Annotated in this window: 385 protein-coding genes, 11 tRNA genes, 2 pseudogenes and 2 riboswitches (2 of these 400 running past the window's edge); of the genes and pseudogenes, 133 read left to right on the plus strand and 265 right to left on the minus strand. The window is 69.9% G+C overall.

Annotation, left to right across the window (positions count from 1 at the left end):
• Window positions 1-561: the 5' portion of an IS630 family transposase gene (locus DEFCA_RS0109260; RefSeq protein ID WP_025322746.1), read on the minus strand. The gene continues 471 nt to the left of window position 1, outside the view; 561 of the gene's 1,032 nt are visible here — the first part of the coding sequence; the start codon lies at window positions 559-561; the stop codon falls past the left edge of the window.
• A 579-nt stretch (window positions 562-1,140) separates the two neighbouring features.
• The gene (locus DEFCA_RS22265; protein ID WP_169709526.1) at window positions 1,141-1,848 is read right to left on the minus strand and encodes a hypothetical protein; all 708 of its coding nucleotides are present in this window, start codon (window positions 1,846-1,848) and stop codon (window positions 1,141-1,143) included.
• On the opposite strand from DEFCA_RS22265, the gene DEFCA_RS0109265 reads away from it, so the two are divergent.
• Window positions 1,847-3,289 (plus strand): integron integrase, encoded by a 1,443-nt coding sequence (locus DEFCA_RS0109265; protein WP_025322747.1) that lies wholly within the window; start codon window positions 1,847-1,849, stop codon window positions 3,287-3,289. The two genes, DEFCA_RS22265 and DEFCA_RS0109265, sit on opposite strands and share 2 nt — an antisense overlap.
• 1,031 nt (window positions 3,290-4,320) lie before the next feature.
• Here the strand turns inward: DEFCA_RS0109265 and DEFCA_RS0109275 are convergent.
• From DEFCA_RS0109275 to mdh, 18 genes are all read right to left on the minus strand, one after another.
• Window positions 4,321-4,602 (minus strand): hypothetical protein, encoded by a 282-nt coding sequence (locus tag DEFCA_RS0109275; protein WP_025322749.1) that lies wholly within the window; start codon window positions 4,600-4,602, stop codon window positions 4,321-4,323.
• A gap of 147 nt (window positions 4,603-4,749) precedes the next feature.
• Window positions 4,750-5,619, minus strand: a complete 870-nt coding sequence (gene sucD / locus DEFCA_RS0109280) for a succinate--CoA ligase subunit alpha (RefSeq protein WP_025322750.1) — start codon at window positions 5,617-5,619, stop codon at window positions 4,750-4,752.
• A 211-nt stretch (window positions 5,620-5,830) separates the two neighbouring features.
• Complete coding sequence (gene sucC / locus DEFCA_RS0109285) at window positions 5,831-6,994, minus strand: ADP-forming succinate--CoA ligase subunit beta (protein ID WP_025322751.1); 1,164 nt, start codon at window positions 6,992-6,994, stop codon at window positions 5,831-5,833.
• A 260-nt stretch (window positions 6,995-7,254) separates the two neighbouring features.
• A complete protein-coding gene (locus DEFCA_RS0109290) occupies window positions 7,255-8,931 on the minus strand; it encodes an FAD-binding protein (protein ID WP_025322752.1) in 1,677 nt (558 codons plus the stop codon).
• A gap of 103 nt (window positions 8,932-9,034) precedes the next feature.
• Window positions 9,035-9,817, minus strand: a complete 783-nt coding sequence (locus DEFCA_RS19395; RefSeq protein ID WP_029733846.1) for a 4Fe-4S dicluster domain-containing protein — start codon at window positions 9,815-9,817, stop codon at window positions 9,035-9,037.
• Between the two features lie 136 nt (window positions 9,818-9,953).
• On the minus strand, window positions 9,954-11,084 hold the full coding sequence (locus DEFCA_RS24130) for a 4Fe-4S dicluster domain-containing protein (protein ID WP_025322754.1): 1,131 nt from the start codon (window positions 11,082-11,084) through the stop codon (window positions 9,954-9,956).
• A 27-nt stretch (window positions 11,085-11,111) separates the two neighbouring features.
• The gene (locus DEFCA_RS0109305; protein ID WP_025322755.1) at window positions 11,112-11,555 is read right to left on the minus strand and encodes a hydrogenase iron-sulfur subunit; all 444 of its coding nucleotides are present in this window, start codon (window positions 11,553-11,555) and stop codon (window positions 11,112-11,114) included.
• Window positions 11,556-11,816: 261 nt separating this feature from the next.
• Window positions 11,817-14,846, minus strand: a complete 3,030-nt coding sequence (locus DEFCA_RS24135; RefSeq protein WP_025322756.1) for an FAD-dependent oxidoreductase — start codon at window positions 14,844-14,846, stop codon at window positions 11,817-11,819.
• A 64-nt stretch (window positions 14,847-14,910) separates the two neighbouring features.
• Complete coding sequence (locus tag DEFCA_RS0109315; protein ID WP_025322757.1) at window positions 14,911-15,807, minus strand: CoB--CoM heterodisulfide reductase iron-sulfur subunit B family protein; 897 nt, start codon at window positions 15,805-15,807, stop codon at window positions 14,911-14,913.
• Window positions 15,808-16,069: 262 nt separating this feature from the next.
• A complete protein-coding gene (locus DEFCA_RS0109320) occupies window positions 16,070-16,588 on the minus strand; it encodes a 4Fe-4S dicluster domain-containing protein (RefSeq protein ID WP_025322758.1) in 519 nt (172 codons plus the stop codon).
• Window positions 16,589-16,654: 66 nt separating this feature from the next.
• Window positions 16,655-18,382 carry a CoB--CoM heterodisulfide reductase iron-sulfur subunit A family protein gene (locus DEFCA_RS0109325; protein ID WP_025322759.1) on the minus strand — a complete coding sequence of 576 codons (1,728 nt, stop codon included), beginning with the start codon at window positions 18,380-18,382 and terminating at the stop codon, window positions 16,655-16,657.
• Between the two features lie 102 nt (window positions 18,383-18,484).
• Window positions 18,485-19,789 (minus strand): CoB--CoM heterodisulfide reductase iron-sulfur subunit A family protein, encoded by a 1,305-nt coding sequence (locus DEFCA_RS0109330; RefSeq protein WP_025322760.1) that lies wholly within the window; start codon window positions 19,787-19,789, stop codon window positions 18,485-18,487.
• A gap of 330 nt (window positions 19,790-20,119) precedes the next feature.
• On the minus strand, window positions 20,120-20,995 hold the full coding sequence (locus DEFCA_RS0109335) for a CoB--CoM heterodisulfide reductase iron-sulfur subunit B family protein (protein ID WP_025322761.1): 876 nt from the start codon (window positions 20,993-20,995) through the stop codon (window positions 20,120-20,122).
• 12 nt (window positions 20,996-21,007) lie between these two features.
• Window positions 21,008-21,421 carry a 4Fe-4S dicluster domain-containing protein gene (locus DEFCA_RS0109340; RefSeq protein WP_025322762.1) on the minus strand — a complete coding sequence of 138 codons (414 nt, stop codon included), beginning with the start codon at window positions 21,419-21,421 and terminating at the stop codon, window positions 21,008-21,010.
• Between the two features lie 69 nt (window positions 21,422-21,490).
• Window positions 21,491-22,042, minus strand: a complete 552-nt coding sequence (locus DEFCA_RS0109345; RefSeq protein WP_025322763.1) for a Fe-S-containing hydro-lyase — start codon at window positions 22,040-22,042, stop codon at window positions 21,491-21,493.
• Window positions 22,039-22,881, minus strand: coding sequence for a fumarate hydratase (locus DEFCA_RS0109350; RefSeq protein ID WP_025322764.1), 843 nt, complete (start codon window positions 22,879-22,881; stop codon window positions 22,039-22,041). Before DEFCA_RS0109350 ends, DEFCA_RS0109345 begins: the two co-directional genes overlap by 4 nt.
• 123 nt (window positions 22,882-23,004) lie before the next feature.
• Complete coding sequence (locus DEFCA_RS0109355) at window positions 23,005-23,883, minus strand: LysR family transcriptional regulator (protein ID WP_025322765.1); 879 nt, start codon at window positions 23,881-23,883, stop codon at window positions 23,005-23,007.
• Window positions 23,884-24,083: 200 nt separating this feature from the next.
• On the minus strand, window positions 24,084-25,013 hold the full coding sequence (gene mdh, locus DEFCA_RS0109360; RefSeq protein ID WP_025322766.1) for a malate dehydrogenase: 930 nt from the start codon (window positions 25,011-25,013) through the stop codon (window positions 24,084-24,086).
• 284 nt (window positions 25,014-25,297) lie between these two features.
• On the opposite strand from mdh, the gene DEFCA_RS0109365 reads away from it, so the two are divergent.
• Complete coding sequence (locus DEFCA_RS0109365; RefSeq protein ID WP_025322767.1) at window positions 25,298-25,861, plus strand: UbiX family flavin prenyltransferase; 564 nt, start codon at window positions 25,298-25,300, stop codon at window positions 25,859-25,861.
• A gap of 287 nt (window positions 25,862-26,148) precedes the next feature.
• Window positions 26,149-26,700, plus strand: coding sequence for an NUDIX hydrolase (locus tag DEFCA_RS0109370; RefSeq protein WP_025322768.1), 552 nt, complete (start codon window positions 26,149-26,151; stop codon window positions 26,698-26,700).
• 367 nt (window positions 26,701-27,067) lie between these two features.
• Here the strand turns inward: DEFCA_RS0109370 and DEFCA_RS21490 are convergent, their stop codons facing one another.
• From DEFCA_RS21490 to DEFCA_RS0109475, 19 genes are all read right to left on the minus strand, one after another.
• Complete coding sequence (locus DEFCA_RS21490; protein WP_084319028.1) at window positions 27,068-28,519, minus strand: L,D-transpeptidase family protein; 1,452 nt, start codon at window positions 28,517-28,519, stop codon at window positions 27,068-27,070.
• A gap of 78 nt (window positions 28,520-28,597) precedes the next feature.
• Entirely contained in the window at window positions 28,598-29,152 is a 555-nt protein-coding gene (locus tag DEFCA_RS0109390; RefSeq protein WP_025322772.1) for a DUF6125 family protein, read from the minus strand.
• Between the two features lie 313 nt (window positions 29,153-29,465).
• Window positions 29,466-30,152, minus strand: coding sequence for a hypothetical protein (locus DEFCA_RS22270; protein WP_169709527.1), 687 nt, complete (start codon window positions 30,150-30,152; stop codon window positions 29,466-29,468).
• A complete protein-coding gene (locus tag DEFCA_RS0109400) occupies window positions 30,145-31,875 on the minus strand; it encodes an FAD-dependent oxidoreductase (protein WP_025322774.1) in 1,731 nt (576 codons plus the stop codon). Before DEFCA_RS0109400 ends, DEFCA_RS22270 begins: the two co-directional genes overlap by 8 nt.
• 132 nt (window positions 31,876-32,007) lie before the next feature.
• Window positions 32,008-32,424 (minus strand): RidA family protein, encoded by a 417-nt coding sequence (locus DEFCA_RS0109405; protein ID WP_025322775.1) that lies wholly within the window; start codon window positions 32,422-32,424, stop codon window positions 32,008-32,010.
• Between the two features lie 141 nt (window positions 32,425-32,565).
• Complete coding sequence (locus DEFCA_RS0109410; RefSeq protein WP_025322776.1) at window positions 32,566-34,692, minus strand: RelA/SpoT family protein; 2,127 nt, start codon at window positions 34,690-34,692, stop codon at window positions 32,566-32,568.
• 29 nt (window positions 34,693-34,721) lie between these two features.
• Complete coding sequence (rpoZ, locus tag DEFCA_RS0109415) at window positions 34,722-34,931, minus strand: DNA-directed RNA polymerase subunit omega (protein ID WP_025322777.1); 210 nt, start codon at window positions 34,929-34,931, stop codon at window positions 34,722-34,724.
• Window positions 34,932-35,078: 147 nt separating this feature from the next.
• Window positions 35,079-35,687 carry a guanylate kinase gene (gene gmk / locus DEFCA_RS0109420; RefSeq protein WP_025322778.1) on the minus strand — a complete coding sequence of 203 codons (609 nt, stop codon included), beginning with the start codon at window positions 35,685-35,687 and terminating at the stop codon, window positions 35,079-35,081.
• 3 nt (window positions 35,688-35,690) lie between these two features.
• Window positions 35,691-37,238: a glutamine-hydrolyzing GMP synthase gene (gene guaA / locus DEFCA_RS0109425; protein WP_025322779.1), complete on the minus strand. Its 1,548-nt coding sequence runs from the start codon at window positions 37,236-37,238 to the stop codon at window positions 35,691-35,693.
• A 67-nt stretch (window positions 37,239-37,305) separates the two neighbouring features.
• A complete protein-coding gene (gene guaB, locus DEFCA_RS0109430; protein ID WP_025322780.1) occupies window positions 37,306-38,775 on the minus strand; it encodes an IMP dehydrogenase in 1,470 nt (489 codons plus the stop codon).
• A gap of 90 nt (window positions 38,776-38,865) precedes the next feature.
• Window positions 38,866-39,609: a TerB family tellurite resistance protein gene (locus tag DEFCA_RS24140; RefSeq protein ID WP_025322781.1), complete on the minus strand. Its 744-nt coding sequence runs from the start codon at window positions 39,607-39,609 to the stop codon at window positions 38,866-38,868.
• 44 nt (window positions 39,610-39,653) lie between these two features.
• Window positions 39,654-40,814, minus strand: coding sequence for an outer membrane protein assembly factor BamB family protein (locus tag DEFCA_RS0109440; protein ID WP_025322782.1), 1,161 nt, complete (start codon window positions 40,812-40,814; stop codon window positions 39,654-39,656).
• Between the two features lie 212 nt (window positions 40,815-41,026).
• Window positions 41,027-41,707: a histidinol phosphate phosphatase domain-containing protein gene (locus DEFCA_RS0109445; protein WP_025322783.1), complete on the minus strand. Its 681-nt coding sequence runs from the start codon at window positions 41,705-41,707 to the stop codon at window positions 41,027-41,029.
• A 73-nt stretch (window positions 41,708-41,780) separates the two neighbouring features.
• Window positions 41,781-42,329: a nitroreductase family protein gene (locus tag DEFCA_RS0109450; RefSeq protein ID WP_025322784.1), complete on the minus strand. Its 549-nt coding sequence runs from the start codon at window positions 42,327-42,329 to the stop codon at window positions 41,781-41,783.
• 457 nt (window positions 42,330-42,786) lie between these two features.
• A complete protein-coding gene (gene holA, locus DEFCA_RS0109455) occupies window positions 42,787-43,752 on the minus strand; it encodes a DNA polymerase III subunit delta (protein ID WP_025322785.1) in 966 nt (321 codons plus the stop codon).
• Window positions 43,749-44,255, minus strand: a complete 507-nt coding sequence (gene lptE, locus DEFCA_RS0109460) for an LPS assembly lipoprotein LptE (RefSeq protein WP_025322786.1) — start codon at window positions 44,253-44,255, stop codon at window positions 43,749-43,751. The genes holA and lptE overlap by 4 nt, the downstream gene beginning before the upstream one ends.
• A complete protein-coding gene (gene leuS, locus DEFCA_RS0109465) occupies window positions 44,252-46,819 on the minus strand; it encodes a leucine--tRNA ligase (protein WP_025322787.1) in 2,568 nt (855 codons plus the stop codon). Before leuS ends, lptE begins: the two co-directional genes overlap by 4 nt.
• Window positions 46,820-47,017: 198 nt before the next feature.
• Window positions 47,018-47,461 carry a flavodoxin domain-containing protein gene (locus DEFCA_RS0109470; RefSeq protein ID WP_025322788.1) on the minus strand — a complete coding sequence of 148 codons (444 nt, stop codon included), beginning with the start codon at window positions 47,459-47,461 and terminating at the stop codon, window positions 47,018-47,020.
• Window positions 47,462-47,634: 173 nt separating this feature from the next.
• Window positions 47,635-48,411, minus strand: coding sequence for a hypothetical protein (locus DEFCA_RS0109475; RefSeq protein ID WP_025322789.1), 777 nt, complete (start codon window positions 48,409-48,411; stop codon window positions 47,635-47,637).
• Between the two features lie 528 nt (window positions 48,412-48,939).
• Here DEFCA_RS0109475 and DEFCA_RS24145 point away from each other — a divergent pair.
• Window positions 48,940-56,949, plus strand: a complete 8,010-nt coding sequence (locus tag DEFCA_RS24145) for a choice-of-anchor D domain-containing protein (protein WP_025322790.1) — start codon at window positions 48,940-48,942, stop codon at window positions 56,947-56,949.
• A 266-nt stretch (window positions 56,950-57,215) separates the two neighbouring features.
• On the opposite strand, the gene DEFCA_RS20615 is transcribed toward DEFCA_RS24145, so the two are convergent.
• The 4 genes from DEFCA_RS20615 to DEFCA_RS0109500 form a co-directional block, all read right to left on the minus strand.
• Window positions 57,216-58,016: a tetratricopeptide repeat protein gene (locus DEFCA_RS20615; protein ID WP_025322791.1), complete on the minus strand. Its 801-nt coding sequence runs from the start codon at window positions 58,014-58,016 to the stop codon at window positions 57,216-57,218.
• A gap of 115 nt (window positions 58,017-58,131) precedes the next feature.
• Window positions 58,132-59,217: a class I SAM-dependent methyltransferase gene (locus DEFCA_RS0109490; RefSeq protein WP_025322792.1), complete on the minus strand. Its 1,086-nt coding sequence runs from the start codon at window positions 59,215-59,217 to the stop codon at window positions 58,132-58,134.
• The gene (gene trmFO, locus DEFCA_RS0109495; protein ID WP_025322793.1) at window positions 59,214-60,548 is read right to left on the minus strand and encodes a methylenetetrahydrofolate--tRNA-(uracil(54)-C(5))-methyltransferase (FADH(2)-oxidizing) TrmFO; all 1,335 of its coding nucleotides are present in this window, start codon (window positions 60,546-60,548) and stop codon (window positions 59,214-59,216) included. The genes DEFCA_RS0109490 and trmFO overlap by 4 nt, the downstream gene beginning before the upstream one ends.
• A 100-nt stretch (window positions 60,549-60,648) precedes the next feature.
• A complete protein-coding gene (locus DEFCA_RS0109500; protein WP_025322794.1) occupies window positions 60,649-62,652 on the minus strand; it encodes a DUF748 domain-containing protein in 2,004 nt (667 codons plus the stop codon).
• A gap of 605 nt (window positions 62,653-63,257) precedes the next feature.
• Here DEFCA_RS0109500 and DEFCA_RS0109505 point away from each other — a divergent pair.
• Window positions 63,258-63,334 (plus strand) — tRNA-Arg (locus DEFCA_RS0109505).
• 50 nt (window positions 63,335-63,384) lie between these two features.
• Here the strand turns inward: DEFCA_RS0109505 and DEFCA_RS0109510 are convergent.
• Window positions 63,385-64,272, minus strand: coding sequence for a TIGR01212 family radical SAM protein (locus DEFCA_RS0109510; protein ID WP_281173757.1), 888 nt, complete (start codon window positions 64,270-64,272; stop codon window positions 63,385-63,387).
• Window positions 64,273-64,317: 45 nt separating this feature from the next.
• The gene (locus tag DEFCA_RS0109515) at window positions 64,318-66,459 is read right to left on the minus strand and encodes a dynamin family protein (protein ID WP_169709528.1); all 2,142 of its coding nucleotides are present in this window, start codon (window positions 66,457-66,459) and stop codon (window positions 64,318-64,320) included.
• A 731-nt stretch (window positions 66,460-67,190) separates the two neighbouring features.
• Here DEFCA_RS0109515 and DEFCA_RS0109520 point away from each other — a divergent pair.
• Window positions 67,191-69,083: a propionyl-CoA synthetase gene (locus tag DEFCA_RS0109520; protein ID WP_025322796.1), complete on the plus strand. Its 1,893-nt coding sequence runs from the start codon at window positions 67,191-67,193 to the stop codon at window positions 69,081-69,083.
• Between the two features lie 115 nt (window positions 69,084-69,198).
• On the opposite strand, the gene rpoC is transcribed toward DEFCA_RS0109520, so the two are convergent.
• The 16 genes from rpoC to DEFCA_RS0109600 form a co-directional block, all read right to left on the minus strand.
• On the minus strand, window positions 69,199-73,395 hold the full coding sequence (gene rpoC / locus DEFCA_RS0109525) for a DNA-directed RNA polymerase subunit beta' (protein WP_025322797.1): 4,197 nt from the start codon (window positions 73,393-73,395) through the stop codon (window positions 69,199-69,201).
• A gap of 45 nt (window positions 73,396-73,440) precedes the next feature.
• Window positions 73,441-77,559, minus strand: a complete 4,119-nt coding sequence (gene rpoB / locus DEFCA_RS0109530; protein ID WP_025322798.1) for a DNA-directed RNA polymerase subunit beta — start codon at window positions 77,557-77,559, stop codon at window positions 73,441-73,443.
• Window positions 77,560-77,746: 187 nt separating this feature from the next.
• Complete coding sequence (gene rplL / locus DEFCA_RS0109535) at window positions 77,747-78,133, minus strand: 50S ribosomal protein L7/L12 (RefSeq protein WP_025322799.1); 387 nt, start codon at window positions 78,131-78,133, stop codon at window positions 77,747-77,749.
• A gap of 51 nt (window positions 78,134-78,184) precedes the next feature.
• Window positions 78,185-78,706, minus strand: a complete 522-nt coding sequence (rplJ, locus tag DEFCA_RS0109540; RefSeq protein ID WP_025322800.1) for a 50S ribosomal protein L10 — start codon at window positions 78,704-78,706, stop codon at window positions 78,185-78,187.
• A gap of 267 nt (window positions 78,707-78,973) precedes the next feature.
• A complete protein-coding gene (rplA, locus tag DEFCA_RS0109545) occupies window positions 78,974-79,669 on the minus strand; it encodes a 50S ribosomal protein L1 (protein ID WP_025322801.1) in 696 nt (231 codons plus the stop codon).
• A gap of 20 nt (window positions 79,670-79,689) precedes the next feature.
• A complete protein-coding gene (gene rplK / locus DEFCA_RS0109550) occupies window positions 79,690-80,115 on the minus strand; it encodes a 50S ribosomal protein L11 (protein WP_025322802.1) in 426 nt (141 codons plus the stop codon).
• Window positions 80,116-80,194: 79 nt separating this feature from the next.
• Window positions 80,195-80,725: a transcription termination/antitermination protein NusG gene (nusG, locus tag DEFCA_RS0109555; protein WP_025322803.1), complete on the minus strand. Its 531-nt coding sequence runs from the start codon at window positions 80,723-80,725 to the stop codon at window positions 80,195-80,197.
• Window positions 80,726-80,810: 85 nt separating this feature from the next.
• Entirely contained in the window at window positions 80,811-80,996 is a 186-nt protein-coding gene (gene secE, locus DEFCA_RS0109560) for a preprotein translocase subunit SecE (protein WP_025322804.1), read from the minus strand.
• Window positions 80,997-81,020: 24 nt separating this feature from the next.
• Window positions 81,021-81,097: transfer RNA gene (locus tag DEFCA_RS0109565), tRNA-Trp, on the minus strand.
• A gap of 28 nt (window positions 81,098-81,125) precedes the next feature.
• Complete coding sequence (gene rpmG, locus DEFCA_RS0109570) at window positions 81,126-81,275, minus strand: 50S ribosomal protein L33 (protein ID WP_025322805.1); 150 nt, start codon at window positions 81,273-81,275, stop codon at window positions 81,126-81,128.
• A gap of 19 nt (window positions 81,276-81,294) precedes the next feature.
• On the minus strand, window positions 81,295-82,494 hold the full coding sequence (gene tuf / locus DEFCA_RS0109575) for an elongation factor Tu (protein WP_025322806.1): 1,200 nt from the start codon (window positions 82,492-82,494) through the stop codon (window positions 81,295-81,297).
• Window positions 82,495-82,586: 92 nt separating this feature from the next.
• A tRNA-Thr gene (locus DEFCA_RS0109580) sits at window positions 82,587-82,662 on the minus strand.
• A gap of 24 nt (window positions 82,663-82,686) precedes the next feature.
• A tRNA-Gly gene (locus tag DEFCA_RS0109585) sits at window positions 82,687-82,763 on the minus strand.
• Between the two features lie 17 nt (window positions 82,764-82,780).
• Window positions 82,781-82,865: transfer RNA gene (locus DEFCA_RS0109590), tRNA-Tyr, on the minus strand.
• A 24-nt stretch (window positions 82,866-82,889) separates the two neighbouring features.
• A tRNA-Thr gene (locus DEFCA_RS0109595) sits at window positions 82,890-82,965 on the minus strand.
• 65 nt (window positions 82,966-83,030) lie between these two features.
• Window positions 83,031-84,530: an HD domain-containing protein gene (locus tag DEFCA_RS0109600; protein WP_025322807.1), complete on the minus strand. Its 1,500-nt coding sequence runs from the start codon at window positions 84,528-84,530 to the stop codon at window positions 83,031-83,033.
• 29 nt (window positions 84,531-84,559) lie between these two features.
• Between DEFCA_RS0109600 and DEFCA_RS0109605 the strand changes: the two genes are divergently transcribed.
• The 7 genes from DEFCA_RS0109605 (at window position 84,560) to DEFCA_RS0109635 (ending at window position 92,970) form a co-directional block, all read left to right on the plus strand.
• Complete coding sequence (locus tag DEFCA_RS0109605) at window positions 84,560-87,181, plus strand: Rne/Rng family ribonuclease (protein WP_025322808.1); 2,622 nt, start codon at window positions 84,560-84,562, stop codon at window positions 87,179-87,181.
• Between the two features lie 142 nt (window positions 87,182-87,323).
• On the plus strand, window positions 87,324-88,463 hold the full coding sequence (locus tag DEFCA_RS0109610; RefSeq protein ID WP_025322809.1) for a pyridoxal-phosphate-dependent aminotransferase family protein: 1,140 nt from the start codon (window positions 87,324-87,326) through the stop codon (window positions 88,461-88,463).
• Window positions 88,464-90,047, plus strand: coding sequence for a phosphoglycerate dehydrogenase (gene serA, locus DEFCA_RS0109615; RefSeq protein ID WP_025322810.1), 1,584 nt, complete (start codon window positions 88,464-88,466; stop codon window positions 90,045-90,047).
• Between the two features lie 13 nt (window positions 90,048-90,060).
• Window positions 90,061-91,377 (plus strand): ATP phosphoribosyltransferase regulatory subunit, encoded by a 1,317-nt coding sequence (gene hisZ / locus DEFCA_RS0109620; RefSeq protein ID WP_025322811.1) that lies wholly within the window; start codon window positions 90,061-90,063, stop codon window positions 91,375-91,377.
• The gene (locus tag DEFCA_RS0109625; protein ID WP_025322812.1) at window positions 91,365-92,663 is read left to right on the plus strand and encodes an adenylosuccinate synthase; all 1,299 of its coding nucleotides are present in this window, start codon (window positions 91,365-91,367) and stop codon (window positions 92,661-92,663) included. The genes hisZ and DEFCA_RS0109625 overlap by 13 nt, the downstream gene beginning before the upstream one ends.
• A 91-nt stretch (window positions 92,664-92,754) precedes the next feature.
• Window positions 92,755-92,830, plus strand: a tRNA-Lys gene (locus tag DEFCA_RS0109630).
• A gap of 62 nt (window positions 92,831-92,892) precedes the next feature.
• Window positions 92,893-92,970, plus strand: a tRNA-Glu gene (locus DEFCA_RS0109635).
• Window positions 92,971-93,038: 68 nt separating this feature from the next.
• Here DEFCA_RS0109635 and DEFCA_RS0109640 read toward each other — a convergent pair.
• Window positions 93,039-93,368 (minus strand): cupin domain-containing protein, encoded by a 330-nt coding sequence (locus tag DEFCA_RS0109640; RefSeq protein ID WP_029733858.1) that lies wholly within the window; start codon window positions 93,366-93,368, stop codon window positions 93,039-93,041.
• A 99-nt stretch (window positions 93,369-93,467) separates the two neighbouring features.
• On the opposite strand from DEFCA_RS0109640, the gene DEFCA_RS0109645 reads away from it, so the two are divergent.
• The gene (locus tag DEFCA_RS0109645; RefSeq protein WP_025322814.1) at window positions 93,468-93,944 is read left to right on the plus strand and encodes a methylated-DNA--[protein]-cysteine S-methyltransferase; all 477 of its coding nucleotides are present in this window, start codon (window positions 93,468-93,470) and stop codon (window positions 93,942-93,944) included.
• Window positions 93,937-94,917, plus strand: a complete 981-nt coding sequence (locus DEFCA_RS0109650; RefSeq protein ID WP_025322815.1) for a histone deacetylase family protein — start codon at window positions 93,937-93,939, stop codon at window positions 94,915-94,917. The genes DEFCA_RS0109645 and DEFCA_RS0109650 overlap by 8 nt, the downstream gene beginning before the upstream one ends.
• A gap of 164 nt (window positions 94,918-95,081) precedes the next feature.
• Here DEFCA_RS0109650 and DEFCA_RS0109655 read toward each other — a convergent pair whose 3' ends face one another.
• The 5 genes from DEFCA_RS0109655 to DEFCA_RS0109675 all read right to left on the minus strand — a co-directional run bounded on the left by DEFCA_RS0109655 (window position 95,082) and on the right by DEFCA_RS0109675 (window position 99,014).
• Window positions 95,082-95,489, minus strand: coding sequence for a PaaI family thioesterase (locus tag DEFCA_RS0109655; protein ID WP_025322816.1), 408 nt, complete (start codon window positions 95,487-95,489; stop codon window positions 95,082-95,084).
• A 222-nt stretch (window positions 95,490-95,711) separates the two neighbouring features.
• Complete coding sequence (locus DEFCA_RS0109660; protein ID WP_025322817.1) at window positions 95,712-95,906, minus strand: YjfB family protein; 195 nt, start codon at window positions 95,904-95,906, stop codon at window positions 95,712-95,714.
• A gap of 98 nt (window positions 95,907-96,004) precedes the next feature.
• Window positions 96,005-97,372 carry a multiheme c-type cytochrome gene (locus tag DEFCA_RS0109665; protein WP_025322818.1) on the minus strand — a complete coding sequence of 456 codons (1,368 nt, stop codon included), beginning with the start codon at window positions 97,370-97,372 and terminating at the stop codon, window positions 96,005-96,007.
• 35 nt (window positions 97,373-97,407) lie between these two features.
• Window positions 97,408-97,875 (minus strand): 4-hydroxylaminobenzoate lyase, encoded by a 468-nt coding sequence (locus DEFCA_RS0109670; RefSeq protein WP_025322819.1) that lies wholly within the window; start codon window positions 97,873-97,875, stop codon window positions 97,408-97,410.
• A gap of 161 nt (window positions 97,876-98,036) precedes the next feature.
• Window positions 98,037-99,014 (minus strand): NAD-dependent epimerase, encoded by a 978-nt coding sequence (locus tag DEFCA_RS0109675; RefSeq protein WP_025322820.1) that lies wholly within the window; start codon window positions 99,012-99,014, stop codon window positions 98,037-98,039.
• A 227-nt stretch (window positions 99,015-99,241) separates the two neighbouring features.
• On the opposite strand from DEFCA_RS0109675, the gene DEFCA_RS0109680 reads away from it, so the two are divergent.
• From DEFCA_RS0109680 to DEFCA_RS0109700, 5 genes are read left to right on the plus strand one after another with little or no spacing between them, the layout of a single operon-like run.
• Window positions 99,242-99,748 carry a nitroreductase family protein gene (locus DEFCA_RS0109680; RefSeq protein ID WP_025322821.1) on the plus strand — a complete coding sequence of 169 codons (507 nt, stop codon included), beginning with the start codon at window positions 99,242-99,244 and terminating at the stop codon, window positions 99,746-99,748.
• Between the two features lie 35 nt (window positions 99,749-99,783).
• Complete coding sequence (locus DEFCA_RS0109685; protein ID WP_025322822.1) at window positions 99,784-101,226, plus strand: phosphoglucomutase/phosphomannomutase family protein; 1,443 nt, start codon at window positions 99,784-99,786, stop codon at window positions 101,224-101,226.
• 15 nt (window positions 101,227-101,241) lie between these two features.
• A complete protein-coding gene (locus tag DEFCA_RS0109690; RefSeq protein WP_025322823.1) occupies window positions 101,242-101,865 on the plus strand; it encodes an MBL fold metallo-hydrolase in 624 nt (207 codons plus the stop codon).
• A gap of 3 nt (window positions 101,866-101,868) precedes the next feature.
• Complete coding sequence (gene coaBC / locus DEFCA_RS0109695) at window positions 101,869-103,125, plus strand: bifunctional phosphopantothenoylcysteine decarboxylase/phosphopantothenate--cysteine ligase CoaBC (RefSeq protein ID WP_025322824.1); 1,257 nt, start codon at window positions 101,869-101,871, stop codon at window positions 103,123-103,125.
• 45 nt (window positions 103,126-103,170) lie between these two features.
• The gene (locus DEFCA_RS0109700) at window positions 103,171-104,508 is read left to right on the plus strand and encodes a UDP-glucose dehydrogenase family protein (protein WP_025322825.1); all 1,338 of its coding nucleotides are present in this window, start codon (window positions 103,171-103,173) and stop codon (window positions 104,506-104,508) included.
• A 12-nt stretch (window positions 104,509-104,520) separates the two neighbouring features.
• Here the strand turns inward: DEFCA_RS0109700 and DEFCA_RS20620 are convergent, their stop codons facing one another.
• Window positions 104,521-105,921, minus strand: coding sequence for a M48 family metalloprotease (locus tag DEFCA_RS20620; protein WP_025322826.1), 1,401 nt, complete (start codon window positions 105,919-105,921; stop codon window positions 104,521-104,523).
• A 151-nt stretch (window positions 105,922-106,072) separates the two neighbouring features.
• Between DEFCA_RS20620 and DEFCA_RS0109710 the strand changes: the two genes are divergently transcribed.
• From DEFCA_RS0109710 to DEFCA_RS0109790, 17 genes are all read left to right on the plus strand, one after another.
• Window positions 106,073-106,861 carry an IclR family transcriptional regulator gene (locus DEFCA_RS0109710; RefSeq protein ID WP_025322827.1) on the plus strand — a complete coding sequence of 263 codons (789 nt, stop codon included), beginning with the start codon at window positions 106,073-106,075 and terminating at the stop codon, window positions 106,859-106,861.
• Between the two features lie 49 nt (window positions 106,862-106,910).
• A complete protein-coding gene (locus DEFCA_RS0109715; RefSeq protein WP_025322828.1) occupies window positions 106,911-107,747 on the plus strand; it encodes a BKACE family enzyme in 837 nt (278 codons plus the stop codon).
• A 39-nt stretch (window positions 107,748-107,786) separates the two neighbouring features.
• Complete coding sequence (locus tag DEFCA_RS0109720) at window positions 107,787-108,968, plus strand: ABC transporter substrate-binding protein (protein ID WP_025322829.1); 1,182 nt, start codon at window positions 107,787-107,789, stop codon at window positions 108,966-108,968.
• A gap of 300 nt (window positions 108,969-109,268) precedes the next feature.
• The gene (locus DEFCA_RS0109725; RefSeq protein ID WP_025322830.1) at window positions 109,269-110,126 is read left to right on the plus strand and encodes a branched-chain amino acid ABC transporter permease; all 858 of its coding nucleotides are present in this window, start codon (window positions 109,269-109,271) and stop codon (window positions 110,124-110,126) included.
• Between the two features lie 25 nt (window positions 110,127-110,151).
• On the plus strand, window positions 110,152-111,105 hold the full coding sequence (locus DEFCA_RS0109730) for a branched-chain amino acid ABC transporter permease (protein WP_025322831.1): 954 nt from the start codon (window positions 110,152-110,154) through the stop codon (window positions 111,103-111,105).
• Between the two features lies 1 nt (window position 111,106).
• Window positions 111,107-111,826: an ABC transporter ATP-binding protein gene (locus DEFCA_RS0109735; RefSeq protein ID WP_029733868.1), complete on the plus strand. Its 720-nt coding sequence runs from the start codon at window positions 111,107-111,109 to the stop codon at window positions 111,824-111,826.
• Window positions 111,827-111,836: 10 nt separating this feature from the next.
• Window positions 111,837-112,538, plus strand: coding sequence for an ABC transporter ATP-binding protein (locus DEFCA_RS0109740; protein WP_025322833.1), 702 nt, complete (start codon window positions 111,837-111,839; stop codon window positions 112,536-112,538).
• 13 nt (window positions 112,539-112,551) lie between these two features.
• Window positions 112,552-114,381, plus strand: a complete 1,830-nt coding sequence (locus DEFCA_RS0109745) for an aldehyde ferredoxin oxidoreductase family protein (RefSeq protein WP_025322834.1) — start codon at window positions 112,552-112,554, stop codon at window positions 114,379-114,381.
• Between the two features lie 7 nt (window positions 114,382-114,388).
• Window positions 114,389-115,729 (plus strand): aspartate aminotransferase family protein, encoded by a 1,341-nt coding sequence (locus tag DEFCA_RS0109750; protein ID WP_025322835.1) that lies wholly within the window; start codon window positions 114,389-114,391, stop codon window positions 115,727-115,729.
• A gap of 182 nt (window positions 115,730-115,911) precedes the next feature.
• Window positions 115,912-116,886, plus strand: coding sequence for an ABC transporter ATP-binding protein (locus DEFCA_RS0109755; RefSeq protein ID WP_025322836.1), 975 nt, complete (start codon window positions 115,912-115,914; stop codon window positions 116,884-116,886).
• The gene (locus DEFCA_RS0109760) at window positions 116,886-117,923 is read left to right on the plus strand and encodes an ABC transporter ATP-binding protein (protein ID WP_025322837.1); all 1,038 of its coding nucleotides are present in this window, start codon (window positions 116,886-116,888) and stop codon (window positions 117,921-117,923) included. The genes DEFCA_RS0109755 and DEFCA_RS0109760 overlap by 1 nt, the downstream gene beginning before the upstream one ends.
• Window positions 117,920-119,416: an ABC transporter substrate-binding protein gene (locus DEFCA_RS20625; protein ID WP_025322838.1), complete on the plus strand. Its 1,497-nt coding sequence runs from the start codon at window positions 117,920-117,922 to the stop codon at window positions 119,414-119,416. Before DEFCA_RS0109760 ends, DEFCA_RS20625 begins: the two co-directional genes overlap by 4 nt.
• Window positions 119,417-119,481: 65 nt before the next feature.
• A complete protein-coding gene (gene nikB, locus DEFCA_RS0109770) occupies window positions 119,482-120,411 on the plus strand; it encodes a nickel ABC transporter permease (protein ID WP_025322839.1) in 930 nt (309 codons plus the stop codon).
• Window positions 120,408-121,295, plus strand: a complete 888-nt coding sequence (locus DEFCA_RS0109775; RefSeq protein ID WP_025322840.1) for an ABC transporter permease — start codon at window positions 120,408-120,410, stop codon at window positions 121,293-121,295. Before nikB ends, DEFCA_RS0109775 begins: the two co-directional genes overlap by 4 nt.
• A 24-nt stretch (window positions 121,296-121,319) precedes the next feature.
• Window positions 121,320-122,483 carry a saccharopine dehydrogenase family protein gene (locus DEFCA_RS0109780; RefSeq protein WP_025322841.1) on the plus strand — a complete coding sequence of 388 codons (1,164 nt, stop codon included), beginning with the start codon at window positions 121,320-121,322 and terminating at the stop codon, window positions 122,481-122,483.
• Window positions 122,480-123,688, plus strand: coding sequence for a TRAP transporter substrate-binding protein DctP (gene dctP / locus DEFCA_RS0109785; RefSeq protein WP_025322842.1), 1,209 nt, complete (start codon window positions 122,480-122,482; stop codon window positions 123,686-123,688). The genes DEFCA_RS0109780 and dctP overlap by 4 nt, the downstream gene beginning before the upstream one ends.
• Window positions 123,666-125,015: an MmgE/PrpD family protein gene (locus DEFCA_RS0109790; RefSeq protein ID WP_025322843.1), complete on the plus strand. Its 1,350-nt coding sequence runs from the start codon at window positions 123,666-123,668 to the stop codon at window positions 125,013-125,015. Before dctP ends, DEFCA_RS0109790 begins: the two co-directional genes overlap by 23 nt.
• Before the next feature lie 375 nt (window positions 125,016-125,390).
• Here the strand turns inward: DEFCA_RS0109790 and DEFCA_RS0109795 are convergent.
• From DEFCA_RS0109795 to DEFCA_RS0109840, 10 genes are all read right to left on the minus strand, one after another.
• Window positions 125,391-125,467 (minus strand) — tRNA-Pro (locus tag DEFCA_RS0109795).
• A gap of 11 nt (window positions 125,468-125,478) precedes the next feature.
• Window positions 125,479-125,835: a MerR family transcriptional regulator gene (locus DEFCA_RS0109800; RefSeq protein ID WP_025322844.1), complete on the minus strand. Its 357-nt coding sequence runs from the start codon at window positions 125,833-125,835 to the stop codon at window positions 125,479-125,481.
• Between the two features lie 70 nt (window positions 125,836-125,905).
• Entirely contained in the window at window positions 125,906-126,187 is a 282-nt protein-coding gene (locus tag DEFCA_RS0109805) for an integration host factor subunit alpha (RefSeq protein ID WP_025322845.1), read from the minus strand.
• Between the two features lie 47 nt (window positions 126,188-126,234).
• Window positions 126,235-128,649, minus strand: a complete 2,415-nt coding sequence (gene pheT, locus DEFCA_RS0109810; protein WP_025322846.1) for a phenylalanine--tRNA ligase subunit beta — start codon at window positions 128,647-128,649, stop codon at window positions 126,235-126,237.
• Window positions 128,650-128,655: 6 nt separating this feature from the next.
• Window positions 128,656-129,675: a phenylalanine--tRNA ligase subunit alpha gene (pheS, locus tag DEFCA_RS0109815; protein WP_025322847.1), complete on the minus strand. Its 1,020-nt coding sequence runs from the start codon at window positions 129,673-129,675 to the stop codon at window positions 128,656-128,658.
• Window positions 129,676-129,702: 27 nt separating this feature from the next.
• A complete protein-coding gene (rplT, locus tag DEFCA_RS0109820; RefSeq protein ID WP_025322848.1) occupies window positions 129,703-130,056 on the minus strand; it encodes a 50S ribosomal protein L20 in 354 nt (117 codons plus the stop codon).
• Between the two features lie 117 nt (window positions 130,057-130,173).
• On the minus strand, window positions 130,174-130,371 hold the full coding sequence (gene rpmI / locus DEFCA_RS0109825; protein WP_025322849.1) for a 50S ribosomal protein L35: 198 nt from the start codon (window positions 130,369-130,371) through the stop codon (window positions 130,174-130,176).
• 24 nt (window positions 130,372-130,395) lie between these two features.
• Window positions 130,396-130,923: a translation initiation factor IF-3 gene (gene infC, locus DEFCA_RS0109830; RefSeq protein WP_029733871.1), complete on the minus strand. Its 528-nt coding sequence runs from the start codon at window positions 130,921-130,923 to the stop codon at window positions 130,396-130,398.
• 24 nt (window positions 130,924-130,947) lie between these two features.
• Window positions 130,948-132,873 (minus strand): threonine--tRNA ligase, encoded by a 1,926-nt coding sequence (gene thrS, locus DEFCA_RS0109835; protein WP_025322851.1) that lies wholly within the window; start codon window positions 132,871-132,873, stop codon window positions 130,948-130,950.
• Window positions 132,874-132,988: 115 nt separating this feature from the next.
• Window positions 132,989-133,063: transfer RNA gene (locus DEFCA_RS0109840), tRNA-Val, on the minus strand.
• Between the two features lie 194 nt (window positions 133,064-133,257).
• Between DEFCA_RS0109840 and DEFCA_RS19405 the strand changes: the two genes are divergently transcribed.
• Window positions 133,258-133,572: a twin-arginine translocase TatA/TatE family subunit gene (locus tag DEFCA_RS19405; RefSeq protein ID WP_025322852.1), complete on the plus strand. Its 315-nt coding sequence runs from the start codon at window positions 133,258-133,260 to the stop codon at window positions 133,570-133,572.
• Window positions 133,573-133,593: 21 nt separating this feature from the next.
• Entirely contained in the window at window positions 133,594-134,412 is an 819-nt protein-coding gene (gene tatC / locus DEFCA_RS0109850; RefSeq protein ID WP_025322853.1) for a twin-arginine translocase subunit TatC, read from the plus strand.
• Between the two features lie 494 nt (window positions 134,413-134,906).
• Here tatC and DEFCA_RS0109855 read toward each other — a convergent pair whose 3' ends face one another.
• The 3 genes from DEFCA_RS0109855 to DEFCA_RS19410 all read right to left on the minus strand — a co-directional run bounded on the left by DEFCA_RS0109855 (window position 134,907) and on the right by DEFCA_RS19410 (window position 137,907).
• Window positions 134,907-135,785, minus strand: coding sequence for a selenium metabolism-associated LysR family transcriptional regulator (locus DEFCA_RS0109855; RefSeq protein ID WP_025322854.1), 879 nt, complete (start codon window positions 135,783-135,785; stop codon window positions 134,907-134,909).
• A complete protein-coding gene (locus DEFCA_RS20630) occupies window positions 135,782-136,597 on the minus strand; it encodes a DUF3786 domain-containing protein (protein ID WP_025322855.1) in 816 nt (271 codons plus the stop codon). The genes DEFCA_RS0109855 and DEFCA_RS20630 overlap by 4 nt, the downstream gene beginning before the upstream one ends.
• A 104-nt stretch (window positions 136,598-136,701) precedes the next feature.
• Window positions 136,702-137,907, minus strand: a complete 1,206-nt coding sequence (locus DEFCA_RS19410) for a TIGR04013 family B12-binding domain/radical SAM domain-containing protein (RefSeq protein WP_025322856.1) — start codon at window positions 137,905-137,907, stop codon at window positions 136,702-136,704.
• A gap of 188 nt (window positions 137,908-138,095) precedes the next feature.
• Between DEFCA_RS19410 and DEFCA_RS0109870 the strand changes: the two genes are divergently transcribed.
• Window positions 138,096-138,497: a hypothetical protein gene (locus DEFCA_RS0109870; protein ID WP_025322857.1), complete on the plus strand. Its 402-nt coding sequence runs from the start codon at window positions 138,096-138,098 to the stop codon at window positions 138,495-138,497.
• Here the strand turns inward: DEFCA_RS0109870 and DEFCA_RS0109875 are convergent.
• The 6 genes from DEFCA_RS0109875 to mutL all read right to left on the minus strand — a co-directional run bounded on the left by DEFCA_RS0109875 (window position 138,435) and on the right by mutL (window position 144,400).
• Window positions 138,435-139,031, minus strand: a complete 597-nt coding sequence (locus DEFCA_RS0109875) for a Maf family protein (protein ID WP_025322858.1) — start codon at window positions 139,029-139,031, stop codon at window positions 138,435-138,437. The genes DEFCA_RS0109870 and DEFCA_RS0109875 overlap by 63 nt on opposite strands.
• The gene (locus tag DEFCA_RS0109880; protein ID WP_025322859.1) at window positions 139,007-140,032 is read right to left on the minus strand and encodes a tRNA dihydrouridine synthase; all 1,026 of its coding nucleotides are present in this window, start codon (window positions 140,030-140,032) and stop codon (window positions 139,007-139,009) included. The genes DEFCA_RS0109875 and DEFCA_RS0109880 overlap by 25 nt, the downstream gene beginning before the upstream one ends.
• Window positions 140,022-141,107 carry a hypothetical protein gene (locus tag DEFCA_RS0109885; protein WP_025322860.1) on the minus strand — a complete coding sequence of 362 codons (1,086 nt, stop codon included), beginning with the start codon at window positions 141,105-141,107 and terminating at the stop codon, window positions 140,022-140,024. The genes DEFCA_RS0109880 and DEFCA_RS0109885 overlap by 11 nt, the downstream gene beginning before the upstream one ends.
• A 28-nt stretch (window positions 141,108-141,135) precedes the next feature.
• A complete protein-coding gene (gene hfq / locus DEFCA_RS0109890; protein WP_025322861.1) occupies window positions 141,136-141,378 on the minus strand; it encodes an RNA chaperone Hfq in 243 nt (80 codons plus the stop codon).
• Between the two features lie 118 nt (window positions 141,379-141,496).
• The gene (gene miaA / locus DEFCA_RS0109895) at window positions 141,497-142,402 is read right to left on the minus strand and encodes a tRNA (adenosine(37)-N6)-dimethylallyltransferase MiaA (protein ID WP_407919187.1); all 906 of its coding nucleotides are present in this window, start codon (window positions 142,400-142,402) and stop codon (window positions 141,497-141,499) included.
• Window positions 142,403-142,576: 174 nt separating this feature from the next.
• The gene (gene mutL, locus DEFCA_RS0109900) at window positions 142,577-144,400 is read right to left on the minus strand and encodes a DNA mismatch repair endonuclease MutL (protein WP_025322863.1); all 1,824 of its coding nucleotides are present in this window, start codon (window positions 144,398-144,400) and stop codon (window positions 142,577-142,579) included.
• Window positions 144,401-144,648: 248 nt separating this feature from the next.
• On the opposite strand from mutL, the gene DEFCA_RS0109905 reads away from it, so the two are divergent.
• From DEFCA_RS0109905 to DEFCA_RS19415, 8 genes are all read left to right on the plus strand, one after another.
• Entirely contained in the window at window positions 144,649-145,029 is a 381-nt protein-coding gene (locus tag DEFCA_RS0109905) for a response regulator (protein ID WP_025322864.1), read from the plus strand.
• Window positions 145,030-145,430: 401 nt separating this feature from the next.
• Window positions 145,431-146,798, plus strand: a complete 1,368-nt coding sequence (locus DEFCA_RS0109910; RefSeq protein ID WP_025322865.1) for a hypothetical protein — start codon at window positions 145,431-145,433, stop codon at window positions 146,796-146,798.
• A 259-nt stretch (window positions 146,799-147,057) separates the two neighbouring features.
• On the plus strand, window positions 147,058-148,524 hold the full coding sequence (locus DEFCA_RS0109915; RefSeq protein WP_025322866.1) for a CRTAC1 family protein: 1,467 nt from the start codon (window positions 147,058-147,060) through the stop codon (window positions 148,522-148,524).
• Window positions 148,505-150,931: a polyamine aminopropyltransferase gene (locus DEFCA_RS0109920; RefSeq protein ID WP_169709530.1), complete on the plus strand. Its 2,427-nt coding sequence runs from the start codon at window positions 148,505-148,507 to the stop codon at window positions 150,929-150,931. Before DEFCA_RS0109915 ends, DEFCA_RS0109920 begins: the two co-directional genes overlap by 20 nt.
• A complete protein-coding gene (locus tag DEFCA_RS0109925) occupies window positions 150,928-151,968 on the plus strand; it encodes a carboxypeptidase-like regulatory domain-containing protein (RefSeq protein ID WP_169709531.1) in 1,041 nt (346 codons plus the stop codon). Before DEFCA_RS0109920 ends, DEFCA_RS0109925 begins: the two co-directional genes overlap by 4 nt.
• Window positions 151,969-152,204: 236 nt before the next feature.
• On the plus strand, window positions 152,205-153,236 hold the full coding sequence (locus DEFCA_RS0109930) for a hypothetical protein (protein ID WP_025322869.1): 1,032 nt from the start codon (window positions 152,205-152,207) through the stop codon (window positions 153,234-153,236).
• Complete coding sequence (locus tag DEFCA_RS0109935; RefSeq protein WP_025322870.1) at window positions 153,233-154,270, plus strand: carboxypeptidase-like regulatory domain-containing protein; 1,038 nt, start codon at window positions 153,233-153,235, stop codon at window positions 154,268-154,270. The genes DEFCA_RS0109930 and DEFCA_RS0109935 overlap by 4 nt, the downstream gene beginning before the upstream one ends.
• Window positions 154,271-154,493: 223 nt before the next feature.
• Window positions 154,494-155,306 carry a right-handed parallel beta-helix repeat-containing protein gene (locus DEFCA_RS19415; protein ID WP_025322871.1) on the plus strand — a complete coding sequence of 271 codons (813 nt, stop codon included), beginning with the start codon at window positions 154,494-154,496 and terminating at the stop codon, window positions 155,304-155,306.
• A gap of 288 nt (window positions 155,307-155,594) precedes the next feature.
• Here DEFCA_RS19415 and DEFCA_RS0109945 read toward each other — a convergent pair whose 3' ends face one another.
• From DEFCA_RS0109945 to DEFCA_RS20640, 4 genes are all read right to left on the minus strand, one after another.
• Window positions 155,595-156,794, minus strand: a complete 1,200-nt coding sequence (locus DEFCA_RS0109945) for an IS4 family transposase (protein ID WP_025321572.1) — start codon at window positions 156,792-156,794, stop codon at window positions 155,595-155,597.
• A gap of 580 nt (window positions 156,795-157,374) precedes the next feature.
• Window positions 157,375-158,814: a 4Fe-4S binding protein gene (locus DEFCA_RS0109950; protein ID WP_025322872.1), complete on the minus strand. Its 1,440-nt coding sequence runs from the start codon at window positions 158,812-158,814 to the stop codon at window positions 157,375-157,377.
• A gap of 217 nt (window positions 158,815-159,031) precedes the next feature.
• Window positions 159,032-159,868 (minus strand): HEAT repeat domain-containing protein, encoded by an 837-nt coding sequence (locus DEFCA_RS20635; protein ID WP_025322873.1) that lies wholly within the window; start codon window positions 159,866-159,868, stop codon window positions 159,032-159,034.
• Between the two features lie 227 nt (window positions 159,869-160,095).
• Window positions 160,096-160,803, minus strand: coding sequence for a carboxypeptidase-like regulatory domain-containing protein (locus DEFCA_RS20640; RefSeq protein ID WP_025322874.1), 708 nt, complete (start codon window positions 160,801-160,803; stop codon window positions 160,096-160,098).
• Between the two features lie 382 nt (window positions 160,804-161,185).
• On the opposite strand from DEFCA_RS20640, the gene DEFCA_RS24695 reads away from it, so the two are divergent.
• Both DEFCA_RS24695 and DEFCA_RS0109970 read left to right on the plus strand, forming a co-directional pair.
• Complete coding sequence (locus tag DEFCA_RS24695; protein ID WP_025322875.1) at window positions 161,186-161,443, plus strand: ribbon-helix-helix domain-containing protein; 258 nt, start codon at window positions 161,186-161,188, stop codon at window positions 161,441-161,443.
• A gap of 1 nt (window position 161,444) precedes the next feature.
• Window positions 161,445-161,846, plus strand: coding sequence for a type II toxin-antitoxin system VapC family toxin (locus DEFCA_RS0109970; protein ID WP_025322876.1), 402 nt, complete (start codon window positions 161,445-161,447; stop codon window positions 161,844-161,846).
• 16 nt (window positions 161,847-161,862) lie between these two features.
• Here the strand turns inward: DEFCA_RS0109970 and DEFCA_RS0109975 are convergent, their stop codons facing one another.
• The 7 genes from DEFCA_RS0109975 to DEFCA_RS0110005 form a co-directional block, all read right to left on the minus strand.
• The gene (locus DEFCA_RS0109975; protein ID WP_169709533.1) at window positions 161,863-162,861 is read right to left on the minus strand and encodes an ethylbenzene dehydrogenase-related protein; all 999 of its coding nucleotides are present in this window, start codon (window positions 162,859-162,861) and stop codon (window positions 161,863-161,865) included.
• A 24-nt stretch (window positions 162,862-162,885) separates the two neighbouring features.
• Entirely contained in the window at window positions 162,886-163,209 is a 324-nt protein-coding gene (locus DEFCA_RS0109980; protein WP_025322878.1) for a nucleotidyltransferase domain-containing protein, read from the minus strand.
• Window positions 163,210-163,213: 4 nt separating this feature from the next.
• Window positions 163,214-163,603, minus strand: a complete 390-nt coding sequence (locus tag DEFCA_RS0109985) for a HEPN domain-containing protein (protein WP_025322879.1) — start codon at window positions 163,601-163,603, stop codon at window positions 163,214-163,216.
• Between the two features lie 9 nt (window positions 163,604-163,612).
• Window positions 163,613-164,014: a HEPN domain-containing protein gene (locus tag DEFCA_RS0109990; RefSeq protein ID WP_025322880.1), complete on the minus strand. Its 402-nt coding sequence runs from the start codon at window positions 164,012-164,014 to the stop codon at window positions 163,613-163,615.
• Window positions 164,011-164,337 carry a nucleotidyltransferase domain-containing protein gene (locus DEFCA_RS0109995; RefSeq protein WP_025322881.1) on the minus strand — a complete coding sequence of 109 codons (327 nt, stop codon included), beginning with the start codon at window positions 164,335-164,337 and terminating at the stop codon, window positions 164,011-164,013. Before DEFCA_RS0109995 ends, DEFCA_RS0109990 begins: the two co-directional genes overlap by 4 nt.
• Before the next feature lie 95 nt (window positions 164,338-164,432).
• On the minus strand, window positions 164,433-164,687 hold the full coding sequence (locus DEFCA_RS0110000) for a type II toxin-antitoxin system RelE family toxin (RefSeq protein WP_025322882.1): 255 nt from the start codon (window positions 164,685-164,687) through the stop codon (window positions 164,433-164,435).
• On the minus strand, window positions 164,684-164,890 hold the full coding sequence (locus DEFCA_RS0110005) for a type II toxin-antitoxin system Phd/YefM family antitoxin (protein WP_025322883.1): 207 nt from the start codon (window positions 164,888-164,890) through the stop codon (window positions 164,684-164,686). The genes DEFCA_RS0110000 and DEFCA_RS0110005 overlap by 4 nt, the downstream gene beginning before the upstream one ends.
• A gap of 98 nt (window positions 164,891-164,988) precedes the next feature.
• On the opposite strand from DEFCA_RS0110005, the gene mntA (DEFCA_RS0110010) reads away from it, so the two are divergent.
• From mntA (DEFCA_RS0110010) to DEFCA_RS0110025, 4 genes are all read left to right on the plus strand, one after another.
• Window positions 164,989-165,426, plus strand: a complete 438-nt coding sequence (mntA, locus tag DEFCA_RS0110010; RefSeq protein ID WP_025322884.1) for a type VII toxin-antitoxin system MntA family adenylyltransferase antitoxin — start codon at window positions 164,989-164,991, stop codon at window positions 165,424-165,426.
• The gene (gene hepT, locus DEFCA_RS0110015; protein WP_025322885.1) at window positions 165,419-165,850 is read left to right on the plus strand and encodes a type VII toxin-antitoxin system HepT family RNase toxin; all 432 of its coding nucleotides are present in this window, start codon (window positions 165,419-165,421) and stop codon (window positions 165,848-165,850) included. Before mntA (DEFCA_RS0110010) ends, hepT (DEFCA_RS0110015) begins: the two co-directional genes overlap by 8 nt.
• Window positions 165,847-167,283 carry a right-handed parallel beta-helix repeat-containing protein gene (locus tag DEFCA_RS0110020; RefSeq protein WP_025322886.1) on the plus strand — a complete coding sequence of 479 codons (1,437 nt, stop codon included), beginning with the start codon at window positions 165,847-165,849 and terminating at the stop codon, window positions 167,281-167,283. The genes hepT (DEFCA_RS0110015) and DEFCA_RS0110020 overlap by 4 nt, the downstream gene beginning before the upstream one ends.
• Window positions 167,284-167,399: 116 nt before the next feature.
• Window positions 167,400-168,701, plus strand: coding sequence for a hypothetical protein (locus DEFCA_RS0110025; RefSeq protein ID WP_169709534.1), 1,302 nt, complete (start codon window positions 167,400-167,402; stop codon window positions 168,699-168,701).
• 37 nt (window positions 168,702-168,738) lie between these two features.
• On the opposite strand, the gene DEFCA_RS0110030 is transcribed toward DEFCA_RS0110025, so the two are convergent.
• The 16 genes from DEFCA_RS0110030 to DEFCA_RS0110105 all read right to left on the minus strand — a co-directional run bounded on the left by DEFCA_RS0110030 (window position 168,739) and on the right by DEFCA_RS0110105 (window position 207,431).
• On the minus strand, window positions 168,739-170,958 hold the full coding sequence (locus tag DEFCA_RS0110030) for a spermine/spermidine synthase domain-containing protein (RefSeq protein ID WP_169709535.1): 2,220 nt from the start codon (window positions 170,956-170,958) through the stop codon (window positions 168,739-168,741).
• Window positions 170,959-171,402: 444 nt separating this feature from the next.
• Window positions 171,403-174,405, minus strand: a complete 3,003-nt coding sequence (locus DEFCA_RS0110035) for an Ig-like domain-containing protein (protein WP_025322889.1) — start codon at window positions 174,403-174,405, stop codon at window positions 171,403-171,405.
• Between the two features lie 214 nt (window positions 174,406-174,619).
• Window positions 174,620-182,545: a CxxxxCH/CxxCH domain c-type cytochrome gene (locus tag DEFCA_RS0110040; protein WP_084319052.1), complete on the minus strand. Its 7,926-nt coding sequence runs from the start codon at window positions 182,543-182,545 to the stop codon at window positions 174,620-174,622.
• A gap of 99 nt (window positions 182,546-182,644) precedes the next feature.
• Window positions 182,645-186,244, minus strand: coding sequence for an Ig-like domain-containing protein (locus DEFCA_RS24150; protein ID WP_025322891.1), 3,600 nt, complete (start codon window positions 186,242-186,244; stop codon window positions 182,645-182,647).
• A 55-nt stretch (window positions 186,245-186,299) separates the two neighbouring features.
• On the minus strand, window positions 186,300-191,273 hold the full coding sequence (locus tag DEFCA_RS0110050) for a CxxxxCH/CxxCH domain c-type cytochrome (protein ID WP_025322892.1): 4,974 nt from the start codon (window positions 191,271-191,273) through the stop codon (window positions 186,300-186,302).
• 97 nt (window positions 191,274-191,370) lie between these two features.
• Window positions 191,371-193,176, minus strand: coding sequence for a ligand-binding sensor domain-containing protein (locus DEFCA_RS0110055; RefSeq protein ID WP_169709536.1), 1,806 nt, complete (start codon window positions 193,174-193,176; stop codon window positions 191,371-191,373).
• Entirely contained in the window at window positions 193,173-195,206 is a 2,034-nt protein-coding gene (locus tag DEFCA_RS0110060; RefSeq protein ID WP_025322894.1) for a WD40/YVTN/BNR-like repeat-containing protein, read from the minus strand. Before DEFCA_RS0110060 ends, DEFCA_RS0110055 begins: the two co-directional genes overlap by 4 nt.
• Before the next feature lie 393 nt (window positions 195,207-195,599).
• Window positions 195,600-196,346, minus strand: a complete 747-nt coding sequence (locus DEFCA_RS0110065; RefSeq protein WP_025322895.1) for a hypothetical protein — start codon at window positions 196,344-196,346, stop codon at window positions 195,600-195,602.
• 77 nt (window positions 196,347-196,423) lie between these two features.
• Window positions 196,424-200,302, minus strand: coding sequence for a hypothetical protein (locus DEFCA_RS0110070; RefSeq protein ID WP_025322896.1), 3,879 nt, complete (start codon window positions 200,300-200,302; stop codon window positions 196,424-196,426).
• Window positions 200,303-200,322: 20 nt separating this feature from the next.
• Window positions 200,323-201,369 carry a ligand-binding sensor domain-containing protein gene (locus DEFCA_RS0110075; RefSeq protein ID WP_025322897.1) on the minus strand — a complete coding sequence of 349 codons (1,047 nt, stop codon included), beginning with the start codon at window positions 201,367-201,369 and terminating at the stop codon, window positions 200,323-200,325.
• 359 nt (window positions 201,370-201,728) lie between these two features.
• Window positions 201,729-202,568: a peptidase associated/transthyretin-like domain-containing protein gene (locus DEFCA_RS0110080; protein ID WP_025322898.1), complete on the minus strand. Its 840-nt coding sequence runs from the start codon at window positions 202,566-202,568 to the stop codon at window positions 201,729-201,731.
• A gap of 117 nt (window positions 202,569-202,685) precedes the next feature.
• Entirely contained in the window at window positions 202,686-203,216 is a 531-nt protein-coding gene (locus tag DEFCA_RS0110085) for a TlpA family protein disulfide reductase (protein ID WP_025322899.1), read from the minus strand.
• Between the two features lie 19 nt (window positions 203,217-203,235).
• A complete protein-coding gene (locus DEFCA_RS0110090; RefSeq protein WP_169709537.1) occupies window positions 203,236-204,720 on the minus strand; it encodes a cytochrome c3 family protein in 1,485 nt (494 codons plus the stop codon).
• Between the two features lie 228 nt (window positions 204,721-204,948).
• Window positions 204,949-205,524 (minus strand): isoamylase early set domain-containing protein, encoded by a 576-nt coding sequence (locus DEFCA_RS20645; protein WP_169709538.1) that lies wholly within the window; start codon window positions 205,522-205,524, stop codon window positions 204,949-204,951.
• Window positions 205,525-206,283: 759 nt separating this feature from the next.
• Entirely contained in the window at window positions 206,284-206,853 is a 570-nt protein-coding gene (locus tag DEFCA_RS0110100; RefSeq protein ID WP_025322902.1) for a hypothetical protein, read from the minus strand.
• The gene (locus DEFCA_RS0110105; protein ID WP_025322903.1) at window positions 206,850-207,431 is read right to left on the minus strand and encodes an RNA polymerase sigma factor; all 582 of its coding nucleotides are present in this window, start codon (window positions 207,429-207,431) and stop codon (window positions 206,850-206,852) included. Before DEFCA_RS0110105 ends, DEFCA_RS0110100 begins: the two co-directional genes overlap by 4 nt.
• A gap of 318 nt (window positions 207,432-207,749) precedes the next feature.
• On the opposite strand from DEFCA_RS0110105, the gene DEFCA_RS0110110 reads away from it, so the two are divergent.
• Window positions 207,750-208,277 carry a TlpA family protein disulfide reductase gene (locus tag DEFCA_RS0110110; RefSeq protein WP_025322904.1) on the plus strand — a complete coding sequence of 176 codons (528 nt, stop codon included), beginning with the start codon at window positions 207,750-207,752 and terminating at the stop codon, window positions 208,275-208,277.
• 33 nt (window positions 208,278-208,310) lie between these two features.
• A complete protein-coding gene (locus DEFCA_RS0110115) occupies window positions 208,311-208,883 on the plus strand; it encodes a TlpA family protein disulfide reductase (RefSeq protein WP_025322905.1) in 573 nt (190 codons plus the stop codon).
• Between the two features lie 69 nt (window positions 208,884-208,952).
• Here the strand turns inward: DEFCA_RS0110115 and DEFCA_RS0110120 are convergent.
• Window positions 208,953-209,028: transfer RNA gene (locus tag DEFCA_RS0110120), tRNA-Gly, on the minus strand.
• Window positions 209,029-209,101: 73 nt separating this feature from the next.
• On the opposite strand from DEFCA_RS0110120, the gene DEFCA_RS21500 reads away from it, so the two are divergent.
• Window positions 209,102-209,296, plus strand: coding sequence for a hypothetical protein (locus DEFCA_RS21500; protein WP_025322906.1), 195 nt, complete (start codon window positions 209,102-209,104; stop codon window positions 209,294-209,296).
• Here DEFCA_RS21500 and DEFCA_RS19435 read toward each other — a convergent pair.
• Window positions 209,278-210,234, minus strand: a complete 957-nt coding sequence (locus DEFCA_RS19435) for a glycosyltransferase family 2 protein (protein ID WP_025322907.1) — start codon at window positions 210,232-210,234, stop codon at window positions 209,278-209,280. The genes DEFCA_RS21500 and DEFCA_RS19435 overlap by 19 nt on opposite strands.
• Before the next feature lie 97 nt (window positions 210,235-210,331).
• Here DEFCA_RS19435 and DEFCA_RS24155 point away from each other — a divergent pair, with 97 nt between their 5' ends.
• Window positions 210,332-211,324: a response regulator gene (locus DEFCA_RS24155; RefSeq protein WP_025322908.1), complete on the plus strand. Its 993-nt coding sequence runs from the start codon at window positions 210,332-210,334 to the stop codon at window positions 211,322-211,324.
• A 22-nt stretch (window positions 211,325-211,346) separates the two neighbouring features.
• Here DEFCA_RS24155 and DEFCA_RS24160 read toward each other — a convergent pair whose 3' ends face one another.
• Genes DEFCA_RS24160 through DEFCA_RS24165 form a run of 4 tightly spaced genes read right to left on the minus strand, consistent with a single transcriptional unit; the run spans window position 211,347 to window position 215,657 of the window.
• The gene (locus DEFCA_RS24160; RefSeq protein WP_025322909.1) at window positions 211,347-212,681 is read right to left on the minus strand and encodes a TldD/PmbA family protein; all 1,335 of its coding nucleotides are present in this window, start codon (window positions 212,679-212,681) and stop codon (window positions 211,347-211,349) included.
• Window positions 212,678-213,142, minus strand: coding sequence for an N-acetyltransferase (locus DEFCA_RS0110145; RefSeq protein ID WP_281173759.1), 465 nt, complete (start codon window positions 213,140-213,142; stop codon window positions 212,678-212,680). The genes DEFCA_RS24160 and DEFCA_RS0110145 overlap by 4 nt, the downstream gene beginning before the upstream one ends.
• Window positions 213,139-214,815 carry a DNA repair protein RecN gene (recN, locus tag DEFCA_RS0110150; RefSeq protein ID WP_025322911.1) on the minus strand — a complete coding sequence of 559 codons (1,677 nt, stop codon included), beginning with the start codon at window positions 214,813-214,815 and terminating at the stop codon, window positions 213,139-213,141. Before recN ends, DEFCA_RS0110145 begins: the two co-directional genes overlap by 4 nt.
• Window positions 214,812-215,657 (minus strand): NAD(+)/NADH kinase, encoded by an 846-nt coding sequence (locus DEFCA_RS24165; RefSeq protein ID WP_025322912.1) that lies wholly within the window; start codon window positions 215,655-215,657, stop codon window positions 214,812-214,814. The genes recN and DEFCA_RS24165 overlap by 4 nt, the downstream gene beginning before the upstream one ends.
• A 151-nt stretch (window positions 215,658-215,808) precedes the next feature.
• Between DEFCA_RS24165 and DEFCA_RS0110160 the strand changes: the two genes are divergently transcribed.
• Both DEFCA_RS0110160 and DEFCA_RS0110165 read left to right on the plus strand, forming a co-directional pair.
• Entirely contained in the window at window positions 215,809-217,143 is a 1,335-nt protein-coding gene (locus DEFCA_RS0110160) for a replication-associated recombination protein A (protein ID WP_029733886.1), read from the plus strand.
• Window positions 217,140-217,640 (plus strand): universal stress protein, encoded by a 501-nt coding sequence (locus DEFCA_RS0110165; RefSeq protein ID WP_025322914.1) that lies wholly within the window; start codon window positions 217,140-217,142, stop codon window positions 217,638-217,640. Before DEFCA_RS0110160 ends, DEFCA_RS0110165 begins: the two co-directional genes overlap by 4 nt.
• 3 nt (window positions 217,641-217,643) lie before the next feature.
• Here the strand turns inward: DEFCA_RS0110165 and csrA are convergent, their stop codons facing one another.
• Window positions 217,644-217,877: a carbon storage regulator CsrA gene (gene csrA / locus DEFCA_RS0110170; RefSeq protein ID WP_025322915.1), complete on the minus strand. Its 234-nt coding sequence runs from the start codon at window positions 217,875-217,877 to the stop codon at window positions 217,644-217,646.
• Between the two features lie 278 nt (window positions 217,878-218,155).
• On the opposite strand from csrA, the gene DEFCA_RS19445 reads away from it, so the two are divergent.
• Window positions 218,156-218,707 (plus strand): DUF882 domain-containing protein, encoded by a 552-nt coding sequence (locus DEFCA_RS19445; RefSeq protein ID WP_025322916.1) that lies wholly within the window; start codon window positions 218,156-218,158, stop codon window positions 218,705-218,707.
• Window positions 218,708-218,716: 9 nt separating this feature from the next.
• Here DEFCA_RS19445 and DEFCA_RS0110180 read toward each other — a convergent pair whose 3' ends face one another.
• From DEFCA_RS0110180 to DEFCA_RS0110210, 7 genes are all read right to left on the minus strand, one after another.
• The gene (locus DEFCA_RS0110180) at window positions 218,717-218,962 is read right to left on the minus strand and encodes a hypothetical protein (RefSeq protein WP_025322917.1); all 246 of its coding nucleotides are present in this window, start codon (window positions 218,960-218,962) and stop codon (window positions 218,717-218,719) included.
• Entirely contained in the window at window positions 218,959-220,419 is a 1,461-nt protein-coding gene (locus tag DEFCA_RS0110185; protein WP_025322918.1) for an Hsp70 family protein, read from the minus strand. The genes DEFCA_RS0110180 and DEFCA_RS0110185 overlap by 4 nt, the downstream gene beginning before the upstream one ends.
• 374 nt (window positions 220,420-220,793) lie before the next feature.
• Entirely contained in the window at window positions 220,794-222,548 is a 1,755-nt protein-coding gene (locus tag DEFCA_RS0110190; RefSeq protein WP_025322919.1) for a HEAT repeat domain-containing protein, read from the minus strand.
• 6 nt (window positions 222,549-222,554) lie between these two features.
• Window positions 222,555-222,752, minus strand: a complete 198-nt coding sequence (locus DEFCA_RS0110195; RefSeq protein ID WP_169709540.1) for a DUF2997 domain-containing protein — start codon at window positions 222,750-222,752, stop codon at window positions 222,555-222,557.
• Window positions 222,753-222,754: 2 nt separating this feature from the next.
• The gene (locus DEFCA_RS0110200) at window positions 222,755-223,129 is read right to left on the minus strand and encodes a DUF1257 domain-containing protein (RefSeq protein ID WP_025322921.1); all 375 of its coding nucleotides are present in this window, start codon (window positions 223,127-223,129) and stop codon (window positions 222,755-222,757) included.
• Between the two features lie 45 nt (window positions 223,130-223,174).
• A complete protein-coding gene (locus DEFCA_RS0110205) occupies window positions 223,175-224,662 on the minus strand; it encodes an AAA family ATPase (RefSeq protein WP_025322922.1) in 1,488 nt (495 codons plus the stop codon).
• 242 nt (window positions 224,663-224,904) lie between these two features.
• Window positions 224,905-225,336, minus strand: coding sequence for a PilZ domain-containing protein (locus DEFCA_RS0110210; protein ID WP_025322923.1), 432 nt, complete (start codon window positions 225,334-225,336; stop codon window positions 224,905-224,907).
• A gap of 330 nt (window positions 225,337-225,666) precedes the next feature.
• Between DEFCA_RS0110210 and DEFCA_RS19455 the strand changes: the two genes are divergently transcribed.
• From DEFCA_RS19455 to DEFCA_RS20660, 5 genes are all read left to right on the plus strand, one after another.
• The gene (locus DEFCA_RS19455) at window positions 225,667-227,043 is read left to right on the plus strand and encodes a HEAT repeat domain-containing protein (RefSeq protein ID WP_025322924.1); all 1,377 of its coding nucleotides are present in this window, start codon (window positions 225,667-225,669) and stop codon (window positions 227,041-227,043) included.
• Entirely contained in the window at window positions 227,001-227,681 is a 681-nt protein-coding gene (locus tag DEFCA_RS0110220) for a CPBP family intramembrane glutamic endopeptidase (RefSeq protein ID WP_025322925.1), read from the plus strand. The genes DEFCA_RS19455 and DEFCA_RS0110220 overlap by 43 nt, the downstream gene beginning before the upstream one ends.
• Window positions 227,682-228,057: 376 nt before the next feature.
• On the plus strand, window positions 228,058-229,134 hold the full coding sequence (locus DEFCA_RS0110225; RefSeq protein ID WP_025322926.1) for an AI-2E family transporter: 1,077 nt from the start codon (window positions 228,058-228,060) through the stop codon (window positions 229,132-229,134).
• Window positions 229,134-229,832: a hypothetical protein gene (locus tag DEFCA_RS0110230; RefSeq protein WP_025322927.1), complete on the plus strand. Its 699-nt coding sequence runs from the start codon at window positions 229,134-229,136 to the stop codon at window positions 229,830-229,832. The genes DEFCA_RS0110225 and DEFCA_RS0110230 overlap by 1 nt, the downstream gene beginning before the upstream one ends.
• A 402-nt stretch (window positions 229,833-230,234) precedes the next feature.
• The gene (locus DEFCA_RS20660; protein ID WP_025322928.1) at window positions 230,235-233,633 is read left to right on the plus strand and encodes a hybrid sensor histidine kinase/response regulator; all 3,399 of its coding nucleotides are present in this window, start codon (window positions 230,235-230,237) and stop codon (window positions 233,631-233,633) included.
• Between the two features lie 331 nt (window positions 233,634-233,964).
• Here the strand turns inward: DEFCA_RS20660 and DEFCA_RS0110240 are convergent, their stop codons facing one another.
• Both DEFCA_RS0110240 and DEFCA_RS0110245 read right to left on the minus strand, forming a co-directional pair.
• Complete coding sequence (locus DEFCA_RS0110240) at window positions 233,965-234,510, minus strand: hypothetical protein (RefSeq protein WP_025322929.1); 546 nt, start codon at window positions 234,508-234,510, stop codon at window positions 233,965-233,967.
• A 22-nt stretch (window positions 234,511-234,532) separates the two neighbouring features.
• Window positions 234,533-235,303, minus strand: a pseudogene (locus DEFCA_RS0110245) (alpha/beta fold hydrolase).
• Between DEFCA_RS0110245 and DEFCA_RS0110255 the strand changes: the two are divergent.
• From DEFCA_RS0110255 to DEFCA_RS20665, 3 genes are read left to right on the plus strand one after another with little or no spacing between them, the layout of a single operon-like run.
• Window positions 235,302-235,922, plus strand: coding sequence for a TlpA family protein disulfide reductase (locus DEFCA_RS0110255; protein WP_084319073.1), 621 nt, complete (start codon window positions 235,302-235,304; stop codon window positions 235,920-235,922). The pseudogene DEFCA_RS0110245 and the gene DEFCA_RS0110255 overlap by 2 nt on opposite strands.
• A 33-nt stretch (window positions 235,923-235,955) precedes the next feature.
• Window positions 235,956-237,017: a type IV pilus twitching motility protein PilT gene (locus tag DEFCA_RS0110260; protein WP_025322933.1), complete on the plus strand. Its 1,062-nt coding sequence runs from the start codon at window positions 235,956-235,958 to the stop codon at window positions 237,015-237,017.
• Window positions 237,014-238,846 (plus strand): DUF4388 domain-containing protein, encoded by a 1,833-nt coding sequence (locus tag DEFCA_RS20665; RefSeq protein WP_025322934.1) that lies wholly within the window; start codon window positions 237,014-237,016, stop codon window positions 238,844-238,846. The genes DEFCA_RS0110260 and DEFCA_RS20665 overlap by 4 nt, the downstream gene beginning before the upstream one ends.
• Window positions 238,847-239,180: 334 nt before the next feature.
• Here DEFCA_RS20665 and DEFCA_RS0110270 read toward each other — a convergent pair whose 3' ends face one another.
• Window positions 239,181-240,830: a GspE/PulE family protein gene (locus tag DEFCA_RS0110270; protein ID WP_025322935.1), complete on the minus strand. Its 1,650-nt coding sequence runs from the start codon at window positions 240,828-240,830 to the stop codon at window positions 239,181-239,183.
• Window positions 240,831-240,964: 134 nt separating this feature from the next.
• Here DEFCA_RS0110270 and DEFCA_RS0110275 point away from each other — a divergent pair, with 134 nt between their 5' ends.
• A complete protein-coding gene (locus tag DEFCA_RS0110275; RefSeq protein ID WP_169709542.1) occupies window positions 240,965-241,330 on the plus strand; it encodes a response regulator in 366 nt (121 codons plus the stop codon).
• Here the strand turns inward: DEFCA_RS0110275 and DEFCA_RS0110280 are convergent.
• The 5 genes from DEFCA_RS0110280 to DEFCA_RS24170 form a co-directional block, all read right to left on the minus strand.
• Window positions 241,327-242,175 (minus strand): 1,4-dihydroxy-6-naphthoate synthase, encoded by an 849-nt coding sequence (locus DEFCA_RS0110280; RefSeq protein ID WP_025322937.1) that lies wholly within the window; start codon window positions 242,173-242,175, stop codon window positions 241,327-241,329. The genes DEFCA_RS0110275 and DEFCA_RS0110280 overlap by 4 nt on opposite strands.
• Before the next feature lie 89 nt (window positions 242,176-242,264).
• Window positions 242,265-243,293, minus strand: coding sequence for a helix-turn-helix domain-containing protein (locus DEFCA_RS0110285; RefSeq protein ID WP_025322938.1), 1,029 nt, complete (start codon window positions 243,291-243,293; stop codon window positions 242,265-242,267).
• 61 nt (window positions 243,294-243,354) lie between these two features.
• The gene (locus DEFCA_RS0110290; RefSeq protein ID WP_025322939.1) at window positions 243,355-243,903 is read right to left on the minus strand and encodes a hypothetical protein; all 549 of its coding nucleotides are present in this window, start codon (window positions 243,901-243,903) and stop codon (window positions 243,355-243,357) included.
• Window positions 243,900-244,667, minus strand: a complete 768-nt coding sequence (locus tag DEFCA_RS0110295) for a slipin family protein (RefSeq protein WP_029733893.1) — start codon at window positions 244,665-244,667, stop codon at window positions 243,900-243,902. Before DEFCA_RS0110295 ends, DEFCA_RS0110290 begins: the two co-directional genes overlap by 4 nt.
• 63 nt (window positions 244,668-244,730) lie before the next feature.
• Window positions 244,731-246,035, minus strand: a complete 1,305-nt coding sequence (locus tag DEFCA_RS24170) for an NfeD family protein (protein ID WP_025322941.1) — start codon at window positions 246,033-246,035, stop codon at window positions 244,731-244,733.
• Between the two features lie 546 nt (window positions 246,036-246,581).
• Here DEFCA_RS24170 and DEFCA_RS20670 point away from each other — a divergent pair.
• The 8 genes from DEFCA_RS20670 to hgcB all read left to right on the plus strand — a co-directional run bounded on the left by DEFCA_RS20670 (window position 246,582) and on the right by hgcB (window position 254,198).
• Window positions 246,582-247,154 (plus strand): hypothetical protein, encoded by a 573-nt coding sequence (locus DEFCA_RS20670; RefSeq protein WP_025322942.1) that lies wholly within the window; start codon window positions 246,582-246,584, stop codon window positions 247,152-247,154.
• Window positions 247,155-247,353: 199 nt separating this feature from the next.
• Window positions 247,354-249,576 carry a vitamin B12-dependent ribonucleotide reductase gene (locus DEFCA_RS0110310; RefSeq protein ID WP_025322943.1) on the plus strand — a complete coding sequence of 741 codons (2,223 nt, stop codon included), beginning with the start codon at window positions 247,354-247,356 and terminating at the stop codon, window positions 249,574-249,576.
• 89 nt (window positions 249,577-249,665) lie between these two features.
• Window positions 249,666-249,884: a hypothetical protein gene (locus tag DEFCA_RS0110315; RefSeq protein WP_025322944.1), complete on the plus strand. Its 219-nt coding sequence runs from the start codon at window positions 249,666-249,668 to the stop codon at window positions 249,882-249,884.
• Between the two features lies 1 nt (window position 249,885).
• Window positions 249,886-250,164 (plus strand): DUF493 domain-containing protein, encoded by a 279-nt coding sequence (locus DEFCA_RS0110320; protein ID WP_025322945.1) that lies wholly within the window; start codon window positions 249,886-249,888, stop codon window positions 250,162-250,164.
• A gap of 48 nt (window positions 250,165-250,212) precedes the next feature.
• A complete protein-coding gene (locus tag DEFCA_RS0110325) occupies window positions 250,213-251,283 on the plus strand; it encodes a TolB family protein (RefSeq protein ID WP_051463226.1) in 1,071 nt (356 codons plus the stop codon).
• 9 nt (window positions 251,284-251,292) lie between these two features.
• Window positions 251,293-252,267, plus strand: coding sequence for a bile acid:sodium symporter (locus tag DEFCA_RS0110330; RefSeq protein WP_025322947.1), 975 nt, complete (start codon window positions 251,293-251,295; stop codon window positions 252,265-252,267).
• 112 nt (window positions 252,268-252,379) lie between these two features.
• The gene (gene hgcA, locus DEFCA_RS0110335; protein WP_245693461.1) at window positions 252,380-253,591 is read left to right on the plus strand and encodes a mercury methylation corrinoid protein HgcA; all 1,212 of its coding nucleotides are present in this window, start codon (window positions 252,380-252,382) and stop codon (window positions 253,589-253,591) included.
• 313 nt (window positions 253,592-253,904) lie between these two features.
• Window positions 253,905-254,198, plus strand: a complete 294-nt coding sequence (gene hgcB / locus DEFCA_RS0110340) for a mercury methylation ferredoxin HgcB (protein WP_025322949.1) — start codon at window positions 253,905-253,907, stop codon at window positions 254,196-254,198.
• A gap of 22 nt (window positions 254,199-254,220) precedes the next feature.
• On the opposite strand, the gene DEFCA_RS0110345 is transcribed toward hgcB, so the two are convergent.
• The 13 genes from DEFCA_RS0110345 to DEFCA_RS0110405 form a co-directional block, all read right to left on the minus strand.
• Window positions 254,221-255,402 carry a pyridoxal-phosphate-dependent aminotransferase family protein gene (locus tag DEFCA_RS0110345; protein WP_025322950.1) on the minus strand — a complete coding sequence of 394 codons (1,182 nt, stop codon included), beginning with the start codon at window positions 255,400-255,402 and terminating at the stop codon, window positions 254,221-254,223.
• A 249-nt stretch (window positions 255,403-255,651) separates the two neighbouring features.
• On the minus strand, window positions 255,652-256,557 hold the full coding sequence (locus tag DEFCA_RS0110350) for a dihydrodipicolinate synthase family protein (RefSeq protein WP_025322951.1): 906 nt from the start codon (window positions 256,555-256,557) through the stop codon (window positions 255,652-255,654).
• Window positions 256,558-256,634: 77 nt separating this feature from the next.
• The gene (locus DEFCA_RS0110355; RefSeq protein WP_025322952.1) at window positions 256,635-257,342 is read right to left on the minus strand and encodes a spermidine synthase; all 708 of its coding nucleotides are present in this window, start codon (window positions 257,340-257,342) and stop codon (window positions 256,635-256,637) included.
• A gap of 4 nt (window positions 257,343-257,346) precedes the next feature.
• Window positions 257,347-258,546 (minus strand): DEAD/DEAH box helicase, encoded by a 1,200-nt coding sequence (locus DEFCA_RS0110360; RefSeq protein WP_029733896.1) that lies wholly within the window; start codon window positions 258,544-258,546, stop codon window positions 257,347-257,349.
• A 259-nt stretch (window positions 258,547-258,805) separates the two neighbouring features.
• Window positions 258,806-259,327, minus strand: a complete 522-nt coding sequence (locus DEFCA_RS0110365) for a hypothetical protein (RefSeq protein ID WP_025322953.1) — start codon at window positions 259,325-259,327, stop codon at window positions 258,806-258,808.
• Window positions 259,324-260,916 (minus strand): FAD-dependent oxidoreductase, encoded by a 1,593-nt coding sequence (locus DEFCA_RS19470; RefSeq protein WP_035802897.1) that lies wholly within the window; start codon window positions 260,914-260,916, stop codon window positions 259,324-259,326. The genes DEFCA_RS0110365 and DEFCA_RS19470 overlap by 4 nt, the downstream gene beginning before the upstream one ends.
• Window positions 260,913-261,500 carry a 2-oxoacid:acceptor oxidoreductase family protein gene (locus DEFCA_RS0110375; RefSeq protein WP_051463227.1) on the minus strand — a complete coding sequence of 196 codons (588 nt, stop codon included), beginning with the start codon at window positions 261,498-261,500 and terminating at the stop codon, window positions 260,913-260,915. Before DEFCA_RS0110375 ends, DEFCA_RS19470 begins: the two co-directional genes overlap by 4 nt.
• A complete protein-coding gene (locus tag DEFCA_RS0110380) occupies window positions 261,497-262,255 on the minus strand; it encodes a thiamine pyrophosphate-dependent enzyme (RefSeq protein ID WP_051463228.1) in 759 nt (252 codons plus the stop codon). Before DEFCA_RS0110380 ends, DEFCA_RS0110375 begins: the two co-directional genes overlap by 4 nt.
• Complete coding sequence (locus DEFCA_RS0110385) at window positions 262,240-263,403, minus strand: 2-oxoacid:acceptor oxidoreductase subunit alpha (protein ID WP_025322954.1); 1,164 nt, start codon at window positions 263,401-263,403, stop codon at window positions 262,240-262,242. Before DEFCA_RS0110385 ends, DEFCA_RS0110380 begins: the two co-directional genes overlap by 16 nt.
• A gap of 155 nt (window positions 263,404-263,558) precedes the next feature.
• Window positions 263,559-264,275, minus strand: coding sequence for an amino acid ABC transporter ATP-binding protein (locus DEFCA_RS0110390; RefSeq protein ID WP_407919188.1), 717 nt, complete (start codon window positions 264,273-264,275; stop codon window positions 263,559-263,561).
• 70 nt (window positions 264,276-264,345) lie between these two features.
• On the minus strand, window positions 264,346-265,446 hold the full coding sequence (locus DEFCA_RS0110395) for an amino acid ABC transporter permease (RefSeq protein ID WP_025322956.1): 1,101 nt from the start codon (window positions 265,444-265,446) through the stop codon (window positions 264,346-264,348).
• Entirely contained in the window at window positions 265,443-266,624 is a 1,182-nt protein-coding gene (locus tag DEFCA_RS0110400) for an amino acid ABC transporter permease (RefSeq protein ID WP_025322957.1), read from the minus strand. Before DEFCA_RS0110400 ends, DEFCA_RS0110395 begins: the two co-directional genes overlap by 4 nt.
• An 85-nt stretch (window positions 266,625-266,709) precedes the next feature.
• Complete coding sequence (locus tag DEFCA_RS0110405; protein WP_025322958.1) at window positions 266,710-267,726, minus strand: amino acid ABC transporter substrate-binding protein; 1,017 nt, start codon at window positions 267,724-267,726, stop codon at window positions 266,710-266,712.
• A gap of 256 nt (window positions 267,727-267,982) precedes the next feature.
• Between DEFCA_RS0110405 and DEFCA_RS0110410 the strand changes: the two genes are divergently transcribed.
• Window positions 267,983-268,894 (plus strand): DMT family transporter, encoded by a 912-nt coding sequence (locus tag DEFCA_RS0110410; protein ID WP_025322959.1) that lies wholly within the window; start codon window positions 267,983-267,985, stop codon window positions 268,892-268,894.
• Here the strand turns inward: DEFCA_RS0110410 and DEFCA_RS0110415 are convergent.
• The 9 genes from DEFCA_RS0110415 to DEFCA_RS0110470 all read right to left on the minus strand — a co-directional run bounded on the left by DEFCA_RS0110415 (window position 268,845) and on the right by DEFCA_RS0110470 (window position 286,513).
• Window positions 268,845-269,348, minus strand: coding sequence for an asparaginase (locus DEFCA_RS0110415; RefSeq protein WP_025322960.1), 504 nt, complete (start codon window positions 269,346-269,348; stop codon window positions 268,845-268,847). The two genes, DEFCA_RS0110410 and DEFCA_RS0110415, sit on opposite strands and share 50 nt — an antisense overlap.
• A gap of 14 nt (window positions 269,349-269,362) precedes the next feature.
• The gene (locus DEFCA_RS0110420) at window positions 269,363-269,617 is read right to left on the minus strand and encodes a type II toxin-antitoxin system VapB family antitoxin (protein WP_025322961.1); all 255 of its coding nucleotides are present in this window, start codon (window positions 269,615-269,617) and stop codon (window positions 269,363-269,365) included.
• A 423-nt stretch (window positions 269,618-270,040) separates the two neighbouring features.
• The gene (locus DEFCA_RS0110430; protein ID WP_025322962.1) at window positions 270,041-271,258 is read right to left on the minus strand and encodes an ATP-binding protein; all 1,218 of its coding nucleotides are present in this window, start codon (window positions 271,256-271,258) and stop codon (window positions 270,041-270,043) included.
• A 123-nt stretch (window positions 271,259-271,381) separates the two neighbouring features.
• Window positions 271,382-273,235 carry a 3'-5' exonuclease gene (locus tag DEFCA_RS0110435; protein WP_025322963.1) on the minus strand — a complete coding sequence of 618 codons (1,854 nt, stop codon included), beginning with the start codon at window positions 273,233-273,235 and terminating at the stop codon, window positions 271,382-271,384.
• Window positions 273,223-273,654: a hypothetical protein gene (locus DEFCA_RS22275; protein WP_169709543.1), complete on the minus strand. Its 432-nt coding sequence runs from the start codon at window positions 273,652-273,654 to the stop codon at window positions 273,223-273,225. The genes DEFCA_RS0110435 and DEFCA_RS22275 overlap by 13 nt, the downstream gene beginning before the upstream one ends.
• Window positions 273,655-273,678: 24 nt before the next feature.
• On the minus strand, window positions 273,679-279,393 hold the full coding sequence (locus tag DEFCA_RS0110450; protein WP_051463229.1) for an ATP-binding protein: 5,715 nt from the start codon (window positions 279,391-279,393) through the stop codon (window positions 273,679-273,681).
• Complete coding sequence (locus tag DEFCA_RS0110460; RefSeq protein WP_051463230.1) at window positions 279,380-281,197, minus strand: hypothetical protein; 1,818 nt, start codon at window positions 281,195-281,197, stop codon at window positions 279,380-279,382. Before DEFCA_RS0110460 ends, DEFCA_RS0110450 begins: the two co-directional genes overlap by 14 nt.
• Before the next feature lies 1 nt (window position 281,198).
• Window positions 281,199-285,203, minus strand: a complete 4,005-nt coding sequence (locus tag DEFCA_RS21505) for an NERD domain-containing protein kinase family protein (protein ID WP_084319081.1) — start codon at window positions 285,201-285,203, stop codon at window positions 281,199-281,201.
• 308 nt (window positions 285,204-285,511) lie between these two features.
• Window positions 285,512-286,513: an Rpn family recombination-promoting nuclease/putative transposase gene (locus DEFCA_RS0110470; RefSeq protein ID WP_025322966.1), complete on the minus strand. Its 1,002-nt coding sequence runs from the start codon at window positions 286,511-286,513 to the stop codon at window positions 285,512-285,514.
• A 159-nt stretch (window positions 286,514-286,672) separates the two neighbouring features.
• Here DEFCA_RS0110470 and ltaE point away from each other — a divergent pair, with 159 nt between their 5' ends.
• On the plus strand, window positions 286,673-287,716 hold the full coding sequence (gene ltaE, locus DEFCA_RS0110475) for a low-specificity L-threonine aldolase (protein WP_025322967.1): 1,044 nt from the start codon (window positions 286,673-286,675) through the stop codon (window positions 287,714-287,716).
• Window positions 287,717-287,790: 74 nt separating this feature from the next.
• Here the strand turns inward: ltaE and DEFCA_RS0110480 are convergent, their stop codons facing one another.
• The gene (locus tag DEFCA_RS0110480; RefSeq protein WP_025322968.1) at window positions 287,791-288,066 is read right to left on the minus strand and encodes a hypothetical protein; all 276 of its coding nucleotides are present in this window, start codon (window positions 288,064-288,066) and stop codon (window positions 287,791-287,793) included.
• A 578-nt stretch (window positions 288,067-288,644) separates the two neighbouring features.
• Here DEFCA_RS0110480 and DEFCA_RS0110485 point away from each other — a divergent pair.
• Window positions 288,645-289,802 carry an ATP-binding protein gene (locus DEFCA_RS0110485; RefSeq protein ID WP_051463231.1) on the plus strand — a complete coding sequence of 386 codons (1,158 nt, stop codon included), beginning with the start codon at window positions 288,645-288,647 and terminating at the stop codon, window positions 289,800-289,802.
• A gap of 410 nt (window positions 289,803-290,212) precedes the next feature.
• On the opposite strand, the gene DEFCA_RS0110490 is transcribed toward DEFCA_RS0110485, so the two are convergent.
• Window positions 290,213-291,322 (minus strand): ketoacyl-ACP synthase III, encoded by a 1,110-nt coding sequence (locus tag DEFCA_RS0110490; protein ID WP_025322970.1) that lies wholly within the window; start codon window positions 291,320-291,322, stop codon window positions 290,213-290,215.
• 143 nt (window positions 291,323-291,465) lie between these two features.
• Here DEFCA_RS0110490 and hepT (DEFCA_RS0110495) point away from each other — a divergent pair, with 143 nt between their 5' ends.
• Both hepT (DEFCA_RS0110495) and mntA (DEFCA_RS0110500) read left to right on the plus strand, forming a co-directional pair.
• The gene (hepT, locus tag DEFCA_RS0110495) at window positions 291,466-291,876 is read left to right on the plus strand and encodes a type VII toxin-antitoxin system HepT family RNase toxin (protein ID WP_025322971.1); all 411 of its coding nucleotides are present in this window, start codon (window positions 291,466-291,468) and stop codon (window positions 291,874-291,876) included.
• On the plus strand, window positions 291,863-292,288 hold the full coding sequence (gene mntA / locus DEFCA_RS0110500; RefSeq protein WP_025322972.1) for a type VII toxin-antitoxin system MntA family adenylyltransferase antitoxin: 426 nt from the start codon (window positions 291,863-291,865) through the stop codon (window positions 292,286-292,288). The genes hepT (DEFCA_RS0110495) and mntA (DEFCA_RS0110500) overlap by 14 nt, the downstream gene beginning before the upstream one ends.
• Before the next feature lie 44 nt (window positions 292,289-292,332).
• On the opposite strand, the gene DEFCA_RS0110505 is transcribed toward mntA (DEFCA_RS0110500), so the two are convergent.
• The 22 genes from DEFCA_RS0110505 to DEFCA_RS21510 all read right to left on the minus strand — a co-directional run bounded on the left by DEFCA_RS0110505 (window position 292,333) and on the right by DEFCA_RS21510 (window position 317,468).
• Window positions 292,333-292,806 carry a hypothetical protein gene (locus DEFCA_RS0110505; RefSeq protein ID WP_025322973.1) on the minus strand — a complete coding sequence of 158 codons (474 nt, stop codon included), beginning with the start codon at window positions 292,804-292,806 and terminating at the stop codon, window positions 292,333-292,335.
• Between the two features lie 16 nt (window positions 292,807-292,822).
• Window positions 292,823-293,938, minus strand: coding sequence for an NADH:ubiquinone reductase (Na(+)-transporting) subunit F (locus DEFCA_RS0110510; RefSeq protein ID WP_245693462.1), 1,116 nt, complete (start codon window positions 293,936-293,938; stop codon window positions 292,823-292,825).
• Window positions 293,935-294,522: an electron transport complex protein RnfA gene (locus DEFCA_RS0110515; protein WP_025322975.1), complete on the minus strand. Its 588-nt coding sequence runs from the start codon at window positions 294,520-294,522 to the stop codon at window positions 293,935-293,937. Before DEFCA_RS0110515 ends, DEFCA_RS0110510 begins: the two co-directional genes overlap by 4 nt.
• A gap of 105 nt (window positions 294,523-294,627) precedes the next feature.
• Window positions 294,628-295,251 carry an electron transport complex subunit RsxE gene (gene rsxE, locus DEFCA_RS0110520; protein WP_025322976.1) on the minus strand — a complete coding sequence of 208 codons (624 nt, stop codon included), beginning with the start codon at window positions 295,249-295,251 and terminating at the stop codon, window positions 294,628-294,630.
• Window positions 295,248-295,874, minus strand: coding sequence for an FMN-binding protein (locus tag DEFCA_RS20675; protein ID WP_169709545.1), 627 nt, complete (start codon window positions 295,872-295,874; stop codon window positions 295,248-295,250). Before DEFCA_RS20675 ends, rsxE begins: the two co-directional genes overlap by 4 nt.
• The gene (locus tag DEFCA_RS0110530; RefSeq protein ID WP_169709546.1) at window positions 295,871-296,821 is read right to left on the minus strand and encodes an RnfABCDGE type electron transport complex subunit D; all 951 of its coding nucleotides are present in this window, start codon (window positions 296,819-296,821) and stop codon (window positions 295,871-295,873) included. The genes DEFCA_RS20675 and DEFCA_RS0110530 overlap by 4 nt, the downstream gene beginning before the upstream one ends.
• A gap of 97 nt (window positions 296,822-296,918) precedes the next feature.
• Window positions 296,919-297,479 (minus strand): hypothetical protein, encoded by a 561-nt coding sequence (locus tag DEFCA_RS0110535; protein WP_169709547.1) that lies wholly within the window; start codon window positions 297,477-297,479, stop codon window positions 296,919-296,921.
• A 1,227-nt stretch (window positions 297,480-298,706) separates the two neighbouring features.
• Complete coding sequence (locus DEFCA_RS20680; protein WP_025322980.1) at window positions 298,707-300,869, minus strand: response regulator; 2,163 nt, start codon at window positions 300,867-300,869, stop codon at window positions 298,707-298,709.
• Between the two features lie 15 nt (window positions 300,870-300,884).
• Window positions 300,885-301,361, minus strand: a complete 477-nt coding sequence (locus DEFCA_RS0110545; protein ID WP_025322981.1) for a response regulator — start codon at window positions 301,359-301,361, stop codon at window positions 300,885-300,887.
• Window positions 301,358-303,553, minus strand: coding sequence for an ATP-binding protein (locus DEFCA_RS20685; RefSeq protein ID WP_025322982.1), 2,196 nt, complete (start codon window positions 303,551-303,553; stop codon window positions 301,358-301,360). The genes DEFCA_RS0110545 and DEFCA_RS20685 overlap by 4 nt, the downstream gene beginning before the upstream one ends.
• A gap of 668 nt (window positions 303,554-304,221) precedes the next feature.
• Window positions 304,222-305,565: a methyl-accepting chemotaxis protein gene (locus tag DEFCA_RS0110555; RefSeq protein ID WP_211483266.1), complete on the minus strand. Its 1,344-nt coding sequence runs from the start codon at window positions 305,563-305,565 to the stop codon at window positions 304,222-304,224.
• 98 nt (window positions 305,566-305,663) lie between these two features.
• A complete protein-coding gene (locus DEFCA_RS0110560) occupies window positions 305,664-306,035 on the minus strand; it encodes a response regulator (protein WP_025322984.1) in 372 nt (123 codons plus the stop codon).
• A gap of 28 nt (window positions 306,036-306,063) precedes the next feature.
• Window positions 306,064-306,330: a ParA family protein gene (locus tag DEFCA_RS0110565; protein ID WP_025322985.1), complete on the minus strand. Its 267-nt coding sequence runs from the start codon at window positions 306,328-306,330 to the stop codon at window positions 306,064-306,066.
• Between the two features lie 83 nt (window positions 306,331-306,413).
• On the minus strand, window positions 306,414-306,659 hold the full coding sequence (locus DEFCA_RS0110570; RefSeq protein ID WP_025322986.1) for a hypothetical protein: 246 nt from the start codon (window positions 306,657-306,659) through the stop codon (window positions 306,414-306,416).
• Window positions 306,650-309,364 (minus strand): chemotaxis protein CheA, encoded by a 2,715-nt coding sequence (locus DEFCA_RS24175; RefSeq protein ID WP_025322987.1) that lies wholly within the window; start codon window positions 309,362-309,364, stop codon window positions 306,650-306,652. Before DEFCA_RS24175 ends, DEFCA_RS0110570 begins: the two co-directional genes overlap by 10 nt.
• Complete coding sequence (locus DEFCA_RS0110580; protein ID WP_025322988.1) at window positions 309,361-309,738, minus strand: response regulator; 378 nt, start codon at window positions 309,736-309,738, stop codon at window positions 309,361-309,363. Before DEFCA_RS0110580 ends, DEFCA_RS24175 begins: the two co-directional genes overlap by 4 nt.
• A 20-nt stretch (window positions 309,739-309,758) precedes the next feature.
• Complete coding sequence (locus DEFCA_RS0110585; protein WP_051463232.1) at window positions 309,759-310,625, minus strand: CheR family methyltransferase; 867 nt, start codon at window positions 310,623-310,625, stop codon at window positions 309,759-309,761.
• Between the two features lie 3 nt (window positions 310,626-310,628).
• Window positions 310,629-311,264 (minus strand): HEAT repeat domain-containing protein, encoded by a 636-nt coding sequence (locus tag DEFCA_RS0110590; protein ID WP_025322989.1) that lies wholly within the window; start codon window positions 311,262-311,264, stop codon window positions 310,629-310,631.
• A gap of 13 nt (window positions 311,265-311,277) precedes the next feature.
• Window positions 311,278-312,378 carry a chemotaxis-specific protein-glutamate methyltransferase CheB gene (gene cheB, locus DEFCA_RS0110595; RefSeq protein WP_025322990.1) on the minus strand — a complete coding sequence of 367 codons (1,101 nt, stop codon included), beginning with the start codon at window positions 312,376-312,378 and terminating at the stop codon, window positions 311,278-311,280.
• Between the two features lie 20 nt (window positions 312,379-312,398).
• Window positions 312,399-314,015 carry a chemotaxis protein CheW gene (locus DEFCA_RS0110600; RefSeq protein ID WP_051463233.1) on the minus strand — a complete coding sequence of 539 codons (1,617 nt, stop codon included), beginning with the start codon at window positions 314,013-314,015 and terminating at the stop codon, window positions 312,399-312,401.
• 55 nt (window positions 314,016-314,070) lie between these two features.
• Window positions 314,071-315,984, minus strand: a complete 1,914-nt coding sequence (locus tag DEFCA_RS0110605) for a methyl-accepting chemotaxis protein (RefSeq protein ID WP_025322992.1) — start codon at window positions 315,982-315,984, stop codon at window positions 314,071-314,073.
• A gap of 158 nt (window positions 315,985-316,142) precedes the next feature.
• The gene (locus tag DEFCA_RS21510) at window positions 316,143-317,468 is read right to left on the minus strand and encodes a sensor histidine kinase (protein ID WP_084319089.1); all 1,326 of its coding nucleotides are present in this window, start codon (window positions 317,466-317,468) and stop codon (window positions 316,143-316,145) included.
• A 654-nt stretch (window positions 317,469-318,122) separates the two neighbouring features.
• Between DEFCA_RS21510 and DEFCA_RS24180 the strand changes: the two genes are divergently transcribed.
• The 10 genes from DEFCA_RS24180 (at window position 318,123) to DEFCA_RS0110660 (ending at window position 325,527) form a co-directional block, all read left to right on the plus strand.
• On the plus strand, window positions 318,123-318,245 hold the full coding sequence (locus tag DEFCA_RS24180; RefSeq protein ID WP_281173761.1) for a hypothetical protein: 123 nt from the start codon (window positions 318,123-318,125) through the stop codon (window positions 318,243-318,245).
• On the plus strand, window positions 318,242-318,595 hold the full coding sequence (gene tnpB, locus DEFCA_RS0110620) for an IS66 family insertion sequence element accessory protein TnpB (protein WP_025322995.1): 354 nt from the start codon (window positions 318,242-318,244) through the stop codon (window positions 318,593-318,595). Before DEFCA_RS24180 ends, tnpB begins: the two co-directional genes overlap by 4 nt.
• A 73-nt stretch (window positions 318,596-318,668) precedes the next feature.
• Window positions 318,669-320,291 carry an IS66 family transposase gene (tnpC, locus tag DEFCA_RS0110625; RefSeq protein ID WP_025322996.1) on the plus strand — a complete coding sequence of 541 codons (1,623 nt, stop codon included), beginning with the start codon at window positions 318,669-318,671 and terminating at the stop codon, window positions 320,289-320,291.
• 279 nt (window positions 320,292-320,570) lie between these two features.
• Window positions 320,571-320,786, plus strand: a complete 216-nt coding sequence (rpsU, locus tag DEFCA_RS0110630) for a 30S ribosomal protein S21 (RefSeq protein WP_025322997.1) — start codon at window positions 320,571-320,573, stop codon at window positions 320,784-320,786.
• A gap of 118 nt (window positions 320,787-320,904) precedes the next feature.
• Complete coding sequence (gspL, locus tag DEFCA_RS0110635; protein WP_025322998.1) at window positions 320,905-322,308, plus strand: type II secretion system protein GspL; 1,404 nt, start codon at window positions 320,905-320,907, stop codon at window positions 322,306-322,308.
• 3 nt (window positions 322,309-322,311) lie between these two features.
• Window positions 322,312-322,839 (plus strand): type II secretion system protein GspM, encoded by a 528-nt coding sequence (gspM, locus tag DEFCA_RS0110640; RefSeq protein WP_025322999.1) that lies wholly within the window; start codon window positions 322,312-322,314, stop codon window positions 322,837-322,839.
• The gene (gene gspN, locus DEFCA_RS0110645; RefSeq protein WP_025323000.1) at window positions 322,839-323,714 is read left to right on the plus strand and encodes a type II secretion system protein GspN; all 876 of its coding nucleotides are present in this window, start codon (window positions 322,839-322,841) and stop codon (window positions 323,712-323,714) included. Before gspM ends, gspN begins: the two co-directional genes overlap by 1 nt.
• 71 nt (window positions 323,715-323,785) lie before the next feature.
• Complete coding sequence (gene hisI / locus DEFCA_RS0110650; protein ID WP_025323001.1) at window positions 323,786-324,169, plus strand: phosphoribosyl-AMP cyclohydrolase; 384 nt, start codon at window positions 323,786-323,788, stop codon at window positions 324,167-324,169.
• The gene (gene hisG, locus DEFCA_RS0110655) at window positions 324,166-325,038 is read left to right on the plus strand and encodes an ATP phosphoribosyltransferase (protein WP_025323002.1); all 873 of its coding nucleotides are present in this window, start codon (window positions 324,166-324,168) and stop codon (window positions 325,036-325,038) included. Before hisI ends, hisG begins: the two co-directional genes overlap by 4 nt.
• A 99-nt stretch (window positions 325,039-325,137) precedes the next feature.
• Complete coding sequence (locus tag DEFCA_RS0110660; RefSeq protein WP_025323003.1) at window positions 325,138-325,527, plus strand: MerR family transcriptional regulator; 390 nt, start codon at window positions 325,138-325,140, stop codon at window positions 325,525-325,527.
• Window positions 325,528-325,560: 33 nt separating this feature from the next.
• Here DEFCA_RS0110660 and DEFCA_RS0110665 read toward each other — a convergent pair whose 3' ends face one another.
• On the minus strand, window positions 325,561-326,328 hold the full coding sequence (locus DEFCA_RS0110665; protein WP_169709548.1) for a hypothetical protein: 768 nt from the start codon (window positions 326,326-326,328) through the stop codon (window positions 325,561-325,563).
• A gap of 95 nt (window positions 326,329-326,423) precedes the next feature.
• On the opposite strand from DEFCA_RS0110665, the gene DEFCA_RS0110670 reads away from it, so the two are divergent.
• Window positions 326,424-326,642, plus strand: coding sequence for an Ada metal-binding domain-containing protein (locus DEFCA_RS0110670; protein ID WP_025323005.1), 219 nt, complete (start codon window positions 326,424-326,426; stop codon window positions 326,640-326,642).
• A gap of 64 nt (window positions 326,643-326,706) precedes the next feature.
• Window positions 326,707-327,219, plus strand: coding sequence for a YqgE/AlgH family protein (locus DEFCA_RS0110675; RefSeq protein WP_025323006.1), 513 nt, complete (start codon window positions 326,707-326,709; stop codon window positions 327,217-327,219).
• 129 nt (window positions 327,220-327,348) lie between these two features.
• On the opposite strand, the gene DEFCA_RS0110680 is transcribed toward DEFCA_RS0110675, so the two are convergent.
• Together DEFCA_RS0110680 and DEFCA_RS0110685 are read right to left on the minus strand one after the other, a co-directional pair.
• Window positions 327,349-328,425, minus strand: a complete 1,077-nt coding sequence (locus tag DEFCA_RS0110680) for a lytic transglycosylase domain-containing protein (RefSeq protein WP_025323007.1) — start codon at window positions 328,423-328,425, stop codon at window positions 327,349-327,351.
• Between the two features lie 424 nt (window positions 328,426-328,849).
• The gene (locus DEFCA_RS0110685) at window positions 328,850-329,470 is read right to left on the minus strand and encodes a class I SAM-dependent methyltransferase (protein ID WP_025323008.1); all 621 of its coding nucleotides are present in this window, start codon (window positions 329,468-329,470) and stop codon (window positions 328,850-328,852) included.
• A 129-nt stretch (window positions 329,471-329,599) separates the two neighbouring features.
• Between DEFCA_RS0110685 and uvrA the strand changes: the two genes are divergently transcribed.
• Both uvrA and DEFCA_RS0110695 read left to right on the plus strand, forming a co-directional pair.
• The gene (gene uvrA / locus DEFCA_RS0110690; protein ID WP_025323009.1) at window positions 329,600-332,353 is read left to right on the plus strand and encodes an excinuclease ABC subunit UvrA; all 2,754 of its coding nucleotides are present in this window, start codon (window positions 329,600-329,602) and stop codon (window positions 332,351-332,353) included.
• A complete protein-coding gene (locus tag DEFCA_RS0110695) occupies window positions 332,350-332,814 on the plus strand; it encodes a tRNA (cytidine(34)-2'-O)-methyltransferase (RefSeq protein ID WP_025323010.1) in 465 nt (154 codons plus the stop codon). The genes uvrA and DEFCA_RS0110695 overlap by 4 nt, the downstream gene beginning before the upstream one ends.
• A gap of 15 nt (window positions 332,815-332,829) precedes the next feature.
• On the opposite strand, the gene DEFCA_RS0110700 is transcribed toward DEFCA_RS0110695, so the two are convergent.
• The 3 genes from DEFCA_RS0110700 to DEFCA_RS0110710 form a co-directional block, all read right to left on the minus strand.
• The gene (locus DEFCA_RS0110700; protein ID WP_084319095.1) at window positions 332,830-333,663 is read right to left on the minus strand and encodes a substrate-binding domain-containing protein; all 834 of its coding nucleotides are present in this window, start codon (window positions 333,661-333,663) and stop codon (window positions 332,830-332,832) included.
• A gap of 187 nt (window positions 333,664-333,850) precedes the next feature.
• Entirely contained in the window at window positions 333,851-335,053 is a 1,203-nt protein-coding gene (locus tag DEFCA_RS0110705; RefSeq protein ID WP_025323012.1) for a porin, read from the minus strand.
• A 110-nt stretch (window positions 335,054-335,163) separates the two neighbouring features.
• A riboswitch (molybdenum cofactor riboswitch) is annotated at window positions 335,164-335,281 on the minus strand.
• 36 nt (window positions 335,282-335,317) lie between these two features.
• A riboswitch (molybdenum cofactor riboswitch) is annotated at window positions 335,318-335,441 on the minus strand.
• 57 nt (window positions 335,442-335,498) lie between these two features.
• The gene (locus DEFCA_RS0110710; RefSeq protein ID WP_025323013.1) at window positions 335,499-336,800 is read right to left on the minus strand and encodes a phenylacetate--CoA ligase family protein; all 1,302 of its coding nucleotides are present in this window, start codon (window positions 336,798-336,800) and stop codon (window positions 335,499-335,501) included.
• A 194-nt stretch (window positions 336,801-336,994) separates the two neighbouring features.
• On the opposite strand from DEFCA_RS0110710, the gene pyk reads away from it, so the two are divergent.
• Complete coding sequence (gene pyk / locus DEFCA_RS0110715) at window positions 336,995-338,386, plus strand: pyruvate kinase (RefSeq protein ID WP_025323014.1); 1,392 nt, start codon at window positions 336,995-336,997, stop codon at window positions 338,384-338,386.
• A gap of 79 nt (window positions 338,387-338,465) precedes the next feature.
• On the opposite strand, the gene DEFCA_RS0110720 is transcribed toward pyk, so the two are convergent.
• Together DEFCA_RS0110720 and DEFCA_RS19480 are read right to left on the minus strand one after the other, a co-directional pair.
• Window positions 338,466-339,428 carry an MBL fold metallo-hydrolase gene (locus tag DEFCA_RS0110720; RefSeq protein WP_025323015.1) on the minus strand — a complete coding sequence of 321 codons (963 nt, stop codon included), beginning with the start codon at window positions 339,426-339,428 and terminating at the stop codon, window positions 338,466-338,468.
• 403 nt (window positions 339,429-339,831) lie between these two features.
• Window positions 339,832-341,295 carry a S1 RNA-binding domain-containing protein gene (locus DEFCA_RS19480; RefSeq protein WP_025323016.1) on the minus strand — a complete coding sequence of 488 codons (1,464 nt, stop codon included), beginning with the start codon at window positions 341,293-341,295 and terminating at the stop codon, window positions 339,832-339,834.
• 188 nt (window positions 341,296-341,483) lie between these two features.
• On the opposite strand from DEFCA_RS19480, the gene DEFCA_RS0110730 reads away from it, so the two are divergent.
• The 3 genes from DEFCA_RS0110730 to DEFCA_RS0110740 are packed head-to-tail and all read left to right on the plus strand — an operon-like array spanning window position 341,484 to window position 344,754.
• Window positions 341,484-342,116, plus strand: coding sequence for an L-threonylcarbamoyladenylate synthase (locus DEFCA_RS0110730; RefSeq protein ID WP_281173762.1), 633 nt, complete (start codon window positions 341,484-341,486; stop codon window positions 342,114-342,116).
• Window positions 342,113-342,904, plus strand: coding sequence for a sulfate transporter CysZ (gene cysZ, locus DEFCA_RS0110735; RefSeq protein ID WP_025323018.1), 792 nt, complete (start codon window positions 342,113-342,115; stop codon window positions 342,902-342,904). Before DEFCA_RS0110730 ends, cysZ begins: the two co-directional genes overlap by 4 nt.
• Window positions 342,901-344,754 carry a bifunctional acetyl-CoA hydrolase/transferase family protein/GNAT family N-acetyltransferase gene (locus tag DEFCA_RS0110740; RefSeq protein WP_025323019.1) on the plus strand — a complete coding sequence of 618 codons (1,854 nt, stop codon included), beginning with the start codon at window positions 342,901-342,903 and terminating at the stop codon, window positions 344,752-344,754. Before cysZ ends, DEFCA_RS0110740 begins: the two co-directional genes overlap by 4 nt.
• Before the next feature lie 15 nt (window positions 344,755-344,769).
• Here DEFCA_RS0110740 and DEFCA_RS0110745 read toward each other — a convergent pair whose 3' ends face one another.
• The 12 genes from DEFCA_RS0110745 to DEFCA_RS0110800 all read right to left on the minus strand — a co-directional run bounded on the left by DEFCA_RS0110745 (window position 344,770) and on the right by DEFCA_RS0110800 (window position 357,293).
• Window positions 344,770-346,758 (minus strand): sodium:solute symporter family protein, encoded by a 1,989-nt coding sequence (locus DEFCA_RS0110745; protein WP_025323020.1) that lies wholly within the window; start codon window positions 346,756-346,758, stop codon window positions 344,770-344,772.
• Between the two features lie 112 nt (window positions 346,759-346,870).
• Complete coding sequence (locus DEFCA_RS0110750; protein ID WP_025323021.1) at window positions 346,871-348,064, minus strand: nicotinate phosphoribosyltransferase; 1,194 nt, start codon at window positions 348,062-348,064, stop codon at window positions 346,871-346,873.
• 243 nt (window positions 348,065-348,307) lie between these two features.
• The gene (locus DEFCA_RS0110755) at window positions 348,308-348,844 is read right to left on the minus strand and encodes a cysteine hydrolase family protein (RefSeq protein WP_025323022.1); all 537 of its coding nucleotides are present in this window, start codon (window positions 348,842-348,844) and stop codon (window positions 348,308-348,310) included.
• Window positions 348,844-349,485, minus strand: coding sequence for a protein-L-isoaspartate(D-aspartate) O-methyltransferase (locus tag DEFCA_RS0110760; protein WP_025323023.1), 642 nt, complete (start codon window positions 349,483-349,485; stop codon window positions 348,844-348,846). Before DEFCA_RS0110760 ends, DEFCA_RS0110755 begins: the two co-directional genes overlap by 1 nt.
• A gap of 370 nt (window positions 349,486-349,855) precedes the next feature.
• Window positions 349,856-350,452: a GTP-binding protein gene (locus DEFCA_RS0110765; protein ID WP_025323024.1), complete on the minus strand. Its 597-nt coding sequence runs from the start codon at window positions 350,450-350,452 to the stop codon at window positions 349,856-349,858.
• A gap of 4 nt (window positions 350,453-350,456) precedes the next feature.
• Window positions 350,457-350,957: a roadblock/LC7 domain-containing protein gene (locus DEFCA_RS0110770; RefSeq protein ID WP_025323025.1), complete on the minus strand. Its 501-nt coding sequence runs from the start codon at window positions 350,955-350,957 to the stop codon at window positions 350,457-350,459.
• On the minus strand, window positions 350,954-351,664 hold the full coding sequence (locus DEFCA_RS20690) for an ATP-binding response regulator (RefSeq protein WP_025323026.1): 711 nt from the start codon (window positions 351,662-351,664) through the stop codon (window positions 350,954-350,956). Before DEFCA_RS20690 ends, DEFCA_RS0110770 begins: the two co-directional genes overlap by 4 nt.
• Before the next feature lie 202 nt (window positions 351,665-351,866).
• Window positions 351,867-353,258, minus strand: a complete 1,392-nt coding sequence (gene xseA / locus DEFCA_RS0110780) for an exodeoxyribonuclease VII large subunit (RefSeq protein WP_051463234.1) — start codon at window positions 353,256-353,258, stop codon at window positions 351,867-351,869.
• Window positions 353,259-353,277: 19 nt separating this feature from the next.
• On the minus strand, window positions 353,278-354,285 hold the full coding sequence (locus tag DEFCA_RS21515) for an RNA polymerase factor sigma-32 (protein ID WP_025323028.1): 1,008 nt from the start codon (window positions 354,283-354,285) through the stop codon (window positions 353,278-353,280).
• 17 nt (window positions 354,286-354,302) lie between these two features.
• Window positions 354,303-354,971, minus strand: coding sequence for a cytochrome c3 family protein (locus DEFCA_RS23340; RefSeq protein ID WP_025323029.1), 669 nt, complete (start codon window positions 354,969-354,971; stop codon window positions 354,303-354,305).
• The gene (locus DEFCA_RS0110795; RefSeq protein WP_025323030.1) at window positions 354,968-356,566 is read right to left on the minus strand and encodes an NAD(P)/FAD-dependent oxidoreductase; all 1,599 of its coding nucleotides are present in this window, start codon (window positions 356,564-356,566) and stop codon (window positions 354,968-354,970) included. The genes DEFCA_RS23340 and DEFCA_RS0110795 overlap by 4 nt, the downstream gene beginning before the upstream one ends.
• On the minus strand, window positions 356,553-357,293 hold the full coding sequence (locus DEFCA_RS0110800; RefSeq protein WP_025323031.1) for a flagellar brake protein: 741 nt from the start codon (window positions 357,291-357,293) through the stop codon (window positions 356,553-356,555). The genes DEFCA_RS0110795 and DEFCA_RS0110800 overlap by 14 nt, the downstream gene beginning before the upstream one ends.
• A 460-nt stretch (window positions 357,294-357,753) precedes the next feature.
• On the opposite strand from DEFCA_RS0110800, the gene DEFCA_RS0110805 reads away from it, so the two are divergent.
• The 3 genes from DEFCA_RS0110805 to DEFCA_RS0110815 all read left to right on the plus strand — a co-directional run bounded on the left by DEFCA_RS0110805 (window position 357,754) and on the right by DEFCA_RS0110815 (window position 361,682).
• Entirely contained in the window at window positions 357,754-359,397 is a 1,644-nt protein-coding gene (locus tag DEFCA_RS0110805; RefSeq protein ID WP_025323032.1) for an AMP-binding protein, read from the plus strand.
• 198 nt (window positions 359,398-359,595) lie between these two features.
• Entirely contained in the window at window positions 359,596-359,886 is a 291-nt protein-coding gene (locus DEFCA_RS0110810; protein WP_025323033.1) for a sodium/substrate symporter small subunit, read from the plus strand.
• On the plus strand, window positions 359,883-361,682 hold the full coding sequence (locus DEFCA_RS0110815; protein WP_025323034.1) for a solute symporter family protein: 1,800 nt from the start codon (window positions 359,883-359,885) through the stop codon (window positions 361,680-361,682). The genes DEFCA_RS0110810 and DEFCA_RS0110815 overlap by 4 nt, the downstream gene beginning before the upstream one ends.
• A 50-nt stretch (window positions 361,683-361,732) precedes the next feature.
• Here DEFCA_RS0110815 and DEFCA_RS20700 read toward each other — a convergent pair whose 3' ends face one another.
• The 16 genes from DEFCA_RS20700 to DEFCA_RS24190 form a co-directional block, all read right to left on the minus strand.
• A complete protein-coding gene (locus tag DEFCA_RS20700) occupies window positions 361,733-362,473 on the minus strand; it encodes a ferritin family protein (protein WP_025323035.1) in 741 nt (246 codons plus the stop codon).
• A 98-nt stretch (window positions 362,474-362,571) separates the two neighbouring features.
• Entirely contained in the window at window positions 362,572-362,943 is a 372-nt protein-coding gene (locus tag DEFCA_RS0110825) for a response regulator (RefSeq protein WP_025323036.1), read from the minus strand.
• Window positions 362,944-362,971: 28 nt separating this feature from the next.
• The gene (locus DEFCA_RS0110830; RefSeq protein WP_025323037.1) at window positions 362,972-363,439 is read right to left on the minus strand and encodes a chemotaxis protein CheX; all 468 of its coding nucleotides are present in this window, start codon (window positions 363,437-363,439) and stop codon (window positions 362,972-362,974) included.
• Between the two features lie 3 nt (window positions 363,440-363,442).
• The gene (locus DEFCA_RS0110835; RefSeq protein ID WP_025323038.1) at window positions 363,443-365,170 is read right to left on the minus strand and encodes a GspE/PulE family protein; all 1,728 of its coding nucleotides are present in this window, start codon (window positions 365,168-365,170) and stop codon (window positions 363,443-363,445) included.
• A 4-nt stretch (window positions 365,171-365,174) separates the two neighbouring features.
• On the minus strand, window positions 365,175-365,510 hold the full coding sequence (locus tag DEFCA_RS0110840) for a zinc ribbon domain-containing protein (protein ID WP_025323039.1): 336 nt from the start codon (window positions 365,508-365,510) through the stop codon (window positions 365,175-365,177).
• Window positions 365,507-366,436, minus strand: coding sequence for a diguanylate cyclase (locus DEFCA_RS0110845; protein ID WP_025323040.1), 930 nt, complete (start codon window positions 366,434-366,436; stop codon window positions 365,507-365,509). The genes DEFCA_RS0110840 and DEFCA_RS0110845 overlap by 4 nt, the downstream gene beginning before the upstream one ends.
• Window positions 366,437-366,468: 32 nt before the next feature.
• The gene (locus DEFCA_RS0110850) at window positions 366,469-367,257 is read right to left on the minus strand and encodes a hypothetical protein (protein WP_025323041.1); all 789 of its coding nucleotides are present in this window, start codon (window positions 367,255-367,257) and stop codon (window positions 366,469-366,471) included.
• The gene (locus tag DEFCA_RS19490; RefSeq protein ID WP_245693572.1) at window positions 367,254-368,855 is read right to left on the minus strand and encodes a tetratricopeptide repeat protein; all 1,602 of its coding nucleotides are present in this window, start codon (window positions 368,853-368,855) and stop codon (window positions 367,254-367,256) included. Before DEFCA_RS19490 ends, DEFCA_RS0110850 begins: the two co-directional genes overlap by 4 nt.
• Before the next feature lie 293 nt (window positions 368,856-369,148).
• Window positions 369,149-371,809: a DNA mismatch repair protein MutS gene (mutS, locus tag DEFCA_RS0110860; protein ID WP_025323043.1), complete on the minus strand. Its 2,661-nt coding sequence runs from the start codon at window positions 371,807-371,809 to the stop codon at window positions 369,149-369,151.
• A gap of 15 nt (window positions 371,810-371,824) precedes the next feature.
• On the minus strand, window positions 371,825-372,241 hold the full coding sequence (locus DEFCA_RS0110865; RefSeq protein WP_025323044.1) for a LapA family protein: 417 nt from the start codon (window positions 372,239-372,241) through the stop codon (window positions 371,825-371,827).
• Window positions 372,242-372,274: 33 nt separating this feature from the next.
• Complete coding sequence (locus DEFCA_RS0110870; protein WP_025323045.1) at window positions 372,275-372,766, minus strand: HIT family protein; 492 nt, start codon at window positions 372,764-372,766, stop codon at window positions 372,275-372,277.
• Window positions 372,763-373,266, minus strand: coding sequence for a metallophosphoesterase family protein (locus DEFCA_RS0110875; protein ID WP_025323046.1), 504 nt, complete (start codon window positions 373,264-373,266; stop codon window positions 372,763-372,765). Before DEFCA_RS0110875 ends, DEFCA_RS0110870 begins: the two co-directional genes overlap by 4 nt.
• Before the next feature lie 2 nt (window positions 373,267-373,268).
• Window positions 373,269-373,718 (minus strand): D-aminoacyl-tRNA deacylase, encoded by a 450-nt coding sequence (gene dtd, locus DEFCA_RS0110880; protein WP_025323047.1) that lies wholly within the window; start codon window positions 373,716-373,718, stop codon window positions 373,269-373,271.
• On the minus strand, window positions 373,715-375,043 hold the full coding sequence (locus tag DEFCA_RS0110885; protein ID WP_025323048.1) for a M23 family metallopeptidase: 1,329 nt from the start codon (window positions 375,041-375,043) through the stop codon (window positions 373,715-373,717). Before DEFCA_RS0110885 ends, dtd begins: the two co-directional genes overlap by 4 nt.
• Window positions 375,044-375,138: 95 nt before the next feature.
• Complete coding sequence (locus DEFCA_RS24185) at window positions 375,139-379,059, minus strand: AAA family ATPase (RefSeq protein ID WP_025323049.1); 3,921 nt, start codon at window positions 379,057-379,059, stop codon at window positions 375,139-375,141.
• Window positions 379,059-380,336, minus strand: a complete 1,278-nt coding sequence (locus tag DEFCA_RS24190) for a metallophosphoesterase family protein (RefSeq protein WP_025323050.1) — start codon at window positions 380,334-380,336, stop codon at window positions 379,059-379,061. The genes DEFCA_RS24185 and DEFCA_RS24190 overlap by 1 nt, the downstream gene beginning before the upstream one ends.
• Window positions 380,337-381,249: 913 nt before the next feature.
• Here DEFCA_RS24190 and DEFCA_RS0110900 point away from each other — a divergent pair.
• Entirely contained in the window at window positions 381,250-381,462 is a 213-nt protein-coding gene (locus DEFCA_RS0110900; RefSeq protein WP_025323051.1) for a type II toxin-antitoxin system VapB family antitoxin, read from the plus strand.
• 8 nt (window positions 381,463-381,470) lie between these two features.
• Window positions 381,471-381,860 (plus strand): type II toxin-antitoxin system VapC family toxin, encoded by a 390-nt coding sequence (gene vapC / locus DEFCA_RS0110905; RefSeq protein WP_025323052.1) that lies wholly within the window; start codon window positions 381,471-381,473, stop codon window positions 381,858-381,860.
• 787 nt (window positions 381,861-382,647) lie between these two features.
• Here vapC and DEFCA_RS0110915 read toward each other — a convergent pair.
• The gene (locus DEFCA_RS0110915) at window positions 382,648-383,547 is read right to left on the minus strand and encodes a YeiH family protein (RefSeq protein ID WP_245693463.1); all 900 of its coding nucleotides are present in this window, start codon (window positions 383,545-383,547) and stop codon (window positions 382,648-382,650) included.
• Window positions 383,548-383,761: 214 nt separating this feature from the next.
• On the opposite strand from DEFCA_RS0110915, the gene DEFCA_RS0110920 reads away from it, so the two are divergent.
• The gene (locus tag DEFCA_RS0110920) at window positions 383,762-384,712 is read left to right on the plus strand and encodes a LysR family transcriptional regulator (RefSeq protein ID WP_025323054.1); all 951 of its coding nucleotides are present in this window, start codon (window positions 383,762-383,764) and stop codon (window positions 384,710-384,712) included.
• Window positions 384,713-384,795: 83 nt separating this feature from the next.
• Here DEFCA_RS0110920 and arsS read toward each other — a convergent pair whose 3' ends face one another.
• The 8 genes from arsS to dksA form a co-directional block, all read right to left on the minus strand.
• Window positions 384,796-385,758 (minus strand): arsenosugar biosynthesis radical SAM (seleno)protein ArsS, encoded by a 963-nt coding sequence (gene arsS, locus DEFCA_RS0110925; RefSeq protein ID WP_025323055.1) that lies wholly within the window; start codon window positions 385,756-385,758, stop codon window positions 384,796-384,798.
• Window positions 385,755-386,087, minus strand: coding sequence for an arsenosugar biosynthesis-associated peroxidase-like protein (locus DEFCA_RS0110930; RefSeq protein WP_025323056.1), 333 nt, complete (start codon window positions 386,085-386,087; stop codon window positions 385,755-385,757). The genes arsS and DEFCA_RS0110930 overlap by 4 nt, the downstream gene beginning before the upstream one ends.
• A gap of 169 nt (window positions 386,088-386,256) precedes the next feature.
• Complete coding sequence (gene topA, locus DEFCA_RS0110935) at window positions 386,257-388,506, minus strand: type I DNA topoisomerase (RefSeq protein ID WP_025323057.1); 2,250 nt, start codon at window positions 388,504-388,506, stop codon at window positions 386,257-386,259.
• 88 nt (window positions 388,507-388,594) lie between these two features.
• Window positions 388,595-389,062: a DUF494 family protein gene (locus tag DEFCA_RS0110940; RefSeq protein WP_025323058.1), complete on the minus strand. Its 468-nt coding sequence runs from the start codon at window positions 389,060-389,062 to the stop codon at window positions 388,595-388,597.
• Between the two features lie 273 nt (window positions 389,063-389,335).
• Entirely contained in the window at window positions 389,336-390,463 is a 1,128-nt protein-coding gene (gene dprA, locus DEFCA_RS0110945) for a DNA-processing protein DprA (protein WP_025323059.1), read from the minus strand.
• A 91-nt stretch (window positions 390,464-390,554) separates the two neighbouring features.
• On the minus strand, window positions 390,555-392,954 hold the full coding sequence (gene priA / locus DEFCA_RS0110950; RefSeq protein WP_025323060.1) for a replication restart helicase PriA: 2,400 nt from the start codon (window positions 392,952-392,954) through the stop codon (window positions 390,555-390,557).
• Between the two features lie 3 nt (window positions 392,955-392,957).
• Window positions 392,958-393,590, minus strand: coding sequence for a hypothetical protein (locus DEFCA_RS0110955; RefSeq protein WP_025323061.1), 633 nt, complete (start codon window positions 393,588-393,590; stop codon window positions 392,958-392,960).
• Window positions 393,587-393,946: an RNA polymerase-binding protein DksA gene (gene dksA, locus DEFCA_RS0110960; protein WP_025323062.1), complete on the minus strand. Its 360-nt coding sequence runs from the start codon at window positions 393,944-393,946 to the stop codon at window positions 393,587-393,589. The genes DEFCA_RS0110955 and dksA overlap by 4 nt, the downstream gene beginning before the upstream one ends.
• 129 nt (window positions 393,947-394,075) lie before the next feature.
• Between dksA and DEFCA_RS0110965 the strand changes: the two genes are divergently transcribed.
• The gene (locus DEFCA_RS0110965) at window positions 394,076-394,909 is read left to right on the plus strand and encodes a hypothetical protein (protein WP_025323063.1); all 834 of its coding nucleotides are present in this window, start codon (window positions 394,076-394,078) and stop codon (window positions 394,907-394,909) included.
• Here DEFCA_RS0110965 and moaC read toward each other — a convergent pair.
• Genes moaC through DEFCA_RS20705 form a run of 3 tightly spaced genes read right to left on the minus strand, consistent with a single transcriptional unit; the run spans window position 394,887 to window position 396,658 of the window.
• On the minus strand, window positions 394,887-395,396 hold the full coding sequence (gene moaC, locus DEFCA_RS0110970) for a cyclic pyranopterin monophosphate synthase MoaC (RefSeq protein WP_025323064.1): 510 nt from the start codon (window positions 395,394-395,396) through the stop codon (window positions 394,887-394,889). The two genes, DEFCA_RS0110965 and moaC, sit on opposite strands and share 23 nt — an antisense overlap.
• Window positions 395,393-395,809 (minus strand): hypothetical protein, encoded by a 417-nt coding sequence (locus DEFCA_RS0110975; protein ID WP_025323065.1) that lies wholly within the window; start codon window positions 395,807-395,809, stop codon window positions 395,393-395,395. The genes moaC and DEFCA_RS0110975 overlap by 4 nt, the downstream gene beginning before the upstream one ends.
• A 51-nt stretch (window positions 395,810-395,860) precedes the next feature.
• Window positions 395,861-396,658: a class I SAM-dependent methyltransferase gene (locus DEFCA_RS20705; RefSeq protein WP_025323066.1), complete on the minus strand. Its 798-nt coding sequence runs from the start codon at window positions 396,656-396,658 to the stop codon at window positions 395,861-395,863.
• A 223-nt stretch (window positions 396,659-396,881) separates the two neighbouring features.
• Here DEFCA_RS20705 and DEFCA_RS0110985 point away from each other — a divergent pair, with 223 nt between their 5' ends.
• The 3 genes from DEFCA_RS0110985 (at window position 396,882) to DEFCA_RS0110995 (ending at window position 400,416) form a co-directional block, all read left to right on the plus strand.
• Window positions 396,882-397,865, plus strand: a complete 984-nt coding sequence (locus tag DEFCA_RS0110985) for a beta-ketoacyl-ACP synthase III (RefSeq protein ID WP_025323067.1) — start codon at window positions 396,882-396,884, stop codon at window positions 397,863-397,865.
• 452 nt (window positions 397,866-398,317) lie between these two features.
• Window positions 398,318-399,616, plus strand: coding sequence for a coproporphyrinogen III oxidase family protein (locus tag DEFCA_RS0110990; protein WP_025323068.1), 1,299 nt, complete (start codon window positions 398,318-398,320; stop codon window positions 399,614-399,616).
• On the plus strand, window positions 399,613-400,416 hold the full coding sequence (locus DEFCA_RS0110995; protein WP_025323069.1) for an inositol monophosphatase family protein: 804 nt from the start codon (window positions 399,613-399,615) through the stop codon (window positions 400,414-400,416). Before DEFCA_RS0110990 ends, DEFCA_RS0110995 begins: the two co-directional genes overlap by 4 nt.
• 9 nt (window positions 400,417-400,425) lie before the next feature.
• Here the strand turns inward: DEFCA_RS0110995 and DEFCA_RS0111000 are convergent, their stop codons facing one another.
• Window positions 400,426-400,737 carry a ferritin family protein gene (locus DEFCA_RS0111000; protein WP_025323070.1) on the minus strand — a complete coding sequence of 104 codons (312 nt, stop codon included), beginning with the start codon at window positions 400,735-400,737 and terminating at the stop codon, window positions 400,426-400,428.
• Between the two features lie 172 nt (window positions 400,738-400,909).
• On the opposite strand from DEFCA_RS0111000, the gene DEFCA_RS0111005 reads away from it, so the two are divergent.
• From DEFCA_RS0111005 to DEFCA_RS0111020, 4 genes are all read left to right on the plus strand, one after another.
• Entirely contained in the window at window positions 400,910-401,665 is a 756-nt protein-coding gene (locus DEFCA_RS0111005; RefSeq protein WP_025323071.1) for a DUF1847 domain-containing protein, read from the plus strand.
• Window positions 401,658-403,418 carry a M24 family metallopeptidase gene (locus DEFCA_RS0111010; protein WP_025323072.1) on the plus strand — a complete coding sequence of 587 codons (1,761 nt, stop codon included), beginning with the start codon at window positions 401,658-401,660 and terminating at the stop codon, window positions 403,416-403,418. Before DEFCA_RS0111005 ends, DEFCA_RS0111010 begins: the two co-directional genes overlap by 8 nt.
• Before the next feature lie 526 nt (window positions 403,419-403,944).
• Window positions 403,945-404,202, plus strand: a complete 258-nt coding sequence (locus DEFCA_RS24525) for a type II toxin-antitoxin system prevent-host-death family antitoxin (RefSeq protein WP_025323073.1) — start codon at window positions 403,945-403,947, stop codon at window positions 404,200-404,202.
• Entirely contained in the window at window positions 404,183-404,608 is a 426-nt protein-coding gene (locus tag DEFCA_RS0111020) for a PIN domain-containing protein (RefSeq protein ID WP_025323074.1), read from the plus strand. Before DEFCA_RS24525 ends, DEFCA_RS0111020 begins: the two co-directional genes overlap by 20 nt.
• A 76-nt stretch (window positions 404,609-404,684) precedes the next feature.
• Here DEFCA_RS0111020 and secB read toward each other — a convergent pair whose 3' ends face one another.
• Window positions 404,685-405,131 (minus strand): protein-export chaperone SecB, encoded by a 447-nt coding sequence (gene secB, locus DEFCA_RS0111025; RefSeq protein ID WP_025323075.1) that lies wholly within the window; start codon window positions 405,129-405,131, stop codon window positions 404,685-404,687.
• A 509-nt stretch (window positions 405,132-405,640) separates the two neighbouring features.
• Here secB and crcB point away from each other — a divergent pair.
• Genes crcB through DEFCA_RS0111050 form a run of 5 tightly spaced genes read left to right on the plus strand, consistent with a single transcriptional unit; the run spans window position 405,641 to window position 409,049 of the window.
• Window positions 405,641-406,003 carry a fluoride efflux transporter CrcB gene (crcB, locus tag DEFCA_RS0111030; protein WP_025323076.1) on the plus strand — a complete coding sequence of 121 codons (363 nt, stop codon included), beginning with the start codon at window positions 405,641-405,643 and terminating at the stop codon, window positions 406,001-406,003.
• A 14-nt stretch (window positions 406,004-406,017) separates the two neighbouring features.
• Window positions 406,018-406,356, plus strand: coding sequence for a DUF190 domain-containing protein (locus tag DEFCA_RS0111035; protein ID WP_025323077.1), 339 nt, complete (start codon window positions 406,018-406,020; stop codon window positions 406,354-406,356).
• The gene (gene modA / locus DEFCA_RS0111040; RefSeq protein ID WP_025323078.1) at window positions 406,343-407,170 is read left to right on the plus strand and encodes a molybdate ABC transporter substrate-binding protein; all 828 of its coding nucleotides are present in this window, start codon (window positions 406,343-406,345) and stop codon (window positions 407,168-407,170) included. The genes DEFCA_RS0111035 and modA (DEFCA_RS0111040) overlap by 14 nt, the downstream gene beginning before the upstream one ends.
• A 2-nt stretch (window positions 407,171-407,172) precedes the next feature.
• Window positions 407,173-407,949 (plus strand): ABC transporter permease, encoded by a 777-nt coding sequence (locus DEFCA_RS0111045; protein ID WP_051463236.1) that lies wholly within the window; start codon window positions 407,173-407,175, stop codon window positions 407,947-407,949.
• Window positions 407,946-409,049 carry an ABC transporter ATP-binding protein gene (locus DEFCA_RS0111050; protein ID WP_169709551.1) on the plus strand — a complete coding sequence of 368 codons (1,104 nt, stop codon included), beginning with the start codon at window positions 407,946-407,948 and terminating at the stop codon, window positions 409,047-409,049. Before DEFCA_RS0111045 ends, DEFCA_RS0111050 begins: the two co-directional genes overlap by 4 nt.
• Window positions 409,050-409,058: 9 nt before the next feature.
• On the opposite strand, the gene DEFCA_RS0111055 is transcribed toward DEFCA_RS0111050, so the two are convergent.
• From DEFCA_RS0111055 to pstC, 9 genes are all read right to left on the minus strand, one after another.
• A complete protein-coding gene (locus DEFCA_RS0111055; protein WP_025323081.1) occupies window positions 409,059-410,363 on the minus strand; it encodes a TRAP transporter large permease in 1,305 nt (434 codons plus the stop codon).
• On the minus strand, window positions 410,360-410,857 hold the full coding sequence (locus DEFCA_RS0111060; protein WP_025323082.1) for a TRAP transporter small permease: 498 nt from the start codon (window positions 410,855-410,857) through the stop codon (window positions 410,360-410,362). Before DEFCA_RS0111060 ends, DEFCA_RS0111055 begins: the two co-directional genes overlap by 4 nt.
• Window positions 410,858-411,106: 249 nt before the next feature.
• Window positions 411,107-412,117 (minus strand): TRAP transporter substrate-binding protein, encoded by a 1,011-nt coding sequence (locus tag DEFCA_RS0111065; protein ID WP_025323083.1) that lies wholly within the window; start codon window positions 412,115-412,117, stop codon window positions 411,107-411,109.
• A 246-nt stretch (window positions 412,118-412,363) separates the two neighbouring features.
• Window positions 412,364-414,118, minus strand: coding sequence for an ATP-binding protein (locus tag DEFCA_RS0111070; RefSeq protein ID WP_025323084.1), 1,755 nt, complete (start codon window positions 414,116-414,118; stop codon window positions 412,364-412,366).
• Window positions 414,115-414,804: a winged helix-turn-helix domain-containing protein gene (locus DEFCA_RS0111075; protein WP_025323085.1), complete on the minus strand. Its 690-nt coding sequence runs from the start codon at window positions 414,802-414,804 to the stop codon at window positions 414,115-414,117. Before DEFCA_RS0111075 ends, DEFCA_RS0111070 begins: the two co-directional genes overlap by 4 nt.
• Window positions 414,805-414,825: 21 nt before the next feature.
• Window positions 414,826-415,512 carry a phosphate signaling complex protein PhoU gene (phoU, locus tag DEFCA_RS0111080; RefSeq protein ID WP_281173764.1) on the minus strand — a complete coding sequence of 229 codons (687 nt, stop codon included), beginning with the start codon at window positions 415,510-415,512 and terminating at the stop codon, window positions 414,826-414,828.
• A 25-nt stretch (window positions 415,513-415,537) separates the two neighbouring features.
• The gene (gene pstB / locus DEFCA_RS0111085; RefSeq protein ID WP_025323087.1) at window positions 415,538-416,299 is read right to left on the minus strand and encodes a phosphate ABC transporter ATP-binding protein PstB; all 762 of its coding nucleotides are present in this window, start codon (window positions 416,297-416,299) and stop codon (window positions 415,538-415,540) included.
• Window positions 416,300-416,318: 19 nt separating this feature from the next.
• Window positions 416,319-417,179 (minus strand): phosphate ABC transporter permease PstA, encoded by an 861-nt coding sequence (gene pstA / locus DEFCA_RS0111090; RefSeq protein WP_025323088.1) that lies wholly within the window; start codon window positions 417,177-417,179, stop codon window positions 416,319-416,321.
• Complete coding sequence (gene pstC / locus DEFCA_RS0111095) at window positions 417,176-418,081, minus strand: phosphate ABC transporter permease subunit PstC (protein WP_029733938.1); 906 nt, start codon at window positions 418,079-418,081, stop codon at window positions 417,176-417,178. Before pstC ends, pstA begins: the two co-directional genes overlap by 4 nt.
• A 610-nt stretch (window positions 418,082-418,691) precedes the next feature.
• Between pstC and DEFCA_RS0111100 the strand changes: the two genes are divergently transcribed.
• Entirely contained in the window at window positions 418,692-419,579 is an 888-nt protein-coding gene (locus DEFCA_RS0111100) for a PstS family phosphate ABC transporter substrate-binding protein (protein ID WP_025323090.1), read from the plus strand.
• Window positions 419,580-419,799: 220 nt separating this feature from the next.
• On the opposite strand, the gene DEFCA_RS0111105 is transcribed toward DEFCA_RS0111100, so the two are convergent.
• Window positions 419,800-420,138 carry a P-II family nitrogen regulator gene (locus DEFCA_RS0111105; RefSeq protein ID WP_025323091.1) on the minus strand — a complete coding sequence of 113 codons (339 nt, stop codon included), beginning with the start codon at window positions 420,136-420,138 and terminating at the stop codon, window positions 419,800-419,802.
• Between the two features lie 425 nt (window positions 420,139-420,563).
• Between DEFCA_RS0111105 and DEFCA_RS0111110 the strand changes: the two genes are divergently transcribed.
• The 4 genes from DEFCA_RS0111110 to draG are packed head-to-tail and all read left to right on the plus strand — an operon-like array spanning window position 420,564 to window position 424,498.
• A complete protein-coding gene (locus DEFCA_RS0111110; protein WP_025323092.1) occupies window positions 420,564-421,952 on the plus strand; it encodes an ammonium transporter in 1,389 nt (462 codons plus the stop codon).
• A 49-nt stretch (window positions 421,953-422,001) separates the two neighbouring features.
• The gene (locus tag DEFCA_RS0111115) at window positions 422,002-422,760 is read left to right on the plus strand and encodes a TorF family putative porin (RefSeq protein ID WP_025323093.1); all 759 of its coding nucleotides are present in this window, start codon (window positions 422,002-422,004) and stop codon (window positions 422,758-422,760) included.
• Window positions 422,761-422,819: 59 nt separating this feature from the next.
• Entirely contained in the window at window positions 422,820-423,626 is an 807-nt protein-coding gene (locus tag DEFCA_RS0111120) for an NAD(+)--dinitrogen-reductase ADP-D-ribosyltransferase (RefSeq protein ID WP_245693465.1), read from the plus strand.
• On the plus strand, window positions 423,617-424,498 hold the full coding sequence (gene draG, locus DEFCA_RS0111125; protein WP_025323095.1) for an ADP-ribosyl-[dinitrogen reductase] hydrolase: 882 nt from the start codon (window positions 423,617-423,619) through the stop codon (window positions 424,496-424,498). The genes DEFCA_RS0111120 and draG overlap by 10 nt, the downstream gene beginning before the upstream one ends.
• A 12-nt stretch (window positions 424,499-424,510) precedes the next feature.
• Here draG and DEFCA_RS0111130 read toward each other — a convergent pair whose 3' ends face one another.
• The 19 genes and pseudogenes from DEFCA_RS0111130 to DEFCA_RS24195 all read right to left on the minus strand — a co-directional run bounded on the left by DEFCA_RS0111130 (window position 424,511) and on the right by DEFCA_RS24195 (window position 445,878).
• A complete protein-coding gene (locus tag DEFCA_RS0111130) occupies window positions 424,511-424,987 on the minus strand; it encodes a GNAT family N-acetyltransferase (RefSeq protein WP_025323096.1) in 477 nt (158 codons plus the stop codon).
• Between the two features lie 164 nt (window positions 424,988-425,151).
• Complete coding sequence (nifK, locus tag DEFCA_RS0111135; RefSeq protein ID WP_025323097.1) at window positions 425,152-426,528, minus strand: nitrogenase molybdenum-iron protein subunit beta; 1,377 nt, start codon at window positions 426,526-426,528, stop codon at window positions 425,152-425,154.
• Window positions 426,529-426,558: 30 nt separating this feature from the next.
• Window positions 426,559-428,187, minus strand: a complete 1,629-nt coding sequence (gene nifD, locus DEFCA_RS0111140; RefSeq protein WP_025323098.1) for a nitrogenase molybdenum-iron protein alpha chain — start codon at window positions 428,185-428,187, stop codon at window positions 426,559-426,561.
• Between the two features lie 36 nt (window positions 428,188-428,223).
• On the minus strand, window positions 428,224-428,532 hold the full coding sequence (locus tag DEFCA_RS0111145) for a NifB/NifX family molybdenum-iron cluster-binding protein (protein ID WP_025323099.1): 309 nt from the start codon (window positions 428,530-428,532) through the stop codon (window positions 428,224-428,226).
• Between the two features lie 41 nt (window positions 428,533-428,573).
• The gene (nifB, locus tag DEFCA_RS0111150) at window positions 428,574-429,848 is read right to left on the minus strand and encodes a nitrogenase cofactor biosynthesis protein NifB (protein ID WP_025323100.1); all 1,275 of its coding nucleotides are present in this window, start codon (window positions 429,846-429,848) and stop codon (window positions 428,574-428,576) included.
• A 20-nt stretch (window positions 429,849-429,868) separates the two neighbouring features.
• Window positions 429,869-431,241: pseudogene (locus DEFCA_RS19505) on the minus strand (nitrogenase component 1).
• Entirely contained in the window at window positions 431,234-432,604 is a 1,371-nt protein-coding gene (gene nifE, locus DEFCA_RS0111160) for a nitrogenase iron-molybdenum cofactor biosynthesis protein NifE (RefSeq protein WP_025323101.1), read from the minus strand. Before nifE ends, DEFCA_RS19505 begins: the two are co-directional and overlap by 8 nt.
• Before the next feature lie 10 nt (window positions 432,605-432,614).
• The gene (locus DEFCA_RS0111165; RefSeq protein WP_025323102.1) at window positions 432,615-432,920 is read right to left on the minus strand and encodes a (2Fe-2S) ferredoxin domain-containing protein; all 306 of its coding nucleotides are present in this window, start codon (window positions 432,918-432,920) and stop codon (window positions 432,615-432,617) included.
• 18 nt (window positions 432,921-432,938) lie between these two features.
• Window positions 432,939-433,763 (minus strand): nitrogenase iron protein, encoded by an 825-nt coding sequence (gene nifH, locus DEFCA_RS0111170; RefSeq protein ID WP_025323103.1) that lies wholly within the window; start codon window positions 433,761-433,763, stop codon window positions 432,939-432,941.
• 282 nt (window positions 433,764-434,045) lie between these two features.
• Window positions 434,046-435,605 carry a sigma-54-dependent Fis family transcriptional regulator gene (locus tag DEFCA_RS0111175; RefSeq protein ID WP_029733942.1) on the minus strand — a complete coding sequence of 520 codons (1,560 nt, stop codon included), beginning with the start codon at window positions 435,603-435,605 and terminating at the stop codon, window positions 434,046-434,048.
• Window positions 435,606-435,692: 87 nt separating this feature from the next.
• Entirely contained in the window at window positions 435,693-436,682 is a 990-nt protein-coding gene (locus DEFCA_RS0111180) for a homocitrate synthase/isopropylmalate synthase family protein (RefSeq protein ID WP_025323105.1), read from the minus strand.
• Window positions 436,679-437,416 (minus strand): ATP-binding cassette domain-containing protein, encoded by a 738-nt coding sequence (locus tag DEFCA_RS0111185; RefSeq protein WP_025323106.1) that lies wholly within the window; start codon window positions 437,414-437,416, stop codon window positions 436,679-436,681. The genes DEFCA_RS0111180 and DEFCA_RS0111185 overlap by 4 nt, the downstream gene beginning before the upstream one ends.
• Entirely contained in the window at window positions 437,413-438,159 is a 747-nt protein-coding gene (modA, locus tag DEFCA_RS0111190) for a molybdate ABC transporter substrate-binding protein (RefSeq protein WP_025323107.1), read from the minus strand. The genes DEFCA_RS0111185 and modA (DEFCA_RS0111190) overlap by 4 nt, the downstream gene beginning before the upstream one ends.
• Window positions 438,156-438,812, minus strand: coding sequence for a molybdate ABC transporter permease subunit (locus tag DEFCA_RS0111195; RefSeq protein ID WP_025323108.1), 657 nt, complete (start codon window positions 438,810-438,812; stop codon window positions 438,156-438,158). The genes modA (DEFCA_RS0111190) and DEFCA_RS0111195 overlap by 4 nt, the downstream gene beginning before the upstream one ends.
• Before the next feature lie 358 nt (window positions 438,813-439,170).
• A complete protein-coding gene (locus DEFCA_RS0111200) occupies window positions 439,171-440,298 on the minus strand; it encodes a 3-deoxy-7-phosphoheptulonate synthase (RefSeq protein WP_025323109.1) in 1,128 nt (375 codons plus the stop codon).
• Window positions 440,299-440,602: 304 nt separating this feature from the next.
• Complete coding sequence (gene gap, locus DEFCA_RS0111205; RefSeq protein WP_025323110.1) at window positions 440,603-441,634, minus strand: type I glyceraldehyde-3-phosphate dehydrogenase; 1,032 nt, start codon at window positions 441,632-441,634, stop codon at window positions 440,603-440,605.
• A 266-nt stretch (window positions 441,635-441,900) separates the two neighbouring features.
• Window positions 441,901-442,314, minus strand: coding sequence for a HEPN domain-containing protein (locus tag DEFCA_RS0111210; protein ID WP_025323111.1), 414 nt, complete (start codon window positions 442,312-442,314; stop codon window positions 441,901-441,903).
• Entirely contained in the window at window positions 442,298-442,591 is a 294-nt protein-coding gene (locus DEFCA_RS0111215; RefSeq protein WP_245693467.1) for a nucleotidyltransferase domain-containing protein, read from the minus strand. The genes DEFCA_RS0111210 and DEFCA_RS0111215 overlap by 17 nt, the downstream gene beginning before the upstream one ends.
• 920 nt (window positions 442,592-443,511) lie before the next feature.
• A complete protein-coding gene (locus tag DEFCA_RS24195) occupies window positions 443,512-445,878 on the minus strand; it encodes a helicase-related protein (protein ID WP_025323113.1) in 2,367 nt (788 codons plus the stop codon).
• A gap of 427 nt (window positions 445,879-446,305) precedes the next feature.
• On the opposite strand from DEFCA_RS24195, the gene DEFCA_RS0111225 reads away from it, so the two are divergent.
• Both DEFCA_RS0111225 and DEFCA_RS0111230 read left to right on the plus strand, forming a co-directional pair.
• Complete coding sequence (locus DEFCA_RS0111225) at window positions 446,306-446,551, plus strand: hypothetical protein (RefSeq protein ID WP_025323114.1); 246 nt, start codon at window positions 446,306-446,308, stop codon at window positions 446,549-446,551.
• On the plus strand, window positions 446,548-447,666 hold the full coding sequence (locus tag DEFCA_RS0111230; protein ID WP_025323115.1) for an aldo/keto reductase: 1,119 nt from the start codon (window positions 446,548-446,550) through the stop codon (window positions 447,664-447,666). Before DEFCA_RS0111225 ends, DEFCA_RS0111230 begins: the two co-directional genes overlap by 4 nt.
• Before the next feature lie 354 nt (window positions 447,667-448,020).
• Here the strand turns inward: DEFCA_RS0111230 and DEFCA_RS0111235 are convergent, their stop codons facing one another.
• Together DEFCA_RS0111235 and DEFCA_RS0111240 are read right to left on the minus strand one after the other, a co-directional pair.
• The gene (locus DEFCA_RS0111235) at window positions 448,021-449,547 is read right to left on the minus strand and encodes a methyl-accepting chemotaxis protein (RefSeq protein ID WP_025323116.1); all 1,527 of its coding nucleotides are present in this window, start codon (window positions 449,545-449,547) and stop codon (window positions 448,021-448,023) included.
• A 324-nt stretch (window positions 449,548-449,871) separates the two neighbouring features.
• Window positions 449,872-450,546, minus strand: a complete 675-nt coding sequence (locus DEFCA_RS0111240; RefSeq protein WP_025323117.1) for a hypothetical protein — start codon at window positions 450,544-450,546, stop codon at window positions 449,872-449,874.
• A gap of 381 nt (window positions 450,547-450,927) precedes the next feature.
• Here DEFCA_RS0111240 and DEFCA_RS0111245 point away from each other — a divergent pair, with 381 nt between their 5' ends.
• The 6 genes from DEFCA_RS0111245 to DEFCA_RS0111270 all read left to right on the plus strand — a co-directional run bounded on the left by DEFCA_RS0111245 (window position 450,928) and on the right by DEFCA_RS0111270 (window position 459,223).
• Window positions 450,928-451,902 (plus strand): ABC transporter ATP-binding protein, encoded by a 975-nt coding sequence (locus DEFCA_RS0111245; RefSeq protein ID WP_025323118.1) that lies wholly within the window; start codon window positions 450,928-450,930, stop codon window positions 451,900-451,902.
• Complete coding sequence (locus DEFCA_RS0111250) at window positions 451,899-452,663, plus strand: ABC transporter permease (RefSeq protein WP_025323119.1); 765 nt, start codon at window positions 451,899-451,901, stop codon at window positions 452,661-452,663. The genes DEFCA_RS0111245 and DEFCA_RS0111250 overlap by 4 nt, the downstream gene beginning before the upstream one ends.
• Window positions 452,664-452,666: 3 nt before the next feature.
• Complete coding sequence (locus DEFCA_RS0111255) at window positions 452,667-454,220, plus strand: GldG family protein (protein ID WP_025323120.1); 1,554 nt, start codon at window positions 452,667-452,669, stop codon at window positions 454,218-454,220.
• Between the two features lie 126 nt (window positions 454,221-454,346).
• Window positions 454,347-455,720: a DUF4340 domain-containing protein gene (locus DEFCA_RS0111260; protein ID WP_025323121.1), complete on the plus strand. Its 1,374-nt coding sequence runs from the start codon at window positions 454,347-454,349 to the stop codon at window positions 455,718-455,720.
• 123 nt (window positions 455,721-455,843) lie between these two features.
• The gene (locus DEFCA_RS0111265) at window positions 455,844-458,243 is read left to right on the plus strand and encodes a Lon protease family protein (RefSeq protein ID WP_025323122.1); all 2,400 of its coding nucleotides are present in this window, start codon (window positions 455,844-455,846) and stop codon (window positions 458,241-458,243) included.
• Entirely contained in the window at window positions 458,240-459,223 is a 984-nt protein-coding gene (locus DEFCA_RS0111270) for a DUF3187 family protein (RefSeq protein ID WP_025323123.1), read from the plus strand. Before DEFCA_RS0111265 ends, DEFCA_RS0111270 begins: the two co-directional genes overlap by 4 nt.
• A gap of 169 nt (window positions 459,224-459,392) precedes the next feature.
• Here the strand turns inward: DEFCA_RS0111270 and DEFCA_RS0111275 are convergent, their stop codons facing one another.
• A complete protein-coding gene (locus DEFCA_RS0111275) occupies window positions 459,393-460,817 on the minus strand; it encodes a radical SAM protein (RefSeq protein ID WP_025323124.1) in 1,425 nt (474 codons plus the stop codon).
• 142 nt (window positions 460,818-460,959) lie between these two features.
• A protein-coding gene (locus tag DEFCA_RS0111280) for a rhomboid family intramembrane serine protease (protein ID WP_025323125.1) crosses the window boundary here: on the minus strand, window positions 460,960-461,373 show its 3' portion. Its footprint extends 324 nt past the window's final position; only the last 414 of its 738 coding nucleotides appear in the window; its start codon lies beyond the right edge, outside the window; it ends in the stop codon at window positions 460,960-460,962.

Genomic DNA, 461,373 nt, shown 5'->3' on the forward strand with positions numbered 1-461,373 from the left:
CCCCTTGTGGTAGTCCGACCGGATCCCAGACTCGTCCGCAAAGAAGATCAGGGCGTTCTCCTTGCGCGCCCGTTTGCGGATCTTCGGGTACTCCTCCTCCCGCCACTTCTCCACCAAGGCCGGGTTCTGCTGGTACGCCCGGTGAAGCGGCCTCTGCGGCGTGAACCCCAAGGCCCGCATCACCCGCCCCACCGAGACTTCGCTCAACCGAACCCCAAACTTCCAGCGGATCAACTCTCGAATCATGCCCAACGTCCACAGGGCAAACGGAAAGCTCATCTGCTGCGGGTTCTTGTCTCGGACCGTGTGGGCGATCCATGCCATCTGCGCCGCCGTCAGCTTCGGAGGCCGCCCCGTCTTGGGCTTGTTTCGAAGCGCCTCCTCACCCCCGTAATGGAAGCGCTCGATCCAGCGGTAGATCGTCCGCGGATTGATGTCCAGGGTCTTGGCGAGTTGCTCAGGGCTGACCCCTTCGCGTACCTGGCGCACCACCCGGATGCGCAAGGCTTCCTGAGCTTTTTTGTCGAGCGATCGGTTGTCTGTTCTTCGTTTACATTTCATGCGCTCATACTAGCACATCCGGCAATACTTTTGAAGGTCTTAGTAGCGGTTTATTCACCAAATTTAATGCCAAGTGCTTCTTTTATTTTGTCGCTACGTGACGCATTATGAAGTGGATCACCACTATGCGTACTATTCGACAAACCTATAAGATTTTTTTGAGCCTATAATATTTGCTCCATTTTGGGAAACAATTTCCAACTTGAAAGAGCATCATAAAACGGAATTCTCCAACAGCTCGCTATGAGTTCTGCTGCTAGCTTCCGTGTTTCAATAGATGCTTCCCTATTTACTTCATCAGTTCCGACTCCGGGATTGGGATATACATCTGCGTAGAACAGTAAGTGATGTTCTATTTTCGCAATGCATTCCCGTTGAACTTGCCAAGGCTCTACAAATAACTTCAGGATAATTTGCCCTATAACGAATACTGCAACACCTGAAATAATAGTAAGAAAAATACTCATTATACTTGCTTTAGTTTCCTTTCTCTATTACCGCTAACGACCAAGCTGTGCGGCGCAAACGAAGCGCAGCGTAGTTTGCGTCCGAACGAGCGTATTGTTAGGGCTTGATTCCTTACTTAAAGAACAGGACATACAATGTTGCACCAATAAGCGAAAGGTAGATAAATAAGCGCTGAAGTATTTTTTCGGAATTAGAGAAGACTTTGCTATATATGTACTCACCACGCTCCGCACGAACCACTAAAGATATAGTGGCCAAAAATGCCATTATTAATGCATACGGCAATAGTAAGACAGTCAAAATGTTTAGCTCTTCGCCTCTAAATTTGCCATCTATCCATAGATAGAATCCCCAACCAAGCCCAAGCGACATGATATTAAAAGGTGCTAAAATAAGATCAGTGGAAACCTTACCTAGAACATATATTGGAATATTTTCTTTGCCATCTTTTAAGAACAGATCTTTGATGCAAAGCGCCACACCCCCAAAAAATAGTCCAATCACTCCTATAATCTGGGCAAAGTGCGACGAGGCAGTAACCTTGATCGCCTCTCTTATCTTTTCTCCAGCCAAATTATTCATATAAAAACTTATTTTATATAGCCCTAACCCGATCAAGAACCACAATAAAAACCTATATACGATATCGACGATCTTATTATTCTTTAGTGTCTCTAACATATCCATGCCACTCTGTCCTTGCCCTAACAGGGTCTTATGCGGACGTCCGCATAAGAATTTTATCTTGACGTCGGCATAATGCGCTGTAGGCTGACGAACCGCGCCCGCGCGCGAATGCCAGCCCAGGAGGCGCGCCATGGCTTCCCGACTTCCAACCCAGGGGATGCCCTCGGCCAAGGCAAGAACGTTTTGGAAGCGCTACCGGAATGTTCTCGGGAACGAGGGGATACGTGGGAAGGCTGCGGACTGGTGCGTTCGTCGCGCCCAACACTTTGTCCGCTACGGAACCGGGGGGAAAATTGCCGACCGCTCCCCCGAAGATGTTCGGGCTTATTTCTCCCGCTACCTGACGAAGCCTACGCTGGAGGCGTGGCAAGTCGGCCAGTGGGTCGATGCCGTGCGCCTGCTTTACACCATGCTCAACACTCCTTGGGCGTCCGGTTTCGAATGGGAGCGCTGGAAGGAGCCGCACCTTCACTTTCCAGACACCATTGAGCGTTACACCCGAAGGGGTGCCCTCGCGGTGCCCGAAAGCGCCCGTCGTTTTCGCGACACGCCTCAAGGGTTCGGGGTCGTCGACCGTTTCCCCGAAGCGTTCCGGCGTCTGCGAAGGGAACTCCGGTCGCGCCATTACTCGATCCGGACCGAAGACTCGTATGAAAACTGGGTTCGGCGTTTCCTGACGTTTTCCGAGGGGACAACTCTCGACGAACTGGGGGCGGAAAAGGTCAGAGACTATCTCGGGTACCTCGCAGAGGTCCGGAAGGTCTCGGCGAGCACCCAAACCCAGGCTCTGTGCGCATTGGCGTTTTTCTTCGACAAGGTCCTGGAACGCCCCCTGGGCGATCTCGGGGATTTTTCCAAAGCGAGGCAGCGCCGTCGCCTCCCCACCGTGCTGTCCCGCTCCGAGGTCGAACGTCTGTTGGCGGAACTGTCCGGAACCCATGCCTTGGTGGCTGGCCTCCTCTACGGATCCGGACTCCGGCTGATGGAGGCCCTGCGCCTGCGGGTGAAGGACCTCGACTTCGATCGCCGACAGATCGTGGTCCGGGACGGCAAGGGCGCAAAGGATCGGATCACCGTGTTCCCCGAGCGCTACTTGGAGCCCTTTCGGGCCCACTTGGCCCGAGCCAGAAGGCTTTTCGAGGCCGACAGGGCCAATCGAATCCCTGGCGTGTACATCTGGCCCGCGCTCGCCCGGAAATATCCTTCTGCCGGCACCGAATGGCCGTGGCAGTGGGTCTTCCCCTCGAGCAAGCTGTCCACAGACCCAAGGTCGGGGATCGTGCGGCGCCACCACATCCATGAGGCTGGGGTCCAGAAGGCGGTCCGGCTGGCCGCGAAGAGGGCTGGGATCGCAAAGCCCGTTTCCCCCCACACCTTGCGCCATTCGTTTGCCACCCACATGCTTGAGGCCGGTTCGGACATCCGGACGGTTCAGGAACTGCTCGGCCATGCGGATGTGTCGACGACCATGATTTACACCCACGTGCTCAACCGGCCCGGCCTTGCCGTCCGGAGCCCTGCCGACTTCGGAGACCCTGCGGCCCAACGAGAACCGTTCCAACCCACCCCTTGACGCAAAACGGCCGCAAGCGCCTCGACGGGCGTTGCGGCCGTGGGTGATCATCAGGGTCTGGTGTCGGGACATCGCCTCCCCCGGTCGATTTCCCTGCTGTAGCGTGTTCCCTCTGTATACGGGCGCGCGCTCGTCCGTGTCAAGTCGGGAGGGGACGAGGGTCGTTTGCCCGCCACCCATCACCCTGGCCCTCTCCGTTTCAGAGATCAAGGGTCAGAGGCCAGAAGGCGGGGGTGGGGAGAGACGAATACGGCAGGCTGCACGCCGGGTGCGCTCGGGGGAGGGGAGGCGACTGCAGCGTGGTTCATCCCAGCAGCGCAGCGAAGGCCAGGTAATACTAAGGCCTACGAAGGTATTGCCGGACGCGGGTGGGGGGCTGGCTCCGGCCGGGCGCGAGTGCGGCACCCTTTTCGCCGCGCCTTCGCATGCCGTTGTCAGCCCGGTAGGCCGGGGCGCCGGTGGCGGAAGATCCGGAACTTCCAAGGCGATTCAGGCTTGGTGAGGGCGCGGCGATGTGAGGGGCCGCGCCCGGCTCTCCACCAGCCCCCCACCCGCTGGTTCCCTTGTGAAGGCCGGGGATCTGGCAATACTTCCGTTGATATTAGTAAAGGAACGCGGCGATCCCAGCGGAAAACCCGGAGGAGAATAGGAACCACACGCTGCCTGTGCCGTCAGAACTGCCGCGCACCCGGCGGTAAGCCCCGTGCACGACCGTTGGCAAGCTGAGGAGGAATCCGAGTCCCAAGTATACGATCGCCCCCTCCTTGGACGGGACCTCGGCCGTTTGTGGCACCCGGAACACGATGCCCAGTGCCACCGATGCAGCCATTCCCCCACAGTAGCCGAGGCAACGGCTGCAAAGCTGCCAGGTCTGCATGACTCGCTGTTTGCAGGGAAGGCCCGTAAAGCAGAGGAAGGCGTATCCGTAGGAAGCCAAGGCCAGCACGGCCATGGCTTTGGCTACCCAGGGGGTGGGCAGATAGGCGGCTACTGTCGCGGCGACCGCAACCGCGAGTGCCTGAAGCCCGCGGTCAGGGTTTCTGGAGCCACTCACGAATCCGGTTCGGTCCCATGCAGGCGATGCCGAACAGGACCACCGATAAGATCACGCCGGGGAAGCCCGCCCAGGACTTTGTCATGGTGTAGTACAAAGCCAGCCCTCCCAGGATCGGCGCCAGAACGACCAGAAACTCGGAGAAGAGTAGATCGGCCAGATTCCGTTTCTCCATCATGGGCTCTCTCTCCTTGCGGGGGGCCACCACGCCGTCCGGGTACAGCCTCCCTTTCGGCCCCACCATCCCGATCTTGAGCATGTGAGACTAACCCAGCGGGTGGTGAAGTGCAAGAAAGGACTTGAGGAACTGTTCATCCGATGGGAGCAAGGGGCCAGCCGACAGGCTCCAAAAAACCCGCCCCGGCGGGGTGCGCCGGGGCGGTGGTTCGTTCGGGGGGTATGACGCTCAGGAGAGCAGGTCGGCCATGGTCTTGCCGATGTCGGCCGGGCTCTTGACCACGTGGACGCCGCAGGCCTGCAGGGCGGCCATCTTCTCGGCGGCCGTGCCCTTGCCGCCGGCGATGATGGCGCCCGCGTGGCCCATGCGCTTGCCCTTGGGCGCGGTCTGGCCCGCGATGAACGAGACCACGGGGACCTTGATGTTCTCCTTGATGTACTCGGCGGCCTCCTCCTCGGCCGTGCCGCCGATCTCGCCGATCATCACGATGCCCCGGGTGTCGGGGTCGTCCTTGAACAGGGACAGGGCGTCGATGAAGGTGGTGCCGATGATCGGGTCGCCGCCGATGCCGATGCAGGTGCTCTGGCCGATGCCCAGCTTGGTGAGCTGGTCCACGGCCTCGTAGGTCAGGGTGCCGGACCGGCTGATCACGCCCACCGGGCCCTTTTTGTGGATGTGGCCCGGCATGATGCCGATCTTGCACTCCTCGGGGGTGATCACGCCCGGGCAGTTGGGCCCCACCAGTCGGGTGTTGGTGCCGGCCAGGGCCCGCTTGACCTTGACCATGTCGAGGGTGGGGATGCCCTCGGTGATGCACACCACCACCTCGATGCCGGCGTCGGCCGCCTCGAGGATGGCGTCGGCCGCGAACGGCGCGGGCACGAAGATCATGGAGGCGTTGGCGCCGGTCTCGGCCACGGCCTCGGCCACGGTGTCGAACACCGGCACGCCCAGCACCTCGGTGCCGCCCTTGCCCGGGGTGACGCCCCCGACCAGCTTGGTTCCGTACTTCAGGCACTGCTCCGAGTGGAACCGGCCGTTGGAGCCGGTGATCCCCTGGCAGATGACCCGGGTCTCGCTGTTTACCAGGATGCTCATTTTCTACTCCCTTCGGGAGGCTGGGAGGCTGGGAAGCTAGGAGGCTAACCCCTTTTTCCCGGCCTCGTCGCTGCTTTCATCGATTTGTTACGGAACGGACCGCCTGCGTTCCCCCTTTGCCCCGGTCCTCTCCCCTTGGGTGCAAGCGGGGGCCGGGCGCGCCCGCTCGTCGGCGCGGCGCAAACCCCTTCTAGTTTCTAGTTTCCAGTCTCTAGTTTCTAGCTGCCGCCACCACCTTTTCGGCCGCCTCGCTCATGGTCTCGGCCGTGATGATGGGCAGGCCGCTCTCGGCCAGCATCTTCCGGCCCAGCTCCACGTTGGTGCCCTGGAGGCGCACCACCAGGGGCACCCGGAGGTCCACGGTCTTGGCCGCGGTGATGATGCCCTCGGCGATGGTGTCGCAGCGCATGATGCCGCCGAAGATGTTCACCAGCACGGCCTCCACCTTGGGGTCGGACAGGATGAGCTGGAACGCCCGGGTCACCTGCTCGGCGCTGGCCCCGCCGCCCACGTCGAGGAAGTTGGCGGGCTCGGCGCCGTAGTGCTTGATGATGTCCATGGTGGCCATGGCGAGCCCCGCGCCGTTCACCATGCACCCGATGCTGCCGTCGAGGCTGATGTAGGACAGGCCGAACCTGGACGCCTCGAGCTCCCGGGGGTCCTCCTCGGTCTCGTCCCGCAGGGCCTCGATGTCCTTGTGGCGGTACAGGGCGTTGTTGTCGAAGTTCATCTTGGCGTCGAGCGCCAGCACCTGGCCGTCGCCCGTGACCACCAGGGGGTTGATCTCGGCCAGGCTCGCGTCGGTGTCCACGAACGCCCGGTACAGGCCCGCGATGAACTTCTGGGCGTTCTTGGCGGCGTCGCCCTTGAGGCCCAGGCCGTAGGCCAGCTTGCGGGTGTGGAACCCCATGAGCCCCACGGCCGGGTCCACCGGCTGCTTGAGGATCTTCTCGGGGGTCTTGGCGGCCACCTCCTCGATCTCCATGCCGCCCTCGGTGGAGGCCATGATGGTCACGAACCCGGTGGCCCGGTCCACCACGATGCCCAGGTACAGCTCCTGGGCGATGTCGCACCCCTCCTCCACGTAGACCTTGAGGACCTCTTTGCCGGCCGGGCCGGTCTGGTGGGTCACCAGCTTGGAGCCCAGCATGGCGGCCGCGGCCTCCCGGGCCTCGACCGGGCCCTTGACCACCTTGACCCCGCCGGCCTTGCCCCGGCCACCCGCGTGGATCTGGGCCTTGACCACCACGACCGGGGTGCCCAGCTCACGAGCGGCCGCCTCGGCCTCGTCGGGGGTGGTGGCCACGATGCCCCGGGGCACGGCCACCCCGTAGCGCTTCAGGATCTCTTTGGCTTGGTACTCGTGGATGTTCATGGAGCCCTCCGGGCTAGAAACCAGAGACTAGAGACTAGAAACTAGCTAGATACTGCCGTTCTTGCCGCTCCGCACGGCCGAGCTTTGGGACCGAGAGGAGCCCGTAATCCAAGCGGCGGATGTCCGGCGCGCACGGCGCGCCCTATGCTCTAGAAACTAGGCGAAAAGCAAGAGCGCAGAACCCGTCCCACGGGAGATCCGAACACGCCCCGAAACAGAAAACCACGAACGACTCACGACCAACGACGAACGGCCCCTCACTAGCGGATCGTCCCGTGATAGTGGGCCGTGAGCTGGCGCATCTTTACGTCGGGCGTGGTGTAGTCGGGCAGGAGCATGGGCGAGATCCGGCTCGGGTCCACGCCCGCCTCCTCCAGCTCCCGCACGAACTCCCGCACGTGGTCCAGGGTGGGCTCGCCCGGTTCCTCGGCCAGGCTCTTCGCGTACTCGGCCGCGTTGCGGCCGGCGCGGCGGCCGAACACGGTGATGTCCAGCAGCGAGTTGCCCATGAGCCGGTTCTCGCCGTGCACCCCGCCCGTGACCTCGCCCGCGGCAAACAGCCCCGGCACCGCGGTCTCGGCGTTGGGGGTGATCTTGAGCCCGCCGTTCTGGTAATGGAGCGTGGGGTACACGAGCATCGGCTCCTTGCGGATGTCGATGCCGTAGCGCATGAACTGCACGAACTTGGCCGGCAGCTCCCGCTCGATGGTGCCCGGGCCCTCCAGCTCCTCGATCATGGGCGAGTCGAGCCACACGCCGTACCGGCCCACCGGGGTCACGATGCCGTTGCCCCGCTCCACGCACTCGCGGATGATGGCCGCGCTCTCCACGTCGCGGGGCTCGCGCTCGAACACGAACTGCTCGCCGTGGACGTTGAGCAGGTTCGCCCCCAGCCCCCTCACCTTCTCGGTGATCAAAAGCCCCACGTTCTGCTCGGGGTATGCCGCGCCGGTGGGATGGTACTGGGTGGAGTGCATGAAGTCCAGGGGCACCCCGGCCCGGTAGCCCATGACCAGGCCGTCGGCCGTGGCGCCGTAGTGGTTGGTGGTGGCGAACCCCTGGATGTGGAGCCGGCCGAACCCGCCGGTGGCCAGCACCACGGCCTTGGACCGCACCACGAAGTACTCCTCGGTCTCCATGTTGTACAGGAGCGCCCCGCAGGCCCGGCCCTGGGCGTCCTTGAGGATCTCGACCGCGGCCGAGAACTCCATGACCTCGATCCGGTCGGGCCGGTTCCGGGCCTCGTCGCGGAGCACCCGCATGATCTCGGACCCGGTCATGTCGCCGGCCGAGTGCATGCGCTTGCGGCTGGTGCCGCCGCCGTGGCGCACCCGCATGCGGCCGTCGGGCAGCTTGTCGAACATCATGCCCAGGCTCTCGAGCCACGAGATCACCAGGGGCGCGTCCCGGGTGAGCGCCGCCACCAGGTCGGGCCGGTTGGTGAAGTGGCCGCCGCCGATGGTGTCGAGGAAGTGGAAGTAGGGGCTGTCCACCTCCTGGTCGGCGCCCTGGATGCCGCCCTCGGCCATCACGGTGTTGGCGTCGCCGTGGCGCAGCTTGGTGGCCAGGATCACCCTGCACCCGTTATCGGAGGCCAGGAGCGCGGCCGCCGTGCCGCCCCCGCCCCCGCCGATCACCAGCACGTCGGTGGTTTGGGTGGGCAGAACCGAGAAGTCCACCTTGTCCGGGGGAATCCGCGGGTAGGCCTCGAGCACGTCCACGAACTCCTCGGGGTACACCTCGCCCTTGTTGGGGCCCACCCGCACCTCGCGCCGGCCCTCGGGCTTGTAGTCGGGGTGGAACTTCCGGAGCACCTCCTCGCGCTCCTCCAGGGTCATGGCCGGGAAGTACTCGCCCCGCCGGGTGCGCTCGATGCGCTCGGCCCGGGTGGCCTCGACCCGCTTGATCAGCTCCTTCATCTCCGGTGTGTAGCCCATGGCGATTCTCCGTGTTCGGCTTGGCGGCTAGGCGGCTGGGCAGCTGGGCAGCCAGGCGGCTAGGCGGCTCGGCCGCCGCCCAGCGTGAGCGCGCCCGGCGCGCTCACAAGTACGTCTTGTCCTCCGGCTCCCAGCCCGTGGAGTCGAGGGGCTCGATCTCCCGCTCCACGTAGCGCTTGCGAAGCTCCTCGTGGTCCATCTTGGTCAGGTCCTCCAGCACCCCGTCGTACTTGCCGGCCTGGATCTCCTCTACCCGCTTCTCCAGGTGCGCGGCCCGGGGCAGCAGGTACTTCCCGTAGAGCCGCCGGCAGAGCTGGGCCACGTGGTAGTGGGCGATCTGGGCCGGGCACCGGGCCGAGCACAGGCCGCACTGGATGCAGTCGAACGACACCCGGGCGGCCCGGGCGACGTCGCCCCGCATGGCCGCGTTGATGTACTCCATCACGTCGATGTCCATGGGGCAGGCCCGGGTGCAGGTGTTGCAGCCCACGCACTTCATGATCTCGGGGTACAGGGCCGCCACCACCTCGCCCGTGGCCTCGAGCGCCTCGAGGTCGTACACGGCCTTGTTCGCCGGGAAGAACGGGATCTGGGCCAGGATCATGTTCTCCTGGATCACGGTCTGGCAGGCCAGGCCGAAGTGGAGCTGGAAGTCCCCCTGGATCCGCCACACCGTGGGGCAGGCCCCGCAGATCCCCCCCCGGCACCCGCAGGCCCGGATGAACTGGTACCCCGCGTACTCGATGGCCTTCTGGATGGTGAGGGTCTCGGGCAGGAGGTACTTCTTGCCCATGATGTACACGGGCACCGTGCGCGCCCCCTCCGGCAGGATGGGGCGGTCTCCGCTCGCGATGACCTCGATCTTCTTTGTGGCTTGCGCGCTCATGGCCAGACTCCGTGAGTCGTGAATCGTAAATCGTGAATCGTTGAACCGCCGCGGGTCGTTGGTCGTTCGTCGTTGGTGGCCGGTCGCAGTCGGCCGGGCTGCCCAGCCGCCTAGCCGCCAGGCCGCCCAGCCGTCCTCACTCCCCTGCTCCCGACTCCTCCTGGAGCTCGTCCTCGCGAAACACGGTGAGGGGGATGGGGTCGTCGAGGCTTCGGCCGGGCTCGTACTCCAGCATGGCCTGGACGCCCTGGGCCACGCTCCGGAACAGGGTGGCCACCGGCAGGCCCATGGGGCAGGCCGTTTCGCACAGGCCGCAGCCGATGCACGACGTGGCCATGTGGTTCAGCCGGGTCAGGTGGAACAGCACGGTCTCGGCCGGCATCCGCTGGGCCCCCTTGCGCTCGGCCCACCGGGCGTACAGCTCGCCCGGGTGGTCGAAGGTGGGGCTCTTGAAGATGCACTGCTTGCAGTAGCAGATGGGGCAGTTCTCCATGCAGTTGTAGCAGCGGATGCAGGTGGCGAACGCCTCCTTGAGGCCCTCGATCCCCCGGGCCTCGGCCCGGAACCGCTCGAACAGCTCGTCCCGGGCCTTCCGGCGCCGGGCCGCCAGGGCCTCTACCGCCTCGGCCCGGCCGGCCGGCGGGTCGGCCGGGAACGAGGCCAGGCCGACCCCGGCCAAACGGTCGGCCCACTCGTCCTCGGCCTCGACCGCCACGCCGCCGGCCCCGGCCCCGAAGGTCAGGAGTCGGATCTGGCCCCAGGCCGCGGCCGGGTGCTCGCACACGGTGCAGGCCGTGCGCAGGGAGAGCCCCTCGGGCGCGGCCGGCTCGCCGGCGGCCGCCGCGAGCAGGGACCGGGAGGCATCGGCCGGGTCCAGGCCCGAGGCCTGGAACGCGGTGACCTCCACGGTGCCCGGGCAGTCCACGGTCACGAACACCACCCGCTCGGTGCGGATCTGCTGGAGCTTGATCAGCTCCACGGCGGCCCGGGCCTCGCACGGCCGGAGCACCACCGCCACCCGGCGGCCGGGATCGGTGAAGGTCAGGTTCGACACGGCCCGGGCCCCCTGCACCGGCATCACCGGCGACCAGGGGTTGGCGCCCTGCAGGCGGGCCGGATCGGCGAACAGCCCTAGGGCCGTGGTGCCGCCGGCGGCCCGGGCCGGCACCAGCACCTCGTCCACCAGGTCGTGTTCCAGCAGGCCCCTGAGCAGGGCCTCGGCCGCGGCCAAGGGGTCGGAGTGGGAAGGGAGAGCACCCGTTTTCATCGTTTCCATCCTAGGGATGCGGGAGAACTACACGTCCCAGTGTTGCTTGAACTCGCAGGGGCCCATGGCCCGGATCGCCTCGGTCATCTCGGTGACGGTCTCGGCGAACTTCTTGCCCTCGCTCGCGCTGATCCACCGCAGCCAGATCCGGTCCTCGGGGATCCCGAGCTGCCCCAGGATGTTCCGCAGGATCGCCACCCGGCGCCGGGCCTTGTAGTTGCCCGACTCGTAGTGGCAGTCGCCCGGGTGGCACCCGCCGATCAGCACGCCGTCGGCCCCGTCCATCAGGGCCTTGAGCACGTACACCACGTCCACCGCGCCCGAGCACATCAGGTGGACCACCCGGATGTTCGGGGGGTACTGCTGCCGGGTGGTCCCGGCCAGGTCGGCGCCGGTGTAGGTGCACCAGTGGCACAGGAAGGCCACGATCCTGGGTTCGAACGCCTCGGTCTTGGGGGCTGTGTCAGCCATGGGAAAATCCTTTCCGCTGGGCGGCTCGGCAGCTAGCCCGCATTATTCATGAAGCCTTCTGCTGCAACCGCCGATTGCACGCCATCTCGGGGCGTGCTCGCGCCTCGGGGCTCGACGTACCGTCCAGTACGCCTGCACCCCTCGTTGCTGCGCTTGCCCCGATCTACCGCACACTCGACGGTTTCGCGACGAACGCTCATGAATAATGCGGGCTAGGCGGCCGGGCGGCCAGGAACCATCCGCTGGCGGCAAGCCGCCGCTTCATCCCAAAAGCTCGTCCAGCGCCATGAGCATCTGCTTGGGGCTCGAGCCGTACTGTTGGGCCGCCTTGTTGGGGCACGCCATGGTGCAGGCCCCGCAGGCCCGGCACAGCACCGGATCGACCCGGGCCACGTTCTCGTCCATGTCGAGGCTGCGGGCGCCGTAGGGGCACACCTCCACGCACACCCCGCACCGGGAGCAGATCTTCTCCACCACGTACGACACGTTCTCGGACACCGGCCGCGCCCCCCGGCCCACCACGGCGGCGCACCGGCCCGCGGCCGCGCCCGCGTGCACCAGGCTCTCTTCGATGTGCTTGGGGCCGTGGCAGAGCCCGGCCAGGTACACCCCGGGGCGGGTCGCGTCGGCCAGGGCGGCCTTGGGGTTCTTCTCGCGGAAGAACCCGTGGGCATCCACCTCGACCCCGTACAGGTCGGCCAGGCGGGCGTTTTCGGCCGCGTCGGGCGCCATGCCCACCGAAAGGACCACCCAGTCGGCCTCCTCGGTGACCTCTTGGCCCAGGGCCGGGTCGGTGTAGCGCACCCGCACCCGCTCGCCGTCCGGCTCCACCCGGGGCCGGCGGTCGAGGTCGTAGGGCACGAACACCACCCCCCGGTCCCGGGCGTCCCGGTACTGGGCCTCGTACGTGCCGTAGGCCCGGAGGTCCCGGTACAGCACGGTGATCCCCGCGCCGGGGTGGAGGTCCAGGAGCCGCCGGGCGTTCTTGAGGGCGTGGGTGCAGCACACCCGGGAGCACCAGGGGCGGCACCCCTCGGCCTCCTCCCGGCTCTCCACGCACTGGATCATCACCACCCGGCCCTCCGGGACCCGGCCCTCGGCCAGCAGGGCCTCGAACTCCTTCTGGGTCACGATGCGGGGGCTCTGGCCATAGCCGTAGGACCGGGGCTCGGCCTCCCGGGCGCCGGTGGCCAGCACCACCGCGCCGTGGAGCAGCTCCACCTCGCCCTCGGGGGTCCGGAGCACCGAGCGAAACGCGCCCAGCCGGCCCGTGGCCGCCTCGACCCGGGTGCCCAGGTGCACCTTCACGGCCGGGTGGGCCTCGACCCGGGCGGCCAGATCCTCGCGCAGCGCCTGGGGGTCGCCGCCCCGCAGGGTGAACCGGGACGTGGCCAGGTTTCCGCCCAGGGCCGGCTCCTTCTCCACCAGGTGCACCGACAGGCCCAGGCCGGCCAGGCGGAGCGCCGCCTCCATGCCGGCCGCACCGCCGCCCACCACGAGCACCGTGCGCTCCAGGCTCTCGGAGCGCAGCTCGGGGAACCCGGCGTACCACGCCTCGCGCACCGCCGCGGCCACGGCGTCGGCCGCGGCCCGGGTGCCGCCCCCGGCCTCGAGGCAGGCCTCGCGCAGGTTCGCCACGGTCACCAGCCCCGGGTGGAACCCGCTGCGGCGGAGCACGCCCCTCACCAGCTGCTCGACGATCCGGTGGGAGCAGGCGCCGAGCACCAGGCGGTTGGCCTCGGCCGCCGCGAACCGGTTGCGCACCTCCTCGAGGCCGGCCCGGGAGCAGGCATGGGCCACCCGCTCCACGGCCACCACCCCGGGCACCTCTCGGGCGGCCCGGTCCAGGGCGTCGAAGTCGGCCCGGTCGGTGTTGAACCCCTCGCACTCGCACAGGACCACGGCCACCCGGGGCTCCTCGCCCCGGAAGTCGGCCGGCGCCGGGAGCCGGGGCCCCTCGGCCGCATCGGCCGCACCCAGCCGCTCGGCCGCCAGGGCCGCGGCCCGGGCGCCGTCGAGCACCGACTCGGGGATGTCCCGGGGCTCCCGGAACGCCCCGGCCAGGTACACCCCCGGCACGGCCGTGGCGCAGGGCTCGAACTCGGGCCCGCCGCCGAACCCCGAGGCGTCCGGCTCCGCGCCGAAGGCCCGCAGCAGGTCCTGGCCGGCCGTGCCGGGGCAGAACCCGGTGGACAGCACCACCAGGTCGTGGGGCACCTCGGCGCTGGCCGGGCCCTCGCCCGCCACCTGGAGGAGCAGGTCCCGGCTCCCCGGCACCTCGCGCACCACCGACGGCACGGCCCGCACGAACCGGATGCCCGCGGCCTCGGCCCGGCGCAGGTACGCCTCGTAGCCCTTGCCGAAGGTCCGCAGGTCCATGTAGTACACCGTGACCTCGGCCTCGGGGAGCCGCTCCTTGGCGAACAGGGCCTGCTTCAGGGCGAACATGCAGCACACCGAGGAGCAGTGGCCCTGGCCGCCCTCGGCGTCGCGGCTGCCCACGCACTGGACGAACGCGATGCTCCGGGGCGGGCGGCCGTCCGAGGGCCGCACCGGCCGGCCCGACGAGGGGCTGCCCGCGGCAAGCATCCGCTCGAACCGCACCGCGGAGAGCACGTTGGGGTACCGGCCGTACCCGAGCTCCTCCTTGCGGCTGGCCGGGAACGCGTCGGCGCCCGGCGCCAGCACCACGGCCCCGGCCTCGACCACGACCTCCCGGGGCTCTGCGTCGAGATCGATGGCCCCGGGATCACAGGCCTCCACGCACTTGCCGCATCGGGTGCAGGCGTCGGGGTCGACCACGTAGGCCTTGCCCACGGCCTTGGGGTAGTACCGGAACACGGCCTTGCGGGTCTCGAGCCCATCGCCGAACTCCCGGGGCACCGAGACCGGGCACACCTCTTCGCAGGCCCCGCAGTCGGTGCAGGCGTCCGGGTCCACGCAGGTGGGCCGCTGCGCGATCCGCACCCGGAACCGGCCCTCGGCGTCCCGCTCCACCCCCTCCACGGCGGCAAAGGTCACCACCTCCACGTTGGGGTGGAGCTCGCACTGGACGAACGGGCAGTAGGTGGGGGTGTCGCAGGCCATGAAGCACACCCCGCACGACTGGGTGGGGAACTGGTTGTCCAGGAGCGGGAAGAACCCGCCCAGGGCCGGCCGCGCCTCCACCAGCACCACCCTCCGGCCCTGCTCGGCCAGCACCAGGGCGGCCTGCATGCCCGCGAGCCCGCCGCCCACCACCAGCGCGGTGTCGGAGCCCTGCCCGGTCTGTTCGTTCAACGCCTCATCCATAGCGACTCATCCAGGAGCGGTGATCGGGTGACCGGTGACGAGTGACGGGTCACTGTCTGCCACCTCACCGAAACAGCGGCGACGGGTCCACCAGGTGCTTCTTCCACCACTTCTCCCTGCCCGGGACCCCCAGGGCCGCGCCCAGGAGCTCGGTGACGTAGAGAACCGGCAGGCCCTGGCCTTTCTGGCGCATGTCCAGGTTGGCCTGGCACAGCCCGCACGACACCACCACCGCCTGGGCCCCGGCCTCCCGGGCCCGGGCCACGAGCCCCGAGCACAGGGCCTCGGCCCGGTCGGGGTGGGTGATGCCCAGGTCCGCGCCGCAGCAGTCCACCTTGTACGACCAGTCCAGGGCCTGGGCCCCCACGGCCTCGCAGGCCCGCTCCAGGGTGGTGGGGTTCTCCCACGAGCGCCGGCCGGTCACCCTGGGCGGCCGCACCAGTTGGCAGCCGTAGTAAGCAACGACCTTGAGGCCCTGGAGCGGCCGCTTCACCCCGGCCTTCAACGCCTCGATCACCCCGGGCCGCTCCAGCCAGTCGAGCAGGCTCAGCACGCCCACGCCCTTGCCCCACCGGAACCCCAGGGTGTCCTCGATCTTCCGGGCGTCGGGGTCGCCCGCCTCCAGGGCGACCCGGGCCTTCTGCACGTTGTTGTAGCACCCGGCGCAGGGCACCAGCACGTCCCGGCCCATGCGCTGGGCGATGGCCAGGTTGCGGGCCGGGAGCCCCAGGCCCACCACCCGGTCCATGGTGTGCGCCGACGCCCCCCCGCAGCAGTTCCAGTCGGGCAGCTCCCGCAGCCTCCACCCCAGGGCGCGGAACACCCCCTCGGTGGACTCGTTGAACTCCCACGCCGTGGAGTGGGCGGTACAGCCCGGGTAGTAAGAAAGCTCCCTTTGGGTGCTGGAAGGCTGGGAAGCTAGAAAGCTGGAAGGCTCTCTAGTCCTTTGCTTGTCTGCCACGGTCGCCCTCTTTGGAATCTCCCCAGGCATGGAGAACGGGTTGTCTCTCGCCATGGCCGCCACGGGGTTTTCCCTTCCAGATTTCCGTTGCGCGCGTTGCGTGAGATCCTGAACTTCACGCCGCGGCCTGGACTACTTCAACGGCTTGTCTCTCGCCACGATCGCCAAGATCGCCACGGGTTTCCCATTCCGATCTTCGTTGCGGGCGTTGCGTGAGCCCCCAACTTCACGCCGCAGCTGGGACCGAGACCCTGCCGGCCGCCTAGCTGCCCAGCCGAAAAATCTTCTCCACCTCCGCCTTGCCCTGGATGCCCTTGGGCAGCACCGGGATCTTGCCCTTGGCGAACAGCTTCAGGCCCACGCCCAGGTCCGTGAGGAAGTCGCGGGTCTTGAGCTTGTAGGCCGCGAGCATGGTGGCCTCGTGCACCCGGCCGAACCGGCGGGCGCTCGCCAGGAACGCCTCGTGGAACGCGAGCACGGCCGGCTCGGGCACCCGCCGGCCCTCCCGGCGGGCCAGCGACCGCAGGGCGTCCATGATGGGGCCCAGGTAGATGCCGTTGGGGCACCGGGTGCCGCAGGTGTCGCAGCCCACGCACATCCAGATGGTCTTCGAGCCGAGCAGCGCGTCGCGCATGCCCCGCTGGATCATGCGCACCACGCCGTGGTTGGGCCACTCATACCAGGACACGGTGGGGCACCCGGCCGTGCACTTCTTGCACTGGTAGCACCGGCTCAGGTTCTGCCCGCTCAGCTCCTGGACCTCTGTCGCAAAAGGATGCATGGGGCTCCCTTCGGTCGCTGCCTGGCGGCGGGGCGGCTGAGACCTCTCCCCCCGCAGCCTAGCCGCCTAGCCGTCCGGCTGCCCAGCCGTAAACACCTCGATCTCGCCGATCACCTGCTCGGGGCTGTCGTTCTTGAGCCGGCAGGCCTTGTTGGGGCACACGGCCACGCAGGCGCCGCAGCCCTGGCACAGGGCCTCGTTCACCCGGCTGTGGCCCACGGCCCGGTCCACCTCGCGGGCGCCGTAGGGGCAGATGGGCACGCACAGGCCGCAGGCCGAGCACCGGTCCGGGTCCACGGCCGCCACCAGGGGATCCTGGCTCAGCTCCTCGGCCGCGAACAGGCTCTGGATCTTCGAGGCCGTGGCCATGGCCTGGGCCACCGAGTCGGTGATGTCCTTGGGGTACTGGCCCGCGCCCGCCAGGTACACCCCCCGGGTGGAGCTCTCCACCGGCCGCAGCTTGATGTGGCTCTCCTGGAAGAACCCGTTCTGGTCCACCCCCGCCCGCATGAGGCTCGACACCTCCTCGAACCCCGGGGCCGGCTCCACGGCCTGGGCCAGCACCACCAGGTCGGCGTCGAGCTCGATCTTCTCGCCGGTCAGGGTGTCGGCGGTCCACAGCCGCAGCCGGTCCCCCTCCTGCCACACCCGGCTCACCCGGCCCCGCACGTACACCAGGCCCGCCTCCTCGATGTTGCGCTGGCAGTACTCCTCGGTGAGCTTGCAGTCCGTGCGCACGTCCATGAACGACACCACGGCTCGGCCCTCCGGGGTGAGGTCCCGAAACAGGCGGGCCTGCTTGTTGGTGTACAGGCAGCACACCCGCGAGCAGTAGGGCTTGTGGTTCTCGGGGTCCCGGCTGCCCGAGCACTGGATGAACACCACGTCCCGCACGGGTCGGCCGTCCGAGGGTCGGGCCACGGGCCGGCCGCCCTCGGCCGCCTCGCGCAGGAGCTCCTCGAACCGCAGGGCGTCGATCACGTCCGGGATCTCGCCGGCCCCATACTCCCCCATCCGCTCCACCGGGTACAGCCGGTACCCCGTGGCCACCACGATCGCGCCCACGGTCTCCTCCACCGGCACGGAGTCCTCGGTGGCGATCTCCACCCGGAAGTTGCCCACGTACCCCTCGACCGCGGTGACCCGGCTCGAGGTGAACAGCCGCACCTTCGGGTGGTTGCGCAGGGCCTCGACCCGGGGCCCCAGAATGTCGCGGGCGTCCTCGTGGAACGGGAAGGTCTTGTAGAGCCGCCGCACGTTGCCCCCGGGCTCTGGCAGCCGCTCCACCACCAGGGTCTCGAACCCGGCGTCGGCCAGCTCGAGGGCCGCGGTGATGCCCGCGATGCCCGCGCCCACCACCAGGGCCCGCTTGGTCAGGGGCACCCGGATCGCCTCCAGGGCCGCGTTGCGGCGCACCTTCTCGAGGGTGGCCTGGATGATGTGGAAGGCCTTGCGGGTGGCGGCCTCCTTGTCCCCCTGATGGACCCAGGAGCACTGCTCCCGGATGTTGGCGATCTCCACCAGGTAGGGGTTCAGCCCCACCGATGCCGCGGCCCGGCGGAACGTGGTCTCGTGCATCCGGGGCGAGCACGACGCCACCACCACCCGGTCGAGCCGGTGCTCCCGGATGCCGGTCTTCACCCGGTCCTGCCCCGGGTCGGAGCACATGTACATGTAGTTCTCGGCGTGGACCACGTCGGGCACGCGGCGGAGCATCTCCACCAGGCGGTCCACGTCCACCGTGCCCGCGATGTTGGAGCCACACCAGCAGATGAACACACCGATCCGGGCCATTGGCACCTCGGATGTACGTTGGGACGCTTCGCGTCTGCTGGGCGGCTAGGCAGCTTGGCAGCCGGGCTGCCCAGCCGCCTGGCCGCCTAGCCGCCGCGCTGCCTAGCCGCCCAGCCGTTTCAAAAACCCCTGCACCCGGCTTGCCGCGGCCGAGGCGTGGGCCACCGTGTCGGCGATGTCCCGGGGGCCCTGGGCGCATCCGGCCACGAACACGCCCTCGCGCACCGTGTCGGTGGAGCCGACCTTGTAGTGGGTCTCGCGGAAGAACCCGTTCTCGTCCACCTCGATGCCCAGCACCCGGGCCAACTCCGCCTGCTCGGGGTTGGGCACCAGGGCCTGGGCCAGCACCACCATGTCGGCCCTCACCTCCAGGGCCTGGCCGGAGAGGGTGTCGGCGCCCCACACCACGACCCGGCCGTCCTCCCGGAAGATCCGGCTCACCCGGCCCCGCACGTACACCAGCCCCTCCTCCTCGGTGGACTGCTGCAGGAACTCCTCGTAGCCCTTCCCGGTGCACCTGAGGTCCATGTAGAACAGGGTGGCCCGGCCGTCGTGGACCTTGTGGCGGTACAGGCGGGCGTGCTTGGCCGAGTACATGCAGCAGATCCGCGAGCAGTAAGGCCGGTGGTTCTCGGGATCCCGGCTGCCCGAGCACTGGATGAACACCACGTGCTTGGGCTCGGTGCCGTCCGAAGGCCGGAGCACCTTGCCCGCGGTGGGGCCCGAGGCCGAGAGCATCCGCTCCATGGCCAGGGCGTCGATCACGTCGGGCACCTGCCCGGCCCCGTACTCGGCCATGGCCGACAGGGGGTACAGGTCGAACCCGGTGGCCACCACCACGGCAGCCACCTCCTCTTCGGAGAACGACTCGGCCTGCTCGTACTCGATGGCCCCCACCGGGCAGACCTTGGCGCACACCCCGCACTTGCCCCGGGTCAGGTACCGGCAGTTTTCGGCGTCGATCACGGGCTTGTTGGGCACGGCCTGGGGCGACAGGGTGTAGATCGCCTTCTTGACCCCCACGCCCCGTTCGAAGGGGTTGGTCTTGACCTTGGAGGGGCACTTCTCCTGGCACGCGCCGCACCCGGTGCACTTGGCCCAGTCCACGTAGGAGGGCTTGTGCCGGATCCGTACCCGGAACGCGCCCGGCTCGCCCTCGAACCCCACCACCTCGGAGTACACGTGGAGCCGGATGTTGGGGTGCTGACCGGTCTCCACCGTGCGGGGGGTCAGCGTGCACTGGGCGCAGTCCAGGGTCGGGAACGTCTCGGAGAGCTGGAGCATGCGGCCGCCCACGCTGGGGAGCCGCTCCACCAGCACCACCTCGTGGCCCGCGTCGGCCAGGTCGATGGCCGCCGTGATGCCCGCGATGCCGCCTCCGATGACCAGTACCCGTTTCGTCGCCATCTGGGGTCTCGTGATGCTAGAAGGCTAGAAAGCCGGAAGGCTGGGAGGCCACAAAGCCCCACGTGCCAAACCGGCAGTCAGACCGGGACGCCCTCTCGGATCGGGGGGCAAGGGACCTGCCGGAGAGCCGGGCGCGGCCCCTTCGCTCGCCGCGCAGCGCCTCCGGCGTTCGGACCGCGAAACGGTGCCCCTCCCATCCAGCCGCCATGGAACCAACTCCCGCGTCTCGTGCCTGCGCGGCGAATCCCAAAGCCCGGCTTCGCGCCCGGCCGGAGGCAGGTCCCTTGCCCCGCCCTCCGCAGGAGCGAGCCCGCTTCGTCGCCAGGGCGATCATGCCGCCTCGTCTCCGAGCGCCTGGAGGACCGGCACGGGGTCCACGGCGTGGCGCTCGGCCGAGAGGAGGTCGAGCCCCTCCCCCAGGGCCACGGCCAGCAGCTCCGTGAAGTAGAGCACCGGAACGCCCCGGAACCCCTTGTCGGCCTTGGCCATCTCGGCCTGCCGGTCGTCCAGGTTGAACTGGCACAGGGGGCAGGCGGTCACCACCAGGTCCGCGCCCCGGGCCCGGGCCGAGCCGATGATCTCCCGGGAGCAACGGGTGGCCATGGCGTCGGAGTGGACCACCTGGAACGCGCCGCAGCACTCGCTCTTCATGGGGTAGTCCACGGGCTCCGCGCCCAGGGCGGCCAGCAGGTCCTCGAAGATCCGGGGCCGGTCGGGGTCGTCCATCTGCATCTCGGCCTTGGGCCGCAGGAGCAGACACCCGTAGAACGGGGCCACCTTGAGCCCCTCGAGGCGCCGGGCCACCTTCTCGGCCAGGGCGTCGAACCCCACCTCGTCCCGGAGCACCTCCAGGTAGTGGAGCACGGCCAGGTCGCCCGCGTAGTCCTCGTCGATGAAGTCCGTGACCTTGGCCCGGCGCTCCGGGTTGGTCTGCATCACGTGGTTCGTGCGCTTGAGCACGTTGTGGCACACGGCGCACAGGGTCACCAGCTTGTCCGACGCCTTGCGGGCCCGGGCCAGCACCCGGGTCGGCGAGGCCAGGGCCATGTCGTAGTCCTCGGCCAGGGGGAAGGTGGCGCCGCAGCAGGTCCAGTAGGGCATCTCCTCCAGGGTGAACCCCAGACGTTCCCCCGCCCTTTTGGCGGCTTCGTCGAAGGCCTTGGCCTTGGTATACAGGGTGCAGCCGGGAAAGTACGTGAGATTCATCGCAAGCTCCGGTCAGCTGAGCGGCACGAACTTGCGGGACGCGCTGATCAGCAGGATCTGGGGGACCCGCTTCAGGTACTCGGGGGGCAGGTCCTGGAGCCGGATCTCGTTTCGGCCCTTGCGCAGCTGGAGCATCCGCACGGCCTCCATGATCCGGGCCAGGTCCACGCCCTTGGGGCACACGGCCCGGCACTGGAGGCACGAGGCGCAGATCCACGGGGTGTTGGCCTCGAGCACCCTCTCCTCGAGCCCGAGCTGGAGGTACCGGATCACCTGGTTGGGGAGCATGTCCATCTCGGGCGTGGCCGGGCAGGCGGCCGAGCACTTGCCGCACTGGTAGCACCGGTACACGCTCTGGGCGGCCACCTCCTCGATCTTCCGGATCCGGTCGTTTCCGATCTGTTCCGTTTCGATCCGCACGCGCATGATGTCGATTCTCCCGGCTGGGCGGCTGGGCGGCTGGGCGGCTAGGCAGCTAGGCGGCCTTCTAGCCTCCTAGCCTTCCAGCGCGTAACGCTTCCGGCCCTCTTCGTACAGGTCGCCGCCGTGGGCGTCGTTCACCACCACCACGGGGAAGTCCTTCACCTCGAGGCGGCGGATCGCCTCGGGGCCCAGGTCCTCGTAGGCCACGATCTCGGCCGAGAGGATCCGCTTGGAGATCAGGGCTGCCGCCCCGCCCACCGCCCCGAAGTACACGGCCTTGTGCCGCCGCAGGGCCTCCTTGACCTCGTCGGAGCGCTTGCCCTTGCCGATCATACCCTTGAGGCCGTGGGCCACGAGCACCGGGCTGTAGGGGTCCATCCGGTACGAGGTGGTGGGGCCGGCCGAGCCGATGGGCCGGCCCGGCGGGGCCGGGGTGGGGCCCACGAAGTAGATGATCTGCCCCTCAAGGTCGAACGGCAGGGGCTCGCCCTTTTCGATCAGCTCCACGAGCCGGGCGTGGGCCGCGTCGCGGGCGGTGTACACGAACCCCGACAGCAGCACCTGGTCGCCCGCGCGCAGGCGCTCCACGTCCGCGTCGGACAGGGGTGGCGTCAGCCGGATCACAGCTCCACCTCCTTGTGCCGGGCCGAGTGGCACTGGATGTTCACGGCCACCGGCAGGCTCGCGATGTGGCACGGGTGGACCTCGATGTGCACGTCCAGGCTGGTGGTGGTTCCGCCCAGCCCGGCCGGACCGATGCCCAGGCGGTTGACCTCGGCCAGGAGCTCCTCCTCCAGGTCGCCGTAGAACGGGTCGGGGTTCCGATCGCCCACCGGCCGCAGCAGGGCCCGCTTGGCCAGGAGGGCTGCGATCTCGAAGGTGCCCCCGATCCCCACCCCCACGATGGTGGGCGGGCAGGGGTTGGGGCCGGCCTGGCGCACCCGGTCGATCACGAACCGCTTCACCCCCTCGACCCCGTCGGCGGGTTTGAGCATGGCGATGCCGCTCATGTTCTCGCTGCCCCCGCCCTTGGGCGCGAACGTGATCCGGACCCGGTCGCCGGGCACCAGCCGCACGTGGACCACGGCCGGGGTGTTGTCGCCGGTGTTCTTTCGCCGCAGGGGGTCGGCCACGATGGACTTGCGCAGGTACCCCTCCCGGTAGCCCTGCCGCACCCCCTCGTTCACGGCCTCGTACAGGTCGCCGCCCACCAGATGCACGTCCTGGCCCAGGTCCACGAACACCACGGCGAACCCGGTGTCCTGGCACAGGGGCAGGCCCTCGTCCCGGGCGATCCGGGCGTTCTCCAGCAGCTGGGCCAGCACGTCGCGGCCGGTGGGGCTCTGCTCCCCCTCCCGGAACCGCTCGAACGCGGCCACCACGTCGTCGCCCAGCCGGGTGTTGGCCTCGACCGACAGCCGGCGCACGGCCTCGGTGATCCGCTCGACGGAAACCTCTCGCATGGACGCCTCTCCGTTACGGGTGGATGGGCCCGACGGCCTCCAACCCCTGTGAACGTGTGGGATCCTAACAGCGGTTTTGCTTAAATGAAAGTTGGAAGTTTTTAACGGATACTGAAGTATTGCTTATGGTGAACAGATCTCGCGGAGGGTGTCGTAGAGAAAGTCGGTGATCGCCCGGCCGGGGTGGCGCCTCTTCTCGTAGATGCCCACCCGTCGCCTCAGCTGGGGGTCGCCGAAGGGAAGGAGGGAGAACCGGCGGGAGGCCTCGTGGAGGCGGGCCCGGTTCAGCGGCACCACGGCCACGCCGAGGCCCTGCTCCACCAGGCTCAGCACGGCCTCCATGGAGTCCAGCTCTATCACGTCCCGGGGCCGGATGCCCCGGGCCATGAGCTGGCCCTCCACCATGGCCCCGGTCCAGGCGGTCTTGTCAAACCGAACGAACGGCAGGTCCCGGAACCATTCCACATCGTCCCGCGCCGTCATGCCGGGGGGGCCCACCACGTAAAAAGGCTCCTCGTCGTAGGCCCGCCACTCGCAGTGGGCCGGCAGGGCGTAGGGAGGCTCGCTGATCAGGGCCACGTCCAGGTCGGCCTCCTCCACCCGCGGGGCCAGGGCGTCGGAGATGCCCGACCGGATCCGGACCTGGAGCTGGGGGTAGGTTCGCTTCAGGGCGGCCAGGGCCTCGGGCACCGGCCCGGTCAGGGCCGACGGGATCACCCCGAGCACGATCGCCCCGGGCAGGCTGCCCTCGGGGTTGAGCTGGGCCCGGAGCTCGTCGTACAGGGCCAGGATCTCCTCGGCCCGCTCCAAGGCAAGGCGGCCGGCCGCGTTGAACCGCGGCCGGCCGCCGGAGCGATCGAACAGCTCGACCCCGAACTCCTCCTCCAGGGCCTTCATCTGCAGGCTCACCGCGGCCTGGGTGAGCCCCACCTGGGCCGCTGCCGCGGCAAAGCTTCCTTTCCGGCCGATGGCCACCAGGGTGCGAAGGGCCCTCAACGACATGGGGTGTCGGCTCCGCTAGAGGCTAGAAACTAGAGACTAGAAACTAGAAATCTCGGGGAGCTCGGCCCATCAGCAGGGCGGACGCTCCACCAGACCCCATGCCCCCGGGCAAATGACTGTCGCCAACCCGCGGGCAGGGGTTCTGCGGCTCAGGGGCTTCCCAGCTCTTACGCCGCCCAGCGGGCCGAAGGCCCAAAGCCTCAGATGGGCAGCTTCGCCACCAGCCCCTTCACGGCCTCGGCCGAGCGGTCCAGGGCGGCCTTCTCGTCGGGGGTGAGGTCGATCTCGAACACCTTCTCCACCCCGCCCTCGCCCAGGAGCACCGGCACGCCCAGGTAGATGCCCTGGTAGCCGTACTCGCCCTCCAGGTAGGCGGCGCAGGGGAGCACCCGCTTCTGGTCCTTCAGGATCGCCTCGGCCATCTGCACGGCCGACGCCGAGGGCGCGAAGAAGGCGCTGCCGGTCTTGAGGTAGTTGACGATCTCGGCTCCGCCGTTGCGGGTGCGCTCGATCAGGGCCTCGATCCGCTCCGGGGGCAGCAGCGACTGGAGCGGGATGCCGCCCACGCTGCAGTACCGGGCCAGGGGCACCATGGAGTCGCCGTGGCCGCCCAGCACGAAGGCCTGCACGTCCTCCACGCTCACCCCCAGCTCCAGGCTCACGAAGGTGCGGAACCGGGCCGTGTCCAGGATGCCGGCCATGCCCACCACCCGCTCCTTGGGGAAGCCGCTCACCTTCAGCGCGGTGTAGGCCATGGCGTCCAGGGGGTTCGACACCACGATGATCACCGCGTTGGGGGAGCGGGGGGCCACCTGCTCGGTCACGCTCTTGACGATCTGGAAGTTCTTGAGCAGCAGGTCGTCCCGGCTCATGCCGGGCTTGCGGGGCAGACCGGCGGTGATGATCACCACGTCCGAGCCGGCGGTCTCGTCGTAGCCGTTGGTGCCCACCACGTTCACGTTGAACCCCTCCACCGGGCTCGCCTGGAGCAGGTCCAGCGCCTTGCCCTGGGGCACCCCCTCCACGATGTCCACCAGGACCACGTCCCCCAGCTCCTTGGCCGCCGCCCAGTGGGCCGCGGTGGCCCCCACGAACCCTGCGCCCACCACCGTGATCTTGTTCCTGGCCATGGCTCATCCTCCCGTTTCCCGTTCGTGCACAAGTTGCTCCCGGACCGGCGGAGAACGCCGGTCCACCAAGGGCCGGCATCCTAGCACCCGCCCCGTTTTTCAGCAACGCTAAAAGCGTTGGAGTATGGCTAAAGAGGGCGGCGGTTGGCCGCTGACCGTGGGTCGTCGGTTTGGGGTCCCGCTCCGGCGGGCGGCCCCGGCCGTGCAGCCTTCTTGACGCGGCCCGCCCAGGGCCGCATTGTTTGGGCGCACCACAGGACCGATCCGCGCGCGGAGGGGAGGTCATGAGACGAATCGTGGTCGGAATCACCGGTGCAAGCGGGGTGGTGTACGGGGTGCGCCTCCTCCAGGTGCTGCGGCAGATGCCGGCCGTGGAGACCCACCTGATCCTGTCGGCCGCGGCCCGCCAGACCCTGGTGCTGGAGACCGAGTGGGCCCCCGAAACGGTGGAAGCCTTGGCCGACCGGGCGTATGATCCGGGAGACCTGGCCGCGCCGATCGCGAGCGGCTCGGTTCCCACGGCCGGCATGGTCGTGGCGCCGTGCTCCATGAAGACCCTGTCGGCCATCGCCCACTCGTACGCCGACAACCTGATCGTGCGGGCCGCCGACGTGACCCTGAAGGAGCGCCGGCCCCTGGTGCTGGTGCCCCGGGAGACCCCCTTGCACAAGGGCCACCTGGAGCTGATGCTCCGGGCCGCCGACCTGGGCGCGGCCCTGGTGCCACCGATGGTGGCCTTCTATCATCGGCCCACCACCATCGACGAGGTGGTGGACCACACCGTGGGCAAGGTGCTCGAACTCCTGGGGCTGGAGCACCAGCTCTACCGGCGTTGGCACGAGACCTGATGCCGAGCTGCCATCCATGGATACGCATCCTGGGGCGGGGCGGGGGACCTGCCGGAGGGCCGGGCGCGGCCCCTTCGTTCGCCGCGCAGCGCCTCTGACGCTCGGAGCGCGAAATGGCTGGAACTCCATCGAGCCGTCATGAAACCAGCTCTTCGATCCCGTGCCTGCGCGGCGAATCTCATGCTCGGCTTTGCGTCCGGCCGGAGGCAGGTCCCCCGCCCCGCCCTCCGAGGTGACGCGCCTAATTTGTTGCCGGGTCAATGGTATCATCCCAACGGAGCACCGTTATGCCCAAGCCCTGGCCCGTGGAGGAGCGAACCCTGGAAGGGGACTTCCGGATCTTTCGGCTGGTGCGCGAGCGGGCCCGCAGCCCCCGCACCGGCGCGGCCCACGACTTCTTCGTGCTGGAGACCGGCGACTGGGTGAACGTGATCCCGGTGACCGCCGACGGCCAGGTGGTGATGGTGCGCCAGTACCGGCACGGGGTGAAGCGGGTCACCCTGGAGATCCCGGGCGGGCTGGTGGACGACGGCGAGGATCCGGCCGCGGCCGCGGCCCGGGAGCTGGAGGAGGAGACCGGGTACCGGCCGGAGCGGGTGATCCACCTGGGCTCGGTGGACGCCCAGCCGGCCCTGCAGAACAACCGGTGCCACACCTACCTGGCCCTGGACGCCGTTCGGGTGGCCGACCCCGCGCCCGATGCGGGCGAGGACCTGCGGGTGGTGCTGGTTCCCTTGGACGAGGTGCCCCGCCGGATCGCTGAGGGCGAGATCACCCACGCCCACGTACTGGCCGCGTTCTACTGGTACGAGCTGTGGAAGCGCCGGCCCGGGACGTGAGCTCCGGGCCGGTGCGGGTCGGCCTGTTCTGGCACTCCCGCACCGGCACCACCCGGGCCGCCGTGGAGATGCTGCAGACCGGGCTCACCGCCCGGGGCGCGCGCCCCCGGCTCGCGGAGATCCGGCCCCGGTGGGACCTGCCCTATCCCCTTTGGCTCGCACTGTCGTTCGTGCCCGGCATCCGGTTCCCCCTGCGGCCCGTGCCCTTCCCCCCCACGGCCTTCGACCGGGCGGTGCTCGCGTTCCCCAAGTGGACCTTCGCGCACCCGCCGGTGAACGCGTTCCTGGCCCGGTGGGCCCGCTCGCTCCCGCCTACCGGACTGCTGGTGACCTGCGGAGGATGGGATCAGGATCGGTACCTGGAGGGCTACCGGAGGCGGCTGGAGCGCTCTGGGGTAGAGGTGCGGGCCACATTGGCGGTCAAGAAAAAGGACCTTCCCACCCCCGCCACCCAGGAGGCCCTGGCCCGGTTCGCCGACAGCCTGCTCTGAGCCTGGACCCCTCGCCGGGGGGAGCGCGACGCCCGAGCAGCGAGGGCCGCCCCCCTCACCGTCCGACCCACAGGGGCAGGCTCAGCTCGCGGACCCCGGAGCCGTCCGGCGGGAAGTAGCGGATCACGGCCGTGTACGAGCCCGGCGGCAGGGGCTGGCCCAGGGTGTCGCGCACCTCCCACACGAAGTTGCGTGAGTCGCCCGGCTCCAGGTGGACCATGGCCTGGGCCACCATCTGGGGCCGGAACACCACCCGGCCGGCGTCGTCGCGCACCTCGATGGGGTAGGGGTCGGGCAGGTCGATCGGGGCCCGGGCCTCCACCCGGAACGTGACCCTCCTGCTGGGGCCCGGGGGGGCAGTCCAGGCACTGCCACACGGCGAAAGCGTCCGCCCCCTCCTGGGAAGCCGGGTCGCTTCCGGCCTGGGGGGGCGGCAGGCCCACCCGCCGGGCCACGCCGTCTTTCTGGCGCAGAACCGTCCGGAGCGCCTCCCGGTCCACCCGATCCGTGACTCCGGCTTCCTGGAGAGCCTGCCACACCTCTTTTTCCGTGGGAAACCCCAGGCCGTACACGTCGGGGTGGGCCTCGGCCCACACCTCGCCCTCGGGGGTCACGGCCAGCTTCACCGGCAGGTAGGCGATCTCGACCCGGGTGCCCCGGGTGGCCAGACCGAACAGCTCGTCGATGTCGCCGTCGCGGGCCCGGATGCACCCGTGGCTCAGAAACTGCCCCACCGAGGTGGGGAACGGGGTGCCGTGGACCCCGTAGCCCCACACGGACAGCTGGATCCAGTAACGGCCCAGGGGGTTGTCCGGGCCGGGGGGCACCTTCTGCCGGACCACCCGGTTCTCCCGCCGCATCTCCTCCTGGATCGACGGGGGCACCTCCCAGGTGGGGTTCTCCTCCCGGAACAGGATCCGGAACGACCCCAGCGGCGTGGGCCACGCCGGCCGACCCAGCCCCACGGGATACCGGGCCGTCACCCGACCGTCCTCGAACACGTACAGGGTGGCCTCAGGCACGTTGATCACCCACCCGTCGTCCGCGAGCGCGGGCACCACCCGCCGGGTGTCCACCCGAAGCTCCTGGCCCGGGTAGATCCGGTCCGGGTCCTGGATCCCGTTCTCCCGGGCCAGGGTCGTCCAGGGGACCCCCACCCGCGACGCGATCCCCACCAGGGTATCGCCGGGCCGGACCTCCACCGTTCGCAGCTCACCCGCCACCTGGCGAAACACCCCCAGCCGCGGGCCACCGGTGGGGAGGTCGTGGGCGTCGGCGACGGCTGCAGCCAGCAGGAGCGGCGTGAGAAGAAGCGACCAACGAAGCATGGGAGAGCCTTTCTCGGGGGAGGCCTCCCCATTGTACCCATTCGCGGGCGCGGAGCAACCGGTGTGAGAGCCTACCTCTTAGGGGCGGGCGTCCTGTGGGATCGTAAACTCCCAGGCGCACCAAAACTCGTCGGGATGCTCGTCCGGCGGGCAAGCGATGCACCGGGTGCGGATCCTCGGATCGACCGTCCGGGCGAACTCGGCGTATTCCACGATACCCACGGACTTGCAGGGGAAATCCGGAAGCCCCTTCCGCTTCCGGGCCGACTGGACCCGGCAGTCCAGCATCCGGAACACGGCCCTCCGCTCGGAGACCTCGACCGTCTCCTGCAGGTTCAGCCGCGCGTAGAACCTGTGATTCAGGCACTCCACCAACGCCGGGATCCCCCCGCCCGGCTTCATCCCCAACCGCTCCATGATCCGCCGGGCCTCGATCACGGTGAACCGCTCCCACGCAGCCCGGTCCGCCTCGATCGCCGCCTCCATTCCGTGGGCCTTCTCCACCGCCTGGAACCACAGGCCGTCGTGGGCGAGCCAGTTCTTGGCATCGTCGATCAGCATCCGGATCAACTCCTCCTTGCTCAGGTCGTAGAGCATCCGGATGCCTTCGTTCCCCTTCTGCTTCGCCTCCATGGACTCCTCCCTACACGATTCGAAAAGAAAACGAAGGGGCGGGCTCTCATACCAAGTTGCGATCAAAGCTATCGGCCCCCTGAGCAGAGGGGGCAAGGGACCTGCCGGAGAGCCGGGTGCGGCTCCTTAGCCCGCCGCGCAGCGCCTTCGGCGTTCGAGCCACGAAATGGCTTGCATTTCCAGCAGTTGGAATGAAACAAATTCCCCCGTTCCGTGCCTGCGCGGCGGATCTCAATGCCCGGCTTCGCACCCGGCCGGAGGCAGGTCCCTTGCCCCGCCCCCCGAGGGCTCTCGGTTTAAACGCAAGTTGGTCTCACGCCCCCGGACAGTGGTGCTCCCATCCGAGCAGTTGGGCCGCCCCCGCGATGCCGACCCCGTACGAGATGACCCTCACCCCGGGGGGCAGGGAGCCCTCGATCCGGTCCCATACCCCCTGCACCAGCCCCCCCGCCCCCACCAGAACCGTGCGGCACCGGCGGACGGCCTCCGGGGCATCGGTCAGGGAGGACCGCTCTCCCAGGCACAAAACCGGCCGCACGGCACACAGGGCGTCGTACAGGCAGCTGTGGTGGCCAACGAGGCAGGCGCAGGGCGGCTCCCCCTCGGATCCAAACCGTTCCACGAACCGGTCCGCGCAGACAGCGGTGCCCCGGGTGGCGCACAGGCGGGGCCCCGTCTCGAGCTCCCCGGCCCATGCCAGGTACGCGTTCGCGGCCGCCAGGAGCCGGGCCCTGTCCGCCGGGCACCCGGCCGGCGATCGAACGAGATCGGCCAGCTTCCCCGCGTAGCGAGCGGCCAGGGGCGAGATGCACCACCCCTCCGCCCGCCCCACTCGGGCCCGCAGCACGAAACGAGCCGGTCCCGGCCCAAGACAGGCGATGCCGGGCCAACGGTCGGAGGCGGTCTCCACCTGGACCACGGCCCCCTCGTGGCCGCTGCGCGCCAAGCGCTCGCCGAGCCGCCTCCGGATCGCCGCGACGATGCCGTTGGGCTCATCCATCCGGCGCTTCATAGGGCCACCCCACGACACCCCCTTCCAGGTACGAGGCGTTCTCGAACCCCAGCCCGTCCAGGATCCGCTGCCCTTCGTAGCCCCGCAGCCCGATCTTGCACAGGAGCACCACCGGCCGGTCACGGGGCAGGTCCTCGGCGCGGCGGCGAAGCTGCCCCAGCGGGATCAAAGTGGCGTTGCCGAACGGCAGGGCCTCGTGCTCGGCCGGGCTCCGCACGTCCACCAGCAGGGGGGCCGCGCCCTCCCCCTGCCACTGCCGGAGCTCGTCGGGCCGCACCCCCCGGGCCCGGCCGTCCAGCTTGTTCCGGACGGCGTTGGCCGCCACGAGCAAGGGGTCCATCGGGGGGGAGTAGGGGGGCGCGTACACGAGGTCCAGGTTGGCCACCTGGTCCACGGTCATGCCGGCCGTCACGGCGGCCACGGCCGCGTCCACCCGCCGGGCCACGTCGCCGCGGCCCACGGCCTGCACTCCGAGCAACCGGCGGGATCCCCGGTCCGCGATCATCTTGACCAGGATGGGGGCGGCGCCGGGCATGAAGTGGGGCTTGTCCGGCCCGGCCACCAGCGCGACCACGGGGTCGAACCCGGCCTCGCGGGCCTCGGCCTCCCCTAGGCCCGTGCGGGCCGCGGTGAGCTCGAAGAACCGCATGACCAGCGACCCGGCCACCCCGGGGAACGTGTCCACGTCGCCCAGCACCGCGTTGGTGCCGGCCACCCGGCCCTCCTTGTTGGCCGTGGACCCCAAGGGGATCCAGCAGGGCCTGCCCGTAACCAGGTGACGCTTCTCGGCGCAGTCGCCTGCCGCGTAGATGCTGGGGTCCGAGGTCCGCAGGTGCTCGTCCACCCAGATCGCGCCGGTGGGACCGATCTCCAGGCCGGCGGCCCGGGCCAGGTCCACCTCGGGCCGCACCCCGGTGGCCACCAGGACCAGGTCGGCGCGGATCGTCTCGTCCGGCAACCGAAGGCCCACCGCGCGACCGTCCTCCACGACCACCTCGCGCACCCCGACCCCGGTGAGGACCCGGATCCCCTTGGACCGGGCGTGCTTCTCCAGGTGGGCCGCGACCTCCGGGTCCGCGTTGGGCAGGACCCGGGGCAGGCGTTCCACCACCGTGACCTCCTCGCCCCGCTCTTGCAGGGCCTCGGCGGTCTCCAAGCCGATCAGGCCCGCCCCGATCACGGCCACCCGGAGCGGCCGGGCCTTCTCGTCCCCGGCCAGGTCCCGTTCCTTCAGGAGATCGGCGATCTGGTCCAGTGCGGCGCGGAACCGTCGGGCGTCCGAGTAGGTCTTCAGCCGGAACACGTTGGGCGCGTCGAGGCCCCGGATCGGGGGCGCCGTCGCCCGGGCTCCGGTGGCCAGGATCAGCCGGTCGTAGGGCAGGGTGCGGGCCTCACCGGTGTCCAGCGAGCGAACCACCACCTCCCGGTGGTCCCGCCGAATCTCCACGGCCTCGGTGCGGGTCAGGAGCCGAACGTCCTTGACCTGCTCGAAGAACCGGGGATCGCGCACCACGCCCGAGGGGGTCTCCATGAGCTCCTCGATCCGGGCCACACCGCCGCCCACGTAGTAGGGGAAGCCGCACGCGCCGTAGCTGGCGTGGGCGTCCCGCTCCACCACCGTGATCTCGGCCGCGGGGTCCAGCCGCCGAGCCCGGGCCGCCGCCTTGGGGCCCGCGGCAACTCCACCGATCACGACGATCCGTCTTGCCATGGCAACTCCTCCCAAAACGAAACACGGGCATCTCTTCCAGGGCGTGGGCGCCTTTCGTATGCACCCAGCACCTGGATGAGATGCCCGCCTTCGAAAAAAGTCACAAAAAAGAGGGAAAAACAGGGTCGCGGACTACCTCCCCTCGTCCACCTCCTCCAGGCCCGGGCCGTCGCCCGCCAGGGCCACGGCCTCGATCTCCACCCGGGCTCCCTTGGGAAGCGCGGCCACCTCCACCGCGGCCCGGGCCGGCGGCACATCGTCGAAGAACCCGGCGTACACCCGGTTCATGGCCGCGAAGTCGCCCATGTCGGCCAGGAACACCGTGGTCTTCACCACCCGGTCGAGCCCGCTTCCGGCCGCCTCGAGCACGGCCTTCAGGTTCTCGAGCACCTGCCGGGTCTGGGTCGCCACATCCTCCTCCACCATCTCGCCGGTGGCCGGGTCGAGGGGGATCTGGCCCGAGCAGAACACGAACCCCCCGGCCACCACGGCCTGGCTGTACGGTCCGATCGCCTGGGGCGCGTTGTCGGTCGTCACCGCTCGCTTCATGGCGTCACCTCCGGTGGGGGTTAGAAGGCGGGGGAAAGCCTCAAGCAAAACCCGTTCGTCGCGGGTCGTTCGTCGTCGACCACCGGCCCGCGACGGAACCCGAAGACCGGCGACCGTGGACCGAAGGCCGCCGACCGAACTCTACGTCTTCACCCGGGTCACCCGCTGGACCCCCTTGATCGACAGGATCGAGCTCAGGACCTTCTGGAGCCGCTCCAGGTCCTCCACCAGGATCTCGAACCGGCACACGGCCTGGCCGGCCGCCCAGGTGGAGACCTGGGCCCGGGCTACGTTCACGTCGTGCTCGGCCAACAGGTTGGTGATCTCCGCCAGGATCCCCCTGCGGTCCTCGCAGTCCACCCGGATCTTCACCGGGTGCACCGCTCCCTTGCCGCTCCCCCACTCCACGGGCACCCGCCGAGCAGGGTCCAGGCGCCGCACGTTGGGGCAGTCGGCCGTGTGCACGGTCATGCCCTGGCCCCGGGTCACGAACCCCACGATCGGGTCGCCCGGCAGGGGATGGCAGCACCGCGCAAACCGAACCAGGGCGTCGCCCACCCCCTCGATCACGATACCGCTGGTGGTCCGGGGGGGCTTGCGGGGCCGTTTCGGGGGGGCCTCACGCTCCTCCAGGTCCGGGTAGATCTTGCCCAGGACCTGCCGGGCCGAGATCTTGCCGTACCCAACGGCCTCCAGCAGCTCCTCGGCCTTGTTCAGGCCGAAGCCCTTGGCGGCCCGTTCCATCTCCCCCGACTTCAGGGCCTTGGACAGGCTCTTGTCGAACTTGCGGAACTCCCGTTCGCAGATCTCTCGGCCCAGCTCGGTGGACCGGGCCCGTTGCCGGGCCTTGATCCAGGCCCGGATCTTGTTGCGGGCCTTCGAGGTCTTGACGAACTCGAGCCAGTCCGGGCTTGGGGTGTGGTGCTTGGAGGTGATCACCTCCACCCGGTCGCCGTTTCGCAGCTCGTGGCTCAAGGGCACCATGCGGCCGTTCACCTTGGCCCCCACGCACTGCTCCCCCACCTTGGAGTGGATGGCGTAGGCGAAGTCCACGGGCGTGGCGCCCCGGGGCAGCTCGATCAGGTCCCCGGCCGGGGTGAACACGTACACCACCTCGGGGAACCAGTCGCCCTTGACGCTCTCGAGGAACTCCTGGGGATCCTGGATCTCCTTGTGGGCCTCGACCAGCTTGCGCAGCCACTCGAACACCCGGTCCATGGGGTCGGCCTCGCTGCGCTTCTCCTTGTAGCGCCAGTGGGCCGCGATCCCCTCCTCCGCGATCCGGTGCATCTCCTCGGTGCGGATCTGGACCTCCATGGGCTGGCCGCCGGGGCCGATGACCGTAGTGTGGAGGGACTGGTACAGGTTGGGCTTGGGCAGGGCGATGTAGTCCTTGAACCGACCCGGCACGGGCTTCCACTCGGCGTGGATCGCGCCCAGGATGGCGTAGCAGTCCTGTACCGTCCGGGTGATGATCCGGAACGCGACCAGGTCGTACACCTTGTCCAGGGGGATCCCCTGGTCCTGCATCTTCCGGTGGATCGAGAACAGGTGCTTCGGCCGGCCGCTGACCCGGCCCGGCAGCTCGTGGCGCTCCAGCAGCCGGGCGAGCCGGTCCTTGACCTCCTCGATGTAGGCCTCCCGCTCGGCCAACCGGCGGCGCACCCCTTCCTCCAGCTCGGCCCAGGTCTCGGGGTGGGCGTACCGAAACCCCAGGTCCTCCAGCTCGCTCTTGATCCGGTGGATGCCGAGCCGGTTGGCCAGGGGGGCGTAGATGTCGAGGGTCTCCTGGGCCAGCACCAGGCGTTCGGGAGGGGGCCGCGCTTCCAGTGTACGCATCACCTGGAGCCGGTCGGCCAGCTTCACGAGCACCACCCGCACGTCCTGGGCCATGGCCAGGATCAGGCGGCGGAACCGTTCGGCCTGCTCCTTCTTGCGGGAGGTGTACCGGACCGCGGACACCCGGGCCAGGCCCTGGAGCACCGACGCCACCTCGTCGCCGAAGTGGGAGCGCACCTGCTCCGGGTCGCTCACCGCCTCCTCCACCACGTCGTGGAGCAGGCCGCAGGCCAGGGTGACCTCGTCCAGGTTCAGCTCGGCGAGAATCCGGGCGACCGCCAGGGAGTGTTGGAGGGTGGGGTCCTGGGAAGATTCGGCCGCCCCCCCGTGGACCTTGGCCGCAAACAGATAGGCCTTCTGGATGAGGTCGAGGTTCGCCCCCGGGTGGAGGGCCTCGACCTCCTCGAGAAGTTCGGAGATGCGCAGCATCAGCCGGCGGGTGCCGACTCCCCCCGCGTCTAGGGAGCCCGGCGGGGGATCTGGCGCATGCGCACCGTGACCTTGCCCTCGGCGATCTCCCGGAGGGCCGTGACCACGATCTTGTTCTTGGTCTCCACCAGGGGCGGGGCCGACTCCAGCAGCTGCTTCACCCGCTGGGCCGCCGCCATGGCGAGCTCGAACCGGTTGGGGACCTTTTCCAAGCAGTCTTCTACGGTAACGCGTGCCATGTGTTCCACTCCTTCGGGGTAACTTCGGTCGTTGGTCGTCGGTCAGGGGCCTTCGGCCCGCTAGGCGGCTTGGCTGCTAGGCCGCTAGGCGGCCGGGCCGCTTCCCCGAACCGCCGCCAAACGCTCGGTGGGGCATGGGGTCTGATTCTAATCCCCCCCCAGTAACGCCGCCAGAGCCGCCTGCTGACGGACCGGCCGGCACCGCTCGGCCCGCACCACAGCCTTCAGGTCCTCGAGGCACCGGCCCATGTCGTCGTTCACCACCACGTAGTGGTACCGTGGCGCCTCGGCCACCTCCTGCCGGGCATTGGCCAGCCGTCGAGCGATCACCTCGGGGTCGTCCTGTCCCCGGGCCTTCAGACGCCGCTCCAGCTCCTCCCACGAGGGGGGCAGCACGAACACCAGCACCGCGTGGGGCAGCCTCTGGGCCACCTGGAGGGCGCCCTGCACGTCGATGTCCAGCACTAGGTCCTGCCCGGCCTCGGCCGCGGTCCGCAGCTCGGTCAGGGCCGTGCCGTAGAGGTTGCCGTGCACCTCGGCCCACTCGGCGAACTCGCCCCGGTCCCGCATGGCCTCGAAGGTGGCCCGGTCCACGAAGTGGTACTCCACCCCGTCGCGCTCTCCCGGTCGGGGCGGCCGGGTCGTGTGGGACACGCTGTAGCCCAGCTCGGGCATCGCCTCCCGGAGCCGGCGGATCAGGGTGGACTTGCCGGCGCCCGAAGGCGCGGAGATCACCAGCACCAACCCCTGCCGCACGGCCTACTCCCACTCGATGGTGGCCGGCGGCTTGGACGAGATGTCGTAGACCACCCGGTTGACCCCGTCCACCTCGTTGATGATCCGGTTCGAGATCCGACCGAGCAGCTCGTAGGGCAGCCGGGACCAGTCCGCGGTCATGCCGTCCACCGAGTTCACCGACCGCACCGCCACCACGTGCTCGTAGGTGCGCTCGTCGCCCATCACCCCCACGGTCTTCACCGGCAGCAGCACGCAGAACGCCTGCCACACGCTCCGGTGCACCCCTTCCCGGACGATCTCCTCGCGCACGATGGCGTCGGCCTCTCGGAGCACGTCGAGCCGCTCCCGGGTCACCTCGCCCAGGATCCGGATGGCCAGGCCCGGCCCGGGGAACGGATGGCGCTCGATGATCTCCTCGGGCAGGCCCAGCTCCCGGCCCACCTCCCGCACCTCGTCCTTGAACAACTCGCGCAGGGGCTCCACCAGCTTCAGGTTCATCCGCTCGGGCAGCCCCCCCACGTTGTGGTGGCTCTTGATCGTGGCCGAGGGCCCCTTGAACGAGACGCTCTCGATCACGTCGGGGTACAGGGTGCCCTGGGCCAGGAACTCCACGTCGCCGAGCTTGCGGGCCTCGCGCTCGAACAGGTAGATGAACTCGTTGCCGATGATCTTGCGCTTCTGCTCCGGGTCGGTCACGCCCTCGAGCTTCTCGAGGAACAGGTCCGCCGCGTCCACGTGGAGCAGGTTCAGGTGGAAGTGGTCCCGGAAGGTGCGCACCACCTTCTCGGCCTCTCCCTTCCGGAGGAGCCCGTTGTCCACGAAGATGCAGGTAAGCCGGTCGCCCAGGGCCCGGTGCAGCAGCAGGGCCACCACCGACGAGTCCACCCCCCCCGACAGGGCGCAGATGACCCGCCGGTCGCCCACGGTCTCGCGGATCTCGCGCACCGTGGCCTCGATGAACGACCCCATGGTCCAGCTGGGCTCGCACCCGCACACATCGAACAGGAAGGCCTCGAGCATCTCCGAGCCCCGGGGGGTGTGGACCACCTCGGGGTGGAACTGCACCCCGTACCAGGGCCGGTTCTCGTGGCCCATGGCCGCCACCGGGCTGTTCTCGGTGTGGGCCAGGGCCCGGAAGCCGGGGGGCATGGCCTCGATCCGGTCGGCGTGGCTCATCCACACCGGCAGGGTCTCGCCGGGGCGGAACCCGGTGAGCGGGCCCCGGGCCTCGTCCACCGTGATGTGGGCCAGGCCGTACTCGCGCTTGAGCCCTCGGGCCACCCGCCCGCCCAGCAGGTGGGTCATGAGCTGCATGCCGTAGCAGATGCCCAGCACCGGCACCCCCAGCTCGAACACCTCGGCCGACACCCTGGGGGCCTCGGGGTCGTACACGCTGGCCGGGCCACCCGAGAGCACGATGCCCTGGGGCGCGAGGGAGCGGATGCGGTCGATCCCCACGGTGCACGGGTGGATCTCGCAGTACACCCGGCTCTCCCGGATACGGCGGGCGATCAGTTGGGTGTACTGGGACCCGAAATCCAGGATCAGGATCTTCTGGTCGTGATGCACGGGCTTTCCTCTGCCTCGGGCTGGGCGGCGGGGCCGCGATGGGTCCGGGAACACCGGAAGGCGGGCCTCAGGCCGGCTCCACCCGGTAGTTGGGGGCTTCCTTGGTGATGATCACGTCGTGCACGTGGCTCTCGCGCAGGCCCGCCGGGGTGATCCGGACGAACCGGGCCTTCCGACGCAGCTCCTCGATGGTGGAGCAGCCGGTGTAGCCCATGCCGGCCCGGAGCCCGCCCACCAGCTGGAGCACGTTGGCCGACAGGGGCCCGCGGTAGGGCACCCGCCCCTCGATCCCTTCGGGAACCAGCTCGGACTCGTCGCGGATGCCCTGGAAGTACCGGTCGCGACTGCCCTTTTTCATGGCGCCCAGGGACCCCATGCCCCGGTACACCTTGTAGGACCTGCCCTGATACAGGATCAGCTCGCCCGGGCTCTCCTCGGTGCCGGCCAGGAGGCTGCCGATCATCACCGACGACGCGCCGGCCGCGATGGCCTTGGTGATGTCGCCCGAGTACTTCACCCCGCCGTCCGCGACCACCGGGATGCCGTGCCGGTCGGCCACCCGGGCCGCCTCGGCCACGGCCGTGATCTGGGGCACGCCGGCGCCGGCCACCACCCGGGTGGTGCAGATGGAGCCGGGCCCCACGCCCACCTTGACCGCGTCGGCCCCGGCCCGGATCAGGGCCTCGGCCCCCTCGGCCGTGGCCACGTTGCCCGCGACCACCTGGGCCTCGGGCCACTGGGCCTTGATGGCCCGCACGGCCTCCACCACCATCTTCGAGTGGCCGTGGGCCGTGTCCACCGCGATCACGTCGCAGCCCTGGGCGAGCAGGGCCTCGACCCGGGCGTCCCGGTCCGCCCCCACCCCCACGGCCGCGCCGACCCGCAGCCGGCCCATCTCGTCCTTGCACGAGTTGGGGTACTTGCGGGCCTTCTCGATGTCCTTGATCGTGATCAGCCCCCGCAGCACGAACTTCTCGTCCACCACCGGCAGCTTCTCGATCCGGTGCTCGTGGAGGAGCTCCTTGGCCTGCTCCAGGGTGGTGCCCGGCGGCACCGTGACCAGCCCATCGCGGGTCATCACCTCGCGCACGGGCCGCTCCAGGTTCCTCTCGAACCGCAGGTCCCGGTTGGTCAGGATGCCCAGCAGGCGGCCGTCGTCGTCGGTGATCGGCACCCCGCTGATCCGGTACCGGGCCATCAGCTCCAAGGCCTCGGCCACCTTCTGGTCCGGCCCCATGGTGATCGGGTCCACGATCATGCCGGCCTCGGACTTCTTCACCTTGTCCACCTCGGCCGCCTGCTCCTCCACCGTGAGGTTCCGGTGGATGATGCCGATGCCCCCCTCCTGGGCCATGGCGATGGCGGTCCGGGCCTCGGTCACCGTGTCCATGGCCGCGCTCAGCAGGGGCACGTTGAGTCGGATCTTCGGGGTCAGCCACGTGCTCACGTCCACCTGGTCGGGCAGCACGGCCGACTCGGCCGGAAGGAGGAGCACATCGTCGAAGGTGAGTCCGAAGGGGATCTTCTCTTCCAGCATGGCGCCTCCGGCACGGTGGGGGTGTGGGGGGAGGAGGAAAAGAATCGGTAAGGATAGGCGACGTCCGGAAGCCGGGTCAAGCCGGCTGCGTCACATCCCCCGCTCCGACCGGATGCGGTCGTAAGCCTCCTGGATCTCCAGGAACTTCCGGTGGGCCAGTTCCCGGAACTCGTCGCCCAGGTGGGCCACCCGGTCCGGGTGGTACTTCTTGGCCAGCTCCCGGTAGGCCCGCTTGATCTCCTCGTCCGAGGCGTCCGGGGCCACGCCCAGCACCTCGTAGGCCCGGCCGTTGCCGGCGGCGGCCGCCGTCCGCAGCCCGCTCACGTCGGCCGGGTTCACCCCCAGCCCCGCGATGGCCCGACGGAGCACCGCCTCCTCGGCCGGATGCACGTGGCCGTCGGCCCGGGCCACGTCGATCAGACACTCCACCAGCAGGAGCCGGGTGGCGTAGTCGCACCGGCGGGCCACGTCGCGGCACAGGGCGTCCAGGTCCACGCCCTTTCGGAGGAACTGCTTGATCAGGTCCCGCACGATGTCCAGGGACTCGCCCCGGTAGCCCAGCCGCTCCTCGAAGAACCGCCGGATCGTGCGGACCTCCTCCCGCTTGACCTCGCCGTCGGCGTTGAGCATGGCGGTGAGGATCCCCACCAGGCTCGCCACGAAGTACAGCTCTTCCTGCTGCTGCCGCACCCGCGGGTCGTCGGCCGGGCCCGGTCCCTCCGAGAGCGGAGCGTCCCTCACGTAGTGGCCGATCACCCCGCCGATCACGGCCCCCAGGGGGCCGCCCAGCAGCCACCCGACTCCGGCTCCGATCAGCTTGCCTTGTAACGCCATGGGAGTCTGCTCCGTGGAGAAGGCTGGAAGGCCGGGAGTCGTTCTCAGTCCGGCCCGAGCTCGTGGAGGGCGCTGCCGTCCGACAGGAACACCACCGTGTCGTCCAGCACCACCGGCTGGGAGTGGAGCCCCGGGCCGGGCACGTACCGGGCCTGCACGGCCCCGGTGGCCGGGTCCAGGGCCACGACGGGTCCGTCCGAGAAGCCCACGACCACGGCCCCGGAGGCCAGCACCGGCGCCGTGGCGATGCCCTCGCCCGGCCTCACCCTCCACACGACCGCCCCGTTGTCTCGCCGGAGGGCCACCACCGAGCCGTCGGCCCCGGCCAGATACAGGGTTTCCGCGCCCACGGCGATCCCCGCCGCCGCGCCCACCTCGGCCCGCCACAGCACCTCGCCGGTGGCCGCGTCCAGGGCCACCACCGGGCCGTCGAGGCTCCCGGCGTACACCCGGCCGCCGGCGAACGCCGGCCCGGCCGTGACGTCCCGGAACCCCTTGCCCGAAAGCTCGGCGCGCCAGATCACCCGCCCCACCTCCGGGTCCAGGGCCACCACGGTGCCGTCCCAGAACCCGGCGTACACCCGGCCGTCGCCCAACGCCAGGCCGTGGCCCCGCCACACCGACCGGCTCCGGGGGAACCGCCGGCCGTACTGCCACAGGGGCCGGCCGGTGGACGCCTCCAGGCAGAACACGTTGCCGTCGGCCACGGCCACGTACGCCCGCTGGCCGTCCGACAGCACCCCCGCCACCACTGGGTAGGTGGTCATGAACTCCCAGACCTTCCGCCCCTCGGGGCTCAGGGCGTACACCCAGCCGGCGTCGTCGCCGAACACGAGCACCTCGCCGGTCCAGGCCGCGGTGGAGTACACCCGGCCCCGGGTGGGGAACCGCCACAGGACCTTCCCATCGGCCAGCCGCACCGCGTCGAAGCTGCGGCCCTCGTGACCCACGAACGCGGTGCCGGCCAGCACGACCGGGCTCGCGTAGCCCTCGGGGTGGTAGCCGGGCTCGTCCGTCAGCCGCACGATCTTGCGGAGGTCCCAGCGCGGCGGAACCGCCCGGTCCGTGCGGGACGCCCGCGTCGGGCCGCCCCCCTCCTGGCCCCACTCCACCGGCGTGACCGCAACCGACCCCGCCGGCCCCCGGGGTGCGGCCGCGCACCCGGCCAGCCCCAAGGCCGTTGCCACAAGAACCCAACGGATCACGTCGCGTCTCCTTATAACCTCGGTCGTTGGTCGTCGGTCGTTGGTCGCCGGTCCGGGGACCTCGGCCCGCTTGAAGGCTGGAAAGCCAGGAGGCCAGAAGGCTTGAGAACCCCACGGATTCCCAGACGTTCCAGGAATCACACCATACCTCTTCGCCTCCACCTCACGGTCCGGCGAGCATGGTCTAGTCTCTAGTCTCTAGTTTCTAGTCTCTAGTCTCTAGTCTCTAGCCCGCAGGGGCCTGGTGGGGCCTCCCATCCCGCCAGGCGGGCCATGTTCGCGCGCAGCTCCTCGTACTCGGCCGGGGTCATTCCCGCGCCCAGGGCCACGGTGCGGGCGAACGGCTCGGCGATCAGGTCGCCCGGAGCGTGGGCGTCGGTGTTCAGCACCAGCCGCGCGCCGGTGCGCCGCGCCACGGCCACCACGTGGCCGTTGGCTAGGCTGTGCCCCTTGCGGGCGCTCACCTCCAGGCTTACCCCCCTCTCGGCCGCCATCCGGGCGTCCCCGTCCGCGATCAGGCCGGGGTGGCTCAGGATGTCGGCCCCCGCCTCGATGGCCGCCCGGTTCGTTCCGGGCTCCACCGGCTCCACCGGGCTCTCGCCGTGGACCACCACGATCCGGGCCCCCAGGCGCCGGGCCTCCCCCACGTACCGGCCGATCAAGGCCGGGGGCACGTGGGTCAGCTCGATGGCCGGGATCGCCCGGATCCGGCGGTGGCGGTTGTTCTCCTCGCACGCCCGCACGATCCGGGGCACCACGTGGTCCAGGGTGGACATGTCGGCGTGATCCGCTAACGCCACGGCCCGCAACCCCAGGACCTCGGCCCGCCGCAGCAGCTCCGACGGTAGCAGCTCCCCGTCGGAGAAGAGAGTATGGGTGTGGAGATCGATCATGCGAACGGGGCTCCGATGACAGACCCGGGCCCACGGGGGGAGCCCGGGTCAGGGAAGAGGCGGCTCCTTCGGATCAGTCGGCGGCGTACCGGTTCCAGCGCACGAACTCGTCCCGGGGCTTCCGGGGCGGCACCTTGGCCTCGGCGGCCGGGTAGCCCAGGGGCGTGAGCGCCACCACCTCGACGCCCTCGGGTGCGCCCACCGCCTTGGCGGCCGCGGCCGCGTCGAACAGCCCCACGCACACGGTTCCCAGGCCCTCGGCGTGGGCCGCCAGCATGAAGTTCTCCATGGCCAACGCCACGTCGAACATGAACCAGTCGCCTCGCGGGGTCGCGGCCTTGCCCTTGTAGAACCCGGCCCGGCCGGTCTTGGCGCAGAACGCCACGGACAGGGGCGCCTCGACCATGGCCCGGAACGCGGGGTTCGAGGGCGGCAGGGTCTTCTGGAGCGCCTCTTTCACCTGCGGGTCGGACACCACCACCACCTCGCAGCACTGGGTGTGGGCCCAGCTGGGGGCCCACTGGGCCGCCTCCAGCAGGCGGTCCAGCACCTCCTGGGGAACGGGGTCGGGCTTGTACCGCCGGATCGACCGCCGGCCTCGAATGGCTTCGTACAGTTCCATGGCTCAGCCCTCCTTAACTTCGGTCGTTGGTCGTCAGTCGTTGGTCGTCGGTCGGGGGCCTTCGGCCCGCTGGGCGGCTAGCGGCCGGGCGGCTCTCAAATCGCGCCAAAGCTCGGAGGCATGGGGCCTGCTGGAGCGCCGCGTGCGGCTCCTCAGCTCGCCGCGCAGCGCCTCCCACGTTCGCACCGTGAGCTCTGTTCGTGCCCCACCGAACGGTCATGAAACCACCGCCCGTGCCCCGTGCCTGCGCGGCGAATCTCAATGCCCGGCTTCGCGCGCGGCCGGAAGCAGGCCCCATGCCCCGCCGCCGGCTGTGCGCCCGGACCACCGAACGTTGCCTTCCCCGTTGCCCGGCCCCGCCTCTTTGGCGTGACTTCACCGTCTCGGGGGGCAGGGGGTTCAGGGGCCAGAATACGGGGACCGATGGGCAAGCCTATAGCCGGTTTGGGGGTCAGCGTCAAACCCGGCCGCCCCCGCACAGGGCCAGGACGAGCGCCTCCAGCACCTCGGTGCCCCCGCCGCTCTTGAGACCCAGGTCCGCCCGCAGGAACCGGGCGAACGCGTCTTGCAACGCCTCCTCGTCCCAGCCCCGGGCCTGGTCCAGGGCCTTGGCCGCCACGAACGGGTGCACGCCCAGGGCGGCCGCGGCCGCCTTTCGGTCCACCCGCCCGCCCCGATCCAGCAGGTCCCGGGCCATCCACAGGTGGCGGAAGTGGCGCACGATCATGTAGAGCAGCCGGACCGGGGGCTCCCCGATCCCGAGCAGGCTCCGCAGCGCCGCCATCGCACCGGCCAGGTCGCGGGTGCCCAGGGCGTCGCACAGGGCGAACACCGTGGCCTCCCGGTTGTCCCCCACCAGCCGCTCCAGGTCCTCCAGGGTCACCCGGCCGTCCTCGCCGGCGAAGGCACGGAGCTTGTCGATCTCCTGGTGGAGCTGCTCCAGGTCGGGCCCCACCCGCAGGGCCAGGGCCGCGGTCAGCCGCGGGTCGAGCCGCAGCCCGGCCTCCCGGGCCATGCGCTCGGCCCACCGGGGCACCTCGGCGTCCCGGGGCTTGTCGCACCGGATCACCCGGCTCTTCGCCAGGAGGGCCTTGCCGGCCCGGGTGCGACGGTCCACCGACTGGGCCACCAGCACCAGGCAGGTGGAGGGGTTGGGCCGTTCCAGGTAGGCGAGGATCGGGTCCCAGGCCGAGGCGGGCCACCGGTGGGCGTCGCGCACCACCACCAGCCGCCGGCCGCCCAGGAACGGCAGGGTCTGGGCCGCCGACACCACGGCGCCGGGCTCGGCCTCGGGCGCGGTGAACACCTCCCGGTTGAGCCCCGGGTCGCCCCCCTCCAGGGCCTCCCGCTCCAGCTCCGCCAGAGCCTGGCGGACCAGGTAGGGCTCTTCGCCCAGCACGCACACCACCGGCTCGGCGCTCACGACCCCTCCCCCAGGGCGGCGATCGAGGCCCGGCGCAATACCGCCCGGGCCAGGTCCGAGGCCAGGGCCTCCAGGGCTTGGTCCTTGGCCCGCTCGGTGGCGTTCACGTCGGCCCCGGCCGGGAACTCCCGGTCCTCCTCCAGCGTTCCACGCCACTGCACCCGGCCCGCCCGGTCCGCGACCGTGGCCGTGACCCGGGCCCGGACCCGGTACTCCACCAGCCCGCCGGCCCCGTAGGCCGCCCCGGACTCGGTCACCTCGTCCACCCGGACCCGCACCACCAGGTCCGCGGCCGGGCCCCGGCCGAGCCGCAGGTCCCCCCGGTCCACGACCTCGCGGGCCATGGCCCGGGCCAGGAGCGGCCCGAACAGCGGCTCGGCCGCCCGGTCGTCCACCGGCTCGATCCGCACGGTGGCCACGGCGTCGCCCGGCCGGCCGGCCAGGCGGTACCCGCACCCGGCCGCCAGGACCACGAGGGCCACCAGGCCGGCCCAGCGCCTCACCGCACGACCAGGTTCACCAGTCGCCCGGGCACCCATACGGTCTTGACCAGGGTCTTGCCCTCGACGTGGTTGCGCACGTTCTCCTCGGCCAGGGCCGCCTCGCGCACCGCGGCCTCGTCGGCGTCCGGCGGCACCTGGATCCGGGCCCGGAGCTTGCCGTTCACCTGCACCACCACGGTGATCGCATCGCGCACCAGGGCCTCGGGGTCCACCTGGGGCCATCGGGCCTCGCTCAGCGGCCGGTCGTGGCCGAGCCCCTCCCACAGCTCCTCGGCCATGTGGGGCACCATGGGCGAGAGCATGAGGAGCACGAGGTCCACGGCCTCGCGCAGCACCTGCCGATCGGTGTCGGAGGCCGGGGAGAAGCCGGCCATCTCGTTCACCAGCTCCATGGTGGCCGCGATGGCGGTGTTGAAGTGGAACCGCTCCTCGATGTCCGACGTGACCTTCTGCAGGGTCTCGTGGGCCTTGCGCCGCAGGGCCCGGGCCGGCCCGGTGAGCTCGCCCCCCGCGAACGGGGCGGTCTGACGCAACCAGTCGGCGTTGTCGGCCACCAGCCGCCACACCCGCCGCAGGAACCGGTAGGCGCCCTCCACGCCCTCCTCGCTCCACTCCAGGTCTTTCTCGGGCGGGGCCGCGAACAGGCTGAACAGCCGGGCCGTGTCCGCGCCGTAGCGCTCGATCAGGTGCTCGGGGTCCACCACGTTCTTCTTGGACTTGCTCATCTTCTCGACCCGACCCCGGATCACCTCGGCCCCGCACCGGGCGCACCGGCCGTCCTGGGACTCCTCGGGCAGAAGCCATCCGTGCTCGGGGCACCGGTGGGTCTCCATGCACACCATGCCCTGGGTCAGCAGGTTGGTGAACGGCTCGTCCACGTCCACCAGGCCCAGGTCCCGCAGCACCTTGGTGTAGAACCGGGCGTAGAGAAGGTGGAGCACGGCGTGCTCGATGCCGCCGATGTACTGGTCCACCGGCATCCAGTACCCCACCCGCTTCCGGTCGAGCATGCCGCCGTCGTGGTCCGCGCACGAGAACCGGGCGAAGTACCACGAGCTCTCCACGAAGGTGTCCATGGTGTCGGTCTCGCGGCGGGCGGGCCGGCCGCACCGGGGGCAGGTGGTCTCGTAGAACGAGGGGATCTCGGCCAGGGGGAGCACCCGGCCCTGGGGGAACTCCACGTCCTCGGGCAGGACCACCGGCAGGTCCTCCTCGGGCACCGGCACCACCCCGCAGTCCCCACAGTGGATCACCGGGATCGGCGCCCCCCAGTACCGCTGGCGCGAGATGCCCCAGTCGCGCAGCCGGTAGTTCACGGTGCCCCGGCCGATGCCCTTCTCCTCCAGGTACCGGATCACGGCCCGGATGCCCTCCCGGTTCGGCAGGCCGTCGAACGGGCCCGAGCGCACCATGCGGCCCTCGCCCTCGTGGGCCTCGGTCATGGTGTCGGGGTCCAGGGTCCGGCCTTCGGGCTCGATCACCACGCGGATCGGCAGCCCGTACTTGCGGGCGAACTCGAAGTCGCGTTGGTCGTGGGCCGGCACGGCCATGACCGCGCCCGTGCCGTACTCCATCAGCACGAAGTTGGCCACGTAGATCGGCACCCGCTCGCCAGTGAGGGGGTTCACGCAGTACGCACCGGTGAACACCCCCTCCTTCTCCGCGTCCTCGCTGGTGCGACGGATCTTGTCCTGGCGCCGCACCCGCTCCACGAACGCCCGCACCTCGGCCTCCTGCCCGGTGCCGGCCGACAGCTCCGCCACCAGGGGGTGCTCGGCGGCCAGGCTCATGAACGTGACCCCGTAGAGGGTGTCGGGCCGGGTGGTGAACACGGTGATCGACCCCTCCCGGTCGGCCAAGGGGAACGTGACCTCGGCCCCGTGGCTCTTGCCGATCCAGTTGCGCTGCATGGTCAGCACCTGGGGCGGCCACCCCGGGAGCTTGTCGGTCCACTCCAGCAGCTCGTCCGCGTACCGGGTGATCCGGAAGAACCAGCCGGGCAGCTCCTTCTCGGCCACCTCGTCCCCGCACCGCCAGCACCGGCCCTGCTCCACCTGCTCGTTGGCGAGCACCGTGGCGCAGGTCTCGCACCAGTTCACGGTGGTGGTCTTGCGGTAGACCAGGTCGTTCTCGAGCATCTTGAGGAACAGCCACTGCTCCCACCGGTAGTAGCTGGGGTCACAGGTGGCCAGCTCCCGGTCCCAGTCGTAGGAGAACCCCATCCGCTGGAGCTGGCGCTTCATGTAGGCGATGTTCTCCCGGGTCCACTTGGCCGGATGCACCCCGCTGGCGATCGCGGCGTTCTCGGCCGGCATGCCGAAGGCGTCCCAGCCCATGGGATGGAGCACGTTGAACCCGCGCATGCGCTTGTAGCGGGCCACCACGTCGCCGATGGTGTAGTTGCGCACGTGGCCCATGTGGATCCGGCCCGAGGGGTACGGGAACATCTCCAGCACGTAGTACTTGGGCCGGTCGGGATCCTCGGTGACCCGGAAGGTCTTGTCCTCGAGCCACCGGCGCTGCCACTTGGTCTCGATCTGCTCCGGATGGTATCGGGAATCCATGGGAACCACTCCTAAAGCGGGCGAACGGTGGGGGGGGAAACCGGGCGGAATCGCCCGAAAAACCGCCGATCGGCGGCCAAGCGCCAGACCGTAGCACACGCACTGGTCCGATTCAACGGCCCTCAAACGGCCGCGCGGGGCGGCCCCCAAGGGAACCGCCCCGCGCCGCGTGTGGCCGTATCAGGAGCCAAACGGCCCCTACCCTCCGGCCCTCTCCCCGAACGAGCGGCCGAACTGCTGGCAGGCGCGCATGCCCTCGTCGGTGTCCACCACCCGCTCCTCCATCTTGAAGGGACCCAGGTCCAGCATGTTCATCTTGAACACGTGCTCCATGGTCTCGTGGAGCACCGTGGGCGCCTCGCCCGAGTGGGTGTGCGAGCCGAACGCCCCGCCGAACTTGCCCTCCAGACCCACCCGGGCCGCCTTGAACAGCCAGTTCTTGAACACCGGCAGCATGTCCTTGTGGTAGGTGGGTGACCCCAGGAGCACGCCGTCGTACCCCGCCAAGGCCTCGATGTCCTTGAACTTGGGCAGAGGCATCGCCTCGGCCTCGTGGCCCGCGAACCGCAGCCCCTCGGCGATCCACTCGGCCATCTTCCTCGTCTTGCCCGTTCGGCTCACGTACAGCACCAGGAACTTCATGACGACAACCTCCGCTTCGGAACTCCGGGAACAGGAACGCCTCGCAGTGTTCCACCCGGTCCCGGAGGCGTCAAGGTTGACCCACAAACAAACCGACAAAATCTTCTTTCACCAGGCCGGCAGGGTCCCAGGCGCGCTCACTCTCCCGCTTGGTGTCAAGGGGCCCGCACAGGCTACTTCCCCCCCTTGACCACGAAGCTGGTCACGCCCACGCCAAAGTTGTTGGCGGATGGGTCTGCCGCCGTCACGAGCACCTTGTAGCTGCCGGGCCCCTCGGGGCGGTACGTGGTCTTGAACCGGCTGGTGGCGCCCGCATAGGCGAGGTCCAGCTTGGCCACCTGCTTGCCGTCCTTCTGGACCAGGGCTTTCACCGCGTACTTGTCGGCGTCCCACAGCCCGCCGGGCTTGATGGGGCACCCGCACATCATGGCCACATGGGCCTCGATGGTCACCTCGTCCCCCATCCGGAAGAACTGGTGGGGGGCCGGAGACACCGGGTACACCAGGAAGCCCTGAAGCTCCAGGAGGACGCCGTCTCCGGCGAGGTCCTGTCCCGGCAGCACCCACAGGGTGCGGGAGGCCGTCTGCACGTTGCTGCCGGCGGCGAGGGGGCCCCGCGCGACCACCTCGATGCGGGTGGGCTCGTCGATGTCCAGGGTGGCCACGTACGCGGCCGCCGAACCGTCGGACAGGCGCTGGCCCCGGGTGATCGGGGTCTTCATCAGGGTTTTGGTGTTGCCCGTGCCCCCTTCGATGCGGCCGGAGGCGAGCAACCGGCCGGTGTCGGCGTTGCGCACGACCACCTGGACCCCACCCACGCCGGTCCCGATGAACTTTGCGTCGTGGGCCCTCACCCGGACCGTCACCCGGGTCTCCACGGCCCGGGCGGCCGGGGTGGCGAGAAACATCGGCAGGGACAGGGCGGCCAGCAAGAGAGCGACCCGTTTCATGACAACCTCCTTTCGGTAGGAAGGATGCGAGGTCCCTCCGTGGTCCTGCGCCCCACGGAGGGAAGGCGGCCCCACATTTCCCCATTTTTGATGACAATTCCTTCGAGAGGTTACCCCCGATGGCGCCGTGAGCAAGAAACGGCCTTTCTTCGCGCCCAGGAGCCAAGCAGCCCCTTCTCCGAGGCGCACCCCGATGGACCGCCTCCGGGCTCGAGCCGCTCACGCCGCCTCTCCCGTTCCCGCGGGCTCGAGAGAGGCGGTCCGGAAAGGGCCAGGGAGGACGGAACGACCGAGAAACCGCGCACCGAGGCTGAACTTTTTCCGTTGACGAACGAAGCCTCCATGCTACGTTGACGCGCGAGTCCTCTTCCTTGTCGGGCCCAGGATCCCCGTCCGGCGGCGTACGGAAGCGGCCGCACCGTGGCCCGTGTGGGTGCCCTGGATGCGCACCGGTCATGGAAGAACCGGAGCCCCGGCCGTTCGAAAACATCGCCAGCAGGTGCACCCGCCAGCAACAGGGGCTGGGCCATGGGGCTTCTTCTCCGCATTCTGCTGCTGACCGGTTTCGGATGGCTCCCCTTCGTGCTCGCCTCCTGCGGGGGCGGGGGAGGAGGTTCCGGCCGGTCCCCCCGCCCGCCCGAGGCCGCGTTCACGGCCGACCCCACCGCGGGTGCCGCGCCCCTGGCCGTGTCGTTCGACGCGTCGGCCTCCTCCGACCCTGACGGGTCCATCGCCTCGTACGCATGGGACTTCGGGGACGGCGCCACGGCCGAGGGGGCGGTGGTGAGCCACACCTACCGCGTCCAGGGCACCCACACCGTGCGGCTCACGGTGACGGACGACGAGGGGGCCCAGGCCTTCCGGACCCTCATGGTCACCGTGGTGGGCCTGCCGGTGCTCCAGCCGCTCCCTCGGGTGACCACCCAGCCCACCGTCACGGTCCAAGGGCTCGCCCTCCCAGACGCAGTGGTCGCGCTGGAGAACCGGACCACGGGCAAGACCGTGGAGGTGGCGGCCGGGGAGGGGCCGTTCGAGGCGGCCGTGGACCTGGCCGAAGGCGCCAACGAGATCGCCGTGACGACCCGGCTGGACGGGGTGAAGGGCCCCCCGGCCGTGCTGGAGGTCGCCTACCTCGCCTCGGAGACGATCGGGCTCGACAGCATCTCCCCCTCTGCCGGGCCGGCCGGAGCCTTGGTCACCCTGACCGGATCGGGGTTCGGGACGGATCCCGAGGCGGTGGAGGTGTTCTTCCGGGCTGCCCCGTTCGAGGGCGGGGAGGATCTGGACCTGCCGGCCGCGGTCCTGGAGGTCACCGACACCGAGATCCGGGCCGCGGTGCCCTTCGGGTTCCTGAACGGCGCCCAGGCTCAGGTTTTCGTGATAAAGGGAGGGGACGTATCCGGGGCTCTTCCCTTCACGATTGAGGCTGCAAAGGATCCCACCCCGGACACCGCCGGAAACGAGGCGGACCAGGCCCTGGAGCTGGTGGCCGACCAGATCCGGGCGCTCCGGGGCACGCTGGAGCAGCTCGCCGGGGAGAACCTACCCCAGGAGACCCGGGACGCGCTGCTGGGCAACCTGGACCGGATCGGGGCGTTCCTCCAGGAGCTGCGCGGCCGGCTCAAAGCGGTGCCGGACCCGGGGGTGCAGGCCCGGATCGACGCGATCCTGGGCAGCCCGGTCCTGGCCGAGGCCCTGGCGGATCTCGGGGAGGCCAACGGCCAGCTGCGCCGGATCGCCCAGCGCGCGGCCCAACGGGCCGCGCGGGGGCTTCCGGACGCCGGCGCGTCGGGATGCGACGTGGCCGAGGTGGTGGAGGCGCTCCAGGCGGTCCTCCAGCCGGTTCGCATCGTGGCCGGGGTGCTCAACGCCGTGGAAGACGCCCTGTACGCGATGCTGGTGGGCTCGTCCATCGGCTGCGCGTTCGGGATCGTGCCCGCCTGTGTGGCCATCCCCATCTTTTCCGAGAGCATCGCGGTGATCTCCGCTGTCTCGTCGGTTCTGGACGCGATCCTGGGCGTCGTGGACTACGTGGTCGACGCCCTGTATGCCGTGGTGCCCACCTTCCCCAGCGAGTGGAAGATCGTGATCGACCAGCCCATCTCCGGGCTCTCCAACGACGTGCTGTACACCGGCACGACTAACACCCTGTCCCTGTACGCCAACTTCACCAACGCGCCGTTCCGGGAGTTCCTGGCGGAGCACGAGATCGACGTGAACCTCCCCGACCCGTTCGGCGTCATCTGGCTGGTGAAGAAGATCAGCGGGTACGACATCGAGGCCGAGTTGGAAGAGGTCCTCGGCGACCTGGTGGTTGAGCTGGTGGCGGACATCACCGGGGTGAACTTCCAGGTGACCGAGGTGGACCGGAAGGTCCCCTTCACGGTGGCGGTCGCGTCGGGGGGCGATCTTGTGAGCGCGACCGATGGCGGGTCGAGCCGGGAGGACCACACCCTGGTCGCGGGGGAGGAGACGGGCTGGGTGGAACTGGACATCCGGGCGAGCTGCGGCGCGTACTCCTACCCGGACCGCACCAAGTGCGTCCGGTTCTTCCCTGGCTCGGACTTGTGTCTGGAATGGGGCACGGACTACCCGCCGGTGCACACGGTGGAAGTGCTGGACAAGCCCCGGATCGAGTCCATCGGGGACTGGATCCCCGCGGTGTACGTGGACCAGATTCCGTACGACCGCTGTACGATCAACGGCGTCAACCTGTGCACGATGGAGGAGTACGAGGAATACATCGAGGCCCTGTGCTCCGACGACCCCACGCACCCTTCGTGCCGGCTGTTCGACACCTGCTACGATCCCGAGAGCCGTACCAACCTATGCGGCATGGACGACTACGCGTCCATGCTTGACGCGCTGTGCGCCGACCACGGGGCCGCCTGCGACGACCTCATCCACACCACCTACGGCGTTTCCTATGACTACGGCTACCGAACCGTCACCGGCAAGGGGTTCAGCACACGGGAGCTCTCCGTGCGCTGGAACCCGGGCTCCGAGCCGTTGTCCTTCGCAACCGCCGGCAGCCGAGAGCACGAAGAGTTCCTTTTGTACGCCAACCCGTACCTGGGCTACCTCAAGCCGGGCTGGATCCAGGTGACAATCGGCGCGGGCCTGCGCCTGAGCGACCCGGTCTTCGTGGAACCGAGCCCCAACCTGGAACCGGAGGCCCGGGTCCTGAACCCGGGCGTGTTCCCCGGAGACCGCCTCTACGTCGAGGGGAACTACTTCACCCCGTTTCCCGACGACATCGTCCTGACAAAGGTCGGGACCTCGCAGTCCTGGCACCCGGACCCGTTCCCGGTGGCGGGAGGGTTCGCAGACGAGTGGGGGCTCGCGTGGTTCACCGGGCCCGGCGAATCGCTGCCCGAGGGATCCCACGCGTTCACCCTGGGGGTGGGGCCCGACCCGGCCTGCCCCGGGCCACGGTGCACGTCCGGGAACTTCACCGTTCTCCCCCACCGCAACGCGGACGACGCGCCCGATCTGCGCCTTGCCGGTCCCGGTGCCTTCATGGCCCCCCGGGCCGTGGCGGTGGGGGACCTGAACGGCGACGGGCTCCCCGACCTGGCCGTGGGCGTGCCCACGTACACGAACTTCTACGAGGTGGGCGCCGTGTTCCTGCGGTTCGGGACCACCGAGGGGTGGGGCGAGCTCGACCTCGCGGACGAAAACGCCTGGGACGTGCGGATCCTCGGCGACGTCCGGGACGTGGACCCGGACACCCGGAACACCCGGCGCATCGGAAACGCCCTGGCCGTGGGCGACCTGGACGGCGACGGGATCGACGACCTCGTGATCGGGTCCACGGACCGGAACCCCGACACCGGGGCCCACGGCACCTTGCTGGACCCCGAGGGGGCCCACCTCCCGGGCAAGGCGTACGTGCTGTTCGGCCGGACCGCGTGGGAGCAGGGGTACGAATTTACCCTGGACCAGTACGACGCGCGGTTCGTGGGCGCGGACGACCGGGAACTCGGCGAGGCGGTGGCCGTGGCCCACGTGGGCTCCTCGGACGCCCGGGCCGACCTGGTGCTGGGCGCGCCCTCCGCTGGGGACGGCGTAGACGGATCGGACCCGGGACCCGGGCGCGTGTACGTAATCCGCGGGTGGGGCTTCACCTTGCCGGACAAGACCGTGAACCTGCCCGACCAACTGGCGATCTTCCCCTACGCCGCCACGATCGAGGGCGCGGCCGAGCCCTTTTCCTCGGTGGTCTCCTTTGCCGGCGGAGAGGTCGCCGAGCACCGCGCGGACCGGTTCGGCGCGTCCCTGGCGGTTGCGGACGTGGACGGCGATGGGCTGGGCGACCTGGTCATCGGCGCTCCCGGGTACGCGGCGGTCACGGCCACCGATCCTCTCACGGCGCAGGAGGGAGCCGTCTACCTCTTCCGCGGCCGTTCCTGGTTCGGGCCGCCGGGCGCCGCGCTGCGGGGAACCCTGCGCGCGGACGCCCTGGCCGGAGGCGACCAGGACGCCGCGCTGCTCGGCCCGGCCGTCACATCGGACGCCGAGCGCACGGGTTTCGGCACCGTGGTCCACGCCGGCGATCTCACGGGGGACGGCCGGGCCGAGGTGATCCTGGGCGCCCCCGACGCCGTCCTCCGGGTGCGCGTCGGCCCCATGGACCTGGAACGGGAGCGCGCCGGCAGGGTGTACGTGATCGAGGCCGGGAACGAAGCGCTCGCTTCCGGGGCCGCGGCCAACGTGGACGAGGTCGCCGACCTCACGGTCCACGGCTCGACGGGCTTCGTGCGCCTGGGATGTGCCCTGGCCTCCGGCGACCTGAACCAGGACGGGTTCCCGGACCTGGTCGTGGGCGCGCCGGGCGATCGGGCGGACGAAGACGCGGGTCGGGTCTGGATCCTGTGGGGGAGCGCCTCGCCCCCGTGGCGCGCCGCCGGCCGCGATGCGCTGTACCTCGAGACCCGGTCGTGGCAGGCCGCCTCATCGGATTCCCCCCATCTGTCCAACGGGGAAGACTACGCATACCTGGGCTCGGGAGACAGTTCGGCGCTGTCCCCCCGTTTCGGGGCCGCGGTGGCCGTGGTGGACCTGCCGCCCCACGCCGGGACGGATCTCTTGGTGATCGACGCGGGTGCCGACCTGCCCGACGGGTCCGAAGCCGACGGGGTCCGCGGGGGGGCGGGGGCCGTGCTCGGGTTCTTCGGGGCAGGGGAGGAAGCGTTTCTCGCCCGGCCGGTGATCGGCGCAAAGCCCTCCGCGGTGGACCTGGGCACCTTGCTGCCGGATCAGGAGGCCAGCGTTTCGGTCCGCCTGCGCAACGACGCGCTAGCGCCCGCCCGCGACCTGGAGATCCAGGGGACCGAACTCACCGGCGACGAGGGCTTTTCGCTCGACCTCGCCCCTTCGCTCCCCCAGACGCTGGCCCCTGGCGGCGAGCAGGAACTCCGGCTCGACGTCCTGTTCGCCGGGGCGGCAGAACCCGGCGCGTACCGGGCCACCCTGGTCGTGCGGAGCGACGACCCCGTGACCCCCCGGCTGGCCATCCCCCTCACGGCCACGGTGCGCGAGGCGTTTCCCACCGTCTCGGTGGACGATGTGTACTTCTCGGCCCGGGAGTTCACGAAGGTGTTGCGCGTCGAGAACCAGGGCACGGCGGATCTGGAGTGGACCCTGGTCGAGGATTGGTACGGGGGAGAGCCCTGGCCCGGGTGGCTCACCGCCTCGGCCACCGAGGGCACCACCGGCCCGGAGGACGCGACCGAGGTGACCCTGTCGGTGGACCGGTCCGGGTTGGAACTGGGCACCCACGTGTACAGCCTGTACGTGACCTCGAACGATCCGAACAATCCCAGCGTCCCGGTGATGGTGGTGGTATCGGTGGAGCCCCTGCCCGACGTGGCCGTGGAGCCTGCGAGCCTATCGTTCGAGATCCGGCCCGGGTGGAACGTGACGAACACCGTGCAGGTGACCAACGAGGGGGACGCGGACCTGGCGATCACCGGGGTGACCCTTTCGGGCTTCGGCGACTTCTCCCGGTGGGACCCGGACGACGCGTGCGGCGAAACCCTGGCGCCGGGGGAAACCTGTTCGGTGGGCATCGGCTTCTCCCGGGACGACGAGGGCACGTCCACGGCCACCCTCACCATCGCCACCGACGACCCGGACGAGCCGGTGGTGGAGGTCCAGATCACCGGCACGGCGACGATCCCCCAGGAACCCGACATCGCCGTGATCGGCGCGAACGCGACCTTCGGCGGCGTGCCGATCGGGAGCACGCGCACGTGGGACATCACCGTGAAGAACGAGGGCGCGGTGGATCTTCACGTGACCGATGTGACCGTGTCCAGGGCGCCCGAGTTCTCCCTGGCCTCCAACGGCTGCACCGACCCGGTGCCGCCGTTCACCGGCAGCCTGTCCCAACTGTGCACGATCACGGTCGCGTTCACGCCCACGGGCACCGAGCAGGTGACCGGCGAGATCCAGATCCGTTCCGACGATCCGGACGAGCCGGTGGTCACCGGGAGCCTTTCCGGAGCCGGGATCACGCCGTTTCTGTACGTGAGCCCCACCGTGATGGACTTCGGGGACACCGCCTTTTCCGCCGGGTTCTCGCTGGAGAACCTGAGCTCGACGGAGACCCTGGACTGGTCCGTGGCCGGGGCGCTCCCCTCGTGGCTCGGGGTGTTCCCGGACGCCGGCCAACTCGCGGCCGGTGGCCGCGTGGACGTTGCCCTGACCGCGGACCGCACCGGGCTCGACCCGGGGAGCTACTCGTTCGACCTGTCCCTTACATCGAACGGAGGGGACGACGCGGTTACCGTGCAACTGACCGTTCCGGCGCCGGGCGAAGCGCTGGCCTCCTTCGCCAGGACGTACGGCGGGGCGTCGGACGACGAACTGAGCTTCCTTCGGGCCGCGCCCGACGGCGGCCTGATCGCGGCGGGCCGCACCAAGTCGTTCGGCGCGGGCAACACGGACGCCTGGCTCGTCAAGCTGGACCCCTCGGGCGACCTGGTGTGGGCCAAGACCTACGGCGGCGCGGACTACGACCGCGCTTACGCCGTCACCCCCACCTCGGACGGCGGGTACGCCGTGGTCGGCGGCACCTGGTCCTGGCACGCCCCGGGCGACAACTGGTACGGGCTGTGGGTCTGGAAGGTGGACCGGTTCGGGTACCCCGTGTGGCAGAAGGTCCTGGGCGGCCACCCGGACGACTACGACGACAAGTGGGAGATCGCGGAGACGGCCGACGGCGGGCTCCTGCTCGCCGGGATGAACAGCGTGTCACGGGACGACGCGTGGATCCTCAAGCTCGACGCGGACGGGACCCTCGTGTGGCAGAAGGCGTTCGGAACCGACGAGGTGGACCGCCTGTACGCCCTGGACCCGACCCCGGATCTGGGCGCGGTGGCGGCGGGCTTGACGTGCGCTTCCGCCGCCACGGGCTGCGACGTCCTGGTCGTCCGGCTCGACTCCGCGGGCGAGATCGCCTGGCAGAAGAGCTACGGCGGAGCGGGCTACGATCACGCCTGGGCGGTGCGCGCCGTGCCGTCCGGCGGGTATGTGGTGGCCGGGCTCACCGACTCGTTCGGCCCGGGCAACGAGAACCTCTGGGTCCTGCGGCTCGACGCGGGCGGAAATGTCCTCTGGCAGAGGGCCTACGGCCTTCTGGGCGGGTTCGGTGAGGCCAACGCCGTGGCGCCGGCCGCGGACGGGGGCTTCTTGATCGGCGGGTGGCTCGCCCGGAGTGGGTCCGACCCGGGCGACCTGTGGCTCCTGCGGCTCGACGCGAACGGCGAGGTCCTGTGGTCTCGCACCTACGGGGGAAGCGAGTATGAACGCGCCGAGGCGGTGGTGCTCTCGGCCGACGGGGCCGGGATCGCCTCGGGCTTCACGGCATCCACCGGCGCAGGCTACTGGGACGGGTGGATCCTCAAGGTGGACGGGATCGGAAACGTCGGCCCCACGTGCACTCTGGTCGGGTACGCCGACGTGGCCGCCGAGGACACCTCGGCCACCGTGGCGGACGCCGGACTGACCCCGCGCCCGATCGAGGTGACCCCGGCCGACACGTCCGCCGCGACAGCCGCGCCGAACGCCGTGGCGGGCACGGCCTGCTCCGAAACCGAGGCCGACGCCGCGCTCCACACCGATCCGCAGATCCAGGTCACCCCGGATTCGTGGGACGCGGGATTCGTCGAGATGGGGGTCATGACCGTCCACGAGACGTTCACGGTGCGAAACACCGGGTACGCGGACCTGGATCTCCTGGGCATCGCCCTGGACCCGGCCCTGGCGGACTTCGGCGTGGTGGACGACTGCCCCGCGACGCTTCCCCCCACCCACCGGTGCTCGGTGACCGTGGGGTTCACCCCGACCCAGGAAGGGGTTCAGACCACGACCCTGGTGATCGAGTCGTCCGATCCCGACGAGCCCGTCGTCGAGGTACCGGTCTCCGGCGAAGGGTTTCAAGGCGGGGCATTCCCCGGGGAAGAACCGGGCTCGGGCGAGGGCGGTGGTACGATCGGACTCCCCACGCCCGTGACCCCGGTAGAGGAACCGTGAGGGCGGCCCGGGATCCGGACGAACCCAGGATCTCTGTGTCCGCTCAGGGAACCGTCTTCGCTGGAAAAGTCGAGGCGGGACCCACGGGACCGACCGATGTCTCGTCCGGTTCGGCGATTCCAACTGCGCCGGGAACGGCCCACCAACCTCGCCGGACCCCCGCGGCTCCCCCTCCGCCGTTCGTCGCGGCCCGACCCACTGCGGCGTTCCGCAATCAGGTACGAGCCCGAACCGGGCGCATCGGGGGGCTCCGACGAAACGCGGCTCTACCGGGGCGGGAGGGGGGGAATGCGGGTGTCGAGCGCCCGGCAGCGGTCCTGACCCCGAGCCACCTGTTGGAGGGTGAGCTGCCGTCGCACGGCCTCGCGCCGGATCTCGGCCTCGGTGGCCCCCCGGGCCGCGGCCAGGTTGAGCCACACGTAGGCCTCCACGAGGTCCCGGTCCATCCCACGGCCGGCCTCGGCCATCAGGCCGAGCCGCAGCATGGCATCGGCCTCGCCGTTCTCGGCCGCCCGCCGGTACCACCCCGCGGCCTCCCGGAAGTCCTGGATCACCCCCCGGCCGTTCTCGTACAGGGCCCCGAGCACGAGCTGGGATCGGGGGTTTCCCCGGCCCGCGGCCTCCTTGAGCAGGTGGACAGCCTCGGCCAGAACCGCAGGGTCGCCCTCCTCGCGGAAGGTCTGGAGCAGTTCCAGACCGAGCCGGTGCTGGGCCTCGGGGTCCCCCCGCTCGGCCGCCGCACGCAGGGCTTCGCCCGTCAGCTCCACGTCCAGGGCGGGAAGGTGCGCGGCGGCCGGCACGCTCTCGGTCGTGCCCGGGGCGGGGGTGGGCTGCCCTCCGGGTTGTCCCCCCTCGGGCCAGACCACGGCTCCCAACCACATCACGCCGACAACGGCTGCCGCCCCGGCCGCCCACCGGCGGGCCAGCGGCCAGTCGGTACCCACGAACCGCTTTCGGCACTCCCGGCACCGGAACCATGCCGGAAACGGCCGCAGAAGGGTCCGCTCGGCCTTGTACCGCCTCGATTTTCGGACGTTCGCGCTGCCGCAGTGGGGGCACTTCTGCATGAGATTCCACCGCTCCGCCGCGGGGAGGGGCCCCGCCCTGATGCAAGAATCTGCCGTTCCATTTCAGCCAGAATCCCGGGGAATGTCAAATTCGGCCACCAAACTGCCCCGCTGCCTAGCTCCCCAGCCCCACCGCCTCCTTCGCCTGGACCAGCACCCGGAACGTGTCGCCCATGCCCGGGCAGGGCAGGAGCAGGGGGGCCAGGGCCTGCATGGCGGCCAGCCGGTCCACCTCGGGGAGCCGCTGTTCCAAAGCGGCCACCTCCTCCTCGAGCCCCCACCGAAACAGGAACTCCCGCTGGTTCACCAGGGGCTCGGCCGTGAGCTCCAGCCGCTGCCCCACCCGCTGGAGGTGGGTGAAGTCCACGTGGGCCGTGAGATCCTGCTCCCCGGGGTCGGCCAGGAGGTCGTCCACGAGGCGGTGGGCCCGGTACGCCGCCGCCGTGCCCAGGGGCCGGTGGGGGCCGTACAGGCGCTCCGCCCGGTCGCCGTAGTCGATGGTGAGCACGTACCCCCGTCCCAGGCGGGCCGCCGCCCCTTCCAGCCACGCCTCGGCCGCGGGCCGCACCTCCACCTCCCAATCGCCCAGGGGTGGGGCGTACCGCTTCAGGAACGCCCCGGCCTCGGGGCTGGGCCGGGCCCACACCTCCCGGAACCCGCGGCCGTCCCAGTCCACCCAGGCCTCCTCCAGGCCCGTGCCCTCCCCCCGGAGCCGGTGCACCGGCAGGGCGTCCACGAGCTCGTTGGAGAGGTAGACCCCGGCGCAGCCCGGCGGGGCCTGCTCCAGGCACCGGTCCTGGTGGGGCCGGAGGAGCTCCTTGCGCCGGGCGCCCAGGGCGGGGCTCGCCTCGTCCGCCACGTACCGGACCCGCGGGTAGAGGTCCGGCCGACGCTCGGCCAGGGCGTCCAGCAGGTCCCGGGCCAGCCGGCCCTCGCCCGGCCCCCCCTCCACGAGGACCAGGGGGTCGGGCCCGCCCAGGGCCCGGTCGGCCGCCTCCACCCACCGGGCCAGGCACCGGGCGAACACGGCGCTGATGTGGGGGGCGGTGGTGAAGTCGCCCTGGTCGGTACCGATCCGCACCCGGCCCGAGGCGTAGAACCCCCCTTGGGGGTGGAACAGGGCCAGCTCCATGAACCGGGCGAACGGGATCGGCCCGCGCTCCCGGATCTCGGCGCGGATCGCTTCGGCCGCCGGGCTCACGGCGCCCCCTCCCCGGCCCAGGCCGCCAGCCAGGCGTCCAGGGCCTCGAGGGCCCGCCGGGTCTTGGCCTCCTTGACCTTGCGCTTGTCCCGCATCCGCACCCCCAGGGGGGGCAGGAGCCCGAAGTTCATGTTCATGGGCTCGAACCGTTTGGACGGGCTGGCCACCACGTGCTCCACCAGGGCGCCCACGGCCGTCTCGGGGGGCAGGGGATCCGGGGTGCGGCCGGCCAGCCGCAGGGCCAGGTTCAGCCCGGCCCACAGCCCCGCGGCCGTGCTCTCCAGGTACCCCTCCACCCCGGTGATCTGGCCGGCGAGCTGGATCCACGGGTACCGCCGCAGCCGGAGGTACCGGTCCAGGAGCCGGGGGCCGTCCACGTAGGTGTTGCGGTGGAGGCTGCCCAGCCGGTGGAACCGGGCCCGCTCCAGCCCGGGGATCAGCCGGAACACCCTCTCCTGCTCCGGGTAGGTGAGCTTGGTCTGGAACCCCACCAGGTTCCAGCGCTCGCCGGCCTCGTCCTCGCGCCGGAGCTGCACCACGGCGTGGGGCCGCTGCCCGGTGCGGGGGTCCACCAGCCCCACCGGCTTCATGGGGCCGAACAGGAGGGTCTTGGGGCCCTTGGCCGCCAGGGTCTCGATGGGCTGGCAGGCCTGGAACACCCGCTCCTCCTCGAACTCCCGGGTGGGCACGGTCTCGGCCGACACCAGGGCCTGGTAGAACCGCTCGAACTCCTCCCGGGTCATGGGGCAGTTGAGGTAGTCGTCCCCCCCCTTGCCATAGCGGGAGGCCGCAAACGCCACCGACCGGTCGATGGAGTCCCCCTCCACGATGGGCGCCATGGCGTCGTAGAAGTACAGGGACTCGGCCCCGGTGAGCTCGGCCAGGTCCCGGGCTAGGGCGTCCGAGGTGAGGGGGCCGGTGGCCACGATCACGTGCCGGTCCCGGGGCACCCGCGTGGCCTCCTCGCGCACGATCTCGATGCGGGGGTCGGCCTCGAGCCGCTCGGTCACGGCCCGGGCGAACCGGTCCCGGTCCACCGCCAGGGCCTGGCCGGCCGCCACCCGGTGCTCCTTGGCCGCGGCCAGGACCACCGACCCCAGCCGGTCGAGCTCCTCCTGGAGCAGCCCCGAGGCCTGGCCCAGGCCCATGGCCTTGAGGGAGTTGGAGCACACCAGCTCGGCCAAAAGGGGGGTCCGATGCGCCGGCGTGGTGCGGCCGGGCCGCATCTCCACGAGCCGCACGCGCACCCCCCGCCGGGCCAGCTGCCAGGCGGCCTCGGAGCCTGCGAGCCCCCCCCCGATCACGATGATGGGTTCTGTATCGGAACGCATGGTGAGTTCGGTCTCCGGTCCACGGTCTGAGGGCAGGGCCCCCCCCGGGGCCCAACCCTGTCTTCTGAATTCCGTCCTCTGAATTCTGAGACAGGCGGCCCTAACGGCCGAACAGCCGCTTCAGCCCCTGTTCGATCGCCTTCCTCCCCTCCGGGTCCAGGGGAAGCTTGTCCAACACCTTCTCCTCCACGGCCTTCCGGGCCTTCTTTTCCAGCACCTTGGCCCCCATCCGGGCCAGGGCCTCGGTGTCCAGGCCGTAGGACGGATCCTCCAGGGTGCCGGACAGCCGCAGGGGCACCCTGGACCACCCCTGCTCGTCCGTGAGGGCGTCGAGCACCTCGGCCCGTCGCAGCAGGCGGCCCGCGATCCGGCGGGGCACGGCCACCGCCACCCGCAGGTCCAACCTCTGGTCCACCAGCCCCAGGGTGCCGGTGGCCGTGGCCTGGGCGTCCGGGCCCCGAAGGACCAGGCTGCGCACGGTGCCCACCCCGCCCTGGGCCCCCGCGTCGAGCTTGAGGGTGTAGAAGTTCAGGGTCCGGAGCTCCTTGACCCGGAACAGGTCCGCGAACCGATCCACCAGGGGGTGGTTCAGGATCCTGCCGTCCCTGGCCTCGGCCCGGACGTCCGCCGTTAGGGCCTCCGGATCGCCGCCCCGGCCCGACACCCGGGCCGAGAGGGACAGGGTGCCGGTGACGGTGTTGGCCAGGCCGGGGCTGACGGCCGGCAACAGCTTGCCGAGCCGGGTGCCGTCCAGGCTCACCTCGGCCTCGAACGCCGGGCCGGACGCGGCCAGGTCCACGCCCACGGCCGCCGCAAGCTCGCCTTCGTACACGCCGGCCCGCAGCGGATCGATCCGGAGCTTTCCGCCCCTCAGCTCCACGTGGGCCTGGAACGGCTCCACCGCCAGCCCCCCGGCCTCCAGGCGTCCGATCTCCACGTCGCCCTTGGCCTCCACCGGCACCTCGGGCGGCGGCCCCTCGTTCGCTCCGGCGGCCGGGGCCCCGGCCGCAGTTCCCGCCGCCTCCTCGCTCGGGGGAAGGAGAGCCAGGAACGGGTCGGCCCCCAGCTCGGGCGAGGTCAGCCGAAACTCCACCCGGAACGGCTCGGCCCCGTACCGGGCCCGGCCCGTGAGGAAGAGGCGCTGGCCGGCCGCTTCGGCATCGAGCTTCGAGAGGTCCACCTCGGCCTTCGCAGGGTCCAGGGTCATCAAAAGGTCCACGGACAGGTCGGTTGGCTCGCCCGTCCGGCCCCCTCGGGCGAGCACCAGCCCCTTCACCCCTGCGGTGCCTTCCACCGCAAGGGCCGCACCGACCGTGCCCTTCACCCCAAGGTCCATCGAGAACACGCCGGCCGCGAACCGCACGCCCTCGCCTCCCATCAGGGGGGCCAGGGCCGGCAGGTCGAACCCGTCCACCCGGAGCCTCGCGTCCACCTGCCGGGTGGTCGGGTGGAGGGTGCCCTCCACGGAGAACCGTCCCTGCGTCGTCAGCGGCAGCTTGGCAGAAAGTGTGAACGGCACCGGCCGGTCCAGGGAGAACCCGCTCACCCGGCTCTCGACCTCGTCGAGCACGTAGGTGCGCGGCGGGTCGGCCGACTGGTCCTCGAACGCGATCCGGCCGCCCTCGGCGGAGAACAGCGCCACCGCCACGGCCACGGGCGTCGCCTCGGCCGGTCTCGGGGGCTGGGCCGGCGTTTCGGCCGGGGCCTTCCCCTCGGCCGGCTCCAGCAGGTCGTCGATGTCCAGGGTGCCGTCGGGCCGGCGCACCACGCGGATCCGCGGCCGCACGAGCCGTACCTCCTCCACCTCGATCTCCTTCCGAAGGAGGGACCACAGGTTCCAACGCACCCGGATGCGGTCGGCCGCCACCAGGGGCTCGGCCGCACCCTCGGCGCGCACGTCCAGTCCCTCCAGCTCGATGCCGGTGAGCCCGCCCCCGGCGTCCGCGATGCTCACCCGGCGGTGGAGGCGGGCCTCCAGGGGAGGGACCACCCATCCGAGGATCCGATCCTTGGTCAGGTAGAGCTTGAGGGCCACCGTGGCGGCGCCGCCCAGGACGACGAGGACGGCTCCGGTCCAGAGGAGCACCTTTCCCATCTTGCGCATGATCGGACTCCCGTATGACTTCGGTCGACGGTCGTTGGTCGTTGGTCGGCCTTCGGCCGGCTGGAAGGCTGGGAAGCCAGGAAGCTGGGAGGCTAGAAGGCTAAAAGTCCTATCCCCCCTAGCCCGCATTATTCATGAAGCCTTCTGCTGCAACCGCCGATTGCACGCCATCTCGGGGCGTGCTCGCGCCTCGGGGCTCGACGTACCGTCCAGTACGCCTGCACCCCTCGGCGCTGCGCTTGCCCCGATCTGACGCACACTCGACGGTTTCGCGACGAACGCTCATGAATAATGCGGGCTAGTTTCTCGTGTACCGTTTCGCAACAACATATGTGGATTACGGCGGTGGGGCTGGGGGCTCCAACGGAGCGCGACGGCCGAGCAGTCCGGGCCGCCCGGCGCCAGGGGAGCGGCCGCGGCGCGTGCTCTCACGCGCCGCAGCGGACCGCGCCGAGGCGGCCCCTGCGAGGCCGTTCAGCGAAGGAGGGGCCCCAGCCCCACCCCCTGGGAGAACCACGAGAGTTGGGAAACGCTACACTAGTCTCTGCCCCCCAAAGCTCTTGCAATCGGGCCCCAGGTGTGATTGACTATGCGCTTCCTTCGGTGGGCGAGTAGCTCAGCTGGATAGAGCGCAGGTCTCCGGAACCTGAGGCCGTGGGTTCGAATCCCGCCTCGCCCACCACGCATCGCCGCGCCGGCCCCTCTGGGGCCGGCGTTTTTTTCGTGCCCCCCTCACCCACCCTTGCCGATCCGGCCCCGGACGGCGGCGATCACCCGGTTGCGGTCGAACACGGGCGCGAGCAGCCGATCGCCCCGGGTGTCGCCCACGATCCGGTGGACCACCGTGGTCGGCGGCAGGCTCCGTAGGAAGCGGGCGGCCCGGTCCACGTACTCCGCCTCGGCCAGCACCCGAACCTCGCCACGGCGCCACAGCGCCTCCAGCGCCGTGCCCCGCACCACCGCGAGCTGGTGGAGCTTGACCCCGTCCACGCCCAGCCCGGCCAGGAACCCTGCGGTGCGCTCCTCGTCCTCCGGCCCCTCGCCGGGAAGCCCCAGGATCACGTGGGCGCACACCTTGAGCCCCCGGGCTCGGGCCCGGGCCGCGGCGTCGGCAAAGTCGGCCGCGGTGTGGCCCCGGCGAAGCAGCGCCAGGGTCGGATCGTGGGCCGACTGCAGCCCCAGCTCCAGCCACACCTCCCACCGGTCTGCATATCCGGCCAGGAGGTCCAGCACCGGGTCGGGCACGCAGTCGGGCCGGGTGCCCACGCAGAGTGCCACCACCTCGGAGAAGGGCAAGCAGGCGTCCCAGACCCGGCGGAGTACCTCGATGGGGGCATGGGTGTTGGTGTGGGGCTGGAAGTAGGCGGCCACCCGGGTCACGCCCCGGTCCCGCAGGCGCCCGATGCCCTCGGCCAGTTGGCGGGCCACCGGCCGGGGGTCGCCCGCGCTCGGTGAGAACGAGGCGGGGTCGCAGAACAGGCACCCTCCCCTTCCCACGGTGCCGTCCCGGTTCGGGCAGGAAAGCCCGGCGTCCAGGCTCACCCTCCGCACCGGCCCGCCGAACCGGGCTCGCCAATGGCGGCCGATGCCGGGATAGGGCTCAGACGGTCTTGCGCGCAAACGGATCGCCTCTGCGGGGGTGGCGGCCCCAAACGCCGCCGGGCATCAGGCGGCCAGGGGCTCGAGGGCTTCGCGGATCCCCTCGAGCCGGGGGATCAGATCCACCTTTTCTCCCCGGCGCCGGTCCACGGCCCGCTCCAGGGTGGAGAGGTCCTGCACGGCGGCCTGGGCCAGCTCCCGGTACGCCGCGATCCAGGCGTCGGCCAGGGCGTCCAGGTTCCGGCCCACCACCTGGTACTTGACCTGCTCGTTGTAGTGGAGCAGGTTCGACCGGGCCTCCTCCAGCAGGGTCTCCCGGACCGCCTCGGCCCAGTCGGCCAGCATTCCCTCGGCAAACCCCTTGCGCCCTCCCCGGCCCACCAGCCGCCGGGCCCAACCCGAGGCGGCCTTGCGGGTCCACTGGGCGGCCAGGGCCAGCATGCGGTCGGCCGGGTGCTCGCCCCCGGCGTAGGTGACGGCGCTGGGCAGGGGGATCACCCGCCGGCCGATCGAGGGGTCCAGCTCGGGCGGGGAGAACGGGGTGACCGGCAGGCCCAGCCGCTCGGCCTCCCGGTTGTAGGCCTCCACGTTACGGGTTAGCAGCTCGGCCGGGCCCCGGGCCGCCTCGCGCAGGGCCCCGCTGGCCTCGGCCCACACGGCGCGGATCGCCTCCACGGCCCTCGGGTTGAGCTCCTCCACCTTGAGCGCCTGGAACGAGGCCTTCATCTCCTGGAACACCCGGGCCATCTCCCGGTGGAATCGGCGCCGGTCCCCGCTCGTCTCCACCCGGGGCGCCGGGATCGCCCGGACCTTGTCCAGGAACGACAGGGCCAGGTCCCCGCCCGACGGATGGAACACCCGGTCCACCCGGCGAAACGCCTGCTCCCGCACCTCGGCGGCCGCGGCCTGGACCGCCTTCTCGAACGCGCCCAGGGAGGCCTCCACCTCCTGCCGGGCGCGGGCCAAGGTGTCCTGCTCGGCCTTCAGCCGGTCCGTCTCCTGCCGGGCCACGGCCAGGGCCGACTCCACCCGGGCCTTGAGGGCGCCGGCCGCCGAACGCAGCGCCGAGCGCACGGTCCGCTCCACCTCACGGGAGCGGCCCTCGGCCAGGGTCCGGAACACCCCGTCCCGGAACGACCCAAACCCGTCCAGGGCCTTGGCAGGGGACTCCTCCCACAGGGCGAGGAGCAGTTCCTCCTTGCGCTCCAGGGCTGCGCCGCCGGCCTGCCGGGCCGACAGGAGCCCCCGCAGGGCCGACACCACGGGGACCTCCACCTCACCGGCCAGAGGCGCGAGCTCGGCCGCGACCCGGTCGCGGATGTCGGCCAGGTCCTCGGCCGTGGGGTGCTCGCCCAGGTCGGCGTTGAGCACGAACCGGGTGGCGTCGAGGAGCCCCAGGGCCTTGATGTCGCGCACGAACCGCAGGTCCGCCTGCCGGATCCCCACCCGGCTCGACACCACATACAGAATGGCGTGGGCCCCCATCAGGTAGGCCTGCACCTTTTCCCGGTGGCGGGGGTTGGGGGAGTCGTACCCCTGGCAGTCCCCCAGCTCGGTGCCCGGCGGCAGGCCCGCGTCCGGCAGCTCCAGGACCAGGTCGTCCACGTACACGGCCAGGGCGTCGTCGCCGGCGAATTCCCGGTGTTCGGCGAACCGGTCCGACCCCAGCTCCAGGGTCCGGGGCTCCTCGGCCAGCCACGGCCGGATGCGTTCGTACCCGTCCAAATAGGCCCGCAGCAGCGCCACGTTGCGGTCGAAGCTCCCCCCCTCGGCCAGCACCCGCTCCCCCAAATCCGCCAGGGCGGCCCGGATGCGACGCCGGTCCGCGTCGGAGCGCAGGTCCAGGGAGCGGCCGTCGTGGCCGGCCGCCAGCAGGAGGGCCGCGTCCGTGATCTCGCGGTTCACCTCGGCCCATCCCTTCAACCGCAGGAAGGCCCGGGGCTCGGGCCCGGGCCGCACCCGGGTCACCAGCGAGGTGATGATGCCCGCGCCCCGCTTGAGGATGTCCTGCCCCACCAGGGCGTTCACCAGCGTGCTCTTGCCGCTCTTCACCGTGCCGGCCACGGCCACCCGCAGAACCCCGGCCGCCTCGAGCCCCTTCAGCCGCTCGATCCATGGATCCACGCCGGCGGCCTCGGGACCCACCAGCTCCCGGAAGGTCTCGAGCAGGAACACCATCGGTTGCAGCTCGTCCGATCCCTTCGTCACCTCACACCCCCGTGGCAAGGGCACGCGTTCGTTGTTTCCCAGGAACTTCGGTCTTCGGTCGACGGTCTACGGTCGTCGGTCTGGGGCCTTCGGCCATACCAGGAGTCAGAATTCAGAGGACAGTGGACAGGTGAACCCCCTGGGGGCCACATCCTGTCTTCTTCCAACTTCCAACAGGCTTTCGACCCGGCGGTCAGAGCCCGGGCGGCATGGGGTCTGCCGGAGAGCCGGGCGCGGCTCCTTGGCTCGCCGCGCAGCGCCTCTGGCGTCTGGGCCGCGAAATGGTACCCCTTGCACGCACCCGTGATGAAACCAACTCCCGTGTCTTGTGCCTGCGCGGCGAATCTCAACGCCTGGCTTCGCGCCCGGCCGGAGGTAGACCCCATGCCCCCGCACGAAACGCTCGGACCGAGACGTACACAAAGTCTGTACCCCGCAAACAGGCTGCCTCGCGGCCTACCCGAGCTGAATTCTGGCCCGGCAGTCAAGGCCCGGAGGCATGGGGCTTGGTGGAGCGCCGGGCGATGCGCCCCGAAACCGCGGCGGCGCATCGTACCGGCGGGCCAGGGGGGTGTCAACGCGGCCCAGGCCGCCGGGCGGGCGAACCGGGTTTCGTTTCCTTTAGTCTGGCTCAAGTTCTTTAGCCTTGCTGAAGGCGACCGGGAGTTGCTACCCTGAGACGATGTTTGTCGTGGCCTCATTCACCCATCATTCCAGCAAAGGAGGAGTCCATGGGCAGGTACGAAGAACTCTACCGAAGGAGCCTCGAAGACCCTGCCGGGTTCTGGGCGGAGGCGGCCGAGCAGATCTCGTGGACCAAGAAGTGGGACCGCGTGCTCGACGACTCCAACCCGCCCTTCTACCGGTGGTTCGTGGGCGGGGAGCTCAACACCTGTTACAACGCCGTGGACCGGCACGTGGAGGCCGGCCGGGGCGACCAGGTGGCCATCATCTACGACAGCCCGGTGACGGACCAGATCCAGAAGATCACCTACCGGGAGCTCCAGGACCGGGTGGCCCGGTTCGCCGGGGTGCTGCGGGGGCTCGGCGTGGAAAAGGGCGACACCGTCATCATCTACATGCCCATGGTGCCCCAGGCGGCCGTGGCCATGCTGGCCTGCGCCCGGCTCGGGGCGATCCACTCGGTGGTGTTCGGCGGGTTCGCCCCCAACGAGCTGGCCCTGCGCATCGACGACGCCAAGCCCAAGGTGATCGTGTCGGCCTCGTGCGGCATCGAGGTCACCCGGGTCATCGAGTACAAGCCCATGCTCGACAAGGCGATCGAGCTGGCCCAGCACAAGCCGGACAAGTGCGTGATCCTGGCACGGCCCCAGGCCAAGGCCGAGCTCACCCCGGGCCGCGACCACGACTGGGACGAGCTGATGGCCCAGGCCGAGCCAGCCGAGTGCGTGCCCGTGGCCGCCACCGACCCCTTGTACATCCTGTACACCTCGGGGACCACCGGCATGCCCAAGGGCATCGTGCGCGACAACGGCGGCCACGCCGTGGCCCTGCGGTGGAGCATGGAGTACATCTACGACACCAAGCCGGGCGAGGTGTACTGGGCCGCCTCGGACGTGGGCTGGGTGGTGGGCCACTCGTACATCGTGTACGGGCCCCTGTTCACGGGCTGCACCACCATCCTGTACGAGGGCAAGCCCGTGGGCACCCCGGACCCGGGCGCCTTCTGGCGGGTCATCAGCCAGCACGGGGTCAAGGTGCTGTTCACGGCGCCCACGGCCTTCCGGGCCATCAAGAAGGAGGACCCCAACGGCGAGTACTTCAAGAAGTACGACCTGTCCAACTTCAAGTACCTGTTCCTGGCCGGTGAGCGGCTCGATCCTGACACCTACCACTGGGCGTCGGACCTGCTGCAGCGCCCCGTGATCGACCACTGGTGGCAGACCGAGACCGGCTGGCCCATCGCGGCGAACTGCGCCGGGATCGAGCTGATGCCGATCAAGCCCGGCTCGCCCACCAAGGCCGTGCCCGGCTACGACGTGCAGATCGTGGACGACGCGGGCAAGGAGCTCGGGCCCAACCAGGAGGGCATCGTGGTGGTCAAGCTGCCCCTGCCCCCGGGCACGCTGCCGACCCTCTGGCAGAACGACGAGCGGTTCCGCCAGTCCTACACCGACCCCTTCCCCGGGTACTACTTCACGGGTGACGGCGGCTACAAGGACGAGGACGGATACCTCTACATCATGGGCCGGGTGGACGACGTGATCAACGTGGCCGGCCACCGGCTGTCCACCGGGGCCATGGAGGAGGTGATCGCCACCCACCCGGCCGTGGCCGAGTGCGCCGTGATCGGGGTGGCCGACAACCTGAAGGGCCAGGTGCCCGTGGGGTTCGTGGTGCTGAAGGCCGGCGCCGAGGTGGACCCGGACCGGCTCAAGGCGGACCTGGTGCAGATGATCCGCCAGCAGATCGGACCGATCGCCTGCTACAAGGAGACCATGATCGTCAAGCGGCTGCCCAAGACCCGGTCGGGCAAGATCCTGCGGGGCACCATGCGCAAGATCGCCGACGGCGAGAAGTACCGGGTGCCGTCCACCATCGACGATCCGGCCATCCTGGGCGAGATCGAGGAGGCCCTGAAGACCGTGGGCTACGCCAAGTAACCCCTCGGCATCCCGCAAAAGCGAAGGCCGCTTCCGGCAGGAGAGCCGGAAGCGGCCTTTTTGTGCGGATTCACGGGGCGCCGCCCCGTTTCCGGCAGAGCGGCCGGCCCGCAGCCTACTCCTCCGCCGCGGCCGGCTCCTCCTTGGGGGCCTCCTCCTGCTGGCCCTCCAGGGTCACCCGCCGGCTGCCCAGGGCCGACAGCTCGGCCATGACCTCTTCGTCCGTGAGCTCGGACCGGCGGGGCTTCACGAGCGGCTCGTAGTGGGTGCCGTCGTCGTGGATCTCGATGCCCACCCGCCGGTATTGGGGCGTGCCCGTGCCCGCCGGGATCAGCCGGCCCATGATCACGTTCTCCTTGAGACCCCGCAGGTAGTCCACCCGGCCCTCGATGGCCGCCTGGGTCAGCACCTTGGTGGTCTCCTGGAAGCTCGCGGCCGAGATGAAGCTCTCGGTGGACAGGCTGGCCTTGGTGATCCCCAGCAGAACCGGCACGCCGATCGCCGGCCGGCCGCCCTTCTCAAGGACCTTGCGGTTCTCCTCCTCGAACACCCGGCGCTCCACCTGCTCCTTCAGCAGGAAGTCCGTGTCGCCCACGTCGGTGACCTCGACGCGCTTGAGCATCTGCCGGACGATCACCTCGATGTGCTTGTCGTTGATGTCCACGCCCTGGAGCCGGTACACCTCCTGGATCTCGTCCACCAGGTACTTCATCAGGTTCTTCTCGCCCAGGACCTTGAGCACCTCGTGGGGGTTGGTGGCCCCCTCCATCAGGGGGTCGCCGGCCCGGACGAAGTCGCCCTCGCGCACGGAGATGTGACGGCCCTTGGGGATCAGGTACTCCTTGGGCTCGCCCACCTCGGGGGTGACGATCAGCCGCCGCTTGCCCCGCAGGTCCTTGCCGAAGCTCACGGTGCCGTCGATCTCGGAGATCACGGCCGCGTCCTTGGGCTTGCGGGCCTCGAACAACTCGTCCACCCGGGGCAGACCGCCCGTGATGTCCTTGGTCTTGGTGGTCTCCCGCGGGATCTTGGCGATCACGTCGCCGGCGTGGACCTCGTCCCCCTCCTGCACCAGGATGTTGGCGCCCACGGGCAGCAGGTACCGGCCCACGGTCTCGCCGGTCTCGAGGCTCTTGATCGACACCCGCGGCTGGTACTCGCCGCCCCGGGCCTCGATGATCACCCGACGAGACAGGCCGGTGACCTCGTCCACCTGCTCCTTCATGGTCACGCCGTCGAGGATGTCGCCGAACTTCACCCGGCCTGCGGTCTCGGTGAGGATCGGGTTCGTGTAGGGGTCCCACTCGGCCACCCGCTGGCCCGACTCCACCTGGCCGCCGTCCCCCACCAGCAGGTGAGCGCCGTACACCACCGGGTAGCGCTCCCGCTCCCGGCCCTGGTCGTCCACCAGCACGATCTCGCCGTTGCGGCTCATGACCACCAGGGTGCCGTCCGCCTTGGTCACGGTCTTCATGTTCCGGAACCGCACCGTTCCGCCATGACGGACCTCGAGGGTGGACTGCTCCACCCGCTTCGACGCCGTGCCGCCGATGTGGAACGTGCGCATGGTGAGCTGGGTGCCCGGCTCGCCGATGGACTGGGCCGCGATGATGCCCACGGCCTCGCCGATGTTCACCTTGCGGCCCCGGGCCAGGTCGCGACCGTAACACTCCACGCACAGACCGGTCTGGGTCTGGCAGGTCAGGACGCTGCGGATCATCACTTTCTCGATGCCTGCGTCCTCCACCTTGGCGGCCAGCTCCTCGGTGATCTCGCCGTTGGCCGGCACGATCACCTCGCCGGTGTAGGGGTCGCGGATGTCCAGGAGCGCCGTGCGGCCCAGGATCCGGTCCCGGAGCCGCTCGACCACCTCGCCGCCCTCCACCAGGGCCGTGACCTCGATGCCGTCCAGGGTGCCGCAGTCCTGCTCGGTGATGACCACGTCCTGGGCCACGTCCACCAGCCGCCGGGTCAGGTACCCGGAGTTGGCGGTCTTGAGCGCCGTGTCCGCCAGGCCCTTCCGGGCGCCGTGGGTCGAGATGAAGTACTGCAGAACCGTCAGGCCCTCCCGGAAGTTGGCGGTGATCGGGGTCTCGATGATCTCGCCCGAGGGCTTGGCCATGAGGCCCCGCATCCCGGCCAGCTGCCGCATCTGGTTCATGGAGCCCCGGGCGCCCGAGTCGGCCATGATGTAGATCGAGTTGAGCTCGTTCGAGTCCGCGTAGGCCGAGCCGTTACCCGAGAACTCGAGCTCCTTCATCATCTCCTGGGCCACGGCGTCGGCCGCGTTGGACCAGATGTCCACCACCTTGTTGTACCGCTCGCCGTCCGTGATGACGCCGTCCTCGAACTGGCGCTGGATCTCGGCCACCTCGGCAAAGGCCTGGTCCAGAATCTCCTTCTTGGCGGCCGGCACCTTCATGTCGTGGATGCCGATGGACAGCCCCGACCGGGTGGCCATGCGGTAGCCCAGGTTCTTGAGCTGGTCGGCGAAGATCACCGTGGCCTTGCCCCCGGCCAGCCGGAACGCCTGGTCGATCAAGCCGGCCAGGCTGCCCTTCTTCATGGTTTGGTTGACCTCGGAGAACGGGATCTCCTTGGGCACGATCTCGTACAGGATGACCCGGCCCGGGGTTGTCTCCACCCGCTCGCCGTCGATGCGCACCTGGATCTTCGCCTGCAGGTCCACCGCGCCCTGGTCGTAGGCCCGCCGCACCTCCGCGGGGCTCGCGAAGACCATGCCCTCCCCCTTGCGGCCCTCCCGGGCCAGGGTGAGGTAGTAGATGCCCAGCACGATGTCCTGGCTCGGCACGATGATCGGCTTGCCGTGGGCCGGGCTCAGGATGTTGTTGGTGCTCATCATGAGCACCCGAGACTCGATCTGGGCCTCCACCGTGAGGGGCACGTGCACGGCCATCTGGTCGCCGTCGAAGTCCGCGTTGTAGGCGGTGCACACCAGGGGGTGGAGCCGGATCGCCTTGCCCTCGATCAGCTTGGGCTCGAAGGCCTGGATGCCCAGCCGGTGGAGGGTGGGGGCCCGGTTCAGGAGCACCGGGTGCTCCTGGGTCACCTCCTCCAGGATGTCCCAGACCACCTCCTCCTGGCGCTCCACCATCTTCTTGGCGCTCTTGATGGTGGTGGCCAGGCCCCGCTCCTCGAGCTTGTTGAAGATGAACGGCTTGAACAGCTCCAGCGCCATGATCTTGGGCAGGCCGCACTGGTGGAGCTTGAGCTCCGGCCCCACCACGATCACGCTCCGGCCCGAGTAGTCCACCCGTTTGCCGAGCAGGTTCTGCCGGAAACGGCCCTGCTTGCCCTTGAGCATGTCCGACAGGCTCTTGAGGGGCCGCCGGTTCGGGCCGGTGATGGTGCGGCCCCGGCGGCCGTTGTCGAACAGGGCGTCCACGGCTTCCTGGAGCATGCGCTTCTCGTTCTTGACGATGATGTCGGGCGCCTTGAGCTCCAGGAGCCGCTTCAGGCGGTTGTTCCGATTGATGACCCGGCGGTACAGGTCATTGAGGTCGCTGGTGGCGAACCGGCCGCCCTCCAGGGGCACCAGGGGCCTCAGGTCCGGCGGCAGAACCGGGATCACCTCGAGGATCATGTCCTCGGGCCGGTTGCCGGAGTTCTTGAAGGCGTTCACCACCTTGAGGCGCTTGGCGTACTTCTTGCGCTTGGCCTTGCTGGTGGCCTCGAGCATCTCGGTGCGCAGCTCGTGGGCCAGCTTGGGCACGTCGATGGCCTGGAGCAGCCGGCGGATCGCCTCGGCGCCCATGCCCGCCTCGAACTCGGCGCCGTAGTCGATGACGGCCTGGCGGTACTGCTCCTCCGTCAGGAGCTCGCCCTGCTTGAGCGGGGTGGTGCCCGGGTCGATGACGATGTAGGCCTCGTAGTAGAGCACCCGCTCCACGTCCTTGAGCTTCAGGCCCAGCACCGCGCCGATGCGCGACGGCAGGCTCCGCAGGAACCACACGTGGGCCACCGGGGTGGCCAGCTCGATATGGCCCATGCGCTCGCGCCGCACCGAGGAGCGGATCACCTCGACGCCGCACTTCTCGCACACCACGCCGCGGTGCTTCATGCGCTTGTACTTGCCGCAGTTGCACTCGTAGTCCTTCACCGGCCCGAAGATCTTGGCGCAGAACAGGCCGTCGGACTCCGGCTTGAAGGTCCGGTAGTTGATGGTCTCCGGCTTCTTCACCTCGCCGTGGGACCACTCCCGGATACGCTCGGGACCGGCGATGGAAAGGCGCACCGCGTTGAAGCTCAACGGGTCCTTGGGCTGGTCGAACAGGCTGTCAATCGTGCGCAAGGCTCAAGACCTCCTTCGAGGGTTTGGCACGGCGAGAAGCGGACGTCAGACGCTCTCTTCCTCTTCCAAGAGCTCCACGTTGAGCCCGAGGGCCTGCATCTCCTTCACCAGCACGTTGAACGATTCGGGGAGCCCGGGCTCGAGCACGGGCTTGCCCTTGACGATGGCCTCGTAGATGCGGGTCCGGCCGGCCACGTCGTCGGACTTGACCGTGAGCATCTCCTGCAGGGTGTGGGCCGCTCCGTAGGCCTCCAGCGCCCACACCTCCATCTCGCCCAGACGCTGGCCGCCGAACTGGGCCTTTCCGCCCAGGGGCTGCTGGGTGACCAGGCTGTAGGGCCCGATCGAGCGGGCGTGGATCTTGTCGTCCACCAGGTGGTGGAGCTTCAGCATGTACATGGTGCCCACGGTGATCTTCTGATCGAACGGCTCCCCGGTCTTCCCGTCGTACAGGGTGGCTTGGCCCGTTCGGGGCAGGCCCGCTTTCTCCAGCAGGGACCAGATCTCGTCCTCGGAGGCGCCGTCGAACACGGGGCTCTCCATGTACACCCCTTCGGCGGCGGCCTGCCGGGCCATGTCCAGGATCACCTCGTCCGAGGCCCGGTCCAGCAGCTCCTGGCTCTCGGGGTCGGGGAACAGGTCCTTCAGCCGCTCCCGCAGGGCCTCGGGGGAGTACTGCGTGTCCAGCACCCTCTGGATCTGCTCGCCCAGGCCCCGGGCGGCCCACCCCAGATGGGTCTCCAGCACCTGCCCCACGTTCATCCGCGACGGCACGCCCAGGGGGTTCAGAATGATGTCCACCGGCGTGCCGTCCTCCAGGTAGGGCATGTCCTCCACCGGCACGATGGTGGAGATGACGCCCTTGTTCCCGTGGCGGCCCGCCATCTTGTCGCCCACCGACAGCCGGCGCTTGATGGCCACGTACACCTTGACCATCTTGATCACGCCCGGGGGAAGGTCGTCGCCCTCCTCCAGCCGCGACACCCGCTCCTCGAACCGCTTGCGCACGGCCGCCACCTGCTGGTCGAGCTTCTCCATCAGGTCGTAGATCCGGTCCTCCTTCTCCGGCGCGTCCGCCAGCGGCATCTCGCCCCAGGCGTCCCGGGGCACCCGGTCCAGGAGCTCGTCGGTGATCGTCTCGCCCTCGGCGATCACCACGTTGCCCTCCAGGTCCACGATGTCCATGGCGGCGGTCTCGCCCACCAGGAGCTCGCGGATCGCCGCGAAGGTGGCGCTGCGCAGGATGGCGATCTCGTCCTCCATGTCCTTGCGCAGCCGCTCGGCCTCACGCTCCTCCACGGTCTCCTCGCCGTCCTCGCCGCCCTTGCGGCTGAACACCTTGGCGTCCACCACGATGCCCTCGACCCCCGGGGGCACCCGCAGGCTCGTGTCCTTCACGTCGCCCGCCTTCTCCCCGAAGATCGCCCGGAGCAGCTTCTCCTCCGGGGTGAGCTGGGTCTCGCCCTTGGGGGTCACCTTGCCCACCAGGATGTCGCCCGGCCGCACCTCGGCGCCGATGCGCACGATGCCGGTCTCGTCGAGGTCCTTGAGCTTCCGGTCCCCCACGTTGGGGATGTCGCAGGTGATCTCTTCCTTACCCAGTTTGGTGTCCCGGGCCACGCACTCGAACTCCTCGATGTGGATCGAGGTGAACGCGTCGCGCTGGATCAACCGCTCGGACACGATGATGGAGTCCTCGAAGTTGTACCCGCCCCAGCTCATGAACGCCACGAGCACGTTCTGGCCCAGGGCCAGCTCCCCCTTGGCCGTGGCCGGGCCGTCGGCCAGGATGTCGCCGGCCCGCACCCGGTCGCCGGCCCGCACGATGGGCCTCTGGTTCAGGCAGGTGTTCTGGTTGGAGCGCTGGAACTTGGTCAGGGTGTACACGTCCACCCCGGACCGGAGCTGGCCGTCCACCTCCTCCTCGTAGCGCACCACGATCCGGGCCGCGTCCACGCTCTGGACCACCCCGTCCCGGCGGCACACCACCGTGACCCCCGAGTCCCGGGCCACCACCCGCTCCATGCCGGTGCCCACCAGGGGTGCCTGGGTGCGCAGCAGCGGCACGGCCTGGCGCTGCATGTTCGAGCCCATCAGGGCCCGGTTGGCGTCGTCGTGCTCCAGGAACGGGATCAGCGAGGCCGCCACGCTCACCAGCTGCTTGGGCGAGACGTCCATCAGGTCCACCTCGGAGGGCGACACCAGCACGGTCTCGCCGTTGCGGCGGGCGTTGACGATCTCGTTGGTGAACCGGCCCTCCTCGTCCAGGGGCGCGTTGGCCTGGGCGATGGTGTGCTCCTCCTCGTCCAGGGCGGTCAGGTACAGGATCTCGTCGGTGACCCGGCCGTCCACCACCTTCCGGTACGGGGTCTCGATGAACCCGAACTCGTTCACCCGGGCGTAGATCGACAGGCTCACGATCAGGCCGATGTTCGGCCCCTCCGGGGTCTCGATGGGGCAGATCCGGCCGTAGTGGGTGGGGTGCACGTCGCGCACCTCGAACCCCGCCCGCTCCCGCGTGAGCCCGCCGGGGCCCAAAGCGCTCAGGCGCCGCTTGTGGGTGGTCTCGGACAGGGGGTTGGTCTGGTCCATGAACTGGCTGAGCTGCCCCGATCCGAAAAACTCCTTGACCACCGCCGTGACCGGCTTGGAGTTCACCAGGTCGTGGGGCATGAACGACTCCACCTCGCCCAGGGCCATCCGCTCCTTCACGGCCCGCTCCATCCGGACCAGGCCCACCCGGTAGCGGTTCTCCAGCAGCTCGCCCACCGAGCGCACCCGCCGGTTGCCCAGGTGATCGATATCGTCGGTCTTGCCCTGGCCGTTGCGCAGGCCCACCAGGTAGCGCACCACCGCGAGGATGTCCTCCCGGGTCAGGGTCTGCTGGTCCACCGGGGCGTCGAGCCGGAGCTTGTGGTTGAGTTTGATCCGGCCCACGTCCGACAGCTCGTAGCGCTCGGGATTGAAGAACAGGTTCTCGAAGAACTTGGTGGCCGTGTCCAGGGTGGGCGGATCCCCCGGCCGCATGCGCCGGTAGATCTCGATGATGGCCTCCTCCGAGTCCCGCACCCGGTCGTCCATCAGGGTGTTGCGGATGTAGGGGCCCACCTTGAGGTTGTCGATGAACAGGATCGAGAACTCCCGGATGCCCCGTTCCCGGAACCGCTCCAGCAGCTCGGGGGTGATCATCTCGCCGGCCCGGGCGATCACCTCCTCGGTCTCGGGGTCGGTCACCGTCTGGCCCAGGTAGCTCTCCTCCATGGCCTCCAGGTCCACGGGCAGGAACTCCGCCCCCAACTTCTTGAGCTTGCGCAGGGCCGCCTTGCCGATCTTGCGCTGCTTGCGCACGATCACCGCGCCCGATTCGGGGTCCACCATGTCCTCGGTGGCGCGGCTCTCGGGCAGCAGGTCGAGCCGCAGCTCCTTCTCGGCCTTGCCCGTCTCCCAGTCCACCCGGATCCGGACCTTGTCGTAGAACAGGTCCAGGATCTCCTCGTGGCTGTAGCCCAGGGCCTTCAGCAGGACCGTGGCGTGGAGCTTGCGCCGCCGGTCGATCCGCACGAACACCAGGTCCTTGTGGTTGAACTCGAAGTCGAGCCACGACCCCCGGTACGGGATCACCCGGGCCGAGTACAGGAACTTGCCGCTCGCGTGCTTCTTGCCCTCGTCGTGACTGAAGAACACTCCGGGCGACCGGTGGAGCTGGTTCACGATGACCCGCTCGGTCCCGTTGATGATGAACGTGCCGTTCTCGGTCATCATCGGGATCTCGCCGAAGTACACCTCCTGCTCCTTCACGTCCCGGATGCTGCGGGTGCCCGTGGCCTCGTCCACGTCCCACACCACCAGCCGCACCGTGATCTTGAGCGGCCGGGCGTAGGTCATGCCCCGCTGCAGGCACTCCTTCACCGAGTGGCCCGGCTCACCCAGCTCGTACTTCACGAACTCCAGCGACGCCGTCTCCGCGAAGTCCTTGATGGGAAACACGCTCTGGAACACCCGCTGCAAGCCCACGTTGCGCCGCTCCTCGGGCGGCACGTCGGCCTGGAGGAACCGGGCGTAGGACTCCCTCTGGACCTCGATCAGGTTGGGAATCCCGACCACGGTCTCGATCTTGTTGAACTTCCGGCGGAGCCTTTGGTTGTCGGCCACGGAATACGCCATGGGGTTCCGTCTCCTTCGCACGGCAGGATGGTTCACAGGCATCGCGCCCGCTTTTGGCCCGGGGCAGGAGGTGTGGATGCGAGAACAGGGGGCAGGTCAAAAACGAAACGGGGCACGCGGAGGGCACACGCCCCCCGCGCGCCCCCAATGGGGGTCCACAGGGTACGACCGTTTGCGACGCTCGCCCTTAGGCGATCTCGACCTTGCCCCCAACTTCCTCGATCTTCTTCTGGATTTCCTCGGCCTCGTCCTTGCTCACGCCCTCCTTCACCACGGAGGGGGCGCTGTCCACCAGGGCCTTGGCCTCCTTCAGCCCCAGGCCCGTGATGGCCCGGATCACCTTGATCACCTGGATCTTCTGGCTGCCCGCCTCGGTCAGCTTCACGTCGAACTCGGTCTTCTCCTCGGCGGCCGGGGCGGCCTCGCCGCCGGCCATGCCCGGCATGGCGGCCACGGCCACGGGCGCGGCGGCGCTCACGCCGAACTTCTCCTCGAGCTCCTTCACGAGCTCGGAGAGCTCGAGCACGGTCATGTTCTCGATGAACTGGATCACGTCTTCCTTGGTGATGGCCATCGGGTACTTCCTCCACTTCTCGGGTTGATTGGAATGGGGTGAACCGCCGCCTCAGGCGGCCTCTTTCTGCTGCTGGATCTGGCTGAGCACCTGCACGAACCCGCGCGGTACGCCCGAGAGCACGCCCAGGAGCCCCCGGATCGGCCCGGCCATGACGCCCACGAGCTGGCCGAGGAGCTGCTCCCGGCTCGGCAGCTTGGACAGGGCCTCCACCTCGGCCGCGGTGATCGCCTTGCCCGGCAACCCCCCGCACCGGATGGTGAGCGCGGGGTTGTCCTTGGCGAACTCGGTCACCGCCTTGGCCAGGGCCACCGGGTCCTCGAAGGTGAAGCTCACCGCGGTGGGCCCCACGAACGCGTCCCGCAGCCCCTCGTAGGGGGTGCCCTCGACCGCCAGGCGGGCCAGGGTGTTCTTGACCACCTTGTGCTGGGCCCCTTCCTTCTCCAGGCTCCGGCGCAGGGTGTTGGCCTGGGCCACGGTGAGTCCGCGAAACTCGCTGACCACCACGCCCTGGGCCTTCTCGAACATCTCCTTGAGTTGCTGGACGGCTTCCTGCTTCTGTGTTTTGTTCACGTTTCCCTCGACCCCCTTTCTCTCAACAGCGGTTGCGGTGGACGGTCTCCCATCTTCCGGCCGTGATGGAGAGGGGGCCCTTCACCCCATCCCTCCGAGAAGCCGACTCGGCAGGAGATTAAGCCCCCGGGGGGGGCGCCTGCGGTCTTCGTACGGCCTGGAAGGCGTTGGACTTCGGTCGCCGGTCGTCGGTCGTCGGTCGCCGTGGTCCACGGCTCGCGCCGACCGCCCAACGATTCACGATTTACGATTTACGACCCACGGCCCCTACGCCCGAAATTGAGCCGGGTCGATCTTCATGCCGGGGCCCATGGTGGTCGACAGGGCCACGCCCCGGATGTACGCGCCCTTGGCCGAGGCCGGCTTGGCCCGGATCAGGCTCTCGATCACCGCAGACACGTTCTCCTTGATCTTCTCCGGGTCGAACGAGCGCCGGCCCACCGGCACGTGGACGATGCCGTACTTGTCCACCCGGTACTCGACCCGGCCGGCCTTGAGCTCCTTGACCGCCTGGGCCACGTCGAAGGTGACCGTGCCGCTCTTCGGGTTGGGCATCAAACCCCGGGGGCCCAGGATCCGCCCCAGCCGGCCCACCACGCCCATCATGTCGGGCGTGGCCACGGCCTTGTCGAACTCCAGCCACCCGCCCTGGATCTTCTCGGCCAGGTCCTCGGCGCCCACGTGGTCGGCGCCGGCCTCCTCGGCCTCCTTGGCCTTGTCGCCCTTGGCGAACACGAGCACCCGCACGCTCTTGCCGGTGCCGTGGGGCAGCACCACGGTGCCCCGCACCATCTGGTCGGCGTGGGCCGGGTTCACGCCCAGCTTCACGGCCAGGTCCACGCTCTCGTCGAACTTCGCCCACGAGACCTCGGGCAGCAGGGCCAGGGCCTCGTCCAGGGTGTAGAGCTTCAGCCGGTCCACCTTGGACCGGGCCTCCAGGTACTTCTTTCCTTTGCGAGCCATGGGATCCTCCTCCGTCGCCGCTAGTCCACGACCTCGAGGCCCATGCTGCGGGCCGCACCCTCGATGGTGCGGATCGCGGCCTCGATGTCGGTGGTGTTCAGGTCGGGCATCTTCTGCTCCGCGATTTTGCGGACCTGCTCACGGGTCACCTTACCCACCTTCTTCTTGTTGGGTTCCCCGGAGCCCTTCTCGATGCCCGCCGCCATCTTCAGCAACACGGCGGCCGGAGGGGTCTTCGTGATGAACGTGAAGGACCGGTCGGCGTACACGGTGATCTCCACCGGCGTGATGATGCCGTTGCCGTCCTTCGTCTTGGCGTTGAACGCCTTGCAGAACTCCATGATGTTGACCCCGTGCTGGCCCAGCGCCGGCCCCACGGGGGGGGACGGGTTCGCCTGGCCGGCCGGGATCTGCAGCTTGATGATCGCTGCGACCTTCTTCGCCATGGTGTCAGCTCCTTTCCAGAGGTGTGGCGGGGCCCCGGCGGCCCCGTCCTAGCGGCCCCCCTCCCGGGGGAGGCCTCCCTCAGGTCTTCTCCACCTGGAAAAACTCCAGCTCCACCGGTGTGGACCGGCCGAAGATGCTCACGAGCACCCGGAGTTTCCCCTTGTCGGGATTCACGTCCTCCACCACGCCGGTGAAGTTCGAGAACGGCCCGTCGATCACCTTCACCTGCTCCCCCCGGCTGAACTCGTACTTGGGCTTCGGATGAGCCCGGCCCTCCTCCATCTGGCCGATGATCTTCTCGACCTCCTCGTCGGAGATGGGTGTGGGCTTCACCCCGCCCCCCACGAACCCGGAGACCTTGGGGGTGTTCTTCACCAGGTACCACGCGTCCGTGTCCATCTCCATCTGGACCAGGATGTACCCCGGGAAGAACTTGCGCGAGGTCGTGCGCTTCTCGCCCTTCACCACCTCGACCACCTTCTCCGAGGGCACCAGGATCTGGCCGAACCGGTCCTCCATCCCGTGCTCGCGGATGCGCTGCTCCAGCGCCGCCTTCACACGGTTCTCGTAACCGGAGTAGGTCTGCACCACGTACCACTGCTTGGCCATTTTCCGCTGCCCTGCGATTCGGTGTGAGGATGAGAGGAGGGGAAGGGACGTCCGGCGCCCGGTCGGCCGGCGTCGGGGAGGGGGTTCAGCTCAACACGAGCCGGAACAGCTGATTCAACAGGGCGTCCACCAGCCCCAGGTAAATCCCCACCACGAACGTCACGACCAAGACCACCACGGTCGAAGCGGTGGTGACCTTCCGGTCGGGCCAGGTCACCTTTTTGATCTCGACCTTCGCCTCCCGAAGGAAGGTCCGCAGCTTCTCGATCATCCGAAACCCCAAGAAAAAAGAAAGTGGCAGGCCAGGAGGGATTCGAACCCCCAACCCCCGGATTTGGAGTCCGGTGCTCTACCAGTTCGAGCTACTGGCCTGCACGACGAAACGCGATGGACGACCGGGCTACTTGGTCTCTCGGTGGACCGTGTGCCGGTTGCAGAACCGGCAGTACTTCTTCTTCTCGAGCTTGCCGGTCGTCTTCTTCTTGTTCTTGTCGGTGTGGTAGTTGCGCTGCTTGCACTCGGTGCAAGCCAGGATCACGGCGTCTCTCATCGGTTCGGGGCTCCGCCAACTACTCGAGGATCTTCGTCACGACGCCGGCGCCCACCGTGCGGCCACCCTCACGGATCGCGAACCGCAAACCCTCCTCCATCGCGATCGGCGTGATCAGGTTCACCGTGATCCGCACGTTGTCCCCAGGCATCACCATCTCCACCCCCTCCGGCAACGTCACCGTCCCCGTCACGTCCGTCGTCCGAAAGTAAAACTGCGGACGATACCCGTTGAAAAACGGCGTGTGCCGTCCCCCCTCCTCCTTCGTCAGCACGTACACCTCCCCCTCGAAGTTCCGGTGCGGCGTGATCGACCCAGGCTTCGCCAACACCTGACCTCGCTCCACCTCGTCCCGCTTCACCCCCCGAAGCAGCACCCCGATGTTGTCCCCCGCCTCCCCCTCGTCCAGGATCTTCCGGAACATCTCGATCCCGGTCACCACCGTCTTCTCCGTCGGACGGATCCCCACGATCTCCACCTCGTCCTGCAGCCGCACCACCCCTCGCTCCACCCGGCCCGTCGCCACCGTCCCACGGCCCGAGATCGAAAACACGTCCTCCACAGGCATCAGAAACGGCTTGTCCTTGTCACGCACCGGCTCCGGCACGTACTCGTCCACCGCGTCCATCAGCTCGAAGATCGCCTTGCAGTTCTCGCACTCCCGGTTCCCGCACCCGCACTCCAGCGCCTTCAAAGCGCTCCCCCGGATCACCGGCACGTCGTCCCCCGGAAACTCGTACTGGCTCAACAGCTCCCGTACCTCCAGCTCCACCAGGTCCAGCAGCTCCGGGTCGTCCACCATGTCGCACTTGTTCATGAACACCACCAGGTACGGCACGTTCACCTGGCGCGCCAAAAGCACGTGCTCCCGCGTCTGCGGCATCGGCCCGTCCGCCGCGCTCACCACCAGGATCGCCCCGTCCATCTGCGCCGCGCCCGTGATCATGTTCTTCACGTAGTCCGCGTGCCCCGGGCAGTCCACGTGCGCGTAGTGCCGCTTGCCCGTCTCGTACTCCACGTGCGCCGTGGCGATCGTGATCCCCCGCTCCCGCTCCTCCGGAGCCTTGTCGATCTCGTCGAACGCCGTGTACTGGGCCAGCCCCTCGTTCGCCAGCACCCGCGTGATCGCCGCCGTCAACGTGGTCTTCCCGTGGTCCACGTGCCCGATCGTCCCTATGTTCACGTGCGGTTTCGTTCTCTCGAACTTTTCCTTGGCCATGGCGGTCTCTCCTCGTCGATGGCTCCCGAAAGTCAGACAAACAAAAACCGCCCGACCACGGCGGGGCGGGCCGGGGGATTGGGTTCAAGAACTGGAGCCCACGACCGGACTTGAACCGGTGACCTCTTCCTTACCAAGGAAGTGCTCCACCGCCTGAGCTACGTGGGCCCGTGAACCGCAATCTATAAAGGTTGGAGCGGGAGACGGGTCTCGAACCCGCGACCCTCAGCTTGGAAGGCTGATGCTCTAGCCAACTGAGCTACTCCCGCTACCGGGCGGAAGAAAGTGGTGGTGGGGGGAGGATTCGAACCTCCGAAGGCGTCGCCGGCAGATTTACAGTCTGCTCCCTTTGACCACTCGGGAACCCCACCACGAAATCGCCTCGATCTCTCTACTGGAGCTGGCGGTGGGACTCGAACCCGCAACCTGCTGATTACAAGTCAGCCGCTCTGCCAGTTGAGCTACGCCAGCCGGAAACCGCAGGAGTCCACGCCCCCGCGAAGGAACGGGGATGCTAGACCAACGGCCGGAACGTGTCAAGGGGGGGTGTGCTCTTTTTCCCGCTCCTTTCTCACCAGGGCCAGGGCCTCGTTGCGGGTGGCCACCTCGCCCCGGGCCTCGGCCTCGGCCACCGCCCGGAGCAGACGCCCCACCTCCGGCCCGGGGGGGACCCCCAGCTCGACCAGATCCCTACCCCGCAGCAGCGGCGGGATCTCCCGATGATCGCGCTTGCGCCAGTACAGGTCCAGCACCTCGGCCGCGGTGCGCTCCACCGCCTCCCGGGCCGGCGGCGCGGGGCCGGTGGCCCGCTCGTCCGCCACCGACAGGAGCACCGCCTCGGGGGTCTCGGCCCGCAGATCCCGAAGGTAGCGCAGCCGGGCCCGCTCGGTGGGCGGGTGTTGCCGCGAGAGCTGGAACAGCCGCAGGTGGGCCGCCACGGCCCGCTGGGCCGCGCCCCGGGCCCGGCGCCCCACCCGCAGGCCGGCCAGGATGCCCCGGAGTAGGTGTCCGCCGCGGGTCTCGTGGCCGGTGAACCGACGGCGGTTGCCGTCCTGGGAGGCACACTCGGGCTTGGCCAGGTCGTGGAGGCAGGCGGCGAACACCAGCAGGGCCCGGCGGGTGATCCCCGCCTCCAGCTCCTCGGCCAGGTGCTCCCGCAGGCGGTCGGGCCGGGGCATCCACTCCTCCCCCTCCGCCAGCCGCTCGGCCTCCTCGGCCGTGCGCAGGGCGTGCTCCCACAGATCGTAAGCGTGGTAGTCGCCCTGGTCGAACCCTCGCCAGTCCCCGACGAACGGGAACAGGACCTCCAGCACCCCGTGGGCGGCCATGAGACGCAGGCCCCGGCTCCCCCCGACCAGCCCCAGGCAGGCGAACAGCTCCGTGCGGATCCGCTCCGGGGCCACCCGGCCCAGCCCCGGCGCGGCCCGGGCCAGGGACTGCTCCAAGCCCGGGTCGATCTCCAGGCCCAGCCCAACGGCCAGCCGGTAGGCCCTGAGAACCCGCACCGGGTCCTCCTCCAGGGCGTCGGCACGGCACGGCCGCAGCCGGCGCTCCGCCAGGTCCCGGAGCCCCCCCAGGGGATCCACCAGGCCGCGGTCTTCGCCCAGCGTCCAGGCCACGGCGTTCACGGTGAAGTCCCGCCCCGCCAGGTCTTCGGCCAGGGTGGGGGCCCGGAGGGGAGCCAGGTCCACGGTCACCCCGCCCGGCAGGGCCACCCGCCACACTCCCCTGCCCTCGTCCAGGGGGAACGCGGTGCCCTCCCCCAGCCGCGCCACCTCGAAGGCGGCCCGGGCCGCCTCCCCCGGGAAGGCCAGGTCCAGGTCGGGCGGATCCGGCCGTCCCAGGGCCAGATCCCGCACCGTCCCGCCCACCAGCCACGCGGTTTGCACCCCGGCCCGGGCCAGGGCCTCACGCACGGTGCGGGCCCGGGCCGAGCGCTCCCACGCCTCGAGCCGGGACAGCAGCGCCCCAACTTCTTCCCGGACGCCCCCCGGAATGGTGTATACTTCTGCGTTTTCTGGGTTGCGTTTGCCCATGGTCCGTTCCAGGCGCCAGTGAGGAGCCCATGTCGAAAGTGATGCTGGTCAATGTGGTCAACGAGGAGGAGAGCCGGATCGCCATCGTGGCCGACGGGCTCCTCGAAGAGGTGGCGATCGAAACCGCCCAGGTGGAACGCCTGGAAGGAAACATCTACAAGGCCCGGGTCGTCAAGGTGGTGCCCAGCCTGGACGCCGTGTTCGTGGACTTCGGGGCGGAGAAGAACGGCTTCCTGCCGGTGGAGGACATCCACCCCCGCTACTTCCCGGAAGGGAAGCGGTCCACCTCGGCCGTGAAGACGGGGCAGGAGCTGCTGGTCCAGGTGCGAAAGGGCGAGATGGGCCAGAAGGGGGCCGCGCTCACCACCTACATCAGCCTGCCCGGCCGGTACTTCGTGCTCATGCCCTACGTGGCCAAACGGGGGGTGTCGAAGAAGATCGAGGACGAGGCGACCCGCAAGCAGCTCCGCGACGCACTGGACGCGGCCCAGATCCCCGAGGAGATGGGCTACATCGTCCGCACCGCCGCCGAGGGCCGCACCAAGCAGGAGCTCACCCGCGACGCCAACTACCTGCTGCGGCTGTGGAAGCGCATCCTGCGGGACGCCGAGGACGCGCCCGCGCCCAGCCTGCTGTACCAGGACTCGGACATCGTGATCCGCACGATCCGGGACTACTTCACCCCTGGCGTGGAGGAGGTGTGGATCGACAACCCGGAGGTGTTCGAGCAGGTGCGGCGGTTCTTCCAGGCCGTGATGCCGTGGTACACCCGAAGGGTGAAGCTGCACCAGCGCCGCACCCCGATCTTCGCCCGGTACAACGTGGAGCAGCAGCTGGCCACGATCTACGAGAAGAGCGTGCCGCTGCCCTCGGGCGGCTCCATCGTGATCGAACAGACCGAGGCGCTGGTCAGCATCGACGTGAACTCGGGCGGGTCGTTCCAAGGCAAGGACATCGAGGAGACGGCGCTGAGGGTCAACGAGGAGGCGGCCCGCGAGGCGGCCCGGCAGCTGCGGCTGCGGGACCTGGGCGGCCTGATCGTGATCGACTTCATCGACATGCGTAGCTCCGCGAACCGCAGCGCCGTGCGCCGCGCCCTTCAGAAGGCCCTGAAGGAGGACAAGGCCCGGACCCGCGTGGGGTCGATCTCCCAGTTCGGCCTCCTGGAGCTGTCGCGCCAGCGGCTCAAGCCCGGGGCGGCCGCGGCCGTGACCCGGCCCTGCCCCTCGTGCCGGGGGTCGGGGCGGGTGCGGTCGCCGGAGAGCTTCGCCCTGTCGGTGCTGCGCATGATCCAGGCCGAGCTGCCCCGCAAGGAGCTGCGCCAGGTGCGGGTCGGGGTGCCGGCCGACGTGGCCGCCCTGATCGTGAACCGCAAGCGGCGGCGCCTGGCGGACTGGGAGCGGGAGTTCGAGACCTCGGTCCAGGTGTTCTCCGAACCCCACCTGGGCCCCAACGATTACTTCTTCGTGTTCGTGGAGAACGGCACCCCTCGGATCGAGACCAACACCACCGACGTGCCCCACGACCTGGTGGCGGCGTACCAGGGCATCCCCGAGCCCCCCACCCGCGTCCAGCGCGCCCCCGCGTACATCTTGATGGACGAGGAGCCGGAAGAGGAGGAAGAGCCCCCGGCTCCCGAACCCGAGGAGACCGACGCGCAGCCCCCCGCCAAGAAGAAGCGCCGCCGGCGGCGCCGCAAGAAGAAGTCCGCTCCCGCCGAGGCCGCAGCCGGGGAGCAGCCGGCCGAGGGAAGCGGCTCCACCCCCGAGGGGGACGGCCAGCCGGAGGAGAAGGACCCGGAGCAGAAGGCCGGGGAGCCCTCCTCCGACGCAGAGGCGGGCTCCGAAGAGGCCGAGCCGCAGCCCCCCGCCAAGAAGAAGCGCCGCCGCCGGCGCCGCAAGAAGAAGTCCGCTCCCGCCGAGGCCGAGGCTGCGCCCCCGGCCCAGCCTACCGAGGCGGCGGCCTCGGCAGGGGAGCCTGCGCCCGGGCCCGCTCCCGCAGGGGAGCCCCCGGCAGCCGAGACGCCCCCTCCGGCCGAGGAGCCCGAGGAGAAGCCCAAGCCGAAACGTCGGAGAGCTCGGGAAAAGCCCCAGGAAGCCTCCCAGGAGACCGCGCAGGAGCCCGCCTCGGCCGACGCGCCCCCGTCCGAGACCGGGACCCCGGCCGAGACCGAAGGAACCGAAGGCCCCAAGCCGAAGCGGCGCAGGACCCGCAAGAGGGCTCCGGCGCAGGCTCAGGAGACCGCCCCGGCCGAGCCCGCGGCAGCCTCCGACGAGACAGAGGCCAGCGAGGGGGAGAGACCCAAACGCCGAGCCACCCGGAAGAGCCGCCCGGAGCCTGCACAGGAGGAGGTCGCGCAGGCCGGGACGCCCCCCGCCGAGAACGCGGCACCGGATGAGGCCGGCGAGGAGAAGGAACCCAAGCCCCGGCGCAGGAGTTCCCGCAAGAAGACCGCGGAGGCCCCCCCGGCGGACGGGACCGGGCAGCCCGCCCCGAAGGAGTCGGGCGGCGAGGAACCACCCAAGCCCAAGCGCCGCAGGACCCGCAAGAAGACCCCGGAGCCGTCAACAGGCCCAGCGGACGCCGACACCAACGCCGGCGGGGACCCGGCGGAAGGAAGCGGCGAGGGGGGATCCGGGGGCGGGGCCTGAGCCCGTGCTCACCACAGGGGCTCCACGACCGGCATCGCCCCATCCTTGACCCTCTAACGGTCGGTTTGCTAGCGTTTTCGAGTTTGTGCCGATCCGCACACCTTGGGTTCGTCGTTTCCGGCAAACGAAAGGGAGGTCCACCGTGTACAACTACCGCCTGCTCGCGCCCGGCCCCACCCCTGTCCCCGACGAGGCCCGGCTGGCCATGGCCCGGCCCGCCCTCCACCATCGGGAGCCCGAGTTCAAGCCCATCTTCGCCGCGTGCCGCCAGGGGCTGCGGTACGTGTTCCAGACCCAACGCGACGTGCTGATCCTGGCCGCGTCGGGCACCGGCGCCATGGAGGCGGCGGTGACCAACTTCCTGCGGCGGGGGGACCGGGCCCTGTACGTGAACGGCGGGAAGTTCGGGGAGCGGTGGGGCAAGATCCTGGCCGCCTACGGCTGCGACCCGGTGGAGGTCAAGGTGGAGTGGGGTCGGGCGGTAGACCCCGAGGAGATCCGCCGGGCCTTGGACGCGGACCCGGCCATCCGGGCCGTCTACGTCCAGGCCAGCGAGACCAGCACGGCCGTTCGCCACCCGGTGGAGGAGATCGCTCGGATCACCCGGGACCGGGACGTGCTCCTGGTGGTGGACGGCATCACGGCGGTGGGCGTGTTCCCCCTGCCCATGGACGAATGGGGCATCGACGTGGTGGTCACGGGCAGCCAAAAGGCCCTGATGCTCCCGCCGGGGCTCGCGTTCATCGCCTGGAGCGAGAAGGCCGACCGGTTCCTCGAGACCTCGGACCTGCCCCGGTACTACTTCGACCTGAAGGGCGAGCGCAAGAAGCAGGCCGACGACCAGACCGCTTACACCCCGGCCGTGAGCCTGATCGTGGGGCTCAAGGAGGTGCTGGACCGGATCCGGGCCGAGACCCTGGAGGGGGTCCACGGCCGCACCGCCCTCATGGCCCGGGCCACCCGCGAGGCCGTGAAGGCCCTGGGGCTTGAGCTGTTCGCCCCCGACAGCCCCAGCGACGCCTGCACCGCTGTCAAGGTGCCGGAGGGCGTGGACGGCCAGGCCCTCAAAAAGGCCCTGCGGGAGCGGTTCTCCATGACCGTGGCCGGCGGCCAGGACCAGGCCAAGGGCAAGATCATCCGGATCTCCCACATGGGCCACGTGGATCCCCTGGACGTGGTCGGCGCCCTGGCGGCCTTGGAGCTCGCCCTCAAGGAGCTCGGCCACCCCGTGGCCCTGGGGACCGGCGTGGCCAAGGCCCTTTCCATCCTGGGAGAAGCGTAGATGAAACGGGTACTCGTCAGCGACAATCTCTCGGCCCGGGGGATCGAGATCCTCCGAGCGGCCGAGGGCATCGAGGTGGACGTGAACACGGGCCTCAAGCCCGAGGAGCTCCAGGAGGTCATCGGGGGGTACGATGCCCTGGTGATCCGATCGGGCACCAAGGTCACGGCCCAGGTCTTGGCCCGAGCCGACAACCTGAGGGTGATCGGCCGGGCCGGGATGGGCGTGGACAACGTGGACGTGCCCGAGGCCACCAAGCGGGGCATCGTGGTCATGAACACCCCCGGCGGCAACTCGGTGACCACGGCCGAGCACGCCCTGGCCCTGATCATGAGCCTGGTGCGAAACATCCCCCAGGCCAACATGAGCATGAAGCAGGGCAAGTGGGAGAAGAAGAGGTTCCAGGGCCACGAGCTGTGCGGCAAGACCCTGGGGGTGATCGGGTTGGGCAACATCGGCTCCATCGTGGCCGACCGGGCCCAGGGCCTCAAGATGAAGGTAGTGGGGTACGACCCCTACCTGAGCCAGGAGCGGGCCGCCGAGCTCGGGGTGGAGCTCTCGGACCTGGACGGGTTGTACGAGCGGGCCGACATCATCACGGTTCACGTGCCCCTGCTCGACGAGACCCGCAACCTGATCGGCCGGGAGGCGTTCGCCCGCATGAAGGACGGAGTGTACCTGGTGTGCGCGGCCCGCGGCGGCATCGTGGACGAGGAGGCCCTGCTCGAGGCCCTGGAGAGCGGCAAGGTGGCCGGCGCGGCCTTGGACGTGTTCCGCGAGGAGCCGCCGGGGCTCACCCCCCTGGTGGCCCACGACCGGGTGGTGTGCACGCCCCACCTGGGCGCCAGCACGGTGGAGGCCCAGGAGGCCGTGGCGATCCAGGTGGCCGAGCAGATCGTGGACTACCTGCAGCGGGGCATCATCCGCAACGCCGTGAACGTGCCCAGCGTGCCGGCCGAGATCCTCAACCAGATGGCCCCCTACCTGGACCTGGCCCGGAGCCTGGGCCGGCTCCAGGCCCAGCTCGGCGTCGAGGGCCTCAAGACCGTGGAGCTGCAGTACTCCGGGCGCATGGCCGAGGGCCGGACCGGCCTGCTCACGGCCGCGGCCCTGGAGGGGCTGCTGGCGGTGAGCGTGGGTGAGCGGGTGAACCTGGTCAACGCCCCGGTGCTGGCCCGGGAGCGGGGCATCCGGGTGTCGGAGACCACGGCCAAGAACGGCGAGGACTACACGGCCATGATGCGGCTCGGGGTGGACACCGCCCACGGCCGGTTCAGCCTGGCCGGGGCCATCTTCGGCCGGCGGGAGCCCCGGCTGGTGGAGATTGACGGCATCCCGATCGAGGCGATCCCTCAGGGGCACCTGCTGGTGTTCTGGAACTACGACCGGCCGGGCCTGGTGGGCAGCATCGGCACCACCCTGGGCCGCCACCAGATCAACATCGGCCAGATGCAGTTCGGCCGCGAGGCCCCGGGCGGCCGGGCCGTGACCGTGGTCAACGTGGACACCGAGGTTCCTCCCGAGGTCCTGGAGGAGCTGCGCGGGCTTCCCAACGTGGTGAGCGTGACGTCGGCCCGTCTCTGACTGGACTACTCCAATGGCCTATCCCTTCGGCCGGGCCGGGCAACCGGCCCGGCACCGCGAACTGCCCCCGGGGCTGGCGGACCGGCTGCCGGCAGAGGCCCGTCGGCTCCACGCCGTGCGTGAGACCTGCCTGGTCGAGCTGGAGCGGTGGGGCTACCGGCTCGTGGTGACCCCCCTGCTCGAGCACGCCGACACCTTCGAGCCCGCCCTGCCCGACCCCGGAGACGAGACGTTCCTGTACCGGTTCGTGGACCGGACCACCGGCCACGTGCTCGCCATCCGGGCGGACTTCACGCCCCAGGTGGCCCGGGTGGTCGGAACCCGGTTCCACGAGGCCACCTTACCCCTGCGGCTGTGCTACGAGGGCTCGGTGGTTCGCCACGTGCCCGAGCGCCGGGGCATGTCCCGCGAGATCCCCCAGGTGGGGGCCGAGCTGGTGGGGGTGATCGACCCCGAGGCGGACGCCGAGGGGATCGCCCTGGTGGTGGCGTGCCTGCGGGCGGCCGGCGTGGGCGGGTTCAAGGTGGACCTGGGCCAGGTGGAGTTCTTCCGAGGCATCGTGGACGACCTGGACCTTTCCGCCGAGGCCCTGGAGACGCTGCGCAACGCCGTGGCCCGCAAGGACCTGAGCGACCTCGATCGGATCCTGTCGGACCTGCCGATCCCGGACCGCCGCAAGGAGATCCTGGCCGAGCTGCCCCTCCTGGCCGGGGGCACCGAGGTGCTGGACCGGGCCTCGGACCTGGTGGACACGGACCACAGCCTCCGGGCCCTGGAGAACCTGGCCCGGGTGGTGGAGCTGGTGGGCGTGCACGGCCTGGCCGAGCACATCACCGTGGACCTGGGGGAGATCCGGGGCATCGACTACCACACCGGCGTGATCTACGAGGCGTTCGTGCCCCACGTGGCCACCCCCCTGGTGCGGGGCGGCCGGTACGACCGGCTGTGCGGGGCCTACGGCCGGGAGCTCGCGGCCACGGGGTTCTCCCTGGACCTGGCCGCGGTTCTCGCGGCCCTGGGCCCGTCCGACCCCCGGCCCGAGGGCGTGTTCCTGATCAACTTCGAGCCCGACCGGCGGCGGGCCCTGCTCGTTGCCCGTCGGCTGCGGGGGGCTGGGGTGCGGGCTGCCCGGGACCTGATCCGCAGGCCCCTGGACGACTCCCTGGCCCACGCCAAGGCCCAGGGGTTTCGCTGGGCCCTGGTGGTGGACCCCGAGGTGGCTCCCCGGGTGCGTTGGATCGATCTCGTCACGGGGGGATCCGAGGTCCTTACCGAAGAAGACGCCGCCTCCCGGGCGGGCGATGCAGGAGCGAACGAATGCCGAACGTAGTGGTGATCGGCGCCCAGTGGGGCGACGAGGGCAAGGGCAAGGTGGTGGACCTGTACGCGGGCGAGGCCGAGGCAGTCGTGCGGTTCCAGGGCGGCAACAACGCGGGGCACACCCTGGTGGTGGAGGGGGAGAAGATCATCCTCCACCTGATCCCCTCGGGCATCCTGCACCCGGACACCGTGTGCTGCATCGGGAACGGTGTGGTGGTCGACCCCCAGGTGCTGCTCCAGGAGATCGACGGCCTGCGGGCAAAAGGCCGCTGGCCCGGGGACGACGCCCTGGTGGTGAGCGGCGCGGCCCACGTGATCCTGCCGTGTCACCGGGAGCTGGACAAGGCCCGGGAGGGCCGGGCCGGACGGGCCCAGATCGGCACCACCGGACGGGGCATCGGCCCGTGCTACGAGGACAAGGCGTCTCGGAAGGGCGTGCGGGTGGCCGACCTGCTGGAGCCCGAGGCGCTCCTGCCCAAGCTCGAGGCACTGCTGGACGAGAGAAACGCCCTGCTGCGCCACCTGGGTGCCCCGCCGTTCGATCCCCGGGCCGTGTGGGAGGAGCTGTGCGCCGCGGGCGAGAGGATCCGGCCGTTCGTGGGCGACGTCACGGGCCGGCTTCACCGGTGGACCCGAGAGGGCCGCAAGGTGCTCCTCGAGGGCGCCCAGGGCACCCTGCTCGACATCGACCACGGCACCTACCCCTTCGTCACCAGCTCGAACACCACGGCCGGGGCAGCGTGCACCGGCACGGGCCTGCCGCCGCGGGACCTGCACGCGGCCGTGGGCATCACCAAGGCCTACGTGACCCGGGTGGGGGCCGGACCGTTCCCCACCGAACTCCACGACGCCATGGGCGACCGGCTGCGGGAGCGGGGCGGCGAGTTCGGCAGCACCACCGGCCGACCCAGGCGGTGCGGCTGGCTCGACCTGGTGGCGCTGCGCTCGGCGTGCCGGATGAACGGACTCACCGGGCTGGCCGTGACCAAGCTCGACGTGCTCGAGGGGATCGATCCGATCCGGGTCTGCACGGCCTACCGCCTGGACGGGGAACGGGTGGACCACGTGCCGGCCCGGGCCGAGGATCTGGAGCGGTGCGAGCCGGTGTACGAGGAGCTGGCCGGCTGGACCGAGCCCCTGGCCGGGGCGCGCAGCCCGGAGGACCTGCCCGCCAACGCCCGGGCGTTCCTGGACCACGTGGCCGAAGCCACGGGGTGCCCGGTGGTGCTCGCATCGGTGGGCCCGGGGCGCGAGCAGACCGTGGAGTTCGCCAACCCCTTCACCCTGTGCGACTGACCCCCCGGCCCCGCCGGAGGCCGCGGAGCGGGGGCTGGAGTCGGTTGACACGGGTCCTGGGCTCGTGTATAAAGGCGCGCCTTATCGGCGTGGGCCGTTAGCTCAGCTGGCAGAGCATCTGACTTTTAATCAGAGGGTCCCAGGTTCGAATCCTGGACGGCTCACCATCCCTTGGGAGACCCCGGGGCCCTCCGTGCGGCCCCGTTTCGTTCGAACCGTTCCCGATTCCGTCCCCATCGTCTAGCCTGGCCCAGGACACCGGCCTTTCACGCCGGCGACGGGGGTTCAAATCCCCCTGGGGACGCCATCTTTCAAAAAACGGCCCGGACCGGCGACCCTGCCGTCCGGGCCGTTTTGTCGTGTTGCGCCGGTCCCCTACTCGCCCCGGATCATGATGAGGAGCATTTTGAACCGCTTCTCGGCCCGCACGGAGTGGGGCACGTTTGCGGGCATGACCACGAGCTCCCCCGCCCCGGCCCGGACCTCCTTGCCGCCGATCACCAGCAGGGCCTCGCCGTCCACGATCTGGACCACGGCGTCGAAGGGCGCGGTGTGCTCGCTGAGACCCTGGCCCTCGTCGAAGGCGAAGAGCGTGAGCGTTCCGGCCTTGCGGTCCACGAGCGTGCGGCTCACGATCGAGCCTTCCGCGTACTCGACGAAGCTCGCCAGGTCGATCGGGGTCGAAACGGGGGCCTTGGATGCCATGGCCAAACCTCCTCATGTCGGTTCTGAATGTCCTGTGGCACAATGAGGGTACCCGAGTTTCCCGCCTCCGCAACACCCTTTCCCCCGGGAGGAACCCCCTTGCACACGAGCGAACTCACCCTGACGACCCCGGTGGGTCCCCTCACCCTCGTGGCCGGGGGCGGGGGCCTGGTGGCCATCCGGTTCGGTGCCGGGGGCCCCACGGCCGCCCCGGACACGATCCTCGCCCAGGCCGCCCGGGAGTTCGAGGAGTACTTCGCGGGCGCCCGGACCCGGTTCACGGTGCCGGTTCGGTTCCCTTCGGGGGCCTCCGCGTTCCGGCTCCGGGTGTGGGAGACCCTGGGAAGGATCCCGTACGGCGCCGTGCGCACCTACGGCGAGCTGGCCCGGACGCTGGGCACCAGCCCCCGGGCCGTGGGCGGGGCCTGCCGCGCCAACCCCCTGCCCATCGTGGTCCCTTGCCACCGGGTGGTGGCCCGATCGGGGCTGGGAGGGTACGCCGGCGACTGGGAACGGGGCGCCGCGGGCTCGGTGAAGCGGTTCCTCCTGGAGCTGGAGGCCCGCGCCAGTGGCTGAGGTTGGGCGGGCCTCGACCGTGGCGTGGGTGGGCCACCCCTTCCTCCGGCACCATTGCCCCGGTCCCGACCACCCCGAGTCTCCCCTACGGCTCGAGGTGATCGAGGGGGTCTTGGAAGCCAAAGGCCTCTTGAACAGGCTCGTGCGGCTTGGGTTCGCCCCGGCCACGGCGCAGGACCTGGCCCTCGTCCACCATCCCGCCTACGTGGAGCTCCTGAGGCTCGCTTGCGAGCACGGGTTCGGGTACGTGGCAGAGCCCGAGACCCGGATCTGCCCCGAGAGCTTCGAGGTGGCGTCCTGGGCCGCTGGCGGCGTGCTGGCGGCCACCGACGCCGTGATCGACGGCCGCGTCGGCCGGGCGTTCTGCGCCGTGCGGCCACCGGGGCACCACGCCGGCCCCGACCGGGCCGGGGGGTTCTGCCTGGTGAATCACGCGGCCCTGGCGGCCGAGCACGCCCTCCGGCGCAGGGGCCTCGCCCGGGTGGCGGTGGTGGACCTCGACGCCCACCATGGCAACGGCACCCAGGCCATCTTCTGGGAGCGGCCCGAGGTGCTCTACCTCTCGGTCCACGAGCATCCCCTGACCCTCAAATACCCGGGCACGGGCTGGCCCGGCGAGACCGGAGCAGGGCTCGGCGCCGGGTTCACCCGGAACGTCTGCCTCGCCCACGGCGCCGGAGACCCCGAGTTCGTGGCCGCCCTGGAGGCTGCGGTGATCCCGGAGCTCGAAGCCTTCCGGCCGGAGCTCGTGGTGATCTCCATGGGGTTCGACGCCCTGGGAACGGACCCCTTGGCCCATCTCACCGTGACGGCCGAAGGGTTCCGCCGGGCCACCGAGCGGATCGTGGAGGCGGCCGAGGGCCTGTGCGGGGGGCGAATCGTGAGCGCGTTGGAGGGAGGGTACGACCTTGTGGGTCTCGGGCCCGCAGCCGCAGCTCACGTGGAGGCGCTCCTGGGAGCCCTGCGGCGATGAGCGTGCCTCCGTCGTTGGGCGGATGGGTCGTCCCAACGAAGACCGCCGGCCCCGCGATTCGAAACCACCGAGAGCACGGAAGACACGGAGGAGCCGGTTCACACGCCCCGGGCGCCAGGAGCGGATCCGCCCGAAGGCCGTTGACCGACGACCGGCGACCGCCCTTACACCGTGAGGAGGGTCGCCACGGCGTGGCACAGGAGCTGGCCTCGGGCGTCCTTCGCCTGCACCTGCACCGTGGCCACCCGCCGGCCCAGGCGAAGGATCACGGCACGGGCGGTGATCCGATCACCGACCGCGGCCGGCCGCATGAAGTGCACCTCCAGGCCCTCGGTGGTCAGCCGGAGCCCCGAAGGCAGCAGCCGCCCCGGGAAGAACGCCACGGTGTCCACCAGGGCCGCCAGCACCCCTCCGTGGAGGCCGCCCATGTAGTTGCCGTGGCGCTCGTCCACCGACACGGCCATGACGGCCGTGTCCGGCCCCACCTCCAGCAGCTCGAATCCCAGGTGGCGGGCCAGGGCGATGCCGTCGAAGATCTCCCGGGCCCGTTCGTGCCAAAACGCCTCGTCCACGGGTTCGTACTCCTCGTTCGGTTCCGCCGCCTTCGGGCCTTCGGCCCGCCACGAGGGGCTGGAAGGCTTGATACCAAGCTGCGTTCAAATCCAGCGGCCCCGTGCCCCGCCCCCCCACGGTTTGAACGCAACTCGGCATGAGACCATCTCCCTGTCGGGGCTTCCACGCACGAACGGGCGGCCCCAGCGGGCCGCCCGTTCGTGCGTGGAAGGCGGCAAACTCTACGCTTTGACGTCCAGGTTCCCCCCCACCCCGAGCGACCGGAACAACTCTGCCGCCAGGGCCTCCTGATTGTCCAGAACTTTCTTGAGCAGTGCCATGCCGGCCTCGCCCTTGGCCTGGTCGGCCTTGAGGCCCGTCATCTCCTCGATGAGGCCCATGGTGAGGTCCCCGTTGCCGAGCGCCCTGAGATCCATCGCCGTCCTCCTCTGCCGCCGGCTCCGGCTCATCGTCCTCCGTGCCCTATCGGCGTTCCCCCCCTCAACCTTGAGCCAGCCGGACGAGCCCCCTCGCCCTACTCCCCGGCCGCTCTCACCTCGGCCCGCGCCGCTGCCATCTCCACGAGGGGAACCTTCCATCCCGGGCGGTCCAGGTAGGCGTCGGCCACCCCCTGGGGCAGGCTCCGGTACAGGAGGCGGACGACCACGTCGAAGGGGCCCTTCGCCCCCGGCGGCAGAGGGATCTCGAACCGCTCGGTCACGGCCCCCCGGGGAGGGATCGAGGTGTCCCGCACGATCCGGGCGATACGCCAGGGCTTCCACGTGGGCCGTCCCTCCGAATCCACGGCCTGGGCCCCGAACCGCCGCGCCTCCGGCCCGAGGCGCCCCTCGGGGTCGAGCCCGCCGCTCTCGAACACCACGGTGCCGCCGCGGCCCGCGTCCCGTACGACGAGGTGCAGCCACATCTGCCTCAGCTCCGTCATGGAGGTGGGCAGGTTGTGGCCGGCCCGGACGTTCGCCACCCGCACGCCGACCTCCATCCCCCCTCCCGGGGCCACCTGCTCCGAAACGACCAGTTCCAGCCGGGCCGCGCTCCGGAGGCGCAGGCGGGCCTCGTTGGCCCGGCCCCACTGGTTCAGCAGGGTGGTCACGGCCGCGTTGGCACCGGTGAAGTCGTGATCGAAGAAGGGGGTGCGCTCCGTGTCGAACACGCTGGTCAGGCCCGTCCGGACGGCCTTCTCCATGGTGTCGGCGACCCGGGCCGCCACCTCCGGGGGGACCATGTGGCAGTCCTGGCACTGGATCCCCGCGCGGGCGTACTCGCTGCCCTTCCACTCCTCGTAGGTGCGGGCGATGGCGGTGTTGTTCACCGGGTGGAACACGTTGTGGCAGGCGCCGCAGAACTCACTGCGGGTGTGCACGTCGGAGTAGGCGGTGGCGTGGAAGGTGCTGTGGGCGTCGGCGTACGGGCCTTGCTTCGCGCCCTCCGGCTCCACGGCCAGCCCCGAGTTGCCGGGGTTCCCCCCCTTCTCCAGGAGCTTCACCGCCACCACGGAGTGGCAAAAGTCGCAGGTGATTCCCTCGTCGGCCCGGGGGTCGATCACGATCTCCCCGGACTCCCGGATCCACACCTGTTCGGTCAGGGCCCCCACGGGCGCGTGGCACCCGGCGCAAAACCGGTCGGTGCGCCCCCCGGTCTCCCGGGACGACTCCCGCCATACGGCCCGGAACAGCGGATCGGCCAGGGCGTTCGCGTGCATCGATCCCTTCCACTGCTCGTGCTGGAGTGGGTGGCAGTAGGCGCACTTCTCTGCGGAGACGAACTGGCCCGGCGAGGCGGGCAGGCCGGTGGTGGTGTTCAGGATCTTCGGGTAGAAGACGAACTCCTCCGCCCGGGCCGGAACGGCCAGGACCAGGAGCAGCGGGAAGACGAGACGGACCATGGGCGTCCTCTTCGGGGGCAGTGGAACCCGGCGGATCAGCGCTTCCAATCGATCCGGCCGCCCGGGAGGAAGTAGAGCAGGAGCATCCTCCCGCCCGAGACCGTGGGCACGTGGTCCGAGCCCTCGCCGAACACCACCCACCCCTCGGCAAACCCGTCGAAGGCGGCCTCAGGATCGAGGGCGAAGCACAGGTTCACCTCGCCCGCCGTGTGCCGGTGCCACACCCCAGGGCCCGAAAGCTCGACCGCGTCCACGGAGAACCCGCGCGTGGCCTCGCCGGGCTTGGCCACCCGGGAGAACCGGGCTCCGCCCGCCTCCCGATCGCACAACCACCCCTCGGCCACCCCCGCCTGGACCAGGGCCCGGAGCCTCCTCACCACCTCCCCGTCCGGCGGGAACGCCGCAGCCAGCCGCTCCCGTGCCTCATCCGGCCGGGACAGATCCAGCCCGGCCAGCACGTCGAACACCGGCTCTAAAGCCGTCAACAGATCTTGGGTGCCCATGGGGATCTCTCCTTTTCCGCGCCCTTTTCGGCGCGCGATCCAGTGGGAAGCTCCGGCAGGTCACAAGACAGCCTGGTTGCGAAACAAGGGAACTTGCACCGATCGCCGCTCAGGCTCGGCGGTGGGGCATGGGGTCTTCTTCCGGCCGCGCGCGACCCAATCTACCCCCCGGATCGCCCGTGTCCAACGCTAGCCGCCCAACCGACGTACCACTCCACGAACCGGGGGATCCCCACCTCGATGGGGGTCGTGGGCTCCCAGCCCCAGAGCTCTTTGGCCCGGGACACGTCCGCGTAGGTGCGGGGCACATCGCCCGGCTGCATGGGCAGGTAGTTGCGCCGGGCCTTCCTCCCGAGGGCGTCCTCCAGCACCGCGATGAACCTCTCCAGCCTCACCGGCCGGTGGTTGCCCAGGTTCACCACCTCGAACCCCAGGGGCCGGTCGATGGCGGCGACCACCCCCCGCACGATGTCGTCGATATAGGTGAAGTCGCGCTCCATGTCGCCGTGGTTGTACACGTCGATGGGCTCGCCGGTCAGGATTTTTTGGGTGAACTTGAACAGCGCCATATCCGGCCTGCCCCAGGGGCCGTACACGGTGAAGAACCGGAGCCCCGTAGCCGGGATGCCGTAGAGGTGGTGGTAGGTGTGGGCCATCAGCTCGTTGGCCACCTTGGTGGCGGCGTACAGGCTCACGGGCCGGTCCACCCGATCCGTCTCGGAGAACGGCACCTTCTCGTTCGCTCCGTACACCGACGAGGAGGACGCATACACCAGGTTGCCGGTGCCCCGGTGCCGGCAGGCCTCGAGGATGTGCAGGAACCCCATCAGGTTCGCCCGGCCGTAGGCCAGGGGGTTTTGCAGGCTGTAGCGCACCCCGGCCTGGGCGGCCAGGTGGCACACCACGTCGAACGGCCCCCGGTCGAACGCAGCCTCCACGGCCCCCGGGTCGGCCACGTCGCCCCGCACGAACCGAAACCCCTGCCGGCCCTCGAGCCGGGCGAGCCGGGCCTCCTTCAGCCCGACGTCGTAGTAGTCGTTCAGGTTGTCCAGCCCCACCACCCGGTCTCCCCGGTCGAGCAAGAACCCGGCCACCGCGGCCCCGATGAACCCGGCCGCGCCGGTGACGAGAACATCCATGCCGCCGCTCCTTTCCTCGGTTGAATTCCGATCGCGGGGATGGTAGCAGAACCCCGGTCGCCCGGCCAGGAACCCCGGCGAAACTCGCCTGAAATCGCGGGATTTCTTGACCCTTTCCGATCGGCGCTGTTATACTCCGCGCCCTGTCGCCGGCCGCGAGCCGGCCCTTCGCCCTGGTGTTCGTCCGTTTTCCCTCGGCCTTTCGCGGCCGGGCACACGAAGGACCCATGGACACTTCCGAAGCCATTCGCAGCCGCCGCAGCGTGCGCCGGTTCCGGCCCGACCCGGTCCCGGCCGACCACATCGAGCGCCTGCTCGACGCGGCCCGGTGGGCGCCCTCGGGTCTGAACAACCAGCCCTGGCGGTTCGTGGTGGTCCAGGCCCCGGAGGTGCGCGAGCAGCTCGCTCGGTGCACCAAGTACGGCCGGATCCTCCGATCGGCGCCCCTGGCCGTGGCCGTGCTCCTCGACACGGCCTCGTCCTACCACCGGGAGAAGGACCTCCAGGGGGTGGGGGCGTGCCTGCAGAACCTCCTCCTCGAGGCCCACGCGACCGGGCTGGGGGCGTGCTGGCTCGGCGAGATCCTGAACCAGCGGAAGGAGGTCGAGCGGATCCTGGGGGTGCCCGCCCACCTGGAGCTGATGGCCGTGGTGGCCGTGGGCTTCCCCCAGGGGGACCGCCACGGCAACCCCCAGCGCCTGCCCCTCGAGGACCTGATCGTGGGGCGGTTCTGATCCTGCGTATCCCGACCCTACGACGAGGACATCCCATGACCACTCCCACCGTGAAGTTCGGCACCTCCGGCTGGAGGGCCGTGTTGTGCGAGGCGTTCACCTTCGACAACGTCCGGGTGGTGGTCCAGGCCATCGCCGACCACCTCAAGGCCGGGGGGCTGGATGAGCGGGGCGTGCTCGTGGCCTACGACACCCGGTTCATGGGCGAGCGGTTCGCCCGGGTCGCCTGCGAGGTGTTCGCGGGCAACGGGATCCGCACGTTCCTGCCCCCGCGCGACGTGCCGACCCCCGTGGTGTCGTACGACATCCTGCGCCACGGCCGCGACGGTGCCGTGAACTTCACCGCCTCCCACAACCCTCCGGAGTACAACGGGGTGAAGTTCAGCCCGGCCTGGGGCGGCCCGGCCCTGCCCGAGACCACCCGCGACATCGAGGAGCGGGCCAACCGCCGGATGGCCGACGGCTCGTACCGGTCCCTCGGGTTCGAGGAGGCCCGGGACCGGGGACTGGTGGCGGCCCACGACCCCCGGCCCGACTATCTGGACCGGATCCGCGATCTGGTGGACCTGGACGCGATCCGCTCGGCCGGGCTGCGCGTCGCGGTGGACGTGCTCCACGGCACGGCCCGCGAGTACCTGGACGAGCTGCTGCGCGAGGCCGGGTGCGACGTGGTCGTGTTCCACGACAACCCCGACCCCCTGTTCGGCGGCCGGGCACCCGAGCCCAGCCGCGCCAACATCCCCGAGCTGATCGCGTCGGTCTCCGACGACCCGGGGATCTGCCTGGGCCTGGCCACCGACGGCGACGCGGACCGGTTCGGGGTGGTGGACCGGGGCGGCGCGTTCCTGGAGCCCAACTACTTCCTGGGACTCCTGTTCGACTACCTGGTGCGCGAGCGCGGATTCGAGGGAGGGGTCGCCCGCAGCGTGGCCACGAGCCACCTCCTGGACGCCGTGGCCCGGGACCTGGGGCGGCCCGTGTTCGAGACCCCGGTGGGGTTCAAGTTCATCGGCGACCTCATCCGACGGAACCAGGTGGCCCTGGGGGGCGAGGAGTCGGCGGGCCTGTCCGTCCGGGGCCACGTGCCGGAGAAGGACGGCATCCTGGCCTGCCTGCTGGCCGCCGAGATGGTGGCCCGGCGGGGCACCCCCCTCATCCAGCAGCTCGAGGAGCTGTACGGCCGGGTGGGCCGGTACCGCACCCGCCGGGTGAACCTGCGCCTGACCTCCCGGCAGGAGGAGGCCTTCGAGGCCAAGGTCCGCGAGACCCCCGACGGGTTCGCGGGCCGACGGGTACGGGACGTGGTCACCACAGACGGCCACAAGTTCCTGCTGGAGGGGGGGGCGTGGGTGCTGGTGCGCAAATCGGGCACCGAGCCGGTGGTGCGGCTCTACGCCGAGGCCGACTCCGACGAGGCGCTCGAGCGGCTCCTGGAGGCCGGCCGGGCATGGGTGCTGGGGGAAGGAACGAACTCCTGAAATCGAGGCGTTGCCATGATTCTCGAACAACTCGTGGTCGGGCCGATCCAGGCCAACTGCTACATCCTGGGCGACGAGACCACCCGCGAAGCCGTGGTGATCGATCCGGGCGGCGACACCCCGGTGATCCTTAGGGCCCTCCAGGCGCGGGACCTGAAACCCGTGGCCATCGTGGCCACCCACGGCCACTTCGACCACGTGGAGGGCCTGGCGGGCATGAAGCGGGCCACCGGCGCGCCGGTGTGCGTGCACCCCGACGAACTGCCGCTGCTCAAGGGCCTGCCCGGCCAGGGGCTGCTGTTCGGCATGCGGGTGGAGGCCGCACCCGAGCCCGACGTGCTCCTGGAGGAGGGGCAGACGATTCCGTTCGGCTCCTTCGCCCTCAGCGTGCTCCACACCCCGGGGCACAGCCCCGGCTCCGTGAGCCTGGTGGTGGACAAGAAGGTGTTCGTGGGCGACCTGCTGTTCGCCGGGTCCATCGGCCGGACCGACCTCCAGGGCGGCGACTACGACACCCTGATCCGGTCGGTGCGGGAGAAGATCTTCACCCTGCCCGACGACACAGTGGTGTACCCGGGCCACGGCCCGGCCACCACCGTGGCCACCGAAAAGCGCACCAACCCCTTCTTCGTGTACTGACCGATGCTCCGGGGCAAGGAGATCCTGCTGGGGGTCACCGGCGGCATCGCCGCCTACAAGAGCGTGTACCTGTGCCGAGAGCTCACGGTGCGCGGGGCCAACGTGCACGTGGTGATGACGAAGAACGCCATGAACTTCGTCACCCCCCTGACCTTCCAGACGATCTCCGGCAACCCCGTGACCCACCGGATGTTCGAGCTGTTCCGGGGCCCCGAGATCGGCCACGTGGCCCTGGCCGACCGGGCCCACGCCCTGGTGGTGGCCCCCGCCACCGCGAACATCCTTGGCAAGGTGGCCAACGGGCTGGCCGACGACTTCCTCTCCACCATGATCATGGCCACCCGGGTACCGGTGCTGTTCGCCCCGGCCATGAACGTGGTCATGTGGGAGAGCGCGGCCGTTCAGGACAACGTCCGACGGCTGAAGGAGCGGGGCTTCGCGTTCGTGGGCCCAGCCGAGGGGGAGCTGGCCTGCGGGGTCAAGGGCAAGGGCAAGATGGCCGACCCCCTGCAGATCGTGGAGGCCCTGGAGGGGGTGCTCACCCCCGACGACCTGGCCGGGGAGACCGTGCTGGTGACCGCAGGGCCCACCTTGGAGCCCATGGACCCCGTGCGGTTCATCTCGAACCACTCGTCAGGGAAGATGGGATATGCCCTGGCCCGGGCGGCCGTCCGGCGGGGCGCCCGGGTGATTCTCATCTCCGGCCCCACCTCGCTGCCGCCCCCCCTCAACGCCGAGGTGATCCGGGTCACCACGGCCCGGGAGATGCGCGAGGCGGTCCTGACCCAGGCGGGCCGGGCCAGCGTGATCGTGATGGCCGCAGCGGTGTGCGACTGGCGGCCGGTGGCCATGGCATCCCAGAAGATCAAGAAGCGCTCCGGCGCCCCCCCCTCCCTGGAGCTGGAGCCCAACCCCGACATCCTCAAGGAGCTCGGTCGCAACAAGCGTCCGGACCAGATCCTGGTGGGGTTCGCAGCCGAAACCCACGACATGGAGAAGGGGGCCCGGGTCAAGCTGGCGGAGAAACGCCTCGACGCCATCGTGGCCAACGACGTGACCGCACCCGGATCCGGCTTCCACGTGGACACCAACGAGGTGGTGATCTTCACCGCCTCGGGCGAGCGCATCGGGGTGCCCCGCATGAGCAAGGACCGGGTGGCGGACCGGATCCTGGGCCTGGTGGCCAAGCTCCGCCGGGGAAGCCAGAAGCCCTCCTGGGAACCCGAGGCCGAACGGCCCGAGTTCTGGGAGGAGGGCTGATCCAACCAACCAGAAACCAACAACCAACAACCGAGAACCGATATCATGAAACTTTGTGTCATCGGAACCGGATACGTGGGGCTCGTCACGGGCACCTGCTTTGCCGAGATGGGCAACGACGTGGTGTGCGTGGACATCGACGAGGAGAAGATCGAGAGGCTTCGGCGCAAAGAGGTCCCGATCTTCGAGCCGGGGCTCCAGGAGTTGCTCGAGCGCAACGTGGACGAGGGGCGGCTCACCTTCACCACCGACCTGGCCGAGGGCGTGGAGCGCAGCCTCCTGTTGTTCATCGCGGTGGGCACGCCCGAGGGCGAGGACGGCTCGGCCGACCTCCAGCACGTGCTGGCGGTGGCCCGGTCCGTCGGGCAGGTGATGGAGGCCTACCGGATCGTGGTGATCAAGTCCACCGTGCCGGTGGGCACGGCCGAGAAGGTGCGCGACGCCATCCGGACCGAGCTCGACGCCCGGGGGCTCGACGACCTGGAGTTCGACGTGGTCTCGAACCCCGAGTTCCTCAAGGAGGGCAACGCGGTCCAGGACTGCCTCAAGCCCGACCGGATCATCGTGGGCACCGACAACGTGCGCACGGCCGAGATCCTCAAGGAGCTCTACGCCCCGTTCACCCGCACCAACCACCCGATCCTCGTCATGGACATCCGGTCGGCCGAGATGACCAAGTACGCATCCAACGCCATGCTGGCCACCAAGATCTCGTTCATCAACGAGATCGCCAACATCTGCGAGCGGGTCGGGGCCGACGTGGCCGCGGTTCGGCTGGGCATGGGCGCCGACTCCCGCATCGGGTACCAGTTCCTGTTCCCCGGCGTGGGCTACGGCGGGTCGTGCTTTCCCAAGGACGTGAAGGCCCTGATCCAGACCGCCAAGAAGGCGGGCTACGACGCACGGGTGCTCGAGGCCGTGGACTCGGTGAACGCCCGGCAGAAGCACGTGCTGGCCGACAAGATCCTGGACTGGTTCCGGGCCGAGGGCATCGACCCGGCCGGGGCCACGGTGGCCGTGTGGGGCCTTTCGTTCAAGCCCAACACCGACGACATGCGCGAGGCCCCCAGCCTCACCGTGATCGGCCGGCTCAGGGAGGCCGGCTGCCGCATCCGGGCCTACGACCCGGTGGCCGAGGGGAGCGCCCGCCGGATCCTGGGTGAGGACGGCATCGCCTACTGCGCCAGCAACTACGAGGCCGTGGAGGGGGCGGACTGCCTGGCCGTGTGCACCGAGTGGGGCGCGTTCCGCCGGCCCGACTTCGAGCGGGTGAAGGGGCTGATGCGCCGACCGGCCGTGTTCGACGGCCGCAACATCTACGAGCCGGCCAAGATGAAGAAGATGGGGTTCGCGTACTTCGGGATCGGGAGGCAGGGAGGCTAGAGCATGCCCCCCTCACCTCTCCCCGCGGCGGTGATCTCGAAGCGCCCGGAGGGCCTTCTCGACCTCGGCCCGCCGGGCGCCCGGCGGCAGGTCCTCCAGGGCCTGGCGGTAGTGGCGGACGGCCAAAGCGATCCGCCCCGCGGACCGGTAGTAGTCCCCCAGCAAGGCGTGCCCCTCCCCCGGCCGGCCCGCCTTGCCCAGGGCCATTCCGCGGTAGTAGGCGAGCTTGTCCCATTCCGGATCGATCCGTGCCAGATCGTCGTACACGGCCAGGGCTTCCTCGCCCCGGTCCGCCTCCAGGTACGTCCATCCCAGATCCCGGAGGGCCGGAACCGTGGCCCGGCCCTCCTTCCGCAAGCGCTCGAGCAACGAGACCGCCTCGGCGGTGCGGCCCTGCCGCAGCCAGGTGACGGCACGTTCGTGCAGGATCTCGGGGTCGGACGGCGCGAGCTTCTCGGCCCGGCCCAACACCTCCAACGCCTCATCGTACAACCCCCGCTTCCGAACGAGCAGGGCCAGCCCTAACCAGGCCGACGCGCTTCGGGGATGCTCCCGGGTGCGCTGCCGGAACAGATCCTCACCCCAGGGCCGCGGGTCCTCCACCAGCACCCGGGCCTGGGCCCGCCACAGCCGCTCCGGGTCCTCGGGCAGGGGCTTCGTGCCCGGGGGCATCATGTCGGCCAGGTAGGCCGCACGGTTCTCGGGCAGGGGGTGGGTGAACAGATAGGCCGGAACCCCCTCGGGCCGGGGCGAGGCCCATCGGATCGTCTCCATGAACCGCACCAGCCCCCAGGGGTCGTACCCCGCGGCCACCAGGGCCCGGGCCGCCCTGCGGTCGGCGTCCTCCTCGTCCTGCCGGCTGTACTGGAGCATCTTGGCCTGGGCCCCGGCCACCCCGAACGTGGCCACCGCCGCGCCCGCCTTGGCCCCCCCCAGGAACGCCCCGGCCAGCACCGCGGCCATGGCTCCCAGGTTCACCTTCGCCGCCTTCTGCATCCGCCGGGCGATGTGCCGGCCCTCCACGTGGCCCACCTCGTGGGCCACCACCCCGGCCAGCTCGCTCTCGTCGCCGCACGACAGGATCGTCTGGCTGGTCACGAACACGTGGCCGCCGGGCACCGCGAACGCGTTGATGCGCGGGTCGGCCACCACGTGAAACCTCAACTCGAACGTGCGGGCCTCCATGGCCCGGGCCACCCGCCCCCCCACCGCCTCCAGGTAGCCCGTGAGGTACGGATCGTCCAGGATCCGGAACTCCCGGCGCACCTGGGCTACCACCCGCTCCCCGAGCTTGCGCTCCTCGGCCCGGGTCAGGGCCCCCCCGCCCGCCGGCCGCGCCACGGCACACGCCGCCAACAACGCGGCCGTGGCCACCGCAACCCACCGTCTCGCAAAGCTGCGCACCGTGTCCATGCCCCCCAGGGTACCCCACAGGCAAACCCCACTTCCAGCATCCCGGAGGGCCCCATTCCTCCTTTTGTAGACTCGCACCCGTTGACACCAGAAACCGTGTTTGGCATATTGCAATCACTATGCGAAATATATTTTTACTATGCAAAAACAGATGACTTCTCCCCGCTACTTCACCCAATCGCTCGCAAAAGGGTTGAAGGTCCTGGACGCGATGGCCCGGGCCGGGGCCCCGGTTACCCTCTCCCACGTGGCCGAGGCCGTGGGGGTGCCCGCCAGCACCGCCCATCGGCTTCTGTACACCTTGGAGGCCGAGGGGTACGTGGAACGACTGCCGGGGACCAAGGAGTACCGCCTCACGCCCAACGTGCTCGGCCTCGGGTTTGCGTTCTTCCAGACCTCGGACCTGTGGCAAACGGCCCACCCTTACCTGGTCAAGGCCTCCCGCACCCACGGTGAGACCTTCAACCTGGCGGTGCTCGACGGCACCGACATTCTCTACATCGATCGGGTGAAGACACGGCGGATCCTCAGCATCAACCTGGAGATCGGCTCCAAGCTTCCGGCGTTCTGCACCTCCATGGGCCGGGTGCTCCTGGCGGCCCGGCCTGCAGAGCAAGTCCGAGAAATCCTGGCCCGTACGGATCGGTCGCGGTTCACCGGCCGCACCGTGACGGACACCGAGGAGATCCTCCGGATCCTCGAAGAGGTCCGGCGCCAGGGGTTTGCGGTGAACGACGGGGAGCTCGCGGTGGAGCTCCGATCGGTGGCCGCCCCGGTGCGGAACCGGTCGGGCGAGGTGGTGGCCGCGGTCAACCTGGCCGTGCACGCATCGGAGTACTCGTCCGAGGACATGCGCACCCGCCTCGCCCCGGTGGTGAGGGAGGTGGCGGGGGAGATCTCCCAGGCCCTGGGCTGGCGCTCCGGGAACGCCCCGAGCTGACAACCGGCCCCGGGGAAGCGCCGGGCATCCCAGCTTCAAAAGGCTTGTCATGGAGAAGCTCGTCATCACGATCGCGCCCACGGGGTCCATCCCGACCCGCGACACGACCCCCCACGTGCCGATCACCCCCGAGGAGATCGTGGCGGACTGCGTCCGCTGCGTGGAGGCGGGGGCCTCGGTCTGTCACGTGCACGTGAGGGAGCCGGACGGGCGGCCGTCCACCCGGTTCGATCTGTTCCGGCAGGTGGCCGAGGGGCTCCGCGCCCGCACCGACGCCGTGCTCCAGATCTCCACGGGGGGGCGCGCCGGCAGCGCGTTCGAGGAGCGGTCCGAGCGCCTCGAGCTTCGGCCGGAGATGGCCTCGCTCACCACCGGGTCGGTCAACTTCCCCGAGGGGGTGTACGCCAACCCGCGGGACCTGGTGGAACGGCTGGCCGGCCGGATGAAGGAGCTCGCCATCAAGCCCGAGATGGAGATCTTCGACGTGTCCATGGTGGAGGGGGCCCTGGACCTGGCCCGCAAGGGGCTTGCCGAGCCGCCGCTCCACTTCAACTTCGTGCTGGGCCTCAAGGGGGCGCTGCCGGCCACGCCGAAGAACCTCCTCCACCTGGTGGAGACCGTCCCCGCCGGGAGCACCTGGACCGTATCGGGGATCGGCCGGGCCCAGCTACCCATGGCCGTGCACGCGATTCTCATGGGCGGCCACGTCCGGGTGGGCCTGGAGGACAACATCTACTACGCAAAGGGGGTGCTGGCGCGGAACGTGGACCTGGTGGAGCGGGTGGTGCGCCTGGCCCGGGAGCTGGGCCGGCCCGTGGCCACCCCGGCCGAGGCGCGCCGGATCCTCGGGCTGGGCTCCGGCGGGGCCGCCGCCGGGTCTGGATAGCAGGGTTTCCCCCCACACACACGAAAAAGGAGGTGGACCATGAGGGGAAGATGGGCCAAGCGGCTGGGCATGGCGCTCGCGGTGACCCTGGGGATGGGCTCGGCCTGGGCGGCCGACACGGTGAAGATCGGGGTCGTGGGGCCCCGCACCGGCGGGGCGGCCGCCACCGGCAAGGCGTTCGAGGAGGGAATCCAGATCGCCCTGGACTACGTGAACTCCCACGGCGGGGTGCTGGGCAAGAAGCTCGAGGTGGTGTTCGAGGACACCGCCGGCTCCCCCGACAAGGCGGCGGCCGCGTTCGAGCGGCTGGTCACCCGGGACAAGGTGGCCATGGTCCTGGGCGAGAGCCACTCGTCCGCGGCGCTCGCCGAGATCGAGGTGGCCAACCGGCTCCAGGTGCCGTTCGTGGTGGTGGAGGCATGGGCGGACCCGATCACGGCCAAGAACTACAAGTGGGTGTTCCGGGCAGGCCCGTCGAACAGCGGGGTGGTCAACGAGACGATCGCCAAGTGGGTCGAGCACGAGGGCTTCAAGCGGGTCTACATCGTGGCGGAGAACACGGACTGGGGCCTCGGGATCAAGGGGCTGTGCGAGAAGGCCCTGAAGAAGCGGGGCATCCAGTACGCCTCCCTGGTCACGGAGCGGAAGGCCCAGGACCACTACACCGAGCTGGCGAAGATCAAGCAGTTCGATCCGGACGTGGTGCTCGCGTTCGTGTACGGCACGGGGCTCCACTACTTCATCGCCCAGGCCGGCGAGGTGGGCCTCACGCCCAAGGCGGTGATCCTGGACGGTGCCGGGCCGCCGAGCCTGTGGCCTGACTTCTGGACCAACGTGGGCGAGTACGGGGACAAGGAGTGCTTCGTGTCGTCGATGCACGAGAAGGTGGAGCTCACCCCGCTGGCCACCCACTTCCGCAAGGCGTACATCAAGGCGTTCGGCAAGAAGCCCTCGGACTACAAGTCGCGATCGATCTTCGACGCGATCCTGATCGCGGCCGACGCCATCAACCGGGCGGGCTCCCTGGACGCCGGCAAGATCGTGTCGGCCCTGGAGACCACGAGCCTCGAGGTCACCCGGGGCACGGTGCGGTTCGGCACCACCAAGGGCGGACCCGAGTACCACCACTGGATGCCCCCCATGCTCGTCATCCAGTGGCAGAACCGGGAGCAGGTGGTCCTGTACCCGCCCCAGGCGGCCACGGGCAAGCTAAAGCGCTAGTGGCATGGTTCGCACGTTCGTGCATTCCCCGACTCGGTGGGGCTGGGGGCCCCTCCTTCGCTGAACGGCCTCGCAGGGGCCACCGCGGCGCGGTCCGCTGCGACGCGTGAGAGCACGCGCCGCGGCCGCTCCCCTGACGCCGGGCGGCCCGGGCTGCTCGGCCGTCGCGCTTCGTCGGAACCCCCAGCCCCACCGCCGGAATGGATATACGTTTCTGCGGAACGGAACACTAGCCCACCGCGGCAGGGGAGGGCCTGGCAGGGCCCTCCCCTGCCGGAACCCGTCCTTCGGAGGAGCCCGATGTTCTCGCTCGCCGTCGTCAACGGCCTGGTGATGGGCACGATCTACGCCCTGGCGGCCCTGGGGGTGTCGCTGGTGGTGGGGATCATGAACGTGATCAACTTCGCCCACGGCGAGTTCTACATCCTGGCGGGCTACTTCAGCTACCTGTTCGCCGACGCCCTGGGGTGGCCCGTGGCGGCGGCCATGGTCGCGGCCGTGGCGCTGGTGTTCGCGGCCGGGGTGCTGGTGGAGTACCTGCTCATCCGGCCCACCTACGGCAACGACATGTACTCGCTCATCCTGACCTTCATCCTGTCCATCGTGCTCCAGAACGCGTACCTGCACATCTTCGGCCCCTACCCCAAGAAGCCCCCCAACTGGGTCAAGGGCGCCACCAACTTCTTCGACCAGTTCTACTACGGCAACCAGCGGCTGGTGGCCCTGGCGGCCGGGGCGGCGGTCATCGGGGCGCTGTTCGTGCTCATCAAGACCACCTGGTTCGGCCGGGTGGTGCGGGCCACGAGCCAGGACCGGGAGATGGCCGAGATGAACGGGGTGAACACCGTGGGGGTGAACCTGGTGAGCTTCGGGCTGGGCTGTGCCCTGGCCGGGGCGGCCGGGGTGATCCTGAGCCCCATCTTCCCGGTGACCCCCACCGCGGGGGTGGCGGTGGCCCTCACCTCGTTCGTGATCGTGGTGCTGGGGGGCATGGGCTCGCTGTGGGGGTGCGTGGTGGGCGGGCTGGTGATCGGGCTGGTGGAGAGCTTCGGCGCCACCTACGTGTCCACCGGATACAAGCACCTGTTCGACTTCGTGATCCTGCTCGGGGTGCTGCTGGTGCGGCCGTCGGGCCTGTTCGGAAAGCCCGCCGCATGACCCTGGACTCAAGGGAGACCCGACCGTGAAACGCCTCCGTTGGCGCTGGTGGATCGGGGCCGCCGCGTTCGTGGCCGTGCCGTTCGGCCTCGACAGCTACGCGCTGCACGTCGCCATCACCTGCCTGTTCTACGCGATGATGGCCACCAGCTGGAACCTGATCGCCGGATACACCGGCCAGGTGTCGTTCGCCCACGCCGCGTTCGCCGGCATCGGCGCCTACACCTCGGGGCTCCTGGCCGTGAAGGCCGGGGTGCCGCCCTGGATCGGGATCGCCGTGGGCACGGCCGCGGCCGGGGCGTTCGGCTTGATGCTCGGGGTGCTGTGCCTGCGGATGGGGGGCATCTACCTGTCCCTGGCCACCCTCGCGTTCTCCGAGATCCTGTCGATCGTGGTCCAGAACGAGTACGAGGTCACGCGGGGAACCATGGGCCTCCAGATCCCGGGGCTGCTCCCCACCTACTCGAAGCTCAGCTACTACTTCGTGTTCCTGGCCGCGGCCGTGGGCACGGTGTGGCTGGTGGTGCGGCTGATCCGCTCGGACCTGGGTCTCAGCTTCCGGGCCGTGCAGAACGACGAGGCCGCGGCCGCGGCCAGCGGGGTGGACGTGGTGCGGATCCGCGTCCTGGCGTTCACGGTGTCGAGCGCCCTGGCCGGGCTTGCCGGCGGTCTGTTCGGGCACTACCTGCTCCTCATCACCCCGACCCTCCTGTCCCTCGACCAGATGTTCCTGGTGCTGGCCATGGCGGTGATCGGGGGGCTGGGCTCCCTGTGGGGGCCGGTGGCCGGGGCGTTCTTCCTGGAGATCCTCTCCGAGTACATCCGGGCGTGGGGCGAGTACCACGTGCTGGCGTTCGGCCTGGTGGCCCTGGTGGTCGCCCGGTTCGCGCCGGACGGCCTCGCAGGGCTCGCGCGGGCGGTGCGCAAGGGCCCGCCCGCCCCGGGGAGGCCGGCGCCGGCCGCCGGGGGGAGGAGCTGAGATGCCGATCCTGGTCGGTAGGGGGCTCGGCAAATCGTTCGGCGGGGTCACCGCGCTCGACGGCGTGGACTTCGCCCTGGAGGCGGGCCAGATCACGGGGCTCATCGGCCCCAACGGCGCGGGCAAAACCACCCTGTTCAACGTGGTCGCCGGGGCCCTGAGGCCCACGGCCGGCAAGGTGCTCCTCGACGGCACTGACATCACGGGTTGGAGGCCCAACCGGATCTGCCGGTCCGGCGTCGCCCGCACCTTCCAGATCACCCGACCGTTCGCGGACATGACCTGCCTCGAGAACGTGGGCGTGGCCGTGGTGAACCGCCGGCACCCCCCGGCCGGGGGGTGGGAGGACGAGGCCGCCGCCCTCCTGGAGACCGTGGGCCTCGGGGGCCGGGCGGCGACCCGGGCGGGCCAGCTCAACCTGATCGAGAAGAAGAAGCTCGAGATGGCCCGGGCCCTCGCCTCGAACCCCCGGGTTCTGCTCCTGGACGAGGTGCTGGGGGGCTTGAACACGGCCGAGATCGGCCAGGCCGTGGACCTGATCCTGCGGCTCCGGGAGGAGGTGGGGGTCACCGTGTTCTGGATCGAGCACATCATGGGGGCCATCATGCGGGCCGCCGACCGGATCATCGTGCTGGACCAGGGCCGGAAGCTCATGGAGGGCACCCCCGAGGAGGTGGCCCACGACCCCAGGGTGATCCAGGCCTACCTCGGGCACAGCTGAAGGGATGCCGATGCTGGAAGTGGCGGGCGTGGACGTGTTCCGGGGGGAGAGCCAGGTCCTGTGGGACGTGTCGCTGCGGGTGGGACCCGGCGAGCGGGTGGCCGTGCTCGGCAGCAACGGCGCCGGCAAGAGCACGCTGATCGCGGCGATCCTGGGCGCCGTGCGGCCCAGCCGGGGAGACATCCGGTTCCGGGGCCAGAGCCTGGTGGGGAAACGGCCGTACCAGGTGGCCCGGATGGGCATCGCCATCGTGCCGGAGGGCCGGCGGGTGTACCGGGACATGACCGTGTACGAGAACCTGGAGATGGGCGCCTACCCGCTCCGGGCGAGGGCCGCGCTCCGCGAGTCCATGGACCGGGTGTTCTCCCTGTTCCCGGTGTTGGCGGAGCGCCGCAGCCAGAGCGCCGGCTCCCTGTCGGGCGGCCAGCAGCAGATGCTGGCGATCGGCCGGGCCCTGATGAGCCGGCCCGAGTTCCTCATCGTGGACGAGCTGAGCCTGGGGCTCGCGCCCCTGGTGACCCAGGAGATCTTTGCGGCGCTCGACTCCCTGGGCGAGGGGATCACGGTGATGCTGGTGGAGCAGAACGTCGAGATGGCCCTGCGCCACTCCCAGCGGGCCTACGTGCTGGAGAGCGGCCGGGTGGCGAGGGAAGGCCGCTCCGCGGATCTCGCGGACGACCCGGAGATCCGGCGGGCGTACCTAGGGCTTTGAGAGGAGGGTCCCCATGTACGGATGGCACGGAAAACTGCTTCGGGTGAACCTGAGCCGGAGGACGACCTCGTGGGAGGAGATCCCGCCCGCGGTGCTCAAGGACTACGTGGGCGCCCGGGGTCTGGGCATCCGCTACCTGCTGGACGAGGTGGACCCCGCCTGCGACCCCCTGGGCCCGGAGAACAAGCTGATCTTCTCCACCGGCCCCCTCACCGGCACCCGGGCGCCCACCGGGGCCCGGTACATCGTCACCACCAAGTCCCCGTTGACCGGCGTGCTCACCTGCGCCAACTCGGGGGGGTTCTTCCCTGCCGAGCTTCGGCGGACCGGGGTGGACGCGATCGTGTTCGAGGGCTGCTCGGACGAGCCGGTGTACCTGTGGCTGTCGGACGGCCGGGCCGAGCTGCGGCCGGCCCGCGACCTGTGGGGAAAGACGACCCACGAGACCACCGACGCCCTGGTCGCGGCCCACGGCCCGGGAACCCGGGTGGCCTGCATCGGCCCCGCCGGCGAGAACCGGGTGCGGTTCGCGTCGATCATGAACGACAAGGACCGGGCCGCCGGCCGGTCGGGCGTGGGGGCGGTGATGGGGGCCAAGAACCTCAAGGCCGTGGCGGTCCGGGGGACTACCCCGGTCCGCCTCCACGACGAGGAGGCCTTCCGGTCCGCGGTGAAGCGCTACCTGGACCGGTTCCACGAGACCTACCGAGACGAGCCCCCGCCCCTGCGCAGCTACGGCACCGCGGTCACCGTGATGGGCACCCAGAACGTGGGCGTGTTCCCCACCCGGAACTTCCAGACGGGCCAGTTCGAGCAGTGGGAGGCCCTCCACGGGGAGACCCTGACCCAGCGGTTCCTGGTGAAACCCAAGGCCTGCTTCTCGTGCCCGATCGCCTGCGGCCGGGTCACCCGGGTGGACGAGCCCGGGTACGAGGGCGAGGGGGAGGGCCCGGAGTACGAGACCGTCTACTCCCTGGGGAGCGACTGCGGGGTGGCCGACCTGGCCGCCGTGACCAAGGCCAACTACCTGTGCAACGAGCTCGGCCTCGACACCATCAGCATGGGCGCCACGATCGCCTGCGCCATGGAGATGTTCGAGAAGGGCATCCTGACCGAGGCCGCGGTGGGCATGGAGCTGCGCTTCGGCAACGCCCGGGCGCTGGTGGAGCTGACCCGGATGACCGCCCACCGGGAAGGGTTCGGCGATCTCCTGGCCGAGGGGAGCCTGCGGCTGGCCACCCGGTTCGGCCACCCCGAGTTGGCGGTGACGGCCCGGGGGCAGGAGTTCCCCGGCTACGATCCCCGGGGCGAGCAGGGCATGGGCCTCGCCTACGCCACCTCGCCCATCGGTGCGTCCCACATGCGGGGGGACCCGGCGTACATCGAGATCCTGGGCGTGCCCACCCTGATCGACCCCCTGGAGTGGAAGGGCAAGGGCGAGCTGGTGGCCGAGTGGCAGAACACCTTCGCCCTGATCGACGCCGCCGGCCTGTGCGTGTTCTTCACGATCCGAAACCTGGTCACCCCCGACCGGCACGTGCGCCCCACCGGCATCCTCGAGCTCCTGAACGCGGCCACCGGCGCCGGGTACACCCTGGAGGAGCTGGAGCGGGCCGGGGAGCGGATCTTCAACGCCGAACGCCTGTTCATGATCCGGGCCGGGTCGGGGGGGAAGGACGACACCCTGCCGCCCCGGATGCTCCGGGAGCCCATGCCCGACGGGCCGGCCAAGGGCATGGTGGTGCACCTGTCCGAGATGCTCGAGGAGTACTACCGGTTCCGGGGTTGGGACGCCGAGGGGAACCCCACCCCAGAGAAGCTCCGGGAACTCGGGCTGGGGTGATCGTCCCATGTCTTTCGTGTTCCTCCGGAAGCCCGGGCGCCCCTACCCCGTGGCGGCCCGGGCCGAGGGCGTGTGGATCTGGGACACCGAGGGCCGGCGCTACCTCGACGGGTGCTCCTCGGCCTGCGTGGTGGGCATCGGCCACGGCGTGCGGGAGGTGGAGGAGGCCGCCCTGGCCCAGCGCCGGGCCGTGAGCTTCGTGCACGGCGCCACGTTCCTGACCGAGGCGTGCGAGCGGTTCGCGGCGCGGGTGGCCGGCCTCGCCTCCGACCCCCATCTGGACAAGGTGTATCTCGTGTCCACCGGCACCGAGGCGGTGGAGACGGCGGTGAAGCTCGCCCGCCAGTACTGGCAGGAGGTGGGCGAGCCCAGGCGGCACAAGGTGATCTCCCGCTGGGGCTCGTACCACGGCAACACCGTGGGCGCGCTGGCCTACGGAGGCCATGCGGGCCGGCGGCGGCCCTATGACCCCCTCATCCCCCACACCCCCCACATCGAGCCGTGCTACTGCTACCGGTGCCCCTACGGGCTGCAGCCCGACCGGTGCGGCCTGGTGTGCGCCGAGGCCCTGGACCGTGCGGTGCGGTTCGAGGGCCCGGAGACCGTGGCCGCGTTCCTGGCCGAGCCGGTCGTGGGCGCCACCCTGGGCGCGGCCGTACCCCCGCCGGGCTACTGGCCCCGCATCCGGGAGATCTGCGACGCACACGGCATCCTCCTGATCGCGGACGAGGTGCTCACCGGAGCCGGCCGCACCGGCAGGGGGCTGGCGCTGGAGCACTGGGGCGTCTCGGCGGACCTCGTGACCCTGGCCAAGGGGCTCGCGAGCGGGTACGCGCCGGTGGGCGCGGTGCTCGCCCACGCGAAGATCCACGATGCCATCCGGGACGGATCAGGGGCCTTCGTCCACGGGTTCACCTACAACCAGCACCCGGTCGCCATGGCGGTGGGGGACCGGGTGCTCCGGTACCTGGAGGAGCACCGTCTGATCGACCGGGCCGCCCGGATGGGCACGGTGCTCCTCGAGCGGCTCCGTACCCTCTCGGACCTGCCCGTGGTGGGCGACGTGCGGGGCATCGGTCTCCTGGCCGGGATCGAGTTCGTGGCCGACCGGGATACCCGGGAGCCGTTTCCGGCCCAAGCCGGCTTCGCCTGGAGGGTGGGGGAGGAGGCCCGGAAGCGCGGGCTTCTCACCTACCCCGGCACCGGCTGCACGGACGGCCTCCGGGGTGACCACGTGCTGATCTGCCCGCCGTTCGTGATCGACGAAGACGAGATCTCGTTCCTGGTGGACCGCCTGCGGGAGGCCGTGGAGGCCGCCGGCAACCCCGCGGATGAACGCGGTTCCTGACGCCACGACATGGGCGGGCCGGACGGGCCCGCCCACGATGCCCAGCCTTCCTCCCACACACCAAAACATCTTTTGATGCTTGACAGGAATTTCTGAAGCAGATAGGATCCGCCGCACAAGGATCAATCTTTCCCATACGGAAACATCCGCCCGATCCACCGTCTCCGGCCCCAGGAAGGTCCATGGCCCTCCTCGAGATCCGCGGCCTCCAGACATACTTCAAGACCCCCCAGGGAACCGCCCGTGCGGTGGACGGCGTCGACCTGACGGTGCGCGAGGGGGAGGTGCTGGGGGTGGTCGGCGAGTCGGGGTGCGGCAAGAGCGTCATGGCCCTGTCCGTGCTGCGGCTCCTGCCCCGGCCCCCGGCGTTCTTCGCCGGAGGCCAGATCCGATTCCGGGGCACCGATCTTCTTCGGCTCTCCGACGAGGAGATCCGAAGGATCCGGGGCAACCGGATCAGCATGATCTTCCAAGAGCCCATGACCGCCCTGAACCCCGTGTTCACCGTGGGGAACCAGCTCTCCGAGGTGTTCCGGACGCACCAGCGGCTCTCCCGGGCCGAGGCGCGCCAGCGGGCCGTGGAGATGCTGGGTCTGGTGGGCATCCCTTCCCCCCAGCGCCGGTACCGGTCTTACCCCCACGAGATGTCCGGCGGCATGCGCCAGCGGGTGATGATCGCCATGGCCCTGGCGTGCCGGCCCGACCTGCTGCTCGCGGACGAACCCACCACGGCCCTGGACGTGACGATCCAGGCCCAGATCCTGGACCTGATGAAGGAGCTGCGGGAGCAGCTGGGCACGGCCATCGTGCTCATCACCCACGACATGGGGGTGGTGGCCGAGATGGCCGACCGGGTGGCCGTGATGTACCTGGGCCGGGTGGTCGAGGAGGCCGAGACCCGGGAGCTGTTCGAGCGCCCCCTGCACCCCTACACCCGGGGGCTCTTGCGCGCCATCCCGTCGGTGTCACAGGAGAAGAGCGAGCTGTTCGAGATCCCGGGCACCGTTCCGAGCCCGGTGAACCTGCCCGACGGGTGTCCGTTCCACCCGCGGTGCCCCGACCGCCAGGAGGGGTGCCGGCGCGAGCGGCCCGTGCTGGAGGAGCTCCATGCCGGCCACCGGGTCGCCTGCTGGGTGGCCCAGGGGGGAAGCGCCTGATGGCCCCCCTCCTGGAGGTCCGGGACCTGGTCAAGCACTTCCCGGTGCGTACGGGTTTTTTCGGCCGTCGAACCGCACGGGTGCACGCGGTGGACGGCATCTCCCTCACCCTGAACGAGGGGGAGGTCCTCGGCCTGGTGGGCGAGTCCGGCTGCGGCAAGTCCACGGCCGGCCGCGCCATCCTCCGGCTGATCGAGCCCACCTCCGGCACCATCCGGTTCGACGGCCGGGACGTGCTCGCCCTCTCCCCCCAGGAACTCCGGCCGCTTCGGCGGGAGATGCAGATCGTGTTCCAGGACCCGTTCGGGTCCCTGAACCCCCGGCTCACCGTGGGCCAGATCGTGGAGGAGCCCCTGCGCACCCACCACTGGGGCCGCCGGAGCGAACAGCGGGACCGGGTTGCCGAGGCCCTGCGCACGGTGGGGCTCCTTCCCGAGCACATGGACCGGTTCCCCCACGAGTTCTCCGGCGGCCAGCGCCAGCGGATCGCCATCGCCCGGGCCCTGGTGCTGCAGCCCCGTTTGGTGGTGGCGGACGAGCCGGTCTCGGCCCTGGACGTGTCGGTGCAGGCCCAGGTGCTGAACCTGCTCAAGCGCCTCCAGGCGGAGATGGGCGTGGCCTACCTGTTCGTCTCCCACGACCTGGGGGTGGTGCGCCACATGAGCCACCGGGTGGCCGTGATGTACCTGGGCCGGATCGTGGAGGAGGGTCCCACGAGGGCCCTGTTCGAGGACCCGCTCCACCCCTACACCCGGGCCCTGCTCGAGGCCGTGCCCCACCCCGATCCGGGCCGGAGAGGTTCCAGGCCCGCCGTGCTCCGGGGGGACGTGCCGTCGCCCCTGAACCCGCCCACGGGCTGCCGGTTCCATCCCCGGTGCCCCGAGCGCATGGACGTGTGCGGCCGGGAGATGCCTCCCTGCACCGAGATCCGACCGGGCCACGTGGTGGGATGCCACCTGTACGCCTCGGGAACCGGCCGACGGAAAGCGGGCCGTCGGCCCCTCGTCTCCACCCAGGGAAAGGAGGAAGAGCCATGAGACACCGCTGCTTCGTTCCGTTGTTCGCGGCCGTCTGCCTGGTGCTCGGCGCGCTCCCGGGCCACGCCCGGGACACCGACACCCTCGTGGTGGTCCAGGAGGCCGAGCCCGTGGGCCTGGACCTCATGCAGAGCTCCATCCAGACCACGATGAGCGTGTGCTACAACATCCACGAGACCCTGTTCCACCCCCAGGAGGACGCCTCGGTCAAACCGGCCCTGGCCGAGCGGTGGGAAAAGGTGGACGACCTCACCTGGAAGATCTACCTGCGCAAGGACGCCAAGTTCCACAACGGCGAACCGGTGACCGCCCAGGCCGTGAAGTTCTCCTTCGACCGGATCATGAACCCCGACTTCAAGTCCCCCCACCGGGGCAAGCTCTCCGCGTTCACCAAGCTGGAGGTGATCGACGACTACACCTTCACCATCTCCACGGAGAAGCCCTACGCGCCGGGCCTGTACATCCTGGGGTACTACCTGCCGATCGTGCCCCCCAAGTACGTCCAGGAGGTGGGGGACACCCAGTACAACATGAAGCCCGTGGGCGCCGGCCCGTACAAGCTGGCCAAGTGGGTCCGGGGTCAGGAGGTGGTGCTGGAGCGGTTCGAGGGGTACTACGGCCCCAAGCCCGCTTACAAGCGGGTGGTCTTCCGGGGGGTGCCCGAGGAGGCGGCGCGCATCGCTGCGGTGCTCACGGGCGAGGCCGACGTGGTGAGCGGCATCCCGGTCCATCAGCGCAAGCGGATCCTCGAGTCGGGCAAGGCCTACCTCACGAACCAGATGGGGGTGATGCCGTACCTGGGGCTCAACACGTACAAGCCCCCGTTCGACGACGTGCGGGTGCGCCAGGCCATGAACTACGCCATCAACCGCGAGCTCATCAACAAGGCCCTGTTCGACGGTAAGGCCATCCTGTGCGCCGGCCCCATCAGCCCCCGCACCTTTGGCGCGGACCCCACCCTGAAGCCCTACCCCTACGATCCTGAAAAGGCGAAGAAGCTCCTGGCCGAGGCCGGCTATCCCGACGGGTTCGAGGCCCGGTTGGCGTACCCCACCTACATGTCCCAGATCCAGGAGCAGGCCGAGGCCATCGCCGCCGACCTGGCCAAGGTGGGGGTGCGGGTGAAGCTGGAGCCGTTCGAACGGTCCGTGATGTGGCAGCGGTACAAGCAGCGCAAGCACCAGATGTACATCTACTGGTGGGACGACGCCCCCGAACCCGACCGGTACATGTACGCCCTGTTCCACTCCAAGAGCCGCGACTACTACTACAAGAACCCCAAGGTGGACGAACTGCTCGACAAGGGGCGCACCATCCTCGACCGCCAGGAGCGGGCCAAGGTGTATCACCAGATCGACCGGCTTCTGTACGAGGACGCCCCCTGGGTCTACCTGTACGTGGTCCCCGAGGTGTTCGCGGTGGCCAACGACGTGGACTACCAGGGCCGGCGCGACGGCTTCCTGAACATGCGCTGGGCCAAGCCCAAGAAGTAGAAACCCCGGGGGCGGGGCGCCGGCCTCGCCCCCCTTTCCCCCTTTGATCGAGAACAGGACCGGCCGTGGGACGCTACATTCTAAAACGCCTATGGCACACCGTGTTCGTGCTGCTGGGCATCTCGGTGATCAGCTTCTTCTTCATCCGGCTGTCCGGCGACCCCGTGATGCTCCTGCTGCCCCAGGACGCCACCATGCAGGAGATCGAGGAGATGCGCGAGCGCCTGGGGCTGAACGACCCGCTCCCGGTCCAGTACGCCCGCTTCCTGGGCAACGCCATCCAGGGCGACCTGGGGGAGTCCCTGTACTACCACACCCCGGCGCTGGGCCTGATCCTGGAACGCCTCCCCGCCAGCCTGGAACTGGCCGTGGCCGCCATGGGCATCGCCCTGGCGGTGGCGGTGCCGCTCGGGATCCTGTCGGCCGTGAAACGGGGGTCCCTGTTGGACCTGGGGAGCATGGTGGCCGCCCTGTTCGGGCTGTCCATGCCCCACTTCTGGCTCGGCATCATGATGATCCTCCTGTTTTCCGTGAAGCTCGGCTGGCTGCCCACCTCGGGGCGGGGCACCTGGGCGCAGCTCGTGATGCCGGCCGTCTCGCTGGGGATGGGGCTCATGGCCATGTTCGCCCGGCTGACCCGGTCGGTGATGCTCGAGATCCTGGGGCTCGACTACGTGCGGACGGCCCGGGCCAAGGGGCTGCGGGAGCGGGTGGTCATCGGCAAGCACGCGCTCAAGAACGCCCTCATCCCGCTGGTCACCGTGGCCGGCATGCAGTTCGGGTTCCTCATCGGGGGCACGGTGATCATCGAGACCGTGTTCGCCTGGCCCGGCGTGGGCCGCCTGGTGGTGCAGTCCATCTTCAACCGCGACTACCCCCTGGTTCAGGCCTCGGTGCTGGTGCTCGCCGTGATCTTCGTGCTGGTGAACCTGCTCGTGGACCTGCTCTACGTGTACCTGGATCCCCGGATCAGCTACCAGGAGGACCGGCCGTGACCGCCGCGGCCCCGGCCCTGCGCCGGCTTGGGGATACGCTGACGGAACTCCAGCGCCACCGCCAGGCCCTAGTGGGGGGGGCGTTGCTCGCCCTCATCGTGGGCACGAGCCTCCTGTTCCCGCTGTTCTACCCCAAGGACCCGCTCGCCCAGGACCTCCTGGCGCGGCTCCAGCCCCCGTTCTGGCAGGAGGGTGGGTCCCTGGCCCATCCCCTGGGCACCGACAACCTGGGCAGGGACGTGCTGGCCCGCATCCTGTACGGCAGCCGGGTGTCCCTGATGGTGGGGTTCACCTCGGTGCTGGTGGCCGAGCTGGCGGGCATCGTGCTGGGGCTCGTGTCCGGCTTCTACGGAGGACGGGTGGACTCCGTGATCATGCGCACGGCCGACGTGTTCATGGCATACCCGTTCATGCTGCTCACCATCTCGGTGATCGCCGTGCTCGGCAGCTCCATGACCAACCTGATCCTGGTGCTAGGGCTGTCGGACTGGACCACCTACGCCCGCACCGTGCGGGGCAGCGTGCTGTCGATCCGGGAGAAGGAGTTCGTGGAGGCCTCCCGCGCCGTGGGCACCCCCGGCCGGGTGATCCTGTGGCGCCACGTGCTGCCCAACGTGGTGTCCCCCGTGGTGGTGCTGGGGACGCTGCGGGTCGCCAGCGTGATCATCTGGGAGAGCGGCCTGTCCTTCCTGGGCATGGGCGTGCCGCCCCCCATGCCCACCTGGGGCCGGATGCTGGCCGAGGGACGGGTGTACATCACCGAGGCGTGGTGGCTCGTCACCTTCCCGGGTCTGGCCATCATGGTGACCATTCTGGCGATCAACCTCCTGGGCGACGGCCTCCGGGACGCCCTGGACCCCCGGCTGCGTAACATCGTGAGCTGAGTTCAACAACGGAAAGGGACCTCGATGAAGGCGCTCGTGCTCGGCATCGGTTTGCAAGGGAAGGCCGTGCTCCATGACCTGGAGCGGTCTCCTCTGGTGGACGAGATCGTGGCCGCGGACCTGGAAGCCGGACCCGTGGAGAACCACATCCGGAAAGGGGGGCTTCGGAAGACCCGGGCCGTGGCGGTGGACGCATCCGACCCCTCCGGCCTCCGGGATGCGATCCGGCGGTCCGGGGCAAGGGTAGTGGTGTGCATGCTGCCCCCGTCCCTGGGTCTGGCCGTGGCCCGGGCCGCGGTGGACGAGGGCGTGGCGTTCGTGAGCACCAGCTACGCCGGCCCCATCGCGGACCTGGACGCGGACGCCCGGGAACGCGGCGTGACCGTGCTGCCCGAGATGGGGTTCGATCCCGGCATCGACCTGGTGCTGGCGGCCCTGGCCCTGGGGGAGCTGGACCGGGTGGTGGGGCTGCGGTCCTACGGGGGGGGCCTCCCCGAGCCCACGGCGTGCGACAACCCCCTCAAGTACAAGATCACCTGGACCTTCGAGGGGGTGCTCCGGGCCTACACCCGGCCGGCCCGCCTGCTCGAGGACGGGAGGGAGACCCGGATCCCCGGCACCGAACTGTTCCGCCCCGACCACGTCCACACCCTGGCGATCCCGGGCCTGGGGGCGATGGAGGCGTTTCCCAACGGAGACGCCGTGCGGTACGCGGAGGCGTTCGGCCTGGGGCCGGAGCTGCAACACATGGGGCGGTATGCCCTTCGGTGGCCGGGCCACTCCGCTTTCTGGTACCCTCTGGTGCGCCTCGGCTTTCTCGACGAGGACCCCGTCGAGGTGGACGGCGCCCTTGTGTCGCCCCGCCGGTTTCTGGTGGAGCACCTCACCCCGCGCCTTCAGTTCCGCCCGGACGAACGAGACGTGGCCGTGCTGCGGGTCCACGCCTGGGGTGAGCGGGAAGGGCGGAAGCACGAGGTGGTGTACGACCTGATCGACTACCGCGACCTGGACACGGGTTTGTTCGCCATGAACCGAACCGTGGGCTACACCGCGAGCATCGCGGCGCAGATGGTGATGGCGGGGGAGATCTCCCGGGCCGGCGTGCTCTCCCCCGTGCGGGACGTGCCCGGGCACAGGCTGCTCGAGGAACTCCGGGCGCGGGGCATCCACGTGGTGCGAAGGACGTGACCCCCGCCCCTCCCTCCCCCGACGAGCCGCCTGCCGAGGCGCTCATCCAACGGAACGTGGGCGTCCGCATCCGGGAGCTCCGCAAGGCGCGGGGGCTCAGCGGATACGCCCTCGCGCGGGCGGCCGGGATCTCCCAGAGCCAGCTCTCCAAGATCGAGACCGGCAAGGCCACCCTCTCGGTCGCGGTGCTGGCCCGGCTGTGCCAGGCCCTGGACCGGCCCCTCAGCTACCTGTTCCAGAGCGAGGAGGAGATGCCCCGGGTCCTGGGCACGCTCACCACCGTGGCGGGGCCGGAGAGCGAGGCGCTGAGGGAGTTTGCCGACGAGGTCCGGCGTCGCACCGCCGGCCGCATCACCTTGATCCCGCTGCGGGCCTCCCAGCTCGGTCCGGCCGAGGACCAGGTCGAGCACCTCCGCCAGGGGGCGTTGGACCTGTTCGTGGAGGAGATCCACCGCTTCGCCCGCCTCGCTCCGGACGCCCGCCTGTTCGGGATTCCCTACGTTTTCCGCTCCGAGGACCACCGGCAGGCCATGCTGTCGAGTTCCTGGTTCCGGCGGGAGGTGTTCGAACGGCTCCTCGCCCGGGGCGTGCGCATCCTGAACCCCCGCTGGAACTGGCAGCGGGGCGTGGAGTACGTGCTCGTGTCCCGCCGTGCGCTGTTCTCCCCTGCGGACGTGCGGGGCCTGCGGGTGCGGGTCTCCGAAGCCTCCGGGCTGGGCAGGCTGTGGGAGGAGATGGGCGCGGAGCCCGTGGTTCTGCCCTGGGCCGACGTCAAGCGGGCGCTGCGGGACGGGCGCATCGACGTGCTGCCCACCCACAAGTCCCACCTCTACCCCATGGGCCTGTGCCGGTACGCCCCGTATGTGACCCGCCTCGGGGATCTCCCCTCCACCCTGGCGGTGGCGGTGAGCGAGGCCAAGTACCAGGCCCTGCCCCCCCACATCCAGGAAGGCATCCGCCAGGCGTGCGAGGTGGCGGGAGACCGGTTCACCGAGATCGTCACCGAAGCTGAACGGCGCAACGAGCCCCTGAACATCGCCCGGCACCGGGCGTCGTACCTCACCGTGGACACCCGGCCGTGGCGCGAGGCGTTCGCCCGGGGGGTGCGCCGGATGCTCGACGCCGGAGACCTGCCGCCCCGGGCGTGGGAGGCTGCCGAGCGGGCGGCCCGAGGGCATTCCGATGGACTCCCCCTGGACGGTTGAACGGCTGGCCGAGTTCGCCGTGGGGGCATCGGCGGAAGACCTGCCTCCCACGGCCACCGAGGCGGCGGGCCGGTGCCTGATCGACACGTTGGGCGCGGCCGCGGCCGGGCGGCCCACTCCGGCCGCCAAGGCCCTGGCCGGGTTCTCAACCCGGGCCTTCGCCCCCGGTCCCTGCACCGTCTGGTACGAGGGCGCAGCCCTGACCCCGGAGGCCGCGGCCGTGGCCAACAGCGCGGCAGCCAGCGCTCTGGACCTGGACGACGGGCACCGGGCGGCCGGCGGGCACCCCGGGGCGGCCGTTCTCCCGGCCGCCCTGGCGGCCGCAGAGCTCGTCGGTGCCCCGGGGAGGGGCGTGCTCGAGGCCGTGGTCGTGGGGTACGAGGTGGGGGTCCGGGTGGCGGCCGGCCGCAACCCCGCCACCCTCGACACCTACTCCACGGGCCGCTGGGCCGCCTACGCGGCCGCGGCGGCCGCCGGCCGCCTGTACGGGTTCTCCCCGGACCTCCTCGCCCACGCGCTCGCCGTGGCCGGCGTCCTCTCCCCAGGGCTCTCGGCGGCCGGCTACAGCCGCCTGATGGGCAACAGCACCAAAGAGGGCATTCCCTGGGCCGTGTTCACCGGCTTGGCCGCCCTGGACCTGGTCCGGAGGGGGTGGACCGGCCCCCTCGACATCCTGGACCATCCGGACTACTACGATGCGGACCGGATCGCGAACGGATTGGGGGGGGCTCCCTTTGCCGTGGAGGGAGTGTACTTCAAGCCCTACGGGTGCTGTCGGTGGATCCACGCGGCCCTGGACGCCCTGACCGCTCTCCTGTCGGAGCACCGGATCTCCCCCGAGGAGATCGAGGAGATCCGGGTCGACACCTTCGGCCGGGCCGTGAGCCTCTCCAACGAACCGGCCCCTTCCACCCTGGAGGGGGCCCAGTACAGCATCCCGTTCTGCCTTGCCCTCGCCGCCGTGCACGGACCCCAGGCCCTGCTTCCCCTAGCTGCCGAACGCCTCCGGGATCCACCGGTGCTGGAGCTGGCCCACAGGGTCCGTCTGTCGGTGGACCCGGAGCTGGACTCATTGTTCCCCCAGCAGACGCCGGCCCGGGTGGTCCTTTCCACCCGCGGACGCCGCCTGAATCGGCGGGTGGACACCCCCAAGGGGGATGCGGGCAACCCCCTGAGCCGGGCGGCCCTGGAGGCTAAGTTCCGTTCCTTGGCACTCTGGGGGGGAGTGTCGCAGGAACGGGCCGATCGAATCTTAACCGCGGCGGGCGAACTCTCATTCCACAGGGTTACCTCGCTCATGGAACTCCTCCGGCCCTCAGCACCCTGAGGGGAAGCCCTTTGAAAGGCGGCAGCACCTCGCCTTTCCCTGCCTCCACACGGTCCGCGCCTCGCGGCCCGGAAGCCCGATCGCGCACCTTTCTCGCCAAGCCTTGACACAAATTTGGGAGCGCGGACAGGGGTCCCGGCCAGACCTCGGTCATCTTGACCAATTGCTGAGTACGGCCAGAAACCTGGGGGACGATTTTTTTCGATGCCCCCCGATGTCACCCGGTGGACCAGGATCCGCCAAGAAGCTCACGATACTTCCCACGTCGCTTTCGCTCCACAGTTGACAGCGTCGCTTACGGCGCTGCGCGCCATGCCCGGCGCACGATGAAAAAGGGCCTGCGGGTTTCAACCCGCAGGCCCTTTGGCTTTGTGATGGTCGGGACGAGAGGATTCGAACCTCCGACCCCCTGAACCCCATTCAGGTGCGCTACCAGACTGCGCCACGTCCCGACACGGATGGTCTATGCTTGGTCCTTGCCCAATAGCCGCAGCAGCTCTTCCGCGTCGCGCCGCAGGGCTTGGAGGAGCCGGCGGCGGCCCTGCTGCTTGGGCCTTTGCTGCGTCTTCTTCCATTCCTCCCGGAACTTGCGTTTCACCCCGCTGATGGTGAACCGATCTTCGTAGAGGAGCTTCTTGATCATCAGGACCTTTTGCAGGTCCTGGTGGGTGTAGAGCCGCTGGTTCCCGTCGCTCTTTCGGGGGGAGAGGAAGGAGAACTCCGTCTCCCAGTACCGGAGTACGTGGGGCTTGACGCCCGCGATCTCCGCCACCTCGCCGATACGGTAGTAGAGCTTCTGGGGAATCCCCCGGCCCTCCAACGCCCGCTCCTTTGTCCGGAAGGGGCTGAATCATACCAGCCCGGCCGTCCGAACGCAACGAGCGTGAGGCTTACCGGCGGTGGTTCAGGCGCTCTTTGAGCACCTGGCTCGGCTTGAAGGTGAGCACCCGGCGCTCGGTGATGGTGATGGTCTCGCCGGTCTGGGGGTTCCGGCCCCGGCGGGCCGCCTTCTCCCGGACCTCGAAGTTGCCGAACCCGCTGATCTTGACCTTCTCGCCCCGCTCCAACGCCTCTTTGATGAGCTCGAGGATGAGCCCCACCACCTCGGCCGAGCGCTTGCGGCTGAAGCCGACGCGGCCGTGCAACGCCTCCACCAGATCGGACTTGGTCATGGTCTTTGCTTCCCTTTCCGTCTCTTCGGCCCGGCGGGGAGGGGCGGTCAGCCCTCCCGGAGCCTCGCTCCGGTCCGCTCGGCCAGGTGTTCGAGAATGCGCGCCTCCTCGGCCCGGATCTCCTCGTCGGTGAGGGTGCGGTCGTCCGCGCGGTAGGTGATCCGCAGGGCCAGGCTCACCATGCCCTTGGGGATCCGGTCGCCCCGGTACACGTCGAAGACATCCACGTCGCGAACCAGGGACGAGCCGGCCTGCCACACGGCCTCCACCACCTCCCGGGCCTGCACCCGGTTCGCCTGCACCAGGATCGCCAGGTCCCGCTGGGTCGCCGGGTGCCGGGGCAGCCCGGGGAACGGCCCCGGCTCCTGCCGGACCCGGGCCACGGCGTCCAGGTCCAGCTCGAACCCGACGACCGGTCCGTCGAGGTCCCAGGCCTCGATGCGGGCCGGGTGGAGTTCGCCCACCCACCCCAGTTCCGCGTCGCCCGCGGTCACGCGGGCGGCCCGGCCCGGGTGGAGCCAGGGCAGATCGGTGGCCGGCTCGAACCCGGCCTCCCGCACCCCCAGACCGGCCAGAAGGGTCTCGACCGCACCCTTGGCGTCGAAGAAGTCCACGGGCTCGTCCCCCGACCACCAGGCCAGCGGCTCCCGGGGTCCGGCCGCCACGGCCGCCGCCCGGAGCACCTCCTGGGGAAGGGGCTCTCCCTCCTGCGGGTGGAAGCTGCGGCCCACCTCGAACAGGCGCGCGGCGCGCTCCTGGCGGCGCTGGTTCCGGGCGAGGCAGCCCAGGAGCCCGGGAAGGAGGGAGGTCCGGAGCACGGACGTCTCCCGGCCCAGGGGGTTCGCCAGGGTCACGTGGCGGGCGAGGGGGTGCCCCTCGGGGAGCCCCAACCGACCGTCGTCGGCCGGGTCGCCGAAGCTCAGGCACACGGCCTCGTGGAACCCCTGCCCTGCCAGGAGATCACGGGCCACGTTGGCGATGCGCCGCCGAGGGGGCAGGGGGTCGGGCCGCATGGGCACCCGGGGCAGGGTGGTGGGGATCCGGTCGTACCCGTGGATCCGGGCCACCTCCTCCACCAGGTCCACCTCCCGCTCCAGGTCCACCCGGTGGGTGGGCACCCGCACGGTCACGGCCTCCTCGTCGTCGGCCTCCACGGCCATGCCGAGGCCGCGCAGGATGCCGCGGACCTCCTCGGGCGGCACCTCCACCCCGAGGAGCCGCCTCACCCGGTCGTGGCGCACGGTGATCCGCTTGGGCTCGTGCACGGTAGGGTAGGCGTCGAAGATGCCCCGGGCCACGGTGCCGCCGGCCAGGCGGGCGATCAGCTCGGTGGCCCGGTCCAGGGCCCGGATCAGGCCCTCGATGTCGGTGCCCCGCTCGAACCGGTACGAGGCCTCGGTGCGAAGCCCCTGCCGGCGGGAGGTCCGCCGGATGTTCGCGGGCAGGAACCAGGCGCTCTCCAGCAGCACGTCGGTGGTGTCGGGCTCCACCTCGGAGTTCTCGCCGCCCATGATGCCGGCCAGGGCCACCGGCCGCTCGGCGTCGCAGATGACCAGGCTGTCGGCGTCGAGCTCCCGCTCCTGGCCGTCCAGGGTGGTGAACCGCTCGCCGGCCCGGGCCCGCTGCACCACGATCCGTCCCTCGGCCAGCCGGTTCATGTCGAAGGCGTGCAGGGGGTGGCCCAGCTCCAGGAGCACGTAGTTGGTGACGTCCACCACGTTGTTGATGGACCGCACCCCGCAGGCCTCCAGCCGCTGACGCAGCCACAGGGGCGAGGGGCCCACCCGCACGCCCCGGATCACCCGGGCCGCGTACCGGTGGCACAGGTCCGGGGCCTGGATCTCCACCGAGGTGATGTCGGCGATGTCGGGCCCCGACTCGGGCACCTCGGGCTCGGGGATCCGTAGCTCCGCCCCGGTCAGGGCCGCGACCTCCCGGGCCACCCCCACCACCGAGAGGCAGTCGGCTCGGTTGGGGGTGATCTCCACCTCGATCACGGTCTCGGGCAGGCCCAGGTACTCCAGCAGGTCGGCTCCCACCGGGGCGTCGGCCGGCAGGATCAGGATGCCCGAGTGATCCTCGCCGAGGCCCAGCTCCCGCTCCGAGCACATCATGCCGTGGCTCACCTGGCCCCGGATCTTGGTCTTCTTGATCTTGAACCCGCCGGGCAGCCGCGCCCCCACCCGGGCCAGGGCCACCTTGTCCCCGGCCTCCATGTTGGTGGCCCCGCACACGATCTCGCGGGTCTCGGCTCCGTCGGTCACCCGGCACAGGCTCAGGCGGTCGGCGTTGGGGTGGGGGCCCTTCTCCACGATCTGGGCCACCACCACGCCCTCGACCCCCTCGCCCAGCCGCTCCACGGCCGAGACCTCGAGCCCGGCCATGGTGAGCCGCTCGGCGAGCGCCTCGGGCTCGAGGTCCACGTCCACGTACTCACGGAGCCAAGAGATGGGAATGCGCATGGGACCCTAGCCGAAGTGCCGGAGGAACCGCAGGTCGTTCTCGAAGAACAGGCGGATGTCGTCGATGCCGTACTTGAGCATGGCGATCCGCTCGACCCCCATGCCGAAGGCGAACCCCTGGACCTCCTCGGGGTCGTAGTCCACGAACCCGTACACGGCCGGATCCACCATGCCCGAGCCCAGGATCTCGAGCCATCCCGTTCCCGAGCACACCCGGCATCCGGAGCCGCGGCACAGCACGCACTGGATGTCCACCTCGGCGCTGGGCTCGGTGAACGGGAAGAAGCTCGGCCGGAACCGGACCCCGGTGTCGGGGCCGTAGTACCGGTGGACGAACTCGGTGAGCACCCCCTTGAGGTCCGCGAAGGTGACGTCCCGGTCCACCAGGAGCCCTTCGATCTGGTGGAACATGGGCGAGTGGGTCACGTCGGAGTCGCACCGGTACACCTTGCCCGGGGCCACGATCTTGACCGGGGGCTTCTGGGCCTCCATGGTGCGGATCTGCACGGGGCTCGTATGGGTGCGCAGCACCACCCCCGGCGCCACGAAGAAGGTGTCCTGCATGTCGCGGGCCGGGTGGTCTTGGGGGATGTTGAGGGCCTCGAAGTTGTAGTACTCCAGCTCCACCTCCGGCCCCTCGGCCACCGAGAACCCCATCTGACCGAAGATGTCCAGCAGTTCGCGCACCACCAGGGTGAGGGGATGGAGCCCTCCGCCGTGGCCGCGGCGGCCCGGCAGGGTCACGTCCACGGCCTCGCCGGCGAGCCGACGCTCCAGCTCGGCCGCCCGCAGGGCCTCCCTGCGCTCGGCCAGGGCTGCCTCGATGGCGGCCTTGACCTCGTTGGCCACCTTGCCCACCCGGGGCCGCTCCGCCGGGTCGAGCCGGCCCATGCCCTTCAGACAGGCCGTCAGCTCGCCCTTCCGGCCCAGGTACCGGACCCGCAGGGCCTCGAGGGCGGCGGTGTCGCCCGCGGCGCGGATCTCCTCCACGGCCTGGGCGCCGATGGCTTGGAGCCGGTCGATCATCGTTGGAGACGCAGGCAGGGCCCGGCCTCAGCCGGCCGAGCGGACCTCGTCCACGATGCGGGCGAAGTCCTCGGGGTGGCGCACGGCGATCTCGGCGAGCATCTTCCGGTTCAGCTCCACCCCGGCCTGCTTCAGGGCGTGGGTCAGGCGGCTGTACGAGGTGCCGTGCATCTTGGCGGCCGCACCGATGCGGGTGATCCACAGCCGGCGGAACTCGCGCTTCCGGTTCTTGCGATCCCGGTACGCGTACACCCAGGCGCGGTGCAGGGTCTCGGTGGCGGCCCGCAGGGTGCGGCGCCGGGCGCCGTAGAATCCGCGGGCTTGCTTGAGGACCTTCTTGCGCCGCTTGCGCGAAGCGACGGACGGACGCGAACGTGCCATGGCTTTTCTCCTTTGCTCAACAAAACCGTCCCCGCGGCCGGTCCGGGTCGGACCCCCTATCCCCCAGGCACATGGCAAGCCCGGGGATCAGGTGCGCTCCGCGGGGATCAGGGGGGGTCAGGCGTAGGGCAAGAGCTTCTGCATGTGGCGGGCGTGGCTGGCGTCGACGAAGTCGGGCCGGCGCAGCTGCCGCTTGCGCTTGGCCTTCTTGCCGCCCAGCAGGTGGCTCCGGAACGCCCTGCGGTACTTGAACTTGCCGGAGGCGGTCTTCTTGAACCGCTTGGCCGCCGCCCGGTGGGTCTTCATCTTCGGCATGACGGTTTCCTTTCCCCGAAAGACTCAGGACTTCTTTGCGGAGCGAGACACGGGGGCGAGCAGCATGAACATGTTCCGCCCCTCCATGCGGGGCGGGTGCTCCACCCTTACGTCGTCGCCCAGGTTCTCGAGCATCTTCTGAAGCTGCTGCAGGCCCCTCTCCGGCAGGGTGACCTCCCTGCCCCGGAACATCACGGTGACCTTGACCTTGTGCCCATCCGCCAGGAACTCCCGGACCTTCTTGAGCTTGACCTGGAAGTCGTGCTCATCGGTCTTGGGCCGGACCTTGACCTCCTTGACCTGGGTCTGCACCTGGCGCTTGCGGGCCTCCTGGGCCTTTTTCGCCTGGTGGTACTTGAACCGCCCGTAGTCCATGATCTTGCACACGGGCGGGCGGGCCTGGGGCGCCACCTCCACCAGATCCATGTCCATCTCCTCGGCCATGGCCAGGGCCCGTTCGATGGGCAGGATTCCCAGTTGCGTGCCGTCGGGGCCGATGGTCCGGACCTCTCGGACCCGGATCATGCGGTTGATGCGGGGTTGATCAGCGATGGGGCACCTCCTCGGTCAGGTCGTTCAGCGTCGATCCTCCAATCGGGGCAGGTCGGCCTCGGCAGCCACCCGCTCCACGAACTCGTCCAGCGCCATGGTGGGCAACGGGTCCCCCGACCGGGGCCGGGGGCTGACCGTGCCGTCCGAAACCTCGCGGTCGCCCAGGACCACCATGTACGGCACCTTCTGGACCTGGGCCTCGCGGATCTTGTAGCGGAGCGTCTCGTTGCGGGCGTCCACCTCCACCCGCACCCCCCGCGAACGCAAAAGCCCCTCCGCCTTCCGGGCGTAGGGGACGTGTCGGTCGGCAATGGGCAGGAGGACGACCTGAACCGGGGCCAGCCAGGTCGGAAACGCTCCGGCGAAATGCTCGATCAAAACCCCGATGAACCGCTCGATCGACCCCAGGATGACCCGGTGGAGCATCACCGGCCGGTGGCGTTCCCCGTCGGGCCCCACGTAGGTGAGATCAAAGCGCTCGGGAAGGGTAAAATCGGCCTGGATTGTAGCACACTGCCACTTTCTGTCAAGCGCGTCCCGCAGTTTCACGTCGATCTTCGGGCCGTAGAACGCGCCCTCGCCCTCGCACACCCCGAACTCCATGCCCCGGCTGCGCAGGGCCTCCTCCAGGGCACGGGTGGCCCGCTCCCAGGCCTGGTCGTCGCCGATGGACTTCTCGGGCCGCGTGGAGAGCTCCACCTCGTACTCGAACCCAAAGAGCCCCATCACGTCCTGCACGAAGTCCAGGATGCCCGAGATCTCGTCGAGCAGCTGGTCCGGGGTGCACAGGATGTGGGCGTCGTCTTGGGTGAACCCCCGCACCCGGGTCAGGCCGTGGAGCACCCCCGACTTCTCGTGGCGGTGCACGGTGCCCAGCTCGAAGAACCGCAGGGGAAGCTCCCGGTACGAGCGCACCCGCGAGCGGTAGATGACCATGTGGGCCAGGCAGTTCATCGGCTTGATGCCGTAGGCTTGCCCCTCCACCTCGGTGAAGTACATGTTCTCGCGGTAGTTGTCGTAGTGGCCCGATCGCTCCCACAGCTCCCGGCGCAGGAGCTGGGGCCCGATCACGATCTGGTACCCCCGCCGCAGGTGCTCGCGGCGCTCGAAGTCCTCGAGCAGCGTGCGCACCAGCGCCCCCTTGGGGTGCCAGATCACCAGGCCGGGCCCCACCTCGTCCTCGATCGAGAACAGGTCGAGCTCCCGGCCGAGCTTGCGGTGGTCGCGCTTCTTGGCCTCCTCCAAAAGCCGCAGCCGCTCCTTGAGCTGCTCCTTGGTGGGGAACGCGGTGCCGTAGATGCGCTGGAGCATGGGGTTGCGCTCGTCGCCCCGCCAGTAGGCCCCGGCCACGGACAGCAGCTTGAACACCTTGACCCGGCCGGTGCTCGGCACGTGGGGCCCCCGGCACAGGTCGGCGAACTCCCCCTGCTCGTACAGGGAGATGGTGTCCTCGTCGGGCAGGTCCTCGATCAGCTCCACCTTGTAGCTCTCGCCCCGCTCCCGGAAGAACCTTAGGGCCTCCTCCCGGGGCAGTTCCCGCCTCCGCACCGGAAGGTCCTCTTTGACGATCCGGGCCATCTCGGCCTCGATGGCCTCCAGGTCGTCGGGCGTGAGGGGCCGGGGGGTGTCCAGGTCGTAGTAGAACCCGTCGGCCGTGGCCGGGCCGATGGCCAGCTTCACCTCGCCCAGCACCCGTTTGGCGGCCTGGGCCATCACGTGGGACGCGGAGTGGCGGAGCACGTCGAGCCCCTCGGGGGTGTCGCCGGTAAGGATCCGCAGCCGACAGTCGGCCTCCAGCGGCGCGGTCAGGTCCACCAGCCGGCCGTCCACCTCGGCCGCCACGGCCTCGCGGGCCAGGCGCTTGCCGATCGCCTCGGCCACCTGGAGCGGGCTGGCGCCCCGGGGGAGTTCCTTCACGCTTCCGTCGGGCAGGGTGACCCGGATCGTCATGAGACAACTCCTTGGAACTCGGCGGCGGGGCCGCTCTCGCCCCGGACACCGGCCGCCCAAAAGCAAAAAGGCACCGGTGGAGACCACGCGATGCCTCTTGGGAACGAGCAAGAAGTGGTAGGCACGGGCGGGATTGAACCGCCGACCCCCTGCGTGTCGGGCAGGTGCTCTCCCACTGAGCTACGTGCCTACAAGTGGGTCTCGCTCCGTCCGGGCCCGGGGCCCGAAGAACGCTCTCTATACCAGCGGGGCTCCCGGCGTGTCAATGGGGAAAAGCGGCGGCCGGGCATCGGCCGTCGGCTTTTGGTCGGCCCGGCTCCTTGACACTCCGCGGTCCGGGACCGTAGCCTGACATACTTCCACTCGAAGAAGCCGAGGTGCCGGATGTTTGGGATGGGAATGGGCGAGATCCTGCTGGTGCTGGGGATCGCCCTGATCGTGATCGGCCCGAAACGACTCCCCGACCTGGCCCGGGCCCTGGGCAGGGGGCTGGCCGAGTTCCGCCGGGCCACCGAGGACATCCAGCGCACCATCTACCAGGAGGTTCACAAGCCCCTGGACCCCCAGGAACTCTGGAAAGACCTGGAGAAGGCCCGGGCCCAGACCAAGCCCGGCCCGCCCCCGGACACCGACGCCGAACCCCGTGCGGAGCCGAGGGCCGACGATAAAGAGCCCCCGGGCCCCTCTTCCCCCGCGTAACCCGACACGGCCCAGACCCCCATGACCGAAGCCTCTACCCCGCCGCCCCAGGACCCCGAGGAGCAGGAGAAGCTCCCGTTCACGGCCCACCTGGAGGAGCTGCGCCAGCGGTTGATCAAGTGCGCCGTAGCGGTGGTGGCGGGGTTTGCGGCGTGCTACGGGGTGAGCGACCGGCTGTTCACCTTTTTCGTGCAGCCCCTGGTCGCGGCTCTTCCCGAGGGGAGCACGCTGGCCATGATCCGGGTGCAGGAGGGCTTCCTCACCCACCTCAAGATCGGGTTCCTGGGCGGGATCCTGCTCGCCAGCCCCGTGATCCTGTACCAGGCGTGGAAGTTCGTGGCGCCGGGTCTCTACCCCCACGAGAAGCGCTATGTGTGGCCGTTCGTGGGCACGGCCACCCTGTTCTTCTTCGCGGGGGTGACCTTTGCGTTCACGGTGGTGTTCCCGTTCGGGTTCAAGTTCCTGCTGGGCTACGCGGCCGGCGGGCCGATCCAGGCATCGATCTCGATCGACGCCTACGTGGGGTTCGCGATCAAGCTCCTGCTGGCGTTCGGGGTGGTGTTCGAGCTGCCGGTGATCGTGTTCTTCCTGGCCAAGATGGGGCTGATCACCCACGCCACCCTGTCCCGAAACCGCGGGTACGCCGTGGTGATCATCTTCGTGGCCGCGGCCGTGCTCACCCCGCCCGACGTGGTGACCCAGCTGATGATGGCCGGGCCCCTGTGGATCCTCTACGAGATCAGCATCCTGGTGGCCCGCGTGTTCGGGCCCAAGCCCGACGAGGAGGGGGAGGAGGACGAACCCGAGGAGACCGCCGACGGCCCGGCCGCGGCCGGGTAGCGGGGAACTTCGGCGGAGCGCGTGGCGTGCGGGACATGGGGCCTGCTTCCGGCCGCGCGCGAAGCCGGGCATCGAGATTCGCCGCGCAGGCACGGGACCGAAGATCTGGCTTCATGACAACTCGGTGGAATCCAAACCCTTTCGCGGTCCGAGCGCAGAGGCGCTGCGCGGCGAGCCAAGGGGCCGCACGCGGCTCTCCAGCAGGCCCCATGCCCCTCATGGATTGGCCGTGGCTCGGGAACCTCCCAGCCGCCTAGTTGCCTAGTGTTCCGTTTCGCAAAAACGTATGCGGATTGCTTCGGTGGGGCTGGGGGCTCCGACGAAGCGCGATGGCCGAGCAGCCTGGGCCGCCCGGCGCCAGGGGAGCGGCCGCGGCGCGTGCTCTCACGCGCCGCAGCGGACCGCGCCGAGGCGGCCCCTGCGAGGCCGTTCAGCGAAGGAGGGGCCCCCAGCCCCACCCCCAGGGAACAGCACGAAATTTCCGAAACGCGACACTAGCCGCCGTCGCCGGAAAGCAGCTCGAGCAGGGCCCGGGCCGCTGGGCTGAGCACCCTTCGCGGATGCCACACGGCGTGGAACCGGCGTTCCACCGGCAGCACCCCTTCCACCGCCACGAACCGGACCTTTCCCGCCTCGGCCGCCTCGCGGGCGGCCCGCTCCGAAACGAAGCCCGCCCCCAGGCCGGCCTTGACGGCCTCGAGCACCGCGGCGGTGGACCCCAACTCGGCCACCACGCGCATCCGGCACCACCGCTCCCCCAGGGCCTCCTCCACGGTGGTGCGGGTCCCGGACCCCTCCTCCCGGACCACCAGGGGCAGACGCTCCAGGTCCGGCGGCTCCAGCCGATCCGCCACCTCCCATCCGGCGGGCACCACGCACACGACCCGGTCCCGCCACAGGGGCCGGCACTCCAGGTCCGTGCCGGCCGGTCGTCCCACCACGCCGAGGCCCACCTCCCCGGACTCGACCCGGCGGAGCACCTCGCCCGTGTCCGCCACCCGCAGGACCACCCGCACCCGGGGGTGCTCGGCCTTGAACCGGGCGAGCACCGGGGGAAGGAGGTACTCCCCCGGAATGGTGCTCGCATGGATCTCCAGGGTCCCGTCCACCACGCCGCGGTACGCCGCGGCCTCCTCGAGCAGCCGGTCCCGGCCGGCCAGGACCTCGCGAGCCCGCACCAGGAACCGCCGGCCGGCCTCGGTGAGCTCCACGGCCCGGGGCAGTCGGTGGAACAGGGTCACCCCCAGTTCCTCCTCCAGCTCGCGGATCTGGCCGCTCACGGTGGGCTGGGTGAGGCACAGAACCTCGGCCGCCCGGGTGAAGCCGCCCTCCCCGGCCACGGCCACGAACGCCTCCAGGTGCCGGAAGGTCATGGGATCACCTCGGCCAGATCGCCTCCGCGCAGCTTCTGGGCCAGGGCCTCCGACAGGAACACGAGCCCTTCCTGGTCCAGGTACTCGAGCACCGACCGGTCCACCAGCAGGGAGGCCCGGGCCTCGAACTCCTCGTCCCGGTCCCAGAACAGGAGGAGCAGGGGGACCCGGGGCAACGCCCGGATCCGGAACGCCCACGGAGCCGACGGGTGGGGGATGCGCTCGCCCCCCATCCCCGCCACGGCCTCGGCCAACTGCGCTGCCCGGCCGGCGAAGGCATCGGCGATGCGGCGGGCCGAGGCCTCGAACGACTTCGCCTTGCTCACCGTGTTCGGCAGCTCCCGGAAGGCCACCCAGTCTTCTTCCGGGGGCTGGCCCGACGCCCGGGTCACGTAGATCAGAAGGAGGATCTTCACCCATACCGTCGGCGCCTCCGCCGGGCAGGTCACGTCGTCCCTGAGGATTCGATGGGGCGTCCCCAGGAACTCCACCGTCACCGATTCGGGCGGACCCGGGTCGTACGTGCCCCCGCAGCGCTCGGCCACTTGGGCGAGGGGCATCTCCGCGATCACGCCCCGGAGGTGCTCCAGGGTCTGCTCGCTCGAGTCCGGCTTTCGCCCCCCGCCCTCGTCCCGGTCGGCCTGGAGCCTGGCGGCGATCTCGCGGGCCTCGTTCCCCAGGTGGGGGCAGCGCTCCAGGGGGTAGGCTTCCAGATATACGGCGGTGGCGAACGCGAAACACCCCGCCTTGCCGCAGTCTCCGCAGTTGGTCCCGGGCAGATCCTTGAACAGATCGAGCACTTTGTACGACATGGAGCACCTCAGCAGAGCCGTGTGGATCGGAAAACGAGAACGAGTATATGGGAAATACCGATGGGACGGAAAGGGGGGATTCGGGCGTTAGTGATGTTGGGACGTTAGGACGTCAGGGCGCTGGGACGGGAGGTGCTCTTGGCTCGGATCCAGCCCCGTTCGGCCCACTCCCGCAGATCTTTGGCGAAAGCGATCTGGGCTCGCCAGTCCCCGTCCAGGGTGCCGGCCCGCTCGGCCCGTTTCAGAAACGCCCGGGTCTCCGGCTCCAGCGGCTCCGGGTCGGAGCCCCAGAGGGGGGTGCCGGGGAGGGGGTGGAAGTAGTGGGCGTGGATCCTGGCCCCGTGGTCCCGCTGGAGGAGTCGGGCCAGCTCCACCGTGGCGGCCTGCTCCTCGGGGGTCTCGCCGGGGATCCCGAAGATCAGGTCCACGTGGGGCCTCAAGCCCCCCTTTCGGGCGTGGGCCGCGGCTTGAACCACGTCGGCCACGGTGTGGCCGCGGCCCAGAAACCGGAGCACCCGGTCGCTCCCCGACTGCCCTCCGATCACCAGCGTCCGGTTGTGGCAGTGGGTCCGAAGCAGGGCCACCGCCTCCGGGGTCACCCGCTCGGGCCGCACCTCCGAGGGGAAGGCGCCGAGGACCGGCTCGACCCCCACGCCCCGGAGGGCGGAGAGCAGATCGGCCACGGCCGCGAGGCTCCCCCCGTAGGCCAGGGCATCGGGGGTGACGAACCGGATCACCCGACGGCCCTCGGCCACCAGGGCCCGGGCCGCGGCCACCACCGCGGGGAGACCGCGGTGCCGCACCCGCCGCCGGCCCACCGAGCAAAACCGGCACCCTCCCCGACACCCACGGGTGATCTCCACCGGTCCGGGCCGCCCCACCACCCGGGCCGGATAGGGGTCCAGGTCGGGCGGGCCGCCGTCCGGATCCCGGATCACGGACGGCCCGTCTCCCTCCTGCAGGAACGGCCCCAAGACCCGCTCGGCCTCTCCCACCACCACGTGGTCGAACCCCATGGCCAGCGTGCCCTCCGGGTCGGCCGTGGGGTGGGGCCCCCCGGCCAGCCACCGCACACCCGGGAGCCGGGGCCGCAGGGCCGCGATCTCGGCCCGGACGACCGGGAGGTCGGGGGTCATGAACGAGTACAGCCCGAACGCCCGGCCGGATTGCCCGGCCAGCCGGACCACCTCGGCCTCGGATCGGGCCACGACCCAGGGAAGGCCCGTCTGCCGGATCAGGCCGGCCAGCACGTTGACCGAGTAGCGGTTCGTCGGGGTCTCGCGCAGGATGCAGATCGGGGCCCTTCTCACGGCCGGTCCCGCATTCGAGACGGTTCGGGACGGCTCCGAAGGTGTCGGATCCTTGCCCTTGGAGAGCAATCGAGTGCCCACATTGGGAACCCACTTTCTCATTTGGCTCGATCAAACCCTCCGGACCCCGGGCACGGAGCGTGCATAGAGGCCAGGGGCGAGCACCCCCGTCCACAGGAGGACATCCCATGTCCGCGATCCGCGCCGGACTGCCCGCCGAAAGCACGAGCCGGCTGCAAAGCGTGCTCCACGCCGCCCAGGCGGAAGGGGTGTGGAGCCAGCCCGTGGCCGTGCGAGACCTCCTCTCCGGCATCCAGACCGCGCTCCAGCGCACCATCGCCGAGAACGAGGCCGACCCGTGCCGAACCTGGGCCCTGCGAAGCCCGGTGTACTGGGATCATTTCGAGATGTACCTGAAGGAGACCCTGCTCGGCGCGTGCGCCGGGCTTCCGCCCGACCTGTCGGCCTCGGTGCGCCTCGCACTGGAGGAGACCCTCCGGCATCTGCGGGCCCGGCACATGGCCGCCTCAGCGCCGCAACAACAGCACGTCTACCCCGAACCCTGCCAGGAGCTCGGACAGGGCCATTAGGGGCAGCCCGATCAGGGCCGTGAAGTCCCGGCCCTCCGTCCGCTCCATGAGGGCGATGCCCAGGGACTCGATCTTGAACGATCCGGCCGATCCCAGGGGCCGGTCCAGGTCCACGTAGGCCTCGATCTCGGCCCGGGTGAGCCGCCGGAACGTCACGGAGAACGGCTCCACCCACGCCGCCTCCCGCTGCCCCCACACCACGGCCACGCCGGTGTGGAACCGCACCGTCCGGCCGGCACACCGGGCGAGCTGCTCCACGGCCCGATGCCGGGTGCCCGGCTTTCCCAAGGCCTCGCCTTCGAGCTCCGCCACCTGATCCGACCCGACCACGATCCGGCCGGGATGTTGCCTCGCCACCGCCCGGGCCTTGCCCAGGGAGTGGGCCCGGGCCAGGTCGGACGGGGAGAGGCCCGCGAGGGGAGGCTCCTCATAGGCGGGGGCGGCGACCTCGAAGGGGATCCGCAGCCGGGCCAGAAGATCCCTGCGGTAGGGGCTGGTCGACGCCAGGATCAGGGGCAGGCCGGGGTGGCGCATCGGGGCTCGTTCTCCTCCAGGAACCGTCGGGCCCGGTCCAAGGCCTGCTCGAAGCACGAGCTCGCCTGGACCGAACTGGCCAGCAGGTGGCCGAAGGCGTAGTTCTCGGCGAAGTGGTGCGTGAACTCCTTGAGCCGGCCCAGCGCGCGGCGCTCGTCGAAGCTCTCGGCCAGGAGCTCGGCGAACCGCAGGTAGACCGCCGCCGGGTCGGGGTCGGGGCCGGGAGGGGCGCGGCCGAACACCCGCTCGGTGGCCTTCCGGAAGATCCACGGGGTCCGCGCCGCGGCGCGACCGATCATCACGGCGTCGCAGCCGGTCTCGGCGAGCATCCGGCCCACGTCCCCGGGCTCGGCCACGCCGCCGTTGCCCACCACGGGCACCGAGGCCCATGCCTTGACGCGGGCGATCCAGTCCCACCGGGCCGGGCGGCCGTAGGGGTCGTTCCGGAACCGGGCATGCACCGTGATCCAGTCCGCCCCCTCGTCCCCCAGGAGCCGCACCAGATCCCGCACGGGGGCCTCGTCCGGCCCATCGGCGAGGCGGAGCTTGGCCGAGAGCGGCCCCTGCCATCGGCGCCGGACCTCCCGGACCACGGCCCGGGCCCGCGGCAGGTCGGCCGCCAGGAACGCCCCGCCCCCCCGCCGCCGTGCCTGGGGCGCCGGGCACCCCAGGTTGAGATCCAGAGCCTCGGCCCCCCATCGTTCCAGGGTCTCGACGGCCGGGGCCACCTCCTCGGGCCGGGCCACCAGGAGCTGCCAAGAAAGGGGGGACTCCCAGAGGGTTCGTTTGAGGAAGGGGTGGTCGGGCCGCTCCTGGGGCAGGGCCCGGGCCGAGAGCATCTCGGTGCTCAGCAGCCCCACCCCGCCCAGCTCGGCCAGGAGCCTTCGCAGGGCCGTGTGGGTCAGGCCCGCCATGGGGGCCAGGAGCAAGGGGGGATCGATCCGAAGCCCCCGGGCTTCCAGCGCCGGGGCCGGAGCACCGTCGCTCGGTTCAGGGGCCATCCGTCACCCAGCGGCAGGTCACCTCGTCGGGCCCGGTCGCCTCCACCCGCAGCCGGCCCAACCCGACCGAGGCCCAGGCCAGCACCGCGTCCCAGGGGATCCCGCTGGGCCGGCCCCGGACCACCCACACCCCTTCGCGCCACGCCACCTCGGCCAGCCGGATCCCGGCCACCTCGGCCAGCCCCCCCAACGCCGCCTCGGCCGCCTCGAGCCCCTGTGGCGCCGGGATCCCCTGCACCCGGATCCGCACCTCACGGTCCGCGGGAGGAAGGGCCCATCCCGACTGCTCCAACCCGGCCAGGAGCTCTTGGCCCAGGCGGCGGCCCAACCGGACGGCCGCCCGGGCCTCGGCCTCCACCCCGTCAGGGCCGGCCCCCTGGGCCCGGGCCTCGACCCGGGCCAGAAAAGCGCCGGTGAGGGCATCCAGGACCGCCCCCTCGCCCGAGGCCGTGGCCCGCGCGAACCCGGGCCCGGTCATCCCGGACGACTCGGCCGGGGTGGCGGCCCGGTCGTGCGGATCCCACGGCACCGGAGCCCCGCTCCGCGCCTCGCCCGAGACGTAGAACACCACGTGGCACCCCAGGGTCCGGCCCAACCCCAACGCCGCCTCGGGCGACTCCACACCGGCCGCCACCCGGAATCCCCACCCCTCCCGACCCAACGCGTCGGCAAGGGCCCGAAGCAGCGGGGAGGCCGTGGGGCCCGATCGGGCGGCCACCAGGAGGCGTGGCCGCACCTCCAGGCGATGCACCCCGACCCCGGTTCGTGCCAGCAGCCCCAGGATCCGGTCCCGATCCACTTCGATCTCGACCTCGGCCTTCCGCTGACCGGCCTCGGTCTGCTCCGACACCACGGCCAGGCGAACCACGTACCGCGATGGGGATCCCAAGGCGGCCAGGGCGCGTCTGCGTTCGGCTTGGACCACATGCCGGAACACCACGGCTTCCACCGCCCGCTTCCGCGCCTCGCGGAGAACCTGCGGGGGCAGACCTTCCCCCCCGGCCCCTGCGTCGGCGGTCACCTCGACCACCACCGGCACGCCCGCGGCCACGACGGCCGGGACCGCCGCGGCCAACAGGGCCCACAGAACGAGGGCGAGACTCCTAAAAGTTCTCGTAGATGGCGTCAAACTTTTTCAGGGGTTCGAACGGTCGGATGTAGGCGATGGCGTGCTTGTAGAGGAGGAGGTAGTTCCCCGGGGTCTTCACCACCACGCAGAAGTTGTCGAAGGCCTTGACCACCCCTTCCACCTCCTCCCCCGAGGTGAGGCGGACCGTGACCTGGGCCTTCTCGCGCCGCAGGTTGTTGAGGAACTGATCCTGAATATTGAGCTTCGCCTTGGCCATGGGAAACCCCCTCTTGGGAAAGGGAAGAAAAAAAGATGGAGCATGGAAACGGCGGGGTATCTTAGCGCCCCTCCGCGTCGTTGCAAACCCCATTTTCCACCCGGGGCGGGGAACGGGATCAGGGCTCCTCGCAAAACTCCTGCCACAGGGTCACGACCTCGGCCGTCGCGTCGGCCGGCACCCAGCGGATCGGCATGCGGCGGAACCAGGTCATCTGCCGCTTCGCGAACCGGCGGGTCTCCTGCTGGATCTCGGCGACCGCCTGGTCCAGAGGCCGGCGCTCCAGCACATGGGCGCAGATCTGGCGGTACCCGATGGCCCGGAGGGGGGGGAGATGGGGACCGTACCCCATGGAGAGGACCTGCCGCACCTCCTCCACCCACCCGGCCTCGACCATGCTCACCACCCTCTCGTCGATCCGCCGGTACAGATCCGGCCGGTCCGTGAGCAGCCCCACCATCAGGGCCCGGTAGCGCACCGGACCGAACCGGTGGGCCCGATGGAGCTCGGAGATCGGTCGGCCCGTCACCCGCCACACCTCCAGGGCCCGCACGATCCGGGTACGGTCGTTGGGGTGCAGACGGCGGGCCGCCCCGGGGTCCACCCGGGCCAACTCCCGGCGCAACGCCTCCCGTTCCCCCCGGTCCCACCGGGCCTCCAGCTCCGCCCTTACCTCCGGGTCCCGGCCGGGTGCCGGCGCGAGGCCGTGGAGGAGCGCTTTCAGGTAGAGCGCGGTGCCCCCGCACACGACGGGGACCCGCCCCCGGCCGGCGATATCCGCAATGGCCCGGTCCGCTTCGGACACGAAGCGGGCCGCGTGGAACGCCTCGTCGGGGTCGGCCACGTCGACCAGATGGTGGGGAACCCGCCCCCGTTCCCGGGCCGTGGGCTTGGCCGTGCCGATGTCCAGGTGCCGGTACACCTGCATGGAGTCGGCCGAAACGATCTCGCCGTCCACCGCCTCGGCCACCTCGATGGCGAACCGGGTCTTGCCCGAGGCCGTGGGACCGGTGATCACGAGAATGGCTGGGAGGCTGGGAAGCAGGGAAGCTGGGAGGCCCGGCCCGCCCGTCGTTCGTCGTTCGTCGTTCGTCGTGGCGCAGGATCCGCCTGGCGGATCCCCGGCGTCGGGAACCGGCCGAGCCGGCGACTTATCCAACAACATCCTCCCGTCCGAACATCCCCACGTCCCAACGTCCTAACGTCGGTGGAACATCCCCTCCAGCTCCTTCCGACCCAGCCGAACAACTAGGGGCCGGCCGTGGGGGCAGTGGGAGGGATGGCGGGCGGCCGACAGGGCCCGGAGCAGGGCCTCGGCCTCGGAAGCGTCCAAAGCCCTCCGGGCCTTCACCGCGGCCGCGCAGGCGGCCCGGCGGGCCAAGGCGTCGTGCCCCTCGGCCACCTCGGCCGGGTCGGCGCCCAAGATATCGCGAACCACCGCCTCGGCCGCGGCCGCCGGCAGATCGGCCGGGGTCTCGGTCACGGCCAGGGCGGTGTCGCCAAACGGCTCCACCCGGAACCCGAGGGCCGAGAGAGCCCCCTTGCGTTCCTCGAACGCGGCACGCTCGGCAGAGGAGCACTCCACGGTCACCGGTACCAGCAGCCGTTGGACGGGCCGGCCGCCCCCCTGTCCCAGAAATCGCTCGTACAACACCCGCTCGTGGGCCGCGTGCTGATCGAGGATCACCAGCTCCCGGCGGTCCGGGTCCTGGAACACCAGATAGGTGGCCTCCACCGAGCCCAAGAACCGAAGCCCGTCGTAGGGCCCCCGGGAGGGTTCGTCGAACCGCAGGCCGGGTTGGGAGGGAGCAACGGGGGGCGCCCCCCCCATCCGGAGCCGGCCGATGGCACCTGCCCTGCTCTTCCTCGCCGGGGGCGAAGATGGCGCCCGCCCGCCGCCTCCGGCGGAAACCCGCTCGGCGTATCCGGCCACGGCCTCGGCCACCCGCCCCAACTCCGGCCGGCGGGACGGCTCGGGCGCGGGCGTCACGGCGCCCCGGCTCAGCCAGGGGGCTCCCGCCAGGCTCTCGGCCACAAACCCCGCCACCCACCGGAACACCCGGCCCTCGTCCCGGAACCGGACCTCACGCTTCGCCGGGTGCACGTTCACGTCGATCTCGTCCGGCGGCACCTCGACCCACAGGAGGGCCACCGGGTACCGCCCCTTCTCCAGGAGCCCCCGGTACCCCTCGGTCACCGCCCGCACCAGCAGCCGATCCTGCACCGGCCGGCCGTTCACGAACAGCCTGAGCCCCCGCCGGTGCCCCCGCCCCTCGTGGGGGGCCGCAAACGCAAAGACCAGCTCCCGCCCGTCCGCCTCAGCTCGGGCCCAGTACAGCCCCCCGGGCGCCTCGGCACCCGCCACCTGGGCCGCCCGTTCCTCCAGGCTCTGCCCCGGCGGCGCGGCCAGGGAGACCCGCCCCTGGCTCCTGAGCTCGAACCCCACGTCGTAGTGCACCAGGGCCAGCTGGGTCACCGTTTCCACACAGTGCCGGAGCTCGGTGGCGTCGCCCTTGAGGAACTTCAGCCGGGCCGGCACGTTGAAGAACAGATCGGTCACCTCCACCGTGGTGCCCCGGGGCGCCCCGGCCGACTCCACCGCCATGACCTTGCCGCCCTCCACGCGCACCACCGTGGCCTCCGAGGCCTCGGGCGGCCTAGTCACGATCCGCATCCGGCTGACCGAAGCGATGCTCGGCAGGGCCTCCCCCCGAAATCCCAGCGTAGTGATGGTGTCCAGATCGTCGGCCGAGGCGATCTTGCTGGTGGCATGGCGTTCCAGGGCCAACAGGGCGTCCTCCCGGCCCATGCCCTCGCCGTCGTCCTCCACCGCGATGAGCCGCTTGCCGGCCCCCTCGAGCCGCACCCGCACCCGGCCGGCCCCTGCGTCCACCGCGTTCTCCACCAACTCCTTCACCACGCTGGCCGGCCGCTCCACCACCTCGCCAGCCGCGATCCGGTTGGCGATCTCGTCGGGCAGAACCCGCACCCTGCGGCGGTTTCCGGCGGTTGTCTGTTCCATCCGCTCCTCCGATCCCCCGAAAGGCCTGGGGCCCGACTTTAGCACCCGGCCTCGTGCCTCCTCAAGGAGCACCGCCCTCCTGCCGATGAATCCTCACAGGGCGCGGCCGGGACGGCCAGCACCAGCGCACAGTTCCCTCAGCGCTCGTCTCCCTCTCCCCCGCCGTGGGGAGAGGGCCGGGGTGCGGAGGGCGAGCGTCCTAACGTCCGCACGTCCCAACATCCTCACGTCATAATAATGGACCCGCCATGCGCATCCTGGTCGTGGACGACAGCAACATCATCCGGAGGAAGGCCGCCGAGATCCTAGAACAGGCCGGTCACGAGTGTGACCTGGCGGAAAACGGCCTCGAAGGCATCAAGATGGCCCTCTCCAACACCTACGACGCCATCCTGACCGACATCGTCATGCCGGTGCTCGACGGCCTGAAACTGATCCTCCGCCTCCGGGCCAGCGCCAAGACCCGCCACGTACCGATCCTGGTGCTCACCTCCCGGTCCGACTCGGACACCGTGCTCCAGGCCCGGGAACTCGGCGTGGACGGCTACCTTTTGAAGCCCATTGATCCCGAGATCCTCCTCGAACGCCTCAGCAGCCTGCGACGTCACTCAACGGACCAAGACGACTGATCCGCCCCCTAACGGGTTCCACACGCCCAAACCTCCCTCTTGCCAACCGTTCGGCCGATGGATATACTCGCCGCCGATTCGGCCCTACCGTTCGTGGGAGAGACGGATTGCCGGACCGACCCCGACCGACGACCTCGCGATTCGCGGCGAAAATACGGCGCTTCGGGTCTTGACACCCGTTTTGAACCGCTGTTATGCTCCGCGCGCGAGGTTTTTTATTGACCTCCACCGTCCGGCTTCGGGCGGCTTGGTTCGGCGATAAAGAGAGGGTTCGGAGGGGTAGTTTCCATTTCCAACGACCTGGCAAAAAGGAGGTGAGCCACCGGAGGAAGCAAGGAGAGGGTTCACAGGACCGAAAGTTGTGTGAAGGGTTGGGTCAACCAACTACAGGAGGAATGGGAATGAAGAAAAAACTGCTTGTCGCTCTGTCGAGCACCCTCGCCGTCGCGATGGCCCTGCCGGCTTTCGCGAAGGACCACAGCATCAACGGTTTCTTCCGTACCCGCTTCATGATGACGGACTTCGACAACAGCCGGAGCGAGGACGGGCCGACAAAAATCGTCGACCAGCGATTCCGAGCAAAGTGGACCATGGGCCTCAACGAGTACGTGAGCGTCACGTACTACGGCGAGGTCGACATGCAGTGGGGTGACCTGTCCTACGCGGGCTACGGAGCGGATGGGCATCGGACGACCCGGAACGACGGCGGCCGGCTCGGCGGCGATACTGTAAACCTGGAAACCAAGAACCTTTATCTGAACGTGAAGATCCCGGACACCCCGGTGAGCGCCCGGGTGGGTCTCCAGGGCTACGCGGACCACTGGAACTACTCCCTGTTCGCGGCCGATATGGCGGGTCTCAAATTCTCTGCGAAGACCGACATGGTCAGCGGCAACGTGGCGTGGTTCAAGTGGGGTGAGGGCGCCCAGACTGCCGACAACACCGAAAACGACATCGACCTGTACGCCGTGCAGGCCGCCTTCCAGCCGATAGGCGGGCTTTCCCTGGGTGCTGACTTCTATTGGCTCAACGTGAACGGCGCCGGGTACGGCAGCGCAGGCTTCAGCAACGCCGACATTTACTGGCTGGGCGTGAACGGGAAGTACAAAATTGGCCCGGCGGCCCTCTCCGGGTGGGTTGCGTACAACTTCGGCACGGCCGACAGCGCGGCGGCCAACGGCGACGATTTGGATATCAGCGCTTTCGCGGGCAGCGTCGCGGCCGCGTTCTCGCCCATGGAGGGCGTGAAGGCGAAGCTCCTGGCCCTGTACTTCTCCGGGGACGACGACAGCGGCGACACCGACCAGAACAGCTGGACGATCCCGCAGTCCGGTGAAGACTTCTTTTTCGGCACCGAAGGCTTCATGCTGATGATGGCCGACCTTTACTGGACCACCTGGGGCTTCGAGGGCTTCGGCGAGGGCGCCGTGGTGAGCGGCAACGGGCTGTGGGCCGTGGCCCTGACCGGTCAGTACAACCCTCCCGCTATGAAAGGCGTGTACGTGAAAGGCGGCGTCGGTTACTTCTCCGCCGTCGAGGACGACCGCACCCCGAACGACGGGGCTGACGACCACGACGGAACAGGCCTGGGCACGGAGGTATTCGTGCGCACCGGAATGAAGGTGGCCGAGACCGTAGACGTGTCGCTGAACGCCGCCTACGCCTTCCTGGGCGACTACTTCAACGACATGGCCGTGGATGACGACGGCAAGACCGACGACCCGAACAATCCCTACGAACTCTACGTGATGGTGAACGTGCCGTTCTAAGGGAACATCTTACACGGTCTCAAGCCCCGGAGGGTTCGCCCTCCGGGGCTTTTTTTCGTTCGTGGGCCGGAGGGGGTCCGGACCCGCACTTTTGCCCGCTTCATCCGAAGACCCGGAGATTGGGGGGGGAAGCTCCTCCAGAGTAACCCCTGGAGCCTTTCCGCCGTAGATGCCGTGACTCCTCGTCCTTTGACGGGCCCGGCCCAGTGGGCGATACTGTCGCGGCGGGTTTCCCACCGTTCCGAGAAGGAGGCACCAAGTGAAGCGGCGCATGATCTCCGCCCTGGTCGTGGCGGCTTTGGCTTGTGGACCGGTCCTGGCGGCCGAGACCCTGTTCGTGGACGTGACCCGGAAGGCCGGGGTGGGCGACGCCGGCAACGGCAAGGGCGTGGCGTTTGCCGACATCGACAACGACGGCGACTGGGACCTGTACGTGTCGAACAAGGGCGGAGCCAACCGTCTGTACCGCAACAACGGCGACGGCACGTTCACCGACATCACGGCCGAGGCCGGCGACAACTTGGGGGATGCCGGCTTCGCCATGGGGTCGATCTTCTTCGACTTCGACAACGACGGGTGGGTGGACCTCTACCTCGCCAAGGGCGGCCGGTACGAGGTGGAGGCCAACCGCCTGCTCAGGAACGTGGGCGGCCGGTTCGTGGACGTGACCGAGACGGCGGGGGTGGGGTCCAAGGCGTTCACCTATGCCGCGGCCGCGGCCGACTACGACAACGACGGGTACTTGGACCTGTACCTGGCCAACTACGGCGTGGGCGCCAAGAACCAGCTGTTTCACAACAACGGGGACGGAACGTTCACCGAGGTCACCGACCAGGCGGGCGTGGGCGACCGGTCGTGGTCGTGGATGGCGGTGTGGGCCGACGTGAACGGGGACGGGTGGCAGGACCTGTACGTGGTGAACGGCCGGTACCCGGCTGGCGAGCCGAACCGGCTGTACCTGAACAACCGGGACGGCACGTTCCGGGAGGTGAGCCGGGAGGCCGGCGTGGCGGACGCCAACTGGGGCCTGGGCGCGGCCTTTGCCGACGTGGACTCGGACGGCGACCTGGACCTGTTCGTGTCCAACTATGTCGGACCCAACGCCCTGTACCTGAACGACGGCACCGGTCGGTTCACCGAGGTGGGGGCCCAAGCCGGTCTGGCCGACGAGGGGTGGGGCAAGGGCCCTGCTTTCGGAGACATCGATCACGACGGCGACCTGGACCTGTACGAGGGCGACTGCAAGGTGGCGAACCAGCTCTACCGCAACAACGGGGACGGTACCTTCACGAACATCGCGGACCGCAACCCGGACGTGCGGTGCGAGACCGTGCGGACCAAGGGCACGATGTTCGCCGACGTGGACTCGGACGGGGACCTGGACCTGTACGTGGTGAACTGGGGCGTGGAGAACCGGCTGTTGCGCAACACGCTCGACGACGGCAACTGGCTCAAGGTGCGGCTCGTGGGCACCCTGTCGAACCGCATGGCCGTGGGCTCCCGGGTGTGGGTGCGCCGGGAAGGCAAGTTGGTGGGCATGGCCGAGCTCCCCACGGCCTCCGGATTTTGCGCCCAACCCCCCCAGGAGCTCCTCTTCGGGGTCCAGGCCGGCAGCACCTACACCGTAGAGGTGCGGTTCCCGAGCGGGGCCCGCAAGGTCCTCACTGGGATCACTCCCGGCCGGGTGCTCACCATCGAGGAGCCGCGTGAGCTCGCTTCCCGCTGAGCGGGTGCCTCGAGCGGAACCAAGCAGGGCTGCCCAGGGGCAGCCCTTTTGTTCGTCCGCAGGGGGGCTGGCGCTTCTGGCCCTGTCGGCCGGGGTGCTGGCCTATGAGCTCCTCCTGCTGCGGCTGTTCTCGGTGCTCATGTGGTACCACTTCGCCAGCCTCACCATCGGGGTCGCGCTTCTGGGGCTGTCGGCCGGAGCGGTCTGGGTGGGCCTGGTGCGGCGCCCAGGCCCGGCGCTGGTTCGATGGGGCGCCGCCGGGTTCGGCGTGGGGGTGCTGGGGTTCCTGGCTGGGCTCGTGGCCGTTCACTTCAGCCCCCGCCTCGCGGCCTGGGCCCTGGCGCCGTTCCACCAACCGTTCTTCCAACCGTTCGCGCGCACCCTGGCCGCGCTTCCCGACTCCGGCATCGGGTGGAGGGTGGCCGCCCTGGCCGGGGCCGCGGGGCTTCCGTTTTTGGGGGCCGGCGTGGCACTGGCCGCGGCGCTCTCGGCAGGGAGGGGCCGGATCCACCGCACCTATGCCTGGATCCTGGGCGGTTCCGGGATCGGGGCCGCGGCCGTTCCGGCGGCCCTCACGGTGTGGAGCGCGCCGGCTGCCTTGGCCGCGGTGGCGTCCCTGGCCTTCGCCGCTGCCGCAGGGCGAAGACGCGCCCCGCCCGGTACGATCCTCGTGCTGCTGGCCGGGTGCGCCCTGGCCTGGGGCCTGGACGCCACCGGCGCAGCCGAGCTGCCCCTGGCCCGGGGCCGGTACGAGCCGGGCCTGCTGGCCGTGCGGTGGAACCCCATGAGCCGGGTGGCCGCTTACCCTTTGGCCCCGGGCGAGGCCGCCCGGCCGTTCGGGCTCTCGCCGAGGTACCGGGGTCCCCACCCGCAGCAGCTCGGGCTCGTGGTGGACGACTCAGGCTACACCAACCTGTACGAGGGGGGTGCCGCCCGGGCCAACCCGGACTACTTCCGCCAGAACCTGGTGGCTTTGGCATGGCACCTGAGACCCGGGGCCCGGACCCTGATCGTGGGGCCGGGCGGGGGCAAGGACGTGTGGGTGGCCCTGTCGTTCCCCGGGACCCGGGTCCAGGCCGTGGAGATCAACCCCGGGGTCGTCGAGATGGTGGAGGAGGTGTTCGCCGGGTTCACGGGCCGCCCGTACTCCGATGCCCGGGTACGCCTCGCGGTGGCCGACGCCCGGGCCTTCACGGCGCGGGACCCGGCCCGGTACGACGTGATCGAGGCCTCGGCCGTGTTCGGCCGGATGCCGCCGGCAGGCGGCGTGTTCACCTTGTCGGAGGACTTTCTCCACACGCGGGAAGCCTTGGAGGCGTACTGGCGACGCCTGTCGCCCGATGGCATCCTGTCCATCACGCTGTTCGCCCACGAGCGCAGGGCCCCCCGGTTGGTGGCGCTCGTTCGCGACCTGTTGGACCGCCAGGGGGTGGCGGCGCCCCAGGCCCACGTGCGGGTGGTGGGGGACCGGGCCGTGGCCAACGTGCTCGTGAGCCGGAGGCCGTTCACCCCGCAGGAGGACCGATCGCTCCGCGAGCGGGTGAAAGCTGCCCGATTCCGGATGCTCTACCCGCCGGAGGGGGGAGACAACCTCCTAGCTCGGATCCTGGAAGCCCCGGACCTTTCGTCTACGCTGGACCGATTGCCCTACGACCTGTCTCCTCCCACGGACGACCGGCCGTTCTTCTACTACACATTGAGGCTCCGGGACTTTCTGCAGCCTGGGTCCCGGGCCGTGGGGTTCGACAACCAGGGAGTGCTGCTGCTCCGCTCCGCCTTCCTGGTGCTGGCGCTGCTCACCCTGGTCGGACTGGTGGCGCCGGTGGCGCTGCGCCACGCGCTTCCCCGGGGGGGCGGGCCGGCGCTCGCCTATGCAGCGGCCATCGGGCTGGGGTACATGCTGGTGGAGATCGGCATTTTGAAGCGGCTCGTCCTGTTCCTGGCCCACCCCGTCTACGCCGCCGCCGCCGTGCTGGCCGCGTTCCTGTGCGGCAGCGGTTTGGGAAGCCTGCTGGCCCCTCGGATCGCTCCGAATCCCAGGCGCCTGACGGGGGTTCTGCTGGTGGTGGCCGCCGGGGTCTGGGCCTGGGCCCTCCTGGCCCCCGGGTGGTTCCGGCCCGATCACCCCTGGGGCCTGGTCGGTCGGGCCGCCGTGGCCGTTGCGGCGCTCGCTCCCCTGGCGTTTCTCATGGGCATCCCATTCCCCTCCGGCATGGCCCTCCTCGGGCAGGCGGCTGGGGCCAGCCTGCCCTGGTGCTGGGCCCTCAACGGCGCCGCAGGGATCCTGGGATCGGTGGGCGCGCTGCTCGTGGCGCTGCACTTCGGATACACCGGCACCCTGGTCGCGGGCGCGGCGGTGTACGCGAGTGCGGCGATCCTAGTACCGCGGCTGGGTGGGGGCCGGTGAGAGCGGTGATCCTCGGCATCGCCCTCGTGGCGATGGGGTGCTCCGCCCCAGCCGGCCCGGGAACGGTGGAGGGCACCGTGAAATGGGACGGTCGGGGCGTCGCCACAGCCCTCGTGCAGGCCTACCCGCGGCCCGATCTTGACCCGACCGTGGAACCGCTGGCCGAGGCGGCCAGCGACGAGGCCGGCCGGTTCCGGCTGGAACTGCCCGCCGGCACGTACTGGATCTGGGCCCGGGCCACCGCGGAGCGCGACGGCAGGTCGGTGCGGCTCCGGGGGGAGGCGTCGCCCTCGCCGGTGCGGGTGCAGGCCGGGCACACGGCCCGGGCGGACGTTGTGCTGACCGATCCCTCGGCCCTGGGGTCCTCGGGCGTCGGCTCGGGGATCCCGGTGGAGGGGATCGTGCGGGGGGCGCCTTTCGCAGAGGTCATGGTGTACGCGTACCCCGGCCGGCACCGGCGGCCCACCGGCCCCGGGTTTGCCGCGGCCGCGGCCCCGGACACGGCCGGCCGGTATCGGCTCGGCCTTCGGCCGGGAACGTACACACTGGCCGCCCGGTGGCGCCGGAGCGGGGAGCCCCACGGCAGCCTGGTGCCGGGGGACAAGGTGGCCGAGACCGTGGTGCAGGTGCCCAGCCGTGGCACCGTACAGGCCCCGCCTCTGGTGCTGCGCCCACTGGACCCGGGCATTTGGGGCCAAACCCTGCGGGCCTCCCCCAAGGGCGACACCTGGGTGGAGGGCACGGTGGTGGACCCCGGCGGCCGACCTGCCGAGGGGCTCTACGTGTTGGCGTTCACGGACCCGAGAATGGTGGGGAAACCCGCAGCCATGGCGCCCCCAACCGGTCCATCGGGCGAGTTCCGAATCTATCTGCCGGGCCCCGGCACGTACTGGCTGGGCGCCCGCAGCCGGATCGGCGGCCCGGCCGAGCCAGGGGAACGGGTGGGGGCGTTCCGGGGAGACGACGGGGCCGGCGTGCGGGTGACCCCGGGCGCCCCGCTGCGCGGGGTTCGCATCGTGGTGGAGGAGATGTGGTGACGGGTAGCACGAACGAACCAGGTGGCCCGCCGATGAAAAGCCCCCTCGCGCGAAAATGCGAGTCCCTTTGCCGCTGGGAGGCTGGGAGGCTGGGAGGCTGGGAGGCGAAGGCCCGTTGTGCAAACCGAGACGCGCCCCCTTCTCCCAGGCGACGCCCCGGAGGCCCCCCTCACCCCGGCCCTCCCTCCCTCGGGGGGAGAGGGAGGTGCGCCACCGCCGGGACTGCACGGCGATCGGTGGGAACCTTCCTGGCCGCGATCGCGGCCCTGGTTCTCACGGGCTGGGCACCCGGGGTTCTGGCGGAGCAGGGGATCCGCGGCCGGGTGAGCCTGGGGGGCACCCTGGTGGAGGGCCTGGTGGTGCGGGCCTACGCGTACCGGCCGGGCACCTTCGGCCCGTGGACCGGAGAGAAGCCGGTAGGCGAGGCCCGAACCGCGACCGACGGCACCTACCGGATCGGGCTTCCCCCAGGCCGGTACGTGGTGGAGGGATTGGCCAAGGCCAACGGGAACACGGCCCCCCGGCCCGAGCCCGGAGACCTGTGGTGCCTGTACTCCGGATCCCCCGTGGTGGTGACCGCCGGGGCGTGGACCGCGGTGGGGCTGAACCTGATCCGGGTGCCCGAGGAACGCCGGAGCCGGTCCGAGCGCAGCCGGATCGAGGGCGTCATCACCTTCGACGGCGAGCCCGTGGAGAAGTGCTACCTGTACCTATACACGGACCCGGGAACGGGCTTTCGCGGCCCGGCCCGTCAGACCGTGCCGGTGCGCACCGGCCGGTTCCGGGTGGCGGTGCCGCCGGGCACCTATTACCTGGTGGCGCGCAAGCGGGCCCGGGGCGGCTCGTACGGCCCCATCGAGGTCGGCGACCGGTTCAACTTCTACGCCGGCAACCCCGTGCGGGTGGGCGCCGGTGAGGTGGTGCGGCTGGAGATCCCGATGGTGGAGCGCCTGAGCCAGCTCGAGGAGGACCCAGATGCCTACCACGGGCTCCCCGTCATGGTCACGGGCCAGGACGGCCAACCGCTGGCCGGATACCACGTGCTGGCCTACCCCGTGCCGACCCGCTCGGGCCCGCCCATGGCCGTGAGCTCGCCCACCGGGCCCGACGGCCGCACGTTCGTCCCGATCCCGCCGGGCACGGCCGCGTACCTGCGGGCCCGGAAGAGCCTGGGAGGCCCCCTGGCCGAAGGGGAGGCCTTCGGCGACGCCGACGTGGCCGAGGGGAAGACCGGTCCCGTGCCGATCCGGGTGGGGGCGGCGCGATGAGAGGGTGGGCCGTGCTCCTCGTGGGGGCAATCCTTTCCGCCTGCGCCCCCCGGGCCGCCGTGCGGGGCCGGGTGATGCACGACAGCAGCCCGCTGGCCGGGGCTCGGGTACGGCTCGAGCCGACGAACGGGGGCGCGGGGGCCGAGGTTCGCACCGGACCGGACGGCCGGTTCGAGGTGCCCCACCTTCCGCCGGGCCCGTACCGGGTGGAGGCCCGGGGGCCGGGCCCCTTGGCGGCGATCCCCGGACAAAACCCGGTGTACCTGCCGCCGGGCCAACCGGTTTGGATCGGGCTCCAGGCTGTGCCTGCAGAGTCCCCGACGTTTGCTCCCCTGGCCGATGCCGAACCCGGGTTCGGGTCGATCGTGGGCAGGGTTCTCCACCGGGGCCGGCCCGTGGAAGGGGCGGTCGTCAGCCTGTATGCGGACGAAAGCCGGGGCCTGAGGGGACCGGGCATCCAGGACTCGTTTCCCACCGGTCCCGACGGCGGGTATGTGATCGAGGGGGTCTTGGCGGGCCGGTACTGGGTGGTGGCCCGCAAGCGGCTCCACGAGGGCGGCATGGGGCCGGTGCGCAAGGGCGACCTTTACGGAATCGCCCCGGCCAACCCCGTTCCGATCCGGGACGGCCAGGAGACCCGGCTCGACATCCACCTGGTGCAGAAGGAACAGGACACGGCCCCCGACGCCGGCAGCATGGAGCTCACCGGCACCGGTGTCCGGGGCCGGGTGGTGGACCCCCAGGGCCGGCCCGTGGCCGGGGTGTACGTGTTCGCCTATCGGAACCGGACCATCGGCCACGGCATGCCCGACTTCCGCACCCTTCCCACCGGCCCGGACGGCCGGTTCGAGCTGCCCCTGGGCGAGGGCGGTCTGTTCTACCTGGGCGGCCGTGAGAACTCCGGCGGCTCCCCCCGGCCCGGAGAGTGGTTCGGGTTCTACGAGGGCTCCCCGGACCACGGCCTGGTGGTGCCCCGGGGCCGGGTGCTGGAGGGGGTGGAGATCGTGGTGAAGAGGGTGTTGGATGACGGCTAGGAGGCTAGGAAGCTGGGAGGCTGGGAGGCGGGAAGGCGGGAAGGCGAAGACGCTAGGATGCTGGGCGGCTGGGCAGCGGAAACCCCGTCACCCGTCACCCGTCACTCGTCACGGCCTTTCTGTCACTCGTCACCCGTCACGGCCTTTCGGTCACTCGTCACCCGTCATCCCCCTAGTCCTCCTCTTCCTCCTCCTGGCCGGATGCCGGACGCCGGGGCCTGGTGTGCCCCCCACCGACCTCCACGCCATGCCCACCGAGTCGATCACGGGCCGCACCGAGTGGAGCGGCGAGGTGGTGCTCGACCGGATCGTGGTGGTGCGCTCGGGCGGGGAGTTGGTGATCGCGCCCGGCACCCGGGTGCGGTTCCGGCGGGTCGACTGGGACGGGGACGGCATCGGCGACGCCGAGATCACGGTGGAGGGCCGGCTCACCGCGCGGGGCACGGCGGAGCGGCCCATCGATCTGGCCTCGGCCGAGCCCGAGCCCCGCCCCGGGGACTGGAAGTACCTGATGGTCAACTTCGCGTCGGGCGCGGAGCTGGAGTTCGTGCGGGTTCGGTACGCCTTCAGCGGCATCCAGGTCCACTACAGCCCTGCCACGATCCGGAGGTGCGAGTTCGCCGACAACGTGGACGGTGTGCGGTTCTCCACGGCCGACCTCACCCTGGAAGGGTCGTGGATCCACCACAACACCCACGGGATCCGGTTCGAGGAGCGGGGTCACCCGGCCCGGGTGGAGGGCAACGAGATCTCGGACAACGAGGTGGGCATCTTCGCGGTGACCCGATGCGGCGGCGGCACCGTGTTCCGCTCCAACAACCTGCGTGCCAACCGGGTGCCGGTGAAGCTCGGCTGGGAGCAGGAGCGGGGCCTCCGGTTCCCCGGAAACTACTGGGGCGGGCTCTCGGCCGACCAGGTGGTGGAGGCCTCGCTGGACGGGCGGGAACGCCGAGGGGGCAGGGGCGTCGACGTGCGACCGGTCCTGCCCGGGCCCGTTCCGGTGCCCTGGCCGTTCCCGGGCCGGCCGCCGGAGTGATACCAAGTTGCGTTCAAACCAAGATCCATCCGGGGGGCCGGGGCAAGGGGCCTGGTTCCGGCCGTGCGTGAGTGCAGCATCCGACTTACGCCCAATACTGTTCACTTTAAGATACGAACGTGTTCGCAAATGGGCTGCAGTCGCATGGGCGAGACCGTTTGGCGATGCCGAGTCGGATACGGGGTCATCTTCCGCTTCACCGCTCGCGGGTTGCGTCGACCACGACTGGACACCACTCGCTCTTCCAAAATCTCCTCCAGCACCTGCGCATGGAACGCCGCCCTGTGCTCAGGGGGGAGTGGCGACGAAAGCGGGCAGTCTCCGACGCACCACCCGCACCGTGTGAACGAAGGAAAGTTCGTCAGGATCCACATCGCCCTTGCGGGCGGCTTCATGCATGAGTCCTCGTATCGCAAAATGCGCCATCAGGAACCCAAAGAACTCCTGTCGGACGAGCTCCGGGGTCTTGCTCCGGAGCACAATCCGAGCCCCTCGGAGGTGCGTTTTCAACTCGTCGAGTGCAGTCTCGATCTCCCAGCGTTCCTGGTACAGGGCGGCCAACTCCTCTGCCGGGGCATCTTCAGGGTCGAGGATCGTGGTCACCAACCGGTACACGTCCTCTGCGCCTGGGACTCCGTCCAGTGTGTACTCGATCACCCGGACCATGACACCGCCCCGATCCTTTTGGCGAGCATAGGCGTTGGGATAGATCTTGCTCAGATAGGAACCATCGGACAGACGGCGGATGCACGGCAGGCGTGCGCTTGCCTTCACTCGCCACAGCAGATCGGCTCCGGTTGCGCAGGCCTGGGTCCACAAGGGCCAGGAGAAGAAACACCGATCGGCCAGACACAGCATCCCGGGCCGCAAGGACTCCACCACGTGCCGAGCCAACGCGACCTCGCTCGTGTGGTATCCACCCATGCGGGAGCCGAACAGCACGTGGGTTCCGTTCTCCACCAAGGAGACGAACCGGATCTGCGGATAGGCGCTCCGTCCCCGGGCGGCCTTGGGGCGTCCGAAGGCTTGTTCGTTCTCCTGAGTATCGGCCACATCCAAGGTGCTGCCGTCCAGGCTGACCAGCCGCCAGCGCCGGTACCACGCCCCTCGGGTGGCCGTTTCGGCGATCGGCCGGACGAGTTCGTTGTGCAGCCGTTCGATCGGTTCCGCCCCCAGACGGGACCGCGCTTGGGAGATGGCCGATTTTCCGGCAACGCGAACGCGTTCACGGGGCCCCATGAGCCACTGGAGACCTTCGAGCAAACAGCGGAGCACCTCTCGTGTGGACACGCTCATGTACAACGCCAGTGCGATCACATAGTAGACCACGACATGGGCAGGTAAGGCGCGCTGTCGCTGGCTCGCCTTGCCTGTGGCTTGCAGCACCTCGTGCACCTTGGGCAGGGGGAACGTTTTTGCGATGACCCCCAGCGTGATGTAATCCGTGATCCGCGTGCCTTCGGGAAGCCCTGCTGGAGTTCGAGCCATCCTTCACCTCGCTTTCCATGAGTAAGGAAGACGAGAGAAGAATAGCACGAAGGCACACTAAGTGAACAGTATTGGACTTACGCCGCACCCGGCACTCAGCCCTATGCTCCTTGGACGCTGGAAAAGCGAACGTTGACAAGGCATGTTCGGGATTGTCGCGAGGCAAACATCGGCTGAGTGCCGGGTGCAGCGACTGTAGGAGCCACGCCCGGCGCTCCACCAGGCCCCTTGCCCCGCCGGTTCAGAGGTCTGATGGCTTCGAACGCAACTTGCTATGCGGCGGCCGCTAGTGTAGCGTTTCCGAAATCTCGCGGTTTTCCCAGGGGATGGGGCTGGGAGCCCCTCCTTCGCTGAACGGCCTCGCAGGGGCCGCCTCGGCGCGGTCCGCTGCGGCGCGTGAGGGCACGCGCCGCGGTCGCTCCCCTGGCGCCGGGCGGCCCGGGCTGCTCGGCCGTCGCGCTTCGTCGGAGCCCCCAGCCCCATCCACGCAATCCGCATACGTTTTTGCGAAACGGTACACTAGTCGTCGGCTTTCAGCCGCTGGATCTCCAGCCTCCCAGCCTCCCAGCCTTCTAGCCTTCTAGCCTCCCAGCCAATGCCACAGCGCCGCCGCCAGCCCCCCGGAGACCAGGAGCCAGGAGGGCAGGTACCACAGGGCCTCCTGCCGGGTCTCTGGGTTGCGCCACCGGCGGACGAGCACCCGGGCTCCGCCCAGGATGCCCAGGCCGAGGATCCCGAGGGCCAGCCACCGGAGCACGGCCAGGGGGAGGAGGAGATCGGGCTTCGCCAGAACCCGGGACACGTGCACGGCCAGGTAGGTCTCGGCCCCCAGGGGGTCGTACGCGAGATAGGGCAGATACCCCGCCTTGGCGTTCAGCTTGACTAGGGCGAGCGCCCCGTGGGCCCCGAGCACCGGCCCCACGAACGCCGCGAGGACCGACCTCCACCGGAACGGCCGCCCACGGGAGGCGTGCCCCGGCCGCACACCGGCGGGCGGCGATCCGGGGCGCCCCCCCAGCCGGAGCGCCATCCGGCCCAGGGCCGCGGGAACGGCCAGGAGGAGCGCCGGCACCGCCACCCCCATCCAAGCGCTGCGCAGCCACGCGGGGGGCCGCACCCCCGGGGTGAGCGCCACCTCGGCCGCGGGCCAGGTCCGGTAGAGGGCCAGGGTCACCAGCCCCAGCAGGAGCCCCAGGAACACCGCCCGGGCCGGACCAAGATCCCCGGAAGAGGGCCGGCGGCCCCACCACAACGCCAGGTTCTCCCCGGGGCACCGCCGCAGGCACCGCAGGCACAGGAGGCACTCCGCAGCGTCCATGCGGCTCGGGTCCAGGGCCACGGGGCACCCTCCCCGGTCCCGGCGGTGGAACCACACCCACCGGCCCCAGTCCGAGCGCCGCCACTGGGGATCCGTGGCCACGCAGGCCCGGCCGCACCCGGAGCAGGCCCCCGGATCCTTGGGCCCCACCGCCACCGGAGCATGCCGGCCGTACAGGGCGAGCACCGCGCCCACCGGGCACAGCCCCCGGCAGAATGCGCTGCGCCGCCACAGCAGGGCCGAGGCCAGGGCCAGGGTTCCCACCCCGGTCACGAGCACCGCCGTGGCATGGGGGCTCAGGTTCGCTTGCGTTCCCACCACCGCGCCCACGCCGAGCCCGAACACGACCAAGGCCCCCCATCCCCGGGAGATCCACCGGGGCCACGGAAGCCCCACCCCCCGCCGGCCCACGGCATCGGTCACCCACCCCAGGGGACACACCCCGCACCAGGCCCGGCCGAGGGCCGGCACCACCAGGACCAGCCCCATGAACCAGAACACCCAGAACAAAAGCGTGGTGGCGTGGGTGTATGCCCGGGGATGCAGGTCGGGCACGCCGGGAATCGCGTCCCGCCCCCACCCCAGGGCCGCCAGCACCACGTACCCGGCCAGGAACGCGGCCCGCACGGCGGTCTGGGCCGCAGGCCGCAGGAACGGCCGGGTCAGGGGATGCCGGGAGAGATCAAGGGGACGGGTGGACAAGGGTGTGGACTCCGTTTTGGAGACGGCGTGGCGGTTGGGCGGCTGAAAACCTTCTTGTTTCCGGCGCCATCCCCCGCCCCAACCCGCGGGGGGATCCCGATCACGGATCAGGACGAAGAGGACGGATGACAGAGAACCCCTGTCCTCTGTCTCATGTCCACTGGCCCCCGACACGCAGGCTGCCTAGCCGCCTAGCCGCCTAGCCGCCCCGCTTTCCTCACCGATACACGTTGTCGGGAAGCCGCTCGCGGCCGGTTTCGTCCGGAAAGGTCTGGGGCGTCTTACGGATCAGGGCGAGGCTGCGGGCCGCCCACTCCCGCACCGCGGGCACGGGGTCGTCCCGGCGCAACCGGTCGAGGACTGCGTCTGCCCCACCGGCCTCCAGCACCCCCAGGGCCCGGGCCGCCTCCATCCGCACCCGCCAGTCCGGATCGGACAGCAGGGGGAGCAGGTCCGCAGCATGGGCGGGGTCGCCCAGCATGCCCAGGGCCCAGGCCGCGGCGGACCGGGTGGGCGGGTCGGCCAGGGCCTCCACCAGAAGGGGGCCGGCGCGCCGGTCTCGGATGTCCCCCAGGGCGAGCACGGCCTGGAGCCGGGCGGCGGGGTCGAGGCGCGGGGCCGCCTCAAGGATCGCGGGCACGGCACCGGCCCCCAGCTTCACCAGGGCCCGGGTGGCCTCCCGGGCCACATCCCCCCCTTGGGCCAGGGCGGACGCCAAGACCGGGGCCGCTCCGGGCCGGCCCAGCTCCCCCAGCACCCAGGCCCCCACGTACCGGCGCGGGAACGACCGGTCCTCCAACGCTGCGGCCGCCTCGTCGGACGCCCAGGGCCACCCCCGGTTCCCGGCCGCCGCCAGGGCGTGCTCCCGGAGCACCGGATCCTCCGACCGGCACGCCTCGCGAATCCGAGCCTCCACCACCTCGTCCGGCAGGGCAAGAACGGCCTTGTACGCCTCGGACCGGATCGCCTCGGCCCAGGGGCGCCCCATCCGCCCCACCAGGTCCGCGGCCGCGTCCGAATCCCCCGCCCGGGCCGCCCGGACCAACTCCTCCACGGGCACGGTCCGGGGCACCCCGCACGCGACGAGGAGAAGGAAAAGGAGGGTCGCGGGTCGCAGGTCGCGGGTCGTCCGTCGCGGGCCAGGCCTCCCAGCCTCCCAGCCTCCCAGCCTCCCAGCTTTACCGCCGTGACGAGTGACGGGTGACGGGTGACGGGTGACGCCTCCAGCTTCCCGGCTACCCAGCCGCCCAGCCGCCCAGCCGCCCGGCCGCCCAGCCTCTCCTACCATACCTTGTGCACCGTGATGTCCACGCCGGTGACCACCTGCCCCCCGGGCACGATCACGGCCGAGGGATCCACGGTGCCCTGGTCGTACCGGCCGTACAGCTCGCCCACCTCGGGGGGGCCCCCGTACCGGTTGCGGGCGCACACATAGTAGGTCCCCCCCTCGGGCAGCCGGACCTCGTAGCGACCGTCAGGCCCGGTCTTGGCCGACACGAACTTGGGGCGCTCCGACATCTGGATGTGATCGTACACGTGCACCCGCACCCCCTCCACGGGGTTCCCCTCGGCGTCCAGCACCCGGCCCCGGATCGCGGTGGTCCACCCCGCGGACGCACCGAGCGGTTGCTTGGCGTTGCCCTGCTTCACGTAGGCCAGCACCGGGAGGTCCAGGGGCTCGCCCGGCTCCACCCGCACCCGCACCGGGTCGCTCTTGAGGTCCCCGGATCGCACCGGCCCGGTCTTCTCTCCGCTCGCCCGGCGCCGCGCCACCAGCAGGTACTCACCGGGGGGCAGCTCGACCTCGAACCCGCCGTCGTCCAGGGGCCCCAACTGCAGATAGGGGGGGCCCCTCAGGTCCATGCCCGGCTTGTACACGTCCACCACCACCTGCCGGGCCGGCTCGTACACCGTGCCGCGGACCTGCGTGAGGGTACGGTCGTCTCCCCGGGAAGAGAAACACCCGACCACGCCGATCAGGAGGAGCATCCCCACGATCCAAGACCAGGCGCCCCTCTCGCGCCCCCGGTGCCCACACCGCGCGGTCAACTCAACCCTTTTTCGCTCGATTGCCAACGCATTGCTCCGGTGTCAGGTACCCCCGGCAAAGCCGGGGGCTTGCGGTTGCTGGCCCCTCAAAGGGGCCTGATCGCAACCGGAAGGTCAAAACCCGTTGAGCCCAAACATATCGCTCGCCCTTAGCAACGTGGCCCCTGACGGAGCCCCAACCTCCGGCGAGTGAATCCGACGGAGAATGAACAACGGCATATTCCCGGAACTGTCAAACTTCGACTGTCCCCCGGCATAGCCGGGGGCTTACCCATGTTGGTTATCGTGCATTGCACAACACAAAGGCAGGAGGACACGCCGAATGGGTTCCCAAATCACGGTCCGGCTGGACGACCGTCTGGCATCCGCGCTCAACACCGCAGCGGAGAAGACGGGGTTTCGGCGCTCCGACATCGTGCGTTTCGCCTTGGCCCGGTTCTTGGAGGAACGTTCCGAACCGGAGGAATCTCCCCTCTTCTCCCGGGTAAGAGACCTGTTGGGTTCGGTGGAATCCGGGGTCCCAGACCTGGGCGAAGCCCACAGAGAACACCTCGAACGACGGTTCCGGCGCCGTGGATAGAATGCTTTTGGATACGGGGGCCCTCGTGGCCTTGCTGGACCGGAGCGAGAGGAACCACCCCCGCTGCGTCGAAGTTCTCCGCCGGTTCCATGGGCAGCTCCTTACCACCGAACCCGTCCTCACGGAAACCGTGTATCTACTCGGGCCGTCCTTCTACAACCAGGACCCCGCACTCCGATTTTTCCTTCTTGGAGGCGCAGAGCTCGTACCCTTGACCCCGAAGCGCCTCGCGAGAACCCGTGAACTCATGGAGCGCTACGCCGACGTGCCGATGGACCTCGCCGATGCAACGCTGGTGGCACTGGCCGAAGAACTGCGCATCTACGATGTGTTCACCCTGGGTCGCCGTGGTTTCTCCGCGTACCGCGCCTCAAGAAACAGGGCGTTTCGCATCGTGCCGTGAGATCGAACGTAAGAGCTCAAAGCCTCGCCCCGGCATCCGCGGCAACCCGCGCCTCTCCCCCCGATCTCAGCCTCTCCCCGGGCACCAGCCAGATGCGCACCGGCTCGGCCACGGCGTTGTGATCCTGGCTGACCCCGTCCAGAAGCGCGATCCCCACCGGGTACACGCCGCCCGGCTCCAGCGCCACGTCTCCCGGATCCGCCCCCTGGAGGGCCCGGCTGAACGTCACGCTCCACCAGCCGGCGGTCCACCTGCCCACGGCCTCCACCTCGGTACGACCGGAAGGGGGGGCCCGGTCCAGGAAGGCCGGAGCCCGGGCCCCGGGCTCCGGATCCGGGGCCTCCACCGGCCCCCCCGCCTCCGGCACCCGGTTCTCCACGAACCGCTCGCCCGGCACGTCCGGCTCGCGGCCCCCTGGGGCCAGGAACAGATCGTCGGCAGCCCCGTCCAGGCTCCCCCACCCGGCCTTCCACTCCCACAGATCCAACCGTCCCCAGCCCTCGGGCGAGGCCATCCGGTAGTCTGCAAAGGCCCGGGGTCCGGCCATGCGAAAGTCCGCCAGGTGGCAGGCCTTCACGCAGGTGAACCCTTCCACGCCGGCCCCCCAGAGCACCGCGACCCCGTCCTGCCCGCTCGGCCCCCGCCGCCACGAGCTTCCATCCCAGCTCCACCCCGGCCCCCGGTGCAGCGTCGGGTCCGACCAGGTGATCCGTAGATACACGCGCTCCGGCGTGTAGAACGCCCGCACCTCCAGGTCCACCGGCGGGGCCTGGGTGCCGTGGTGGCACGAGGCCGTGGCCTTGTGCACCGCATCGGCGTCCACCGAGGCCTCGTCCGCCCGGGTCGTGCGCCCCCCCTTCGCCTGGGCGCGCAGGGGCACCGCATTCTCCCAGTCTGACTCGGTGGGGGGGTGGTCCAGGGGCAGGGCAAACACCCGGTCAACGGGCGTACGGCACGCCGTCGGTGCGAACGCCGCTGCCAACAGCAGCATGGCGAGAAGAGTTCGAATCCACACGGGTAGGGGTACCTGGGAAGGGGATCAGGGGTTACGGGAAAGGGGCGGCCACACCCAGAGGACCTCTTCCCTCAGCACGCGAGCGAACCGACCGCCACGTCGACCGACGGCCTTCCACTCGGCCTCTGTGTACACCAAAAGATCTACGGGCACCGGCAGAACTTCAGTGCTCCAGGAAAGGCACCGGCGCTCGAACGGTTCCCGGGAGGCCCGCACCACCGCCACCAGGTCCAGATCGCTCCCGGGCCCCCAATCCCCCCGAACGTAGGATCCGAAGCACCCCAGCCGCACCAGCTCCGGGTGTCGGGCGGCCTCGTCCCGTACCCACCGGTCGAGTGCCGTGAGCACCTCCTCAGGCCGAGGCCATCTGAGCACGGGCGAACGCAACGATCTCACGGGCATAGTCCACCGCCGGGCCGCTGTGGAGCGGGCCGTAGTGTTCCGCCGGCGCCCCGGCCGGATGGCCGTTGGGATACCGGGTCGGAATGTAGTAGCCGTCGAGCACCTTTGCCTTCTGCACCAGGTCGTCCGGCACGTCCGTCGGGAGCTCCTTGAGCAACCGTGCCACCACGTGCCCCCACGCATCCTGGCCGCACCACAGGTGCAAGGCCTTCACGGCCTTTTCCGCGGCCTGCTGGGCCACGAAACAGGCCCACTCGTGGCGCTCCATCCGGGCGGCCTGCACCGCCATCTCCAGATCCAGCTCGGCCTGGGTCAACCAATCCTCAGAGCGGTTCGGCATTCTTGCCCCTCAGGCCCCACACCCCTGTTCCGCGAGATTCCGCAACCGCCGCACCAACTCTGCTGCGCGCGGCAGCCACGGCCGAACGTCCTCTACCGGGAAACGGACCAAATCGGCGTAATCCCCCCTCTGCCGGCTGTCGAAGAGCTGGTCATAGAACTGTCCGAACGCCACTGGCAGCAAACCGGGTCGCACAAATTCGCGGTGCAACAACGAACGTATTCCCGAGTGCTTTGGGCTGCTGAATCCCTTCGCCAGAAGCGCCGCCGAGGCCGCATAGAATACCGCGTAGTACAGCCGATTCACCGCCGAGGTTCCGTAGCCCGCCCCCAAAAGAAGCTCGGCTTCCTCTAGCGCCTCACTCGAGCGTTCCAACCTGTACCTGACCAGTGCCTCGACTTCGGGGCTCATACGATACGGCCCTCTCGCTCCACATTTTGCACGAACGGCATGGCCTGAAAGACGGGGCTTTCCCACCGCTCACGCGACTCCGCGAACACCGTGATCACGGCACCCGTATCGAGTTCAACCGGGTAAACGGCGGCCCGGATCCGCTGTTCCCTCGCGAGATCCACCGGTCCTTCCAACAACACGAGCAGGTCGTAATCCGAATCGTCCCTGGCGTCGCCGCGAGCCCTCGACCCGTACAAGACCACCCGTGCCCCGGGCTCCACGTTCTGGATCAAGGCTTTACACCGGGAGAGAACGGAATCGACAGTCCCCTTTTTGCTCATCGAAACCCCCTTCTCTCAAAGGGCTTATGTACCGGGATCACGAGGAGCACCGCGGGAACCGACAGGCTTTCGATGCGGTTCCCCATGCTCGGCCTTCAGCGATACACATCGCGCCGGTGCCCCACATGGAGCACCACGACGACACCCTGCTCGTCGTCGATCTCGTAGATCACGCGGTAGGACCCGATTCGCACCCTCCACCCATCCCGGCCCACGAGCTTTCGAGCCTGGGTGGGTCGCGGGTTTTCGGCTAACGCCCGGATGGCGTCCCGCACCGCCTCGTAGCTCTTCGATGGCAACCCGGCGAGTTCCTTCTGGGCGCGACGGAGGATCCGGAGCCTGTACCTCACCCCCCCCGTCTCTCCTCGATCTCTTGCACTGCCGCCTCGAAATCCACGGTCTCGTCCCCCGATGCTTTCGCGGCATCGTAAGCGCGGATGCTTTCCAGCTCCTCTAGAGCCTCCAGCATCCGGCGGTAGTCACCCAGCGAAACGATCACGGCAACCGGATTCCCTTGCTCGTCCGTCACATACCGCGCCGGTTTCCCACCCATGCCACACCTCCCGCCCCCGCCCTTGGTTCTCTGCCGAGCAGCCGTATTATACTGCCTACCGAGCACGACTGACACCACACGTCCAGGGAGTTCTCCACGTGGGTCCCCCGCACGACATCGAAACCATCCGCCGCGCCGTTGTCGAGGTGGTGGGCGACGACCCCGACGTGGTGGCCGCGTATCTCTTCGGCTCGCGGGCCACCGGGCGGGAGAAGCCGGGAAGCGACGTCGACGTGGCGCTCCTCATGCGCGAAGGCTTCGACTACCTCGCCCACTACGATCACATCCTCCGGGTCATGGGCGAACTCGAGGACCGGCTCGGCACCCGGGTGGACGTGGTGTACCTGAACCGGGCCGACCCGGTGCTCCAGCGCGAGGTCCGGATGAAGGGCCGGCTCCTGTGGGAGCGGGACCGCAGCGCCCGCATCGCCTGGATCGTACGCAGTCGAAAACTCTGGCTCGACGGCGAGCACCGCCGCCGGATCTACCGGGAGGTGCGCGCCCGGAAGGCCAAGGAGGCACTACATCATGGTTGACGTGGCGCTGGCCCACCGCCTGCTCGCCCTCATCGAGGGATACCTTGGAGACCTCACCGTGCTCGGCGACCTAACGTTCGAGGAGTACCGGGACGACGTACGCACCCGCCGGTTCGCGGAGCGCACGCTCCAGATCGCCATCGAGGCGTGCCTCGACCTTGGCCAGCACATCCTCGCCGACGAGGGGTGGGGCGAACCGCAGACCAACCGGGAGGTGTTCCGCCTTCTCACGAAGCACGGTGTCCTGGACGAGGACCTGGGCCGCCGCATCGAGCCCATGGCGGGATTCCGGAACCTTATCGTCCACAACTACGGCGACATCGACGACTTCCTGGTCTACGGCATCCTGCGGGACCGCGTCGGAGACATCCAGCGGTTCTGCCGGGCAGTGCGGCGTTTTCTGGAGCGGGGGGAGGAGCGGTGAGGCGCTTCGTGATTCTCCTTTCGTTCCTCGTCGCCGTCTGCGCCCGGGCCGAGGATACCCAGATCCGCTGGAGCGGGCGCGTGGCGCTCGATGCGCCGCTGACCGTCACGGCCGACCAGATCCTCGTGGTCGAACCCGGCACGGAGATCGCGGCCGGCCCCGGGGGCACCGTGCTCGTGCAGGGCAAGGCCTACCTGCTGGGCACCGCGGAGTCGCCCGTGCGGATCACCGGCACCCGGGAGGCCCCTCAGCCCGTGTTCCAGGCCAACACGCCGGAGGCCGTGGTGCGGCTCCACCGGGTCGAGGCCGAGGGCTGCGGCACGGTGGTCGGGGCCACGGCCGGCACGGTGGTGGCCACGGAATCGGCCTTCCGGAAGAACGCCACCGCCCTCAGGCTCCAGATGCGCACCCGCGCCGTCCTGGGGGACGTCGCGTTCGAGGAAAACGACCTCGGGCTCGCGGCCGACAACGGGGCCCTCGTCACGGTAGACGGGGCAGCGTTCCGAAAGAACACGGTGGGCGTGGGGGCCGGAAACTCGGTGCGGCTCACGCTGCGGGGCTGCCGGTTCGAGGCGAACGAGACCGGCTACAGCCAGACGAACGGGGCCGACACGGCGCTGGAGGGCTGCTCGTTCACGGGCCACACCGGCGCGGCCGTGTTCCTTCGCCAGTCGCGCCGCAGCCCCCGGATCTCGTTTTGCCGGTTCGAGGAGAACCGGGCGGCCGTGGTGGCCCGGTCGACGAGCCACCCCCTGGTCGAGGCGAGCGCGTTCCGGGGCAACCGGGTCGCCTTCGACGCCAAGGAGTTTTGCGGACCGCTCCTGCGGTTCAACGCGTTCGAGGGGAACGCAGAGGCCGTGCGCCTGGACCACAAGTCCGGGGCAAAGATTCGGGGAAACCGATTCGAACGGAACGGCACCGCCCTGTTCCTGGACTTCTCGTCGTACCCGGAGGTGCGTCGAAACCGGTTTGCCGACAACGACTGGCACGTGAAGCTCGGCCGGTTCATGTCGGCCGACTGGGAACGGCGTCAGGGGTCTGCAAGGATCACGTTGGGGAAAGCCCGGGAGCGCAATACCCGCAACCCCATGATGCTTCGCGGAACGCTGCCCGGAGCAGCCGGCGTGGTGGACGTGAGCGAGAACGACTGGGACGAGGAGACACGGTCCGAGATGGAGGCCGGCCCCGAGGCAAATCTCTCACGCATCTGGGACGGCCGGGACGAACCGAAGGTGGCCTATACCAACTGGGGAACCGGCCAGGAAAAGTTCACCCTCGACCGAGTGCGATTTTCCCCGCCTTTGACCGCCTCGCCGGCCGTGGGACCGGAGGCGTGGATTCCGCTGGACACCGAACTTCCGACGAAACCGATAAAAAGGGGGCCTGGAGCTCCTCCCGCCCCCCCCGCCCGTCCCTCCCATGGGGAACCGTGAGCACCCCCCTTCCGCCCCCTTACCTTGTGGTGTAGGGTGACTCTGAAACGCGTACCACGCGCAAGGCCATTGGCATACCAAAGCGCTGGCGTCTTGTGTGAGGAGGGAATGTGGTCATGAAAAAGCGGTCGTGGCACGGGGCCCTAGCCGCAATAGGGATAGCCAGTCTGCCTTTGTTGGGAGCGTGCGCGGCATCCTCCGGCGACGGTGATGAGGTCGGCGGGTCCGCGGGGGGAACCGTGATGGGCACCGTCGACGTCTCAGGTCTGGGGCGGCTGCCGGGAATCCGGGTCACTCTCGGAGATCAGGTTTCCACCCTTACGGATGCGGAGGGCGCGTTCCGTTTTTCCTTCGTGCCCCAAGGTGTGCACGAGGTCACCGCCCAGTACCGGGCCTACCGGTACTCCGGCACCGCCTGGGCGCGCTTGGAGGGCGACGGCGTGCCCATGATGGTGAACTTGACCCTCCAGCCCAACTCCTCCGTCGGCAAGACGGTCGGGGTGCTGACACCGGAGGATATTCCCGGGGTGGACGCGATCAACATTCAGGACGTGGTCGGCCACGAAGGCATCGTTGTCCTTTGCGACGTGGAAAACGGGTTCGAGGTGGTCGACGTGTCCGACCCAACCGCGCCCGCCTTCATCGGGGGCGTTTTGGGGGACCGCAACTGTGAGGCCGCGGCCCTCGACTGGCCCCTTTTGTATTGTGGTTGGAACCTCACATCGTTGCAGGAAGGGGGAGTTGCGGTCTACTCCCTGGCCGATCCGACCAGCCCGGTGAAGCTCGGCGAGACAGTCACGGACAACCGCGTGTACGGGATATCGCTCGATGGCACGGCTCTGTACGCCATCGGAGACGCGGCGTTCCAGGTGTACGACGTGACGGATCCGAAGGCGCCCTCGCTCCTGGGAAGCCTTCCCATGGCCGGCGAGGGCGTCGAGCATCGCAGCGGCTACGCTTTCGTGGCGACGGACGGCCCCGTGCTGACCGTGGTGGACGTGCGAGAGCCGTCCAGCCCCGTGGTGGTGTGGCAGTCAGCCGAAACATCGAGCGCGGTGGACTGCGCCATCGACGGCACGTATGTGTACGTGGCTGCGGACCGGCTGTACCAGTACGATGTTCGCGACCCCACCGACGTGCGGCTCATAGGCGTGACCGACGCGGACGACCTGGAGGCACAAGGTGCGAAGTTGGGGAGTGGCCTCAACCTGGAAGGGCTCTCCGCAAGCCGGGGAAGCGTGTATCTGGGGGCCATGTTCGACGGGATGGTAGTGGTGGACTACAGCGACCCACACCGCCCCCGGTTTGCATGGCAGAGCGACGAGATGGTCCCGTTCGCGATGAATGTATACGTCAACGGTGCTTACGCCTACACCGCGAGCTGGACGGAAGGCCTGCGCGTGGTGAGGAGAAAGTAGCGGCCGCGGGCCACCGCCGTCTCTGGACGGCGCTCTCCTATCGAAGCCGCTCTTGCCGATCCACGAGCACAGCGTGGGTGAGCATGTGCCGGGCCGTGCGGAAACTCAACACGGGACGATCGTCGGTGTTGAGGGGAACCTCCTCGGTCAGGTCACGCGCGGTTCGAGGCCCTGCGTAGGCCTGTCGGTTCGCTGCGGGGAGGCGCGAGGAAGGGGCCCGGCCCCGGTCGGGGGCGAGCAGCAGCAGATCCCCCCGCTGAGGCACCCAAAGGGACCATTCGGGGAAAACGCGGGCAAAGGTGGCCTCGAATATCGCCAAGTCCCTGGGGGCCGTTCCGTATGTCTGGAACCACTGGACCATCAGCCCGCCCTCCGCCAGTCGGTCCCGGCACATCGTCAGGAACTCTCGGGTGAACAAGGCCCAGGAAAACCCCACCCACGGGTTCGAGGGCTGGGAGACAATAATATCGAAAGGCTCCCGGCCCGAAGCAAGGAAGTGGCGAGCGTCATCAACGACCAGGGTGAGCCGTGGGTCCTGAACGGCCCGGGCGTTCACGTCTCTAAACCACGGAGCCGCCCGTACGACCTCGGGCGAGATCTCTACGCACACCACCTCCCGGACCGGGTAGCGCAAGATCTGGTCAACCGTCTGACCACTTCCCCATCCTATGACGAGCACCCGCTTCGCATCGGGCTTCAGTGACATGGGCAACCGGGCCAGCATCCGCTGGGTTGGGCTATCGAGCAACGTGTTGGAAGCCGGCTTTCCATCGATGATCAGATAGCGTTGCGCCCCCTGCTCCACCACCAGTACCGTGCCTATTGGCCCCTCGATCACGGCCAACAGCTGTGAGCGTCGCCCGGCTGCCACGGCTTGCATTGGGGGAGAGAAGGCAAGATTTTTTGCGTATCTCGGGGCCGCCCAGTACACTCCGGAGTGCACCGTCAAGGGCGATGGCGACGGGGCGGCGACCAGCAGCAGTCCCGCCGACACCGCCAACACCAGGAACGGCATCGGTACGCGCCATCGGAGCTTCGGCAACAACGCCGCACCGACCAAGACATACCCCCCCGCCATCGTCCGGTACGCGCCATCCACGCCCACCTGCCCTACGAGTAGGCTGTTGACGATCACCGGCCCAAACACCGCCCCCAGGGTGTTCGCCGCCACCAACACACCGGTCTGGTGCCCTCCCGGGCCACCGACGGGAGCTGACATGGCGAGCACCAGGGGGAAAAGAGCCCCCAGCGCAACGGCCCCCGGGTACAACACCACCATGGCACACAAGCCCTGGGCCGTCAGCAGATCGATCCATTGCACCCCTGCCGGAGGCAAACGATCGGCCAGCCACACCACGGTCCAGGGAAGCTGGGGTAAGGTCCACGGGAGAAGCGCCAGCAGCCCGGCCGCTGAGGCCGCGATGGAGGAAGACCACCGCGAGGCATTGGGGGCCACACGCGCGGCCAGCAGGCTTCCGGTACCCAGACCCAACAAAAAAGGCACCACCGTGCCGGCCAAAGCGTAGATGCTGAGCCCCATGATGGGGGTCAAAGCTCTCACGGCTGCCGTCTGCAAGCCAAGCCCCAAGAACCCCAGAGAAAAAGCTATGACGATCCACCGTACGGCGGTTCCCGCGTGGCGAGCCGAGGCTGGCGGGGATGAGGGCTGCCCCCGCCGCACAGCTCCGCCCGTGCCGAGGAACAGACCCGCCAACACGACGGAGGCCGCTGCGGACCAGCCGGCACAGGCACGTGCGCCCAGGAGTTCCAGCCCCAAGAATGAGACGAGCACGGTGCCGGTGGCCGCACCCAGGATGTTGAGGCCGTAGAGCAAGGCCAAGTGAGGTGCCCGCCGGCCGCCGCTGGGCAGCACAGCGGCCAGCACAGGAAACATGCCGCCCACTGGTGCGGCCACGAGAACCATCACGACAAACGCCATGACCCGGCGGGCGGCCGGAGAGAACCACGGGGGCGCGGGGACGACGGGGAAGAACAACATCAAAGCCAACCCCGTTACCCCCACCAGCACGTGGAGGGCAGCGAGAGCCCGGCCGGGCCTCCTGGCCCCATACCAGCCCCACCGCCCCCCCAACCATGTGCCGGCCGCGAGCCCCCCCATGTACCCCGACAGCAGAACAACAACCGCTGGTGCGGATGCGCCCACGACCAGCTCCAGGGCCCGGAACCAGAGGATCTCCAGGCTCAGGGCCACCACGCCGGAAGCGAAGTAGAGCGCCCCAGCAATCCGGATGTCCAACAACGCTCGCCCCGACCACAGCCCCCAAGCGGGGCGCATGGTCGACCTCGCGGAGTGAGTAGATGTAGGAAGCAAGGGTGTCCGTCCCCGGTCCTGCTTCGCCCTCGGGAGGAAGTACCGGTTGCATCACACGCGGGTCAAACGGGCCCGTGCACCGCCCGGACGAGATTCCCGCCCGTTGCCCCCGGTTCCGTGGGGGGGCGCCGAGGCGCGGCCCCTCCGTCCGTCCATTTGGGGAGCGCACGGGAGTCCAACCGGAAAGAGGGCCGGCAAACCGCCGACCCTCTTTCCGAACCTCGTGCCGTGCTTCTTCAGCAGGGATGCACGCTGGAGGTCCCCACGATCTTGGGCTTTACGTAGGTCGTCCTCTTCATGGCTCGCTCCTTGGTCTGAGACCAGTGACAAGTGACCGGTGACGCGTGGCGGGTGCCCGCGCGCCCCGTCCTAACGTCCTAACGTCCCAACATACTCGTTTTTCCACACGTCCTCGTCGATCTCCACGTACCCCAAGGTGTCGCCGAGCTCCACCCGGTCCCGGCGGTGCTTCACCTCTCGGACGAACACCCCCTTCTCCGGCGACGCGAGCGTCCAGGTGGTCTTGCGGCCCTCCAGCACCACCAAGGGCTGGCCCTTCTCCATCTCGTCCCCCGGCTCTACCAGCCACTCCGCCACCCGGATGCGGTCCCGCTCCTGCCGCTCCTCGAGCCGCGGCACGAACACCGTGCCGTACACCCGCCGGAGTTCCTCCTCCGTGGGCGCCCGACTCGTGTGCCGCGCCTCCACGATCACCGTGCCCGTTCGCCGACCCGCCCGGAACGTGACTACGGCCTCGCCGTTCCGGTCCGTTTGCGCACTCTTCGGCGTGACGGATCCCGATCCTTCCAGAACCGTGAAGAGGACCGGCACCTCGATGTTCGGGTTGTCGTGGATGTCCGTCACCCGCACCGAGAGCTCCGCCGTGCTCCGCCCGTCCGCCGGTAGCCGCGTGGTCGAGGCAACCAGATCGATCTTGGCCGGGGCGTCGGCCCGGAGCTCGATCTGGAGCGCCTGGGTCACGCCCCAGTCCTCGTTCGCCGCCGTGATCGTAACGAACCCGGCCACCGTGCCCGCCCGGTACTCGGCCTCGGCGATGCCCCGCTCGTCCGTGCGCCCACCCCGCAGCACCCGCAGCCGGCCGTTCTCGTTCCCCAGCGCAAACCGAACCCGCGCCCCCTCGATCGGGTTCCCCTCGAGGTCCACGAGCTTCGCCTGGATCCGGCTCGTCGAGCGGCCGTCCGCCGTGAGCCAGGCCGGTTCCGCCGACATCGTGAGCACGGCCCGGTCCACGAGCCCTCTCCGGGCCCGGGGCACAAGCTCGATCGCCACCGTGGAGGCCACGTAGGTGTTGAGCCACCCCGCGCCCACGTCCCCCGTGGTCAGGTCCTTGGCGACGATCAGCGCGGTCTTCGCCGCAAACCCCGCCGTGTAGGTCGCGGCGACCTCCCCAAAGGCGTCCGTCACCCCGCCCCACTTCACCTCCACGTCGTCCACGTCGTCGATCCTGGCCTCCCGATCCTCGAGACGGCCCCCGCCCACCACCCCCGTGTACTCCTCTGTCGTAGACAGGGTAAGCACCAGCTCGTGGCCGCTTACCGGGTCGCCGTTGGCGTTCTCGGCCTTTACCGCGAGCCGCGTGCTGCTCTTTTGGTCTGCCGGAAGGAGCGTGTCCCGGGCCGTCACCACGAGCCGCACCCGGGTGTCGAAGCTCACCGGCCGACCCGCCGCCTGGGTGGACTCGTTCCCGGCGTCGTCCGAGAGGTGCACCACCACCGGCACGTCGGTTCCCTGGTCGTCCCAGCCCACGGTGTAGGTGCCCCGATAGGTTCCTGGCTCCACCTCGGTCATCGGGATGCCCTGGGCCACCCCTTTGATGTCGAAACTCGCGTATCCCCCGGGCTCACCTTCCATGGTGACCGTAAGGACGTCGCCGGCCACCAGCTTGCCGCTGAAGCCCACCGCTGCAAAGGAATCGTTCTCGGCCGAAACGATAACCGGGGGGGTAGTATCGTTCAAGGCGTCCAAGCCCACTACGGCCACCTCCGGCCCGGCCCGGTCGGCTGACCCAAAAGCGTCCGCCACGTGGACCACTACCCGGTGAAGGGTTTTGGTCGGGCCCACGTCCGCGTCGGTCACGGTGTAGGTGCCCGTGTATCGGCCCGTGCGCCCCGCCTCCGTCAGGGGAAGACCCGCCGCCAGGGTGCCGAGATCCGCCGTCACGGTGGCCCCGCTCTGGCCCGTCACCGTGATCGTTACGGTCTCGCCGGGCTTCACCGGTTTCCCGAAGGGCTCCACCGTGACCCCGGTGATGGCCGGGCCTTCGCCCGCAACCGCCTCGGCCGAAACGATGTCGCTCGCCTCGCTTCGGTTCCCCGCCCGGTCCACCGCCACCACGGCGTAACGGTATTCCAGCCCCGCCACCACGGCGGTGTCCGTGAACGAGAGCTTTCGGGTGCTCTCGTAGGGATCGGCGGACAGATCCGGGTCGGCCCCCTCACCCCGGTAGATCTCGTAGTGGTCCACGTCGGCCGAAGGGCTCGCCTCCCACGTGACCTCGATCTCCCCAGGCCACGGTGACGTGGCCAGAATCCGCCCCGCCGGCACAGGGTCCGGAGCCGTGGTGTCGATCGTGATTGTCGGGCCTTCTAGGGTCGCCGCCTCGCCCGTGGCCGGATCCGTGAGGGTGCCCGTGAGCGCGAAGTCGCCGTTCGCACCCTCCGGCACGGCCACCTTGCCCACGTACACCCCGTCGTCCACCTCGGTCATGGCCACGTTCTCGGCCACCCCAGCAATCGAAAACGCCGCCGCCTTGTCCGGCGCCCCCCGCAGGGTCACGCTGATCTCCTGGTCTGCACCGTAGAGGGATTTCTCGGCTCCCAAAGCGACTACGGCAGCTCCGGTCCCCGACCCCAGGTCCTCCCCGAAGGAGTCCCCCACCCGGAAGTCCACCAGGGATGATGCCAGCTGCGACCAGGCTCCCCGCGGGAGCTCCCGATCCGTCTCTGCTCCGATCACCAGATACCGGGCCTGTCGAAGCAATGCGATGAAGTTTTCCATGTTGCCCCCCGTGCCCGCCCCAAGATCCACTCCGTTCACGTTCAAGGAGATCTGCCCTCTCCTCCACCTCAGCACCACCCTCACCCGGTCCCCGACCCCAACCGGCTCTGGCAACGGTACGAAAGCGTCCGGAAGGATCCTAGCCCCGAAATCTTCCAGCCGCAGCTCCGGCACCGGTTCCCACCAGTGGACCTCGAACACCAGCATCCGGTGCCACGAGGCATCGGCCAAACTGAACAGCGCCTCGGTCTCAGACTCGTTCCCCCGGTAGAAGGTGAGTGCGATCACGCCTTCGTCCGGGTTCAGCGGTGTCTTCTCCAGATCGAAGTACAGGTACTTTCCGCCCCTTGTCACGTCTCCCCCCCGCGGGGCGCGCCACGTCTTCCCGGGGGCCCCGAAGTCCCCCTGGGGACCACCTTGAGACGCACCATCAAACCGGACCGAGGCATTGCGGGCGTCCAGCACCACCCGCGCCCCAGCCGACCCAGCTGCGGCACAAATCACCGCAGCTGCCGTAAGACCCGCGATCCATCGGACGGTCTTCATGCCAGCCTCCGAGCCTCCCCTCTCACCAGGGGGTTACTTTGTTCCACCCCGGCCCGTACTTCGTTCCGGAGCCGCCCGCGCCAGTCGCCTCTGCGGGCCCCCGACGGTGACAGTTTTGGGACGTCGTCCAGTTTGCCAACCGTTCACCGTTTGTCAGCGATCCCGAGTTCGTATCTATCTGATAGAGGTCCTGCCAAGTGTTGTGATTGGTGTCCAGGCAGTTGGTGATCATCAGCTTCGGCAGCCGGGACGCGTGGGGGTTGTGGCACTTTCCGCAGTTGAACGTATGGAACTGGATCTGGAGAGTGGTATCGTCCACCGTCAACTCGACCGTGCCTGTCGCGATCTTGGGCGTGCTTCCGCCGGCGCTCGTGCCCCACTCGAAACTCTTGTACGCATAAGCCCGGGAGGCGGGGTTGGTGGGAGGGTTGTAGCCGTAGCCCCACGAACCCCTGTACGAGTACCCCCTGCCGGTCTCCTCGGCCAGCCCCATGGACTGATCGCTTCCGCTTCCCGCTGGCTTCGCATTGCCACCGCGCCACGTGTTCCGGAAGATGTTCACCGCCTGCGCCCCTGTTCCCCCGATCACCGCGTTGGAGTGGCCGTTGGTTCCCACCCAAAGGCCCTCGCCCGTGGTGTAGTCCATGTTGTCTACGTCCGTGCCGTGGCAAAGGGTACACAGACCCGCTGTGGTCGAGAGGGTCTCCCCGTTGTTCGGGTTGCCGCTGTTCTGGTCGATCCAGTACCCCCCCACCCCGTTGTTGTTGTTCGGATCCGCGCTGCCGCGGGGAACAAAACCGTAGCGGTTCGTCCCGGTCCAGTTTCCGTCCATGCTGCTCTGGGGGGCCCCGTCCTCGTTGTACGGGTTCCCCTTCCAAGTACCTCGCAGATACGGCTGCCCCGAAACGGTATCGCCGCTCGCCTTGTTCAGGTCGTGCACGTCATGGCAGTAGCTACACCGGATGTCCGCCACGTTGTCCACGGTCTCACTCATCCCTCCGGTCGCGTAGGGAGTGCCCGACACAGCGGCCGTGCCGTTCGTAAAATTCACCGAGTGGGTGGACTGGATGGCTGCCGTCTTGTATGAGAATTCGGGCACCGCGCTGGTCCAGGTCGCGATGGTCCAATTGGAAACATCCAGGCTTCCGTAGTCGTAGGAGAGCCCTCCGGTGTTGGCGTTGTTGTTCACCCCCCACTCCGACACCCCGTTGCTATCGTGGCAGTTCCAGCAGATCTCCGCCTCGGTGGTGCCGCTCGTGGCGCTACCCCCCAGGTGGATCCCCCCGTGAGAGGTGTAATCAATACCGAGCTGGGTTTGCATATTGAGGTTTTGACCGCTGCCATCGCTGCGGTTGTTCCAGCTCGTGGGGGGAAGAGGAATGTCAACCCCCCCAGCCGCCCCGACATGCCCCTTGTGACACGCTGAGCAGTCCCCGGCCGCCCATGTGGTGCCAGCCCCATCTGCATCCGTGTGGGAGCTCGTCGCGTTTACTTGCGGCGCGCCGCTCGCGCCTCCGTCGTCGTGGCACGAGCCGCAGTTGACGCTCGGCACGTCCCCGGAAACCGTCTCCAACGTCCAAGCGGTTGTGACGAAGGAGTGCTTGCCCGGTACGGCGCCGTCGTAGGCCGCGTGGCACGCGCTGCACCCAGACAGGCCAGCCCCGTCGCGAGCGAACGAGGTCCCATTGGAGTTCAGAGTGATCTGGGCGTTTCCATGGTTCGAGGTCTCTCCAGAGGCCTGGTTCCAGTCACCCGTCCCGCTCGTGAACATGTACCCTGTGCTTGCCTCCAAGGCGTGACAGTCCTTGCACTCGTAGTTCGTACCCGTGGCATGGGCCCTCGGACCGCTGTCGGTGCGATGCGTCACGCCTGCGTTCCACCCGTTCGTCCAGTCGCCGTGGCACCCGGCACACTCGGCCCCCGTGGTTGCCGCCGCATTCTCGTGCCACAGACGCGACCAACTCTCACCCACGGTCTGTTCCAGGTGACACCCTGTCAGGCTGGGAGCGCAGGTGGGGGGGGTACCGTCGGTAAACCCCACGTCCGCCGCGAACTGGATGGTGGGTGCACTCAGGTCGGCCGTGCCGTCCATGTGGGCGCTCGACGGCGTCGTCGTGTGGCACGTGGTGCAGTCGGCCGTGCTCGTCCCGCCGTTGTACGGGAAGCTGTCGTCGTGCTGCACTCCGGATACCGTGGGGACCACATCGTGAAGCCCCGTGGTGGGATTGGCGAACCCGCCCGCATGGCCTCCCGGCGTGTGACACATGGTGCAGGTACTGGTGCCGGTATCGTACCAGCCGAAGGTATTGTCCGTGGTGAGCTTGTTGTTGTGGCAGTCCACCGTGGCACAAGTATCGGCCACGTTGTCGTACGCCGCATCCGTGTCGGTGCTTTCCGTCCCCACCACGATCGTGGTCCAGATCGGGTCCACGTACCCGGTCACGTTGGCGGTGCCGTTGTTGTGCAGCGTCGCAAACGAAGAGCCCCGCGGATCCTCGTGGCAGTAAGCGCACATCTCCTTCTGCTGCGCATCGGTATAGGGGCTGGCATACCCCAGCTTCCCGGCGATACGGGAGATGTGCTTCGCGTGGCGGCCCGCCCGGTCCGGGGTGGCCGTGCCGTCGGGCCAGTAGGTTCCGGCCGCGGGATCGCCGTGACACCCGGTGCATGACGGGCTGAACGCCTTATTGTGCGGGTGGCAGTCCGAGCAATCGCCCGGGTTTCCGGTGCCGCCGGGGTGGCTGCCACCGGATGCGCTGGTGTCGTCCACAAATACGTAGGGCGTGTCCGTGCCGGGCGTGCCCTCGTGGCACTCCTGGCAGATGCTCGAGTACGGGGCGTCGCTGTCCGCGTAGCTCGTGCCCGCCGTGCTCTGGCCGGTTGTATCGTCGGTAAACGCAAGTCCTGTCTGCTCGGTGGGCTCCGCCGGGGGCGGGCCGGCAGGCAGGCCGAACTGCGCCTTGTCGTAAAGCTCGCGCTGGACCATGGACAGATTCGAGCCGTCTCCGTGGGGATCGTGGCAGTTCACGCACTCGGGCGCGAAGCTCCACGTGTACTTTGGCGTGTACCCCGAGTTGGACATCTCTGCAGACGAATGGGTCTTGAACGTGGAGATGTCGAGCCCCGTGGCCGGCCCGATCGTGCCCGAGGCGTGGCACCCCGTGCCGGTGTACGAGCACGAGAACTGCACCCCGGCCGTACCGGTGTCCTGATCCTTCAGCCGGAACGGGTTGGTCCCGTCCAAGGTGTGGGGTTGGAGGGCCTGGGTATAGGAGTTGTGGGGCACGGTGCTGTCGTGACACGCCGCACAGGCCAGCCCCTTGGCGCCGTGGCCGGAAGAGTTGTAGTCGGTCTGGTTGATCTTGGACTGGGCCCCGGTGTTGTCCCAAAGGAAGTCGTTCACGTCCGCCGTGGCGGCCGCCCCGCCGGTGGTCGCGTGGCACACGTCGCAGGTGAAGTTGCCGTTGGTGGCCACGTCGTAGTCCCACGCGACGTTGCTGCGGCCGCCGTGGCAGTTGGCCGTGGAGCACGTGCCGTTCACCCCCCCCGTCCCGGCGGTGAACGTGAAGTACCCCAAATCCGCCGTGGTGAGCGCCGGGTCCACGTCCACGTTGTACTGCATGTTCACGTGGGTCGCCGGGTTGAAGCCGCCGCCCTTGCCCTTGACCGTGGTGTAGTGGCATGCGCCGCAGTCCGAGTAGAGGTTCTCGCCCACGTGCTTCTCGTGCTTGTTCCCCTTAGGCGTGCCGTCGATGTCCTGGAGATCGGCGTAATCCGGCCTGGACCCGTGGCACTTGGAGCACGAGCCGTTCGGGTTGTCCCAGGTGATCGGGGTCCAGGTGCCGCTCACCCCCTTCTGGCGCGTGTAGGTGAACTCGCCGAACGGGGGCACCCGGTCGTTCCCCTGGCTGTGACAGTAGGTCTGGGTGCAGGCCCCATAGCCCGACCCCACAGCGGTGTCGCCGTTGTACGTGCTGTTCGCGTCGAGCCGCGGGTCGCTCGTGTCGAACGCCACTTCTGCCGCGCCGTTGGCATGCGTGGGGTAGTTGAGCGTGGACCCGTCCGGCGTGGTGGCCACGTGGCAGAGGTTACAGCCGTACCCGTACTCGTTGGCCGAGGTGTGCTTCAGATGGGCATTGCTCCGGGGCGGCACCGCAGCCGTGGCTCCGTGACACGTGCCGCAGGCTCCGGTGCTGGCGTTGTTCCATTCGGGCGTGGTGTCGGATCCTCCGTTGTTCGCTGGGAACGTGGCTGCATCGTCCCCGTGACAGTACAGCGTGGTACAGGTTCCGTAGGTGGTGGTGTCGTTGGGCCGACTTCCCTTGGCCAAGCTGTAGGTCCCGTTGGGGTTCAAGGCATCGAACACCACGTCCACGTTGTTCCGGATGGTGCCCGGGCTCGTGCTCATCAGGTTGTTGAACTCGGTGGCGTTGGTCACGCCGGTCTCGTTGTGGGTGCCGGCGTTCTGATGGCACTTGCCGCAATCGAACCCTGCAGTGGTCACGTGCTTGGCGTGGGCGTTGGTGGCCGGCGGGAACCCGTGGCAGCCGTCACACTGGAGCGGCATGAACCCGTCGGCCGTGCCGCCGGCGTCCGAGTCGTAGTCGTGGGAATGACACCCGGTGCAGTCGTTACCCTGCTCGTTGGAGGTGTAGTCGTTCAGCTCGATGTGGTTGCCGTCGGTGTTCGTCATGGCCGTGGAGCTGCCCGGACGGTTGGCGTCGATGTGGCAGGCCACGCACATGTTGTCGTTCTGAGTCAGCCCGTCGTCGAAGGAGTTCGTCCCCGTCTTCGCCTCGAACACCACTGAGACCGTTGTGGTGCGGTCGGCACCCGTTGTGGGCTCCGAGTAGTTCTTGATCTCCACAGACGGCCGGATCATGTAGATGTTCGCGTTGCCGCCCGTGTTCTGGGTCAGGCCGTGGGGCTCGTGGCAGGCCTCGCAGTTGTAGGCGAAGCTCTCCGCGTTGGCATCGTGGGTCGTGCCCGAGGTGAACGAAGTGTTCAGATTGCCGTGGCTCGACACCTGGGCCTGGGCGGGCGTGCCGACCGTGGTCTGGTGGCACGCCCCGCACAGCCCGCTCACGGTCGACCCGGTGGCCACCGTGTTCACCGTGGCCCGGAGACGGTTGCCCGCAAAGGTGGTGTCGTCGGCGTTGTTCACGTGGGTCGAGGCGGTGTCGTGGCAGTCGTCGCAGACCTTTGCGGCGGCTGGATTGCCTGACCCAGCGTACGTACCGCTCGCCAGGTTGTGCCCGGTGACCTCGGCCCCGTAGGTGGTGTCGTCGCCCAGCACATCGGGGGCCGTGCGGCCCGTGCCGTCGGCGAGCGAGGTCCCCGGGTCGGTCCCGTTGTGGCAGTTCACGCACGGGATCGTGTTCGTCGTGGCCCAGTAGCTCTTGGCCAGATCCCGGCCCACCTGACCGTTGATCGAGGCCGTGGAGTGGCAGTTGTCGCAAGCGCTCGTCGCGGCGAGCTGCACGTCGCCCACGAAATCCACGTTGCCATCCACATGGGTGGGGCTGGGCGTGGTCGCCCCCGGTCCCAGTGCCCCCTCGCTCCCAGAACCGTGGCAGGGGGAACAGTCCGCCGAGAAGTCAGCGATGCTGTTGTGGCACGAGCTGCAGCCCGGAGCCGTGCCCCCGTGCCCTTCCACGATCGCCGGCCCGTGAGCCGCGGTGTAGTGGGTCGGATGGTTGTTCGAAGTAACCGCCTTCTCCGGAACCGATGCGTTCGCTGGATCCCCGAACACCCCGTGGCAGGTACCGCAGTCCCCGGTGGTATCGTCCGTCCACACCGGCGACTGGGTGACCCCTCCGTTGTTGAGCGTGGCGCCATGGCAATACACATTGGTGCAGGTCGAGCTCGCGTTCGTGAACGTTTCGGTGCCGGTGACCGGAAGCCCCGCCTGGCTGAGGTCGAAGTTCACGAGCGCAGGATCGGTGAGGCTTCCCTTGGCATGGTCGGGGCTGTAGGCATTGTTCGTGGAGTCCTCGCCCGCATGGCAGGTGCGGCACGGGTAGTTCTTCTGGGGCGCCGTGGGGTTGTCGTGGGCGTAGTGGTTGCCGCCGTCCGGATTGGAGGAAAGCGAGTTCAGGTGACAAGCCTCGCACTCCTCCCCGGTGTCGCCGATCTCCCAAGTCCCACCGTTGGCCGGATACCCGTTCCGGGTCGTCTCGGTGCTGGCCGTGGTCTTGTATGCGTCGATCCACACGGGCGCGGATCGCGTGGTCTGGCCCCCGTCCCCCTTCCCCGTGATCCCGATCGTAGGGTCGTCAGGGTTGTGGCAGGTCAGGTTCGAGCACGTGTTCGTGCCGGTGTCGTAGGTGCCGTCCGGGTTGAACGCAGGGTTGAACGCCACCTCCACGTTGGCCGAGGGCACGGCGGTGCCCTGGTCCGAGCCCCACCCGCTCTGGTTGTGGTTGTTCCCGTAGTGGCACTCGGAACACCCGTAGCCCATCTTGTTCACGTGGGTGTCGTGCACCCCCACGGCGTCCGGGTTGTCGGGGTGGGTGTCCGACGCGCTCGGAGGAAACCCATGGCACGTGTCGCAGGCCTGGGCCGCGGCAAAATTCGTAGACGAGCTGTGCCCGTCGTGGCAGCCGGTGCCCGAGGCGCAGGTGGTGGAGGTCAGCGGCCCCCCCAGGTGGTTGGTGCCCCCCGCGCCGTTGTCGTTGAGGCTCTGGCCCGAGGGAATGGCACTGTGGCACGCGGTGTTGTCACAGGTTCCGTTCGTTGCCCCGAAAAGGTACCAGTCGCCGTTGTATTTGACGTCGTCGTCGGGGAGCTGGGTGTCCTCCCCTGCCAGCATACGGCGGATCATGGTGTCGTTCTGGAAGGTGGAGTCCGCGGCCGTAGTGCCGTGCTGGTCGTGGCAGTCGAGGCATCCGGCGCTGCGGCCGGTGCCGGCGTCACCCCCGTCTGCCGGAGTGGGCGTGTGGGGAGCGTGGCCGGCGTGGCAGTGCCGGCAGTTGGAGTAGAAGTTGGTGCCGAAGGAGGACGTGCCGGCCGTGGTGTCCTCGGCCAGGGTGGCCTTGAGCCGGGGCGCGGGATCGAACACCCCGTCCCCGTCCACGTCGTGGGACAGCTCGTGGCAGGTGTCGCATCCGACCCCCATTTTTCCGTGGCCGTACAGGCCGTAGTTGTCCGTCAGCCCGCCGTTCTCGTCCTTGGTGTGACACACGTCGCACTCGGTGAGATTGACGGTCTGATTGGTGGCCGGCTGGCCCGAGTGGCCCGAGGTGTTCTGGAGCACCAGAAGACGCTCCCCGTCCACCGAGTTGTGCTTGCCGTGGCACCGGGTGCAGTAGATCGGATTCTCGGCCACGGCCACGTCGTTCAGGGTGATCTTCGTATTGTCGGCCCCGTGGGCCGGGGGCGCGGAGTAGCCGTTGAGGGTCGTGCCGGTGGCGCTGTGGCAGTTGGTGTTCTGGCAGGTCTTGGTGGAGAGCTCCGCGTCGGAGAGGTCCGCAGGGTTTCCGATCAGGGTCGTGTTCACGGCCAGGGTGGTCTGGGACGCGTCCACCCCGTGGATGTTGGCGTTTCCGGCCCCGTCCGCGGTCATGCCGGACACGGTGTGGCAGTCGAGGCAGTCGAAGGCCGTGGAGTCCTGGGCGAACGTGCCCTTGGTCACGTCCACCGGGTGCTTCGACAACGACGTGGCGTCGAAGTCGTGGTACACGCCCTTCATCCGGTCGCGGTTCTGCACGGATACGGCGTTCTCCTCGTGGCAGAACAGGCACCGAACCGTGGGATCGGTGTCGGTGATGCCCAGATCGATGGTCTTCTGCGATGCCCTCAACAGATGGGTCCCGGCGACCATCTTCCCCGCGCTCACGGCATGGCAGTCGTAGCACAGGGCCCCCGGCGGATAATGGGTGGCCAGGGCCGGCCCGGCCCACAGCATCCACCCCACCACGATGGCTCCGACCCAAAATCTTCGACTCATCGACTCTGCCTCGGTTGGTTGAATCGGTGACGAGTGATCCGTGACGGGTGACTGGTGATCCGTGACGCGTGACGGGTGACGTTCCCCCGTCCCAACGTCCTAACGTCCCAACGTCCCCACGTACTCGTCCTTCCACACGTCCTCGTCGATCTCCACGTACCCCAGGGTGTCGCCCAGCTCCACCCGGTCCCGCCGGTGCTTCACCCGCCGCACGAACACCCCCTTCTCAGGGGCCGTGAGCGTCCAGCTGGCCTTCCGGCCTTCCAGGATCACGATCGGCTCCCCCTTCTCCACCTCGTCCCCTGGCTCCACCAGCCACTCGGACACCTTGATGCGGTCCCGCTCCTGCCGCTCCTCCAGCCGCGGCACGAACACCGTCCCGTAGATCCGCCGCAACTCTGCGTCCGTCGGCTCCCGGCTCGTGTGCCGCGCCTCCACGACCACCGTGCCCGGCCGCCGCCCCGCCCGAAACACCACCCGCGCCTCCCCGTTCCGGTCTGTCAGCACCGTGGCCGGCCCCACCTCCCCATCGCCCCGCAGCACCGTGAACGCCACCGGCACCTCGTGGTTCGGGTTGCCGTGGATGTCCGTTACCCGCACCGAAAGCCCCGTCTCGCTTCGGCCGTCCGCCGGAAGCCGCTCGGCCTCCGCCACCAGGTCGATCTTGGCCGGGGCGTCGCTCATCAGGACGATCTGCACCGATCCCGTCACTCCCCACTCCTTGGCCGATGCCGTGATCGTGACCGTGCCGATCGCGGTACCCGCCCGGTACTCGGCCTCGGCCAACCCCCGCCCGTCCGTGCGCCCCCCCCGCAGCACCCTAAGCCGCCCGTTGTCGTTCCCCAGCGCAAACCGAACCCGCGCCCCCTCGATGGGGTTCCCCTGAAGGTCCAGCAGCAGGGCCTTGATCCGGCTCGTCGAGCGGCCGTCCGCCGTGAGCTTCGCCGGCTCCGCCGTCACCCGCAGCACCGCCCGGTCCTCCATGCCCTTCCGCGCCCGGGGTACAAGCTCGATCGCCACCGTGGAGGCCACGTAGGTGTGGAGCCACCCCGCGCCCACGTCCCCCGTGGTCAGGTCCTTGGCGACGATCAGCGCGGTCTTCGCCGCAAACCCCGCCGTGTAGGTCGCCGTCACCTCACCAAACGCGTCCGTCACCCCCCCCCAGCGCACCTCCACGTCGTCGGCGTCCTCCATGCGGGCTTCCTTGCCCTCGATCCGTCCCCCGCCCACCACGCCCGTGTACTCGCTCGTGGTCGACAGTGTCAGCGCCAGCTCGTGCCCCGACACCTCGTCCCCGTTGGCGTCCACGGCCTTGGCCACGAGCCGGGTGGTGCTCTTCCGGTCCGCCGGCAAGAGCGTGTCCCGCGCCGTCACCACGAGCCGCACCCGGGTGTCGAAGCTCACCGGCCGACCCGCCGCCTGGGTGGTCTCGTTCCCGGCGTCGTCCGCCAGCCGCACCATCACCGGCACCTCGGTGCCCTCGTCGTCCCACTCCACGGTGTAGGCGCCCCGGTAGGTCCCCGGCTCCACCTCGGTCATCGGGACGTCCGCGGCCACGCCCTCGATGGAGAACGAGGCGTACCCTCCCGCCTCCCCCTTCATCGTCACCGTGAGCACGTCCCCCGCCACCAGCCTCCCGCTGAAGCCCGCCACCGAGAAGAAGTCGTTCTCCGCCGATGCGATCACCGGCGGGGTCGTGTCGTTCAGGGCGTCCAGGCCCACCACCGCGAGCTCCGGCCCCGCACGCTCCGACGACCCGTAGGCGTCGGCCACGTGCACCACCACCCGGTGCAGCGTCTTGGTCGGGCCCACGTCCGCGTCGGTCACGGTGTAGGTGCCCGTGTACCGGCCCGTGCGCCCCGCCTCCGTCAGGGGAAGACCCGCCGCCAGGGTGCCGAGATCCGCCGTCACGGTGGCCCCGCTCTGGCCCGTCACCGTGATCGTTACGTTCTCGCCGGGCTTCACCGGTTTTCCGAAGGGCTCCATCGTGACCCCGGTGATGGCCGGGCCTTCGCCCGCAACCGCCTCGGCCGAAACGATGTCGCTCGCCTCGCTTCGGTTCCCCGCCCGGTCCACCGCCACCACGGCGTAACGGTATTCCAGCCCCGCCACCACGGCGGTGTCCGTGAACGAGAGCTTCCGGATGCTCTCGTAGGGATCGGCAGACAGATCCGGGTCGGCCCCCTCGCCCCGATAGATCTCGTAGTGGTCCACGTCGGCCGAAGGGCTCGCCTCCCACGTGACCTCGATCTCCCCCGGCCACGGTGACGTGGCCAGGATCCGCCCCGCCGGCACGGGGTCCGGAGCCGTGGTGTCGATCGTGATTGTCGGGCCTTCTAGGCTCGCCGCCTCGCCCGTGGCCGGATCCGTGAGGGTGCCCATGAGGGCGAAGGAGCCGTTCGCACCCTCCGGCACGGCCACCTTGCCCACGTACACACCGTCGTCCACCTCGGTCATGGCCACCTCGGCGGCCAGCCCCTCGATCGTGAACGTGGCCGTCTTGTCCGCCGCGCCCCGCAGGGTCACGCCGATCTCCTGGCCTGCGCCGTAGAGCGCCTTCTCCGCCCCCAGCTCCGCCACCGCGAGGTCCGCCACGGTCACCGTGACCTCGGGCGGGTATTTGCTCTCCACGTCCCCGCCCCTGCCGTCGCCGAACACGGCCGTCACCGAGTAGCGGTAGGTCTTCCCCTGCTCCGCCGTGGTGTCGGTAAAGGTCAGGTCGTACACCCGTTCCGGCGTGAGCTTCTCGAATCGACCCGCCCCTTCTCGCCGGTACACCCAGTACCCTTGGTTCACCCCCCGCTTCTCTGGCGGCTCCCACGTGAGCTCCACCCCCTCCGGCCCCACCGACGCCCGCAGGTCCCGGGGGTCGTACTCCGGCCCGTGCACCGCCGAAACCGGCACCGCCGCCTCCCCCACCGCGATCACGAAGTTGTCCAGCACCGCGTTGGCCAGCGGTGAGGTCGCCTCTTCGTCCCCAGGGCTCCAGTTGATCCCGAACCGGAGGGTCTTCGCCCGCTCCAGCAGGTCCCCGAAACGGTGCGGCACGTAACGCGGCGGCCGGCCCTCCCGAACCTCCACCTGGTTCGTGACCTGCCGGGGATCCGGATCGATATCTTTTTGCACCGCGTCGTAGAACTTGGGTGTCGTGTCCTGGAGCCGGCCGTTCACGTACAGCTCGTACTTCGAGGCATCGTCGTCCCATGTCAGTTCCACGTGGATCCACTGCCCCGCCTCCACCGGCTCGTCCAGCAGGATCCACGGGCTCCACCACCCGATTCCCTCTTCGAAGTACGGCCCTCCCGTCAAACGAAGCATCGGCAGGGTTGGATCGTAAACCGATGTCCAGTCGATCTGGACAAGTAGCAGCTTTTGGCCAGCCGCATCCTCCAGCAAAAACACGCTGCGTTGGTCTCTCTCCAGATCCGCATCCACACGCTGAAGATCAAACGCAATCACCCCCCGGGCAGCCCTCTGGAACGGGACCCGCCTCTCTACCCGCACAGGGTTCCGGACTCGAAAATTGGTGCCCGGGTAGGACCACCCTTCTCCGTCCCACCCCTTCACCGTACCCGCCGCCTCCACCTTCTCGAACCCTTCCCGCACCGCCTCCGAGGCCGGCACGGCCTGGGCCAGCATCAACAGGCCCAGACACAAGAGAGCCAGCGCGATCCCTTTTGAGCATCCTTGCTTCTTCATCGTTGTACTCCTGGAGCGGTCGGCTCCAGTGCGCCTCACCCGCATCGATTCCACCTCACTGCTGCGGCGCCAGCCGGTTCCACCCCGTGCTGTTGCTCTCTTTCCGGTGGCAGTTGTTCGCCTGCTGGATGCTCGGGTCCGAGTTCACCGTGCTCCAGTTGCTCACGTTCTTATCCAGGCAGTTCGTGATCAGAAGCGCCGGCAGCCCGGTCGCGTGGGGGCTGTGGCACTTCGAACACGTAAACTTGTGCGCCGTGGGGTTCACCCCGTCGTTGCCCACACCCCCTGCGCTGTACCACACGGAGTACTGGCTCCCCTTTGTCGTGCTCCCCGGCGTGCCGCCGTACCACCCAGTGTTCCGGGGCGGCGCGAACTCGCCACCGTTCTCCGCCGGTTTGTCGTTGCTGAAATCCCCGGCGAACGGTCCGCTGTTGTCCGCCCCGCTGTTGTTCCCGTACTCGAACACGTTCACCCCGTCCTGGTGGGCCATGAACAGCCAGGTGCTCTGCCCGCGACGGGCGTCGAACAGGTCCACACCGTTGATTCCGGTTCCTCCGAGGGTCGAGTTGGAATGGCCGTTGGGACCCCGCCATAGGTTCGAGCCAATGTAGTAGTCCATGTTGTCCACGTCCGAGCCGTGGCACAGCGTGCACAGCCCGGCCGTCTCGGCCAGGGTGTCGTAGTTGGGATCGTCCGTGGGCCGGCCGGAGTTGGCGTCGATGAAGTACCCGCCCTTGTTCCGGGAGGTGGCGTCCGCCCACAGCCTGGGCACGGCGTCGCTGAAGGACAGGTTGGTCGGCTGAGTGGTGGAGAACCGGTTCCCCACACTCAGCGGACCCGGCCCGCCGGTGGTCGGGTACGTGTAGCCGTTCAACGGCGGCATGTCCGGGGGGTAGGGGTTCCCCATCCACGTTCCCCGCAGGTGCGGCCGGCCCGACTGGGTGTCGTTCACGGCCTTGTTCAGGTCGTGCACGTCGTGGCAGTACGAACACCGGATCTGAGCGCTGCTCTCCAGGGTCTGGGCCCCCGTTGTGCGGATCACGTTGCCGTTACCGTCCACGTTGTTGGCCACGCTCGAGCCCGGGTTCGAGCCCACGGTGAAGTCCACCGAGTGCACCGACGAGATCCGCCGGCTCAGGGCGTAGCTCGGAGTGGTGTTGGGGTCGTGCTGGTAGCCGTCCTTGCGGTACATGCCGTTGCCAGACGCATCCACCCAGTAGGGGGTGAGCGTGGTCCACCCCGAGTCGGAGTACAGCCACCCGTAGTTGTACGAACCGGCCGTGTTGCCGTTCACGTCCGGGATCTGCACCACCGGCCAGCTCGTCCCGTTCGTATCCGCGTTCGTCCCCCACTCGTTGATCTGGTCGTTGGTGCCGTGGCAGTTCCAGCAGATCTCCGCCTCGGTCGTGCCGCTCGTCGCCGTGCCGCCCAGGAAGATCCCGCCGTGCTGGGTGTAGTCGATGCCCAGCTGCGTCTGCATGTTCATCGTGGTGCCCGAGCCGTCGTCCCGGTTGTTCCAGCTCGTCGGCGGCAGCGGCACCGTCACCGGGCCCGAGTGCCCCGTGTGGCACTTGTTGCACTGCGCATCCCAGTCCGTCGCCCCCGACAGGGTTTCGCCGGTCGACGCCTTCAGGTGGGAGCCGTAGACCGTGGTCTTGCCCGTGGCGCTCCCGTCCTCCCACAGCACCTGGGGCGCGTTGGGATCCGTGGTCCGATCCGTGCCGTGGCACAGCATGCACGACGCCCCGAACTCCTTGGTGTGCTTGTGGCAGTCCGTGCACCGGCTCGTGCTGTTGTGGCCGTCGCCCGAGGTGGAGGTGTAGTGGGCCGTGGTCGTGTGGCACACCTGGCAGATCCCGTCGTAGGGGGCCGCGCTCTTGGCGTAGTCCGTGCCGGTGGTGTTGTTCGTGAACGTCGGCGTCACGGTGGTCTGCGGCACCCCGTAGGTCCCGTCCGAGACCTGGGTCACCGCCCTCTGCACCATGTAGATGTTGCCGGTGCCGCCGCTCGTGCGGTCGCCGTGCGGGTCGTGGCAGTCCCAGCAGAACGCTCCGCCGTCCGTGGTCTGGTCGTGCTTGGCGCCGTAGTGGTTCGCGTCCACGTTCAGGGTGGAGTTGATGCTCGCGTACCCCGTGCTCGCCCCGTCCGGGTCGTACCCGGACCCGGCCGTGCTGTGGCACACCAGGCACACGTCGTTCCAGCCCCCGTCCTCCGTGGTCCCCCGGCCCAGCGTCCCCTTGTTCGCCAGCCGAAACGGGTTCGCGGCCGTGCCGTGGGTCACACCGAAGTCGTGGCAGTAGCCACACCCCTCCGGGTCCGACGCCGGCCCGGAGAACGCGGCCGCCGCGTTGAGCGACACATCGTACGAGCCGGACGCCTTGCCGTGGCCCGAAAAGCCCCACTCGTCCGAGCTAAGCACGGCCGTGGTGCCGTTGTCGTACGTGAAGTCATCCACGTCCGAGGTGCCCAGGTGGCAGTCGGTGCAGCTCAGGGTGCCGCCCCAGGTGGCGCTGCCGCCCCCGTGGCACGAGATGCTCGAGCAGCTCGTGGGCACAGTGAGATCCCCGACGGTGCTCACCGTAAAGCTCACGCCCGCGCCGGTGTCCGGTGCCAGGTCGAAGGTCACGTCCGCGTGCTGGGCTGGGGTGGTGATGCTGGTGCCCGTGGTCGTGGTCGGCTGGTGGCAGGTCTGGCAGCCGTAGTTCGAGTGCTTCGGGTGGCTGTTCTTCTTGGTGCCCGCCTCGATCGCGGTGTCGTTGGCATACGATGGGCCGAAGTCGTGGCAGGTAGAGCAGTCCACGGTGGTCGAGTCCCACGACGCCGCGACCCGGGGGGCCGTGTTCGTTCCGTTGAACGGGGCCGTCCGATCGAGCCCCTGGCTGTGGCAGTAGGTGTTCGAGCACGCCCCGTACCCCGAGCCCACCGCCGCGTCGCCTGCATAGGCGCTGTTCGCGTCCAGCCGGGCTTCGGCCGTGTCGAAGGCCACGTCGGCCTGGCCGTTCACGTGGGCCGGGTAGATAACGCTCACCCCGTCGGCCGTGGTGTTCACGTGGCAGGTGTTGCAGGGGAACGAGTACCCGCCGGTGCTCCCGGCGTGGGTGGGGTGGGCGTTCGACCCCGGCGGGGCCGTAGCCGTGGCCCCGTGGCAGGTGCCGCAGGCCGCGGTGGCCGCATCGTTCCACACCGGCGTGGTGTCCGTCCCCTGGCTCGCGGCCGGGAACAGGGTGGTGTCGTCGCCGTGGCAGTACAGAGCCGTGCAGGTGCCGTAGGTGGTGGTGTCGTTGGGGCGGCTCCCCTTGGCCAGGCTGTACGCGCCGTTGGGGTTCGTGCCGTCGTAGGGCAGGTCGATGTCCACGTTGTTGCGGATGGTGCCCGGGCTGGTGGCCCAGGTGTTGTCGAAGTCGGTCTTGTCCGCGATGCCGGTCTCGTTGTGGCTCGTGCCCCCGCTCCCCCCGAGCTTTCCGTGGCAAGCCTCGCAGGCGAACCCGGCCGTGTCCACGTGCTTCTGATGGGCATTGGTGGTCGGCGGGAACCCGTGGCACCCGTCGCACGAGGCCGCCCCCATCGTGGTCCCCTGCTTGCCCGCCTGCAGATGGGTGGCGTGGCACCCCGGCCCGGTGGCGCAGGTGGTGTCGGCCAACGCGCCGCCCTTGTGGTCGGTCTGGAGGTCCGTGGTGAGCGAGGTGTGGCACGCCACGTTGTCGCACACCCCGGTGGTCACCGCCGGGCTCCCTGCCCCCGGGTTGAACCAGTCGCCGTCGTAGGTGTCGCCCGTGCCGTCCGGCGGCGGGGCACCGATCAGGGCCAGGTCGCCCGGAAGCTGCGCATCCTCTCCCTGGATCGTCCGGCGGATCATGGTGTCGTTCTGGAACGTGGTGTCCGCCGCTGTGGTTCCGTGCTGGTCGTGGCAGTCCATGCACCCGGCGCTCCGTCCCGTACCCGGGTCCCCTCCCGCGTTCGGTGTGGGCGTGTGGGCCGCGTGGCCTTGGTGACAGGCCCGGCAGTTTCCGTAGAAGTTCGTGCCGAACGTGGAGGTCCCGGCGGTGGTGTCCAACGCCAGGTTCGCCTTCAGCCGGGGGGCCGGGTCGAAGGCGTTGTCGCCGTTCGTGTCGTGCCGCAGCTCGTGGCACGTGTCGCATCCACCCAGGATCCTACCGTGGCCGTAGGCGTAGTAGTTGTCCGTGAGCCCGCCGTTCTCGTCCTGGGTGTGGCACACGTCACACTCGTTCAGGGCCACCGTCTGGTTGGTGGCAGCCTGGCCGTTGTTCCCCGAGGTGTTCTGGAGAACGAGGAGGGCCTCCCCGTCCACGCTGCCGTGGGCCCCGTGGCACTTGGTACAGTAGATCTGGCCCGAGGCGTCCGCGTCGGCGCTCCCTGAGACCACGGCCACGTCGTTCAGGCTGAGCTTGGCGTTGGAGGCCGAGTGCTTCGGCGGGGCGGTGTATCCGTTCAGGGTTCCGCCGTCCGCGTCGTGGCAGTTGGCGTTCTGGCAGGTCTTGGTGGAGATCTCGGCGTCCGAGGTGTCGGCGGGGGCACCCACCAGGGTCGAGTTCACGGCCAGCAGGGTTTGGGACGCGTCCACGCCGTGGATGTTGGGGTTGGCCGGGTTCGTGGTGTCGAACCCGCTCACGGTGTGGCAGTCGAGGCAGTCGAAGGCCGTCGCGTCCTGGGTGAAGGTGCTCTTCGTCACGTCGATGGGGTGCTTCGAAAGGGCCCCCGCCCCGAACAGGTGATCCACCCCCTTCATGCGGTCCCGCGCGATTCCGGAGGGGTTCGAGGCCGAGCGGAACGCCTCGTGGCAGAACAGGCACCGGATCGTGGGATCGGTGGAGGTGATCCCCAGGTCGAAGGTCTTCTGGCTCTGCTTGATCAGGTGGGTGCCGGGGACGATCTTGGAGGCGCTCACCGCGTGGCATTCGTAGCACTTCCATCCCGGGGGGTAGTGCGTGGCCCGGCTCTCCGTCGCCAGGCCCGCCACCAGCAGGACGGCGGCCACAACGAACCAACCCGCGCTCCGAAGATATCCCATGGATCCAACTCCGAATCCCATTGCGATTCCTCTCCGCCTAGCGCGCACAGGAGCCTTCCGTGGCGCTGCCACCGAATACCGAGGGGGCCGGTGAGGGTTACGGCCCGCCGGTGGCCGCCGTTTGCACGCCCAGACCGTCCGTTCCCAGGAAGATCTTCCCGTCCTCCGGCCAAACCGAAGTCACCCGTCCCCCCTGCCAGATCCTGCGAGCGCCGGCCGGATCCCAGAGCCACAGCCCCCGGTTCGTCCCCAGCCAGATCCTATCGTCCCCCCACGCCCAGGAGGTGAACTGCTCCCCCCGTTCCAAGGGCACCGTCGGTCCCGCCTCCGCGACGTCGAAGACCCGTACGGACCTGGGTTCCAGGCCCCACACCCCGGCCCCGGCGGACCGCACGTGCAGCGCCATCGCATCGCCTTCGGCCACCCGTGCCCACCCCGTCCCCCCGTCCTCCGAGCGGTACACGGCGCCGCCGCCGGCCGCCCAGACCCGACCCGGCCGGGCCGGATCGGCCGCCACCACCCACCGGCCGGCCGCCGGAAGCCCCTGGGACACGTGCCGCCAGGGCCCTTCGGCCTGCCGCCGGACGATCCCCCCCTCGGTTCCGGCGTACAGGGCTTCGCCGTCCCAGGTCAGAGAAAAGATCGTGTTGGCCGTACCCAAGCCCTGGGAGACGTCCTCCCAACGGCCCTCCCCCGGCAGCCATCGGAACACGCCCCGCCCCCCCGTGCCGGCATAGAGGAAGGATCCGGCCCGGAGGAGAACGTTCACCGAGGCCCCCGGTAGCCCCCGTTCCCGGGCAACCCAGGTTCTTCCCCCGTCCTCGGAGCGGAACACGCCGTTGGTGTCGCCGCACCAGAGGCTCCCGTCCGGTTCCCGCAACAGCGAAAGCACGCGGGTGGCATCCAGCCCTTCGTTCTCCGCCCGTTGAGGGGCACCGTCCGGGCCTAGGCGCCAGACCCCGTCGTGGGCCAACCCCGCGAGCCACCCATCCCCCACGGGCAGGAGCACCCGAACCTCGGCGGTCTTCCAGACGCCCAGGACCCGAGGCCGAGGCTTGCCCGACGCCACGAGCCCTTCCCCCGCGAAAAAAGCGAGCCACCGCCCCCCCGGGGCAACGGCCACGGCCCCAACCATGCCGAAGAATCCCTTGCGAACCCGCCTCCAGGTGGCCCCAGCGTCCCGGCTCTCCCACAGGCCGAACCCGCGGGTGGCCAGAAGGAGATGCTCCGGCCTTCCGGGCTCGGCGGCGATCCGCCGGACCCGAAGCCCCGGCGGCATCCCGCCCACCGCCTGCCACCCCTCGGCGGTCCAAGAGAACAGGCCGGCACCGTCGGTGCCCATGAGCAGGGGCCGGGCCCCTTCGGACGGCAGGATCGCCGTAACGTGAAACGCGGGGGGGGATTGGGCCTCGAGGCCCTCGTCCAGGCGCGTCCAGGTGCGCCCCCCGTCCCGGCTCTCGAAGAGCCCCTGCCCTGCCGAGCCCAGGTACACCCTCCGGCCGTCGGCAGGGTCTTGCGCGAGGCAGAGCACCTCCCGCACCCGGGTGGCCATGGGGGTCTGGAGCCCCTCCTGCACCCGCTCCCAGGTGGCGCCGTCGTCAACGCTGCGCCAGAGGCCGTTTCGGTGCTCGGCCGCCAGCACCGCGCCGCCCGCCCGGGCGAGGGCCGTGACGTGCCGGGCGGCCCAGAACGCGACGCGCTGCCATCGCCCCCCCTCGAAGCGAAACAACCCCCGCTCGGTGCCGGCCCAGTCGGGAGCCCGGGCGGATTCGTCCAGGAACAGGGTGGTCACGGATCCGCCGAAGGGGCCGACAGCGGACGCGGCCGGCGCAACCACGCACGCCAGCCCGACCGCCACAGCGACCCGGGCGATCCGCCGGCCCCACACCGAGGCCCACCTCACCACTCCCCTCCCAGTGCGCGCAGGAAGCACCCTCCACCTCCACCGCCGCCACCGCCGGGCGACGAAGCGCCCGCCCCTCCCCCCCCGGGCGGGGGTTCCGTGCCATCCCCGGGCGGCTCACCGCCTCCGGGGGGAGGCACGGCTGGGACCTGAACGACCACCTGATACGTGGCGGACTCGCGCCCCGACGGCCCACGCAATCGCACGTACACCGGCCGCACCCCACCACCCGAGACCGAGTAGGCCAGCTCCCCAGCGACGGCCTCCTCTCTCCAGTTCACCATGTCGGAACTCAGGAGCACCGCCTCCACTCGCCCGACGGTCTCCAGCCCGAGAACCACCTCCCCAGAGGATTCGACCGAAACCACCGAGATGCGCCCTACCGGCACTTCCGATGGGGGGAGCAGATCCACGAACCATAGTCCCCGGTGTCGGAGCGCCGCCACGAGCCGGACCCCGCCCGGCTCAAACCGAAGCCGGCGGACCGAGGGCATCGACCCGTCATCGCTCAGGCACCCCTCGTCCGGGACACCGGCCCAACTCGCCCCTCGGTCCGTGCTCACGAACACGCCCTTGTCCTGAACGAACGCGGCCAAGCCCTCCTCGTCCGAGTCCGACACCGCCACGGCACTCACCGGGAACCCCTCGGGCACGTCATCCACCCGAAGCCAGGACTCACCTCCGTCGTCAGAGGACCACAGCCCCTCTGCCGTTCCGGCCAGCACCCGGCCGGTCCCGCGCTGCGAGGCGGCCAGGCACAGAACGGGCGGGATTGCATCCTTCAGCAGGACCCAGCTTTCCCCCCCGTCATCGGACGCGTAGATCCACCCAGATAGGCCGTTGCCGCCGCCGGCCAATAGCCGGATTCCCTCTTGAACCGGAACTGCTGTGACCGCCCACGGCTGCTGGCTAGTCTCCGGGAGTCCCTCCACCCGAGCCCATTCGAGCCCCCCCGCGGTTCCCAGGAAAAGGCTGGGGCTCGCCCCTGCCAGGAGCCGGTCGGGTTCCGCCGGATGGAACAAGAACGACCCTATCGACCGCCGGTCACTGGTCGCCGCAAATCCGGCCGAGCGGTCCTCCCAGGAACCGGCCCCCGGGGCCCACCGGTACAAGCCCAAGGCGTCGATGAGCGCCCAGGCCTCCCCCCCGCGGTAGGCCACCCCTCTACCCGACCCGGCGGGAAGGCCGTTGCCCGACCATCGTACCCACTGCCCCACCGCAGGGTCCCATCGGGCCACGGTACCGTTGCCGGACCCCCGCTCTGCGGCTCCTCCGGCGAGCAAGGCACCGCTCCCCGTGGGATCGAAGGCGAAGTCCGCCACGTCAAAGGCCCGCAGCCCCACGCTCGCGTGGACGAACTCGGCCGAACCGGCGGGGCGCCAGAACACGCCTGCCTCGTTCGTGCCAAGCCACTCGCCCCCCGCGTCCACCAGAAGCGAAACCACCTCCAAGCCCGGCTCCGGCAACTCCAACGGGGACGGGGCCGCTACCGGGCCGGAGGCGTCCAACTCGTACAGCGTGGGGGTCACGTCGCTGACGAAATACAGGATCCGGCCCGGCACGTCCGGGTCGGCCGCCACAGCCTCCGCGAACCCAGGGTCTTGACCGAGGGCAAAATTCGTCATCTCGCGGGTGGGTTCTGCCCCGTCGGGATCGACCACCCTCAGACCGTCTCCCCCGAAAGTGGCGATCAGTCCGGCCCCGGCAAGGACCATGTCGGCCACGCCGACCCCTTCCGGGTGGCGGTACAGCAGCGTTGCCCCCGGTCCGGGGACCGAGACGCGAACGATCTCGCCGGCCTGGGTGCCTAACGCAAAACCACCCCCCCCCAAAGGAACGAGCCTCGTCACCGGAGCTTGAGCGCCCCGGTCGCTCCAAGTGGTGCCCCCGTCCGCCGTGGAGAACACCCGGTCCTGAGAGGTGGACCATGGCCCGGCCACGAGGAGCCGGTTGCAGTCACCATCGTCCACCGCCACGGCGGCGAACGCCTCGACGCGCCGGCCCTCCACCACGAACGACTCGGACTCCACCAGTGACCATGTGTCTCCCCCATCGGCAGACACAAAAAGCCCCGAGGAACTGGCGGCCCAAACCGTTGCAGGGGCCCCACGGCACACGGCCAGATCGTTCACTTCGATACCGGCCAGGCCGGCGGGGATCCACGCCTCCCCCTCCGAACCCCGCCGATAGACCCCGCCGGCCGTGGCGACCCACAGAACCCCGTCGGACCCGCCTACCAAGCGGCGCGCCGATCCCCCCCAAGGTCCACCGACCCCGGGGGGGTACGGCTCCCATCGGTCGGTTGCGGCCCCGCTGTCCCCAGCCACCGAGCCGACAGCGACCGCCCCGGCGACGAGGACCCCTATCCAACGCCGGAGGAGGGGGAAACGAAAAGCCCGGGGCAACGGCGGGTCCTTCGCCCGTCAGTGACAGGCTTCACACAGGGTGTTGTCGTAGTCGCGTAGCCGGAGGAGTGCGTCGCCCGACTCGCGGGCCACCAGATCCGTATCGACCTGCTCCTCGGATCCCACACCGGCCAGGTACCCGTAGTGGGGGTTGTGGCAGGTGGTGCAGGTGACCACGTGGGGCTCCTCGACCGTCTGCCCGTCCACCGTCTCCACCACCGTCTCCAGGGGGAGGCGGGCCACGAGCTCCCGCCCCCCGTCGGGAAGGTTCCGGAACTCCAGGACGTCGGCCCGCCCCTCCTGCGGAGGAGCGTATCGGGTGTACACCTCCTGGCCGTCGGCGGGCCTCACGATGCGGTCGGGGACCCCGTCGTCGTCGGTGTCCTTCTTGTAGGTGGGATGGTGCGCCCCGGGGCGGCGCTGGTCGCCATGGCAGATCCCGCAGAGTTCGTCCACCGGCCGGCCTGCCCCGCCGGCCACCAGGAACGCCTCACCGCCGGTCTCCGGACGGTGGCATCCCGTGGGACGGCCGTCCTCGCCCAGCGTGCCGGCACACGAAACGCTGGGATGGCCCTGGACCGGCTTCGCACCGAACAGGCGGGCCCAGAACCCAGGGGGCTCCGGCACCACCTTGGGTGCCTCGGCCGGCCCCTGGCCAGCCGTGTGGCAGGCCTTGCAGTCCGCCCCGCTCCCGGGGTGCTCGGCCGCCCCGGCGACCCCAGCCGCCAGCGCCGCGCCGACCACGAGAATCCAAATCCGTCTCATCCGCACTCCCTGTAACTTTGAGCCTTCGGCCCGCCCCTCGTCAGCCGTCACCCGTCACTTGTCACCCGTCACCGTCCCTAATGACACGCGGTGCACAGGGTGTTGTCCGTGTCCCGCAGCCGCAGCATGTTGTTGTCGGGGATCTCGGTGTACGTTCCGCCGCCTCCCGACCCCACGTCCACGGCCAGATCGGTCCCGTGGGGCTGGTGGCAGGTGGTGCAGGCCAGCTCCACGGCCTGGCCCGGGAAGATGTCGTCCAATCGGGGCAGGTCCACCTGGGTCGGGTTTCCGACGGCGGTGTAAGTGGTGTCGGACCAGTACATGACGAACTCGTCCACGTCCCCCTCGCCGCCTGCGGGCACGTCGTAGTTCACCCCGGTGGGCTCGTTGTAGGCCCGGGTGAACGAGATCCCTGAGGGGTGGTGAAGGGGGTTTCCGTTGGGAGCCGTGTCGTTGTAGGCGGTGTGGCAGCGGGTGCACAGGCCACTCACATCGTCGGCGGCCTGGAGCGTCTGGGTCCGCAGGCGTTGAAGCGTTGCCGAGGCCGCCGGAAAATGGGGGAGCGTGTTGTCGTGGCAGGCGGTGCAGTCGATGGGCGTGGTCACGCCGGGGGCCGAGTCGATGAACGGGTCCTCGGTCTGGATCGCGGCATCGCCGTGACCGCCCCGCGAGTACCCCGAGGGTGTGGCGTAATACACCCGGGCCGCGTCCGGGGCGAGTTTGGAGGTGTACACGGCCGTGTCGTTCCGGTCATACAGCCGGATCTCGGCCTGGCTGTCGAGCCCGTCGTGGCACCCCGCGCAGGCCTGGCTCCGGCCCAACCCGTCGGAGTCCCCCGTGCCGTCCCCGGCGGAAGCCAGGTTCCAGTGGAGCCCCTCTGCGCTGGACGGATTGCCGTGGCAGTCCACCCCGGTGCAGGTGCTGTCCGCCGGATCCACCGCGTCCCCCGGCGGCGTGGTGGGCAGGGGGTTCCCGCCGTAGGCGCCCGTGGCCGGATCTCCTGTCATCCCGTCCCAGGAGCTCAGGGTCCGCGGCTTCAGGTCCACGAAGGCCCGGCTCAGAATGCTCCACGTCCCGCCCAGTTCACCCGACTGGGCGTGGTTGTTGCCGGAGCCGGCATCGTCCCCGTGGCAGGGGCCGCACAGCTCCTTGGCGTTATCCGACGCGGGGAACTTGCCCAGGAGGAACCTCACGTGCTCGATATGGGCCCCGCCCCCGCCGGTGTAGTTCTCGGCCACCAGGTTCGGATCCCCCCCTTCCAGCGCCCGGGCGGCCGGGGCCGGGGGGAACCCGTGGCAGCCGTTGCAGGCGGCCTGGGGGAACCCGATCAGGCCCTGGTTCGTGGTGCCCTGCCCCTTCTTGCCCCCGTGCCGATGGCACTGGGTGCAGTTGTTCCCCACCTGGTGGTCGGTGGACAGACTCTGGCTCCGGTAGTTGTGGGACACGTTGTCGGCGCTGTTCTCCGTGGGGTTCTGGTGGCACACCGTGCACAGGTCGTCGGTGTTGTCCGTGTCGGGCTCGTCGAAGCTGTCGGTGCCCGTGGTGTTCTGGAACACGACCGCGCTCCACCAGCTCGTGTTCTTCACGTCCGCCTCGGAGTCGGTGGGGGCGTGCTTGATCTTCTTCCGGATCATGTAGATGTTGTGCTGTCCGTCGTCCGGGTCGCCCTGCCCCGAGCCGTGGGGATCGTGGCACTCCACGCAGTCCTTGAAGAAGTTCATCTGGGACTTCAGGTCGTTGCCCGCGCAGTCCGTGAGCCCGACGCTGCCCTCGTGGGTGTACACCCAGCCGTAGGTGTCCTGGGTTCCGTCGGTGCTCTGGTCGTAAAAGTGGCAGGCGTTGCAGAACCCGATCTTGGTGGTCGTGTTCTGGGCATCTTGATTGCACCAGAGCTCGGTCGACACGTCCGTGTTGTCGTGCATCTCGCCCGAGGTCCCGAAATGGGTCGTCACCCCGTCGGGGGTTTGGATCGTTCCGGTCTTGTAGTAGGTGGACCAGGGGGTGGTGTTCAGGTAGTCCGACATGTACCACGACCGGAAGTAGTTCCGGATGGGGGTGATGTTGCCCAGCCTGGGGTTCTGGGCCGGATCCGTGTAGTCGGTGTAATCGATCTCGGTGGAGTCCGCCACGCCGCCGATCGTGAACTTGATGCCGACGGTCTCCCGGGGGTACGTGGCCCCCTTCACCACGTGGCCCACGCCGTCCGCGGTCTGCCGGTCGCCGGGGAGGAGCTTGTAGGCGGTGGAGCCGTGGTAGAGGTGGCACTCCAGACACGGAACCCGGGGCTCCGGGTTGCCCGACCAGGGGAAGCTCCCCGTGATCAGCCCGTTGCCCCGGCCGTGGCCGGCCTCGAAGAAGTAGCCCCGGTTCCAGGTGCTCCCCAGGGGGTTGTTGATCTTGGGGGGAAGCCGGGTGCCCGACGGGAAGGTGACCGTTCCGTAGGTGGGATCGGTGAGGTCGAAAGAGAAGTTGATCGTGAACTCCACGTCGGTGCCTGCCCCGTCGTGGCACGACAGGCAGAACTGATCGTAGTACTTCAGGCTTTCTCTGGTGGAGAACGTGGTCCCCCGCGAACCGGTGTAGAAGTTGCCGTCATCGTCCTTCAACATCGCGTTCGTGGGCCCGCCCCGGGTGTCGTGGCACTTGAGGCACCCGTTGTTGTCAGGAACCGTCATGTCCTGGGTGACGTCGTAGTTGATGGTGTGGAAGCTCAGGAGGTCGTTGCCCAGCACCGCCCCGATGTGGCCGAACTCGCTGTCCACGTGGTCCACGTTCGCCAGGCTCGCGGCCGAGTTCGGGTCCCGGCCGGTGGAGTGGCAGTCGAGGCATCGGAAGAAGTTGGTGTTGTGGGGGCCTTGGTGGCAGCCGCCGTTTTTCTGGAGGCAGTTCTGGCTGGTGTTGCCCACGTTGGCGTGGACGTCCGCGTGGAACGGAAACACCGGCGCGGTGGTCGCGGGATCGGGCGGGGTCACCCCTTCCACCGTGTAGGAGCCGTTGTGGCAGCCGTAGCAGACCACCCGATCGTTCGTCCCGTCGTAACCCGTGGTCGAGAAATTGCTCGTGCCGTAGGGGTTGGCCGGCGTGTCCGCCCCGTTGATGATCAACGCCTTGTTGTTCGCGCCGGCGCCGGCCGCCGCATGGGGATCGTGGCAGTCGTAGCACGGCAGCTTCCCGGTCAGGTTGCCCCGGGCGGCGAGGTTGTGGCCGCCCCCCGGCTGGTTGTAGGCGGTGGCCACGTCCGTCGCCGTGATCCCGGTGGAATACGGCGGGCTGGGGCTCCCGTCGTGGCACACGAAGCACAGAAGATCGCTGGACGTCAGCGTGGCCTTGGTCCAGTCCACCCCGCCCCCGCTCGAGGTGGCGCCGCCGTTGGGGCCGTACGGAGCCGTGAGCCGCGGGGGGTTGTCCGCCAGATTGTTCGCGCCCGGGTCCACCGCGCCGATCACGATGCTGTGGTGGTTGGGGTAGCCGTCGGTCGGGGACTTGGTGCACTCCGTGGCCGGGGTCAGGTCCGGTCCGGGATTCGTGGCGTTGTCCGTGTCGCCGTTGTGGCAGTCGTTACACAGGATCCGGGTGGAGATCGGGTAACTGGCGCTGTCCCCCCCCACGTCCACCGGGTGGGCGCTCCCGTTCACCCCGCCGGCCGCGGCAGCGATCTCGTTGGCGATGTCGCCCGTGGAGCTGTGGCAGTAGGAGCAGTCCAGGGGCTCTCCCCCGTTCCACTGGCCGCCACAGTAGAAGTCCGTCTGGTACAGGGCATCCTGGACATTGTCGCTCAGGATGTTCCGGGAGCCGGGAACCACCTTGGTGGAGCGCAGGGCGTGGCACGACAGGCAGGGTCGGCCGAGGGAGTGGTCGGCCCGTGCGGTTCCCGCGTAGCCCACGAGCGTCGCCAGCACTCCCCAAGCCACCACGGCCCCGCGCCCAACGGGGAAGATCCGGAGGATCCGGTTCATGGTCTACGCCACTCCCTCGCTCAGTAGCTCTTCTCGAGCCGATTCAACCCGTTGGCCGTCCCCACCCACACCTCTTTGCCCTTGACGAACAGGCTGGTGATCCGGTCGTCGGTCAGTCCGTCTTCCGAGTAGAAGTTCGTGAACTCGAACCCGTCGAAGAGGGCCAGCCCCTTCTTGGATCCGAACCAGACCAACCCCCCGTCCACCGCGATCGCGTTCACCGTGGAGTGGGGCAGGCCCTCGGCGATGTCGTAGATCTTCCACGAGCCGTTCTCATACACGCTCACCCCGCAACATCCGCCCAGGTAGCAGGTGCCCCCTCGTACCGCCAGGGTGTACACGAAGTTGCTCGCGATGCCGTCGGCCACCGTGAAACTCTTCCACCCCTTGCCGTCGAACCGGTAGACCCCCCGGTTGGTGGTGCCGATCCACAAGGTGCCGTCCGAAAACGCAAAGTCGGACACGTTGTTGAGCACGGTTCCCGGCTTGATCGTGCTCTTGTCCTTCCATCTCTCCCCGTCGAACGTGAGAAGCCCGCCGTGCATGGTGCGCGCCGCCACCCAGAGGAGACCTTCGTGGATACGAAACACCGTGTTCACCAGCTTGACCTTGCCCACCTTGTCCTCGGTCCTCCAGGACACCCCGTCCCAGATGCTGATGCCCTCCTGGGTGCCCACGAACACGAGCCCCCGGTACTTGATGATGTCGGTGACCCGGTTCGAGGCGAGGCCGTCCTCCACCTTGGTGATGATCCAGTTGCCCTCCTCGAAATTGAGCCGGGCCACGCCGGCGTCCGCCGTGCCCACCCAGGCGTCCGTGTCGTCCACGTAGAGCGCGGTGATCCGGTTCGAAGGGAGCCCGTTTTCCGTGGTGTACCGCTGCACGACCCGCACATCCGGAACCGCCGCCGCCCTCTCCTCCTCGGGCTCCCCAGCGGCCTCGGGCTCAGCCCGCGCGCCCCCGGCCGCCTCTGCCGCCGGGGGAGGCGCCGGCTCCTTCCGGGGCTTCGGCTGCCGAACCTCCTCGGGTATGGGCGGGGGCAGGACCCGCGCGATGTCCTCCTGCACAACGGGCTCCAGCCGGCGGGCCCTCCTCAGAGCCTCCTCCCACAGGTCGGCCCGCGTTCTCCCCGCCGGGGGGGGAGGCGGTTCCAGCCGAGGCTTCTCGGGGGCCTCCCGGACCTCCTTCGGCGCCGCCGCGGCAGGCTTTGGTTGGGCGGAAGGCTCCTGTTGCAACGACGGCCGAAGCCCCCCTGCACACCCCAGGAGCCCGACCGCAACTCCCACAACCGCAATCCTCAGGCGAATTCGCATGGCCACTTCGTTTCCCCGGGCTCCGCCGCCTTCCGCGCCCCCTCCCCACGGAAACGCGGGCCGCCGCATGCCGGTCCCGTCCTCGAGAGAGCCTCGACGTTCCGTTCCCAGCTCTACAGATGGCACTTCAGGCACAGCTCGCTATCTTCCTCGTACGACATCACGACATACTGCTTCTGGTCCGTCGGCATGTGGCGCGTGTGGCAGGTATCGCACGTCACATATTTGTCATCCAGAAGATCAAGTCCTTCCGGCTTTTGGTAGGCTCCCTTATACTCCGCCAGGTCCAGCTTCGGGATGACCTCCATGTTCATTCCGTCTGGATGCGTGTCTTGATACCGGATCTTGCTGTAGGTCTGTTTTCTCAGACCGAGCATCATGAGCTTTTCCTTGTATTCTTCCACCTGATCCTCCGGCACCACGATCCCCCGCAGATCCTTACCGGTCTTGACCACGTCCTCATAGGTAGCCGTTTCGAGGCAGGGGTTGGTGTCGTGGCACGCGGTGCAGTACCGATCCACCTCGGAGGACGGGAGGGGCTCGAGGCGGAGCTCGAGCTCCTCGTCCTCCCGGGGGTCCGCGATCACGATGTCGAACTTTTCGCCGTCGGAGGCCGCAACCGGGTAGAACCGCACGGGCACGTCCACGGTCACGCACCCGATGATCAGCCCCGACTTGCTGCGCACCCGCAGGCTCACCTGGGCCGTGTGCGTGAGGGGAACCTTCTCGAACACGAACCTGCCGTCACAGTCCGTGGTGGTCACCTCGTACAACAGGCTCACCGAAACGCCGGGCGCCGGCTCCCCGGTTTCCCCGTCGACCACCCGGCCGCGCACGTCGCGGTACAGGGCCCGTTCCGGAGGCACCGCCGGCTCCGAACCAAAGGCCGTGACAGCGGCCAGCAAAAGCAGCAGCCCCCCCGCGCCCCACACCCACGTGCCGCGTCGCCCCATGGTTCACCTCACTCTGGAAAAACCGCTCCGTCCCAAGAGCCCCGCTCGCCCACTCCCCCACCGGAGGCGCGCCCCATCCCGCCTGCGCCGCCGGAACGTGGCCGTCTCACCGCCCGTTCACTGCTTCGCCAGCAGCTCCCGAATCCTCGTTTCGAGAACCTTCTCGTCCCCCGGCCGGTAGCCCCCCTTCAACAGCGCGATGGTCCCGGCCCCGTCCACCAGCACCAACGCGGGCGTGAACGAGAAGCCGAACAACCCCGGCGTCTTGAACTCCGGATCGTGGAGAAACGGGAACTGGAACCCGAAGTGCTCCCTGTAGCGCTTTACCCGGGCGGGACTGCCCGAGTCCACGCTGATGGCCACCACCCGGATGCCGGGATATCTCTCCCGGAGCTCCTTCAGGGCCAGCAGCTCCTTGCGGCACGCGGCGCAGGAGGTCTGCATGAACACCACGGCGCCCACGCTCCCCGACAGGTAGTCCTTCACGTCCACGGTGCGCCCCCCTTCCACGTCCGGCAGATTCAGGGAGGGGAACGCCTCCCCTTGCGCATACCGCTCCGCGGCCGGGGCCGTCGCCACCCCGATCGTCATGCCCGCCAGAAGGACCACCACCCAGCACCACAGGACCCTCGCCGTTCTCTTCTCCATCCCGATCTCTCCCGCCCGCTCAGTGGCTGTGGCACTCGCTGCACAGCGGATCCAGATAATCCCAGCTCGTGGGGAACTTCCGGAGCATGGCCTGGGTGTTTTCCGTGGCCGACGGGGGATTCGGTGCGACTCCCCCCTTGTAGTCCCAGTGCGTGGTCGCCGTCCCGTGGGGATCGTGGCAGGTGAGGCACATGACCCAGCTGGAGCCCAGGGTCGGCCCGTACACCCGCTGCTCGATCGCACCGCTCGTCCCGTTGTAGAACGGGAGGATCCCCGACTCCGCGTACGCGTCCGGCGGGGTGCCCGCGCCGTTGGGGTCGCTGAACGGGTTTGCGATGTCCATGAACCCCGAGGTGTACTCCCTCCACTGGCTTATGCCCACGCCCGCGTTCGCGTGGAGCGGCTCGGTGCTCCCCGTCCAGCTGCCGTGGAAGAAATTCTTCGCCAGAATGGAGTTGTTCGGGTCCCCCAGATCCGCCTCCATGTGGCACCCGAAACAGACGCTCATCGCGAACTCGGTGGCGGTGTCGACCCCCGCCCCGAACAGCCCGTCGATCAAGAACCGGTTCTTGGTTCCGTGGGGGTTGTGGCATCCTTGCCCCGCGCCGCCGGCCAAGCAGGTGACGTCCATCTGGTTGCCCTCGATGCTCGTGGCGTAGCCGTGACCGTTGGTCTCGTAGTAGTCGAAAAAGGGCGGTGCGTTCGTGTAGGGGGCCCCCGCGTTGACGTCCTTCGGCGGCACGGCAGGCACGACCCAGGGCGCCGCTGTCTGCTGGGTGGACGGATCGGACCGGTCCGAAGGGCCGACCTGGCCCGCGGGCACCGGCCCGTTGAACTGCTGGAACGAGGCGTTGGCCGCACCCTCGTCCACCCCGTCGTGGCACGACAGGCAGAAATCCTGATACGCCGAGTAATCGCCGGAGCGGGCCACCGGATCCCCCGCCACCTTCCCGGTGGCCGTGCGGTCGTCTGGATACACGAGAAAGGCGGCGTCACTGGGGTGCTTGGTCCCGTTGCCGTGGCACTTCTTGCACTCGTTCAGGCTGGCGTCCTCCGGCGTGTTGAAGTCGCCGTCCACCTGGTAACGGATGTTGTGCTGACTCAGGATGGTGGAGTCGTTCACGGCCCCGATGCCGTTGAAGAACCGGTCGACCTCGAAGCTCGCCTCGGTGGTGTCGTCGAACAGCCCGCCGTTGGCCGAGGTGGTGTGGCACACCAGGCAGTCGTCGTTGGGGATGACGAACGACTTCTTGTGATCGTGGCAGGTGCTGCAGTTGTCGTACTTGGTGTCGGTGGTGTGAGGATAGGGAGGAGGCACCACCCCGGTCACCGAGTCCCAACCGCCCCCGGTGGGCAGGGTGCCGTCGTGGCAGTCCATGCACAGCCGCGCGGGATACGTCGTGTACCCCGTGTTTCCCACGCGCGCCCACAGCCGCTGATCCTGCGCTCCGTGGGGCACGTGGCACTCGGCGCACACCCCGCCGCCCGTGAATCCGTTGTCCACGAAGTCATGGGGGCTTCCGACCATGGCGGCGGGCGCGGGGGCGGCGAAGAGCCCGGCGAGAACGAGGGGGGCCCAAAGCCCCATCCGGAGAGGTCGCGGCTGCCGCTGGCCTGTTCCCATGCTCACCCATCCTCCACCATGCAAGCTGGAGCCGGCCCCACCCCGTTTCGGGCGCACAAAACCCCGCCGGGTGACCGTGAATCACCCCGCCGTCCGACGCCTCCCCAGCTACAACCGGATGCCGGCCCGCTCCGCCCCCACGTACAGCACCGAATTCCGCCCCCCGAAGCCGTCGGGGATGATACCGGGCGCGTTGGGATCGGGCAACCACTTGGTCCCGTCCACCACGAACGAGTACTGGTAGCGGCCGGGCTCGAGGCGCAGCCGGAACACCCACCGGTCCCCCTGCCGCACGGCGTCCACCGGGCCGGGGGTCCGGCCCCAGTCGTTGAAGTCCCCCACCAGACGAACCTCTCGCGCGTCGGGGTCCGCGAACTCAATGACCACCACCTGTCCCCGCTCGCCGAGCACGGCGTTCAGGCGGTGGACCTCGCGGGCCAGGAGCCCCACGAAGAACGCCAGCACCAACGCGGCCAGGGTGGTGGCCGGCCGAAGCGCCGGAAATCGCCCCCACCACCGCCTCCACCGGCCGGGGCGGGGAAGCTCCCGGAGCCGGGCCTTGACCCGGGCGGCCAGGTACGGCGGCGGCTCCGGCCGCTCCTCGCCCAGGGCCTCCAGCGCGTGCTCAAGGCGTTCCAACCCGTCCGCCAGCCGAGCGCACCGGGCGCACGCAGCCCGATGCATCTCTGCCTCTTCCCGCTCCGAGGGAGCGGCCGTCCCCTCGATCACCCGGAACCACAACGTTTCGAACCGATCACACCCCATATCTCCCCCGTTCCTCTTCGGGCCTTAGGCCCGCTAGGCGGCTTCCATGTAACTTCTGCTAGGATGCTGGGAGGCTAGGACGCTAGGACGCATGAAAACCTACTTGATTCCAGAGTGTTCCAAGTATGGCCCCGCCTCTTTGGCGCCACCTCACGGTCTCGGGAGGCATGGGGTCTGCTGGAGAGCCGCGTGCGGCCCCTTGGCTCGCCGCGCAGCGCCTCCACCGCTTGCCCCGTGAAATCGCTCGTGTCGGCCGCTCTCCTTATGAAGCCACCGCCGGTGCCCCGTGCCTGCGCGGCGAATCTCAATGCCCGGCTTCGCGCGCGGCCGGAAGCAGGCCCCATGCCCGCCGCCGGCAATGGCCCCGGACCAACGCACGTTACCCTTCTCCGTTGTAGGGTCACGCAGCGGCCGAAGGGGGCTTCCATGTAACTTCCGCTAGGAGGCTAGGACGCTTGAAAACCTCCAGGATTCCCGAGCTTTCTAGTCTCTAGTTTCCAGTCTCTAGTCGGCCGGAAGCAGGCCCCATGCCCCGCCGCCGAAACGGTGCGGGGATCGGTGCAAGTTGCTTCTTCCAAACCCGCCGCCCCGTGGCCCAGCGGAGCTCCCACGCGTTTTCCTGCATGGAGGAAATGCGTAGTCTCTACCGGAGCCGCGGCAGGGGGTTACGCCATCCCCTCACCGGGGGCGCTTCGAGCGGCGGAAGGCGATCCGCACGTCGGGCAGGCCTCCCCCGAGGGGCCGGTCTTCCCTGACGGACCGGAGGATGCGAGAGGTCTCCGCCCCCGCCCACAGGGCATCGGCCACCATCTCCACCGCGGTGAGCCGGTCGGCAGGGGGAAACCCTTCCAAGGTGAGACGGTCCACCAGGTCGGCCGCCCGCCGCAGGGTCAGGGTGCGGCGGTCCAGCGCCCGGAGGATGGCGTCGGCCCCCGCCCGTTTCGCCACCCCCTCCCGGAGCTTGGACAACAGGTCCCGGTCGGGGAGCCCGGCCACCCGCGCCCGGGCCAGCAGCAGCAGAACCCTTGCCGTCTCGGACGACGAGAACCCAGCGTCCTCACACGCCTGCTCCGCCTGCCGGATCCGGTCCTGCGAGAGCCCTGCAGCCCGGGCCTGGAGACGCACCTCCTCCAACGTGCCGGTGAGACGCCCCGGTCCCAGCCGCCCCACGGCCGGCTCCCCCGCCGGGGTCCACCCCGCCGGCCATCCCAGGAGCACGAGCAACCCCACGGCCATCCACCGTTTCATGGTCCTTCCCCGTCGAGCAGCCCCAGCCGCCTCAAGATCATCTTCTTCGCCCGAAAGATCCGGATCTTCACGTTGTTGAGCGAGATCCCCACGATGTCGGCGATCTCCTGGTAGGGCAACCCCTCCAGGTAACACAGGACGAGGGGGGTCTTGTATTTCTCGGGCAGGTCCCGAAGGGTTCTCATCAGCCGGCTCCAGTCCTCCCGCCGGAGCAGCTGGTCCAACGGGTCGGTCTGGGGCCGGTGTGCGAGCAGGGCAAGGGGGCTCACGCTGTCGCTGTCGACCTCGTCCCTACGTACTTTGTCCCGGTGCCGGTCGATACACTGGTTTCGTGCGATGGTGAACAGCCAGGTGGCGAACCGCCGGGACGGGTCGTAGGTGTGGAGGAAGCGGTAGGCCCGCAGGAACGTGTCCTGGGTCACGTCCTCGGCCCGGGAGGGGTCCTGGAAGAAGTGCAGGGCGAACCGGTAGATGGGCCCCTGGTACTTCTCGATCAGGGAGCCAAAGGCGTCCCGGTCCCCGTTCAGGGCCCGGACCGCCAGCTCCGAATCCGTGTCGAAATACCCGTGCGAGTCCATGGACCTCGTGTGCGTCGAAACACCCTCGTCAGCGTGAAACCGCGCAGTCCGGCACCGAGGAGGGTCGTTCGTTCCAGAATCCTCCCCCCCGGCAGAGGCTGCAGCAACCCTCGTGCCGCCTCGGGGGTAAAGCCCCGAACCGCACCGGCCGATCAAGGGAACATCCGGTCAAAGTCCGCCCATTTGACTTTGGTTTCCCGCTTCGCCAAGCTAAGCCGACCCCCGCGGCACGGTGCTTGCTGGCGGGGGTGGAGTTTCGGTCGGCCCCTTCACCCGCGTGGCGAGGGGCACAACCCTTTTCTTCCACGGAGGAGCACCTTGCGGTTTCTCTGCACGATCCTCGTCGCGCTGCTCTGTTTCGCCCAACCCGCCCTGGCCCTGTTCGGTGCGGGCAAGAAACCCCAACCCGGCTCGGACGCCCCCACGTTCAACGCCCCCCTTCTGCAGGGCGGAGACTTCGACCTCGCCCCCTATATCGGCACCAACGCGATCCTTCTCGACTTCTGGTCCATCTACTGCGTCTCGTGCATCCAGGAGATGCCGCACCTGGTGGACATCTACAACCGGTACAGGGATCAGGGGCTGGTGGCCGTGGGGGTGGACCTGGACAGCTTCGGAACCCGACGGGTCAAGAAGTTCGTGAAGGGGCTCGAGTTCAAGGTGACCTATCCGATCGTGATCGACAAACGCCGGGAGGTCGCGGCCAAGTACGGCGTGAGCGTGCTGCCCACCACCGTGGTGATCGGCAAGGACGGCAAGGTGATCTTCTACCACGTGGGGTACTCGCCCGGCGACGAGGAAGAGATCGAACAGAAGGTGAAGGAGGCCCTGGGCGCAGGGCAGTGATCCCCCAACCCCCTCGGCAAGGAGTCACGCGCGATGAAGCGTTCCTTGATTTCTCTGGTGATCGCGGCCGTGCTGGCCGCCACGGTCGCTCCCCTGACCCCTGCGGCCGCCGCTGAGGCCACGGCCCTGAAAGGGAAGAAGGTGGACTCCAACGGCCTGCTGGCGGTGGGGTCCGAGGCGTTGCCGTTCACGCTGAAGGATCTGGACGGCAACACGGTGAGCCTGGAGCAGTTCCGAGGCCGGAAGGCGGTGCTCCTCACCTTCTGGTCGTTCTTCTGCGGCCCGTGCCGCGAAGAGATCCCCCTGCTGGACCAGATCCTGAAAAAGTACCAGGATCAGGGCTTCGAGATGTTGGCCATCAACCTCGACGGCCCCAAGCTCGCCAAGGCGGTCCGCCGGTACGTGGACTCCAACGGCTTCTCGTTCCGCGTGCTGTGGGAGGAGATCGAGGGGGTGAACTACAAGACGGCCGACGCCTACGGCGTCGCCGGCACCCCGAGCCTGGTGCTGGTGGGCAAGGGGGGCAAGGTGCTGTGGACCCACGTGGGTCGGGAGGAGCCGGAGAAGATCGAGGCCGTCATCCGTAAGGCCCTCGGCAAGGGCTGAGGGCCCTGCGCCCCCCGCACCCACAGAAGAAAAGGCGCCGCTCCCGAGGGGCGGCGCCTTTTATCGTCGTGGAGCGGGCGACGGGATTCGAACCCGCGACTCTCAGCTTGGGAAGCTGATACTCTACCAGCTGAGTTACGCCCGCGCCGCTGGGAAGGTTGATGATTATAGGCATCCGCCCACCCGTGTCAACGCCAAAGTTTGTCCCCCGGTACGCCATGACCGACGAGTCCTCGTTTCGCCCCGCCGGAACCCTTCCCGGCCGGCTGTACGTGCCGGCCGGCGGGGGCCCCAAGAAGCACCCCTGCCCCGAGTGCTACTGCTGCCAGTGGTGCCCCGAGGTCCGGTGCCAGGCCTGCCGCTCCTGCCCCAAGGCCGGCCCCGATCCAGAGGATCAGGCCACGAACAGGTAGTCCTGCCCTTCCTGCACGCCGGCCGGCACACACCGTCGCACCCGGTCGCGCACCGCGGCAGCCCCGAAGCAAAACAGCGCCACCCCCTCCCACCGCACCTCTGCGTGGCCCGGTTTCCACTCGACCCCCCGGACCCCCAGGCCCCGGGATCCCAGGGCCCGGGTCCAGGCGGCCAGAGTCTGCCCCCGGCCGAACACCGTGGCGTGCCCGATGCCACGGGAGGCCAGCTCGGCGGCCAGGTGACGGGCCTTCACGGCCCGGAACGCCCCGGCCCCCATCCGCGCCGACCGACGGGTCTCGCGACCCGGGTGCTCCCGCCACAGGTACAGCACCCGGGGCACCTTGCCCACCCGGTATCCGAGGCGGTGCCACCGCAGCAGGAGGTCCAGGTCTTCGGGGCCGTCTCCCTCCCACCACCCGCCACCCGCCACCAGGGCCTCCGTGCGGACCGCCAGGGTGGCATGGGTCACGGTGCACTCCACGTACCGCTCCCGCGCGATCTGCTGGGGAAGGACCAGACGGTTCTGCCACCGCAGGTACGAGGCCATGCGCTCCGACACCCGGACGACCGGGAACAGCCGCACCCGGCTCCCCACCGCTTGCCAGGAGGGGTTCCGGCCGAGGGCGTCCATCAACGCCTCCAACCGGTCGGGGTGGCACAGGTCGTCGGCGTCCATGCGGGCCACCACCGGCGCCGACACCTCCTCCAGGGCCCGGTTCAGGGCGGCCGCGACCCCCCGGCCGGGCCCGGGGACCAGGGTCAACCTCCGGTCGCCCTCGGCCGCCCGGACCAGAACCTCGGCCGAGGCGTCGCGGCTGTGGTCGTCCACCGCGATCAGGCGCCAGTCGGGGAACCGCTGACGCCGCAGGCTCTCCCAGGCCTGGGCGATCCACGGCCCGGCGTTCCGGAACGGCATGAGGATGTCCACGGCGGGCACGCTTGCCTTCCCCAGGGGCTGTGGTAGCGTAGGGTCACGCGTTCGCCCGCGTCCGTGACGCGGGCGCGGGGGCACCGAGACGCGAGGGGGTGTGCGAATGAGCGACACGATCCTGTACGTGGAGGACGAGCCCGGTCTCGTCCGGCTGGCCGAGGCGGTGTTTCGGAAGATCGGTTTCGGGGGGCGCATCGTACCGGCCGGCAGCCTGGCCGAGGCCCGGCGCGCCCTGGCCAGGATCCGCGAAGGCGGAGCCCTGCCCAAACTGGTGGTGACCGATCTCGGGCTCCCAGACGGCTCGGGGCTCGAACTGGTCCGCCAGATCAAGGAGGACCCGAGCCTGCGCGCCGTTCCCGTGGTCGTGCTGTCGGGCTCGGCCAGCCCCGAGACCGTGACCGAGGCGTACGCCCTGGGGGCCAACGCGTTTCTGTCGAAGACGCCCGCCGCCGGGGACCTCCTGTCGGCCATGGAGGGGCTGGTCCGGTGCTGGCTTCGGGAGGTGGAGCTGCCGAGCCCTCGGATCGGCGACCGGATCCAGTGGGACCTGACCCGGGCCGTGGGCTACGAGACCCGGGTGGCCCAGATCTATCTGGAGCTGGCCCGGCGGCTCCGGGCGGACCCCGCGGCCCTTCGGTTCTGGCTCGACCTGGCCCTGGCCGAGGGCAACCACGCCAACCTCCTTCGGTTCTTCGAGTCCCTGGTGGAAGCCTGCGACGCGCCCGCGCCCGTGCTCGACCGGCTCGAGGACCAGCTCGCCCAGGTGGAGACCTGCGTGGCCGGGATCGAGATGGGCCTCGGGGCCCGGCCCGAGATGGACCGGGACGGGGCCCTGGAGATCACCCTGCGCATCGAGGAGTGCCCCAGCGAGGAACTGATCCTGGCCGGCCTCGGGATCCTCCTCCCCTGGGCGCCGGCGGCGGTGGCCACCCTGGCCGAGAGCTTGGCCGACCATGCGGCCCACATCGCGGACGGCGTCCGGAGGCTGACCCGGAGGCAGGACCTGTGGGCCCGGGCCCAGGCCTTCCTCACCCGGGCACGGACCGTGCGGGACCGGTTCGCAACGGGACTGACCGACGCCCCCCCCGCTCCGTGAGGCGACGGCAGCCCCCGCCGCCTCACCCCGCCAGATCGAGCCCCTCCACGAGGACCGGCGGGGCCCCGAAGCCGCCGTGCGCCTCCAGGTCCGTGCCCACCACGGCCACCCGCAGCAGCAGCTCCCCCACGGTCCCCGACAGGGCCGCGCCGGTCACGGGATGGGCCGGCGTCCCCTCCTCGAACCAGACCCCCGAGCACCCCACGGAAAACTCGCCGGTGACCGGATCCGCCGTGTGCAGCCCCAGCACCTCGCGCACCCACAGCCCCCGGCCCGCCAGGGCCATGAGATCCGCGGCGCCGCCTCCATCGCCCGGGGCCCAGATCAGATTGGTCACGTCGGGCCGGGGGGGGACCGCCGCCCCCCCGGCCGCGTTGCCCGTGGAATCCCGCCCGGCCCGCCGACCGCTGGGCCGATCGTAGAGGAACCCCTTCAACACCCCTTGCTCGACCACCGCCGTGTTCTGCCGGGGCACCCCCTCCTCGTCCACCGGCCGGGTCTCGATCCCCCCAGGCCGGAGCCCCTCGTCCCGGATGGTGACCCCTCGGGCCGCCACCACCTCGCCTCGCTCCCGGAACAAGCCCAGCCCCTTCTCCACGGTCTCTCCGAGAAACGACGGGGCGAGAACGCCCAGGAGGTCCGCCGCGACCCGAGCGTCGAGGATCAGGGGGAACCGGCCCGTGGGGGCCGGCCGGGCCCCCAGCAGCTCCACCGCCCGGTCCGCCGCGTCGGCCGCGAGACGCTCCGGTGCAATTTCGGCCCACTGCCGCACCTCGGCCGACGCCCACCCCGTCTGGGCCGTGCCCCCCTCGGCTGCGGACACCTCCAGGGAGGCGGAGGCCGAGGTCTCGACCCAGGCCACCTCCTCGGCCCGGTGGTTGCGGAGCATCCGGCGGATCACCACCGCCTCTGCCGAAGGCTTCCGCACGGAGACCACCCGACGGTCCCGGGCCCGGGCGGTGCGCTCCAGGGTCTGGACGACGCCGGCCAGGTCGGCGGCGGTGATCGCCTCCACCCGGGAGTCCCGGATCCCCAGGTCCCCCGACGGCGACGGCCCCAGGGCGCCTTCCAGGTCCGCGGCCGGAACCGGGTCCTGCGCCTCGGCGGCCTGGCGAGCCCACGCCACCAGCTCGCCGGCGTCCCACCGGGAACCCGGGCCGAGGGGCACGGCCGCGAACCCCACCCTACCGCCCCCCAGGTCCAGCCGCACCGACAGGTAGGACTCGCGCCACCGCTCCACGGCCGTCTCGCCGTCGCCGCCCTCGACCCGGATGCCCCGCTCCTCCCACACCGACGCCTGCCAGGGGCGGCCGGCCGCCGCCCGGGTCAGGGCCTCCCACAGGCCGGCGGGCGTCACGGGCCCAGCTCCCGCATCACCGCCACCTCGTCGCACTCGGGGAACTTCGAGCAGTGGAGGCAGTCCTTCCAGACCTTGTGGGGGAGCTGGGACTTCTCCACCTCGTGGAAACCCATCTTGGCGAAGAACCCCGGCCGGTAGGTCAGGGCGAAGAGCCGCCGCAGCCCGAGGCACCGGGCCTGCTCCAGGCAGGCCTCCACGAGGCGGCGGCCGATGCCCCGGCCCTGGAGGTCCCGGCGCACGGCCAGGGAACGAACCTCCCCCAGGTCCACCCAGCAGATGTGCAGGGCCGACAGACCCACGATCTCGTCGCCGCGCCACGCCACCACGAAGTCCCGGAGGTTTTCGTACAGGTCCAGCCGGGACCGCGACAGGACCACCCCTTCCCGGGCGTAGTCGTCGAGGATGGCTTTCATGGCCTCCACGTCCTGGAGGCGGGCCGGGACCACGGTGATCGTCACGACGCAAACCTTTCCACCAGTTCCTGCGCGTGGCGCAGGGAGGTTTCGGTCACATGGCGCCCGCCGAGCATGCGGGCCAGCTCCTCCAACCGGTCCCGCCCGACCAGGGGGCGCACCCGGGTCACGGTCCGGCCGACGGAGACCTCCTTCTCCACCCTCAGGTGGCCGGTGGCCCGGGCCGCGATCTGGGGCAGGTGGGTGATGCACAGCACCTGGCCGTGCTCGGCCAGCCGGGCCAGGCGTTCGGCCACGGCGTCGGCCGTGGCCCCTCCGATGCCGGCGTCCACCTCGTCGAACACCAGGGTGCCCACCCCCCGGTCCCGCAACGCGTTCTTCAGGGCCAGCAGAAGCCGGGACAGCTCCCCCCCCGAAGCCACCCGGGCCAGGGGCCGGGCCGGCTCCCCGGGGTTCGCGGCCAGAAGGAACCGCACCCGGTCCCCGCCCCGGGGGCCCGGCTCCACCGGCTCGAGCTCCACCCGGAACCGCGCCCGGCCCATGGCCAGGGCGGCCAGCTCCTCGGCCATCCGGGTCTCCAGGGCCCGGGCCGCCCCCTCGCGAAAGGCCCGCACGGCGGCCACGGCCCGCTCCAGCGCACCCCGGGCGGACTCCAGGTCCCGGCGCGCGGTCTCCAGGTTCCACTCCAGGGCCTCGATCTCGGCCAGCTCGGCCTCCATGGCCCCCAGCCGCGCCAGCACCGTGTCCACGCCGGCCCCGTGCTTGCGTTCCAGGCGGCGGATCGTTTCCATGCGCGCCTCGACCGCCTCGAGCCGAGCCGGGTCCGCCTCCACCGCCCCCAGGCGGCGGCGAACCCGCAACGCGGCCTCGTCCACCAATGCGGCGGCCTCGGCCACCAGGTCCAAGATCTCGCCGGCCCCCTCGTCCCAGGCCCTGGCCCCCTCCAGCTCCCGCTGGGCCCGGCCCAGCCGGGCCAGGGCCGCGGTCTCGGCCGCGTACAGCTCGGCCTCCGCCCGGCCGTAAGCCTCCCGGAGACGCTCCGCGTGGGCCAGGAGGTCTCGCTCGGCCCGCAGCCGCTCGTCCTCGCCGGGCTCCAGGCCGGCCGCGCGGATCTCCTCGATCTGGAACCGAAGGAACTCGGCCCGCTCGCGTCCCTCCCGCTCCAGCCGCTTCAGCCGGTCCACCTCGGCCCGAGCCGCCTGCCACGCGCGGTACGACTCCTGACATGCGCCCAGGGCCGTCCGGCCCTCGGGCCCCAGGGCCCCGTCCAGGAGCCGGCCGTGTTCGTCCTCCCGGAGCAGGGCCTGGTGCTGGTGCTGGCTCGACACCTCCACCAGGTGGGCGCCCAGCCGGGCCAGCACCCCGAGGGGGACCAGCGCCCCGTTCACGTGTGCCCGGCTGCGGCCGTCCCCGGTCAGGGTGCGGCTCACGATCAGGGGCTCGTCGGGGTCCCACGGAATCCCGGCCTCCTCCAGGATCGACCCCGCCGCCTCGCGGGCAGGGCCCTCGGGCGAGAACACCCCCTCGACCCGGGCCTGGGCCGCCCCGGCCCGAACCCAGTCCCTGCGGGCCCTCTCGCCCAGCAGGAGCCCCAAGGCCTGGAGCAGCAGCGACTTGCCGGCCCCGGTCTCGCCGGTGAGCACGGTGAAGCCGGGGGAAAGCTCCAGCTCCAGCTCGTCCACCAGGGCGAAGTCGCGGATCCGCACCCACTCGATCACCGCCCCTCCTCCAGCACGGGGAAGCCTCCCCACATGAGCTTGGTGCGCACGACCCGGTAGTAGTCCCGCTCGGCCGAGCGCACCAGCAGCACCCGGCTTTCGCCCCGCACCACCGTCACCCGGTCCCCCTCGTCCAGCTCCATGCCCTCCTGCCCGTCCAGGGTCAGGAACACCTCCCCGTTCTTCGAGGCCAGCCGCACCTCCACCCGGCAGGTGTCCGGCAGCAGGATCGGCCGTTGGGTGAGGGTGTGGGGACAGATCGGCGAGAGGACCAGGGCGGGCACCTGGGGCTGCACGATCGGTCCCCCGGCCGAGAGGCTGTACGCCGTGGATCCGGTGGGGGTGGCCACGATCAGCCCGTCGCCCCGGTAGTTGGTGAGGTACGCCCCGTCCACGCGGACCTCGAGATCGCTGATCCGCGCCAGGGCCCCCTTGTTGAACACCACGTCGTTCAGGACCCGGAACCGCTGGACCACCCGGCCCTGCCGCACCACCTCCCCCTCCAGGGTGGTGCGCGGATCCACGGTCCAGCCCTCCTTCCGGATCCGCTCCAGCGTGGAGAACAGCTCGGCCACGGGGATCTCGGTCAGGAACCCCAGGAACCCGATGTTCACACCCAGGATCGGGATCTCGCGGCCGCCCAGGGCCCGCACCGCCGCAAGGAGCGTCCCGTCGCCCCCCAGCACCACCACCAGGTCCGCCGGCTCCGGGGCCCGGCCGAAACGACCGTCTTCCAGCACCCGGACCCCCCGGGCCCGGGCCCACCGCCGCAGGTCCTCGGCGGCCCGGTCGGCCTCGGGGGAGCTGCGCTTACGGAACACGGACAACACGCGAAGGGGCAAACGATCGGCTCCGGAAACGTGGGGACGTCAGGACGTTATGACGTTGGAACGTTGGGAGGCTAGGACGTTGGGACGCTTCGCGTCTGCTGGGCGGCTTCCAGCCCTCTGGCTTCCTAGCCTTCTAGCTTTCCAGCCGGTATTCTAACAAACCATGAACCCACGGGAAACGAAGCACCGTGCCCCCCTGGCCGAGCGGATGCGGCCCCGGACCCTCGATGAGGTGGTGGGGCAGGACCACCTGCTGGGCCCGGGCCGCCCCCTGCGCACGGCGGTGGAGTCGGGGGCGCTGCCGTCCCTGCTGCTATGGGGGCCCCCGGGCAGCGGAAAGACCACCCTGGCCCATCTGCTGGCGCGGCTGGCCGGATACCGGCTCGAGACCCTGTCGGCCGTGGAGAGCGGGGTCAAACAGGTTCGGGAGGTGGTGGCCCGGGCCCAGCAGGCCCGCGGAGCGGGGGGGGCCACCCTGCTCTTTCTCGACGAGATCCACCGGTTCAACAAGGCCCAGCAGGACGCCCTGCTGCCTCACGTCGAGGCCGGCACCATCACCCTGGTGGGGGCCACCACCGAGAACCCCTCGTTCCAGGTGGTCTCGCCCCTGCTGTCGAGGATGCTGGTGGTGCGGCTCGAGCCCCTCGAAGACGAGGCGGTGCGGGCGATCGTGCGCCGGGCCCTCGAGGACCCCCAACGGGGGCTGCCCGGCGTGACCCTGGAGGACGAGGCCGAACGCCTGCTGCTGCGGGCCGCCCAGGGGGATGCCCGCCGGGCCCTCAATCTGCTGGAGGCGGCGGCGGTCGCCGCCCCCCGGGCCGCCGACGGCGGGACCACCGTGACCCGGGAGGTGCTGGCCCAGATCCTCCAGAGCCCGACCCTGTACCACGACACCCGGGGCGACTGGCACTACGACGTGGTGAGCGCCCTCATCAAGAGCCTTCGGGGCTCGGACCCGGACGCCGCCCTGTACTGGCTGGCCCGCATGGTCGAGGCCGGGGAGGATCCCTTGTTCATCGCCCGCCGGCTCGTGATCTTCGCCAGCGAGGACGTGGGCAACGCCGACCCCGAGGCCCTCCGGATCGCCCTGGCCGCAAAGGATGCCGTGCACTTCGTGGGCATGCCCGAGGGATGGATCCCCCTGGCCCAGGCCACCGTGTACCTGGCCACGGCTCCCAAGTCCAACGCCTCCTACGCAGCCTACCTGCGGGCCCGCAAGGACGTGCGGGAGCACGGCAACCTCCCGGTGCCCTTGCACCTGCGCAACGCCCCCACCCGGCTGGCCCGAGAGATGGGCCACGGCCGCGACTACCTCTACCCCCACGACCACCCCGACGCCGTGGTGGCCCAGACCTATCTGCCCGATGCCCTGGCGGGCCGGAGGTACTTCCGGCCCGGCCGGTTCGGGTTCGAGCGCGAGATCGCCAAACGGCTGGCCTGGTGGGAGCGAAAGCGGGCCGAGCAACGGGAGCGAGACCCAGAGGAGGAGCACCGATGAGCCGACCGGAACCCGCCCCCGAAAGGGGCACGCCCGAGCGCGGCACCACCTTCCGACGGATCGTGGCCACCACCGACTTCACCCCCGGGTCCAAGCGGGCCTTCCGGCGGGCCCTGACCCTGGCCCGGGACCTGGGGGCCGAGCTCCACCTGCTCCACGTGGCCTGCCAGCCCAACCTGAGATCCGTGTTCTTCGTGCGGGTGAGCGGGGATGCGATGGAGCGCCTGTGCGCCCGGGCCCGTCAGCGGGCCCGGCGGCGCATGGAGGACTTCCTGCGGGGGGAGGATCTGGAAGGGGTTCGCCTGGTCCCCCACGTGGTCACCGGTCACCCGGCCCGGGAGATCGTGGGGTATGCCGAACGGGTGGGCGCCGACCTCATCGTGGTCGGCGAGCGACCGGAGAGCCGGAGCCAGCACCTGCTCCAGCACGTGGCGTTCGAGAGCGTGGGGGAGCGGGTCCGGCGCACCGCGCCGTGCTCGGTGCTCACGGTGCGCTGAGGATCACCCCTTCTTCCGCAGCAGATCCTTGAGGCGGTCCACGTCCAGCGTGGGCGCGCGGGTGGCGGCCACGTTCTCCCTGCGAATCTCCTCGTAGATCTCCTTGCGGTGGACGGGGATCTCCCGGGGAGCCTGGATGCCCAGCTTCACGGCCCCGCCGTCGATGCCGAGCACCTTCACCTCGATCGTGTCCCCGATCATGATGGATTCGTCAACCTTCCGTGTCAGAACCAGCATCCCGACCCCCTGAACCCCGAAAGAGAGATAGGAAACGGATGGACCGGACTATACCCCCGTTTCCCAACCCCTTTCAAGAAAGTGCTACCGTTTGGGGACACCTTCCGGACGACCTCGGTCGTCGGTCGGGGCGGCTCGCAAGCCCCGCCAAAACCTCGGGGGCACGGAGCCTGATGGAACGACGGGCGCCCCCGGGCCCGCAGCAGGGGCTGCGGCGCGGGTTGTGTTCGCGGCTTGGAGCTCGTAGAATCCGCGGCCGCCGGGGGAAAGGAGGCCGAGTGAACCGAAGGGAGGCGTTGGGACGGATCGCTCTCGCGTGCGGGGGGCTGATGCTGCCCCAATGGCTGGGCGACGAGGCGTGGGCCGCGCAATCCGCCCCGCCCACAGGGGTTCTGGCGGTGGGCAACGTCCACACCGGCGAGACCTGCCGGGCGCGGTACCTGGACCCGGGCGGCGGGTGGAACCCCGCGGGGCTGGAGGCGTTGAACCGCCTGTTCCGTTGCCACTACACGGGGGAGGTGCGCCCCATCGATCCGAAGCTGTATCTCCTGCTCGACCGGCTGGGGTCCGCCCTGGGCCGGGCCGACGAATCCTACGAGCTCATCTCCGGATACCGATCCCCCCGATACAACGAGCTTCTTCGGCGCAACGGCCATGCGGTGGCCCGACGCAGCTACCACCTGCGCGGCATGGCGGCCGACGTGCGGCTGCCGGGGGTGCCCCTGGCTCGCCTGCGCCGGGCCGCCCAGAGCCTTCGGGCCGGGGGGGTGGGGTCGTACCGGGAGTTCGTCCACGTGGACGTGGGCCCGGTGCGCTACTGGCGGGGATGAGAGGGGCGGCTACCCGCCGTTCGTCGGCGGCCGTTGGCAAGGCGGACGAGATCGCAGACGCCGCCAGGCGATCGCGTAGTACAACCCGAACACGATGACCACCGGGGCCAGGAACCCCGCCAGGACCGCCGCCCCCAGCCCCCCCTTCAGCTGCCAGGCCACGAACAGTCCCACGGCCACCAGGGCCAGCGCCGGCACCCCCACCACCACCTGGGCCCGGCCCAGACGCCGGGGGTGGGGCTCGGCCGGGCTCAACTCAGCTCGATCAGGGGCCGTTCCTCCCAAATCACCTTCTCCTCCCGCAGATCCTTCACGGTCACGGTCAGGCGCTTGCGGGCGTCCACCTTGAACTCCAGCAGGAACCGGCGCTCCCCCACCCGACCCGGAGGGTGCACCGGGATCACCAGGGGCCCGTCCATGGCCGGCTCGTGGGTCTCGTCCTCCTGGGAGGCCACGAAGCTGATCCGGCCGTCGTCGCCGTAGAGGATCTCCCGGGCCTCGGCCCGGGGTCCCCCACCGGCCGACCGGTAGATCCGCAGATGCAGCTCGTACTGGCCGTCGTAGAAGGTGTTCACGATGTAGCGGGCCGTGGGGTTTCGGGTGGGATAGCGCGTGAACCGCTCCACCACCACCGGGTAGTGGTACTCTCCGCTGATCGGGTCCCGCACCTGGAGCGAGTAGGTGTCGCGCACCATGTCGTCCACCGGGCTGTCCGACAGGAACCGCAGGGCCCCACGGCCCGTGGCCAGCTCGGGCTGGGTCCCCAGGATCCGGTCGCCGAAGTTCTCCTCCAGGGTCCGGCGCACGATGGGGATCCGGGTGCCGCCCCCGAGCAGGAGCACCTTGCGGATCGCTTCGGGTTCGACCCCACCCAGGCGGGCTTCCTCCAGGGCCCGGTCCAAGGCCCGCTGCACCTCGGCGGCCAGGTTCTCGCGCTCCAGGATCTTGCGGAACTCCTCCTGGCCCCAGGTATGGGCGTCGGCTTCGTGGAGCACGAATCTCTTCCAGTAGAACGAGGGCAAGGGTTTGCCCATGTCGTCGGCGTGGAGCTCCCGGAGGATGCGCTGCTTCAGGTCGGCCGTGCCCACCGGCACGCTCACCGAGGCCTTGATCACGGGGGGCGAGTACGCCTCGCGCCCCATCCAGTGGAACTGGACCACCCGCACCCGCAGGGCCGAGAACCCGAAGTCGAACACGGCCACCAGGTCGTCGGTGAACAGGTTCAGGCCGTACCCCAGGGCCAGAGCGGTGTCCTCGTCCACCAGGGTCACGGACCGTACCGGATCCAGATCCACGTCTCCCAGCCACTCCCGGAACGCCTCGCCCCCTACCGAGGGGAACAGGATGACCGCGTGGACCCCCTCGTCCAGCTCCCCCGCCAGCCGCTCCATCACCCCCCGCAGGAACGCGGCCGCCGCCTCCTTGTGGGTGATCCGCCGCTCCCCCACCTTCCTGCCCACCGGGGTGGGGTGGAGCACGTGGTCCTTGAGGTCGCGGAACGTGGCGTCGTCGCCGTACACCCCGGCCCGCAGAACCTCCTCCCCCAGGAGGAGCTGCCTGCCGAAGTGCACCAGCGAGGGCACGAACAGGGTCCCCGGCACGTCCCGCACCCGCCGGGCCACCCCCTTCAGCAGCCCCCGATACCGGGTGTCCCCCTCCCGGAAGGTGATCAGGGTGTTGTAGTTGCCCAGATCCACAGCGATGTCGGCCACGAAAAGAACCTCTGGAAGGCGGGAAAGCGATCAACCCGGCGGACAAACAGGTGCTACCGCTCCCTGCTCGGAGGGGCAAGGGACCTGTCGGAGAGCCGGGCGCGGCCCCTTAGCTCGCCGCGCAGCGCCTCTGACGCTCGGACCGCGAAACGGTTTGGATTCCAGCGAGTTGTCATGAAATCGGCTCTTCGGTCCTGTGCCTGCGCGGCGAATCTCAATGCCCGGCTTCGCGCCCGGCCGGAGGCAGGTCCCTTGCCCCACCCTTGCCCCACCCTCCGAGGAGGCGCGTCTATTTTGTCGCCGGGTCAATAGAAAGCCCGGAAGCTAGAAGGCTGGGGGGCCGGAAGCCAAAGGCCGGCCGCGGACCGCCACCCTCACAGCGCCTCGATCAGCACCATATCGCCCCGCACCTGTCCCTCCACCAGGAGCACCATGTCCCGGCACTCGGCCTTGAGCGCGGTCCGGGCCCGGTCGAGCATGTGGCGCACCGGCCCCACCACGGCCCCTTCGGCCGGCAGTTCGGCCGCGATCCGATCCAACTCGGGCAGGTCCCGGTCCGTCCGGCCCTGGATCCACCGCCCCAGGGCGGTGGGCAGGCCGTGGAACAGGGCCCGGCCGAGCCCGCCCCGGTGCACCCCCTCCCAGCACAGGAACAGCTCCAGGAGCGGGTCTCCCCGGTCCTCGAGCTGGACCATCAGCGCCCACAGCCGGTGAAGGGCCTCCCGCCGGCCGGGCTTTGCCGCGGCCAGGGCCGACAGGTACCGGCCCAGGGACCTCTCCGCCGGACCGGAGAACCGCGACTCCGGGTCCTCGGCCGGGGGATAGGCTCCCGCGGCGAACCTCTGCCCGAGCTGCCGCTCCAGATCCTCGAGGTCCACCAGCCCCTCGTCCAGGAACGAGGCCAGGTTCACGACCGGGTTCGCCTCGGCCGCGGTGACCTCCAAGAGCCGTTCCGGATCGGCCCCCGCCGGCAGGTCATCGGCCTCCACCAGACCGGGCCGCCCCAGGGCGGCCACGGCCTCCGCCAGGAACGCGGTGGTGGGGATCTGCATCAGGCACCGGGCGGCCAGGTACGCCGGAAGGAGCTCCCCCCGGCGCCACACGGCCTCCAGGTCCGGGGCGTATCGGGGGTCCTCCCGGAAGGCCGTCACGAGCAGGAGCTCCCGCAGGGGGCGGCCCGACTCCCGGGGCAGCCGCAACACGAGCCGCTCCAGGGCCGCCGGGGCCGTGGCCCGGCGCAGCCCCCGGTACACCGGCACCGGGTCTGCGGGCTCGGATCGGCGCCGCCGGAACAGTCGTCCCCAGAACCCCTTGGGCTCCCGGGGGTCCAGGGTCCGGGCCACGAACTCCTGGGCCTCGGGGTGCGGAACCGCGCCGAGGGCCTCTAACATCCAAGGCTCGGGCTCCTCCCCTGCCGCCTCCAGAAGCGGACCCACCCCTGCGGGGGCCCCGAGCGCGGCGTAGGCCTCGAACGCAGACCGCGCCTTCTCCCGATCCGGGACCGCGAGCCAGGGGATCAGATCCTCGGCCAGCCCGGGGTCGCCCAACCGACCGATCCCCAGGGCCGCCCAGGCCCCCACCGGGGAGTCCTCGGCCAGACGCTCCCGGAAGCGGTCCCGGGCGCCCGCCGCCCCCATCCGGGCCAGAGCGTGGAACGCGGCCGGATCGTCGGCCAAGGGAAGGAGCGCTGCCTCGGCCTCCGGCCCCCCGTACCCGGACAGGGCCTCGCAGGCGGCCGCCCTGAGGAACGGGTGCTCCAGGGCGGCGAGCACCAGCGGGAGCGCCTTGGGGCCCCGGATCCGGCCCAGGGCCCGGAGCGCCTGGCCGGCCGCGTCCAGGGCGGAGCGTTCCCGGCACAACCGGGCCAGGTATCCCTCGGCCAAGGGGTGGCCCAGGCTGCCCAGGCCCAGCATGACCCCCCGCTTCTGCGGCGAGTCCGGCCGGGCCACCCACTCGTGGAGCACCTCGTCCACCTCGGGCCCCAGGCACAGACCACCCACCAGCACCGCCAGCCGGTACGGCCGCGGGGCCGAGCCCACCGGGGGGAGGTGACGGGGGAACGCCCCCGGCCCCCGGTCGAGGATCTCCTCGAGGAGGTCCCCCAGGGGGCGGTGGACCTGGGCATCCATGGGCGGCTACGCCTTCTCCCGGACCCGGGCCTTTTCCTCGTCGGTCAGCTGCTCGTAGTACTCCGACGTGAACTCCCGCTCCACCTGCCCACCGAGGAGGGCCTCGATCTTCTCGGTGATCTCCAGACACCGCCCCCCCTTGGCCCCGAACACGGTGACCTTCACGTTGCCCTCTTCGTCGATGGTCACCTTCACCTCTTCCACGGTCACATCCTCCTCAGGGTCAGGCTGACGGTCTCGCCCTGGCGGTCCTCGTTGACCACCTGGAACTCCTGCTCCGCCAACTGGTCCTTGACCACGTGGTACGCGTACCGGCGGGTGACCTCCTTGACGAACGCCTCCTGGGAGAACGAGCGAACCATGTCCCAGTCGGCCACAACCTCGTAGGTGTCGCCGTTCTTGATGAACCCGATGTCGTACCCCTCGGGCGTGCGCACCTTGAGATCCACGGTCATCTTGCGGCCCAGGTAGCCCCGGATCTTGCTGCGGCCCTCCACCACGTCGAGCTCCATGTCGGCCAGGGCCCGCTTCAGAAACAGCAGGTCCACGATCCGGGTCTTCAGTCGGGAGAAGTGGGACATGGGAAACCTCGGCTGTCGGCCGTCGGGGGGCTCGCCCCCGCCGCGTCAGTGCACCTCTTTGTTCGCCTTCCGGGTCCGGTCGGCGGCCCACTCGCGCAGGCGCTCGATCCGCTCGCTCATCAGCTTCGAGATGGGCACCACCTCCCGGATGCCCTGCAGGATGTCCTCGGTGGTGAAATCCCGCTCCCCGTCGTCGAAGGCGTTGTACATGGCGTTGATGATGGCCTGCTCGATCTCGGCCCCGCTGAACCCCTCGGTCTCCCCCGCCAGCAGGGCCACGTCGTAGTTGCGGATGACCGGCCGCACCTTCGACAGATGGACCCGGAAGATCTCCATGCGCTCCTCGTAGTGGGGAAGATCCACGAAGAAGATCTCGTCGAACCGCCCCTTGCGCATCAGCTCCGGCGGCAGGTTCGTGATGTCGTTGCCGGTGGCGATGACGAACACCGGCTTCTCCTTCTCCTGCATCCATGTCAGGAACGTGCCGAACACGCGGGCCGAGGTGCCCGAGTCCCCGGCGCCCGTGACCGACGAGAACGCCTTCTCGATCTCGTCGATCCATAGGATGCAGGGGCTGATCGTCTCGGCCAGCAGCAGGGCCTTGCGCATCCGCTCCTCCGACTCCCCCACCAGGCTGCCGAACACCTTGCCCATGTCGAGCCGGAGCAGCGGCAGGCGCCACAGGGCCGATGTGGCCTTGGCGGTGAGGCTCTTGCCGGTTCCCTGGATGCCGATGATCAGGATCCCCTTGGGGTTGGGCAGTCCGTACTCCTTGGCCCGGCTGCTGAAGGCCTTGTCCCGCTTCTTGAGCCAGTCCTTGAGGTTGTCGAGCCCCCCGATGTCCGAGATCCTCTCCCGGGCCGGGAAAAACTCCAGCACCTCCTCCTTGCGGATGACCTTCTGCTTTTCCGACAGCACCAGCTGGATCGCGGACTGATCGAGCACTTTGTGCTTCAGGATCGACTTGACGAACACGCCCCGGGCCTGGTTCTCGGTAAGCCCCAGGGCGGACTTCACGAGCTTCTCCTCCGCGTCCTTGCTCAGGTCCACCTTCACGTCCCGCGAGTCGCAGATCTCGTGGAGGATCTCCCGGAGCGCCTCGTAGTCCGGCAGGGGGAGGAACACCTGGGGCACGTCGTCGCGGATCTCGGGGGGGAGTCTGAAGAAGGGGGACAGGAGGATCACGGTCTTCCGGGACGAGCGCAGGGAGTGGAGAAGGTTCCGGAGCATCCGGACGATGACCGGTTGCTCGAAGAACGGGTGGAAGTCCTCCAACACGAAGATCGCGTCGCCCCGGTACCCTTCGATGCGCTGCAGCGCCGTGAGGGGGTCCATCCGCCCCTCCTCCAGGGGGTTCGAACCCCCTTCCCGCCGGAACCCCATGACCGTGTTCCAGAAGAACAGCTCCCGCCCGTTCAGGCGCTGCGCGACCCCTTTCACCAGATCGTGGGCGCGCTCCTCCTCACCGGTCACCAGCGAGATCACCGGCTGCCGGGAACGGATCAGGATGTCGAGCTCCTCGCGGATGTCCATGGCTCTGCCACACCTCCCTCGGCCCAACCGAACCTCCGGTCGAACCTGCGTTTTCGGCTACTCTAGGGCAGCGGTGGTCGACGGGTCAACGCCGGGCCCCGGCGGGCTCGGGGCCTTCGGCCCGCCAGGCGGCGAGTGTCCCGTTTTGCAAGAAAGGATTCCGACGGATTGCGGCGGTGGAGCTGAGGGCTCCGGCGCAGGGCGACGGCCGAGCACGCCGGGGAGCCCAGGATCCTTGCGGGTTACCCTTCTTCGCTGCCCGGCCCCGCAGGGGGCTTCCTCAGCCGCTCCTTCTCCCGCTCCAGGTAGACCCGCATGGCCTTCCAGTGGTCGTCCCAGATGTCCACGAACTCGATCCCCACCTCCACCCGCCCCCCCTCCACCGGCCGGGTGCGCACCACCCGCCCGATGGCGGTCAGGGGTCGGGTCACCGAGTCCTCCCCATACTTCAAAAACTCCGAGGTGTGGCGGTGCCAACCGGCCAGCCTCAGGGCCACCTGCACGGGCCGGCCCGGCTCCAGGGGCTGGTCCAGGACCAGCCTCACCCCCCCCTCGCTGACGTCGCGCATCTCGGCCTCGAGCTCGGGCGCCCGCCCCAAGGGGTAGGTGATCTCCTGGCAGGTGATCCGCGCCCGCTTGGGAATGCGTTCGTGCCTGCGTCGTTCCCGGTCCATGGTGAGTCCTCCCGGTAACTTCGGTCGTCGGTCGTCGGTCGTCGGTCCTCGGTCAACGGTCAACGGTCTGGGGCCTTCGGCCCGCTAGGCGGCCAGGCGGCTCTCGAACCGCGCCAAAGCTCGGGGGGCATGGGGTCTGCTGGAGAGCCGCGTGCGGCCCCTTGGCTCGCCGCCCGGCCCACCGGCCCTGACAGGGGGTTCGTGCGCCGCACTGTACCGAAAGGCCCGCGGGGAACGCCAGGTGCCCCCCGGCCGGGCTTGGAGTTGCCGCCGACGGCGTATTAGACTCCAGGCACCGAAGGCTTCGCCAACCCCCACGAAAGGACGCGCATGTTCCGCACGTTGCGAGGCCCCGGGGTCGTTCTGCTGGTCGGCGCCGCCGCCGGCGCCGTGCTGGGCGCGGCCCGGACCCGGGAGGCGGCCCTCCACCTGCTGGCCAAGAACCGGGCGCTCCTGGACGCGGGCGTTCCCGCCCTGCCGGGCCCGGGGCACCTGGGCACCCTGGGCTCCTGGGCCCCGGCCGGCGCGGGTGCGGTGTTCTTCGGCCTGAGCCTGGGGCTGGGCGGCGCGGCGCTCCTGGCCCTTCTGGCGGCGGCCCTCGGTCTTGCGCCCGGACGGGCCGGGAGGCTCCTCCCCTGGGCCACGGCCCTGGTTCCCCTGGGGCTGGGGTTTTGGGGGCGGGACTGGGGCCTTGCCGCGGCGGCCGAGCCCGCGGCCCTGGCCGCTGCGGCGTGGGCCGCGGGCCGGGCGGGCCGGGGGGTGCCGGCCCTTCGCCTGGCGTGCGCCGGCCTGGCGATGGTCGGCCTCCTGCCTTGGGCCCGGGCCCCGGAAGGGCCGTTCACCCGGTTCCGGGATCGGGTGCTCCTGGCCCGGCAGACCGGACCGGCGCTTGCCCTGGACACCTTCTATTACCGCTGGACCCTGTACCCGGCCGAGGCCCTCAAACCCCTGGCCGCCCGCAGCCAGCCCACGGTCTGGGCGGACCCGGCCGCCGGGGACCGGGCCGCGCTGTGCGGGGCCGCGGCCCGGGTCGGGTTGTGGTGCGTGGACGATCCCTCCGGCGCGGACGTGCGGATCGAGCCGGGCCCCCGGCTGGTCCACGGCCCGGCCGAGGCCCCGTGGGCCGGCCCCCCCCAGGCCCGCCGGCGGGCGTGGAACGATCTGTCGGCCCGGGCCGACCGGGCCCGACCCCTTCGGAGGGTCACGGCGGTGTCGCTCTTCTACGGGTGCCCGCTGGTGTTGGCGGGCCTGCTTTCCGGCTTGGCTGTCTGGCTGGGGGCCTGGATGCCCCACCCGGGCCATCGGAAGGCGGCGGCCCTGGTGTGCGCCGGGTTTCTGGGAGGGCTCGTGGCAGCGGTGGCGATGCAGCCTCCGTGGCTCGTGCGGGTCCGACGGGACCTGGCGGACTCACCCACCCCCGAGGCCGGCCGGGTGGAGGCCGCCCTTCGCGCCCGCCGCCCGGTGGAGAGGTTCTATGGGGCTCGGGCGGCCGGCCGACTGGGCGAGGGGTGGGAGCCCGCCCTGGAGGCGGCCCTGGCCGATCCGGTGATCAACGTCCGCTACGCGGCGGCCCAGGCCCTGGGCCGCGTCGCAAGCCCCCGCGCCCGGGAGGTGCTTCGGGCGGTGCTGGAGGGCCCGGCGGATTGGTACGTGAAGGAGCGTGCGTGGGCCGGGCTCCGGAGGTCCGGGTGGCGGCCCGGGAGGTGACCGTTGCCGAGGCCGCCCTGGTCGTGGCCGTTTGGGCAGCGGCCGAGACGGCCCTCAGCCGGCTCGTGCCCAGGCCGGGATCGGCGGCGGCTGCCCTGATCTGGACCGGCGCGATCCGGCTCGTCGAGACCGGAGGTCTCGCCCTGTGGTGGCGCGCCCGCCGCTTCGCCCCGGGCTCCCTGGGGCTCACCGGCCGGCACGCCCGGCAAGGGCTGCGGATCGGGCTGTGGGTGGCCGCCGGGTTCGGGGCCGTGGTCCTCGGCACCGAGCTCCTGGCCCGGATGATGGTCGGCCGGGGCTGGCTCGCGGCGGTCACGGGCCCGGCCCGGCCTTTGGACGAGACCCTGTGGCTGGTGGCGGTGGGGGCCGTGGTGGCCCCGGCGTTCGAGGAGCTCCTGTTCCGGGGCGTGGTCTACCGGGCCGTTCGCGTGCGGTGGGGGGTGACGGTCGGGGTGGCGGCGTCGACCACGCTGTTCGGCCTGGCCCACCTGGCCACGGCCTCCATCCCCTGGACCCAGATGGTGGGAGGAGCGGTGTTCTGCCTGGTGTACGAGGTATCGGGAAGCCTGTGGGCCCCCTATACGGTGCACGCCCTGGGGAACGGCTGCCTGTTCCTGCTCCCCTTTGTGCTTCGATGACGGGGAGGCGACGATCGCCCCGACGAGCAGACCGTAGGGGTCGGGGTGCCGGTTCGTTGGTGGCGGGGGCATGGGGCCTGCTTCCGGCCGGGCGCGAGTGCAGCATCCGATCGCCGCGCCTTCGCATGCCGTTGCCGGAGCCGCTTGTTCGGGCAGCGACAGCGGAGGGGCCTGGAATTCGACAAAGCTACGGATGTTCGGAGGGCGCGGCGAGCCAATGAGCCGCGCCCGGCTCTCCAGCAGGCCCCATGCCCCCCGTGGTCTTGGCGTCGGCGCTCAGGAGCCGCCTGCCCGCCTAGCCGCCCAGCGGGCCGGGGGCCCCGGCCAACGACCAACGACTGACGACCAGAAACCGAAGTCACAAGGAGCAACCCTGATGATCCGGGAGCGCATCGGCCTGACCGTGTGGGGCCTGGCCGCGGTGGCGGCGGGCCTGTGGTTGTTGGCCCGCCTGGAGGCCGTGGTGGTGCCGCTGCTCCTGGGCTGGTTCATCGCCTACGCCCTGGACCCCGTGCTCGACCGGCTGGAGACCTGGCGGATCCCCCGGGCGGTCGGGATCTTCCTGCTTCTCTCCGGAGCGTTCCTGCTCGCGTTCCTGTCGGTGGTGGTGGTGATCCCGGCCTTCGTCGAGCAGGTGAGGGGCGCCGCCGGAGCCCTGCCCGGCTACCTGGAGGCCACCCGGGGCTCCTGGCTTCCGCGCATCGAAGGTCTGCTGGGCCGCCCGTTGCCCGTGGACCCTGCGGCGAGCCTCGCGGAGATCCTGAAGGCCGTGGGTGCGAACCTGCCGGACCTGGGAAGCCGGGCCGCGGCCCTGGCCGGGGCGGTGGCCGCGAACCTGTGGCGGCTGCTGGGCACCCTGCTGGGCCTGGCCCTGATCCCCGTGTTCGCGTTCTACCTGCTGCTCGACTTCAACGGCCTCGGGGAGCGGGTGGTGGGCCTGCTGCCGCCCCGCCACCAGGGGCTGGCGAACCGGATCCTGTCGCGGGCCGACGAGGCGCTGGGCGCGTTCGTGCGCGGCCAGATCACGGTGTGCGCCTCGCTGGCCCTGGTGTACTCGGTGGGGCTCGGCTTCACCGGCATCGACATGCCGTGGGTGGTGGGGACCCTGGCCGGCGTGCTGTTCCTGGTCCCGTACCTCGGCACCCTGGTCGGACTCGTGCTCGCCACCCTGCTGGCCCTGCTCAAGTTCCACGACCTGGCCCACGTGCTTGCCGTGTGGGGGGTGTTCGCGGCGGGGCAGGCCCTGGAGGGGTTCGTGCTGACCCCCCGGCTGGTGGGGAACCGGGTGGGGCTGCACCCGGTGGCGGTCATCGTGGCCATCCTGGCCGGGGGGGAGCTGTTCGGAGCCGTGGGGGTTTTGCTCGCCGTGCCCTCGGCGGCCGTGCTCCGGGTGACGCTGGCCGAACTGCTGGCGCTCTACCGGACGTCGGCGTGGTACCGGGAGGAGGCCTGATGCTCCCCGTGGCCGCGCTGTTCCCCCACCTTCGGCTCCGGGCCCCGGCCCTGGCCCGTCGCCTGGACGGCATCACCGGCCTCGAGCGGGCCGGCGAGGTCCTGCGGATCCGGGTGCCCGCCGGGGGCTGGGCCCACCAGGAGCTCCTGAAGTGCCTGCCGGAGCTCCGAGCCCGGGCACGGGAGCTGTTCGGGCCCTCCACCGGGGTCGAACTCGCCGAGGGCCCGCCCGATCCCGAGCGCCTCCCGTTTCCGGTGCTCTCGTCCAAGCACTGGAACCTCGTGGCCTTCTGGGCGTGGAACGGTACCCGCTGGGCCTGCGCGGCCGTGCCCAAGCCCGAGTACCGGAAGGCGCTGGAGGGCGGATCGCCCCCCGAGCCCCGGTTCCTGCGGCAGGGACCGCTCCCGCCCGGGGGCCCCGCAGAGGTCCTTCCGGACCTCCTGGAAGACCTCGCCCGCAAGGCCCAGGCCGACCGGTCCTACGCCCACCTGGTGATCCCCTTCCCCGGGGACACCGTGGCCCGGGACCTGGAAACCGCCCTCTACACGGCCAAGGATTGGGGAACCCCCCGGGTGCCTGGCCCCGTGCTCCAGAAGTACGTGGGCCGCATTCACTGCACCGACCCGGCCCGCCCCCCCTTGGGCGTTCGGATGGCCCAGGGGCTGCTTCCCTGTAACTTCGGGCCTTCGGCCCGCTAGGCGGCTGGGCGGCTAGGCCGCTAGGCGGCTCCTGAGCGCCGACGCCAAGACCTCGGGGGGCATGGGGCCTGCTGGAGCGCCGGGCGCGGCTCCTTGGCTCGCCGCGCCCCCCGAACATCCGTAGCTTTGTCGAATTCCAGGGCCCTCCGCTGTCGCCGCCCGAACAGGCTGCTTCGGCAACGGCATGCGAAGGCGCGGCGATCGGATGCCGCACTCGCGCCCGGCCGGAAGCAGGCCCCATGCCCCGCCGCCGGCAATGAGCACCGGACCAATGAAAGTTACCCTCCCTACTGCCGGGCCCCGCAGGGGCCGGCGCGCCCCATGGCGGGGCCACCGGTAAAGTTTCGGCCCTCCCCGCCGAAAAGGGGAGAAATATCGTGTTCTGTTTGCGGAGGCTCCGCATTGCTGTTCATCCGGGTTCTCGTCGCCGTCGCAGCCGTCATCCTGGCCCCCCAGCCCGCACGGTCCCAGCCCAACCGCCGGGTCGTGGTGCTCCACTCGTACCACCAGGGGCTCTCCTGGGTGGACGCGATCAACGCGGGGTTGACGGACGTGTTCGGACGCGCCGACCCCACCCTGGCCCTGCGGTTCGAGTACCTGGACACCAAGGCCCATACCGGGTCGGACTACCTCGAGCTCCAGGCCCGGCTCCTGGCCCGCAAGTACCGGCGGATCCCCCCCGCCCTGGTCGTCGCGTGCGACAACAACGCCTTGGACTTCGTACGGGAGCACCGCGACCGGGTGTTCGGCAGGGTCCCGATCGTGTTCTGCGGGGTCAACAACTTCTCCGAGGCCATGGTCCGGGGGCTCGATCCGGTGACCGGCGTGGCCGAGGCGGTCAGCTTCCGGGAGAACCTGGAGCTGATCCGACGGCTCTACCCGGATCTCGGCCGGATCGTGGTGTACGGAGCCGAAACCACCACCTTCCGGGCGAACCGCGAGCGGATGGTGGCGGCGGCCCGGGCCCTGGGCATGGAGGGCCTCCTGGAGTTCCGGGGCGGGCTGTCCGTGGGCGAGGCCCGGGAGGACATCGGCGCGCTTTCCGCGGGCGCGGTGGCCGTGCTCATCGAGACCCTGCGAACCGACCGGGGCGTGGCCCTGGGGTTCGGTGAGGCGTGCCGCCGGCTGCGGGAGGCCTCGAAGGTGCCGATCCACAGCTTCTGGGACACGTTCTTCGGATACGGCATCGTGGGGGGGAAACTCGTGAGCGGCGCCGACCAGGGCCGTGCGGCGGCGCGACTGGCCCTGCGGGTGCTTGCAGGTGCCGATGCCGGCAGCCTGCCCGTGGTGCGGGAGGGATCGAACCCCTGGATGTTCGACTACCGGGAGCTCGTGCGGTTCGGCATCGACCCCGGCCTGCTCCCGCCGGGAAGCCACGTGCGGTTCCAGCCCCCCGGGCTGTGGGAGCGGTACGGCAAAGTGCTGGGCCCCGGCCTCGGGGTGTTCGGCCTGCTGGGGCTGCTGGCTCTGTTCCAGGCTGCGGACGCCGCCCGCCAGCGCCGGGCGAAGCGGGCCATCCGCCGGGCACGGGACTTCCTCCAGACGGTCATCGACGGGGTGGCCGAGCCGATCCTGGTCATCGGCCCGGACTACCGGGTCAAGCTCCGGAACCGGGCGGCCCGGAAGGCCTCGGGCCTTCCACAGGCGGAAACGTGCCACGGCCTGTCCCACGGCAGCGACACCCCATGCACGGGAGAGCACCACCCCTGCCCGCTGGCACAGGTGCGGCAGACCGGCGAGGCCGTCACGGTCACCCACGTTCACAAGGGCCCGGCCGGCGAGCCCCGCCAGGTCGAGATCCTGGCATCCCCCCTGCGGGACGCCGAGGGACGGGTCACCGGCATCGTGGAGACCGTGCGGGACGTGACCGATCGCGTCCGGGCGTTCGACCAGGTGCGCCGGGCCAAGGAGGAGTGGGAGAAGACCTTCGACGCCGTGCCCGACCTGATCGCCCTCATCGGGCCCGACCGCCGCATCCGGCGGGTCAACCGGGCCCTGGCCGAGCGGCTGGGGGTCGAGCCCCGGAACCTAGTGGGCCGGCGTTGCTTCGAGGTGTTCCACGGCACCGCCGAGCCGCACCCCCAGTGCCCCCACGCCCGATCCCTCGAAGGGGGGAGGCCGCGGGTCGCCGAGGTCCACGAGCCCCACCTGCGCGGCCACTTCTTCGTCTCCACCTCGGCCCTGCCCGGCCCGGACGGCCGGAACCTCGGCTGCGTGCACGTGGCCCGGGACATCACCGATCTCAAACGCGCCCAACACGCCCTCGAAGCGGAACGGCACCGGCTGAGGGTCACCCTGGAGAGCATCGGGGACGGGGTGATCGCCACGGATCCCCAGGGCCGGGTGACCCTGCTGAACCCCACCGCCGAGCAACTGACCGGATGGTCCGAGGGCGAGGCCCTGGGCCGGCCCCTGGCCGAGGTGTTCCGGATCGTCAACGAGACGACCCGGCACCCCGCAACCAACCCGGTGGACGAGGTGATCGCCACGGGCCGGGTGGTGGGCCTGGCGAACCACACCATTCTCATCGGCCGGGACGGCACGGAACGCGCCATCGCCGACAGCGCGGCGCCCATCCGGGACGACGAGGGGCAGGTGGTGGGCGTGGTCCTGGTGTTCCGGGACGTGACCGAGGAGCGCCAAAGGGAGGCCGAACGGGCTCGGGCCCAGCACCTGGAGTCGCTGGGGGTGCTGGCGGGCGGCATCGCCCACGACTTCAACAACCTGCTGATGGGCATCTCGGCCAACCTGGAGGCGGCCCGCCGGAAGGTGGCCCCCAACGACCCGGCCTACACCCGGCTCTCCCAGGCCGAGGCCGCCTGTTTCCGGGCCACCCACCTCACCCGCCAGCTCCTCACCTTCGCCCGGGGCGGCGACCCCGTGCGCCGCAGGGTCGACCTGGCCGAGCACCTGGAGGAGTGGGCCTCGTTCCCCCTGCGGGGTTCCAACGTGGCCCTGGACCTCCACCTGCCCGCCGGCCTCTGGCCCCTGGAGGCCGACCCCGGCCAGCTCGAGCAGGTGATCACCAACCTGGTCCTGAACGCCCGTCAGGCCATGCCCCGCGGCGGCGCCGTCCGGGTGTCGGCCCGAAACCGGGAGATCGGGCCGGGCGACCACCCCGGCCTGGAGCCGGGCCGCTACCTGGAGATCGAGGTCGCCGACACCGGCATCGGCATCCCGGACGAACACCTGCCGAAGATCTTCGACCCCTACTTCACGACCAAACAGGCCGGCAGCGGGTTGGGCCTCGCCACGGCCCATTCCATCGTCCGGCGACACGGAGGGGCCGTGTCGGTGGAGTCGCGCCTGGGCGAAGGCACCCGGATCCGGATCCTGTTGCCGGCCGCGGCGGCGGGGGAGCCCCCCCGAGCCTCCCATGCCGGTCCGGAGACGCGCGGCGTCGCCGCCCCACCGGCACGTCGCCGGATCCTGGTCATGGACGACGAGACGATCATCCGCGACGTGGTGATGGAGGTGTTGGACGACATGGGGTACGAGCCCGAGGTGGCGGGGGACGGCCGGGAGGCGGTGGAACGCTACCGGGCCGCCCAGGAGGCCGGGGCACCCTTCGACCTGGTGATCCTCGACCTCACCGTGCCGGACGGCATGGGCGGGCTTGATGCCCTGGAGGAGCTGCGTCGGATCGATCCGGGGGTGAGGGCGGTCGCCTCCAGCGGGTACGCCTCGGACCCCGTCCTGGCCGAGCCCCGGCGCTACGGGTTCGCCGCCTCCGTGGCCAAGCCCTACCGGCTGGCCGAGCTGTCGCGGGTGATCGAGACGGTGCTCGCGACGCGGGAGTAACCTTTGCTGGGAGGCTAAAAGCCCTTTTGTCACCCCACGTGCAGCTCACACCCCCATGGTGTGCCCCCCTTCCTGGGCCACGGCGGGGGGCCTGCTGATACCAAGTTGCATTCAAAGCTATGGGCCCCCTGCTCAGAGGGGCAAAGGGACCTGCCGGAGAGCCGGGCGCGGCCGTGTCAGGGCCCAGAATTCAGAGGACAGTGGACAGAAGAATCGCAGGAGCGGTTTTCCCTGTCTCCTGTCCACCGAGCCCTGACTCCTGAAAGGCAGGTCCCTTGCCCCGCCCCCGGATACGTATCCGATGGATGGCAACTTGGTATGAAGCGTGGGGTCAGTGGCCCTCCCCCGCCTCCGGGAACACCCGCTCCGCCAACGCGTCGAGGCTGTGGCGCTCCTGGAACGCCTCCTTGGCGCCTTCGAAGTCGTAGGCCTCGGCCCGTTCCAGGAGCTCCTCGGCCCGGTCGCGCACCTGCTCCGCCTCCAGCCGCCGCACCTCGTCCCACGCGAGCTCGGCTACCCAGGCGGGCTCGAGGTCCTCGTCCAGGAACCCCACCCGGACCCGCTCCTGCCGGGCCAGGGACCCCAGCAAGCCGAGGTCCGACGGATCGGCAGGGTCCAGGTACACCTCGCCCACCAGGTCCCCGGCACCCGACGCCTCGCACCGCACCAGCCAGCACACCACGGGGCCGTGGGCCGTGGCCTCCACGACCCACCCGGTCTCCACCGGGGCACGGGCGGCCCGCAGGGCCTCGGCCACGTCGCGGCGGGTCTTGACGAGCACCACCACCTCCTCGCCGGAGCCCAGGTCCAGGTTCACCGCGACCACGGCGAACGGTTGTTCCGCGAGGAAGCGTCGGACCTCTTCGTCCACATGCATCGAGACACCTCGGAGAAAGCGGTTATGGGCCTCCGGCCCGCGAGCCGGGATCCAGCGACTCCACGAACCCCCGGAGGATCGCACCGAACTCGTCGGCCCGGCCCAGGCACAGGATGTGGTCGGCCCCTTCCAACACGCGCAGGCAGGCCCGGGGCAGGCCCCGGACCAGGGCGCGGGCGTGGGCCGGCGGGGCCAGCCAGTCCCGCGAGCCGGCCACCACCAGGCTCGGCATGCGAAGCCCCGGGAGCCCCGGCTCAAGGTCGGCGCGAATCAGGTCGATGTACAACGCTCGCATGGTGGGCCGATGGGCCTTCCGGACCATGTCCTTCACCACCGGCCGGGCCCACCCCGGCCCGTGGTGCCGGCCGAAGGCCAGGAGCACCGAGGCCTGGAACGCCTCCATGGCCAGGCGGCGGCCGATGCCGGCGAACGCCAGGCCGGCCCACCGCCGCAGCCCCCGGGCCCAGTGGGCCGAGGTGCAACACAGCCCGAGGCCCGCCACCCCGTCCGGGTGCTGGAGCGCGGCGGTCAGGGCCAGGGTGCCGCCCATGGAGTACCCCAGGAGCACCACGGGCCCCGACCCGAAGCGCTGCCGGATGCGGGCCCACAGCTACCGGGCGTACGCATCGATCCGGCGCTGGGCCGCGGGCAACGGGGGCTCCGCCCCGAACCCGGGCAGGTCCGGGGCCCAAACCCGGCCTACATCTTGCAGAACCGGCACCTGGAGGTTCCACATCCGGTGATCCACACCCAGGCCGTGGATCAGCACGATCGGGAGGTTACGGACGGCCATGACCGCTACCCCGTGGAAAACGAGACGAAATCGACGCGCCCGTCTGCTCCTGGCCCTCCTCTGGATCGCCACCCTGGGGTCCGCCGGCCCGGCCGCTGCTGCGCCTTCCTCCACGGACGGCACGGTTCGGGTGGGGGATATGGCGCCCGAGTTCGGGCTGACCGCCTTCGACGGCTCCCCCTTGCGGCTCTCCGACTACCTGGGCAAGGGCCGACCGGTCCTGATCGTATTCTGGAGCTACTTCTGCTTTCCGTGCCAGCGGGAGATGCCCCTGGTGGCCGAGATGGCCCGCAACCTGTCCGACCGGGTCCAGGTCGTGGGCATCTGCCTCGACGGGCCCGAGTACGACGGGAAGATCCTGCCCTACGTCGAGTCGAACCGTATCACATTCCCCAACGCCTACGACAGGCAGACGGACGACTTCTTCGAGGTGGCCGCGAGCTACGGCGTGGTGGGCACCCCCACGTTCTACCTGGTCGACCCGGCCGGCCGGGTGCGGTTCATCCACCTGGGGCGGCTTCCGATCGACGTGCTGGAGAAGGTGATCGCCTCGGCCCGGGACCCGAGCTTCTGCGCCGAGATCCTTCCGCCCCAGGCCCAGAAGGCCCCCTCCCCTTGACTCGTTCCGCGGCTTTGCCCTACCGTCCGGCCCATGCCGCGGATCGACGCCCTTCTCCGACACCTGGTTGATCTCGGGGGATCCGACCTCCACCTGAGCGCGGGGGCCCCCCCGGTGTTCCGGGTGAACGGGCGGCTGCAGAAGGCGCGGCACCCGCCCCTGGATCCGGCCGAGGTGGAGGACCTCCTCTACGAGATCCTGTCGGACCCGGAGATCGCCCGGCTCGAGGCCGACGGCGACCTGGACTTCGCCTACGGGGCCGAGGGGATCGGCCGGTTTCGGGGGAACGCGTTCGTCCACCGTAAGGGGTACGGCGCCGCGTTTCGATGGATCCCCGCCTCGCCCCCCGACCTGGAACAGCTGGGGCATCCCCCCGTGGTGGCCGAGCTCGCCCTGGCCCAGAAGGGCCTCGTGGTGGTCACCGGCCCCACCGGCAGCGGCAAGTCCACCACCCTGGCCGCGATGATCCACCGCCGCAACCAGGAGCGCGCCGACCACATCATCACCCTGGAGGACCCGCTGGAGTTCCTCCACGAGGACGGCCGGTGCCTGATCCACCAGCGGGAGGTGGGCCGACACGCCTCGTCGTTCGCGGCCGGCCTTCGGGCGGCGCTTCGGGAGGATCCCGACGTGCTGCTGGTGGGCGAGATGCGCGACACCGAGACCATCGCCATGGCGCTCACCGCGGCCGAGACGGGCATGCTGGTGCTGGGCACCCTCCACACCCAGAGCGCGGCCAAGACCGTGGACCGGATCATCGACGCGTTTCCGGCGGGACAACAGGACCAGGTGAGGGCCATGCTGGCCGAGAGCCTCCGGGGGGTGGTGGCCCAGGTGCTCCTGCGCCGGGCCGACGGTCGGGGCCGGGTTGCGGGGCTGGAGATCCTGGTGAACGTTCCGGCCGTGGGCCACCTGATCCGCGAGGGCAAGACCTTCCAGATCCCTTCGGTGATCCAGACGGGCCGCAAGCAGGGCATGCAGCTGTTGGACCAGCACCTCCTGGAGCTGGTGAACACCAAGACGATCACGCCGGAGGAGGCCCTGCGCCATGCCCAGAACCGGGCCCTGTTCGAACGGATGATCGCGGCGCCATGAGCCCCGCCCCCCGCCCCCGTCTGGGAGACATCCTGCTCCGGGCCGGTCTCGTGACCTCGTCGGCCCTGGAGCGCGCCCTGGACCGGCAGCAGGTCCAGCCCGGCCGCCTGGGCAGCCATCTGCTGGAGCTGGGCGCCGTCAAGGAGGAGGATCTGGCCAAGGCGCTGTCGATCCAGCACCGGGTTCCGCCGTTCCTGCCCTCCCTGTGCCCCGACGACCCCGGGGCCACGGCCCGGATCTCCGAGGAGCTGGCCCGGCGACGGCGGGCCGTGCCCGTGGCGTGGGACGCCGAGCGCGGAGTGCTCCAGGTGGCCATGGCCGATCCCCAGGACCTGGAGGCCCTGGACGAGCTGCGGTTCGCCTCGGGCGCCCGGAGGGTGGTGCCCTTGGTGGCTCCGGAACACGTGGTGGAACGGGAGATCGCCCGGCGGTATCGGGGCGTGGAGCCGGAGCCCCTGGGCGGGGTCCCGCTGACCGGAGGGGGCGAGGCCTCCCCTTTGCTGGAGCCCCGCCGGGACGCGAGGCGCAAGGCCCTGGTGGCCGACCCCTCGCCCCGCAGGGCCCGGGCCGTGGGGGCCTTGCTCGAGGCGCACGGGTTCCGGGTGACCCGGGCGGGCTCGGCCGCGGAGGCCTCGGAGCTCGGACGGCGGGGCGGGTGGGACGAGGTGTGGGTCCACAGCGACTGGCGCGACGCGGTGCCGGGCCGGGCCCGCGTGTACTCGGACCCGGTGGCGGAATGGGCCGAGAGCCTCGGGCCGGCGGACGCGTTCGCCCGGGAGGCCGAGCAACTGGCCCGAGAGGCGGTGCCGGCCGAGCGCCGGCCACGGGCCGAGGAAACCGTGGCCCTGGTGCGGCTCCTGGCCGCGCGGAGCGGGATCGGGGGCTGGGAGGCCCGATGGCTGATGCTGCGCACCTGGCGCGCCGCCGCACGGGCCTGGGACCTGCCCGGGGAGGAGCCCGTCCCCCCCGGCATCGGCCTGGCCCGGGCCGCCGTGGCGTTCGCCCGGGCGGTGGAGGAGACGGGGTCCCCGCGGGAGGCCGTGACCCGGCTCGGGCGGATCCCGGGGCTCGACCCCGACGCGGTCACCGCGGTGACCCGGTTCGTGTCGGGGGCCGACCTGCTGGCCACCCTGGGGGGAGCGCCCCGGGCGCTCGCCCTGTTCCCCGCCGAAGGCGGCCCCGAGCCCATCCTCCGGGCCCTGCAGGCGGCCGGGTGGGAGGTGGTCCGGGGTGAGGGGCCGCAGGACACCGAGGGGTTCCAGGTGGTTCTCGTGCCCGTCCGGCCCGGGGTGGAGTGGATCGAGGCAGGGGCCCTGCCCCCCACGACCCCCGTGTTCGTGGTGGGCGAGCTCGCCCACCCGGCGGACATGCTCTACGCCCTGCGCGCCGGCGCCGAGGACGTGATCGACCCGTCGGCTCACCCGGAGGTGGTGGTGGCCAAGCTGGAGCGGGCCGCGGCCCGTCAGCGGCCGGCCGGCCAGGGCGTGGAGGGGAGCCTCTCGGACCTGACCGTGGCGGAGGTGGTCCAGGTGCTGGCCCACGGGCTGCGCACGGCGGTGGTCCGCATCGAAGGAACGGACGGATCGGGGGAGATCGCCCTGGAGCAGGGCCGCATCGTGGACGCCCGGGCGGGCGACCTGGTGGGCGAGGAGGCCGTGTACGCCATGGTGGCCTGGGAAGAAGGGCGGTTCCGGATCACCCCCGGCATCGACCCCGACCGGCCCCGCACGGTGCAGGGGGCGGACACCGAGGGCCTGCTGATGGAGGGGTTCCGCCGGCTCGACGAGTCCAGGCGGCCGCAGGGGCCTGAGGGGCCTTCGGCCCGCTAGGAGGCTGGGCAGCTAGGCGGCGGGGCGGCCCCAGAGCCATCACCAAAGCCCCGGGGGGCATGGGGCCTGCTGGAGCGCCGCGTGCGGCTCCTCTGTTCGCCGCGCAGCGCCTCCAACGCTCGTACCGTGCAACCGATCATTCCCGACCGGGCTGCCATGAAATCGCGTCCGGTGCCCCGTGCCTGCGCGGCGAATCTCAACGCCCGGCTTCGCGCGCGGCCGGAAGCAGGCCCCATGCCCGCCGCCGGCAACGGCCCCGGGCCAACGCAAGTTACCCTTCCTCGTTGCCCGACCCCACAGGGGCCGGGGGTTGGCCGAGGGTCGATCCCCGCTCCTACATCACGTCCCACATCTCCGCCAGGCTCACCTCCCCTGCGGCCACGGCCGCGGCCACCTGTTCCGCCAGGCCCGGGCGGACCCGGGCGGCCACGTCGTCCACCCTCCCCTCGCCCCACGATACCCGGTACAGCGCGTCGCGCACCCCCGCGTCCACGGGCAGCACCTCGAAGAACGCCCGGCGTCCCGTCACCCCTTTCCCCCCGCACCGATCGCACCCGTCCCCCTCCTGGAACAGGGGGAGGTCGCCCGGGAGCCACCGGTGGAGCGCCTCGCGCTCGGCCGTTCCCAGGGAGCACTCCACCCGGCAGCCGGGACACAGCAGGGGTACCAGCCGCTGGTGCACCACGGCCCGGAGCCCGAACAGGGGCAGGTCGCGGGCCCGCGCGGCCAGGTCGGCCAACGCCTCGGCCAGGCTCGCCTCGGGTGAGGCGGCCAGCACCCATCGTCCCCTCACGGCCAGGGAGAGCAGGGGGCCCAGGCCGCCCGGGCCGATCCGGTCCACCACGATGCGGCTGAACTCCAGATGGCGCAACTCGGCCAGCACCTGGCGCCGGCCGGCCGGGGTAAGGTTGAGCGTCTCCACCTGGAGCACCTCGGGCGCCCGGTAGAACACCTCGTCCTCGATCGTGACCGTCCGGCCCCGGCCCGGGATCTCGGCCAGCAGGGCGAACAGGGTGCTGGCCGCCCCCTCCTCCGAGGGGCTCGTGACCCACACCAGCCCCGGCCGCTCGAGCGCCGCCCGCAGCTCCCGCTGCTGGGCCGATCGGAGCCCCAGGGCCTCCAGGCTGCGCGGGGGTCCCTCGGGCAGCACCAGGCGGGCCTGGGCCTCCTCGCCGCCCACCCCCCTCAGGATCGACAACCGAAACAGGCGAGCCTCGGCCGGATCGACCCCGAAGGTGAACCGACCCCGCTGGAGCACCCCCCGCACCCGGGAGTCGAGCCCGGCGAGCTGGCGAAGCCGATCCACGAGAATCGTATGCCAAGTGGCCCCCCCGCGAAACAGCACCCCTCCCTCCAGGTCCTCGGCCCGAAGCTCCCCCTCCACCAGCCGCAGATGGAGCCCGCCCCGCCCCTCGGCGACCACCGCCTCGAGCAGCCGGCGCAACAGGGCGGTGCCCGTGGGGTCGGAGAGCACCTCGTCCTCGCACCCCTCGCACACCCCCACCTCCCGGACCCCCGTGTCCATGGGGCCGCCCGGGCCGTGGAGCCGCTCCAAGGCCTCCTCGATCTCCTCCCGCAGGGCGGCCACCACCCGCAGCGGCATCCCCAGCCGGCGCTCCAGGTCGGCCAGCGCGGCCCGATCGGAGGGATCGGCCGCCGCCACCACCAGGGGCGCGCCGGCCTCCTCCTCTTCCGGGATCCGGTACAGGGGCAGCACCCCATAGCGGCGGCACAGGTCCGGGGGCACCAGGGCCAGGGCGTCCGGGTCCAAGGCCGCGGGATCCGGATGGACCAGCGGCAGGTCCATCTGCTCGGCCAGGGCCCACCGCACCGCCTGCTCGTCCAGGAGCCCTTGTTCCAACAGGACCTCTCCGAGCGGCCGGCCGGTGGCCTTCTGGGTCTCCAGGGCCCGCTCCAGATCGGCCCGCTCCAGCAGGCCCCGCTCCACCAGGAGCTCCCCGAGCCGTTGCTGCGGACGGGACATTTCTCTCCTCCTGGGCATCAATTTCACCCTTTGGGGGGATGCGTCCCCTTCCCGACGGTGGTAGCGTTCCCCCGCTGTTTGGGGAATCGGCGAACGGGAGGGGGACCATGGGGGCAAACGGGGAACGTCCGACGGTGTTACTGATCGACACCGACCCGGACATTCTGAACCTCTTGGACTACGTGTTCCGCAGCGAGGGGTTCGGCACGATCTGCTGCACCGATCCGGGTGAGGCGGTCCGGCATGTGCTCCAAGGGGGGGTGGACTGCGCGGTGGTGGACCTGCACCACGCACGCACGCCGGAGAGCCTGGGGTTCCTGTCGGCGGTGCGGTCGTCGCCCCTGGCGAAGGGGGTCCCGGTGCTCGTCACCTCGGCGACCCTGAATGCGGAAACCGTCAAGCAAGCCCTCACGCTCGGGGCCCGGAGGTTCATTCCGAAGCCGTTCTATCCTTCGGAGATCCTGAGCGAGGTCCGGGCCGCCGTAAGCCAGGCGGCCTAAGCTCCCGGAAGCTCTTCCGGGGGGAAGAGCGGCCCTTCCCACCGGGGAAAGGTTTCCCCCACCTTTCCCCGGTGGAGCAGGGTTCTGACGGCCCGGCACCCTTCCTCCCCCAAATCCAGGCTGAACCGGTTCACGTACAGCTCGATGTGGCGGCGCATCACCGCCTCGTCCATCTCCTGGGCGTGGGCCCGCACGTATGCCATGGGCTCGTCCGGTCGTTCCAGGGCGTAGGCCACGCTTCGCCGCAGCACCCGCTGCACCCGGCCCGGGTCTACCCCGGCGTCGCGCCGCAGGACGATCCCTCCCAACGGCACCGGCACCCGGAACCGCTCCTCCCACCACGCCCCCAGGTCCTCGACCCCCACCAAACCGAACCGCTCGAAGGTGAACCGGCCCTCGTGGATCACCACCCCGCAGGTCACCTCGCCCCGGGCCACCGCCGGCATGACCTCGTGGAACACCATGGGCACCGCCTCCACGGCCCGGCCCGCGCGCAGCTCCAGCAGCCGGTAGGCGGTGGTCCGGAGCCCGGGCACGGCCACCGGTCCCGCCAGCAATTCGTCCAGGGGCCGCGGCTCCCGGGCCACTACCAGGGGGCCGCATCCCCAGCCCAGGGCGCCCCCCGACCGTAGGCACCAGTAGCGGGCCGCCAACTCCCCGACCACGCCGTAGCTCACCTTCGACATGGGGAGCCGGCCGTCCAGGGCCCAGGCGTTCAGGGTCTCCACGTCCTCGAGCACCGGCTCGAACCGCAGGCCCTCGGTGTCCACCCGGCCGTGGACCAGGGCGTAGAACAGGAACGTGTCGTTGGGGCAGGGGGAAAGGCCGAGACGGATCACGGACATGGGGCACCGTTGGGAGGAGGTCACACCGAGTTGCGTTCAAACCGAGAGTTCTCGTCGGGCGAGGCAAGGACCTCGAATGTAACTTGGTATCAGAAGAGCTTGAGCTGCTCTCGGCCGCCGTCCCTCTTCCGGGCCCGGCGGCGGGGCCGCCTCTCCCGGGGCGGGGCGGCGGGGGCCGGCTCCGGCCTGGAGGCCACGAACCCGGCCTCCAGGTCGCGGATCATCGCGTCCAGGGCCGGGTCCCGGCGACGGCGCTCCTCGGTGCGGCGCACGGACATGTGCACCGAGGTGTAGTCGAGGCCGAACGCCCGGCCGATGTCCCGAAGGGTGAGGCCCGTGTACCGGCGGGCGAGATACAGGGCGACCTTGCGGGCCAACACCCGTTGGTACTTGCCCCGGACCACCTGCTCGGGGGTGAGCCCGGTGTACTCGGCCACCCGACCGATCACGGCGTCCAGGTCGGCCACCGGATCGGGCCGGCCGAACCCGGCTGCCTCCCGCAGATCCCGGCCCTCCACCAGCTCCCGCACCCGGTCCCGCAGGCCCTCGCCCCCCAGCACCACCTGCTTCCATACCCGGTCCCAGGGAGGGGGCGACGGCCGCCGGGTCTCGCGTTCGAGGAGCGCCTGGTACGCCTCCGTTCCGCCGGCGAGCGCCAGGACGCGATCCGTGGTGACCGGCCCAGGGTCCCCGTTCAGGTACGCCCCCGCGCTGGACGGCCCGTAGGCCCCGGGCGCGGCCGCGAGCCCCTTGCGCACGGGGTTCAGGTGGACGTGGACCGACAACGGCACCAGCCACTCGTCCGGGTCGACCAACACCGCCCGGTAGCGGCCCCGCAAAACGGGGCCGTCCCCCCGCCTGCGGGCGGCCACGAACCCGTTCCACCGATGGATCGCCTGGGAGAGGTTCGCCCGGGGGGTCTCCACCAGCAGGTGGTAGTGGTCCGGCAGCAGGCAGTAGGCGTGTACCCGCACCCCGTAGGCGTCCACCAGGTCCGGGAGCCGGGCGGCCAGCGCCAGGGCGTCGTCCTCGGACCGGAACAGCTTCCGCCGGGGCAGGGCCTTTCCGGTCACCAGATGGACGGCCCCCGGGAACTCCACGCGAAGCGGTCGTGCCATGGCACCTCCGGGGCAAGGGGGAACTCGAGGCGGGATTCCTACCAGCCCCGGCCCCCTGGGTTCAAGGCCCAAGGCCCTGGCGCAGCATCCGATCGAGGGGAATCCGCCCCTGGGGCCATCCCGTCTCCCTGCGGTACAGCCCGTCCACCGCGTCGGCGAGCAGGGCCAGGCGCTCCTCCTCGAGCACCATGGTGCCGGGGACGTCCGCGCCGGCCAGGCCCTGGAAGTTCTCGGGGCAGTGGTGGAGGACGGCCCGCCCCGCCTCCCGGCGGAGCAGGAGCAGGCCGTGGGTGCGGCACACCACGGGCCGGTGAGCGTAGCTCAGACAGATTCCGGCGTGGAGCAGCGGGCACCCGGACGATCCCGCGCCCAGGTTGCGCCGCACCACGTCCCGGGCCGCCCGGGGGAGCTCCCGGGCCCCCTCCCACAGGTAGGCGGCCTCCACCGGCCGCAGGCGCAGCACCTGCCCGCAGCACGCGTCGCACCCCGGCCGGCACCCCACGGCATCCCCCAAGACGCGCACCACCCGGTCCCAGAACGCCTCGATCTTGGAGTGCAGGGTCAGCAGCGCCCGACGCGCCTCGCCCGAAGGGCGGGGGGGAAGGCTCACCGCTCCTCCGCCGCCCGATCGGCAAAGGCCTTCAGGAGGTCCACCGGCAGGGGGAACACCACGGTCTTGGCGCCGCTGGAGGCGCTGACCTCGAGCAGAGTCTGGAGGAACCGCAGCTGGATCGCCGTGGGCTCCGTCCCGATGGTGCGGGCCGCGGCCGTGAGCTTCTCGGCGGCCTGGAACTCGCCCTCGGCCGCGATGATCTTGGCGCGCCGCTCCCGCTCGGCCTCGGCCTGGCGGGCCATGGCCCGCTGCATCTCGGTGGGCAGGTCGATGTGCTTGAGCTCCACGGTCGAGACCTTCACCCCCCAGGGATCGGTGTGCCGGTCCAGGATCTCCTGGAGCTTCTGGTTGATCTTCTCCCGGTGGGACAGGAGCTCGTCCATCTGGGCCTCCCCCGACACGCTCCGGAGCGTGGTCTGTGCGAGCTGGCTCGTGGCGTACAGGTAGTCCTCCACCTCCACGATCGCCCTCATCGGATCGATGACCCGGAAGTACACCACCGCGTTCACCTTGACCGACACGTTGTCGGCCGTGATCACGTCCTGGGCAGGCACGTCGTGGGCCACGGTGCGCAGGCTCACCTTGACCATCCGGTCCACGAACGGGATGAGCAGAATGAGCCCCGGCCCTTTCACCCCGATGGCTCGGCCGAGCCGGAAGACCACGGCCCGCTCGTACTCCCGAAGGATCCGGATGGCCGAGACCAGGAAAACCAGCAGCACGAGGATGAACACCGGAAGGAACAAAAGGATGCTGGGCATGGCGACTCCTCCTCCGTCATCTGGGCAGCCGAAACGCGGCGCCCGGGTTCTGCCGCGCTCCGCTCACCGCCCCTTGTCTTCGGTCCTCGGAACCGGCCGCACCGTGAGGGTGAGCCCCTTGATCCCGATCACCTCCACCGGCGACCCCGGCTCCACCGGCTCGGAGCTCCGGGCGTTCCAGTACTCCCCGTGCACGAACACCCGACCCACCCGATCCGGCCCCAACGGCTCCACGGCCTCGCCCCTCTCGCCCACCAGCCCCTCCTGCCCCCCCAGGCGCCGGATCTTCTGGGCGGCCAGCCCCTTACCGACCGCGAACGCGAAGAACGCCACGGTCCCGGCCACCGCGGGCACCATCACGGACCAGCTCACCCGGTAGTACGCGGCGTTGGACTTGAACAGCATCAGGCTCCCCAGCACCAGGCACACCACTCCGCCCACGGTGAGGAGCCCGAACGAGGTGATCTTCACCTCCAGGATCAGGAGCACCAGCCCCAGCAGGATCAGCAGCACCCCCCCGTAGCGGAACGGCAGGGTCTGGAGGCCCACGAAGGCCAGGATGAGGCACAGCCCTCCGAGTACCCCCGGGAAAATGCTGCCCGGGTTGGCCAGTTCGAAGAAGAGGCCGTAGAACCCCAGCAACAACAGCAGATAGGCCACGTTGGGGTCGGACAGCACCCGCAGGATCCGGTGGCGAAGCCCCATGGGCACCGGCTCGACCCGGGCTCCCTTCAACCGGAGTTCGACCTCGGCCGTTCCAAACCGGACCCTGCGGCCGTCGAGGTCGGCCAGAAGGGCGTCCACAGAGGGGGCCAACACGTCCACCACGCCGCGACCCAACGCCTCCTGCGCGGCCAGGCTTCGGCTCTCCCGAACCGCCTCCTCGAACCACTGGGGGTCCCGCCCCCGCTGGCGGGCCAGGGACCGCAGATAGGCGGCCGCGTCCTCCTCGGCCTTCTTGGCCAGGGTCCCCCCGCCGTCGCCCCCCCCGATGGCCACCGGGTGGGCCGCCCCCAGGTTCGTGCTCGGCGCCATGGCCGCCACGTGGGCCGCGGCCACGATGAACAGCCCGGCGCTCGCAGCCCGGGCTCCCGCCGGCCCCACCCAGGCCACCACCGGCACCGGGCTGCGCAGCACCGCCCGAACGATCCGCCGCATCGAGGCGTCCAGACCTCCCGGGGTGTCGATCCGGAGGATCACGGCCGGCGACCGCAGCGGGTCCACCCGGGCCAGGGCGTCCTCCACGTACTCGGCCGCCACGGGTCCGATGGGCCCCTCCACCTCCACCAGGGGCACCACCGCGGCCCGGCCGGCCCCGGCGGGCAGGGCGAAGACGACCATCAGCGCAAAGAGGATCCGAACGGACATGGGTGCCAAGATACCACGTCGCGGCCCCCAGACCAGGGGGCGGCGCGGCGCCGGGCGACACGCCCGTCGCCCATGTAACTTCGGTCGTCGGTCAACGGTTGTCGGTCTGGCGCTTTCGGCCCGCTGGGCAACTGGGCGGCCGAACGGCTCCCGAGCCGCGCCAAAGCTCGGAGGGCATGGGGTCTGCTGGAGAGCCGCGTGCGGCTCCTTGGCTCGCCGCGCAGCGCCTCCAACGCTCGTACCGTGAATTCGTTCGGGCCTCACCGAACGGTTATGAAGCCACCGCCGGTGCCCCGTGCCTGCGCGGCGAATCTCCATGCCCGGCTTCGCGCGCGGCCGGAAGCAGGCCCCATGCCCTCCGGCGCCAACGGCCCGAACCAACGAAAGTTACCCTTCTCCGTTGTAGGGTCGCGCAGCGGCCGATGGGGGCTTCCCGCGGTCGGGCCTTCGATTCCTTGACACCTCCCGGTGTTGCCGATACATTCGCGTGCCTCAAACTTGGTGAAAATCCGTTCATCGCACGAGCTCTGGGGAAAGGAGGCGGCCATGGCCAGCCAGGGTGAGAGCCTCATCCGGAAGACCCAGAAGGGAATTTCGGTTCTGGCGTTCGAGACCACCAAGCAAAGCCGGATCCTGAAACGGCGGATGCGCATCGCGGCCCTCCAGAAGGAGATCAAGGCGGACCTCCGGGACCTGGGCAACCTGGTGTACAACGCCATGATCAACGACCAGCCCGGGATCCTCGAGGAAGAGGAGGTGAAGCTCCTGGTCGAAAGCATCCGCAAGAACCGGGAGGAGATCGACCACCTGCGCGACGCCATCGCCCGGCTGAGCCGCGCCCGCAAGCACTTCCCCGAGCACGAAGGGCCGGAGGTGGAGCCCCAGGCTCCGGAGGGGGACCAAGCCGAACCGCCCGCGGCCGAGGCGGAGCCAGCGGCCGCGGCCCCCGCAGCCGACGAGTCCGGCCCGGAGGGGAAGGACGAGGAGGCGGTTCTGGAGCCCGAACCGGCCCCGGCCGAGGAGAAGGCGCAGGAGGAGCCGGCGGTGCCCCCCCCGCCGGGGACCGACCCCGGCCGCCCCACGGGAGAGGGGGAGGCGCAGAAGGAGGACAAATCGTAACCAGACGAAAACGCTCCCGAATGGAGGCGGCCTGTCCGGCCGCCTCTTTTTTGTCCCCAGGATCGGGGTTGACCCACTAGATCTTGAAGTTGTATGTACCCACTCCACCACATGTAGTGCAGCCCGCTCGTTCGAACCGAAACCTTCCCGACGAGCACGCACCCGAACCGCCGGCTCCCACCCCTCAGGAGGTTGCCCCATGCCCGAATCGGCCGCCCGCGTCATCCCCCTGGAGATCGAACCCGCCTTCTCCGACAACGCCCTGGTGGTGCTGCGGAAACGCTACCTCCGAAAGCATCCGGACGGCACCCCGGCGGAGACCCCGAAGGAGATGCTGTGGCGGGTGGCCCGGGCCGTGGCCGAGGCCGACCGGGGCTACGACGCCGAGGCCGACGTGGACCAGACGGCGGTGGCCTTCTACCAGGCCATGGCCCGGCTGGAGTTCCTGCCCAACTCCCCCACCCTCATGAACGCCGGCCGAGAGCTGGGCCAGCTCTCGGCGTGCTTCGTGCTGCCCGTGGACGACAGCATGGAGAGCATCTTCGAGGCCGTGAAGAACACGGCCCTCATCCACAAGTCGGGCGGGGGGACCGGGTTTAGCTTCTCGCGGATCCGGCCCAAGAACGACATCGTGCGCTCCACCAGCGGGGTCTCGTCGGGCCCCATCAGCTTCATGAAGGTGTTCGACACGGCCACCGAGATGATCAAGCAGGGGGGGACCCGGCGGGGCGCCAACATGGGCATCCTCCGGGTGGACCACCCCGACATCCTGGAGTTCATCTCGGTCAAGTCCGACCCCACCGTGCTCACCAACTTCAACCTCTCGGTGGCCATCACCGAGGCGTTCATGGAGGCGGTGCGCTCCGACGGCGAGTACGACCTGGTGAACCCCCGGGACGGCCGGGTGGTGGGTCGGCTGCGGGCCCGGGAGGTGTTCGACCGCATCGTGGACGAGGCGTGGAAGTCCGGCGAGCCCGGCATCGTGTTCATCGACCGGATCAACCGCGACAACCCCACGCCCCACGTGGGCGCGATCGAGTCCACCAACCCGTGCGGGGAGCAGCCCCTGCTGCCCTACGAGTCGTGCAACCTGGGCAGCGTCAACCTGGCGCGCATGGTGAAGGGCGCGGAGGTGGACTGGGAGAAGCTCGAAGAGACGGTGCGGCTGGCCGTGCACTTCCTCGACAACGTGGTGGACGTGAACCGTTACCCCCTGGAGGAGATCGCCCGGATGACCCGGGCCAACCGCAAGATCGGCCTGGGGGTCATGGGGTGGGCCGACCTCCTGTTCCGGCTCGGCATCCGGTACGGATCGGACGAATCCGTCGCCCTGGCCCGCAGGCTCATGGGGTTCGTGGACCGGGTGGCCCGGGAGGCCAGCGAGGAGCTGGCGGCGGAGCGGGGTCCGTTCCCCAACTTCCAGGGGTCGGTGTACGACCGGCCCGGGGCCCGGCCGCTTCGCAACGCCACCCGCACCACCATCGCCCCCACCGGGACCATCTCGATCCTGGCCGGGTGCTCGTCGGGCATCGAGCCGGTGTTCTCGCTGGCGTTCGTGCGCCGGGTGCTCGACGGCGAGGAGCTCGTCGAGGTGAACCCGGTGTTCGCCGAGGAGGCCCGGCAGCGGGGCTTCGACTCCCCCGAGGTCCTGCGCCGGATCGCCCAGGGGGCGCCCCTGTCCGAGGTGGCCCAGGTGCCGGCCGACGTGAAGGAGGTGTTCGTCACGGCCCACGACATCGACCCCCAGGCCCACCTGGAGATGCAGGCGGCGTTCCAGGAGCACACGAACAACGCCGTGTCGAAGACCGTGAACTTCCCCCGGGCGGCCACCCGGCAGGACGTGGCCCGGGCGTTCTGGCTGGCCTACGAGCTGGGGTGCAAGGGGCTCACCATCTACCGGGACGGGAGCCGGGAAAGCCAGGTCCTGGTCACCCCCTCGTCCGACCCCCAGAAGCCGGCCGAGGAGCCGCCGGCCCGGAAACGGGACCGGCCGCGGGTGCTCACGGGCAAGACCTACCAGATGCAGACCGGGTGCGGGCCCCTGTATGTCACGATCAACGAGGACGACCAAGGGCTGTTCGAGGTGTTCACCACCATGGGCAAGGCCGGGGGCTGCGCGGCGAGCCAGTGCGAGGCCATCGGCCGCTTGGTCTCGCTCTCCTGGCGCTCCGGGGTCCCCCCCGAACCGGTGGTGCGGCAGCTCCGGGGCATCTCGTGCCACAAGCCGGCGGGGTTCGGCCCGAACCGGGTGCTGTCGTGCGCGGACGCGCTCGCCATCGCGGTGCAGCAGCACCTGGCCCCGGAGCAGGAGATCGAGAAGCACGTGGACGTGGGCGGAGCGTGCCCCGAGTGCGGCGACGCCCTGGAGCACGAGGAGGGATGCGTGCTGTGCCGCAGCTGCGGCTACTCCGAGTGCGGATGATCCTCAGAACCTCGAAACCGCTCCTTTCTCCGTTCGGCCCCCTGGACTACAATGGGGGCCGTTCGTTTGTCCGGGAGGAGAGAGCAACCATGAGCGAAAAGGACGTCTCCGAAGGCCGCGACACCTCGCACCGGGGATCGTGGTTTCGGCTGCCCGGGAAGACCCGGTGGCACAGCGAGGCCCATCGGGAGTACGGGGTGCTGTGGTCCCTGTGCGGCGTGCGGACCATCGCGATGCAGGCCGAGACGAAGCAGAGCCTGGACGAGGACGACCTGGCCTGCGTCCGGTGCACGGGCATGAGGGACTGACGTGGAGGATCGCCGCATCCCGGTGGAGGAGCTGATCGAGTTCCCCACGCGGTTCTCGTTCAAGGCGATCGGGCACCACACCCGTGAGTTCGCCCCCTCGGCGTACCGGGCGGTGCTCTCCACGGTGGGTGAGGACCGGGCCGTGGAGCTCCGGACCCGGTTGAGCCGGAAGGCCGCGTACGTGTCGGCCACGATCACGGCGCGGATCGACTCGGCCGAGGAGCTCAAGGCCGTGTACGCCGCCCTGTGGGATCTGGACGGCGTGATCACGGTGCTGTGAGTCCGTGAACGGGTGACGAACCGCTCCCCGATCGGGAAACCGAGGGTCATGTACCGCACATTCGTTGTGTTGCCGACGATTCTCTTCTTCGTATCGGCCTGCGCCGGCCGGTCGCCGGCTCCTCGGAAGCCCCTTCCGGCAGAGGGCCCTCACCTGCGCAACGTGCGCCAGCTCACCTTCGATGGAGACAACGGCGAGGCGTACTTCTCCTGGGACGGCACCCGGCTGACCTGGCAGTCGAACCGCGGCGGGGCCGGGTGCGACAAGATCTGGGTCATGAACGCCGACGGCACCGGCAAGCGCCGGGTGAGCCCGGACCGCGGGGCCCACACCTGCGCGTTCTTCTTCCCGGGCGACCGGAAGATCGTGTACGCCTCCACGGCCCACCTGTCCGGGGACTGCCCGCCCCGGCCCCCGCCCCCGCCGGGCCGGCGGTACGTGTGGCCCCTGTTCCCCTACGACATCTTCGTGGCCGATGCGGACGGGTCGAACCCGGTGCGGATCACGGACAACCCGGCCTACGACGCCGAGCCGGTCGTGTCGCCCGACGGCACCCGGATCGTGTTCGGCTCGAAGCGGGACGGGGACTTCGACATCTACGTGATGGACGCCGATGGGTCGAACGTCCGGCGCCTGACCCGCTGGGTGGGGTACGACGGCGGCCCCTGGTGGTCCCCCGACGGCACCAAGATCGTGTGGCGGGCCTGGCACCCTCAGACCCCCGAGGACAAGGCCCTGTGGCGCGAGTGCATGGAGAACGACTACATCGTGCCCGTGCCCCTGGACCTGTGGGTCATGGACGCCGACGGATCGAACCAACGCCGCATCCTCGCGAACGGTGCCACCAACTGGGCCCCCTCGTGGCACCCCGACGGCCGGCGGATCGTGTTCTCGAGCAACATGGACGACTGGCGGTCCGACCTGGGCAGGTACGGCCACAACTTCGAGCTGTACCTGATCAACCTGGACGGAACAGGCCTGGAGCGGATCACCTTCAACCGGGTGTTCGACGGGTTCCCCATGTTCAGCCCGGACGGACGACGCTTGGTGTGGGCCTCGAACCGCAACCCTCGAAAACCCCGGGCCACCGACATCTTCGTGGCCGACTGGGTGGAGTAGCCGCACCCCGTGGGCCCGTCCGCGCCGCTTCGCCGCCACGCCTTCGTCCTGGGGCTCGCGGCCGTGACGGCCCTGGTGCTGTGGAACCCCGGGGGGCTGCCCCAGACCCTGGGCCTGTGGCTCAAGGCCCACCGGGCCCCGGAGGCGGTGATCGCTGCGATCTTCCTGCTGTCGGGGCTGCGGCTGTCCGTGCGCTCCGCCCTGGCCGGGGCGGCCGACCTGCCGGTGGTGGCCCTGGGGTTCGCGGGGATCTTCGTCGTCTCGCCCCTGCTGGCCCTGGGGTTCTCGGCCCTTCCCCTGGCCCCAGGCCTGGTGGTGGGGCTCTTCCTGGTCGCCTCGATGCCAACCACCCTGACCACGGGGGTGGTCATGACCGCGGCCGCCGGGGGAAACGAGGCCACCGCCCTGGTGATCACCCTGGGGGCCAACGCCCTGGCCGTGGCGGCCGTGCCGGTGGTTCTGCCGTGGCTCCTGGGCACGGCCCGGGCCGTACCGCCCGACCTGTTCGACCGGGGGGCCATGGCGGCCCGGATCGCCGGCCTGGTGCTGGTTCCCCTCGCCGTGGGGATGGCCATCCGCAGCCGGGCTCCGGAGGCGTTCACCCGGGCCGGACCGGGGCTCAGGCGGGCCAGCCTGGGGCTCGTGCTCACCATCGTGGGCATCGCCGTGGCGGGCTCGCGGACCACGTTGCTGGGCCACGCCGGCGATCTGGCCGTGGCCGTGGGCCTTTCGGCCGCGTTCCACGCAACGGTGCTTGCCTGCCTGTTCGGCCTGGTGTTTCTGGGCCGGATCGGGCCGGGCCGGAGGGAGGCCGCGATCTTCATGGGCGGCCAGAAGACCCTGCCCCTGGCCGTGCTCCTCCAGACCTCGCTGTTCCCCGGCCTCGGGCAGGCCCTTGTGGTGTGCGTGGTGCACCATCTGGTGCACCTGCTCATGGACGGCTACCTGGTGGGCCGCCTGTCGGGCCGGGGAGCGGCGGCGTAGGGGTGGGGATGCCAGTGACGAACTCGAAAGTGCAGTTTCCCGGTAACCACAGGAAAACCCGGACATCTAAAATTCGACCGAGGACCGGCTCCACCCGCCGAGGGACTTTCCCATGACCGAGACCGACCCCTGCTGCTCCCCAGCCCCGCCTGGCGATTCCCTTCCCATGGCCGAGGCGTGCTGCCCCCCGCCGGGATCCACAGCCCTCGCGATGGCCGAGCCGTGCTGCGGGTCGGCCGCGGAGGCGGTGGGGCCACGATGGGCCGACCGGGAGCGTCCGGGCTACCGGATCTGGCCGTTCGTGGACGAATGGATCGAGACCCCGGTGGGCGATGTGCCCGTGGTGTCGACCCGCCTCGGCAAGGGGGACGTGCTCGGCCGATGGGCCATGCGCTGGGGTATCGGCCGCGACCGGTACCGAATCGCGCCGGGCCTGTACGCGGTGGGCCGGCCCACGCCGGACTCCCCGGTGGTGGTCACGGCCAACTACAAGATGACCTTCGACCTGGTGCGGAAGGACCTCGGCGGGGTGAACGCGTGGATCCTGGTGCTCGAGACGTGGGGGATCAACGTGTGGTGCGCGGCCGGCAAGGGCACCTTCGGCACCGACGAGCTCGTGGCCCGGGTCCGAAAGGCGGGCCTGGACCGGGTGGTGAGCCACCGCACCCTGGTCGTGCCCCAGCTCGGGGCCACCGGCGTGGCCGCCCACGAGGTGCGCCGCCGCTGCGGGTTCCGGGTGGTGTACGGGCCGGTGCGCAGCCGGGACCTGGCCGCGTTCCTGCGGGCCGGCATGAAGGCCTCGCCGAACATGCGCAGGGTCACGTTCTCCCTGTGGGAGCGGCTCGTGCTCACACCGGTGGAGCTGCGGGTGATCCTGATGCGGCCCAGCCTGGCCCTGGCCGCCCTGCTCCTGGTGCTGGGCGGCATCGGCCCGGGCGGCTACTCCCTGGCCGGCGCGCTGGTGCGGGGCGGGGCCGCGGTGGGCACCCTGGCCGCCGGGGTCCTGGCCGGGGCCGTGGCCGCCCCGGTGCTGCTCCCCTGGCTTCCGGGCCGGATGTTCGCGGTCAAGGGCGTGTGGACCGGGCTGGGGGCCGCGCTCGTGCTCGCGGCCCGGTTCGGGACCCGCCTCAACGGGTGGGGGCTCATGGCCCTGGTGCTCGCCGTGACGGCGGCCTCGTCCTACTGCGCCATGAACTTCACCGGGTCCACGCCGTTCACCTCGCCCTCGGGCGTGGAGGCGGAGATGCGCCGCGCCCTCCCCTGGCAGATCGGAGCGGCCGGCTTGGCCCTGGTGGCCTGGATGGTCTCGGCCTGGAGCCTTTAGACCCGGCGGGAAACGGCCGCCTACCTGCCCAGCGGTCCGAAGGCCTCACCGTCTAGAGACTAGAAACTAGAAACTAGGGACTAGGGGAACCGGGGATTTCGGACCGTTGGGCGGGCGCTTTCTCAGGCCCCATGCCCCCGAGACCGTAAGGTGACGCCAAAAAGGCGTGGTCACGCTTGGAATGCTGGGAGATCACAGAGGTTTTCAAGCCTTCTGGCATCCTAGCCTTCCAGCTTCCTAGCCTTTGAGCCTCCCAGCGGGCCGAAGGCCCCAGACCGACGACCAACGACTGACGACCGGAGACCGAAGTCACATGGAAGGCTTCCGCTACCTCGACGGAGTGGCCACCCTGGAGCTGCACGCGGACCGGTGTGTGGGGTGCGGCCTGTGCGAGACCGTGTGCCCCCACGGCGTGCTGGCCGTGTCCGACGGCAAGGCCCGGATCACGGACCGGGACGCGTGCATGGAGTGCGGGGCCTGCGCCCGCAACTGCCCCGTGGAGGCGCTGAGCGTGAGCGCCGGTGTCGGGTGCGCCGGGGCCATCATCAAGAGCTGGCTCACCGGCGCGCCCCCCACCTGCGGGTGCGAGGGCGGCGGAGGCTGCTGACCTCGGGCCCTCGGCGCTCCCCTCAGCTCTGCGTCCCGTACACCCCCAGGGCCGCGGCCACGGCCGCGCCCCGGTCCACCGGGGCCCCGGCGTCGGCCAGCGCCGCCTCCAGGGCCCCGAGGCACACCAGCACGTTTTGCCGCTTGGCCGCGTACCCCATGAGCCCGATCCGCCACACCCGGCCGGCGAACGCCCCCAAGCCGGCGCCGATCTCCAGGCTGTAGTCCTCCAGCAGCCGACGGCGCACCGCGGCCTCGTCCACCCCCTCGGGGGCGAACACCGCGTTGAGCTGGGGCAGCCGATGGGGCTCGTCCACCACGAACCCCAGGCCCATGGCCTCGAGCCCGGCCCGCAGGGCCCGATGGTGGAGGCGGTGGCGCCGCCACGCGTTCTCGATCCCTTCCTCCCGGAGCAGGGTCAGGGCCTCGTGCAGGGCGTACAGCCCGTTCACCGGCGCGGTGTGGTGGTAGGTGCGCTTGCCGTCGCCCCCCCAGTACCCCAGGACCAGGTTGAGGTCCAGGAACCAACTCTGCACCGGGGTCCTGCGGGACCGCAGCTTCTCGAGCGCCCGCTCCCCGAACGTCACCGGCGCCAGCCCGGGCACGCACGACAGGCACTTCTGGCTGCCACTGTACACCGCGTCGAGCCCCCACTCGTCCACCCGCACCGGCATGCCGCCCAGGGAGGTGACCGTGTCCACGATGGTCAGGCATCCGTGATCCCGGGCGATCCGGGCCAAGGCCTGGGCGTCGGAGGCCGCGCCGGTGGAGGTCTCGGCGTGCACGAACGCCACGATCTTGGCCTCCGGATGCTGCCGGAGGGTCGCCTCCAGCTTGTCCGGGTCCACCGGCCGGCCCCACTCGTCGTCCACCACCACGGCCCGGCCGCCGCACCGCTCCACGTTCTGGCGCATGCGCTCGCCGAACACGCCGTTGCGGCACACCACCACCGTGTCGCCCGGCTCCACCAGGTTCACGAAGCACGCCTCCATGCCGGCCGATCCCGGCGCGGACACGGCAAAGGTCACCTCGTTGCGGGTCTGGAACGCGTAGCGCAGCAGGTCCTTGAGCTCGTCCATCATCCGGACGAACTCGGGGTCCAGGTGGCCCACCGTGGGACGAGACAGGGCCTGGAGGACCCGGGGATGGATGTCGGAGGGGCCGGGCCCCATCAGGATCCGCTGGGGGGGATGGAACGAAGACATCTTTCGGATTCCTCCTAGTAACTGCGGTCTACGGTCGTCGGTCGCCGGTTTAGGGCCTTCGGCCCGCTAGGAGGCCCAAAGGCTGGAACGCTGGACAGCTAGAAGGCTAAAAGCCTCTTTCACCTCGCAACCTGTCTTCTTCCAACTGGCTTCCGACCCGGCGGTCAAAGCCCGGGGGGCATGGGGTCTACCTCCGGCCGGGCGGCTCTCGAACCGCGCCAAAGCTCAAGGGCATGGGGGCTGGTGGAGCTACGAAGCCGGTTCGGACACGCCCGCCTCCAGCACCGTCTCCAGCTCTTTGGCGATCTCGTGGGCCGCCTCCACCGTGGGCATGGTGAGGGGGGGCCGGACTCCGCCGCCTTTGTACCCTCGCATGGACAGGGCAAGCTTGAGCCCACCGATGCCGTGGGCCACGGTGACCAGACGTGCCAACCGGGCGATCCGGCGCTGGAGGACGAGCGCCCCTTGGTGGTCCTCCCGCCGGAACGCCTCGTACAGGGCCACGCACGCCTCGGGGGCGCAGTTGGCCACGGCCAGGATGGCGCCCACGGCCCCCACGCACAGGGCCGGGTAGGCCACGCCCGCGTTGCCCACGAACACCGCAAAATCCTCGGGGACCACCCGGCAGGTCTCGGCCAGCAGCCCCACGTTGCCCGAGCTGTCCTTCAGGCCCACGATGTTGGGGTGCTCGGCCAGCCGGGCCACGGTCTCGGGCGAGAGGGCCACCCCGGTGAACTGGGGCACGCTGTAGAGGAGCACCGGGATCGGGGAGTCGTCGGCCACCCGGCGGAAGTGGGCCTCCAGCCGGTCAGCGGTCATCTGTCCCTTGAAATAGTGGGGCGTGATCACCAGGGCGCAGTCGGCACCGAGCTCGGCGGCCCGACGGGTGGCCCGAACCGTGTCCCGGGTGGATTCGCGGCCCGTCCCGGCCATCAGGATCCGGTCGGCCGGGATCGCCTCGCGGGCCGCTGCCAGCACCTGGTCCCGCTCCCGGTCGTCCAGGTACACGGCCTCGCCGTTGGACCCGAGCACCAGGTATCCGGCGAGCCCGGTCCGGTTCCACAGGCCGAGGTTCGTCCGGAACGCGTCCAGGTCCACCTCGTCGCCCCGGAACGGGGTCACCACCGGGGGCAGAATCCCTTCGAACCTTCGCACACGGCACCTCCCTGGGGGTTGGGGGACGGGAAGCGCCTTAGTATCTCACGCCCCGGCCGAAACGCAACTCCCACGGCTCACCTTGGGCGGGGCCGCCCCCCGGGCCGCCGGCCTCCGGCGGCCCGGCCCAGGTACACCACATGGCGACGCGCCCCGGTGACCGGCCGGTGGACCCGCACCGCGAACCCGGCGTGCCGGAGGGTCTTCTCGAACCCGGGGTCGTGGTCCTCGCCCCACACCGCGAACACCCCGCCCCGCCGGAGCGCCCGCCGGGTCGCCTCCACCGCGGCCGTGCCGTACAGGGGGTGGTCCCGCCGGCGGGAGCTCAGGTGGGGCCCCTGGTACAGGTCGAGCACCACGGCGTTCCAGGCCTGGCCGGCCTCTGCGAACCGCCGGATCACCGCGGCCACGTCGGCCACCTCCACGGTCACCCGAGGGTCGTCCACGGCCCGGTCCGTGAGCGCGGCCAGCGGGCCCCGGCACCACTCGACCACGGTCGGGTTGATCTCGGCCACCCGCACCCGGCCCCCCGGGGGCAGCAGATCCAGGATCGTGCGGAGCGTGTACCCCATGCCCAGCCCCCCCACCAGCACCTCGGGCCCCCGGCGGCCGGCCAGGCCGGCGCAGGCCAGCTCGCCCAGGGCCTCCTCGGACCGGTGGGCGGCGCTCGACATGAGCACCCGGCCGGCCACGGTGATCAGGTAGTCCCGCCCCCCACGGCACCGGAGCTCCAACGGGCCCTCGCCGGTGGCCACCGAGTCCAGGGTTTTCCAGGGCAGGGCCATCGGTCTACCGTCCCCTGGATCCCACCGCCCGCGGCCCGGAGCGGGACCGGGTCCTCGGCCGGGAGGGGGCCCCGGCGGGCCCGGCCGCGTAGTCGAACCCAGGCACCCTGCGCCGCTCCAAGGGGGCGCCCAGGGCTCGCTCGATGGCCCGAACCATGCCGGCGTCCTCCGGGGTCGCCAGGGTGAAGGCGTCGCCGGACCGGCGGGCCCGCCCCGTGCGGCCGATCCGGTGGGTGTAGGCGTCCACCGTGTCGGGCATGTCGTAGTTGATCACGTGGGACACGCCCGCCACGTCGATCCCCCGGGCCGCGATGTCGGTGGCCACGAGGATCCGGAACCGCCCGTCCCGGAACCCCTTGAGGGCGGCCTGTCGCCGGCTCTGGGACAGGTTCCCCTGGAGCGAGGCGGCCCGGTGCCCGGCCCGGGCGAGCTGTTCGGCGAGCCGCTTCGCCCGGTGCTTGGTCCGGGTGAACACGAGGATCGACCCCGCCTCGGTGCGGCGCAGCAGCTCCTGCAGAAGCGGTGTCTTCCTGTGGGGAGGCACCGGGTACAGGGCATGGGCCACCGTGGCCGCGGGGGCCGTGGGATCCACCTGCACGGTCACCGGTTCGCGGAGCATCTCCCGAGCCAGGTGTCCGAGCTCCGGGGGCATGGTGGCCGAAAACAAGAGGGTCTGCCGCTCCCGGGGGAGCCGGTCCAAAATGCGGCGCACGTCGGGGAGGAAACCCATGTCGAACATGCGGTCGGCCTCGTCCAGGACCACCACCTCCACGGCCGAGAGGTCACAGGTCCCCCGGCCCAGGTGGTCCAGGAGGCGGCCCGGGCAGGCCACCACGATCTCGACCCCGGCCCGCAGCCGCCGGATCTGGGGGCTCATGCCCACCCCGCCGTACACCGTGAGCGAGCGAAGCCCGGTGCGCCGGCCGAGCGCCTGGAACGACTCGTGGATCTGTTCGGTGAGCTCCCGGGTGGGGGCCACCACCAGGGCCCGCACCCGGCCCCGGGGGCCGCGGCTGAGGCGATGGAGGATGGGCAGGGCGAACGCCGCGGTCTTGCCGGTGCCGGTCTGGGCGAGGCCCAGCACGTCGCGGCCCTGGAGGGCCGGCGGGATCGAGCCCGTCTGGATGGGGGTGGGGGAAACGAAGCCACAGGCAGCCACTCCGTCCGCGATCCGCGGATGGAGGCCAAACGATGCGAAGCTCAAGCAATTGTCCTTTTCTTTGGAGGGAAATCAGAGTTCTTCGGAGAGGCTTCAGGCGGGGGCTCAGAAGCGAGGTCGCGCCACCTTACAGGGAACCGGCGGGCAAAGCAAACGCGGGGCTTCGGCCCGTAGCCCGCTGGGCGGCTCCGGAGCCATCACCAAAGCGGCGGGGGCGCGGGGCCTCGTGGCGTGCCGGGCGCGGCTCCTTGGCTCGCCCCGACGCAGCATGGGGCCCGCACGGTCCAGGCTCGGGAGCGGGCGCTCATTGTCCCCGCACCGTCCACCGCACCAGGAACGGAAACCGCCGGTCCGGCCGGCGACGCAGGCGGGCCGGGGGCGGGAACGCGGCCAGGAGTCGGGCCTCCACCTCGTCCGGCTCCACCGCCTCGCACCGCAGGTCGGCCACGAGGCGGCCTTGGTCCTCGTACACCGGGAAGTCCGTGCACCCCGGAGGCTTGGCCGGGGTGTCGTACACCGCACACCGACCGTCCCGGAACGCCGGGCAGACGCTTCCGTGGGCGTAGTACATGCCCCCCTCGGCCCGGATCTCCGGGGGGCCCTCCCCCCGGGCCAGGCGCCGGTCGAAGGCCTCCCGGGCCTCCTCGATCCCCCACAGGGCCCGGAGCCGGGGCCAGTCGAGCTCGATCACCAGGCTCTCCAGCCGGCAGCACGGCCGGCGACACCCACCGCACCGGGGAATCACCTTCTCGGCCTGGTACTCCCGGGCGACCGCGCGCAGGCGGGAGACCGAACCGGGCGGCGGCTCCGGTCCTCCCCTCCTCATCCCTCGGCCACCATCCGGACGGCGCCCCGGGGGCAGAAGGCGGCGCAGATGCCGCAGCCCTTGCACCAGTCGAGGTCGATCGAGACGCGGCCCTGGCCGTCCCGGGTGATGGCGAGGTCCGGGCAGAGGTGCCGGCACACCGAGCACTCGGTGCACCCCACGGTTCGCAGGCACGTCCGGGCCTCCTCCCGAAGGTCCGGAGGGACGTCCCCCTCGGGCGCCCCCGAGACCCGAGTCGGGTCCCAGGGCTCCAGCCCCAGGGACTTCGCCACGGCCCGGGCCGCCCTCCGACCCGAGGCCAGGGCCTCGGTGAGGTACCCCGGCCCGGTCGCGCCGTCCCCGGCCGCGAACACCCCCGGGAGCCCTGGCACCTCGCCCCCCGGCCCGCCCTGGACGCGGCCCCGCGCGTCCAGGCACGAGGACGGCAGGAACGGGTGTTCCGGCGCCTGGCCCACGGCGGCCAGCACCCAGCCCGCCTCTAGGTCCTCGACCTCGGGTCCCGCGACCACGGGCTCCCCCCGGCCGGCCGGCAGGGTCTCCCGAAGCCGCAGCAGAACCCCCTCTCCCCGCGGTTCCAGCGCCTCCGGCATTCGTAGGAACCGAAACGACACGCCCTCGGCCCGGGCCTCGGCCACCTCGTCCGGGTCGGCCGGCATCTGGGCCTCGCCCCGGCGGTAGACCAGGACCACCTCGTCGGCCCCGGCCCGGCCGGCCGCCCGGGCCGCGTCCACGGCCACGTTGCCCCCGCCCACCACCACGACCCGTCCTGTGAGGTCGGGCGGTCGGCCGTTGCAGAACGCCCGAAGGAACGAAAGCGCGTCGAGGCACCGGTCGCCGCCCCAGCCGGGAAGGTCCAGCCCCAGCCCGCGGCCGGCTCCCAGGGCCAGGACCACGGCGTCGTGCCGCGCGCGGAGCCCCTCCCAGTCTCCCGGGTCCCGGACGCGGGTGCCCAGCCGGACCTCGGCGCAGAGCCGGAGGATGGGGGCGAGGTCCGCCTCCACCACCTCCCGCGGCAGCCGGAATGGGGGGATGGTCTGAACCAGCATCCCCCCGGCCGCCTCGGCCGCATCCACCAGGGTGACCCGGCAGCCGGCCAGGGCCAGGTCCCGGGCCGCGGCAAGCCCGGCCGGGCCGGCACCCACCACGGCCACCCGGGGCCCCTCCGGTGGCGGCCCCTCCGGGAGCCACGGCAGGAGCGCGCCGGGCCGGGAGCGGGCCAGGCGGGCCACCGCTTCCTTGAGCCGCCGGGCCGGCACCCGGGGCTCGGCCACGCAGGCCGCCTCGCACGGCCGGTGGCACAGGTGGCCGCTCACGCCCGGGAGCGGGTTCGGCCCGAACACCTCGGCCAGGGCCGCTGCCATATCCCCTCGGGCCAAGGCCTCGGCATAGACGCCTGGGTGCTGGCCCAGGGGGCAGGCGGCCCGGCAGGGGGCCGCGCCGTCCGCCCCGGCCCGAGCCCACCGGGGCGAACACGTCCAGTCCGGGTCGGCGCCCAGGGTCTCCAGCACCGAGGCCGGGCAGGCCCCCTCGCACACCCGGCACGCCCCGCACCGGGCCGGGTCGATCTCGGGTCGGAACGCCCGGCTCACGCCGGAGCCTCCAGGCCCCGGCGACGGCGCCACCCGGCCAAGTCCGGGGCCAGGGCCGCGCCCAGGCCCACCCCCTCGGCCAGGGCCCTCCGGTTGAGCTCCAGGAGCCGGGAGGGCACGGCCTCTGCCAGCGCGGCCTCGATCGCTCCCGCCCCCACCAGGCGGGTGGCCCCGGCCACCGCGCCGAGGAGCACCACGTTCGCCACCTGGGGGTTCCCCAGGGCGTCCCGGGCCACCTCGAGGGCCGGCACCCAGAGCCGGGGTCGGCCCTCGTCCGGCGCCGCGGCCACCCCCCGGTCGATCAGCACGGCCCCGTCCGGGGCGAGCCACGGCAGGTAGCGCTCGTAGGCGTCCTGGGACAGGGCCACCAGCAGGTCCGGCTCCAGCACGTGGGGGAAGTCCGCGGGTTCCGGTGCCAGGACCACCCCGGCCCGGCAGGCCGATCCCCGGGCCTGGGCGCCGTAGGACCCGGCGCCGGCCGCCCACCGGCCCTCGGCCACGGCCGCGAGGCCCAGCAGGTGCCCCATGAGCAGCACCCCCTGGCCGCCGAACCCGCAGAACAGAACCTCGACCCGGCCGGTCACGCCACGAACTCCCCGACCACGATCCGGCCGGCGCGCTCCCCGGCCGGCAGGGCCTCGGCCTCCTCCCGGCCGATCAGCCGCTCCCGCAGGGCGGCCAGGGCCCGGGCCGGATCGGCCTCGTCGTTGCGGCGGCCGTACTGGGTGGGGCACGGGCTCACCACCTCCACGAACGCGAACCCGGGCGTGGCGATGCCCCGGGCCACGGCCCGGGCCACCCGGTCGGGCTGCACCACCGCGTACCGGGCCACGTACGAGGCGCCGGCCGCGGCCACCAGGCGGCACAGGTCGAACGGCCGGTGGGGGTTGCCGGCCGGGGTGGTGGCCGTGCGCGCCCCCCGGGGCGTGGTGGCCGCCACCTGGCCGCCGGTCATGCCGTAGATCGAGTTGTTCGCGCACACCACGGTGACGTCCAGGTCCCGCCGGGCCGCGTGGATCAAGTGGTTCCCGCCGATCGAGGCCAGATCGCCGTCGCCGCTCACCACCAGGGTCACCCGATCGGGCCGGTACAGCTTGGCGCCGGTGGCAAAGGCCAGGGCCCGCCCGTGGAGGGTATGCAGGGTGTCGGCCCGCAGGTGGGGCGAGGGGATCCACGCGGCGCACCCGATCCCCGAGACCACCAGGAGCCGCTCCCGTTCCACCCCGGCCAGGTCCAGGGCCCGGCATACGGCCCCCAGCAGGATGCCGTGGCCGCACCCCGGGCAGAACGGGGTGGCCCCGAGCCCTTCGCGCAGCCAGTGGCTCAGATCCCGGGCCATTGCACCGCCTCCTTCACCCAGGCCGCGATCCGGCGGGGGTCGATGACCTCTCCGTTCACCTGGTGGAGCCCGTCCACCGGGCATCGGGCCTCCTTGCGGACCTCTCCCTGCACCTGACCCAGGTTCATCTCGGGCACCCCGATCCATGCCACCCGCCGGGCCAGGGCCGCCACCTCCTCGGCCGGGAACGGCCACAGGGTCTGGAGCCGCAGCAGCCCCACCGGCACCCCCTCGGCCCGCAGCCGCCGGACCGCGGCCAGGGCCGACCGGGCGGTGAACCCGTAGGCCACCAGGGCGAACCGGGCGTCGTCCAGGAGGTACCCCTCGGTGCGGCAGATCTCGGGCCGCCGGTCCCACACCTTGCGGTGGAGCCGGGTCACCAGCCGCTCGTGCACCTCGGGGTCCTCGGTGCGGCGCCAGCCCCACGGGTCGTGGGTGGACCCGGTCACCAGCAGGTCGGCGCCGTCGCCGAAGCAGGGCATCGGCGGCACCCCCTGGGGCTCGTCCGTGCCGAACGGCGGCCCCGACGGGTCCCGGTCCCTTCCGGCCACGGCCACCTCGGCGGGCACGTCCACCCGCTCCCTGAGGTGGCCCACCGCCTCCTCGGCCAGCAGGATCACCGGCACCCGGTAGCGCTCGGCTAACTCGAACGCCCGCACGGTCAGGTCGAACATCTCCTGCACCGACCAGGGCGACAGCGCGATCACCGGGTAGTCTCCGTGGGACCCCCACCGGGCCTGCTGCACGTCGCCCGCGCCCGGGCGGGTGGCCTGGCCGGTGCAGGGGCCGGCCCGCTGCACGTCCACGATCACCAGCGGGGTCTCCGTGAACGCGGCATACCCCAGGGCCTCCATCATCAGGGAGAACCCCGGCCCCGAGGTGGCGGTCATGCCCTTGGCCCCGGCCCACACCGCCCCGATCACCGCCCCGATCGAGGCGATCTCGTCCTCCATCTGCACGAACACGCGGCCGAGCTCCGCGAACCGGGCCGCGATCCGCTCCATGATCTCGCTGGAGGGGGTGATGGGGTAGCCGGCGTAGAAGTCGCACCCGGCCGCCACGGCCGCATCGGCCGCGGCCTCGTTGCCCGACAAGTAACGGGGCCCGGGCTCGAACGGCACCGGCGCGGTGGTCACCGGCACGGACACGGCCCTCCCCTTTCGGCTGTAAGGCTGGGAGGCTGGAAAGCTGGAAGGCTCAAGAATCTCTTCCCGGCAACTTCGGTTCGTTGGTCGTTAGTCGTTGGTCGAAAGCTCGCCCCGACATCGGAGCCGGGGGCAGGGGTCCCAACCGACGACCGACCCTAATGCAAAATCTGGCTCAGGAACAGCTTCGTGCGTTCGTGCCGGGGGTGGTCGAAGAACTCGTGGGGGGTGTTCTCCTCGACGATCTGGCCGGCGTCCATGAAGATCACCCGGTCGGCCACGCTCTTGGCGAACCCCATCTCGTGGGTCACCACCAGCATGGTCATGCCCTCCTCGGCCAGCTCGATCATCACGTCGAGCACCTCCTTGACCATCTCGGGGTCCAGGGCCGAGGTGGGCTCGTCGAACAGCATGATCTTGGGCTTCATGCACAGGCTCCGCGCGATCGCCACCCGCTGCTGCTGGCCGCCCGAGAGCTGGCCCGGGTACTTCTTGGCCTGGTCCGCGATCCGGACCTTCTCGAGGAAGTGCATGGCCATCTCCTCGGCCTCCTTCCGGGGGGTCTTGCGCACCCAGATCGGGCCCAGGGTCAGGTTCTCCAGGATCGTGAGGTGGGGGAACAGGTTGAAGTGCTGGAACACCATGCCCACCTCGGCGCGGATCCGCTCGATGTTCTTCACGTCGTTGGTGAGCTCGATGCCGTCCACCAGGATCCGGCCCCGCTGGTGCTTCTCCAGGCGGTTGATGCACCGGATCAGGGTGGACTTGCCCGACCCCGAGGGCCCGCAGATCACGATCCGCTCCCGGGGGGCCACCTCCAGGTTGATATCGTTGAGCACGTGCAGATCGCCGAACCACTTGTGCACGTGGATCATCTGGATGATCGCCTCGTGGGCCGGCTTCACGGGTGCGGCCGGCTCGGGCTGGCGCGCCATCGGGAACCTCCTACCGGGTGCGGCCGGCCGTGCCCGGGGTCAGTTCCCGCTCGAGCCGCCGGCTGTAGCTGGACATGGAGAAGCAGCCCAGGAAGTACAGAAGCGCGAGGAACAGGTACGCCTCGGTGCTGAACCCCATCCACTGGGGGTTGGACAGGGTGGACTTGGTGGTGTTGAGCACGTCGTACAAGGCGATGATCACCACCAGCGAGGTGTCCTTGAACGCCGAGATCAGGATGCCCACGGTGGGCGGGATCACGATCTTCAGAGCCTGGGGCAGGATGATCAGCCGCATGGTCTGCACGTAGTTGAGCCCCAGGGACTCGGCCGCCTCGTACTGTCCCCGGGGAATGGCCTGGAGCCCTCCCCGCACCACCTCGGCGATGTAGGCCGCGGTGAACAGGATGATCGCGACCAGGGCCCGGAGGATCTTGTTCACGGTGACCCCCTCGGGCAGGAACAGGGGGAACATCACCGACGACATGAACAGCAGGCTGATCAGCGGCACCCCCCGGATCAGCTCGATGTAGGCCACGCACAGGCTCTTCACGGCCGGCAGTCGGGAGCGCCGGCCCAGGGCCAGCACCACGCCCAGGGGGTAGGCGGCCACCATGCCGAACACCGACAGGAGCAGCGTCAGCGGCAGCCCGCTCCACTGGCTGGTCTCCACCGGCTCGAGCCCCAGGATCCCGCCCCGCATCAGCACGCCCATCACCACCAGCGCCACCAGCCAGATCCAGCCCAGCGACCTCTTCCACCGGCGGCGGTCCTTGCTGTACCACAGCAGGGCCACCAGCAGCCCCATGGCCACGGCCGGCCGCCACTGCTCGGGGTGGGGGTAGAACCCGAAGATGATGAACCGCAGGTTCTTGGTGATGACCGACCAGCACGCGCCCCCACCCACCCGGCAGGCCTCGGCCGGCGTGTTCCACAGGGCGTCCCAGAAGGCCCACCGCAGGAAGGGGGGCACCACCCAGCCCAGCCCGGCCACGGTGACCACGGTCAGGAGCGAGTTGAACCAGCCGTTGAACAGGTTCACCCGCATCCAGCCCCACACCCCCAGGCGGGTGGAGGGGGGCCGCAACGGTTGGGAGGGGCTCGATGCGCTCACCGTTCCACCAGCGCGATGCGTTTGTTGTACCAGTTCATGAAGGCCGACGTGGACAGGCTGAACATCAGGTACACGGCCATGATGAGGGCCACCCCCTCGATGGCCTGGCCGGTCTGGTTGATGGTGGTGTTGGCCACCGACACGAAGTCCGGGAACCCGATCGCCACGGCCAGGGAGCTGTTCTTGGTGAGGTTGAGCATCTGGCTCGTGAGCGGCGGCACGATCACCCGCAGCGCCTGGGGCAGGATCACCAGGTTCAGGGTCTGGCCGGAGGTGAGCCCCAGGCTCATGGCCGCCTCGGTCTGGCCGTGGCTCACCGACTGGATGCCGGCCCGGACGATCTCGGCCACGAACGCCGAGGTGTAGAGGACGAGCCCCAGCAGCAGGGCCGCGAACTCCGGGCTCAGCGACAGGCCGCCCCGGAAGTTGAACCCCTTGAGGTGGGGCACGTTCATGGCCGTGGGCGCCCCGCCGAGCCACCAGGCCAGGGCCGGCAGCCCCAGCAGCAGGGCCAGGCCCACCCGGAACGTGGGGAAGATCCGGCCCGTGGCCTCCTGCCGCTTTCGGGCCCAACGCCGAAGGAGCCACACCCCCACGCAGGCGGCCACGAACGCCGCGGCCATCCACCGGTAGGCCGGGTGGGCGGCCGGGATCGGAAGCAGCAGCCCCCGGTTGCACAGGAACACCCCGGGCAGGGGGCTCAGGGCCTGGCGGGGCGAGGGCAGGATCTCGTTGAACAGGGCGTACCAGAAGAAGAGCTGCAGAAGCACCGGGATGTCCTGGAGCACCTCGATGTAGGCCCCGGCCAGCTTCGACACCAGCCAGTTGGTCGACAGGCGGGCGATGCCCACGAAGGTGCCCAGGAGCACGGTGAGCACGATGCCGAGGAACGACACCCGCAGGGTGTTGAGCACCCCCACCAGCAGGGCCTTGGCGTAGGTGTCGGCGGCCGAGTAGGCGATCGGGGACTCCCCGATCTCGAACCCGGACTCCCGGCCCAGGAACCCGAACCCGGTGGCGATGTTCTGGCGGGCCAGGTTGGCCTGGACGTTGGCGAACAGGTAGTACCCCACGGCCAGCACCACCGCCAGGACCGCGGCCTGGAAGGCCAGGGCCCTCTTGGCCGGGTCGTTCCAGAACGGGGTGGCGGCCGCGGGTGCGCTCGTGCTCTGGATCATGGGCTCGTGCGGGCGTCCGTGGTGGGATCCGGTGGGGGCACCGGGCCGGCCCCGGCGAAGGGGGCCGGCCCCGGCTCGCGTTCCTCTACTTGAAGGGCGGCACGTACATCAGGCCGCCGTCGGTCCACAGGGCGTTCAGGCCCCGCTCCAGCCCCAGGGGGGTGTTGGGGCCCACGTTGCGCTCGAACACCTCGGCGTAGTTGCCCACCTGCTTGATGATGTTGTAGGCCCACTTCTCGTCGAGGCCCAGGGCCTTGCCGTTGCCCGGGGTCACGCCCAGGAACCGCTGGATCTTGGGGTCCTTGCTCTTGAGCATCTGGTCCACGTTCTTGGAGGTGATGCCCATCTCCTCGGCCGCGATCATGGCCATGACCGCGTAGTCCACGATGTCGCGCCACTGCTCGTCGCCGTGGCGCACGGCCGGGGCCAGGGGCTCCTTGGAGATGATCTCGGGCAGGATCACGTAGTCGTCCGGGTTGGGGGCCACGGCGCGGGTGCCGGCGAGCTGGGAGGCGTCCGAGGTGAGCACGTCGCACCGGCCCGAGAAGAAGGTCTTGGCCAGCTCGGCCGTGTTCTCGATGACCACCGGCTTCCACTCCATGTTGTTCGTGCGGAAGAAGTCGGCCGCGTTCATCTCGGTGGTGGTGCCGGGCAGCACGCACACCGTGGCGCCGTCGAGCTCCTTGGCGCTCTTCACGCCGAGCTTCTTGGGCACCATGAACCCCTGGCCGTCGTAGTAGTTCACGTGCACGAAGTCCAGGCCCAGGGCCGTGTCCCGGGTCAGGGTCCGGGTGGCGTTGCGGCACAGCACGTCGATCTCGCCCGACTGGAGCGCGGTGAACCGCTGCACCGCGGTCAGCGGCACCCACTTCACCTTGGAGGCGTCGCCGAACACGGCCGCGGCGATGGCCCGGCCGGTGTCCACGTCCAGCCCCTTCCACACGCCCTTCTCGTCGGGCATGCCGAACCCGAAAAGGCTCCCGTTCACGCCCACGATCACGTATCCTCGGGCGCGCACGGTGTCCAGGGTCTTCCCGGCCAAGGCCGGGCCCGCGGCCAGGACCGCGGCGAGGGTCAGGGTGGCGATGCGTCGCAGGCTCATGATCCTCCTCCTTTCCGGGCGGCTACGCGCCCCGTGAGCGAAGGGCCCCTGGGTACCACAGGCTCGACTCGTTTGGCAAGAACAAAGGGTTTTTGAATATACTGAACGCTGTCCACCATAACCAAACCCCCGCTTCCCTGCGCCAATGGAACGCACTGCCAGCGCCTTGTCAAGGGATGCGAGAGGAACAGACGGAAGCGCTTCGGCCGTCCGAGGGCCCGGGACCGAAGGCCGATGACCGGAGACCGAGGTCGACATGGTAATCAACCGTGGGTTGTACGTCCGGCTGGCCGGGGCGGCCGTGCTGTGGGGGGGCACGTTCGTGGCGGGCCGGCTCCTGGCGGCCGAGGTGTCGCCGGCCGCGGCCGCGTTCGTGCGGTTCGCCCTGGCCGGGGCGGTGCTGGCCGCCCTGGCCTGGCGCGAGGGCGAGCCCGTGGCCTGGACCCCGCGCACCCTGGGGTGGTTCGCGCTCCTGGGCCTGACCGGCGTGGCCGGGTACAACCTGCTCTTCTTCACGGGGCTTCGCACCGTGGAGGCGGGCCGGGCGGCGCTCATTATCGCCAACAACCCCGTGGCCATCGCGGCCGGAGCCGCCCTGGTGCTGGGCGAGAGGCTGGGGCTGCGGGCCAGCCTGGGCATCGGGGTGGCCGTGGTGGGGGCCTGCGTGGTGGTGAGCCGGGGCCACCCCCTGCAGGTCCTCAGGGGGGGCGTGGGCGTGGGCGAGCTGTGCATCGCCGGATGCGTGGTGTGCTGGACCGCCTACACCCTGATCGGCCGGAGGGCCCTGGCCGGCCTGAGCCCCCTTCAGGCCACGGCCGGGGCCTGCGTGGTCGGCGCCGCGATCCTGGCCGGACCGGCCCTGGCCGGGGGCCTGGCCCGCGGCATCGGGGCCTGGTCGGCCACGGCCTGGGCGAGCGCCCTGTACCTGGCCCTGGGGGGGACGGTGCTCGCGTTCGTGTGGTACTACCGGGGGGTGCAGGCCCTGGGCGCGGCCCGGGCCGGGGTGTTCATCAACCTGGTTCCGGTGAGCGGGGTGGTGTTCGGGTGGCTGTTCCTGGGCGAGCGTCTGGACCCCTCGGTCTGGGTCGGCGGGGCCCTGGTGGCCACGGGCATCGCCCTCACCCGGACCCGGGCCGAGGCTCCACCGGTTCGAACCGGTTCGTCCTGAGGTTCTTGCGCACCCGGAACGGGTCGAACACCCGGCCGTTCATGGCCAGGTACACCCCGGGCGGCAGGATCTGCACCGCGGCCACGGCGAACCCCAGGTTGAACGGCGCGTCCGTGGACCGGAACCGGCCCGGCTGGATCGCACCCGTGAGCACCACGGTCTTGCCGGGGATGCCGGCGAGCGCCCGGCCGGTCTCGGCCATGGTGTCGGTGCCGTGGGTCACCACCACCCGGTCCTCGGGGCACCGCTCCACCGCCTCGCGGATCCGGGCCCGGTCCTCGGGCGTGATCTCCAGGCTGTCCTTGCGCATCACCGGCTCCACCTCGTACTCGAACGCCACCCCGGCCTCCCGGAGCACCTCCCCGGCCAGGGGCTCGCCCACCTGGTAGGTGCTCTTGGCGTCGAAGTACACCTTGTCGATCGTACCCCCCGTGGTGATCACCCGGATCCGCACCGCTCACCTCCCGGTCAACGCGGCAGCCCGTCTTCGTCGCACCCGAGGATCTCGTCGTCCGGGCGCGGGTCCTGCACCGGCAACGAGGCGCAGTGACGGGCGATCTCGTCCAACTCGTCGGCCAAGCGCCGCCCCCCGCGTTCCCGGCGGATCCGCTCCAGCCGTTCCCGGAGGGCTCGGGTGACCGCTTCGGTCTTGGTCTCACCGGTCAATCGGGCCAGAACCGTTGCGAGCCGGTCGGTTTCGGGATTTCGAATGTTCAGAGCCATCATCTCCCCGCAACCATACAGCTACACATATAACTACACGGTGCCCGACCGGGCCCCTGTTGTCAAACCGCGTTCTCCCGCCCCCCAGCCGCCCACTCCAGACTCCTCCGAAGCCTCCGGACGAGGCCGTTCTCGGTCACATACGGAACCACCAGCTCGTACCGGCCCGGGTGATGGCCACGTAGGCGAGGTTCTTGAGCTGCTCCTTCCCGACCGCCACCGGCCCCTTCACCCTGTGAGGGCGTCGGCCAGGCACAGGGAGCGTTCCCGCCGCAGGCGCTCCAGGATCTGGTTCTTGTCCTCCGAGTCCTGTGGAAGCCGGGTAGAGAGCCCGGCTGGGGAACCGCAGCCGCGGGGCGCCCGGTTCATGACGATTGAATATCGGATATTCAATCGTCACGCCACCCGCCCGCCACCCCCGGCTCACGGGGATCTCTGCGCCACCCCGAACCAGGGAAGCACCACCACGCCCGACCGCCGGAAGGCCCGGTCGCCTCCGTAGAACAGGGCCGCCGGTCCGTCGGGGTCGCCGGAGAGGTTCCGCCAGTAGCGGAGGTTGGCGAAGAACTCGGGGGTGACGGTCTGGCCGGATTTGATCTCCACCGGGATCCGGTGGGCGCCCAGGTCCACGAGGATGTCGACCTCGTGGCCGGCTGCGTCGCGCCAGTAGTAGAGGCTCGGCTGCTCGCCCCGGTGCAGAAACGCCTTCAGGAGTTCGCTCACCACGAAGCTCTCGAACACCGCGCCCCGCTCGGCACGGTGGAACAGCTCCTCCGGGGACCGGATCTGCAGGAGGTAGCACAGGAGCCCCGGGTCCAGGAAGTACAGCTTGGGGCTCTTGATCAGCCGCTTTCCGAAGTTCTCGTGGTGGGGCCGCAGCAGAGCGATGAGAAAGCTCGCCTCGAGCACCGAGATCCAGCGCCGCGCGGTGGAGTGGGTGACGCCGGCGTCCGAAGCCAGGGCCGAGAGGTTCAGCAACTGGCCCGTCCGGCCGGCACAGAGGCGGACGAACCTGCCGAACGTCTCCAGGTCCCCCACGTTCACCACGGTCCGCACGTCCCGCTCCAGGTAGGTCTGGTAGTAGCTCGCCAGCCAATCCCGGGGCTCGATGCCCCGGTCGTGGATCCGGGGATAGAACCCGGTGTAGAGCGTTTCGAGCAGGCCGCGGTCCGGTGCCGGGAGCCGGTTGGCCGGGACCTCCCGGCCCAGGGCGTCGAACGAAAGGGGCTCCGCGCCAAGAAGCTCGGCCAGGGAGAGCGGAAGCAGGTGCAGCACCGCGGACCGGCCGGCCAGCGACTGGGAGATCCGCTCCAGCATGAGGAAGTTGTGGGACCCCGTCAGCACGAAGCGCCCGGTCGTTTGGGGGTCTTCGTCGACCATGACCTGGATGTACGAGAACAGGTCCGGGGCCCGTTGCACCTCGTCGAGGATCACCGGCCCGGCGAACTGCTCCAGGAAGCCCCGCGGGTCCTCGAGGGCGAACTGCCGCTGGTCGGGGAGCTCGAGGGAGGTGTACGCGTGGTGGGGAAACACCGCCCGCACCAGGGTGGTCTTGCCGGACTGGCGCGGGCCGGTGACGCTGACCACCGGGAACGCCCCGGCGGCCCGGAGCAGTGTTGGGGCGAGCGTGCGCGGGATCATGGGGGCTCCGTGACGATTGAATATTCGATGTTCAATTATCACGAATCCGCTGAGACCGCAACGTCCCCGGTCGGTGTGGCTTCCCCCGTTTCCGGCTTCCCCGTGGCCCGGCCCGACAACGGCTCACCCCAGGCTCCTCCGAAGCCTCCGGACGAGGCCGTTCTCGGTCACGTACGGGACCACCAGCTCGTACCGGGCCCGGGTGATCGCCACGTAGGCGAGGTTCTTGAGCTGCTCCTTGCTCCACCGGTTCCCCGGCTCCAGGGCGTCGAGCCCCACCACGAACACCACCGACCAGTCCATGCCCTTGGCCGTGTGCACGGTGGAGATGGTGACCGAGTCGATGGTGATGTCGTGGCCCGCCTTGCTCCGGTAGTCCTCCGCAGCCCACCGGGCCAGCACGCCCCGGGCCAGGAGCTCCTGCTCCAGCCTCTTGGGAAGGGGCGGCCCCTCCGGGTCGTAGGGGCGCTTCGTGGGGTAGAGCACCGCCACCTCCGAGGCGGGCACCCCCCTTTTCAGGACCCGCTCGGCCACCGCCTCGGCCACGAACGCCACCACCGCCTTCGGGTCTGGGAGCCGAACGAGGGCCGGATCGGGCCCGGGGGCCGTGAGATACCCCGAAAAGAGCTCCAACTGGGTCGCGCCGGGGCTGGGCTCGGCCGACGTCTCGAGGCCCCGAAACCGCCCGGCAAAGCCAGCGAGCTCCTCGGTGCTCCGGTAGGCCGTGCGCAGGCGGTGAACCCGGCCCCGGGCCCGGATTCCCAGATCCGACCACCGCGCCCGGCCGCCCCGCCGGTACAGGTCCTGATGCTCGTCCAGGGCGATGAGCAGATGATCCGTGTCCGGGTTCAAAAGCCCCACCACCAGGCGGAGCATGGCATCCGAGAAATCCTGGCCCTCGTCCACCAGCACCGCATCGTAGCGCTCCGGAAACTCCGCCAGCCGCCCGAGCGCCTCCTCGACCACCAGATCGTAGTACCCTGGCTCCTCCTTCTCGAACGCGACCGGCTCCCCCACCACCCGCTGACACAGCTCGAACACGTGGCACACCTCGACCCCGCCGCCCGGCCCCAGCCCCAGCCCCTGGCGAACGCACAGCCGCTTCAGGTACGGCACGAGGGCCACGTTGTAGCAGACCAGGAGAACCCGCTGGACCTTGGGGTTGTACTTCCGCAGGAACCGGGCCCGGTGGACGAGGACCAGGGTCTTGCCGCAGCCGGAAGGCCCCGCCACGATCCGGTGGCCGCCGTCCCACCGCCGGGCCAGGCTCTCCTGGTTGTGGTCGAGGAGCCGAAGCCGCTCCCGGTCCTCCCCGGGCGCGGGCGGCCGCACGGCCGGAATCCGCACCTCGGGGAAACGGACCTGCCGCACCCGGCCCTGCTCGCGGCCCGTGAGCCGACAGGGGAAGAGCGGCCGGAACGACGCCTCGAGCCGCTCGCGGAACTTGCGGCCCGACGGGTCGGTGAACAGATCGCCCTGGGGGTGGAGGTCGTCCCAGAAAAACGAAAGGCCCGACGGGATCACCCGGTCGAGCCCCTTCTCCTCGTACTCGTGGCGGTTGATGTTCGCGAACACCACCCCGGCCGCCACCGGCACCTTCACCTTGTGCGGGTCGTTGGCCAGGCACAGGGGGCGTTCCCGCCGCAGCCGCTCCAGGATCTGGTTCTTGTACTCCCGGGCCTGGCGCAGGGGGTTCGGCCGGGCCTCCTCCCGGCCGGTCACCTCGATCACCCAGCCGTGGGGGTTGGCCCTGCGAATCTGATGAAGGGCCCAGTCCTTGACCTCGAACACCACGAGCCCGAGATCGGGGTGAAAGAGCACGAAGTCCGGCTCCCGGCCGCCCACGTCCGGGGTGTACCAAGCCACGAACTCCCTGTCGGGCCGGGCCACCTGCTGGAGAAACCGGTAGAACCTCCGCTCCCCTTCGGTGTGGAACGCCTCCACCCCTTCCGGAATTTCCGGAATCATCGTGGCCATGGGCCCCTCCCTCTCGAAACATTCTCCGGCCGGCTACGGCCCCACTGGAAACTTTTCGTCGCCTTGATCCGGTACCCCCGTGCCTTGAACTCCTCGATCACCGAATCCCAATCAGCCGGTGAAGGGTTGGGCTCGACGTCGGCCACCTCCACACAGTCCTTATAATGCGGGTGGTTCGCAAACCTAGGTTTCCAAGAGTGTTGATGGAGCGTGCGAGCAAGCACCCTTCCTTTCTCGAGGAGATCCGGTGGATTTTGAGCCCGCAGGTACACAACCTTCTCAGCCTCGTTCACCACCACCGCCAACTGGGGCACTTTATGAGTTCTGGGAGTTTTTGGCTTCTTGACCCGCACGAGACGACACAACTCAACGGCCAAATCTTGTAACGACTCTCGTTTCACGAACGTCTTTCCCTCCATGACCACCCTCCTCCATTCGCTTTCCTAGCCCGATACCGCTGCCAAGAGCTTCTCGCACAACTCCGGGGCAAAATAGGTCGAAACTAACGTTCTGCGAAGCGATTCCCTCCCCACTGGGTCACGCATGCATTCGAAGAGTTCCGGGTCCAGCCGTGCGCCCCGAGCGAACTTAGTGAGTTCCGCAATAGAACGGATTCTTGGTAGATCTTGGAGAGCCTCTTCCATTCCCTCCACAGGGATCAGATGCCAGAACCCTTCGTTTCGAAGATGGAAGAACGGATACGCCAGGTTTCCTTCTCTCTCATTCGGCATAACCAGCGACCAGTATTTGCTAAACCGCTCGGCTAGCCGCTGGGACGGCTCAATAAAGTTATCTTTTAAATCTCCTTGCTCGACAAGATCTATTATAGACAAAAGCAGCAATGGTTTGTGTGGGGCTCGGTGGGAAGTGCCGGGAGGGTAATGAGCCTTTTTCACATCTGTCCTCAACCTCTTGAACCTACCTTCGTATTCTTTCAGGCAACTGTCGCGCCCCGGTGTCCTCGGCGCGTCGGCGAAACACACCAAAGCGGTACCCGATTCGGCGACAACTGCTGCCCCGTTAGGGTGAATCGGTTCCGGCGCATCGGGAACGGGAGGCATATCCCCCTCTGGAAGATGATCGGGCCAAGGCAGCAAATCGACGGTCGATGGCCGCGTCTTGCCTTCAGCGAAATACAGGGCCCTGAACCGGGGCATTTGCTTTATCTTGTCAATCAGAGTCCTTTCCTGATCGGAACTCGCCACATTGCGCACGAGTGCCTTTGCGTCTGCTTCTGTCAATCTCAGCACGAGGTAGTTGGCCACAGCAGAAAAAAGGGAAGCGTGAAAATCTTTTGCCTCCTGCGATGCCAAAACAAGGGATATTCCATACTTGCGACACTCCTTCGCCATGGTTGGTATCAACTTCAACCTGGCGGCCCTGTGCGCTTCATCAAAAACGATCGCGTGCGTGATGCGATCTTTCACCCCCCTCTTGAACATGTCTTTGTACAGCCCGTAGAAAACCAAAGACGCGAACGCTTTTTGCAGATTCTCATTTTGCGTCGAGTGAATGCGAATCACTACCGGCGCGCTACTCTCCCAAAGGCTTTGTTGATGTTCAGCTAGATCAAAAAAGCCATAGTCGTCGAGTTCCTCCAGACGGGCCAAAAGAGTCTTCAACCCCCTATCCTGCCTGGGTTCCGCGCGAAGGATCTCGACAAACCGACGAAATGGTGGCTCAACAAGATCCTCTCCGCGGTCCGTCTGCTGGTCCCATCCGGCCTCCAAAAAGCTCTCCTTCACCGCTCTCCGTATCCGTTCCCCCTGGATGTCACCCAACTCGGGATAGATGGCAAGGAAAATGTCCCGCACGGCCCCGGCCACATCGAGATACCCCATGGGGGAATCGCGGTCGACCACCTGAAGGGGGTTGAACCCGAGGCCCGAGAAATCGACGAAGCGTACCCCTCCCACAGCGGCTTGTAGTCTCTCGTCTATGTCTTGGTGATAGGAAAACACGATCGGCCGGATCCCGGCGTCCAGCATCTGTTTGCAGATGTTGAGCAGACAAGTCGTCTTCCCCATTCCCGGCAAACCGGCCAGTAGCAAATGGGGATTCCCTTTCACCGTAACCGGCCAACGCACCTCCGCGCCCGACCACGCGTCCGCTCCCAGACAAATTGCAGGAGCGACGTTTTGGCCCGGCCCCCTACGTTCCGGTGCGGGCACCGCCCCTTCCCGCCTGTCAGGGGGAGCCGCAGGAGCGACGGGAACCTCTGCATCCGGCGGTATTCGGTTCCCGGCGGGGATGCCGTCGACCCCAACCCCGGACACCCCAACTTTCGGGATATGCGAGATGGACAACCCGCCCACCCGGCCGTCAGTGACCGGATCATCCGCCCTTCCCCTCGCGGTTGCTTCAGAAAAAGCGGAATCCGGCAACACCGAGGGCCCGAACAGAAAGATTCTTGTCTCCCAACCGGCCGGCGTGATCTCCAGGGGGTGCCCCCCCTGATACTCCGGGCAAAAGACCCATCCGAGGCCCGGCATCCGTTGATCCGAAAAGGAATAATCGCCCCCCCTCTCTACCATCTTGTCAATCTCGCTCACCGCCAATCGGTACGTATCCTTAGGAAGGTAGTGCCTTCGAGCCTTGTCCGCATAGAACCGAAGCACGCGCGCAAGCTTCGCGCGGCGAAGCGCCCGAAATGCCGCTGGCACGTCTTGCGCACCATACCAGTTCATCCACCGCGACCGAAGGCCCTCCACCTGCCCCCGTATCGTCTGCAAGAGCTCGGGATTTCGCGCCGCCCGCAGGTGCCGGCGATACTTCACCTCGACGAACTGGAACACCAACCCCTTCCGGGGCAGCACAGAGACATAGATCAGATCCGGTCGCGTCAACCGGTCAACCTCTGTCCCGCCCTGCCCTTGGAGGGGCGGTAGCAGGTCAGCCACGTCATCCACGGGGATCAAGAACCCCCTTTCCAGGGACACCCAGCACGGACTATCGCCTGCGGACCGTCGGCAGTTTGCGTGGCTCATAGCCAGCGCCACCAGTTCCACGGTGGGCGCCTTTTGCCCCGTCAATCGGATCGCTAGGCGCCCGCTCAAAGCCTTAAGGTTCTCCATCAGGAACTCGGCATTTCGCCTACTCCTGCTGAGGCCCATCTGGTCTAGGGCGCCGTCTAACAGGTTTCTCACTTCATCAAGGTTCGAAGTAGAAGTTATCAGCTGCAGGCAACCCAGGTCTTCCCGTTCTGGAACACAATCGATGACGTATGCGTCGTAGATGTCTTTGTGATCCCGAGGAGAGTCGAAGTACTCTATGCCAGCATTTCGATCGAGCGTAATCACCCAGTCACAGAGCTTATGAATTTGTTGAAGCTGCTCCGCCTTTTCCGGGCTGATCTGGGTGCGCAAGACGGGATCGCCGTCCGACTTCCCGAGATTGCGGGCCACGCAGCGCAAAACCCCTTGGAGGAGTCTTGTCAAGCGCTCGGAATGCACCCGCTCCGACGGGTGTTTCTCCCCTTCCACCTCCGCCGGTACGGCCCCCTCCCACTGCGGGGTCGGTTTGCCCGTGTACGTTCGATCGAAGAACGAAAGTAGGCCGAAAGCGAATAGCGGTCGACGCCTGCGTTCAGCTCCGGCCACTACCTTCGACTGGAACGTATCGAACGCCACCCCGATGTGCGCCGCCCTATCCGGAACCGAGACATCCCGGCGCGCCCACCGCAGCTTCGGCATCAGCCCCCCTCCAGGCAGGCTCACCGAATCGAAGACCCATCGGTCCGAATCTTCAATCCTGCCTGCCCCGGAGCGCCTGCGCTCGCGCAACTCCAAAAGAAAGCGGCCGGCAACTCCCCGTTGCGCTTGGGACGGATACAGTTCCAAGACAAATGCAACGGACCTCCGCTCCATTCCCTCCGTGGGTTCGGCCTCCGTCTCCTGCAACTCCCCACCGGCCCCCTGCACGCGGCCCAAAGCCCGGACCACGGTCAACCCGTCGCCCGGGCGCAGCGCGTGCACATGCATCACGCGGGGTGGTTCATGGCATTCCAGATACTTCTGGATCTCGACACCCAAGATGTGGGCACTTTGCTGCCCCACGGTCGGCGTCGTGTCATTCGCGTCGCTCTCCCCCAATGCCCGGTTCAGAACGGCCAGCGCCGCCTTCGGTTCCTCGTCGTCGTCGGCAACCATGCCGACCGCATGGAAGCCGAGGTTATCCGCGAAAACGAATGACCTACCCGCTGCCGGCCCCGGGAGGAACGGAGGGAACATCGCGCCATCCAAGAGCTTGAACTCGTCCCGGATCGACTTCGGGGACGCACCCTCCACGTATCGCGTGAACAGAACAAGAGCGTCGTAGCCCACGTGCCAGGCCACCCGGAGAGGATGGGCCGGCAGAACAACGACTCCGAGCGTGCGGCCCGAAAGGGACTGCACCTCTACGGTTTGGGTAAGCGCAAACGCGGGAGGGGTTTCCTCGTGGTTCAGGAGCGCGGCCCAGGCATTAAGATACTCCACGACCTGCCCGAATCCCTGGCTCGCGTCATCGTAAATCTGCCCCACCGCACCTTGGGTCACGGCAACCCGGTCGGCGAACCGTCGACTTGCAGCAACTACACGTTCCCACACAGCGAGCCATTCCTGGGAAGCTCCTCCCCCATCGGGCTCCAAGGGGACGAACTCCGGAGAGCCCACCCGGACGCCCGATTCGCGCACTCGAACTAGCCATCTCCCGGGGTGTCCTTGCCGGGAAAACCAATCCTCTTCCGCTTCCCGGATAAGAGGGGGTCGATAGACGCGAAAACGCTTCCCCCCCTTGCCGGTCTGCAGGAGCACATACCCCTTTCTATCCTGGGAGTAAGCGTCTGCTCGCGCGGCCAAAGTGGTCACGTCGTCCCTGTCTGCGAGCTCGACGGCCCCTTCGCTGAGGGTTCGCACCCTCTTGCCGGAGGCCGTCTTGGACTCGGCGGAAACCTCCCCCCACCGAATGACGAACTCTTCCGTTTCCTGGGGTTCCACGTCGTCGTTCCCCACTACCGCAACGCGCACGCGGGCGTTCACCACCGCGTCGTCGCCCAGTGCCGCAAAATCATCGTTCGAAAACCGGCACTTCTCCTCCCTCCTGGCGGCGTGTCTCACGGTCCGAGAGGCGATTTCCTCATCCAGATCGCTCACAACCTGCACCGTGTACTCGGCGGCCCCTTTGGGCAAATCCACGGGCCTGGCCCGCCAGCGCACTTCCAAGGTCGAATAGTTCCCGCTGCGTTCCGCTTCCGGGTCCAAGACAAAGGCGGGCGGATCGCCGTCCCCCTGCTCCCGCAAGCCGGACCACTTGGACAGCTTTCCCGAGCGATTGCGCCAGGGCACCAACTCGGTCTCCCGCACCCCCTCCGCCGATATCTCGAGACGAAGCGCGTTGACCCACAGGTGCGGGAGGTCGGCCAGCTCTCCCACCGCGGCCAGCAGAGGCTTCGTGGCGGCCGACGTCACAAACCGTTCCAGGTCTGCGAGCTGTTTTGGGGTCGGATCAAGAAGCCGTAGCGACTGGATCCGCTGCACCGGCGAACGGCCGGCCGTCTCTCTCCCGATCAGTTCGTCCACAAACTTCCGAGAGATGGCGAGATCCGCATCCGGATCCGCGGGCTCGTCCACCTGGACGGGCCAGAGGCCGAGCAAGTGCAAGAGCGCCCCGGGGTGAACGCCTTCGGCAACGGCCCGGGCGAAAAAATCGAACTCGGCCCAGCGCGACACACTGAACCGCCCCCGTGACCGCGCCTTTTGGATGGCGCGCTCCGCATACCTACGAGCGGCGCTGGACTGGCTCCTGGTGAGCTGTGCCGCAACCTGCCGCACAGCCTCCCGGAAAAGGCCGGCTTCCTCCACCTCCTTCGCGGCGCTGTAGATGCCATCCATCCCCGCTCCGGCTCGCGAGGTATCCACAAGGAGGAGAGTGGTTTCCCGTTTCGTTTCCCGCAACTCTACCGCCCGATCCGCCTCCACCGTGCGGTCGTCCGGATCGTTTTCGTCCGCCACCCGGTACACCGACCAACCCGCCGGCTGGAACCGGCGATCCCGAGCCAACTGCTCCACGACGTGGGGCGTCAGAAAGCGCGCGAACGCGATCGTGCCTTCCTGCGGCCGACCCAGCACGGTCTCGAAAGCACGGCTCAGGACCCGCGCGTGGGTTTCAGTCCAGATCATGGGTCCCCTCTCCAGCGTGTTGGAACCGCGGCACGAGCCGCTTCATGGCCTCGGCGTCGTTGACTCCGATCAGCAACCCCAGGTCCCGCAGCCGCCGCTCGAGGACGGCCTTGTTTCGCTGCAAGTCCTCGTTGGAAACCGCCATGCCCGGCGGGGCCCGGTCCACGCACAGCCCGTATCGCTCGTACAAGATTTCCAGGAACTCTCGGAACGCGAGGGAACGTGCGCCTCCCTTTCGTCCCGGCCGGAGGATGTGGAGGTGGACGAGGTAATCCAGCACGGCATCGGTCAGAATGAGCGACCGGGCGTCCGTTGTTCTGCGGCCGCGGCCGGGCGCAGTGCGGGAAACCTTTCGCTTGGCGGCAAGGCCGTTCGGGCGAGAAACCATTAGGCAGGCATCCAGAAGGCCATTTAGGTTCCCCAACGTGTTTTTTCGCCCTTGGAGATATGTCAGCGCCTCGGCGAGCCTCCACACAGGGCTTTCCACGGCCTCGTCGCTCGTCAGGATGGCCGCGGCATCGGGGTACTCGTCTTGCATGGCGTCCGCGAGTTCTTGGCCCCTCCGGTCCAGGTCGTAGAGGATGGCCCGGGCCTCCTCTCGCCTCTCGAACAGGAGTTCGCCCAACAGGTTGACCCACTCGGTGGCGTCCGGCCGGGTCGCAATGGCAAGCCTTCGCAAGGTACGGTCGTGGCTCGCGGCGTAGTCGAGAAGGCGAAGCGCCATCAGCACCACTGGGAACCGCTCAAGGCGTCGCAACACGTCTTCCATGGACTGCTCCGCCAGATAGCGAAGCCCTCGGTCCAGGCCGTTGGAGCAGTCCACGAACACCTCGACGGGACGCTGCACATTGTTTGGTGGGACCGTCCCGGACTCGGCCCACGCGAACACGAGATCCACCACGCTCAAGAGGATCGTCGTAAGGCCCAAGGCTACGCAGGACTCCAGCATCTCGACCAGTGCATGGCGAGGGATTTGCTCAGCGTACTCCCGCACGAACCGGCGGATGTCCTCGGAAAAGTACCGGGCAGCCCTCGCCGCGATCGGCCGCTGGTTCGGGATCCTCTCGCCCTCGCCCCCCCGAAGCTTGTCGGGCGCGACGCCCAGTTGTTGCGCCAGCCGGACCATCAGCAGTTGGTCCAACCCCACCTGCGTGCTCTCGTCGAACCGGTCGCCCGCCCGATCCCCGAGCCCTCCCTCCATCCGGATTCCCTTCGCGAACGCCTTCAAAAGCACGTTGTCTTCAAATCCCCGAGCGACAGGGAACCAGGTCCTGTCGCCATCCGGCGTCTGGGCTACATGCGGGCCTTCCTGTTCCGCCAGCACGGCCACCATCGTCTCCGGGACGTACCGCAAGTTGACCACCGATTCCGGAAGGTCGATCCAACTCGCCAGGTAGTGGGCCGGGGCCACCCGCTGCACCTGCTCCCTGCGGCCGAGTTCCCGGTTACGGTTCTCGAGGCAGAAACACAGCAGGAGGTCCCCCAGGATGGCCCGGGTCGTCTCGTCCGAAAAACCCTCAAACAACGAGTTGTTCGAGAGCACCTCGGCCACCCGATCGATGGTGGCCTGCCTTCGGCGTTCCCGGTACGAACCGGACTCCCCTCCGAACACCTCGACAAAACGGCCCTTCCCCCGCCGGTGCCCGAACCGGAACATGTACAACACGGCGGGTAGCACGGCCGACAGGTCGAAGTCTTGGACCGAGATCGGCAGAACCTTCTGGTAGTCTGCGGACCAGATCGCCCGCGTGTGCCCCCGACCGAGGATCTCCTCGACGATCGCTCGCGCCGACGTGCCGCTCATGCTACCCCTCCTGCCCGGCCGGACGGATCACCAGGTGTTGTCTCACACCCCCTTCGGTTTCCCTCAGGGTGACGCCCACTTCGTAAACGCGCTCGTCCTGGCTCGGGTTCCAAGCCAAGAGTCTCCGCTCGTCTTCCCGGACCAACCGCTGCACGAAGATGGAGAGGTGGGCAAAGGTGTCGTCCGAGGACACGTCGCCCAGTTGGTACCCTTCCGCGAGTTGAAGCAGCAGGTGAAAGAGCTCCGCCCCCATCCGCAGACGCTCTTCACGGCCGTCCCGGTAGCGATAGACGAGAAACGCTCTCCGGTGAAGCCGTTCCATTCCCTCCATTTCGGGTGGAAGGTCCGCTTCCACCCGAAAGTGGCCGAGGGGCTTTTCCACCCAAAAGGCCGATTCGGTGGGCGTGCGGGGGGTTATCCGGAGGGGTACCACTCCCTTTCGGTCCAGCGCCCGGGGCGGAAGCTGCTCGAGCTTCGCTATGCCTTGGCACAGCCGCTCGCACACCCGCATCCGATCTTCGGCGTCGCTGAGGGGAAGGTCCCGAAAGAGCCCGATGTGAGTCCCCCGCGCCAACCCCAGCGCGTACGGGTCTCCGGACACGAACTGAATGTGGTCGGCACTCCATTCGAAAAAGGCTCGGCGCCTCGCAGATTCCACCGTCAGATCGGGATACCGGGGAGGACCGTCCCCTTGTTCCGCTGGGTTCGACACGAGATACCGGTCGATCCGGGGGTGTGCCTCGAGGCCTGGGTCGAGTCGTGCCAACTCCCCCAGCACCTCCCCCTGGCGTGCCGGCGAGGTGGGGGAGAAGGCCCGGTCCCAATACGGCAGGGTTTCCTCCGCCGGCCGCCGGTGGTAGTCCTCACAAGAATGGAGGCCGAAGAGGACGTACACCAAGGCCGCCCTCAACTCGCGCACGGTGATGTGCGTCTCCCCCCTCAGATGCACCGCCTGGAGCGCCTCGAAGAGCCGCTCGCGCGCCCGGCCTCGAACCGGCTCTGGTTGTCGGTTCGGAACCCCTTCCGGCCCGAACACGCGCGCCGCCCGGAACACCTCGCAACGGCGCTTCGCCGAACAGGTTCGGCACGGCGCCCATATCTCCGTGGCGTCTCGGCCGCCATACAGGTGATCCACCAACCTCTCAAGAAACGCGGTTGCGATCGCCTTCTTGTCCGGGAGCACACCGCCGACCAGAGACCTCTGATTGAGATCCACGAACCGAATGTGAGACTCCTGAGTTGCCACCTCCTGTTGCAGCAGAGAGTAAAGCTCCTCGGTTAGCGGCGTGGTTCCAGATCGCTCCTCGTAACTTTCGATCCACTCCATCAAACGGCCGTCGTTGATGGCCAGGAGATGGACGATGTCCTCTTGGGGTGGGCCCTGCTGAAACGGTTCCAAGAACGCGTCCAAGAGTTGGTCGGCCGTCTTCCCCTCCCAGGCGGCCGACCCGTCGAAATTGATGCGCACGGTGGGCCCGCCGGGGATCTCCCCTTCAACGACTCTTTGCGCGGAGGAGTGGTGGCCGAGCCCCAACTCCATTGCCAGATGCTGTAGGAGAGCCGTCTTCCCGTCCCCCGCGTTCCCGCAGAGGATGACGAGCCGCACACGCCGATCTCGCACGTCGCGGAGTAGCGTCTCCTCCAGCGGGGTGGCGACATACGTACTCTTTGCGAACTCCGTGTCGAGCCCGCGGGTTTCCTGGTTCCCCCACCGGGAACCAGGGTAGGACTGGAGAAGCCCTTTCAGCCATTCCACCTGTTCTTCAGACAGTGCCTCGTCCCCCTCGGAAGCAACCCCGGGAGGTGTGACTGCCTTTCCGTCCATCGGTGTGCGCCCGGCTACCCGGGCTTCCGAAAGCCACTTCAGCGCCTCCGCTGCGTTCTCGAACCGGTCGCCGGGCTCTGGGTGAGTAGCCTTGTTGAGCCACCGCGAGAGCACGGGGTACGCACCTTGGTCGATCTCCCCCCAGTTCAAACCCCGGCCCTTGTCGAGAGTCCCCCCGTAACGAAAAGGTTCGCGATCGAACACCACATGGAAAAGGCTGGCCGCCAGCGCATAAAGATCGTCCGACGCTACCGCACCCTGGCTGGCCGGAGTGGGGGGTGGGCAGTAAAGAACGGTTCCCGGCGACGCCCTCGGTTCTCCGATCCGCGTGGCGAAATCATAGTCCGTGAGCACGAGATCTTGACCCGAAACGATCAAGTTCTTTGGACTCACGTCGCCTTGAACGATCCCGTTTTTGTGCAGTACATTGAGGGCCTGGCAGACCTGGCCCAGCCAGCGTAGGGCCAACGCCTCCGCATTTGGCTCCCCTTGCTCTTCCGCCAACAACGGAAACACGCCGATGAACGACGAAAGCGCAGCCCCGTCGACCCACTTCATCAGGGCGACAAAACTGTTTTCCTGCCACTCGCTCGCCACTTCAAAAATGGTAGAGAGCCCCGTATGCCCTAGGTGGGAACGAACCAGGTGGTACGCGCGGAGGATCCGTTGGCCCACGTGCTCCTCGTGGGCCACCTTTGCCACGTATGTTCCGAATTCTTCTCCGGTCTTACTGTCTACGTGGACAACCTTGTACGTAGTGCCAACGCCTCCAGATCCCAATCGGGCTACGATCCTGTATTCGTGGCCGCGAAACGGGATGACTTGATCTTCTGTCCAGTATCTTGCGGGTGGAGGCGGAACGACGCGGTGCACGTCACCCAGGAGTTGCGAGAGTCCGGCCTCGAGCTCCTGTAAGCTCGCCCGGTCGGCTGGTTCCTCGGCCAACCCCTGCTTCAGTACGGAAAGCGCCCGTCTCGATGTCTCATCTTCGAGCGTTTTGAAGATCTCCCCCAGCGAAGCGCAGAGTGCGTACACGTCGGACCGCTGATCCGCACACGCGTAGCCCTGACTGAGGATTTCTGGGGGCACATAAGGCACCAGTGCATTGGACGGAAGCGTTGTCGATGCGACCGTCTTTTGGGACGGAACCTTCGTCCGTTCGAATCCAGTGAAGATTGGCGTGTTGTCGTACTTCACCAATATGGTGTTGGGGGTCAGGTTCCTGTGGACCAAGGGCTCGTCGCTATCCGCTGCGTGCAGATCGCTCAGGGCCTGGACCGCCCTTCTCGCAAAATCCACCCGGCTCTCAGGGCTCCATGTCTCGTCCGCTGATCGTTCCTCCAACGTTGGAGCCGCCGGGTCCACGACTGAAAAGAAAAACATCTCACCGGCGTACCCGGGCGCCTCTTGGTATGAGTCCAGAATGCGCGGTGCCCACGGATATAGCTGTAGTCGCCGCAACGCCTCGAACTCTCTTTCGGCCCTCGCATCCGCGTTCCTCTCCGTACTCGCGGACAGGTCGTAGAGATGCAACACGACGCGGTCCTGCCGGGCCGCGTGAACTGCCTTGTAAACGCGGTGGAACCTCTCCTCCTTTGGCGTTTGAAGCTCCAGGTTCACATACCCAGCGAGGCGTTTTAGGGAACCATCTATAGCGACGGAGCACTTAGGTTCTAGCGCGCGGCCCAGTCTGCGCACTTCATCCGAAGTCAAAACCTCCATGCCCCCTGCGCCGGCCGCCTTCTCGCAATCCCGAAGACCGTGGAAAGGGACCCCCCGAACCGTTTCACCCAAGACCCGGGAAATCTTCGCCGAACCCTCGGTCAGAAGGAATGCGCCGTCCACCCTAGGCAGCGATTTCACGACCCTTCGGAGCGTAGTTCCCACTTTCTTGGCTTTGAGAGTCACCCGGTCGGCTTCTCGCTCGACAACATCCCGATTCTTGTTGATCCAGGCGGCGGTCCAGTGTTTTACCTCTACCACCTTCACCCCCGGAGGCCCGATGGCAACGATGTCGATTTCTTCAGACTGCAATTGGTGAGTTACAGAAAACGATAAATTGCACAGCAGAATCCACTCTCCATCGCCGGACAGAGATATGAGCTTCGTCTTCAGTTGTTCGACGGCCATCCGCTCGCTTTCGTTTGCCATAGGCCCGCAATGGAAAACCGTCACCTTCATTTTGAGACTCCCAGAGGAAACAGGTTGCGCCTCCACCCCTTGACAACCCCGCCCCGGAAACCAAAACGGCCACCGGGGGCGCCAAGGCGCCGCGGTGGCCGTTTGGATTCCCGGTTGATCGTCCCGCCCGATTGCCCCGCCATGGGTCTCCCCTCCCTCATGGATGGCGGTTGCCCATGGTAGGGGAATCAGATTATCTCGTGCAAGATCTGGGGAAGCCGGAGGCCACGGGGTGGCCTGCTCGCGAAACAGGAATCTCCTCGTACCGATCAAGCGGGTGGGGGCAAAGGGCCTGGTGGCGGCCCCTGTCACTCCCCTTTGAACACGTCCTTCAGGGACTCTGCCTCGAACGCGCGCTCCACCCACCCCGCCAGGGTGTCCAGGTCCGCCCCCGTCACACGGTCCCGCAGATCTGCCGGAACCTCGCCAAAGCGCTTCTCCAGGATCCGAAGCAGAAGCTCTGCCCTGCCTTCCTGGAGCCCCTGCTGAAGCCCCTGCTGGAGCCCCTGCTGGAGCCCCTCCTTCCTTCCCGCTTCGATCCCCTCCCGCTTCCATTGCTCCGTCCACTCCTTCACCCGTTCCGCCAACATGTCTCGCACCTCCAGTAGATCTCGGGTCTCCGGCATCGGTGTGTCGGGCAGACGCGCCGGCAAAAGCACCCGCCTCACCCATACCGCAAACGCCCGCCGCAACTCCCGCTGCTCATCGGCTCCCATCCACTCCAACAGGGCCTCCACCACCGCCCGCACGTCCTCCGGTGTCCGGCTCTGCTCCAACCGGAACAGCGCCGCCACCAGGTTCCGCTCGATCGACAAGGCCTCCGGGCCGTACCGCCCCTCGTCGATCAGAAGGTACCGCATCCGGGGCCGGTACCGGCCCAGTCCCTCCGGAACCGCCTCCACCAGATCCTCCACCGCTTCGGCCGCGCTCCACCGGCGCTCCCCATTGTACAGCACCACCGGCAGCACCGGTGGCAGTTTCCCCTCCGGCCCCAGCTCGCCCCGCCGGATCAGGTCCTGGTACAGGAGCCCCACGTAGGTGAGGATCCGCACCGCCATGAACGGGTCCACGGTGGACTGGAACTCCAGCAGGATGTACACATAGACCCAGCGGGGTCCCCACCGGACTTTCCAGACCACGTCGTCCTCGCGGCTCCGCAGATCGTCGGACACGTAGGAGCCGCTCACCCTCTCCAGGGTGGAAAAGTCCAGTTCCCGGACCCAGGGCTCGGGCACGAACCCGATGAGGAGGTCCTGGATCATGCGGGGGTGGGAGAAGAGGTTCTTGTATCCGGTGTCGTGCTCTGCCACCGTGCCCCTCCGGGTTTCGGTTGGCGACCCGTCCATTCTGTCGCCCACTGCTGCGGGCGTCAATGCGGTACGCCTGCCATGCCGGGACGATAGCTGCAAGCTGCAGGACCCCGCAGGGGCCTGACGAGACTTCCGAGACGAGCCCTCAAGAGGACCCCCATGCGACGAATCGATCTTCGTAGCGACACCGTGACCCGCCCCACGGCCGCCATGCGCCGCGCCATGTTCGAGGCGGAGGTGGGGGACGACGTGTACGGGGAGGATCCCACGGTGAACCGCCTCCAGGAGGTGGCGGCGGCGCTTCTGGGCAAGGAGGCGGCGCTGCTGCTGCCCAGCGGCACCCAGGCCAACCAGGTGGCCGTGCTGAGCCACGCCGGCCGGGGGGAGGAGGTGATCGTCGAGGCCGAGAGCCACATCTTCTACTACGAGGTCGCGGGCATCGCCGCCCTGGCCGCGTGCCAGGCCCACCCCGTTCCGGGCCACAGGGGGATGATGGACCTGGACCGGGTGGAGGCCGCGATCCGGGCCGACAATATTCATTTTCCGCGAACCGCCCTGATCTGCGTGGAGAACACCCACAACCGGGCGGGCGGCACCGTGCTGCCCCTGGAGCACCTGGAAGAGCTGTCAGGGCTCGCCCGGCGCCACGGGGTTCCGGTGCACATGGACGGGGCCCGGGTGTTCAACGCCGCGGTGGCCCTGGGCCGGCCGGTGGCCGAGATCGCGGCCACGGCGGACTCGGTGATGTTCTGCCTGAGCAAGGGGCTGGCCGCGCCGGTGGGCTCGGTGCTGGCGGGCCCGAAAGCGTTCATCGAGCGGGCGCGCCGGCACCGAAAGCTGCTGGGCGGCGGCATGCGCCAGGCCGGTATCTTGGCCGCCGCCGGCCTGGTCGCCCTGGACACCATGGTGGGCCGCCTGACCGACGACCACGCCAACGCCCGGGCCCTGGCCCGGGGGATCGCGTCGGTGGACGGCCTGCGCGTGGACCTGGGCGCGGTGCAGACCAACATCGTGCTGTTCGAGGTGGTGGACCCGGCCTGGGACGCCGCCTCCCTGGTGGCTGCCCTGGGGCGGGTGGGCGTGCTGTGCAGCGCGTTCGGCCCCCGAAAGATCCGGCTGGTGACCCACTGCGACGTATCGACCGAGGACGTCTCAGAGGCTCTCGACCGGATCGAGACGGTGGTGAGGCGCGGCCGCCGGTGACCCCTCTTCCGGGGCGCGGCCGGAGGCAGGTCCCTTCTGCTCAGGGGGCTGATGGCCTTGCATGCAACTTGGTATCAGAGGCTAGCCGCGAGGAACGCGGCAGGGGTCAGGGCCGAGGGGCCGGTCCGCGGGAAGTCGCCCACGTTACGGGTCACGATCGCTGCGGCACCCATGTGCTGGGCGGAGAAGTACTGGATCACGATGTAGACGTTGTTGAAGCGGATCGCCGAAACCCAAGCGTCCAGGCTCCCGATCTCGGCCCGGGTCCACCCCCTCGCGGAGTCCGGCCAAAACGGCTCCCTCCGTCCCAGCACGTCAAGGAGCACGTTCGTGTCGACCAGCCCGCGCACCCGCTCCCCCCCTTGGCTCGGACCAGTGCTTCGGCCAGTAGCTCCTGATCGTCTCGGTCCGGGGGCAACTGAACGACACCCAGGGCCTGACGCGTAAGCGGGCCCAGGGGCTCCTGGCCGTTTTTTGTTTTCTTAGCGATATACGCAGGCCGACAGGACTGCGCCCCATGCCCACCCCGGCCTGGGCTCGGCCACCGGGCCCTTCCGGATTTCGGTTGGCAACACCTCTTTGTCGCCCGCTCCTGCGGGCGTCAATGACTCCGCAGGCGGGACGGGCCCCGATCTGGCCGCACCCGGCCGCCCTTGTCGAAGATCCGCTGCCAGGTACATCCACGCCGCCTCCCGCAGGGGTTCCGAGCGGCTCCCCGCCTCCTCCTTCTTGGCCCGCTCGCCACTCGTCGCCAGAAGCTCCCGCGGAAACGAGATGTTCACCGTGGCTACCCGCATCGTCCTATTTTCATGCAAACAAAAAATTGCATTTTCGATTTGCATGGTGATAGGCTTGGGCCATGACGTATCTGCCGAGACACCTCGCAAGAACCCTGCACCGCGCCGCTGCGACGTTTCCGGCGGTACTCGTGACCGGTTCGCGCCAGACCGGGAAAACGACCCTGCTCAAGAACGAGTTCGGGGCGACCCACCGGTACGTGTCGCTGGAACGTCCGGATGTTCGGCTGCGTGCCACGGAAGACCCGGTGGGGTTCCTGCGAGAGATCCCCCCGCCGGTCATCCTCGACGAGATCCAATACGCCCCGCACCTGCTCCATTACATCAAAGACGAGATCGATCGCGCTCGCGAGCCGGGGCGGTGGCTCCTCACAGGGTCCCAAACGTTTGGATTGATGAAGGGGGTGAGCCAGACCCTGGCGGGACGCGTGGCCGTGCTCGAACTCCTGCCGCTCTCCGTCGCAGAGGCACGCGGGAACCCACCGCCTCCCACGGTAGACGACCTTCTGGCCAAAGTCTTTTCCGGACCTTCCCCCGTCGCCTCCGACACGTCCGTCGACCTCGGAGACTGGCTGATCCGCGGGGGCTACCCCGGGGTCCGATTGAATCCTCAGATCGATCCAAACCTCTGGTTCGGTGGCTACACCCAAACCTATCTGGAACGGGACGTGCGGGATCTGTCCCATGTGGGTGATCTGCACGCGTTCACCCGGTTTCTGACGCTCGTGGCGGCCCGAACGGGCACCGTGTTGAACATGGCGGCGTTGGGTGCCGAAGCCGGCGTCACCGGCCCTACCGCCCGACGATGGCTCTCCGTGCTCGAAGCAAGCGGTGTGGTGTGCCTGCTTCCGCCGTTCCATCGTTCTTTCGGAAGACGCATCCGCAAGAGCCCCAAGCTGTATATGATCGACCCGGGGCTCGCCTGCTACCTCATGGGGATCCAGACGCCTGAGCAGGCGCTGCAGAGCGTTTTTGCCGGCCCGCTGGTGGAAACGGCTGTGGTTTCCGAGTGGATCAAGGCGTTTCGTCACCTGGGAGAGCGGCCGACGCTCTACTACTGGCGGTCGGGAAACGGGCTGGAGGTCGACCTGATCATCGAGCGGGGGACCCGCCTGTATGCGGTGGAGGTGAAGGCAACGGCCACACCCGTGCCGAAGCATGCCGCCGCCCTGTCCCGGTGGCTCGGGATCGCCGGCGAGTCGGCCCAAGGGGTGGTGGCCTGCGACGTGGAGCGGCCGGGCACGCTAAGGCCGGGCATCCGGGCCGTTCCGTGGCACCTGGCATGGTGAACCCCGCTGGGCTGCCCCCCACGCCTTCTGTCGGCCCGTTGCCCTGCCTGCGGTTCCTACCGTATGGCCTGTGCCCAGGGGGCCGAAGACCCGGTGGGCAGCGGGGCGGCTCCCGGGCTGTCGCCAACGCCTCGGTGATTCACGGCTTTTCGGCCGACGACCGAAATCAAAAAGAGTAACTTGCAACGGGTTCCCCCGGTGTCGGAGCGACCTCCCGATCGCGATCCCGGGCCGCAGGGCCCGGCAGAGTTTTTGTCGCGGCCCGGAGGCCGCTTCCACCCTTGGGGGGTCGGCGTGGTCGCCAGTAGACGAGAGCCATCGACCACCACAGTAGGATGTCGGAGTTCTTTGGCCTGCCAGCCTTCCAGCGGAACCGGCAGGCTCCGTCAGCTCCCCCAGACCCAGCCGACTTACTTGGGCGTTCCTCGGCCCCGCAGGGGCTGAGGGAGGCTTCCCAGGTAGTACTCGATGCTGGGGCCCATGATCTCCAGGGCGGACTTGTCGCAGGGGGGCAGCTCGGCGTCGGACCGGGCCAGGGGCTCGACCCGGCTGCCCCACCGGATGAGCCCCGCGCCCCACACCAGGCCGGCCCCGAACACGGTGGTCAGCACCAGGGCCCCGGGCTTCACCCGGCCGGCCTCCAGGGCGTCGCACAGGGCCACCGGGATCGATGCGGCCGAGGTGTTGCCGTACTCCTGGATGCACACCATGACCCGGTCGGAGGGGATGCCGAGCTTGTCGGCCACCAGGTTCAGGATGCGCAGGTTGGCCTGGTGGGGCACGAACAGGTCCACGTCGGCCGGCGTGCGGCCGCCGGCCCGGAGCACGTCTTGGCAGGCCTCGGTCATGGCCCGCACGGCGTGCCGGAAGATCTCGCGGCCCTCGAACCGCAGCGACAGGTGGACGCGGTTGTCGGTGAACCGGTCGAAGCCGTGGCCCCAGTTGGGCATGTGCAGGGTGTGGCGGGTGTCGGGCACGCACCCCAGGCGCGAGGCGACGAGGCCGGTCTCCCCCTCGGCCGCCTCGACCACCACGGCGCCGGCGGCGTCGCCGAACAGCACGGCCGACTCCCGGCGGGTCCAGTCCATGAGCCACGAGGCCCGCTCCGCCCCGATCACCAGGGCGGTGCGGACCGTGCCCGCCCGCACCATGTCGGTGGCCACGCTGAGCCCGTACAGGAAGCTGGCACAGGCCGCGTTCAGGTCGAAGGCGGCGGCGTTGCGCGCGCCGAGCTGGTTCTTCAACAGGGAGCCGGTGTTGGGGATGATCTCGTCCGGGGTGGTGCTGCCGAACACGACCAGGTCGAGGTCCTCGGCCGTGCGACCGGCCGCGGCCAGGGCGTGCTCGGCCGCCACCCGGGCCATCTCGCAGGTGGTCACGTGGCTGTAGTGGCGCCGCTCGATCCCGGAGCGGGTGCGGATCCACTCGTCCGAGGTGTCGACGAAGGTGGCCAGGTCGTCGTTGGTCATGACGGCCGGGGGCACGCACTTGCCCCAGCCGGTGATCTCGGCGTGTCGCATCCAAGCCTCCGCTGATGGAAGGGAAAAACGTAGCGCGAAGACTGACAGATCCGGCCCGCCGGATCAACGGCTCTGGATGGAGCCGCGGAGATGGAGGGTGATATAGTCGATGAGGACGGGTTGACCTGCCCCGGGAGTCGCCGATGAAAAACGGGATCATCCTGCGCAAGCTGGCCGAGATGGACACCGTGCTCGCAGAACTGCGATCGCTGGGGGAGAGGGACCTGGAGCGCCTTTCCGACGACTGGCGGACCCGCCGAGCGGTGGAGCGGGATCTCCAGATTCTCGTGGAGATCGTGATCGACGTGTGCCAGCGCCTCCTGGCGTTGGCAGGCAGAGGGCCGGTGGACACAGGAGCAGAGGCGGTGCGGGCGTGCGTGACGCTGGGCGCCCTGGCGGATCCCGCACCGTACCGCCGCATGATCCAGTTCCGGAACTTCGTGGTCCACCGGTACGAGCACGTGGACCCGGGTGTCCTGGCAGATATCGTGCGGAACCGGCTCGGGGACTTCGATCGGTTCCGGGAAGAGGTTCTGTCCTATGTGCACGGTTGACGTGGACGCGGCAGTGCGGGTGCTCGCGGCCTGCACGAACGTGGTCGCTGCATGGGTGTTCGGTTCGGCCAGCGGCGGCCGGGTTCGGCCGGGGGGGGACGTGGATGTGGCCGTGCTGTTTCGCCGCCCCCCGTCGTTGGACGAGCTGGCAGACCTGAGGGCCGACCTCCAGGAAGCCCTGGGGTTCGAGGAGATCGACCTGGTGCCCCTGACCGACGAGAGCCCGGCGGCGCTGCGGTTCGAGGCCCTGTCGGGCCGCAGGGTCTTCTGCCGGGACGTGGGTCGGGTAGCGGAGTTCCAGTCGCTCGCGTCCCGGGAGTACGAGGACGACATGGCCTTCGCCGCCCGGGGCCTACGGGCGTGGGCCGAGGCGCGGAGGCAGAGACAGGGCCCAAAGTCGGGGGGCCGGTGAGTCCCTAAGCGGGTTCCCCCCGGCCGTCTGCCAGAACGAAGCGGCTACGAAAGACCTTCCGCCTCCAGCCCTAGGAACCCTGCCAACCGCTCCGGGTCCAGGCGGTAGGGGCTGCCCCGGCCCTGGTAGAAGCCGTGGGCCCCGATCAGGTGGACAGACAGCGGGGTCCAGACCAGGGTCTCGCCCGTGTCGAGCCGCCGGCCGTGGACCTCGGCCTTGACGAACAGCCCTGGATGGCCGAAGGGGCACGGCATCCGGCCCATGGCCTCGACCGAGCGCACCTCGAACCGGTCGTCGATCACCACGGGAGCCCCCAGGTGGGTCAGGGCCGCGTCGGTGAGCCGCTGGAGGGCCGCGGCCAGGTCGGCGTGGCCGAGGCCCAGCCGCCGCACCCGGCCGTCATCGTCCTGGAGGATCTCCACGAGGTTCCGGGAGTCGGTGCCCAGGAACCCGTCGCGGGTCAGGGCGCCGTGGGCCATGCGGGCCTGGGCCTGGGAGAGCTGGGGCGGCTGCTTCATCCGGGCCTCCGGGGGGTCAGGCGAACTTGTCGTAGAAGATGCGGTCCTCGGCCACGCCCTTGTCCGTGAGCACCCGCACGCAGGCGTCGATCATGCCGGGGCTGCCGCACAGGTAGGCCTCCATGCCCTCCATGGAGCCGTAGTGCCGGGCCACCACGTCGGTGATCAGCCCGGTCTCGCCCTGCCAGTCGTCCCCGGGGTCGGGGTGGGACAGGGCCGGCACGAACGAGAACCCCGGGAGCCGCTCGCCGTAGGCGTGGAGCCGCTCCAGGTCGTAGAGGTCCCGCCGGGACACCGCGCCGAAGAACAGGGTGACCTTCTTGCGCACGCCGCGGGCCACCATGTCGGCCAGGATGCTCTCGAACGGCGCGAGCCCCGAGCCCCCCGCGATGAACACGGCCTCGGCCGGGGTCTCGCGCAGGTAGAAGTCGCCGTAGGGGCCGTTGATCCGGAGCCGGTCGCCCACGAGCAGCAGCTCGTGGACGAACGTGGTGCAGATGCCCCGGGGCACCTTGCGGATGATCAGCTCGACGGCGTCGGTGTCCTGGGGCGGCGAGCTGATGGAGTAGGCCCGGTACACGGGCTCGCCCAGGCCGTCGTAGATGGGGGTCTCGATCTGCACGTACTGGCCGGCCCGGAACCGGAACGCCACGCCCGGCCCGAACGCCAGCCGCACGCGGCGGATGTCGTAGGTGAGCTCCTCGATCGCCTCGACCCGGACCTCGTACTCCTCCACCTCCAGGAGGTGGGCCGGGATCTCGATGGCCGTGTCGTCGCGCACCTTGACCTGGCAGGCCAGCCGAACCCGATCCTCGATCTCCTCGGGCGACAGGTGCGGGGTCTCGGTGGGCAGCACCGGGCCGCCGCCCTCCAGGATCCGCACCTTGCACAGCCCGCAGCTGCCCCGGCCGCCGCAGGCCGACGGCACGAAGATCTTGCGCTCGCGCAGCACCGACAGCAGGGGCTCGCCGCCCGGCACCTCGACCGGGTCGGCGTCGTTGATGGTGAGCCGCACCGGGCCCGAGTGCACGAGCCTGCGCTCGGCCACCACCAGGACCAGGGCCAGGAACGCCCCCAGCCCCACCAGAACCCCCACGGCGGTGAGCACGTCGGCCATGGCCTGCCCGCTCACATCGGCACCATGCCCGAGAACCCGATGAAGGCCAGGGCCATGATCCCGGCCAGGATCACCGTGATGCCGGGCCCCTCGAGGGCCGCGGGCACCCGGGAGCGCTTCATCTTCCTGCGCAGCCCGGCCATGGCCAGGATGGCCAGCGCCCAGCCCACGCCGCTGCCGGCTCCGTAGGCCAGGCTCTGCACGAACGAGTACTGCCGGATCACCATGAACAGGCTCACCCCCAGGATGGCGCAGTTCACCGTGATCAGCGGCAGGAAGATGCCCAGGGCGTAGTAGAGCACGGGGCTCGTGCGCTCGATCACCATCTCCACCAGCTGCACCGTGGCCGCGATCACCACGATGAACGCGATGTAGCGCAGGTACTCGAGCCCCAACGGCTCCAGCAGGTACGCGTACACCAGGTAGTTCAGGCCCGAGGTCAGGGTCATCACGAACGCCACGGCCGCGCCCAGGCCGGCGGCCGTGCGCACCTCGCGGCTCACGGCGATGAACGGACACATCCCCAGGAAGTTCGACAGGAGGATGTTGTTGATGAAGATCGCCGCGATGAAGATCGTGAACGCGCCCTGTTGGGTCATGGCACCTCTGTTGGCTAGAAGGCTCGAAGGCTAGAAGGCTGGGAGGCTAGGAAGCCGGGAGGCTGGGACGTCCCAACGTCCTAACATCCCAACGTATCACCGTCCTCATGCCTCCCTCGGTTTCTGGATGGTCCGGAAGAACCAGATGGCCAGGCCCAGCATGAAGAACGCCCCCGGCGGCATGGCCATGATCGTCCACAGGGTCACCCTCTCCGGCAGCACCGGGTAACCGAACAGGGTGCCGAACCCCAGCAGCTCCCGGAAGAACGCGATGGCCAGGAGCACCAGGGTGTACCCCACCGCGCATCCCAGGCCGTCCAAGAACGCCAGGCCCGGCGGGTTCTTGGCGGCGAACGCCTCGCACCGGCCCATGATGATGCAGTTGGTGATGATCAGACCCACGTACGGCCCCAGCGCCTCGCTGATCTCGGGCAGGTACGCCTTGAGCGCCAGGTCCACCAGGATCACGTAGGAGGCGATGATCAGTACCTGGGCCATCATGCGCACCCGCTTGGGCGTGACGTTGCGCAGCAGGCTCACGGTCCAGCAGGACATGGCCGTGGCGAAGATGAGCCCCAGGCCCATGACCACGGTGTTCACCAGGAGGTTCGTGACGGCCAGGGTGGAGCAGATGCCCAGGATCTGACGGTACACCGGGTTGTCGTCCCACACGCCCCGGCGCAGGGTGCTGACGGCCCGGCTCCGCCGCAACCACAGGGCCGGCCTCATCCGCTCCCCTTTCGCCGGAACACCGGCCGTTGGGGAAGGCCCGCCAGAAACTCGTTCAGGAACCGGCCCAGGCGGTTGCTGGTCTGGGTGGCGCCGGTGATGGCCTCCACCTCCCGGGGGCCTCGGGGCTTCCGGAACACGAACTCCAGCACCCGGCCGTCGCGCACCTCCAGGGACTTGCCCCGGAACTGGTCCCGGAACCAGGCCTCGGAGATCCGGCCCCCCAGCCCGGGGGTCTCCTCGTGGCGCAGGAACGAGATGCCCAGGATCGTCTCGGCCCGGTCGTCCACGGCCACCACCCCGAAGATCGCCCCCCAGAACCCGGGGGCCTCGAACGGGAACGCATAGCCCTTCACCCGGCCCCTCTCCCGCAGGGCGTAGTAGGGGCCGACCTCGTCCCGGCCCTCAGCCACCCGGGCCTTCCACACCCCGGCCAGGGCCACGGGGTCGGTCGGCGCGTCCACCCCGAACGCCTGGAGCACCCGGGCCCGCAGGCGGGCCTGCTCGCCGGCCTGCTGCCGGGGCAGGCTGAGCACCTCCACCGTGCTCACCGCGGCCCCGAACACGGCGGACAGGACCACCATGAACACCACCGGATACCAGGGCCGCTCCTGGATCCTCATGCCGGCTGCCCCCCCGCCCGGCGGGCCTTCCACGCCGCCAGGGCCTCCTCGATGATCGGGCCGAAGGTGTTGCCCAGCAGGATCGCGAACATGGCGCCCTCGGGGAAGTTGCCGAACTCCCGGATCAGCACCGCGGCCGTGCCGATCACGCACCCGTAGAGCACCTTTCCGGCCCGGGTGCGGTTGGCGCTCACCGGGTCGGTGGCCATGAACACGGCGCCGTACAGGATGCCCCCGGCCAGGACCGCCCGCAGCGGATCGGGCCCGGCCAGCCCGGCCGTTCGCAACACCCCGGTCAGGACGGCGAAGCTGCCGAGCACGCTCGCCACGATCTCCCACGACGCCACCCGCCTCCACAGGAGATAGGCCCCGCCCAGGAGCACGGCCGCCTTGCAGGTCTCGCCCAGGCTGCCGGGCATGGCCCCCCAGAACAGGGCCGACAGCCCGATGGGCGCCCCCTGGGCCAGGACCGGCAGCAGGGTGGCCGAGGTCACGGCGTCCGCCCCGGGGGCCCAGGCCGTGAGCCCGCCCACGCCCCCCCAGAACGGCTCGGTCCAGGTGCCGGTGATGGCCACGGGGAACGACACGTACAGGAACGCCCGGCCCACCAGGGCCGGGTTGTACACGTTGCGGCCCATGCCCCCAAAGAGCTCCTTGCCGAACCCGATCGCCACCACCGCGCCCACGGCGCACATCCAGAACGGCACGGCCGGAGGCAGCGACAGCGCGAGCAGGGTGCCGGTGACGAACGCGGCCGAGGTCACCGACTCGCCCCGGCGCCGGGTGAACGCGTACTCCGTGGCGAACGCGAACGCGTTGGTCACCGCCACCACGGCCAGGGCCCGCCACCCGTAGTAGTACACCGCCGCCAGGCCGGCCGGGGCCACGGCCTTGAGCACCGCGACCATGTTCGGTTGCCAGCGCACGAGGCGGGGGGAGGGGCGCACGGACGAGGGCTTCTGGGGGGGGGGCATGGGAGTCGGTTCGCCTCTCCGGGAACGGGGATCTCGGAGCCGAAAAACCTATCCCCGCCGACGCAGGCCGTCAAGCCGCCGTGGGCGACTCGCCGGAGATTCGGTCGCTCCCGCCGCGGCCCGAGGCGGGGGGGCCGGAGGAAGGGGCGGGCACGAAACGATGGGCTTCCAACACCCGGCGCGGGTCCGGCACCGCACCGACAAACCGCAACCCGAACATCGATCCGATCACCTGGCCGACCCGGTCGGCCGGCAGGTTATCGGGCCGGGTATGGCACACGTACACCCGCCCGTCCGGGGTGATGCAAAGCCCTCTCAGGTTGGTTTCCTCGTCTTCGCCGATGAGGCTTCGCACTAGGCTCACCAGGTGCGGCGCCACCCCGGCCTCGGCGGCCAGCAGCGCCTCCAGGTGGGGGGTCAGGAAGTGGTTGCCGTCGATCGCGTAAAGCACCCGCCTCCCCGCACGGCGCACCCGCACGACGCCCGTCTCGGCCAGCCGCCGCAAGGCGAACAGGGCGGCCGAAGGCCGCAGTCCGGCCTCCCGGGCTACCTCGCTTCCCGAGGACTCCCCCCGGCGGAACAGGGCCCGAAGGACGCGGATCTGGTTTCGGGTGCCAAGGATCTCTTCCAACAGCATTCGGGCGTATCTTCTCCCACGAGAGTTTGATATTTGCAAACTATGTTCGCTAAATACAACATAACCACCCGCGCCACCCTGTCAACAGGTCCGGCCAGTACGATACACCTGCGCTATTTCCTTTGGAAAACAAGGCGGTTTTCGCCGCCAAGGAGCTAGGACCTGATGTTCGAACTCCTGTAACATCCATGGCCGGTTCCCCGCAATCCCGTGGCATTTTTCCCAGGTCGTCCTTCTTGTTGCGGAGTCCATCGTTCAACAATTTGAACCATGCCCGCGCTTTCGGATAGGGAGGCTTTTCCCTGCCCCCCCGTGGGGGCGATACGTGAGGACAAGCCCCCGAACCCGATGGAGCAACCCATGTCAGCCCCGCTCCACCCAACCCGCCACCACCACGATCAGCCACCGGCACGGGCCAGAGAGCCCGCCGCATCCCCAAAGCCGACGACGACAGCGTGCTCGAGCTCGACGCCGTGGGCCGCGTCGTGTGGGCGAATCCGGGCGGGGCGAGGCGCTCGTGCAGCCCCGATCATCGACGTGGGTCCGCTACACATACACGGCCCCGCCCGACGACGGCAGATGGCCGGACGGCGCCCTTTTGGTCTTGCACGAGACCACCGAAGAGCAGAGCACAGGGCCCTCGAATGGAAGCGGAAGCTCATGGTCACCCACGAGGCTCAAGGCCGCGCAGACCGTGACGCGCCAGACGGATCCGGGCCGGAGGCTGCGGGAAACGATCCGGCAGACCAGGGCGATCACCGGGGCCCGGTCGGGGCCCTGAAAAGGTGCTGGAGGGCGGCCGCCTCGCCGAGTTCCTGGTGGAGGGCCTGGCACCGACAAGGTGGTCGGGATCTCCCCTCGCCCTACCGGCCTGGGGTGCCTCGGCGTCCCCGGCCGCTCCCACCCGCCCCCCCCGGGAGTCCAGCAGGTCGGCCACGAGCTTGCGAGTGCTGGGGTCGTCCTCGACCACCAGAAACACCCCCCCGACCCGGCCGCCGGGGGTGCAGGCGGGCGCCATGGGCGCGAGAGCCCGATCCAGCGCCACACCGAGGCGGGCGGAATCGTAGTTGGGCCGGCACACTCGGTAGTCCCGAGTCTCGCCCCGGCGCGCCCACCCGGACCACCTCGGCCCGGAGGCCCCCCTCGACGATCTGCCGCACCTCCTCTGCCGCCTCTCGGTCGTCGAGCCAAAGGAGGACCCGGCCGGCCCTTCTGGTCCGCTCACAGGGCCTCCTGCAGGACGAAGCGGACCGTTTCGGCCAGGGCCTGGCGGCTGAACGGCTTGTGGATGAGGCGAGCCCCGGGCTCGAGAATGCGCTGGTGGACGACCCCGTTGCCGGTGTACCCGGTCATGAACAGCACTCGCATCCCCGGCACCTGCTGCCGGATTCGGCGGGCCAGGGCGGGCCCGTTCATGCGAGGCATGACCACGTCGGTGAGCACCAGGTCGATCTCCCGGCCATAGTGCTCCACGGCCAGCAGGGCGTCCCCCGAGCCGTCGGCCTCGAGCACCCGGAACCCCTCGGCGGTCAGGGCCTCCCGCACCGTAGCCCGGACCCCCGCATCGTCCTCCACCACCAGCACCGTGGCCGAGCGACGCGGCTCGGCCCCCGGGGCTTCGGGCTCTGGGGCCGCCTCGGGCGCCTCGACCCCGGCCGCGGGCGCTCCCTCGGCATGGGGCAGGTAGATCTTGAACGTGGTGCCCCGGCCCGGCTCGCTGTAGACCCAAACGTACCCGCCGCTCTGGGTCACAATACCGTACACCGTGGACAGCCCGAGGCCCGTGCCCTTGCCCTTCTCCTTGGTGGTGAAAAACGGCTCGAAGATGTGGGCCTGGGTCTCTTCATCCATGCCCTCGCCGGTGTCGCTCACCGCGAGCATCACGTATTCGCCCGCCGGCACCAGACCGTCGTGGGCCCGGCTGTAAGTCTCGTCGAGCTCGACGTTGGCGGTTTCGAGGGTGAGCACCCCTCCCTCGGGCATTGCGTCCCGGGCGTTCACGGTCAGGTTCAGGATCACCTGCTCCATCTGGCCTGGGTCGACCCGCACCGCCCACAGGTCCCCGGCCAGCCGGGTTTCGACCCGGATGTGCTCCTCGAGCAGGCGGCCCGCCATCTTCACCACCCCCCGGACCACGCCGTTCAGGTCCACCACCCGGGGCTCCAGCACCTGCTTGCGGCTGAAGGCCAGGAGCTGCCGCGTCAGGTCCGCGGCCCGGTCGGCTGCCGTCAGGATCTGCTCCACCCGCCTCCGGACGACCGGGGCCAGGTCGTCCAAGCCCAACAGGAGCTCGCTCTGGCCCAGGATGATCTGGAGCAGGTTGTTGAAGTCGTGGGCCACCCCCCCAGCCAGCTGGCCCACCGCGCTCAGTCGCTCGGCCTGCCTAGCCCGGGCCTCGGCCCGGGCCAGCTCCTCGGCCGTTCGCTCGGCCTGGAGGGCGGCCGACAGCGCGTCGGCCACCCGGGCCAGCAGGCTCACCTCTTCCTCGTCGAAGGCGTCGACCTCGGTGCTGTAGACCCCGAACATCCCCACGACCTCATCCCCGGCGGTGAGGGGCAAAGCCGCGCTCGACCGGAACCCCTGGGCGAGGGCCCGTCGACACCAGGGGGCGAACGTCGGGGCCCGGGCCATGTCCCGCACCACGGCGGGCTGGCCGGTACGGATGGCAGTGCCGCTGGGCCCCTGGCCCAGGGGGCCCTCGTCCCAGGTCACCTGGATCTGGTCCACGTAGTCCTTGGCCGCCCCGGCCGCCGCCAGAGGCCGTACCAGCCGCGGTTCCCGCTCCGTGAGCCCCACCCAGACCATGGCGTAGCCGCCCTCCTCCACAGCCACCCGGCAAAACGCCTCGGCAATGGCCTTTGCTCCCCTTGTTTCCCGGCTCACGCCGAGGCAGGCCGCCAGGGTACGCAGCGCCCGCAGGGTCCGGCGAAGCCGGGCTTCGGCTGCACGTCGGTCCTCGAGCTCCCGGGCCAGCTCGGCCGCGGTCCGCTCCAGGCTCCCCTGCAGCCGGGCCCGCTCCCTGGCATAGCGAATCACCCGCTCCAGGCGCGCCGGCTCCAGCTCGGTCTTGGGCACGAAGTCCTGGGCGCCCACGCGCAGGGCCTCAAGGGCGAGATCCCCTCCCCCGAGCCCGGTGAGCACCACCACCGGCACCTCGGGCGCCCCACCGAGGAACCGCTGGAGGGTCTCGGCTCCCTGGGCATCGGGGAGCATTAGGTCCAGTAAGACCACGTCGTACGTGCCGGTCCTCGCCGCCTCGATCCCGTCGGCCAGGGAGTGGGCGGCCCCCGTGGAGAACTCCTCTCCCCGGGCCTCGGCCAGGAGCTCCTCGATCAGCCGCACATCCGCGGGGCTGTCATCGACGATCAGCACGTGCACCGGCATTTTCCCCTCCCCTCCTCACATCGGCCGCCATCCCCCGCAACCGGCCCTGGCACCGTGGCCCGTCCAGGGCAGGGCCTCGGCCACCCAAAACTCCAGGCTGCTCCGGACCAGCCGCACGAGGTCCTCCCAGCCGCAGGGCTTTACCACGTAGGCGTTTGCGTAGGCCCGGTAGCACGCCTTCACGTCGTCCGGGTCATTGGAACACGACAGCACGACCACCGGAACCTGGCGCAGCTTCGGGTGCTGTTTCAGCTCGACCAAGAGTTCCCGGCCCCCCTTTCCGGGCAGGTTCAGGTCCAGAAAGACAACCCGGGGCGGCTCTCGTTTCGGGTCGGCCAGCCGCGCCCACGCCTCCTCGGCGCTCGCTGCACGTGCGATCCGCACGGACACCCCCGCCTCCCGGGCGGCTTCCTGGAACAGGTGGGCGTGGGCCGGGTCGTCCTCAACGAGGAGCACCTCGGGAACCCGGCTGCCGTTTGGGATCCCGCTCATGTCCCACTCCCCGTTTCCGGTTCCGGTCCGAGCCGCGGCAGTGTGAAGACCACACAGGTACCCCCCCCGGGCTCTGGCTCGATCCAGGTGCTGCCGCCGTGCCGCTCCACGATGCGGCGGCAGATGGGCAGGCCCATCCCGGCGCCCGCCGGTCCCTTCGCCCCCCCCAGCCGGCGAAACCACAGGAACACCTCCTCGGCCCGTTCCGGGGGGATGCCGCGGCCGTTGTCCCGGACCCGGAACTCCCACATTCCGTTCCGGGGGCCCGCCTCCACCCGGATGCGAGGCGCCTCGTCCCCCCGGAACCGCACCGCGTTCGCCAGCAGGTTCTGGAACACCCGCACCAGCTGTTGCCGGTCGACCCTCACCCGGGGCAGGGGCCCCGCCTCGATCCGGGCGCCCGACTCCTTGATCAACCGGCCGAGGTTGGCCCGGGCCTCGGCCAGGCATGCGGCCGCTTCCACCGGTTCCGGGGGCAGCCCCCGCGTCGACACCCTGGAGTACTCGAGGAGCGACTCGATCATGGCCTCCATACGCCGCACCCCCTCCACGGCGAAGGCGATGAACTCCCGGGCCGGGGGGTCCAGCCGCCCACCGTACCGCCGCTCTAAGAGCTGCACGTAACTCGCCACGACCCGCAGGGGTTCCCTGAGGTCGTGGGACGCCACGTAAGCGAACCGCTCGAGCTCCCGGTTGCTCTCCTCCAGGCTACGGGCATAGGTCACGGCTGCCTCCTCGGCCCGCTTGCGCCGGTCCACGTCCACGATGACCCCGAGCAGGCTCGGCCGTCCTCCGTGGGCGGCCACCGGCAGGAACCGGGTGTGCACCCAGACCACGCTCCCGTCGGGCCGCAGCAGGCGGTGCTCGTACGCCCGGGGGCGTCCCCGGGACGCCAGACGGTCCAGCACCCGCCCCGCGGCCCGTCGCTCCGGCTCCGGGAGGCACCGCTGCCAGACTTCCGGGTTGGCCCGCAGCTTCACGCCTGGCACCCCGACCAGGGACTCCGCCTGGGGGCTCACGTACCCGAGCACCCAGCGGTCGGGCGCGAGCAGCGAGCGGTGGATCTCGAAAACGGCGGCCGGACCCTTCTCTACGAGGGCCCGGTAGCGGCCCGCAAGGGTCTGGATTCGGGCAAGCTGGGTTTCCTGCACGTCAGCCAACTCGTCGAGCACCGAGGCCAGGTAGCCGAACTCGCCGGGGCTCTCGGTCAGGGCCGAGAGGGGGCCCCTGTCCCCCCGCTGGAGGGCCCGGGTGGCGGACACGAGCCGCTCAAGGGGCCGGGTCACCCCCGTGCGGGCCACGCCGGCCGCAAGCCCCACGGCCAGGGCGAGACTTGCCAGCCCCCACACAAAGCTCCGGAACAGGTCCCGCCGGAGCCCCAGGGCGGCGGGCTCGGGGGACACCCCGGCGACCGCCCACAGGGCCCCCGCTGAACCACCGGGCAGATCCACCCTATTCCACGCGTAGACCCGCACCCTCCCATCCAGCCCCTGGACTCTGGCCACCGCGCCCCCCGACCGCAGCGCCCCCAGCAGGGCTGACCCGGCCATGCTCCGGCCGGCCCATGCCCGGCCGCCCGGCTGGCAGGCCACCACGACCCCGGCTTCCGTCACGGTCAGGTACTCGTCGTCCCCCGTCCCGGGAACCGCCTCCGGGCTCCCCGGAGTGCCCAGGTCGATCACGGCCACCACCGCGCCCCGGATCCCCCCGCGCTCGTCCCGGATGGGCGCCGCCATCGGCAGGCCAACCCGGCCCGCGATGCGGCACCGGATGGGGCCGGCCACGACCGGATCCGCCGCGGTGCTGGTTCGTTGAAAGTAGTCGCGGTGGCTGGCGTCGAGGTCTGTCTCGGGGCTCCGGTTGCTGCAGACTACGTGGCCGATCTCATCAAGGACCGCGAGGGATGCGAGTGAGGTTCGCCCGGGCCAGGCGAGACGCGCGAGCAGCCCGGCGCACCGCTCCGGGTGGGCGAGGAGGAGTTCCGCGGCGGAGGCAACGGAGTTCGTGAGCGTCCGGGCGTCGTCCACCGCGTGGTGCACGTACGCCGCGTAGATCCGCGCCCGCACCTGCGCCTCCACCTCGAGCGCGGACGAGAGTTCCCGATGCTGTTCGAGAAGGTCCCACCCGGTGAGGCCCAGGAAGGGAGCCAGGGAAGCCAGAACGAGCCAAACCAGTCGTGTTCGCACGGACATGAGGGTCACCCCGTTCCCGCAGAGGGAACGCGAAACAAATATAGAATTCTCATCGACACCCCTCAAGCCGCGCTAAATCCGGAACCTCCTTTAGCATCAATATGTTACAAGAAACTGAACCATTTTCCTCGTCGAGGGCTCCCCTTCTCCCGACGCGGCGCCCCAGGGGTTCAGAACTTTGAAGGTCCTCCGTCCCGAGCCCGGGCCGCCCCACCCCGCCGACGTTTAGGAGGCGATGCTAGGAGATGGCCATTTGCCTTTCGATGGGGCCGGTGGGCGACTGCTGCTACAACGCGACATGCGAGATCTTTTTTCTTGCCACGCTGGAATGCGGATTACGGGACCGCGTGAAGTACGCCCCCCCGGGAGGGCGGATGAAGGTTCTCGAGTACAACGATGGTTGGTACAACCTGCACCGGCGATTCCGGAGGCTCATCAAGACCCGCCGAGACTTTCCATCGGATGGCGCGTTGCTGGAGGTGCTATCCCTGGCCATCCGACATTCCAGAAGACGTGGGGACGCCCCAGCACCTATTGGGGCCAAACCCCGGGCCGGTTGGCGACCCACTTCGATCTGGTCGGAAACGTGACCGGGAACCGTCCCAGGCCGACACACAAAAATCTTGACAGCCCCGGCCATGCCCTGGACGTCCCCAACGCCCGCGGATTCAGGAAAATAGTTCAATACTGGGCCCTTCTTCAGCCGAGCTTGCCTCGGCAACCCCTGTGGCCCGATCGTGAATTATCCGTTGCTCTTCCATCGTGTAGCCCAAAACCAGGCCATCCGGGACGAAGGGGGGAACAGGGTCCCCACCACCGGTCCGCAAGCGCTTGACCAACAAATCCGCGTGGTTGCTCATTTCATCGAGCGCTCCCGCCACCTGCTCGAGCCGTTGGCGGGCAATGTCCTGGAACTGGATACTTGCAAGCCCTTCCATCACTTGCCGCCCCAGTTCCTTGTTGGCTTCTCGTGTGCTTGCTAGGACCTCCTGGACGACGGATGGCACCTCGGAAGCGACCTCACCTAGCCCCCGCAGCATCTCGCCGGCCTCTCTCAACCCACGGATCTGTTCGTTCCGCCCTTCGTCCTGAAGTTGATGCCCAAACTTGGTGCGCACCGTCGCCACCAGCTCGGAAAGCCCCCGTTCGATCCGCTGCGCCGCCTCGGCGGATTTCTGAGATAGGTCCCGAATCTCTTTCGCCACCACCGCAAAACCCCTCCCAGCTTCCCCGGCCCTGGCTGCCTCGATGGCCGCATTGAGGGCCAGCAAGTTCGTCTGGCTTGCAATGTCCTCCACCACCTCCGTGAAATTGCGCGGATCCTCGGCTCGATCCAGTACCTCCTCGATATGGCGCCACTCCTTTTGCAGTGCGGTTTGGCGGTTAGCCAAATAGGCCTCCAAGCCCTGCACAGCTTGAATATTTTTTTCCCGGTCCTCCCGCATCCGGCGCGAAAGGGCCTCGATCTCCTCCATGGCCGCGAAGATCTTGCTGGTCATGTCCCCCACCAGTTCGTCCAGGCCTTTGAAGCGCTCCACGATGTTCCGCGCCGCGTCTTCGGTGACCTGGGTCACCCCCGAGAGCTGGCCCTGCAACACCTCCCTGGCCCTGGCGTACGCATCCAAGGCGTCCACTGCGGTTTGGGTGAGCTCCCTGGTTTCAGAAAGCTGCTCGCTGTCGCGGACGAGACCTTCCAGCAGGGGGAAGCGGCGTGCCGACAGCACCAAAAAAGCGGCTCCCAAGGCTCCGGTAAGGCCAGCCTCCAAAAGCGCCCCCAAAAGGGCGTCCCCCCCTCCAAGGCCCATCGTTTCCGTGCCCTCCCAGACCAGAAACCCCAGGTTACCCGCGGAGACCAGCAGGAGCACCCCGCCGACAAATCTGGCGAAACGACGGGTCAGAAGTAGGTACCTGGAAGCATCCATTTTTTGCCCCTTCTCCCCGCGTGCCAGGGAGAAGAAGGTGAAAAGGCCTGTAGAAAACAGCGATCGCACAAAAACCTCTTTTTTCGCCAATCTATATCCTCATGCAAAGCCTTCGGCGGCGCAGCTGGTCTCTCCCTTGAAAACGATGGGCCACCATCGGACACTAGCCGGAGGATCACATCCTGACATCAGGCGCCCGGAACGACCTGCTTGATAACCTTCAAGAGATCATCTGCCAAAACCGGTTTCACCAGCCATCCCGTGGCACCGGCCGTCCGAGCCTCTTGGCGTTTGGATTGCTGAGACTCGGTGGTGAGCATGAGGATCGGCACGAACCGAAAGCCCGGCACCTTACGCACCTCCCGGATTAGGTTAATCCCGTCCATGCCGGGCATGTTGAGGTCGGTGATGATCAGGTGGGGCTTCAGGCCCCCCTTGAGCTTGGCCAGGGCCTTTTCGGCGTCAGCCGCATCCTCGGCCTGGTACCCCGCCTTGGAAAGAACCGAGGCGATACTCATCCGCATCGTGCTCGAGTCGTCCACCAACAGGATCGTCTTCATGGCTCCCTCCCAGGTTTCGGCTCCCCCCTCAGGTCCACAGGACTTCGATTCCCTCTGCAAAGATCCGGTATCCCAGCGCTCCTCCGCTCCGGAGCGCAAACCCGCACACGGGTTTCCCCGCCTCGAGCGCCTCGGCCAGCCGGACCCCCGGATCCCGGAAGATCCCGTGGCACGCGGGGGCCGATCGGTCGCAGGTCCCGCAGCCCAGCCCGATCCTTGCGTGAGCCTGGGTGTCCAGGTCCACCACCAGGGTGCGGTACCTCCTCCGACCCCACTCGACGGCCAGGTAGACCACGATGGCCGCCTTTTCCGGTGCCCCCCTTTTGGGGGTTGGCCACCGCCACCACGAGGGCGGTGGCCCCTCTCATCCGTGCCCTCTCACGTACCGCCGGGACTCCCTACACACCGCAACCACTGCGCCAGATCCGGATCCTCGGGCCAGGCCGAGATGGCTGGCGAGGCGGCCATCAGCACCTGGAGCACGGCGGTGTGCAGGTGCTCGACCCGCTTCAGGTTCACTTTGCCTCTGGGGTGGGACTGGAGCCACGCCAGCAGTCCCTCGGCATCCTCCACGGCGCACACCCCCTCCAGCACTGCCACCGTTTTTTTGAAGGTTATAGGCATGCCACCAACTCCCGCAGGTTCAGCACCAGCAGAACGCGCCCATCTCCCAGCAGGGCCGTGCCGGCGTACAGCCGGAACCCGGCCAGGATGCCCTCGAGCGGCTTCAGGATGATGTCCACCCCCTCGTGGAACCGGTCCACCACCAGGCCCAGTTCGTTCCCGCCCACCTGCACCACCAGAACCGCCTCTTCGTCCCGCCCATTGGCGGGTTCTCGCCCCAGGGCGAGAACCCGCCTCAGCCGGCACAAGGGCACCAGCCGATCCCGGAGTACCACTGTTTCCCGGCCCTTGATCCGGTGGATCCCGTCGGCAGGCACCCGCACGGTCTCTACGACGCTTTCGATGGGCACCCCGAGCATCTGGCCCCCCACCTCCACGATCATCACCCGGGTCACCGCCATGGACAGGGGCAGGCTCAACCGAATGCAGGTGCCGCGCCCTGGCTCGCTCTCCACGGCCACCGAGCCACCGACTCGGTCCACCATGGCCCGCACCGCGTCCATGCCCACCCCCCGGCCCGACACGTTGGAGACCTGCGGCGCCGTGCTGAACCCCGGCGCAAAGATGAGGTGCAATGCCTCCTGGTCCGTGATGGTGTCGAGCCGCTCCTCGCTGAGGATCCCTTTCTCGTAGGCTTTTCGCTTCAGGTGCTCTGGGTCCATCCCCCGCCCGTCGTCAATCACCTCAATCAGCACTTGGTCGTCGAGCTGGACCGCCCGCAGCCGGATCTCTCCCTCCTCAGTCTTCCCCGCCGCGAGGCGCTCGTCCGGGGACTCGATTCCGTGGTCCACGCTGTTGCGGATCAGATGCACAAGGGGTTCGGCCAGATCTTCCACCACGTTTTTGTCGGCCTCGGTCTCCTCCCCTTCCATGAGCAGGCGTACCTCTTTGCCCAGCTTCCGGGACAAATCCCTTACGAGCCGGGGAAACCGCTGGAACGTGTGCGATACGGGCACCATCCGCACCTGCATCACCGCACCCTGGAGTTCCTCGGCGATCCGGTTGATCACCGCGTGCTGGTTCTTGATCTCCCGGGCCAGCTCCCGCACCTGGAACACGTTCTCGGCCCTTCGGGCCAGAAACGGCAGAGCGTTCTTGGCCACCACCAGTTCCCCCACCAGGTCCATCAGGGCATCGATGCGGGCTTGGTCCACCCGGAGCACCCGTACCTTCTGGCCGCCGTTCCCCCTGGGCTCCGGGACGGGGCCCTCCGGCTTCTTGGCCGGGGTTTGGGACGGGGCCCCGTCCTCCTCCGAGCCGGCCAGGCCCGCGGCCAGGGGAGCCAGGGCGTCCTGGAGCACCTCCCGCAGCGGTTCCCCCCCGCCCTGGGTTTGAGAGGCCTTCAAGGCGGCCGACACCCGGGCAGCCACCTCTGTCTGCCCCACCCCGATCAGCACCGATTCCGCCACCCGGGCCACCGACCGCAACACGCCGCGCCGGATTCCCGGGTCTACAGGGCTTGCCAGCAGGGTGCGCTGGGCTTCCAGGATCTCCACCGCCGCCGCCACGAGATCCGGATGGCCATCCCCCAAGGGAGCCGGGGACGGTCCGCTCCCCCCGGTCTCCGCCGGCTCCCCGGCCGAGACACCGGCTCCGGAGGGGCGGTCCGCCCCCCCCTGCCGTCCCTCGGGCGGCGCCTCGCCCCGGGCCACGCACTCGATGAGCCACTCCACGAGCCCTGAATCCGGATCGGAGGTGGCCAGAACGGTGTCGAGCCACCGCAAGGCCGAGGCACTCAGGAGCTCCGGGCCGGCCACCCCCAGGGCGGTACCCACGGCCCGCCGCAAATTCTCCCACCGACCGCCCCGCGCCCCCTCCCGGGCGTCGTGCACGAACGCACCAAAGGGCTCCGGGTCGGAAGGCTCTCCCGTGGGTCGCACCCACGCGCTCGGCGCCACCGTCTCCACGCGCACCTGGTCGGCCACGTATCGGAACCACTCTTCCACCTCCCCCTCCGGCGCGGCACACACCAGCCGAAACTCCAGCACGCACCGGTACGGATCCAGATCCCCCAGGTCGGGCCAAGGTTCCCTCGCCTGCACCGTGCCCCACGCCACACCCGGCGCGTTTCGGGCGGTGTGAAACGGATCGTCCCCCGCGAAAAAGCACGCTTCGTCCGGCGTGTAGGTGACCACCACCGGCCGCCCGGCCCCCTCCGCAGCCGCCCGGAACCACTCCCTCCGCAGTGCCTCCGAAACCTCCGCCGCCCACGGCAGCTCGCGCACGCCCTCATTGTTTTCCCCGGACTCCTGCAAGGGCAGCGCGTCGGTTTCTCGTGGGGCTTCATGCCCGGGCTTCGCCTCCGCCCGGCCGCCCCCGCCGGAGGCCCACTGCCGAAGCCGCCTCACCAGTTGGACACTGGCCTCTCCCGCACCAGGCCCCAAGGTTTCCGATGCTTCCAGCTCGTCCACCCAGGTGGCCACCTGGTCCAGGATCTCGAAAAAGATGTCCGCCCCCTCGGGGGTAAGCTGTTGCTGGCCTTGTCGCACCCCATCCAGCACGTCTTCCGCCGCGTGCACCAACCGAGTAAGCGACCCCAGCTCCTCAAAGATCCCCGACGAGCCCTTGATCGTGTGCATTCCCCGGAACAGCTCGTTCAGCGCCTCGGCGTCGCCGGGGTTGCGTTCCAGGACCAGGAACCCCTGGCTCACCCGTTCCAGGAGCTCCCGGGTCTCGGTGATGAACTCGGCCAGCAACGGGTTCATCGGCTCTCTCCGTTCCGCGCCATCAGGGCCGCGAGCAGCCTGAACGCCTCCGGCCGCACCGGCTTCACCAGGTACAGGTTGGCCCCCACCCGGTAGGCATGTTCCCGGTCGTGCTTTTCGGACTCGGTGCTGATCATGATCGCCGGCACCCCTTCGAGCTCCGGGGTGCTTCGCACCTCCCTCAGCAGGGTGTACCCGTCCATCTTGGGCATGTTCACGTCCACCAGCAGGAGGTCGTAGGGGGTCACCAGAGCCTTCTCCAGGGCTTCCACACCGTTTTCCGCCTCCTCCACCTGGAACCCCGCCTCCTCCAAAATCTTGCGGTGGTACAGGCGCACCGTCACCGCGTCATCCACAATCAGCGCTCGTCTCATGCCCGGTTTTCTCCCTGTGTTCAGGCCGACCTCTGGTACACCACCGCGTCCCGGAACCGGCGCACCTTGAACACGGAGGTGATCCGGCTCATGGACTCCGAGTGCCCCAGCAGCACGAATCCCCTAGGATTGAGGGCGTCGTACAGTGTCTGAACCGCCAGCCTCTGGGACGCCTCGTCGAAATAAATCAAGAGGTTCCGGCAGAAGATCAGGTCGAAGTTGCGCATCCCCTTCGTTTCGTTGAGGTCACACAGGTTGGTCCGCCGGAAGTTCACGCTGGCCCGCAGGTCGTCGCACAGCCGATGATACCCACCCGGGGCGGGCTCAAAATATTTGCCCAAGATCCAGCGGGGCAGATGGCTCACCGATCGTTTCGAGAATAGCCCCTGCTTCGCCCGTTCCAGAGCCCGGGTGTCGATGTCTGAGGCCACGATCTCCACGTCCACCCGGTCGATCAGGTCCCAGTACTCCAGGAGGTACAGCGCGATGGAGTAGGGCTCCTCCCCGGTGGAGCACGGCATCGACCAGATCCGCACCGTCTCGCCCGCCCGTTTGTAGTGGAGCACCTCGCCCAGCAGGTCGCTCACCATGCACCTCAGTTGATACTCCTCCCGGAAAAAGTAGGTCTCGTTCACGGTCATCAGGTTCACCAGCTCCTGGAACTCCTCCCCAGATGCCTGGAACCGCATGAACGCGAAGTAATCCCGGAAGCCCCTATGCCCCGTTCCTTCGATCCGCTGGATCAGGCGCTTGTCCACGAAATAGCGCTTGGAGTCCTCGAACCGGATCCCGGTTTTGCGATAGAAAAAGTCTCGAAACCGGTCAAACTCCGCATCGGTGATATGGAGCTCGCCGCAGCCGGGTTGCGTCGCCGCCGCACGGGCCATCTCTCATTCGCCCCCGAGGATCCGATCGAGCGCCGTGTCCACCGCAAAGGCCACGAACGGCTCGTCGGGAAACCGGTCTTTCACCGCCCGGACCGCCGGGATCATCTCGGGGGTGCCCACCTCGGCCAACCGGTCCAGGGCCACGGTGACGACGTTCACGTGGGGGTCCTGCTCCAACACCCCCATCAGCCATCGGGGCGCCTCCGGGTGGGGCAGGTCTCGGAGGATGTCCAGGCCGAACAGCCGCACGTCCGGGTTCGGGTCGGCCAGCAGAACTTCCATCCGGGGGCCCACGGCTTCGGGGAGCTGCCCCAGCACCTCCACCGCACCGTTTCGCAGCCCCGCGTCCTCCCCTCTCAGCAGGGGAATCAGGCCCTCGACCACGGCATCGCCCCCGATGGCCAGCAGGGCATCGAACAGGGCCTCGCGCACCGAAGGCTCGGGCTCGGTCCGGAGCCGCTCGCACAGGGCCCCCACCGCCTCTTCGCCGTAGGCCACCAGGTCCCGGGCCGCCCACCTCCGGGCCTTGGGCTGCTGGTCGTTGAGCTCGGCCAGCAGGCCCGTGAGATCTCGTGTGTACTTGCGGGGGCTCGGCTTTGACGTTGCCGCCGGCTTCCCGTCCGCTTTGACCAGTCCCATCGGTTTCCTCGTTTCAGCCTTTGGCCGCCTCGGCCGTTCCACTTCCCTCGTAGGCCCACTGCACGAGCTGCCGGGCGATCCGATGGCACGGGAGCACCTTGTCGGCGCCCCCCCGCTCGATCAGCTCCTTGGGCATCCCGAAAACCACGGCCGTATCCTCCGACTCGGCCACCGTGCGCCCGCCCCGACGGTGCACCTCTGCCATGGCCTCGGCACCGTCGTCCCCCATTCCCGTGAGCTCCACCGCGATCAGCCGGTCGGCCGGCACGTGCTCTAAGGCCGAGCGCACCATGCGATCCACGCTGGGATGCCACAGACACCGCTCGTCCGCCGGCACGCCCAGGGCGACGAGCCCTTTTCGCCGGCGGCTCAGCACCACATCGGCGTCCCCCCGGGCGATCCACACCGTCCCGGCTTCCAAAAGGCTCGGACCCCGAATCTCTTTCACGCGCAGCGCGCACCGGCGGTCCAGCCGCTCCGCGAACACCCGCGTGAAGTGGCCCGGCATGTGCTGGGCCACCAGTGCGGGCAGCGGGAAATCCGCCGGCAGATCCGGAAGGATCTCCTCCAGGGTCCGGGGCCCGCCCGTGGACACCCCGATCAGAACGAGGCCCTCCGGGGCCCTCTCTGCCGGCTCTGGAGCGGCCAGAGGCTTCCTTAGTCTTTCCGGAGGGGGATGGACCCGCTCCCCAGAGCTGCGCCGCGGGCGGCGTTTCGCCCCGAGCGCCGCCCGCACCTTTCGGATCAACTCGTCGGCCTGGTCTTTGATCTGGAGCGACACGGTGCCGTCCGGCTTGGCCAGGTAGTCCACAGCGCCCAGCTCGAGGGCCTCGAACGTGGCCAGGGCCCCCTTCTCGGTGAGGGACGAAACCATCACCACCGGCCGCGGTGACTCCGTCATGATGTGGCTCAGACAGGTGAGACCGTCCATCACCGGCATGTTGATGTCCAGGCTCACCACATCCGGGTCGACCTCCTGGATCCGACGAAGGGCGTCCTCGCCGTCGCGGGCCGTGTACACCTCGAAGTCCTCTTGCGTCTCCAGCATCTGACGCAGGTATTTGCGCATCAGCGCTGAGTCGTCTACCACGAGGACCTTATATCTCGCGCCCATCTTTATCGAGCTCCGTACCTTCACGTGTCCGTTGCCGCTCCTTGCGCCATCGCAGAGGCCACAGCCTCGTGTTCCCCGGCAGCCAGTAGCTCCCGCGCCTCAAGGATCTGAATCACTCTCCCGTGCTCTTTGAGGTTCACCACGTGTGCCACGATGCGGGTCTGCGCTTCGGAAAGCCGAGGTGCAGCCTCCACACTGTCCGCAGGTACCCGAAGCACCTCGCTCACGGCGTCCACGATGAAGCCCGTGCGCGTCCCTTCGAGGTTGAGCACCAAGATGCGTTGTCCGTCGTTCCTCTCCATTTTCTCCAGCCCGAACCGCGTGCGCATGTCCATCACCGGTAGCACCGTTCCCCGTAGGTTCACCACCCCTTCGATGAACTCCGGGGTCTTCGGCACCCGGCTCATCTCCTCGGGCACCCAGATGATCTCTTGTACACACCCGATTTCCACCCCGTACTCCTGACCCGCGAGCCGAAACACAACGAACTGCAGATTTTCGTCCCCCCCCGCCTCGGAGCACGAGGGCCTCTTGTCGACGTGCACTTCCTCACCCTCCTTCTGGGCGCGAAGCGCCTCTTGTACGCTCGGATGGCGGAACAGCGTCTGGCCGGTCAGCACCGAGACAAGCCGGTTGTCGTTCGCCAGCCGACAAATTGCCTGAACGCCCTCCACACCCTGCTTTTCCAAGAAAGCAGGAACCGGCTCCAGACCCTCCTCTGGCGTGTGGAACACCTCGTACACCCGGTCCACCACCACCCCCCCCACCGTGGGGGCCCGGGCCGCCTCGCTTTCCACGCTCACCACGAGAATCCGATGGTTGTCATCCAGAGGAACCTCCCCCAAACCAAACAGCCTCCGAAGGCTCACCAGGGGCAGAACCCGCCCCCTGAGGTCGATGATGCCCAGCACGTGGTCCCCTGCTCCCGGAACCCTGCTGATCTCGTCCGGTACCCGCACGATCTCCTGCACCTCTGAGATCTCGAACGCGTACGTCTCTTGGTCCACTCCAAAACTCACCAACTGCTGCCCTTCGACCTCATCCTCATCTTTCGTGCCAGGCCGATCGGCCCCCACCTCCACACCCGGACCACCCGAAACCCCGTTGGGCCCTTGCGCGTTCAGGCTGAACTCCCGCGCGACCAGGGCTTGGGCGTCCAGAAGCTGGATCAATGCGCCCTCGCCCCCTGGCGGTTTGATCACCCCGGCCAGAAGCTCCGTATCGACCGTGGTTCGCACGTCCGCCGAGGGCTCAATCCGCTCGGGTTCCACGCCGATCACCCGCTCCATCCGGTCAACGATCAATCCGATCGGCCGGCCGCAATCCACCACCACCACCCGGGTGGCGTCGGTGGGTTCCGCCACGGCCAACCCCAGAAGCATTCGAAGATCCACCACGGGCAGCACCGCTCCCCGCAAATTTGCCAGCCCCCGAAGACACGAAGGGGCGAGGGGTACGCGCACGGCGTCGGGCAGGCGGATGATCTCCAGCACCGACTCCATGGGAAACGCAAAGCACTCGTCCCCCACGTAGCACGTCACATATTGGCCCACGGCCTGCTCCTCCCCGAGGGGACCGTCGGCCGCGAGTATCGGAGACCGGGAGGGCTCCTCGGGAATGCTCGTCATGGAATCCATGGGTCCACTCTCCATCAAGGCAAGCGATGTGGTCGAGGAGGACCGGACGCACCGTCTACCCGGCCTGGAGCTCGTCGGCGGTCGATGCGATCTCTTCGATCGCCGCTGCAAGCTCGGTCGCCCCTTGAGAGAGTTGCCGGGCTGCAGCCGACGACTGGGCCGTCGCCTGGCTCGCCTCTTCTGCCGCCGCGCTGATCTGCTCCATCCCTTTCTTCGCTTGGGTGACCGCGGCCGCGATCTCCGTGGTGCCTTCCAGAACCTCGCGGTTCCCACTCAAAACCACCTTGGTCTCCTTCTCCGCCACCACCAGATTCTCGCTCACGATGGCAGCCTTTTCGGCCTCGGCCAGGGACACGTCCGCGATCTCGTTCAGCTCGGTACGCACGATCCCCACGTGATCTTGGATCGCTTTCACTTGATCCTTGATCTGTTCGGCGTTCTGGGCCGCGTCCGTGGCCAAGTTCTGGATGTCTGTGGACACCACGGCGAACCCCTTCCCAAACTCTCCGGCCCGGGCCGCTTCCACCGCACCCGTAACCGCCAGCATGCTCGTCTGGATCGCTACCGTCGCGATCCCATCCACGATCTTGTCGATCCGGCGGCTCAACGCCTCGAGCTCCTGGATCGCCTCCAGGTTTGCCCGTCCGGTTCGAGCCGATTCCCGAATCCCCTCTATCATTTCCTCCACGAGCTTTTTGTTCTCTGCCACGAGCTCAACAATCTCCGCGCCAGCGTCCGCCCCTTCCCGAGCTTTTGCTTCCGCCACGTTGGCGCTTTTCTCGATCTGGGCGATTCCGGCCACGGCCTCCTCCGCTGCGGAGGCCTGCTGCTCGGCACCCCGGCTGATCTGGTCTATCGCCGTCACGATCTCTGCTGAGGCCCGGTTGATCTCCTCCACCGCTGCCGAAAGTTCCTCCGCGGCTGCAGCAACTTCCTCCGCGCTCTTGGCAATGTCGGTGCTGCTCTTGAGTTCGTCGGCCAGTTCCTCCAACTCCTGGGCCGCCTTCTCGCTCTCGGAAAGCGCCTGCGCTTGTTGCTCCAGGCTTTTGAGACACTCCTCACAAGCCGACGACTGTTCCTCCGCTGCCGCCGCGATCTGCTCGCTGCCTTTCTGGGCCTGCTCCCCCGCCAGGGAGGCCTCGGCGGCGGCCTGGGCGATCTCGTCAGCGGCGGCCCGGATTTTCTCCGTCTGAGACTTGATCTTCGCGAGCTGCTCCGCAACGGCTGCGCCCTTTTCCACTTCGGCTCGGGCGGACTCCGCCGCTGCCCGCACCCCCCCGGACACCGCTTGCGTCTTTTCCTGTACCTGCTGGATCAACTCGTCGATATTGGCCGCATTCTTGGCCGAGGTCTCGGCCAACCCCCGGACCGTGTCGGCCACCACTGCGAACCCCTTTCCATGTTTCCCCGCCCGGGCCGCCTCGATCGCGGCATTCAGAGCAAGCAGGTTGGTCTGATCCGCGATTCGCATCACCGCCTTCACCGCCTCGGTGATCCGGCCGGCCTGCTGCTCCAGTTCGCCGATCCGTTTCACCGATTTCATCTGCCGCTTGGCCCCCACCTTGACGTTCTCCACCAGAGATGTGATCTCGCTTCCTACCCGATCCATCATCCCCTGGAGCTCGGTACTCTTTCTTCGCGCCAGCTCGGCCACCTCGCCTTGCTGTCGCAGCCGGCCGTCCACTTGGTTCATCGCGGCCAGGCTCTCCTGACATGCGCCGGCGGCTTGCTCGGCCCCTCCTGCGATCTGCTCCATGGAACGGTTCAGTTCCTCTTGGGCGGCCACGGCCTCGGAAACTGCGGATGCCAGCTGGGTCGATGCCGCGGAAATCCGCTCGGCCGCCTGCTGCTTCTTGGCCAAGGTACGCGCGCGTCGGCGTTTCTCCTCAGCCTCCAGCCTCTGCTCAGAGGTCACCTTCGGCTTGCTCGCCGTGTCGGAACCCAGTGCAGTGTGCTTTTTCAGTGCCATTGCGATTGCTCCTTCCTGAAGGTGACGGCGTGCGGGATCCAGTTGTGTCCGCGACCTTTTTGCTGGATCACAAAAGCTCCTGTCTCCATTATGGCCTTTGAAGGCAAGGCTTTCTCGTGATGTGACTGAAAAAATCACCCTACCTGCGCGAATCCACTTTATCCGACGTCTTGCGCATCGGCCTTGCCAGAACACCTTGTGTCAGCAGCCCCCCTGAGATTTTTCTCCGGGCTGTTCATCTTTCTGTTTCGCTCCCCGACGACGTTGGCGTTGTCGGCGAATCGGAGTGGCAGCCGGACCGTCATAACGGTTCCCCTTCCTTCCCTGCTTTCGACTTCCATTTGGGCCCCATTGCGCTTTGCCGCCTCATACGCGATGCTGAGCCCAAGGCCGGTTCCCTGTTCTTTCGTCGTGAAAAACGGGATGAACATCTCGTCGAGGACCGCTTGAGGGATCCCTGGGCCGTCGTCCTCGATGACCACCTCCACCAGACCGAAGAACGCAGGGGTTCCGTAGGGGATCTCCCGCGTAAAGAACCGGACCGTGGATCCACCGTACCCGGCGGCCTCAAATGCATTCACCAACAGATTGACGAAGCAACCGATCATTTCCGTCTTGTGCACCTCGACTAGGAAACTCTCCGGAGGAGGCAGAAACTCGGCGTTGACTTCCCGAGGTTTCCTCGCAAGCGACTCCTGGAAGGCGGACCGCATGAGTTCAACCAACACGGTTTCGGGGCAATATCCCCTTGGCGCCCGCCCGAAGATGCGAACGGACTCGATCAATGCTTCGATCCGATCAACCCCGCGGCAGAGGTTTTTAAGCAATCCCTGCATTTCCTCTAAGGCCCGTTTGTCGGGAGAAGCACCCTCCGACACCTGCCTGTAGATCTCATCGCAAAATCCCCGCAGCAACTGTGCCTTCGTACTAACGAAGGCCAACGGTGTGTTGATCTCACGAACCAAACCCGAAATGAGGCGCCCGAGCGCTAGCATCCGGCACTCTCTCTCCTCTCTTTTCTGTAAACTATAAAGTTCCTCTTTGACTTTTGCTCGCTCCAGCGCTAAAGTCAGCCGGTAGAAACTGGGTTCCAATTGTCGGACAAACTCGGACTCAGTAAAGGGCTTCACAATGAAATTCGCAACTCCCCACCGAAGTCCCTCGATCACGATGGATATTTCCGCGAGTCCAGACACCAATATGACCTCTGTCTCAGGGCATTCGAGCCTGATTTTCTTCAAAAGTTCGATCCCATTCAGTCCCGGCATGCGAAGATCTGCCACCACGATCGGAAAAGGTGTCTCACGGAAACACATCCATGCCCTGAACCCATCGACCGCGGTGACCACCTCATGCCCCAACCTCTTCAGGCATCGCGACATCATCTCTCTAAAATGGGCATTATCGTCCACCACAAGGATCCGAAAAGGCTGCCTTACGTTGAAGCCAATCTTTCCATCGTTGTTAATGGCGGCAAAACACATCTAATTCCCTCTCATCTACCAAACAGCGCTATGCCTTACATAGGCCCATGAACATCCCGAGCACACAAGCACCTATCCAAATATTTGGCTCCAACACTCGGCCTATCCAGGTCGATCTTTGATGGGGCTGCAAAAAGTCGATCGTGACTAGGCTAAGAACAATATGCAGTGGCTCAAACCTGACACGACCTACGACATCTGGTGCGGCTGGGCCAGCCGGGGGATTTTTTCAGGCTTATCGTCTTTTCTACAACTCTAAGTACTGGACTCCGTATCGGAACGAGTCAACACAGACTCAAGCAAAACCCTACATTATCTTAGTCGTTTTTAAATATTTGAAACCAACGTCTCCGAATCACCTGATATATAAAGGCGCACAGCCGTTTACCGTTCCCAATATTGGTAAGCGCCCTATGAACCGCTTCTGTTCGGGGTGACCTGGGCCTGGCATCCTCTGTACCGACTTGAGGAACTCGTTTCTCTGTCGGAAAGGAGGTTGGCATGGCCATTGTGGGCAGGTACAGGGTGAAGCGGCAGCGCAGGTGGCAGCTGGCACGGGGGAGCAGGGCCGGGCGGGGCCGGTTGGCAGTTGAGGCGGCGGGCGCGAGGTTTGTTCCGGTGGGCACGGTGGGGGCCCTGGGGTTGGGAGGTGGAGTGGTTGCCCCGGCCTCCGGGGTTAGCGTGTGGATCCATGGGCGCTACGAGGTGCGGGTGGGGTTGGGGTTCGAGGAGTCGACCCTGGCGCGGGTGGTGCGAGTGCTGGAGCGGCTGGGATGATCGCGGTGCCGTCGGGGACGCGGGTGTACCTGGCGGTGGGGCCCACGGACATGCGCAAGTCGATCAACGGGCTGGCGGCGCTGGTCGAGACGCAGATGGGGCGCTCGGCGGTGTCGGGGCACCTGTTTGTGTTTTGCAACCGGGCGCGGACGATCGTGAAGGCGCTCTACTGGGACCACAACGGGTTTTGCCTGTGGCAGAAGCGGCTGGAGGCGGAACGGTTTCGGTGGCCGAGGATCGAAGAGGAGGTGTTGGAGATTGAGCCGCGGCAGCTCCTGTGGTTACTGAGCGGGTTGGAGATTGAGCAGAGAAGTTCCCATCGGCGGCTTTCCGTGTCTTTTGCAGCATGAAATACACATTTAGTGGCCACAAAGCCAAAGAAGTTCTGGACGCAGCCTAGCCATTTGTGGTATAGGGTGGGGCATGAAAACAATAGGACCCGCCCTACCGAACGATATCGCCGCCCTGCAGCGCCTATTGATGGCTGCCCAAGAAGAGAACCGTGCGCTGACCGAAGAGAACCAGAAGCTTCGGTCGGACGTGACGTTGTTGCAGGAGGAGGTGCAGTTTCTGAAGCACCGCCTGTTTGGCCGGAAGTCGGAGCGGCTGAGCGAGGCGGAGAGGAAGCAACTGCTTCTCTTCAACGAAGCGGAAGCCACGGTCGAGGCGGCTGGGGGCGGCGAAGACGAGGGGGAAGAGGAGGTCCGGGTCTCGGCCCACACCCGGCGCAAGCGGGGCCGGAAGGCTCTTCCGGCGAACCTGCCGCGGGTGGACGTGGTGTGCGACGTACCGGAAGAACAGAAGCGGTGCGGGTGCGGGGCCGAGAAGGTGCGGATCGGGGAGGAGACCTCGGAGCGCCTGGACATCGTGCCGGCGCGGATCCAGGTGATCCGGGAGATCCGGCCGAAATATGCGTGCCGGACGTGCGAGGGGGTGGAAGACGAGGGGCCGACGGTGGTGATCGCCCCGCCGCGGCCGCACCTGATACCGAAGGGGACCGCGAGCGAAGGGCTCCTGGCGTTTGTGATCACGTCGAAATTTGCGGACGCGATTCCCTTTTATCGGCAGGCGAAGCAGTTTGAGCGGATCGGGGTGGAGCTCGGCCGGACGACCCTGTGCCAGTGGGCGCTGCAGGCGGCCGAGCGGTGTGGGCCGGTGCTGGAGCTGTTGCGAGAGGAGGTGCGTGCGGGGCCGGTGATCCGGTGCGACGAGACGACGCTACAGGTCCTCCAGGAACCGGGGCGGTCGGCCCAGACGAAGTCGTACATGTGGGTCTTCCTGGGGGGACCACCTGGCCGACCGGCGGTGGAGTATCACTACGCCCCGACGCGGGAGAGTCGGGTGGCGCGGGAGTACCTTCGTGGGTACCGGGGCGTGGTGCAGACGGACGGGTACCAGGGGTACGACTTTCTGGATCACGAACCCGACATCACGCATGCGGGGTGCATGGCGCACTCGCGACGGAGGTTTGTGGAGGCGCAGAAGGCGACGGGAGGTTCCCGCGGGAAGACCACGGCGGCGCATTGGGCGGTGGGGCGGATCCGGAAGCTTTATGCGATCGAGCGGCGGGCCCAGGCGCAGGGGCTTGAGGGGGAGGCGCTCGTGCGGGAGCGGCGGAAGCACGCGTTGCCGGTGCTGGAGGAACTGAAGGCCTGGCTGGACAAAAAGGCGCTCCAGGTGGTGCCGAAAAGCCTGCTGGGGAAGGCGGTGCACTACACCTTGGGCCAATGGCCGCGGCTGGTGGCGTACGTGGACCACGCGTTCCTGACGCCGGACAACAACCTGGCGGAGAACGCGATTCGGCCGTTCGTGGTGGGGCGGAAGAACTGGTTGTTCAGCGCCACCCCAGCGGGAGCGAAGGCGAGCGCGGCGCTCTACAGCCTGATCGAGACGGCGAAGGCGAACGGGCTGGAGCCGTACCGGTACCTCAAGCACGTGTTCGAGCATGTGCCCCAGGCGAGCACCCGGGAGGATTACCGGGTGCTCCTGCCGCAGCACATGCCTGCGGACCTCCTGGCCCAACTCGCGCCGGGGGGCGGTCTATAAGGCGCTTACCAATATTGAATCCCCAAGCCGAGACTCCGCCTGAACGAGCGAGATAGACACGACCCTTTCTCGTTGACGCTGCCCTGTCGGCCCCCAGGGGCAGAGCCTGCCCTCGGCCCGGCCGGGGCTGTATGGCCAAATCTCGAATTCCCGGACGGACACGGGCCCAGCTCCGTTGCTCCTCCGTTCCGTTTGACAACCGGCGGGCCGGATGGTATATGGACCGTTCCCCGGCCCCCGGGCCGGGAGACTTCGTGCATGGGAGGAGGTGAATCGCCCTTGGCTAGGGAAAGAGAACGCTCGCAGCGCCCCGGCAACGAGTTCGAGCGGGAGCTGCGCAAGCTGAAGAAGGACTTCCAGAAGAACGTCCTTCCCGCGGTGAAGCGCCACTCGTTCTACGTGAGCAAGAGCGAGATGCGGCGCATCAAGGAGCGCAAGGCCGCCCGCCGGCGCCGGCGGCAGCTGCGCAAACTCCAGCGCCTCGGCCGCATCTAGCCCCCTCCTCCCACCCCTTCCCGGACGCGCCGGGAAGGGGTGGCCGTTTCTTGCATCCCCCCCGCCGTTTCCGATACTGTGGGCGCCTTCGCGAACGCCGATCGAAGGTGCCGTCTCCATGCCGAAATCCGCTGTAGGCCTTCAGGTCCGCTCCGACCGCGTCGTGGCCGTCCGGGTGAGGGGCGGCTGGAAGGGCGCGGCCGTGGAGCGGGTCTGGGGAGGCCCCCTGGACCCGGACCGGCCGGCCGCCGGCCTCGAGGCCCTGGGCCTCCCGGCCGAACCGGTGGTCACCGGGCTCGCCGCCGACCGCCTGTTCGCCCGGGTCGTGGAGCTCGCATTCACCGACCGCAACCGCCTCGCCCAGGCCGCGCCCCTGGAGGCCGAGGAGACCCTTCCCCTTCCCCTGGAAGACCTGGTGTGGGACACCCGGGTCCTCGGCCGTACCCCGGCCGGTTCCCGGTGCCTGGTGGTGGCCGCCCCCCAGGACGCGGTGGGCGAGCGGGTGGGTCTGCTGGCCGGGGCCGGCCTCCGGGTCGAGGCCCTCGACGCCGAACCCCTGGCCCTTGCCGGGCTGTGCCGGGCCGCGGGCCGCTCTCCGGCGTGGGTGTGCGACCTGGGCCCCGACCTGGTGCAGTGGGCGGCCGTCGGGCCGGGGGACGAGGTGGCCTTCGGCTGCCTGCCCGGCCGGGGCACCGACCCCGACCTGCTGGACCAGGTGGCCCTGGCCCTCTCCGCCTGCCCTCCGCCCTTCTCCGACCCCTCCACCCCCGTGTACCTGAGCGGCCCCCTGGCGCCCGACACCGACCGGGACGAGTGGGTGGGGCGCCTCGGCCACACGGTGGAGCCCCTGCCCCTTCCGGCCGGGGTGACCGCGGCGGCGTCTTCGGACGATCTGCCCTGGCCCGGTTGGGCGGTGCCGCTGGGCCTGGCCCTACGGGAGGTCTGGCGGCCGGCCCGGTGCGGGGTGGACCTCCTCCAGGGCCCGTTCGCTCCGGCGGACCGGGGCACCCCCTGGAAGGGGCCTGCGATCCAGGCGGGGGTGTACGCCGGCATCCTCCTGGGCCTGTGGGGCATCGGCAAGGGGCTCGAGATCGCCTACCTCCGGGCCCAGTACGACACCCTGCGCTCGGCCGTGCGGGAACGGTTCCGCTCCACCCTGCCGGAGGTCGCCAACATCGTGAGCGAGGTGGATCAGCTGTCGGCCCGGGTCGACGAGCTCGAGGCCCGGGCCCGCAGCCTCGGAAGCCTGGTGGACCGGGAGATCTCGCCCCTTCGCCTCCTGCGGGACATCTCCGAGCGGATCCCCAAGGAGATCGAGGTGGAGTTCGAGGAGCTCGTGGTGGAGGAGAACCGGGTGAGGATCAAGGGCGTCACGGTGAGCTTCGACGCCATCGCCCGGATCGAGGCCGAGCTGGCCAAGCATCCCCGGTTCGCCCAGGTGGCCGTGAGCAAGGCCGAGACCATGGGCACCAAGGACAAGGTCCGGTTCAACCTCACCCTCAACCTGGGCAAGAAGGGGTAGGCGGTGCGGCTCACGGACCGTGAGAAGGCCGTCGTCGGCCTCGGCGGGGTCGCCATCGCGGTGGTGGCGTTCTGGATCGGGGTGTGGGAGCCGGTTCAGGCCCGCATCGAGCTGTGGAAGCGCCGGGTCGAGGCGAAGCGGGTGGAGTACGGCAAGGTGGAGGAGCTGGCCCAGCGCTACGCCGACCTCCAGACCCGCATCCGGGGGATCGAGAAGAACCTGAAACGCAGCAAGAAGTTCTCGATCCTCTCGTACCTGGAGAATCTGGCGAAGCGCCAGGGCATCCACGACCGGATCGTGCAGATGAAGCCGAAACCCGGCGAGGTGACCCGGTACTACCGGGAGAACACGGTGGAGATCCGGATGGAGAAGATCCGCCTGAACCAGATCGTGCGGTTCCTGTTCCAGGTGGAGAACTCCCCCGAGCTGCTGCGCATCAAGCAGCTCCAGATCCGGCCCCGGTTCGACGACCCCAACCTGCTGGACGTGCGGTTCCAGGTCGCCGCCTACGAGCCCCTGGAGGGACGGTGATGGCGGCGAAGACCGGGCGGGTGGTGGGCCGGGTGGTCGCCTACGCCCTGGTGTTCCTGACCGCGTTCGGGGTGTCGCTGTGGCGGTCGCTGCCCTACGATGAGATCGCCTCGGCCGTGGAGACCCGGCTCCGGGATCGGGGGGTGAGCGTGCGGGTGCGGGGGCTCGGCCCCGGCCCCTGGTTCGGGGTCCGGGCCGGGTCGGTGCAGGTGGAGCCCCCGGGGCTCCCCGTGCGGCTGGGGGTCTCCGATCTCGAGGTCTGGCCGTCGTGGGCCCGGGCGCTGCGGGGCCGACCGGCCCTGCGGTTCCGCGCCACCGTGGCCGGCGGTACGGTGGAGGGCGAAGTGGGGTCGTACGGCCGGGTGCCCCTGGATCTGTCGTGGACCGACGTGGCCCTGGGAGAGATCCCCAAACCTCCCCCGTGGAAGGAGCTCCCCCTGGTCGGCCGGACCGGCGGCAGCCTGTCGGTGGACGGCCTGAGGCAGAGCCCGTTCGAGGCCCGGGCCCGGCTCCAGGCCTCGTTCTCCGGCGTCCGGATCGGTCCGGGCAAGGTGCGCGGGGTCCCCGTGCCGGCCGTGGGGCTGGGGGACGGCGTGCTGGAGGTGGACCTGGAAGGGGGGCGGGCCGAGGTTCGCGAGGCGCGGTTCCGGGGCGGGGACCTGGAGGTGCTGCTCACCGGCGCGGCCGTGGACCTGCGCCGGCCGCTGGGGCGCAGCCCGATCAAGGGCGGCCTCCTTTCCCTGACCCCCAACCAGAAGGTCCAGGAGGATCTCGCCCTCCTGTTCGCCCTGTTCCCGGGCTCCCGGGGATCCGACGGCCGGTACACCGCCCGGATCCGCGGGACCCTCCAGGCCCCCCGGCTGCTCCGGCGCTGACCCCCGGCCGATCGCCCCGGCCCCATCGGAAGGCCCGAGGCGGCCTGTTTGCCAAAACAGAGGAGCACTCGATGGACGCGACCCAGCTCGACTTCGAGAAGGCCGGCGGACTGGTGCCCGCCGTGGTGCAGGACGCCGACACCGGCGAGGTGCTGATGCTCGCCTACATGAACGAGGAGGCCCTGCGCCGCACCCTGGAGACCGGCAGGGCCTGGTTCTTCAGCCGATCCCGGAACCGGTTCTGGATGAAGGGCGAGAGCTCGGGCCACGTGCAGGAGGTGCGGGAGGTCCGGGTGGACTGCGACGCGGACGCCGTGCTCCTGAAGGTCCGGCAGGTGGGGGGCGCGGCCTGCCATACCGGCCACCGGAGTTGTTTCTACCGCCGCGTGGAGGACGGCGCTCTGGTGGAGGACGGGGAGAAAGTGTTCGACCCCGAGGAGGTGTACGGGAAATGAGCCTGCTCAAGCTGGGGATCCCCAAGGGCAGCCTCGAGGACGCCACCGTGGACCTCTTTCTGAGGGCGGGGTGGAGGATCCGCCGGAGCTCGCGCAACTACTTCCCCACCGTGGACGATCCGGAACTGCGGCTCTCCCTGGTGCGGGCCCAGGAGATGAGCCGGTACGTGGCCGACGGGGTGCTCGACGCCGGCCTCACCGGCAAGGACTGGATCCTCGAGAACGACTCGGACGTGGTCGAGGTGTGCGACCTGGTTTACTCCAAGGCCTCCACCAACCCGGCCCGATGGGTGCTGGTGGTGCCCAACGACAGCCCCGTGCAACGGCCCGAGGACCTGCACGGTAAGGTGGTGGCCACCGAGCTTGTGAACTTCACCCGCCGGTACTTTGCCGAGCGGGGCATCGAGGTGGCGGTGGAGTTCTCGTGGGGGGCCACCGAGGCCAAGGTGGTGGAGGGGCTGTGCGACGCCATCGTGGAGGTCACCGAGACCGGCTCCACCATCCGGGCCCACGGACTGCGGATCGTGGAGACCCTGCTCGTGACGAACACACAGCTCATCGCGAACCACCGGGCGTGGGCCGATCCGGGCCGGCGGCGGAAGATCGAGCAGGTGGCGCAGCTGCTCCAGGCGGCGCTGCGGGCCGACGGCATGGTCGGGCTCAAGATGAACGTGCCGGGGGAGCGGATGGAGGACGTGATCGATCTGCTTCCGAGCCTCCAGGCCCCCACGGTGGCGCACCTGTTCCGCACCGACTGGCTCAGCGTGGAGGCGGTGGTCGAGGAGCGGGTGGTGCGCGATCTGGTACCGAAACTGCTGGCCGCCGGCGCCACCGGCATCATCGAGTACCCCCTGAACAAAATTCTGTGACACCCGGTTGCATCCCGGGTCCCCGCCCCATTACAGTTCCGAGCGTGGTTTTCCGATAACGAATTATCCCCCTTCACCCCCAACGGAGAGAGTCTGGCCATGGAGGCACAGGAAGGACCCCCGGTCGCCCCCCACGAGGACGGCCCCCTGTATTCCATCAAGGAAGTCTCGGAGCTCACGGACGTGCCCGCCCACACCATCCGCCTGTGGGACCGGAAGCTGCCCGGGTTCCTCGCGCCCCACCGGACCCCCGGCGGGCAGAGGCGGTTCACCGAAGTGTGCGTCGAGCGCATCCGCAAGCTCGACTACTACGTGAACCAAAAGGGCATGACGCCGGTGGGAGCCCGCCGGCGCATCGAGGAAGGGATCGAGCCCGAGAGCCACGAGGCCCAGGAGCTGCGGGAGATCATCCTGGCGGACCGCCGGGTGCGCCAGGCGATCGACGAGATCGTGGAGCTGATCCGCAAGAAGCTTCTGGAAGCCGTCTGATCCGGGGGGGCCATCCCCGGCCCCCCGGGCGGGTCACCGGGCCGACAGGTACCCGGTGACCACGGCGGTGAACGGCGCCCCGAGCCCCTTGGGGGCCTCCACCTCCACGACGAACGGCCCGCGCAAGGGCACGGGTCGCCCCAGGGAGGCGGTGGGCGCCACCCGGGAGTCCAGCAGGAACAAGGGCACCGGCCCGCCCCCCACCACCTGGCCGACCACCGCCCGCGCGTCGGCCAGGAGCCGTAGGCGCAGGAACGCATCGGCCCGGCAGTCCAAGGTCACCCCCGTGGCGCGGAACACCATGCCCTCGGGCGGGGAGAACGTCTCCCGCACCACGCCCCGGTTCCCCCCGAACACCCCCCGGAACGAGAACACGGCGAACCGCTCCTCGGGCTTGGCCGGGGGCGGGCTCGGCGGGTTGGTCACGACCACGCGCACCGGCACGCGGTCGTCCACGGTCACCGTGCCCTCCACCTCCACCGGGCCAGCGGGCGTCGGAGCCGGGTTGGTCACCTCCACCGGCAGGGGGGTGCTCGCCCGCACCTCCACCGTGCCCTGCACCGTGACCGGGCCGTCCAAGGTTCCCCCGGTCACGCGCACGTCCTGCACCGGCGGCAGGTTCGTCACCTCGACCGCCCCCTCCACGGGCTGGGTCAGGTGAACCGGCTGGGACGACGGCTCGGTGGGTTGGCGGATCAGGTACTCCTGCCCCCAGGCCGCCGACACGCCGAGCACGAGGACGAGGACTCCCGGCAGCGCCCCCCGCCCTGCCCTGTGGGAACGGTGGGTGGGATTTCTCATCGTGGCACCTCCGCGTGCGGGCCCTTGACCGCGGTGAAGGGGGTTGCTAGCTTTGACGCCTCTTCGACGCGTTCGTTTCTCGAGGGAGGCCGTCCATGCAACGCAGGCGAAACTATCCCACCCGGTACGTGGGCGATGCAAACCCCAACCGGAAACGCCACGTCCACGATCTGGCCAACGAGAAGCCCAGCTGCGCCGTGCACGCCATCGAGTGGGCCCACAACACGGTGACCTTCCGCACGAAGGAAGAGGCGTACGCGGCCGGGTACACCCCCTGCATCTTCTGCATGCCCTACGAACCCGGCGCGGACTGAGCCGTCACGCCGAGCGAGGTGCCCCATCGACCGCACGATCCTCAAAGGCCACTTCCTGGTGGCTATGCCCCAACTCACCGATCCCAACTTCGAACGCACCGTGGTCCTGGTGTGCGAGCACACCGAGGAAGGGGCCCTGGGGTTGGTGATCAACCGGCCGACCCCCTTCCTGCTGGGCCAGATCTACGAGGGCCAGGACATCGAGGGCGAGGGCGGAGCCGACGAGCCCATCCACTACGGCGGGCCGGTCCAGCCCGAGATGGGGTTCGTGCTGTACGAGGGCCCCGACTACGAGGGCTCGCTGGAGGTGCTGGACGGTCTGAGGCTGGGCACGTCCCTGGAGATCCTGCGGGACATCGCCCGGGAGGAGGGGCCGGAGCGGTTCCTGTTCTTCCTGGGGTACGCCGGATGGGCGCCGGACCAACTGGAGGGGGAGATCGCCCGCAACGACTGGCTCGTCGTGCCGGCCGAGGCGGACCTGCTGTTCCGTACCCCCGCCGAGGACCGTTGGGAGCGCGCCATCCGGCTCCTGGGCATCGACCCCCACCTGCTCTCCCAGGGCTTCGGCACGGCGTGAGGGGGTGGGGCGGCGGAGTTCGAGCCGCGTCCGGCCGGAAGCAGGCTCCATGCCCCAGCCCCGAGACGACGCGTGGATCGGTGCAGATCGCGTTTTCGCCGGCCGGCCGCGTCGCGGCCTGCCGGAGCCTCAATCCGTCAGGAGCAGGACCAGGGTCTGGCCGGGGTAGATGGTGGACCGGCGGCTGATGCCGTTCCACTCGCAGATCTGCCCCACGGTGATTCCATAGCGCCGGGCGATGGCGGTGAGGGTGTCGCCCCGCCGCACCCGGTGGTAGATCCGCCGGGGTTCGGGGTGCTCGGCCTCCCACCGGGCCAGCCGGCCCGCAAACTCCGGAGCCTCGGCGGCCGGCACGGTCACCTGGTAGGTCCCCTTGCCCAGCTCGGTTCCCACGATCCAGGGGTTCAGCTCCACGAGCCGGCGGAACCCCAGGCCCGCGGCCCGGGCCACCGCCTCCACGGGCAGCCGACGCCGGTCGACCCGCAGGGTGACCTTGCGGGTGTCCCAGGCCGACCAGGTTCGGGCCCCCTCGAGGTCGATGCCGTAGCGATCGGGATGTTCGAGGATGAGCTTGGCGGCCATGGCCCGGAACACGTACCGCTCGGTCTCGCGGGGCAGACGAAGGTCGTAGAAGGAGGACTCGCCCTGGCTCTCCATGGCGTCGGCCACCCTCCTGCGGCCGGCGTTGTACGCGGCCAGGGCCAGGGGCCACGAGCCGAACGCGTCGCGCAGATCCCGCAGGTGGGCCAGGGCGGCCCGGGTGGACTTCTCCCAGTCGCGACGGTCGTCGCACCCCTTTCGGCGCTGCAGGCCGTAGAGCCGGCCGGTGGCCCGCACGAACTGCCACGCCCCCACGGCCCCGGCCGAGCTCACCGCCTCGGGCCGCAGGTTGCTCTCGATCACGGCGATGTACTTGAGGTCCTGGGGCAGCCCCTCGGCATCCAGGGCCGCCTCCACGGCGGGCAGGTACCGAGGAGCCCGCTTGAACCACAGGGCGGCGCTGACGGGATCCCCCAGGGCCACCACCAACTCCAGGTCCAGCCGCTCCTTCACGTCGGCCCGGTCCAGGGGAACCGGCTCCCCGCAGAACTCCAAGGACGACGGGATCCACAGCCGCAGGAGCTCGTTGACGCCGGCCCGGGCGACCACGACCCCAGCCCCCAAGAGCACCAGAGCGATGCCGACGCGTGCCATCCACCCCTTCATCGCCGCGATCCTCCTCCCGGCCACGCCGATCCGGCCGATCTCCAGTACGTTCGGGCCTTCGGCCCGATGGGCGGCTCCGGAGTCGCCGGCACCCCCCCGCTACCGCTCCCAACGACGGCATTGCCCGACTCGCACCACTTTCTTCGGGGAGTGCGGGGTGGGGGCCTGGTGGAGTGCCGGGCGCGGCCCCTTGGCTCGCCGCGCCCCCGAATGTCTGGGTCGCCACCGGATTCCGGGGGTCCCGTTATCGCCGCCCGGATCGTCGGCGGGGCAACGGCATGAGAAGGCGCGGCGATCGGACGCTGCACTCGCGCCCGGCCGGAACCAGGCCCCCACCCCGCACCACGGCAACCCCTTCTTCTTTCGGCCCGCCCGCCGGCGGGCTTGACCCGTGCCATCGGGTTCACCCGGGGCGGGCGGGGGTTCAGGCGGTGGTCTGATGCGGCTTGCGGGCCACGAACAGCTTGTGAACCCCCAGGTTCACCCGCCGGGCCTCCTCGATCCGCAGCCCGGCCTCCTCGAGCACCGAGGGCACGTCCAGGTCGGTGCAGAACCCCACCCGTTCCATCACCGGCGAAAGCCTGCACTTGACGGCCCCCCAGGCACCGTGCTCCCGGGTGTTGCTCACCACCACCACCCGCCCCCCCCGCCGGCACACCCGCCGCATCTCCCGGCACAGCCGCGCCGGGTCGCCCACGGTGGTGATCACGTAGGGCGCCACCACCACGTCGAAGGACTCGTCCGGCAGCTCGAGGGCGGTGGCGTCCATGCACCGCAGCAGGATCCGCGAGCCGTTGCCGTTCACCAGGGCCCGCCACCGGGCCTTGCGGATCATGCGAGGGCAGATGTCGATGCCCAGCACCTCGCACCCCGACGGATAGTGGCGCAGGCCGAGACCGGTACCCACCCCCACCTCGAGCACCCGCTCGCCGGGGCGAACCCGCCGGGCCGCCTCGCGCCGTCCCTCGTCCATGGTCTTACCGAACACCCAGTCGTATACCGGCGCGACCTTCTCGTAAAAGCGCTTGGAGTAGTCCTGATCCATGGGCCGGGCCTCCCTTAGGCTCGCCAACCACCGGGAACGGCCCGGCATTCTACCGAGGAACCCACGGGCCGTCCACCGACCGCGCAGTCCTTGTGCCGCCCCGCGCCGGCCCGCATAATTCCGGTTCCCATGGAACGACCTCACGCCCCCTCTCTCCGCATCGTCGGAGCCCGCCAGAACAACCTGCGGGACCTGACCCTCGAGATCCCCCACGACCGGTTCGTGGTGATCACCGGGGTGTCCGGTTCGGGCAAGTCGAGCCTCGCCTTCGACACGGTGTTCGCCGAAGGCCAGTGGCGGTTCCTGGAGTCGCTGCCGGCCTACGCCCGGCTCCTCTCGGAGAAGGGCGTGCGGCCGGCCGTGGACGCCATGGACAACGTGCGGCCGGCCGTGGCCCTGGAGCAACGCAACCCCGTGCGCACGGCCCGCTCGACCTTGGGCACGGCCACCGAGCTCTACGACCTGTTCCGGCTGCTCTACGCCGCGGCCGGCCGGGTGCGGTGCCCCCGGTGCGGCGAGCCGGGCCGGGCCTGGAGCCCCGAGGCCCTGGCCCTGCACCTGCTGGAGGCCCGGGGCGGGCAGAGGGTGACGGTGGAGGTGCCCCTGGATCGCCTGACCTGGCTGCCGCGGGAGGGGTGGGCCCGGAACCTGTCGGCCCGGGGGTTCGCCCGGGCGCGGGTCGAAGGCCGGATCCGGCCCCTGGACGAGCCGGACCTGCCCCGGCTCCCCCCGGCCGGCGGCGCCTTGGTCCTGGACCGGATCGTGTTGGAGCCGTCCCGCCGCTCCCGGATCGTCTCGGCCCTGGAGCAGGGGTTCTCCCTGGGCGGGGGCCTGGTGTGCGTGACCGGAGACGACGGCGTGCCCGCGCGGTTCAGCGCCCTGCGGCGGTGCGACCGGTGCGACCTCGATCTGCCGGTGCCGCGGCCCGTGCTGTTCAGCTTCAACCACCCCCTGGGGGCGTGCCCCACCTGCACCGGGTTCGGCGCGGTGCTGGAGTGGGACGAGACCAAGGTGGTGCCCGACCCCGGCAAAACGCTGCGCCAAGGCGCGGTGGAGCCGTGGCAGACCCCGGCCAACCGGTGGTGGCAGGACCAGCTCGTGCGGCACGGCCCGGCGGCCGGGGTTCCCCTGGACACCCCGTGGGCGGAGCTGGGTCCCGAGGTCCGGCGGCTCGTGTGGGAGGGCGGCTCGGGGTTCGAGGGGATCCGGGAGTTCTTCGAGTACCTGGAGGGCAAGCGTTACAAGATGCACGTGCGGGTGTTCCTGGCCCGGTACCGGAGCCCCCGCACCTGCCCCGACTGCGGCGGGGCCCGCCTCGGGCCCGCCGCCCTGGCCGTGACCGTGGACGGTCGGACCATCGCCGACGCGAGCCGGATGGACCTGGCCGCGCTGGGCCGGTGGGTACGGGGCCTGGGCCCGGTCGTGGGCCCCCGGGGCCAGGCCGTGCTGTGGCGCATCGAGGACCGGATCGGCACCCTGGTCAGGCTGGGGCTCCACTACCTCACGATGGACCGCCCCACCCGCACCCTGTCGGGCGGCGAGGCCCAGCGGGCCGCCCTGGCCCTGCAGCTCCAGAACCACCTGACCGGCACCACCTACGTGCTGGACGAGCCCACCGTGGGCCTGCACGCCCGGGACGTGGACGTGCTGGGCGAGGTGCTCCGGGAACTGACCGGCCGGGGCAACACCGTGATCGTGGTGGAGCACGACCTCTCCCTGATCCGCCGGGCCGACTGGACGATCGAGATGGGCCCGGGAGGGGGTCGCCGGGGCGGCCGGATCGTGTTCCAGGGTCCGCCGCGGGAGCTCGCCCGGGCCGACACCCCCACCGGCCGGCACCTGGCCCGGCGCGCCGGCGGCCGGCCCCCTGCCGAGCCGAGACGTCCCCGCGGGTTCCTGACCCTGGAGGGATGCCGGCTCCACAACCTGAGGGATCTCGAGGTCTCGGTCCCCCTGGGGGTCCTGGTGTGCGTGACCGGGGTGTCCGGGTCCGGGAAGTCCACCCTCGTGGCCGACACCCTGAGGCCGCTGCTGGAGTCGAAGGGGGTTCGGGGACCGGCCCGCCTCGTGCTGCCCCCCGATCCGCCCGTGGAGGGGGTCCGGCTGGTGGACCAGTCGCCCATGGGCCGCACCCCGCGGTCGATCCCCCTGACCTACGTGGGGGCCTACAAGGCGGTGCGGGACCTGTTCGCGGGCCTCCCCGCTGCCCGCCGGCTGGGGCTGGGGCCGGCCCACTTCTCGTTCAACGTGAAGGGGGGGCGGTGCGAGCGCTGCGGGGGCACGGGGTACGAGAAGCTCGAGATGTACCTGTTCGAGGACCTTTTCGTGCCGTGCCCGGAGTGCGACGGCCGAAGGTTCCGGCCCCGGGTGCTGGCCGTTCGATACCGGGGCCTAACCATTCACGACGTGCTGGGCCTCAGCGTGGACGACGCGGCCGAGGTGTTCGCCGACCACGCCGCGCTGGCCCGGGTGTTCGCCACGCTGCAACGCCTGGGCCTGGGGTACCTGGTGCTGGGGCAGCCCGCGCCCACCCTGTCGGGCGGCGAGGCCCAGCGCCTCAAGATCGCCTCGGAGCTCCTGGCCCGGCGCCGGCCCCGCAACCTGGTCTACCTGCTGGACGAGCCCACCACGGGGCTGCACGCCGACGATCAGGACCGGCTGCTCGCGGTGCTCCGGGATCTGGTGGCCGAGGGGAACACGGTGGTGGCCGTGGAGCACAACCTGGAGTTCATCGCCCGGGCCGACTGGGTCATCGACCTGGGGCCCGGTGGGGGCGACGAAGGGGGCCGGCTGGTGGACGCGGGCCCCCCGGCCGACGTGGCCCAGCGGGCCCTGGGGCCCACCGGCCGGCACCTGGCCCGGTGGATGGAGGGCAGGCCGTGAGCCCGGTTGCCCTCCACGTGGTCCTGGTGGAGCCCGAGATCCCCCCCAACACCGGCAACATCGCCCGGCTGTGCGCGGCCACCCGGACCCACCTCCACCTGGTCCACCCCCTGGGGTTCTCCACGGACGACCGCCACCTCAAGCGGGCCGGGCTGGACTACTGGCCCCACGTGTCGGTGCGCGAGCACCCGAGCCTGGGGGCCGCCCTGGCGGCCAGCGGCTCCGGCCCGGTGTTCTACTTCTCGGCCCGGAGCGGCCGACCCTACGACCGGGCCCCGTTCGCCCCCGGATGCCGGCTGGTGTTCGGACCCGAGAGCCGGGGGCTTCCGCCGGACCTGCTCGAACGAAACGCGTCCCAGGTGTTCCGGATTCCGATCTGGGGCCGGGTGCGGAGCCTCAACCTCTCCACGGCCGTGGGGGTGGTGGTGTACGAGGCGTACCGGCGGCTCGGCGCGTGGTGAAGGCCCCAGGGGCGGCTACGGGTTCGGGATGGCGTCGGGGAAGAACAGCTGCTCCCCGCCCTTCTTGAACCGCTTGATGATCCGCTGCCCCCGGGGCCCGGTGATGTACCCGATGAGACACATGGCGCCCTCGTAGTTGGCGTCCGGGTACCGGGCCGGGTTCACCGCGATGATGCCGTAGGGGTTGGCCAGGGCCGGATCGCCCTCGTACACGATCCGAAGGCCCATCTTCTCCCGAAACGCGAGGTACGTGCCCCGATCCGACAGGGTGTAGGCCCCGAGCTCGTCGGCCATGCGCAGCACCGCGCCCATGCCCTGGCCGGCCTCCTTGTACCAAGCCCCACCAGGCTCGAGGCCGGCCGCGGCCCAAAGGGCCTTCTCCTTCTTGTGGGTGCCCGAGTCGTCGCCCCGCGACACGAACGAGGCCTCGGCCCTGGCGATCCGGCGAAGGGCCTCGGCGGCCGAGCCCGAGCCCCGCACGCCGGCCGGGTCGTCGGCCGGCCCCAGCACCACGAAGTCGTTGTGCATCACGTCACGCCGGTTCACGCCGTAGCCGTCGGCCACGAACTTGTCCTCGGCCGGCCGGGCGTGCACCAGCACCACGTCCACGTCGCCGTTGGCTCCCAACCGCAGGGCCTTGCCGGTGCCCACTGCGATCACGTCCACCTTGCACCCCCAGGTCTCCTCGAAGGGGGGCAGCAGCCGGGCCAGGAGCCCCGAGTTCTCGGTGCTGGTGGTGGTGGACATCCGGATGCGGCACTCGGCGCCGGCCGAGCCGACCCAGCCGGCGACCAGAGCCAGGGCCAGCACCAGCCCGCTCCAGGAACGGATCCATCGACGGTCTCGCATGGTTTTCTCCTTTCTTGCTGCTGGAAGCTTCATCAGGCCCATGCGGGGCCCTACAACGCGAAGGGGCACCCCCGTTGGTCCGGGGGGAGCTAGAGACTAGAGACTAGAAACTAGAGACTAGAACGTATGGGAATTCTGGAGGTTTCAAGCGTCCTAGCCTCCCAGCCTCCTAGCGTCCTAGCGGAAGTCAGAACGCCACCTGGTACTGGACCCGGAACCGATCCTCGGTCGTGGCCGAGCCCGGCCCGTCCTGGGCGCGGATCCGGAACCAGTCGGCCTGGATCTTGTTGCGGTGGCCGTTGAAGAAGGCGTTCAGGGCCACCCCGTAGGACTGGGTCAGGTCGTCGGAGGCGTCCGTGTTCGGGTCGAAGAACTCGTACCGGCCGGCCATCTCCACCACGTCCCTCCACACCAGGGCGCCCCCCTGCACGTACAGGCCCGTGGCGGTCTCGTCGTCCACGCCGTCGGCCTTGGGGTCGATCCGGCGGCGGTGGCCCTCGGCCCGGAGCGAGAACCCCCGGTACGCCACCCCCGCGAATCCCCCCACGCTCACCACGTCGCTCGTGCCCAGGGCCGCGAGCCTTCCGTTCAGGTTCTTGCGGGTGTGGCCCGCCACGTCGTCGTCGTAGGCCACCGAGGCCGCCAGGAACACCTGGGGTCGCTCGGGCCGGTTCAGGCTCGGCTCCCCGGTCAGGGGGCTTCCGCCCATGGGGGCCCACACGACCCGGCCCACGTACAGGTGACCGTCGCCCGAGTTGTTGCGGTTGCGTCCCTCGCCGTTGAACACGCCCGCGTCGTAAGACAGCCCACCGGCCAGCTTACCGTGGACCGTGACGCCCGTGTCCCGGTCGAACCGGAACGTGGCGTCCACCCCGCTTCGCTCCACGAACTGGAGCTTCGAGGCCGACACGTTCCACTGCACGCCGTAGGGCACCTTGTAGGCCCCGGCCTTCACGGAGAACCAGGGGGCGAACGCGTAGTCCCCGAAGAAATCGAACAGGTCCGTGCCCTTCTCGTTGCCCGAGTACACGTTCACGTAGACCTTGTACTCGAGGTTCTTGCGGAACGCGTGCCCCTTGAGCCCCACGCGCGTGCGCTGCACCGAGAAGTTGCTCTGGTTCTCGGCGTCCTCCAGCTCCCGGAACGTGTAGCGCACCTGGCCGTAGCCGTAGATCCGGCCGGAGAACCGGCCGTCGCGGCTCCGGTAGGACAGGTGGTTCGGGGCCGCGGGCACGGCCGGGGCCTGCCGGGCCTCCAGCTCCTTGCGCTCGGCCGCCGTGATGATGCCCTTCTGCTCCAGGCGCTCGAGCAGGTCGACCCGGGCCCACCCGGGCCGGGCCCCCACCCCCAGGGTCGCCAGTACCGCCAGAACTCCCACGACCTGCCGCATTCGTTCCTCCTTTCCGTGATGGGTGAGCGGCGAATCCTCCAAACGAGAAGCGCCCCCTTTCCGGCTGGAAAGGGGGCGCGGGCATGCCGGGCGGACCCCGCACGGGACCCGTCGGTCGCACCGCCTCCTTTCCAAGCACGGGAGGCCCGGCGGTTTCCCGCCGAACCCGTTGGCCGCGCGCCCTAGGACGGACCCCGTAGGCGCCACGGCTCGGAGGCAACACACAAAAAACCCTCCCCGCGGTCGGACGGGGAGGGTGCGCACAACACCGGTCACCCGTCTCCTTTCCGAACGCGGGAGGCCGGGGCGTTTCCACCCCGACCCATCGGCGAACCGCCCGTGGGCCGCTGGGGCCGGTAGGTCGGTCCGCTCGGAGACGCGGGAGAACATAGCCGGCCGGCGGCCCCGGGGTCAAGGGGAACCCCGCCGCCGCCGGCCGAGCCGTCTACTTCTTGCGCTCGTCGATCACCCGCTTGGCCTTGCCCTCGCTGCGGGCGATGCTGCCCTGGGGCACGATCTCCACGGGCGCGTGGATGCCGATCACGGCGTGAATGCGGGCGCTGATCCGACGGGCCAGTTCCTCCAGGGCCTCCTTGCCCTGGGCGTACACGGCGGGCTTGGCCTCGGCCTCCACCTTCATGCCGTCCAGGTGGCCCTTCTTGAACACCCGGATCTGGTAGAGGGGCTCCATCTCCTCGAACTCCATGATCACCGACTCGACCTGGCTCGGGAACACGTTCACGCCCGAGATGATCAGCATGTCGTCGGACCGGCCGAGGATCTTGTCCATCACCACGAGGGTGCGGCCGCAGTCACACTCGACCCGCCGCAGGCTCGTGATGTCGCGGGTCCGGTAGCGCAGCAGCGGCATGGCCCGGCGCTGCAGCGCCGTGAACACGAGCTCACCCTTCTCGCCCAGGGGCACGGGCTCCAGGGTGGTGGGGTCCACGATCTCGGGGTACACGTGGTCCTCGTTCAGGTGCAGCCGGTACGCCTCGCACGAGAACCCCACGCCGGGGCCCATCATCTCGGTCAGCCCGTAGGCCTCGTGGGCGGTGATGCCCATGCGCTCCTCGATCTCCTTGCGCATCTCCACGGTCCACGGCTCGGCCCCGAACGAGCCCACCCGCAGGGGCAGCTTGCGCAGGTCCACCCCCATCTGGTCGGCCTTCTCGGCGATGGTCAGGGCGTAGGTGGGCGTGCAGAACAGCACCGTGCTCCCGAAGTCCTGCATGAGCATGATCTGGCGCTCGGTCATGCCCGAGCCGGTGGGCACCAGGCACGAGCCGATGGCCTCGACCCCCAGGTAGAAGCCCAAGCCGCCGGTGAAGAGCCCCATGCCGTAGGCGTTCTGGCAGATGTCGTCGGGCCGGACCCCCTGGGCCCACAGGGTCCGGGCCATGCACTCCTGCCACTGGGCCTTGTCCTCGGCCGTGTAGGGGCCGGTGATGGGCTTGCCGGTGGTTCCGGAGGAGGCGTGCACCCGCACCAGGTCCTTCATCGGCACGGCGCACAGCCCGAAGGGGTAGTTGTCGCGCAGGTCGTTCTTGACGGTGAACGGAAGGTGACGGATGTCGTCCAGGGTGCGGATATCCTCGGGCTTCACCCCCTTCTCGTCGAGTTTCTGTTTGTAGAACGGGACCCGTTCGTACAGCCAGGCCACGGTCTCCCGGAGCTTCTGTGCCTGGAACTCCTGGAGCTGCTCCACCGGCATGGTCTCGAACTTCTCGTTCCAATACTTCTTCATGGCGTCTCCTCCGTCGAATGGGTGAACACGGCCCGAGCTGCAAACACCATACCAAAACAAACAAAGTTTCCTCAACCGGCCATTCGTTTGATTCCACCCTCCGGACTGGACGGGGCCCGGGGTTCACGGTAAGTTTTCCCCGTTTTGCGAGAAAACCTTATCACGGCCTGCTCCCCGAACCAGCGGAGGAACCGATGCGAAGGGCGAAGATCGTGTGCACCGTGGGGCCGGCCAGCGCCGACCCCGATGTGCTGCGGCGCATGGTGGAGGCCGGCATGGACGTGGCCCGGCTCAACATGAGCCACGGTGACCACTCCACCCACGCCCGCACGGCCGAGCTCGTGCGCGAGGCCGGCCGGGACGTGGGCCGGCCGGTGGCCCTGCTGCTGGACCTGGCCGGCCCCAAGATCCGGCTGGGCGAGCTGGAGAAGCCCCGGGTGGTCCACGCCGGAGAGGAGATCGTGCTCGTCTCGACCCCCGAGCCGGGGGCCCTGCCCGTGAACTACCCCCATCTGGCCGAGGAGCTCGCCCCCGGCGACCGGATCAGCCTGGCCGACGGCGCGATCCCCCTGGAGGTGGTCGCCGTGGAGGGGGGGAGGGTGCGGGCCCGGGTGCTCTCGGGCGGCACGCTCACCAGCCACAAGGGCCTGAACCTTCCGGGCAAGGGCGACGCCCTGCCCGCGGTGTCGGAGAAGGACGCCGACGACCTTCGGTTCGGCCTGAGGCTGGGGGTGGACTGGGTGGCCCTGTCGTTCGTGCGCAGCCCCGCCGACCTGGACCCGGCCCGGCGGATCATGGAGGAGGAGGGGGTGCGGGTGCCGGTGATCGCCAAGGTGGAGAAGCGCCAGGCCCTCGACCGCATCGACGGGATCCTGGAGGCGTTCGACGGCATCATGGTGGCCCGGGGCGACCTGGGCGTGGAGATGCCCATCGAGGAGGTGCCGGGCATCCAGAAGCGGTTGATCCGCGAGGCCAACCGGCGGGCCAAGCCCGTGGTCACGGCCACCCAGATGCTCCTGAGCATGGTGACCAACCCCCGTCCCACCCGGGCCGAGGTCACCGACGTGGCCAACGCCGTGCTGGACGGCACCGACGCCGTGATGCTGTCGGAGGAGACCGCCATGGGCCACCACCCCGTGGAGGCGGTGGCCACCATGGCCCGGATCGTGCGGCGGGCCGAGGCCGACGCCCCGCCGGCCGACGAGTGCCGCCCCCTGGCCGCCCAGGGGGTGCCCGCGGCCATCGCCCGGGCCACCTGGCACGTGGCCCGGGACGTGGGCGCCAAGGTCATCGTCACCCCGACCCGCAGCGGCTCCACGGCCCGGCTGGTGGCAGCCACCCGCCCCCCCGTGCCGGTGCTGGCCCTATCGAGCGACCCCCACACGACCGGCGCCCTGGCCCTGACCTGGGGCACCACCCCGGGGGTGATGGGGCCCGCCCCCACCACCGACGCCCTGTTCGAGGCCTGCCGGGCCCAGGTGCTCCGGATGGGCCTGGCCCGCCCCGGCGACCGGGTGGTGGTGACCGCCGGCGTGCCGGTGGACACCCCGGGCACCACGAACCTGCTGAAGGTGCTGGAGGTGTGAGCGGACACGGCGGTGACAGGTGACGGGTGACGCGTGACGGGGAACCCCTCCTCACCTGTCACGCGTCACGCGTCACTGCTCACTGGTCACCGTTCCTTCGCGCCTTCCAACCGTCCTCCTGGCCCTCCCACTCCACCCGACCCTGGTCGGCCAGCAGGTCCAGGTGGCCGATCACCTCGCTCACCGCAAGGAACACCCACCCCGGCTCCACCCCGGGGAACAGGGCGCGCACGAGGTCCCAGGGGGTGGCGCCCCCGGGAGGGATGCGGCGCAGGATGTCGGCCGCCCGGCGCTCGTGGAACGCCAGCCGCTCGTCGATCAGGCGGGTCGGGTCGCCCATGGCATCCCCGTGGCCGGGCAGGACCCGGCCGCACCCCAGTTCCCGGATGCGCCGAAGGCTCGCCACGTAGGCCGGCAGGGTGCGGGTCCGGAACGTCCCCTGACCGGGCTCGGTCACCGCGTTGGAGCTGATGTGGGGGATCAGGGTGTCCCCCGAGATCAGGATCCGCTCCCCGGGCTCCCACAGGCACACCGCCCCCCGGGCGTGGCCGGGGGTGTGGAGCACCCGCCAGCACCCCTGATCGGTGCACACCTCGTCGCCCTCGTCCAGGGGCTCCACCTCGTCCAGGGGCAGGGCGTGGCCGTGGAGCCGCTCCATGCTCTGGCGCAGCTCCCGACGGTGTCCTTCGGGCACCCCGGCCCGGCGGCACACCTCGTCCAGGAACCCCACGATCCCCTCCCACACGCCGGGCTCGTCCCGCAGCCGGGCGTGGTCCACCGGATGGGCGAACACCCGGCAGCCGGACGCGTCTCGCACCCGGCGGGCCAGGCCGGCGTGGTCGTGGTGGGGGTGGGTCAGCACCAGCCGCTCCAGGTCGGCCGGCCGCACACCCGCCCGGGCCAAGCCCCCGGCCAGGGCCTCCCAGGTCCCGGGCACGCCCGGCCCCGCATCCACCAGGGTCAGGGGCGAGCCGGGAAGCAGGTAGGCGTTCACGGTGCCCACCGCATAGGGCGTGGGAATCTCGATCCGGTGCACCTCCACGGCAGCACTCCTCCGTACCATATCGACCCGGCGTCAAAACAGGCCCGTTTCCTTGGGAGGCGGGGCAAGGGCTTCAGTAGACAGCATTGCCAGGCCCGTGCCCCCTTTCCCTTGGGGAGTACGGGGTGGGGGTCTGGTGGAGCGCCGGGTGCGGCCCCTTAGCTCGCCGCGCCCTCCGAACGTTCGGATCCCCTCCGGACTCCGAGGGTTCCGCTATCGTGGCCTGGATCGACGCGCAAGCGGCGGCATGAGAAGGCGCGGCGATCGGATGCCGCACTCGCGCCCGGCCGGAACCAGGCCCCCACCCCGCACCCTGGCAATACGTTTGAAGGTCCTAGCAACAAACGAACCCCCGCGTCCCGGGGGAGGCGGGGGTCCGGGGATCCCTTGGACCGGGCCCGGCCTACTTCTTGAGCTTGTCCTTGAGGAGGTCTCCCAGGGTGCCGAACACCGGTCCCTGGCTCGCCGCAGGGGCCGACTCCCGAAACTCCCGGATCGCCCGCCGCTCGGCCTGCTCCGACACGGCCTGGCGCGACAGGCGGATCTTGCGGCCGCCCTCCTCCACCCCGAGCACGGCCACCTGCATCGGATCGCCGGGCCGGAACGACTTGGCGTGGTCCGCCCCCCGGGGCGTGCCCATCTCGGTGTTGTGCACCAGGCCCACGTGGCCCGAGGGCAGCTTCACGAACACCCCGAACGGGGCCACCCGTTCCACCGTGCCCTCCAGCACCTCGCCCGGCTCCGGCACCGGCCCCAGGGACTCCCAGAGCCGGTGCTCCAGGGACAGGCCGATCCGACGGGCCTCGGGGTCCACGCTGATCACCTCCACCTCGACCGCCTCACCCGGGCTCACCACCTCGGCCGCGCTCTTGACCCTGCGGCCCGCGCCCAGGGCCGACACGTGCACCAGCCCTTCCACCCCGGGCTCCAGCTCGACGAACGCGCCGAACGGGGCGATCCGGGTGACCCGGCCCTGCACCCGCTGGCCCGGTCGGTACCTGACCTCCACGGCCTTCCAGGGGTCCTCCTGGAGGGCCTTGAGGGACAGGGTGACCCGGTCGCGGTCCCAGTCCACCTCGATCACCTGCACCGTGACCTCGTCACCGGGCCGGACCACCTCGGTGGGGGTTTCCACCCGGCCCCAGCTCATCTCGGACACCGGGATCAGGCCGTCCACCCCGTCCAGATCCACGAACGCGCCGAACGGGTGCACCGCGCGCACCCGGCCGGTCACCACCGCCCCGGGCCGGAGCACGTCGCGGAGGGCCTCGCGCTTCTGGGCCCGCTCCTCCTCCAGCAGGGCCCGGCGCGACACCACCACGTTGCGGCCGCGGTCCTTGAACTCGATCACCTTGAAGGCATAGGTCTGGCCCACGTGAACCTCGGGATCCTTGGTCCAGCGCAGGTCGATCTGGGAGTGGGGGCAGAAGGCCCTCAGGCCGGCCACACGGACCTCGTAGCCGCCCTTGACCACCTTGACCACCTTGCCCTCCACCGGCACGCCCGAGGCGTGGGCGTCGGCCAGCGCGCCCAGGGACAGGTCGCGGGTGGACAGCTTGGTGGTCAGCACCACCTCGCCGGCGCCGGTGGACGCCACGTAGGCCTCCAGCTCCTGGCCCTCGGCCGGCACCGCGTCCGCCTCGAACTCCTCGCGGCGGATGCTCCCCTCCTGCTTGCCGCCCAGGTCCACGAACACCCACTCGTCCGTGACGCGGACCACCCTACACCGGAGCTTGTCCCCCACCTTGACCCGCCGGACCCCCTCGGTCTGCCCGCCCCCCTCCTGCTCGAACAGCCGCGCGAACTCCTCCCGGGTCGCCTCCTCGGCCGGCGGGGCCTCCGCCGCTGGATCCTTACCGTCGTTCATGATGCCCGCTCTCCTTCATGCACAGGATTTGGCAGAGCATACACACGGCGGTTGGCGGGGACAAGCGCGGGATACCGGGCCAGGTTTGACAACCGGCGGGGGCTGCATTATTACCCCGGCCATCGACCAGGCGCGCTCGACCCGGCCCTCCGGCCCCGAACGATCTCAACACCCACAAGGGGATCCCCATGGCTGTGATGCTCTCGGTCCACCCGGTCACGCCCCAGGCCCGGCACGTCCGGCGGGCGGCCGACGTGCTGCGCAACGACGGGGTGATCGTGTACCCCACCGACACCGTGTACGGGCTGGGGTGCGACATCACCAAAAAGCACGCGGTGGAACGGATCGTCCGGATCAAGGGGCGCGACCCAAAGAAGCCCATGAGCTTCGTGTGCGCGGACCTCACCCACATCAGCCGCTACGCCCGGGTGTCCAACTTCGCCTACCGGATCCTGAAGCGGTTCCTGCCCGGCCCCTACACCTTCGTTCTGGAGGCCAGCCGGGAGGTGCCCCGGCTGCTCCTGACCAAGCAGAAGACCGTGGGGATCCGGATCCCGGACCACCCCGTGTGCCTGGGCCTGGTCAAGGAGCTGGGCAACCCCATCCTCTCCACCAGCGCCAACCCCAGCGGCGCCGACCCCCTGAATCGGCCCGAGGAGATCCAGTGGGTGCTGGGCAGCCAGGTGGACCTGATCCTGGAGTGCGGGGTGCTTCCCCGGGTGCCGTCCACGGTGGTCTCGTTGGTGGGCGAGCGGGTCCGGGTGCTGCGCGAGGGCGCGGGCGACGCCTCGTTCTTCCGGGAACTGGAGGAGGCCGGGTGATCCGGGGCATGGCCGGCCCCAGGGCGGCGGGCGCCTTTTTCTACCCGTTCCGGGGGCTGAGGTTCCTGACCCGGCACCCCCGGTTGGTGGGGCTGGTGGCCGTGCCGGTGGCCATCAACACCCTGCTGTTCGGCCTGTTCGCCTGGTTCGCCGGAAGCCGGTTCGGGCAGTGGCTGGACCGCATGCTGCCCCAGGGCGAGGGGTGGTGGTGGGCCCTGCTCTACTACCTGGCCGCGTTCGTCGGCGCGGTGATCCTGCTGGTGGTCATCGTGTACGCCTTCGCCCTGGTGGGCAACCTGATCCTCGCCCCGTTCAACGACCTGCTCAGCGAGCGGGTGGAGCGGATCTACACCGGCACCACCCTGGACGAGCCGTTTCGGCTGGGCGCGTTCCTGCGCGACATGGGCCGGTCGTTCCAGGCCGCACTGGGCCGGATGGCCCTGTATCTGGCCGGGTTCGGGCTGGTGCTGGCCCTGAACCTGATCCCGGGCCTGGGTTCCGTGGCCTCGGCCGTGCTGGCGCCCCTGGTGGCGTTCTTCTTCCTGGGGTGGGAGTACCTCGACTACTCCTTGGAGCGGTGGCGCCTGCCGTTCGGGGCCAAGCGTCGCGCCGTGTTCCACAACGCCCCGGCCGTGGTGGCGTTCGGGTGCGGGGCGTCGCTCCTGCTGATGATCCCCCTGCTGAACCTGCTCGCGATCCCGGTGTGCGTGGTGGGCGGCACGCTCCTGTTCTGCGACCTGAGGCGGGACGGACGCGTGCGCCTGCCCGCACCCGTGTCGGATCCATGAGCCACGACCCGGACTGGAAGAAGCGCTACGCCTCGCGGGTGATGACCCGGGAGGCCGCCCTGTCTCGGATCCAGCGGGGGGCCAAGATCTTCGTGGGCTCGGCCTGCGGGGAGCCCCAGTACCTGGTGGAGGGTCTGGCGGACAAGGGCCGCAGGCTGGCGGACTCGGAGATCCTGCACATCCTCACCCTGGGCATCGCCCCCTACGCCGACGAGAAGCTCTCCAAGGTGTTCCGCCACAACGCCTTCTTCATCGGCGACAACACCCGCCGGGCCGTGGCAGAAGGGCGGGCCGACTACACGCCGGTGTACCTGTCGGAGCTCCCTACCCTGTTCCGCAGCCGGCGGATCCGCCTGGACGCGGCCCTGGTGCAGGTGACCCCGCCCGACCGCCACGGCTACGTGAGCCTGGGGGTCAGCGTGGACGTGACCCGGGCGGCCGTGGAGACCGCCCGGGTGGTGATCGCCGAGGTCAACCCCCACATGCCCCGCACCCTGGGCGACTCGTTCGTGCCCGTGGATCGGTTCGACGCCCTGGTGGAGCACGCCTCCCCGGTGATCGAGTATCTGCCCCCCACCCCCGACGAGACGGCCCTGCGGATCGGACGAAACATCGCCCGCCTGGTGGGCGACGGCGCCACGATCCAGATCGGGATCGGGGCGATCCCCCACGCCGCGGTCCAGGCCCTGCGGGACAAGCGGGACCTGGGCGTGCACACCGAGATGTTCTCGGACTGGCTCCTCGACCTGGTTCGGGCCGGCGCGGTCACGAACCGGCGAAAGAGCCTGCACCCGGGCAAGGTGGTGGCGTCGTTCTGCATGGGCTCCCGCGAGCTGTACGACTTCATCGACAACAACCCCATGGTGGCGTTCCACCCCAGCGACTACACGAACGACCCCTTCGTGATCGCCCAGAACGAGAACATGGTGGCCATCAACACCGCCCTGGAGATCGACCTCACCGGCCAGGTGTGCTCCGACTCCATCGGCCACCAGTTCTACTCGGGCATCGGCGGCCAGGTGGACTTCATCCGGGGCGCCGCCCGCAGCCCGGGGGGCAAGGCGATCATCGCGCTTCCGTCCACGGCCCGGGGCGGGGCGGTGAGCCGCATCGTGCCCCAGCTCTCGCCCGGGGCCGGGGTGGTCACCACCCGGGCGTCGGTCCGGTACGTCGTGACCGAGTGGGGGTACGCGGACCTGTTCGGCAAGACGATCCGCGAGCGGGCCATGGCGCTCATCAACATCGCCCACCCCAGGTTCCGCAAGGAGCTCCTCGACGCCGCCCGGCGGCTCCACTACGTCTGGCCCGATCAGATCATCCCCTCGGCCCTGGACCTGTACCCCGAGCGCTACGAGCGGTGGGTCACGGTGGCCGGCGTGCGGCTGCTGCTGCGGCCGGTCAAGGTCACGGACGAGCCGCTCCTGAAGGAGCTGTTCTACAGCCTGTCGGACGAGTCGGTGTACCGGCGGTACTTCACGGTGATCAAGTACATGCCCCACGAGCGGCTCCAGGAGGAGCTGGACCTGGACTACGAGAAGAAGATGGCCCTGGCCGCCGTGGTGGAGCACGACGGCGTGGAGGAGATGGTGGGGCTGGCCCAGTACGTGCTGGACGAGGCGAGCGGGCTGGCCGAGGCCGCGTTCCTGGTGCGGGACGACTGGCAGGGCAAGGGGCTGGGCCGGGCCCTGGTGGAGCACCTGATCGAGGTGGCCCGGGACAAGGGGATCCGGGGCATCATGGCCACGGTCATGCCGGAGAACCGCGCCATGATGCACCTCTTTCAGAAGGCCGCGAAGAAGATGGAGACCCGGTTCGAGGACGGGGCGTACGTGCTGGAGTTCGAGATCTGAGCCGGGCCGTCGGGGCTACACCCCGGGCTCCTCCACGTCGAGGCGGATCGGGGCGTCCTCGCCGGCACGGGCCTCCAGGAAGTCCTCCCGCAGGGGCTCCACCGCGCCGAACCGGGTGCTGAGCTCCAGCTTGTAGGCCAGGAACCACATCATGTAGATGCCGAACGCCCACCACACGAGCTGCCACCACCACAGGGGGGCCACGCCCAGGGGCCAGGTGGACGGGTCCCGGGGGTCCAGAAGGCCGAAGAAGGTGTTGCCCACCACGGCCAGGGGGCCGATGCCGAACACGAACCACAGGAGCACCAGGGCCCAGGCCACCTTCTTCAGCGGCGCCTTCCCGGCCGGCACCGAGGCGTGCTCCCGCAGATACCGGTGGTAGCCCAGCCGGCGCAGGTACTCCTTGCGCTCGGGCTGGGTCACCGCCGACACGGCCACGGCCACCACCGCGTTCGCCAGGATCCCCCACCCCGCGCAGTGGATCGTGAGGGGGTAGGCTCCGAACCCCAGCGCCCGGTGGAGCGCCACGAACGGCTCCCAGTGGAACGGGTAGGTCAGGATCACGGCCGCCATGCCGGCCACCAGCCCGGCCACCACCCCCTGGCGGGTGAACCAGGGCACGTACAGGGTGGCCAGGAGCGGGATCCACATCTGGGCCCCGAACGACACGGCCAGCCCCCCGAGCAGCACGAGGGCGTCCTCGGAGTAGGTGGCCACCAGGAGCGCGGCCAGGGTGATGATCACCACCCACACCCGGCCCCAGAACTTCTGCTGCCCGGCCGTGGCGTTGGGGTTCAGGTAGCGCACGTACAGATCCCGGGTGATCATGCCCGCCGTGGTGGACATGTACGCCGAGCCCGTGGACTGCATGGCTGCCAGGGCGCAGATGGCCAAGAACCCCACGACCATGGGGGCCTGGTCGCTCACCAGGTTGATCAGGGCCGGCACCAGGTTCTCCTGGTTGCCGCCGGCCAGCAGGTCCACCGACAGCTTACCCTGGCCGATCAGCACCCATCCCCCGAGGCCCTGGATCACCGAGAACACGAACAGGCACACGCCCACGGCCAGGGAGCTGGCCCACACCTGCTGGGGCGCGAACGGCTTGGGGTTGGTGTTGGAGAACGCCCACATGGTGAACGCGGGCGAGGCCTGGATGCCCATCAGGGCGAACAGGTAGGTGAGGATCATGGTGCCGGTCCACATGCCGCCCTCGGCCTGGGCCGCCGACGGCACGGCCTGGATCGCGCCGGGCACGGCCACCAGACGGTGGTACCCCTGGGGCGTCAGGGCCGGCCGCCCCAGCAGGTCGGTGCCCCGGGCCGCGTCGGACCGGATCATGTCGGCGAAGGTCGAGGTGAACGGCCCCCACCCCCCGGTCTTCACGAGCACGATGATCCCGATGGCCACGATGCCGGCCATGAGCAGGACGCACTGGGCCGTGTCCACGTAGGCCACGGACCGCAGCCCTCCCAGCACCACGTACAGGAGCACCACGATCGACAGGGCCCACATGCCGAAGTTCACGTCCACCACGCCGCCGCTGAGCACGTTGAACAGCACCCCCGACGCCTTGAACTGCAGCCCCAGGTACGGCACCGCGTAGAACAGGGCCACCACCACGGTGAGCCACCGCATGGCGTCGCTGCGGAAGTAGTCGGCGTACATCTCGCCCGGGGTCACGTACCCGTGGCGCTTGCCCATCACCCACGTGCGTTTGAGGAACAGCACGCCGGTGAACGGGATGGCGATCACATAGAACGCGGCGAACGCGTAGGGCAGGCCGTCGCGCCACACCAGGGCCGGGTGGCCCACGAAGGTCCAGCCCGAGAACGAGGTGGCCGTGGCGGCCAGCACGAACACCCACATCGGGATCTGCCGGCCGGCGATGAAGTAGTCGGCCGCGGTGCGCGCCCGGGCATACCCCTTGAGCCCCCAGAACAGGCAGTAGGCCCAGTAGAAGCCGGAGAGCACGAACAGCCAGACGACGGACTCGTGGGTGCCCATGGCCGATCCTTTTCGGGGAACTTCGGTCGTTGGTCGTCAGTCGTTGGTGGTCGGTCGGGGGCCTTCGGCCCGCTGGGCGGCTGGGCGGCTGGGCCGCTAGGCGGCCGGGCGGCTAGGCGCCCGGCCCCGCAGGGATTTGGGGGGCGTCCAGGAGCCGAAGCTGGGCCAGGACCCGCTCCCGGACTTGGGTGGTGGGCTCGGGCTCCCGCACCAGCCGGCCGTCCCGGATCCACTCCACGGTCCACGGCTCCCACGCGCCGCCGCACGGACACGCATCGGCCGGCCTTCGGCCCCGGGGGACCACCCGGGTGGTCAGGCACGCCGGGCATCCGTACACGTCCTTGGCCCCCGAGCGCTTGCCCCGCTTGGCCCGGGGCTCGCCCTCCACCTCCACGATGTCCATGGAGAAGTCCACCGTGCGGGCCGCGCTGATGGAGGTGCCCACCCCAAACCCCTGCACCAGGGGTCGAAGCTCCCGCAGATCGTCCTCGGTGAGCCCGCCCGAGAGGAAGATGCCCACCCGCTCGAACCCCCGGATGTCGAGCTCCCAGCGCACCTCCTCCACGATGCGCTTGAAGCTGCCCCGGCGGCTCGACGGGGTGTCGAGCCGCACCGCGAACAGCCGGTCGCCCAGGGCCTGGGCAACCCGAACGGCCTCGAACTTCTCGTCGTTGAAGGTGTCGATGAGGCTCACCAGCCTCACCTCGGGCCCCATGGCCCGGCCGTAGGCGCGGGTGGCCTCCACGCAGTCCCCCAGGATCAGGATCAGGGCGTGGGGCATGGTGCCGGTGGGCTCGATGCCCAGCTTCTCGGCCGCGGCCACCGTGGCCACCCCGTCGCACCCGCCCAGGTAGGCGCTGCGCTCGATCATGGGCGCGACGGCCGGGTGCATCCGGCGGGCCCCGAACGACACCAGCAGGCGGTCCCCGGCGGCCAGCCGGCACCGCGCCGCCTGGGTGGCGATGCCCGAGGCCTGGCATAGGAACCCCAGGATCGCGGTCTCGTACACCCCGAACTCCCGGTAGTCACCCTCGATCTCCAGCACCACGTCCCAGGGCCGAAAGATCGTGCCCTCGGGCAGGCCCCGCACCGTCACAGGCAGCCGCTTCAGGAGCTCCAGGGCCTCGTCCACGCCCGCCAGCACGGCCCAGGGCCAACCGTCCGGGAACCCCTTGGCCACGAACTCGGCCACCACCCGCTTGTGGATCCCTTCGTTCTCGAGCACCCGAAGGGTCCGGGTGAAATAGACATCGGTGACCTTTCCCGAGAGGATCTCCTGGTTGGAAGCGGTCCAGAGCTTGGGCATGGATGGATCCTTTCTGAGCCGGGAGGCTGGGCAGCCCCGTCAGGCCCCTGCGAGGCCCTACAACGGGAAGGGTAACGTTTGTGGGTCCGGGGCGGGCTAGAAACTAGAAACTAGAAACTAGAAACTAGAAACTAGAAACTAGAGACTAGAGACTAGAACGTATGGGAATTCTGGAGGTCTTCAAGCGTCCTCGCGTCCCGGCCTCCTAACGTCCCAGCCGAAGTTACCGGGGAACACGCGCCGTTACGGCGCTTGCCGGTCCACCAGGCGGGCGCCGAGCACCCGCTCCATCTGGCGCAGGGCGAAGGCGTGGTCCTCGGGGTCGAGCCCGGCCACGGCGTCCCGGACCACCTCCACCCCGTAGCCGCGCATGGCCGCGTCGGCCGCGGTGTAGAGCACGCAGATGTTCGTGACGCACCCCACCAGCCGAACCACCCGGACTCCCTGCCCCCGGAGCACCCGGTCCAGGTCCGAACCGTGGAACCCGGAGTAGGTGGTCTTCTCCACCACCGGGTCCGACGGCCCGGGCGCCAGGGCATCGACCACCCGGGCGCCCCAGGTGCCCCGCACGGCGTGGGGCGGCCAGCCCATGCGGGAGAACTCGGGATCGTCCGGCCGGTGGGCGTCGCACACATACACCACCGGCTCGCCCCGGGTCCGGGCATCGGCCACCTCCTGGACGACCCGGGGCAGGATCGTCGCGGTGTCGGGAACCCGCAGGCTCCCCTTCTCGTCCACGAAGTCGTTGAGCATGTCGATCACCAGAAGGGCTCTGGCCATCACCACCCCTCCTTCCCCACGAGGGGAACGAACCGGCAGCCGCCCAGGTCCTCCCGGAGCACCCGGTTACCACGGCGGGTGAGCCGCAGGAGCTCCTGCACGCCCCGGTCGCCCACCGGGATCACCAGCACCCCGCCCTGGGGGTCCAGCTGGGCCTCCAGCGACGGAGGAACCCGGGGGGCCCCCGCGGTCACCAGGATCGCCTGGAACGGCGCCTCCTCCGGCACGCCCAGCGTGCCGTCGCCCACCACCACCTGCACGTCGTAACCCAGCCGCTCGAGCCGGCGGGCCGCCTGCGCGGCGAGCTCCGGATCCCGCTCCACCGAGATCACCCGGCACCCCAGCTCGGCCAACACCGCGGCCTGGTACCCCGAGCCGGTGCCCACCTCGAGCACCTTCTCGCCGCCCCGCAGGCCCAGCGCCTCGGTCATCAGCGCCACCATGTAGGGTTGGGAGATGGTCTGGCCTCCGCCGATGGGCAGGGGGGTGTCGTCGTAGGCCATGGCCTGCAGGTTTGCGGGCACGAACTCGTGGCGGGGCACCCGCGCCAGGGCGTCCAAGACCCGGGGGTCCCGGATGCCCCGCCGCCGGATCTGGGCCTCCACCATGGCCGCGCGCATCCGGTCGTAGTCCGGCGCCATGATCGACACTCCCCGGCAGCCTCGGTCGGCGGTCGTCAGTCTGGGGCCTTCGGCCCGCGGGAAGGCTCAAAGGCTAGAAAGCTGGAAGGCTAGGGGACTCAAAAAAACCTCCCAGATTCCAAGGCGTTCTAGGAATCACCGCACCTCTTCGCCTCCACCTCACGGTCAGGGGGGCATGGGGCCTGCGATTCAGGAATCAGGAGTCAGTGGACAGAAGACAGGGGAAAATCGCTCCGGCAGTTCTCCGGTCTACTGTCCTCTGAATTCTGGCCCCTGATACGGCCGCGCACGGCCGGAACCAAGCCCCTCGCCGCCAATGAAGTGCGCCCGTTTTGCCGCCTGGTTAATAGTAGGTAAGCAGCCCCTCTCGTCAATGTCCAGGCGTCCGTTGGGCCAGCTCCGACAGCACCAGGCGGGCCACCCCCTTCAGGGTCTCGAACACGCCCCTGCCCTGGGAGGCCACGGCCTCGAACTCGGGCACGCCCGGGGACCCGAGGCACCGGCGCAGGCCCTCCACCGGCACGGCGCCCTCCAGGTCGCGCTTGTTGTACTGGACCACGGTGGGCACCCGGTCGCGCCGCAGGCCGTACCCGGCCAGGTTGCGGCCCAGGTCGGCCCACGACTCGGCGTTGGCGTCCAGGCGAAGGGGGTCGCTGTCGGCCACGAACACCAGGCCGTCCACCCCCTTGAGGATCAGCCGGCGGCTCGCCGCATAGAACACCTGGCCCGGCACGGTGTACAGGTGGAACCGCACCTGAAACCCGCGAAGCGTGCCCAGGTTCAGGGGGAGGAAGTCGAAGAACAGGGTGCGCTCGGTCTGGGTGGCCAGGCTGATCAGCCGGCCCTTCTGGCGGGTGGGGGCCCGGGCGTACACGTGCCGCAGGTTGGTGGTCTTTCCCCCCAGCCCGGGGCCGTAGTACACGATCTTGACGTTCAGTTCCCGGGCGGAGTAGTTGACGAAAGCCATGGCATCAGAACCGGAACAGCTCGTCGATGTCCTGGTCGGTGATGTCGCACAGGGGGTCCACGTCCAACCGGTCGTCCAGCCGCATCCGGGCCAGGATCCGGCGGAGCACCGCCTCGATCTCGGCCCCGGCCCGGCGCACCCGCAGGCGCACCATGCCCAGGGACGCCTCGGCCCCGAAGATGACCGCCAGGATGACCCGGTCGCCGATCAGGCTGATGTGAATCGAGTCGCGCTTGCCCTGGTGGAACAGGATCGTGAAGTCCTTCTCCCCCACCAGCCGGGCCATGCTGGCCGTGGCCGCGATGTTCGAGGCGGCCAGGGAGCAGAAGCTTGTCACGTCCAGCCCCGAGGTGTCGCCCCACTCGGCCACCAGCTGGCCGTTCACGTCCAACAGAAGCACGGCCCGGGCCCGGCTGTCGGAGTGGATCCGGGCCAGGATCCGCCTCAGATCCCGGTGCTCCTCCTCGAACACGACCAGCTGGGGTATGCCCTCCCGCAGGCTCACGGCTCCTCCTCGACGTCGTCGATCTCCAGGATCCGCTCCCCGGCCACGTAGGGTTTGGACACCACGGCCCGGATGCGCTCGAGCTTCTTGAGGATGTCGCGGATGCGCAGGACGTTGGACTGGATGGTGCGGCTCTTCTTCACCACGTCCGGGTCGTCCGGGTGCTTGCGCTCCAGGGCCTCGGCGCACATCAGGATGGCGGCCAGGGGGTTGTTGACCTCGTGGGACACGCTGGCCACAACCCGGCGCAGCGTGGTGATCTTCTCGGCCTCGGTCTGGAGCGCCTGCTGGCGCACCCGGGACACGGCCGACGCGATCCGGGCCTGGAGCTCCCGGATGTCGAACGGCTTGGCCACCAGGTCGTCGGCCCCCAGGTCGAGGCTGCGCATCCGGTCCTCCGGCCCGGTGCGGGCGCTGACCACCACCACCGGAACCCCGGAGGTCTCGGGCCGGGCCTTGAGGGCCCGCAGGACCTCCCAGCCCTCCATGTCGGGGAGGATGAGGTCAAGGAGCACGGCGTCCGGCGACCGAAGCCGGGCCTGCTCGATCCCCTCGGCGCCGGACAGCGCCCCGATCACCTGGAACCCCTCGGGCTCGAGGAACAGCTCGACGAACCGCACCATGGCCGGGTCGTCGTCGATGACCAGAAGCCGGGTCGTGGCCCCCCGGTCGGGTCTCGGCCGCGGGTTCTGGATGGTCAGGTCCACCGGTCGCCCTCCTCCCCGGGATAGCCGTCAACGCCGCACTCGAACAGGTTCCCTGCTCCAATGCAGGGCCCCTGATGGAGAGCCGGGCGCGGCCCCTTGGCTTGCCGGGCAGCGCCTCCTGCGCCCGGACCGTGAAATGGTGCCCATTCCCCTGAGCTGTGATGAGACCAACTCCCCTGCCATGTGCCTGCGCGGCGAATCCTCATGCCCGGCTTCGCGCGCGGCCGGAATCAGGTCCCCTGCCTTGGCCGAGGGAAAGGCGCGCCCCGTCATCCGCCGGTCCGGTGACCCCGGTCACCTCCACGTCGAGCCCGCCCCGGGCCAGGGTCACCGCCAAGGGCTGCCCCAGACGGCAGCCCCCGGCGTCCCGCACCACCCGACCCGCCTCGTCCCGCACCAGGGCGTACCCCCGGGCCAGCACCCGGTAGGGCCCCAGGGCCTCGGCCCGGTTCGCCAGGGCCGTCACGGTCCGACGGCGGCGGTCCACGCCCTCGGCCATGCCCCGGTGGAGCCGCATCGAGAGCTGCGACACCCTTTCGCGCCACCGCCCCAGCCGCGCCCGGGGATCCCCGGCCCGGAGCCGCAGCTCCAGGCCGGACAGTCCCTGGCGGGCCTCCCCCACTCGGCGGTCCACCGCGGCGCCGGCCCGGTCCGCGAGCCCGTCGACCCGCAGCCGGAGCCGGTCCACCAGGAACCGGGGCGGCCGGCGGGTCGGGTCGGCCGCCCCGAGCCGCGCCCGAAGCTCCCGCAACCGCGCGGCCACGGCCTGGTTCAGGCGGGCCTCGTGCCGCCGCAGGGTCTCGACCCACCGGCTCCACTCGCCCGCGGCCAGCTCGGCCGCGGCCGAGGGGGTGGGCGCCCTCAGGTCGGCCGCGAAGTCCACCAGGGTGACGTCGGTCTCGTGCCCCACCCCGGTGATCACCGGCACCGGGCTCCGGGCCACGGCCCGCACCAGGTCCTCGTCGTTGAACGGCCAGAGATCCTCCAGGCTCCCCCCTCCCCGCACCAGCAGCACCACGTCCACCCCCGGCAGGGCGGCCGCCGCCTCCAGGGCCTCCCGCAGCTCCCGGGCCGCCCCGTCGCCCTGGACGCTCGCCGGCGACACCACCACCCGGATGCCGGGCGCCCGCCGTCCCAGCACCTGGACCACGTCCCGCAGGGCCGCGCCGGTGGGGGACGTGACCACCCCCACGGCCCGGGGCAGGGACGGGATCGGTCGCTTCCGATCGGCCGAGAACCACCCCTCGGCCGCCAGCCGCCGCTTGCGGGCCTCGAACTCCCGTAGCAGGGCCCCCTGACCGGTCAGGGGCTCCAGCAGGTCCACCACGAGCTGCAGGTCGCCCCGGGGCTCGTACACCCCGACCCGCCCCCAGGCCAACACCTCCATGCCGTCCGCCAGGGCGACGGACTGGAGCCGCAGGGTGGACCGGAAGCACACGGCCCGGATCTGCGCCGCCCCGTCCCCCAGGGTGAAGTAGGCGTGGCCCGACGACGGGATCCGAAGGTTGCGCACCTCCCCCCGGACCCACGCCGAGCCCACCCCGTTCTCCACGGCCTGCCGGACGCGCCCCACCAGCTCCGAGACGTTCCACACCTCGTCAGGGGTCCAGGGGCTACTCAGCGTACACCTCCCGCACGCCCGGGTCCTCCTCGAGGAACCTGCGGAGCTTCTTCAGGAGATCGGCCTCGAGCTGGCGCACCCGCTCCCGGCTCACCCCGAACTCCTCGCCCAGCTCCCGCAGGGTCACCGGGTCGTCGGCGAGGAGCCGCCGGTCCAGGATGGCCCGCTGGCGATCCCCCAAGGTCTCGCGGAACTCCTGGATCCGATGACGCACCCGGTCCAGGAAGTCCCGCTCGGCCAAGGCCTCGCTCACGTCCGCCTCGTCGTCGGCCACGAAGTCGAGCCGCGAGGCGTCCGAGTCGTCGTCGAGGGGGGCGTCGAGCGACACGTCCGACCCGGACAGGCGCTTCTCCATCTCGATCACCTCGTCCTCGCGCACGTTGAGCCGGGCCGCGATCAACCGGGGCTCGGGCTTGAACCCGGCCGCCTCCAGCTCCTGCTTGGCCTTCTTCAGGTTGAAGAACAGCCGGCGCTGGTTCTGGGTGGTGCCGATCTTCACCAGGGACCAGTTGTTGAGGATGTACCGGATCATGTACGCCCGGATCCACCAGGCCGCGTACGAGGACAGCTTGACCCCCCGGTAGGGGTCGAACTTCTCCACGGCCCGCATCAGCCCGATGTTGCCCTCCTGGATCAGGTCCATCAGGTTGGCGAAGTTGCGGCGGAACTCGTAGGCGATCTTCACCACCAGCCGCAGGTTCGCCAGCACCAGGGTGTAGGCGGCCCGCACGTCCCCCTGCTCGCGGTACCGCACGGCCAGGGCCTTTTCCTCCTCGGGGGTCAGCAGGGGGTAGCGGCTGATCTCGGCCATGTACTGCTGGAGCGGCCCGGCCTCCACCAGGTCGGTGGACACCACCGCCGGCAGCTCGGCCTCGTCGAAATAACTCTCCCCCTCGCCGGATCCCTCTTCGGCCTCGGCCTGCTCGTCGGACCCGGGGCCTTCGGGCTCGGTCTCGGGCTCGTCCTCGGCAACGGCCTCTCGGCTGCGTTCTTCGTCCATTCGGGTGTCTCCTCCCCTCACCGGCCGTGGCACCCCTTACACCACTTCCGCAGCGCCGCCCGGTCCAGGCCGGACAAAGGGGCCGGGCTGTGGGGGTCGTGGCACGAGGTGCACCCCAGGGGCCGGCCCGGCCGCCGGGGGTCGCGCCCTCCGCGCAGGGCGTGGCGGAACCGGCGGTGACGCTTGCGCACGTCGTCGTGGCACCGGGTGCACAGGGACTCCACGTCGTCCACGGCGCGCCGGGCTCCCTCGTGACACCCCCCGCACCCGGCCCGGCGCAGCGCGCCGTGGGCCTCGCCCTGCCAACGGTGGCACTCCTCGCACGCCCCGGCGTCGTGGCACCGGCCGCACGCCCCGGCCCCGGCAGCCCCGTGGAACCGACCCCGTCCGCCGGGCAGGCGTTCCAAGATAATCCGCTTCCCGCCCACGTCCACCCGGGCCCGCACCGCGCCGTCGGGGCCGACGGGCAGACGCACATGGTACACCCCGTCCTCGGCCCGGGCCACCGGCATCCGGGCGTCGCCGGAGCGCACCTCGGGCGGGGCCGGGGCCTCCAGCACCAGCCACAGCCCCTGGGGGCCGGGGGCCTGGTCCGGCACCGGCGCGAGCACCCGTGTCTCCCGGGCCCCGGCCGCGACGGCCCATCCCCCCAGAAACGCCGCCAGGACCCATCCCACCCACCTCACGAGCCGCCCCCCCCCGCCCCCAACGAAGCGAGCCACCGGTCGGCCGCCCGGACCCCGTCCACGGCCGCGCTCACGATGCCGCCGGCCCAGCCCGCGCCCTCGCCCACCGGGTAGAGGCCGGGGAAGCCCGGGGACTGGAGGGTCTCGTCCCGCGCCAGCCGCACCGGGCACGAGGTGCGGGTCTCCACCCCGATCAGGAGGCCCCGGCGCAACACCCCCACCTGCCGGGCCAACCTGGGCAACGCGGCCCGCAGGGCCTCGGCCGCGGCCGGGGGCAGGCATCCCCCCAGGTCCCCCGGCCGCACCGGCCAGGGGCACGACGAAGGGGGAACGGCGCGGCTGGGCCGGCGCCGTAGAAAGTCCGCCACCGTCTGGCCCGGCACGGCCCGGGGCCCGGCACGGCGGGCCGCCCGGCGCTCCCATCGACGCCGCCAGGCCAACCCCTCCAGGGCCCCGCCCCCCCAGTCCCGGGGCTCCACCGCCACGACCAGGGCCGCGTTGGCCCGCCGCCCGCTCCGGCGCGAGCCGCTCATGCCGTTCACCACCACCCCGTCGGGCTCGGTGCCGGCCGGCACCACAGTGCCCCCGGGGCACATGCAGAACGAGTACACGTCCCGCCCCCCGGCCCGGGCCTTGACCGAGAACTCGGCCGGGGGCAGCGCCGGGTGGCCGCACCACCGGCCGTACTGGTGCCGGTCGAGGGCCGCCTGATCCACCTCGACCCGCAGCCCCAGGGCGAACCCCTTCGCCTCGGCCGGCACCCCCTGACCCACCAGGGCGGCCAGGAGGTCGGCCGCTCCGTGGCCCGGGGCCAGGAACACGGCCGGCCCCTCCACCGGGCCCGACCCGGTCTGCACCCCGGCCACCCGCCCCTCCCGCACGATGAGGCCCTCCGCCCGGGTGCGGAACCGCACCTCGCACCCCGCCGCCAGGAGGCGATCCCGAATCCGGCGGATCACCGTGCGCAGCCGGTCCGTGCCCAGGTGGGGCCGGGCCTCCCACAGGATCTCGCCGGGCGCGCCGCAGGCCACCAGGGCCTCGAACACCCACAGCTTGCGGGGATCGTCCCCCCGGTAGGTGAGCTTTCCGTCCGAGAAGGTGCCCGCCCCTCCCTCGCCGAACGCCACGTTGGACTCGGGATCGAGCTCGCCCCGCCGCCAGTAGGCGGCCACCCGGCGCACCCGCTCGCCCAGCGGGTCGCCCCGCTCCAGGACCACGGGCCGCACCCCGTGGGCCGCGAGGCGCAGGGCCGCGAACAGCCCGGCCGGCCCGGCGCCCACGATCACCGGCCGGCCGGGGTCCCGCGGCAGGGGCCGGGGGGCAAAGGGCGGGGGCGGGGTCCAGGGCGCCGCTCCGGCCGGCACGTCGGCCGGCGGGGGCTCGGCCAGCTCCAGGGCCACCCGGCACACAAACCGGGGCGGCCGGTTTCCCCTGGCGTCCAGGGAGCGCCGGAGGATGCGCCAGGCACGCACCGCCGAACCCGGCAGGCCCAGCCGCCCGGCGGCCCGAACGGGGAGCACGCCGGGGTCCTCGTCCAGGCCCAGGGGCACCCCGGCCACCGCCCACCGGGCCGGGGGCGCGTCAGGCCGAGGCATCCAGCCCCCGCCGGGAGACCACGTAGGTCCGGATCACCCGGGCCGCGTCGTCGGAGAGGTCCTCGAAGGCCACGCTGGCCCGATACCGGCGCGGCAGGGTCAGGCCGCCCAGCTCGGCCACCACGTTGCCCACCACCCGGGCCGACACGCTCACCACCGGCTCCCGGCCCAGCTCCAGCAGGATCTCCGGGATCCGGGTGCCCCGTCGCAGCCGGCCCAGCTCGGCCTCGTACTCGAACGCACACCCCCCCTCGCTCACGTTCACCACCGGCGCGTCGCACCGGAACGGCTCCAGGAACGACAGGGAGGCGTCGCCCGTGGTGTCCACCCGGGGGCTCTTGCGGCGCCGCTCGCCGCGCACCGCCTCCGGGTAGGCCAGCTTGAACGCCGGCAGCTCGTCCAGGTACTGGACCCTGCCCAGGACACGGGTCTCGAAGGTGTAGGTGATGCCCTGGACCAGGGTCTCGAAGTCCAGCAGCCGGCCCGGCACCCCGAACCGGTCTCCCTCGGGGGGCGAGAAGGTATCCACGAAGAACCCGTCCCTTCCGAGCCCCAGTACCACGGTTGTGTACGCCTCGGGCCCCGGCGGCCGCACCAGCACCTGGGCACCGGCCTTCTGGAGCTGCTCGAGAACCCGGACCACCTCGGGCGGCGGTGGCGGCGTCTGCGGCTCGACGGGGGAGGTCGCCGGTTTCTTCTCCTTCTCCTTGCCCTTCCGAAACAGCACGGTCCGCTCCTTTCGGCGAGCCCGGGCCCGCGGGCCGCCGGGCGACGGTTCGGTGGATCCTCTATAGCAGAAGGGTTTCCGCCGCATCAATCCGCCCCCCGGATTCACCCGGCCCTCGGTGAGGGAGCGGAGCCCGGCAGCCCCCCGAGAGCCGCCCAGCGGCCGAAGGCCGGACCGACGACCAACGACCACCGACCGACGACCGAAGTTACCCCGTTGGTTTCCGGGGCCCAACCGGGCGTTTGAAAATGTCACCACGGCGTTTTATTGACGCTGAAGATTTTTCACCCAAACTGAATTTTGGTATTGAACGCCGGGAAACCCACGTGCTATGTTCTGCTGCCGTGAACGGCTTTCACATTCAATTTATGGGCTGGCCCAACCCTAACCGTGAGGAGGAGATGCCGTGGAACTCACGACGCCGTACGACAACATCCCGGTGAACCTCGACGGCCCCAACATGCCGGACTATGACGAGGTTTGCCGCACGTTCCGGCTGGACGTGCCCGAGTATTTCAACTACGGGTTCGACGTGATCGACCGTTGGGCCCAGGACCGGTCCAAGCTGGCCATGGTGTGGGCCGACCGCACCGGCGAGGACGTCCGCAAGTACTCGTTCTTCGACCTGATGCAGCTGTCGAACCGGTTCGCCAACGTGCTCCGGGAGCTGGGGTTCAAGAAGGGCGACCGGCTGTTCGTGATGGTGCCGCGCACCGTGGAGTGGTACGCGGTGATGCTCGGCAGCTTCAAGCTCGGGGTGATCCCCCTGCCCTCGCCGAACATCCTGGTGCCCAACGACGTGCGCTACCGGGTGAACCAGGCCGAGGCCGTGGGCGCGGTGATGTGGCACGAGCACGTGGGCAAGCTCGACGCCGTGCGCGCCGAGTGCCCCACCATGAAGCACACCATCGCCGTGGGCGGCCCGGCCGAGGGCTGGCTCTCGTTCGAGGAGCTGATGGCCAAGGCCTCGCCCAAGCTCTCGCCCGACAAGGTGGAGCCCACCCGGTCCGACGACATCATGCTGATCTACTTCACCTCGGGCACCACCAAGTACCCCAAGATGGTTCCCCACACCCAGGCCTCGTACGGCATCGGCCACATCATCACCGCCAAGTTCTGGCAGGACCTCAAGCCCACCGACCTCCACTGGACCCTGTCGGACACCGGCTGGGCCAAGGCGGCCTGGGGCAAGCTGTTCGGCCAGTGGCAGATCGGCGCCGCGGTCATGGTGCACGACGCGTCCGGCAAGTTCGACGCCAAGACCCACCTGAAGCTCATCGAGACCTGCGGGGTGACCACCTTCTGTGCGCCGCCCACGGCCTACCGGATGCTGATCCTCGAGGACCTCGGCCGGTACGACCTCTCGAGCATCCGCCACTCCTGCTCGGCCGGCGAGCCCCTGAACCCCGAGGTGATCAAGGTGTGGAAGGAGCACACCGGCACCACCATCTACGACGGGTTCGGCCAGACCGAGACCGTGAACCTGATCGCCAACTTCCCGTGCATGCCGGTGAAGTTCGGCTCGATGGGCAAGCCCACCCCCGGGTTCCACGTGGACGTGGTGGACGACGACGGCAACCCCGTGCCCACGGGCGAGGAGGGCCACATCGCGGTCCAGGTGAAGCCCGAGCACCCGGTGGGGCTGTTCCGGGGCTACTGGAAGAACGAGGAGGCCACGGCCGAGGCGTTCGTGGGGGACTGGTACTTCACCGGCGACAAGGCCTACAAGGACGAGGACGGGTACTTCTGGTTCGTGGGCCGGGCCGACGACGTGATCAAGGCCTCGGGCTACCGGATCGGGCCGTTCGAGGTGGAGAGCGCCCTGCAGAGCCACCCCGCGGTGGCCGAGAGCGCGGTGGTGGGCTCGCCGGATCCGCTGCGGGGCACCATCGTGAAGGCCTTCGTGATCCTGGCCCCCGGGTTCGAGCCCTCGGACGAGCTCGTGAAGGAGCTCCAGGACCACGTGAAGAAGGAGACCGCGCCCTACAAGTACCCCAGGGAGATCGAGTTCGTGAAAGAGCTTCCCAAGACCGTGTCGGGCAAGATCCGCCGGGTCGAGCTTCGGAAGATGGAGGAGGAGCGCAAGCTCGGCAAGACCGGCTGACCCCGGTCCATCGTCACGGAACAGGGGCGGCCTTCCGGCCGGGGCCGCCCCTTCCTTTTGACCCAAAATTCTACCCAACGTTTGGTTGATTGTCGGCGGCGACCGACCCGGGCGGGCGCCGCAAGGGGGGGCGTTTGTCGCCTTGTCTTCGGAACATCCGAGGGAAATCGTGTTCATCAGGAGGGAAGGAGAGATCCCATGAACTCCCCGTACCGCAAGGAGTGCTGGCTCGCCCTGACCGCGTTCGTGGTCGCGGCGTTCCTGACCCACATCTACCCGCTGTACTTCCTGTTCCCCAAGCTGACCGAGATGAAGCTGTTCGGGTTCCCGGCCCACTACTTCCTGACCCTGTTCCTGGGCTGGGTGGTGCTCATGCCCCTGTACGCCCTGTACATCCGGGTCAGCGAGAAGATCGACCAGCAGATCGTGGAGACCAGCCGCCCGGACGCCGAACCCGAGGTCCGGCTCGCCGCAGGAGGGGAGCGATGAGACGCGCCGCCCGACACGCCCTGCCCGTGGCTCTGGGGCTCGTGCCCGCCGTGGCCCGGGCCGCCGACGGGATGCAGACCTACCGGTTCCAGCCCACCCAGAGCCTTTCGACCCTGGGGCTCGTGTACACCCTGGGCATGGTCACCCTGTTCCTGTGGGTGGGGTGGTGGTCCAAGCGGCGGGTTTCCACGACCGACGACTACTACACCGCCGGCCGGGGGATCGGGGCCCTCTCGAACGGCCTGGCCATGACCTCCAACTACATGAGCCTGGCCACGTTCCTGGGGTTCACGGCGCTCCTGTGGAAGCTCCAGTTCCTGCTCGTGGCGTTCGTGATGAGCTGGCTGGGCGGGTTCGTGCTGATCTCGGTCAGTGTGGCCCCGAGCCTGCGGCGCTGGGGCAAGTTCACCAGCATGCAGTTCATCGGCGAGCGCTACGGCAGCACCGCCAAGATCATCTCGGTGCTGTGCATGATCCTGCTGGCCCAGCTCTACCTGGTGGGCCAGATGAAGGGCATCGGCAACGTGTTCCAGGTGATGTTCCACTGGGACTACACCACCGGTCTGGTGGTGGGCGGCATCGTGGTCACCCTGTACGTGACCATCGGAGGAATGTACGGCCTGTCGTACAACCAGACCCTGCAGGCCGTGATCATGGGCATCGCCCTGCTGCTGCCCACCTCGATCATCCTGTGGAAGCTCAACGCCGGCCCCGGCGCGGTGTTCCCCCCGTTCGGGTACACCAAGCTGGTGCCCGAGATGGTGGCGGCCCTGCCCACCTACTTCGACCCGTTCACCACGGTGAGCGGCAAGATCCCGGTGAGCTTCAAGTACTACACCGGCATCGTCTTGAGCCTGGCCATGGGCACCATCGGCCTGCCCCACATCGCCATGCGCTACTTCACGGCGCCCTCGGTCAAGGAGGGCAAGAAGGCCACCCTGTGGGGCATCTTCTTCATCGGCCTGGTGTTCTTCACCACCTTCGCCATCGGGTTCGCCGCCAAGCTCTACACCACCAAGGTCCTGAACGCCCAGGGGCTCGCCATCGACCCCAAGGAGGCGGATCTACTGGTGGTGATCATGAGCCAGGCGTTCACCCCGGCCTGGGTGGCGGCCCTGCCCATCGCCGGCGCCTTGGCCGCGGGGCTCTCCACCGTGGGCGGTCTGCTCATGGTGATCGGCACGGGCATCGGCCACGACATCTACACCACCCTGTTCCCCGGAGCCGACGACCGCCGCAAGATGAAGATGGGGCTCTTCTTCACCGCGTTCGGCGGCGTGGTGACGATCCTCCTGGCCCTGCGGCCCCCCGAGTTCCTGCTGACCAGCGTGATCTGGGCCTACGTGGTGTCGGCCTCCACGTTTACGCCGGTGCTGATCCTGGGCATCTGGTGGAAGGGGGCGAACCGGGCCGGGGCCATCGCAGGGATGGTGGTGGGCGGCCTGCTCTCGGTGGTGCTGTGGTGGACCAAGGGCCAGCTGTTCGGGCTGCAGCTCGTACAGCTGGGGCCGTTGGGGCACCTGGTGGCCGCCATCTTCACCGCCTCGGCCGCCTGGTTCGTGACCATCGTGGTGAGCCTGGTAACCGGCGGGGAGAAGGACGAACGGATCCTGCGGGAGGTGGACCGGATCCACGGCTGGCTCGACTACGACCCGGCCCGATACAACGGCAAGCTCTTTCCCGTGGCCTGCGCGGCCCTGGCCCTGGTGCTGATGGTGTGGTCGGCCATACCCACCTCGGCCCCGCCGAAGACCGCCCGGAGCCCGGCACCGGCCGCCACCGTGGCCCGCCGGTAGACCCCGAGGCGTACATGGGAAGGGGGCCCCGAAGGGCCCCCTTCCTTTTTTCATCTCCCTGCACTCTCCGCGCCGCCCTCATCCAACCGGGGGTACAGCTGCCGGGTGCAGTCGGGGCAGAGGCCGTGGGTGAACTCCAGGCCGGCATGGGTCTTGAGGTAGGTCTCGAGGTGCTCCCAGTAGCCGGCGTCGTCCCGGATCTTCTTGCACCCCGAGCAGATGGGGACGAGGGCCCTGAGCTCGTGGAGAACCCTGAGATGTCGAGCCAGGACCCGGTTCTGGGCCCACAGACGCCTCATCATATCGCCAGCCAGCTCGGCCATGGGGTCGTCGCCCCGGTAGCGGTCAAAAGCCCGGACAAGCCGATCGATGTGCCGGGCGTATGCCCCCTCCGGTCCGCTCTCCACCTCGCCCGAGGCCAGGATTAGGAGGACGTCCATGGCCGGGTCCAGGAGGTAGAACTCCAGCCGGTACGCGGCCAAGAACGCCCATGCCGGATCCGGGCGCGGAGCCCTGCCCGCGATCTCGGACACGCGCAGCTCGAGCGCGACAAGCTCCCGGACAAGCTGCTCCGGCTCCCCCACCAGGTCGACCGCGGGCCGATCCGCCCACCTTCGGAGGGCCCGGTTCCAGATCCCTACGTGATCGTTCTCGTCCGACGCCATGGCGCGCCATAGCTCAGACAAACCGGGGTCATTCGCTTGTTCGGCCAAGCGGAGATAGAAATCGAGGGCCAGACCGTCGATGCGCAGACAGGGTTCCAAGATCTGGCGGGCGGGAATCGATGGCATGGGAAAGTCCAGGAGTTGAGGGAAAGAGCGGCATCGCCGGCCGTCATGGTCCCCGCTCCGGACACGTAAGCGCGGGGCGGGGGGGAACCAGTCTTCGGTCAACCGGTCCCGAACACCACCTTGTTCAGAACCTCCACCACCTTCTCCTCCTCGAACGGCTTAAGGATGTAGTGCCTGGCCCCGGCCTTGGCGCACTCCACGATCTTGTCCCGGCTCGACATGGAGCTAACCATGATCACCGTGGCCTGGGGGTCGATCTTGCGCAGCAGCACCAGGGTCTGGATGCCCCCCATCTGGGGCATCACCAGGTCCAGGGTCACGAAGTCGGGCTTGAGCTCCTTGTACTTCTTGACGGCCTCGAGCCCGTTGGAGGCCGTGGCCACCACCTCGCACCCGTGGCGCTCCAGGATCTTCGTGAGCTCCTTCTGGATATAGGGGCTGTCGTCCACCACCAGGGCCCGTTTCGCCATCGACTCCGCTCCTTGCTTCGCTCGCCCGTCAGGGCTCCTCGGGCGCCAGGGACACCACCAGATCCACCCGGCCCGCCTCGGTCTCCAGGGGCAGGAGCACGATCTCCATGCCCGTGCCGAAGTCCACGTTCACCGCTTCCCCGTCCACCACGGTGGGCGGGGTGATTCCCTCCCGCACCCCCAGATCGTAGAGGTGGCCCGTGGCGTTTCCAACGATGGTGTTCGCCAGCTCCGCCAGGATGGCCCGCACCTCCCGGTCGTCCTCCACCGCCCCCCCGGCGATCCGCTCGGCCACGGCCCAGGCTACGGCATGGGAGGCCGCGAGCACCACCGAGCCGTTGAGCCGGCCCTGCAGCCCGATGATGATGCACAGGTTGTCCCCCAGCTCCAACCCCTCGAGTCGCCGGGGCCTCCCCAGCCGCACCGAGACCCGGGCCATCTTCTCCAGGACCCGCACCGACGGCACGAGAAACGCGTTCACGTATTCGGCCCGCATCCCCTAATCCACCGCCTTGGTGACCCGGATCACCTCCTCCAGGGTGGTCACCCCGGCCACCACCTTGCGCAGCCCGTCGAACCTGAGATCCCTCAGGCCGTTGGCATGGGCCGCCCGGCGGATCTGGCCCGTGCTCGCCCGCTCCAGGATCAGGTCCCGGATCGACTCGTCCACCTTCAGCACCTCGTGGATGCCCGTGCGGCCCCGGTACCCGGTGCCCCCACAGTAGCCGCAGCCCCGGCCCCGGTAAAACGTGACCTTGCCCACCAGGGCTTCGGCCCCGGCCTCGGCGATCTCGGCCGGTTTGGGGTCGTGGGGCGCCTTGCACTGGGGGCAGATCCGACGCACGAGCCGCTGGGCCAGCACCCCCAACAGGGTGGGCGCCAGCAGGAACGGCGCCACCCCCATCTCCACCAGCCGGGTCACCGAGCTGGGCGCGTCGTTGGTGTGCAGGGTGGACAGGACCAGGTGGCCGGTCAGGGCCGCCTCGCCGGCGATGTGGCCGGTCTCGGGATCGCGGATCTCGCCGATCATGATGATGTCGGGGTCCTGCCGCAGGATCGACCGGAGCGCCCCGGCAAAGGTCAGCCCCCGCTTGGGGTTCACCCCCACCTGATTGATCAGCGGGATCTGGTACTCCACCGGGTCCTCCACCGTGACGATGTTCTTCTCGATGGAGTTGATCGCGTTGAGGGCCGCGTACAGGGTGGTGGACTTGCCGCTGCCCGTGGGCCCGGTGACCAACACGATGCCGTTGGGCTGGCGGATCATCGAGTCGAACAGGGCGAGGTTCCGGGGCGAGAACCCCAGGTCCCCCAGGCTCACCCGCACGCTGGCCCGATCCAGGATCCGCATCACCACCTTTTCGCCGTAGTACACCGGCAGGATGCTCACCCGGAACTCCAGCTCCCGCTCCCCCATCTTGAGCTGGATCCGGCCGTCCTGGGGCCGCTGCCGCTCGGAGATGTCCAGGTCCGAGAGGATCTTGACCCGGCTCACCACGGCCGGCGCCAGCCGGGTCGAGAAGGCGAACCGCTTGTGGAGGACCCCGTCGATGCGGAACCGCACGAGCAGGTTCTCCTCGCCGGGCTCGATGTGGATGTCGCTGGCGCCCTCGCGCACGGCCAGCTTGAGTACCTTGTCCACCAGCTTGACGATGGGGGCTTCCTCGCCGGCCCGCCGCAGGCTCTCGATGTCAGCGACCTCGCCCCCCGAGTCCACGTCGAGCCGGCTCAGGGTGACGAAGTCGTCCTGCTCGTCGTCGGCCTCGTCCTCCCCCCGGTAGTGGGCGTGCACCGCCTGGAGCACCTGGGTCTCGCTGGCCAGCACCGGCTGGACCGGCCGTTTGAGCATGCCCGAGACGAGATCGATCACCTCGATCTTGGTGGGATCGGCCACGGCCACCGTGACCTCGTCGCCGATGGCGAACAGGGGGATCACCCGGTGCTTGCGACAGAACTCGGCAGGGATCTGCTCCAGCAGATCCTCCTGGATGTCCACGTCCTCCAGGTCCATCACGGCCAGGTTGAACTGCCGGCCCAGGGCCTGGAGGTACTCCTTCTCCTTGACGTACCCCGCCTCCACCAGGAACCGGCCCAGGGGCTTGCCCGCAAGGCCCCGGCTCTGGCGCTCGGCCAGGGCCTGCTCGAGCTCCTCGGGGGTGAGGGCCCCGTCCTCGACCAGGAGCTGGCCCAGGCGGGCCTCGACCTTCTTGGGCATGGCCTGGCTCACCCGGCTACCCTCCGAACAGGGCGTCGATGTCGTCCTGGCTCACCCTCTGCTCCTCGGGCTCGGTCTCTGCATCGGCCGCCTCCTGGGCCGCCTGGAGGAGCTCAGCCAGGGCCGAGTCCCCCACCGGGGCGGTCTCGGGGACCGGCGGGCCGGCCGGCTCGGGCGGCGCAGCCGCGGCCCGCGCCCCGCGTTCCAGGGCCGAGCCGCACCCGCCGCAGAACCGGTCGGACGACAGGTTCCGGAACCCGCAGCGGGGGCAGAACGAGGCCAGCGGCAGGCCGCAGCCGCCGCAGAAGTTTCGCTCCGGAGCGTTCACGTGTCGGCATCGGGAACAGTTCATGGCTTCCTCACCACCACGCGGTTTCGACCCTCGCTCTTGGCCTGGTAGAGGGCCTCGTCGGCCACGCCGATCAGATCCTGGGCCCGCTGCACCGCGGCCGACGGGCAAGCGGCCACGCCGAAGCTGGCCGTGACCCGGAGGGTCTCTCCCTGGGCCGGGAACGGGTGGTTCTCCACGGTCAGCCGCAGGCGCCGGGCGAACTCGGCCGCGCCCTCCACCTCGGTGTGGGGCAGCAGCACGCAGAACTCCTCGCCGCCGTACCGGCCGGCCACGTCCGAGGCGCGCACCGCCTCCCTCACGACGCGGCCCAGCTCCCGCAGCACGTCGTCCCCGGCCTGATGGCCGAAGGTGTCGTTCAGGCGCTTGAAGTGATCGATGTCGAACATCACGAACGACAGGGGGGTGCCGTACCGGTCGGTGCGCTCGAACTCCCGCTCCAGCACCCCCATGAAATGGCGGCGGTTGTACAGACCGGTGAGGGGGTCGGTGGACGAGAGGACCCGGAGCCGGTCGTTGGAGGTCTTGAGGGCGTCCTGCAGGGCCTTGATCTTGAGCTGGACCTTGATCCGGGCCAGCAGCTCCCCGGCGTCGAACGGTTTGGTCACGTAGTCGCTGGCCCCCAGCTCCAGGCCCCGGATCTTGGTGTCCACGTCGGCCTCGCCGGTCAGGATGATGACCGGCACGTCCCGCAGCTCGGGCCGGGACCGGACCAGGGTCAGGAACTTGAAGCCGTCGACCGACGGCATGATCAGGTCGCACAGGATCAGGTCGGGGGGGGACTCGACGGCCTTCTTGAACCCCTCGAGTCCGTTCGAGGCCTCCCGAGCCTCGGCCACGAAGTCCACGCGGTCCAACAGGGCCAGCACCTCGCGCCGCAGCCCGGGGGAGTCGTCGATCACAAGGACCCGGAAGTCCCGGCGTCCCATCAGGTCCTGCGGGTCGGGGGGAGACGGGTCCCCTATCCCGGGGGCATCCGGTGCCACAGGGGCGCTCGGCTTGGCTTCCACCCTTCGGTTCCCTCCGCTCGTTCCACGGTGACCCCCGGCGGGAGCCGAAGCACGAAGAGGTCCGGTTCGAGACCGTCGGCCGGCACCACCCGGGTGAGCTCCATCTCATAATCGGCAGAGGGCTCCCGAAGCTTCAGTCCGATGCGGGCGGGGTACCAGAATCCCACCCCGGCCACCCGCCCCTCCCAGGAGATCTCGGCCTCGACCCGGCCCTGCCGCACGAACCGGGCCCGCCGGGGCCGCCGCCCCTCGGGCCCCCACTCCACCTCCTGGGTCCAGCCGCCCGGGCCCTCGAGCAGGAGCACCGTTCCGCCCTCCGGCGTACGCCAGGCCGCCCGGGCCGGCCCCACGGTGGGCACCCGGCCCAGCAGCACCCGGCCCAGCCACAGCCCGCCCGTGTCCAGGTCCACGGCCCGGCGCTCGCCCGGCACGTACACCCGGCACCGATCGGCCCGACACGCCAGGACGAACGCGGCCGTGCCGAACGGCCCGGCCACCGCGTCCAGCCGGACGCCCCGACCCTCGGCCACGGCCGCGCCGAACCGGGCCCGGCCCCAGGCGCCGGAACGAAGGACCCCGGCCAGCCGGAGCTGCCGGGGTCCGCGGTTGTGCTCCTCGAGGGCCCGGACCCACGGGGCCGGGTCCACGGCGGGGCCGGCCCCGGGCCGAACGAACCGGGGCCCGCACCCGGCCAGGGCGAGCAGGAGGGCTAGAAATACGGGAGCCACCCGAGCGCTCATTCCAGGGCCTCCAGCTTCCCCCGCACCGATTCGGAGTCGGGGGCGAACTCCAGGGCCTTGCGGTACGCCTCGGCCGCGTCTTCGTCGCGGCCCAGCCGCACCAGGGCGTCGCCCAGGTGCTCCCAGATCACCGGGTCCTCGGGCTGGGCCTCCAAGGCCTTGCGCAGGGTGTCGGCCGCCTCTTCGTACCGGCCCTGCTTGTAGTACACCCACCCCAGGCTGTCGGTGATGAACCCGTCGCCGGGTTTGAGGTCGAGGGCCTTCAGCAGGAGCCGCTCGGCCTCGTCCAGGTGGATGCCCTGCTCGGCATAGGTGTACCCGAGGTAGTTGAGGGCGTAGGGGTCGTCGGGGTTGAGCTCCAGGGCCCGCTTCATGGCCTCGACGCTCTTGGCCCAGTCCTTGAGCTTGTCGTAGAGCACGCCCAGGGTGAAGTACACGCGGGAGTTCCGGGTGGGGTGGTCGGCCAGGTACCGCTCCAGGACCTCGACCCCCTTTCGGAACTCGCCCCGGTCCTCCCAGAACCCCACCAGGGCCAAGGTCACCTCCTCGTCGTCCGGGTGGTCGGCCAGCCACCCCTCCAGGAGCTTGCGGGCCTCGTCGGCCCGGTCCAGGCTGTCCAGCGCGATGGCCCGACGGACCAGGGCGTCGGGGTACTCCTCGGCCGACTCCGGCACCCGCCCCAGGGCGTCGAGGGCCTCGGCATACTTCTCCTGGGCCAGCAGGCTCACGCCCAGCAGGTACCAGGCCCGGGGGTCGTCGGCGTGGGCCTGGGCCATGGTGCGGAACACGGTCTCCGCCTCGGCCGGTCGGTCCTCCTGGAGCAGGAGCACCCCCAGCCGGAACCGCAGGGTGGGGTCGCCCCCGCTCCAGCGCTCGGCCGCCTCGAACACCTCCAGGGCCTCGTCCACCCGGCCCTGCTTGAGCAGCACCTGACCCAGCCGGAACCGGGCCTCCACGTCGTGGGGGTTGACCTCGATCACCCGGCGGTACAGCCCCTCGGCCTGGGCCGCGTTGCCGGCCTCGGCCTCCAGGCCGGCCAGGGCCCGCAGGGCCGCCCGGTGGTTCGGGTCCTTGTCCAGGGCCCGCCGGAGGGCCGTCCGGGCCTCGTCGGTCCTTCCCGCCCGGCCCAGGAGGCGCCCCCGGGCGAACCAGGCGTCGGCCGATCCCGAGGCCTCGGCCCAGGCCCGGGCCAGCTCGAGGGCCTCGTCCACCTGCCCCAGGCTCTCGCGGATGCGCACGGCCAGGTCGTAGGCCCGGTCCCCGGCCCCGGCCTGGGCGGCCCGGGACGCCGCCTCGGCCGCCTCTTCGGACCGACCGAGCACCTGGAGCAGCTGGGCCCGCAGCAGGAGGAGGTCGGGGTGGTCGGGCCGGACCGACAGCCCCTCGCTCACCACGGCCAGGGCCTCGTCGTAGCGCCGCTCCCGGCCCAGGGTGCGGGCGATCTCGGCCCGTAGGAAGGCCGAGGAGGGGTCCTCGTCCAGGGCCCGCTCCAGGGCGTCGAGGGCCGCCTCCGCGTTCCCCTCGCGCTGGTGGATGTAGGCCTCCACCACGGCCGGCACGGCCGAGGCCCCGGACCCGGCCGGCACCAGGAGCGCCACCGCCAACGAGAGCATCCCCAGCACGGCGGCCAGGCGGCCCGGGGACGGGGCCCGGTTCCGGCCGGCCGCGAGTGCGGCATCCGATCGCCGCGCCTTTCCATGCCGTTGGCTGGGCCGGCACCTCGGGCCTCGCCGACGGAACACCGAGGGGTCCGCAGGCGGATCGCACAGGGGGAGGGCGCGGCGAGCTGAGGGGCCGCGTCCGGCACTCCACCGGGCCCCGTCCCCGGGCCGCAACCGCGGAGCCGGTGTCCCGGAGCCGGCGCGGGCGCCGCTCCGCCTCTCCAGGCCCCTCATTCCCGGGCCTCCTTCTCCAGCAGGTCCCGGGCCCGGGCGCGGAGCTCGTCGAGCCGGACCAGGGCCTCGACCGGGGTCAGACCCTCCACGGGCACGGAGGCCACCTCCCGCACCAGGCCCGTGAGCCGGCGCTCCCGGGCCGCGGCGAACAGGTCCAGCTGCCGGGCCGGGGCCGCCGCGGCGAGCCGGTGCGACAGGGCCAGCCGGGGCCGCCCCCCCTCGTCCAGCTCCCCCTCCTCCAGGTTCTCCAAAATCTCCCGGGCCCGGGCCACCACGGCCTCGGGCAGGCCGGCCAGCCGGCCCACCTGGATGCCGTAGGAGCGGCTCGCCCCCCCCTCCACCAGCCGGCGCAGGAAGATCACCTTGCCCTCCCACTCCTTCACGGCCACGTTGTAGTTGCGCACCCCCTTGCAGGTGCGCTCCAGGTCGGTGAGCTCGTGGTAGTGGGTGGCGAACAGGGTGCGCGCGCCCAGGTCGTGGATGTGCTCGGCCACGGCCCAGGCGATGGACAGGCCGTCGAAGGTGGAGGTGCCCCGGCCGATCTCATCGAGCACCACCAGGCTGCGGGGGGTGGCGTTGTGGAGGATGTTGGCCGTCTCGGTCATCTCCACCATGAAGGTGGACCGGCCCCGGGCCAGGTCGTCCGACGCCCCCACCCGGGTGAAGATCCGGTCCACCAGGCCCACCGACGCGCTCTCGGCCGGCACGAACGAGCCCATCTGGGCCATGAGCACGATCAGGGCGGTCTGCCGGAGGATGGTGGACTTGCCCGCCATGTTGGGCCCGGTGATGATGGCCAGGTGCTGGTCCGCGTCGAGGGTGAGGTCGTTGGGCACGAACCGCTCGCCCTGGAGGCTCGCCTCCACCACCGGATGGCGGCCCCCCTGGATGGCCAGCTCGAACCCCTCGTGGACCTTGGGGCAGGCGTACCCGCGCTCCACGGCCACCTCGGCCAGGGCGGCCAACACGTCGAGCACGGCCAGGGCCCGGGCCCGGGCGTGCAGCGCGTCCAGGTGGTGGGCCACCTCGTCGCGCAGCTCCACGAACCGCCGGTACTCGAGGGCCTTGGCCCGGTCCTCGGCCCCCAGGACCTTGGCCTCCATCTCCTTGAGCTCGGGGGTCACGAACCGCTCGGCGTTGGCCAGGGTCTGACGGCGCTCGTACTCCTCGGGCACCAGGTGCAGGTTGGCCCGGGTGACCTCGATGTAGTACCCGAACACCTTGTTGAACCCGATCTTGAGCGACCCGATGCCCGTGCGCTCCCGCTCCCGGGCCTGGAGCCCCGCGATCCAGCCCCGGCCGTCCCGCTGGATCAGCCGGAGCTCGTCGAGTTCGGGGTCGAACCCGTCGCGCAGGATGCCGCCCTCGGTGAGCACCACCGGCGGGTCGTCCACCAGGGCCCGGGTCAGGAGGTCGGTGAGCTCGGGCAGGGGGCCCAGGTCCTGGCCCAGGGCGGCCAGCAGGGCCGAGTCCGCGCCGTGGAGGAGCTCGGCCAGCCCGGGCAGGCACCCGAGCGAGGTGCGCAGGGCCACCAGGTCCCGGGCGTTGGCCGTGGCCATGGCCACCTTGCCGGCCAGCCGGCCCACGTCGTAGACCCCCTTGAGAAGCTCCCGGATGCGACGTCGGGTGTCGCCCCGGCGCACCAGCTCGGCCACCGCCTCCTGGCGGCCCCGGATCGCGTCCACGTCCCGCAGGGGGAACGCCAGCCACTCCCGCAGGCACCGGCCTCCCATGGGCGTGCGGGTCCGGTCCAGCAGGTGGACCAGGGTGCCCTCCCGCCGGCCCCCCGACAGGGTGGCGAACACCTCCAGGTTGCGCAGGGTGGTCTCGTCGAGCACCAGGTGGGTTCCCGAGGCGTGGCGGGCCAGGGACCTCAGGTTGGCCAGGGCGCTGGGGTAGTTGGCGCCCACGTAGGTGAGCACCGCGGCCGCGGCCCGGAGCCCCTCGGCCAGGTCGTCCACCCCGTACCCGGCCAGGTCGGCCCCGGCCAGGTGGTCCCGCAACCGCTTCCGGGCCCGGCGCCGGTCGAACTCCTCGACCGGCCGGCGGGTCACCTCGACCCCCGGGCCGAACACCGCGGGCGGCACCTCCTCGCCCTCGGGCACCAGCACCTCCCGGGGGCCCACCCGGCCGAGCTCGTCGGCCAGCTCGTCCCAGTCCCGGGCCTCGCCCACCCGGAACGTGCCGGTGGTGACGTCGGCGTAGGCAAACCCCACGGCCCGGCGGCCGGGGGTCACCGCGGCCAGGTACTGGGGCTCCTTGGCCTCGATCATCTCGGTGTCGGTCACCAGCCCGGGGGTGATGACCTGGACCACCTCGCGGCGCACGATACCCTTGGCCTCGCGGGGGTCCTCCACCTGCTCGCAGATCGCCACCTTGTGGCCGCGCTCCACCAGCCGGGCGATGTAACCCTTGGCCGAGTGCCAGGGCACCCCGCACATGGGCACCGCGTTGTCCCCCTTCTCGCGGCTGGTCAGGGTGATCTCGAGCTCCCGGCTGGCCACCTCGGCGTCCTCGAAGAACATCTCGTAGAAGTCGCCGAGGCGGAACAGCAGGATGCAGTCGGGGTGGGCCTGCTTGAGCTCCAGGTACTGGCGCATCATGGGCGTGAGCCGGGGTGCGCCAGCCTCGTTCTTGGGTTGGGGGGCGGCCGGCATGGGCTCTCCGCGGTGCTAAAGAGTGGGCTCCTCCTCGGGGGGAGCGGCCGCAGGGGGGGCGGCGGGGCCGGTCTGGGCCGGGGGGCTCGGCTCGGACGGGGGGGGGGGCAGCTCGGCCAGCTGCTTGCGCAGGCGCTCGAGCTCCTTCTCCAGCTCGCGGATGCGGCGGTCGCGCTTGCGCACCTCGGCCCGCCGGGCGATCCGCTCGAAGATACCGTGGAACCCGGCCACCACCAGGCCCAGCAGGAAGAACACCCCGAACAGCAGGGCCACCGGGAACGGGGGGGTGGAGTAGAAGGTCCACAGGTCCCAGAGCTTGATGTGGAACCGGATCGTCTGGCCCAGGGCCTGGAGGTTCTCGGGCTGGATCGCCACCAGGGCCACCGCCACGATCACCGCGGCCAGCACCACCCGCTTGATGAAACGAAACATGGACTCCTCCTCGAAGCCGGACGATCCCCGCCCTCAGTCCCGCTCGGTCCAGGCCTCGCGGATCTGGGCGTACAGGTCCTCCAGGTACTGGTTCACCACCCGCACGTCGTCGAGCACCGGGAGGAAGTTCGTGTCGCCCACCCACCGGGGCACCACGTGCAGGTGCAGGTGCTCGGCCACCCCGGCCCCGGCGGCCCGGCCCAGGTTGAGGCCCACGTTGTACCCGTCGGGCCTCAGCACCCGGTCGAGGGCGGCCTTGGCCTCCACCGCCAGCCGCCACACCTCCGCGGCCTCGGCCGGGGTCAGGTCCTCCATGCCGCCCACGTGGCGCACCGGCAGCACCATGAGATGCCCGGCATTGTACGGGTAGCGGTTCATGATGACAAAGGCGCCCTCGCCCCGCCGGAGGATCAGCGCGCCCGGGTCGTCCCCCGCGGCCAGGGCGCTGCAGAACACGCAACCCTGGGGCTTGGGCCCCCGGATGTACTCGATGCGCCAGGGCGCCCACAGCCGCTTCGGGGTCACCCCGGCACCTCCACGAACTCCACCCCCTCCACCCCGGACGGCCCCACCTCGACCAGGGCCACCGTGCGGCGGGACGACCAGCGCCGGTCGAACGCGGAGCCGGGGTTCACGAACCGCACGCCCCCCACCATCCGGTCCTCGGCCCGGTGGCTGTGGCCGAACACCACCAGGCTCACCTCCTCGGCCCGGAACGCCTCGGCCACCCGGTTCACCAGGCCGTCGGGCGGGCCCCAGCCGTGGATCAGGCCCACCCGGCACCCGCCCACCTCCAGCACCCGGGTGGGGGGCAGCCGGCCCGCGAGACCGGGCCCGTCCATGTTGCCCAGCACCCCGTGGTACGGCCGGGGTTCCACGAACTCCAGGTGGTCCACCACGGCCGGCCCGGTGTGGTCGCCCGCGTGCAGGAGCACCTGGGCCGGCCCCAGGGGGCCGGCCAGCACCGCCTCGAGCCGCTCGTCGGGCTCCGACAGATGGGTGTCGGAAAGAAGACCCAGCACCATGGTCAGAACCGCCGTTTCGAGTCCAGCAGCAGCGTCACCGGCCCGTCGTTCACCAACTCCACCTCCATCTCGGCCCGGAACCGACCCGTGGCCACCGGCACCCCGGCCCGGCGCAGGCGGTCGGCCACGTCCTCGTACAGGGCCTCGGCCAGGTCGGGCGGGGCCGCGGCCGTGAACGACGGCCGGCGGCCCTTGCGGCAGTCCCCCAGCAGGGTGAACTGGCTCACCAGGAGCACCGCCCCGTCCACGGCCGCCAGGTCCCGGTTCATCCGGCCGGCCTCGTCCTCGAACACCCGCAGGCCCGCCACCTTGTCGGCCACGTAGGCCGCATCGGCCTCGGTGTCGTCGGGCTCCACCCCCACCAGCACCAGGAACCCGCGGCCGATCCGGCCCACCGGCTCGCCCCCCACCCGCACCTCGGCCCGGCTGACCCGCTGGACCACGGCCCTCACGGCCGGGCCTCCCGGGCCACCTCCACGCGCGGCGACAGGGCCTCGAGCCGCTCCACCCATCGGGCCGCCCAGGCCCGGTAGGCCTCGCGCTCGGCCTTGGGGACCGGGTCCCCGGCAGGGTAGCGCTCGGTCAGGGGGTTGACCCACCGGCCGTTCTTCTTCACCCGGAAGTCCAGGTGGGGGCCGGTGGCCAGCCCGGTGCTCCCCACGTACCCGATCACCTGGCCCTGGCGCACCCGGGTGCCCCGCCGCACCCCCCGGGCGAACCGGGACAGGTGGTTGTAGTAGGTCTCGTACCCCCGGCTGTGGCGCACGATCACCACCTTGCCGGCCGACCCCTTCCAGCCCGCGAACTTCACCACCCCGTCGGCCACGCTCCACACCGGGGTGCCCCGAGGCGCGGCGTAGTCCACCCCCCGGTGGGGCCGCACGACCTTCAGGATCGGGTGGCGCCGCCGCAGGGAGAACCGGCTCGAGATCCGGGTGAACCGCAGGGGCGAGCGCAGGAAGCTCTTGCGCACGCTGCCGCCGTCGGGGTCGAAGTACCCCTCGGTACGCTTCGAGCGGTAGTACACGGCCGTGTGGGTGCCGGACCGGCCCCGGTACTGGGCCGCCAGGATCCGGCCGTTGCCCACCAGTTCGTCCCCCACCCACAGCCGCTCGTAGATCACCCGGAACTCGTCCCCCTCCCGGGTCTCGCGGGTGAAGTCCACGTCCCAGGAGAACAGCTCCACGAACGCCATCGCCAGGTCCACGTCGGCCCCGGCCCCCAGGAACGCCTCGTACAGGCTGCCGTCCACCCGGCCCACCAGGCTGGTCTCGCGCCGGTCCACCGGCACGTCCACCCGCCAGGCCCTCCACCCGCCCGCCGGCAGGGCCTCGGCCCGGTACACCTCCAGGGGGCTGCGGCGGTACTCGAACCGCACGATCCGCCCCCCGGGCCCCACCCACACCTCGTAGTCGTCGCCGGGCCGCATCCGCTTGGGATCGAGGGCGGGCTTCAGGGCCTTTGCGAACGCGAGCACCTCCCGGGCCGGCACCCCGGCCGCCCCCAGCAGCGAGGCCAGGTTCTCCCCCCGGCCCACCCTGCCGGCCACCCTGCGTGCCCCGGCCGCCCGCAGCAGCCCGTCCTCGGCCCGGTCGGCCAGGGTCTGGGACAGGGGCGGAACCACCGGGTCGGCCACCGGCTCGAACACCGGGGCCACCACCTCGGGGGGAAGCCGCGGGGGGATCGACGACCACAGCCGCTCGGGCCGGGCCAGGATGAGAAAGCAAGCCGCCAAGAGGAGCGCCTGCACCACGGCGCGGTCGGAAGGTCGTTTCATGGCTCGTCCGGGGGAAGCACGGGGCCGGGGCATGGTAGCCGAACCGCCCCAGACCCTTCAAGCGCCGCTCGCCATGGGGTCCCCGGCCGCACCTCCTACAAAGCGACGAGTTCCCTCACCTCTAGATCGGGGCAGACGCTGCGGAACCGGTCCACGGTCTCGGGGTGGCAGGTGAAGAAGAGGATCTGGACCTCGTCGGCCAGGTCTCGGATGGCCTCGCACGCGGCCCGGGCCCGGTGGGGGTCGAAGTTCACGAGGATGTCGTCGAACACCAGGGGCAGGGGCTCGGTGCCCCGCAGGAACCGGCGCACGAACCCGAACCGGATCGAGAGGTAGAGCTGTTCGGCCGTGCCCCGGCTGAGCTGCTCGGGCGTGAGCTCGGACCGGTCGGCCGCGACCACCCGCAGGGCCCCCTTCTCGCCCAGCGGAGACCGGATGCCCACGTAGCGGCCGGAGGTGAGGCGGGCGAAGGTGGTCTCGGCCTCCCTCAGCACCTCGGGCCGATGGCTCTCCTCGTACTTCTCCCGGGCCTTCTCGAGGACGAACAGGGCCAGCCGCAGCCGCGCCCACTGCCGGGCCCGGTCCTCCAGGGCCCCGGTCTCGGCCGCGAGCCGGAGCCGGAGGGCCGAGATCTCCTCCTTTTTCTCCAGCTGGTCGAGCTCGCGTCGCTTCGCCCCCAGGCGCTGGTGGAGCTCGCTGATCCGGTCACCCAGGGTCTCCAGCTCCTGGGTCAGCGCGGCCTCCTGCTGCCGGTAGTCCTCCGCCGTCCTCTCCTGGTAGGCCCGCTCCAGCATGTCGAGCGCCCCGTCGCCCAGCAGGTTCGCCAGCGCGGCCTCCCGGATCCGCACCTCTCGCTCCAGCTCGGCCCTGCGCCGGAACACCTCGGCCTTGCGACGGAACTCGTCCTCGTCGCGGGCCCCGGCCTTCCGGAGCAGGCTCTCGATCTCGGAGCGGTTCGCCCGCAAGGGGCCCTCCAGGGACCGCAGCTCCCCCTCCAGGTCGGCGATCCGGGCCCTAAGGCCCTCGGCCTTCTGGAAGGCCCCCTGGGCGTGCTCCAGGTCCTGGGCCAGCGCGGCCACCGCGCCGGGCACCTGTCCCGGGTCGCAGGGCGGCCGGCCCAGCCTCGCCAGCACCTCGTTCATCCGGCGGAGGAACTCCGCGGCCCGGCTCTTGCGCTGCTCCAGCCCTGCGCGCCCCTCCTCGATGCGATCGAGGATCTCCTGGCACGCCTCGACGCGACGGAACACGTCCACGGCCGCGTCCACCGACAGCCCTTCGGGCAGGCCCTGATCGCGGACCCAGGCGGCCCACGCCGCCTCGGCGCGCTCCAGGGCCTGGCGCGCGTCCCGAAGCCGCTCGTCGGCCTGCCCCAGGGCCTCGTCGGCCCGCTCCCGGTTCCGGCGGGCCTCCTCGGCCCGTTCCCGGGCCGCCTGTTTCTGGCGCGCGAGCTCTCTGGCGCGGTCCGCCTCAGCGAGCAGGTTGCCGACCGTCTCCACGAACCGCTCCGGCTCCACCGGTGGCCGACCCAGGCGCGCCAGGAGCGCGTTGAGCTCGGCCACGTCTGCGCGCAGCGTCTCCTCCATGCGCTCGATCCGGTCCTCGAGGCTGCGGATCGAGCGCATCCGCTCCCGGGCCGCCTCCAACCGGCGGAGCACGTCCACGGCCATGTCCGGCGACAGGGAGGGGTCGAAGCCGTTCCGGCCGAGCCAGTCCGCCCACTCCCGGCGGGCCGCCTCCAGGGCCCGCCCCGCCTCGGCCCGGGTCTGCTCGGCCGCCTCGAGCCTCCTCGCCGCCTCGGCCTGCTCGGCCCGGGCCTCGTCCGCCGCCCGAAGCAGCATCCGGCGCTCCCGGAGCTGGCCGGCCCAGGCGTCGAGCTCCGCCTCCAGGGTCTCCAGCACCTCGTCCGTGACCGGCACGGGGACCCGGCCGGCCTCGCACAGGTCGGCCAGATCCTTCCGGGCCGCCCCGAGGCGGTCTTGCAGGGCCTCCAGCTCGGCCCGCACCTGGTCGCGCCTCCTGCGGAGGGCCTGCTCCGCGGCGGCGGCCCGGGCGGCGTGCCGCCGCACGAGCCCGTACCCGACCGCCCCCCCGGCGGCCAGCACGGCCAGGGCGGCCGCCAGCGCCGTGTTCCCGGATTGGAGCGCCCAGCCGGCCACGGCCACCAGACCGACGCCGGCCGCGCCCCACACCCACCCGGGCAGCCGGGTCCCGGCGTCCAAGTCGGGCCCGCCCCGGACGCCCAGCGACTCCTCCAGATCGGCCAGACGCTGCTCCCCCGCCCGGACCTCAGCTTCCAGGCGGAGCACGGCCCCGTGCCGGGCCCGGAGCCGGCGCACCAGGTCCCGGCGCTGCCGGAGCTCGTCCTCGTCCCGCACGGGCGGGGCCGGGGCCTCCCCGAGCCGCTCCTCTGCCTGGAGCGCCTTGGCCCGGGCCTCCTCGAGCCGCTCCCGGGCCTGGCGCTCGGCCAAGTCCGCGCGCGTGAGCGCCTCCTCGGCCCGGGCCAGGCGGTCCTGGGCCCGGCGCACCCCCTCCCGCAGGGTCACCGTGCCGGTGAGCCCCTCGATCCGCTCCTCGGGCCAGTCCAGGTCCACCTCCTGGAGGAACCGGGCCAGGTCGTCCCGCTCCCGGCGCAGCTCCTCCCTGCGCAGGGGCAGGTCGCGAAGCGCCGCGGCAAAGTGCTGCTGTTTGCTGTGATGGGCCTGGACCTCCCGCTCGTCGAGGCCGGGGGGAGGGTCTGGGATCTCTTGGTACGCCTCTGCCCGCTGCCGTTCGATCTCCACGGCCTCGGCCCGCGCCCTCTCGGCGGCCTCCCGCTCCCGCTGCAGGGCCTCCACCCGGTGCCGGCCCTCCCGCACCGAGCGTTGCAGCCCCTCGAACGCCTCCCGGCTCCGGCTCGACAGGTCGAACCGCCGCAGCCGTTCCGGCTCGGCCCACCCCGGCCCGATCTCCCGGGCCAGGGACTCCAGCCGCCGCTCCAGGTCCTGGAGCTCGCGCTCCAGGGACCGGATCTGGCCCTGGGTCTCCTCGAACCCGCTCAGGCCCCGCTCGAGCTCCCGCACCGCCCGGGCCTCGGCCAGGAGCGCCCCGTCCCACTCGACGGCGGCCAGCTCCCGCCGCACCTCGCGGAGCCGTTCCTCCAGCTGGGCGCCGGTCCGCTCGAGGGTCCTGCGCTCCCCCACCAGGGCCTCGAGCCGGCCCATCCCGTCGGGGGGGAACGAGGGCACCGGGGGCAGCCCGGCAAGCTCGGCCGCGGCCAGGGCCCGCGCGTGCCAGTCCGGCCACGCGTGGATGAGATTGCGGACCCCCACGAGGAGCCCCCCCTTCTCCCTGCGCTCGGACTCCAGTGCCTGGAGCTCGCGCTCCAGCGAAGCGATCTCGTCGCACAGGCGGGCGTACGCCTCCGGGTCCCGCTCCAGATCCCGGACGCGGTCCCGGAGGGCCTCGATCCTCCGCAGCCCCTCGGTGATGGCGGCCTTGTGGGCCTTGCGGGTGAACAGGCCCTTGAGCTCGCCCTCCCACTCGGCCCGCACCTGCCCGAGCCGCTGGGGGTTCTCGCCCATGGCCGCCACCGAGAGGGCGTCGGCCACCTGGTTGCTCGCAAGGGTCTCGAAGGTCTGGAGCTCGTCCAGGCTGAAAGCGAGCACGCTCTGGTACACGTCGCGGGTGGTGCTGCCCAGGAGCCGGCTCAGCTCGGCCTCGCCGCCCTGGGTGCCGTCCGCGAACACCACCTTCACGGGCCCGCCCCGGGCGCCCTCGACGCGCTCCACCACCACGCGCTCCCCGCCCCGGAGAAACACCAGGCGCCCCTTCTTCTTGCCCCCGTGGACGCAGTCGTAGTGGTTCACGTTGGACCGGCGGTCGGGGAACCCGAACAGGATCCGCCGCACGAACGCCAACAGGGTGCTCTTGCCGGCCTCGTTGGCTCCGTGGAACACGCACAGGCCCGGCGGCAGGTCGGTGATGGACCGATCCCGAAGCGCCCCGAACCCATCGACGTGGATCTCCACCAGACGCATCACCCCTCCTCCGGGATGAGCCGGTCCACGCACAGGGTCTCGACCTCGTCCAGGAGCTCGAGCAGGTCGTCGTCGGTCAGGTCCGGAAGGAAGCGCGACGCCCGGGGGTGGCCGAACAGCTCGTCGAGACAGGCCCGCAACGGCTCCCGCCCGCCGGCGTCGGCCCCGCGGTACTCCTGGATCAGCCGAAGGCACTCCCCCACGAAGTCGTCACCGGAGCGGCGCCGGTCGAGGTCCACCTCGGGCCGGGTGCGCACCTCCACCCGCTCCGGCCACACGAACGGGTCCAGATCGGCCCCGGCCCGCTGGATCGACTCGAGGAGCGCGGCCGCGGTGCCGCTCCGCAGGAGCTCGCCGTGCAGGGGCCCCCGGCCGTTCAGCTCGATCCGCACCACCACCGGCCGCCCGTCGCTGCCGCGGGCCTCCTCGTCGAGCAGGGTCCCGAGCGCCTGCTCCAGGGCGGGGATGTCGGGCAGCCCCTCGATGGACAGGGCGCGGCGGCTCCAGCGCACGGCGTCCACCGCCACGAACTCCGGGGGGGCCATCCGGCCCGTCTCGTCCACCCGCACCAGGAAGCACCCCCGGGGTCCGGCCTCGTTGGCGTGGAGCCCCTGGAGGTTGCCCGGGTACCCCACGAACGGGTCGCGCTCCGAAAGCTCGCTCCGGGTGTGGACGTGGCCGAGGGCCCAGTAGTCGAGCCCGGCCCGGCGCAGCTCGTCCAGGGTGCGGGGCACGTACTGTTCGTGCCCGGCGTGGGGGCCCACGGTGCAGTGCAGGAGCCCGATCTGGAACGGCTCGGGCCCCTCCCGCCGGATCTTCCGGGCGAACCGCTTCCCCACGACGCGGGTGGGGAAGCTCGCTCCGTGGATCCGGGCCACCGGCTCCCCCTCCTTCTCGAACCCCACCGAGGACTCGGTCTTGCCGAACACGTGCACGGTGTCGGGCAGCCGCACCGAGTGGACCCGGGAGTCGAGGGGGTCGTGGTTGCCGTGGGCCACGTAGGCCCGGATGCCGGCCTCGGCCAGGCGCCGCATGCCGTCCCGGAACGCCAGCTGGGCCCTCAGGCTGCGATCGGCCGCGTTGTACACGTCGCCGGCCACCAGGAGGAAGTCCACCCCCGCGTCCAGGCACAGCCGGATCAGGTTCCCGAACGCCTCGAACGTGGCCCGCCGCAGCGCCTCGAACACGTGGCCGTGGGAATCGGGCAGGCCGGCGAACCCCTGGAACGCCGCGTCCAGGTGCAGGTCGGCCGCGTGGACGAACGAAAAGGCCCTCATGCTCTCCGGCCTCTGGGCCTTCGGCCCGCCGGGAGGCCGAAAGGCCGGAAGATTCGGAAGCCAAAAACCTCTCTCATCTCCTCGCTCCGCGCTCGCATCGGACGACCCGGCCCGCCAGGGTCTCGGACGCGTGGCGGGTGAGCTCGGGCGACGCCGAACTGGAGCGTTCGGCGAATCATGCTTGCAAAACAAAAGGATGCCTTTCCATTTGCAAGGATGGCTTCCCCGCGCGCCGCAACCCGCCCCCCCTCCCGCCGCACAGACAGGCCCTTTTCTCCGAACAAGAGGGCATCCTACCGGCGAATCCCAGGGATTGTCCACGGACGCAAGGACCGGATCGCCCGGAGCAAATCTTCGGACCGATCGTGAACTTGGCCCCCCGCGGCCCGAACGGGAGGGACCCACCCGACTTGCTCAGCTTGACTCGGGCCGTCCATGGCCCTCGCCCTACGGGCATGCCTTCGGCATGTCCAATTCCGCTCTCCTGTGGAATTGTCAGGGTCCACGCCCGGTGCGATCCGGATCCGTCTCCAGAAACGGAAACCCATGACCTATCCCCCTGCGACGGCGTCGCGCACCGAAACAGCGACCGAGGGGAACGAGCGCGGTACGGACCTGTCGGCCGTGACTAGCCTACACCCCAGATGCTGGGCCAAGACCTGGAACTCGCCGTCGTACGCGGAGCAGGGGCTCTGCCGCACGAGCCGGGCACTTCGTAGGAGCCCACTGGGACTCCCGGCCGGCCCCCAAGTCCTCGGCCTCCCGTTGCAGGGCGTACCCCCGGCCGAAGCCGAGGGGGCTGTTGCGCAGAACTCGCTCCTTGCCTGCACGTGTGCCGACCCTGTCCTTGTGGTGGAAAGGGTAGAGGTGTATGCTTTTGTTTGTTTCTACACATTGTGGAGGAGCACCCGGGATGCGAACGAACATCGTGATCGATGACGCCTTGATTCGGGAGGCCATGCGCCTCACCGGGTCTCGCACCAAACGGGAGGTCGTGGACCTCGCCCTCCGGCGGTTGGTTCGGCTCGAGCGGCAGCGCGACGTGCTGGCGCTGGAGGGCACCCTGAACTGGGAGGGGGACCTCGAGGCCCTGCGCCAAACCCGTGTCCCGAGCCCCGACGACTGAGGCCCATCGTGGCGATCCTGGTGGACACGTCGGTGTGGATCGACCTGTTCCGGGCCCGCCCCCTTGCCCACGTGGACAAGCTCAAACGGCTTCTGGGCGAGGAGGAGATCCTCCTGGGAGACCTCATCCTCGCCGAGATCCTCCAAGGGGTCCGAACGGATCAAGATGTTCGGCGCGTCGAGCACGCGTTCCGGGCTTATGCCGTCGTCCCCCTCGTGGGCGAGGCCATTGCTCGGAAGAGCGCCGGCCACTATCGGATCCTTCGCCGCCAGGGGATCACGGTTCGCAAGACCATCGACTGCATCATTGCCACGTGGTGCATCGAGAACCGCGTCCCCCTTCTCCACAACGATCGGGACTTTCACGCCTTTGCTCGGCTAGGACTCGTGGAGGTCTGACGGCCCCCGCACCCATCACCCCATGACTCCGATCAGTAAAAACCAGCTCCCCCGCGCCTTCTGCCGCCTGCGCTGCCGCTTCACCCGGTACCTGCCCACAGGGGCCATGCCAGCCTCCTTCGCGACACAACAACGGGTTCCTCAAGTCGGTTCGGAGGATGCCAGGCCCCGCGGTCAGCCCGAACAGAAGCGGTTTATAGGGCGCTTACCGATGAGCAGTATGGGGCAGGGCCCTGGGGGACGCTGGTGCCTCGTTGCGTCAAGCTCCTGAACCCTCCTGGGCGTGGTACCTCATCCACAGGCTGCCCCGGGAGCTGTCGAGAGCCCATCCCATCAACACCACATGCCCGCTCCACCGGCACCTGCGCAACTCATCCACACCGCTCACCACTCCGGTCCGGACGGGGTTCAGATGAATGTGGGCTCGCGACGCGAAAACACGTCCATGCGGAACCCCCTGGATCTACCCCCTCATCCCCGTTCGGCTGCGAACACGATCGGCGGTGGGCGCAAAAAACGGCCACCCGGTGCGCAGCAGCACCCCAGTGGCCGTTTCGTTCGATCCGTGCCGTCCCCGCCCTGTCGCCCCGCCATGGATCCCCTCCGTGTGAATGGCGGTTCGCTATGGTACGGGAAACCCCGCGGGTCCGGCAACCTCGGGGGAAACCGAAACGGGGAATGGCGGTCGGATCCTGTCCGGAGAAGAAGGCGAAACGGCCGGCCCCTGGCGGAGGCCCGCCGGGAGATCGACCGTCTGTCCCGAAACTCCGTTGTGCGTCGGGGATCGCTACCGGATCACCCCCTCCACGATGGCGACCAGGGTGCCGGAGCCCACCACCAGCCACAGGAGAAGCCCGTGGGCCAGGGGCCGGGTGCCGATGGCCCGGAGCATGTCCCGGTCCACGGCCGCCCCGATCAGGAACAGGGTCACCACGAGGGCCCGGCGGGCCATGCCGAAGAGCCCTCCCCACAGGAACCCCAGTTGAGGAAGGGCGGTGCGAAGGGCGGAGGCGGCCAGGAACGCCAGGATGAACCAGGGGAACCGGGCCCGGCCGCCGCCACGCCGCACCCACGCCAGCCCCAACGTGGCCGGCACGATCCAGGCGGCGCGGGCGAGCTTCACGGTGGTGGCCAGGCCGAGGGCTGCCCTGCCGTAGGCCGCGCTGGCGCCGACCACGCTGCTGGTGTCGTGGATGGCCAGCGCCGCCCACAGACCGAACTGGCGCTGGGTCAACCCCAGGGCGTGGCCCAGGGGCGGGAACACCAGCAGCGCCACGGCGTTCAGACCGAACACCGTGGCGAGCGACACCGCGATGTCCTCGCCCTCGGCCTCGATCAGCGGGGCCACCGCCGCGATCGCGCTGCCGCCGCAGATGGCGGTCCCCACCGAGATGAGCGCCGCGGTGCTCGCCCGGACCCGGAGGAACCGGCCGAACGCCAGGCCGATCGCCACCGTGGCCAGGATGCCCACCACCGTGTAGCCGAGCCCGGCCCGGCCGGTCTGCCACACCTGTCCGATGCCCAGGCCGAACCCCAGGCCGGCCACCGACAGCTGAAGCAGTCGCTTGCTCGCCTTGGCCGTGAGGTCGTGCCACGGGTTCCCCACGGCCAGCCCGACGACGAGCCCCGCGCCGAGCGCCACGGCCGGGGAAACCCACGGCAGGCACGAGGCCAACAGCAGTGCCACGAAAATCGCCTGTCGAATCTGCGAGCCTTTTGGGTCCATGACTCCCCTTCGATGACGGTCTCGCCCCTGGGACGGGGCCGGTGGGTCGTGGATGGGGGGGGCGGCCGCCACCCCATGACGGGCCGTACGCCCGGGAGGATAGGCAGGACCAACAAACAATACAAATTCATAATTCTTTACGTTCATATCTATTCAAGTGATATACTCCGGCGCCATGAACATCACCCTTCGTCAGCTCGAGGTCTTCTGCGCCGTGGCCGACCACGGCAGCGTCACCCGCGCGGGAGAGTTCCTGGGACTCACCCAGTCGGCGGTCAGCGCCTCCCTCGCCCAGCTGGAGCGCCAACTGGGGGGGCCGCTGTTCGACCGTCGGGGCCGGACCCTCCGGATCAACGAGCGGGGACGGGTCCTGCTGCCCGAGGCCCGCCGGGTGCTGGCCCAGGTCTCGGACCTGGTGAACCTCCTGTCGCCGGACGGGGGAGACCTGGTGGGGGCGCTGCGGGTCGGGTCGAGCACCACCATCGGCAACTACGTGATGCCCTTTTGGATCGCGGCGTTCCGCAGGCTCCACCCCCGGGTCACGATCCAGCAGATCGTGGCCAACGGCCACGCCATCGAAACCGCTGTCCTGGAGGGGATGCTGGACCTGGGGTTCATCGAGGGGCCGCCCCGCGCCGGCGGAGCGGAGGTGGAGCCGTGGCTCCCGGACGAGCTAGTGGTGTTCGCCGGCCCCACCCATCCCCTGGCCGGGGCCGAGGTAACGCCCGAGGCCCTCGTGTCACCGGGCTGGATCATGCGGGAGCACGGGTCCGGCACCCGGCAGGTGTTCGAGCGGGCCCTGAGGGAGTGGGTGCCCGAGTTCGAGATCGCCCTCGAGCTGGGGCACACCGAGGCGATCAAGCGGGCGGTGGAGGCGGGGCTGGGAATCGGGTGCCTGTCGCGGCTGGCCGTGGAGAGGGAGCTCCAACAGGGGTGGCTGGCCCCGGTGCACGCCCCGTTTCTCGACCTGCGCCGCCAGTTCCTCCTGATCCAGCGCAGGGGTCGTCACGTCACCCGGGTGCTCGGGGCGTTCCGGGAGTTCCTCCGAAACGGCGCCCCGGAGGCCCCTCCTGATACCAAGTTGCGTTCAAAGACATCAGGCCCCTTGTCCCGGTCCCCCGGATAGCTTTTGGTTTGAACGCAACTTGGTATGAGGTGGTGTCCCGAGGTTCGGTTTCTCCGGCCTGCCTAGGCCGCGATGGCGCCGCCTCAGGTGAAGCCGGAGCCGGCCGTGCAGGCGTAGCAGTGATCGGCTGCAGCGACGGGGGTGCCGGCCGGCGGGGGGCCCTCGCACTCCGAGACGTGGCGGGGTCGGCCGCCCAGGGGGAGGCCCGCGGCCAGGTGGAAGTCGCAGTCGTAGAGCACCCCGTCCCAGGCCACGGAGAGCTGGGTGCGACACATGAGGCCGCCCACGGTGGCGGGGTTGAAGGCCTGGGCGAGCTTCTCGAGGTACCCGGCCAGGTTGCCGGACTCCTCGAGCCAGCGGCGGTACCGGCCCAGGGGCACGTTGGCAAAGGAGTAGAGGTGGGAGAACACGATCCCCCAGCGCCGAGCCAGGTCGCGCCGGAACCGCTCCTCGGCCCGGCACTGATTGGGCGGCAGGAACGCGCCGGCCGGGTTCGACACCAGGTCGAGCTCGAGCCCGGTGCCCTCCACCCCGTAGCCCAGTTCGTTGAGCCGCCGGAGCATGTCGAGGCTCTGCTCCCACACCCCGGCCCCCCGCTGGGCGTCGGTCTGGGCCCGGCTCACCGAGGGGAACGAGGTGACGATCACCACGCCCAGGTCCCGGAGCCGCCCCCAGAACTCCGGGCCCCGCTCCCGCAGGGCCGTGAGGTTCGAGCGCAGGATCAGCCGGGGGGTGTGGGGCCGGAGGGCCGCGAGCAGGTCCAGGATGTCGGGCACCAGCTCGGGGGCTCCGCCCGTGACGTCGACGGCAGCGAACCCGGCCCGGGCCGCGAACCGGACCACCTCGTCCATGGTCTCGGGGCCCATGACCTCGGGACGGCCGGGCCCGGCCTCCAGGTGGCAGTGGCGGCACGCCTGGTTGCACAGGCGCCCCACGTTCACCTGCAGGGCCGTCGTCTCCCCCCGCGTCAGCTCCAGGCCGTGCCGCCGCAGCACCGACGCGAACGGCTCGACCGCGCCCGGCTCCACCGTCACCGCCTCGCTCACAGGGAGATCTTCTCCACCACGTTCTGCATCTGAACGCCGTGGACCAGCGAGGCGCCGCCCCGGATCGCCACGGCCACGTGCACGGCCTCGGCCATCTCGCCGGGGGTCGCCCCCTTCTCCAGGCTGGCCCGGGTGTAGGCGTCGATGCAGTAGGGGCATTGGACCGCGTGGGCCACGGCCAGGGCGATCAGGGCCTTCTCCCGCTCGGTCAGCTCGCCCTCGGCGAACACGGCCTGGTAGTACTCGAAGAACTTCTGGGTGATCTCGGGGGCGTCTTTGCCCGCCTCGGGGAACTTCGCCAGATCCTTGGGGTCGTAGTAGGTGTCCATGGCGTGCGCTCTCGGCTAGAAAGCTGGAAGGCTAGAAGGCTGGAAAGCTGAAAAGCTGGGAAGCTCCGGGCCTCGGGTTTGGGTCCTCGCTCCGTTCGTCGCGCCCCTCCACCGTGCCTTACACCGAGAGACAACGTACCTTTTTTCGAGCCGCTGGCAACCCTGGGGATCAGTCCCCGGTCTCCCGGTATCCGCAGCCCCGTCGGGGGCACCGCACCGTGGCCCCGCCCCGGCCCGTCTTCTCCACCAGGAACGGATGGCCGCAGTCCGGGCACTCCCGGGGGATCGGCCGGTCCCACAGGGCGTAGTCGCACTGGGGGTAACGGTTGCAGGAGTAGAACGTGCGGCCCCGCTTGCTGCGCTTCTCCACCAGCTCGCCGTCGCACCCCTCCTGGGGGCAGGCCACCCCGGTGCCCACCGGCGCGGTGTACTTGCAGGTGGGGTACTTGGTGCACGCCACGAACCGGCCGAACCGACCCCGCCGGATCACCAGGTCCGCCCCGCACTCCGGGCAGGACTCGCCGGTGGGCTCGCCCTCGACCACCCGGATGGTGCCGTCGGCCAGGCGCTCGAACTCCTTGGTGTTGCGGCACTCGGGGTAGGCCGAGCAGGCAAGGAAAAACCCGTTGCGGCCCCACCGGATCACCATGGGCTTGCCGCACTTGTCGCAGGCGATGTCGGTGGGCTCCTGGCGGGCCTTGACGTCCTCCATCTGCTCCCTGGCCCGCTCCAGGCTCCGGGCGAACGGCGCGTAGAAGTTCTTCAGGAGCTCGCGCCAGTCGCGCTTGCCCTCCTCCACGTGGTCGAGCTCGGCCTCCATCTGGGCCGTGAACCCCACGTCCATCACCTGGGGGAAGTTGGCCACGAGCAGGTCGTTCACCAGGATGCCCAGGTCCGTGGGCACGAACCGCCGCTCCTTCATCTCCACGTACCCGCGGTCCCTCAGGGTCGAGAGGATCTGGGCGTAGGTGGACGGCCGGCCGATGCCCTTGTCCTCCAGCTCCTTGACCAGGGTGGACTCGGTGAACCGGGGAGGGGGCTGGGTGAACTTCTGCTGGGCGTCCAGCTTGAGGCACCGGAGCACCTCGCCCTCGGCCAGGGCCGGCAGCTTGCCCTCGGCCGACTCGGCGTCCGCGGGCTCGTCGTCGGTGCCCTCCACGTACACGGCCATGAACCCGGCGAACCGCATCACCTCGCCGGCCGCCCGGAACTCGTAGGGCCCGGCCTCGATGGTGAACACGGTCTCGTCGAACCGGGCCGGCACCATCTGGCAGGCCACGAACCGGTCCCACACCAGCTTGTACAGCCGGAACATGTCCGGCTCCAGGAACGGCCGGACCTTTTCCGGGGTGTAGTCCATGGACGTGGGCCGGATCGCCTCGTGGGCGTCCTGGGCCCCTTTTTTGGTCCGATAAACCACCGGCTTGGGGGGCAGATACTCCGGACCGTAGGTCGCCCGGATGTGGTCACGGCAGGCGGCCACGGCGTCGTCGGAGAGCCGGGTCGAGTCGGTGCGCATGTAGGTGATCAGGCCCACGGGCTCGCCGGCCACGTCCACGCCCTCGTAGAGCCGCTGGGCCAGGGTCATGGTCTTGCGGGCCGAGAACCGCAGCTTGCGGAACGCCTCGCGCTGCAGGGTCGAGGTGATGAACGGCGGGGCCGGCCCCCGGCGCCTCTCCTTCTTCTCGATCCGGGCCAGGCGGAACGTCTCCGCCGCGAGCCGGGCGCGGATCGCCTCGGCCTCGTCGACGGTGCGCACCCGGATGGTCTTGCCCTCGGCCTTGCGGAGCTTGGCCTTGAACGAGGGGGGAACCGAGCCCTCCAGCAGGGCCTCGAGGTTCCAGTACTCCTCCGGGACGAAGGCCTGGATCTCCCGCTCCCGCTCCACCACAAGCCGCAGGGCCACCGACTGGACCCGGCCGGCCGAAAGGCCCCGCCGCACCTTCTCCCACAGGATGGGGCTGATCTGGTAGCCCACGAGCCGGTCCAGGATCCGGCGGGCCTGCTGCGCGTTGTACCGGTTGGGGTCGAGCCGTCCCGGCTCGGCCAGGGCCTTGCGTACCCCCTTCTTGGTGATCTCGTGGATCATCACCCGGTAGATCGGCTTCTCGCCCCGCTTGGGCCGGATCTCCTCGGCGATGTGCCAGGCGATGGCCTCGCCCTCGCGGTCCGGGTCCGGGGCCAGGTAGACCACGTCCGCGGCCTTGGCGGCCTGCTTGAGGCGCTGGACCACCTTGCCCTTGCCCCGGATCACGCTGTAGCGCGGGGCGAACCCGTTGTCCACGTCCACGCCCAGCTCGCTCTTGGGCAGGTCCTTGATGTGCCCGACGCTGGCCTCGACCTGGAAGTCCTTGCCCAGGTAGCCCTTGAGGGTCCGGGCCTTGGCCGGGCTCTCCACGATCAGCAGTGCTTTTCCCATCGGAGTCCTTTTTTCTCATAGGCTGGAGGGCTGGAAAGCGGGAAGGCCGGAACCCCAGCCTCCCGACCGCCTGGCCTTCCAACCTCCTTCAGTGCCGCACTTCGTCGACCCGGTCCTCGAGCACCGCCTGCACCAGGGCCTCGTCCGCCCCCGGACGGCTCAGCAGCACGAGCCCCACGAGCACCCGGAGCTCCTCCGGGCCCACCTCGGGCAGATCGAGGCTCAGGGCCCGCTCCAGGACGAGCTCGCGCAGGGCGGGGTCCACCACGCCGGCCCGTTCGAGCCGGAGGAGCAGCCCCCAGGCCGCGGGCGAGACCCGCAGGGCCTCCTCGGCCGCGGGCACCCGCACCGCGGTCCTTTGCTCCTCCAGGGCCGGGGGCGCGCCGCCCCGCTCCCGCAGGCGCCGGAGCCACGCCAGGGCGCGCTCCACGTCGTCCTCCTCGAACCCCATGTCCAGGAGCTCGTCGCGCATCTCCTTCGGATCGCGGCCGGCCGCCCGGGCCGTGCCGTACCGGCGGGTGATGTAGGCAACCACGTCGAACAGTCTTCCTCGCATCGCGGTTTCCGTTTGGAAGCTAGGAGGCTGGAAGGCTAGAAGGCTCGAAAACCACCCGGCTTCCATGTAACTTCGCAACTTCGGTCGTCGGTCTACGGTCGTCGGTCTGGGGCCTTCGGCCCGCTGGGCCGCTAGCGGCCGGACACGGGCCCCATGCCTCCGGCGTGAAGGCCCCGGATCAACGAAAGTTACCCTTCCCGCTATAGGGCCCCGCAGGCGCCTGGAGGGGCTTTCCAGCCTTCCAGCTTTCTAGCCTTCCAGCCTTCCAGCCCTTTACGTCCCTTTTCGCCCGCCGGCCCGGCAGTAGCGCCGGCCCGGCCACTCCTCGGCGAGGCCCGCCAGCGCCAGCTCCATGAGGCCCGCGGCCCCCTCCGAGGCCGACCAGCCGGCCCGGGCCAGGATCGCGTCCACGTGCTCGGGCTCGGGGCCCAGGGCCTGCCACAGGGGGCGAAGCCGGGGCGGCGGCTCCTGCCCGCCCCCGGGCGCTCCCCCCTCGCGGGCGGGGCGCACGGCCGGTCCGAGCTCGGCCAGGATGTCGTCCACCCCCTCCACCAGCCGGGCCCCCTGCCGGATCAGCTCGTGGGTGCCCCGGGTGTTGGGCATGCCCGGAACCCCCGGCACCGCGAACACCTCGCGACCCTGCTCCAGGGCCAGGGACGCCGTGATCAGCGACCCGCTCCCCGGGGCCGCCTCCACGACCACCACCCCCAGGCTCAGGGCGCTGATCACCCGGTTCCGGCGGGGGAAGTGGGCCGGCCGGGCCTCCACCCCCAGGGGGAACTCGCTGATGCACACCCCCTGCTGCCGGATCCGGGCGGCCAGGTCCCGGGCCCATCCCCGGGGCACGTGATCGAGCCCCCACCCGAACACGGCCACCGTGGTCCCGCCGGCCTCCAGGGCGCCCCAGTGGGCCGCGCTGTCGATGCCCCGGGCCATGCCGCTCACCACGACCACCCCGGCCTCGGCCAGCTCCCGGCCGAGCCGACGGGCGAACCGCCGACCGTGCTCGCTGGCCCGGCGGCTTCCGACCACCGCCACGGCCGGACGCTCGTCCGGATCGAGGGGTCCGGCCGCGAACAGAACCGAGGGGGGATTCGGGATCTGCCTCAGGCGGATGGGATAGCCAGGGGCCCCGTACACCCACACCCCCACCCCGATCCTCCGGGCCCAGGCGACCTGGGCCTCGGCCCACGCGCGGTGCCGGCGGGCCCGGGCGAGGCTCTCGATCAGCCGGGGGGTCGCGGCGCACCGCTCGGCGAGCTCTGCCGGCTTCGCCGCCAGCACGGCGCCCGGGCTCCCGAACGCGTCCACCAGAAGCCGGAAGGCCCGGTCGCCCACCCCCTGGGCGCTCCGGAGGACCAGGGCCTCCACGGCCCGGTCTTCGTTCCAGGTTCGATCCATGGATGCCCCCGCCCTCCCCGGAAGGACCGGGTACCTTAGAACAACGGTCCGGGCAAACACAAATCCGCTGGAAGCCGGACCCCGCGCCGCATCACAGCATGGACACCGGGTCCATGTCGAGGCTCACCCGCACGTCCCCGAGCGGGTCCATGGCCCCGAGGGCCCGGAGCCGCCCCAACAGCGCGGTGAGCGGCCGGGGATCGGAGGCCGGGGCCCGCAGAAGCACCTGGAACCGCCACCGACCCCGCAGCTGCTCCAACGGGGCCGGGGCGGGCCCCAGCACCTCCACCTCCCAGCGCCGTCCCTCGGCCGAGGCCCGACGTGCCAGCCCTGCCGCGCCCCGCTCGGCCGCCTCCCGGTCCTTGCCGGACACCAGCGCCAGGGCCAGGCGGCGAAACGGTGGGTACCCGGCCTCCCGCCGGGCCTCCAGCTCGGCCTGCGCAAACGCGTCGTGGTCCCCCGTCTGCACGGCCCGGAACACCGGGTGCTCGGGACTGCGGGTCTGCACGTAGGCCACCCCCGGCCGGTCCTCCCGGCCGGCGCGCCCGGCCACCTGGACCAGGAGCTGGAACGTGCGCTCCGAGGCCCGGAAGTCGGGGAAGTGGAGCCCCAGGTCCGCGTCCACCACGCCGACCACGGTGAGCCGGGGGAAATGGTGCCCCTTGGCCAGCATCTGGGTGCCGACCAGCACGTCCACCTCCCCCCGTTCGAACGCCACGAGCACCGACCGGCCGCCGTCGCGGCGCACCACGTCCCGGTCGAACCGCGCCACCCTGGCCTCGGGCCAGCGGGCCCGCACCGCCTCCAGCAGCCGCTGGGTTCCGGCGCCCACCGGCGAGAGGCCCGGGGCCTCGCACGCCGGGCACGCCGCCGGCACGGGCCGGCGGGCCCCGCAGTAGTGGCACAGCAGGACTCCCCCGCCCGGCCGGCGGTGGAACGTGAGCCCCACGGCGCACCGGGAACACCGCAGCGCCTCGCCGCATGCCCCACACACCAGGGCGGGGCTGAACCCCCGGCGGTTCAGAAACAGGAGGGCCTGCTCCCTCCGGGCCAGGGCCCCCTCCACGGCCCCGGCCAGGGGCTCGGAGATCAGGGTCCTCCGACCCCGCCGACGGTCCTCCTGGCGCAGGTCCACCACCCGGATCCGGGGAGGCCCGGCGGCACCGACTCGCCGGGGCAGCCGGCACAGGGTGTAGCGGTTGGTGCGGCACAGCCACAAGCTCTCCACGTCGGGCGTGGCCGAGCCCAGGATCGCCACGGCCCCGGCCTGCCGGGCCCGGTAGAGAGCCACGTGCTTGGCGTGGTAGCGCAGCCCCTCCTCCTGCTTGTAGGCCGGCTCGTGCTCCTCGTCCACCACCACGAGCCCCAGGTCGGCCAGGGGTGCGAACACGGCCGACCGGGCGCCCAGCGCCATGGCCACCTCGCCCCGCCGAAGCCGCTCCCACTGCAGGGCCCGCTCCCCCTCGCCCAGCCCGCTGTGGAGCACGGCCACCCGGTCGGCGAACCGGGCGCACACCCGGCCGAGGAACTGGGGGGTCAGCCCGATCTCGGGCACCAGAAACAACACGCCCCGGCCCCGGGCCAGGGTCTCCTCGGCCGCCCGCAGGTACACCTCGGTCTTGCCGCTGCCCGTGACCCCCTGGAGAACGATGGGCCGGAACGCCCGCTCGTCAAGGGCCTCCCTCACCCGAACCAGGGCGTCGGCCTGCTCGGACGTGGGTACCGGCCGCTCGGATCCCTGGGCCACGGCCCAGGTCCCGGCGGACCCCGGCGTCTGGGTGCGGTCGAACCGGGCCACCCACCCCTTGGCCACGAGCCGGCCCAGCACCTCCGCCCCCACCCCCCGCTGCCGCAGGGCCCAGCGCGGCAGCGGCCCCTCGGCCAGGCACGACAGGGCCTCGGCCATGCGCGGGGCCCGCCGGGCCACCTGCGACGGAGGCGGCGCACCGGCCGCCAGGCCGAACCAGACCTCGGCCGGCGCCTCGCCCACCTCCACGGCCCACCCCCGAACCAGGGCCCCCGTGGAGACCAACTCGGCCACCAACCGGGCCTGGGCGGGGCCCAGCCGATCGGCCCGGAGACCCTCGGGGCGGCACGCCTGTTCCCACAACCGCCGGGCCTCCCCCCCCACGGCCGGCTCCGAACCGGCGGCCCGGTACACGGGCCGGGCCCGGGCCCGGAGCCTCGGGGGAAGCATCCGGGCCAGGGTCTCGCCCGGGTAGTGCTGGTAGTACCGCGCCATCCACAGCCCCAGCTCCACCAGATCGGGCGGGAGGACCGGGTCGGGATCGAGCACCTCCAACAGGTCCCGGACCCCTCCGACCTCGGCTTCGGGATCGAGGGCCACCACGAACCCGTCCACCCGGCTCCGGCCCAGGGGCACGACGCACCGCACCCCGGGCCGGGCCTCGTCCAGGAGGTGTTCCGGCACCCGGTAGTGGAGCAGCCGAAACAACGGCCGGTGCACGGCCACCCGGGCGAACCGGTCCATCGGTCAGAAGGCCTTGCGCCAGTCGTCGGGGAGCGTGGGGGAGGGAGGGGGCGCCGGTCCGAGCCCGGCCGGCTCGGGACGGGCCAGGATCTCGAGGCGCCGTCCGTCGGGGGCCTCGAGCCATTGGGGCCAGCCGGCCGGCCCGGGGGGGCCGACCACGACTCGGTCTTCGGGCCCGAGAGCCACCCGCCAGGGCCGGAGGGGGCGGCGGGAGAACCAGACCTGGGGCAGCTCGGGCTCGCCCTCCCCCCGGGCCCCCAGGGTATGACACACCTCGTCCTCGGACCCCGGGCATCGGGCGTACCCGGAGCGGACCAGGTCCACCCCCTGCCCTTCCAGGACGGAACGCCAGGACGCCACGTCCCCTCCGGAGAACAGCAGCAGGGCCAGGCCCGCCGAAGGGGGGATGCCGGGATCAGGGCTTTCGGGGGAAGCCGGGCGCAACGACCCGTCGGAGTGCAGGAGCAAGCGCAGGGGGGTCCCGTCCCAACGGACGGAGATCTCCAAGGGCGGGGAGTCCCAGGGCACCGGGGCCTCTCGGGCCCACCGGGCCAGCACCTTTCCCGGCGGGACCAGATACCCCGTCAACAGCGGCCCGAGGGCCACCAGCACCCACGGGACGATCCGGCGTTTCACATCCCTGCCTTCTCGCGCTGCTCGGCCTCGCTCTTGCAGTCGATGCACTGGGTGGTCACCGGACGGGCCCGAAGCCGGCGCTCGTCGATCTCGTCGCCGCAGGTCTCGCAGATCCCGTAGGTGCCCTCCTCGATTCGGTGGAGGGCCTCCTGGATCTTGGCGATCAGCTTGCGCTCCCGGTCCCGGATGCGCAGCTGGAACGCCCGATCCGACTCGGCCGTGGCCCGATCCGCCGGGTCCGCGAACGGCTCCTCCCCCTCGATCAGTTCGTTCATGGTGGCCCGGGCCTCCCCGAGGAGGGCATCGAGCCGGTCCTGCAAGAGATTTCGGAAGAACTCCAGTTTCTCGGCGTCCATCGTGGGCGTCCCCGTGGCTTCGGGCTGGGCGGGCCGTCTGTGACATGTCGCTTCGGGGCCCGCGTGTGATAACATCCCCGTGTGGAAAGCCCGGGATTATAGCAACCCCGGTAGCCAGGGAGAACCCCCATGATCCGAAACGCCCTTGCCGCCGTCTGCGTCCTGATCCTGCCGGCCGTGACGTGGGCCGCATCTCCCTCGGCCAGCGCCCTGAGCGCCCGGGCCGTCGCCATGGGCGGTGCCCTGCGGGCCCTGGCCGACCCGGTGGAGGCGGCGTCGATGAACCCCGCAGCCATCGGAGTGAAACGAGGATTCTTCGGCGGTGCGGCGTATCTGACCCGGCGCCGCGGGGCGTTCGACGCCCAGCGGCTGACGGTGCTCGACAACGCCACATCTCCCTTCGGGGGCGCCATCCAGTACCTGCGCCTCCAGGGCGAGGAGGAGCGCGAGGACCTGAGCCTGGGGATCGCCGGCGGCCGGCCCGGCCAGTGGTGGGGCGGCACCCTGCGGTACGTGCGCGGCCGGGACCGGGGCCAGAGCGAATGGGAGAACGTGGTCACCGGCGACGCCGGGGTGCTGTTCGTCCGGCCCCAGGGGGTGCGGATCGGCATCGTGGCCGAGAACCTGATGGACACCTCCCTGGACTTCCTGGAACCGAAGGTGGGGGCCGGGGTGGCCTGGACCGGTGTGCGGGGATGGAACCTGGAGATGGACCTGGTGCGGGGGTTCGACCGGGACGTGAGCCGGGGGCTCGACCTCCACCTGGGAGCCGAGACCACGCGTCCCGGGTCGCCCTGGACCTTTTGGTTCGGACAGATGTGGAGGGGGGACACCGGCAAGGACTACGCCTCGTTGGGGGTGGGGTGGGCCCGGGGGGCCCTGGAGGCGGGCTACGCCGTGCAGAAGGCCCGGCAGCGCCCGGGGGAGTGGCTGCACGTGCTCAGCGTGTCGGGCCGGTTCTGACGTCGGGCTCCTCCCGGGCCCAGGTGCCGCTCTTCCCCCCCTCCTTCCGCAGGAGCTTGACGTCGCCGATCACCATGCCCTTGTCCACGGCCTTGCACATGTCGTAGATCGCCAAGGCCGCGACCGAGGCCGCGGTGAGGGCCTCCATCTCCACGCCCGTGCGGCCGGTGACCTTGACCTCGGCCCGGATGTCCACCCGGTGGTCGTCCTCCACGAGGTCGAACTCCACCTTCACCGACGTGATGGCCAGGGGGTGGCACAGGGGGATCAGGTCTGGGGTGCGCTTGGCCGCCATGATGCCGGCGATGCGGGCCACCCCGAGCACGTCGCCCTTCTCCAGGCTGCGGTCCACGATCCGGCGGAACGTCTCGGCCCCCACCCACACGCTCGCCGCGGCCACGGCCCGCCGCTCGGTGGGGTTCTTGGCGCCCACGTCCACCATGCGCGCCGCCCCGGACTCGTCGAAGTGGGTGAACCCTCGACTCATGGGGTCGTTACCACATCGAAGCCGTCCACCACCATGTAGTGGTAGTCGGCCCCTAGGTAGTCGAACACGCCGTACGCCGTGACCTTGGTCCCCTTCCGGAGGTTCAGCAGCTGGTCCGCCTGGGGATGGTCCTTCTTGAGGTAGAGCCGCACCAGGCTGGGGCTGCCCAGGGCGAAGCAGAAGTAGTCCCGGGTGTTGATCTTGGTTTTCCGGATCTGGTAGCAGAAGTCGCTGCCCGTGAACAGGAACACCCCGGTCACCTGCACCTTCTTGCCCTTGTACGCGTCGCGGTTGCTCACCAGCTCCGACTGGCTGACCGCTTGGTAGTCGGCCGGGCGAAGCTCGGCCCGGGCCGCACCGACCATCAGGCACCAACACGCCAACACCGCCCACGTCCACCGCATCGTCTTCATCGCCGCCTTCCTCGTCCAAAGGGTGAAACCACCGCCTGCCGGGCGCAGGGATCAGGGGGCCGTGGCAGCCACCAGGTGCCACACCTGGGCGGCCGCCCGCCCCTCCTGCGCCCACCGGCGGGCCAGCCGCTCCACGGCCCTCCTCCGCTCCGGGTAGGGGAGACGGGGCAGCAGCCCCGCGCTCATCGGCTCGAGCCCGTAGAACCCCACGAAACGGTCCGGAGGCAAGGATACTTCCATTCGTCTCATCGCCACGGGGCCGAACTCCCGTTCCAAGCAGTCCAGGACCCGGTCCCAGGTCGAGACCGCATGCCGGCCCGGCGAATGGCCCTCGGCCGCCAGCAGATCCGCCACGGGGGTGCGGGACTCGGCCTCGTACACCCCCTCCAGGTACGAGGCCAGGAGCACCCCCCCGCGGCGCAACAGCTGCCGGGCCCCGCGGACGGAGGCCCCGGCGTCCGGCAGCATGAACAGCACGGCGTTGTACACCACCGCGTCGAACGGCCCCCGGAACGCCTCCAGGCGACAGGCGTCGGCCAGCGCGAACCGGGCGCCGGCCACGGCCTGCCGGGCCCGGCGCAGCATGCCCAGGCTGATGTCCACCCCCACCACCCGGCCCCCCGGGCCCGCGGCCGCCGCCAGCACCCGGGTGGACGCCCCGGTCCCGCAGCCCACGTCCAGGATGCGGCCGCCGGTCACCACCCCTTCGGGGGCCATGGCCAGGAGGGCGGAGGTCAGCTCCTGGAAATGGGCCGTCTCCTCCTCGAACCGATGGTACCCGTCGGCGCCCCGGTCGAAGTTCTCTCGGATCCGGTCCCGGACGGCCCGGGCCTTGTCGGCTGGCAGCATGGGAGAGGTCCTTTCCTCTGGCGGCCCCGCCCGCAACTGTACGGCAGGGCGGCGGATCCGGTTACCCCGGTGTGGGCATTGTACCAGGACCCGCTCCAGGGCCCAACCGGCTGCCGGTGCTGGCAAAACGCCCCCCGCACCCCTACAATGGGTGACTTCGTTTCGCCCGGTCCGGCCCGGATGCGGGGCCGGGCGGGATCTGGGATCCGAAAGGAGGGACGCCATGGTCATCGCGGCCACGGGCTCATACCTTCCCGAGCGGGTGCTCCACAACCGCGACCTGGAGAAGATGGTCGACACCTCGGACGAGTGGATCTTCACCCGCACCGGCATCCGGGAGCGGCGGATGGCCGCCCCCGACGAGGCCACCTCGGACCTCTGCCTCCGGGCTGCCCGCCGGGCCCTGGACGAGGACGGCACGGCCCCGGACGACCTGGACCTGATCGTGGTCACCACGATCACCCCGGACACCATGTGCCCCTCGGCCGCCTGCTGGCTCCAGAACAAGCTGGGCGCAGACCGGGCCGTGGCGTTCGACCTGGCCGCGGCGTGCTCGGGTTTCTTGTTCGGGCTGAAGACCGTGCAGTCGTTCCTGGCCGCCGACCCCCGGATCCGCAACGTGCTCCTGTGCTCGGCCGAGGTCATGACCCGAACCGTGGACTACACCGATCGGGCCTCGTGCATCCTGTGGGGCGACGGCGGCGCGGCGGCCCTGATCCGGCGGGACGGCCCGGGGCTGCACCTGCGGCGGGTGGAGATCCGGACCCAGGGAGCTTACGGCGAGGACCTTCTCCTGCCGGGCGGGGGCTCCCGAACCACCCCGATCTCCCACGAGAGCGTGGACCGGAACCTCCACACCCTCAAGCTCGAAGGGAAGAAGACCTTCCGGGTGGCGGTGCGGTGCATGGCCGGGATCGCCAGGGAGGTGCTCGAGGCCGAGGGGCTGGGGGTGGAGGACGTGGACTGGGTGATCCCCCACCAGGCCAACCGCCGCATCCAGGAGGCCGTGGCCCAGGTTCTCAAGCTTCCCCTGGAGAAGATGGTGTTCACCATCGAGAAGTACGGCAACATCTCGAGCGCCACGATCCCCATCGCCCTGGACGAGGCCCGGCGGGACGGCCGGATCCGACCCGGCCAACGGGTGCTGCTGACCGCGTTCGGCGGAGGCCTGACCTGGGGAGCGGCCCTGCTGGAGGCCCAGGGGTGAGAGGTTCTAGCCTCCTATTACCCAGCCGACAAAATAGGCGAATTTCCTCGGGAGGCGGGGCAAGGGACCTGCGTTTCAAGGGCCAGGGTGCAGAGGTCTGCTCTGGTAGGCCGCGAGGCGGCCTGGTTTCGAAACCGTAACCTGCACCGACCCAGCCCCGCAGATTTGGCGGCAGAGCATGGGGTCTGTTTCCGGCCGCGCGCGAAGCCGGGCATGAGATTCGCCGCGCAGGCACGGGGCCGCAACAATGGTTTCATGACCGTGCGGCCGGGGATGAACGGTTTCGCGGTACGAGCGTTGGAGGCCCTGCGCGGCGATCTGAGGAGCCGCACTCGGCTCTCCAACAGACCCCATGCCCCGGAAGGGGTTGGCGGCGGCTCGGGAGCCGCCCCGACCGACGACGGTTGACCGTAGACCGAAGACCGAGGCTACTGGCAAGAGGAGAGGCTCTTTTGCTGAGTGAACGAGTTCTGACCTTCGCGCTCCGGCAGATCAACCGCCGGGTGCTCCGGGTGCGGGTGGCCCCGGACGTCACCCTGCCGCCGGCGCGGGACGACCGGCCGTGCCTGCTGTACATCCACGTGCCGTTCTGCGAGCGGCTGTGCCCGTACTGCTCGTTCAACCGCTACCCGTTCCGGGACGACCCGGCCCGGTCCTACTTCCGGAGCCTCCGGGACGAGATGCGCCGGGTGGCGGACCTGGGATACCGGTGCACCTCGGTGTACGTGGGCGGCGGCACGCCCACGATCCTCATCGACGAGCTGGTGGACACCCTCGACCTGGCCCGGGAGCTGTTCCCGGTGCGGGAGGTGTCGTGCGAGACCAACCCGAACCACCTCATCCCCCGGGTGGTGGACCCCCTCACCGAGCGGGTCCAGCGGTTCTCGGTGGGGGTGCAGAGCTTCGACGACCGGCTGCTCGAGCAGATGGACCGGTACGACAAGTACGGGAGCGGCCGGGAGATCCTGGAGCGGCTCCAGGCCACCGCCGGCCGGTTCCACTCCCTGAACGTGGACATGATCTTCAACTTCCCGAGCCAGACCCGGGAGTCCCTCCTGCGCGACGTGGAGATGCTCACCGAGTCGGGCGCGAACCAGACCACGTTCTACCCCCTGATGAGCTCGCCGGCCGTGCGCCGGAAGCTGCGCGAGACCGTGGGCCCGGTCAGCTACACCCGGGAGCACCGGTACTACGAGGCCCTGTGCCAGGCCCTGGGCGGAGCGTTCGAGCCGGCCACGGCCTGGACCTTCTCCCGCCGGGCCGGCCAGATGATCGACGAGTACATCGTGGACTACGAGGAGTACGTGGGCGTGGGCAGCGGGGCGTTCAGCTACCTGGACGGAACCATCTACGTGAACACGTTCAGCCTGCGCGAGTACGACGAGCGGATCGCCTCGGGCCGGCTCTCCGCGGCCGCGGCCCGGCGCTACCCGTTGAAGGAGCAGATGCGCTACCGGTTCATGATGGACCTGTTCGGCCTCAGGCTCGACAAGAAGGCGTTCCGGGAGCGGTTCGGGAAGGGCGTGGAGCGCGGCCTCGCGCTGGAGATGGCGTTCTTCCGGGCGGTGGGGGCGTTCGAGCGGGACGACGCCGAGGCGCTGACCCTCGCCCCCAAGGGACGCTACCTTCTCGTGGCCATGATGCGGGAGTTCTTCGCGGGGGTGAACCAGTTCCGCGACCAGGCCCGGGCGGCCCTGCCCCCGGAGGAGCGGCGGGTCCTGTTCGGGGAGGGGGCGGGATGCGGGGCATGAGCCGGGACGATCTGCTGGAGATCGCGGTCGAGGCCGCCCGGGCCGCGGGCCGGATCCTGCGGGACCGGTTCGAAACCGGGTTCGGCGTGCGCCACAAGGGCGCCGTGGACCTGGTGACCGAGGTGGACCTGGAGTGCGAGGAGGCGATCCGGCAGGTCCTGGGCCGCCTGGCCCCCGGCACCCCCGTGCTGGGCGAGGAGGAGGGGCTCACCGGCACCGGCGACGCCGGCCGGTGGATCGTGGACCCCCTGGACGGCACCACCAACTACGCCCACGGGTTCCCGGCCTGCTGCGTGTCGATCGCCTGGGAGGAGGGCGGGCGGGTCCGAGCGGGGGTGGTGTACGACCCGCTCCGCGGCGAGTGGTTCACGGCCCGGCAAGGCAGGGGGGCCCAACGGAACGGCGAGCCGATCCGGGTATCGGAGACGGCCCGCCTCTCCGAGGCCCTTCTGGCCACCGGGTTTCCTTACGACCGGGGGGAGAACCCGAGGAACTACCGGGAGTTCTGCCACCTGACCCAGATCACCCAGGGCGTGCGGCGGACCGGATCGGCCGCCCTGGACCTGGCCTACACGGCCTGCGGCCGGCTCGACGGGTTCTGGGAGCCGGGACTGAAGCCCTGGGACCTGGCGGCCGGGTGCCTGCTGGTGGAGGAGGCGGGCGGGGTGGTCACCGGATACGACGGGGGGCCGTTCACCCCCTACGACCGCGACGTGGTGGCCGCCAACCCCAAGCTCCACCCGGAGCTCCTGGAAGCCCTGACCGACGCCCGGGGCAGGCCGGTCCCGGGGGAGAGGTGAGGTAGCCCCTCACTGCGCCGTGGCCAGTTTCTCGGCCATCTCCTCCACCTCCTCGGCCCCCTCCTTGTAGAACTTCTGCTCGTCCGGGGCCAGGTGGTGGAGCAGGCGCAGGAACTCGCCGGCGTGGACCCGCTCCTCGTCGGCGATGTCCCGGAGCACCGCCTGGGCGAGGGGATCGTCGGTGCTCTCGGCCAGCTGCATGTAGAGCTGGATCGCCTCGTACTCGGCGGCCACCATGAACCGGACGGCTCGCACGAGCTCCTCGCGGGTGAGCTTGCGATCGTTGGCAAGGCCGGAGAAGGGGGCTGCGAACTCGGGCATGGAAGCTCCTCCTCTCTTCGTCGCGGAGCTTGGCGCAAACCGTGACTCGACCAGTCTGCCACGCGAGAGCCCTTGCGCAAGGCGTGGAAACACGTCGGCCGGCCCTGGTATTCTTCCCCCGCGCCAAAGACCAAGGCCGACCTTGCCCCAGACCGCCCTGTGGAGGCTTCCCATGTCCGAACGTCGAGACACGTTCACCTGCAGCCGGTGTAGCGCCGTGTGGACCAAGCAGGGGTCCACCCACTGCTGGAGCGGCGATCCCGAGAACGGCCCGCCCCGGCCAGGGAACTGCCCCTCGGCGGTGGCGCCCGAGGTGATCGACGAGGCGTTCGCCCTATATCGCGGCGACGGCGAGGACGCCCGCATGGCCCGGGTGGCCGCGGTGGTGGAGGGGTTGTGCTACCAGCCCGAGCCGGGCAGCGACGCGGTCAACGCCCGGTGGACCCGGGTGGAGGACACGGTCGCGTTCGCCAAGCTCATGGGCTACGCGAAGATCGGCATCGCCACCTGCATCGGGCTTCTGGACGAGACGAACCGGCTGACCCGGATCCTGGAGGCCCAGGGGTTCGAGGTGGCCAGCGTGTGCTGCAAGTCGGGGAGCATCGACAAGCTCGAACTGGGGCTGGCCGAGGAGAACAAGGTGCGGCCGGGCACATTCGAGCCGGCCTGCAACCCGGTGGCCCAGGCCCGCCTCCTGAACCGGGTGGGGACCCACCTCAACCTGATCGTGGGACTGTGCGTGGGCCACGACATCCTGTTCACCAAGCACTCCGAGGCCCCGGTGACCACCCTGGTGGTGAAGGACCGGGTCACCGGGCACAACCCCGTGGCCGTGCTCTACGGACAGAACTTCTACTACAAGCGGCTCCAGACCCGGCCCGTGGAAGTGCCGGCTGGGACGGGCGGCGACGGGGGCGCCGGTGGGTGACGAGGTCCGGTCCCGCCTCCAGGCCCTGCGCCGGCTCATGGCCGAGCGGGGGATCACCCACTACGTGGTGCCCTCGGCGGACGAGCACCTGTCGGAGACGCCCCCCCCGTGGCGACGCCGGCGGGAGTGGCTGAGCGGGTTCACCGGCTCGGCCGGGGACCTGCTGGTGGGGCTCGACCCGGGGGAGACCTGGCTGTTCACCGACAGCCGCTACCACCTCCAGGCCGAGGCCGAGCTGGCCGGCTCCGGGATCGGCCTGGAGCGGGTGGGCGCGCCCGGAGGGCGCACCCTGTCAGAGGCGGTCCAGGACCTGGCCGACCGCCACGGCTCCCGGCTGCGCCTGGGGTTCGACCCGTGGTGCGCCCCGGACGCCGCGGCCCGGGACTGGGAGGGCCGGGTGAGGGAGGCGGGGGGAGAGGCGGTCCCGACCGAGCCGAACCTGGTGGACCTCGTGTGGACCGACCGGTCCGGGCCGCCCCTGGGCCCCCTGTTCGCCTGCCCGAAGGAGTGGAGCGGCGAGGACCTGGCCGGGAGGCTGGCCCGGGTGAGGGAGCTCCTGGAAAAGAAGCGGAGCCCGTTCTATGTCACCGTGAGTCTGGACGAGACGGCCTGGCTCACGGGACTCCGGTGCTTTGACGAGGTTCCCCACACCCCGGTGTTCGAGTCGTTCCTGGTGCTCGGCCCGGAGGGGGTGGACCTGTTCGTCCGGGCTCCCCAGGACCGCGTGCCCCCCGAGCTCGACCGCCTTCCGGACTTCCGGGCCCGACCCTACGAGACGTTTCCGGAGGCCCTTCGCTCCCTCTCCGGCCGGGTGGCCGTGGACCCGGCCCGGGTCACCCGGGGCGTAACCCGGGCCCTGGAGGCGACCGGCGTGGAGCCGGTCCGCGTGACCTCACCCGTGGCCGAGGCCAAGGCGCTCAAGACCGGGGCCGAGCTTCGGGCCATGGAGCGGGCGGGCGTGCTGGCCAGCCGGGCCAAGGCCCGGGCCCTGGAGTGGCTCCGCAGGGAGCTCGCCTCCGACCGGACCGTGACCGAGGCCGAGTTCCGGAGCCACCTCGAGGCGCTTTATGCGGAACTGCCGGGGTTCCGGGGACTTGCGTTCCCCACCATTGCGGCCACGGGCGAGCACGGGGCCATCGTCCATTACTCGGGCGCGGACGACACCCCCCTGCGGCCCGGCGACCTGTTCCTGGTGGACTCGGGGATCCACCTGGACGGGGGCACCACCGACGCCACCCGCACCGTGGCCGTGGGCGAGCCCTCGGCCGAGCAGCGCCGCGTCTACACCCGGGTGCTCCGGGCCCACATCGCGGCGGCACGCCTGGAGTTCCCCGAAGGCACCCCCGGGGCCGCGGTGGATGCGGTGTGCCGGGCGGTGCTCTGGGAGGCCGGGCTCGACTACGGCCACGGCACCGGCCACGGCGTGGGCGCGTTCCTGTCGGTGCACGAGGGCCCCTTCGCCCTGGCCCCGGCCAGCCGCCGGCCCGCCTCGGCCGTTCCCCTGCGGGCCGGCATGATCACCTCCATCGAGCCGGGGCACTACCGGCCCGGGTTCGGGGGGGTTCGACTGGAGAACCTCTACCGGGTCGTGGAGACCGATCGGACCATCGATGGCCGCAAGGCCCTGGCCTTCTCTCCTCTCACCTGGATTCCGTTCGATCCCCGCCTCACCGATCTCGACGAACTGCCCTCCACCCACCGCGGCTGGTTGGACCGGTACCATCGGGAGTGCTCGGAACGACTCGGGATGTGAACGGATTTCGCCCCCCCTTCCGCCGGCTTGCCCCGCCGCGAACCAGCCCAAAGACGAACGCCGTATGCGAGCGAGAAGCCGCGCCCACCCAGGACCTTCCGAACGAGGTTTGCCGTGCCGCCCAAAAACCTCCGCACGAGCTGAGAAAACCGGATGACCCCAAAAATTTTGAGGGTCGGCACAAAAAACGTTGTTTTGGGGTTGCATCCGCCCGACGACCATGCTAGAAAAGAAACAGCTGTTGAAAACACAGCGCGGATGGCAACTCCTCCCTCGGGGGCCCTCGGGCCCCTCTTTTTTTGCCCTTCTTCCCCCAGCAACTTCGGTCATCGATCTGGGGCCCCTGGGCGGCTAGGCTGCCAGGGGGCCCTGGAACCGCGCCAAAGCTCGATGGGGCCTGCCAATGAGCCAGCGCTTTCCCTAGCTTCTAGTCTCTTGCTTCTGTGCTCCGGCACTCGCCCCCGGCCCTTGCCCTTTGTAGTAGGATGTTCTACATTCTGGGGGCATTTTCCGGCGGAGGAGACAGATGGAGATCCGCGTGAGCCTGAGGGAGGCAAATCAGCGTTTCTCACGCTACGTGAGAGCCGCGGAACAGGGGAACGTGGTCGTGATCACCCGCAGGGGCCAACCGGTGGCACGGCTCGTGGCCGAACCCCAAACGCACTCGCTCTCCCCCGAGCAGATGGAGGCCCGCCTCCGTACGAGGGCCCGGATGCGGAGAGGATACCCCCTCGGCGGAGTGCGAATCGACCGGACGGACCTCCATGAACGCGGAGCGGGTTAGCCTCGACACCAACCTCTTGATCTACGCGGTCGACCGGGATGCCGGGGAGAGGCACGAACTCGCCGCCGAACTGGTGGACCGGGCGGTGGAGTGGGACTGTGTGCTCCCGCTACAGGTGCTGTGCGAGTTCTTCGCGGCCGTGACCCGCAAGGGGAAGATGCCCGTGGAGGACGCCGCGGCCCAGGTGCGGGACTGGCAGATCCTGTTTCCCGTGATCCCGAGCGAGCCCGCCGACCTCTCCCGGGCCCTGGACGCGGTGGTCCGACACACCCTCTCGTTCTGGGACGCCCTCCTGTGGGCCACCGCACGCCGGGCCGGCGTGGCCGTGCTCTACACCGAGGACTTCCAGCACGGCCGCGAACTCGGCGGTGTGCGCTTCGCGAACCCGTTCGCCGCTTCCCAGTAACTTCGGTCCACGGTCTTCGGTCTTCGGTCTCCTGGCCCTCAGGACAAGTGGCTCTCGCCAACCCGGCGGAGGGGGGTCAGTGCTCCGGCTCCTTCTCGGGCTTCTGGGAGCTCCGGTAGAGGGCCAGAAAGTTCACCGGGTCCAGCAGGAACGGCGGGAACCCCCCGTCCACCACCACCTGGCTCACGATCTGGCGGGTGAACGGGAACAGCTGGGTGGGGCAGTCCACCGCCAGCACGGTTCCCATGTGCTTCTCGGGCACGTTCCTCACCAGGAACAGCCCCGCGTGCTCCACCTCAACGATGAACACCACCTTGTCCCCCGAGCGCACCGTGGCGTGGAGCTCGATCGCCACCTCCCAGTGATCCCCATCGATCTTCCGGTTCCGCAGTTGAAGATTCAGGTCCGCCTGGGGCGAGACCTTTTCCCGGAACACCTGGGGGGCGCCCGGGTTCTCGAACGACAGGTCCTTCACGTACATGCGCACCAGCCGCAACAGGGGGGCCTGCGATGCCTCGGCCATGGGATCCTCCTTTTTCTCTCGGGGTGGCCCCCGGGTCCCGTGCAAGGGTTTTCCCGGGGGTGTCGATTGTAGCAGAATGCAGGCTCGGTGCGCCGGGAGACCGCGGATCGGAGGCGGCCGGGGTCCGGCCAGGCAACCAATACCGATCCCAACGGAAGTATTGCCAGGCGCGTGCCCCCTTCCCCTTGGGGAGTACGGGGTGGGGGCCTGGTGGAGCGCCGGGTGCGGCCCCTCGGAGGGCGGGGCAAGGGACCTGCCTCCGGCCGGGCGCGAAGCCGGTCATGAGATTCGCCGCGCAGGCACGAGACCGAAGAGCTGGTTTCATGACAACTCGGTGGAATCCAAACCATTTCGCGATCCGAGCGTCGGAGGCGCTGCGCGGCGAGCTAAGGAGCCGCGCCCGGGTCTCCGGCAGGTCCCTTGCCCCCCCGAGCAGGGAACGATAACGCCTGTTTATCCGCCGGGTTAATCACAACGGACGTTTTCCGGCCCCTCCTGAGGAGGTTCCCATGCCCAGTCTCGTCTACGTGGCCCTGGGGGCCGTTTTCGGCGCTTCGGGCCGGTACCTGGTGGCCGGCTGGGTCTCCCGCGCCGCATCCGGCGTGTTCCCTTGGGGCACCCTGTGCGTGAACCTGATCGGATGCTTCGTGATCGGGGCCGCGTGGGGGCTCGCCGAGCGGTCGCTGTGGCCGCCGGCGTTCCGGACCTTCTTCTTCGTGGGGCTCCTGGGTTCGTTCACCACCTTCAGCTCGTTCGGGCTGGAGACCCTGCACCTGCTGCGGGACGGGGAGCTCGGCCTGGCCGCGGGATACGTGCTGGGGTCGAACCTGCTGGGGTTCCTGCTGGTGTGGCTCGGCCTTTCCCTGACGTGACGGGAGGACACCGCATGACCCTTCCCGAAGACGGCATGCTGCTGCGCATCTTCATCGGCGAAGCCGACAAGCACCACGGCCGCCCCCTGTACGAGGCCATCGTGCTGAAGGCCCGGGAGCTGGGCTTGGCGGGCGCCACGGTCCTTCGGGGCGTCATGGGGTTCGGGGCCCACAGCCGGCTCCACACGACCAAGGTCCTGCGCCTGAGCGAGGACCTGCCCATCGTGGTGGAGCTGGTGGACACCGAGGAGAACCTCCAGCGGCTCCTGCCCTGGCTCGACGAGGTGGTGGAGGAGGGCATGGTCACCCTGGAGAAGGCGAGGGTGCTCCGGTACCGGCATGGTGCGAAGTAGCATTCTACTCCTGCTCTGGATCCTTGCCCTGGCAGCCCCTGCGGGCGCCTCGGAGATCGAGGTGTTCGCCGGCTCGGCCTCGAAACCGGCCGCCGAAGAGGTGGCCCGGCGGTTCGAGCAGCGTACCGGCACCGCGGTGCGGATCCACTTCGGGGGCTCGGGCACGGTGCTCGCCCAGATGGATCTGGCCCGGCGGGGCGACGTGTACCTCCCCGGCTCGTCGGACTTCATGGAGAAGGCCAAACGCAAGGGGCTGGTGGACCCGTCCACCGAGGTGCGGGTGGTGTACCTGCTGCCCGCCATCAACGTGGCCCGGGGCAACCCCAAGGGGATCCGGTCGCTCGCGGACCTGGCCCGGCCCGGCATCCGGGTGGGCATCGCCCGGCCCGACGCGGTGTGCGTTGGCCTGTACGCCGTGGAGGTCATGGAGCGGCAGGGGCTGGCGGACCGGATCCGTCCTCACATCGTCAACTACGCCGAGTCCTGCACCAAGACGGCCCAGATGCTCGCCTTGGGGCTCGTGGATGCGGTGCTCGGCTGGGACGTGTTCGACGACTGGAACCCCGAGCGGATCGAGACGATCCTGTACCCCCCCGACGAGGTTCCCCGCATCGGCTACATCCCTGCCGCGGTCTCGGTGTTCACCGGAAACCGAGGGGCGGCCCTGGCGTTCCTGGAGTTCCTCACCGGACCCGAAGGCCGGGAGATCTTCCGGCGCCACGGGTACCTGACCTCGCTGGACGAGGCCCGGCGGTTCGCCCGTGCCGACACCCCGGTGGGAGGGGAGTTCCCCCTGCCCGCGCGGTGGAGGTGAGGGTGACCGACCGGGTTTTCTGGTTTCTCACCGGGGCCGCCCTGGCCCTGGCCTCGGGGGCCGTGGCCTCCATCCTCTGGTCCCAGGCCGGCTACGCGGGGCTGGGGGCCCCCCTGGCCGCCCTCGGCAGGCCCGGGATCCGGCAGGCCGTGACCCTGAGCCTCGGCACGGCCACCCTCTCGGCGCTCATCGCCCTGGCCGTGGCCGTGCCCACCGCCTACCTCCTGGCCCGCCGGCCGTTTCCCGGGTCGGCCGTGCTCGATCTGCTGCTGGACCTGCCCGTGGTCCTGTCGCCCGTGGCCCTGGGGGTCTCCCTCCTGCTGTTCTTCCGAGGCGGCCTGGGCCAGTGGGTCGAGACCCACCTGGTGCGGTTCGTGTTCGAGGTGCCCGGGATCGTGCTGGCCCAGACCACCGTGGCCACGGCCCTGGCGGTGCGGGTGCTCAAGGCCAGCTTCCAGGGTGTGGACGAGCGCTACGAGCACGTGGCCCGGTTCCTGGGGTGCACGGCCTGGGGTGCGTTCCGGCGGGTGACCCTGCCCCTGGCCCGAAAGGGCGTCTTGGCCGCCTTCATCCTGGCCTGGGCCCGGTCGGTGGGCGAGTTCGGGGCCACCGTGACCCTGGCCGGCGCCGTGCCCGGGAAAACCGAGACCGTGCCCGTGGCCATCTACCTGCGTCTGGCCGAGGCCGACATCACCGGCGCCGTGGGGCTGATCCTGCTCCTGTCGATCCTGAGCCTGGGCGTGCTGGTGGGACTGCGGGCCCTGGGAGGATGGAGGTGATCCGGGCCGAGGGGCTCACCGTACGGTTCGGGGGCTTCGTGCTCCGGAGCATCGACCTGGCCGTGGCTCCGGGGGAGAGCTTCTTCGTCCTCGGCCCGTCCGGAGCCGGGAAGACCCTCCTTTTGGAGGCCCTCCTGGGGATCCGCAGGCCCCAAGCCGGCCGGGTGCTCCTGGACGGCCGGGACGCCACCGACCTGCCCCCCGAGGCCCGGAACGTTGCCTACGTGCCCCAAGACCTCGCCCTGTTCCCCCATCTCTCGGTCCGCGAGAACATCCTGTTCGGCCTTCGCGCCCGGGGCCAGCGGGTCTCCGGAGTGGAGGAGCGGCTGCGGCACTGGGTCGAGCTGCTGGACCTGGGCCGGGTGATCGAGCGCGAGGACGTGCGCACCCTGTCGGGCGGGGAGCGACAGAGGGTGGCCCTGGCCCGGGCCCTGGTCACCGAGCCCCGGGTGATCTTCCTGGACGAGCCGTTCTCCGCCCTGGACGCCGCCCTGCGCCGGCGGCTGCAGGTGGAGTTCCGGCACCTCCAGCGCCGGCTGGGGGTGACCGTGGTCCAGGTGACCCACGACCCGGAAGAGGCGTTCCTGATGGCCGACCGGATGGCCATCCTGATGGCCGGCCGGATCGAGCAGACCGGCCGGCCGGCCGAGCTCTACAACCGGCCGGCCAACCTGCGGGTGGCCCGGTTCCTCATGCTCCAGAACCTGTTTCCGGCCACCGCCGGGCCGGTGGGTGACGACGGCTACCAACGGCTCCGCATCCACGGGCTGGCCCGGGAGCTCCTGGCCGCGCCGGACCCGCGCTTCCCCGAAGGGGCTCCCGTGGTGGTGGGCATCCGGCCCGAGGAGGTGATCCTCGTCCCGCCCGACCGGCCTCCGGCCCCCGAGCGGCAGAAAAACCTGCTCCGGGCCGAGATCCTGGAATGGGTCGACCTCGGCCACTCCCGCCTGCTGAGGCTTCGCGTCGAGAGCCTTACCCTGGACGCCTGGCTCAACATCCGGGCGGCCCGGGAGTACCCCATGGAGCCGGGCCGAAAGGTCTGGTGCCACGTGCGGCCCTGGAGCTTCTGCCTGCTGCCGCCCGAAACGCCGGACGGATAGATGGGTCGATCACTGGTACATCAGCCGGGGGAGGAAGGTGATGATGCCGGGGAGGGCGATCAGGGAGAGGGTGCCCAGGACCAGGGCGATCAGGAACGGCATCACCCCCCGGAAGATCGTCTGCAGGGGGATGTCGCGGGCCACGCCGTTCACCACGTACACGTTGATGCCCACGGGCGGGGTGATCACCCCCATCTGGCCGACCAACACGATGATCACCCCGAACCAGATCAGGTCGTAGCCCAGGTCGGTGACGATGGGGGCGAAGATGGGGATGGTGAGCATCACGAGCGCCATGGCGTCGATGAAGCACCCCGCCACCAGGTAGATGCCCACGATCGCGGCCATGATCAGCCATCCCGGCAGGGGCAGACCACCCACCCACGAGGCCAGCTCGAACGGCAACCGGGTCACGGCCAGGAAGTGGCCGAAGATCGTGGCTCCGGCGATCAGCAGGAGCACCATGCACGAGGTGCGAACGGTCTCGTACAGGGACTTCACGATGCCGGGCCAGGAGATCTGGCGCCGGACCAGGGCCAGCACGAGGATCAGGAACGCCCCCACCGCCCCGGCCTCGGTGGGCGTGAAGAACCCCAGGAACAGCCCGCTCATCACCAGCACGAACACGAGCAGGGTCTCCCACAGCTCCAGCAGGGACAGGAGCCGCACCCTCCAGGGCAGGCGCTCGCCGGCCGGGGCATGGTCGGGATGGCGTCGGCAGTAGACCCAGATGGCCCCGAGGAACCACAGGGTCATGTACAGCGCCGGCACCACGCCGGCCACGAACAGGGCCCCGATGGACTGCTCGGTCAGGATGCCGTAGACGATCAGGAGCACCGACGGGGGCATGAGCATGCCCAGCCCGCCCCCGGCGGCCACGCTGCCCGCGGCCAGGCCCGGGTCGTAGCCGTATCGGCGCATCTCGGGCAGGCCCACCACGGCCATGGTGGCGGCCGTGGCCGGGCTCGACCCGCACACCGTGCCGAAGGCGGTGCAGGCGGCCACGGTGGCCGCGGCCAGCCCGCCTCGGGCGCCCCCCAGCACCTTGTAGGCGCAGTCGTAGAGCCGGCGGCTGATGCCGGCGTTGTAGGCGATCTGCCCCATCAGGATGAACAGGGGGATCACGGTGAGCCCCTCGGACGTGAACACCCCCCAGATGTCGCGGGCGGTCAGGTTCAGGGCCGCGGCAGGGTTCACCATGTACCCGAACCCGGCCACGCCGATCAGGGTCATCACGTAGGCCACCGGCATTCCGGTGAAGAAGCACGCCACCAGGACGAGGATCCCCGCCACCCCCACGGCCATGGGGCTCATGGCGCGTCTCCCTGCGATCGCCCGATCACCTTTCGGACGGAGGCGATCACGTCCAGCCCATAGACGAGGGCGAACAGGAAGAAGGCCACGGCGATCAGGTAGATCACGGGGTAGGTGGGGATCCGCAGGGTCATCGAGACCTCACCGGCCCGCCGCATGGTGGTGCCGTACTCCCACATCTGCACCCCGATCACGAAGAACAGGGCGGTGCCCACGCTACCGGTGACCAGGTCCACCGCGGCCCGGGGCCGCTCCCCCAGCCGCATGACCACGAGCTCCACCCCCACGTGGGCCCGGGCCCGGTGGGCGTAGGGCATGGAGAACGCCAGGGCCATGGAGGCCAGCATCCCCGTGACCTCCACCGCGCCCAGCACGGGACGGCCGAGCGCCCGGCCCACCACGTCGGCGCAGGTGAGCAGCATCATCCCGGCCAGGCACGCCGCACTCAGCGCGTTGGCCGCCTCTGTGACCTTCTGGACGAGGTCTCGTGCCACGGGGATCGCCTCCGGTTCGGGGCTGCCGGGCGGGCGCCGCCGGGCGCCCGGCACTCATACCCAGTTGCGTTCAAAGCTATCGGCCCCCCGAACGGTGGGGCAAGGGTCCTGCCGGAGAGCCGGGCGCGGCCCCTGCGCGGCGAATCTCAGTGCCTGGCTTCGCGCCCGGCCGGAGGCAGATCCCTTGCCCCGCCCCCGGCTGGGTATCCTGATGGAGGGCAACTTGGCATGAGTGCCGGATAAGGGGGGTCACTGGTACTTCTTCAGCACGGTGCGCACGATCTCCACGGCCTTGCGGCCCGGCAGCCCCCGGGCCTCTTTCTCCTTCACGTACTCCTCGATCACCGGCTCCACCGCCCTCTTCCACCGGGCCGCCTCGTTCGGCGAGAGCTCCACCAGGTGACCGCCCTGCTTCTCCAGATAGTACTTCCTGCCCTCCTCGTCGATCTGGTCCCAGGCCGCGGCGGTCTTGGCGATCCACTCCTGGCTGACCTGATCGATCACCTTCTTGGCCTTGTCGGACAGGGCGTTCCACTTGTCCTTGTTCATCACCACGAAGAAGCCCGAGGTGTAGGCCATGGAGTAGTTGAGGGTCGTGTACTTCACCACCTCACCCAGGCGCCAGCCCCGCAGGGCCTCCATGGGGAACAGGCCGCCGTCCACCACCCCCTTGGACAGGGCCTGGTAGGTCTCGGGCATGGGCATGGCCACCGGGGTCCCTCCCAGGGCCTTCACGATCTTCGCGGCGAACCCGGTGGCGCGGAACTTGAGCCCACGCAGGTCCTCCAGGCTGCGCACCGCCTTGGACCGGCTGTTGAGCAGCCCGGGGCCGTGGGCGTGGAGGTAGAGCACCTTCACGTCGTCCAGCTCCTTGGGCCGAAGCTGCCGGTACACCTCGTTGATCGCCTCGGTGGCCGCCTTGGCGTTGGGGTACCCGAACGGCAGGTCCACGGCCTCCATCACCGGGAACCGGCCCGGGGTGTACCCGAACAGCGACAGGGCCACGTCCGAGATGCCGCTCACCACTCCGTCGTAGGCCTGCTTCCCTTTGGTGAGGGTCTGGCCCGGGAAGTACTGGAACGTGACCTCGCCGTTGGTGCGCTTCTCGATCTCCTTGCACCAGGCCTCGGCCAGCTTGCTGTGGACGTGGCTCGGGGGGAACAGGTTGCTGTAGGTCAGCGTGACCCCGGCCCACGCGGCGACGGGGAACCAGAGGACCAGGGCGACGGGAATCCAGGCGGCTCGAAACCGGTTTCTCATGACGCTCCTCCTTTCCGGGTGGTCCGGCAGACGAGGCTGCCGGGTGGACAGGGGCCTCGGCCGGGAAACGCGGAGATTTTGGAACGCGATTACCCCCGCCGAAGCCGCAAAACCGGGACGTTTCGTGCAACCGCAGAGAGAAACACGGCATAAACAAAACAAGGTTCTACATTATGCCCGGTCCCGGAAGGGCCGTCAATGCAGATCGTGGGGGGCAGGGAGCGATGAGGCTCCCCGAAGGGCGGGTCAGGAGGGAGGGGGATGTCGAGGCAGCGTCACGGTGACCCGGGTGCCGTGGCCGGGCCGGCTCTCGATGCGCAGCCCCCCGCCCAGGAGCTCGGCGAGGTGCTTGACGATGGCGAGGCCCAGGCCGGTGCCGCCCGTGGCCCGGGACCGGGCGGGGTCCACCCGGTAGAACCGCTCGGTCACCCGGGGGATCTCGTGGTCCGGGATGCCGATGCCGGTGTCCTCCACCGCAAAGGTCACGGTGTCGGCGTCGGCGGACACCTCGGCCCACACCCGCCCCCCCCGGGGGGTGTAGCGCACCCCGTTCTGTACCAGGTTCACCAGGATTGACTCGACCTTGTCGGTGTCCAGGTCCGCGGGGACCTCGGCCGGCGGCACCCGGGCCTCCAGGTTCACCCCGGCCTTCTCGGCCTCGGCCCGGAACATCTCCACGACCTGCCGCACCGGCTCCCGGGCGTCGAGGGGGGCGAGGCGAACCGGGGCGCCCCCGGCCTCGATCCGGGCCAGGTCCGACACGTCCCGCAGCAGCGCCTCCAGCCGGAGGGCGTTGCGGTGGATCGCCTCGACGAACCGCAGGGCCGCCTTCGGGTCGCCCAGGGCGGTGTGACGCAGGGTCTCGGCCGCCCCCCGGATCGCGGTAAGCGGTGTCCGCAGCTCGTGGCCCAGGTTGGCCACGAAGTCGGTGCGCATCCGCTCCAGCTCGTGCTGGCGGGTCACGTCGCGCAGCACCACCAGGGTGCCCGGACGGCCGGCCTCGTCCGGGAACGGCACGAACCGCACCAGCAGCCGGCAGGGAGGGTCGGGCCAGTCCACGGCCACCGGCTCTGCGGCGGCCTCGGGATGCCGGCTCCACCGGTCCAGGGCCTCGAGCAGGTCCGGGTGGCGAAGGACCTCGGGGCCGGTGTGGGCGGTGGGGTCGTCACCGAGGCGGAGGATGTGTCGGGCGGCGGGGTTGGCCAGACGGACCCGGCCGTCCCCGCCCAGCACCAGCACCCCGTCGGGCAGGTGCTCCAGCAAGGCCTGGAGCCGCTCGTGCTCCCGCCGAATCTCGGCCAGGTCCTGGCGCAGGCCGTCCCGCAGCGCCAGGAGCGCCCGTTCCAGGTCGGCCAGGTCGTCGGCGCCGTGGACCGCGAGCTCGGCGCCCAGGTCCCCCTCGGCCGCCCGGGCCGCGAACCGCGTCAGGGCCCCGATCCGGCGGGTCAGCGACCGGGAGAACCACCAGGCCAGCACCAGGGCCGCGGCCACCCCTCCGAGCGCGGCCAGCGCAACCCGCCGGCGCATCTCGGCCCGCACGTTCGCGACCGAGGCCAGGCTCTGGGCCGCCCGCACCACCGGCACCCCCGGCACCGCCACGTACAGGAGCGGCTCCCCGATCGAGGCGCTGCGACGCCGGGCCACCCCGGTCCGCCCTGCCAGGGCCTCGCGCACCTCGGGCCGGCCGGCGTGGTTCTCCATGGTGGCGGGATCCCGGTGGCTGTCGGCCAGCACGCGACCGTCCCCCGCGATCACGGTGAACCGCAGGCCGGTCCGGTCCGAGAGCTCCCGAACCCGTGCCCCCAGGAACTGGGCCGGCGCGGTCCGGAGGCCCTCGGCCGCGGCCCAGGCCACCCGCTCCAGATCCCGGGCCACCCGCCCCGTCTCCCACCGGGCCAGGAACCGGTCGCCCAGGAGCCCGGCGGCCGCCACGAACACGGCCAACACCACCGCGGACTGGAGGAACAGGCGGCCGGCGAGGGAGCGGGGCACGGCGCTCATCCCCTCGGGTTGAACCGGTACCCCGCGCCCCGCACGGTCTCGATCCACCGGGGCCGGGTCGGGTCGGGCTCGAGCCGGGCCCGCAGGCGCCGCACGTGCACGTCCACCGTGCGGGGGTCCACCACCACGTCCGGATCCCAGGCGTGCTGGAGCAGGGCCTCCCGGGAGTACACCCGGTTCGGGTGGGAGGCCAGGAACTCCAGCAGCCGGTACTCCTGGGGCGCGAGCTCGACCTCCTGCCCACCGCGCCACACCCGGCGGGCGCCCGGGTCGATCTCCAGCTCCCCGTGCCGGATCGGCCGCGCCCCGGCCTCCGGGTTCGCCGCCCGCTTCAGCACGGCCCGGACCCGGGCCACCAGCTCCCGGGGGCTGAACGGCTTGACCACGTAGTCGTCGGCCCCCAGTTCGAACCCGGCCAGGCGGTCGGGCTCGCCGCCCCGAGCCGTGAGCAGGATCACCGGCACCTCCCGGGTGGCGTCGCGGGAGCGCAGGATCCGGAGGACCTCGAACCCCTGCAGGTCGGGGAGCATGACGTCCAGCACCACCAGGTCCGGCCGGACCTCGGCCGCGGCCCGAAGGGCCTCGTGCCCCGTGAGGGCCTGGGCCGTCTCGAACCCTGCGGCCTCCAGGTTGTAGGCCACCAGGTCCACCAGGTCCTCTTCGTCGTCCACCACCAGGATGCGCATCGGCTCCCTCTTCGAGGCGGATCAGCCGCCCTCCCCTCCCGGCACGTGGGTGTGCCGGATGTCCTTGCCCTTGACCAGGTAGATCACCATCTCCGAGATGTTGGTGGCGTGGTCGGCGATCCGCTCCAGGTACCGGGCGATCAGGATCAGCCCCAGGGCTCGGGAGATGTTGGCCGGGTTCTCCATCATGTAGGTCAGCAGCTCCCGGAAGATCTGGTCGTTCAGGCGGTCCACCACGTCGTCGCTCTCGCACACCGCCTTGGCGGCGGCGGCGTCGCGCTGCACGTACGCGTCCAGGCTGCGCCGAACCATGTCGCGGGCGGCGTCCGCCATCCGGGGCAGGTCGATCAGGGGCTTGAGCGGCGGCTGATCCACCAGCTCCAGGACCCGCTCGCTCATGTTCACCGCCAGATCCCCGATCCGTTCCAGGTCGGTGGAGATCTTCAGCCCGGTGATGATCAGCCTGAGGTCCGTGGCCGCGGGCTGCCGCAGGGCCAGCAGCTCGATGCACCGCTCGTCGATCTCCACCTCGTACCGGTTGATCTCGTGGTCCCGGGCGATCACCCCCTGGGCCCGCTCGCCGTCCCGCTCCACCAGGGAGGCCATGGCGTCCTCGATGGCCTTCTCCACCAGCGCACCCATGCGCAGGATCTGCTGCTGGAGCCGCTCCAGCTCCGACTCGAACGCCTTGCTCGTGTGGGGTTTCATGATCCGACTCCGGAGGGGGCCCGAATCATCCGAACCGGCCGGTGATGTAGGCCTCGGTCTGCTCCTGGGCGGGGGAGGTGAAGATCGTCTGGGTTCGATCGTACTCCACGAGCCGACCCATGTAAAAAAAGCCCGTGTAATCGGAGACCCGCGCCGCCTGCTGCATGTTGTGGGTGACGATCACGATGGTGTAGCGCTCCTTGAGCTCGCCGATCAGGTCCTCGAGGCGGGCCGTGGAGATGGGGTCGAGGGCGCTGGCCGGCTCGTCCATGAGGAGCACCTCCGGCTCCACGGCCAGGGCCCGAGCGATGCACAGCCGCTGCTGCTGGCCCCCCGAGAGCTCCAGGGCGGACGACCGGAGCCGGTCCTTCACCTCGTCCCACAGCGAGGCCTTCCGGAGGGCGTCCTCCACGATCTCGGCCAGGCGGGCCTTGTCCCGGATGCCGTGGATGCGCGGCCCGTAGGCCACGTTGTCGAAGATGGACTTGGGAAAGGGGTTCCACCGCTGGAACACCATGCCCACCCGGCGGCGCAGGTCCACCACGTCGGTGGCAGGGGAGAGGATGTCCTCCCCGTCCAGCAAGATGCTGCCGCGGGTGCGGGCGCCCGGCACCAGATCGTTCATCCGGTTCAGGCACCGCAGGAACGTGCTCTTGCCGCACCCGGACGGCCCGATGAGGGCCGTGACCCGGTTCGACGGGATCCGGATCGAGATGCCGTGGAGGGCCTGCTTCGAGCCGTACCACACCTCGACGTTCTGGCAATCGATGCGTACCGGTTCGTCCATGAATCGTGCCTCTGCGGCGCTACCGGGCCGTCTCGAGCCGGCGGCGCATGCGGCTTCGCACGGCGAACGCCGTGAGGTTCAGGGTGAACACGAGCCCCACCAGCACCAGGGCCGTGCCGTAGGCGATGGGCCGGACCTTCTCCAGGGAGTGGTGCTGGGTGGACAGGATGTAGAGGTGATAGGGCAGGGCCATGAACTGATCGGAGAGGCTCGTGGGCGCGAACGGCAAGAAGAACGCCACCCCGGTGAACAGGATCGGCGCGGTCTCGCCGGCGGCCCGGCTGAGCCCCAGGATCGCGCCCGTGAGGATGCCGGGGAGGGCCGGCGGCAGCACCACCGTGCGCACGGCCTGCCACCGGGTGGCGCCCAGGGCCAGGGCGCCGTCCCGGTAGGCCCGGGGCACGCTCTTCAGGGCCTCCTCGCTGGCGGTGATGATCCACGGCAGGGTCAGCAGCCCCAGGGTGAGCCCGGCCGACAGGAGGCTGGTGCCCAGCCCCAGCAGATCCACGAACAGCACCACGCCGAACAGCCCGTACACGATGCTGGGCACGCCCGAGAGGTTCCGGATGGCCAGCCGGATCCAGCGGGTGGTCCGGTTGTCCGGGGCGTACTCCGTCAGGTAGATGGCCGCTCCCACCCCCAAGGGCAGCGAGAAGACCACGGTGAGCAGGCTCACCAGGGCCGTGCCCGCGATGGCCGGGAAGATGCCGCCTTGGGTCATGCCCTTGCGGGGCCGGTCGGTGAGGAACTCCCACCCCATCACCTGCCAGCCCTGGCGGGCGATGTGCACCAGAAAGAGCACCAGCACGGCCACCACCAGCACCGTGCTCAGCACCAGCCACGACCGCCCCAGGGCCGACCAGATCCGCTTCGCTCTCACTGGGCCCTCCTCCCCCGCCGGATGAACCCGTCGGCCACCCAGTTCACGGCGAACGAGATCACGAACAGGGCGAACCCCACCGCGAACAGGGCGAAGTAGTGGGCCGTGCCGTGGGGCACCTCGCCGAGCTCGATGGCGATGGTGGCCGTCATGGTCCGCACCGGCGACAGGAGCCCCGAGGGGAACGCCGGCGCGTTGCCCGTGGCCATGAGCACGGTCATGGTCTCGCCGATGGCCCGGCCCATGGCGAGCATCATCGCCGCCAGAATGCCGGGGGCCGCGGCGGACAGGGTGACCTTGACCAGGGTCTCCCAGGGGTTGGCCCCCAGGGCCAGGCTGGCCAGACGGTGGTCCCGGGGCACCGCCCGCAGGGCGTCCTCGGACAGGCTCACCGCCGTGGGCAGGGCCATGACCGTGAGCAGCACGGCCCCATTCAGGGCGGTGAGCCCGTTGGGCAGCCCGAACAGCCGCGCGATCGCCGGCCCCACCACCACGATGCCGATGAACCCCACCACCACGCTGGGAATCGCGGCCAGCATCTCCACGGCCGGCTTGAGCACCTCGCGGACCCGCGCGGGCGCGAACTCCGACAGGTACGCGGCCACCCCGATCCCCAGGGGCACGGTGAACGCCATCGCCCCGAGGGTGACCAGAAAGGTGGAGGCCACCATGGAGCCGATGCCGTACCTCGCCCCCTCCGGGCTCGTGGGGTCCCACCGGGCCGTGGTGAGGAACTCCCAGATCGGGACCTCGCGGAAGGCCCGGGCGCCCTGCCACAGGAGCAGCACGAAGATCCCGGCCAGCACGAGGACCGAGGTGTACCCGCACAGGGCGAGAACCCCTTCCATCAGGCGTTCCCCCGCCCGGAAGCGGCGACGGGTCACGGTCATCGAATCTCTCATGCGGATCTCGGTCGTTGGTCGTTGGTCGATTGGGCCTTCAGCCCGCTGGAAGGGTCAAAGGCTAGAACGCTAGAAAGCTGGGAAGCTGGAAGCCTGAAAACCTCTTTCATCTCCCAGCAGTTGCGCAGGGTTACGCCAAAGTCTGGTGGGCATGGGGTCTACCGGAGAGCCGGGCGCGGCTCCTATGTTCGCCGCGCAGTGCCTCCGGCGTCCGGACCGCGAAAGGGTACCCATTCCCCACCGCCGTGATGAAACCAACTCCCGTGTCTTGTGCCTGCGCGGCGAATCTCAACGCGCGGCTTCGCGCCCGGCCGGAGGTAGGCCCCATGCCCTCCACGCAACGCTCGGGCCGACGCTTACGCGATGTTTGCGGCCGCCGAATCCGCAAGGGCATGGGGCCTGGTGAATCGCCGGGCGGGAGTGTACCAAGGGAATGTTACGGGAAGGTTACGACCGTGTTGCGAAACGATGACATCCCCGGCCCGCTGGGCGTCTGGCGATCTTCACGAACCCGTCATCGTTTCGTAACCCGGCCGTAACATCGGCCGGGTACCATGGCCACCGTGGAAGACGAACAAACCCCATCCGAAGAGGAAAGGAGACGAGCCCCATGCGCACCCTCACAGCCCTGCTCACCCTCACCGCCGTGGCCGTGGCCGGCCCTGCCCTGGCGGGGCGTAAGATGGTCCAGGTCAAAGGATCCGACACCCTGGTGAACCTGGCCCAGGCCTGGGCCGAGGCGTTCCTGGACGAGACCGGTCAGTTCGTGGCCGTGACCGGCGGCGGCTCCGGCACCGGCATCGCGGCCCTCATCGACGGTCGGGCCGACATCGCGGACGCCTCGCGTCGGATCAAGCCCAAGGAGATCGAGCTGGCCCGGAAGAACGGGGTGGAGCCCGTGGAGTTCGCCGTGGCGGTGGACGGCCTGTGCGTCATCGTAAGCGACCAGAACCCCATCGACGCCCTCACCGTGGACGAGGTGGGGCGGCTGTTCCGGGGCGAGCTCAAGAACTGGAAGGCCCTGGGCGGCCCCGACCGGCCGGTGACCCTGTACGGCCGGCAGTCCAACTCGGGCACCTACGTGTTCTTCCAGGAGCACGTGCTGGGCAACCGGGACTACGCCCAGACCATGAACCGCATGAACGGAAACGCCCAGATCCTGGAGGCCGTGGCCCGGGACGCTTCGGCGGTGGGCTACGTGGGCATCGGCTACGTGGTGGACGAGCACGGCAACGTCCGCAAGGGCATCAAGCCCCTCAAGATCAAGACCGCCTCGGGAGAGGCCCTGAGCCCCCTGGATCGGGAGGCCGTGAAGGCCGGCCGCTACCCCTTGGCCCGGGCCCTGTACCAGTACACCAACGGCACCCCCCGCGGCGTGGTGGCCGAGCTCCTGAAGTTCGAGCTGTCGGAAGCCGGCCAGAGGATCGCGGAGGAGCAAGGGTTCTACCCCGTGGGCGGGGAACTCCTCGAAAAGAACCGGAAAGCCCTGGGCGAGTAGCCGGTTCCCGCCCACAACCGAGCCCTCGAACGAAGGCCCCGCCACGGCGGGGCCTTCGTCGTCTGTCAACCTGGCGCCTGAACAGACGCGCTCTGGGGGGCATGAAGCCTGCCGGGGTACCGGGCGCGGCGAGTCTCGCGCCCGGGCGGAAGCAGGTCCCCTGTCCCGGCGTCGAAAAGGCGCACCACGCTTGCTGTCGGTTCGACAACCGCACCCCGCCTCAGAGGGCGGCCCTCCCCCGCTCTCCGGTGCGGATGCGGATCGCGTCGTGCACCGGGCTCACGAACACCTTGCCATCACCGATCTTGCCGGTGCGGGCCGCGGCCACGATGGCGTCGGCCACGGCTGCGGCCATGGGCTCCTCCACCACCACCTCCACCTTCACCTTCGGCACGAAGTCCACCGTGTACTCTGCACCACGGTAGAGCTCCGAGTGCCCCTTCTGTCGGCCAAACCCCCGGACCTCGGTCACGGTGATCCCCCGCACCCCGAGGTCGTGGAGGGCATCTTTCACGGCATCGAGCCGGAAGGGTTTGAAAATCGCCTCGATCTTTCGCATGGGACCGATCTCCTCTCCTCGTTCGTTTCGTCACCGATGGGTTCGAGCGGTCGAGGGCCCGGTCGCCGCCGCCACGCACAGGGCCTTCTGCCGCTCGTTCCCCACTCCTTACACGAACCGTGCCAGGCCGGCACGGCCTCGGCCCACCTCCCTGGCGGAACGAGGCGAAACGGGGAATCTCCGTAAAAAACACAATTGTCCCAAAGAAACGCAGCGCTACATTTTTGTCTGATACGACACTCAACGGTCCGATTTTGTCTCACGATCCCCCACCCCGCCCTCCTCTCCGAGAGAAGAAAACCAAAGACATCTCAATGTGTTACACCGTATACCTCTCCAAGACGGACCGGCTGGCACGCCTCTGGCACGGGGCCCTCGGTGTCGCCGCCGCGACAAGGACCCCAACCAGCAAAGGAGACGGTACGATGAAACACGCGATCCGAAGGCTTTCCTCCGCAGGGCTTTTCGCCCTCGTTCTCACCGGGGCGGCGTGGGCAGCCGACGAGCCCCTCACCGCCGATGTGGTGCAGACCCATCTCAACTACGTGTGGACCCTGGTGGCCGCCTTCCTCGTGTTCTTCATGCAAGCGGGGTTCGCCATGGTGGAGGCCGGGTTCACCCGGGCCAAGAACGTGTGCAACATCCTGATGAAGAACTTCATGGACTTCGGGATGGGAGCGCTCGCCTTCTTCTTCGTCGGGTTCGGGCTCATGTTCGGGCTGTCGAACGGCTGGATCGGGACCTCTGGGTTCATGCTCCGCGATTTCGCCGTGGATGGGGACCCGTGGGTGTATGCCTTTTTCATGTTCCAGGTGGTGTTTGCGGCCACCGCCGCCACCATCGTGTCGGGCGCCGTGGCGGAACGGATGAAGTTCAGCGGGTACCTCGTGTTCAGCGCCCTCATGACCGCGATCGTCTACCCGGTGTTCGGCAGTTGGGCCTGGGGCAGCTTGTACAAAGGTGGCGGCTGGCTCGAGGGGCTGGGGTTCATCGACTTTGCGGGCTCCACGGTGGTCCACTCCGTTGGCGGCTGGGCGGCCCTTGCCGGCGCCATCGTGGTGGGGCCCCGGATCGGCAAGTACAAGAACGGTAAACCCCAGGCCATCCCGGGCCACTCCATTCCGCTGGCAGCCCTGGGCGTGCTGATCCTCTTCTTCGGGTGGTTCGGGTTCAACCCGGGGTCCACCACCGCGGGCGACACCTCCATCGCCCTGATCGCGGTGACCACGGCCCTGGCGGGTGCGGCGGGGCTCGTCTCGACCATCTACTACACGTGGGTTCGGTTCGGGAAACCTGACGTGGGCATGACCCTGAACGGCTGTCTGGCCGGGCTCGTGGGCATCACGGCTGGCTGCGCCAATGTCAGCCCCCTGTCGGCCATCGTGATCGGGCTCGTGGCCGGGGTGCTCGTGACCGAGTCGGTGGTGCTCTTCGACAAGGTGGGGGTGGACGACCCCGTGGGCGCGGTGTCGGTGCACGGCGTGTGCGGCGCCTGGGGCACGCTGGCGGCAGGCCTGTTCAACTCGGCGGGGTTCTCCTGGAGCGTGGTGGGGGTGCAGGTCCTCGGGATCGCCGTGGCCTTCGTGTGGGCCTTCGGCTCCAGCTTCGTGCTCTTCCGGATCCTCAAGGCGGTGATGGGGGTGCGTCTGAGCGCGGAGGAGGAGCTAACGGGCTGCGACCTGTCCGAGCACGGCCTGAGCGCGTACCCCGAGTTCCTCTTTCCCACCGTGATCGGCTCAGCAGGCTCTGGACCCAACGACGGCTCCGAAGCGCGTCTGGGCGCGGCCGGAAAACTGGCCTCCTCCGAAGTCTGATCCTGAACCCGATGGACGTTTTCTCCGTCTCCAGCGAAAGGGGCACCCCATGAGCACGAACCCCGTCATTGCGGCTGCTCTCGTCGCCGCGCTCATCACCGCGCCTGCCACCGCGGCCGACGTGGAGGACTGGCTGGCGCCCGCCAACTTCACGGGCAACGTGGCGTACACTTCGGACTACGTGTTCCGCGGCGTCTCCCAAACGGACTCCAACTGGGCCGTCCAGGGCGGGCTCGACTACGCCGCCCCTGCCGGTGTGTACGTCGGCACCTGGGCCTCCAATGTGAGCTTCGGGGGGGGTGTGGAGATGGACCTCTACGGCGGGTTCGCGTCGGAGATCTCTGGAGTGTCGTATGACGTCGGGGTCGTCTATTACGCATACCCAAAATCCAACGACGACCCGGAGATGAACTATTACGAGGCATCGCTCCGCCTCGGCTACACCCTGCCCGGCTGGGGGGCTCTCTCGCCGTCGGTGGGGCTCGGGTACTCATATTCGCCTGACTTTTTCGGGGAGGACGGGGCCGCCCATTACCTCGTCGCCGACGCCAGCCTCGGCCTCCCCCATGGCCTGACCCTTTCGGGCGAGGTGGGGTGGCAGACGGTGGAAGGCGACCAGACCACCGGGCACGGTCGAGGGCTCGACGGCGGTGATGGATTCGACTACGTGCATTACCGGGTGGGCATATCCGGATCGGTCAAAGGAATGGACCTCGACCTCAGCTACCACAACACCACCGAGCCTGACTTCCTCGGCGAGGACGTCGCAGACGGTCGGCTCGTGTTCACGGTGTCCCGTTCCCTCTGAACAGGTTGCACAGCCCACGGCCCCCAGCCCTTGTGGCCGGGGGCCTTTTGGGCGCTCCCGTGCCCGTGCCCCCCCCGCTCCCCTCGTTCAACCTCTGCAACGTGCCGCCCCCGGTGCTCGCCTCGGTGGCGTTCCAACGCCACCCCCGGCCGGTTCACATCCAGGGGGTCCGCCGCACCCACCGCCGGCTGTTCGCGTGGCTCCGGCGCACCCGGGATCCCCAGGACCGAAGCCGCCGGTTCCGGGAGTACATGGACGTGGCCTTCCGCCTCCACCAGTGGCGTGACGAGCCCGAAGGATCCGGACGCGCGAGTCTGCGGAACAGCTACTTCCGGTACCTGCGCGGATGGATGGTGGACTCGAACTCCCGGGAGGCCGCCGTCCTGAAAGCCTGGGCCGAGAGCCGGTTTGGGCTTCCGCCCTGTCATCACGGGGCCCCGATCCGGGGGACTGACGACCCGTCGTACCTGCGCTACCGCACCGCCGCGGCCCGGGGCGAGGGGAGGACGAATGCCCTGCGTCTGCAGCTCGACCTCCTGTTCGAGTTCATCCAAGACGAGGTGCGGCGCCGGTACCCAGGGCCTCCGCGGGGTCTCAAGCTGTACCGGGGCATCCACGACCTCGAGGAGCACGAGGTGACGGCGCGCCCGGCCCGCGACCGGGTCGTGGTATGGCTCAACAACCTGGTGTCGTTCACCCGTGACGCGGAGCGGGCCTGGGAGTTCGGTAGCCGGGTGCTGGAGGTGACCGTTCCCACGAGCAAGATCGTGTTCGACGGCCGCCTGCTGCACACGAGCCTGCTGGCCGGGGAGGAGGAGGTGCTGGCGCTGGGCGGTCAGGTGGAGGCAAAGGTGCGGTGGTGGTGACGGCCGGGGTGTGCGACCGGGCCCGGGCGGCGATGCTCGGCTTCGGAGTGGGCGACGCCCTGGGGGCCACGACCGAGTTCATGACCGCGGCGGAGATCCGGCATCGATACGGAGTGCATCGGACCCTGCGGGGCGGAGGGTGGCTCGGGCTGCGGCCTGGCCAGGTCACCGACGACACCGGCATGCTTCTGGCCCTGGCCGAGGCCGTGGCGGAAACCGGGCGCTGGGACCTTGAGGCGATCGCCCAGGGGTTCGTGGCCTGGCTCCGGTCGCGGCCGGTGGACGTGGGCGCCACCTGCGCCCGAGGGATCCGGCGGCTCCTCGTGGAGGGCACCCTCCAAGCCCCCCCGGGAGAGTGGGACGCCGGAAACGGGGGCGCCATGCGGGCCCCGGCCGCCGGGATTGCTTCGCTGTCGAGCCCCCTTGCGGCGGGGACCCGCGCCGTACGCCAGGCCCGCATCACCCACAACCACCCCCTTTCCGACGCCGCGTCGGCGGCGGTGGCTCTCATGGTGCGGGCGGCCGTGCTCGGGCTTGGGTTCGAGGCCGTCGACCGGGTGGCCCGGGCCCTGGGCCGCAGGCATCCGGCGTTTCGGGCCACCGGCATGCGGCCGGTGTCGAGCCCTTACGTGGTGGACACCCTCAGGACCGTGCTCTACTTCCTCCGGACGACCGGGTCGTTCGAGGAGTGCCTGGTGGGGGTGGTGAACCAGGGGGGCGACGCCGACACGGCGGGCGCCATCGCAGGCGCGATCGCGGGCGGCCTCGGGGGCACGGCCGCGGTCCCCCGCCCCTGGCTCCGCCGGCTCGACCCGCGGGTCCGCGACCGGTTGGAGGTGGCCGCGGGGAACCTGATCCGCCTCGGGGGATAGGCGGAAACGGGTTCAGCCCCGACGCCGGACCGCCCAGCCGGCCCGGCGGAGCGCCAGGAGCCGGGTGGGGTGCCAACGCCGGTGCCGGTAAAACCGAAGGGCCGGGGCGTTGTCCCGGTCGGCCAGGAGCTGGAGCCTAAGGAGGCCCCGGCCGTGGGCCCAGGCCTCGGCAGCCTCCAGGAGCGTCGCGCCGATCCCCCGGCCGCGGAATCCCTCGTCCACCACCAGGTCCTCCAGGAGGCCCACTTCTCCGCCCTCGGCCGTGGATATGAGAACCTGCACGCTCACCATACCCACCGGCCGGCCCGCCGCCTCGGCCACGAAGACCTGCGCCCGGCGCGGATCTGCGGCCAGAAGCCACGCCAGGCCGCGGGCTTGGCGCGCGGGGTCGGAGGCGAAATCGGCCTCCAGACGAAAAAGTTGCTCCAGCAGCCGGCACAGAGCCGGCACATCGTCAGGCCGGGCTGGGCGGACGGTAACAGCTTCCATGGGGTCTCCTGGTAACGGCGGTCTACGGTTTTCGGTTGCCGGTCGCTTCTCGGGTGGTCTCGGCCGGAAGGCCAAAAGGATGGAAATCCAGAAGGCCGGAATCCTACTCGATTCCAGGTTGTTCGACCCGGCTGGCCGCAGGCTCCGGGCCGCCGGCATGGGGGCTACAGGACCAGCTCGAACGCGGCCTCGTCGGGTTCCCGGTCGATCCGGTCGAGGAACGCGTCGAGGATCTTCTCAGCGAGCCGCATGGCGCCCCGGTACCCCACGGTGGGGAAGAATTGGTGGCCGACCCGGTCGAGCACCGGAAACCCGTGGCGCACCAGGGGGATCCCTTCGTCCCGGGCGATGTACTTGCAGTAGGTGTTGCCGATGATGAGGTCCACCGGCTCGTTCTTGATGAGCTGGTGGAAGTGGAACATGTCGGACGCCTGGGCCACGTTGCCCTCGACCCCGGCTTCCCCCAGGAGTCCTCGCACCCGTTCCTCGAACCGTTTGCCCGGGGTGCCTGTGACCACGTGCACGGGCTTCATGTCGAGGGTGAGGCAGAACTCCGTGAGCGGGATGAGGGGATCGGGATCCCCGACCAGGGCCACCTTCTTACCGTAAAAGTACTGGGACATGTCGGCCAGCAGGTCCACGAGCCGGCCCCGCTCCCGGGTGACCGAGGCCGTGACCTCCACCTTCCCGACCCGCCGCAGGGCATCCACGAACCGGTCGGTGGCGAGAAGCCCGATGGGCGTGTCGAGCACCTCGAAGGGGACCTGGGCCTTTTTCTCCAGGGCCTCCGCGGCCGGGGCCGAGGCCCAAGCCCCGAGGGCCAGGGTGGCTCGGCTGCCGCCCACGGTCCGCAGATCCTCCACCCGCACGCCCCCTTCCGGATAGAACTCGTGGCGGCCGGTCATGGGGGCGTCGAGAACGCCCGAGGTGTCGGGGAAAAGGAGGCTCTCCACGCCCATCTCGGCCGCCAGGTGCTTGAGCTCGGCCATGTCCGCGGGTTCCACGAACCCGGGGATCACGTTGATGCGATCGGCCGGGACCGTGCCGGGCTCGGCAAAATACTCCACCAGGGCCTTGGTCATGTTGGCGAACCCCGTGATGTGTGACCCCACGAAGCTCGGGGTGTTGGCGTGGATCACGGTCTTCCCCTCGGGGATCTTGCCCGCGTCCGTTGCGCTCTTGACGATCTGGGGGATGTCGTCGCCGATCACCTCGGAAAGGCAGGTGGTGTGCACGGCCACCACGTCGGGGTCGTAGAGTGCAAAGATGTTCTCGATGGCCTGCGTCAGGTTGGCCATGCCCCCGAACACCGAGGCGCCCTCGGTGAACGAGCTCGTGGCCGCCATCACGGGCTCCTTGGTGTGGCGGGTGAGCATGCTACGGTGGTAGGCGCAACAGCCCTGGGACCCGTGGCTGTGGGGCAGGCACCGGTGCACCCCGAGGGCGGCGTAGAGCGCCCCCACGGGCTGGCAGGTCTTGGCGGGGTTTGTGGTGAGGGCCGATCGGTCTCGGATTTCTTTGTGGGTGTGTCGCAGCAACATGGGTCACCTCATCTGGCACGAAGCGGGGGATCAGGACGCCTGGCGCAGGACCTCGGGCTGGGGTTTCTCGGCCCACGGCGGGGTCACGTGCCGCCAGATCCGGGTGTTCACCATACGATCGATCTCGCGGTAGAACCGGATCGCCCCGCGGAATCCGGCGTAGGGGCCGTGATAGTCGTAGTTGTGGAGCTGCTTCATCGGGATGCCGTGCTTCTGGATCACGTACTTCTCCTTGATGCCGGCGCAGAATACGTCGGGCCGGTAGAGCTCGATGAGCCGCTCGGTCTCATGGTGGGTGATGTCGTCGATGACCAGGCTCCCCACCTCCATGTCGGCCATGAGCCCCTCGTACTCCCCGAAATCCAGGCCCTGGGCCCGAAGGGCCTCGAGCTCGTCCGCGGTCTTGCGGGGCCGGTACTGCTCGGGGTCGGGCTCCACATCGAGCTCCTCGATGTTGCGGCTGTCGGCGTCGACCTTGATGAACGGCAGCACCTTTCGGCCTTCGTAGTCGTCCCGGTGGCCGAACTCGTACCCGGCCGCCACGGTGCGCATGCCGATCTCCCGGAACAGCTCCTGGTAGTGGTGGGCCCGCGAGCCGCCGACGAACAGCATGGCGGTCTTGCCCCCGGTGCGGGGGCGGATTTCGTCGATTACGGCTCGGACCGCGGGCATCTCCTCGGCGATGACCCGCTCCACCCCGTCGATGAGCTCCGGGACGCCGAAGTACTGGGCGATCTTCCGCAGCGACTTGGCCGTGGCCTCGGCTCCGATGAAGTTCACCTTGATCCAGGGGATGCCGTACTTTTCCTCCGTCATCTCCGCCATGTAGTTAATGGAGCGATGGCACATGACGGCATTCAGGTCTGCCATGTGGGCCCGGGCGAACTGGTCGTACGAGGCGTTTCCGCTGAACGTGGACACCAAGGTGATCCCGCAGCGCTCCAGGATCCGCTCGATCTCGAACGCGTCGCCCCCGATGTTGTACTCCCCGAGCAGATTGATCCGGAACCGGCCCTCCGGCGGCTCGTCTTGGGTGCCCACCACGTGCTGGAAGATGCCGTTGTTGGCGATGTGGTGGCCGGCCGACTGGCTCACTCCCTTGTAGCCCTCGCAGCTGAAGGCGAACACGTTGATGCCGAGCTCCTCCTTCATGTCGCGGGCCACGGCGTGGATGTCGTCGCCGATCAGGCCCACCGGGCAGGTGGCCGCGATGGCTATGGCCTTGGGCCGGAAGATCTCGTAGGCCTCCCGGATGGCCTTCCGGAGCTTCTTCTCCCCCCCGAACACGATGTCGTTCTCCTGCATGTCGGTCATGAGGGCGTAGGGCATGTAGTTGGGGGCGTCCTCCGAGGGCGGCCGGGTCTGGTTCCGGCGGGTGAGCCAGCTGTAGAACCCGCATCCCACGGGGCCGTGGGTGATGGTGAGGATGTCCCGGACCGGGCCGAGGATCACCCCCTTGCACCCGGCGTAGGAGCAGCCCCGCTGGGTGATCACGCCGGGCGTGGTCCGGGTGTTGGAGAGGATCTGGGGCCGGAACCCCTCCGTGTCGGGGGGGGCGTTCACCACGATCTGCTTGGCGCGCTTGCGGGCCGCCTTGGAGGGGTAGGCCTCGGTTATCACTCGTTTGGTGTCTTCGGGCCGCGGGGCTTCGGATGCCATGGTCGTCTCCTCTTGGCTTGGGGGAAGGAGGCGTGTTCAGGGGGCCGCCGGAAGGGGGCCGGGTTGCACCACCACCTCGATGCCGCGGGCGGCCAACTCGGCGGCCGGCCGCTCGCCGATCCGGGCGCAGTACACCCGCCGGCAGTCTTCGAGGACCTCGGCGATGCCGACGAACCGCCCCTCGTCGAAAGGGTGGTCGGGGGCGCCGGTGGAAAGCGGGGTCACCGGTCGGGCGGCCACGAACCGGGGGCCGCCGGCCTCCAGGTCGTAGATCCAGAATCGGCGGGCCCGGCCGAAGTGCTCGTCCACGCTCTTGCCGTCGGTGGATGCGATCGCGAAGCGCATGGGTCACCTCCTGGGGTGGGGAGTGGAAAGGGCGCGGGGACTCAGCCGCACCCGGAGCCGTCGCCGCCGCAGCCGGGCCCGCGGGAGCAGCCGGCCCGGCGCCGGCGGAACCGCGTGGGATCGACGCCCGAGAACACGGCGGAGAGCCCGAGCTCGATGAACCCGTCCATCTCGATGGGTACGACCCCGGCCTCGGTGAGGATCGCCCGGGGCCCCTCCCCGACCCCGCTCACCAGCACGGCGCGACAGTCGCCGAGCCCCTCGGCAAGCCGTCGCCACCGGTCGGGTCCGCCCCCGGGCGGAGGGGCCGGCCGCTCCTCCACAAGCAGAAACCCGGCCCCCTTCCGGGCCCACACCTGAAACGAGCGGGCCTCGCCCAGGTGCTGGTTCACGAGCATGCCCTCCCGGGTGGCCACGGCCACGTGGGGTCGGTCGGTGCGAAGGGGCGGGGGCGCTTCGGCAGCCTCTTGGAGGAGCGGCGCGAACTCGCCGGAGCGGTCCTCCCCCAGGAGCCCCACGGCGTCGGCCCGGCACCGGCGGCAGTGGCGCATCTGGGGCAGGAACCGCTCGGCCTCGGCGCGCAGCTCCCGCAGGAGCTCGGGCCCCGGCTCGGGCACGTCGGCCAGGGGGGTGCCCGCCGTGGGCACCAGCCCCATCACGTTCAGGACGTCGGCGCCCCATCCGGCCACAGTGCGGGCCACCTCGGCCACGTGGTGGTCGTTCACCCCGGGCACCACGATGCAGTTAACCTTGACGAGGATCCCCCGGGCCTTGAGCCCGGTTACGGCCAGGCGCTGGCGCTCGAGGAGGACGGCGGCCGCCTCGGGGCCCCGGTAGATCACCTTCCCGTCCCGGGCCCAGGCGTAGAGCGACGCTCCCACGGCCGGATCCACGGCGTTCACCGTGACCGTCACGTGGGTCACCCCTAGCGCGGGAAGTTCGTCGAGCAGCGGCGGCAGCCCCAGCGCGTTGGTGGCGACGCACAGGAGCATCTCGGGGCAACGCTCCCGCACGAGCCGGAGCGTCGTCAGGGTCTCGTCGGGGTTGGCGAATGGGTCGCCCGGGCCGGCGATGCCCACCACCGAGATGCGGGGTTCCGCGGCCACGACCCGCTCCAGATACCCAACGGCCTGGTGGGGCGAGAGCACGGCGCTCGTGACCCCGGGCCGGCTTTCGTTCACGCAGTTGTACCGGCGGTTGCAGTAGGCGCACTTCAGGTTGCACCGGGGCGCCACCGGAAGATGGATCCGGCCGCAGTGACCGTGGCTCTCCGCGTGGAAGCAGGGATGGCGGTTGAGGTCGAGGGCGGGGTTCATGGGAGATATACTCCGGCGGTTTAGAGATAGCCGTAGCCCACGTCGGAGGCCTCCTGCCGCTGGGCGAGCAGGGCGTTCACGACGCGGTCGAAAAGGTCCTGGGTGCCGGCGTACCCGAGGAGCCGCTGCCGGGCCGCCCCGAACCGGTCGTGGATGGGGAATCCCACCCGCACCAGGGGATGCCCCGGTCCCGAGCCAGGGGATACGCCTTGCTCGTGCCCACCACGAGGCCGAGCCCCAGGTCCCGGGTCTCCTCGGCGACGGTGTAGTAGTCCACCCCCTCCCGCACGGCCGGCGGCTCCCGGAGGAGTCCGGCCGTGGCGGCCTCCACGGCACCCTCGAGGATTCCGGATCGATCCCCGGTGGCCACGTACGCGACCTGAATCCCGGTCTCGGCGAGAAACCCGGAGAGGCCTGCGGCCAGGTCCTCGTCGGCCACCACGGCCGCCCGGACCCCGGCCAGATACTTGTGAGCATCCACGTAGGCGTCCACGAGCCGCCCCCGCTGGGCCCGGACCCGCCCCGGGGTGGGCCGGCCCGAGAGTTCCTCCAGCGCCGCGAAGAACCGGTCGGACGCCCGAATCCCCACGGGAAGGGGTAGGGGGAGGAGCTCCACCCCAAACCGATCGCGCACCCAGGCCCCGGGGCCCGAGGCGTCGCCGGCCGCGCAGCCGAACGCCACCGTGGCCCGGGCACGGCCCGCGGCCTGGAGCGCCTCAAGGGGGGTTCCGCCGGGGGGCACCGAGGTGTAGGAGTCCCAGGCGGGCCCGTCCAGGGGGTCGGAGGGGTCGGGGATCACGGCCGCCTCGAGGCCGAAGGCGCGGACCACGTCCTTCAGGTGCCGGAGGTCGGCCGGGGAGGCCATGCCCGGCAGGAGGTTTAGGTGGGAACCGGCCGGCCCGGGACGGGCCAGGGCCTTGAGGAGCGCCCGCACCGCCCGCCGGAACCCCTCCGTGTGGGTGCCCCCGAAGCTCGGGGTCCGGACCGTCACCACCCGGGGGAGGATGACGCCGGGGTTCTTCCCGGCGAGTTCGGCTAGAAACGCCTCGACCAGGGGGCCCGGCTCCTCCCCGATCGTCTCGGTGAGGCAGGTGGTGGCCACCCCGATGACCCGGGGCCGCATGGCCGTGATGACGTTCCACAGCCCCTGGCGCAGGTTGGGGCCTCCCCCGAACACGGCCTGCCGCTCCCCCAGCGACGACGAGGCGATGTCCACGGGTTCCCTGTAGTGGCTGATGAGGTACCGGCGCATATAGGTGGCGCAGCCCTGGGACCCGTGGAGGAACGGCACGCCACCCTCGACGCCCTTGAAGGCAAGGCACGCGCCCAGGGGCATGCACAGGTGGCAGGCATTGGTGGTCGAGACGAAGGCGGGGGCGGCGGTCTCAGGCATGGCAGACCTCCCGGGAGCCGGTCCGGCGCGGGGCGAACCGCCACACCGGGCTCGTGACGGTGCGGTGGACCTCCTCGGCGAACCGGAGCATCCCCTCGAACCCGGCCAGGGGAAGCTTGCGTTCGTGGTTGTGGTCGCAGAACCCGATGCCGAGCTTGTAGGCGATGGGCCGCTCTTTGACCCCGCCCACGAGGAGATCCGCCCCCTGCTCCAGCAGGAGCGTGCTCAGCTCCAGGGGGTTCGTGTCGTCCACGATCACCGTGCCGGGATCGGTGATCTCGTGCAGTTCCCGGTAGTCTTCGGCGGTGCCGGTCTGGGAGCCCACGATCACCGTGCGCATGTCCAGAAGCCGGAACGCCTTGACGAGGGAGAAGGCCTTGAACGCGCCCCCGACGTAGATGGCCACCCGCCGGCCCTCCAGGTCGGCCCGGATCGACCGGAGGCGGGGCTCCAGGGCGGAGAGTTCCTCGCGGACGAGCTCCCGAGCCCGGCCGGGCAGGCCCGGATCCCGGTCGGCGAAATGGTCGCCCACGGCGTAGAGGGCCTCGGCCATGTCGTCCACCCCGAAGTACGACACCCTCCGGAACGGCACGCCGTAGGCCTCCTCCATGCGGCGGGCCAGGGCCAGGGTGGCTCCCGAGCACTGCACCAGGTTGAGCGCCGCGCCGTGGCACCGCGCGATGTGGGCGACGCGGCCGTCGCCGGTGAGGTTGGCCACCACCTCGACCCCCATGCGCTCCAGGTAACCCCGGACGATCCACAGCTCACCGGCCAGGTTGAAGTCCCCGAGGATGTTGACGCTCACCGGCGAGATCCCGTCCGTGGGCCCCGTGCCCACCAGGCGGAACAGGGCCTCGCAGGCCGCCGCATATCCGGCCCGCTTGGTGCCCTGGAACCCCTCGGACCGGACCGGGATCACCGGGATCCCCTGCTCGGCGGCGACCCGCTTGCACACGGCCCCCAGGTCGTCGCCGATCAGCCCCACCACGCAGGTGCTGTACACGAACGCCCCGGCCGGGCGGTGCCGGTCGATCAGCTCGGTGAGGGCCCGGTAGAGCTTCTCCTCGCCGCCGAAAATGACCTCCCGCTCCCTGAGGTCGGTGCTGAAACTCAGGCGGTGGAGTTGGGGGCCCGACGAGAGGGCCCCCCGAATGTCCCAGGTGTAGGCCGCGCACCCCACCGGCCCGTGGACCAGGTGGAGGGCGTCGGCCACCGGGTAGAGCACCACCCGGGCCCCGCAGAACACGCAGGCCCGCTGGCTCACGGCGCCGGCGAGGCTCTCCCGGTCGCAGGCGAGGCGGAAGGCGCCGTCTCCCTTGCGGTGCACCTGGTCGCGGCGGGCCTCGAAAGGCAGGGCGGTCATGCGGAATATCCTACGGTTCGTCGATGCGGTGCGCGCCGGAGGCGCGCCCCTCCTCGAGGGCGTCCAGGATCTCGTCGGCCACCTCCTCGTCCACCCCGCCGTACCAGGCGCCGTGGGGGTACACGACCACCACGGGCCCCCGGTCGCAGGCCTTGAGACAGCCGGTCGTCGAGACCAGGGCATCGAGGCCCCGGTCGGCTACCTCGGCCTCGAGGTAGGCCACCAGGCCGTGGGAGCCCTTCTGGAGGCAGACCCCTTTGGCCTCGGCACCCCGGAAGCTTCCGCACACGAGGAGGTGATGGGCGGGTCGTCGCATGGGTTCGCCTCCTCTCGCCTACCCGAACAGCCCGTAGTCCATTAGGAGCTTCTCCAGCTCGGGGATCGGGAGGGGCTTGGGGATCACGAACATGTCGTTCTCGTCCATGGCCCGGGCGAGGTTGCGGTAGTGTCCGGCCTGGGGGTGCTCGGGCGCGTAGTCGATCACGGTCTTGCGGTGGATCTCGGCCTTCTGGACCACGTTGTCCCGGGGCAGGAAGTAGAGCATCTGGGTGCCCAGCTTCTCGGCGAAGGCCCGGATCATCTCCTCCTCGTTGTCCACCTTGCGGCTGTTGCAGATGAGCCCCCCCAGCCGCACCCCGCCGGCCCGGGCGTATTTCTGGATGCCCTTGCAGATGTTGTTGGCGGCGTACATGGCCATCATCTCGCCGGAGACCACGATGTAGATCTCCTGGGCCTTGCCCTCGCGGATCGGCATGGCGAACCCGCCGCACACGACGTCGCCCAAGACGTCGTAGAACACGTAATCGAGCTCCTTGTCGTCTTCGTACGCGCCGAGGGCCTCGAGAAGATTGATCGAGGTGATGATGCCCCGGCCGGCACACCCCACTCCGGGCTCGGGCCCGCCCGACTCCACGCACACCGCCTCGCCGAACCCGGCCTTGGCCACGTCCTCGAGCTCCACGTCCTCGCCCTCGTCCCGCAGGGTGTCGAGTACGCTCTTTTGCGCGAGGCCCCCCAGGAGCAGCCGGGTGGAGTCGGCCTTGGGATCGCAGCCGACCACCATCACCTTTTTCCCGGCCTCTGCGAGCCCCGCCACGGTGTTCTGGGTAGTGGTGGATTTGCCGATGCCGCCTTTTCCGTAGATCGCCACCTTTCGCATCTCTGTTGCCTCCCTGGTTTCGGGTTGGTGTTGTCCCGTAGAGAGCAACGGATGTGCCAAGAGGCGGGTAGCGTTTCGATTCTTTTCCTAACCTCTTGGAACGTATTGTGGATTTTTATTTCGGACTGAATCCTCCGGGATATGGTTTCTCTAGGATCTCACAAAAAAGTAGATCACGGTTTACATCGAGGTGACGTAGAGATTCAGGCCTGTAAACAACAGGTCAAACAGAAAACCCCCGGCAGCAACGCCGGGGGCCCGGAGGGGGGCGCCGGGGCGGGGTCAGAGGGGAGGCGTCGTGGTACGGGAGCGGTTGGCCCGCACGCGGTCCAGCAGGCCATACTTGCGGATACGATACCCGATCTGCCGGAGGGTGAGCCCCAGTTCCCTGGCAGCGCGCGACTGGACCCAACCGTTCCGTTCCAAGGCGGCCACCACCTCCCGCCGCTCCATCTCCTTGAGGGGTGGGAGCTCCTCGGGGCTCCGCTCCTCGTGGAGCCCGGCCGCCACCACGTGGGGGGGGAGATGTCCGATGTCGATCTCGCCCCCGTCGTTCAGGATCGCCAGCCGTTCCATCAGGTTCTCCATCTCTCGGACGTTCCCCGGCCAGCGGTACTCCAGGAGGGCTCGCCGCGCCTTCCCGGTGAGGCGGAGGGGTTTTCCGTACTCGGCGCCGAACTTGGCGAGGAAATGGTCGAGGAGAAGGGGGGTGTCGGCCGGCCGGTCCCGCAGGGGAGGGACCACAATGGGAAACACGTTGAGCCGGTAAAAGAGGTCCTCCCGGAATGTCCCTTCCGCCACGGCCTCGGCGAGTTCCCGGTTGGTGGCGGCCACGATGCGCACGTCTACCTTGCGGGTCCGGGTGGAACCGAGGCGCTCGAACTCCTGGTCCTGCAGAAATCGCAGGAGCTTCGCCTGGAGCAGCAGGGGCATTTCGCCCACCTCGTCCAGGAACAGGGTTCCCCCGTCGGCGTCCTCCACCCGGCCGGGCTTTACCCTCTCCGCGCCGGTGAAGGCGCCCCTCTCATACCCGAAAAGCTCCGCCTCCAGGAGGTTGTCGGGGATGGCAGCACAGTTGAGCTTGACGAACGGCCCGTCGGCCCGGGGGCTCATCTCGTGGAGGATGCGGGCGATAAGGGTCTTCCCGGTGCCTGACTCCCCCAGGAGCAGCACCGACGCCCGGCTCGGGGCAACCTTGCGCACCAGCTCCTGCACCTCAGCCATGGCCCGGCTGCGGGCCACCAGGAAAAAGCCCTGGTACCTCTCCGAGAGCTCGGTGCGCATGGCGCGGTTCAAACGCTCGAGCCGACGACGCTCGTGTTCCGCCGAGCGATTCAGGGCCACGAGCTGGGCCACGAGGGCGGCGACCACGGTCAGAAACTCGATGTCCCGCTGGAGGGAGACCTCGGGCCCGAACATCCGGTCGGCGGTCATGACCCCGATGGGCTGACCCCGAAGCAGGATCGGCACCCCGAGGAACGCCACGCCGTCCTTGCCGATGTTGCGGGCTCTGGTGCGGTTGAGGAACAGGGGCTCCGACCGGATGTCGGGCACCACCACCGGCACCCTCCGGGAGAACACCTGGCCGGTAACACCCTCGCCGGGCGCGTAGACCCCCCGACCCTGGGCCGCGGGACTGAGGCCGTGGGCCGCCCGGATCACGAGCCGTTTGGCCTCCTCGTCGTAGAGCACCACCGTGCCGCGGGTCATCCCCAGGTGTTCAGAAAGCACTGTCAGGACCCGGGCTAGGGTATGGTCGAGGTCGAGCGCGCCCCCGATGAGACGGCAGATTTCGAGCAGCGCGTTCCATTCGAGTTCGCGGATCGAAGCGTTCAGCGGCATGTTCTTTCTCGCCTCCCAACCGGCGCAGGGTCGATGCAACGGGCCCGGGTGGGGCGGTCGGTACGCCCCGCCGCGCGGAGCCGGGGGCTATCCGACCCGGCGCAGCCAGGCCAGCGCCTTTCGGCCCGAGTGCTTTCCCCGGACGATCTCGTGGCGCCGCCCGACGAGCTGGGGGGGAAAGGGCTCGTAGAGCCCTGGGGATTTCAGGAGCCCGTCCACGTGGATGCCCGACTCGTGGCGGAACGCGTCACGGCCGACCACGGGTTTGCCCGGGGGAATGGGCCGCGACGCCCGCCGAGCCACGCCATGGGCAAGCCCGGAGAGGCGGGAGAGCCGCACGCCCGTAGGCACCCCGAGACAACGCCACAGGGCCACAGCCACCTCCTCCAGGGCTGCGTTGCCCGCCCTCTCGCCGAGTCCGAGCACCGTGACGCTCAGCCAACCGGCGCCGGCCCGCGCCGCCGCCACCGCGTTGGCCGTGGCCATGCCGAGGTCGTTGTGGCCGTGGAACTCCAGGGGCACGGAAACCGAGGTGGAGAGCCCCTTCACCAGCACCTGCGCCTCAGCCGGGTCGAGCACCCCGACCGTGTCGGCCACCCGGACCCGAAGCGCCCCCGCGCGCTCGGCGGCCCGGGCGGCCTCGGCAAGGAACCCCCGATCGGCCCGGGAGGCATCTTCGAGGCCGAGCACGATCTCCATCCCTAGACGACGTGCGTGGCGCCCCAGCTCCCCGATCCGGCGCAGCGCGGTGGTCCGGCTCCAGCCGAGCTTGGTACCGATCATGAGATCGGACGCCGGCACGCACACCCCGGCCCGCCGCGCCCCCAAGGCGCGGGCAGCCTCGAGGTCACGCTTCCGGGCGCGGCACCACACAGAGACCGGAACCGGGAGGCCGAGCCGGAGCACCCGACGGATCCCTTCGGCCTCGTCCCCCCCCATGGCCGCGGTGCCCGCCTCGATCTCGTCGACCCCTGCCTCGGCCAGGGCCTGTGCCAGTTCTTCCTTGACCTCCGGGCGGAACGCCACCCCCGGGGTCTGCTCCCCGTCCCGGAGCGTCGTGTCGCACAGCCGGATCACGGTGCCGCCTCCCGGCGCACGGCCGGGACCAGATGCTCGGCTGCGAAACGCGCGATCCGTCGTTTCCGGCAGATGCGCCGAAACGAGAGGACCTTCTCCACGGTCCCCTCCCGGAGCACCACCAGGTCGTCGGCCAGGGCCTCCACGTCGGCCGGGTCGTGGGTCACGAGGATCGTGGGCACCCGTTCGGGGGCGATAGCCCCGGCCAGGGACTCCCTGGCCCGGCGACGCAGGGGCGGATCGAGGGCGGAAAACGGCTCGTCTAGAAGGAGGATCCGGGGCCTGGGCGCCAGGGCGCGGGCGATGGCGACCCTCTGGGCCTGGCCGCCCGAAAGATTCTCGGGCCGCTCATGGGCGAGCGCCGAGAGTTCGAACGCGTCGAGAAGTTCCTCGACCCTACACCGCGCCTCGGCCGACCAGCGGGACCGGGGGCCCAGGGCGTAGCCCACGTTCTCGGCCACGCTCAGGTGAGGGAACAGAGCATAGCCCTGGAACACCATCCCCACCAGGGGCGGGGCCCTCCGGCTCCGGGGCGGGGCAAGGGGAGCTCCGTCGACGGCCACCCGACACCGTGCACCGGACTCCAGCCCGGCGATGCTACGCAGGAGCAGGGTCTTTCCGGAGCCCGAGGGGCCGAACACCGCTACGCGGGGCCCGTCGCACCGAAACGCGATGGCCGCCCGGAAAGTGCGCCGGCCGGACCGGCGTTCGTACCAAACCTCCACGTCGATCATGGCTCTTCCTCCTGGCAGGGGCCGAACCCCGCCTCGGCAAAGAGGGACCGGGCTACCGAGCCCCGGAGGAATGCGAGGAACCGGTATGCCTCCTCCTCATGGGGGCTTCCCGCCACCACGCCGACCACGTATCGGGCCCTGAGGGAGCTTGCGTCCACCACTCGGACCTCGGGGACGCCGGCACGGGCGTCGGTGCGAAACACGATCGCAGCGTCCACCTCGCCCCGGCGGGCGTAGGCCAGAGCCTGGCGCACGCTCGCCGCTAACACCGCCTTCGGGACCACCGCCTGCCACAATCTAAGCGCCTCCAGATGCTGGCGAGCGAGCCGGCCGGCCGGCACAAGGGACGGGTTCCCCAGGGCCACGCGTCGGACCGCGGCGGTTCCCAGGTCCGTCCATGAAGACACAAATCGGGCTCCCCTAGGCGCCACGAGGGAGATCTCGTTGGTTGCGACGCACGCGAGGGAGTCACGGATGAGAACCCCCTCCCGAGCAAGGCGAAGGGCCTGGTCGGCATCCGCGAGCACCACGGCGTCGAGGGGGGCGCCCGCAGCCACCTGCCGGCCGACCGTGCCGGAACCGGCGAAGCTCATGGCGGGCGGAGCATCATCGACGGCCGAGGCGAACTCTCGGCCCACCGTCGGGAGGACGTCGGTGAGGCTCGAGGCCGCCCCCACCGTCAGGGGAGTTGCCGCGGCCAAGCCCGGCGCGAGAAGGCACAGGAGTAGAAGCTCCGGCCTCATCGCCCCCCCCGCGAGAGGACAGCGTCCGCGACAACAAGTAAGACCCCTCCGGTCAGCGCGGCCACAGCCACGAGAAAGAGGGCCTCCTGGTCACGCCCGGCCTGCACGGCCTCGTACACGGCCATGGGGAACGTCCGGGTGCGGCCCGGGAGGCTCCCGGCCACCATGAGCGTGGCCCCGAACTCCCCCAGGGCCCGGGCGAGGCCGAGGGCCATGCCAGCCGCGATGGGTTTCCATGCCAGGGGCAGCAGCACCCGCACGAAGGCATGGGCCCGTGTGGGGCTGTAGAGCCGGGCCGCCTCCCGGAGTTCCACGGGAATCCCTTCCAGCCCGGCCCGGGCGGCACGGTACACCAGCGGGAAGGCCATGACCGCTCCGACCACCACGGCAGCGGTGGGGGTGAACACGAGGCGGGTCCCCAGGAACTCCCAGAGCCAGCCCAGCGGGCCGAACCGGCCGAGGAGCACGAGGAGCCCGAATCCAATCGCGGTGGGCGGGAGTGCCAGGGGGAGGGTGAACGCCACGTCCCACAGCCGGCGGCCGGCAGTGCGGCCGCCCACCCACGCGGCCGCCCCCACTGCCACTACGGCCGCCAGAGCCGTGGCCGCCGCCGCGATGCGCCACGATGTCCAGAGAAGTGCTCCAAGTTCCATGGGAACGCGCAACCTCCGAGGAGGCCGGGATGGCCCCGACGGACGAAACGGATAGCAAGAGGTGGGCCGGGCAGAAACAGCCCGGAATTCTTGGAGGTTACAGGCCGAGGGACGCAAAAAATGGCCCAAAATGTAATTTTTGGACTCAAGAGAGACAATAATGTCCTACCAGGCGAAGACCCCTTGCCTCGCCGTCCCTCGGAGTGGGCCGTGAATCGGGCGTAGGGCCGTCGGCGTGCGGCACCCCCCTCCGACAATTATCCACTCGCACCCCGCGCCGAGGAGGAGGGGCCTACGGCTCCCCTCCCGGAGTGACGGGAAGGTCAGATCCTCCTGAATCGGAGCGGCTGCGCATTTCTTACGCCGCCAGAGCCGAGGCGGTGCGCTCGGCAAGGGCCCGCCTTTTGCGGTACGCCTCGCGGCAGATCCGCATGTCCTCGAAAAACGCCTCCATCTCCTCCATGAGCATGGCCTGGGGGCCGTCGCACAGGGCCTTTTCCGGCCGGGGGTGGAAATCCACCAGCACCATGTTGGCCCCGGCGATCACCCCCTGGGCGGCGGCGTGCCAGATGTCGAGGATACGATCGGGAGCCGGCACCTTCTTGCCCACGGAATGGGAGGGGTCGATGCACACCGGAAGCCGGGTCTGGCGCTTCACCACCGGGACCTGGGCGAAGTCCACCAGGTTCCGGTGGGGGTCGCCCAGGTTCGTTTTGACCCCCCGCAGGCAGAACACGATCCGGTGGTTTCCGTTGGTGGCCACGTACTCGCAAGCGTTCAGGCTCTCCTCCAGCGTGATGCCCATGCCCCGCTTGAACAGCACCGGAAACTCGTGCTGGCGGCCCACGTGCTTCAGCAGCTCGAAGTTCTGGGCGTTGCGGGTGCCGATCTGCACCATCACGCCCGTGGGATGCCCCGCCTCGGCCAGTGCGTCGTGGATCTCCTCCAGATGGGCCTCGTGGGTCACCTCCATGGCGATGACCCGGATGCCGTACCTGCCGGCCAGCTCGAACACGTAGGGCAGGCACGCCCTGCCATGCCCCTGGAAGTCGTAGGGGGAGGTCCGGGGCTTATAGGCCCCCATCCGGGTGGTGGTGATCCCAAGGCGCGCCAGGGCCTGCATCATGACCTCCACGTGCTCCCGGGTGTCCACGGCGCAAAGACCGGCGAACACGTGAAAGCTGTCCTGGGAGAAGGTCAACCCCTGGTACTCGAACCCCACCTCGGGGGCCTGGCCGTCATGGCGGCCGATGATCCGGTACTTGGAGCTCACCCGGATCACCTTCTGCACGAACGGGAGCTCCTCGAACGCCTCGGTGGGCACCTGACGGGTGGGACCGAACACATAGACCTCGTGGAGGTCCTGGAGCGCGCCCCGCACCCGGTGGAACCGGAGCTCCAGGTCGGGGTACCGGGCCGCCACCGCCCGCAGGGCGGCTCGCTCCGAAGGGCCGGGCTGGGTGTCGGGTTTGAGCACGACGATCATCGAACCTCCTCCTGACGAAAGGGGCCGTGGGCGGCTCGCCAACCCACGGCCCCAAAAACGAAACGGCCACGGGCTGGCGGTTTGCCTGCCCGTGGCCGTTGGCTGTGCGGGATCTGAGTTCGTCGCGGACCGTCCCTACACATCCGCCGCGCGGGCAGGCTTCCGAAACCAGAAGCCCCCAAAATAAAAGCAATAGCCGGCGGTAAAGTAACGGACGGTCTGCACGGCGACCTCTCCAAACGAGTTATCTACCCTGATTCGTATACCCGAGACTCTCGCTCCTGTCCAGGAAAAAGTCCAGCGCTCAGGCCAGCCCATCCATGGCGGCGACCTTCTCGAGCAAGTCCACCACCCGGCAGGCGTACCCCCACTCGTTGTCGTACCACGCCACCACCTTGGCCATGTGGTCCTTGCGCACGTGGGTCAGCAGGCTGTCGAAGATGGCCGAGTGGGGGTTGTTGATGATGTCCACCGACACGATCGGGTCGGTGCAGTACTCCATCACCCCCTTGAGCTCGCCCTCGCAGGCCGCCTTCATGGCCTCGTTGATCTCCTCGGCCGTGGCCTTCTTCTCCAGCATCACCGTCAGATCGATGACCGACCCGGTGGGCACCGGCACGCGGAATGCCAACCCCTCGATCTTGCCGTCCAGGTCCGGGATCACCCGGCCCAGGGCCTTGGCCGCGCCCGTGGAGGTGGGGATGATCGACAGCGTGGCCATGCGGGCCCGGCGGAAGTCCTTGTGGGGGTAGTCGAACAGGCGCTGGTCGTTCGTGAACGCGTGCACCGTGGTGAGATAGCCCTTCTTGATGCCGAAGTTCTCCAGGAGCACCTTGGCCACCGGCGCCGCGCAGTTGGTGGTGCACGACGAGTTGGAGATGATCGTGTGATCCGGCCGGAGGATGTGGTCGTTCACGCCCATGACGATCGTGGCCTCCAGGGGATCCTTGGACGGCACGGTCAGGATCACGCGCCGGGCTCCGGAACGGATGTGCCCTTGGAGCTGGTCCACCTTCCGGAAGGCGCCCGTGGCCTCCACCACGTAGTCGATGCCGAACTCCTTCCACGGCAGGTCCAGGGGATCGTCGCTTCGGCGACCCGGCCCGCTCAGGACCTGGATCGGCTTGCCGTCGATCACGATGGTGTCCTCGGTCCAGGAGACCTCGCCCGGGAACGCCCCGTGGATCGAGTCGAACTTGGTCACCAGCCCCAGGGCGTCCACGGGGGCCAGGTCGTGGATCACCACGAACTCGAGGTCTGCGTTCTTCTTCTTGGCCGCCCGAAGCACGAGCCGGCCGATGCGTCCGTAGCCGTTGATGGCGATGCGCGCAGGCATGGCTTTCCCTCCTTACATCGATCGGGGATCACAGCGGGTTGTCAGACTACTCCGGATCGGCGGCCCCGCAAGGAGACTTAACCCGCATTATTCATGAAGCCTTCTGCTGCAACCGCCGATTGCACGCCATCTCGGGGCGTGCTCGCGCCTCGGGGCTCGACGTACCGTCCAGTACGCCTGCACCCCTCGTTGCTGCGCTTGCCCCGATCTACCGCACACTCGACGGTTTCGCGACAAACGCTCATGAATAATGCGGGTTAAAGGTTTCACCCCGCATTCCGGTCGATGCGGCTCTCCGCCCACTCCACCGCTTCCCGCGCCAGGTCCACGGCTCGGCGCGCCGTGTCCCGGTCGTACACCCGCGCGGGGATCCCGGCCGGGAGCCCGTTGGGGTAGCGCGTGGGGATGTAGAACCCGTCGAGCACGCTCCAGCGCTTCACGGAATCCCGGATCTCCGGATACCGGTCGGCCAGTTCGGAGCCCAACCGTTCCACCGAGTGCCCCAGAACGATCTCGGCCCCATCCGCATACCGCACGGCCTTCAGGGCCTTTTCCGCAACCTGTTGCGCAAGGAAGCAGGCGAGGTGCCAACCTCCCTCCCGGGCCAGATGGTCCGCCCACTTGAGGTCCTCCTGGGCCTGCTCCAGCCAGCGACGGCCTTCCTCAATGCTGTCTCTCATACAAAACCCTCCCTGTTTCGAGGGCGCTTCTCAAAAACGGTTCCCCTCGCATCCGCTCGAACTCCTCGGGAGTGTAGACCAGGAGGTCCGAATCCACCTCCAACCCCAACAGCGGCAGGAGTTTGGCTGCTCGCATGGGAAACGGCTCGTCGGTTCGCATGACCACGAGGAGGTCCAGATCGGTGAACAGATCCCGACGACCCCGGGCCGCGGACCCGATCAGAATCACCCGCTCCACCTCTGGAAGACGCCCGAGCCGCTCCGCGACCCGGCTCACGGCACGGTCCAGTCGCTCGGCATATCGCCGTCGTTCGGCATCCAAAGGGGTCGGCATCATCGCTCCCGGGTGGTTCGGTTTTTCCTATTACTCCGGTGGCTATTAACCCGGCGGATAAACAGGCGCTATCGCTCCCTGCTCGGAGGGGCAAGGGACCTGCCGGAGAGCCGGGCGCGGCCCCTTAGCTCGCCGCGCAGCGCCTCCGACGCTCGGATCGCGAAATGGTTCGGATTCCACCGAGTTGTCATGAAACCAGCTCTTCGGTCCCGTGCCTGCGCGGCGAATCTCATGCCCGGCTTCGCGCCCGGCCGGAGGCAGGTCCCTTGTCCCGCCCTCCGAGGTGCCGCGCCTATTTTGCCGCCAGGTCAATACTAACACCAACGGAACTATTGTCAGATCCACGGCGTTCACAAGGGAACCAGCGGGTGGGGGGCTGGTGGAGAGCCGGGCGCGGCCCCTTACGTCGCCGCGCCCTCACCCGGCTTGGATCGCTTTGGAAGTTCAGGAACTTCCGCCACCGGTGCCCCGGCCTACCGGGCTGACAACGGCATGCGAAGGCGCGGCGAAAAGGGTGCCGCGCTCGCGCCCGGCCGGAGCCAGTCCCCCACCCGCGTCCGGCAATACCTTCGTAGGCCTTAGTAAATAGACGCGCTCTGGGGCGTGGGGCCTGGTGGAGAGCCGGGCGTGGCCGTACCAGGGGTCAGAGTTCGGAAAACAGTGGGCAGGAAACCCCTTCCACCGTGTGCTCCAACGTTCCACGAAGTCTTTGGATTCAGCCCGGACTTCTGCCTTCTGCCCCCTGATACCCGAATCGCAGGCCCCACGCCCCTGCGACCACCTGCGCGCCTCTATCGTCGCCGGGTTCATAAGCTCCAGTAGAGTCGGGCCTCCTCCGGATGTCAACCGCCCTCGGAGTCGGGTCACCTCAGCCGCCAAGACTGGCCCTTGTGCTCTACCCGCACCGAGAAGCCCCGGTACGCCGGAAGAAACGTGAGGGACGGAGGCTCCCGGCGATGCCCCGAGGCGAGCCGCAACACCACCTGACGCCGCCGGAAGTCATAGAACGCCCGGTAGGTCCCGTCGCCCACCCGGACCTCCGCCGGGAAGTGCCCGTCCATCCACGCGGCCAGAGGCGGAGCAAGGCCAGCCGGGACAAGATCGTCCTCGGTGAGCAGGGCCAGGTCCTCGCCGGAATCGAACCCCAGGGCCGCCAGGCGAGCCGTGACCCACGCCTCGTCCTCTTCTGGAACGTCCTCCTCCGGGGCCCAGGGGACGAGGTTCGGGGGCAGGAGCCCGGTCCGGGCCAGGGCGGTTGCCCGGCGGACCTCGGCCAGGCCGGCCCGGACCCGGGGCCAGAGCCCCGGGAACACCCGTTCCTCGACCAGGGCCCGGACCAGGGCCTCCCGGGCGAGGGGCCCCCGGGGCACCTCCTCCCGCCGGGCCAACACCTGGCCGGCGTGAACGGTCTCGATCTCGCAGACGAGCCGGTCCCCATCGACCCGAATCCGCCCCGCCCGCTCCTCCCCCACCCCGGCCTCCTCCAGCCAGGCCGGGGGCACCGGCATGGCCGCCGGGATCACGAGCCGGGTCTTCCGGTACCCCGTCCCGACCGCCCGCACCTCCAGGGCGGCCAGGCACCGGTGCTCGGAAGGGTCCACGGCGCTCTCCCGGGCCAGCAGGGCCTCCCCCAGCCCGTTGGCCCAGGCCACGGCCTTCTTGCGGCGGCGGGCCACGTGGGCCGCCCGGGGATCGGCCCGCAGCACGGCCAGGGCCAGGGCCTTGCGGTCCCGGGGCCCCCCGCGGCGGGGGCCGGGCCCGGGCAGGCCGAAGGCCTCGCGCAGCTCCCTCCGGATCGTTCGGGCCTCGGCCAGCACGTGGCCGTGCACCGGATGCACCCCGGCCCGAGCCTCCCGAACGGCCCGGACCAGGCCGACCGCGTCGCACCCCTCGTCCCGGAGGGGATCGCCCCGGGGCGGGCCGGCGAACACGGGCCGGCCCACGGCCAGGGCGGCCACCAGGTCCACGGCGTCCTCGAGGCACCCCAGGCGCTCGGCCTCCACCAGGATCGCGCCCAGGGGCGCGTCGAGCGGCAGGCCGAACAGCCTCCGCCCCCGCTCCGTGATCCGGCCCTGAGCGTTCAGGGCGCCGAGGGCGGCCAGGCCCTGGCGGGCCGCGTCCAAAGCGTAGGGCTTGGGCGGGTCGAGGAACGGCAGGTCCTCGGGGGCCTCGCCGCAGGCCTCGGCCGCCAGGACCAGGGGCTCCAGGGCCTCCCGGTGGATCTCGGGGGGCGAGGTCTCCGACAGGATCGCCTCGGGGCTCCACAGCCGGTAGCACACCCCCGGCGCGGTGCGGCCGGCCCGGCCGGCCCGCTGCTCGGCGCTGTCCCGGGCCACCGGAAGCAGGGTCAGGAACCCCCGGCCGTTGTGGTACCGGGTGCGGCGCACGAGCCCCGAGTCGATCACCACGCCCACCCCGGGGATCGTGAGCGAGGTCTCGGCCACGTTGGTGGCCAGGATCACCCGCCGCCGTTCGGCCGGCCGGAACACCCGGCCCTGCTCCTTCAGGGACAGGCCGCCGTGGAGGGGCAGCACCTCCAGGTCCTGCCGGTTCGCGAGAGCCCGGGCCGCCGACGCGATCTCGGCCTTGCCCGGCAGGAACACCAGCACGTCGCCCGGGTCGTTCCGGGCCTGATCGAGCGCCTCGACGATCCGCTCCTCCAGCCCCCGGACGTCGGGCAGGAACGCCCGGCCGGGCACGTGGTGCACGCGCACGGGGAACCGCCGCCCTTCGGCCCGAAGCACCCGAGCCCCCAGATGCCGCCCCACCCGATCCGCATCCAGGGTGGCCGACATGACCACCAAACGGTGCCGGCCCCTGCGCAGGAGCAGGGCGAGCAGCAGATCGAGGTCCAGGCTGCGCTCGTGGAACTCGTCGAGCACCATCACCCCGAACTCCTCCAGCGGCCCCGAGGCGAGCCACCGGAGCACCACCCCGGGCGTGGCGAACACGATCCGGGTCTGCGGCCCGGCCCGGTTCTCCGCGCGCACCACGTACCCCACGCCCCGGCCGAGGGGGGTGCGCTCCAGCTCGGCCACCCGTTCCGCCAGGGCCCGGCACGCGACCCGGCGGGGCTCCACCACCAGCACCCGGCCGGCGGCCGCGGCCCACCGGGGCACCTGGGTGGACTTGCCGGTGCCGGTGGGCGCCGAGATCACGACCCTTCCCCCGGCCAGGGCCGCTTTGAAGTCGCCTGCCAGGGTGTCGATGGGAAGCCGTTCGTTTTCCATGGAACTTCGGTCGTTGGTCGTCAGTCGTTGGTCGTCAGTCTGGGGCCTTCGGCCCGCCGGTCTGTTACGCAAAAACGTACATCCATTCCGGGGCGGGGCTGGGGGCTCCGACGAAGCGCGACGACCGAGCAACTCGGGCCGACCGGCGCCAGGGGAGCGGCCGCGGCGCGTGCTCTCACGCGCCGCAGCGGACCGCGCCGAGGCGGCCCCTGCGAGGCCGTTCAGCGAAGGAGGGGCCCCCAGCCCCACCCCCTCGGGGAATGCACGAATTTACGAACCACGCCACTAGTCCGCAGGGGCCTGAGGGAGCTTCCAGCCCGAAAGTCCTCCGCAACGTTGACTTTGGGCTCCGGGGAGTTTAGCAAGGAACCTCGGCCCGGTTCATGGGGGCCGCAGACCGTAGACCGACGACCGGAGACCGACCCCTATGGAGATCGTGCGGGGACGGCTATACAGGGTGGTGGTGGAGTACCCCTGGGGCCGGAAGGTCGAGGTCCTGACCCGGGAGGTGGTGCGCGAGGCCGACGGAACGGTCCGTTGGAGCGGAGAAGGGGGCTGGGCCGCTTTGGACGTGGTGATCGGCGAGACCGCGGACCGGGTGACGGGCTGGCACGAGGGGCACACCGACGTGACCGTGCGCATCGAGCCCGCGGGACGGGAGGAGGAACGGTGAACCATCGAATACTGGGACGAACCGGGCTACGGGTGTCGGCCCTGGGGCTGGGGTGCATGCGCCTGCCCACCGTGGGGGGCGACGAGACCCGGATCGACGAGGCCGCGGCCGGGGCGCTGGTGCGTCGCGCCCTGGAGCTGGGGGTGAACTACCTGGACACGGCCTACCCCTACCACGGCGGCGAGAGCGAGCGGTTCCTGGGCCGGGTCCTGGCAGAGGGCTTGCGGGACCGGGTGCTTCTGGCCGACAAGATGCCGCCTTGGTTCGTGAACGAGCCGGCCGACCTGGAGCGGATCTTCGGGGAGCAGTTGGACCGGCTGCGCACCGACCGGATCGACCTGTACCTGCTCCACAGCCTGAACCGCCGGTTCTGGAAGCGGTTCCGGGAGCTCGGCGCGCTGGAGTTCCTGGAGCGCAAGCGCCGCGAGGGCCGGGTCCGGTTCGTGGGGTTCTCGTTCCACGACCGGCTCCCCGTGTTCCGCGAAATCGTAGACGCCTACGACTGGGACTTCTGCCAGGTGCAGTACAACTACATGGACGAGGAGGTCCAGGCCGGCACCGAGGGGCTCCGGTACGCCGCCCACAAGGGGCTCGGGGTCGTGGTGATGGAGCCCCTGCGCGGCGGCCGGCTGGCCCGGGCCGAGGGGCGGGGGTTGTCGGAGATCTGGCAGGGCACCGATCCCGCGGCCGCGGCCCTGCGATGGGTGTGGAGCCACCCCGAGGTCTCGGTGGTGCTGAGCGGCATGGGCCGGGTGGCCGAGCTCGTGGCCAACGCCCGGGCGGCCGACCGTTCGGCCGAACCGCTGGGGCCCGATCTGGAAGAACGGATCCGCCGGGCCCGGGAGTGGTACCGCCAGCGGGTGCGGGTGCCGTGCACCTACTGCCAGTACTGCCTGCCGTGCCCGGAAGGGGTGAACATCCCCCGCGTCTTCGAGCTGGTGAACGACGCGAACATGTTCGAGGACTGGTCGGCCGTGCGGCGGCGGTACCAACGGTTCACACCTGCGGACGAGCGGGCCGACAACTGCGTGGCCTGTGGGGCGTGCGAGGAGGTCTGCCCCCAGGGGATCTCGATCATCCAGGAGCTACAGAAGGCCCACGAAGAGCTCGGATGAGCCTCGCCATCGCCGGAGGGGTAGGGGCGAGTGGCGCGCGAACCGCACTCGCCCTCGCCGGGACCGGCCACCCCTACGTCGGCCGTGCCTCATACCGAGTTGTATTCAAAACTATTGGCCCCCTGCCCGGAGGGGCAAGGGGCCTGTCGGAGAGCCGGGCGCGGCTCCCTAGCTCGCCGCGCAGCGCCTCTGACGCTCGGACCGCGAAAGGGTTCGGATTCCACTGAGCTGCCATGAAACCAGCTCTTCGGTCCTGTGCCTGCGCGGCGAATCTCAAGCCTGGCTTCGCGCCCGGCCGGAGGCAGATCCCTTGCCCCGCCCCCGGATCCGTATGCGATGGATGGCAACTTGGTATCAGGCGACCCGGAAGCGGGAGGTGAGTTCCCGCATGTCCTCGGCCCGTGAGGCCACACTCTCGGCCGTCGCCGCCACCTCCGAACTGGCTCCCATGGCCTGGGCCACCCCCTTGGCGATCTCGTCCATGTTGACGGCCATCTCCTGGATCGTGGCCGACAGCTGCTCGGTGGCCGCGGCGATCTGCTCGGCCTGCTCGGCCGCGTGAACCACTGCGCTCTCTATCTCGTGGATCGAACGGCCGGCCCTCTCCCCGAGTTCCCTGCCCCGGGCCACGGTGTCCATCCCCTCGTCGATGGCATCGACGGCCCGCTGACTCTCTTGCTGAATCCGAGCGATGGTGGCGGCGATCTCCTGCGTGGCTTTCACGGTCTTTCCAGCGAGCTCCCGGACCTCTGCGGCCACCACCGCGAACCCCTTGCCGTGGTCCCCCGCCCGAGCCGCCTCGATCGCCGCGTTCAACGCCAGCAGGTTGGTCTGGTCCGCGATCTCCTGGATGAGACGGACGATATTGCCGATCCTACGGGTCTCCTCGCCCAGCGTTCGCACGGTGGAGGCCGCGTGCTCGACCACGCGGGCGATCTCGTTCATGGCTCCGACCGTCTCGCCGATCACCTCGCCTCCCTGCGTCGCGGAGTTCCGGGCGCCTTCGGTGGCCTCGCTGACCAGCCGGGCATTTCGAGCCACCTCCTCAACGGTCGTCCGCATCTCCTGGGCTCCCCCCGCCACCTCGCGAGACTGGGCCGAGATCTCTTCGGTGCTGGAGGCGATGTGACTCGTGGTGGCCAGCAGCTCCTCCGATATCGACGCGAGTTCCTGGCTCCCCTCCGAGGCTTGGACCACCAAGGTCCTGAGGGTCTCGATCATGGCGTTGGCCGAAGCCGCCACCTCGGCGATCTCGTCGTCGTCCCCGCCCACATCGAGCCTCACGGTCACATCCCGTTCCGCCACCCGTTGCAGCCTGTCCGCCACGTAGCGCAACGGCGCTGCCACCTTGACGAGCAGGGTCCGCCACACCACGCCCACGGCCGCCAGAATCGACAGCGTCACGACCGAAAGCGCCACCAGAAACCAGGTGACCTTGGCCCTGCTGAACCTCTCGGCCGCGAACACCGCCTCGTTCGTCAGGCCGAAGTACCTCTCGCTGTCATCCACGAGCCGCGCTCGGAGGGAGGGGTCCGAGCGAGCCCGCAGCACGGTTTGCCGAAGCCGTTTCCAAGCTTCTCGGACCGCCATCATCTTCTGCCGGTATTCGGAATCCGTGGCGCGAGGGAGCTGCAGTTCCTCGTCCCCCTCGACCAGGCCCGCCACCAGGCGATCCAGTTTGGCCATGAGCTTGTCGTTCGGCCGGCCCGCGAGCTCCAGCTTCACGAGGCGCTGGGTGGCTCCGCGCACAATGCCCGTGTGGTTCACCACCCGGCCGTCGTACTCCATGCTTCGCACCTGCCGGTAGGCGCCCCCCGCTCCCAAGACCACCGCCACGACGACTACCCCCATCGACAAGCTCATGCGGGTCGCGATGTTCACAGCCACACCTCTTTTCTGTGGGTCCATCCACGGGACAAGCCCATCAGGCTTCCGACGCCCGGGTCGGACGCCGAGTTTCGGCGCAGTCGGAAAAACCGGCACCGGCCCCCGGTCGGCCCTGTACCCGGTGCCGACCTTGAAGACTATCGACTTTTGACGAAAAAACTTTAAGACCCGTCTCGCAAAGGTTTTCGACCGAGCGAGGCGATGGGGGGGCCGATTCCGGGAGCATCGGAGCAAAAGCGGTGCTGTCGACTCGGAGCTTGGGGGGCTCTCGGCGGCAACGCCCCCCTCGCGCGCGGGAAACCGCTCCCCGGCCGGGGCTCACCTCAGCAGCCGGGCGATCGCGTCGTCGATGTCCGAGGGGGCCACGCCGGCGTCGTGGAACAGGGAACCCCAGGTCGCCTCGCCCGCCCGCACCTTTTTCAAGAACCCCACCGGCTCCTTCCCCGTGAGGCGACCCAGCACGCTCGCGGCCACGGTCTCGGCGTCCGAGGCGCCTGCCGCCCGCAGGGCAGCGATCTGGTCCCGGGGCACGCCCATTCGGGTCGCAAGGGTCTCGTCCACCACGGCAGGGGCCGGGTCCTGGCCGGCCCTCACCAACTCTCCCACCCTCCCCCCGACCCGGGCCGGGTCGTACCCCAGTCGCTCCAGGGCCCGGGCCCAGGAGCCGGCCTGGCCGTGGGCCGTGAGCAGGTCGTCGGCCCGCAGCCCGGTGCGCGCGGCCAGGCCGTGGGCGGCCCACAGGGCCTCGGGCGCGGTCCCGGTCATGAGCGAGCGCACCACCGTGCCCTTGGACACCCCGAACGCGGCCGCCAGCAGGGAGTTGCGCGAGGTGGCCAGCACGTAGGTGTCGGCCGCCGCCGGCCGGGCCGGATCGAAGCTCCGGTCCCGGAAGCAGTGGCAGCTCACCGTGGACGCGGCCCACGCAAAAGGGGCCCCCACCAGCCCCAGCCCGATCACGACCCCGACCAAGACGCTGCGAAACGAAACGAACATCGCGCACCTCCTGCACTGAATACCAAGTTGCGTTCAAAGCCATCAGACCCCTGAGCCGGCGGGGCAAGGGGCCTGGTTCCCCGTATGGATCTTGGTTTGAACGCAACTTGGAATGAAACGGGCCAACGGCCCGGTCGCGGGAACGGCTCCAGGTTACTCGACCCGCCGCCCGGGGGCCATGACCGGGATCAAGGGTGGGTTCGGCTGGGAAGGTCTCTCATCGTTTTCTAATACGCGACTAATGCCTTCCTAAAGTTGAGGTGACATCTTGAGGGGCCGGTTCTTTTTTCGCGGGATTCCGGCAGTGGCGACGTGGGGTTGCCGGGCCGCCCGCCGCTCTCCTTATTCCCGGGTCTGGTGTGGACATCTGAGGAGGACGTCATGATCCAAGCCGAGAACCTCACCAAGTACTACGGGGATGTGCGCGCCCTGGACGGCGTGTCGTTCCACGTGGAGCGGGGTGAGATCGTGGGGCTCCTGGGGCCGAACGGCGCCGGGAAGACCACGGCCATGAAGATTCTCACCTGCTTCATGCCCCCCACCTCGGGAACGGCGCGGGTGGCCGGGCACGACATCTTCGAGCAGCCGCTCCAGGTCAAGCGCAACGTGGGGTACCTGCCCGAGGAGCCCCCGGTCTACCCGGAGCTCACGGTCCAGGAGTACCTGTCGTACGCCGGCCGGCTCAAAGGGCTCGGGGGTGCGAACCTCAAGCGGGCCATGGGCCTGGCCATGGAGAAGTGCGGGGTGGACCACGTGGCCCGGCGCCTGATCGGAAACCTTTCGAAGGGGTACCGCCAGCGGGTGGGCCTGGCCCAGGCTCTCCTGCACAACCCGCCGGTCCTGATCCTGGACGAGCCCACCGTGGGGCTCGACCCGGTGCAGATCCTGGAGATCCGGGCTCTCATCAAAGACCTGGCCCAGGAGCACACCGTGATCCTCTCGACCCACATCATGCAGGAGGTCGAGGCGGTGTGCGGCCGGGTCATCATCATCAACGAGGGCCGGATCGTGGCCGTGGACACGGCCGACAACCTGCGCACCCAGATGGGCACGAGCCGCAGGATCCTGATGCGGGTGGCCCGGCCCGGTCAGGACCTGGTGCAGAAGCTCATGGCCCTGGACGGGGTGTTGGACGTGGAGGCCGAGGACGACGGCCGTGTGCGCATCGAGAGCCAGCTCGACCGGGACGTGCGCGAGGACGTGGCCCGGGTGGCGGTGGAGAGCGGCGCCGGCCTGCTCGAGCTGACCGGGGTGGCCGTGAGCCTGGAGGAGGTGTTCCTGAAACTCACCACTGAGGACGTTCCGGCCGCCCTTGCGGACGAGGCGGCCCCCAGCGCGGCGGAGGGAACGGCATGAGCCGGGTGCTGACGATTGCGGGTAAGGAACTTCGAACGTACCTGGTCTCGCCCATGGCCTGGGTGGTGGCCACGGTGTTCCTGGGGATCAGCGGGCTTCTGTTCTACAACATCATCACCTGGTACAGCATGCAGAGCTTCCAGCTCATGCGCATGCCCCAGATGGGCGGGCACGTGAACGTGAACCGCATGGTGTTCCAGCCCACCTTCCAGAACATGGCCGTGACGCTCCTTCTGCTGGTGCCCATCGTCACGATGCGGCTGCTGGCCGAGGAGAAGCGCAATCGCACGGCCCAGCTCCTGTTCACCTCGCCGGTGCGGCTGGGCGAGATCGTGGCCGGCAAGTTCCTGGCCGCGGTGGCCCTGCTGGGGGGCATGCTGCTCCTCACCGTGTACATGCCGCTCCTGGTCTGGGCCTACGGCACCATGGACTGGGGCCCGATCTTCTCGGGGTACCTCGGCATGCTGCTCCTGATCGGCGCGTTCGTGGCCATGGGTCTGTTCGCGTCGAGCCTGACCGAGAACCAGATCATCGCGGCGGTGCTCACCTTCGGCATCCTGCTGGTCTTCTGGCTCCTGGGCTGGGCGGCCGAGCTGGGCGGAGACTTCGCCAAGGTGTTCGAGCACCTGTCGATCATCACCCATCTCGAAGGGTTCCTGAAGGGGGTGGTCGAGGTGAAGGACGTGGTCTACTACGTCTCGGTGGCGGCCTTCGGGCTGTTCCTGACCCACCGGGTTCTCGAGTCGAACCGCTGGAGGTGAGCCATGGCAACCGAGCTTCGCCCCCGGGCGACCATGAAGGTTTCGAGTAAGGTGGCAGGCATCGTCGGCGCGCTGTTCGTGCTGGCGAGCCTGTTCGTGACCGAGTACTACCCCACCCAGAAAGCCCTGCTGTGGATCCTGGGCGTGGTGGGCGGGGCGGCGCTGCTCTTTTTCTTCGTGGCCGAGCGGCGCCTGCTGGTACGGGCGCCCGGAACCCGGGCCGCCCGGCACGGGGCCAACGCCTTGGCCATCACGCTGGCGTTCCTCGGCATCCTGGTGATCGTGAACGTGCTGTCGATCCGGCACAACGAGAAGTGGGACCTGACCGCGCAGAAAATCTACACCCTGTCGGACCAGACCCTGAAGGTGCTGAAGGGCCTCGACAAGGACGTGACGGTCACGGCGTTCTTCTCGGACGGCTCCGAGGAGCGGGCCAAGATCAAGGACCTGCTCGACCGGTACGCGGATGAGACACCGCGGCTGAAGGTGAAGTACGTGGACCCGGACAAGAACCCGGCCCTGGCCCACCAGTACGGGATCCGCCAGTACGGCACCACGGTGTTCGAGGCCGGCTCCAACACCCACCGGATCACCGAGGTCAGCGAGGAGGCCCTCACGAACGCCCTGGTCAAGGTGACCCGCGAGGGCAAGAAGACGATCTACTTCCTCACGGGCCACGGCGAGCACTCCATCCAAGACACCCAGCGCTCCGGTTACCGCGAAGCCAAGAAGGCCCTGGAGGACCAGGGGTTCGCGGTCAAGGAGCTGCTCCTCCTGAAGGAGGGCGAGGTGCCCAAGGACTGCGACGTGCTAGTGGTGGCCGGGCCCACCAAGCCGTTCCTCGACAAGGAGATCGAGGCGATCCGCACGTACCTGGACGGCGGCGGCAAGGTGATGGTGCTGCTGGATCCTCAGGTGGAGACCGGTCTCGAGCCCCTGCTCGAGGCCTGGGGCGCCAAGCTCCGGGACGACGTGGTCATCGACACCATGAGCCGGCTGTTCGGCGGCTCCTACACCACGCCGATCGTCACCGAGTACCCCAACCACGAGATCACCCGGGAATTCCGGCTGGCCACGTTTCTGCCGATGGCCCGGAGCGTCGACCGGGCCAAGAGCCTGCCCGAAGGGGTTCGGTTCCAGCCGATCGCCCGGACCTCGAGCCAGGCGTGGGGCGAGACCGACCTGTCGAACCCCAAGGCCTCGTTCGATCCGGGCCAGGACTACCGGGGCCCGCTCACGCTGGCCGCGCTGCTCGAAAAGACCCAGGGCAAGGGAGACGACAAGACCGAGTCCCAGCTGCTCATCGTGGGCGACTCGGACTTCGCGGACAACACCTACTTCAACTTCTCCGGCAACGGGGACCTGTTCCAGAACATGGTCAGCTACCTGGCCAAGGAGGAGGACCTGATCTCGATCCGGCCCAAGGACACCAAGCCCCAGCCCCTGGTGCTGAGCCGGGCCCAGGCGGCCACCCTGTTCTATGCCAGCGTGGTGGTGGGCCCCGCCGCCCTGGTGCTGGCCGGCCTGGGAATCTGGTGGCGCCGCCGGAACCTGTAGTTCAGGGGGCGAGCGTCGGAAGACGGGCGAACAGAACCAGCCCCCTCTTCCCTCGGGGGGAGAGGGGGGCTCCTAGCCTCCCAGCCTTCTAGCTTTCCAGCTTTCCAGCTGTCGAGGGGATCCGCCATGCGCTTCAAGAGCACCTGGATCGTGATCGGCATCTTCGCGGCCCTGGCCGCGTACCTCTACTTCGTGGACCAGCCCCGGTACGAGGCGAAGCAGGAGGCCGAGAAGAAGGAGGGCCTGCTGTTCCCGGACCTGGACACGGACAAGATCACCGAGCTGGTGATCGAGCGGGGCGGCAAGACCGCCCGGGTCAAGAAGGGCGAGGACGACAAGTGGTTCCTGGTCGAGCCGGTGGAGGACCGGGCCGACGACGGCCGGGTGCGCACCCTGCTGTCGGACCTCAAGAACATGAAGGCCAAGAAGGAGGTGGCCCCGGCCGACGCCGAGTTGGAGCCGTTCGGCCTGAAGGAGCCCGAGGCCGTGATCCGCACCAAGGGGGCCGAGATCACCCTGGCCGTGGGCGCCAAGAACCCGGTGGGTGACGCCCGGTTCGTGCGGGTGGACGACGGGCCGGTGCACGTGGTCCAGAACTACGCCCTGTCCGGGTTCCTCAAGGACGTCTCGGACCTGCGCAACAAGGACGTGCTGGAGTCGTTCTCCTGGACCCGGCTCGAGGGGGTGACCATCCGGCCGGCGGACGGGTCCGTGGTGCGCCTGGTCAAGAAGGACGAGCGCTGGTACCTGGAGGAGCCGTTCCAGGCCGAGGCCGACCCGGACGAGGCCGACAAGGTCACCGACAAGCTCCGGTGGGCCCGGATCAACCGGTTCCTGGACCCGTCCCAAAAGGACGCAGACGAGAAGCTGGCCAAGGGGATTCGGGTGGAGCTCAAGCAGGAGGGCCAGGCCGACCCGGTGGTGGTGGAGATGGCCGAGGTGGACGGCCAGGTCTGGGCCCGCACCGAAGGCCGGAACGCGCTGTTCACGATCAACAAGGACGTGTACCAGGCCTTCCGGGTAGACCCCGAGAAGCTGCGACGCACCAAGCCGGTGCTCACCAAGGTGTGGAAGGTGAAGAAGCTCGAGCTCGCCATCGACGGCGAGACCCTGCTCTACGAGAAGGACGCCGGCAAGTGGAAGCGCGGCGGAGCCGAGATCCAGGACGCCGAGCGCCAGAAGCTCGACGCCCTGCTGCGCGCCTTCGAGAACACCCGGGCCGACGAGGTGATCGGATCTCCCGGTGAGGCCTCCCGGTACGGCCTCGACCAGCCGGCCTACACCGCCACCCTGACCCATACCGGGGACAAGGTCCAGGAGCTGGTGGTCGCGGAGAAGGACGGGAGCGTGTACGCCCAGGCCGGGTCCGACGGCCCGGTGTACAAGATGCCCAAGACCTACCTCGACGCGGCCCGCACCCTGCTCGAGGCGGCCAAGGGCACCCAGGAAAAGGCGACCGCCTCGACCGAGAGCGCCTCGGAAGGGGGCGCAAAGGAGTGACCCCGGGCTTCCCCCCCTCCCTCCTGAAGCCCGCCGCGCCCAGCGGCGGGCGTTTTTCTTGGAAACGGCCGGCGACGAGCCGGTACAATGGCGGACCGTTTTCGCCACCGAAGGAGCCGACGGATGGTCAAGCCCCTGGCACCCGAGCAGCTTAGGAAACGCGTCGATCCCGGGGAGTTCCCGTTCGAGACCACGGCCGAGCTGCCGCCCCGCCGCAGGCCCCTGGGCCAGGACCGGGCCGTGCGGGCCCTGGAGTTCGGCCTGGAGGTGGAGAGCCCCGGGTACAACATCTTCGTGCTGGGCCCCCCGGGCGCGGGGAAAAAGACGACCGCGCTCGCGCTGGTGGAGGAGGTGGCACGGTCACGGCCGGCGCCCGGGGACTGGGTGTACGTGTACAACTTCGCGGACGAGGAGCGGCCCCGGGCCATCGAGCTGCCGGCCGGCATGGGCGAGGCGTTCCGGGCCGACATGGAGCGGCTGGTCCAGACCCTACGAACCGAGATCCCCAAGGCCCTGGCCGGCGAGGGGTACGAGCGGGAGAAGAGCGCCATCCTGAAGCGGGCCCAGGATCGCAAGGCCCAGGCGTTCCGGGAGCTGGAGTCCCTGGCCAACGAGCGCGGGTTCCTGGTGCAGCGAAGCGCCGAGGGGCTGGCCCTGGTGTACACCCACGAGGGGTCCCCCGTGAGCCAGGAGGACTTCGAGAACCTGCCCGAGGACGAGAAGCAGGCCGTGCGGGAGGCCCGGGGGGTGCTCCAGGCCAAGCTCCGGGAGACCATCGAGCGGGTGAAGGCGATCGACCGGGAGGCCAAGACCGAGGTCGAGGCCCTGGAGAAACGGGTGGCCCTGGCCGCGGTGGGCCACGAGATCGAGGCCCTGGTGCAGAAGTACCAGTCCCACCCCGGGGTGGTGGAGCACCTCAAGGCCGTGGAGGCCGACGTGGTGGAGAACCTCGACGAGTTCCGGTCGGGGGCGCCGGAGCCCCAGGGGCTGCCGTTCCCGTTCCGGATGCCCGGGGTCGAGGCCCGGGTGCGGCGCTACCAGGTCAACGTGCTGGTCAACAACCGGGACCTGGAGCACGCGCCGGTGGTGTACGAGTCGAACCCCACCTACCACAACTTGGTGGGCCGCATCGAGCACTACGTGCAGCTGGGCGCGTTCGTGACCGACTTCACCCTGATCAAGCCCGGCGCATTCCACCGGGCCAACGGCGGGTACCTGGTGCTCGACGTGCGCGACGTGCTGCTCAACCCCTTCGCCTACGACGCGCTCAAGCGGGTCCTGAAGGACCAGCAGATCCGCATGGAGGAGATCGGCGAGCAGTTCCGCCTGATCTCCACCACCACCCTGAAGCCCGAGCCGATCCCGGCCCGGCTCAAGGTGGTGCTGCTCGGGACCCCCTGGCTCTACTACCTGCTGCAGCGCTACGACGAGGACTTCCTGAAACTGTTCAAGGTCAAGGGCGAGTTCAGCGAGGACATGGAGCTCAACGAGGACAACCGCATGGCCTACGCCTTCCTGGTGGCGAGCCATGCGGCCGAGGAGGGGCTGCTGCCGTTCCACCGGGACGCGGTAGCCCGGGTGGTGGAGCACGGGCTCCGGCTGGCCGAGCACCAGTCCCGCATGGCCACCCACTACCTGGAGATCACCGATCTGGTGCGCGAGGCCAACCACTGGGCCCGTAAGGACGGCGCGGACACGGTGCGGGCCGAGCACGTGGCCCAGGCGATCCGGGAGAAGGTGTACCGGTCCAACTACCTGGAGGAGTGGATCGGCCGGCTGATCGCCGAGGGCACCCTGATCGTGGAGACCGAGGGCACGGCCGTGGGTCAGGTGAACGGCCTGTCCGTGTACGACCTGGGGGACTACTCCTTCGGCAAGCCCTCCCGGGTGACGGCCAAGATCTTCCTGGGCAAGGAAGGCCTGGTGAACATCGAGCGGGAGAGCGAGCTGGGCGGCCGCATCCACAACAAGGGGGTGCTGATCCTCCAGGGCTTCTTCGGATCCCGGTACGCCCGGAGGTTCCCGATCTCGTTCGCGGCGAGCCTGTGCTTCGAGCAGTCCTACGGAGGGATTGAGGGGGACAGCGCCAGCTCTGCCGAGCTGTTCGCCCTGATCTCGGCCCTGGCCGAGATCCCCCTGCGCCAGGACCTGGCGGTGACCGGGTCGGTCAGCCAGCAGGGCCAGATCCAGGCCGTGGGCGGGATCAACGAGAAGATCGAGGGGTTCTACCGGACCTGCAAGGTCAAGGGGCTCACCGGCACCCAGGGGGTGATCATCCCCAAGGCCAACGTGCCCCATCTGATGCTCGACCCCGAGGTGGTCGAGGCGGTGGATGCCGGCCGGTTCCACATCTACCCCATCGAGAACGTGGACCAGGGCATGGAGCTGCTCACCGGGCTGCCGGCCGGCGAGCTCACGGCTTACGGCACCTACCCGGAGGGCACCGTGAACGGCAAGGTCATGCGCAAGCTCGAGCGCCTGGCCGCCCTGTGGCGCCGGATCCACAACGGCGAGGAGACGTGAGGCCTCTCCGGCGGCTGCTCGCCGCGGGCCTGGTCCTGGCATGGGTCGCTCCGGCCCGACCCGCGCCGCCGCCCCGACCGTTCCCCGGAGTGAACCGCAGCCCCCTGGCCGGCCTGCACGCCCCCCTGCCCCCCCAGCCCTCCGATCTGCCGGCCGAGGGGCGCGTGCGCCTGCGCCTCACGGCAGAGGCCGCGAGCCACTTCACCTGGGACGACCGCGGCGGCGAGAGGGTCCGGTTCGACGGGGAGACCCAGGTCGTGCGCCTGGCCGCGGCCCGGGGCCTGGGTTGGGGCGAGGTGGGAGCGGAGATCCCGGTGGTGGCCCACAACGGGGGGGTGTTCGACGGGTTCATCGAGGGGTGGCACCGGTTCTTCCACCTCCCCCAGGGGGGACGGGACGAGGCTCCCCACGGGCTCCTGGAGTACCGGTACGAGGAGGGCGGCGGGGTCCAAAAGGAGCTGGACGGCCCGGCCTGGGGGCTGGGGGACGTGCGCGTGTGGGCGGGCCGGGAGATTCCGGCGCCGGCCGGGGCCGCCGGGGCGCTGCGGGGGTGGATCAGTCTGCCCACGGGACGGGCGGACGATCTGCTGGGCTCCGGATCGGTTCAGGGGGGCATCCGGATGGACCTGGCCGGACGGGTGAGCCCCCTTCGGGCCGGATGGTACGCCGGCGCGGCCGCCTGGGCCGGCACCCCCGGCCGGGTGGTTCCGGAGCGGCGCCGACCGTGGGGGATCGGCGGCACCCTGGGGGCGGAGTGGTCTCCGGCGGACCGGGTGGTGCTGCGGGTGCAGCTCGATGCGGCCACGCCGGCGTACCGGAGCCCGCTGGTGCCGGTGGGAGCGGGATCCCTCCAGCTCTGGACCGGGGGGGCGCTCCGGCTCACCCCGTCCGCGTGGCTCGACCTGGCCGTGGGCGAGGACGTGGCCGTGGGCACGGTCCCGGACGTCACCTTCCTGGCGTCGGTGCGGTGGGAGCCCTGACCTTCAAACGTATTGCCAGGGTGCGGGGCAAGGGACCTGCCTCCGGCCGGGCGCGAAGCCGGGCATGAGATTCGCCGCGCAGGCACGGGACCGAAGGGCTGGCTTCACGACAACTCTGTGGAATCCTAACCATTTCGCAGTCCGAGCGTCAGAGGCGCTGCGCGGCGAGCTAAGGGGCCGCGCCCGGCTCTCCGACAGGTCCCTTGCCCCTCCGAGCAGGGAGCGATAGCGCCTGTTTATCCTCCGGGGTAATAGTAATGGCCCCGGCCAGGGCCTCCCGGGCCCAGGGGAGCTGGTCCACCAGGGGCCGGTCGAAGCACTCCCTGGGCCGGTTGAAGTAGCCGAGCTCCAACCGGGGAAACCGCTGCTTCAGGCGCCGGGCGAGCCCCAGCAGGCCGATCCCGTCGTCCCGACGCCGGAGGCGGGGGGGCAGGTGGTCCAGGTACAGGCGGGGATCCAGGGACAGGTTGCGCAGGTGGACCATGTGGAGCCCCGTCTCGTCGATCAGGCCCTCCAGGGCCTCCACCTCCTCGGGCAGGTCGGACACCCCGGGGAACACCAGCAGGTTCAGGGCCGTGTACAGCCCCGCATCCACCGCCGTCCCCACCGCCTCGCGCACCTGGTCGAACCGGAACCGGCGGGGCCGGTAGTAGGCGTAGTAGGTCTCGGCCACCGCCGAGTTCAGGCTGATCCGCACCGAGTCCAGCCCGGCCCGGGCCAAGGCCCGGAGGGCCTCGGGCCGGCTACCGTTGGTGTTCAGGTGCACGGTGCCCCGGTCGGTGCGGTCCCGGAACGCCCGCACCGCCTCCTCGATCCGAGGGGCCACGGTCAGGGGCTCGCCCTCGCAGCCCTGGCCGAAGCTCACGATGCCCCGGTCCACCCGCTCCAGGTGGGGCACGGCCACCTCCACCAGCTCCTGCACCGAGGGCACGAACCGGATCCGCTCCTGGCTCGCGGGGCAGCAGTCGGCCGGCTGGAGGCTGATGCAGCCCACGCACCGGGCGTTGCACGACGGCGCCGTGGGCAGGGGCGCCTCCCACCGCTCCATGAACAGATTCTTGGCCGCGAAGCAGTGGTACTCCAGGGCGCACCGGCCCAGGTGGCGCAGGAGTCGGTTCCTCCCCTCCCGCCGGAGCCGGGCCTCGACCCGGGGAGCGATCTGCCGGTCGTCGTAGTGGCGGGTCTCGGAGTGGGTCATGGGGTCCACCCGGAAGGCGGCCGCCACCATCCGGCCGTCCTTCCAGCCCACGGCCGCGTAGGCCCACAGGGGCAGGTACCGGTGGCACCCGTAGTCGGGGCTCCTTCCGCGGGGATAGGCCACGGCCGGCAACCGGGTGCGGGTGTAGCCCGCCTGGAGCATGGCGGCCACGGCCCGGTACCGCCAGAGCACCCGGGGCCGCCCCGCGTCCGGATCCCACCCCACGGCCTGGGTTTCGGGCAGGAAGAACACCTTGGTCCCCTCGGGCACCGGCACCAGCTCCTCGTCCGGCACCGGCCCCCACCGGTCGCCGGACTGACCGGCCAGGGCGAGCCCGGGCCACTCCAGGATCTGCCCTTCCTCGTCCGCCACCAGAAGCCGCGCGCTATCATCCATTTAAGTCACTTCGGTCGTTGGTCGAAAGTTCGCCCCGACATCGGAGCCGAGGGGGCAAGGGGCCTGGTGGAGCGCTCGCCCGCCTAACTGGCGGAGCCCCCCAGAGATCCTAGCCTCTAGTCTCTAGTCTCTAGCTCCCCCCTCACCAGTACTCGTCCACCCGCTCCCACGGCGAGCGCAGGGTGGGGCGGGAGCCCCGGGGCCGCCGGGGCTTGCCCCCGCCCAGCACGAACACCGTTGCGGCACCGGCCACGAACCCGCCCACGTGGGCCCACCAGGCGATCCCCCCCGCGCCGCCCGCCGCCACCGAAGCGGTCCCGCTCAGGAACTGGAGCAGGAACCACAGCCCCAGAAAGAAGTACGCGGGAAGCTCCACGAAGGTGAAGAAGAAAAAGATCGGCAGCAAGGTGAGCACCCGGGCGGTGGGGTAGAGCAGGAAGTAGGCCCCCATCACCCCGGCGATGGCGCCCGACGCCCCCACCGTGGGCACCGGGGAGCCCCAGTTGAAGAACAGGTGGAGCACGCCCGACGCCAGTCCGCAGAACACGTAGAACAC

Origin of the sequence: Deferrisoma camini S3R1, assembly GCF_000526155.1 — a bacterium.
Lineage (GTDB): Bacteria > Desulfobacterota > Deferrisomatia > Deferrisomatales > Deferrisomataceae > Deferrisoma > Deferrisoma camini.

Bases quoted from the DNA above. Each gene is read 5' to 3' on its own strand.
- DEFCA_RS20640 (WP_025322874.1), bottom strand. From the start codon at position 160,803: ATGCTCCTCCTGATCGGCGTGGTCGGGTGTTTCTCTTCCCGGGGAGAC.
- mdh (WP_025322766.1), bottom strand. From the start codon at position 25,013: ATGGCCAGGAACAAGATCACGGTGGTGGGCGCAGGGTTCGTGGGGGCC.
- DEFCA_RS0111175 (WP_029733942.1), bottom strand. From the start codon at position 435,605: ATGCCGCTGAACGCTTCGATCCGCGAACTCGAATGGAACGCGCTGCTC.
- DEFCA_RS22265 (WP_169709526.1), bottom strand. From the start codon at position 1,848: ATGGCGCGCCTCCTGGGCTGGCATTCGCGCGCGGGCGCGGTTCGTCAG.
- DEFCA_RS0109935 (WP_025322870.1), top strand. From the start codon at position 153,233: ATGAGAGGGTGGGCCGTGCTCCTCGTGGGGGCAATCCTTTCCGCCTGC.
- DEFCA_RS0110580 (WP_025322988.1), bottom strand. From the start codon at position 309,738: ATGAGACGAGCGCTGATTGTGGATGACGCGGTGACGGTGCGCCTGTAC.
- DEFCA_RS0110460 (WP_051463230.1), bottom strand. From the start codon at position 281,197: ATGAGCGGCACGTCGGCGCGAGCGATCGTCGAGGAGATCCTCGGTCGG.
- DEFCA_RS0110270 (WP_025322935.1), bottom strand. From the start codon at position 240,830: ATGTCCCGTCCGCAGCAACGGCTCGGGGAGCTCCTGGTGGAGCGGGGC.
- DEFCA_RS20705 (WP_025323066.1), bottom strand. From the start codon at position 396,658: ATGCTGCCAGCCGACAAGGCCCGGGCCGTCCGGGACCGGATCCGAGAG.
- DEFCA_RS0111245 (WP_025323118.1), top strand. From the start codon at position 450,928: ATGATCCAAGCCGAGAACCTCACCAAGTACTACGGGGATGTGCGCGCC.
- DEFCA_RS0110930 (WP_025323056.1), bottom strand. From the start codon at position 386,087: ATGGACACCTACTACGACCCCAAGGATCTGGCGAAGTTCCCCGAGGCG.
- DEFCA_RS0109600 (WP_025322807.1), bottom strand. From the start codon at position 84,530: ATGGGCAAACGCAACCCAGAAAACGCAGAAGTATACACCATTCCGGGG.
- DEFCA_RS20630 (WP_025322855.1), bottom strand. From the start codon at position 136,597: ATGTCGTACAAAGTGCTCGATCTGTTCAAGGATCTGCCCGGGACCAAC.
- uvrA (WP_025323009.1), top strand. From the start codon at position 329,600: ATGGAACGACCTCACGCCCCCTCTCTCCGCATCGTCGGAGCCCGCCAG.
- DEFCA_RS0110100 (WP_025322902.1), bottom strand. From the start codon at position 206,853: ATGAAACGGTGGATGGCCGTGGGGTTGCTCGTGCTCCTGGGATGGCCG.
- modA (WP_025323107.1), bottom strand. From the start codon at position 438,159: ATGAGGCCGGAGCTTCTACTCCTGTGCCTTCTCGCGCCGGGCTTGGCC.
- phoU (WP_281173764.1), bottom strand. From the start codon at position 415,512: ATGAAACCCCACACGAGCAAGGCGTTCGAGTCGGAGCTGGAGCGGCTC.
- DEFCA_RS0109450 (WP_025322784.1), bottom strand. From the start codon at position 42,329: ATGGAACTGTACGAAGCCATTCGAGGCCGGCGGTCGATCCGGCGGTAC.
- secE (WP_025322804.1), bottom strand. From the start codon at position 80,996: ATGATCGAGAAGCTGCGGACCTTCCTTCGGGAGGCGAAGGTCGAGATC.
- tnpC (WP_025322996.1), top strand. From the start codon at position 318,669: ATGAAAACAATAGGACCCGCCCTACCGAACGATATCGCCGCCCTGCAG.
- DEFCA_RS0110280 (WP_025322937.1), bottom strand. From the start codon at position 242,175: ATGTCCGTGATCCGTCTCGGCCTTTCCCCCTGCCCCAACGACACGTTC.
- hisG (WP_025323002.1), top strand. From the start codon at position 324,166: ATGAGCCTGCTCAAGCTGGGGATCCCCAAGGGCAGCCTCGAGGACGCC.
- DEFCA_RS0110405 (WP_025322958.1), bottom strand. From the start codon at position 267,726: ATGAGCCTGCGACGCATCGCCACCCTGACCCTCGCCGCGGTCCTGGCC.
- DEFCA_RS0110985 (WP_025323067.1), top strand. From the start codon at position 396,882: ATGGTCATCGCGGCCACGGGCTCATACCTTCCCGAGCGGGTGCTCCAC.
- secB (WP_025323075.1), bottom strand. From the start codon at position 405,131: ATGGCCGAGGCATCGCAGGCCCCCCTGTTGCGGCTGGTGCGCATGTAC.
- DEFCA_RS24140 (WP_025322781.1), bottom strand. From the start codon at position 39,609: ATGGCGTTACAAGGCAAGCTGATCGGAGCCGGAGTCGGGTGGCTGCTG.
- DEFCA_RS0110295 (WP_029733893.1), bottom strand. From the start codon at position 244,667: ATGCCCAGCATCCTTTTGTTCCTTCCGGTGTTCATCCTCGTGCTGCTG.
- DEFCA_RS24135 (WP_025322756.1), bottom strand. From the start codon at position 14,846: ATGGATGAGGCGTTGAACGAACAGACCGGGCAGGGCTCCGACACCGCG.
- DEFCA_RS0110685 (WP_025323008.1), bottom strand. From the start codon at position 329,470: ATGGATCAGGACTACTCCAAGCGCTTTTACGAGAAGGTCGCGCCGGTA.
- DEFCA_RS0110795 (WP_025323030.1), bottom strand. From the start codon at position 356,566: ATGCCTCGGCCTGACGCGCCCCCGGCCCGGTGGGCGGTGGCCGGGGTG.
- DEFCA_RS0110850 (WP_025323041.1), bottom strand. From the start codon at position 367,257: ATGAGCGCTCGGGTGGCTCCCGTATTTCTAGCCCTCCTGCTCGCCCTG.
- DEFCA_RS0110285 (WP_025322938.1), bottom strand. From the start codon at position 243,293: ATGGCACGACCGCTTCGCGTGGAGTTCCCGGGGGCCGTCCATCTGGTG.
- DEFCA_RS0110400 (WP_025322957.1), bottom strand. From the start codon at position 266,624: ATGATCCAGAGCACGAGCGCACCCGCGGCCGCCACCCCGTTCTGGAAC.
- rplA (WP_025322801.1), bottom strand. From the start codon at position 79,669: ATGGCTCGCAAAGGAAAGAAGTACCTGGAGGCCCGGTCCAAGGTGGAC.
- DEFCA_RS24525 (WP_025323073.1), top strand. From the start codon at position 403,945: ATGGAGATCCGCGTGAGCCTGAGGGAGGCAAATCAGCGTTTCTCACGC.
- DEFCA_RS0111200 (WP_025323109.1), bottom strand. From the start codon at position 440,298: ATGATCGTCGTGCTCAAACCCGACACCCAGCCCGGCCCTTCGGAGCGA.
- nifH (WP_025323103.1), bottom strand. From the start codon at position 433,763: ATGCGAAAGGTGGCGATCTACGGAAAAGGCGGCATCGGCAAATCCACC.
- rplK (WP_025322802.1), bottom strand. From the start codon at position 80,115: ATGGCGAAGAAGGTCGCAGCGATCATCAAGCTGCAGATCCCGGCCGGC.
- DEFCA_RS19395 (WP_029733846.1), bottom strand. From the start codon at position 9,817: ATGAGCGCGCAAGCCACAAAGAAGATCGAGGTCATCGCGAGCGGAGAC.
- DEFCA_RS0110325 (WP_051463226.1), top strand. From the start codon at position 250,213: ATGTACCGCACATTCGTTGTGTTGCCGACGATTCTCTTCTTCGTATCG.
- DEFCA_RS0110675 (WP_025323006.1), top strand. From the start codon at position 326,707: ATGCCCCAACTCACCGATCCCAACTTCGAACGCACCGTGGTCCTGGTG.
- DEFCA_RS0110255 (WP_084319073.1), top strand. From the start codon at position 235,302: ATGACCGCTACCCCGTGGAAAACGAGACGAAATCGACGCGCCCGTCTG.
- DEFCA_RS24195 (WP_025323113.1), bottom strand. From the start codon at position 445,878: ATGGAAAACGAACGGCTTCCCATCGACACCCTGGCAGGCGACTTCAAA.
- nifK (WP_025323097.1), bottom strand. From the start codon at position 426,528: ATGTTGCTGCGACACACCCACAAAGAAATCCGAGACCGATCGGCCCTC.
- DEFCA_RS0110210 (WP_025322923.1), bottom strand. From the start codon at position 225,336: ATGGACCGGGAACGACGCAGGCACGAACGCATTCCCAAGCGGGCGCGG.
- DEFCA_RS0109680 (WP_025322821.1), top strand. From the start codon at position 99,242: ATGGACACTTCCGAAGCCATTCGCAGCCGCCGCAGCGTGCGCCGGTTC.
- DEFCA_RS0109330 (WP_025322760.1), bottom strand. From the start codon at position 19,789: ATGGCGACGAAACGGGTACTGGTCATCGGAGGCGGCATCGCGGGCATC.
- DEFCA_RS22275 (WP_169709543.1), bottom strand. From the start codon at position 273,654: ATGGAGGGAAAGACGTTCGTGAAACGAGAGTCGTTACAAGATTTGGCC.
- DEFCA_RS0110590 (WP_025322989.1), bottom strand. From the start codon at position 311,264: ATGGGACTGGTCAAAGCGGACGGGAAGCCGGCGGCAACGTCAAAGCCG.
- DEFCA_RS0109605 (WP_025322808.1), top strand. From the start codon at position 84,560: ATGTCGAAAGTGATGCTGGTCAATGTGGTCAACGAGGAGGAGAGCCGG.
- DEFCA_RS0109520 (WP_025322796.1), top strand. From the start codon at position 67,191: ATGGGCAGGTACGAAGAACTCTACCGAAGGAGCCTCGAAGACCCTGCC.
- DEFCA_RS0110745 (WP_025323020.1), bottom strand. From the start codon at position 346,758: ATGGGCACCCACGAGTCCGTCGTCTGGCTGTTCGTGCTCTCCGGCTTC.
- hepT (WP_025322885.1), top strand. From the start codon at position 165,419: ATGGTTGACGTGGCGCTGGCCCACCGCCTGCTCGCCCTCATCGAGGGA.
- DEFCA_RS0110900 (WP_025323051.1), top strand. From the start codon at position 381,250: ATGCGAACGAACATCGTGATCGATGACGCCTTGATTCGGGAGGCCATG.
- DEFCA_RS0111000 (WP_025323070.1), bottom strand. From the start codon at position 400,737: ATGCCCGAGTTCGCAGCCCCCTTCTCCGGCCTTGCCAACGATCGCAAG.
- DEFCA_RS0111020 (WP_025323074.1), top strand. From the start codon at position 404,183: ATGAACGCGGAGCGGGTTAGCCTCGACACCAACCTCTTGATCTACGCG.
- DEFCA_RS0109790 (WP_025322843.1), top strand. From the start codon at position 123,666: ATGGACTCCCCCTGGACGGTTGAACGGCTGGCCGAGTTCGCCGTGGGG.
- DEFCA_RS0109910 (WP_025322865.1), top strand. From the start codon at position 145,431: ATGAAGAAAAAACTGCTTGTCGCTCTGTCGAGCACCCTCGCCGTCGCG.
- DEFCA_RS0110760 (WP_025323023.1), bottom strand. From the start codon at position 349,485: ATGGCGCCGGACTACGACCGGATGCGCGCGGCCATGGTGGAGGCCCAG.
- DEFCA_RS0110560 (WP_025322984.1), bottom strand. From the start codon at position 306,035: ATGAAGACGATCCTGTTGGTGGACGACTCGAGCACGATGCGGATGAGT.
- pyk (WP_025323014.1), top strand. From the start codon at position 336,995: ATGCGAAGGGCGAAGATCGTGTGCACCGTGGGGCCGGCCAGCGCCGAC.
- DEFCA_RS0110365 (WP_025322953.1), bottom strand. From the start codon at position 259,327: ATGAGGAGGGGAGGACCGGAGCCGCCGCCCGGTTCGGTCTCCCGCCTG.
- DEFCA_RS24695 (WP_025322875.1), top strand. From the start codon at position 161,186: ATGGGTTCCCAAATCACGGTCCGGCTGGACGACCGTCTGGCATCCGCG.
- DEFCA_RS0111255 (WP_025323120.1), top strand. From the start codon at position 452,667: ATGGCAACCGAGCTTCGCCCCCGGGCGACCATGAAGGTTTCGAGTAAG.
- DEFCA_RS0110670 (WP_025323005.1), top strand. From the start codon at position 326,424: ATGCAACGCAGGCGAAACTATCCCACCCGGTACGTGGGCGATGCAAAC.
- DEFCA_RS0109340 (WP_025322762.1), bottom strand. From the start codon at position 21,421: ATGCGCGTGCGGATCGAAACGGAACAGATCGGAAACGACCGGATCCGG.
- DEFCA_RS21510 (WP_084319089.1), bottom strand. From the start codon at position 317,468: ATGTGTTTTGCCGCCATTAACAACGATGGAAAGATTGGCTTCAACGTA.
- DEFCA_RS0109475 (WP_025322789.1), bottom strand. From the start codon at position 48,411: ATGAAACGGGTCGCTCTCTTGCTGGCCGCCCTGTCCCTGCCGATGTTT.
- gspL (WP_025322998.1), top strand. From the start codon at position 320,905: ATGCCGAAATCCGCTGTAGGCCTTCAGGTCCGCTCCGACCGCGTCGTG.
- DEFCA_RS0109405 (WP_025322775.1), bottom strand. From the start codon at position 32,424: ATGAAGCGAGCGGTGACGACCGACAACGCGCCCCAGGCGATCGGACCG.
- DEFCA_RS0110490 (WP_025322970.1), bottom strand. From the start codon at position 291,322: ATGCGACACGCCGAGATCACCGGCTGGGGCAAGTGCGTGCCCCCGGCC.
- mntA (WP_025322972.1), top strand. From the start codon at position 291,863: ATGTGCACGGTTGACGTGGACGCGGCAGTGCGGGTGCTCGCGGCCTGC.
- DEFCA_RS0109470 (WP_025322788.1), bottom strand. From the start codon at position 47,461: ATGAAGTTCCTGGTGCTGTACGTGAGCCGAACGGGCAAGACGAGGAAG.
- cheB (WP_025322990.1), bottom strand. From the start codon at position 312,378: ATGGGCGCGAGATATAAGGTCCTCGTGGTAGACGACTCAGCGCTGATG.
- DEFCA_RS0110710 (WP_025323013.1), bottom strand. From the start codon at position 336,800: ATGAAGAAGTATTGGAACGAGAAGTTCGAGACCATGCCGGTGGAGCAG.
- hfq (WP_025322861.1), bottom strand. From the start codon at position 141,378: ATGGCCAAGGCGAAGCTCAATATTCAGGATCAGTTCCTCAACAACCTG.
- nifB (WP_025323100.1), bottom strand. From the start codon at position 429,848: ATGAACCCCGCCCTCGACCTCAACCGCCATCCCTGCTTCCACGCGGAG.
- DEFCA_RS0109985 (WP_025322879.1), bottom strand. From the start codon at position 163,603: ATGCCGAACCGCTCTGAGGATTGGTTGACCCAGGCCGAGCTGGATCTG.
- DEFCA_RS24145 (WP_025322790.1), top strand. From the start codon at position 48,940: ATGGGGCTTCTTCTCCGCATTCTGCTGCTGACCGGTTTCGGATGGCTC.
- DEFCA_RS0109265 (WP_025322747.1), top strand. From the start codon at position 1,847: ATGGCTTCCCGACTTCCAACCCAGGGGATGCCCTCGGCCAAGGCAAGA.
- DEFCA_RS20645 (WP_169709538.1), bottom strand. From the start codon at position 205,524: ATGCATCGGGCTGCGTGCGCCCGGTGCGCTCGGCTGGCGGACGGGTTG.
- gspN (WP_025323000.1), top strand. From the start codon at position 322,839: ATGGCGGCGAAGACCGGGCGGGTGGTGGGCCGGGTGGTCGCCTACGCC.
- DEFCA_RS20670 (WP_025322942.1), top strand. From the start codon at position 246,582: ATGGCCAGCCAGGGTGAGAGCCTCATCCGGAAGACCCAGAAGGGAATT.
- guaB (WP_025322780.1), bottom strand. From the start codon at position 38,775: ATGCTGGAAGAGAAGATCCCCTTCGGACTCACCTTCGACGATGTGCTC.
- DEFCA_RS0110050 (WP_025322892.1), bottom strand. From the start codon at position 191,273: ATGGGATATCTTCGGAGCGCGGGTTGGTTCGTTGTGGCCGCCGTCCTG.
- trmFO (WP_025322793.1), bottom strand. From the start codon at position 60,548: ATGCGTTCCGATACAGAACCCATCATCGTGATCGGGGGGGGGCTCGCA.
- ltaE (WP_025322967.1), top strand. From the start codon at position 286,673: ATGCGACGAATCGATCTTCGTAGCGACACCGTGACCCGCCCCACGGCC.
- DEFCA_RS0111145 (WP_025323099.1), bottom strand. From the start codon at position 428,532: ATGCGCTTCGCGATCGCATCCACCGACGGCAAGAGCGTGGACGAGCAC.
- DEFCA_RS0109500 (WP_025322794.1), bottom strand. From the start codon at position 62,652: ATGCGCAAGATGGGAAAGGTGCTCCTCTGGACCGGAGCCGTCCTCGTC.
- DEFCA_RS0110600 (WP_051463233.1), bottom strand. From the start codon at position 314,015: ATGGATTCCATGACGAGCATTCCCGAGGAGCCCTCCCGGTCTCCGATA.
- rplT (WP_025322848.1), bottom strand. From the start codon at position 130,056: ATGGCACGTTCGCGTCCGTCCGTCGCTTCGCGCAAGCGGCGCAAGAAG.
- DEFCA_RS0110390 (WP_407919188.1), bottom strand. From the start codon at position 264,275: ATGATCCACGTGCACAAGTGGTTCGGCGATCTGCACGTGCTCAACGAT.
- DEFCA_RS24190 (WP_025323050.1), bottom strand. From the start codon at position 380,336: ATGAGGGCCTTTTCGTTCGTCCACGCGGCCGACCTGCACCTGGACGCG.
- DEFCA_RS0111240 (WP_025323117.1), bottom strand. From the start codon at position 450,546: ATGTTCGTTTCGTTTCGCAGCGTCTTGGTCGGGGTCGTGATCGGGCTG.
- dksA (WP_025323062.1), bottom strand. From the start codon at position 393,946: ATGGACGCCGAGAAACTGGAGTTCTTCCGAAATCTCTTGCAGGACCGG.
- DEFCA_RS0110585 (WP_051463232.1), bottom strand. From the start codon at position 310,625: ATGGCCCGTGCGGCGGCGACGCAACCCGGCTGCGGCGAGCTCCATATC.
- DEFCA_RS0109290 (WP_025322752.1), bottom strand. From the start codon at position 8,931: ATGGGCTACACACCGGAGATGAAGGAGCTGATCAAGCGGGTCGAGGCC.
- DEFCA_RS0110660 (WP_025323003.1), top strand. From the start codon at position 325,138: ATGGAGGCACAGGAAGGACCCCCGGTCGCCCCCCACGAGGACGGCCCC.
- DEFCA_RS0110105 (WP_025322903.1), bottom strand. From the start codon at position 207,431: ATGGACTCGCACGGGTATTTCGACACGGATTCGGAGCTGGCGGTCCGG.
- sucD (WP_025322750.1), bottom strand. From the start codon at position 5,619: ATGAGCATCCTGGTAAACAGCGAGACCCGGGTCATCTGCCAGGGGATC.
- DEFCA_RS0109725 (WP_025322830.1), top strand. From the start codon at position 109,269: ATGTTCTCGCTCGCCGTCGTCAACGGCCTGGTGATGGGCACGATCTAC.
- DEFCA_RS0109275 (WP_025322749.1), bottom strand. From the start codon at position 4,602: ATGCTCAAGATCGGGATGGTGGGGCCGAAAGGGAGGCTGTACCCGGAC.
- hisI (WP_025323001.1), top strand. From the start codon at position 323,786: ATGGACGCGACCCAGCTCGACTTCGAGAAGGCCGGCGGACTGGTGCCC.
- DEFCA_RS24150 (WP_025322891.1), bottom strand. From the start codon at position 186,244: ATGAAGAAGCAAGGATGCTCAAAAGGGATCGCGCTGGCTCTCTTGTGT.
- rpmI (WP_025322849.1), bottom strand. From the start codon at position 130,371: ATGCCGAAGATGAAGACCCACCGGGCGGCGGCCAAGCGGTTCAAGAAG.
- DEFCA_RS0109325 (WP_025322759.1), bottom strand. From the start codon at position 18,382: ATGGCCCGGATCGGTGTGTTCATCTGCTGGTGTGGCTCCAACATCGCG.
- DEFCA_RS0111110 (WP_025323092.1), top strand. From the start codon at position 420,564: ATGAAACACGCGATCCGAAGGCTTTCCTCCGCAGGGCTTTTCGCCCTC.
- DEFCA_RS0110450 (WP_051463229.1), bottom strand. From the start codon at position 279,393: ATGATCTGGACTGAAACCCACGCGCGGGTCCTGAGCCGTGCTTTCGAG.
- mutL (WP_025322863.1), bottom strand. From the start codon at position 144,400: ATGGAACAGACAACCGCCGGAAACCGCCGCAGGGTGCGGGTTCTGCCC.
- DEFCA_RS21500 (WP_025322906.1), top strand. From the start codon at position 209,102: ATGACCGACGAGTCCTCGTTTCGCCCCGCCGGAACCCTTCCCGGCCGG.
- DEFCA_RS0110865 (WP_025323044.1), bottom strand. From the start codon at position 372,241: ATGTTTCGTTTCATCAAGCGGGTGGTGCTGGCCGCGGTGATCGTGGCG.
- tnpB (WP_025322995.1), top strand. From the start codon at position 318,242: ATGATCGCGGTGCCGTCGGGGACGCGGGTGTACCTGGCGGTGGGGCCC.
- DEFCA_RS0111035 (WP_025323077.1), top strand. From the start codon at position 406,018: ATGACCCTTCCCGAAGACGGCATGCTGCTGCGCATCTTCATCGGCGAA.
- DEFCA_RS0110040 (WP_084319052.1), bottom strand. From the start codon at position 182,545: ATGAGTCGAAGATTTTGGGTCGGAGCCATCGTGGTGGGGTGGATGCTG.
- priA (WP_025323060.1), bottom strand. From the start codon at position 392,954: ATGGACCGGTTCGCCCGGGTGGCCGTGCACCGGCCGTTGTTTCGGCTG.
- DEFCA_RS0111210 (WP_025323111.1), bottom strand. From the start codon at position 442,314: ATGAGAGACAGCATTGAGGAAGGCCGTCGCTGGCTGGAGCAGGCCCAG.
- DEFCA_RS0110085 (WP_025322899.1), bottom strand. From the start codon at position 203,216: ATGGAGAAGAGAACGGCGAGGGTCCTGTGGTGCTGGGTGGTGGTCCTT.
- DEFCA_RS0111100 (WP_025323090.1), top strand. From the start codon at position 418,692: ATGCGCACCCTCACAGCCCTGCTCACCCTCACCGCCGTGGCCGTGGCC.
- DEFCA_RS20675 (WP_169709545.1), bottom strand. From the start codon at position 295,874: ATGAGGATCCAGGAGCGGCCCTGGTATCCGGTGGTGTTCATGGTGGTC.
- DEFCA_RS0110065 (WP_025322895.1), bottom strand. From the start codon at position 196,346: ATGAGACGGATTTGGATTCTCGTGGTCGGCGCGGCGCTGGCGGCTGGG.
- DEFCA_RS21490 (WP_084319028.1), bottom strand. From the start codon at position 28,519: ATGCTTCGTTGGTCGCTTCTTCTCACGCCGCTCCTGCTGGCTGCAGCC.
- DEFCA_RS0111075 (WP_025323085.1), bottom strand. From the start codon at position 414,804: ATGCGCATCCTGGTGGTGGACGACGAAGAGGACCTGGTGGACCTGGTG.
- DEFCA_RS0109410 (WP_025322776.1), bottom strand. From the start codon at position 34,692: ATGCTGCGCATCTCCGAACTTCTCGAGGAGGTCGAGGCCCTCCACCCG.
- DEFCA_RS0110160 (WP_029733886.1), top strand. From the start codon at position 215,809: ATGAACCCACGGGAAACGAAGCACCGTGCCCCCCTGGCCGAGCGGATG.
- DEFCA_RS0110875 (WP_025323046.1), bottom strand. From the start codon at position 373,266: ATGGTGCTGGGTCTTCTTTCCGACACCCATCTGTCGGAGCCCGACGAG.
- crcB (WP_025323076.1), top strand. From the start codon at position 405,641: ATGCCCAGTCTCGTCTACGTGGCCCTGGGGGCCGTTTTCGGCGCTTCG.
- DEFCA_RS0109700 (WP_025322825.1), top strand. From the start codon at position 103,171: ATGAAACTTTGTGTCATCGGAACCGGATACGTGGGGCTCGTCACGGGC.
- DEFCA_RS0110070 (WP_025322896.1), bottom strand. From the start codon at position 200,302: ATGAACCGGATCCTCCGGATCTTCCCCGTTGGGCGCGGGGCCGTGGTG.
- serA (WP_025322810.1), top strand. From the start codon at position 88,464: ATGAAACGGGTACTCGTCAGCGACAATCTCTCGGCCCGGGGGATCGAG.
- DEFCA_RS0111005 (WP_025323071.1), top strand. From the start codon at position 400,910: ATGTCCGAACGTCGAGACACGTTCACCTGCAGCCGGTGTAGCGCCGTG.
- DEFCA_RS0110885 (WP_025323048.1), bottom strand. From the start codon at position 375,043: ATGAAACGACCTTCCGACCGCGCCGTGGTGCAGGCGCTCCTCTTGGCG.
- DEFCA_RS0109995 (WP_025322881.1), bottom strand. From the start codon at position 164,337: ATGAGCAAAAAGGGGACTGTCGATTCCGTTCTCTCCCGGTGTAAAGCC.
- DEFCA_RS0110605 (WP_025322992.1), bottom strand. From the start codon at position 315,984: ATGGCACTGAAAAAGCACACTGCACTGGGTTCCGACACGGCGAGCAAG.
- DEFCA_RS0111195 (WP_025323108.1), bottom strand. From the start codon at position 438,812: ATGGAACTTGGAGCACTTCTCTGGACATCGTGGCGCATCGCGGCGGCG.
- DEFCA_RS0109640 (WP_029733858.1), bottom strand. From the start codon at position 93,368: ATGGCATCCAAGGCCCCCGTTTCGACCCCGATCGACCTGGCGAGCTTC.
- nifD (WP_025323098.1), bottom strand. From the start codon at position 428,187: ATGGCATCCGAAGCCCCGCGGCCCGAAGACACCAAACGAGTGATAACC.
- DEFCA_RS0110680 (WP_025323007.1), bottom strand. From the start codon at position 328,425: ATGAAGGGGTGGATGGCACGCGTCGGCATCGCTCTGGTGCTCTTGGGG.
- leuS (WP_025322787.1), bottom strand. From the start codon at position 46,819: ATGGATTCCCGATACCATCCGGAGCAGATCGAGACCAAGTGGCAGCGC.
- sucC (WP_025322751.1), bottom strand. From the start codon at position 6,994: ATGAACATCCACGAGTACCAAGCCAAAGAGATCCTGAAGCGCTACGGG.
- DEFCA_RS0111275 (WP_025323124.1), bottom strand. From the start codon at position 460,817: ATGGATGATAGCGCGCGGCTTCTGGTGGCGGACGAGGAAGGGCAGATC.
- DEFCA_RS0110705 (WP_025323012.1), bottom strand. From the start codon at position 335,053: ATGCGGCAGGTCGTGGGAGTTCTGGCGGTACTGGCGACCCTGGGGGTG.
- DEFCA_RS0110740 (WP_025323019.1), top strand. From the start codon at position 342,901: ATGAGCCACGACCCGGACTGGAAGAAGCGCTACGCCTCGCGGGTGATG.
- tuf (WP_025322806.1), bottom strand. From the start codon at position 82,494: ATGGCCAAGGAAAAGTTCGAGAGAACGAAACCGCACGTGAACATAGGG.
- thrS (WP_025322851.1), bottom strand. From the start codon at position 132,873: ATGACGATCCGGGTCACCCTGCCCGACGGAAGCGTGAAGGAACTCCCC.
- DEFCA_RS0111250 (WP_025323119.1), top strand. From the start codon at position 451,899: ATGAGCCGGGTGCTGACGATTGCGGGTAAGGAACTTCGAACGTACCTG.
- modA (WP_025323078.1), top strand. From the start codon at position 406,343: ATGGTGCGAAGTAGCATTCTACTCCTGCTCTGGATCCTTGCCCTGGCA.
- DEFCA_RS0109760 (WP_025322837.1), top strand. From the start codon at position 116,886: ATGGCCCCCCTCCTGGAGGTCCGGGACCTGGTCAAGCACTTCCCGGTG.
- DEFCA_RS0109745 (WP_025322834.1), top strand. From the start codon at position 112,552: ATGTACGGATGGCACGGAAAACTGCTTCGGGTGAACCTGAGCCGGAGG.
- rpoB (WP_025322798.1), bottom strand. From the start codon at position 77,559: ATGGCGTATTCCGTGGCCGACAACCAAAGGCTCCGCCGGAAGTTCAAC.
- tatC (WP_025322853.1), top strand. From the start codon at position 133,594: ATGACCGAAGCCTCTACCCCGCCGCCCCAGGACCCCGAGGAGCAGGAG.
- DEFCA_RS0111165 (WP_025323102.1), bottom strand. From the start codon at position 432,920: ATGCGACGACCCGCCCATCACCTCCTCGTGTGCGGAAGCTTCCGGGGT.
- DEFCA_RS21505 (WP_084319081.1), bottom strand. From the start codon at position 285,203: ATGAAGGTGACGGTTTTCCATTGCGGGCCTATGGCAAACGAAAGCGAG.
- dprA (WP_025323059.1), bottom strand. From the start codon at position 390,463: ATGGATCGAACCTGGAACGAAGACCGGGCCGTGGAGGCCCTGGTCCTC.
- DEFCA_RS0110845 (WP_025323040.1), bottom strand. From the start codon at position 366,436: ATGGGACGCCGGGACTTCCGGGTCCTTGTGATCGACGACTCCCCCGGG.
- DEFCA_RS0111260 (WP_025323121.1), top strand. From the start codon at position 454,347: ATGCGCTTCAAGAGCACCTGGATCGTGATCGGCATCTTCGCGGCCCTG.
- DEFCA_RS24170 (WP_025322941.1), bottom strand. From the start codon at position 246,035: ATGTCCGTTCGGATCCTCTTTGCGCTGATGGTCGTCTTCGCCCTGCCC.
- DEFCA_RS0109625 (WP_025322812.1), top strand. From the start codon at position 91,365: ATGCCGAACGTAGTGGTGATCGGCGCCCAGTGGGGCGACGAGGGCAAG.
- DEFCA_RS20625 (WP_025322838.1), top strand. From the start codon at position 117,920: ATGAGACACCGCTGCTTCGTTCCGTTGTTCGCGGCCGTCTGCCTGGTG.
- DEFCA_RS0109970 (WP_025322876.1), top strand. From the start codon at position 161,445: ATGCTTTTGGATACGGGGGCCCTCGTGGCCTTGCTGGACCGGAGCGAG.
- DEFCA_RS0110570 (WP_025322986.1), bottom strand. From the start codon at position 306,659: ATGCCTATAACCTTCAAAAAAACGGTGGCAGTGCTGGAGGGGGTGTGC.
- DEFCA_RS0111115 (WP_025323093.1), top strand. From the start codon at position 422,002: ATGAGCACGAACCCCGTCATTGCGGCTGCTCTCGTCGCCGCGCTCATC.
- DEFCA_RS0110505 (WP_025322973.1), bottom strand. From the start codon at position 292,806: ATGAAGCAGCCGCCCCAGCTCTCCCAGGCCCAGGCCCGCATGGCCCAC.
- DEFCA_RS20620 (WP_025322826.1), bottom strand. From the start codon at position 105,921: ATGGACACGGTGCGCAGCTTTGCGAGACGGTGGGTTGCGGTGGCCACG.
- DEFCA_RS0110435 (WP_025322963.1), bottom strand. From the start codon at position 273,235: ATGGCCACGATGATTCCGGAAATTCCGGAAGGGGTGGAGGCGTTCCAC.
- DEFCA_RS0109710 (WP_025322827.1), top strand. From the start codon at position 106,073: ATGACTTCTCCCCGCTACTTCACCCAATCGCTCGCAAAAGGGTTGAAG.
- rplL (WP_025322799.1), bottom strand. From the start codon at position 78,133: ATGGCCATCACCAAGGAAGACGTGATCCAGTTCATCGAGAACATGACC.
- DEFCA_RS0110380 (WP_051463228.1), bottom strand. From the start codon at position 262,255: ATGGCCCGGGATCTGAGCCACTGGCTGCGCGAAGGGCTCGGGGCCACC.
- DEFCA_RS0110765 (WP_025323024.1), bottom strand. From the start codon at position 350,452: ATGGCTTTCGTCAACTACTCCGCCCGGGAACTGAACGTCAAGATCGTG.
- DEFCA_RS0109685 (WP_025322822.1), top strand. From the start codon at position 99,784: ATGACCACTCCCACCGTGAAGTTCGGCACCTCCGGCTGGAGGGCCGTG.
- DEFCA_RS0109905 (WP_025322864.1), top strand. From the start codon at position 144,649: ATGCGCATCCTGGTCGTGGACGACAGCAACATCATCCGGAGGAAGGCC.
- DEFCA_RS0109755 (WP_025322836.1), top strand. From the start codon at position 115,912: ATGGCCCTCCTCGAGATCCGCGGCCTCCAGACATACTTCAAGACCCCC.
- mutS (WP_025323043.1), bottom strand. From the start codon at position 371,809: ATGCCGGCCGCCCCCCAACCCAAGAACGAGGCTGGCGCACCCCGGCTC.
- DEFCA_RS0110200 (WP_025322921.1), bottom strand. From the start codon at position 223,129: ATGTCCCACTTCTCCCGACTGAAGACCCGGATCGTGGACCTGCTGTTT.
- DEFCA_RS0111065 (WP_025323083.1), bottom strand. From the start codon at position 412,117: ATGAGAAACCGGTTTCGAGCCGCCTGGATTCCCGTCGCCCTGGTCCTC.
- DEFCA_RS0109875 (WP_025322858.1), bottom strand. From the start codon at position 139,031: ATGCGCCACCCCGGCCTGCCCCTGATCCTGGCGTCGACCAGCCCCTAC.
- DEFCA_RS0109305 (WP_025322755.1), bottom strand. From the start codon at position 11,555: ATGGCTGACACAGCCCCCAAGACCGAGGCGTTCGAACCCAGGATCGTG.
- DEFCA_RS0109735 (WP_029733868.1), top strand. From the start codon at position 111,107: ATGCCGATCCTGGTCGGTAGGGGGCTCGGCAAATCGTTCGGCGGGGTC.
- DEFCA_RS0109720 (WP_025322829.1), top strand. From the start codon at position 107,787: ATGAGGGGAAGATGGGCCAAGCGGCTGGGCATGGCGCTCGCGGTGACC.
- DEFCA_RS0110975 (WP_025323065.1), bottom strand. From the start codon at position 395,809: ATGAAGACGATGCGGTGGACGTGGGCGGTGTTGGCGTGTTGGTGCCTG.
- DEFCA_RS0109445 (WP_025322783.1), bottom strand. From the start codon at position 41,707: ATGATCGATCTCCACACCCATACTCTCTTCTCCGACGGGGAGCTGCTA.
- DEFCA_RS24155 (WP_025322908.1), top strand. From the start codon at position 210,332: ATGAGCGACACGATCCTGTACGTGGAGGACGAGCCCGGTCTCGTCCGG.
- DEFCA_RS0110115 (WP_025322905.1), top strand. From the start codon at position 208,311: ATGAAGCGTTCCTTGATTTCTCTGGTGATCGCGGCCGTGCTGGCCGCC.
- DEFCA_RS0109320 (WP_025322758.1), bottom strand. From the start codon at position 16,588: ATGCATCCTTTTGCGACAGAGGTCCAGGAGCTGAGCGGGCAGAACCTG.
- DEFCA_RS19480 (WP_025323016.1), bottom strand. From the start codon at position 341,295: ATGAACGACGGTAAGGATCCAGCGGCGGAGGCCCCGCCGGCCGAGGAG.
- DEFCA_RS0111055 (WP_025323081.1), bottom strand. From the start codon at position 410,363: ATGAGCCCCATGGCCGTGGGGGTGGCGGGGATCCTCGTCCTGGTGGCG.
- coaBC (WP_025322824.1), top strand. From the start codon at position 101,869: ATGCTCCGGGGCAAGGAGATCCTGCTGGGGGTCACCGGCGGCATCGCC.
- DEFCA_RS0110805 (WP_025323032.1), top strand. From the start codon at position 357,754: ATGCCGGACTATGACGAGGTTTGCCGCACGTTCCGGCTGGACGTGCCC.
- DEFCA_RS0109335 (WP_025322761.1), bottom strand. From the start codon at position 20,995: ATGAATCTCACGTACTTTCCCGGCTGCACCCTGTATACCAAGGCCAAG.
- rsxE (WP_025322976.1), bottom strand. From the start codon at position 295,251: ATGAGGCCGGCCCTGTGGTTGCGGCGGAGCCGGGCCGTCAGCACCCTG.
- DEFCA_RS0110815 (WP_025323034.1), top strand. From the start codon at position 359,883: ATGAGACGCGCCGCCCGACACGCCCTGCCCGTGGCTCTGGGGCTCGTG.
- DEFCA_RS20680 (WP_025322980.1), bottom strand. From the start codon at position 300,869: ATGCCGGTGCACGTGCTGATCGTCGATGACAGCCCCGCGGATGTGCGG.
- hepT (WP_025322971.1), top strand. From the start codon at position 291,466: ATGAAAAACGGGATCATCCTGCGCAAGCTGGCCGAGATGGACACCGTG.
- DEFCA_RS0109665 (WP_025322818.1), bottom strand. From the start codon at position 97,372: ATGGTCCGTCTCGTCTTCCCGCTGCTCCTGGTCCTGGCCGTTCCGGCC.
- DEFCA_RS0110420 (WP_025322961.1), bottom strand. From the start codon at position 269,617: ATGGCTCTGAACATTCGAAATCCCGAAACCGACCGGCTCGCAACGGTT.
- DEFCA_RS0110260 (WP_025322933.1), top strand. From the start codon at position 235,956: ATGCCGCGGATCGACGCCCTTCTCCGACACCTGGTTGATCTCGGGGGA.
- DEFCA_RS22270 (WP_169709527.1), bottom strand. From the start codon at position 30,152: ATGGATGAGCCCAACGGCATCGTCGCGGCGATCCGGAGGCGGCTCGGC.
- DEFCA_RS24185 (WP_025323049.1), bottom strand. From the start codon at position 379,059: ATGCGTCTGGTGGAGATCCACGTCGATGGGTTCGGGGCGCTTCGGGAT.
- DEFCA_RS0111225 (WP_025323114.1), top strand. From the start codon at position 446,306: ATGGAGATCGTGCGGGGACGGCTATACAGGGTGGTGGTGGAGTACCCC.
- DEFCA_RS0109945 (WP_025321572.1), bottom strand. From the start codon at position 156,794: ATGGCTCGAACTCCAGCAGGGCTTCCCGAAGGCACGCGGATCACGGAT.
- DEFCA_RS0110345 (WP_025322950.1), bottom strand. From the start codon at position 255,402: ATGTCTTCGTTCCATCCCCCCCAGCGGATCCTGATGGGGCCCGGCCCC.
- DEFCA_RS20665 (WP_025322934.1), top strand. From the start codon at position 237,014: ATGAGCCCCGCCCCCCGCCCCCGTCTGGGAGACATCCTGCTCCGGGCC.
- nifE (WP_025323101.1), bottom strand. From the start codon at position 432,604: ATGACCGCCCTGCCTTTCGAGGCCCGCCGCGACCAGGTGCACCGCAAG.
- DEFCA_RS0110355 (WP_025322952.1), bottom strand. From the start codon at position 257,342: ATGGCCCTGCCCTGGAAAACCCTGGACTCGGTGGCCACCGGCGAGGGC.
- DEFCA_RS0109355 (WP_025322765.1), bottom strand. From the start codon at position 23,883: ATGTCGTTGAGGGCCCTTCGCACCCTGGTGGCCATCGGCCGGAAAGGA.
- DEFCA_RS0109750 (WP_025322835.1), top strand. From the start codon at position 114,389: ATGTCTTTCGTGTTCCTCCGGAAGCCCGGGCGCCCCTACCCCGTGGCG.
- DEFCA_RS20685 (WP_025322982.1), bottom strand. From the start codon at position 303,553: ATGTCCGTGCGAACACGACTGGTTTGGCTCGTTCTGGCTTCCCTGGCT.
- DEFCA_RS0109670 (WP_025322819.1), bottom strand. From the start codon at position 97,875: ATGGGCACCCAAGATCTGTTGACGGCTTTAGAGCCGGTGTTCGACGTG.
- DEFCA_RS0110515 (WP_025322975.1), bottom strand. From the start codon at position 294,522: ATGACCCAACAGGGCGCGTTCACGATCTTCATCGCGGCGATCTTCATC.
- DEFCA_RS0110830 (WP_025323037.1), bottom strand. From the start codon at position 363,439: ATGCGGGCCGAATACGTGAACGCGTTTCTCGTGCCGTCGGTGCGGGTC.
- topA (WP_025323057.1), bottom strand. From the start codon at position 388,506: ATGGGAAAAGCACTGCTGATCGTGGAGAGCCCGGCCAAGGCCCGGACC.
- rpoZ (WP_025322777.1), bottom strand. From the start codon at position 34,931: ATGGCACGCGTTACCGTAGAAGACTGCTTGGAAAAGGTCCCCAACCGG.
- DEFCA_RS24130 (WP_025322754.1), bottom strand. From the start codon at position 11,084: ATGAAAACGGGTGCTCTCCCTTCCCACTCCGACCCCTTGGCCGCGGCC.
- DEFCA_RS0110080 (WP_025322898.1), bottom strand. From the start codon at position 202,568: ATGGGGCGACGCGGCACGTGGGTGTGGGGCGCGGGGGGGCTGCTGCTT.
- DEFCA_RS0110315 (WP_025322944.1), top strand. From the start codon at position 249,666: ATGAGCGAAAAGGACGTCTCCGAAGGCCGCGACACCTCGCACCGGGGA.
- pstB (WP_025323087.1), bottom strand. From the start codon at position 416,299: ATGGACGAACCGGTACGCATCGATTGCCAGAACGTCGAGGTGTGGTAC.
- DEFCA_RS0110230 (WP_025322927.1), top strand. From the start codon at position 229,134: ATGCTCCCCGTGGCCGCGCTGTTCCCCCACCTTCGGCTCCGGGCCCCG.
- DEFCA_RS0110825 (WP_025323036.1), bottom strand. From the start codon at position 362,943: ATGGCGAAACGGGCCCTGGTGGTGGACGACAGCCCCTATATCCAGAAG.
- DEFCA_RS0110430 (WP_025322962.1), bottom strand. From the start codon at position 271,258: ATGATCCCGCGCACGCTCGCCCCAACACTGCTCCGGGCCGCCGGGGCG.
- hisZ (WP_025322811.1), top strand. From the start codon at position 90,061: ATGGCCTATCCCTTCGGCCGGGCCGGGCAACCGGCCCGGCACCGCGAA.
- DEFCA_RS19405 (WP_025322852.1), top strand. From the start codon at position 133,258: ATGTTTGGGATGGGAATGGGCGAGATCCTGCTGGTGCTGGGGATCGCC.
- DEFCA_RS0109780 (WP_025322841.1), top strand. From the start codon at position 121,320: ATGAAGGCGCTCGTGCTCGGCATCGGTTTGCAAGGGAAGGCCGTGCTC.
- DEFCA_RS0110240 (WP_025322929.1), bottom strand. From the start codon at position 234,510: ATGCATGTGGACGAAGAGGTCCGACGCTTCCTCGCGGAACAACCGTTC.
- DEFCA_RS0109660 (WP_025322817.1), bottom strand. From the start codon at position 95,906: ATGGATCTCAGGGCGCTCGGCAACGGGGACCTCACCATGGGCCTCATC.
- moaC (WP_025323064.1), bottom strand. From the start codon at position 395,396: ATGAGTCGAGGGTTCACCCACTTCGACGAGTCCGGGGCGGCGCGCATG.
- DEFCA_RS0111070 (WP_025323084.1), bottom strand. From the start codon at position 414,118: ATGAGCGCCGTGCCCCGCTCCCTCGCCGGCCGCCTGTTCCTCCAGTCC.
- DEFCA_RS0109365 (WP_025322767.1), top strand. From the start codon at position 25,298: ATGAGACGAATCGTGGTCGGAATCACCGGTGCAAGCGGGGTGGTGTAC.
- DEFCA_RS0109855 (WP_025322854.1), bottom strand. From the start codon at position 135,785: ATGACCTTCCGGCACCTGGAGGCGTTCGTGGCCGTGGCCGGGGAGGGC.
- DEFCA_RS0110730 (WP_281173762.1), top strand. From the start codon at position 341,484: ATGGCTGTGATGCTCTCGGTCCACCCGGTCACGCCCCAGGCCCGGCAC.
- DEFCA_RS20615 (WP_025322791.1), bottom strand. From the start codon at position 58,016: ATGCAGAAGTGCCCCCACTGCGGCAGCGCGAACGTCCGAAAATCGAGG.
- DEFCA_RS0110025 (WP_169709534.1), top strand. From the start codon at position 167,400: ATGAAAAAGCGGTCGTGGCACGGGGCCCTAGCCGCAATAGGGATAGCC.
- hgcB (WP_025322949.1), top strand. From the start codon at position 253,905: ATGGAAGGCTTCCGCTACCTCGACGGAGTGGCCACCCTGGAGCTGCAC.
- nusG (WP_025322803.1), bottom strand. From the start codon at position 80,725: ATGGCCAAGCAGTGGTACGTGGTGCAGACCTACTCCGGTTACGAGAAC.
- csrA (WP_025322915.1), bottom strand. From the start codon at position 217,877: ATGCTGGTTCTGACACGGAAGGTTGACGAATCCATCATGATCGGGGAC.
- DEFCA_RS0109990 (WP_025322880.1), bottom strand. From the start codon at position 164,014: ATGAGCCCCGAAGTCGAGGCACTGGTCAGGTACAGGTTGGAACGCTCG.
- DEFCA_RS19455 (WP_025322924.1), top strand. From the start codon at position 225,667: ATGTTCCGCACGTTGCGAGGCCCCGGGGTCGTTCTGCTGGTCGGCGCC.
- hgcA (WP_245693461.1), top strand. From the start codon at position 252,380: ATGACCGAGACCGACCCCTGCTGCTCCCCAGCCCCGCCTGGCGATTCC.
- DEFCA_RS0111185 (WP_025323106.1), bottom strand. From the start codon at position 437,416: ATGATCGACGTGGAGGTTTGGTACGAACGCCGGTCCGGCCGGCGCACT.
- DEFCA_RS0111130 (WP_025323096.1), bottom strand. From the start codon at position 424,987: ATGGAAGCTGTTACCGTCCGCCCAGCCCGGCCTGACGATGTGCCGGCT.
- DEFCA_RS0110225 (WP_025322926.1), top strand. From the start codon at position 228,058: ATGATCCGGGAGCGCATCGGCCTGACCGTGTGGGGCCTGGCCGCGGTG.
- DEFCA_RS21515 (WP_025323028.1), bottom strand. From the start codon at position 354,285: ATGGACGAAGAACGCAGCCGAGAGGCCGTTGCCGAGGACGAGCCCGAG.
- DEFCA_RS24175 (WP_025322987.1), bottom strand. From the start codon at position 309,364: ATGAACCCGTTGCTGGCCGAGTTCATCACCGAGACCCGGGAGCTCCTG.
- DEFCA_RS0110810 (WP_025323033.1), top strand. From the start codon at position 359,596: ATGAACTCCCCGTACCGCAAGGAGTGCTGGCTCGCCCTGACCGCGTTC.
- DEFCA_RS0109390 (WP_025322772.1), bottom strand. From the start codon at position 29,152: ATGGAGGCGAAGCAGAAGGGGAACGAAGGCATCCGGATGCTCTACGAC.
- DEFCA_RS0109740 (WP_025322833.1), top strand. From the start codon at position 111,837: ATGCTGGAAGTGGCGGGCGTGGACGTGTTCCGGGGGGAGAGCCAGGTC.
- DEFCA_RS0110410 (WP_025322959.1), top strand. From the start codon at position 267,983: ATGGTAATCAACCGTGGGTTGTACGTCCGGCTGGCCGGGGCGGCCGTG.
- DEFCA_RS0109675 (WP_025322820.1), bottom strand. From the start codon at position 99,014: ATGGATGTTCTCGTCACCGGCGCGGCCGGGTTCATCGGGGCCGCGGTG.
- DEFCA_RS0109400 (WP_025322774.1), bottom strand. From the start codon at position 31,875: ATGGCAAGACGGATCGTCGTGATCGGTGGAGTTGCCGCGGGCCCCAAG.
- DEFCA_RS0109370 (WP_025322768.1), top strand. From the start codon at position 26,149: ATGCCCAAGCCCTGGCCCGTGGAGGAGCGAACCCTGGAAGGGGACTTC.
- DEFCA_RS0110700 (WP_084319095.1), bottom strand. From the start codon at position 333,663: ATGCGAGACCGTCGATGGATCCGTTCCTGGAGCGGGCTGGTGCTGGCC.
- DEFCA_RS0110995 (WP_025323069.1), top strand. From the start codon at position 399,613: ATGAGCCGGGACGATCTGCTGGAGATCGCGGTCGAGGCCGCCCGGGCC.
- DEFCA_RS0110750 (WP_025323021.1), bottom strand. From the start codon at position 348,064: ATGCCCAAGCTCTGGACCGCTTCCAACCAGGAGATCCTCTCGGGAAAG.
- DEFCA_RS0109350 (WP_025322764.1), bottom strand. From the start codon at position 22,881: ATGCGAGAGGTTTCCGTCGAGCGGATCACCGAGGCCGTGCGCCGGCTG.
- DEFCA_RS0110545 (WP_025322981.1), bottom strand. From the start codon at position 301,361: ATGAGCGGGATCCCAAACGGCAGCCGGGTTCCCGAGGTGCTCCTCGTT.
- rpmG (WP_025322805.1), bottom strand. From the start codon at position 81,275: ATGAGAGACGCCGTGATCCTGGCTTGCACCGAGTGCAAGCAGCGCAAC.
- DEFCA_RS0110665 (WP_169709548.1), bottom strand. From the start codon at position 326,328: ATGAGAAATCCCACCCACCGTTCCCACAGGGCAGGGCGGGGGGCGCTG.
- DEFCA_RS20700 (WP_025323035.1), bottom strand. From the start codon at position 362,473: ATGCCATCGATTCCCGCCCGCCAGATCTTGGAACCCTGTCTGCGCATC.
- DEFCA_RS0110755 (WP_025323022.1), bottom strand. From the start codon at position 348,844: ATGGCCAGAGCCCTTCTGGTGATCGACATGCTCAACGACTTCGTGGAC.
- DEFCA_RS0111105 (WP_025323091.1), bottom strand. From the start codon at position 420,138: ATGCGAAAGATCGAGGCGATTTTCAAACCCTTCCGGCTCGATGCCGTG.
- DEFCA_RS0110005 (WP_025322883.1), bottom strand. From the start codon at position 164,890: ATGGGTGGGAAACCGGCGCGGTATGTGACGGACGAGCAAGGGAATCCG.
- DEFCA_RS0110940 (WP_025323058.1), bottom strand. From the start codon at position 389,062: ATGCGAGGAAGACTGTTCGACGTGGTTGCCTACATCACCCGCCGGTAC.
- DEFCA_RS0110190 (WP_025322919.1), bottom strand. From the start codon at position 222,548: ATGGATGCCCAGGTCCACCGCCCCCTGGGGGACCTCCTCGAGGAGATC.
- DEFCA_RS0110965 (WP_025323063.1), top strand. From the start codon at position 394,076: ATGATCCGAAACGCCCTTGCCGCCGTCTGCGTCCTGATCCTGCCGGCC.
- DEFCA_RS0110205 (WP_025322922.1), bottom strand. From the start codon at position 224,662: ATGGACATCCGCGAGGAGCTCGACATCCTGATCCGTTCCCGGCAGCCG.
- DEFCA_RS0111265 (WP_025323122.1), top strand. From the start codon at position 455,844: ATGGTCAAGCCCCTGGCACCCGAGCAGCTTAGGAAACGCGTCGATCCC.
- DEFCA_RS0109805 (WP_025322845.1), bottom strand. From the start codon at position 126,187: ATGACCAAGTCCGATCTGGTGGAGGCGTTGCACGGCCGCGTCGGCTTC.
- gap (WP_025323110.1), bottom strand. From the start codon at position 441,634: ATGCCTGCGCGCATCGCCATCAACGGCTACGGACGCATCGGCCGGCTC.
- DEFCA_RS0110920 (WP_025323054.1), top strand. From the start codon at position 383,762: ATGAACATCACCCTTCGTCAGCTCGAGGTCTTCTGCGCCGTGGCCGAC.
- DEFCA_RS0110165 (WP_025322914.1), top strand. From the start codon at position 217,140: ATGAGCCGACCGGAACCCGCCCCCGAAAGGGGCACGCCCGAGCGCGGC.
- DEFCA_RS0109715 (WP_025322828.1), top strand. From the start codon at position 106,911: ATGGAGAAGCTCGTCATCACGATCGCGCCCACGGGGTCCATCCCGACC.
- pheS (WP_025322847.1), bottom strand. From the start codon at position 129,675: ATGATCGACCGGCTCCAAGCCATCGGCGCCCAGGCCGTGGAGGAGATC.
- DEFCA_RS0110310 (WP_025322943.1), top strand. From the start codon at position 247,354: ATGCCCGAATCGGCCGCCCGCGTCATCCCCCTGGAGATCGAACCCGCC.
- DEFCA_RS0109870 (WP_025322857.1), top strand. From the start codon at position 138,096: ATGTCCGCGATCCGCGCCGGACTGCCCGCCGAAAGCACGAGCCGGCTG.
- DEFCA_RS0110840 (WP_025323039.1), bottom strand. From the start codon at position 365,510: ATGAACTGTTCCCGATGCCGACACGTGAACGCTCCGGAGCGAAACTTC.
- DEFCA_RS0109690 (WP_025322823.1), top strand. From the start codon at position 101,242: ATGATTCTCGAACAACTCGTGGTCGGGCCGATCCAGGCCAACTGCTAC.
- pstC (WP_029733938.1), bottom strand. From the start codon at position 418,081: ATGAGAGATTCGATGACCGTGACCCGTCGCCGCTTCCGGGCGGGGGAA.
- pheT (WP_025322846.1), bottom strand. From the start codon at position 128,649: ATGCGCATTCCCATCTCTTGGCTCCGTGAGTACGTGGACGTGGACCTC.
- DEFCA_RS0109880 (WP_025322859.1), bottom strand. From the start codon at position 140,032: ATGGCCCCTGAACCGAGCGACGGTGCTCCGGCCCCGGCGCTGGAAGCC.